Source organism: Bacillus sp. AMCV2, assembly GCF_056033925.1.
In genome coordinates this window covers 3,011,387-3,472,759 of the sequence record NZ_JBVYIB010000002.1, presented here as the reverse complement: position 1 = coordinate 3,472,759, position 461,373 = coordinate 3,011,387, and the positions used below count along the sequence as shown (strand labels likewise).

The window sequence follows — 461,373 nt, the reverse complement described above, 5'->3', positions numbered from 1 at the left end:
AGATTGGTACAGGCAAATATCAAAAATGATACGGGCATGCTGGCTGAGGTTGAAGGCTATGTAACAGATTTTCGCGATGCTTGGAAACAAGCCATTCAAAGTGAACGGAAGGACCGGCACGGATCAGGCGGGATCGCATGAATAACATAGATCAACTATACACTGAGACGAAGAGTATGCTGTCACACATACAAAATACGCCGGAAAGCGATGAGCTTTTAAAACAAATTGAAGACTTTGTGGCTAAACGGTCTGAACTGATTCAGGAGATATCTCTGCCGCTTTCAGAAGAAGAGCGAAAGCAGATGAAGCTAGTGCTGACATGGGATCAGCTTATTGTGAAGGAAATGGAACGACTGAAGCAGTCAATCGCAGCAGAACTTCAGCAGATGAAAAGAAAACGTGTGATGCATACGACGTATTTAAACCCTTATAACAACATTACGATTGACGGCACATATTATGACAAGCGTAAATAGGTGAGTGCCTTGAAGAGCATTGAAGATTATACGCTTTTATCAGCTTATTATCATCTTCTTTTTACCATTGAAGAAGGGTTGTGTTATTTGATAGAGGCTGAAGAGAATTTATCAAAAACAGAAGGGGATCGGATCTACCAAGATCTGATCCAAGCCTTTTTTTATTTGGATTCAACACATTCAACACTTCTCTTCATTATGGATTCGCGGTGTGCTGAAATTTGTGTGAAAGCATTTGACCAAATTTTTGCGGAGTTTGATCAATTGGTCTCTTTCTCTTTTCCCTCTCATGAGTTCTGTGAGTATTTAAAGGAACATTTTCTGATTCATTATAGAAAATGGATGCTGTCTATTCATCAATGTATGGAACCCTTTTTAATCAATTAGGCGTGTGTGAGGTATTTGTTTCGTTCAATCAGCATATACATATACCTCCGAACCGCCAATAACAGAGCAAATACAAACAAAATTCGACAAAGTTCACTGAATTTTCACAAAAGATTTATGTTTCAGCAGGAATTGTAAAGGGTAAAAGAGAAATAGATACATATCCTTAATAAAAGGGAGGCGTTCTTTGATGAACTATAACATCAGAGGAGAAAATATTGAAGTGACACCCGCGTTAAAGGATCATGTCGAGAGGAAGATCGGCAAGCTGGAGCGCTATTTTGACCATAGCGTGGATGCTGATGTGAACGTCAACTTGAAGTTTTACAATGACAAGGAGTCTAAGGTTGAGGTTACGATTCCGATGACAGATCTGGCGCTTCGGTCCGAGGTGCATAACGAGGATATGTACAACGCAATTGATCTCGCAACAAACAAACTGGAACGTCAAATCCGTAAGCATAAAACGAAAGTAAACCGTAAATTCCGTGAGCAGGGCTCTCCAAAATATTTATTGGCAAACGGTCTTGGCTCTGATACAGATATTGCGGTTCAGGATGACATAGAAGAGGAGGAGAGCTTGGATATCGTCCGTCAGAAACGCTTTAATTTAAAGCCGATGGATAGTGAAGAAGCGATCCTGCAAATGAATATGCTCGGCCATAATTTCTTTGTTTTCACAAATGCGGAAACAAACCTTACAAATGTCGTGTACCGCAGAAATGACGGGAAATATGGCTTAATTGAACCGACTGAATAATGAAGAGAAGCCTTCCGTGATGTCCGCGGAAGGTTTTTGTTTTTCTTATTTGCAAATTCTTTGGAAATAACAAAAGGTATGATATGATAATGAGAGGTATACATGGACTAGTAAATTATTTATACATGCCTCTAAAATAGGCATGTGATGATAGAGGAGCGTTATAAATGCTTGGAATTTTAAATAAAATGTTTGATCCAACAAAACGTACGCTGAATAGATACGAAAAAATTGCTAACGATATTGATGCGATTCGCGGAGACTATGAAAATCTCTCTGACGACGCGTTGAAACATAAAACAATTGAATTTAAAGAGCGTCTTGAAAAAGGGGCGACAACGGATGATCTTCTTGTTGAAGCTTTCGCTGTTGTTCGAGAAGCTTCACGCCGCGTGACAGGCATGTTTCCGTTTAAAGTCCAGCTCATGGGGGGCGTGGCGCTTCATGACGGAAATATAGCGGAAATGAAAACAGGGGAAGGGAAAACATTAACGTCTACCCTGCCTGTTTATTTAAATGCGTTAACAGGTAAAGGCGTACACGTCGTGACTGTCAACGAATACTTGGCAAGCCGTGACGCTGAGCAAATGGGGAAAATTTTCGAGTTTCTCGGTCTGACTGTCGGTTTGAATTTAAACTCAATGTCAAAAGACGAAAAACGGGAAGCTTATGCCGCTGATATTACTTACTCTACAAACAATGAGCTTGGCTTCGACTATTTGCGTGACAATATGGTTCTATATAAAGAGCAGATGGTTCAGCGCCCGCTTCATTTTGCGGTAATTGATGAAGTTGACTCTATTTTAATTGATGAAGCGAGAACACCGCTTATCATTTCTGGACAAGCTGCAAAATCCACTAAGCTGTACGTACAGGCAAATGCTTTTGTCCGTACGTTAAAAGCGGAGAAGGATTACACGTACGATATCAAAACAAAAGCTGTACAGCTTACTGAAGAAGGAATGACGAAGGCGGAAAAAGCGTTCGGCATCGATAACCTCTTTGATGTGAAGCATGTCGCGCTCAACCACCATATCAACCAGGCCTTAAAAGCTCACGTTGCGATGCAAAAGGACGTTGACTATGTAGTGGAAGACGGACAGGTTGTTATTGTTGATTCCTTCACGGGACGTCTGATGAAAGGCCGCCGCTACAGTGAGGGGCTTCACCAGGCGATTGAAGCGAAGGAAGGGCTTGAGATTCAAAACGAAAGCATGACCTTGGCGACGATTACGTTCCAAAACTACTTCCGGATGTACGAAAAACTTGCCGGTATGACGGGTACGGCTAAGACAGAGGAAGAAGAATTCCGCAACATCTACAACATGCAGGTTGTCACGATCCCTACCAACAGGCCAGTTGTCCGTGATGACCGCCCGGATTTAATTTACCGCACGATGGAAGGAAAGTTTAAGGCAGTTGCGGAGGATGTCGCACAGCGTTACATGACGGGACAGCCTGTTCTAGTCGGTACGGTTGCCGTTGAAACATCTGAATTGATTTCTAAGCTGCTTAAAAACAAAGGAATTCCGCATCAAGTGTTAAATGCCAAAAACCATGAACGTGAAGCGCAGATCATTGAAGAGGCCGGCCAAAAAGGCGCAGTGACGATTGCGACTAACATGGCGGGGCGCGGAACGGACATTAAGCTTGGCGAAGGAGTAAAAGAGCTTGGCGGACTCGCTGTTGTCGGAACAGAACGACATGAATCACGCCGGATTGACAATCAGCTTCGAGGTCGCTCCGGACGTCAGGGAGACCCGGGGATTACTCAATTTTATCTTTCTATGGAAGATGAATTGATGCGCAGATTCGGAGCTGAGCGGACAATGGCGATGCTGGACCGCTTCGGCATGGACGACTCTACTCCAATCCAAAGCAAAATGGTATCTCGCGCGGTTGAATCGTCTCAAAAACGCGTCGAAGGCAATAACTTCGATTCGCGTAAACAGCTTCTGCAATATGATGATGTTCTCCGCCAGCAGCGTGAGGTCATTTATAAGCAGCGCTTTGAAGTCATTGACTCTGAAAACCTGCGTGAAATCGTTGAAAATATGATCAAGTCTTCTCTCGAACGTGCAATTGCAGCCTATACGCCAAGAGAAGAGCTTCCTGAGGAGTGGAAGCTTGACGGTCTAGTTGATCTTATCAACACAACTTATCTTGATGAAGGTGCGCTTGAGAAGAGCGATATCTTCGGCAAAGAACCGGATGAAATGCTTGATCTCATTATGGATCGCATCATCACAAAATATAATGAGAAGGAAGAGCAATTTGGCAAAGAGCAAATGCGCGAATTCGAAAAAGTTATCGTTCTTCGTGCCGTTGATTCTAAATGGATGGATCACATTGATGCGATGGATCAGCTCCGCCAAGGGATTCACCTTCGTGCTTACGCGCAGACGAACCCTCTTCGTGAGTATCAAATGGAAGGCTTTGCGATGTTTGAGCATATGATTGAATCAATAGAGGACGAGGTCGCAAAATTTGTGATGAAAGCTGAGATTGAAAACAATCTGGAGCGTGAAGAGGTTGTACAAGGCCAAACAACAGCTCATCAGCCGCAAGAAGGCGACGATAACAAAAAAGCAAAGAAAGCACCGGTTCGCAAAGTGGTTGATATCGGCCGAAATGCCCCATGCCACTGCGGAAGCGGGAAAAAATATAAAAATTGCTGCGGCCGTACTGAATAGTTCGCTCCGGCAAGTTTACTGACCGCGGCGCCTGCAGGCGCCTGCGTATATTTTAATGAGGTGAATGAAATGGAATTATCAGAAATCAGAGCAGAGCTCGAAAATATGGCTTCTCGTTTAGCGGACTTTAGGGGGTCTCTTTGACCTCGAATCAAAGGAGGCTCGCATTGCTGAGCTAGATGAACAAATGGCTGATCCGGAATTCTGGAATGATCAGCAAAAAGCTCAAACGGTTATAAATGAAGCAAACGGTTTAAAGGATTATGTCAATTCGTATAAAAAATTGAATGAATCTCACGAAGAATTACAAATGACTCATGATCTTTTGAAAGAAGAGCCGGACACTGATCTCCAGCTTGAGCTTGAAAAAGAACTAAAATCATTAACAAAAGAGTTCAATGAGTTTGAGCTTCAGCTTCTTCTCAGCGAGCCGTATGATAAAAATAACGCGATTTTAGAACTGCACCCTGGTGCTGGCGGTACAGAGTCACAGGACTGGGGCTCTATGCTTCTTAGAATGTATACAAGATGGGGAGAGCGCCGCGGCTTTAAAGTAGAAACACTCGATTACCTTCCAGGTGACGAGGCTGGAATCAAGTCAGTGACATTGCTCATCAAAGGACACAACGCTTACGGGTATCTCAAAGCAGAAAAAGGTGTCCATCGTCTTGTGCGGATCTCACCATTTGATTCATCAGGCCGCCGCCACACATCTTTCGTTTCATGTGAAGTCATGCCTGAATTTAACGATGAAATTGATATTGATATTCGTACGGAGGATATTAAAGTTGACACGTACCGTGCAAGCGGCGCGGGCGGACAGCACGTCAATACGACGGATTCAGCCGTTCGGATTACTCACTTGCCGACGAACGTAGTTGTGACATGCCAAACGGAGCGCTCACAAATTAAAAACCGTGAAAGAGCCATGAAAATGCTGAAGGCCAAGCTGTATCAGCGCAGAATTGAAGAGCAGCAGGCAGAGCTGGATGAAATTCGCGGTGAACAAAAAGAAATCGGCTGGGGCAGCCAAATCCGTTCTTATGTATTCCATCCGTATTCCATGGTAAAAGACCATCGGACCAATACAGAAATGGGGAACGTTCAAGCTGTAATGGATGGTGACATTGATACGTTCATTGATGCCTACCTCCGTTCTAAGCTTTCATAAGCTGAAAAACACACCTGATGCATACGGGTGTGTTTTTTTATTCCTTATATCCTTGATTTCACTGCTGCTTTAGCATATTACCACTGTATTTGGGTGTTATTTACATCTAATCAGGGAAGGATTAAAATGCTATCGGAGAGCATTGGAAGAAACGGAGGATATATGATGGACGTACGGAATAAAACATTGTGGATTTTGCGGGATTATGTATACATATTGTTAGGAGCAGCGATTACGGCCGTGTCCTTTAATGTATTTTTGCTTCCGAACAAGATTGCCGCCGGCGGTGTCAGCGGGATCAGTACGATTTTACAATCATATGGTTTTGAAGCAGCGTATGTACAGTGGATTATTAATATCCCTTTATTTATTGCTGGCGTCATTTTGCTCGGCGGGAAATTTGGACTAAAGACACTTGCAGGTTCTGTGTTTTTGCCGCTAGTAGTGTTTTTGACAAGGGATATTCAGCCCGCCACTCATCATGAACTCTTGGCGGCGATTTTTGGCGGTGTCGGGATAGGTATCGGAATTGGTATTGTGTACTTAGGGAAAGGTTCGACGGGAGGTACAGCCTTGGCTGCACAGATCATTCATAAGTACTCCGGTCTGTCATTGGGGAAGTGCCTCGCCATCATTGACGGAATGATTGTTGTTACGGCTATGATCGTATTTAATATTGAGCAAGGCTTATATGCCATGCTTGGCGTCTATGTGTCCAGCAAAACCATTGATGTTGTGCAAGTCGGCTTTAATCGCTCAAAAATGGCACTCATCATTACAAAGCAGGAGCAGGCTGTCAAGGAGGCTGTCTTACAGAAGATTGACAGAGGCGTGACAAAAATTTCTGCAGTCGGCGGATATACTGACGATGACCGTCCGATTTTAATGTGCGTGGTTGGGCAAACTGAATTCACCAAATTGAAACAAATCGTCAAACAGATTGATGAGTCAGCTTTTGTGATTGTAGCAGACGCGAGCGAGGTGCTGGGCGAGGGTTTCAAACGCGCTTAAACGAGGTTATAATATGGAAGAGATCGTAAAGGAGTTGTGCTTCTCAACATGAAATCAAAGTTATCGATACTAATGCTTGGATTTGCGCTTTCTGTTCTGTTGGCTGCCTGCGGATCAAACGATGCAAAAGAAGAGAAGACAGACACCGGCAGCAAGACGGAAGCCACTGCATCTGAAGGAGAAGAATTATATCAGCAAAGCTGCGTAGGCTGCCACGGCAAGGATTTAGAAGGTGTGTCAGGGCCTAATCTCCAAGAGGTCGGAGGCAAATACGATGAACACAAAATTGAAGGCATTATTAAAAACGGCCGCGGCAATATGCCAAAGGGGCTTGTAGATGATAACGAAGCCGCTGTTATTGCCAAATGGCTGTCAGAAAAAAAGTAAGATAAAAACATCCTTGCTGAGTGCCGGCAAGGATGTTTTTATGCTTTGACAATATGAATGAAAAGAAACTGTAATAGTATTATGTCTAAATTTGACGTATAATGAAGTGTATTGAAAAAGGGAACTTTCAGATTTTCCATCTTTTTACAAATGAATGGGTCATAAATTGTCGAATGCATTCGAAGAGTATGACCGTGTGATAGATAAAATGATATAAAAGATTAGGTGATTTCATGATAGAGATGAAGGAAGTATATAAAGCCTATCCGAACGGCGTAAAAGCGCTCAATGGGATTTCTGTTACCATCCATCCCGGCGAGTTTGTGTATGTTGTTGGTCCGAGCGGAGCGGGTAAATCTACTTTTATTAAAATGATTTACAGAGAAGAAAAACCGACAAAAGGACAAATTTTAATCAATCATAAAGATCTCGCGACAATTAAAGAAAAAGAGATTCCTTTCGTGCGCCGCAAAATAGGCGTTGTCTTTCAGGATTTCAAGCTTCTTCCGAAACTTACTGTTTTTGAAAATGTGGCATTTGCCCTTGAAGTGATTGGAGAACAGCCGTCTGTCATTAAGAAACGGGTGCTTGAAGTGCTTGATCTCGTGCAGCTGAAGCATAAAGCGCGACAATTTCCTGACCAGCTTTCAGGCGGGGAGCAGCAGCGTGTATCTATTGCCAGATCAATTGTGAACAACCCTGATGTTGTCATTGCTGATGAACCGACAGGAAACCTTGATCCGGATACGTCCTGGGAAGTCATGAAGACGCTGGAGGAAATTAACAACCGCGGGACAACAGTCGTGATGGCGACACATAATAAAGAAATTGTAAACACCATGAAGAAACGTGTCATTGCAATCGAAGATGGTATCATTGTGCGTGATGAGTCAAGAGGGGAGTATGGTTCATATGATTAAAATTCTCGGGCGCCACTTGCGTGAGAGTTTTAAATCTCTCGGGAGAAACACATGGATGACATTTGCGTCCATTAGTGCTGTAACCGTTACGCTGATTTTAGTCGGCGTGTTTTTAGTGATTATGCTGAATTTGAATAACATGGCCACGAATGCAGAAAAGCAAGTCGAAATCAAAGTGTTGATTGATCTGACTGCAGATCAGAAGGCGCAGGACAAGCTTCAGAACGATATTAAGGAACTGAAGGGCATTCAGAGTGTCACTTTTTCATCTAAAGAAAAAGAGCTTGACCAGTTGGTTGACAGTTTTGGTGACAGCGGAAAATCTCTGACAATGAAGGATCAGGAAAACCCGCTTAATGATGCGTTTGTCGTCAAAACGACAGATCCGCATGATACGCCGAACGTGGCGAAAAAGATCGAAAAAATGGATCATGTTTATAAAGTCACTTATGGAAAAGAAGAGGTCAGCCGTTTGTTTAAAGTGGTCGGCGTTTCCCGCAACATTGGAATCGCGTTAATTATCGGCCTGGTATTTACGGCGATGTTCTTAATTTCCAACACCATTAAAATTACAATTTTCGCAAGAAGAAAAGAAATTGAAATCATGAAGCTTGTCGGCGCGACAAACTGGTTTATTCGCTGGCCGTTTTTCCTTGAAGGATTGCTGCTAGGCGTATTCGGTTCTGTGATACCGATTGCACTGGTGCTGAGCACTTACCAATACGTCATCGGATGGGTCGTTCCAAAGGTTCAAGGATCATTTGTCTCTCTTCTTCCTTATAATCCATTTGTATTCCAAGTTTCGCTAGTGCTGATTGCAATCGGCGCAGTAATTGGAGTATGGGGAAGTCTGACTTCCATCCGCAAGTTTTTGCGAGTATAAAGTGAAAAAGCCGTCCCGCTTTCGGGACGGCTTTTCATTTGCCTTCTTTTTCTTCTATGATTACATGAAATCTCCATCCTTTACATATACTATCTCTAGGTTTTGGTAAAGACAGTCTGGCATACAGGAGGAGTAAAGGATGAATCAAAAAATAATGGCTGTGATAGCAGCAGGGAGCATGCTGTTCGGAGGCGCCGGTGTATATGCGGGAATCAACCTGCTTGAGATGGATAAGCCCCAGACTGCAGCAGTTCCCGCGACGGCCCAAGCTGACTCTGAACGGGATAAAGCTATGGACAAAATCGAAAAAGCGTATGAGTTAATTTCGAATGAGTACGTAGAAAAAGTAGATAGAGAAAAGCTGCTCGAGGAAGCCATCCAGGGAATGCTGTCTACGCTAAATGATCCTTATTCTGTTTACATGGACAAGCAGACAGCTAAGCAATTTTCTGATTCTCTTGATTCCTCATTTGAAGGCATCGGGGCTGAGGTTGGCATGGAAGACGGCAAAATTATTATTGTTTCCCCATTCAAGAAATCGCCAGCGGAAAAAGCCGGGTTGAAGCCTAATGATGAAATTATCAGCATCAATGGAGAATCGATGGCCGGCAAGGATTTAAACCACGCTGTGTTAAAAATAAGAGGAAAAAAAGGGTCCAGCGTTTCAATGAAGATTCAGCGGCCTGGAACGAAGAAGCAGCTGTCATTCCGGATCAAGAGAGCTGAGATTCCGCTCGAAACGGTTTTTGCATCAGAGAAAAAAGTACAGGGGCATTCTGTCGGATATATTGCCATCTCTACTTTTTCTGAGCACACCGCAGAGGATTTTGCAAAAGCGCTAAGGGAGCTTGAGAAAAAAGAAATAGAAGGACTTGTCATTGATGTACGCGGCAATCCGGGCGGATATCTTCAAAGTGTGGAAGAAATTCTTAAGCATTTCGTTACAAAGGACCAGCCGTATATTCAGATTGCTGAACGCAATGGAGATAAAAAACGTTATTTTTCAACATTGACCCATAAAAAAGCGTACCCTGTCAATGTGATTACGGATAAAGGAAGTGCCTCTGCATCAGAAATTCTTGCCGGCGCATTAAAGGAAGCTGGCCATTATGATGTTGTAGGCGATACGTCTTTTGGAAAGGGAACGGTTCAACAGGCTGTGCCAATGGGGGACGGCAGCAACATCAAATTAACGCTTTACAAGTGGCTGACGCCAAATGGAAACTGGATTCATAAGAAAGGAATTGAACCGACCATTGCGATTAAGCAGCCCGATTATTTTTCCGCCGGGCCCTTACAGCTGAAAGAGCCGCTTAAAGTGGACATGAACAATGAAGACGTCAAGCATGCGCAGGTATTGTTAAAAGGTCTCAGCTTTGATCCGGGACGTGAGGATGGCTATTTCAGCAAAGACATGAAAAAAGCGGTTATGGCTTTTCAGGATCAAAACAAGCTGAATAAAACCGGTGTGATCGACACTCGCACTGCAGAGACATTAAATCAGCAGATAGAAAAGAAAAAATCAGATGAAAAAAATGATTTGCAGCTTCAAACAGCATTGAAATCATTATTTGTCAATTAAAGGAGATGGTATCCCATCTCCTGTTTCTTTGTGCTTAAAGAGATTATGGATCATAAGTCACATAAAAAACGAGTTTTTGACAAGAAATTAAAAAAATTTTCACAAATAAACATTTATAAAGGACTGTTATTACCCGATATCAATATATGAGAGAGACTTTCTAACGAGTTAATATGCATTTAAAATGAAACTTTTGCAAGTTGCCTAGTCTTTGTTTACTTCATACAATATAAGAAGGTTCTAAAAAGAACAGTAATCAGGTTAATGGCAGCTGAACGACAGGTATTTAAAGAGTAACGTTAGCGAGAATGCTTGTTAGCACTCCAGTACTGCTGCTTATACTGGCCCGTGCTTATCTGTATAAAGAAAATGGGGGTTCACAATTGAAGAGGGCAAGTATTGTGCGTGAAAAAAAATATTATGAATTAGTGGAACAATTAAAAGACAGAACACAAGACGTAACATTTTCAGCTACAAAAGCACTAAGTCTTCTTATGCTGTTCAGCAGATATTTGGTCAATTACACCAATGTCGAATCAGTAAATGACATTAATGAGGAATGCGCCAAACATTATTTTAACTACTTAATGAAAAACCATAAGCGATTAGGAATTAATCTGACAGATATAAAAAGGTCGATGCATCTAATCAGCGGGTTATTGGATGTGGATGTAAACCACTATTTAAAGGATTTTTCACTATCGAATGTCACGCTGTGGATGACGCAAGAGAGATAAACTCTCCTGAGGATATCCAAGCCATTTAATATTTGATAGAATATGAGTAACATGTTTGGCTTGAGGCGGTGAGAGATAGTGTCTGTTCAATGGGGAATTGAACTGTTAAAAAGCGCGGGCTTGTTCTTCTTACACCCGCTTTTCTGGTTTTTTATCATCATAACCCTGGCTTTCGGCTATGTAAGAATCAAACGGGAACGAAAAACCTTTCATACAAGAATAGCAGATATTTATGATGATCTGAAATTTACATATACAAAGGGACTGATTCCAGGTCTTCTTTTGTCAGTTATTTTAGGTGGACTCGGAATATCGATTCCTCTCGGTTTACTTGCGATTATTGCCGTTATCACTGCAGCGGCAGCGTTCACTCTTCGCGCAAACTGGATGTCTGCTGCATATATCGTCAGTGTGAGTATGCTGATAGGTTTTGGACTGCAAATATATCAGGCGGAGCCCTTTCTAGAGAGATTTCCGCAAGGATTTGCAGTTGTTTGGCCGGCTGTGGCTGTGTTTCTAGGTTTGCTGATTATCACTGAAGGAGCGGTTGCTTATCGTTCTGCGCATGTGAGAACATCACCGGCACTTGTCGTAAGCAGCCGCGGTTTGCCGATCGGACAGCAGCTGGCAAACCGGGTTTGGCTTTTGCCGCTGTTCCTTCTCGTGCCCGGTAATGGTTTAGAATCGCACCTTAGCTGGTGGCCCGTGTTTACTGTGCCCGGCGGCTCGTTCCATTTTCTATGGATTCCTTACTTTGTCGGATTTGGACAAAGGGTACAGGGATCGCTGCCTGAAACGAGTATTAGGATCACAGCGAAACGCGTTTGTATTCTCGGTCTTGCCGTCGCAGTTCTCGGTGCAGCGAGCTTACTGTGGACGCCGCTTGCGGGTGCAGCGGTCTGTACTGCTTTGTTAGGGCGTATTTTTCTGTCCATAAAGCAAAGAGTGAATGATAACGCGGCTCCGTTTTATTTCTCGAAAAGGGATCAGGGCTTAATGGTGCTTGGGATTATCCCCAATACGCCGGCTGAGGATCTGGAATTGAAAATCGGGGAAATCATAACGAAAGTCAATGGCATACCGGTTAAGAACGTTTCTGATTTCTATGAAGCGCTCCAGCATAACCGTGCATATGTGAAGCTTGAAATTATCGGTTTGAATGGAGAAATTCGTTTTGACCAGCGAGCTTCTTATGAAGGAGAACATCATGAATTGGGCATCCTCTTCGTAAAGGATGACCGTGAAGACGAAGCAGCCGCTTCTGGATCATAAAAGGCAGCCCGGCACCGCAGGAAGATGCGATGCCGGGCTGTTTTGCGTTACGCTGAGTTTTTTTCTATCCGTGCCGTTTCATCAGATTTGATGCCCAATGAAACAAAAACGCCGATGATGGATACAGCAAAGAGAATCATAAATAGGATGTGATATCCCGAAATCAGGCCAATTAAGGCTGATGAAATGATGCTTCCGAAATAACGGAAGGTCGAGAAAATCCCGGATGCCACTCCTGACATACCGGGGTCTACTGTGGCAAGGGATGAAACCTGCATGCTGGTCAGACCGACTCCGGAAGCGAGCCCGCCAAGGATAAGAGAGAGCATGAGGAACAAGACAGAATGCGAGCTGCTTAACAGCAAAAATAATAGATTCGCACCAGCCATCATGGCAAATGAAAGAAAAATGATTTTTTTTGCTCCCCATTTGTAATGGAGCTGCGCGCCCACCCAGTTGCTGGCTGACATGAAGATCGAAAATACAGAAAGCGCCATCCCGCTGTTAGACGTATTAAGCCCAAATTGGCTCGTCATAAATAACGGCATAATCAATAAGACGGCATACATCATCAAATTGCTTAACAAGACTGATAGATTCGCATTTGTAAAGGTTGAGCTTTTAAACAGTGCAAAGTCAATGATGGGGTGCTGGGTACGTTTTTCTCTTCTGAAAAAAAGCGGAACAAAAAGAAGTATCAATACACTGTATACCGCATATCCCCATGGAGCCTCATTTTTCGTCAGCAGGATAATGGAAACGATGCTGCCTGCAAGCAAGAGAGAGCCGATGATATCCAGCGGCGCGTCAGATTTATTTTCTTTATATTGAGGAAACATCGTTAATGCCGTAAATAAAGCAATGGCGAGGAACGGGATGTTGACCCAAAAAATCGAATGCCAGCTGAAGCTGTCAATCAGTATAGAGCCGATAAAAGGCCCGAGTGCTGCACCAAGTCCCGCGCCCAGTCCGAAAAATCCAAACACTTTCGGTAGGCGTTTTTCAGAAACAACATGCCGGATAATGGCAATGCTGTTTGGCGTAAGCAATGCCCCGCCGACAGCCTGCAATGCCCGAAAAACAATTAACAGGAGCAGACTCGGTGAAAGGGCGCAGCCTAGAGATGCGATTAGAAAAAGGCCGACTCCCCATAAGTACATTGTTTTATTGCCGTACATGTCACCGAGCTTCCCTGCAATCGGCTGTGTGACTGCCATCACGATTAAATAAACGGTAACCACCCAAGTGATGCTTGCGATGGACTCGTTATACGTATGGGAAATAGATGAGAGCGCGACCGCGATCATCGTTGAGTTAATGGGAACCAGAATGGCCCCCAATAATAGCGAGACGATCAGCGCCCATTCTTTTCTTGAACTCATTGGGATCCTCCTTTTTATTATGCCAAGGAGTTAATCAGCAGAAATTCCTTTGACAAATAGAGCTGTGCTGTGCTCCAGCATTTTTTCCTGGGGCATTGATATGACCCGGTCTCCTAAGTGGAGACGGTGAATGAAATAACCGAAGATAATCGACATGAACACGTCGGCATGCTCCGCTTCATTTCCTGTCTGAATAACCCCTTTCTCACCCATTGTTTTGAGATAATCAACCAATAGCTGTTTCATAGATTGGGGATATTCAGTGACGTGGTTAATGACATCCTGAAACAAGGCCGGTTCACGAAAGCTGATTTTAATGATATCTTTTCTATGTTCGAGCTCCTCCAAGAGACAGGTTCCGATATGAAGCAGGTCTTTGTACAAATCCCCTTCTGTTTGTTCCAAAATGCTGCCTCTGTTTGAAGAATGCTGAGAAAGCAAAGCCTCAACTAGTCCTTGTTTGTTTTTAAAGTTCCTGAAAATCGTCGCTTCACTTACATTTGCTTTTTCTGCAATTTCTTTTGTAGTTGTTGCGCGATATCCTTTTTTGACGAGCAGCTGCATGGCAGCGTCAAGGATTCTCTTGTTTGTCGGTCTCAATACGTTTCACCTCACGAGTATACTGGCAGGACAAGTATACACCCGCCCCGCTTGTATAAGAAAGAGGGGGACGCATCAGGACCGGCTGACAACTGTGATTTTGCCACTGCTTCCGTCAACAGTGATGATGTCACCGTCTCGCAGTCTTTCGGTTGCCGTGCGTGTGCCGAGAACGGCTGGAATGCCGTATTCACGGGCAATAATCGCAGCGTGAGACAAAATGCCGCCTGTGTCTGTAATAATCGCTTTGGCGTCTTGAAACAGGCTGGTCCATAGCGGTGTGGTCATCTTGCAAACGAGTACGTCCCCAGGCGCGAATTGAGAAAATTCATTGGCGTCCCGAATGATTTTCACCGGACCTGTCGCAATGCCGCTTGATGCCGCAATGCCAAAAATATGATTGTCTGTGTTTTTTTCATCCTCTATCACAGCGCCGACAATTTCTTCAGCAGCTTTGAGCTGTTCTTTTGTCGGGGTGCCGAGGTAGGCTGGGGCTTGGGCCAGCTCATACTCATGAAAAATCTGTCTGCGTTTTTCAGCCTTTTCTTGCAGGGATACAGGGTGAAGAAGCGCTTGTTCCACTTCGTCATCATATAAGAACCAAAGGTCCTCCCGATCTTGAATGACACCGTTTTCCGCCAGCAATTCACCTATCTTCAGCAGAAAGATTCTCGCCTTGGCATCCAGCATGGCGTCAATATAAAAGTGGTGATCATCTTTTATATTTGCAGAGTTCAGTGTCCATTGATAATAGCGGTCAAATTCGGTGCGTAAACCGGGATCTTCTATGCTTTCCAAGAATTCATTGTATAATTTCTCTCGTTTTTCTTTCGTTTTCTGAAATTCATTGTCAAAATGATAGCCATTACGGACATAATTTTGAATATTGGCCAGAGCGAAATACGGATTTTCCACCCAGATTTGTTCAATCAGATCATGACTTTTAACAGATCTCCATCCGTATTCTTGCAAGAATTCATGGACGTTCTTCAGGAAGTGTCTTCCCTCATCTGTTTGTTCCAATTTCTCCTGGAGCTGTTCAGGCTTGTTGTTTTCAAAAATGGCCAGAAGGTTCGGGTTCTCCTGAACTTCCACAGAAAATAGCCATAAGCAACGGTCCGTTTCCAGTGATTTGTTCATTTTTCCTGTCAGCATCTCGTAAAAATGAGCGTTTTCGGACTCTCCTTGAATGTCCTGATACATCGCTTGCAGTTTGTTTGTTAAAAGGATTTGCGGGAAAACGATATTGAAGTGCTCTTCATAAGCCGTGAGATAAAAGGCCTTTAGTTTTTGAAAAGCATCCAGTGCGCTTTCTGCGGTATGCTCAGTTTGTGCGAGCTGGTCCAGTGTCCGGTAAAAAGGGAGGTATGTGTGATTGATGATGTCATACATATGCTCCGATAAAATCGGGAAAAACTCTTTGCCGCAGTCTTCAGAAGGAGGCTGCTGTCCGCCTTGGTTTTTGGAATAAATATGTCCGCGATAAAGTTTTACTTCATCAACAACTACACCAATCGGAAACTTTTGCATGCTCTTCTTCAAGCCATATTCCAATGCCGGCACGATGAAGGATGAAAATAACGGACTCACCGGACCTTCAATATTAGACTCCATGTTAAGCCAGAAATCATTCATATCAGCGTCGGTAATCATGAAGCTGCGTTTTTCTTCTGCCGCCTTTTTGTCCTGATCAATGGTTGTAATCGGACGAGCTTGCAGAAGGTATATTTGATGATCAGCAATTCCAAATTCTATATCGACAGGATATCCGTACAGGTCTTCGGTTTTTTTTGTGATTTCAGCCAATTCAATCACTTGTTCATCTGTAAGGCAAAAACGGCTGCGCATGTCTTCACTCGTTTCTTTTTCAGCAATTCCTTCTGCCGCAGACTCCATGTAGATTTCCTTTGCACCTATTTCTTTCTGAATCTCAAACGAAGATTTATTAACAATGAACGTGTCTGGGGTAACACTTCCTGAAACAACAGCTTCACCCAACCCGTAGCTGGCGCTGATTAAAAGCTCTCTATTATCATGGGTAACAGGGTTGCGGCTGAAGATAACACCTGACATTTCTGAATCGATCAGCCCCTGAACGACTATTCCCATTAACGGCTCTGCGATTTGATTGTTCATTTTTTTCTTATAGCTGCTGACCCGCCCAGAAAAAAATGAGGCCCAGCATTCTTTCACTTTAGCCAGAAACTCTTCCTCTGTTTTGATATTTAAGTAGGTTTCATATTGACCCGCGAATGAGGCGCCTTCTAAATCTTCCGAGGCAGACGAAGAACGCACGGCTACGGATCGATATGATTCTCTAAGCTTATAAAAGGAACTAGTCAGCTCATTTTTCAGCTCATCCGAAAATGTTCCGGAAATGATCTCGCTTTCGACGTTTTCACTAGTCTCTTGAAGCTGGTTGTCCTCCATAAAACGTGCGAGCGCATTCGTTTGAATAATAAACCCGTCCGGAACAGGAAGACCGTGTTTGGTCAATTTAATCAAATTCATTCCTTTTGCTCCAGCCAGCTGGCTGGACTCTTCTGCCTGGCGAAATAAAACAGAATACATATTTGAAACCCCTCTTTCCTTCATTTTGTTTTTCTCTCTAGTTTTTATGACGGAGCCAGTGTTCAAAAATGATAGTGAACACTATCGTTCAATTGTAGGTTTTCAGGAAAATGCTGTCAAACGCAGAAAGTCCTAAATAAAATGAATAGTTAAGTTAGTTAGATTATCATGAAAAATGCGGCCGTACTGGTACTGTATGCCTATTTTCTTTTATTCTCGGAATCTGGCGGCGGACTTGATGATGTAATAAAAAAAGTGCCGCTGATTAGAACAGCAGCACCATGGAATAAGTTTTGACCGGCACCAAAATGCAAATATGGTGATTGATTTTGGCTGAAAAGGGGTATGGTGTAGCAGAGGGAGCGAATGCACGATTGTCCGATTCTTCATTTTTTACTATAATCAGATCAGATGAAGAATCCCTGAGGAGGGTTTTTGTTGATTACAAAAGCCGTTTTTGCATTGTTTTTCCCTTTTATGCTTGTTGTTCTATTTACTAGAGTCACCTTTAATCATTATGTGGCGATCGCTTTAACAGCTGCATTGCTGTTTGCCTCTTATTTAAAAGGCTATACAGAAACGTATTTTATTGTAGGATTGGATGTTGTGTCTCTTGTGGCTGGGGGACTGTATATGGCCAAAAAAGCTGCAGAGAAAAAAGAAGAATAAATCGGACATAATGAATATAAAGACTGAAAACCTGCTTTTACGTTTTAAAAGCAGGTTTTTTATACACAAAAACAGCTGGAAATAAAAAACCACCGAACTTTAGTTCGTATTTTTGGTGATTTTGCTTTCCATTGTGTTACTATATCTATAGGAAGATTTCGTTAAAGAAACGGAGGCTTATTTTTGTGAAAGATCGCTTTGAGTTAGTCTCGAAATATCAGCCCCAGGGAGATCAGCCGAAAGCCATTGAAAAGCTTGTGAAAGGAATTCAGGAGGGCAAGAAGCATCAGACTCTGCTGGGTGCGACAGGAACTGGGAAAACATTTACGGTGTCTAATTTGATTAAAGAAGTCAATAAGCCGACTCTCGTGATTGCCCATAACAAAACCCTTGCTGGACAGCTTTACAGTGAGTTCAAGGAATTTTTTCCGAACAATGCTGTCGAGTATTTTGTCAGCTACTATGATTATTATCAGCCGGAGGCGTATGTGCCTCAAACGGATACATTTATAGAGAAAGACGCTAGTATTAATGATGAAATTGATAAACTGAGACACTCCGCCACATCAGCTTTGTTTGAGCGCAGAGATGTCATTATTATTGCGAGTGTGTCTTGTATATACGGCCTCGGTTCGCCTGAGGAATACCGGGAAATGGTTGTGTCACTGCGGACTGAAATGGAAATTGAGCGCAACGAGCTGCTCAGAAAACTTGTAGACATCCAATATGCCCGCAACGATATCGACTTTCAGCGCGGTACATTTCGTGTGCGCGGGGATGTAGTGGAAATCTTTCCGGCATCTCGTGATGAGCATTGTATCAGAGTTGAATTTTTCGGTGACGAAATCGAACGGATTCGGGAAGTGGATGCGCTGACAGGAGAAATTCTCGGCGACCGAGATCATGTTGCGATTTTCCCGGCTTCCCACTTCGTAACGCGGGCCGAGAAAATGGAGAAGGCGATTCAAAATATCGAGAAGGAGCTTGAGGAGCAGCTGAAGGTCATGCACGAAAACGGAAAACTCCTTGAAGCGCAGCGTTTAGAGCAGCGGACAAGATATGATCTTGAAATGATGCGTGAAATGGGTTTCTGCTCCGGCATCGAGAACTATTCAAGACATTTGACTCTGCGGCCTCCAGGTTCAACGCCGTATACGCTTCTTGATTATTTCCCAGACGATTTTATGATCGTGGTGGATGAGTCGCATGTGACAATTCCTCAGGTGCGCGGCATGTTTAACGGAGACCAGGCGCGGAAACAGGTGCTCGTGGATCACGGCTTTCGGCTTCCATCAGCGCTTGATAACCGTCCGCTTCGTTTTGAGGAATTTGAAAAGCATATGCACAATATCGTGTATGTATCAGCAACACCAGGGCCGTACGAGATTGAACATACAGATGAAATGGTCGAACAGATCATTCGTCCGACGGGGCTTCTTGACCCACTTATTGACGTACGTCCAATCGAAGGCCAGATTGACGACTTGATCGGCGAAATTCAAGCAAGAATCGAGCGGAATGAACGGGTGCTTGTGACAACTTTGACGAAGAAGATGTCAGAGGATCTGACCGATTATTTAAAGGAAATCGGCATTAAAGTAAACTATCTGCATTCTGAGATCAAAACGCTTGAACGGATTGAAATTATCCGCGACCTTCGCCTTGGCAAGTACGATGTGCTTGTCGGCATCAACCTGCTGAGGGAAGGTTTGGACATTCCCGAAGTATCCCTTGTTGCGATTTTGGATGCGGATAAGGAAGGTTTCCTTCGTTCGGAGCGTTCGCTGATCCAGACCATTGGACGGGCAGCGAGAAATGCGGAAGGCCGCGTCATTATGTACGCCGATAAAATAACGAAGTCTATGGAAATTGCGATTAATGAAACAAAACGCCGCCGCGAGCAGCAGGAGCGGTTTAACGAAGAGCACGGCATTACGCCGAAAACGATAAATAAAGAAATTCGCGATGTCATTCGTGCCACAGTAGCAGCTGAGGATAAAGCGGAATACAAAACAAAAGCCGCGCCGAAGCTGTCGAAAATGACGAAGAAAGAACGCCAGAAAGTCGTTGAACAGATGGAGCATGAAATGAAGGAAGCCGCCAAGGCGCTTGACTTTGAAAGAGCCGCGGAGCTTCGCGATTTACTTTTAGAGCTAAAAGCGGAAGGATGATGAACAAATGGCTATGGATCGGATAGAGGTGAAGGGAGCCAGGGCGCATAACCTGAAAAATATAGATGTAACGATTCCGAGAGATCAGCTTGTCGTTGTCACGGGTTTGTCCGGATCAGGTAAATCCTCCCTTGCCTTTGACACGATATATGCTGAAGGACAGAGACGGTATGTCGAGTCGCTGTCTGCTTATGCCCGCCAGTTTTTAGGGCAAATGGATAAGCCTGATGTGGATGCAATTGAGGGGCTCTCTCCCGCCATCAGCATCGATCAGAAAACAACGAGCCGCAATCCGAGGTCTACTGTCGGTACGGTAACTGAGATTTATGATTATCTGCGTCTTTTATATGCGAGAGTAGGGAAGCCTCATTGTCCGGAGCACGGAATTGAGATTACATCCCAGACCATCGAGCAAATGGTGGACAGAATTCTGGAATACCCGGAACGGACGAAGCTTCAGGTGCTGGCGCCGATTGTCTCGGGCCGAAAAGGCGCTCATGTCAAAGTGCTTGAACAGATTAGAAAACAAGGCTATGTCAGAGTCAGAATTGACGGCGAGATGGCTGAGCTTTCCGACGATATCGAATTAGAAAAGAACAAGAAGCATTCCATTGAGGTAGTCATTGACCGGATTGTCGTGAAAGAAGGCGTGGCAGCACGGCTGTCAGATTCATTGGAAACGGCGCTCCGTTTAGGTGAAGGACGGGTTATGATCGATGTCATCGGTGAGGAAGAGCTGATGTTCAGCGAGCATCATGCCTGTCCGCACTGCGGATTTTCAATTGGTGAACTTGAGCCGCGTCTGTTTTCGTTTAACAGTCCGTTCGGGGCGTGTCCGACGTGTGACGGTCTCGGAATGAAGCTTGAAGTGGATGCCGATCTTGTCATCCCCAATCAAGATTTGTCATTGAAGGAGAATGCGGTCGCCCCTTGGACACCGATCAGCTCACAATATTATCCTCAGCTGCTTGAGGCAGTCTGCACCCACTACGGGATTGATATGGATGTGCCGGTCAAAGATTTGCCGAAGCATCAACTGGATAAAGTGCTGTACGGCAGCGGAGATGACCTGATTTATTTCCGATATGAAAATGATTTTGGACAAATCCGTGAAGGTGAAATTCAATTTGAAGGCGTATTGCGCAACATTGAAAGACGATATAAGGAGACAGGCTCCGATTTCATCCGTGAGCAAATGGAGCAGTATATGTCTCAGAAATCTTGTCCGACGTGCAAAGGCTATCGGTTAAAGAAAGAGGCGCTTGCCGTACTGATTGACGGCCGCCACATTGGAAAAATTACCGAGCTGTCTGTCGCAGACGCACTTGCCTTCTTTAAAGATCTCACCCTTTCTGAGAAGGATATGCAGATCGCCAATTTGATTTTGCGCGAAATTGTGGAGCGCTTAAGCTTTCTGGACAAAGTCGGCCTCGATTACCTGACATTGAGCAGGGCAGCGGGTACATTGTCCGGGGGAGAGGCGCAGCGCATCAGGCTGGCGACTCAAATTGGCTCGCGTTTATCCGGTGTGCTTTATATTTTAGATGAGCCGTCTATCGGTCTGCATCAGCGTGATAACGACCGCTTGATCAGCGCTCTGAAAAATATGAGAGACCTCGGGAACACGCTGATTGTTGTCGAACATGATGAGGACACGATGATGGCAGCAGATTATTTAATAGACATTGGACCGGGAGCCGGCATTCATGGCGGACAGGTGACATCTGCGGGTACGCCGGAAGAAGTGATGGAAGATCCAAACTCATTAACGGGCAGCTATTTATCAGGGAAAAAGTTTATCCCATTGCCTCCTGAAAGAAGAAAGCCGGACGGACGTTACATTGAAATTAAAGGTGCTTCAGAAAACAACCTGAAAAAAGTGAATGCCAAGTTCCCGCTTGGGACGTTTACAGCAGTTACAGGTGTTTCCGGTTCAGGAAAGAGTACACTCGTTAATGAAATTTTGCATAAGGCGCTGGCGCAAAAGCTTCATAAAGCGAAAGCGAAGCCCGGCAGCCATAAAGAGATTAAAGGTTTGGATCATTTAGACAAAGTCATTGACATTGACCAGGCGCCAATCGGAAGAACGCCGAGATCCAACCCTGCGACATACACCGGTGTATTTGATGACATTCGTGATGTATTCGCGCAGACAAATGAAGCGAAGGTCCGCGGCTATAAAAAAGGCCGTTTCAGCTTCAACGTGAAGGGCGGACGATGTGAAGCCTGCCGCGGAGACGGGATTATTAAAATAGAAATGCACTTCCTTCCTGACGTATACGTTCCATGCGAGGTGTGTCACGGCAAACGCTATAACCGTGAAACGCTTGAAGTGACGTACAAAGGAAAAAGCATCTCTGATGTGCTTGATATGACGGTTGAAGATGCTCTTTCTTTCTTTGAAAATATCCCGAAAATCAAACGTAAGCTCCAAACCCTTTATGATGTTGGTTTAGGTTATATTACGCTCGGCCAGCCGGCGACGACCTTGTCAGGCGGAGAAGCGCAGCGCGTGAAGCTCGCATCAGAGCTGCACAAACGCTCGACCGGACGCACGCTCTACATTTTAGATGAGCCGACGACAGGTTTGCATGTCGACGATATCGCCAGGCTTCTTGTCGTGCTGCAACGGTTGGTAGACAACGGAGACACTGTACTGGTTATTGAGCATAACCTTGATATCATTAAGACGGCCGATTACATTGTGGATTTGGGCCCGGAAGGCGGAGCCGGGGGCGGAACCATTGTCGCGTCAGGAACGCCTGAGGAAATCACTGAAGTGGAAGAATCATATACAGGCCGTTATTTGAAGCCTGTTATCGAACGTGACAAAACACGCATGAAATCGCTCTTGAAAGCGAAAGAAACAGCTACATCTTAAAACCCTCTGTTAAGAGGGGACAGCTTGTCAGCAAGTCCATCCTTGGACTTAGCAGGCAAGCTTTTTCTTTACGGCATAATAGGTTTAGAATCGTCTTTGGGTAAAATTTCTTTGGGAAAACGCCTAAACATTTACAAATTGCTGTCGATATATGAATTGAAAGGCGGATGAAGATTTCCAAATTAAGCAGACAAACCCTATTAAGGGGCTTAAAGGCATCCTTAAGCAATAACTGAATCTACATAGGTTAGAAGCTTTATTGGAGTCTGATACGCCAGAAATCAAAGAAAAGGAAGTCTTTGATTTCAAAAACATATACACATGGAGGTATTTTTCACATGAGAATCAACCACAATATTGCAGCGCTTAACACACTAAACCGTTTGTCTTCAAACAACAGTGCGAGCTCAAAAAACATGGAGAAACTTTCTTCTGGTCTTCGCATCAACCGTGCGGGAGATGACGCAGCGGGTCTTGCGATTTCTGAAAAAATGAGAGGACAAATCAGAGGTCTTGAAATGGCTTCTAAAAACTCTCAAGACGGTATTTCTCTTATCCAAACAGCTGAGGGTGCATTGACTGAAACCCATGCAATCCTTCAACGTATGCGTGAACTTACTGTTCAAGCAGGAAACACAGGTACACAGCAAACTGAAGATTTAACTGCAATTAAAGATGAAATGGATGCTTTAACTGAAGAGATCGATGGAATTTCTCAACGTACTGAATTTAACGGAAAAAAACTTTTAGACGGTAGTGAAACAGCAGGATTTACATTCCAAATTGGTGCAAATGCTGGCCAAAATATTAATGTTACAATTGGTAACATGGATGCAACAACTTTAGGAGTAAAAGGTATCGATGTTTCAGCAGATGATTTTAGTTTTGACACTGAGATTGTTAAAATCGATAGTGCAATTACAAGTGTTTCAAACCAACGTGCTAAACTTGGTGCGGTACAAAACCGTCTAGAGCACACAATCAATAACTTAAGCGCTTCTGGTGAAAACCTGACTGCTGCTGAGTCTCGTATTCGTGACGTTGACATGGCGAAAGAAATGAGCGATTTCACAAAAAACAACATTCTTTCTCAAGCTTCTCAAGCGATGCTTGCTCAAGCAAACCAACAGCCGCAAAACGTGCTTCAATTGTTACGTTAATTTTGAACGGCTATCTCTTTCTGTTAGTTACAGCTTGCCGACAGAGTCCATTAACTGGATGTGCCGGCAGGCTTTTTTTGTTACAATCATTTTGTGACAGCCAGGGAATCACTTGTTTTTTCAAAACAAAAAAGGCAAGATATTGTCATCTAACCTTTAACTTTGTTTCAGTTATAATGAATGATATGTTTTCCGCAATTACAAAGTCTTCTTATACAGCTGCTTACTTACACTCATTAAATCTTGAACAATATGCGTGTTGCTGCTGTCGAGCAGCACTTTTATATATTGGATATCGTGAGAGATCGGGAAGGGTCCGTGAATCTGCTCAAGCTCGGCGATCATTTCACGATTCATTCTTTTTTGTTCATGAATCAGCTTTAACACTGATTCTTGTGTTACTGTATAGTCACTGGGATCTTTCTCCATTGCTTGTCCAGCCTCCTTGGTTGCCGTAAGCTTTTTACATATTGTAATCGGTATAGCCGGAAGATTCTACTTCTAAAACTTTTTAAAATCCAATTTCCGTAAATCGGAGCATGTCTAAAGAATGAATTTGAAACCTGAAGAGATTTTAAACGTATAAATAAGTAAAACGTCCCTGATCTTTTGTCATGGACAATCTACAATAGGAGTGTGGAATGAATTGAACCGTAATCAAGCTATTATTGCATCACTTTGTTATTTCAGTGTGTTCATTGCGCCAATCATTGTGCCGATTGTCGCTTATTTTGTTGTAAATGAGAAAGAAACAAAACGCCATGCGATACGCTCTCTTATTTCTCACATTGTTCCGTTTGTCGGCTGGCTGTTCCTTTTTATTGCTTTACTTGGCGGAGCCGTTGCGATTGATGGAGACAGCTTGCTTCCTGTATTTGTAATCATTGGGGGAGCGGTTATTTATTTCTTAGTTGTCATTGGCATTATCATTTGGAATGTGATTCAGGGCATTAAGGTCCTGCGTGCAGCATAAGTAGACAATGGGGAGGAGATCGTAATGAAGCAAGAAAAGGAACGAATCCTTAAGCTTGTTGAGGAAGGAAAGCTTACAGCACAAGAAGCTTTGACACTGATTGAAAAGCTTGACAGCGACTACAAGGAAAAAGAAGAGAAAATCACAGCGCTCTCAGTTCACGTTCATGACGAGGAAGAGCCATTTACAACGGCAAAAAAAGAAAGCGGCAAGCCGTCTTTAGGAGCCAAGCTGTTTGACTGGATTGATTCTGCTGTGAAAAAGGTCAAGGAAGTTGACCTTGATTTAAACTTTGGCCATGCGTATGATGTTCAGCACATTTTTCAATTTAAAGATACTGACTTTTCCAGTGTTGAGCTTCAAATTGCCAATGGCAGCGTGAATATCGTCCCTTGGGAAGATGACGATATCAGAGCGGAATGCCAGGCGAAGGTATATCGCGCTGACAGCCAGGATGCGGCGAGACACGCATTTCTTCAGCATATTGAATGTGAAATCAAAGGTAATAAATTTTTTATCCGTACTGAGAAAAAGACGATGAAAACGAATGTCACTTTGTATATTCCTCAGAAGGAGTATGATAAGATTCGAGTGAAGCTGTTTAACGGTCCGGTCAGAGGGGAACATTTACATGTAAAAGAGTTCTCAGCGAAAACGACAAACGGCGTGTTGTCGTTCTCGCACTTAACAGCCGAAAAAGCCATAGCTGAAACGGCCAACGGGCAAATTAAGCTCGCCAGCCACAGCTGCGGAACGATAGAAGCGGAAACCATTAACGGATTGATCGATCTCCGAGGGAAAAGCGAATCCATTGACGTTCAAAGCTTTAACGGAAATATTGCGATTAACGTTACAGAATCGGACTGCCGCTCCATTTATGCAAAAACAACGACTGGAAGTGTGGAGCTTGCGATTCCGGACGATCTCGCAGTGAAGGCAGAGCTGAAAAGCAATCTTGGTTCGCTGTCCCATGAATTAATGGATGTTGAGATGCTGAAGGAAAAAAATGATACCATTCAAAAAGAAATGATGTTCACTTCAAATCAGGCACATGATCAAAACATCACCGTCTTCTCAGAATCACTAACAGGCGCCATCAAACTAAAGTACTCACAGAGGTGATCGAATGAATAAGCTTTATCGCTCAGAAAAAAATAAGAAAATCGCCGGTGTTATCGGAGGTCTCGCGGAATATTTCAATTGGGACGCATCACTCCTCAGAGTCATAACTGTCATCTTAGCCATTATGACAAGTGTCTTCCCGGTTTTGCTCATTTATATCATTTGGATTTTTATCGTCCCGTCAGAAAGGGATATGAAATGACATGGTAAAATGGGCAGTCAGCATTTTAGTCAATGCATTGTTATTAATCGTCATTGATGGATATATTGACTCCATCCATATCAGCAGCATTGGGGCAGCGATTATCGCCAGCCTCATTTTATCGATCTTAAACGTGCTGATTAAACCGCTTTTAATTATCTTTACACTGCCGGTCACCATGGTGACGCTTGGACTCTTCTTGTTTGTGATTAACGCCATCACGCTTATGATGACCGCGTCCATTATGGGTGACAGTTTTCAAATCGACGGCTTCGGCACAGCGATATGGGCATCCGTTATCCTGTCGGTCTTCCATTTGCTGATTCAAAAAGGCATTTTAGAGCCTCTTAGAAAAAAATAAAAAAAGCTGCCCGCAAAGGCAGCTTTTTTACATGTTCTGCAGCCTCCTTAAAAAATTGTGAAGTGAAGTGTTCGCTTTTTGTCAGCAGTCCCGCGTATATGTCGTATACCATCTGCTTTGTCAGATTGGATATTGTTTAAAAATGAACTCATAAGCTTCCCTGTTCAGACGCAAAATACATGAAAAGGGAGGTGCTTTGATGAGGAAATACACGGTTATTGCTTCTATATTACTGTCTTTTCTTTCCGTTTTGTCTGGCGGCCATCATGAATCGAAAGCTTTTCCTGTTGTACAGCAGGAACTATTTCAAACGCCTCATTACATACCCTTGCTTGAAAATCCTCCTCAAATTGATGTGAAAGCTGAAATGAGAAACAATCTAATGATTGAGGCTCAAGTTCGCGATAATTCGTATCAAGCATTTTCCGCCTTTCTTTTTTATAAACAAAGTAATGAGCTGGGCTACAAAATGGTGCCGATGGACCCGACCCCCGGAGCGGTCCGCAAGTTTTTGGCACAAATTCCGAAACGTTTGATTTGGAACAGCGAGCTTGAGTATTACATTGTGATGTCGAATGGGAAGCAGCGGGTGAAGTCGGAGACGAAGAAACTGAAGCTTGAAGGATACCAGGCTGACCTTGCCCATATTCCGGAGCTTCTGATCACAGAGCTGGCGGTTGATACGAAGAACATAGGACGCGCAGACGGTTATGAATTTATTGAGATTTTTAATACGACTGACAGAACGATTGATTTTAAAGACTACCATATCCGTTACCGCTACCCAAAAGAAGGGCCTGACTCCGATCTGATTTGGAGGCCTGATGAAAGGATCTTGATACCATCCGGCGAAACGTTTGTCGTCTGGCTGAAGCCTGCCGGGCATCCAGAATTGACGTCAGAGGATTTCAATCGTTATTATCAGACACAACTAAAAGAAGGAAAAAATCTCGCGGTGATAGACGAGACAGAGGGTATGGCCAATACGAGGCCGCGGGCCGTTGTGATATCAACGAATACAGGAAAGGACATTTCGGTTGCGCATTATCGGAAACATGCGCTGCGCCGGCTGTCATCAGTGCTTTATAAGTATCCGCTGAACGGAACCGCAGAACTTCTGAACATTTCAATCGGGGAAAAGAATCCGTCTCCTGGAACCGTATTACAGGCACAGGTGCCCGAGCAGAAACGGAAAATCAAGCTCGATAAAGAAAAGCCGGTCATTGAGGATTTGACTGACCGCAAGCCTGTCCGCCCTGCTGAAAGCATTGAGCTGCGGGCTGACATACGGGACCGAAGTCTAGTGAAAACAGCGGCCTTTTACTACCGGACGGATGAGAACAAACCGTTTAAGCGAATTCTTGCTGAAAAAGACCGCAACGATAATCTCTACCATTATATTGTGTATTCGCCTGAATTGATCGGGAAGGATCAGCTAGAGTATTATGTGGCGGCCGGGGACGGGATCAATGAAGCGAGAACGCCGGTCAAAATGATTGATATTAAACAAACAAGCAAGTCGCACGGCCTGCGGATGAATATTGAAAACAGAGACACGCTGTCGGGAACTCAGTTTCTCAAAGCCACGACAGAAGGGCGAGCTGACCGCATTAAGCTATGGGTTGACGGGAAAAAACAAGTGACAGAGCCCGCGATGGAAAAAGAAGTATATTTTGCATTCGATACGAGGAAAACGAACCTTTATTTTAAAAACGCGGTAACGATGGAAGGCAAAGTGCTGAAGGTGTTCGATGATACAACAAATAAATACCGCACCTATTCTGTTCCATTGCCAGAGACACTGCTTCGGAAAGGGAAGCAGCTGCAGCGTATTACAATACGATCGGGTTCGAAGGTGTCTCCGTTTGATACGGCTGAAAACCGTGATGACTTCTTAGTCAAAAACGCCCGATTGGTGTTATCGGATGGAACGGTGATCAGGGATCAGAGGGTGTCCCCTGAGAAGGAACTTTTTATTGGCGATAATCAGCGCTCGAATAAAAGCTGGCAATTCCAGTTCAATCTGCCTGACGGACTGTTTACATCACAGCTGCTGGAGTGGGATACATCAAAGCTTTCTGAAGGCGCTCACCATATTCAAGCAAGCGACGGCAAGGAAAATGTCAGCCTGGTTGTACGGGTAGATAATTCAGGACCTCACATTGAGCCGAATATCACCGAGGGGCAAACGTATAAAGGAAACCTTATTCTGCAGGCGGATATGTATGATAAATGGAGCAAAATTGAGGAAGCGGAAGCGTCTTTAGATGGAGAAAGCGTTACACTCCCATATCATACGTCATCTTCTGACCTTTTGCCGGGAAAACATTCTCTAAAAGTGACAGCAACGGATCTCGCGGGCAATAAAACAGTGATTGAGAGGATATTTAAAACCGAACGAGAGCATCCGGACCAGCCGGAGGTTATAGACAGCGAAGCCGACACGCATAAGGCCAAGCTTTCTGTACGGGTGAAAGATCCGACGAATGATGCCATGGATGTTGGTTTTTATAGGGGATTTCAATATACAGCGCGCAATCATGTGAAAATATTTAAGCACGCGTCACTGACTGAACCGCCGAAAAGCTTTGTGCCGGAAAGGGAGACCCCATTTACGAATAAAGAATTGGAGCGGGTATCAGCTGTTGATGGAAAAACAGTATCGACAGAAAACAAAGAGCTTTTCCCTTATCATCGCTTTGAAGTGACGGTTGATCCATCAATTGATGAGAATGATCTGGCTGAAGCAGTCTGGAAGGGCAGTTCTTTGCCGGGGAGAAAGGTGACGATGTATGCTTGGAATTATCGGACAAACGAATGGCAGCCAGTTGACAGCTTCGTCGCGAAGGATGACAAACCGTTTACGCTGAAAGCGTCTGTGATTGCCGCCGATTTTGTACGGGAGTCGAAAATGAATGTGATTGTACAGGATGAAATTCCCCCTGCGAAGGATATGTACACATTTGTCTGGATGTCTGATACACAGTATTACGCCGAAAGCTATCCGCATATTTTTGATAAACAGACCGAATGGATAAAAGATAATCAAAAGCAGCTCAATATCAAATATGTGTTCCACACGGGTGATATTGTAGATGATTCCGCTGATATCAGACAGTGGAAAAACGCTGATCGGTCAATGTCCGTTCTGGATAAGAGCGGAATTCCTTACGGCGTGCTGGCCGGCAACCACGATGTCGGGCATAAGGACGGCTCCTACAGGGCGTTTGGCAAATATTTTGGCAGCGATCGTTTTGATAAAAAATTGCATTATGGCGGTTCCTATAAAAACAACCGCGGACATTATGACCTGATTTCTAGCAACGGCAATGATTATATCATGCTGTACATGGGATGGGGCATTACGGATGAAGACATCGCGTGGATGAATCAGGTGTTGAAGAAACACCCTGACCGGATGGCAATTTTAGCTTTTCATGAGTATTTGCTGGTCAGCGGAAACAGAAGCCCAATCGGAGAGAAAATATTCAAAGAAATCGTAAAGCCGAACCCGAATGTCGTGATGGTGTTGAGCGGGCATTATCATAGTGCGATGAGAAAAACAGATGAGCTGGATGATGATGGTGATGGGAAACCGGATCGTCTTGTGCATCAAATGCTGGCCGATTATCAGGGCGGGCCAGAAGGCGGTCAAGGGTATTTGCGTTTGCTTCAATTTGACCAGACCAATGACATGGTGCACGTATCGACGTATTCTCCGTATGTAAAGGATAAGAATTACTATGATACGGATATCTATGGCAACAAGGATGAATTTTCCCTTTCGCTTGATTTGAAGCCAAGAATCAAAAAGGTGGAAACGGATTATTTTGAATGTAACGTATATACCAATGAAGAGCTCGGAAAACGGGAGCAAGTGAAGAGCGGGGATACAGCTGAATTCCGCTGGGATCATCTTGAACCGCAGTCTGTTTATTATTGGTACATTATAGTGGAAGACAGTTTTAACGGCAAAACGAAATCACCGATCTGGAAGTTCAAGACGAAAAAAGAAACATATCGTCCGGCACCAGACCAGTTTGATTTTCGCCATGTCTCCAATCCTTAAAAAGGGTTGGAGGCTTTTTTTATGAAAGACGATCCATATAGTGGACAAATGTATAACGGTCGCCTCTGTATACGGATTTTGCATGCTCAAAAGCAGTTCCGTTCTGCAGATATGTTGTTCGTTTGATTAATAGGACCGGCGCTCCCTTTTGAATACCAAGAATGTTCGCTTCTTCCGTGGTGGCAGCGCTTGGCTCAAGCTCCTGTTTTGCACGGGAAATCGGTATGCTGTTGTACCTTTCAATATGATCATAGATCGACGACTGAAAATGCGATTCGTTCAATTCACCCGCAAGCTCAAGCGGAATATGTGAGGACTCAATCGCCATTGGAATATCATTTGCCAGCCGCACCCGAGTGATTTTATGGATAGAGGAGGGGTGCCCGCAGCCTAATATAGCCGCGAGCTCCTCAGTTGAATCAATAAGCTGATAATCAATGAGCCTGCTGCCCGGTGTCATCCCGCGGCTTTTCATATCCTCGGTAAAGCTTGTCAGCCCTTGAAGTGCTTGTTCCATTTTTGGCTTGCTGACAAAGGTGCCCCGCCCTTTCAGGCGATAGAGCAAGCCTTCATTAACTAAATTAGAAAGCGCCTGGCGAACTGTCATCCGGCTGATCCCGAATTGTTCGGCATATTCGCGCTCCGAAGGAAGAGGCATATCCGGCTGCAGCTCTCCGCTCTTAATTTGTTTTTTTAATTGCTCCATAATCTGATAATAAATTGGAATAGGCGATTGTTTATTGATATTCATAAGTCAGCATGTTCCTTTCAAGGTCTTAATGACGCGGCTTCACGATCAATCAAAACCGTAACATCGGAATGCAGGTGCAAAGCAGATGCGGGAAAATCTTCGCTTATGTTTCCTTCTAACAGCTTACGAACAGCTTCCGCTTTGCTTTTTCCAGAAATAAGCAGCAGAATGCGCTTGCTTGAGAGTATCGTTTGAATTCCCATTGTGAGCGCTTTTTTCGGCACGCTGTCTATAGAAGGAAAATATCTGGCATTCGCTTGGCGGGTTTGCTCATTTAATGTCACAACATGAGTTCGCGACTTGAAAGACGTTCCCGGTTCGTTAAAGCCGATGTGTCCGTTTCGGCCGATGCCGAGAACCTGAATGTCAGTGCCGCCGAGGGACTCGACTAGCTGTTCATACCGTCTGCATTCGGCTTCCAAATCGTCTGCATTTCCATTCGGAATAAAATGCCGGCTAGGCTTGCTATCGATATGCTGAAATAAACGGTCATTCATATAGAAGTGATAGCTGTTCGGGTCATCGCTTGAAAGTCCGGCGTACTCATCCAAATTAACTGTAGTGACGTTTTGAAATGAGAGATTCTCAGTTTGGTGCAGGCGGATCAGCTCGCGATACGTGCCTTCCGGTGTGCCGCCCGTCGCTAACCCGAGAACGGCATCAGGTTTTTCTTTGATTGTATCTGCCGTTATTCTGGCTGCTTTTTGGCTTAGCTCTTCATATGTTTGACATTCCATTACTTTCATATCTGGTCAGCCTCCTTGGATATAAATGCAATGTTTCCGCGGCAAATGGTGAGAATCACCTCGCAATCACTGCTGACAATCACCAAATCTGCATCTTTTCCCACAGTCACACTGCCTTTTCGGTCAAAGATGCCCAGCTGTTTGGCCGCGTTTGCAGAAGTTATATTAGCTATATCCGTCCAAGAGCAATTTGTAAACTCACGCATATGCCGTGCGCCTTCGTTCATTTTGAGGATCGAACCGGCAAGGGTTCCGTCTGAAAGAAGAGCTGTTCGTCCTCTTACCGTCACACTTTGGCCGCCGAACTCATATACGCCGTCTTTCAGGCCTTTTGCCCTCATGGAATCGGTAATTAAAATGAGCTTGCTGCTGCCTTTCGCCAAAAAAGCAAGCTTTGCAGCTAAAGGATGGGAGTGAATGCCATCGGCGATAAGCTCTGTCACAAACCCATCATGGGCCAGCGCCGTTCCGATCACTCCGGGCTCTCGGTGATGAAACGGGCTCATCGCGTTGTACAGATGAGTCATATGGCTCGCCCCTGCTTTTGCGGCATCCGACAGCAATGCGGAATCGGCATCCGTGTGCCCCATGGACGCGATAATCGATTCGTCTTTCAAATGGCGGATCAGTTCAAAATGCTGATCCTCCTCCGGCGCAAGTGTAACAATTTTGATCAGTCCGCCCGCCTCCTGCTGCCACTTTTTGAAAAGCGCAACATCCGAAGGCCTAATCCACTCCTTTGGCTGCGCTCCGGCTCTTTTAGGCGAAACAAAGGGGCCCTCTAAATGAATGCCGAGCAGTTCTGCACCTAATAAAGAGGACTCTTCAGCCGCTTTCCACTCTCTTGCGTTCACCAAAGCTTGAGAAATGTTCCCATGTTCCTGGGTAATCGTTGTGGCTAAAAAGCTCGTCGTGCCTTCTTCGGGAAGTCTTGACGACATGATGTCGAGCGTGGAAAAGCTTGCATCCATCGTATCTGCGCCATAGCCGCCGTGGATATGAATGTCAATCATGCCGGGAAGCAAAACGGAATCCGCAGGTGCTTGAATTTCTTTTGAATATGGCTCCTTGGGCCGTTCTGCTGAAACTGTGCTGATTTTTCCGTCATTGATTCCGACATAGCCGTTTTTAATTACTTCATTTTCTGTCACGATCGCAATGTCTTTGATAAGAAGACTCTCTGCCATAGATGATCCGCCTTTCTGGAATTTGAATACCTTTATTTTACTCTTTTTCAGACTAGTGATCTAGACCAGCTGAGGTGTTTTCCCCCCTTTTATAAAATCTGTTTTAGGTTCAAGCCCGAAAGTGATAAAATGAAAGTATTGTGAGCAAGCTCGGGGCAGCCCGGAACAGGAGGAACATATCGTGGCAAAGGTTCGCACTAAAGACGTAATGGAACAGTTCAATTTGGAATTAATCAGCGGAGAAGAAGGAATTAACCGCCCGATTACAATGAGTGACCTATCAAGACCAGGCATTGAAATTGCCGGATATTTTACATATTACCCGAGAGAGCGCGTGCAGCTTCTCGGAAAAACAGAGCTTTCTTTCTTTGAACAGCTTCCTGAAGAGGAGAAAAAACAGCGAATGGATTCTCTGTGCACTGATGTAACACCAGCTATTATTCTTTCTAGAGATATGCCCATCCCGCAGGAGCTGATTGACGCCTCCGAGAAAAATGGGGTGCCTGTCCTCAGATCGCCGCTAAAAACGACAAGACTGTCAAGCCGTTTAACCAACTTCCTTGAGAGCAGGCTGGCGCCTACCACAGCAATTCATGGCGTTCTTGTCGATATATATGGTGTCGGCGTGCTGATCACAGGAAAAAGCGGCGTCGGAAAAAGCGAAACAGCGCTGGAGCTTGTGAAAAGAGGGCATCGCCTTGTTGCCGATGATTGCGTTGAAATACGGCAGGAGGATCAGGATACTCTTGTGGGAAACGCTCCGGAATTAATTGAGCACCTTCTTGAGATCAGGGGCCTTGGCATTATCAATGTGATGACGCTATTTGGCGCTGGCGCGGTCAGAAGCAATAAACGAATCACGATTGTCATGAATCTTGAACTCTGGGAGCAGGGCAAGCAATACGACCGGCTCGGACTTGAGGAAGAGACCATGAAAATCATTGATACAGAAATTACAAAACTGACGATTCCCGTCCGTCCAGGCCGAAATCTTGCAGTCATCATCGAAGTGGCAGCAATGAACTTCAGATTGAAGCGGATGGGGCTGAATGCCGCTGAACAATTTACCAACAAGCTGGCGGATGTCATTGAAGACGGTGAACAAGGAGAATAGGAGTTGGCGTTAAATGAATGAAGCGATAGAACCACTCAATCCGATAGCTTTTCAGTTGGGGCCGTTAGCCGTCCATTGGTACGGAATCATTATCGGTCTCGGCGCTTTGCTCGGGCTGTGGATTGCGATGAGGGAAAGTGAAAAGCGGGGGCTGCAGAAAGATACGTTTATTGATCTTGTCCTGTTTGCCATTCCAATTGCGATTATTTGCGCACGAATTTATTACGTTGCCTTTGAATGGGATTATTATGCGGCACATCCGGGAGAAATCATTAAGATTTGGAAGGGCGGCATTGCCATTCATGGCGGATTAATCGGCGCCATTTTAACGGGTTATGTGTTTTCGAGAGTGAAAAACCTTTCGTTCTGGAAGCTTGCGGATATTGCCGCGCCAAGCATTTTGCTCGGCCAGGCGATCGGCCGCTGGGGGAACTTCATGAATCAGGAAGCGCACGGCGAGGCTGTCAGCAGAGCCTTTTTAGAAAACCTGCACCTGCCTGAATTTATCATCAATCAAATGTACATCAATGGGCAATATTATCATCCTACTTTTTTATATGAATCACTATGGAGTTTTGTCGGCGTCATTGTTTTACTGCTGCTGCGCAGAGCGAATTTGCGTAGAGGCGAGATGTTCTTGATCTATATCATTTGGTATTCAATCGGAAGATACTTTATTGAAGGAATGCGGACTGACAGCTTAATGCTGACTGATTCACTTCGCATCGCTCAGGTGATTTCAATCGTATTGATTGTTTTGGCTGTGGCAGCCATCATCTTCAGACGCGTCAAGGGATACTCGAAGGAGCGGTACGCGGAGTAGACGTCAACAAAGGGGGATGAGGGATGAAGAAGATCTTTCTGGCCGGTCTTGCAGCAGGTCTTCAAACAACATGGACGCTCGGTAAAGTGATTTTCCCGGTAACGCTATTGGTCACTTTGCTTCAGCATACCCCTGTCATGGATTGGCTTGTACGGCTGATCACACCGGTAATGGGTCTCTTCGGGCTTTCTGGTGAAGCGGCCATTCCGCTTGTACTGGGAAATATGCTGAATCTGTATGCGGGAATTGCCGCGATTTTGACATTGGATTTGTCTGTAAAAGAAGTCTTTATTTTAGCTGTTATGCTTTCATTCTGTCATAACTTGATTATCGAATCGACAGTTGCCGCAAAGGTTGGTATCAGAATTGGCGTTATATTGGCGGTGCGCATCGGTTTGGCCGCTGTGTCAGCCATCGTCATCAACCTCATTTGGCATGGTGGACAGGAAACGGCGCAGTACGGTTTTATCACTGCGAAGAGCGCGGCGCCAGACAGCTGGCTGGCAATGCTGGCAGAAGCCTTAACGAAAGCCGGACTTGGTGTTTTGCAGCTGGCGGCAATTGTCATACCGCTGATGATCATCATCCAGTTTTTAAGAGATTTAGGCTGGCTGCTTCGGTTCTCCAGGTGGCTGTCTCCGTTTACGCAGCTGCTTGGCATGAATAAAAATACGTCTATGACGATGGTGGCGGGACTGACGATTGGTCTGGCCTACGGAGCGGGTGTTATGATCAAAGCTGTTGAGGATGACGGCGTGAGCAGGCGGGATATGACATTGGCATTTATATTTCTCGTTGCCTGCCACGCGGTCGTAGAAGATACACTTGTCTTTATTCCGCTCGGCATACCGGTCTGGCCGCTTCTTTTGATTCGTGTCACCACAGCAGTTCTGCTGACAATGGCTATTGCGCACACGTGGAAAAAATGGAAACCCTCAGCGGTTGGAAAGGAAGCAATATGAGTGATAAACAAGTAACGACGATTCTGTTTGATTTAGACGGAACGCTTATTAATACGAATGAATTAATTATCGCGTCCTTTTTGCATACACTGGAGCATTATTATCCGAGCAAGTATAAACGAGAAGATGTCCTTGCATTTATCGGGCCGTCTCTTTTTGAAACTTTCTCCTCGATGGATCCTGAAAAATGCGATGATATGATCGCCATGTACAGAGCGTACAATCATGACATGCATGATTCACTCGTGACTGAATATGAAACGGTATATGAGACCCTGGATGCATTAAAAAAAGCCGGCTTTACATTAGGAATTGTGACAACAAAATTAAGAGATACTGTCAATATGGGCCTCAAGCTCACGGGAATCGGCGAATTCTTTGAAACAGTTGTCACCCTTGATGATGTGACGAATGCAAAGCCTGATCCCGAGCCTGTGCTGTTAGCGCTGAAACAGTTAGGAAGCAAGCCCGAGGAAGCCATTATGGTCGGAGATAATTACCACGATGTGCTGGCAGGCAAAAACGCCGGAACAAAAACCGCAGGAGTCGCATGGACGATTAAAGGGCCGGAAATGCTGGCGAAGCATGAGCCGGATTTTATGCTTGAGAAAATGAGTGATCTATTACAAATTGTTGGAGTGAAGTAATCTGTGAGAAAAACAGATCGTCATCCGGTCTCGGGGGCCAACTCACTGTGGCATGTCTATCAAACGGTACCTTTTTTAAAGGTCGTCAAAAATTTCATTGTCATTCAAATTGCGAGATATACGCCGTTTATAGGGATGAAAAACTGGCTGTACCGTACATTTCTGCGGATGAAGGTTGGAAAACAGACATCCTTTGCCCTCATGGTGATGCCAGATATCATGTTTCCGGAAAAGATCTCAGTCGGAACAAATACAATCATCGGGTACAATACGACCATTCTGACCCATGAGTATTTGATTCACGAATACCGGATCGGCAAAGTTCTGATCGGAGACGAAGTGATGATTGGTGCCAACACGACCATTCTGCCCGGGGTGAAAATAGGAGATGGCGCAGTTGTGTCCGCCGGAACGCTTGTCCATAAGGATGTGCCTGACGGGGCATTTGTCGGCGGAAATCCGATGAGGATCATCTATACGAAGGAAGAAATGCAAGAAAGATTGAAAAAGTCCGCTGAATAAAATCAACGGACTTTTTTGGTTAAAATTGAGTGTTGTTGTTTTCGTAAATATGCTGAACACCAATCCATTTTTGACCGACATTAGAGTAGCGTGTATTTGTCATTCTGACCGTGCTTGTTTTGCTGTCCGTCCGGAATATCGCTTCCTTCATGTTTGTGATGGTGCACTTGTCGATGATCACATCAACGTGGAAGGTTGAACCGCCAAGCTGTCTAATGAACTTCCCGCCATTGTCCGCCGTGAAGTTTTTCACTGTGAATGTACTGGCTTTATTGATTTGGAATATCTTATCTGACGCTTTTTGAGCAGAACCGCCGTCGATCGTCACTTTTCCTTCCTTCTTCACCGTTAACGCATCCTCACCAACATCTTCCCATTTCACATTCTGAATGTTAACGTTTCCATAAGTGTGTACACCATCAGCGGCAGGTGCACCAAGCACCACATTTTTCAGGGTTGCTCCATCCTCCACACGAAAAACAGGGTCTTGGTTTTCTGACTGGCTTCCGTCGCCTAATTCTTTCCCTGCCACAAACCGCTGTCCTTTCCCGTCATATGTTGTATTTTTTGGTACGATAATTGTTTCGTGCACCACTTTGTCTGCTGCAAAAACGGTTGATGGCTGAAACTGGCTGAACCCCATAACCAAACCGAACATAAATAGGATAGACACGAATTTTTTCAATGATAAATCCTCCCCGGATATCTTTCATTTTTTGCAAGAGAAGCGTCAGCGACTTGCACCGGCTTCTCTCACATAGATCGGGGCAAGGCTGAATCTGCTTTAATCATAAAAACAGACAGCCTGAAAGTAAAGACAATTTTGGGTGATAAATGGAAAATGAATCGATCTTACCGATTGAAACTAAAAGCATGAATATTGTCGTATTTGCTCAGGATAGAGCATAGTGAGGCTTTCAGGTGTTTACTTTTGAATAACCACGGCCTGGCTGCCCATTTGTTTCCACGCTTTTTCAAAGCTTGTTCTATCGGTTTTTCTGTTTTTATAGCCATACGGATCATTGAGATACACATATTTATTATCATATCCCGTAACGGCGACGCTGTGTTCGCTGTACGTAATTTCTATCGTTCCGTTTGGCGTTTTCCATGTCTGCATGTTGTCAACTGGCGTAAAGTTGGCTGTCGTAATAACCCAAACTGGATTGCCTTTTTCAAGCTGTTCATAAACAGCAGAAATGCTTTTTCCAGTCAGGTCAGTCACTTTGTCTCCCGCATAGGTTTTCGCCAGCTGATAGATCGGTCGATGGTAGACACCGAGACCAGGGCCATTCGCCATATCCCCGACAAATCCGTCATTTGGATCACCCTTTAATCCGCTGCTGTATGTCAAAGGCACTGTGGCAACCTGATTTGCCAGGGTGTTTTTTGTCACGTCGTATCCCGCGTAATTCAGCACCATCGCAAGGCTTGTTACTTCACAGCCGTTATAGAGCCGGGGTGCGTCCATTTGATTATAAAGGATGACATCCAGCGGTTTTGCGCTTCCCTTCAGCTCCTTTTTGCTATTCGCAGCTGAGTCTGTATCGCTATCAGAAACCACTTTTTTAAGGCTGTTCAAAAAAGGAATATCTATATCTTTTGCATCTATTTTAAGTCCGAAAAAAATAACGCCTGAAAGAATCATCAGGACACATAGAGTTCGCAGTGTTTTCATCTTTATCTCCTTGTTCTCTATTTGATTTGTATTATAGCATGCCAAACATAAAGAATTTGAGATATTACGTACCTTTAATACATTATTCATGAATTTTTCATAATGAGAAGAAGGATATTTGAACTAAAAATATCCTAACTGAAGTTAAGCGTTGATTTTCATTCTTTCATCTGCTAACATATTATCATATTAGCGAACTAAAGGATTCGGAATTTTCCTTCATAAGATAACAGCGGAGGTGCTCGGGTTGATGTTTATGTTTGAAAAACCGCACGGCATGAGAGATACACTGCCCGGTTTATACGAAACGAAAAAAAAGGTGAGACGATCGTTAACCGATTTGATTGATAAATGGGGATATCAATTTATGGAAACGCCGACACTGGAGTTTTACGATACCGTTGGCGTCCAGTCAGCAATTGAAGAGCAGCAGCTGTTTAAGCTACTTGATCAGGACGGCAAGACATTGGTGCTTCGCCCGGATATGACGGGGCCGATTGCAAGGGTGGCGGCATCGAAGCTTCTGAAACACGGTCATCCGCTAAGAGTCGGCTATGCGGCAAATGTATTCAGGGCTCAGGAGCGTGAAGGCGGACGTCCGGCTGAGTTCGAGCAGGTCGGAGTGGAGTTAATCGGTGACGGCACGACGAGCGCGGATGCGGAGGTCATTGCTTTAGTCGTCGGGGCATTGAAAAACGCTGGGCTGGCATCCTTTAAAATTGCCATCGGCCATGCCGGCATTGCGGATGCTTTGTTTGTTGAGGTGCTCGGGAACGTTGAACGAGCTGATGTGCTGCGGAGGTTCTTATATGAAAAGAACTACGTCGGTTACAGAGAGCATGTCAAGTCTCTCCCGCTTTCCTCCATTGATAAAAGCAGGCTGCTTGAGCTCCTTGAACTGCGGGGCGGTATAGAAGTATGCGGACGTGCCGAAGAAATCGTCGATTCTGCGCAAGGAAAAAGCGTGGTTGATGAGCTGAAGGCGCTGTGGGACATTCTTGAGGATTACGGATGTACGGAAAATGTCCGCCTGGATCTGAATATGGTCAGCCACATGAGCTATTACACAGGGATTTTATTTGAAGTGTACGCCGAGAATGTCGGTTTTGTCATTGGAAGCGGCGGCCGTTACAACAAGCTGCTGGGCCATTTTGATTCACCTGCACCGGCAACAGGCTTCGGGCTTCGGATCGACCGGCTGATTGAAGCCCTTCATATGAAAGAAGAACCATGTGATATAGACGCTGTTATTTTCAGCAAAGAGCAGCGGGCGCAAGCCATCGCTTATGCGAATGAAGAACGCATGAAAGGGAACAAAGTGGTTCTTCAAGATTTATCGGGAATAGAAAATATCGACCAGATGACAAAATCTTTTGCAAACGTCACTTATTTTATCGGTGCCAGAAAGGAAGAGCAAAATGGGTAAGTTACTCACAATGGCGATGCCAAAGGGCCGGATATTTGAAGAAGCGGCAGGGCTGCTGAGGCAGGCAGGCTACAGGCTGCCTGAGGAGTTTGAAGATTCGAGAAAACTGATCATCGATGTGCCGGAGGAAAATCTCCGTTTCATATTAGCGAAGCCGATGGACGTAACCACGTATGTGGAGCATGGCGTGGCAGACGTCGGAATTGCGGGCAAGGATGTCATGCTGGAGGAGGAACGCGATGTGTATGAGGTACTGGATTTAAAAATCAGCAAATGCCACTTAGCTGTCGCCGGACTTCCGAATACAGACTGGAGCGGCGTAGCGCCAAGAATCGCGACAAAGTATCCAAATGTGGCTTCCAGTTATTTCAGAGAGCAGGGAGAACAAGTCGAGATCATTAAGCTCAACGGTTCAATTGAACTGGCTCCGCTCATTGGGCTTGCAGATCGGATAGTGGACATTGTTTCCACAGGACAGACGCTGAAAGAAAATGGGCTTGTTGAAACGGAGCACATTTGTGACATTACCTCTCGCTTTATTGTCAACCCGGTTAGCTATCGCATGAAAGACGATGTGATTGACGAAATGGCATCCCGCCTATCTCTCGTTGTGGAAGGAGAGACGGCAAAATGAAGATCAAAACCATCAGCGGAACGGAACGGCTTTCTCTCAAGCGTTCCATCGATGCCGGAACGGAAGAGCAAAGAAAGACGGTCCGGTCCATTATTGAAGATGTTAAAGCAAACGGTGATCAGGCGGTTCGCAGCTACACGGCGAAATTTGACGGCATCGAAATAGACAGCCCGCTGGTCACAAAAGAAGAATTTGAGGAGGCATACACCTCACTGGATTCACGTCTTCTTCAGGTGATTAGGCAGGCAATCGAAAATATTAGGGAATATCACGAAAGACAGCTGCAATCCTCCTGGTTTTATCACAGAAAGGACGGCACAATGCTGGGGCAGAAAGTGACGGCGCTGGATTCCGCCGGTGTATATGTGCCGGGGGGAACGGCCGCATATCCTTCATCTGTTTTGATGAATGTGATTCCGGCGCTTGTAGCGGGCGTTGAAAGAATCGTTCTCGTCACGCCTCCGGGAAAAGACGGTCTGCTGTCTCCTGGAGTTTTGGTTGCTGCAGCCGAGCTGGGCATAAAAGACATTTACAAAATGGGCGGCGCTCAGGCGATTGCAGCGTTAGCATACGGAACAGAAACCATTGAGCCGGTCGATAAAATCACGGGTCCGGGCAACATTTATGTCGCGCTTGCCAAACGAGAAGTGTTCGGCGATGTCGATATCGATATGATTGCCGGACCTAGTGAAATCGTCGTGCTGGCTGATGAAACAGCGATTCCGAGCGAAATTGCAGCCGATCTGCTGTCACAGGCGGAACACGATAAGCTCAGCTCATGTGTGTTTGTCACAGATTCCATGGCGCTGGCCGAGGCGGTTTCAGCCGAGGTAAGTAAGCAGCTGAAAACCTTGCCGCGTAGAGAAATAGCGGAAGCTTCAGTGAGAGATTACGGTTGTATATATGTGGCGGAAACAATGGTGGAAGCGATTAATACTGTCAATACACTCGCGCCAGAGCATTTAGAAATCATCACACAGTCTCCGGAAGCTTTGCTTGGGAGTATCAAACATGCGGGTGCCATTTTCTTAGGCAGATACAGTCCCGAGCCTGTCGGTGATTATTTTGCCGGACCGAACCATGTGCTTCCGACAAACGGAACAGCCAGATTTTCAAGTCCATTAAACGTAACAGATTTTCAAAAGAAATCGAGCATTATTTCTTACAGTCAATCAGCCTTTGAAGAACATGCCGAAAGCATCGCGGCTTTTGCCAGACTGGAAGGGTTAGAAGCCCATGCCAGATCAATTGAAGCGAGAGAACGGAGGATTTCTAAATGAGAAAAGCGGAACGCGTCAGGAAAACAAACGAAACAGATATTGAGCTGGCATTTACAATAGACGGCGGGGGACAAGCGGATATCAAAACAGATGTGCCGTTTATGACACATATGTTGGATTTATTCACGAAACACGGGCAATTCGATCTTTCGATTAACGCAAAGGGCGATGTTGATATAGATGATCACCACACGACCGAAGACATCGGCATCTGCTTAGGGCAGGCGCTGCTCGAAGCCTTGGGTGATAAAAAGGGAATCAAACGCTACGGATCGGCGTTTGTACCGATGGATGAGGCACTTGCTCAAGTTGTGATTGATTTAAGCAACCGGCCGCACTTAGAAATGCGCGCTGATTTCCCGGCTGCTAAAGTCGGAACTTTTGATACGGAGCTTGTACATGAATTTTTGTGGAAGCTGGCGCTAGAAGCTCGAATGAACCTGCACGTCATCGTTCATTATGGCACAAATACCCACCACATGATTGAAGCCGTTTTTAAAGCGCTGGGACGCGCGCTTGATGAAGCGGCAACGATCGATCCGCGTGTTAAAGGAATACCGTCAACGAAAGGGATGCTGTAAATGATCGGCGTGATAGATTACGGAATGGGCAATTTATACAGTGTCTCAAAGGCGCTTGAGCGTGTCGGCGTACCGTATTTTGTTTCTGAAAAGCCGGAGGAGCTGAAAGAAGCTGATGCCTTCATTTTGCCGGGAGTCGGTTCATTTGGAGACGCGATGGACAATTTGCGCCACACGAAGCTTGATCAATTGATTCACGATATGGTCTCAGAGGGAAGGCTGCTTCTCGGGATCTGCCTTGGCATGCAGCTTTTATTTGAAGAAAGCGAAGAAAACGGCACCGCTTCAGGGCTCGGGCTGCTAAAAGGTAAAGCAGTCAGGCTAAAAGCAGAAGATGAAAAAGGAAACAAGCTGAAGGTTCCGCATATGGGCTGGAATCGTCTTTCCTTTCATAATGAATCTCCGCTGCTGTCTGAAACAGAACAAGGCTACGCTTACTTCGTTCATTCTTATTACATTGATGGGATGGAGGAGAATGCGCTTCTGGCAAGCGCCGATTATGGTGTGCGAGTGCCTGCTGTAGTCGGAAAAAGAAACGTCTTCGGCGCCCAATTTCATCCGGAAAAAAGCAGCACGGTCGGAATGTCTATTTTAACCCAATTTACGAAAATGGCAGCAGAACAGAAGGTGAAAAAATGAGTGCTTTTACATTATATCCGGCAATTGATATGAGAAACGGCAAATGTGTCCGCCTTGTTCAAGGGGATTATAATAAGGAAACGATATATGGCGATTCACCGTACGACATGGCTGCGTTATTTGCGAAAGAGGGTGCCGAATGGATCCATCTCGTTGATCTCGACGGAGCCAAAGAAGGGAAAAGAGTGAATGACCGCCATGTGATTGAGATTGCGCAAAAGCTGAACCTGAAAGTCGAAATCGGCGGCGGGATCCGTTCCGAAAAAGACGTCTATGAATATTTATCAGCAGGAGTCGATCGGGTGATCCTGGGAAGCTCAGCAGTTTCTAACCCTCCGTTTGTCAAAAAAATGCTGAAACAATATGGCGAGAAAATTGCAATCGGACTGGATGCGAGAAACGGTTTTGTTTCAACAGAGGGATGGCTGGAAACATCAACCCTTAAGGCAACTGAACTGGGCAAAGAGCTAGCCAATGAAGGTGCGGAAGTCTTTATTTTTACTGACATCGCGACAGACGGAATGCTGTCAGGCCCCAATGTTAAAAGCACGGTCGAGCTTGCGAAGGAAACGGGGAAATCAGTGATCGCTTCAGGCGGAGTCAGCTCCGTCACGGATCTCGAAGCCCTCGCCCGCTATGAGACGGACGGCGTCTCTGGAGCGATCATCGGAAAAGCGCTGTATACCAATCAGTTTACGCTGTGTGAGGCGCTTGAAAGGGTGAAGCGCAAATGATCACAAAACGGATTATTCCATGCCTTGATGTCAAAGAAGGACGCGTTGTCAAAGGAATTCAATTTCTCGAATTGAAGGATGCCGGTGACCCAGTTGAACTCGCCGAAGTGTACGACCGAGAAGGTGCGGATGAACTTGTTTTTCTTGATATCTCCGCCTCGCATGAAGGACGAAAGACGATGGTTGACGTTGTGGAGCAGGTTGCCGCGAAGCTTGCGATTCCGTTTACAGTCGGCGGCGGCATCAATCAGCTCAGCGATATGAAAACGATACTGCGTGCCGGAGCTGACAAAGTGTCGGTGAACACGGCAGCTGTTCTTCGCCCTGAGCTGATTGCAGAAGGAGCCGAGTTTTTCGGTTCTCAATGCATCGTCCTTGCCATTGATGCCAAGTATGACAAAGAATCTGACACATATAAGGTCTATACGCACGGCGGCAGAAAGAAAACAGATTGGGAGGTCACCGCGTGGGCAAAAGAAGGCGTCAAACGCGGTGCAGGAGAAATATTGCTGACAAGCATGGACTCTGATGGTGAGAAAAAAGGCTTCGACCACAGGCTGACAAAGCTTGTTTCCGAAGCTGTCCCCGTCCCTGTTATCGCTTCGGGAGGCGCGGGAAACGCACAGCATATGCTTGAGGCTTTTACAAAAGGAGAAGCCGACGCCGCGCTGGCCGCCTCAATTTTTCATTATAAAGAAACATCGATTAAAGAAGTGAAATCATACTTGAAAGAATACGGGGTGAATGTGAGATGAAACAGGCAGATGAACTGCGTTTTAACGAGGAGGGATTAATTCCTGCCATCGTGCAGGATGCGGCAAGCAAAGAAGTGCTGACACTTGCGTATATGAACAAGGAATCGTACGAAAAAACGCTGGAAACGAAGGAAACATGGTTTTACAGCCGCTCACGCCAAGCGTTATGGCATAAAGGAGAAACCTCAGGGAACACGCAAGCCGTCAAAGGTATCCGGTATGACTGCGACCAGGACGCATTGATTTTACTTGTAGAGCCGTCCGGCCCGGCATGCCACACTGGCAGCTACAGCTGTTTTATGAAGGAACAAACAGAAGAACAGACCGCAGGCCGATTCGGCATCATGAACGAACTGGAACGCGTGATCGCGGAACGCCAAGCGGAGATGCCTGAAGGAGCTTACACCACTTACCTTTTCCGTGAAGGCGTCGATAAGATTTTGAAAAAAGTCGGAGAAGAAGCATCCGAAGTCATCATCGCCGCGAAAAATCGGGCCCGCGAGGAACTCAAATGGGAAGCGGCAGACCTGCTGTATCACCTGCTTGTCCTGCTCAGAGAACAAGCCTTGCCGCTGGATGATGTGCTTGACGTATTGAAAAAACGCCATTCTGAGAAATAAAAGGATTGGAGCTGCTCATATGTCAGCTCCTTTTTTATGTATTTGTTTCAGCTGAACCATTTGTCTTGTCCTAATAGAAGAAATAAAAAAACCAATCGAATTTCCTATTTAACAAAAATTTCCCATGATGTAACATGACTTAGAATGAAAATCTCAAATGGATATCAGGTCTTTAGGATTATTTTATACAAACCGGTCAGGATAGTGAGGAAAAGACATAGTATGAAAAAGCGGCTGCTATTATTCGAAAAATGAGGAGAGAATGGTGAACGAAAAAATTGATGAACTGAACAAAAGAGTTGGACGTTTAGAACAAGAACTGGAAAGTGTCAAAAGGGAGATCGCATATCTCGCTGCTGGCAAGAAAGAACAAACAGTAGTCAAAACGGATGAGCACCCAAAAATCAACAAGGAAACCGAAGTTCCACAAAAGACGCCGGCTCCACGAAAAGAGAACCGTACTTTAGAAAACATGGCGGGAAATTGGCTTCCGAAGATCTTTATTTTTGTTTTTCTTCTTGGTATGATTTGGGCATTTGTGGCAGCTGCAGAAAAAGGCTGGATCAACGCATATATGAGGGTAGGGGCAGGACTTATTGTCTCTATTGTGCTATATGTTCTCGGTAGCAGGTCACATAAGAAAAATGCCAGTGTATTGGGCAGTTCATTATTGGCGGGCAGTAATATTGTCTATATTGTTTCTTTGTTTGCGGGTAACATGCTGTACCAGATTATACCGACGCCGCTTACAATGATCCTTCTTGCTGCAGGCGTTGCGGGCGGTGTGTACATATCAAGGAAATACCGATCACAAACACTGATTGCGATTATCGTCGCAGGTGTTTACTTGTATCCTTTTTTATTTGGCGGGAAACAAGGAAATGAATACATCTTTTATGTATATGAGTCATTGGTTTTCGCAGGCTTAATATATGAGACAGTTAAACAAAAGTACAGCGTAGCATGGAATATAGCAAACTATGCTTTCATATTAGCGATTTTTGCTTTCTTATCATTTACAGATGCGCAGGTGACGGGTTGGACACTTGCTGTATTTATCCTACAGCAGGCGATTACGATTCTATCAGCCTTACGATCGAACAGCCAATTTAAAAAAGCTGTCTATCTTACAGCTGTTACAATCGGAGCTTTTGTCGTTTTCATCACAGGGGTTGTCCTGTACATGAAAAACGATACAGCCTTATACGTCTTTTATACTGCTGCATTTGTGTTTTACCTGTTGTTAAGCTTATGGAAAAGTAAAGAATTTGCCGAAATCAAACATACGTTTTTTCTCATTTCTATGATTTATTTTAATGTATTGGCAGCGGATGCATTATCTGAAAATGTGATCTTGCTGTACATCATATTCACCTTACAAGGAATCATGATGTGTTACGTGTCATACCGCAAAAAAAGCTGGTTGATCGGCATTGCCGGAGTGATTGTATTATTACAGGCAGCCTGCGGCCTCATACAATACCCGGCACGTTCATTACACGTTCTCAGCATTGTCTCTTGGCTGCTGCTGATCAGCTCACTTTTTGGCGGCTATCTGTATTCGAAGAAAATACATTATAAACAAGTCACAACTGTTGTTTCGTCCGCTGTTTCATTGCTGCTGCTTGTATTCTTCAGCAAATTATCCATATGGATGTCGAATAGGATTGACGGCGTATCAGTAAACGTAGGAGTATCCCTGTCATGGTTTATATTTGTCATTGTGATGTATGCTGTTTATTACGCAACCAAAGACAAGACATGGAACCGAATTGGGCTGATCTTTTTATTCATTACACTTGCCAAAATAATTTTAATAGATTCTGCTTCGATTGATATTGTTTGGAGAGCGGTCTTATTCATCTTGTTAGGAGTCATTGGCCTGTTTATATCCAGAGTATTTTATTCGAAAAAAGAGTAACAATCATGTCTGGTCAAGACTGCCGATAGAACGCGGCGGTCTTTTTTCAGTATGATTCTATATTGTAATACGGATAGAACTAAATAATCATGTTGTAACAATCTATCAGTTAAACGCGTGGAGGTTTGTCATGAAAAAAATCATCTTGCTTTGCTTCTGCTTATTACTTACTCTGACAGGCGGATGCAGTATGAACACCAATGAAAAAAACAACACAAAAGACAATAACACAGAAGCCTTAAAACCAAAAGATATGGATCCAAAAGACCTGCCGCAAGTTCCGGCATTTCAAGATGAGAAGACGAGAGAGTACATGGTGTCAACGAAGGAAGAGGAGCCGGGGTATTATTTGCTGGAGTCTAGGCTGAAAGGGTTTAGGATGTTGTTTCCGGAGGATGCAAAATATTCGAAATATTTGTCTATTCGTGATGAAAATGAAGAAATTATCGCATTTGATAGTTATGATAAAACAAAAAATAAAATGTTAAATGCACAAATAGAGTATTACCAAGGAACATCTTTTATTAATAATCCTGAGACAATGTTAGAGCAAGTAAGGAATGAAAATGGTTATAATGGCAATTTTGAAAAGCTAGAGCACGCAGACAAAGATATTTATATTGCTCATAAGAAAAATCATTTTCAAAACGATAAAAACAAATACAACTTTTCATACAGATATTTCGGTTATATTAACTCACCCGAGAAAAAACAAGCAGGTATCGTATTTTCGTTTATGTTTAGATGTCCAAATAATAGAAAGTCTTGTACGTTAGATAAAGATCATTTAGGAGACCAGGTTAAAAAACACGTAAAATCGATCACCTTTTTACAACAAACAGGAGAAATAAAATGAATACAAAAATATTAAGGCTAAAAATCACTTTGTAATTAAGGTCAAAAATGATTTAGGCAAATTAGCCGAAAACCCGTGGAGGTTCGTCATGAAAAAAATCATCTTGCTTTGCTTCTGCTTATTACTTGCCCTGACAGGAGGATGCAGTATGAACAACAATGAAAAAAACAACACAAAAGACAATAAAACAGAAGCCTTAAAACCAAAAGAAATGGATCCAAAAGACCTGCCGCAAGTTCCGGCGTTTCAAGATGAGAAGACGAGAGAGTACATGGTGTCAACGAAAGAAGAGGAGCCAGGGTATTATTTGCTTGAGTCTAAGCTGAAAGGATTTAGGATGTTGTTTCCGGAGGATGCGGAGTATTCCGACTCAGAAACTTCAAAGACAAACGAGTCACTATTTTTTGATAGTTTTAATAAAAAAACGAATATAGTAATGAATGCTTCAGTTAAGTTTTATCAAAATGAATCGTTTATAAACGAACCGGAGAATATGTTGGATATTATTAGCGGTAAAAATGAATACAAAGGTGATTTTGAGAAATTAGAAACGAAGGATAAAGATATTTACTTTGCCTCAAGACAAGAAAACTTTGACAAAGAAGAGACACCATCTTATATCTTCCTTGGTTATATAAAATCGAAAAAACAAGATTATTTAGGGATGGAATATTCTTTTATGTTTAGCTGCTCCGCCAATGCAAATACATGTGAACAAAACCCGAAAGACAATGAAGAAAAAGTTAAAAAAATAATAAACTCTACTACCTTTGGCGATATGTAAAGGAAAATACGAAGAAAGAGAGATATCTGCTCAAAGAAAAAGGCTTTTGATGATATAGAGGGAAAGAATAGTTTTTCTTATAGAGAATTAAGGGAAATAGAGTATTCGTTTCGATTCACCTACTATAAAGATGAAGAGGTTAAGTAAGAGCCGTATGATAAACGATTTTATGAAAAAAGAAATAGGTATTTTGATGTGTTTGTGGTGTTTTGCTTGATTTGTTAGTGAAAGGAGATCAAAACCAAGTCGGATTTCCTATTTATCCAAATTCCACCATGATGTAACATAGAAAAGGATAAAATAATCACGTATTAACCAGGTCAATAGGATTATTTTCGGTATGAAAATAGAATTCTATTCTCACAAAACCCGTGGAGGTTCGTAATGAAAAAGATCATATGTATTTGCTTTAGCTTATTACTTGCCCTGACAGGAGGATGCAGTATGCAAGACAATGATAAAAACACCACAAATGACAATAAAACAGAAGCCGTAAAACCAAAAGACATGGATCCAAAAGACCTGCCTCAAGTACCTGCGTTTCAGGACGAGAAAACGAGAGAGTACATGGTGTCAACAAAAGAAGAGGAACCAGGATATTATTTGCTGGAATCTAAGCTGAAAGGGTTTAGGATGTTGTTTCCGGGGGATGGGGAGTACGTACCTGATCTTTCAAGTAAAGGAGAAAATGAGGAAACAATAGTATTTGATAGTTTCAATAAAAAAACTAACATTCAATATGACGGGCAATTAGATTATCATCAAGAAAAAAGTTTTGCGAATGACAAGGACACAATGCTTGACATTGTAAGCGGTAGAAATAGCTATAAAGGAAAATTCGAAGAAAGAGAGCTATCTGATAAAATTGTATATTCTGCTCAAAAGAAAAGTATTTTTGATGATGTAGATGAAAAGAATAATTTTTCTTATAGATTTTTTGGTTATGTTAAATCTAAAAAAGAGGATTATTTAGGAATAGAGTATTCTTTTCGTTTTTCTTGCTATAAGGGTAAAGAGGTTTGTTCATTAAAGAAAGAAGAAGCAGAAAAAAAAGTTCGAAAAATAATTGATTCTATTACCTTTTTAAAAGTTAAAAAGGAGAAATAGAGAAAATGGAAAATAAGAATATATTTGAAAATGAAAATGTAAAGCTGCGTTTAATTGACTTGGAGTACGATTATAAAGAAAAATTTGCTTCTAATATTGAAAGTGAAATAAAGAGAGCTAAAACAGATTTTGAAGTCGAGGTGCGTCGAATATACAAAGAAGAAACACATCGAGATCTTCCAAAAAATCTGGAAATATACACATCTAATGAACTTATTAAAAAAAATTCGAAAATAGATACATCAATAAGAGAGTCCGGATATGATGGTACAGCTATTTATATTAAGGATGATAAACAACACGTTAATCAACTTCATATTATTTCAGAGGGGAGTGCTGATAACGAAGACTGGTCATACAATTTCTTTGGTCTCTTTTTAGGGATAGATGACAGCCAGTACCAAGCGACAAAAGAGTTTGTAAGAAATGCCAAAAGAGAAACAGAGAATTCTCATGATTTAAAGACCTTTGCTATGGGCCACTCACTGGCAAATAATAATCAGGTGATGGTTCAATTAATTGACGGAGAATTTGATGAGGTTTATGGGGTTAACGGAGCTCAAATAAGCGTTGACCACCTGCTAGCAACTGATTTGAATTTGAGAGATAGGCTAATGCATAAATTTCATATTAGACGCTTAAAAGATATAAATGATATCCCACCAGATAAGCTAAAAAAAGAAATCCAAAAATATTATGAAGACAAAGGCGTAACAGCAAACATCACCCAACGCATCTCAAAAGACGACCCGTTGTACGGAGCGAGCGGCAAGGCCGATTTCATTACATTCGGTGATGTGAAGATGGCAGATACAAATACAAGTGTAAAAGGCATCCGAAACATTATGGATGGGATTCCTGACGAAGATGTGAGGTCAATTCAAAAATTCCTTCAAAAATATAAGGATGACTATGAAAAAGACGGCTTGAACGGTTTTATAAAGGCAGCCAGCGGGATAGACATAGACCTGATTGAAAAAGTGAAAAACACAGACGGCGCTTTAAAGAAAGTAAGTGTCCTATATGAGCATTTTGATGATGTTAAGCAAATGTATGGCCGAATAAAAGAGGAACTGCCGTCGTTTTTAGGTTTTCTTCATACCTTGTTGAGAAACAGCGGACCGGTCGTAGATCAGTTAGCTGAAAATGGTTATATTGATGAAACGCAAAAGAAAGTCATCAAAAAAGAATTAACGAATATTAATGCGAGTATGCGAGGCATCGAATCACGGTACGAACATTTCATAGACCATCTAAAACATGGCCAATTTATGCAAGCTTTAAAAGACGTTGGTGAAATAGTGGACTACGTAAAATCAATTCTGTCCTCATTGAAAACACTCGACACAGAAACAAAAGACGCACTAAAACTTATCGTCGACGGCCACAGCATCGTTCAAATGCTCAACGCCTTGTCAAAGGAAAAAGGCTTCAGCTATAAAGGCTCCGATATTTATTTTACAGGGAAGAGCGGCTCGGGAGAAACGATTCAAGTCAATCTCTCATCCGCTGTCAGAATCTATCAAAACGGTATGAAAATCGTTGAAGATATGGAAGATGCGATTTCTAAGTACCAGAAGGTTTACAGTCAGGAAATCGATGAAGACTTCATAGACAAAAAGCAGGCGATCATCACGGCTATTCATCATATGGAAGAAAACCCTTCGCATTATGCCTTCGATCTTCAATTCCGGCTTGCAGCTGGTTTCAGCCACACATTCGATAAATTGGAGAAAATCTCAGTTCATGAATCATTCCACACAGGTGCGCTTCCTGCTAATGATGGGATTGTTGCTGAATTAAAAAAACAGACAACAGAAAAAAGAGATTTTATCAAAAATATCCGCGAGAGTATTGAAAAGCTGTTTGAAAAAGAAGAAATGATTTCTCAGTTATTTGATTTTCAGCCTTAGGAGGAATATGAAGAGTGACTTCCTTATTTTCAGAAAGTGAAACAGAAATTGTATCAACGACCTATATGTTTCTTACCCAAGACGAAATGAAGGGAAAAGCGAGCACCCTCAATCAACCGATCAACGACTTTCTCAGCCTGACAAAGAAATTTGAGTCTTCATTAAAAGAGGAAATCAAAGGGCAAAAAGGGTTGATTGTAAAAAAAATAAAAAAAGAGCTTGAGTCTAAAAGCGAAAAACGAAAAGCTGCCCTTGAGATGATAAAAGAAGAACATACCGCAAAAGTTGATCGGTACAAAATGATAATAGAAGACCTGCGACAGCAGGATGTAACATTGACTTACAGAAAAAAGAAGCCTGTGAAAGATGTCTAACATAAAAATCTCCTATTCAAACAATGAGTGGGAGATTTTTATTTTGATCACGGCAAAAATATACTGAAAAAGTCTTTCTCCATTGATATGATTGAGAAAGAGTAAAAATCATCCTTTTGCTATACATTTCACCTTTCTGAACGCTGAAACAGGAGGAAAAATATATGCCAACCCAGAAACAAAAATCTAAAAGTAAATTGAAACCTTTTTTTGCATTAGTAAGACAGACCAATCCTTCTTATGGAAAGCTTGCCTTTGCGCTGGTCCTCAGTATTGTGACCACACTGGTCAGCCTGCTCATTCCATTATTAACAAAGCAGCTTGTCGATGGCTTTTCTATGTCAAATCTGTCAGGCACGCAAATCGGTTTGATCGCGCTTGTGTTTTTCGTTCAGGCCGGTTTAAGCGCTTATGCCACCTATGCGCTTAACTATAATGGACAAAAAATCATCTCCGGGCTGCGGGATTTATTATGGAAGAAATTAATTAAGCTTCCTGTCTCTTATTTCGACACAAATGCTTCCGGGGAAACAGTCAGCCGTGTAACGAATGATACGATGGTGGTCAAAGAACTGATTACAACCCATATCAGCGGGTTTATTACAGGCATCATTTCTGTCATTGGATCATTGACAATCTTGTTTATTATGAACTGGAAGCTGACACTGCTTGTGTTAGTGGTCGTTCCACTGGCCGCTCTCATCTTGATGCCGATTGGCCGGAAGATGTTTTCTATCTCACGGGAAACACAAGATGAAACGGCTCGTTTTACAGGCCTGCTGAATCAAATTCTCCCGGAAATCAGACTCGTTAAGGCTTCAAATGCGGAGGATGTCGAATATGGACGCGGGAAGATGGGGATTTCCTCATTATTTAAGCTTGGAGTTCGTGAAGCCAAGGTTCAATCGCTTGTCGGCCCGCTTATTTCACTCGTGTTAATGGCAGCGCTAGTCGCAGTGATCGGATATGGCGGCATGCAGGTCTCATCAGGCGAGCTCACAGCCGGAGCGCTCGTGGCTTTTATTTTATATTTGTTTCAAATTATTATGCCGATGGGCCAGATTACAACGTTTTTCACACAGCTGCAAAAATCAATCGGTGCAACAGAACGAATGATTGAGATTTTGGCAGAGGAAGAGGAAGATACAGTGACAGGAAAACAAATTGAAAATGCGCATCTGCCTATCCAGCTTGATCGCGTGTCTTTTGGATATAAGCCTGATCAGCTGATTTTAAAAGAGGTCAGCGCTGTCATTGAAGCAGGTAAAGTCACAGCGATTGTCGGTCCGAGCGGCGGGGGGAAAACGACGCTGTTTAAGCTGCTTGAACGTTTTTATTCTCCGACTGCAGGGTCCATTCGGCTGGGGGACGAGCCGATTGATACTTATTCGCTTGAATCGTGGCGGGAGCACATCGGGTATGTATCGCAGGAAAGCCCGTTAATGTCCGGGACAATCAGAGAAAATATTTGCTACGGGTTAGAACGAGATGTGACGGATGCTGAGATCGAAAAAGCCGCGGAGATGGCATATGCGCTCAATTTTATAAAGGAGCTGCCGAATCAGTTTGATACAGAAGTGGGCGAACGCGGCATTATGCTGTCAGGCGGACAAAGGCAAAGAATCGCGATTGCGAGAGCGCTTCTCCGTAACCCAAGCATTCTTATGCTCGATGAAGCGACCTCAAGTCTCGACAGCCAATCTGAAAAATCAGTTCAGCAGGCGCTGGAGGTGCTGATGGAGGGCCGCACAACGATTGTTATCGCTCACCGATTATCTACCGTTGTAGATGCGGACCAGCTTTTGTTTGTTGAAAAAGGGGAAATTACCGGCCGTGGAACACACCATGAGTTAATGGCTTCCCATGGACTTTATCGGGATTTTGCTGAACAGCAGCTGAAAATGAATGCGGACTTAGAAAACAAAGCCGGGTAAATTCTGGTCGAATCAGCCAATAAAAAAGAGGAGGGATTTTCCCAATCCTTCCTTTTGAACTATTGAGGGGCTTACGATTTATGGTATACTACTGACGGTAATATTGTATAAAACGGAGGGTAGTTGTGGGAAAACACACTTCTGAACATAAAAATCACGCACAAATTGTCCAGCTGCTTCAAGATGGACAATATTTTTTTCATAAAGGCTTGAAAGCGTATAAAGAGCGCAATCTAAAACGGGCAAGCAAACTGATTCAGCGCGCGGTTCATTTGGAGCCGGAGGATTCAGAGATGCTTTCACAGCTTGCGGTCATTTATTCGGAAATGGGCCAATATCAAGAGTCGAACGATCTTCTTGACTATATCATGGCAAATCTGGAGGCCGAAATGCCGGAGTGCCATTACTTTAAAGCGAATAACTTTGCCCATCTGGGGCTCTTCCAGGAAGCTTATAAAGAAGCGGCCGCTTATTCTGATGCGGACCCGGATGGTGAATTCGCCGAAGAAAACGATAGTCTGCTTGATTTGCTCGATTTAGGAGACGACGGCATTGAGGATTCGTTGTATGACCAGGATGAACTGCTGGTGAAACAGGATCGGGCAAAGTCATTGCTGGAAAGCGGCCAGCTTGCTGAAGCGGTTGCGGCGCTTGAGGAAATCACAGCTGAATATCCGGAGCTTTGGTCAGCATACAACAATCTCGCGCTTGCCTACTTCTATTCAGGAAACGTTGTAAAAGCGAAGCAAACCGCTTATGAAGTGCTTTCTCATAATGAAGGAAATCTTCACGCCTTATGCAATCTTCTCGTTTTCTACTATTATGAAAGAGAAGATGAAAAAGTGGCGGAATTGAGTGATCAGCTCTCCAATGTCTATCCGATGCTAATGGAGCAGCGTTATAAATTGGGTGCTACTTTGGCGCTTGTCGGCCGCTACGAGATCGGATATAAATGGCTCAAATCATTATATAAAACCGGCTTTGAAGGTGACGACACCTTCTTTTACTGGCTTTCCTGCTCTGCTTATTTTACGGGACATACCGACTTTGCCGAGACGATCTGGAGAAAAGTCGAGTCGCAATATCCCGGCGAAGACCGCCCGGCGCCTTGGATAGAGCGGAGGGAAGCTCTTCCTTCATCTGTGGAGCAGCGTCTCGCAGCCTATTATATCAGCAGCACAAAGGGAGAAACGGAGCATCTTGAAGCGGTGATACGCTCAAAGAGAATCACCGCTTCTTTTGAAAATCATTTTGTAAAGCTGCTTCTAAATGGAGATTCTGGGGCTGCTGACGTTTCAGAGGATGCACTTTTCGCCTATCAAACGGTCAAACTATTAGAGCAAGCTGAAAAAGAAGAGATGAAAACAGAAGTCATGAGCTGCTGGGTTTTCCATGTCATCCAGCAAATTCGTGCAGCCGCTCCGTTGAAGAATGAGAAAGGCTGGGCAGCAGCCATCTGTTATATTTGGAAAGAAGCCCATGGCAAGCAAGACACGAAAAAAGACACAGCGGCCCGATTCGGCATCTCTCCGGCAACTTTGACGAAATATATGAAATATATTGATGATATTCTAGAATAGTAAATTTTAAAGAGTCGATTTATTTAATCGACTCTTTTTTTGTTTGATAGATTATATTAAGAAAATAATATCGACAGTTTTTTTACACGCGTAAGAAAAATGACAAATGATGTGTGACTTGACATCTGTTTGAAACATAAATGTAATAAAATTTATCGCTAATTTGTCGAAACTTGATGGTATAATGATTCTCGTACATAAGGAATTAGTGTTTTTTACATATGATGTGAAATAAACGCTATACAACCAGAATAAGAGATGCACAGAATAATTAACCATAAACAACCATCATTCCTCGTAGAGTATGAGGAACGAAACTTGATGTTCAAAATACGATTCCAAATGAGGACAGGTTCACAGTAAAAGGGAGGATATAAAAAGTGAGAAAGAGTTTAATTACACTTGGTTTGGCTTCCGTCATCGGGACAAGCAGTTTTTTGATCCCATTTACAAGTAAAACTGCATCGGCGGAAACATTAGATGAAAAGAAACAAAAAATCGAAAGCAAGCAATCTGAGGTTGCTTCCAGCATTGAAGCGAAGGAAAAAGAATTAACTGAGCTTCAGGAAAATCAATCAAAGATTGAAAAAGAACTGAAAGACATTAACGCTAAGGCGCTTGATACAAGCAACAAGATCGAAGATAAAAAAGAAGAAAATGATAAAACAAAAGAAGAAATCAAAAAACTGAAAAAAGAGATTAAAGAAACAGAAGCACGTATCGAAAAACGCAATGAAATCCTGAAAAAACGCGTTCGTTCTTTACAGGAAAGCGGCGGATCTCAAGGATACATAGATGTTCTTCTAGGATCAACAAGCTTTGGTGACTTTATCTCTCGTGCGACTGCGGTTTCATCTATTGTGGACGCAGACAAAGATTTAATCAAACAGCAAGAGCAGGATAAAGCGAAGCTCGAAGATTCTGAAGCGGATTTGAATGACAAGCTGAAAGAAGTTCAAGCTGCATTGGCTAAATTAGAAACAATGCAAAAAGACCTTGATAAACAGCTTAATGAAAAAGACAAGCTTTTCGACGAAGCAAAAGCAAGCCAAAAGAAAACGGCTAAAGCGATTTCTGAATTAAAATCAGAGGCGTCTGAACTTGCAAATCAAAAAGCAAATACTGAAGCTGAACAAGCACGCATCAAAAAAGAACAAGAAGCAGCGGCTGCTTTGATCAAAAAGCAGGAAGAAGCACAAAAAGCATCTGATGAAACACAAACAGATGACAGCCAAACGGCTACAACTGAATCAGCAAAAGCAAGCTCATCTGATGATTCTTCAGACAATTCTTCTAACGGTTCATCAAACAGCTCGTCTAACGGCTCATCTTCTAAGAAGAGCAGCGGCTCAAACAGCAATTCAGGCGGCACTGTTATCAGCAACTCTGGCGGAATTGAAGGCGCGATCAGCGTTGGTTCAAGCATTGTAGGACAATCTCCTTACAAGTTTGGCGGCGGACGCACTCAGTCTGATATCAACAACCGTATTTTTGACTGCTCATCATTCGTACGCTGGGCATACGCTTCTGCAGGTGTTAACCTTGGACCTGTCGGCGGAACAACAACTGATACGTTAGTTGGCAGAGGACAAGCTGTCAGCGCATCGGATATGAAACGCGGAGACCTTGTGTTCTTTGACACTTACAAAACGAATGGACACGTAGGAATCTACTTAGGTAACGGTACATTCCTAAACGACAATACTTCTCACGGTGTATCTGTTGACTCAATGAGCAACGTTTACTGGAAAAAAGCATTTAAAGGCGTTGTAAGACGTGTTGTTCAATAATAAATATGACAAGGGCCTTCTATAAACAGAAGGCTCTTTCTTTATTAACATATACCCTTTTCGAATACATTTAATCGTGTTGAGCAAAAAAATAGCGTATCACCATGAGATTTTATAGGATATGGGTAAGGAATACGTTTGATGGGGATTCTTATCATATAAGAAAGAGCCCAAACTTGAAAAGATGGTTTAAGGAGTGAATAGTGTGTCAGAAGAAAAAATTTATGACGTGATTATAATCGGCGCGGGCCCTGCTGGGATGACGGCCGCTGTATACACATCAAGAGCGAATTTATCGACATTAATGATTGAAAGAGGAATTCCTGGCGGACAAATGGCCAATACGGAAGATGTAGAAAACTATCCTGGATTCGAAAGTATCCTTGGGCCTGAGCTTTCTAACAAAATGTTTGAACACGCGAAAAAATTCGGCGCTGAATACGCTTATGGTGATATTAAAGAAGTCGTTGACGGCAAAGAGTACAAAGTAGTCAAAGCTGGTTCAAAAGAATATAAAGCCCGTGCTGTCATCATTGCTGCTGGTGCGGAATATAAAAAAATCGGCGTGCCTGGCGAAAAAGAATTGGGCGGACGCGGTGTATCTTATTGTGCAGTATGTGACGGCGCTTTCTTTAAAGGCAAAGAACTTGTCGTTGTTGGCGGCGGAGATTCCGCGGTTGAAGAAGGCGTATATCTGACTCGTTTCGCTTCAAAAGTAACGATTGTTCACAGACGTGATAAACTCCGTGCTCAAAGTATTCTTCAAGCGAGAGCATTTGATAATGAAAAAGTTGATTTCCTATGGAACAAAACCGTGAAGGAAATTCATGAGGAAAACGGCAAAGTCGGTAACGTAACGCTTGTCGATACGGTAACCGGTGAAGAAAGTGAATTCAAAACAGACGGCGTATTCATTTACATCGGCATGCTTCCTCTGTCTAAACCGTTTGAGAATCTGGGCATTACGAATGAAGAAGGCTACATTGAAACAAACGACCGCATGGAGACAAAGGTTGAAGGAATTTTCGCTGCCGGAGACATTCGCGAAAAATCACTGCGCCAAATCGTAACGGCTACAGGAGACGGAAGTATTGCGGCACAAAGCGTACAGCATTATGTCGAAGAGCTTCAAGAAACGCTGAAAACCTTAAAATAAAAAGGGCTGTCATACGAGTTTCACATTACGTTACTGGGTTTTAATTCCGTTGTAACACATGTGTAATGCTTTTCGGTTATGATTAATAAAGTAATTGACCCCCTTTTTATAATGAATACACTTTTTTGGCACGGATTCTCCAGTTATCCGTGTCCTTTTTTTGTCCATAAATAAAAGATGAATGCCAGTTACAGCAAAATCATCTGAATTAAGGAATGAATATGCTGTAAAATAGAAGAAAAGATTGTCAATGTCTCTTCATTGTGGGAGGCATCTTGAAGCGGTATAATAAAGAGACGATGACAGGACGAAGGTTAGGTGACGTACTTGCAAAGAGTGACAAATTGTGTGCTTCAGACGGATGACAAAGTTCTTCTGCTTCAAAAGCCGAGACGCGGATGGTGGGTCGCGCCGGGAGGCAAGATGGAGAGCGGAGAATCAGTCAGAGACTCCGTCATCAGAGAGTACAGAGAAGAGACTGGTATCTATATCATAAATCCTCAATTAAAAGGCGTTTTTACCTTTATTATTAAAGACGGTGACCACATTGTCTCCGAGTGGATGATGTTTACGTTTGTCGCGGATTCTTATACTGGACAAAATGTATCAGAATCAGAGGAAGGCAAACTGCAGTGGCACGATGTCAACGACATTCAGAACCTGCCTATGGCCCCTGGAGACGGCCATATCCTTGATTTTATGATGAAGGGACAAGGGCTGCTGCACGGCACATTTACGTATACACCGGAATTTGAGCTGCTCAGTTATCGTTTAGACCCGCAGCACATCAAATAGAAAGACAAGTCAGGGGGGAGAAAGATGAGTGTTAGTGAATCACATGATATTCAGCTTGTCATTATAACCGGAATGTCGGGAGCGGGAAAAACTGTCGCGATCCAAAGCTTTGAAGACCTCGGCTATTTCTGCGTCGATAATCTTCCGCCTTCATTGCTTCCGAAGTTTTTAGAGCTGATGAAGGAATCAAATTCGAAAATGAGCAAAGTTGCGCTCGTGATGGATCTGCGCGGCCGCGAATTTTTTGACCGGCTGATTGAAGCGCTGGATGAAATGGCCGAAAATCCGTGGATCACACCGCGAATTTTATTCCTGGACGCGAAGGATTCCATTCTCGTCACAAGATATAAAGAAACGAGACGCTCGCATCCGCTGGCTGCGACTGGCCTGCCGCTTGAAGGCATCGCACTGGAACGAGAGCTGCTTGAGGAATTAAAAGGCCGCTCTCAAATCATTTACGATACGTCTGACATGAAGCCGCGTGATTTGCGTGAAAAAATCGTGAAGCACTTTGCGACAAACCAAGGAGAGACATTTACCGTGAATGTCATGTCATTTGGTTTTAAATACGGTATTCCAATTGATGCAGATCTCGTCTTTGATGTCAGATTTTTGCCGAATCCGTACTATATCGAAAGCATGCGGCCGCTGACTGGTAAGGATAAAGAGGTTTCCTCTTACGTCATGAAGTGGAATGAAACGCAAAAGTTCAATGAGAAATTAATTGATCTGCTGAGCTTTATGCTTCCATCTTATAAAAGAGAAGGAAAAAGCCAGGTTGTCATTGCGATCGGCTGCACAGGGGGCCAGCACCGCTCTGTGACATTAGCCGAGAATTTAGCTGATTATTTCAAAAAGGATTACTATACTCATGTTACTCACCGGGACATTGAAAAGAGAAGCCGGAAATAAGATGGGACAAAAGCCGAAAATCGCAATCTTTGGCGGCGGTACAGGTCTTTCTGTATTGCTTCGGGGCCTAAAGCATAAACCTGTTGACATCACGGCCATTGTAACAGTTGCCGATGATGGCGGAAGCTCTGGCCGTCTGCGGAATGAACTGAAAATTCCGCCTCCCGGAGACATCAGAAATGTGCTTGCCGCTTTATCCGATGTGGAGCCGCTTGTTGAAGATCTTTTTCAGCACCGCTTCAATAAAGGGAATGACTTAACAGGCCATTCTCTCGGGAATTTGATTTTGGCAGCGATGACAAATATAACCGGTGATTTTTTTCACGCTGTCACTGAAATGAGCAAGGTGCTGAATGTAAGAGGAAAGGTTTTGCCGGCTGCCAATGCCAGTGTCGTTTTGCATGCTGAGATGGAAGACGGCCGCGTGGTCTCAGGCGAGTCAACGATCCCGGAATACGGACAGCGTATTAAGCGTGTTTTTCTCACGCCTGAACAGATTGATCCGCTGCCGGAAACAATAGACGTGATCAGGGAAGCGGATTTGATTATTATCGGCCCGGGAAGCCTCTATACAAGCATTCTTCCCAATTTACTCGTCCCAAAAATCGGGGAAGAAGTGATAAAGGCGCCGGCGAAAAAAGTATACATTTGCAACGTGATGACTCAGCCCGGCGAAACGCTCCATTACACCGCTGCTGATCATGTGAAAGCGCTCAATCAGCATATGGGCTGCGGTTTTATTGATACGATATTAGTGAACAGTGAAGACATTCCCGACGAAATAAAACGTAAGTACGAAATGGAATCTGCGCGTCCTGTTGATTTTGATATTGAAGAGCTGAAAGCGATGGGGCTTGAAGTCATCAGAGATCAAATTGTAACGTATAAAAATGACGTAATACGTCACGATACACATAAAGTGGCCTCTCTTCTTGTTGATTTACTGAAAGAATGAAGCCTTGAAATGAGGTGGCTATATGTCATTTGCATCAGAAACAAAAAAAGAATTAACGAATCTGGAAGTGAAGGACTGCTGCATTAATGCCGAGCTGTCCGCACTCATTCGGATGAATGGAGCCTTATCATTTACAAACCGCCATCTCGTACTCGATGTTCAAACCGAAAACGCGGCCATTGCCCGCCGCATCTATACATTGCTGAAAAAACAATATGATGTGTCGGTCGAGTTGCTGGTCAGAAAGAAAATGCGGCTGAAAAAGAATAACGTCTATATTGTGCGTTTTTCAGAAAATGCAAAAACGATCTTAGAGGATTTAAAAATACTCGGGGAGAACTTTGTGTTTGAACGAAGTATTTCGAAAGAGCTGGTTAAAAAGAGGTGCTGCAAGCGTTCTTATATGAGAGGAGCATTTTTGGCAGGAGGTTCGGTCAATAACCCGGAAACCTCCTCGTATCATTTAGAAATCTTCTCTCTTTATAAGGAGCATAACGATTCATTATGTGACCTGTTAAATGAGTTTCAGTTAAACAGCAAAACGCTCGAACGGAAAAAAGGCTATATTACCTATTTAAAAGAGGCTGAAAAGATTACAGAGTTTCTGAACGTAATCGGTGCTCACAATTCGCTTCTGCGATTTGAGGATGTCAGAATCGTTCGGGACATGAGAAATTCGGTCAACCGCCTCGTCAATTGTGAAACAGCCAACTTAAACAAAACGATCGGCGCATCGCTGAGACAGGTGGAAAATATTAAATACATCGATGAAAGAATCGGCCTGGAGGCGCTGCCTGAAAAACTTCGGGAAATTGCGCAGCTTCGGATTGATTATCAGGAAGTGACGCTGAAAGAGCTGGGGGAAATGGTAGCAAGCGGGAAAATCAGCAAATCAGGGATCAATCACAGGCTGAGAAAACTTGACGAAATCGCAGAACAGCTGCGGACAGGGCAAACCGTCACTTTAAAATAACCGTAAAGAAAAGGGGAGATCTTATGGTTCAACAGAAAGTGGAAGTTCGATTAAAGACAGGACTGCAAGCACGTCCTGCTGCTTTGTTTGTACAAGAAGCAAACCGGTTTACGTCAGATGTGTTTCTAGAGAAGGATGGGAAAAAAGTAAACGCCAAAAGCATCATGGGGCTGATGAGCCTTGCGGTAAGCACAGGCACTGAGGTTACCTTGATTGCCCAGGGAGAAGATGAACAAGAGGCGCTGGAGAAGCTGGCTGCTTACGTTCAAGAAGAAGTTTAGGTGATAAAAATGAGTGACTTTCTAAAAGACTGCTTTCAGAAAATTGGCTGGGAGAAAGATCATGTCAGCTTCGGCGATCTTCCCCTTTTTCTCAAAGCAATGGCATACCGTTTTCCATTCGAAAACCGTGCCGTACTTGCAAAAGAGAATTATAAGATCACAAAAGAAGAGCTATGGCGACGTCTGCTCAAAGATCAGCACGGCGGCCTATGCTACGATCTAAATGGTTTCCTTTATTTTGTCTTGCGTGAGGCCGGGTTTCATGTGAAGCTCATTCGAGGAACGGTTTATGCAGGCAATCAAGAGGGATGGGCACTAGAAGGGACGCATGCTGCTGTATGGCTGTCTGCGGAAAACGGCGATTACCTCGTTGATATCGGCTTCGGCATCAACCTGGCGCTCCAGCCGATACCGCTTTCCGGAGAAACGGTACAGTCACCAGTCGGGTCATTCCGAATCAAAAAAGAAGAGACAGAAAAGGGCAGCCATGTTCTGCTGATGGACAAAGGAGAAGGCTGGCAAATTGGGTACGCCTTTACTCTTGAAGAGAGTGATCTCGGGGACTTAGATAACATGAAGGACATCATTCACTCTCATGAAAAATCTCCTTTTAACAAGTCCCTGCTTGCCTCAAAGCTGACGCCGAGCGGAAGGATGGTCATGTCAGAGCGCCATTTTACGATTTATGAAAACGGCGGTAACATTCAAAAAAGCGACATCGGCCCTTCAGGATTTGAAGAGAAATTAAATACTCATTTTTTGTAACGTGAAAAGCTTGCAGGTTATCTGCAAGCTTTTTCTTATGAACAAGTGTAGATTGCTGTATCAAATGCGTCTTCTGGGATATACAGTTTTCCCTTTTCATATTTATAAGGAATTTCATTCTCTTTAAAGCACTCTTTGGTATAGTCAGTTAGTGTATCCCCAATTTCTATGTATTTCCCGGTATAGTTGGGCTGACATGCTGAAAGAATTGACGTCATTGCCAGAAACAGCATGATTTTCTTCATCACGACACCTGCCTATTATGAAATTTTTACCTTTATCATTCTATCATAACGAAAAGAAAAAGACCGATTTACTATTCCGCACATGCTATAATAATTTTGGAATCTTCTAGAAAAATCATCGTGATGTACATATAAGGGGGATCAACGTGTATCGGATTTTGCTTGTGGAAGATGATGAGCGGATTGCTTCTTTGCTGGGCGGTCATCTTCAAAAATACGGATATGAAGTGAAAATTGCTGAACAGCTGAATGATATAAAATTGGAATTTGCAGAAATGAAGCCTGATCTTGTGCTGCTTGATATCAACCTGCCTTTTTTTGACGGGTTTTATTGGTGCAGGCAAATCCGTACCATTTCCAATGCGCCGATTATCTTTATATCGGCACGGACCGATGAGCTGAATCAGGTAATGGCGATTGAAAATGGCGGCGATGATTATATCACAAAGCCGTTCCATCTAGAGGTAGTGGTGGCCAAAATCAAAAGCGTCCTGCGCCGCACATATGGTGAATACTCGCCCTCTTTGCCGCAGGAATCCAGAATAGTGGAGCTTGGCGGGCTAACGATTTATCCTGATCAAAATGAAGCGGAGTGGAACAGCGTCCGGATTTTGTTTTCCCAAAAAGAATTCCAGCTTCTCTCGATTTTTGTGAGGGAGCATAAAAAAATTGTCTCTCGTGATGAACTATTGGAGGCGTTATGGGATGACGTTGATTTTGTCGATGACAATACGTTAACGGTCAATGTCAACCGGCTGCGGAGAAAACTGGAGAATGCAGGACTGACAGATTGCATTTCCACAATCAGAGGACAAGGCTATCAATTTCAAGTCAATCGGAAGGATGAAGCGGAGTGTTAAAGACTTATCTCATCGACCGCTTAGCCATTATTCTATTTTCATTATTAGGGATAGGGTCCGCCATGCTGATTGCGTATTTAAGCATTGTAGAGAGCGGCGCAGAACCTTCCAAAGAAAATATGATGTACATATGGATTTTGCCCGGTACTCTTTTAGCCGCAGGTTTTGCTGCTGATTATGTTCGGCAATTTTCCTTTCTCACATATGTTAAAAAGCTTGCAGAACAAGCCTCTTCTTCGAATGACATCGGACAGTCTTTGAAAGCCCGAAAGCCAAGAACAGGAGAGCAAGCGCTTTGGACGAAAATGATCAACGCACTCGGGCAGCAATACGAAAGCAGGCTCTCACAATATATCAATCAGCAAAAACAGCATTATACCTTCACCAACCAATGGGTCCACCATATGAAAACACCGGTATCCGTCATATCCTTAATGATTCAGGAAGGAAAAAACGGAACTTCATCCTCTTTTCCGACGTTTTTAGAGGAGCTGGAGGATGAGAATGAGAGATTTCGCCACGGTCTTGATATGATGCTGCAAACGGCCCGGCTGGAGGAATTTGCATTTGATGTAAAGCCGCAAACCTTTGATTTGGCAGAAATGGTTCGTTCACTGATCAATCAGGAAAAACGTCAGTTTATTAAGCGACGCCTTTTTCCAACATTACATGTGCCGACAAATGCTGTTCAGATTTCCAGCGATCAAAAGTGGCTTTCCTTTGTTGTCGAGCAAATCCTTTTCAACGCCTTAAAATATTCAAAGCAAGGTGTCGGAGACTCTATTACAATCCGGATTGAAACACAGGGACATGAGACGCGATTGTCGGTTGCCGACGAAGGAATCGGCATACCGCCGCAGGATCTGCCGCGGATTTTTGACGCGTTTTTTACCGGAGAAAACGGACGAACCATGAAAGAGGCAACTGGAATGGGCCTTTATTTAGCAAAACAGGTGTGCAGCCGTCTCGGCCATAAGCTGTATGCGGAATCAAAAGAAGGGGCTGGCACTGTGATGACCATCGTGTTTTCAAGTGACACCCTCGTGAATGTGACAGCATTGTAAGGTTGGGGAGCGGAATTGCAAGAAAGTTCGATGGGAGGATGCTGACTTCCTTTTTATAATAAAGAAAAAGGAGGAGCAGAACATGAACGTGTTGCAAACAACGAACCTATCGAAAACGTACTATTCAAATAAAGGAACAATATCATACCAAGCGCTCAGCGCCTTTGATCTCAGTGTGTCAAAAGGAGAATTTGTCGGGATTATGGGGCCGTCGGGTAGCGGAAAAACCACGCTCCTGAATTTGCTGGCTACCATTGATAAGCCGACCCAGGGCGAGATGATGATCAACGGCATTCAGCCGAAAACGTTAAAGGACCAAGAGCTGGCTTTGTTTCGCAGAAGAGAACTCGGCTTCGTCTTTCAGGATTTTAATCTGCTTGATACGCTGACGATTCGTGAAAATATTCTCTTGCCGCTTGCATTGGATAAGGTTAAGCTGAGAGAAATGGAAGCCCGATTGGATGAACTGGCGGATACGCTGCAAATCAAGCATATTCTCGATCACCGCACATATGAGGTGTCGGGCGGACAGCAGCAGCGGGCAGCTTGTGCCAGAGCGATTATTCACAATCCGGCGCTCATTCTTGCCGATGAACCGACAGGAAACCTCGACTCAAAATCGGCAAAGCAAGTGATGAACACACTGGCTCAGCTGAATGAGGAAAAGGAAGCGACGATTCTGTTGGTTACGCATGATGCCACAGCAGCAAGTTTCTGTAAACGAATTGTTTTTATTAAAGACGGACGTTTCTTTTCAGAGATTCACAGAGGAACAAACAGGCAGGTGTTTTATCAAAGTATATTGGATACCTTGAGTGTGTTGGGAGGCGATTTTCATGAATTTGAGAACTATCGCCCGTAAAAACATTCTTGGGAATCTGCAACGGTATGTGGCCTACTTTTTAAGCTGTGTGTTTGCCGTTTCGGTGTTTTTTGTCTTCACATCATTTATTTTTCATCCTGATGTCAATGAAGACAATATATATGGCGGAAGCCTTGTCAAAACATGCTTGAGCGCAGCTCTTGTCGTCATCATTGTGTTTTGTATATTTTTCATCACATATTCCAATTCAGCGTTTTTGCAGGCAAGAAAGAAAGAGTTTGGGCTGCTGACACTGTTTGGCACATCAAAGCAGCAGCTTCGCAAGATGATTTATTATGAGCAGTCACTTATTTCTCTTGCGGCGATTGCGGCCGGCATTGGAGCAGGCCTGTTATTTTCAAAACTGTTTTTTATGATCATGACATGGATGCTCAGCGTGAAGGTGCCGATTTCGTTTGCCATTGTGCCGAAAGCGTTTGTGATGACAATTGCTGGCTTTCTCATCCTGTTTCAGACGCTGCTCATTTTATCACTGGGACGGATTCGGAAGCTGGAAATCATTGAACTGATTAAATCGGCCAAAAAGCCGAAAAGTTTGCCGGTTTATTCGAAATGGCTCACTGTATTGTCTTTGCTATGTCTTGGCAGCGGTTATTACCTATCTGCAACAGCCAATGCAATTGACATGATGTTTCGGGTTTTTCCAATTTTGATTTTAGTGTTAATTGGCACGTATTTCTTTTTTACCCAAAGCAGTGTGGCGTTTTTCCGCATGCTGTACCGAAAGAAACACAGCTTCTACAAAGGCACAAATATCATTGTGCGTTCCAACATGATATTCAGGCTGAAGGATCATGCACGCATGCTGTTTTTAACCTCTGTCATTACAGCGGTCATATTAACAGCTACAGGTGTCATCTATATGTTTTATTCCGATTTACAAAGGCAGGAGGAGCAAAGCATTCCTCAGTCTGTTTCCTGGGTGGAAAAGGATGCTTCCCGCTTTCAGGTCATGAAGCCTGAGACGGCTGAGAATACATTGAAAAAAGCTCATGCTGTTATCAAGTATAAGGTGGATGCCACAGGGATTCCTGTCACTTTTCAGTCAGACTTGCCGTATGGAAATAAGAAGATGGAAGCGGAAGCTTTGCTGATTTCAGAAAAAGTCTATAATCAAGTCGCAAAGGAAAAAGGGTTCCCAGTTATTCATTTACAAGAAAATGAAGCATTTATTAATGTTTCTTTTCAAATGATGGTGAAAGACACATTTGGAGAAGGGGAAACAGCAGCATTTCATATGAAGTCAGGAAAAACTCTTTCCTACGTCATGAAAAAGCAGCAAAACAAAGGGATATTGATGTCTGTCGATGGAGTCAGCCGTTTATTGGTTGTCAGCGAAAAGAGCTTTGACAGTCTGTCACAGGATGTGCCGCTGAAGGAACAGATGAGAATGGTAGGTTATGAGCTTGAGCATTGGCAGGAGACGGTGGGTGTCTCTGAAAAGCTTGAAAACATGGTGCCGAAAGAACATACATCTGATTTTCAAACACGTGCTCCTAGTTATCAAATTGTGAAGCAGGGAGTTGCATTAATGCTGTTTATTGGTCTGTTTGTCAGCGTGCTGTTTTTTATCGTGCAAGGAAGCATGCTGTATTTGCGGATGTTTACGGAAATAGAAGATACGAGAGTGCAGGTGTTAGCGTTAAAAAGGATAGGGGTTACGGACAAAGAGATTCACTCGATCCTTGGAAAGCAAATAGGATTTTTATTTTTCATCCCATTTATCGCAGGTACGATTCACGCCGGCTTTGCGTATGCAGCGTTAAGTAATATGCTGAATTCCAATTTATTTCTTGAGGCCGTAATTGTCATCTTCATTTATTTTGTATTCCAGGCTCTTTATTATATCGTCACCCGTCATATTTATAAGCGTGCTGTTCTTCAGCGTATGTAATATGAAATCCGGTCTGTTATCAGACCGGATTTTTGATTTATTGAAATTCTCTTGTGAGATTTTTCGGTGTTTGTCCTTGAATGGCTGCAATCATATTTTCGGCGGCCTGTTTGCACATGTTGAAGCGCACTTTAGCTGTTGCTGAACCGATATGAGGAAGCAGCGTGACATTATCCAGCTGCAGGAGCGGATTATCTTGGGTGACAGGCTCTTTTTCGTATACATCTAAGCCGGCTCCCCTGATCCAGCCTTCCTGAAGAGCGCGAATCAGTGCTTTTTCATCAACTGTCTTTCCCCGGGAAATATTGACGAAAATTGCTGAATCCTTCATCAACTTAAATTCGCGTTCTCCTATCATGTGATAGGTTTCATCAGTCAGCGGCGTAATGAGAAGAATAAAATCAGATTGCTCCAGCAATGTATCAAGCTCTGCATACTTAACGCCGATGCTGTCTTCTGTTTCTTGTTTGCGATGTCGGTTATGATAAAGCACTTCCATATCAAAACCAAATTTGGCGCGTCTCGCTGCTTGTTCTCCAATTCTGCCCATGCCGATAATGCCTAACGTTTGATGATGAACATCAATTCCGAAAAGTGCTTCCTCTTCCACGGTTCCCCATTTTCCTGCTCTGACAAAACGGTCCAGTTCGGCAACACGTCTGGCGGAAGATAGAATCAGTGAAAAAGCCAGATCTGCAACTGTGTCATCCAGTGTATAAGGTGTATGAGTCCCGACGACTCCTCTTTCTTTCATTGCTTCTATATCGAAGTTATCGTAGCCTACTGATTGGTTGCTGACCACTTTGAGCTTAGGCGCGTGTTCCAGCAACTCACGATTGATTGACGGTCCGGACGTCCCTGATGTTAAAAGCCCCTCCGCTTCTTTTAATTTTTCAAGTAGCACGTCACTCGGAAGCGTATCCTCCTGCCATACTTCATAACGGCAATGTTCACCGATGAATGCTTCAATCTCTTCAGGAATCGGTTTTGTGATAAATACAAATGGTTTCAACAAGGCTCCCCCTTTATGGCTGTTGTCTATTTCATTATATCGGAAATAAATAGATGTTAAAAATATAGCTGCGTTTTTTAGTTTCTGGTTCTTTTGAACTTAAAATGAAGATCGAACAGCTAAATCTGCTTAAAAAAGTTTTTTAATTATCAGAATTCACCCATATTTTTTGTCAGACAAATCATCAATATGCGAGCTGCAGCCGGATTATAGGATTCATTAAATATAAATTTTATTATCTTTGAAAGATATAAATGTTTATGTTTTGATTCTACAGTCCAATTATAGTGTCTTTTTTTGAAAGCCTTTTCTTGGCTTATTCCTATGCTATAATTCCTTACTGTAAGCTGGGTAAGAAGGCTTGCAAAATCATATGGATGGGAGATGAATCAAATGGTTTCTTTAACATCAATTTTGGAACACAATCAGCGGTTTGTCAGTGAGAAGAAGTATGAACCGTACAAAACGACAAAGTTTCCTTCGAAAAAGCTCGTCATTGTCACCTGTATGGATACAAGGCTTACAGAACTTCTTCCGCAAGCAATGGGGCTTAAAAACGGTGATGCTAAAATTGTAAAAAACGCGGGAGCCATCGTTTCTCACCCATTTGGAAGCGTGATGCGAAGCATACTGGTCGCGATTTATGAATTGCAGGCTGAAGAGGTATGCATTGTCGGCCATCATGAATGCGGAATGTCAGGGCTGAATGCGTCCTCGATTCTTGAGAAAGCAAAGGAACGCGGGGTGGAGGATAGCTGCCTGAATTTGCTGACGAGCGCCGGACTCGATTTGAAAACGTGGCTGACCGGTTTTCACAGCGTGGAAGAAAGCGTTTCCCACAGTGTGAACATGATTAAGAATCATCCGCTGCTTCCGAAAAAAGTGCCGGTTCACGGACTTGTCATTCATCCTGAAACAGGAAAACTTGATGTGGTCATTAACGGTTATGAAACTGAGCTTATAAACAATCACTCATAAGGGAGGTTATAAGAAAATATGCGATTCTCAGGGAGATTCAAGGGGTACAATTTGCAGAAATTTCAGAAAGACTTGATTGCAGGTATCGTAGTAGGTGTCGTGGCAATTCCTTTAGGAATGGCGTTTGCCATTGCCTCGGGAGTCGAGCCTGAATATGGGCTATACACTGTTGTTATAGCAGGGATTTGTATTTCTTTGTTTGGAGGATCAAAATATCAGATTGGCGGTCCGACGGGCGCCTTTGTCCCGATTTTATTCGGCATTATCATGCAGTACGGCTTGGAAAATCTGCTGATTGCGGGGTTTATGGCAGGAGTGATGCTGGTACTGTTTGGGCTGTTTAAGCTCGGAAAAATAATGAAATTCGTGCCCAAACCCGTTATCGTCGGTTTTACAGCCGGAATTGCCGTGCTGATCTTTACGGAACAAATCGCTAATTTTCTCGGATTGAGAAATGTTGAAAAACATGAGAACTTTCATCACAACATGTTTGAAATTGTGCAGCAGCTCGGCACCTTTAACGTGTATGCCATTTTGACAGCTGTGATCGGGCTCGTCATTTTGCTTGTATCCGCCAAGGTGATGCCTAAAGTGCCGGGCGCTTTGTTGGCGCTTCTTATTTCCACAGTGGTCGCGGTTGTCTTTTTCCCTGACCGCATGGCAACGATCGGGTCAACTTATGGAGAAATCCCCCGCCATTTGCCTGAATTTCAGTTTCCTGAGCTTACTTTCGATAAAATGGTTATGCTGTTTCCAGCTGCGCTTGTCATCGCGCTTCTTGGAGGACTTGAGTCGATTTTGTCCGCAATGGTCGCTGATAACATGAAGGGCTCAAAGCATGACAGCAACAAGGAGCTTGTCGGCCAGGGGATTGCGAATATGGCAGCGCCCCTGTTTGGCGGAATCCCGGCTACAGGAGCGATTGCGAGAACGGCGACCAATATAAAAAACGGAGCGGTTTCCCCAGTTTCCGGCGTCGTTCACGGCGTAGTCGTTCTCCTTGTCCTGCTTGTATTTGCGCCTTATGCGTCCCATGTGCCGCTCGCCAGTATGGCACCGATTCTCATGGTGGTCGCATGGAATATGAGTGAGCGCAAGGAAGTCGCAAACATGCTGAGACTGAAAAATGCTGATTCCTTTATTTTGGCGGCGACCTTCGCCCTTACGGTTCTGTTTGACTTAATCATCGGTGTGGCAACCGGATTGCTGCTTGCATTTGTGTTCTTTATCAGAAGAATGAGCGAAGCGACCCGCATCCACAATCAGGAATCGCATCCTGTTCTGGCGAAGAGAGAAGATCCATCTGTCAGCATGTATGCCATAGAAGGGCCGCTGTTTTTCGGATCAATTGATTCCCTTGAATCGTCATTGCTGGAGCATGTACAGAAAAAACCGAAAACCCTCATTCTGCTCATGAATAAGGTGCACTATATGGATACGTCAGCTGAAGCGGTGCTTGGGAACATTATGAATCGAATTAAGCGCCACAATGGAAAGCTGATGATTGTAGGATTGCAATCGCAGCCGAAGGAGCTGCTGCATAAAACAGGCCTTTTTCACAAAATAGGAAAGCAGCATTTCTTTGATCACCATGATGAAATCACAGGTTAAAAAAAGCGGCCATCGCGGCCGCTTTTTTATGCATGCTCAAATCGTTTTGTCAGTTTTTCTTGGTGGGCCTTCATGACGTCTTCTAAAGAGACACCATACATATCAGCAAGAATGGCGATATTTCCGATGACATCTCCCATTTCTTCAATCAATTCTTGTTTTAGCTCAGCGCGTGACGATTCTTTCTCATCCGGCCGGTCTCTGCCGATTTCATACGCCCTGACAGCCCGGGCCAGTTCTCCGGCTTCCTCCATTAAAAAGCCGACGCGAATAAAAGGTCCGTATTCTGTCCAGCCTCTTTTCTCGTAAAACTCTTTCATCCATTTTTCTGCATCAGCCAGCTGCAACCTCATCACTCCTGCATTCTTTATGTATTTCATATTGATATTATCACATGAAGATGGGACAATATATAGTGTGTTTTTGAATATTTAACACGATATATAGATGCGGAGATGACAAGATGAAAACCATTTGTGTATTTGCGGGATCAAACCCTGGGGGAAATGAAGCGTATAAAAGAAAAGCGGCAGAGCTTGGCGTGTATATGGCTGAGCAGGGAATCGGCCTTGTCTATGGGGGCTTCCGCGTAGGCTTGATGGGCACGATTGCTGACGCGATTATGGAAAACGGCGGAACTGCAATCGGGGTCATGCCGAGCGGTTTGTTCAGCGGGGAGGTTGTCCATCAAAATCTGACTGAGCTGATTGAAGTAAACGGGATGCATGAACGAAAGGCTAAAATGAGCGAGCTGGCGGACGGCTTTATCTCGATGCCGGGCGGCTTCGGTACATATGAAGAATTATTTGAAGTGCTGTGCTGGGCACAGATCGGCATCCACCAAAAGCCAATCGGACTGTACAATGTAAACGGATATTTTGAACCAATGATGAAAATGGTGAAATACAGCATTCAAGAAGGGTTTTCTAACGAATCGCACCTAAAACTGATTCACAGCTCGTCACGGCCGGATGAGTTAATTGAGCAAATGCAAAGTTACTCTTATCCGATTTTAGAAAAAAAGTGGACAGAAATTTAAAAAAGAGACTTTCTCGTGGAAGTGGAGAGAATGAGTCTGCCACCTAGCGTATGAATCCATGAAAAATCGAGTGTTTTTAACAAAGTGAGGTTTCCTTAAGGGAAATCTCTTTTTTATTTCTCTTTTGCCTGCATCGTATATTTAGCAGTAATAGAGGACTTTATCACTAGTTTGGATAATAAGCACAGATAAGGAGGGGATGAAAATGGCAACATTGTCAGATGTGGCGAAAAAAGCAAATGTTTCGAAAATGACGGTATCACGAGTGATCAATCACCCTGAGACGGTGACAGATGAATTGAAAAAGCTTGTTCATTCTGCGATGAAAGAGCTGAATTACATCCCTAATTATGCGGCGAGAGCGCTCGTGCAAAACAGAACACAGGTTGTGAAACTATTGATACTTGAGGAAATGGATACGACAGAACCATATTACATGAACCTGCTGACAGGAATCAGCAGGGAGCTGGATCGCAATCACTATGCTCTCCAGCTTGTGACAAGAAATTCTCTTAATATTGGCCAATGTGACGGCATTATTGCCACCGGCTTGAGAAAGAACGATTTTGAAGGTGTAATAAAAGCTTTTGAGAAGCCACTCGTCGTATTTGGACAAAATGAAATGGGCTATGACTTTATCGATGTGAATAACGAGAAAGGCACCTTTATGGCAACCCGCCATGTTATGGGGCTGGGGGAGCGGGAAGTTGTCTTTTTTGGCATTGATTTAGATGAGCCTTTCGAACGTGCAAGAGAACAGGGGTATATACGGGCAATGAATAAAAGCTTTAAAAAATCGAATATGTTTCGGATCGACAACAGTTCTAAGAAAAGTGAATGCCTTGCAAGAGAACTGCTGAAATCCATGGACAATCAGGCCGCATTTGTCTGCGCATCTGATCGAATCGCGCTCGGCGTCATTCGTGCGGCGCAATCCCTTGGAAAGCGAATTCCAGAAGACGTTGCGGTTACCGGGAATGACGGTGTGTTTCTTGATCGCATCTCCTCGCCGCGCTTGACTACGGTCAGACAGCCTGTTGTTGAAATGGGGGAAGCCTGTGCGAAAATGTTGCTGAAAAAAATGAATGAAGACGGTGCTGCACAAGGAAGCCTATTTTTTGAACCAGAGCTAATTGTACGACAATCAACGCTGTAAGCGCCTTATTCTGTTATCGGTAACAGGGTGAAAAGGATTGTTCCCACAATTTCATCATGATACTTTCAAACTATGAGCCGGCTTCAATATAACGGAAATCAAAGGGGGAAACATGATGGAATATGCAGCGATTCACCACCAGCCATTCAGCACCGATGCTTATTCTTATGATGGGCGGACTGTGCATATCAAGATTCGGACGAAAAAAGGTGATGCAGATCACATTCGATTCATTTGGGGTGATCCCTATGAGTACAACGACGGCAAGTGGTCGGCAAACGAGCAGCCGATGAGGAAAATTGCTGCTACAGAAATGCATGACTATTGGTTTGCTGAAGTGGTGCCGCCATTTAGGCGTTTACAATATGCGTTTGTTGTAACAGACGATCATGAAGACATCTTTTTCGGAAGTTCGGGTGTATGCCCTTATAACGAAAAAACACTGGAAACGATTCATTATTACTTTAAATTTCCGTTTGTTCACGAGGCTGATACATTTCAAGCGCCTGAATGGGTCAAGTCAACGGTTTGGTATCAAATTTTTCCGGAGCGTTTTGCAAATGGAAGAGAAGACTTGTCACCGAAGAATGCATTGCCGTGGGGGAGCAAGGACCCGGACGTCAATGATTTTTTTGGAGGGGATTTACAAGGGATTGTTGACAAGCTTGATTATTTAGAGGATTTAGGGGTGAACGGAATTTATCTGACACCGATCTTTTCCGCACCTTCTAATCATAAATACGACACGCTGGATTACTTTTCTATTGATCCGCATTTCGGGGACCCTGAGCTTTTTCGTACATTGGTCAGCCAGTTGCATCAGCGGGGGATGAGAATTATGCTTGATGCGGTTTTTAACCATATAGGAAGCGCGTCTCCGCAATGGCAGGATGTCGTCAAAAATGGAGATCAATCCCGCTATAAGGACTGGTTCCATATTCACTCTTTTCCCGTCACAGACGACAATTATGACAGATTTGCTTTTACAGCTGATATGCCGAAGCTAAACACGGCTAATCCCGAGGTGCAGAAATATTTGCTTGATATTGCTTTGTACTGGATTCGCGAATTTGACATTGACGGCTGGCGTTTGGATGTCGCAAATGAAGTAGATCACGCTTTTTGGAAGACATTTAGGCAGGCTGTATCTACTGAAAAGCCTGACGTTTATATTTTAGGTGAGATCTGGCATTCTGCCGAACCCTGGCTTAGAGGGGATGAATTTCATGCGGCGATGAATTACCCTTTTACAGAGCCTATGATTGAATATTTTACTGACCGGACGATCCCAGCCTCACGTATGGCCTACCGTGTCAATGCGCATTTGATGAAAGGGATGAAGCAAGCCAATGAGGTGATGTTTAATTTACTGGATAGCCATGATACAAAGCGCCTTTTGACCAGATGCCGCAATGATGAGAAGAAAGCACGCGCGTTGCTGGCCTTTATGTTTGCTCAGTCAGGTTCTCCCTGCATTTATTACGGAACGGAAATCGGGCTGGACGGCGAAAATGATCCATTATGCCGGAAATGTATGGTTTGGGAAAAGGAGAAGCAAAACCAAGACATGCTGCAATTTATGAAACGGTTAATTGCTTTACGCAAGCAGGAAAACACTTTATTGACTGAAGGACATCTTGAGTGGAATCTGCTGGATGACCAAAACGATTTTATTAGCTTTTCACGGACTCTTAATGAAAAAATACTGATTTATTTCTTTAATCAAGGGAATGCGGTTCAACATGTCAGTTTACTGGATTTGAATATTGAAAGGAATAAGAAAATCTGTGATGCATGGACAGAGCAGCAGCTTCAGCATCACGATGTCATTGCCGTTCAGCCGGGAGAATTTTTGATTTTGAGTGCTGCCGCCCCTGTATAACATTCTGTTATCGGTAACAAATCAAAAGTTGTTGTAACCGCTTTCTACAGGACAATACAATTGTTATAGTTTCGTAAATAGAAGGGGGAAAAGAGATGGTTCTTTTTAAAAAGGGGTTCGCCATATTGGCGGCATCATTCCTGGCAATTGGCCTTGCCGCCTGCTCAAGTTCAAAAAATCCAGCAAGCGCTGATGGCAAAAAGGTGCTGACTGTGTCTGTCGAAGAAACGTATAAAGAATACATTGAAAGCATAAAAACAAAGTTCGAAAAAGAGAATGATGTCACAGTAAAAATTATTGAAAAGCAAATGTTCGAACAGTTGGAGGCGCTTCCCCTTGATGGCCCGGCGGGTAATGCGCCTGATGTTATGCTTGCTGCATATGACCGGATCGGCGGTTTGGGACAGCAAGGACATTTGCTTGACATTAAGCCATCTCATACAAAAAGCTTTGGTGATAAAGAAATGCAGCAGGTGACAGTTGACGGCAAAGTGTACGGAATGCCGCTAGTCATTGAGACACTTATTTTGTATTACAATAAAGATCTTTTAAAAACAGCGCCAAAAACATTTAAAGACCTTGAAAAGTTAACGGAAGATCCTCGATTCGCGTTTGCTTCGGAAAAAGGAAAATCAACCGGATTTTTAGCAAAATGGACTGACTTTTATATGTCGTACGGCTTATTGGCTGGATACGGCGGATATGTGTTTGGGAAAAACGGCACAGATTCCGGGGACATCGGCCTGAACAATAAAGGGGCTGTAGAAGCGGTGAAATATGCGGAGAAATGGTTTGAAACCTATTGGCCGAAAGGAATGCAAGACAATTCAAGCGCAGACGACTTTATTCAGCAGATGTTTTTAGAAGGCAAAGCGGCTGCGATCATTGGCGGTCCTTGGTCAGCTGCCAACTATAAAGAGGCTAAATTGAACTACGGAGCGGCTCCCATCCCGACATTGCCCAATGGAGAAGAATATGCCCCTTTTGCGGGCGGTAAAGGCTGGGTAGCTTCAAAATATACAAAAGAGCCCGAGCTGGCTGAAAAATGGCTTGAGTATGCTGCAAATGATGCCAATGCTTACGCTTTTTATGAGGATACAAACGAAGTTCCGGCCAACACTGCTGCAAGGAAGAAAGCCGATGAGCAAAAGAATGAACTGACGTCAGCTGTGATTAAACAATATGAAACAGCAACGCCGACTCCAAATATTCCGGAAATGGCTGAAGTATGGACAGGAGCGGAAAGTTTGATTTTTGATGCAGCTTCAGGAAAAAAATCGACACAAACATCAGCGAATGATGCTGTAAACGTCATAAAGGAAAATATTAAAGAAAAGTATGTGAAATAAAACGGCGGGATAGCGTCCGGAAGAATAGAGGGCGGAAAAAATGAATAAACATCACACACTTGCAAAGCAAAAACGAAAGGCAGGGCTTTTATCGATCATTCCAGGACTTGGGCAGATTGCGAATCAGCAATTGTCAAAGGGGCTCTTATTTCTTGCCATCACAGGCTTGTTTGCTTTTGAATTATGCGTTTTCGGTATACAGGCGCTAACCGGATTGATGACATTGGGAAGTGTTCCCGGTGAAGACCACTCGCTGTTTATGCTGATTGAAGGCACGCTGCAATTGATCGTGACGGTGATTTTCCTCATGTTCTATATCTTTAATATTCATGATTCGCGTAAGACCGCCGCTATGAAAGCGGCGGGTTTGGAAGTCAATACAACAGCCAAGGATATGATCTGTCATGCGGGCGATAAAGGGTTTCCATATCTATTTACACTGCCGGCATATATCATGATGGTGTTTGTGATTATCTTTCCGGTTTTGGTGACTCTGTTTGTTGCATGTACAAACTATGATTTTTATCATATTCCGCCTAATCGTCTGATTGACTGGGTCGGGTTTAAAAATTTCTTAAATATTTTTTTCCTTGGCTCCTATCGTGAAACATTTGTGAATGTACTGGGCTGGACGGTCATCTGGACAATTTGCGCGACAACGCTGCAAATCATTTTAGGTATTGTGACGGCCCTTTTCGTCAATCAGGATTTTATAAAAGGCAAGCGGATATTTCGAATGATTTTCTTATTTCCATGGGCTGTTCCGGCGTTTATTACAATCATGAGTTTTTCCAACATGTTTAACGACAGCATAGGAGCGGTGAATGCACAGGTGATTCCACTATTCAATCACCTGCCGTTTGTTGAGCTGCCTGCGATCGCGTGGAAGACAGATCCTTTCTGGACAAAGACAGCCCTCATTATGATTCAGACGTGGCTCGGCTTTCCATATATTTATGTCATGGTAACGGGAGTGCTTCAGGCGATTCCAGGTGAATTGTATGAAGCGGCAAAGATTGACGGGGCCACTTTTATTCAGCGTTTTCGGCATATTACATTCCCGATGATTTTATTTGCCACAGCACCCGTGATGATTACTCAGTATACGTTTAATTTCAATAATTTCTCGATCATCTACTTATTTAATGAGGGAGGTCCAGGCAGTGCGGGAGCCGGGGCCGGGTCGACCGATATCTTAATTTCGTGGATTTATAAACTGACAACAGGCACATCACCCCAATATTCCGTTGCGGCGGCTGTGACACTGTTAATTTCTTTCATTGTCATTGGAATTTCACTGATTGCTTTCAAAAAATCGAATGCTTTTGGCAATGAGGAGGTTATGTAGGTGAACGCGAGAACTGCCAGAATGCTTAATAAAATCTGTACGTATTTCTTTTTGACGCTTTTAAGTATTGTCATTATATATCCGTTGCTGATTACGGCATCATCAGCATTCCGTGTGGGGAATTCGGCGGCTTTTCAGCTCGATTTTTCGGGTTCTTGGACATTGGATCATTTTAAGCGGCTATTTGACGAAACGCTTTATCTCAATTGGTACAGCAATACACTTGTCATCGCGCTATCGGTCATGGTTTTGCAGGTTACGATTGTGACACTTGCCGGGTACTCGTACAGCCGCTATCGGTTTGCAGGCAGAAAAAAGAGCCTGATATTCTTTTTAATCATTCAAATGGTGCCGACAATGGCGGCGCTGACTGCTTTTTATGTCTTGGCGATGCTAATAGGCGCACTCGATCAATACTGGTTTTTAACAGCGATCTATATCGGCGGCGGAATTCCGATGAACACGTGGCTGATGAAAGGTTATTTTGATACTGTGCCGAGAGAAATTGATGAAGCCGCGCGAATTGACGGAGCGGGACATCTGAGGATTTTCGCTTCAATTGTTCTGCCGCTTGTTAAGCCAATGCTCGCGGTACAAGCGCTTTGGGCGTTTATGGCACCGTTTGGCGACTATTTGCTGGCGAAATTTCTGCTTCGCTCACCGGAAAGGCTGACCATCGCTGTAGGATTACAATCCTTTATTTCTAATCCGCAGCAGCAAAAAGTAGCTCTATTTGCAGCCGGTGCCATACTAGCTGCACTGCCGATATGCGTTCTATTCTTTTTTCTCCAAAAGAACTTTGTGTCCGGTTTGACGGCCGGCGGAACAAAGGGGTAATTCAATGAAGAATCTGGAGAATAAAAGCTTTATCATCCGCTGCCTGAAGGCGGCTGCATCCCCATCAGGTGTTTGCCGCTATGGGAATACCTTCAGCTGGCTGCAGCTCTCTTTTCTCTTTATGTTTTTAATGGCCTGCTTAATGGCGCCGTTAGCGGTTTCGTTTGTGAAAATGGATCGCTTCAGCGTTTCATCTTTCATGCCGTCAGCGATTCAAGGAGTTAATGATCAATTTGCTGATCAATTACAGGGTTTTCAAATCAGGAACGGAAAACTAACAGGCGGGAAGAGCTCTGAGAGAATTGAAGATGGGCAGAATGTGATGGCGGTCGATATGAAGCATGAATATGATACTAGCGGTGAAAATGGGCGATTGAAAGTAACTGGATTTGAAAACGCCATCATATTTCAACCTGATCAACTGATGATCACCGATCAAAACGGAACGGGGTTTTCTGTTGGCTATGCGAAAATGGACGTAAAGCTCGAGAAGCCAAACGCCCATGATGTAGAGGTTTTGATCGATACATTATGGTTGGCACAGTATAAGCCGATGGTCATGATGCTGGCATATGCGGTGGTTTCTATGATCCAGCTTTTGTTAACGTTTGTTCTTGCCGGAGGCCTCTGGATCACAAAACGATCAAACATGATCTCTATTGCGTCATTCAAGGAAGCAGTATCTACGGCGATTTGCGCCTCGGCACTGCCGGCATTTGCGGCAGCTGCTATCGGCATGGTTCATTTTGATTTGATTACTGTATTGATGATCCATTCGTGTGGCGTTACTTTGATGATCTCTTTTGCATTTAGATATTTGACCAAAATCCGCCGTGATAATGGAAACTTACATTCGGGAGGAAATGATGATAAATCAGCGGTTATTTGAGATTGATGAATGGAAAATCAAAACAAATACATTTAATAAGGAGCATACACGGCTGCTGGAAAGCCTGACGTCTCTTGCCAATGGTTATATGGGGGTCAGAGGGAATTTTGAAGAAGGCTATTCAGGCGACAGTCACCAAGGCACATATATTGCAGGCGTGTGGTTCCCCGACAAAACGCGAGTAGGCTGGTGGAAAAACGGGTATCCAGAATATTTCGGAAAAGTGATCAATGCAATGAACTTTATGGGCATAGGCTTATATGTTGACGGTGAAAAAATCGATCTCCATCAAAACCCAATCGAATCATTTGAGGTAGAACTCAATATGAAAGAGGGGATTCTACGTCGAAGCGCTGTTGTCCGCATTCAGGATAAATCCGTCAGAATCAGGTCAGAGCGGTTTCTTAGCCTTGCCGTAAAAGAACTCTGTGCGATTCATTATGAAGCGGAGTGCCTGACGGGAGATGCTGTCATTACGCTTGTTCCTTACCTGGATGGAAATGTGGCAAATGAAGATTCTAACTACCAAGAACAGTTTTGGCAGGAGGAAGCGAAAGGTGCTGATTCTCACAGCGGCCATTTAGCAGCAAAAACGATCGAAAATCCATTTGGAACACCGCGCTTCACGATTTTAACCGCAATGGCAAACGTGACAGAAGGTTTTGTCCATGAAAGCTTTAAAACGACTGAAATGTTTGTTGAGAATCGTTACAGCTACCAAACGAAGGCATCATTGAAAAAGTTTGTGATTGTCACGACTTCCCGTGATTTTCGGGAGGAAGAGCTTTTTTTGAAAGCCAAGGAGCTTTTGGCGGAAGTGGTAGAGAACGGCTATGAAGATGCAAAACGGAGGCACACTGATCGATGGAAGGAAAGATGGGCAAAAGCGGACATTGAGATTAAAGGAGATGAGGAGCTACAACAAGGAATCCGCTACAATATCTTTCAGTTATTCTCGACGTATTACGGGGGCGATGCCCGTTTGAATATCGGGCCGAAAGGATTTACTGGCGAGAAATATGGAGGTGCAGCATATTGGGATACTGAGGCGTACGCCGTTCCGATGTATTTGGCGACAGCCGAGCCGGAGGTGACGAAAAACCTGCTTTTGTATCGCTATCATCAGTTGGAGGCTGCTAAACGCAACGCGGCAAAATTGGGGATGAAGGGGGCACTTTATCCGATGGTGACGTTCACCGGTGATGAATGCCACAACGAATGGGAAATCACCTTTGAAGAAATTCACCGCAATGGCGCGATCTGTTATGCGATCTACAATTATATCAATTATACAGGCGACCGTAACTATATGGAAGAATACGGGATAGACGTTCTTGTGGCAGTCAGCAGATTTTGGGCCGACCGTGTTCACTTCTCGAAACGAAAAAATAAGTATATGATCCATGGCGTCACAGGGCCGAATGAATACGAAAACAACGTTAACAACAATTGGTATACGAATGTCATTGCGGCTTGGACGTTGGAGTATACTCTACAAAGTCTCGAAAGTATCTCAGCGGAGAAACGCCGCCTTCTGGATGTGCAGGAAGTAGAATTGAAAGTCTGGAGAGAAATCATCCAGCACATGTACTATCCATTTAGTGAAGAACTGCAAATTTTCGTTCAGCATGACACGTTCTTGGACAAAGACCTGCAAGCAGTTGACGAATTAGATCCAGCGGAGCGGCCTCTTTATCAGAATTGGTCATGGGACAAGATTCTCCGCTCCAATTTTATTAAGCAGGCAGATGTTCTCCAAGGCATTTATCTTTTTAATGACCGTTTTACAATAGAAGAAAAACGGCGAAATTTTGAATTTTATGAGCCGATGACTGTTCATGAATCAAGCCTATCGCCCTCTGTCCATGCGATTCTCGCAGCCGAACTCAAGCTGGAAAAGAAAGCGCTCGAATTATATAAGCGCACAGCAAGGCTTGATCTTGATAATTACAATCATGATACGGAAGAAGGCTTGCATATTACTTCAATGACGGGTAGCTGGCTGGCAATCGTTCATGGCTTTGCAGGCATGCGCACCGCGAATGAGACGCTGTCATTTGCTCCGTTTTTGCCGAAAGAATGGGACGAATATTCATTCAACATCAATTATCGAAATCGATTAATCAATGTGACGGTTGACGAAAAGCGCGTTATTTTTGAGCTTGTAAAAGGCGAGCCGCTGCACATGAACGTTTATGAGGAACCAGTTGTCCTACAGGGACGATGTGAAAGGAGAACGCCTAATGAGTGAATGGTGGAAAGAAGCTGTCGTTTATCAAATTTACCCGCGCAGTTTTTATGATGCCAATGGAGATGGATTCGGGGATTTGCAAGGTGTGATTCAAAAGCTGGATTACATCAAAAATCTCGGGGCGGATGTCATCTGGCTCTCCCCGGTATTTGATTCCCCGCAGGATGACAACGGATATGATATCAGCGATTACAAAAACATGTATGAAAAGTTTGGGACAAATGAAGATATGTTTCAGCTGATTGATGAAGTCCATAAACGCGGAATGAAAATCGTCATGGATTTGGTCGTGAACCACACATCAGATGAGCATGCTTGGTTTGCTGAAAGCCGCAAGTCGAAGGACAATCCTTACCGGGATTATTATTTTTGGAAAGATCCTAAACCGGACGGCTCAGAGCCGAATAATTGGGGATCGATCTTTTCAGGCTCAGCGTGGACATACGATGAAGGAACAGGGCAGTATTATTTGCACTACTTTTCGAAAAAACAGCCTGATTTAAATTGGGAAAACGAAGCCGTTCGCCGGGAAGTTTATGATGTAATGAGATTCTGGATGGATAGAGGCGTTGACGGCTGGCGGATGGATGTGATCGGCTCTATTTCTAAATACACCGATTTTCCGGACTACGAAACGGATCATAGCCGCAGCTATATTGTCGGCCGTTATCACTCTAACGGCCCACGTCTTCATGAGTTTATTCAAGAGATGAACAGGGAAGTGCTTTCTCATTACGACTGCATGACAGTCGGAGAGGCAAACGGCTCTGATATTGAAGAGGCGAAAAAGTACACAGATGCAAGCAGGCAAGAGCTGAATATGATCTTTACATTTGAACATATGGATATTGATACAGAACAAAACTCGCCAAATGGGAAATGGCAGATCAAGCCGTTTGATTTGATTGCTTTAAAAAAGACGATGACAAGGTGGCAGACCGGGTTAATGAATGTCGGCTGGAATACCCTTTATTTTGAGAACCATGATCAGCCGAGGGTTATTTCCCGCTGGGGCAATGACAGGAAACTGCGTAAGGAATGTGCGAAGGCATTTGCAACGGTTTTGCACGGCATGAAAGGAACGCCGTTTATTTACCAGGGAGAAGAAATCGGCATGGTCAACAGCGATATGCCGCTGGAGATGTATGATGATCTTGAAATAAAGAATGCATATCGTGAACTAGTCGTCGAAAACAAAACGATGTCAGAAAAAGAGTTTGTCAAAGCCGTGATGATAAAAGGAAGGGATCATGCGAGAACACCTATGCAGTGGGATGCCGGAAAACATGCGGGATTCACAGCCGGAGACCCATGGATACCGGTAAATTCCCGCTATCAAGATATCAATGTGAAAGAGTCCTTGGAAGATCAAGATTCGATTTTCTTTTACTATCAGAAGCTCATTCAATTACGAAAGCAATATAAGATTATGATATATGGCGATTATCAGCTGTTGCAGGAGAATGATCCGCAGGTCTTTTCTTACCTCCGAGAATATCGAGGGGAAAAGCTTCTTGTCGTTGTGAATTTATCGGAAGAAAAGGCTCTGTTCGAAGCGCCTCCAGAACTGATTCATGAGCGTTGGAAAGTGCTGATTTCAAACTATCCGCAGGAGCGGGCTGACTTAAAGAGTATTAGCCTCAAACCTTATGAAGCTGTGATGGTCATTAGTATATGAAAGCGGTCATTTTTGATTTAGACGGAGTGATAACAGATACGGCTGAATATCATTTTCTCGCTTGGAAGCACATCGCAGAACAAATCAATATCCCCTTTGACAGAGACATGAATGAAAGGCTAAAAGGAATCAGCAGAGAAGAGTCACTTGAAAGCATATTGATCTCTGGCGGTGCGGAAACAAAGTATACAAATGCGGAGAAACAAGAACTTATGCATCAGAAAAATCACGATTATCAAACGTTGATCAGCAAATTGACGCCGGAAGATCTTTTACCGGGGATTGGCAGGCTCCTATGTCAATTGAAAAACGAAAATATAAAAATCGGGTTAGCATCTTCAAGTCGCAATGCCCCCGAGATTTTAAGACGATTGGCAATTATCGATGATTTTGATGCCATTGTTGATCCGACGGCTCTTGCGAAGGGGAAGCCTGATCCTGACATCTTTTTAACAGCTGCAGCGATGCTCGATGTTTCCCCTGCTGATTGCGCGGCAATAGAAGACGCAGAAGCAGGCATTTCTGCAATCAAATCTGCGGGGATGTTTGCGGTTGGTGTCGGTCAAGGACAGCCGATGCTTGGTGCTGATTTGGTTGTGAGGCAGACGAATGATTTGACGCTTGAGCTGTTACATGAGGAATGGGAGCAGTATAGAATAAAAAGTGTTTAAGGGAGTCAATTCCTTGAAATGAAAAAAACCTGCAAGAGACGCAGCTCTTGCAGGTTGTGTTATTACTTTTTGTCTTCTGTGTGAGTCAAAATTTTGTCAATCAGGCCGTATTCAAGCGCTTCTTCAGCAGACTTGAAGTTATCACGGTCTGTGTCGCGTTCGATCACTTCAAGCGGCTGGCCAGTACGTTCAGCAAGGACTTTGTTTAATTTGTCGCGAAGCAAGAGAATGCGTTTCGCGGCAATTTCAATTTCTGTCGCCTGACCTTGCGCACCGCCAAGTGGCTGGTGAATCATGACTTCACTGTTTGGAAGCGCATAGCGTTTGCCTTTTTCGCCGGCTGCAAGCAGGAACGCGCCCATTGACGCAGCCATGCCGATACAAATTGTAGATACCTTCGGCTTAATAAACTGCATGGTATCATAGATCGCCATACCGGCTGTAATAGAGCCGCCCGGGCTGTTGATGTAAAGAGAAATTTCTTTTTCAGGATCTTCTGCTGCTAAGAATAAAAGCTGTGACACGATGGAGTTCGCAACGTTGTCATCAATCGCAGATCCAAGCATGATGATACGATCCTTTAATAGACGAGAATAAATGTCATACGCTCTTTCCCCGCGGTTCGTTTGTTCAATGACTGTAGGTATTAAATTCATAATGCTCCTCCTTCACCTTTTAGGTAAGTATGTAGTTACATGATACATTTTTGGTCAATAAAGGTCAAACAAAAAGCTGGCTTGATATGCAAAGTCGTCTCTTTTTCCCATTTTCCCCAAAAATACAGGGGTTCAAACCATCGTATGTCAGATTGCCAATTAAGATGCTTTGTCTATTTAAAAAACGGCCTCTCGAAATAGAGGGTTGTTATTTGAATGGAATTATCGTATAATTAGTTGTGCTGACGTTCTCATAACGCAGTCATTCTGCGCTCGTAGCTCAGTTGGATAGAGCGGTGGTTTCCGGTACCACGTCTGTCGGGGGTTCGAATCCCTCCGAGCGCGTCCAATAGAACAACAGGAAAGACAAGGGTTTGGCGATTTGCCGCTCTTGTCTTTTTTGTGTGAAGTAATGAAAAACTAAGGATTCTGTTTCCTGTATATATTATAGGAGTAAGAGCTTTCTGATGTGTCAAATATCTTCAGCAGATGTTATAGAGTGCGTACAATCCTAATGCCCTTGAGTGCTTATATAATTTTCGAAATCATTTTTTATACGAAAAAGAGGTTAGAGATCTATAAAAAAGGTTTAAATAAGTTTAATATGAAAAAATAAATACTATCCCTTACAAGTTTAACAGCTCACTTTTCGGCAGTGGCTATCAACTAGTAGGGGATTTTTTATGGCGCGAAAAGGACAACATTTTTACCACTATATGAAAGAAATTAACATGAAAGCCGTCAACTTGCATGTAGAAGGAACTAAAGCGCTGTAACGCGTTATCTGAAGAATAAGGGCTTCAGAGTTCAAACCAGCTCAAAAAATTGGGTAAAAAACGCCGTGGTATTTTGAAGAGCAACGGGGAAAGAATAAAAAGTCAGACAACCTTTTTATAGGATGCCCTAAGACAACGTTTAAAAGCGTTGAGGAAGAACGAGATTATCTAAAGGTACAGGTTGAATAACTAAAAAAACGTTATCCGATTACATGGCTGGCGGTATCGCCAAGGTGTCAAGATAAGGATACTAAAAATGGTGCAAGACTCAAAGGGTTCGAATGGCAAGGTATCAGAGAGATCAGTTGATTAAAGAACACATTATGGCGAATCACCATTCGCGCCCCTTCTATGACTATCCGAATTACTGTAGCTGTTAAAGAAAGAAGGCTTTTCCGTCAACCATAAGCGTGTTGACAGGTTGATGAAAGAGATGAACATCCATCGATCATTCGAAAAAAAGGGACGTTATTCTGGAAGAAAGGCATCGATTGTTCAATCAAACTGACTGAACCGAGAATTTTAAACCAATCGACCTAACCAGCTATATGTAACCGGTATTACCTATATTGTAGTGGACAGCTCCACTCTCTGATCAAGGATCCCAATACACAACAAAAACATATCATAAGCGATTCGAAACCGTTTGTTTGAAGGGCAGTCATTCTCGTAAGGGTAACGGTCTGGATAATGTATGCATCGAATTGTTTTTCTCACACCATACTTTTCTTCATGCCAAATTGAAATAGAGCTACACAAGAACATTAAAGATTATTCAGTTATATCAACGATTCCAGAAAAATTTAAACCAGTGTGCTCCGATAGAATACCGTAACACACTGGTTGCTTAGTTTTTTTATGCTGTCTACTTGACAGGGGTAAGACTAACTAACCTATCGGGTATCTTTTTTACGATTATTTTTATTTTTCGGTGCTATGTAGGTTGGGCCACAAACAAATCCTACAACCATAATAACGACTCCTACCCACCGGACAGCATAAAAATCAGTATCACGTAGGAAGACGAATGAAAATAAGGTAATGATCGTCCCAATAATCACTGCAACTGCCCAGATATTACTTGATTTCCTCATTTAAAAGCTCCTTTATAACTTAATGTTTCAGCTGAGTATTGCGATGTAAAATATAACATACTGTGGATTAAATGGAAAATCCTAAAGGTAATGAATTGATAGCACTATTTTTAACGAATAACAACTCTATTGAATTAATATCTGAATAAAAAAGTTCTTAATACCCATTTTTTTTTTTTGAACTCTATTTACAATACAAAATCTAGTCAAAAAAACTTTACTTTAGTTTAATATTAAACGAATCGTAATAGAATGAATTCGTATAAATGAGGTCATTTTCACCTATAAAATAATATTTTCACATTAATTATAATAATTTGACATATTAAACTTTTATTCCTAATATTGGATTTGAATACAAATAAAAGGAGGAGTTTTGTGAAGCTTAAAAGATTTGTTATAGCTGTTACTATTGGAACTGGAATTCTGGGGTCTGTAATGTACTCGTCGGCTTCGGCAGCAACATTAGAAACAAAAAAAGTTGAACTGGAAAATGTCTCTCAGGAAGGCAAAGATGCTAATGCAGCAGGCATTGGGAACCTAGCTCAAAAAGCCTGGGTTTATGGGACTGAAGCTGCAAAGCATTATGGAGGCAAAGCTTTGAATATGTTTTTAGACAATGGAGGGTTAGGTATAGCTAAGCCTTCAAACGAAGAGGTACAAGATATGGATGTTATTTTTGACAAAAAATAATTTATAAGGAAGGGGGATTATTATAGTCCCCCTTTTTTTAATAGAGGGGATTTTGATGAATAAAAATAAAACTTTTATTATTGGTTTGTTGTTTATTTTATTAGTTACTTTCGTTGTACATTTCTTTTTAATTTTGTCTACTGTATTACCCCCTAATCCGTTAGCTCTTGCGGTCAAACCTGTTTCTGATCGTTACACAAATACTTTATTCCAACAGAATTGGCATCTATTTGCGCCGGATCCTATTACAACTAATACAAATATATATATGGAGGTTGATACTGGAAAAGCGAGGGGAAAGAACGAGTGGATTGACATTTCTACCCCCTTAAAAGACCAAAATCACACTAAAATCGTAACCCCTTACAATCGAATTGTTAGAATTATAGATGGGCTTTCTTCTGATATTTTTGGAACTAATCAAGATGATGTCATTTTTCAATACTTAAAAAAAGCAGCTGAAAATGATAAACAGGTAAAAGCTATAACAAAAGAGATAGAGAAGAGCCAAAAGATTGGCGAGGAAAATGTGTATCGTTATGCAAGTTCGTATGCTAAATCAATTTATAATCCTAAAACAATAAAAAGAATAAGAGTAAGAATAGATACAGTGAAACCGATTCCGTTTTCTCTACGGGATAACAATGATAAAGGTGAGAAATTAGAACAAAGCACTACATTTAAATGGAAAACGTTCAATAATAAAGTGGTTCCATTTTTTTAATGAGAGTGGAGGAACAATATTATGAATAACAGTATCACTAACAGAGTTATCTCCTATTTTGCAAAAGAACGTTTTTATATTGGGGTGAGCTTGCTTCGTATTGTATTTGGTTTGCTCATTTTATATTTTTATTTAATTCATTATAATCAAAGGTATTTCTTGTTCTCCGATTATGGTATCAATACATTTCATAATGTTATGAAACCAACTACATATTCATTGTATAATGTAACTTCATCCTTAAAATACTTTGATGCGATATATCACGTTGGCATTGTGTCAGCAATTCTATTTACTCTAGGTTTTAAAGGCCGGCTCATGGGCATCTTGAATTATGTTTTGTTCTATTCATTATATGTTCGTTTCTCATATATTGGGGACGGTGGCGACAATTTAATGGCAATTACACTTTTTTATCTCTTGTTTGCAAATACTACAAAGTATTTTTCTATAGATGCAGCGTTACGAAAAAAAGTGGCTTATGTATCTGACTGTAGGAAAACTACCGCTAATATTATTCAGTACTTTGTTGTTTTGTTTTGTATAATGCAAGTTTGTATTGTATATGTTACGTCTGCTATTTATCAAATTATGGGTGAAACTTGGAATAATGGAACAGCTTTATACTATATATCACAAGTTAAAACGGTTGCGATGCCTTTTCTTCAGTCAGTAGTTAGTCAACACATCTATTTAAGCGTCGTGATTTGTTATTCTAGTGTATTATTAAAAATTGCTTTTCCTTTTCTTATTATAAACAAAAAAACAAAATGGCTTGCTGTCTTAATGGTTTGTTTACTACATTTAGGTATTGCATTTGGAATGGGTTTATATTCATTCTCTATTGTCATGATTGCGATTGAATTGGTGATTTTTACCGATAAGGAGTACAATCGCTTATTCTTTAGTTATCAGCAATTGAGACATAAGCTTAATTGGATGGTAAGGAAAAAATTAATGCGAAAATTTCAAGCTCACTGGAAAATGACTGTATACTATGATGCATGGTGCCCGTTATGTACTAAAACGAAAAAACGTATCAAGAGGGCGGACTGGCTCAATTTAATTGTTTTCGAATCCTTTCGTGATGAGACATCAACTATTAATGATGAGATAGGTATAGAAGAATTAGAAAAACGAATGCATGGAAAGACGTTGGAAAAGGGCATCGTCTCTGGTGCAGATACTTTTATCGAAATAAGCAAGCGGGTTATTCTGCTATGGGTATTGTATATGATACTCCTCTTGGCTAAGTTGTTTCATGTTAGCGATAGGATATATGATTTGATTGCCTCAAAAAGAAAAATAATTCCTTATGGGCAATGTAATCATGGGGCATGCGGCCTCAATCAGAAGCAGAGAAAGGGGTAATAGTTTGTTCCTCATTGTTTTAATACTAATAGTAGCTGTTTTTATATTCGGTTTTTTTGGCCTAGCGGCATTTTTGAAAAGAAAGGATCGAAATAGAACGGTTGAGGATTTGACACGTTTTATGTTATCTCACCCTGAGCGCTTTTCGCTGACTGTTATACAAAATGATCAAATCCTTTTAAATCATAATGGAAGTAAGATGTTTCCCTTAGCCAGTACAGTGAAAATCCTTTTTTTGCTAGCATTTGTACATGAGGCAAGAAAAAATCAGATAAGTTTCAATGATACTGTCAGTATCATTGAAATAGATAAATTTTATATTCCGAATACCGACGGAGGAGCACACGATAATTGGAAGAGCAAAGAGAATATTGGTCAAATTGTGACGATGAAAGAAGTGCTCATTGGTATGATGAGATACAGTTCAAATGCATGTACTGATTATATTTACTTAAGGATCGGTAAAGACAATATCCAAAAAATAGTTGATATATATTTACCTGATAATCACACGCCTGTTTTTTCTATAAACTCTTCGATGTTAGTCGCTCCTTATCTAAAAAAATATGAAAAGAAAAAAACGAAAGAAATCTCTGGTTATATGAAAGAGATGAAGCAAAAATATTTCATGGATATTTCAGGAGAAACTTTCGATGCCCTTGTGCATGGTAAAGCTGATTCGTTAATATCCTCACTTTCTTCTGCTAATCATATTGATATACAAAGGGAGTTCACGAAGAAACTTCCATCTTCATCTAGTGAAAACTACGCCAGATTAATGTATCGTCTGGGAACCGGGGACCTTTTAAGTGAAGTGGAAAAAGGAATATTAGATGAGATAACAGGACCGCCGAACCTTCAAGAAAACCGTATTTGGTATAAAGGAGGCTCTACCTTATTTGTTATGACGTCGGCTATTTTTAAAGAAACTGCGTCAGATTCCATCTCATTGGCCTTTTTTATTGAGGACATGACTCGTTTAGATATGTTATGGATTGATCATGTTTATCAGCCATTTCTTCAAAAGATAACTAACGACCCCTTATTTCGACAACAATTAATAGCTGATTTAAAGGGAAAATTATAATAATGTTGAATAACGGTACTTTAAAATAAAACCGTCAAATTTACAGATTTAATGTAAAGGAAAATCACAATACGCAAACATTCAATTCATTTTAATTTTGGTTAAACTTGTAAATCAATATAGGTAACATAGTAATTATAACTAATGAAAATGAAACGTTTAGAAAAGTGTATTATATATTTAAGGATAATAAATATATAATATGAAGTTCTTTAATGGTTTCCGGTACCACGTCTGTCGGGGGTTCGAATCCCTCCGAGCGCGTCCAATAGAACAACAGGAAAGACAAGGGTTTGGCGATTTGCCGCTCTTGTCTTTTTTGTTTTGTTTCATAAATCTTTCTTGCTGAAACATAAATTTTCCTCCTACCGGGCACGTTATGGAATGTATGCGATATTGAATTTGCGAGGAGGATGAACATGGGTATTTTAAGCGGAAATCCGCAGGATGAACCGATGCATTATGGTGAGGTATTCGGCTTGTGGAGTTATGTGATGGCGGGCAATAAAATGGTCGGCAATTACCAAATGCTATTGAATCATGTCGGTGATGACGACCTGAAGAAGCTGCTTCGTGAGTCTATTGAAAAATGCCAAGATGAAATCAAACAGGTCAGCACGATCCTGAAAGAAAACGGGGTGGCGCTGCCGCCGGCTTCTCCTGAACCGCCGACAGCAGATCTTAACGATATTCCGCCTGGCGCACGGTTTCTCGATCCGGATGTGGCGGCCTCCGCGGCAGCAGCAAATGCTGCAGGTCTTGTGACATGCAGCAAAATGATGGGGCAATCGATTCGTGAGGATATTGCCATGATGTTTGGGCAATTTCATATGTCAAAAGCGGCAACCGGCGCAAAATACTTAAGGCTGCTAAAAAACAAAGGCTGGCTCATCCCGCCGCCGCTTCATCTTCAAAAACATCACGAAGCTTAATGGCAAAGGCATATACAGCTGTATATGCCTTGATTTTATGAAGATGACGTAAGACGCAGGCCGATGACGCCGGCTAGGATAAGGCAAAGTGAAATCACCTGTGAAAGCTGAAACCGCTCCTTAAACCAGATGAGCCCGACCGCCGAAACGCCAATGCTGCCAATGCCGGTCCAGACGGCATAAGCGACTCCGGCAGGCAGGACGATCATCGCTTGGGACAGGCAGTAAAAGGATAAGCCGAATCCAAGCGTCATCACAATGATCGGCCATTTTTTTCTTGTCCCATCAATATATTTCATGGCAATGGCAGCTATAATTTCTTCTATGCCGGCAATCACTAATAAAAACCATGCCATTATTGTTCACCTCCCGGCTGAGATTTGCTTTCTTTCGTAAATAATTTCATTCCTAAAATGCCAGCCAACAATAAAGCTAAAAAGAACATCTGGGCTGCTGAGAAGGATTCGCCCAGAACAATTCCAGTCATATATGTTCCGACGGTTCCTATTCCGACAAACACAGTGTACGCCGCGGCCATCGGGATTTTTTGATAAGAGCGGATCAACAGGATAAAGCTGACCGCGATTAAGATAAAAATGATGATCCAATCCAAAAGCGAATCAGCATGTTTGAGGGAAGAGGCCCAAACAACTTCTAAAAGCCCTGCAATAAAAACAAGAACCCAATTCAAATGAAACACCTCTCTATTTTATGAATGAACGTCAGTCATTTTTAGAACATTAAAAAATGAGCGGTGTTACCCAGTCATTTTTTAAGCAGTGCCTAAGCTCCGTTTTAAGAAAGTAAAAATTTCCTTTTTATACACTTCAACATTTTCATCTTGTTCAAATCCGATATAGAATCGTTCCGCAGTGTTCTCGACCAAGTTGATAATTGTTCTGGCCGTCCATTTTGAATTGATTCCTTCCGTTACCTCATGGTTTGCAATGGCCTTGTTGATAATTGTTTCAAGCCAGGAGTAATAAGGTTGATAGATCGTCTCCCATTTTTCCATGGAGTGGTCGATCGCAAGCCCGGAATAACAGAGGACAATAATATCCTTATGGCGTTCTGTAATGAGAAAAGTCTCATCAATTAATATATCTAAAACGGTCCAAAAATCCTCGTCCCCATGCAGCCTACTTTTGATTTGATCAAGTGTATGGGTGAGAAGATTTTCTGCAATGGCCGGTATGAGGGCATTTTTAGATGAGAAATACAAATAGAATGTTCCTTGGGCAGTGCCGGCCTTTTTGACAATATCAGAAATAGAAGCCTTGTCGAGGCCTTTTTCAGAAATGACTTCTATGGCAGCCTGCAGAATTTTTTCATATTTGCCCGATGTTTGTTTTGGCATGAGGAACACCTCCAATAATGACTGACTCTCATTCATTTTATCGTGTGTATGTATGTTTGTAAAGAATAAAGAAGCAAGAAACCTCTTGCTTCTTTATTTATCGTAATCAATGGCGGCTTTTGGGAGCCCGGTATACTTTGCCCAGTAATAAATCGCAAGTGAGCCGATCGCGACTAAAATGAGATCGACGGGATTGCTGATAATCCCTAAACCATGTCCGAAAGAACCGATGTAGGAAAAGATCAGCATCATAATATAAAACCCGATAAGCCACCAGGCTGATTTCAGCTGCTGAGCGAGGCTGACATCTTCTTTAGGCGTATATTTGCTGAAACAGAGATAGATCAAAAACATCACGAGCTGTGAACCGAGCAGCCAGGAGACTGTTTTCCATCCTGACCAGTACACGATAAACGCTGTAAATATAAAGGAAAGCGGCCCGATAATGCTCATTCCCTTTAAATAAAACGGCCTGTTTAAGTCCTTCGCGTTGACCCTCAGCGCAGCTGAAGAAATGGGTGCAATCGCATATGAAAGAATGAGCGCGACTGAACAGACATTGACGAGCGCGTTCCACGAAGGAAAGGGAAGTGTCCAGAAAATGGACAGGGCAAACGAAAGCCAAAGTGAAGCGCGGGGTGTCCCCGTATCTTTATTGACCTTTGAGAATATGCCAAATAATGTGCCGTTACGCGCCCAGGCGTAAACAAGGCGGGATGTCGTATTCATAAAGATATTCCCGTTTCCTCCGGGAGACAAAATGGCGTCTAAAATGACAAGCGTTGCAAGCCAGCCTAACCCGAGCATGACCGCAATATCCTTAAACGGCAATGAGAACTCCCGGCCAATTGCCGGCCAGCCATGTTTCAGTGTTTCTGTCGGGATTGCACCAATAAAGGTGACCTGCAAAACAGTATAAATGATGGTAGAAACGATGATGCAAATGATTAAAGCGATCGGGATATTGCGTTTTGGATTTTGGACTTCACCTGCTACAGATACAATCGGGTGCAGGCCGAGATACGCAAACATGACGCCGCCTGTCGAGATGGCAGCCTGAATACCTGTAAATCCAAACGGTGCAAATCCTTCAACAGATAAATTCTCCGGCTGAAAATGAAAGATCAGTACAATAATGATGGTAATCGGCACAATATATTTAAAAATCGATATGATGAAATTCGCCTTAGCAAAGGTTTTGACGCTCCAATAATTCAGCAGGAAAAACAAGCATAATAGGGCAAACTGCAAGATCCAGCCAGAAATGGTCGGCGAATCAGACCCTTTAATGGTCAGGCCGGGAAACCAATAGGCCACATACTGACGCACAGCTGTCACTTCAATTGAAATCAAGCTTGTATAAGCGACAATCGTGACAAACGAAATTAAGTAGCCGACAAGGTGGCCATGTGAATAAACGGGGTATCGAATGATGCCTCCGGTACGGGGCAGAGCGGCTCCGAGCTCTGCATATACGAGCCCGATTAACAAAATAATGGCTCCTCCGAGGATCCAGGAAAAAGCGCCGGAGGGCCCTGCTTTTGAAGCGACATTACTGACAGCGAACAGCCACGCTGATCCAAAGATGGCTCCCATCCCAATCAAAATCAGATCAAACAGCGACATTGATTTTTGAAAATTTCCTTGTTTAGACATTCGCTTCCTCCTTTGAAACCAGCCTTATATTCCTTACAATGCCCAATATGTAACAGAGAATACCGCTCCTAATAAAAAAACAGGGCAGCCTGCGCTGCCCCTGTTTTTATTCATGAATCGAATCAAAGTGTTTCACTGTTATATTTTTGAAGGAGGCTGTGCCGCCGTCAGAAAAAAGGGTAATTCCTTTATCTTCAGGCTTTGGGAAGACTTCATTTGAAAAAACGGTTTTCCCGTCGCCTACAAATACTTCTATCGTTGTCTTATCGACGAGAATTTTTACATGTGCTTCATGTTTGCTTACATCGTAAGGTGCTTTGCTTTCGACAAAGGTATCGCTTTTGTCAGGCTGATTTGTGGCTGCTCTATTGACATATGCATAGCCGCCTTCGGCGAAAATGCCGACATCAATATGGCGTTTTTGGTCTTCTGATTCTCTGAGCCTGACGCCTGCATTTTTTAGCTCTGACCAAGAAAGATCCATATCAAGCTGGTACGTATCACCTGTCATCGACAATGTTTTTGATCCGTTCACATCCTGATCCTCTATTTCGTCAGTTGAAACAGTCAGCTGCTCCAAAGCTTCAATCGGCTGTGAGACGAGGCTGTATGTTCCATCCTGCTCCTTCAGCCGGAGTTCGCGTATGACAGAATCTGTGCCGTTAAAGCCGTTCTTCATTGTCGGGGTGTTGTTGGCATAATCCCAATTGTTCATCCAGGCAAGCGCATACCGTTTTTCTAATGGATCTGTGCTTTTGCTGTCTTCGAACGTCACACCGCCATACCAGTCGAAGCCATAGTCAAGCCATTGGGCTTCAGTCTGATCCGCTTTGAATTCTTTTCCGTCGAAGCTTCCGGTCCAGTAGGCGTACGTATTTGGTTTGCCCCACGGTTTGCCATTCGCGCTGGCGCCGAGAACCCACTTATTCGTTCCGTCGCTTGCCCGCATCATGTAGAGGTCGGGACATTCCACCATTCCCGCCTGTTCTGGGAAGAATCCGCTTGTGTAATGCCAGTCCTTAAGATTATCGGATTCATAAAAGCCGATTTTTGATCCTTCAGCCATAACCATGACCCATTTGTTATCTTGGTCATCCCATATCACTTTCGGGTCTCTGAAATCGTCTGTGCCCGGATTAGGCATAACGGGGTTGCCACTGTAGAATTTGAATGATTTTCCTTTGTCTGTGCTGTACCACAAATATTGTTCCTGTTTTTTGTCTTTGGCTGAGGGCTGTGTCACAATCGCGACAAGCGCATTTTTCCCGAAGCCGGCTGTGTTCTCTTTATCCACCACGACGGAACCGGTCCAAATGTCACCGTCCGGGTTCGTATATTTCGGAATAGCCACGCCTTCATCGGTCCAGTGCACCAAATCCTCTGAGACGGCATGGCGCCATTCTGTGCCGTTGCCTTTTGGGTAATCCCGGTTATATAGATAGAAATAATGATACTTGCCATCAAAATAGATCGGTTTTTGAGGGTCATTTTTCCATTTATCCGGCGTCGTAAAATGATATGCTGCCCGGTAGTCCGGCTTCTGTTTTGATTTTGTTTTTTGGTCATGTCCTTCTTTTGGAAATAAGTCGATAAACAGCAATATTCCTAAAAAGGTTAGGAATACGGTTAGCCATTTGCCTGCTTTTATATAGTTCATATGGGATTCACCTTTATGTTAATAAGAAATAAAAGAAAATGCCAATAGGATATCGGCATTTTCTTTTGTGTTTTTATTTGTTAACTGTTAATTGTCCTTGTTCAAGGATGCTGTCTTTGACAACAGATGTTTTCTTGCCTTTGATGTTCAGCAGGAAGCTTGGCGCAAACGTTGATTGTTTGTCTGCGTAGAATCCTCTGTTTGTCATATAGCTTGTAATCACGACATTGTTTCCTTTCGCTTGAGGTACAGCGAAGTGTGAGTAAGTAAAGGTTACATCGTTAGGATCAAGATCCATTTTTAATACAAGGCCAGTTTTGTTCAGCGGCTTGTATGGGCCAGTTAAAGAATTAGAAACATAGCCAAGCATGTAAATATCGTTAGACGTGATGCCGTCAATCGTCATTTTTGACCCGCGGGAGTCAGTGAACAGATACCATTTGCCGTTCATTTTAAAGACGTTCGCGCGTTCAATTTCATCTGTTACTGTGTTAGATGCAATCAGCGGTTTCATCACTTTTTTCAGTGTGTAGTCATCGTTTAGCTCGATCATGCCGAGGGCGCCGTTTGCTAACTCAGCCGTGCGTTTTTTATCGCTTTGCAGAAGTTTTTGACTTTCTTGACGGAAGAACGATGTGCTTTTGCCATAGTATGCTTTGTTAAATAAAGATTCTTCGCCTTGGTAGCCATCTTCAGTTCCAGTGTTTGCTTCAAATACTAAGTATTTGTGGCCTTTATCTTCTACGTAGTGAGGATCTCTCAGCGTATGGTTGTCGCCTGAGCTGTAGTTGCCTTCATCGATGAACTGCTGTACATTTTGATACGTTTTGCCGTCACCGTCAAAGATGGATTTATAATCCTCTACACCGTTGATGTTCAAAGAGCTGTCTGATGCTGATACGTTAACCTGTGCAGTTGTCAGTGTTTGTTTGCCGTAATGTTTACCGGAGAAATCAGTGTAGAATAAACGGATGTGACCGTCAGATGTGAATGTCGCTGAGCCAGACCATTCTTGTGTTTGGTCTTTCAGGATTGAATCATTTGCATCGAATTTGTCGCTGTCTTTGAAGACGCGGCCAGCGTTTTTCCAGCTGTCAATAGAAGTTTCGCCGACTTTTTGATAGAACATGTAAATCGATGTGTCATCCGCGTTTTTAGGATCTCCGGCTAATGCAAAGACGATGTGGTAGCCGTGATAGTTTGCGACAGTGCCGTCAGCGTTTTGTAATGGCCAGCTGTCCCAAACGTCCAGGCCTTTTGCAGAAGAGATATTTTTAATTGTGGACGGATCGAATTCAGGTACTTGATATTTTTCATTTTTTTGCTGTTCAGGGATTTGCAGCATATCATGGCGTGTAATATGGGAAATGCCGTATGTTTCCTTATATGATTTTTGGTTCGTTTCTTTCGCAAACGCTTGAGTAGCACCTCCTGCCAGCAGTGCGGTAGTAAAGGTTAATACTGTTGCTTGTTTTGCAAACTTTTTGATGTTCATCGTTCATGTCTCCTTTTTTATGTACTGTGTTAGCGGTCTGCTTCTTCCAGCCCTCCTGTTTGAAGATGGCAAGTTAGTTACGCACAATAAAAAAAGACCTAAAATATGTAAGGGGTGGCGCCAAAGTATACACTTTGCCCTTTACACATTTTAGGTCTTGCCTGCTTTATCAGTAACAAACCCGCGCGATTTACTTTTCGACCTCATTCTATTAGACTCTCGTTTGGATTGCAACTGGTCTATTTTCCTCTTTTGTTTGATAGTAAATCATAAAAGGATTTGCGGACTACGGGCCTAAAGAACTAAAAAATCTATCTGTTTCTTTTCATTCTCTGTATTTTTTATAGCTTCTGTTGTATGGGCATAAAGTTGCCTTTTTCATCATAATTCAGAAAATATGACAATATCTCATTTTCCTATTGATCGATTAAAAAGGATCTCTAACTGAGGTCTTTCATATAAGATTAGCTGATGCCTTGGTGAAGCATGCCTCTTGGATTAAAAAGCAGTAATTCGTTTTGGGAACATGCTGCTGTTATTTCTATTTTTGAGTACAGTCCGGGCAGATACCGTTTCAATGGCTGTAACGATCAATATAATAATGTATTAACTAGCAAAAAAAGATAGAAGCTTAAGGCTTATAAGGAGGAAAAAGTTATGCCGCCACGGCCAACTAAATGGATTAAGAGGAACGATCGACCGGAACCTCTTTTATCACCAAGTGTCACAAATGGAAATACCCCATCAGCTCAACAAAACCAGTCCTTCGCACCAATGACGAACCAGCCTATTTCTGCTTTCAGAGCCACCAGCAATATGAATCTGTCAGTTGCTGCAAATGCAGCCAGCGGAGTCCTTTTTCAAAATGTGCAATTTGATTTGGCGAATGAATATAATCCCGGCACATCTACATTTTCACCGAGAACAGCAGGCGTGTATTCTCTTAATGCATCAGTTGAATTTCAAGCGAATGCGAATGTTGGCTTCAACTTAGAAGTCGTATTTCTTGTGAATCAAGATGTGGTAGGCGGCGGAAATAACCAATTTCAAGCAGGGAATCTCCCCGCTGTTGTAGCCATTACGGAAATTCTTCAGTTAAACGCCGGAGATACGGTGACAGTTGCAATGAGGAGTACTGCCGCCGGAGTCATTCAAGCGACTACGAGAACCCATTTTGCAGCCGCTAGAGTTCCTTCTCCGACTTCATAAAAGGGGATTTTTTGATTCGTGCAGATCTAATAGCGCTCTATATTAAAGTTGATTTTTCCTGTTTGAGGATTGATCAGCTTTTTTATTATTTTCAAAATATTTGAAACGCCAATAGCTTAGTAACGTACATAGAAATAGGAGGTGGAGGCATGAAGCAGAATAAAAGAAAGAATCTTCAGACGTTATTTGAGACATTAGGCGAAAAACATCAGTTTAACGGGACGGTTCTGGCTGCGGAGGGTGGCGATATTTTATATCATCACTCTTTTGGTTATGCGGAAATGACGGAAAAACGCCCGTTGAAAACCAACTCTTTGTTTGAGTTAGCGTCTTTGTCAAAGCCTTTTACAGCATTGGAAATCATCTTGCTGGAGGAGAAGGGGATTCTTGGCTATGAGGATAAAGTGGATCGCTGGCTGCCCGGTTTTCCGTATCAGGGCGTAACGATTCGGCATTTATTGAACCATACGTCAGGGCTTCCTGATTATATGGGATGGTTTTTTGCCAATTGGGATTCACACAAGATTGCGGTGAATCAGGAATGCTGATGAATGAGGGGCTATCTGGTTATTTTGAGCCGAATGAAGGCTGGATGTACAGCAATACGGGGTATGTGCTGCTGGCGGTTATCATTGAAAAAGCATCTGGCATGAGCTATGCGGATTTTATGAAAACAAGTATTTTTTTACCGGCCGGCATGAATGAAACAAGAGTGTATAACAGGAGGCTTTCGCCTGAGCGAATTGATCATTATGCATATGGATATGTGTATGATGTACATTCCGAAACAAACGTCCTCCCTGATGAGCTGGAGGAAACGAACTATGTTGTGTATCTCGATGGCATACAGGGAGATGGGACGGTGAACTCTGTCACAAGCGATTTGTTTCGATTTGATCAGGCTTTATATCAGGACGATTTAATCAGCAAGGCTTCTAAGGAATCTGCGTTTTCTCCAGTGCGCCTCAACAATGGAGAAACAATTGATTATGGCTTTGGCTGGGTACTGCAAAATAGTCCTGAAAAAGGGCGGATTGTCAGCCACAGCGGAGGATGGCCCGGCTATTCGACGATGATGATCCGATATATCGATCATCGTAAAACGCTGATTTATTTGAGTAATAAGGAAGAGGATACTGAATATGAACAAGCGATTCTGAAGGCGGCGGAACATATTCTATTTGGCCAGCCATATGAGGTCCCAGAACGTCCTGCTGATAAAAAGAAAAAAGCAATTGATACGGCGATATACAGCCGCTATGTTGGCAGCTACCTGTTGCAGGATGGGACGGCTGCACAGGTGACAGCCGAGAATGAACGGCTTTATTTGGAGATCGCCGGACAGCTGAGACTGGAGTTATTTCCTTTCTCGGAAACCCGTTTCTTTCTGCGATCATTGTCTGTTGAAGTCGAGTTTACGTTAGGTGAGGATGCTGCGAAAAGCTTTATCCTCTATGAGGATGGCTCAGAGGAAGAAGCGGTCCGTACGAATTAGGAAGGAATGAATTTGATGATCGGAATATTAGCTGGAATGGGGCCGAAATCGACCTCGCCGTTTATTGATAAGGTGATTGATTACTGTCAGAAGCTGTATGGGGCTTCAAACGATATTGACTACCCGCACATGATGATCTATTCATGCCCGACGCCCTTCTATGCAGATCGTCCAATTGACCATGCTGAGATGAAAAAAGCGATTATCGACGGGGCGGTAAAGCTCGAGAAAACAGGCGTTGATTTCATTGCGCTGCCTTGTAATACGGCGCATGTCTACTATGAAGAGATTCAGCAGGCACTGTCGGTTCCTATGTTACATATTGTTGAGGAAACGATAAAAGAGATTCCGCAGCCTGCAAAAAAAGCGGTTGTTTTAGGAACAGAGCCAACCATCCAATCCGCCATCTACCAAAAAGTTCTGAAGGAAAATGGAAAAGAAGTTGTTCACAAGGACCATTGGCAGCAGGCTGTGAACCAGCTAATCGCCGCAATCAAACAGCCAAATCATATGCAGCATACACCAGTATTGTGGCAGACGCTATATGAAGAAATCAGTCAGCATGCAGACATCATCATTTCAGCCTGCACGGATTTAAATGCGGTGTTAAATCATATTCAAAGTGAGATTCCGATTATAGATTCCTCTGCCTGTCTTGCCAAAAGCACTGTCAGCACATATCTTGCTTATCAAAGCTAGCTTCAGCCAAGGACTGTCTTCAAACAGTCCTTGTTTTTTTATGTTCCTATTGTTTGACAGTTAACTGCAATAGTGTTAAAGTAAACATGTAAATAGTTACATGATTTTTTTCTGGATGTGAGGTGGTTCTCGTGAAGAAGCCGGCTTTAAAACCATTCGCCTCTTTAGAAATCAAGGTTGATCCGCCTATCACGATTGGTGAGACAGGCCTGGGACTGAGACGATTCATTCCGATTCGTTCGGGAACAATAACCGGGGAAGTAAAGGGACGTATTTTGCCGGGCGGTGCCGATTCACAAATGATTCGCGCTGACGGCAGAACCGATTTATCTGCCAGGTATGTGATTGAAACAGCAGATCATGAACTGATTTACATTGAAAACAATGGACTACGGCAAGTCAGCGAGCCGTTTCGAAAACAAGCGGCAGCCGGGGAAATTATTGATCCTGAGCATGTTTATTTCCGTACGGTACCGACGTTTGAAACAGGCAGTGAAGCCTATCAATGGCTCCATGACCGCTTGTTTATCGGTTCCGCAGAAAGAACCCCTGATTACGTTCGACTAGACATTTATGAAGTACAGTAAAAGACTAAGGAGAGTGTGAAAAATGGAAAACTTTATCGGAAGCCACATGATTTATACGTATGAAAACGGCTGGGAATACGAGATTTATATTAAAAATGACCATACAATTGATTATAGAATTCATAGCGGAATGGTTGCCGGACGCTGGGTTCGGGATCAGGAAGTGAATATTGTCAAACTGACAGAAGGCGTATATAAAGTGTCTTGGACAGAGCCGACTGGCACGGATGTTTCATTAAACTTTATGCCAAATGAAAAACGCATGCACGGCATTATTTTCTTCCCGAAATGGGTGCATGAACATCCTGAAATTACGGTTTGCTACCAAAATGACCACATTGATTTGATGGAAGAATCCCGCGAAAAATATGAAACGTATCCAAAATACGTTGTACCTGAATTTGCGGAAATTACATTTCTGAAAAATGAAGGAGTCGACAACGAAGAAGTGATTTCGAAGGCTCCTTATGAGGGGATGACAGACGATATTCGCGCGGGAAAATTATAATAAACATAAAAACCCGGAAAAGAGAATTACTTCTCTTTTCCGGGTTTTCTTTTTGCTGAGTATGCGGGAACCATCACAATTCCCGTGAAAAACAGTATGATGCCAGTCCAGCGCATAGGCTGGTAATAGACTGTGTCCCGTAAACATACCACGGCCGATAAAATAATGATACAAGCGGCCACAACAATGGCAGCACCAATGTATCCTGTTTTCCCCATGTTTATTCTCCTTTTGGAGGGAATAGTTTCTGCCTTTTTTCAGATTCGGGATCGTTTTCGATCGTAATCTCTGAATCTAAAATCAGCGTCTCTCTTGTTTCTTCCTGATACGCTGGCCAATTCACAGCCTCGGTGCTTGGGTTTCCTGTTTTGGCGAATGTGATCCATGCTGATTGTATCGAGCGAGAAAGCTGTTTCACCTCATCCGTAACCTCCGTTTTTGCCATACGTTCTAATCCGTCCAGATTTCCAAAGACAAAAGGAAGCTCTAATGCGTGAAACGCTTTATTGTACGGCGGCTTCTCCGGGTACCAATCGAACCGGTACATCCAGACAGGGGCGTAATGAGACTGTGCGGATGCATAGGCGACAGCAGGGCGCCAAAATAATAAATCAGTCATCATATGAATTTGGCTTTCCAAAGAACGCGGATACAAATCGGCAGCTTTCTCTGCCAGCGGCTTCCCTAGTAAATACTCGAGCGCTGCATCAAGCGTTTCCTGAGAATGAACGTCTGAATCCGGGGTGAAAAATAAATATCCTTCATCACGGGTTGTTCCGATTAATAGCGGAATGCCGGAAGCAGCCCCTTCTGCGATCGCTTTTTCTGGTTCAGCAGGGAGCGTTTTCGGATCAAGGGCGGGCTGGAAGAACAGCTGAAAGATATTTTCTTTTTCTGCGATCCGAAGCTGATCGGCCGCTTTAAGCAAATCTTCCGCTGCTACAGTATGCAATCTGTCCATCTGGCTCCCATTAATCCCAAGGACCTGTAAAAAGGCAGCCGCAGTGCTTGCCGCTTGTTCTTTTGTCATTGTTCGAGAAGCGCCGCTTTCCATGATCGCTTTCTGGAACAGGCCTTTTGCCGCAGGCATAGCGAGCAGCGCGGCAATGCTCATGCCGCCGGCGGATTCTCCAAATACTGTTACGTTATTGGGGTCACCGCCAAACGCTGAGATATTCTCTCGCACCCATTTCAGTGCGGCGGCTTGGTCTAAAAGCCCAAGGTTATCGGAATACGCCTCATCAAATGAAGACAAGTGCAAAAAGCCAAACGGCCCCAGCCGATAGTTCAGTGTGACGACAATGACCTCTCCCTGCGCCGCAAGTTTTGATCCGTCATATAATGGCTCACTGCCCGCTCCAAGATAAAAAGCGCCTCCGTGAATCCACACCATGACAGGCAGGTTTTGACTTGGAGTGTCAGGCGCAAATACATTGACATACAAGCAATCCTCGGACTGGCGGGGCAGCTCGACATACGACAGTGAGAGCAAATCAGACGGCTGCGGGCAAACAGGGCCGTACGCTGTGGCATCAAGGACATCTTCCCACACTTCAGGCGGCTCAGGTGCTTTAAAACGCCATTGTCTGACAGGCGGCTTGGCATAAGGGATGCCTTTCCACTTATGTACGCCGTTTTCCGTTGTGCCTTTTATTTTGCCGTATTGAGTCGTTACTATTTGATGAGTCATTGTGTTCTCTCCCTTTTTCCCCCATTATAAACAGATTTACCCTATAGATGCGAACGTTAGCCCTTAACCGATCATCATCTTCCCATTGTTTTTAAAAAGGATTTGACTTCATGGACAGTCAAGCCGATTTCTCTTGCTTCTGCCATCAGCGCTTTCCATTCTTCTATATTGGATTCCGTCAGTTTACGGTTGCGGTAAGAGGCAGTTTCAGGCTGTTCTTTCTTCAGCCTGTTCGTAAAAGTGAACAATTCTTCCTTTTCCATCCCGGCTTGTACGGCTTGCACTAAATGTACGCGCCATTCTTCTTCACCGCCGCTGATTTTTTCATACATCATTGTTTCTGCGTCAAATAATTCTGTTAATTCAACTTCCAGTGTGGCAGAAACCTTTTTTAAAAATTGAACGGACGGATTCGTGTGAACGCCTCTTTCAATCTTGCTTAAATAGGATTTGGATACGCCTGACTCAACAGCCAGCTGATTAATAGAATAGCCTTTTCTTTTACGGTACAAACGGATAATTCTTCCAATCATAATATGAAATTCTCCTCTATTCCTGTCATTATTTCGTTCATTATAAGGAATTTTTCGTTCTTTATAAAATTTAAAATAATAAGGGAAGTGCAGTAAATTAGAGGAAAATCATGATTTTGTTCTCTAAAGAGAACTTATTGGCTTATTTTGCAATTTTTAAATAATAACGTTTTCTTTTATAATCCAATCATTAACAGAAAGGGGCGCGGGAAGCCAGCCGCGGGAAGGCTGAAGGCTATGAATACATGAATGAGAATATGAGTTTCAAAGAATTATATGCGATTGTCAGACACAGATTCGTGCTGATTCTGCTCATCACAATCGGCGTCACCCTTATGATGGGTTTTGTGCAATTTAAGGTCATTTCACCGACCTACCAGGCGTCGACACAGGTGCTGGTTCATGAATCAGACGGTGAAGAAAACTCGAATCTCAGTGACATCCAGCGAAATCTTCAGTATAGCAGCACGTTCCAATCGATTATGAAAAGCACTGCCTTGATGGAAGAAGTTAAGGCGGAATTGCACCTATCTGAATCGGCTTCCTCGCTGAAAGGAAAAGTGGTTACCAGCAGTGAAAATGAATCAGAAATAATCAACGTTGCCGTTCAGGATCACGATCCGGCGAAAGCAGCTGAGATTGCGAACACATTAGTGAACAAGTTTGAAAAAGAAGTAGATGAAAGAATGAATGTACAAGGCGTACATATATTATCAGAGGCGAAGGCTTCTGAAAGCCCGATGATCAAGCCGGCCAGGCTGCGAAATATGGTCATGGCTTTTGGCGCTGCTGTCATGGGCGGCATTACACTGGCATTTTTTCTGCATTTTCTCGATGATACGTGCAAAAGCGCACGGCAGCTCAGCGAGAGAACCGGATTGCCATGCTTAGGCTCCGTTCCTGATGTCCACAAAGGGCGGAATCGCGGGATAAAACATTTCGGGGAGTGAAGCGAGTGATCTTTAGAAAAAAGAAAGCAAGGCGAGGTTTGGCTCAAATATCTGTTTTACACAATAAATCAGTTGTTGCGGAACAATATCGCACCATTCGGACAAACATTGAGTTCTCATCTGTCCAGACCAACTTGCGATCTATCCTCGTCACCTCCTCTGTGCCTGGTGAAGGTAAATCGTTCAGTGCAGCGAATCTTGCGGCTGTCTTTGCGCAGCAGCAGGAAAAGAAAGTACTGCTGGTGGATGCCGATTTAAGAAAGCCGACCATCAATCAGACGTTTCAGGTTGATAATGTAACCGGGCTGACAAATGTGCTGGTCGGCAATGCTTCACTCAGTGAGACGGTGCAAAAGACGCCGATCGATAACTTATATGTACTGACAAGCGGGCCGACCCCGCCAAACCCGGCAGAACTGCTGTCTTCAAAAGCAATGGGAGATTTAATATCTGAGATCTATGAACAATTCAGCCTCGTCATCTTTGATTCCCCTCCGCTTTTGGCTGTTGCGGATGCTCAGATTCTAGCAAATCAGACAGACGGCAGCGTGCTCGTCGTTTTAAGCGGAAAAACAAAAACCGATACCGTTCTAAAAGCAAAGGATGCACTGGAACAATCCAATGCGAAGCTGTTAGGCGCTCTTTTAAACAAAAAGAAAATGAAAAAATCGGAACACTATTCCTACTAGTTTTTGTAAAGGTGATGTCTCCTGACCTGTATCAATGGAGGCACTCGGCTCTGCTGTGGGCAGCTGAAGTTGCTGCCTTAGATGCTGGTCGTCGCTGGCGGGGCGTGAGGATGGGTTAAATGCCCACTTATCTGATATATACATAGGACGTATTGTCGGTTTAGCTGCTGCCGATTTTTTGGAGAGACGAAAACCGCCGCAGCTAAACCGATAAAAGAATTAGGGGGGAAAAGGTTGAGTTACCGGAGAAGACTGTCAATGATTATTGCGCTGGATACTTACCTCGTTTTAAATTCAGTTATTGCAGGATATCAATTTTTAAAAGATTCCTATCAATTTTATGACTCCGGAGCATTACTGCTTACCGCTGTCAGCTTGCTCCTCAGCTATCATGTGTGTGCTTTCCTGTTCAATCAGTATAAACAGGTGTGGACATACACCGGACTCGGCGAGCTGATTGTCCTGCTTAAGGGCATTACGCTTTCCGCCGCTGTGACCGGCATCATTCAGTATGCTGTGTATCATACAATGTTCTTCCGTCTGTTAACCGCGTGCTGGGTGCTTCAGCTTTTGTCTATTGGAGGTACCCGTATTTTATCCAGAGTATTAAACGAAAGCATCAGAAAAAAACGCTGCGCCTCGTCCCGCGCGCTGATTATCGGGGCGGGTTCAGGTGGGACTCTGATGGTCAGGCAGCTGCTTTCGAAAGATGAACCTGATATCATACCGGTCGCTTTTATTGATGACGACCAAACGAAGCATAAATTAGAAATTATGGGGCTGCCCGTAATCGGCGGAAAAGAAAGTATCATGCCTGCGGTGCAAAAGCTCAAAATTAATTATATTATTATTGCCATTCCTTCACTCCGCACCCATGAGCTTCAGGTGTTATATAAAGAATGTGTGCGAACCGGAGTAAGCATTAAAATTATGCCTCATTTTGATGAAATGCTGCTTGGCACGCGAACTGCCGGACAAATCAGAGATGTAAAAGCTGAGGATTTGCTCGGCAGAAAGCCGGTAACCCTCGACACTAGCGAAATTTCGAATCGCATCAAAGGAAAAACAGTTCTCGTCACGGGAGCGGGCGGATCAATCGGCTCAGAAATCTGCCGTCAGATCAGCGCGTTTCAGCCTAAGGAAATCATTCTGCTCGGCCATGGGGAAAACAGCATTCATTCGATTTATACAGAGCTGAACGGACGATTCGGCAAACACATTGTGTTCCATACGGAAATCGCTGATGTGCAGGACCGCGATAAAATGTTTACCTTGATGAAAAAGTACGAGCCGCATGTTGTCTATCATGCAGCTGCCCATAAGCATGTGCCTTTAATGGAACACAACCCTGAAGAGGCGGTCAAAAACAATATTATCGGAACAAAAAATGTCGCGGAAGCAGCCGATATGTCGGGAACAGAGACATTCGTGCTGATTTCATCGGACAAAGCGGTGAACCCAGCCAATGTAATGGGGGCGACAAAACGATTCGCAGAGATGATTATTATGAATCTTGGGAAAGTCAGCAGAACCAAATTTGTCGCTGTTCGCTTCGGCAATGTACTCGGGAGCCGCGGCAGCGTCATTCCGATTTTCAAAAAACAGATTGAAAAAGGCGGCCCAGTGACAGTAACACATCCGGCAATGACCCGCTATTTCATGACGATTCCCGAGGCATCAAGGCTTGTGATTCAGGCTGGGGCACTGGCGAAAGGGCGTCAAATTTTCGTTCTCGATATGGGAGAGCCCGTAAAGATTGTGGATCTAGCCAAAAACCTCATTCATTTGTCCGGCTACACGACTGAGCAGATTCCGATCGAATTCACAGGCATTCGTCCGGGCGAAAAAATGTATGAAGAATTACTGAACAAAAATGAAGTCCATGCTGAACAAATCTTTCCAAAAATTCACATCGGTAAAGCGGTGGACGGCGATTGGCCGGTGCTGATGCGCTTTATCGAGGATTTTCATGAGCTGCCGGAAGCCGACCTGAGAGCGAGGCTGTTTGCGGCAATCAATACATCAGAAGAAATGACGGCTGCTAGCGTTCATTAGGGGGTGTGAAAATGACGAAAAAGATATTGTTTTGCGCGACTGTTGATTATCATTTTAAGGCCTTTCACCTCCCTTATTTTAAATGGTTCAAGCAAATGGGCTGGGAGGTTCATGTCGCCGCGAACGGACAAACCAAGCTGCCGTATGTGGATGAGAAATTCTCCATTCCGATTCGCAGGTCACCTTTTGACCCTCAGAACCTGGCCGTTTATAGGCAGCTGAAGAAAGTGATCGACACCTATGAATACGACATTGTCCATTGCCATACACCGGTCGGCGGTGTTCTCGCCAGACTGGCGGCGAGGCAGGCACGGCGGCACGGAACAAAGGTGCTGTACACAGCGCACGGATTTCACTTCTGCAAAGGAGCACCAATGAAAAATTGGCTTCTTTACTATCCGGTCGAGAAATGGCTTTCAGCATATACGGACTGTCTGATTACGATTAATGAAGAGGATTACACACGGGCGAAAGGACTTCAAAGGCCGGGCGGAAGGACGCAGAAAATTCACGGCATTGGTGTCAATACCGAGCGTTTCCGGCCTGTCAGTCCGATAGAGCAGCAAAGACTCAGAGAAAAGCACGGATTCCGTGAAGATGATTTTATATTGGTTTATCCGGCTGAGCTCAATCTGAACAAAAACCAGAAGCAGTTAATTGAAGCCGCAGCCTTGCTAAAAGAAAAAATTCCTTCGCTTCGCCTTGTGTTTGCCGGGGAAGGGGCCATGGAACAAACGTATCAAACGTTAGCTGAAAAGCTTGGCGCTTCCGCCAATGTCTGTTTTTACGGCTTTTGCAGCGACATACATGAGCTGATTCAGCTTGCGGATGTATCTGTCGCATCCAGCATTAGAGAGGGCCTCGGCATGAATGTGCTTGAGGGAATGGCGGCAGAAAAACCGGCGATCGCCACAGATAATCGCGGGCATCGGGAAATCATCCGCGACGGAAAAAACGGGTTTCTGATCAAAATCGGTGACAGTGCTGCTTTTGCCCGCCGGATTGAACAGCTTTACCATAAGCCGGAACTCTGCCGAAAGCTGGGACAGGAAGGCCGAAAAACAGCCTTGCGCTTCTCGGAGGCGCGAACGGTGGAAGAAATGGCAGATATTTATTCCGCCTACATGGATATGGATACAAAGGAGAAAAGCGTATGAACTCAGGACCGAAAGTTTCTGTCATTATGGGCATTTATAATTGCGAACGCACTTTGGCAGAAAGCATAGAATCCATACTCAGCCAATCCTATAAAAATTGGGAGCTGATTTTGTGCGATGATGCGTCAACAGACGGCACGCTCCGCATCGCGAAGCAGTATGCCGCTCATTACAGCGACCGCATCAAACTGATTCAAAACAAAACAAATAAGCGGCTTGCCGCATCATTAAATCATTGTCTTTCGCATGCGACAGGCGATTATATCGCACGTCAGGATGGAGATGACCTTTCGTTTCCGCGCCGTCTGGAAAAGCAGGTCGCGTTTTTAGAAAAGCACCGACATTATCAGGTGGTTGGCACCGGCATGCTTGTGTTTGATGAATTTGGCGTAAGAGGCACCCGCATTCTGCCTTCTGTTCCGGAGCCGGGCATCATGGCAAAAGGGACCCCATTTTGCCACGGCACGATTATGATGAGAGCGAGTGCCTACCGCACGCTGAAAGGCTACCGGTCGGTGCGGCGGACGAGACGAATGGAAGATATTGATTTGTGGCTTCGCTTTTTTGAAGAGGGCTTCAGGGGCTATAATCTTCAGGAAGCCTTGTATAAAGTGAGGGAAGACAGCGATGCATTCAAACGGCGGTCATTTACGTATTCAATCGACAATGCCATTCTTGTCTATCAGGCGTGTAGACGCTTGAAGCTTCCTTTATCTGATTACATATATATCGCAAAACCGTTAATCCGCGCGTTTATGCCTGCAGCCGTGATGAATCGCTACCATAAAAAAAGAGTGATGAACCAAAAGGAAGGGCTTGTCAAGCATGAATAGCAGCCAAAAGCGCGTGCTCCATGTTCTCAGCGGCATGAACAGGGGCGGCGCGGAAACCATGGTAATGAATTTATATCGGAAGATGGACAAAAGCAAAGTGCAATTTGACTTTTTAACGCATCGAAATGATCCGTGCGCTTACGATGAAGAGATTTTATCTTTAGGCGGGCGGCTTTTTTATGTCCCGAGCATTGGGCAAAGCAATCCCCTTACATTTGTGAGGAATGTGAGAAACGCGATAAAAGAAAACGGGCCGTTCAGCGCCGTTCATGCGCACACGGATTTCCAAACGGGTTTTATCGCCCTTGCGGCAAGGCTCGCCGGAGTGCCGGTCAGGGTATGCCACTCCCACAATACGTCTTGGAAGACCGGCTTCAATTGGAAGGATCGCTTGCAGCTGATGGTGTTCAGGCGGCTCATTTTGGCAAATGCGACAGCGCTGTGTGCCTGCGGAGAGGATGCGGGCAGGTTTTTATTTGGACAGTCCAACATGGAGCGGGAGCGTGTTCACCTTCTTCCTAACGGGATTGACCTTGAGTTGTTCGCCCCAAATGGGCAGGCGGCTGATGAAGAAAAAGCAGCACGCGGCATTGCAGCTGACCGGCTCATCATCGGCCATGTGGCCCGGTTTCATGAAGTGAAAAACCACGCGTTCCTGCTGAAACTTGCCGCACATCTCAAAGAAAGAGGCGTTCGCTTTCAGCTCGTTCTGGCGGGAGACGGGCCGTTGCGCGGGGAGATAGAGGAGGAGGCGCGGCATCAGAATTTGCTTTCAGACGTCCTCTTTTTAGGCACGGAAGAACGGATCCATGAACTGATGCGAACATTCGATGTATTTGTCATGCCGTCTCTGTACGAAGGCTTGCCGGTTGTGCTTGTGGAAGCGCAGGCGTCGGGGCTTCCATGCATCATTTCAGACAGCATTACAGAAAAAGTCGACGCCGGTCTCGGGCTTGTCACAAGATTAAGCCTTTCTGAGCCGGTCAGCGTCTGGGCTGAAACCATTGCGAGGGCGGCCGCCGCAGGCAGGCCGAAGCGTGAGTTCATCAAAGAAACACTCGCTCAACTTGGCTACGATGCACAGCAAAATGTAGGAGCGCTGCTGAATGTATACAACATCAGCACGGAAAAGGACCATAACCGATGATTGTATATGCCGTCAATATGGGGATTGTATTTATTTGGTCTTGGTTCGCTAAAATGTGCGGCGGCCGTGACGATTCGCTTGCCACGGGGTATCGGCCGAATAAGCTTTTGATCTGGATTCCGCTCGCTTCACTTGTGCTCGTGTCAGGTCTCCGCTATCGAGTCGGCACGGATTTTCAGACGTACACGCTGCTGTACGAATTGGCGGGCGATTATCAAAATGTGTGGCAGATATTCGGTTTCGGTACAGCAAAAACAGCGACAGATCCGGGGTTTACCGCACTCCTTTGGCTGATGAATTTCATCACGGAAGATCCTCAAATCATGTATTTTACGGTGGCGGTCGTGACCTACAGCTTTATTATGAAGACACTCGCCGACTATGGCAGGCCGTTTGAGCTGAGTGTCTTTTTATTTTTGGGAACCTTTCATTACTACGCGTCTTTTAACGGCATCAGGCAATACATGGTCGCAGCTGCTTTGTTTTGGGCGATCCGTTATATCATCAGCGGGAACTGGAAGCGATATTTCCTGATTGTGCTGGTCAGCTCGCTCTTTCATTCGTCGGCGCTAATTATGATTCCAGTGTACTTTATTGTCAGAAGAAAAGCCTGGTCACCGGCGATATTTGGCCTATCCGCTTTATTTCTCGGCATGACATTTTTATATCAAAAATTTATTTCTGTGTTTGTCGTTGTACTTGAAAACAGCTCATACAGCCATTATGAAAAATGGCTCATGACGAACACAAATGGAATGAATGTGATCAAAATCGCTGTTTTGGTTCTGCCGCTGTTTCTTGCATTTTGCTATAAAGAACGACTGCGGCGTCTATGGCCTCAAATCGATATTGTCGTAAATTTGTGCCTGCTTGGTTTTTTATTCGGCCTTTTGGCCACAAAGGACGTGATTTTTGCCAGATTCAATATTTATTTCGGTCTGTATCAAATGATCTTAGTCCCTTATTTCGTCAGGATATTTGATGAAAAATCGAATGCCCTTATCTATATTGCTATCATTGTTTGTTATTTTCTTTACAGTTATTTGCTTATGCCGGTTGATTCATCCGTTCTGCCTTACAGAACGATTTTTTCCCGGTAATTTATGCAAGAGGAGCCGGTCATTATGGAAACACCTGCGGTTAGTCTGTTAGTCGCTGTTTATAACACAGAAACATATATCAGAACGTGTCTCGAATCACTGCGGAACCAGACAGTGGACAATATAGAAATCATCATTGTTAATGACGGTTCAGCAGACGCCAGCCCGGATATCGCAGAAGAATACGCCAATATGGACAACAGGTTCAAGGTGATTCATCAAGAGAACAAGGGTCTCGGTGCGGTTCGGAATAAAGGCATTGAGGCAGCACGCGGCGAATTTATCGCGTTTATCGATTCAGACGATTGGATCGAACCTGATTATTGCGAGCAGATGCTCCGAGCAGCAGGCGATGAAACTGATCTGGTCATTTGCAATTACGCCGCAGAGTTTGAGGACACTGGCAAAACCATGGACTCAGACATTGCCCAAACCTATCAGGATCAGCCGAAGGAGCACTATATCAAGGCGTTATTCGAAGGGAAGGTCAGAGGGTTTTCATGGAACAAACTGTACAGAAGAAGCATGATTGAAGCCCATCGGCTGTCGTTTCCGCTCCGAGGCGAGCTGGAGCATGTCGAGGATCAGTTTTTCAGCTTCAGGGCTCATTTTTTCGCCCGCTCAGTATCCTACGTAAAAACGCCGCTCTATCATTACCGAATTCACCTTTCCTCCATTGTGCAGCGCTATCAGAAAAAATTGTTTGAATCAGGACTTGCGCTGTATGAGGCGAATGCGGCGTTTTTACAGGAGAATAACAAACTGGAGGAGTATCGCAAGGAGCTTGATACCTTTATCGTTCTTCACAGCAGCATCTGTATGCTGAATGAATGGAAAACGAGCGGCAGCCGCCGGCTGTTTGAAAAGCTTAGAAATGTTGGCGTGATATGCGCGGACCCGGTGTTTCAAGAAAGTCTTTCAAAAACGGGTACTGCTCCTTTTGACGCAAAACGGTCATGCCTGCTTCTGATGGCGAAATACAGAATGATTCCGTTCGTCGCTATGGCATCGGCTGTGTATCAGCGGGTGATCGAGTACAAAATGAGAAACAGAGGGTGAGGACATGTCGTTACAATCGTTGAAAATCAATTTTGCAGAATGGCTGCTGCTAAAGGTCAAATACCCGTCCCAATATTGGCTGGGAGCGGCAGATCAGCCGGTAAAGGCCGCAGCACATCAGAAAAAAATCATACTGACCCTGCTGCCGTCCCATGACAATTTGGGAGATCATGCAATTGCTTATGCCAGCAAGGCATTTCTTGAGCAAGAATACTCGGACTTTGACATCGTCGAGGTCGATATGAAGGACATTTACAAATCAGCAAAAAGCCTGATCCGCTCGCGCCATCCGGAGGATATGGTCTTTATCATCGGCGGCGGAAACATGGGGGATTTATATCGTTATGAGGAGTGGACGCGCCGCTTCATCATTAACACATTCCGTGACTATCGGGTTGTCCAGCTTCCGGCAACGGCCCATTTTTCTGACACGAAAAAAGGGCGCAAAGAGCTGAAACGGGCACAGAAAATTTATAATGCGCACCCCGGCTTGTTGCTGATGGCGCGGGATGAAACAACGTATCAATTTATGAAACAGCATTTTCAAGAAAAAACAATTTTGAAGCAGCCGGACATGGTGCTGTATTTAGACAGAAGCAAGGCCCCCGCAGAACGCGAAGGGGTTTATATGTGTTTGCGCGAGGATCAGGAAAGCGTGCTTCAGGAGGACCAGAGGAACCGGGTCAAGGCTGCGTTATTTGAGGAATTCGGCGAGATCAAATCCTTTACGACAACGATCGGGCGCCGGGTCAGCCGCGATACACGCGAACAAGAACTTGAAGCACTGTGGTCTAAGCTGCAAAGCGCAGAAGCCGTCGTCACTGACAGGCTTCATGGCATGATTTTTTGCGCGCTGACAGGAACGCCGTGTGTTGTCATTCGCTCCTTTGACCATAAAGTAATGGAGGGCTATCAATGGCTTAAAGACATCCCGTTCATGAAGCTGATAGAACATCCGGAGCCAGAGCGCGTAACAGCCGCAGTTAATGAGCTTTTAACAAAAGAAACACCCCGTGCAGGCTTTCCGAGAGATGTGTATTTTAAAGGTCTGCGTGACAAAATCAGCGGTGAAGCGCAATGACCCCGCTCGTCAGCATTATTGTCCCGATGTATAATGTTGAACCATTTATAGGGGAGTGCATTGATTCTTTGCTTCGTCAAACGCTTTCTGATATTGAAATCATCCTCGTGAATGACGGAACACCGGATCGTTCAGGCGAAATTGCAGAGGACTATGCACAACGGGATGCGAGAATCCGGGTCATTCATCAGGCAAACGGCGGGCTTAGTTCAGCGCGAAATACGGGAATAAAGGCCGCGCGGGGCACTTACATCGGCTTTGTAGACGGAGACGATTATGTATCATCCTCCATGTTCCAGAGGCTGGCTGAAGAAGCGGAGCAAAATCGGCTCGACATCGTCGGATGCGGTTTTTACAAGCAGTCATCGGACAGGCGGACATATGTGCCGCCGCAGCTTGAGGCAAACCGCGTGCTGACAAAACGAGAAATGACTGAACGGCTTAAACATGCTCACGAAACGAGATTTATCTGGTATGTATGGCGTTACCTTTACCGCCGTGAGCTTTTTGATAGGGCGAATCTGATGTTTGATGAAGACATCCGTTTTGCTGAAGACTCTCCCTTCAATTTGTCCGCTTTTTGCGAAGCGGAGCGGGTAAAAATGCTTGATGAAGGATTGTACATTTATCGTGAAAACCCGAACAGCCTGACAGAAATTCCTTATAAGCCGGCGATGGATGAACATCTTCAAAAACAATATCAGGCTAAAATCGCATTCTACAATCACTACGGCTTAGCAGGCGCATGCAAAGAAGATTTGAATGTGTACATTTGCAGGCACCAGCTTCCGATGCTTTTGGCAAATGCCTGTGCTTCTCCGAATTCGCCGAGAGACATCAAAAAGAAGATCAGACAGATTTTATCCTATGACATGGTGCGGCAGGCTGTCAGACATACACCGTTTCAGCATGAGAAATTATTAAGAGGAGAGCGTTTGGTATTAGCACTGTGTAAATGGCGGCTCACTTTTCTCATCAAGCTGTTTTTCGAGCAGCGGGGGACAATGAAAGGCAGTGCGAAGCAGGCATGAAATTCACGATAAATTTCAGTGCTAATCTCACGGCTTTTCTCTTGTCCGTTTTCCTGTCGGTTTGGATGACGCCTTTTATTGTCAAAACGCTCGGTGTGGAAGCGTTTGGCTTTGTTCACTTGACACAAAATGTGATTAATTACTTTTCGGTTATCACCGTGGCGCTCAGCTCGGTTGTCGTTCGGTTCTTTTCTGTTGCTGCCCACAGGGGAGAGCGGGAGAAAGCAAATGCGTATATCAGCAATTATTTAGCGGCCTCTGTTTTGATTTCATTGCTGCTCTTGCTGCCGCTTGCGGGTTCGGCTTTTTTTATTGACCGCGTCATGAATGTGCCGCAAGCGCTTTTGGCAGATGTGCGGTTGTCGATTTTGATCGGCAGTGTGCTGTTTATTTTAACATTTCTGATGGCCGGCTTCGGCGCTGCACCATTTTATGCCAACCGTCTTTATATCACCAGTTCCATTCAGGCGGTGCAAATGCTTATACGGGTGCTGTCTGTGCTGCTCCTGTTTGCATACTTTGCGCCGAAAATCTGGCAGATCCAGCTTGCAGCTTTAGCTGGTGCTGTTATTGCGTCTGTGCTGTCTTTCTATTTCTTCAAAAAGCTGATTCCATGGTTTTCGTTTCGTATGAAGGATCTTTCATTCCGCACTAGCAAGGAGCTGTTTCAAGCGGGCGCATGGAGCTCCGTCAATCAAATCGGCGTCCTGCTTTTTTTGCAGATTGATCTGTTAACCGCCAATTTGATGCTTGGGGCGTCCGCCTCCGGGAAATACGCGGCGATTATCCAGTTTCCGCTGCTTTTGCGCAGCTTGGCCGGAACGGTCGCATCCCTGTTTGCGCCTATCATGACTTCATATTATTCAAAAGGCGATATGGAAGGATTGATGAATTACGCAAATAAGGCAGTAAGGCTTAATGGTCTTTTGCTTGCACTTCCTGCTGCCTTATTGGGCGGATTGGCCGGGCCTTTTTTGACAATCTGGCTCGGACCGTCCTTTTCGTCGATAGCACCGCTTTTATTTATTCATGCCGGATACTTGGTTGTCAGCCTCGCCTTTATGCCGCTGTTTTATATATGGACCGCTTTTAATCAACAAAAAACACCGGCAATTGTTACCCTGCTGTTAGGTGCGGTGAATGTGGTGCTGGCGGTCACGCTGAGCGGGCCAGCTCATCTCGGTCTGTACGGCATAACATTGGCAGGGGCCATTTCTCTTATTTTAAAAAATGCCATCTTTACGCCGCTTTACGTATCCCGCATTACAGGCTACAAAAAGCACGTGTTCTTTAAAGGCATAATCGGGCCTCTTTCAGCCGCTGTATTTGCCTGGACGGTCTGTAAGACAATTCAGTTCGTTGTGAAGATTGACGGCTGGCCGTCACTGATAGCGACGGGAGTGGCAGTCAGCTTTTGCTACGCTGTTTTCGCTTTTATGCTCGTTTGTACAAAAGAGGAAAGACAGCTGGTATTAAAACGGTTTCGAAAAACGAAAGGAGCTGTGAATCTTTGATCCTGAAACGACTTTTTGATCTGACGGCCGCCATTTTTTTGTTGTGCTGTACGAGTGTGATCATTCTGTTCACCATCGGCGTTGTCAGGCTGAAAATAGGATCACCTGTCTTCTTTAAGCAAGTAAGGCCAGGCCTGAACGGCAAACCGTTCACCCTATACAAGTTCCGGACAATGACGGATGAACGGGACAGTGAGGGAAATCTGCTGCCCGATGAAGTCCGGCTGACGAAAACGGGCAGGCTGATCAGAAAGCTGAGCATTGATGAGCTTCCGCAGCTCCTGAATGTCCTGAAGGGCGATCTTAGCCTTGTCGGGCCGCGGCCGCTTTTGATGGACTATCTGCCTCTTTATACAGAAAAACAGGCACGGCGCCATGAGGTGAAGCCGGGTATCACAGGCTGGGCGCAAATCAATGGCAGAAACGCGATTTCCTGGGAAAAGAAATTTGAATTAGATGTTTGGTACGTTGACAACCGGTCATTTTTTCTCGATTTGAAAATTTTATGTTTGACGGTGCGAAAGGTCCTTGTTTCAGAAGGGATTCAGCAAACCAATCATGTGACCGCGGAACGGTTTACCGGAAGCGGAGATGTGTCCTCATGAAAAACGTGGCCATTGTGGGTGACGGCGGACACGGAAAGGTGATCAGAGAGCTGATAAACGCCCGCTCAGATACGCGCTTAGCCGCGGTGCTGGATGATAAATTCAAAACGTTCGAAGGCGGAAAAGAATGGTACACAGGACCGCCGGAAGCCGTTACTGAACTACGCAGGCTCATTCCTGATGTGCTGTTTCTGATTGCTGTTGGGAATAACAGTGTCAGAAAACAGCTGGCGGAGCGACTGGGACTGAGGAAAGATGATTTTATTACATTGATTCACCCGTCAGCCATCGTCAGCAGGTCGGCTGTCATTGGGGAAGGGACAGTAATTATGGCGGGCGCGATCATTCAGGCGGATGCGCGCATCGGCGCTCATTGCATCATCAATACGGGTGCAGTGGCAGAGCACGATAATCAAATCAGCGATTACGTTCATCTGTCCCCGCGTGTCACGCTGTCAGGAGCGGTTTCCGTTCAGGAAGGCGCTCACGTCGGAACTGGTGCATCCGTCATACCGCAGATCACAATCGGGGCTTGGAGCATTGTCGGAGCCGGCTCCGCGGTGATCCGTCCCATACCGGACAGGGTAACGGCGGCCGGTGCTCCGGCACGCATCATTTCTTCCATTCAAACATCAAACAAAGGATGATTCTATGCATAAAAAAATCTACTTATCTCCCCCTCATATGAGCGGCAGGGAGCAGCACTATATTTCAGAAGCCTTTCGCTCAAACTGGATTGCGCCGCTTGGGCCGCTCGTGAATTCATTTGAAGAACAGCTGGCAGAACGAGTCAGTGTAAAAGCAGCAGCTGCGGTCAGCTCAGGAACGGCGGCGATTCATCTCGCGCTGCGTTTACTCGAGGTAAAAGAAGGTGACAGCGTGTTTTGCCAGTCCTTCACATTTGTAGCAACCGCCAATCCGATTTTATATGAAAAAGCGGTGCCCGTCTTTATTGATTCTGAGCCTGATACGTGGAATATGTCGCCGACAGCCCTTGAAAGAGCATTGGAGGAAGCGAAAAGAAACGGAACACTGCCAAAAGCGGTTATTGCCGTCAATCTATATGGGCAGAGTGCGAAAATGGATGAAATCGTAAGCCTGTGTGATGCATACGGAGTTCCTGTCATTGAGGATGCAGCCGAATCTCTGGGTACACTCTATAAAGGGAAGCAAAGCGGAACTTTCGGGCGCTTCGGCATTTTTTCATTTAACGGGAACAAAATCATTACCACATCAGGGGGAGGGATGCTCGTTTCAAATGATGAAGCAGCAATTGAAAAAGCAAGATTTCTCGCTTCGCAGGCACGAGAGCCGGCTGTTCATTATCAGCACAGTGAAATGGGACATAATTACAGGCTAAGCAATATCTTAGCCGGCGTCGGCATTGCCCAGCTTGAGGTGCTGGATGAGCGTGTGGAGAAAAGAAGGACCATTTTCACGAGATACAAAAATGCGCTTGGTCTCATAGACGGCGTCCGCTTTATGCCGGAGTACGCAGCCGGCGTATCCAATCGCTGGCTCACCACGCTCACACTTGATAACGGGCTCAGCCCATATGACGTAGTTCAACGTCTTGCTGAAGAAAACATTGAAGCCCGTCCGCTGTGGAAGCCGCTCCATACCCAGCCGCTGTTCGATCCGGCTTTATTTTATTCTCATGAAGATACAGGAAGCGTATGCGAAGATTTGTTCAAGCGGGGAATCTGTCTCCCTTCAGGGTCAAATATGACAGAAGATGAGCAAGACCGGGTCATTGATGTGCTACTGCACTTATTCCAAACTGCCGAGGTGAAGAAATGGACAGCAAGCATTCGATGATCGGCCTGAAACAGAAACTGTCCGGGCTGCTCGACGTCATTCCGAAACAATCAGAGATTATATATGCTGACTATCCTCTATATGGGAATGTAGGGGATTTATTTATTATGAAAGGAACAGAAGCCTTCTTTAAAGAATACGGGATTCGGGTCAGAAAACGCTGGAATCCTGACAATTTTCCAGTCGGGCGAAAGCTGGATCCTAATCTCATCATCGTCTGCCAGGGAGGCGGAAACTTCGGGGATCTGTATCCGTATTATCAAGGCTTTAGAGAGAAAATCGTCCAAACCTATCCGAACCACAAAATTGTGATCCTGCCGCAATCGATTTATTTTCAAGACAAAGACAACCTCAAACGGACGGCAGAGATATTTTCTAAGCATGCGAACCTTCACATCATGACAAGGGAAAAAGCCTCCTATGCTACGGCGCAGGCTTATTTTACAAGAAATCACATTCAGCTTCTGCCTGATATGGCTCATCAGCTGTTTCCCGTCGTTCCCACGCAGCAGCCGTCCAATCAAAAGCTGAGATTTATCCGAACAGATCATGAAGCAAACCAGGCGCTCCAGGAACACGCAGAAGCGGAAAGCTACGACTGGCGCACGGTCCTGTCAGCTTCAGACCGCCGGACGATCGCTTTTCTCCAAACGCTGAACGTCCTGAACAAAAAAGCGGGCAACCCTCTGCCGATCGCGTTTATATGGGAAAAATACTCGGATTATATCGTCCAAAAAGCGATTCGGTTCTTCAGCCGTTACGAATCGGTGGAAACGTCAAGGCTGCACGGACACATCTTGTCCTCTCTTCTTCAAAAAGAAAATACGGTCATTGATAATTCCTATGGGAAAAACGCCAATTATTTTCATACCTGGATGGAAGGAGTGCCAAGCACCCGGCTCATCCAGAACGCCTCAAAGAAGGAAAACCTTCCTGCTCACATGTGAGCGGAAGGTTTATTTTGATTCTCCACGTTTGACTTTGTTGTATGCTTCATCTAAATGCTGAATCCGTTTCAGGACAACTGCGTTTTTCGTCAGCTGGTCCTGCACGAGTGTTGAGACGACGGAACGGTAGTAGCTGTTCATCGCGTGGATTTTATCCTCAGACTGATTCATTTCAATATGCTGTTTTAAATTCTCAATAAAATAAGGGACGGAAAAAAGTTCAGACATTTCTTTGGCAGCTCCTTTTTCATAAATGTATACGGTGTGATCTCAATCATGTACAATGAAGAAAGGGGAGTGAGCAAGATGGATATGAAACTTCAGCAAGTACAAGTATTAAAGCCTCAACTGACACAGGAGCTCAGGCAGGCCATCACGCTGCTTGGCTATCATTCGGCAGAACTCGCCGAGTACATTGATGAGCTCTCACTGGAAAACCCTCTTATTGAACGAAAGGAAACAGACACACCGCCACTATCTTACCATAAAACAAACAAAAACAGGATGAATGCACAGGAAGCGGGCCTTCAATTAAGTGATCCGCAAAAAACATTGCAGGATGCGTTAAAACAGCAGTCACTCGATATGAATCTGACAAACACTAAAAAAAAGATTTTTAATTATCTGATTCATTCGCTTGATTCAAACGGGTACTTGGAAGAAGATATAGAGGAGGCAGCACGGCGATTATCTGTATCGGCCAAGGAAGCGGAGGCTGTTTTGGCAAAACTCCAGTCATTAGAACCGGCTGGAATCGGCGCGAGATCTTTGCAGGAATGCATCCTTCTTCAATTACAGCGGCTGCCGAACAGAAATGAACAAGCGGAAATGCTGGTTTCAGCTCATTTTGATGCTTTTGCGCAAAAAAAATGGAAAGCGCTTTCAGTGGAGACAGGAATTCCGCTTCATACCATTCAAGATATCTCAGATGATATCGCGGCTCTTCATCCTAGACCTGGTCTTCTGTTTGCCCGGCCAGAGCAAGATGTGTATATTGAGCCTGACATTTTTATCACTGTAAAAAACGGGCACATCGCAGCGGAACTGAATACCCGCTCGTTTCCCGAGATCGATTTGCATCCGCAGTACAGAACGCTTTTATCATCCGGCTCTTGTCAGGATACTGTCTCCTATTTATCTGCGAAATATCAGGAGTGGCGCTGGCTGAGCCGCGCGCTGCGGCAGCGAAAACAGACAATCACGAGAATTATCAATGAACTGATCACACGCCAAAAGGATTTCTTTATGAAAGGGCGAAGCGCAATGAAGCCGCTGACTCTCAGAGAGGTGGCGGACTGTCTAAGCCTTCATGAATCAACTGTGAGCCGGGCCATTAAAGGGAAAACAATACAAACGCCTTACGGGCTGTTTGAGATGAAACTCTTTTTCTCAGCAAAAGCCGAGGCTTCTGGAGAGGGAGATGCGTCGAATTATGCAGTCAAAATGCATCTTGAAGACCTGATCAATCAAGAGGACAAAACAAAACCGCTTTCAGATCAAAAGCTTGTCGATTTGCTGTATGAACAACACGGCATCCAAATCTCGAGACGCACCGTGGCAAAATATCGCGATCAAATGAATATTCCGTCATCGGCAGCGAGAAAGCGATATAAATAAAATCCTCCCTAGACGGGAGGATTTTTTTAAGGAATCATCCAGCTGAATACGTGATGCTGCAAAAAGGTGATGATACAAACGAGCAGCAGCAAAAACAGACTGTGTTTAATCGTAAAACGGAAAAGATCTGACTCCTTTCCAGCGAGGCCTACCGCGGCGCACGCCACCGCAATCGACTGCGGCGAAATCATTTTTCCTGTGACACCGCCTGAAGAGTTGGCGGCCACAGACAGAACGGGGTCCATGCCGACTGATAATGCGGTGACTTTCTGCAGGTTGCCGAACAGCAGGTTGGCGGAAGTATCCGAGCCGGTAATGAAGACGCCGAGCCAGCCGAGAACGGGCGAAAAGAAGGTAAACATCGAACCTGTCAGCGCGAGTGTCATCCCGAGTGTCGTGCTCATTCCCGAGGAGTTGGTGACATAGGCAAAACCAACGACAGAAGCGATGGTCAAAATCGGAAGCTTCAATTCCTGGACTGTTTCTTTAAAAACGGTTCCCCAGTCTTTCCACGAAATCGCCGTGATGAACTTTGACAGCACTGCGGCAATCAATATCGCGGTGCCGGCTGAACCAAGTACCTCAAGCTTGTAAACCGCCTCAATCGGTGTACCGTCAGCATTGACAATCTGATTGTTCAAAAAAGGCACACCGGGGGCAAAAGCCAATTTTTCTCCAACAGCATTCAGCCACTTCAAGAACACCGCAGAGCCTTCATAATGTCCGGTTAGTGCAGATTTGACAGATGGAATGCCCCATACGGAAATCATCGCCGTCAGCAGCAGAAATGGCGACCAAGCCTTAAAAATCTGTCCGCCGCTGTATGCAGGCGCCGCCGGATTTGTGCACGCCGTTTCAATTGAGGCGGCCGACTCTTGTTCACCGGCAAACCGGAATGTTGTTTTCGGCTTCCACCATTTCAAAAACACAGCAAGCGCAGCCATTGAAACAAGAGCTGACAAAACATCGGGCAGCTCAGGCCCTAAAAAATTGGAACTGAGATATTGAACAACAGCAAAGGAAACACCGGATACGAGAATCGCCGGCCAGATCTCCAAGGCTTTCCTGAACCCGCTCATGATGATGATTAAATAAAGAGGAATAAATACGGATAAAAACGGCAGCTGCCGCCCGACCATTTGCGAAATCTCCATCGCCGGAATCCCTGTCGGCCCTTCTACGGCTGTAATTGGAATCCCAATCGCCCCAAAGGCAACCGGCGCCGTATTGGCGATCAAACAGATCCCCGCAGCATAAAGAGGATTAAAGCCGAGACCGACCAGCAGCGCGGCAGAAATGGCGACCGGCGCTCCAAAGCCTGCTGCCCCTTCTAAAAAAGCCCCGAATGAAAAAGCGATCAAGAGAGCTTGAAGCCGTCGGTCATCAGTAATCGAGAGAACAGAGCTGCGAATGATATCAAACTGTCCCGTTTTCACAGTGATTTTATACAAAAAAACAGACGTCACAATGATCCAGCCGATCGGCAACAATCCGTATACGGCTCCTTGTGTCGCGGACATCAGCGCTTTTTCCGCCGGCATCCGATAAACCAATACAGCAATGATAAGGGCGATCCCCAATGTGGCCAAGCCTGCTGTATACCCCTTCATCCGTTTAATCGCGAGTGCCCAAAAAAAGAAAATAATCGGTACAAGTGCGGCAAGCGCTGATAATAGCAAATTTCCCCCTATAGGCGTATATGCCTGTGTCCATTGCATCCCAAACCCCTCCTTGAAACATAAACTGGCGCCATATGTAAGCGGTTTCTATAGATGATATGATCATCTGATGACTGGGTAATAAGACCAGTTACCTAGCATTATATTTTGAAAAAAATCAAAGTACAAGACTTTTTGACAAAATAGTCAAAATCTTTTGGCGGCCCACAAAACAGAGTATAATAGATCGTAAACAGCCAGACCTACAAGTTACGGGGTGAATTGCATTGAAATACAAACAGATTAAAACAAAAAAAATATATGAAGAAGTAGCGGATGCACTATTAGATATGATCAAAAACGGCGAATTGAAGCCGGGGGATAAACTGGACTCTGTTCAGGCGCTTGCTGAGAGCTTTCAAGTCAGCCGTTCAGCGGTTCGCGAAGCACTTTCTGCGCTAAAGGCGATGGGGCTTGTCGAAATGAAACAGGGAGAAGGCACGTATCTGAAGGAATTTGAGCTCAATCAAATTTCTCAGCCGCTCTCAGCCGCCCTTCTGATGAAAAAAGAGGACGTCAAGCAGCTGCTCGAGGTCAGAAAACTGCTTGAAATCGGCGTGGCTTCACTAGCGGCTGAAAAAAGGACAGAAGCAGATCTCGAAAGAATTCAGGATGCACTAAAGGAAATGGGCAGCATTGAAGCGGACGGGGAGCTGGGAGAGAAAGCAGACTTTGCATTTCATCTTACGCTTGCGGACGCTTCTCAAAATGAACTTCTTAAACACTTGATGAATCACGTGTCATCATTGCTGCTGGAAACAATGAGGGAAACGAGGAAAATCTGGCTGTTTTCCAAGAAGACCTCCGTTCAGCGGCTGTATGAGGAGCACGAACGGATTTACAATGCTGTGGCTGCAGGGAACGGTGCACAGGCGGAAGCCGCCATGCTGGCGCATTTGACGAATGTGGAAGATGTGCTTTCGGGATATTTCGAGGAAAATGTGCAATAACCAACTCATTTCCCGGGCAATTCCGCCGGTTCCGAATGATACGAACAACTGAGACTGAGCCGCAAATGGTTCAGTCTTTTTACATGAGGCAGCCAGAGAGCTTTGTGCACTTGACATTTGTGAAAAAGAAAGTAAAATATTTTACTAAATCAATGCGAGCTGAATAATGGAGGCAGATGCAATGGCGACAATTAAAGATATCGCGCAGGAAGCGGGATTTTCAATCTCAACCGTTTCCCGCGTTTTAAATAACGATGAAAGCCTCTCTGTTCCTGATGAGACACGGGAGAAAATCTATGAAGCGGCGGAAAAGCTCAATTACCGCAAAAAAACAGTAAGGCCGCTGGTGAAACATATTGCGTTTTTATATTGGCTGACAGATAAAGAAGAATTAGAAGATGTCTATTTTAAAACGATGAGATTAGAAGTAGAGAAACTGGCGAAAGCATTCAATGTCGATATGACCACTTATAAAATAGCGGATGGAATCGAGCGCATTCCTGAACATACGGAAGGGTTTATTGCCGTTGGCACATTTTCAGATGAAGAGCTGGCTTTCCTCAGAAATCTCACTCAAAATGGCGTGTTCATCGATTCAACTCCTGATCCCGATCATTTTGACTCGGTAAGGCCCGATTTGGCACAAATGACAAGGAAGACGGTAAACATCCTGACTGAGAAGGGACATAAGAGCATCGGTTTTATCGGCGGCACATACAAAAATCCGAATACCAATCAGGATGAAATGGACATCCGTGAACAAACCTTCAGATCCTATATGAGGGAAAAAGCCATGCTGGACGAGCGCTATATTTTTTGTCATCGCGGATTCTCTGTAGAAAACGGCTACCGCCTGATGTCAGCAGCGATCGACACATTAGGCGATCAGCTTCCGACTGCTTTTATGATTGCAGCGGACCCGATTGCAGTGGGCTGTCTGCAAGCCCTGAACGAAAAAGGAATTGCCATACCAAACAGGGTAAGCATTGTGAGTATCAACAACATCAGCTTCGCGAAGTATGTCTCGCCTCCTCTGACGACGTTTCATATTGATATACATGAATTATGTAAAAATGCTGTTCAATTACTGCTTGAACAAGTGCAGGACAAGAGAAGAACGGTAAAAACATTATATGTGGGCGCGGAATTAATCGTCAGGAAGAGTATGAATGAAGGATGACTTAGGACAACTAAGTCATTTTTTATTAGGTAAAAAAATTTACTTAAAGAGGTAAATAGTTTGTTTACACATTTTTTCAGGCGTGCTATATTATATTTAAAGCGCTTTCATTCCTACCGAAAGGGTGACAATCAATGAAAATGGCAAAAAAGTGTTCCGTATTCATGCTCTGCGCAGCTGTCAGTTTATCCTTGGCGGCTTGCGGCCCAAAGGAAAGCAGCGGCGCCAAATCGAGTTCAAAAGGGTCAGAGCTTGTTGTATGGGAGGATAAAGAAAAGAGCATCGGCATTAAAGACGCAGTTGCTGCGTTTGAAAAAGAGCATGATGTGAAGGTCAAAGTCGTTGAAAAACCGTATGCCAAGCAGATTGAAGATTTGCGAATGGACGGGCCGGCCGGCACAGGCCCTGACGTGTTAACAATGCCAGGGGATCAAATCGGAACCGCTGTCACGGAAGGACTACTCAAGGAATTACATGTCAAAAAAGACGTTCAATCACTTTATACTGACGCTTCCATTCAGTCTCAAATGGTAGATCAAAAGCTTTATGGTCTGCCAAAAGCGGTCGAAACGACTGTGCTTTTTTACAACAAAGATCTCATCTCCGAAAAGGAATTGCCCAAAACACTGGAAGAGTGGTACGGCTATTCCAAAAAGACTGCTGATGGCAGCAAATTTGGCTTTTTAGCCCTATTCGATCAAATTTATTATGCAGAAAGTGTGATGAGCGGATATGGCGGATACATTTTTGGAAAGGCCAAAGATGGGAGCTATAACCCGTCAGACATTGGAATCAATAATGAAGGAGCTGTCAAAGGTGCGGCGCTGATTCAGAAGTTTTACAAAGATGGCCTGTTCCCGGCTGGCATTATTGGAGAACAAGGGATTAACGTATTGGAATCGCTGTTCACAGAAGGAAAAGCCGCCGCAATTATTTCTGGTCCATGGAATGTAGAAGCTTTTTCGAAAGCAGGAATCAATTATGGCATTACGAAACTGCCGAAGCTGGAAAATGGGAAAAACATGAGCTCCTTTATCGGCGTCAAAAGCTACAACGTTAGTGCATTTTCAAAGAATGAAGAGCTGGCGCAAGAATTAGCCGTTTTCCTGGCAAATGAAAAAAATTCTAAAACACGATATGAAGAAACGAAAGAAGTTCCTGCTGTGAAATCCCTAGCCAATGACCCGGCTATTATGAAAAGCGAGGCGGCACGGGCTGTTACTGAACAATCCCGTTTCTCAGAGCCAACACCAAATATTCCGGAAATGAATGAAATATGGACGCCGGCTGATTCAGCATTACAGACGGTTGCAACAGGGAAGGCAGATCCGAAACAAGCATTGGACCAAGCAGCTGAAACGGCCAAAGGACAAATTAAGGCAAAGCACAGCGGAAAATAAAGAGAAAGCTAGATTTGTATTGTAAGAGAGGTGAAAACGGTGCAGCATCGTCAAGTCGCTTTGTTGCTTTCTATCATTCCGGGACTCGGGCAATTTTATAACAAGCAATGGATAAAAGGTATTGTCTTTCTTTTCTTAGGCGCATCGTTTTTTGCGGTCTTTGGAGATCTGCTCAGTATGGGGTTTTGGGGAATCTTTACACTGGGAACAGAAGTGCCGCGGGATAATTCCGTTTTTCTGCTGGCGGAAGGGATTATTGCTGTCATCGTGACCTGCTTTGGCCTTGCGGTGTATTACGTGAATCTTCGCGATGCGTTCCAAAGCGGAAAACAGCGTGATGAAAACAAGCCATTAAGTTCCTTAAAGGAACAATACCAGCATATCATTTCTGAGGGCTATCCATATGTCGTCAGCGGCCCATCTTTGTTTATTTTAATTTTCGCCGTGATCTTTCCTATCTTATTCAGCTTTGCATTAGCGTTTACAAACTATGATTTGTATCATTCTCCTCCTGCAAAATTAATTGATTGGGTCGGTTTTCAAACGTTCGCAAATATTTTCACAGTTGATATTTGGAGGTCGACTTTTTTTGATGTACTGGCTTGGACGGTGGTTTGGACACTTGCTGCATCCACACTGCAAGTCAGCTTGGGGATTTTTCTCGCGATCATTGTTAACCAGAAAGACCTTCGGTTTAAACGTTTTTTCCGGACGATTCTGATTTTGCCATGGGCCGTTCCCGGTTTTGTGACAATTTTAATTTTTGCGGGACTGTTTAATGATAGCTTCGGTGCGATGAATCACGACATCTTGGCTTTCTTCGGGATAGATCCGCTTCCGTGGATGACAGATGCCAATTGGTCGAGGCTTGCGTTGATTCTCATGCAGGGCTGGCTTGGGTTTCCGTACATCTTTCTCGTCTCAACAGGCGTATTGCAATCCATCCCGGACGATCTGTATGAAGCAGCTACGATAGATGGCGCTTCTGTCTTTTCAAAGCTGAGATACATCACGCTTCCGATGGTGTTCATTGCAATGGCTCCGATTATCATTACCCAGTTTACGTTTAATTTTAATAACTTTAATATTATCTATCTATTCAATGGCGGAGGTCCGGCTGTAACCGGATCAACAGCCGGCGGGACAGATATCCTCGTTTCATGGATTTATAAATTGACAATGCAGTCAAGCCAATATTCACTTGCTGCGGCTTTAACCATTTTATTATCTGTATTTGTTATCTCCATCGCATTGTGGCAGTTCAGAAAGACAAAGTCTTTTAAAGAGGAGGCATAAGGCATGCTGGCAGATATGAAGGTCAGGAAATATATCCGTCTCCTTTTCTCTTACTTGTTGTTAGCCTTTATGGCGGTCATCATTGTTTATCCTCTCCTTTGGACGGCAGGCGCAAGCTTTAACCCTGGCAACAGCTTAATCAGTACATCCATCATTCCGAAGCATCCAACATTCGACCATTACAAAGCATTATTTGCGGGCAAAGAAAGCCTTCAATATGTGCAGTGGTATCTCAACTCAATGAAGATCAGCCTGTTTACAATGGCAGGGTCTTTGCTCTGTGTGACGTTTACAGCCTATGCGTTTTCGCGCTTTCGCTTCAAAGGCAGGAAATACGCTTTAACGCTCTTTTTATTGCTGCAGATGATTCCTCAGTTTTCAGCTTTAATTGCCTTGTTTGTGTTGGCGCAAATCTTGGGAATGATCAATAGCCACTGGCTGCTAATCTTGCTTTATATCGGCGGCCTGATCCCTATGAATACATATTTGATGAAGGGGTACATGGATTCCATTCCGATGGATTTAGACGAAAGCGCCAAGATTGACGGAGCCAGCAGCACCAGAATCTTCTTCCAGATCATTCTGCCATTATCAAAACCGATGGCGGCAGTCGTAGCCATGAACGGCTTTACCGGTCCGCTCGGAGATTTTGTGTTGTCCTCAACCATATTGAGAACGCCTGAATCATATACATTGCCCGTCGGTCTATTCAATTTAGTGAATGATGTCATGGGGGCCAGCTATACGACATTTGCGGCCGGAGCCCTGCTTATCAGCATACCGGTTGCCGTCATCTTTATCATGCTGCAAAAGAATTTTGTGTCCGGATTAACCGCAGGCGGAACGAAGGGCTAAAAGAACAAGGAGGAGAATGTAATGTCAAAGCTTGAAAAAACGCACGTAACAAAAGCAAAATTTATGCTCCATGGGGGAGACTACAACCCCGATCAGTGGCTGGATCGGCCCGATATTTTAGCCGATGATATCAAGCTGATGAAGCTTTCTCATACGAATACGTTTTCTGTCGGCATTTTTGCATGGAGCGCACTTGAGCCGGAGGAGGGCGTATATCAATTTGAATGGCTGGATGATATTTTTGAGCGGATTCACAGTATAGGCGGCCGGGTCATATTAGCAACACCGAGCGGAGCCCGTCCGGCCTGGCTGTCGCAAACTTATCCGGAAGTTTTGCGCGTCAATGCCTCCCGCGTCAAACAGCTGCACGGCGGAAGGCACAACCACTGCCTCACATCTAAAGTCTACCGAGAAAAGACACGGCATATCAACCGCTTATTAGCAGAACGATACGGACATCACCCGGCGCTGTTAATGTGGCACATTTCAAACGAATACGGGGGAGATTGCCACTGTGATCTATGCCAGCATGCTTTCCGGGAGTGGCTGAAATCGAAATATGACAACAGCCTCAAGACATTGAATAATGCGTGGTGGACCCCTTTTTGGAGCCATACGTTCAATGACTGGTCACAAATTGAAAGCCCTTCGCCGATCGGTGAAAATGGCTTGCATGGCCTGAATTTAGATTGGCGCCGGTTCGTCACCGATCAAACGATTTCGTTTTATAAAAATGAAATCATTCCGCTGAAAGAACTGACGCCTGATATCCCTATCACAACGAATTTTATGGCTGACACACCGGATTTGATCCCGTATCAGGGCCTCGACTACAGCAAATTTGCAAAGCATGTCGATGTCATCAGCTGGGACGCTTATCCTGTCTGGCACAATGACTGGGAAAGCACAGCTGATTTGGCGATGAAGGTCGGTTTTATCAACGACCTGTACCGAAGCTTGAAGCAGCAGCCTTTCTTATTAATGGAGTGTACGCCAAGCGCGGTCAATTGGCATAACGTCAACAAGGCAAAGCGCCCGGGCATGAATCTGCTGTCATCCATGCAAATGATTGCCCACGGCTCGGACAGCGTTCTCTATTTCCAATACCGCAAATCACGGGGGTCATCAGAAAAATTACACGGAGCGGTTGTGGATCATGACAATAGCCCGAAGAACCGCGTCTTTCAAGAAGTGGCCAAGGTAGGCGAGACATTGGAACGGCTGTCCGAAGTTGTCGGAACGAAGAGGCCGGCTCAAACCGCGATTTTATATGACTGGGAAAATCATTGGGCGCTCGAGGATGCTCAGGGGTTTGCGAAGGCGACAAAACGTTATCCGCAAACGCTTCAGCAGCATTACCGCACATTCTGGGAACACGATATCCCTGTCGACGTCATCACGAAAGAACAAGACTTTTCACCATATAAACTGCTGATCGTCCCGATGCTGTATTTAATCAGCGAGGACACCATTTCCCGTTTAAAAGCGTTTACGGCTGACGGCGGCACCTTAGTCATGACGTATATCAGCGGGATTGTGAATGAGCATGACTTAACATACACAGGCGGATGGCATCCGGATCTTCAAGCTATATTTGGAGTTGAGCCTCTTGAAACGGACACCCTGTATCCGAAGGATCGAAACGCTGTCAGCTACCGCAGCCAAATATATGAAATGAAGGATTATGCAACCGTGATGGATGTAAAGACAGCTTCAGTGGAAGCGGTGTATCAAGAAGATTTTTATGCGCGCACGCCAGCGGTCACAAGCCATGAGTATCAGCAGGGCAAGGCGTATTTTATCGGCGCGCGTTTGGAGGATCAATTTCAGCGTGATTTCTATGAGGGTCTGATCACAGACCTGTGTCTTTCTCCAGTTTTTCCGGTTCGGCACGGAAAAGGCGTCTCCGTACAAGCGAGGCAGGATCAGGACAATGATTATATTTTTGTCATGAATTTTACGGAAGAAAAACAGCTGGTCACGTTTGATCAGAGTGTGAAGGACATAATGACAGGAGACATGTTGTCAGGCGACCTGACGATGGAAAAGTATGAAGTGAGAATTGTCGTAAACACACATTAGGCTGATGCTCCGCTCGATATGGGCGGATTCTTTTTTCTATAGAATGAAAACGCTCACTAAGTATTAGGGGGATGAAATCATGAAAAGCAAAGTGAAAATGTTCTTTGCGGCTGCCATGGTGTGGAGTGCATGTAGTTCAACAGGATATGCCGCTGCTATTGAGAAGGAGAAGCACGTATCAGAGCTTCGGGCAGAGGATCTTTTTGTTGAAAAAGTAGAGGGAATGAACAAGGACTTTATCAAAGGGGCAGATGTGTCCAGCGTTATTGCTTTGGAAAATAGCGGTGTCACCTTTTACAATACAAGCGGAAAACGCCAGGACATTTTTACAACATTAAAACAGGCTGGGGTCAACTATGTTCGCGTCCGAATCTGGAATCACCCGTATGATTCAAATGGCAATGGGTATGGCGGGGGGAACAATGATGTTCAAAAAGCCATCGAAATCGGAAAAAGAGCGACAGCGAACGGAATGAAGGTGCTGGCCGACTTTCACTACTCTGATTTCTGGGCCGATCCAGCGAAACAAAAGGTGCCCAAAGCCTGGGCGAATCTCAGCTTTGAAGCAAAAAAAGCAAAGCTCTATGAGTATACGCAACAAAGCCTGCAAAAGATGATCAAGGAAGGCGTTGACATCGGCATGGTTCAGGTTGGAAATGAAACAACAGGAGGATTTGCCGGTGAGACTGATTGGACGAAGATGTGCCAATTATTTAATGAAGGAAGCCGAGCGGTCAGGGAGACAAATTCAAATATTTTGGTCGCCCTGCATTTTACCAATCCTGAAACGGCTGGAAGGTATTCATTTATTGCGGAAACACTCAGCAAAAACAAAGTGGATTATGATGTGTTTGCGAGCTCCTATTATCCTTTCTGGCATGGCACATTACAAAATTTGACCTCCGTGCTGAAGGCTGTTGCCAATACGTACGGCAAAAAAGTCATGGTGGCGGAGACATCGTACACCTATACCGCTGAGGATGGCGATGGGCATGGAAATACAGCACCAAAAAGCGGGCAGACGCTGCCATATCCAATTTCTGTTCAAGGCCAGGCAACTGCAGTAAGAGATGTAATGGAGGCAGTGGCGAATACGGGCAAAGCAGGACTTGGTGTTTTCTACTGGGAGCCGGCGTGGATTCCAGTCGGGCCGAAGACACAGATAGAGAAAAACAAAGTGTTATGGGAAACATACGGGTCAGGGTGGGCCTCCAGCTATGCTGCTGAATACGATCCTGAAGACGCCGGGAAGTGGTATGGGGGAAGTGCTGTAGATAATCAAGCTTTATTTGATTTTAATGGACACCCGCTGCCTTCCTTGCAAGTGTTTCAATATGCGGAGTCAGGACATATTCCAAAGAAACGCTGAAACAAAAAAATCCATGAGATGTAACAAATCATTGTTATGTCTCATGGATCATTTTATTTTACATCAACTAATATAAAACATTCGTCATCACTCTTATGATGAGCTTCCTTTTGATGCTGCAGTGATGTAAGGATTTTCTCCTTCAGGTCAGCGATTGGCGAATCAGGATGATCCTTTAGTAAATCAAATAAATAACATGAAGCCGTAGGATCCATCACGCCATCCGTATACAGAAGCAATCTTCCATCCTCCGTGTATGAAAGGCTGCTTGACTGAAACTCTAAGTCTTCAAACATCCCGATCGGAGGCGAAGTCGCGTGAAGCAGCTGTTGTGTTCCGCTATCGTCCTGCCAAAGTGCCGGCGGATGCCCTGCGTTGACATAATCAATTCTTTGCCGTGCTATATCAATCTCGAGATAAATAGCAGTGCAATAATGTCTTGCTTCCTCATCATTTTGAAACAAGCTGTGAAGGTGCCGGTCCAATTCCTTCATAACTTTAACGGGGCTGAGACCTTGCGTGATCTGACGCTGGAACAAAGGATGAAGAGACATCGTAATCAATGCAGATGAAATTCCGTGCCCCATCACATCAAGGATAATAATGCCGTAACGGTGTTCATCGATTTGATAATATCCGTAAAGATCACCTGACAATTCACTCGATGCATTGTAATAAGAGTCAATCTGAACCTGATCGTTTACAATCGGTTCAGTCAACGAGTTTTTCTGGATCTTTCTGGCGAGTTCAAGCTCTCTTTTGGTGTTTAATTTAAATTGTTGATTTTGTTTATTGATCTCAAGAAGTTCTTCTTGTTTTGCTTTCAGCGTTTCCAAGGCAATTTCTAACTCCGCATTGGCTTTCTGTTTGGCAAGCAAAGCTTCCTGAGCCTCATTTCTGGCTATCAGCAGCTCATTTTCATATTCATTTCGCTTTCGCATTGGAATCAGAACACAATCAAAGACAGAAGCCTCGCTACCGTGTCTCGCAATAGCATTGATAAGGACGGGAATTTCTTCTCCATCTCTAGCTTTCAGGGAAATGTATATTTCTTCGATGTGATGCTCTAATTTCAAAAGCGGAAAAAAATAAAGCTGGCAGAAAAGCTGTGCGGGAATGGTCAACATCATATTCATATGCTGGCCGATAACCTGCTCCGGCTCATAATCCAGAATCTTGATAAGGGTACGGTTGGCAGCTATGATCGACCCCTCTTCTGACAAAGCGAGGAAACCGCATGGTGCATCATTCAATTGTTTGTCCATCTAAGAGGGTCACCTCTATCCCTTTCGTTCCTATATCACACGTGTGCTTTTAAATAATTGCCGATCAGCTGTATCGTCTCATCTGGATGGCTCATATGAGGGCAATGTCCGCGAGCCTCCATTTGTTTCAGACTGCTATATGGCAGATGCTGATGCATATACTTACCTACTGTTGCAGGTGCGATGATATCATCTGCACATTGGAGAATAAGAGAGGGAACCGTTACCTTCGAAAGATCCTCTCGGTGATCAGAAAAAAACGCCGCTTTCGCGAATTGGCGGGCAATGACAGGATCAGTAGAACAAAAACGGCTTTCAAGCTCTTCCTTAATTTCAGGCCGATCTGGCTGATTCAGAACGGTTGCCGCAAATACAGTTGCCCAGCCGATATAATTTTTCTCCATCATCTCCAGCAAGCCAAGGAGCTGCTCCTCTTCAAATCCTCCGTAATACTCAGGCGGATCATTCAAATAGCAAGGAGAAGGCCCCACCATCACCAGATGGGAAAAAAGCTCCGGGCGGCGGATGGATGCAAGCATCCCAATCAAGGCCCCGACGGAGTGCCCCACAAACACGGTTTCCTTCAGATCTAAAGCTTCACAAACATCAAGAACATCCTGGGCATAGCCGTCAAGTGTCTGGTAACGATTCAGGTCATATGCGCGCAAATCTGAATGTCCCGAACCGACGTAATCAAATAAAATCACCCGATGATCTTCTTCAAAGGCAGGTGCCACGGCATTCCACACGCTTTGATCGCATCCAAAACCAGGTGCGAACATGATAGATGCTTTGCCGCTGCCTTTCACCTTCACATGATTTCTAGACAAAATCGCTTCGTTCATGATTGGCTCCTTTCAGCCGGAAAGTAATATAAAGTTCAATATGTCTATCATAACACTCGGATGGTTTGAAGAGTGTATCTTTCTATGAATGTCACAGCAGTTTAAAAGAAAGAGGACATGGGAGATAGAAAAGATGGATGAATTGGAAGATGCAGGAGGAGGATTGCCTAGACACCGGCGGTGAGAAAGAAAATGACATTTGTCACTCCATCATCATGACACCCCATACTAACATCGTCTTCTCCGTCATTTTACAATCAATGTAAACGATCAGGAGGTGCTCATGTGATGAAAGAAGCAGTAACAGTAAGCAACGTGACAAAACATTTCCAGCGAAAAACCGCTGTAAACAACATCAGCTTCAGTATTGAAAAAGGAGAAATTGCAGCCATTCTCGGGCCAAATGGGGCAGGGAAGACGACCGTCATCTCTATGATATTAGGATTGCTGAAACCGAGTGAGGGAGAAATCAAACTATTTAACGGGGTTCCTGATGATCAACAGGTTCGTGAAAAAATAGGTGTAATGCTTCAGGAAGTGAGTGTCATGCCGGGCCTTAAGGTGGATGAAATCCTTGAACTCTTCCGGAGCTATTATCCGAATCCATTGTCCATAAAAGAACTCGTTTCGTTAACAGCACTCACCAAAGAAGATTTGAAAACAAGAGCAGAAAAATTATCCGGCGGACAAAAACGCCGTTTGAGCTTTGCTTTGGCTCTTGCCGGGAACCCGGAGCTGCTTATACTTGATGAACCGACAGTCGGCATGGACACTTCATCAAGACACCGATTCTGGCAGACCATTCACGGACTGTCGGACCAAGGAAAAACGATTATTTTTTCAACTCATTATTTACAAGAAGCAGACGATGCCGCACAGCGAATCCTATTTTTTACTGAAGGACAGCTTGTTGCAGACGACTCACCAATGCAAATCCGCTCAAGAATTCAAAAACAGTCTGTTTCCTTTACGCTTCATCCAAGTGAATCATTGGAAAGGCTGTCTTGTCACCCGGAAGTCGAGAGAGTGATCCACGAGCATGAGAGAACCATCATCCAGACATCAAATACAGACAAAGTGTTGGCGCTGATCTTTCAAGAAAACATCCCAGCACGAGATATTCGAATTGAGCAAGCGACGCTCGATGAGGCATTTCGCCAGCTGGCTGACGGCAACAGGGAGGCGATGTGAGTGAACATGCTGCAAAAGCAAAGCATCGCTGAAATGAAAAGGGTGCTTAGGAACAAGTACTTTGTGCTTTGGTCTCTGATCATGCCGATTGCCTTTTATTATTTCTTTACAAATGTAGTGAATACCAACGTCCCTGATCAACGTGCATGGGAAGCCCATTACCTGATGTCGATGACAGTCTTCAGCGTGATGGGTTCCTCTATCATGACGCTTGGCATCCGAATGGTACAAGAACGGTCACAAGGCTGGGCCGCCTTTATCCGCCTTACGCCTCTTCAGGATCATATCTATTTATCAGCTCAGATGATCGGCCAAAGTGTCATTCACGTTTTATCGATTACCGTCATATTTCTGTTCGGCGCAATCATCAATGATATTGCCTTGTCACCGTTTGAATGGATGATGAGCGGACTGTGGATTTTGTTTGGCGCATTGCCTTTTTTAGCATTAGGCACACTAATCGGCCTCATGAGAAAAGTAGAAACAGCGGCCGGAATCAGTAATGTGCTTTATATGCTGCTGGCTTTAGGCGGAGGGATGTGGATGCCATTTGAGGTCATGCCTGACATGATGCAGAACATTGGGCAGTGGCTTCCGTCTTATCATTTCGGGAGCGGAGCGTGGGAACTTGTCCGGGGTGGGAGTCCGACCTGGAAAAATATTCTGATATTAATCGCTTATATGATGCTCTTCATGCTACTATCTAAATATATAAGAAGAAAACAAGAAGCGGTGTAATACATGAAAAAGGCAATATCTATTTTCCCGAAGGAATTCGGGTTTTTCCCTTATATCTTTCTGGTGTATACGATTATGCCGTTCCTCTCTTTATTAAAAGAATCAGGTGTCAAACAGGGGATCGGATATGGCATGCTGCTCCTTTTTGTAGCGGCATATCGCCAGTTATTCTGCAGCGTGGGCAAAGCTTCGTTTACATATTGGCTTATCGTGCAAATGGCGGTTATTTTGATGTATAGTGTGTTTTACAATATCACCTATATATACTTAGGTTTTTTCCCGGCAAACTTTGTTGGTTATTATAAAGAGAAAACGAATTTTAACCGTGCGTTCTGCGCTTTAATCTTTATACTGCTTTTTCCATGCCTATACCAATTTATCGCGAATTCGGTCTCGCTCCGGGAGCTTTTTTCTGTTCTCCCGTTTCTCGTCATTATGCTCATTTCTCCATTCGGCATTCGTTCTATGTTTCGGAGAATTGAGCTTGAAAATAAGCTTGCACAAGCCAACGAACAGATAAAAGAACTCTCTAAAAGAGAGGAGCGTGTTCGAATCGCCCGTGATCTTCACGATACTCTTGGTCACACCCTGTCGCTGCTTACATTAAAAAGCCAGCTCATTCAGCGGCTGGCTGCATCTGATCCAGAACGGACCAAGCTTGAGGCAAAAGAAATGGAAACCAGTTCACGCTCCGCACTCAAGCAAGTTCGAGAGCTGGTTTCTGATATGAGAACGGTCACGATAACAGAGGAGCTCATAAACATTCAGCACATATTAAGAGCGGGGAACATTACCTTTCAATACGAAGGAGCCGACGACTTTTCAGCGATATCTCCCGTCACTCAAAATATTATCAGTATGTGTATGCGGGAAGCCGTGACTAACATTATCAAGCACAGCAAAGCAACCCACTGTGCCATCACCATTTCTCAGTTTGCTGACAAAATGAGGATCGTGATACGGGATGACGGAAAGGGAGCGCCGAAGGAGAAAATGTTTGGGAATGGCCTGCGGGGAATGGAAGAACGGCTCATGCTTATTGAAGGGGGATTAACGGTTTCAGATCATAACGGAACGGTTGTGGCACTTACGATTCCGCTTATTAAAAAAGCAGAATGATTGGAGGACGAAAAGAATGATTCGTCTGTTTATTGCTGAGGACCAGCGAATGCTTTTAGGCGCTTTGGGATCTCTGCTTGATTTAGAAGAGGATATGACAGTCATCGGACAAGCATTGAACGGGGAAGAGGCGCTACATGCTATTTTGAAGCTGGAGCCGGATGTATGCATCATGGACATTGAAATGCCGGTTCGAAGCGGGCTGGATGTGGCAGAGGAATTAATGAAAAAAGGCTGCGTCAGCAAGGTCATTATTTTAACCACCTTTGCCCGCCCCGGATATTTTGAACGCGCCGTAAAGGCCGGTGCACATGGCTATCTGCTGAAAGACGGCGAAATTGACGATCTGGCCGATGCCATTCGAAAATGTGTAAAGGGAAAACGTGTCTTCAGCCCCGAGCTGACGTTTAATATGATGCGAGACGAAAATCCGCTAACCGTTAGAGAGCAAGAAATTCTGAGGCTTGCGGCTTTAGGTAAGACAACAAAAGACATTACGCTGGAGCTCTATTTATCTCAAGGCACAGTTCGAAACTATATCTCAGAAATCATCCAAAAGCTTAATGCGAAAAATCGGACAGAAGCCGCCAGCATCGCTGAGGAAAAGGGCTGGATTTAACCATATACTGCACTCCTGGGAGATCGGGAGTGTTTTTGATATGCCACAAATGAAAATATCCCTAGAAAACCCTTTCCTTCCATTGTCAGAATAGTGTACGATATTCATATAGTTATTTTAACTCAGGTCATCAGATGACCTGATCATATATTGGGGATGAGAGAGGGGTTCATCATGAAAGTCTCACTTTTTGTCACTTGTCTTGTTGATATGTTTCAAACAAATGTCGGAAAAGCAACGGTTGAGCTGCTGGAGCGGCTTGGGTGTGAGGTTGATTTTCCGGAAGGGCAGATTTGCTGCGGACAGCCGGCTTACAACAGCGGCTATGTACATGACGCCAAAAAAGCAATGAAACGGATGATCGAAACGTTTCAGGATTCCGAATATGTTGTCAGTCCTTCCGGTTCCTGCACAACGATGTTCCAGGAATACCCGCACTTATTTGCGGATGACCCGAAATGGGCCGATAAAGCGCAAAAGCTGGCGGATAAAACGTATGAACTGACAGATTTTATCGTGAACGTCCTTGGAGTAGAGGATGTCGGCGCGACCCTTCATACAAAAGCGACCTTACATACGTCGTGCCATATGACTAGGCTGCTGGGTGTTCGGGAGGAGCCGATGAAGCTGTTGAGCCATGTGAAGGGCCTGCAGTTTACAGAGCTTCCGGGCAAACATAACTGCTGCGGATTCGGAGGAACGTTCTCAGTCAAGATGGCGCAGATTTCCGAGCAGATGGTCGATGAAAAAGTCGAATGTGTGGAGGAAACGGGAGCAGAGGTGCTGATCGGTGCTGACTGCGGCTGTTTGATGAATATCGGGGGACGGCTTGACCGAAAAGATAAGAATGTCAAAGTGATGCACATCGCCGAAGTGCTCAACAGCAGATAAAACTGGATTCAGAGGGGGAAAGGATCATGGCGATGAAAATCGGTACTGACGCTTTTAAAGAGCGGGTATCACAGGGGATTGATAATGAATTTATGAGAGGCGCTGTTTCGGGTGCACAGGAGCGTCTGCGGACGCGGCGCCTAGAGGCAGCAGAAGAACTGGGAAACTGGGAGGAGTGGCGCTCATTATCAGAGGAAATCAGGCAGCATGTCCTTGAAAACCTTGATTTCTATCTTGGACAGCTTGCCGAAAATGTGGCGAAAAGAGGCGGACATGTCTATTTCGCGGAAACAGCGGAAGAGGCGTCTTCTTATATTCGTGATGTCATTCAAAAGAAGAACGGGAAAAAGATTGTGAAATCTAAATCAATGGTCACAGAGGAAATCAATCTGAATGAGGTGCTGGAGAAGGAAGGCTGTGAAGTCGTAGAAACCGATCTCGGCGAGTACATTTTGCAGATTGACGATCACGATCCGCCGTCACATATCGTAGCGCCCGCCCTTCATAAAAATAAAGAGCAGATACGCGATGTGTTTAAAGAAAGACTGGACTATCAACATACAGAAAAACCGGAAGAGCTGGTGATGCATGCGCGCGCCATTCTCCGGAAAAAGTTTCTGGAAGCGGATATCGGCATTACTGGCTGTAACTTCGCCATCGCTGACACGGGTTCCGTCAGCCTTGTGACCAATGAAGGAAATGGACGGCTTGTGAGCACCTTGCCGAAAACACAAATTACCGTCATGGGAATGGAGCGGATTGTCCCGTCATTTTCTGAATTTGAAGTGCTAGTCAGCATGCTGACAAGAAGTGCTGTCGGACAGCGGCTGACAAGTTATATTACAGCTTTGACGGGTCCGAAGCTGGAAGGTGAAGTGGACGGTCCGGAAGAATTCCATCTTGTCATCGTTGACAATGGACGATCCAATATCCTTGGAACGGAATTCCAGTCTGTGCTGCAATGTATCCGCTGTGCCGCCTGTATCAATGTCTGTCCTGTGTACCGCCATGTCGGCGGACATTCATACGGCTCAATCTACTCGGGGCCGATCGGAGCGGTTTTATCGCCGTTGCTCGGCGGTTATGACGATTATAAGGAGCTGCCGTACGCATCTTCACTGTGCGCTGCTTGTTCAGAAGCCTGCCCGGTCAAAATCCCGCTTCATGAGCTGCTACTCAAGCATCGTCAGAATATCGTCGAAAAAGAAGGCAGAGCGCCGATCAGTGAAAAGCTTGCAATGAAAGCATTCGGACTTGGCGCATCCTCTTTATCGCTTTACAAAATGGGCTCAAAATGGGCGCCAGCCGCCATGACGCCTTTTACAGAGGACGAAAAAATTTCGAAAGGGCCCGGCCCGCTTAAAAATTGGACCCAGATCCGCGACTTCCCTGCACCGCATAAATCGAGATTCAGAGACTGGTTTGCGGACAGAGAAACAAGTGAACGCACGAAGGAGGAGCAGTGATGACGAAGGGAACCATTCAGAATCAAGAGAGCTTTTTAAACCGAATCGCATCCAGCCTGGGCCGTGAAAGAAGAACAGGAGGCGTGGCAGTCCCTGAATGGGCGCATCAGCCGCAATATAAAACACTTGAAGGTTACTCAGCGGATGACTTAGTCACAGTGCTCAAAAACCATTGTGTCAAAATCCATACAGAGCTGATTGAAACGGATTCAACCGGCCTTTACGATGCCCTGCGTGAGCAAGTCAGCCGCTTTTCCGGAGGCCCTGTCATCATTCCGAAGGACCCCCGCTTTGAAGAATACGGACTGAAAAGCCTGCTCAACAAGGACTGGCCGAGTGAAGGAACGCCGGTCTGGGAGTGGGATGCTGACAAAGGCGAGGACAATATCAAAAAAGCGGAGCAAGCCAATGTAGGGATTACATTCAGCGAAATGACATTGGCTGAGTCGGGGACGGTTGTCCTCTTCTCCTCAAAAGACATCGGCCGATCTGTCAGCCTTCTGCCGACGACTTATATTGCGATCGTGCCGAAATCAAGCATTGTACCGAGAATGACACAAGCCAGTGATATCATCCGCCAAAACATTGCGGACGGTGTCACTGTTCCTTCATGTATCAACTACATTACCGGACCGAGCAACTCAGCAGACATTGAAATGGATTTAGTTGTAGGAGTGCACGGACCTGTAAAGGCAGCATATATTCTCGTCTCTGACCGCTGAACTCAGGAAGCCCGGCAGGCATATGCCGGGCTTTTTGCTTGAAAAAAACTTCAACTTCCAATTTTTTGGCCGATGAGAAGAGTATGACTTGAAATAGGAGGAAATGCGATGAAAAAATGGCTGATCATAGCGGTTTCACTGGCGATTGCGATTGTTCTGTTTATGTATACAAAAACAGAAGCGAAGGCAGCCGGAATGACACTAGGCTACACGACTGGGGATACGGCTTCATACAATTCTCTTACGAAATATCATACATACATGAATGCCATCGCAACCGATACGTTTGCGTTTGAAAAAAACGGACATGTGATTGGCGATGCCCCAACTAAGCAGCTGACATATGCGAAAAAGAAAAAAATCAAGACATGGGCTGTCATTTCAAACTATAATGATGCCATTTATGATTTTGACGGAGATTTGGCGAGTCGAGTCATGAGTAATAAAACAGCGAAAAAACGATTCGCAGATCAGTTAATTACACTGGCCAAAAAGCACTCATATTACGGAATCAATATCGATTTTGAAGCAGTAAATCCAGAAGACCGCGCTGCGTACTCGAGCTTCATTCAATATGTCTCACAGGCTTTGAATAAGAAACATATTAAAACAATGGTATCCGTTCCGGCCAAAAGCGCCGATGATAAAAATGATGACTGGAGCTGGCCGTATGATTATGCGAAAATCGGCAAATATGCCGACTTCGTACAAGTCATGACCTACGACGAACATGGCATTTGGGGTGAGCCGGGGTCAGTGGCAAGCACAAACTGGATCAAAAGCTCTCTGCAGTTTTCAGTCAAAAAGATCAAAGCCAATAAAGTCATCATGGGAATCCCTGCGTACGGCTATGACTGGGATGTAAAAGACGGAAGTACCAGCACAATAAGGGAATGGAATGAGCTTAAATCCCTCATCAAAAAACAAAAAGCAAAGCCGGCATTCAACAAAAAATCAGGCTCGATGACGTTTTCTTATGTTGACAAAAAGAAGCATAAACATGTTGTGTGGTATGAAAACGAAAAAACCGTTCAAACGAAAAGCCATCTGGCAAAGCAATATAAAATAGCAGGTGTTTCAGTTTACGCATTAGGAAACGAGTCAGAATCCTTTTGGAAAGCCATTCGAAAAGGGACAAAATAACAGTTTCTTTTTTCTCTGAAGTTATTGACAGTTAAAAGAGAAGCACGTATATTATGTTAATATATTCAGATCATAAAATTTGAGTTTTTCAGAAAACTAAAACACATAGATTGGGAGCAGTAAAAGAAAGTGATCAGAACAGAGAGCTGCGGGGTGGTGCGACGCAGCCTGATTCTTCTTTGAACTCGCCCGGGAGTGGTAAGACGGAACGGAATAGATTGAATATTCCCTATGTTTTAACGGCTAACCTTCGTTACAGGTCAAAAGCAGGATTCTTCATGAAGAATCAACAAGAGTGGTACCGCGGTCAGCCGAAGGCTCGTCGTCTCTTTATCTATTAGATTAGGTAGGAGACGGCGGGCTTTTTTGTTTTTGAAAACGTGAAGGAGAGGTAGAAGAGGATGAAAAACGACAATCAAACGTTAAAACGCACGATGACGTCCCGCCATATTATGATGATGGCGCTGGGCGGAGCAATCGGCGCAGGTTTATTTAAGGGGAGCAGCTCAGCGATCGATGTGGCAGGGCCATCTGTCATTATCGCATACCTGCTCGGCGGGATTATTTTGCTGTTTATTATGCAGGGGCTGGCGGAAATGGCTGTTCGAAACCGTAACGCCAGAACCTTCCGTGATCTTGTCCAGCAGGTATTGGGAAATTACGCCGCTTACTTTTTGGACTGGATCTACTGGAAAATGTGGGTGCTTAACATTGCGGCTGAAGCTGTTGTAGCTGCGATTTTCATTCAATATTGGCTGCCGGGCTGCCCGATCTGGGTGTTGGCATTAGGAATTTCTCTTATCGTCACGATTGTAAACTTGCTTTCTGTTAAAATCTTCGCCGAAACTGAATATTGGCTGGCAATGATCAAGATTACCGTTATTATTATCTTTATTATTCTGGGATTGCTGCTCTTATTTGTATCTTTCGGTGATCATACAGCATCCGGATTTTCCAACCTGACAGACCACGGCGGATTTTTCCCGCACGGCGGCACAGGGCTGATCACGGCGATGCTTGTCGTCATCTACTCTTACGGCGGTACAGAAATTATCGGTGTAACGCTTGCAGAGACAAAAAATCCGGAAAAGGTTGTCCCGAAAGCTGTCCGCAGCACACTGACACGGATTGTCGCGTTTTACCTGCTGCCGTTTTTCATCATCGTCAGCCTGATTCCATGGAACCAAGTCAATTCCGTTCCGGAAAGTCCTTTCGTGATGGTCTTTAAAATGGTAGGCATTCCGGGCGCGGATCATATCATGAATGCAGTCATCCTGTTGGCGATCATTTCTTCTATGAATTCAGGTTTATACGGATCATCACGCATTTTGTATACACAGGCAAGTGACGGAAGGCTTCCAAAGGTCTTCTCTAAGCTTTCATCGAAAAACGTACCGATGTTTGCGATTCTGATGTGCACTTCTTCTCTCTATATTGGCGTATTGATTTCTCTGTTCGCAGGAAGCCAAACATTTAATTATTTAATGGGATCATTGGGATATACCGTTTTATTCATTTGGCTGATCATCGGATTCGCCCATTTGAAATCGAGAAAACAGCAAACGGAAACACCCGCCTATTATGTAAAATGGTTCCCGTACACGACATGGTTTGCGATTGTGGCATTACTCGCCATTCTGATCGGGGTCATCATGACAACATCAATTGTCATTACCGGCATTACTGCGGCGATCTACCTTTTGATTACAGTTGCATATTTGGTTAAAGGACGCAAGCATCAGTAAATAAGAAACCCTCTTGCCGCATCCGGCAAGAGGGTTTCTTATTATTGTGCAGCTTTCTCGTTTATACCAATGGCCGCTGCTTTCTGCGCTTTTGATTTTGTATTCACGAGACAGATGCTCGTGACAATCAGCAGCAGCCCTGCCAAGAGGCTAAGGGTGAGCGGTTCATGCAGGAAAATGGAGCTGGCCACGATTGATATGAGCGGAATCAAAAAAGTATAAGATGCGACCTTGCTTGCTTCTCCTGAACCGACAAGCGTAAAAAAGACAAGCCAGCCGAGCGCGATAACGAATACGGAGATGAACAGCAGGCTCGTAATAAACGGAGCTGTCCATTGGATCGCCGAAAAGCTTTCTGTCCAAAAGCCGGATATAAGCAGAAACACGCTTCCGATCGTCAGCTGCAGAGCGACCATCCAGATGGAATCGACGCGGCTGCCTGTTTTTTTCATATATACCGTCCCGAGCGCCCAGCTGATTGCGGAGCCGAGAGCCAGCAGAACCCCAATGACAGAAATATGCCCGCCAAAGCCCGCAGCACTAATGACGGCTACTCCCGCAAAACCGAGGATGAGGCCGATCACTTTCATTACAAACATGGATTCGCCGAGCCACAGCCAAGAAAATACACCCATCAGAACAGGCTGGAAGAAGACGATTGCAGAAAACAGGCCGGCCGGAAGATAATTCAGCCCGATCGTTTGCAGGCCGTAGAATAACGTAATATTTAAAAGAGCAGAAACAAGATAAATCGGCCACGTTTCTTTTAAGCGTAATTTATGAATACGCGGCAGTGCGACAATGACTAATAAAAGCCCGCCGATGAGCGTTCGGATGCCCGCGAACAATAACGGCGGAGAATAGGCGAGCGCGGCTTTGGACAGCGGCCAATTGACGCCCCACATGATGACGAGAAATGCGAGCAGGAGAGCTGTCCGCGTTTTTGAGAGCTGCTTCATTGTTATTCACTCCTTGTAGAACTTTTCCATCATATGATACGGTAGAACATAAGATAAATAAAATGAATCTTTTTTATAAGGAGCATAAGTATATTGTTATGACCATTACACAATTAAAGGTTTTTGTGAAAATAGCTGAAACGGGAAGCTTTACAAAAGCGGGTCAGGCGCTGAACATGACACAGCCGGCTGTCAGCCATGCGATTTCTGCGATCGAAGCTGAGCTTGATGTAAAGCTGATCATTCGTGACCGCCGCAATGGCCTGATGCTGACAGATACGGGAAAACAGATATTAGTACACATCAGAGAAGTCTTAAAAGGCATTGAAAAAGTTGAGCAGGTAGCAGCAGCGGAAAAAGGGCTTGAACTGGGAACGATCCATATCGGCACATTCTCAACAGCTTCGGCTTATTTTATGCCGAAGCTGATCAGTGCATTTAAACAAAAATATCCGAAACTTGAGCTCGTGCTGCACGAGGGAACTGTAAATGAAGTCAAGGAATGGCTTCATACGCGGATGATAGATGTTGGGATTCTTCTGTATCCAACAGAGGAGATGGAGTACATTCATTTGAAAAAAGACAAAATGGCTGTCGTGCTCAGGGACGATCACCCGCTTGCCAGTCATTCGGCCATTACGCTGAAAGATCTTGACCATGAACCGATGATCGTCTGTGACGGAGGCTATGAATCACCATTTGTCGATATGTTCAGGCAGGCGGGCGCTACGCTGCACCCAGCTTTCACGGTCTATAACATCAACACCTCGATCAGTATGATCAGAGAAGGCTTGGGCCTGGCAATTTATCAGAAATGTCCATGTCGGGGATGCCGCTTCCGGAGCATGTGGTGACCCGGGACTTGGACCCGCAGGTATATCGTGATGTGCAGCTTGCTGTTCCGTCGCTAAAGGAGGCTTCTCTGGCGGCTAAGCTCTTTATTGAGATGGCTAAGGAGCTGTTTGGAGCAGAATAGCGGTCCAAAGCGTTCGTTTTATATTGTTCGAATTTCATCGAATCAAATTCTTTTATTCCTGAATGCAGTTGTGTTATGGTGTGATAGAAGTTCTTTCAATCATGACCTGACAGCTTTGGGCTGTTTACTGATAACACATTTGCAAAGGAGAACAATATGTCTAACAACCAACGCAAAGATACCTTGCTTTCTGTCTTGAATTTATCTCCGGTTGTTCAGGGAGGAACGATTGCAGAATCATTCCGAAACAGCATGGACTTGGCGCGCCGGGCAGAGGAATGGGGCTATCACCGTTACTGGCTTGCTGAACATCATAATATAGAAGGTGTTGCAAGCTCCGCCACTGCAGTTTTGATTGGCCATATTGCCGGAGGCACGAAGAAAATCCGCGTCGGTTCCGGCGGCATTATGCTCCCGAACCACTCTTCATTAGTCATTGCTGAACAATTCGGCACACTGGAAACACTGTATCCCGGGCGGATTGATCTGGGGCTTGGACGTGCGCCGGGAACAGACCAATTGACAGCCAGAGCGCTCCGCAGAAACATCAACAGCGGTGAGGATTTTCCAGAACAATTAGAGGAACTGCGCAATTATTTTAAACCGTCAGGAAATGTGCGCAATCAAGTTCGCGCCATTCCCGGAGAGGGCATAGATGTGCCGATTTGGCTGCTGGGCTCAAGCGGCTTCAGCGCCCGTCTGGCAGGTGAACTAGGTCTTCCGTTTGCCTTTGCCGCTCATTTCTCACCGGCGAATACGGTTCCTGCATTGGAGCTGTACCGCGATTCCTTCACGCCGTCAGACGTGCTCGACGAACCGTATGCGATGGTCGGTGTCACCATTATCGCGGCAGATACAAACGAGAAAGCGCAGCACCTTGCGACTTCGCATTATCAAAGGTTTCTTGATCTTGTCCGGGGTACGCCGAACCAGCTTAAACCGCCTGTTGAGGATATGGATCAAATCTGGAGCCCGTATGAAAAAGCGATGGTCAATGAGCAGCTGAGCTCCACGATTGTCGGGGGTCCGGAAGAAGTGAAGGCGAAGCTTGAAGATTTCGTCAAAACGACACAGGCTGACGAAATTATGGTTAACTCAGAAACCTTTGAACACGCAGACAGAATGCGTTCGTTTGAAATCATCGCTGACGTTTGGAAAAACAGATAACAGCTATAAAAAAAGCAATGTAGCGGGGAGACCCATACATTGCTTTTTTTATTCATTCAGTTTTCGTGCGGACTGGCGAATGATCAACTCAGGCTCAAATATAACATCCTCTTGCTTCGGCTTTTTATGCTCTAAGCAGTCAATGACATATTTGGCGGCTGCTTTTCCAAGCACTGATTTCGGATGTTTGACAGAGGTTAGTTTCACTTCTGAGATTTGGGCGAAATGTGAATCATCATACCCGACGATAGACATATCCTCCGGCACTTTAAGATCCATCTCCCTCAGCATATCAATCACCTTCAGCGCAATTTCATCGTTATAACAAAAAATGGCTGTCGGCATGTGCTTGCTGTTTTTCTCCAGTGTGGCTTTTACTTTCTCCAGAAGTTTTGATTCTTTTTCTTCCGTTGTAAATGTCACGATCATATCCGGAGAAGGAAACAACTCACGCTCCCGGTGCGCCTGTATAAATCCGTTCATCCGTTTCACGCCTTGTGTGTCATCAGCTTTAAAAATACCCATCATATGCGTGTGGCCGAGAGAAAGCAAATGCTCCGCCGCCATCATCCCGCCTTTCACATCATCCAAGGTAAAACTTGGCGCGGCAAGCTCGGCATATGACGCGTTAATCATCGCAAAAGGAATGCCGTTTTTCTCCAAGTTCAGATAATAGCCGATGTTTGGGGTTTGAAGGGCGCTTTTTGTCGGTTCTACGATGAGTCCGTCAATATGCTGGGACAGCAGGTTTTCTAAGCCTCTTCTTTCGTTGTCCGGGTTGTTGTTTGTGCTTGTCAAAAGCATAGAATACCCCTGCTCGCTTAAATAGGACTCGATTCCTCTGATGATGCTCGGGAAAATATAGTCTGATATGTAGGTTGTCAAAACACCGATCGTTTTATTTGAATGCAGCGCTGACTTAGCAGAGCGTGAAGCGACAAAGGTGCCTCCGCCTTGCACGCTGTACAGCAGACCTTGTGATACGAGGTCTCCGATCGCTTTGCGGATGGTATGCCGGCTGACGCCGAATTGCTGCATTAATTCGTTTTCGGTAGGGATTTTTTGATCGGGCAGTATTTTGCCTTGATTAATCCATGAACTGATTTCTTCTTTTACTTGCGCGTATTTTGGTAACATATCCATTCCTCCAAAATGTATACGGACAAATTTCAGTATATCACAGCGTTCTTTGTAAGAAAACATTGACAGAAAATGCAAACAAGATTATTCTATATTTGTACGTACTAATTAAATGTAATTTTCGTTAAATTTTAATATAAGTACGTACAATTGAAAAGTATAATGTAAACGCTTTACTCAACATTCGGGAGGGCAGGGAAATGAAGAATACTCCAACTCAATTAGAACCAAATGTTCCTGTAACAAGAAGCCATTCAATGGGATTTGTCATTTTGATCTCATGTGCGGCGGGGCTTGGCGGCTTATTGTATGGCTATGACACGGCAGTGATTTCTGGCGCCATCGGTTTTCTGAAAGATTTATACAGCCTGAGTCCGTTTATGGAGGGACTTGTCATTTCAAGCATTATGATTGGAGGAGTTGTTGGCGTCGGGATATCCGGATTTTTAAGTGACAGATTCGGCCGGAGAAAAATTTTAATGACAGCCGCTTTGTTATTTGCGATATCAGCAATCGTTTCAGCGCTTTCTCAAGACGTGTCCACCTTAATCATTGCAAGGATTATCGGGGGGCTTGGAATCGGGATGGGCTCATCGCTCTCTGTTACGTATATTACAGAAGCGGCACCGCCCGCCATACGCGGAAGTTTGTCTTCCTTATATCAGCTCTTTACGATACTGGGTATTTCCGCAACATACTTTATTAATCTAGCTGTGCAGCGGTCTGGAACATACGAATGGGGCGTGCACACCGGCTGGAGATGGATGCTTGCTTATGGAATGGTGCCGTCCGTCATCTTTTTCCTTGTCCTGCTCGTCGTCCCGGAAAGTCCGAGATGGCTGGCGAAAGCGGGCAAAACAAATGAAGCTTTAAAGATCCTGACACGTATTAATGGAGAAACTGTTGCAAAAGAAGAATTAAAGAACATTGAGAACTCTTTAAAAATAGAACAAATGGGGTCGCTCTCCCAGCTGTTTAAGCCGGGTCTCAGGAAGGCGCTTGTCATTGGAATCCTGCTGGCGCTGTTTAACCAAGTCATCGGCATGAACGCGATTACTTACTATGGGCCGGAAATCTTTAAAATGATGGGATTCGGGCAAAACGCCGGATTTGTGACGACTTGTATCGTCGGGGTTGTAGAAGTCATTTTTACCGTTATTGCGGTGTTGCTGATCGATAAAGTCGGACGAAAAAAACTGATGTCCATCGGTTCTGCTTTTATGGCTATTTTTATGATTTTAATCGGGACGTCGTTTTATTTTGAGTTAACAAGCGGGATCATGATGATCGTCCTTATATTAGGTTTTGTCGCTGCTTTCTGTGTCTCGGTCGGACCGATCACATGGATTATGATTTCTGAAATCTTCCCGAACCATCTGCGTGCGCGGGCCGCGGGCATTGCGACCATCTTTTTATGGGGAGCAAACTGGGCGATCGGACAGTTTGTGCCAATGATGATCGATTCTTTCGGGCTCGCCTATACATTTTGGATCTTTGCGGTGATTAACATCCTTTGTTTCCTGTTTGTCGTTACGATCTGTCCGGAAACGAAGAACAAATCGCTCGAGGAAATTGAAAAGCTTTGGATAAAATGAAAACGCTTTAATGAAACAGCCCTTTCTACGGGAAGGGCTGTTTATATTGGGATGCACCATTTGGCGCTTTCTGTATAAGATAAAGATATATAGGATAAAATATTGCTGGATAAAACGACGCGGCATGAAAACTCTGCGAATATTGTCGATGAATTGGCTCTTAACAGTTGAATAAACAATTCCACCCTGTTAAAATAATTAAAGAAAGCAGAAATGATTTTTTTTGGCTATGACGGGACGTTTTTTGTCATAGCGGGACATATAATGTCCAGCAAAAAAGGAAGGAACGTTTGAGTCATGAACCAGTTAATACAAGCTCAAAAAAAATTATTGCCTGATCTTCTGCTCGTTATGCAAAAGAGGTTTGAAATCTTGCAGTATATCAGGCTGACAGAACCCATCGGGCGAAGAAGCCTGTCTGCCAGTCTCGGAATCAGCGAGCGTGTGCTGAGGGGCGAGGTTCAGTTTTTAAAGGAACAGAACCTGGTCGATATTAAGACAAACGGCATGACATTGACAGAAGAGGGCTATGAACTGCTTTCTGTTTTGGAAGATACGATGAAAGATGTTTTAGGTTTGACTCTTTTGGAAAAGACATTAAAAGAACGTTTAAATCTAAAGGATGCCATTATCGTATCCGGAGACAGCGACCAATCCCCATGGGTCAAAAAAGAAATGGGAAGAGCGGCTGTCGCATGTATGAAAAAAAGATTTTCAGGCAAAAATATCGTCGCTGTAACTGGCGGTACGACAATTGAAGCTGTCGCCGAAATGATGACGCCGGATTCTAAAAACCGCGAGCTTTTGTTTGTGCCTGCAAGAGGCGGTTTAGGCGAAGACGTGAAAAACCAGGCGAACACCATATGCGCGCATATGGCGGAGAAGGCTTCAGGCACTTACCGGCTTTTGTTTGTTCCGGGACAGCTGTCACAAGGCGCCTATTCATCTATTATTGAAGAGCCTTCTGTCAAAGAGGTGCTGAACACTATTAAATCAGCGAGTATGCTGGTTCATGGAATCGGCGAAGCTAAAACTATGGCTCAGCGCAGAAACACGCCTTTAGAAGACTTAAAGAAAATAGATGATAATGACGCGGTGACAGAAGCGTTCGGCTACTATTTTAACGCGGACGGCGAAGTGGTTCACAAAGTGCATTCTGTCGGAATGCAGCTGGATGATATAGACGCCATCCCCGATATTATTGCGGTAGCGGGCGGATCATCAAAAGCCGAAGCGATCGAGGCTTACTTTAAAAAGCCACGCAACACGGTTCTCGTCACAGACGAAGGAGCCGCAAAGAAGTTATTAAGGGATGAATAATCCCTCAATATAAATATCTCTCACTTATTTAAAGGAGGAAACAATCATGGCAGTAAAAGTCGGTATTAACGGTTTTGGTCGTATTGGACGTAACGTATTCCGCGCAGCATTAAACAATCCTGAAGTTGAGGTAGTAGCGGTTAACGATTTAACAGATGCTAACATGCTGGCTCACCTTTTACAATATGATTCTGTACACGGAAAATTAGACGCTGAAGTTTCAGTTGACGGTAACAACCTTGTTGTTAACGGCAAAACAATTGAAGTTTCTGCAGAACGCGATCCTGCTAAACTTAGCTGGGGCAAACAAGGCGTTGAAATCGTAGTTGAATCTACTGGTTTCTTCACAAAACGCGCAGACGCTGCGAAACACTTAGAAGCTGGCGCGAAAAAAGTAATCATCTCTGCTCCTGCTAACGAAGAAGATATCACAATCGTTATGGGTGTTAACGAAGATAAATACGATGCGGCTAACCACGATGTTATCTCTAACGCATCTTGCACAACAAACTGCCTTGCGCCGTTTGCAAAAGTACTTAACGATAAATTCGGCATCAAACGCGGTATGATGACAACTGTTCACTCTTACACAAACGATCAGCAAATCCTTGATCTTCCGCACAAAGACTACCGTCGTGCGCGTGCAGCAGCTGAAAACATCATCCCAACATCAACTGGTGCTGCTAAAGCAGTTTCTCTAGTTCTTCCTGAACTAAAAGGCAAACTGAACGGTGGAGCAATGCGTGTTCCAACTCCAAACGTTTCTCTAGTTGACTTGGTTGCTGAACTGAACCAAGAAGTAACAGCTGAAGAAGTAAACGCAGCTCTTAAAGAAGCGGCTGAAGGCGACCTTAAAGGAATCCTTGGCTACAGCGAAGAGCCATTAGTTTCTGGCGACTACAACGGAAACAAAAACTCTTCTACAATCGATGCTCTTTCTACAATGGTTATGGAAGGCAGCATGGTAAAAGTAATCTCTTGGTACGATAACGAAAGCGGCTACTCTAACCGCGTTGTTGACCTTGCAGCTTACATCGCAAAAAAAGGTCTTTAATTTATAGCTGAAAAAGGACCTGACTTGGTTCTTTCGAATAGAAGCGCTATAATGAAAGCGGACAAGGGAAGGGGACGGACTCCCTTTCCCTTTTTCCATGAAGACCGGCTTTCAGAAAACGCTCTGTGATAGAGAAACGACCGCGTTTTAAGCAGCTTTGCCGGCGCTTTCGCCTAAGGCCGCTGCCCTGGCTTTTAGACGAACTGCCCTGTGCCGAAAAAGACTGCGATCTGCCCTAGCGGAGTTATCGCTTGAACAGACGGTTTCACGTTTTTCGTGCTGTATGCAAACCATTTTGAAGGAGGATCTCCTAGGCATGAATAAGAAAACTCTCAAAGACATCGACGTAAAAGGCAAAGTTGTATTCTGCCGCGTCGACTTTAACGTTCCAATGAAAGACGGGGAAGTAACAGACGATACACGTATCCGTGCTGCGCTTCCAACAATCAAACACCTTGCAGACCAAGGCGCGAAAGTCCTTCTTGCGAGCCACTTAGGCCGCCCGAAAGGCGAAGTGGTTGAGGAGCTTCGTTTAACTCCTGTCGCTGCACGTCTCGGCGAACTGCTTGGCAAAGAAGTGAAAAAAGCGGATGAAGCATACGGCGATGCTGTAAAAGCACAAATTTCCGAGATGAAGGACGGAGACGTTCTTGTATTGGAAAACGTACGTTTCTATCCTGGTGAAGAGAAAAATGATCCTGAGCTTGCAAAAGCATTTGCTGAGCTTGCAGATGTATATGTAAATGACGCATTCGGTGCTGCCCACCGTGCTCACGCATCTACAGCTGGAATTGCCGAGCATCTGCCAGCAGTTGCAGGTTTCTTAATGGAAAAAGAGCTTGATGTACTTGGAAAAGCGGTTTCCAATCCTGACCGCCCGTTTACAGCGATCATCGGCGGAGCGAAAGTAAAAGACAAAATCGGTGTAATCGAAAGTCTTCTTGATAAAGTAGACAACCTGATCATCGGCGGAGGTCTTGCTTATACTTTCGTAAAAGCGCTTGGCTATGAAGTCGGTAAATCTCTTCTTGAAGAGGATAAAATCGAGCTTGCGAAATCATTTATGGACCGCGCTAAAGAAAAAGGCGTTAACTTCTACATGCCTGAAGATGTACTCGTTGCAGATGATTTCTCTAACGATGCAAACGTGAAAATTGTGCCGATCTCTGAAATCCCTAGTGATTTAGAAGCAATCGACATTGGTACGAAAACACGCGAAACGTATGCTGACGTCATCAAAAACAGCAAACTTGTCGTGTGGAACGGACCAATGGGCGTATTCGAAATCGACTTGTTCGCTCAAGGAACAAAAGCGGTTGCGGAAGCATTGGCAGAGGCGAAAGATACATACTCTGTCATCGGCGGAGGAGACTCTGCGGCAGCGGTTGAAAAATTCGGCCTTGCCGACAAAATGAGCCACATCTCAACAGGCGGCGGCGCATCCCTTGAGTTTATGGAAGGCAAAGAGCTTCCAGGGGTAGCTGCACTGAACGATAAATAATCTCAAAACTGCTATAAGGAAGTGGAACAGATGAGAAAACCAATTATCGCCGGTAACTGGAAAATGAACAAAACACTCGGCGAAGCTGTCAGCTTCGTTGAAGAAGTGAAATCTTCCATTCCAGCAGCAGACAAAGCTGAAGCTGTTGTTTGCGCGCCAGCACTTTTCTTAGAAAAGCTTGCTTCTGCTGTTAAAGGCACTGACCTAAAAGTCGGCGCTCAAAACATGCACTTCGAGGAAAGCGGCGCGTTCACAGGCGAAATCAGCCCGGTTGCTCTGAAAGATCTTGGCGTTGACTACTGCGTCATCGGCCACTCTGAGCGCCGTGAAATGTTCGCTGAAACTGATGAAACAGTTAACAAAAAAGCACACGCAGCTTTCAAACACGGCATTGTGCCGATCATCTGTGTAGGTGAAACGCTTGAAGAGCGTGAAGCCGGCAAAACAAATGATCTTGTTGCTGACCAAGTGAAAAAAGGCCTTGCTGGTCTTTCTGAAGAACAAGTTGCTGCTTCTGTTATTGCGTATGAGCCAATCTGGGCAATCGGAACAGGCAAATCTTCTACAGCGAAAGATGCGAATGACGTGTGTGCGCATATCCGTAAAACCGTCGCTGAAAGCTTCAGCCAAGAAGCTGCAGACAAGCTTCGCATCCAATATGGCGGAAGCGTAAAGCCTGCAAACATTAAAGAATATATGGCAGAGTCCGATATTGACGGTGCTTTGGTCGGCGGCGCGAGCCTTGAGCCACAGTCATTCGTTCAATTATTGGAGGAAGGTCAATATGAGTAAAAAACCAGCTGCACTCATCATTCTTGATGGGTTCGGATTACGTAACGAAACAGTAGGGAACGCAGTCGCTTTAGCGAAAAAACCGAATTTTGACCGCTATTGGAACCAGTATCCTCATCAAACATTGACTGCTTCAGGCGAGGCTGTAGGTCTTCCTGAAGGGCAAATGGGGAACTCCGAGGTAGGTCACTTAAATATCGGTGCGGGACGTATTGTGTACCAAAGCTTAACACGCGTAAATGTTGCCATTCGTGAAGGAGAGTTCGAACGCAATCAAACATTCCTTGACGCGATCAGCAACGCGAAAGAAAACAACAAAGCCTTGCACCTGTTCGGTCTTTTATCTGACGGAGGCGTGCACAGTCATATCAACCATTTATTCGCACTGTTAAAGCTTGCGAAAAAAGAAGGGCTGACAAAGGTTTATATCCATGGCTTCCTTGACGGCCGTGATGTAGGTCCGCAGACAGCGAAAACGTACATCAACCAGTTGAACGATCAAATCAAGGAAATCGGTGTGGGTGAAATCGCCAGCATTTCCGGACGTTACTACTCTATGGACCGCGACAAACGCTGGGACCGTGTAGAAAAAGCGTACCGCGCAATGGCGTACGGCGAAGGCCCATCTTACCGCAGCGCCCTGGATGTTGTTGATGATTCATATGCAAATGGTATCTACGATGAATTCGTGATTCCATCTGTCATCACAAAAGAAAACGGTGAGCCTGTTGCGAAAATCCAAGACGGCGATTCTGTGATTTTCTATAATTTCAGACCGGACCGCGCCATCCAGATTTCCAACACGTTCACAAACAAAGACTTCCGTGACTTCGACCGCGGCGAGAATTATCCAAAGAACCTGTATTTCGTCTGCCTGACTCACTTCAGTGAAACAGTTGACGGCTATGTAGCGTTTAAACCGATAAATCTTGATAACACAGTCGGAGAAGTATTATCTCAGCACGGATTAAAACAGCTTCGAATTGCAGAAACTGAAAAGTATCCGCACGTCACGTTCTTTATGAGCGGCGGCCGTGAAGCTGAATTCCCGGGTGAAGAGCGTATTCTCATCAACTCGCCTAAAGTTGCAACGTATGACTTGAAGCCTGAGATGAGTGCGTATGAAGTGAAGGACGCGCTTGTCAAAGAAATTGAAGCTGACAAGCATGACGCCATCATTCTTAACTTCGCAAACCCTGATATGGTCGGCCACTCCGGAATGGTTGAACCAACAATTAAAGCAATTGAAGCAGTGGACGAATGCTTGGGCGAAGTCGTTGACGCGATTCTTGCTAAAGGCGGACATGCCATCATTACCGCTGATCACGGTAATGCTGACATTCTGATTACAGAATCAGGCGAACCGCACACTGCGCATACAACAAACCCAGTCCCTGTGATTGTAACGAAAGAAGGCATTACGCTGCGTGAAGGCGGAATCCTAGGCGACCTTGCACCAACGTTATTAGACCTTCTTGGTGTTGAAAAGCCGAAAGAAATGACAGGAACATCTTTAATTCAAAAATAATTTGAAAATCAAAAGGAGAGACAAAACTCATGCCATACATTGTTGATGTTTATGCACGCGAAGTATTAGACTCCCGCGGCAACCCAACAGTTGAAGTTGAAGTATATACAGAAACAGGAGCTTTCGGCCGCGCATTAGTGCCAAGCGGAGCTTCTACAGGTGAATACGAAGCGGTTGAGCTTCGTGACGGCGATAAAGACCGTTACCTTGGAAAAGGCGTGTTAACAGCTGTTAACAACGTAAACGAAATCATTGCTCCAGAGCTTCTTGGCTTTGATGTAACTGAACAAAACGCAATCGACCAGCTTTTAATCGAGCTTGACGGTACTGAAAACAAAGGCAAACTTGGTGCGAACGCAATCCTTGGCGTATCTATGGCTTGTGCGCGTGCTGCTGCTGATTTCTTACAGATTCCTCTTTACCAATACCTTGGAGGATTCAACTCAAAAACGCTTCCTGTACCGATGATGAACATCGTAAACGGCGGAGAGCATGCTGATAACAACGTGGATATTCAAGAATTCATGATCATGCCTGTAGGTGCTCCTAACTTCCGTGAAGCACTTCGCATGGGCGCTCAAATCTTCCACAGCCTGAAATCAGTATTAAGCGCAAAAGGCTTAAACACTGCTGTAGGTGACGAAGGCGGATTCGCTCCAAACCTTGGTTCTAACGAAGAAGCGCTTCAAACAATCGTTGAAGCAATCGAAAAAGCCGGCTTCAAACCTGGCGAAGAAGTTAAACTTGCTATGGATGCTGCATCTTCTGAGTTCTACAACAAAGAAGACGGCAAATACCATCTGTCTGGCGAAGGCGTTGTGAAAACATCTGCTGAAATGGTTGACTGGTATGAAGAGCTTGTTTCTAAATACCCAATCATCTCTATCGAAGACGGACTTGATGAAAACGACTGGGAAGGCCACAAGCTTCTTACTGAGCGTCTTGGCAAAAAAGTTCAGCTTGTTGGTGACGACCTCTTCGTTACAAACACGAAAAAACTTTCTGAAGGTATTAAAAACGGCGTAGGCAACTCTATCCTGATCAAAGTAAACCAAATCGGTACATTGACTGAAACATTCGATGCGATCGAAATGGCGAAACGCGCAGGCTATACAGCTGTTATCTCTCACCGTTCTGGTGAAACTGAAGACAGCACAATCGCTGACATCGCTGTGGCAACAAACGCAGGACAAATCAAAACAGGTGCTCCGTCTCGTACGGACCGTGTTGCGAAATACAACCAGCTTCTTCGCATCGAAGATCAGTTGGCTGAAACTGCTCAATACCACGGTATCAACTCTTTCTACAACTTAAACAAGTAATAAAAAGACCGCCGGGATTTTCTCGGCGGCTTTTTTATGCAAACTTTCCTAGCCTCAGCTTTTATTCTCCGCCTATCTCATTACCTTGATTTGGTAACTAATGTTCATTTTGTTGCATTTTAAAGGAATCAAGACAGCAAAACCGAAAAGAAAGGGGTGAATAAGAGGAGGAATGTAAAAATGAAAATGATTTTGATGTCAGCGGCACTGGCTGGAAGCGTCATATGGGGATCTTCAGCTGTACAGGTGAACGGGATACAGTCTCATTCTATTTCTGAGATGGCTCCGTTGTTTGATGAGGAGCATGCATATGAAACCATTCATGAACTGAGTGAGGTCATAGGTCCGAGAGAAACAGGGACAGAGAAAGAAAAAGAAGCGGCGTCATACATATCGAAACGGATTCAAGATGAGGGATTAGCTGTTCGCATTCAGCCATTTCATGTGAAAACATATTATTCTGGTTCAGTAATGGCAGGCGATCATGAATATCCAATACGATCAGCGGATAAGAGCGCTGTGGAAAATGAAGAGAGAGTGGAGGGTGCGGTCTTAGACGGAGGCTATGGGCTCAATCTTGATGAAAAAGAAGCCAAGGGGAAAATCGCCGTTATGAGAGAGGGAAAAATATCAGTATCTCAGAAATTAAAAAGCGCCCAAGCTGCCGGCGCAAAGGCTGTCATTATTTATAACAGCAAGACAAAACCTCTCGCTATCCGACCGGTAAAACCAAAACATATCACGATACCGGCTGCCGGAATGAAAAAAGAAGACGGGGAAGCTTTACTGAAAGAAAAGCGGGCTGTCATTCAATTTAAGGACTATCGAAACCGCACTTCACAAAACATAATAGGGACACGCAAAGCGCAGCACACAAAACACCCGGATATTCTTTATGTAACTGCGCATTATGACACAGTTAAAGATGCACCTGGGGCTGATGATAATGCATCAGGCACATCCGCCGTACTAGAGATCATTGAGCAAAGCAAGCACCTTCCCAAAAACAAAGAAATCCGTTTTATCTTTTTCGGAGCTGAAGAGCTGTGGTCAGCGGGTTCCTCATATTATGTCAGTACGCTTACCTCGGATGAAATCAAACACAGCCGTGCAAACTTTAATGCTGATATGATTGCGACTGACTGGAAAGACGCAAGCCAAATGTATATAACGACCCCGGATGGCAAGGAAAATGCAAGTATTAATTATGCAGTAAATGCCGCTCACAAAGCAAAGCTTGAAGCCCCTCGTCTCACACAGCTGGGATACTCGGACCACGTGTCATTTTATGAAGCGGGCATACCTTCGGCTAATTGGATTTGGCTCAGTCCGGATACGCAAGAGCCTGGGTCATGGTATCACACCGAAAAAGACAACATCGCACATATCAGCAAAGAAAGATTGAACGAAGCGGGACAGCTCTTGTTATCTGCAGTACAAGAGGCAAATATAGATTAAAAAACAGGCCTCGGCCTGTTTTTAAAATTTTCTATATATTCTTTCAAATAGAGGAAATATTCTCATTATCCCCCTGATAAATACCTTTTCTTAGGCACAAAAAATTCCACTTAATCGTAAATCGCATCATAATGCCCTACCAAATAAAAGGAGACAAAGCCCATTTACCGTTTTTTTACTTTTGTTATAATTGCAGTATCGATCGATAATTGTTTAATTTTGTAAAAATATATCCTTTTCTATCTTATAGGGGGTCCAAAAATGAATCCTGTCACAAAAGAAGCTCGAAACCTCAGTCATAAGCGGCTTTTAGAATTGATTGAAACAAAACAGGCTGTTGTAGGTGTATTGGGGATGGGATATGTGGGTTTTCCTCTTGCATTAGAATGTGTCAATAAAGGATACAACGTCATCGGCTTTGATAGGAACAGCGAAAAAGTTTCTTTGCTGAAAGACGGGCACAGCCATATTCGAGATGTAGACGATAGCCAATTAAAAGAGGCACTTCACACAGAGCGTTTTCAAGTGAGTGAGAATATGTCTCTCATAGAACACTGCGACATTATTGTGATATGTGTTCCGACACCTTTGAACAAAAAAGATAAGATACCCGACCTTAGCTACATAGACAGTGCAGTTGACACCATGCTGGCTTACGGAAGGCCAAATCAGCTTTTAATTTTAGAAAGTACAACCTACCCGGGCACAACAAAACAAAAAATTGCTGACAGAATGGCAGCAGGGCGGCAGGTCAACATAGGCTCCGATTTCTTTATAGCTTATTCACCTGAACGAATTGATCCTGGGAACAGCCATTACGAAGTCGCCGATATCCCTAAAGTGGTCGGCGGAATGACCCGGACTTGCACAAAACTTGCCTCAGCGTTTTACAACACCATCGTTACAAGCATTCATCCAGTAACCTCACCTGAAGTAGCAGAAACAGCTAAACTCCTAGAGAATACCTACCGTTATGTAAATATAGCTCTCATCAATGAAATGGCACTCAATTGCCGAGAACTTGATATTGATATATGGGAAGTGATCAATGCGGCAGACACGAAGCCGTTCGGGTTTCAAAAATTCAGCCCGGGCCCTGGTGTAGGCGGCCATTGCATACCGATTGATCCTTTTTATTTTAAATGGATAGCTAACCAAAAGGGATTGCAGACAAAGCTGATTGATTTAGCGGATGAAATCAATTCTGAAATGCCATTTTCAGTGTCCGACTATGCCATGAAGCTGGTTGATAAAGAACACTGCAATATTTTATTAATAGGTGCTGCTTATAAAAAAAATACCAATGATTCTCGTGAGTCTTCTGCATTTGCAATTATCGATGATTTGATGAAAAAGGGATGCACGATAGATTACTATGATCCTTTTATCAGTGAAATCTGCCTGGAAGACGGCAGCATCAAGCACTCCGTCCCTTTCACCAAGGAGCAGATCAACCAATATGATGTCGTCATTATTCATACAGATCATGATGATATCAATTACAGTATATTGCAGGATACAGCTCCTATTATTTTCGATACGAGAAACATTTGCAGAGAAAAAATGGCTGACAATGCAAAACTTATCACACTATAGGAGGGAACTGTCATTAGTAAACAATTTATCTCTTTTCACAGACCTGATATGACAAACGAAGAATTGGAAACTGTAGTTGAAACGATCAAGTCGGGGTGGATTTCAAAAGGCCCGAAGGTGATTGAATTTGAGAAAAAGCTTGGCGAATGTCTGGGAGCGGAGCACGTAATCAGCTGTAATTCAGGAACTGCTGCCTTACACATGGCTTTGCTTGCACTCGGTGTAGGAGAAGGAGATGAAGTCATTGTTCCAAGCTTCACGTTTTGTTCAAGTGTAAACGTCATTTTGCATGTAGGAGCAACCCCGGTGTTTGCCGACATTTGCGAGGATGATTTATGTATAGATCCGGAAGATGTGAGACAAAAGCTTTCACCGCGGACAAAAGCGGTCATTGCGGTCCATTTTGCAGGTTATCCGGCAAATTTGGATGAGCTTAGCAGCATATGCAAGGAAAATGGACTGTACTTGATTGAAGATGCCGCACACGCGCTTGGGACAAGGTATAACGAGAAGATGATCGGCACACATGGAGATGCCGTATGCTTCAGCTTTTATGCCACCAAAAATATAACGACGGGAGAAGGAGGAGCTCTTATTCTTAAGGATGAAGAGGCTGCCGAAAGAGCAAGACTGTATGGATGGCATGGCATTACAAAAAATGCTTGGAATCGATACGGTGAAAAGGGCAGCTGGCGATATGATGTTTTACTTCCCGGCTTTAAGTACAACATGACAGATATCCAGGCTGCTCTTGGGCTCATTCAATTGAAACGGGCTGCTGAAATCCAAGAAAAACGAACCAGAATCGCAAACTATTATGCGTCTGAGCTTATCAATCATCCAGAAAGAGCAGAACTTCCTTTAACAGACATCCCTAGCCATATCACACATTCCTGGCATTTGTTCATTCTGCGGGTGAAAAAACACGAAGAAATGGACCGAGACCAGTTTATTGAAGAGATGAAAGCGAAACATATTGGGTTGAGTGTCCACTTTATCCCTGTGCATATGCATCCCTACTATAGAGAGCATTTTCCTGCAAAGCTGCCGGTAACTGAACGCATCTTTCCTGAAATTGTATCACTGCCTCTTTATAGCCAATTATCGAAGGAAGATTGTCAATACATCGTTCAATCAATTAAAGATGTTTTATCTTTAAGCCAGGAGGTCGGACAATGAAACACATTGCTATCTTAGGCGGAGCAGGTTTTATAGGAAGTGAATTAGCGGGGTTATTACAGAAGAAAGGCTATCATACGATCATCGCTGATCAAAAAAAGCCGGATTTTCAGGCAGAATTCCGCCAAACCAATATTTTAGACCGTCAATCGCTTCGGGAATCATTAAAAGGAGCAGATGCTGTCGTTCATTTAGCGGCAATGGTCGGAGTAGACAGCTGCCGCAGCAATGAAGAGGACGTAATCAAGGTGAATTTTGAAGGAACGAAAAACGTAACGGAGGTATGCAAGGAGCTGGGGATCAAGACCCTTCTTTTTTCCTCCAGCTCAGAAGTGTTCGGAGATTCGCCAGATTATCCATATACGGAATCAAGCCATAAGCTCCCTAAATCCGCTTATGGAAAAGCAAAATTAAAGTCAGAGGAATATTTGAAGGAGCAGGCATCAGCCTCACTGCATGTCAGAGTTGTCCGATACTTTAATGTGTACGGCCCGAAGCAGCGTCAGGACTTTGTCATAAACAAGTTCTTCAGTTTGGCCGAAGCTGGCGCGGAGCTTCCTCTTTACGGAGACGGCGGCCAAATCAGATGCTTCAGCTACATTAGTGATATCGTGAACGGAACATACCTGGCGCTGCTGTACAAAGGGAGTGCCTATGAAGATTTCAACATAGGAAACGATCTGCCAATCACTATAAAAGGACTGGCAGAGAAAATCAACGTGATGACTGGCAGGGAGAAAGAGCATTATACATTTAAAAAGCTGGGCGAGGATGGTGTCCGGGGGAAAGACATTGAAATTTTCAAACGTGCTCCTTCGATTGAGAAGGCAAAGCGTCTGCTTGGATATGCTCCTAAAATTAACCTAGATGAAGGCCTGAGGCTGATTAAAATTGAAAGACAAAAACAAAAACTTCCATTATCCTGAAAACCCCAAACAGATCAAGTTTCCGATTTATCCGGGGCAGCTTTCAGGCAGAAGTTTTTTCACCTACTTAATCTCAGCTAAAAGAACAACGTTGGCAGAAAAATTGGAAAAACGCTATGGAAAGAGCATCGAATTGACTTCGAGTGGAAGCGCAGCGTTGGTGCTTGCATTGACATTTTCCGGAGCGGGGCCTGGAAAAGAAGTGATTTTTTCATCATTCAGCTGTCCAAACGTAATTGACGCTGTGCTTCAAACCGGAGCTTCCCCAGTGTTTGCCAATCTGGATAATGATTTGTCCCTATCCTTTGAAGATGTGAAAAACAAAGTGACCGAGAGGACATGCGCTGTCATTTTGACACACGTTTACGGCCGGCAGGAAAACATGAAACTTATCGAGTGGGCGAAAGAAAAGCGTATTCGTGTCATTGACGATGCCGCTCAGGCCATGTTTACAAAACAAGACGGAACCTTTGCAGGCGGTTTGGGGGATTTCGGCATCTTGAGCTTTGGACCGTCAAAGCCCCTCGGCAGTATAGGAGGAGGAGCGTTAATCGCCCGAAAAGAAGTTCTGGACAAAAACGGCAGGCTGCCAATGGAACAGCGAAAGCAAGTCAATGCTGATTATGATGCTTATATGAGACAGCAGCGAATACAGGCTTTAATGAGATCTAGGACTCTATCCTTCTTATTCAGAAAAACGGGTGTTCAGACCTCTATGAAAACGAGCAAGCTTGAAGTCCTTCCGAAAAAACCTGCTACTGTCCCTTTATTGCGAATGCATCCGGTGAGGCAAGCCATTATCGAATACCAGCTGTCAAAGATGGAGCGGCTGGTGAGAGACTCATCTAGAAATTTGGAGACGGCAAAATACATTTTTGCACGGGCAGAAGAGTTATACGGGATCAAGATGATTCAGCCGCAGGAGGGAGAAAGCCTGAACTATTTGACAATCGTCTTCCCTCATGAAGGGGAAAGGTACGACTGCTCTGCTTATTTAGCGGCAAAAGGGATTCAAACCTGCTGGAACTACCTTCCGCTGCACCTTATTCCGCTGTATCAGCCTTATTCACGGCAAGAGGATGAACATTCTCTGTGGAAAAGGGTTCTTTCACTGCCGTTCAAACCGCCTCTTGGTACAGAGCAGGTGAAGTATATTGCTGAAACCGTTTTAGCGTATGCAGAGCAAAAGAATAAGAAATGAATGTTGGTGATATATCGTGCAAAAAACAGCAAATTTGGTAACTCGTCAAGCATGGGATCGAGCCGCTGGCATTTTTCAGACTGGATTGTTTCAAAGCTATGATTGGGGGAAGCTCATGGAGGAGCTCCCAAATACCTCGTTTCACCCTGTTAAGCTGACATCGGACGGCGGACAAGTGATATATGTTCCGGTGTTTGAGCAGAATGGCTTGCTCAGCGGGAATATGATAGGATACGGCGGCGTCATTTCAGACCGTCCGATTTCATTTGAATGGCTGCAAAACGAAATCAAGGCTTTATTTGGACAGAAATTATCGCGGCTCCTGCTTCCGCATGGCCAAACTTCTTTTATCGAAGAAACGGGAGAACATTGGGCAGAAAAAGCCACACACATATTGCCGCTTCCCGATACATTTGAAGAGCTATGGACAAACTGTTCAGGAAAAGCCCGGACTGCCGTCAGATATGCGGAAAAGAAAAATGTGTCCGTCCGCCTAATTGGACAGGAATCGATTCATGAATTTTACGAATTGTATAAGGCGCATACAGCAGCTATCGGCGCAGCCTATATGATGAGTCAGGATTTTTTTCAAAAGCTGCTAGAAAGCCTTGGAAGGCAAGTCTTTTGGGTAGGGGCATTTCTTGAGACTGACATGATCAGCAGCAGTATTTTTCTATATGACCATTCCCATTTCTATTATTGGCAGAATGTAAACAGCCCTGCCGGAAAAGAAACGCAGGCCTCTTATTTGCTGATGCGGAACGCTTTATCATTCGCCATCGGCAAGAAACTGCAATGGGTTGATTTTGGATATTCCCACAATAAAGAAATTGCCAGACCGAAACGATATTGGGGAGCTGAAGAGAAACGATGTCGACATTTCACAGAAACGGAGTAAAAGTGGTAAGCGGCCATCAGTCCAGTTATCTCCCCTGGTATGGTTTTTTTGAAAAAATCCATAAATCAGATGTATTTGCCATTCACGACACAGCCCAGTTTGAGAAAAAGGGATTTCTCAATCGGAACAGAATCAAGACTTCCCAAGGCCCCATGTGGCTGACTGTTCCTTTGCAGATGAAAAATTATAAGGATATCGAGCTTCGTGATATGAAAATCGATCAAGAGCAGGACTGGCGGAAGAAACACTGGATGGCGATTAAAATGAATTATGCGAAGGCTTCCTATTTCGAGGAATATCAAATGTTTTTTAAAGATGTCTATCAGCGGGAATGGGAGTACCTTCATGATTTAAATATGTTCATCATTGATTTTTTTCTGCGGGAACTTCGCATATCGACCCCAATTTGCTATGTGTCGGAGCTCGAATGCCGGAATGAAAAAAAGAGTGATTTTGTGCTCGCGCTTTGTAAGGAACTTGGGGCTGATCACTATTATTCAGGCAGCCAAGGATCAGACTATTTAATACAAAGTGATTTTGATAGAAGCGGAATTACAATCGAATACCAGCAAATCAGGACCATCCATTATCCGCAGTTGTTCGGAGAGCACATTCCTCATCTCTCTATGCTTGATATGCTTATGAACTGCGGCGCGGATATTTGCGAGACGTTAATCAAAGGGGGACAATATGATGAAAGTAATGGTATTTGCGGCGCACCCGGATGATGAAATTATCGGCGTCGGCGGAGCATTGGCGAAACATGTCCGTCAAGGAGACAGTGTGTCGGCTGTCATTATGGCTGAAGGAAAATCGTCTAGAAAAGAAGACTATGAAAAACCTTGTGATTCGATCATGCAGCATTCCTATAGTGAAACGGAACAAGCGCTTAGCACGCTCGGCATAAGCGATTTTGTCAGGTTAAACCTTCCTGATAACAGGCTGGATTCAATGGATTTGCTGGATGTCGTAAAAGAGGCAGAAAAACAAATTGAACGGTTTCAGCCCGATATCGTATATACACAATACGGCGGTGACATTAATATTGACCATGCTGTTGTATTCAGAGCGGTGATGACGGCAACCCGCCCGCTTCCAGGTCATTCCGTAAAACAGGTTCTGGCATACGAGACCTTATCCTCGACAGAGTGGAACTACTTGAAGAAGGATCAATTCCATGCGAATTTCTTCATTAATATAGAAGAAGAGCTTGAATTGAAGCTGAAGGCCATGGCGTGCTATGATTCGGAGCTGAGGGATTTCCCGCATCCGCGCTCCTTGCAAGCGATAGAAAATAACGCATACGTATGGGGAGCTAAATCGGGTTTTTCTGCAGCAGAAGCATTTATGCTTGTGAGAGGAACGTGGTGACGGATGATTGCGCAAATACCGTTTTTCGGGTTAGACCCGAAGCAAATTGATAAAAAGTGGGTCGAAGCAGGATACGGTCTTGAAGCCAACATCTTCGACGGAAAGTCGTTTGAAGAAACCGATTATGTGAAAACCTTCAAGCGGACACTTGATTACACAAAACAGCTTGAGCCGTCATTATTGACACTTCATTTTCCCACCGACAATGCGGATTATGTTCACGAAGCGCATATAAAGGACCGTCTGCTGCATTTTGCAGAGCTTGCGGATATGTACGGCGCTAAGGGCATAACTGTTCATGCCAATCAATTTATGTCGGTTGAAGAATTTCAAAGCTATGACTTAGAAGGAAATCGCAGAAAAGTCATTGAATTTTTTGCGGCGTTTGATGATGAGCTGAAAGGGACGGATATATGGATTGGAGTCGAAAATCTGCCGATTATCGGGAATCTGGGCGAAGACTTTGACCCGATTTTTATTTATCCTGAGGATTTTGAGGAGCTGGTTCAGCTCGGTTTAAAACATGTCGGCATTACATGGGATCTGTGTCATTGGGCCATTACCTATCAGACACATCTGTCATCATCACTTATGTTCAGGGATGAAAAGCTGAGATACCCTGATTTTTTTCAGTTTCTTTCCTTAAAGGACAGCATTAAACATTATCATTTCAGTTCGTTTCGCCAGCTAGCCTTCCCGCATGGTGATGTCCGCTGTTTTGAAGGGCGTCATCCCGCTGAAGGAACGATTAATGAACCATTGCTCAGACAAGCGGCGGAGATGTTAAAGGAGATACACCGCGGGGATGGCACGGGTATCGTATTTGAAGTGATGGAAGAGGACTATACACAAAGAAAAGAATCATGGAGAACATTAGAATGGTTCGGCGGTGCTTCTGATGAAGAAAAAAAGCGGACGTAATTCGGCATATCGAACACCAAATTATGCAAAGCTTTGGTCTGCACAAGTATTTTCTTCCGCGGCGGATGGCGTCTGGCTCATCGCGCTTCCGCTTCTAGTGCTCGATTTGACCGGAAGCAAAATATTAGTCGGGGTGATTTCTTTTATCGAGCTCGTTCCATTGACATTCGGAATGTTTACCGGACCTTTAATTGATTCAATACGAAAAAAATCCATATTGTATGTGTGTAATACTGGAAGAGCAGTCATTATGATTCTCTTGGCAGTCCTTAGTGCGAACGGTTTGTTAACTGTATGGATCATTGGTGTATGCGCATTTTGTTTATCGCTGCAATCGATGCTCTTTTCCCCGGCGAAAGTGGCGCTTATTCCGCTGCTTGTCCCTCAGAAACATCTCGATCAGGCGACTTCATTAATTAACACTAGCGAACTTATTGGTCTGATCGTCGGAAAGCTGATTAGCGGCGTTTTGATTGCGGCGATTCCGTTTGGGCTTCTGTTTCTCATAAATGGGACGGCATTTTTCGTATCCGCTGCATTGATTGCCCTTATTCACATTTCAGAATCTGCCGGCCTAAAAAGCAAAGGGGCAGAAGCCCTTAAGACAGGCTACAGAATGCTGAAGGGCAACTCATCTTGGATGACTGCTGTCGGTTATTTTTTTATCGTAAATCTTGTCATTGCCGGGTTTATTTCTGTAATGGGGCCGATTCTTGCAGTGGAACGTTTTCATGAGAACTATTCCGTATGGTTCGCTATCATGTATTCAATGTTTCAGGGCGGTATGCTCTTAGGGAATCTTGCTGTATTTTTCAAGTGGAATACGAAGCGGCTAGAACGGCTTTATCCCAGAACTTTAACAGCGGTAGGGCTGCTCATTATGTTTTTGTTTTTTCCGCTTAGCGGGCTGGAATGTGCCATTTTTTTGGTGCTGGGTGTCATCATCTCCTATATTGATGTGCAAACGGTTCTGTATTTTCAAAAGACGGTTCCGACTGAATACTTCGGAAGAATATTCGCGCTTATTTTTTCTATTGTAAAGATGGGAGAACCTCTTTCAGCAGCTGTTTACACAGTGCTTCTTGTGTTTATGGACGCTGATTATATTTTTCTGGCTGTCGGTCTGACTCTCGTCCTGACTTTTTTTATATTGTCAGTGAGGCAAGGAATGCAGCGGGATACCGGAAAAAAAGCGAATCAGTTTTTTTAATTTCTATATAAAAGAGCTGCCGATGATCATGCGGCAGCTCTTTTATTAAAGATCCAAATAAAGCCTTACCATATCGCAGCATTGAATCCCGTTTTCAAAAATGTCCTCATCATAATGTCTGACAAAGAAATCGTGGTCGATCGCCTGAAGGCGGAATCCGCATTTTTGATAGAGAGAAAGCTGGTGAATGCTGGAATTCCCCGTGCCGATTTCAATCGTGTCCGCCCCCAGCTCCTTCGCTTTTTCGATGGCGTCAAGTACAAGCTGTTTGCCAAAGCCCTTCTTCTGAAGAGATTCTTTTACCGCAATATTTACAATTTCAACTGTTTGCGGCCTTGTTTTTAGCAATACATAAACACCTGCAAGCTCATCACCGGCCCAAGCTGTGTAACATTCTCCCCTCTCAAGATATTCATCTACAATGTCTTTCGATGGATCGGCGAGCAGCAATAGATCATATAGTTCGTCATTTGTTTCTTTTCCTAATTCAATCCTGAGCTTTTGCATATTCATTCCACCTTTTTAGTCTGATAGACATTTAATTTTTTCATTCGTTCCCAATTTCATTCTGTTTTATTATAAAATATGAAAAGCAGTAAATGTTATCAAATTAGTAGAATAGGAGGAAAGTCATGTTTTTTTGTAAGAATTGCGGCTCCCAGAATAATGAAGGAGCCAAGTTTTGTAAACAATGCGGCACCCCGATCGGAGGGGGCAGCAAACAGGCAAATCAAGAAACAACTAGCACTGCAGAAACAAGGCAGGCTCCGCGAAAACCGATCCAAAAGAAAACCATCATTTTATGGAGCAGCATTGCCGCAGCGTGCGTTATATTATTCGCCGCTTATAAAACCGGAGCGTATTTTACTTCAAAGGATAGGTTAGTCGACAAGTTTGAACAGGCCGTAAATGATGAGGATCAGGACCAAATCGCGACTCTGCTTACACCGGTAAATGACAATCTTAAACTCACTAAAAATAATGTAAAACCGTTTCTTACATATTTGAAGGATCATCCAGACAAAAAAGATGAACTTTTTGCATCGCTCCGTGAGGAAACAGCCCAGAAGGATATCGTATATGCGGAAAAAGACGGGAAAAGCCTGCTGGTATTTGACCATTATGACTTAAAGGTAGCACCTGTTTATTTTGAAGTGACCAGCAATTATAAAAATACCGATTTATATGTCAATAAAGAGGAAGCCGGATCTGTAAAGAAAGCAGATCAAGCACAAACCCTCGGTCCGTACATTCCCGGCGAATATACAGTCTCAGCCAAACTGAAAAACGATGTCGTTGACCTTGTGAAAAAGGAAGACATTCAGGCGGTTGGCGATAACAGCTTCCGTGTTGATCTCTCATTGGAAGCAGACGATGTGACATTCAGCTTAGCGGATGACATCAAGAGCGGGAAGGGAGATTTGCTGATTAACGGTAAATCAATTCATAAAGATCCGTTCAAATCCGTAACATATGGTCCGCTGCTGACAGATGGATCAATGACAGCTTCAGTCGAGGCAGAATTTCCGTGGGGAAAAACAAAAACTGCCGGCGTTCCGATCGATGATAAAGAAATGGAGTTACCGTTAATTCCTGATCAAGATACACAGGAACAGATTATGAACACAATTGTCAAAACAACAAAACAATACTCCAAAGCTCTATCTGATGGGAATACAGCCCAGATGACAGAGGCAAGTGCCAATTGGAAGGCGGAGACGAAGGACACCGTCGATTCTATGAAAAGCGCGGATTCATACTTAAAAGATAGATACTTGGAAACTGATTTTGACCTGGACACATTTGCCCTCTCTCAGAAAAACGACGGAACGTGGCAGGTATCCGTAACAGGAATAGAACTTCACCAGTCTTCTTCGTATAACGACTATACAAAATCTGAAATGACTGACGACAGTCCGAGTTATGAATATCTTCTTTCATATGATAAAAAACAGAAAAAATGGATTTTCGAAGATGCAGAATCAACATTCGAATCTGCAGGCACAAATATAAAGAAAATCAAAAATGATAAACCAGAGACATACACTTCCGCCTGGGCTGGCTCGAAAAACAAAGGCAGTGAAAGCTCTGCAAGCGGCAATGTTACAGATGAACAAGTGACATTATTTATGGGCAGTTATCTGCAAAGTCAGGCAGATGCCGTGAATCAAAATAATTTCTCACTGATGGAAGACAGCCTTGAAAAAGGAAGTTCCCTTTACTCCGACCAGCAGCATCTCGTGGCGAAACTAAATAAAGAGGGGACAACAGAAGACTTTAATAACTATGAAGTGAAAAGCTGGAGCCAAAATGGGTCGGCTGTCACGATTAAGACGTATGAAGAATTCTACATCACAAAATCAGGCGGCAGTCCAAAGCTCAGAACATATAACTGGACCTACACCGGCGTAGTGAAGAACGGAAGAATTTACTTAACGTCTATTCAATAAAACAACCCCATCACCAGCAGGTGATGGGGTTGTTTTTAAAAGAGCATATAACGGAAAATTTCTTTGACATAGTGTTCGATAATAAGCTGAAATGTAACGCAGATGATCAGATAAATCACAATCGTTGAGTAAATGACATCAATTTTCCCTTTATATGAATGCTGGTAACTGCTCAGCATCGCAGGAGGAATGGCGAAGAATGCACCGATTAAACCAACAGCTAATATGGTAAAGCAAATGTCTGTATGTAATAAAAAGAAGAAAAGGGCAAGAATCAAAATAGCCGTAAACGGTATGAGAAACGCTCCGAATCTTGAGAATGAATCCTTGAAAGATACTTGGATTCCCGCGATTTTCAGGGCGAAAAAGATGCATGCATGCAGGCCAAATAGAAATAAAATAAAATAAATGGTTGGCTCTAAGAAGATTGCTGTAAAGCTTACGCTTCCGGGACCGTCTGAAAAAAGAATATAAAACATCAAAGGGGTCAGCAAACTGAAAAGAACCATCGTAATGATTGCGCTGATCAGCTGTTCTCCGCCTGTTGCTTTACATTCCTGATAAGGGCGTTTCAGGACGGATAAGACAAATGAACCGAACTGTTTTGCTGCTTGCTTTGCAGCGGCTCCGGTTTGAGCTGGATGCTGGTGGCCTGATTGACCGGGGAGCGGTGATCCGCATTTCTCACAAAAATTTCCGCCATCTGTTTGATGGCCGCATTGAGGACAATACATAAAATAACTCCTTTACATGTAATATAGGGAAAATAGACTAATAGTTTTATTATAAAAGAAAAAAGTTGTAAAGTAATCAATATTCATACAAAAAAAGACACGTGCCTGATAGCAGCTGTGTCTTTTTTATCTAGTTATTCATATATTTCTCAAATACATCTCCAAAATCCTTAATATGATACTGCGAACGAACGGATGTCAGCCAAGTGAATCCGAATTCGGTCAGCTCTTTATATTGCGTTTCAATATTGACGTGCTCAGGGCGGGTATGGTGAAGAATCGTCACTGCTTTATCTAAGCTTTGCTCCGCTTGATTGATTAAAATGTCATTTTCATAGGTTGTTTCAGCGATGCGAAGCAGGGCTTTATAAAGGTCTTTTAACTTTTCAATCTGGTCTTTGTGGACATCAATGTCGAATTGTTCACCACCCAGCTTGAACTTAATTTCAACATCCAAATCCACTTTTCCGGCAGTTTCAAGAAAAACGTCAGAGATTTTATATTGCGAATAAGGATAGCGTTTCAACGTACGTTTTGAGGAAGTGGCGCGTTCGCCGTCTACATGGATCAGGGCCAGGTTCGTAAAGCAATACTCGTCTGCTTTTGTTTTAATCAAGAAATAAATTTTCTCATTATCTTCATGCATGACATAATCATCTGCGTCTGTTTTGTCATAGTCCTGAGGTTCGATAATTTTTCCGATATCAGATAAGCCCAAGGCATCTGCCGCAATTTTTTTGAACATCTGTATACGTCCTTCCTATTCAATTTGTCACTTCATTGTAGCATGGCGCGTTTCTGACAGGCTATAAAGGTTTACCGGGAAATCGCCTCCGGGTAAAAGGGTGGAGAATAATTCTATTTCCTGTGCAGAGACTATCAACAAGGAGGTATATGATGTTCTCATTCATCGTTCACGTCTTTATTTCTTTATTCGCAGTATCGAATCCGATCGGAAACGTACCGATATTTCTGACGCTGACAGAAGGCTATACTGCAGCGGAAAGAAAAGCGATTGCCCGGAAGGCAGCTACTTTATCCTTTTTTATTCTCGCGGCTTTTTTGGTTTTCGGCCATCTTATCTTTAAACTGTTTGATATCAACATTCACGCGCTCCGAGTGGCGGGCGGCATATTCATTTTCGGCATTGCCTATAATCTATTGAATGCGAAAGAATCACACGTGCAATCTCTTCACCATGATGAACATAAGGAAAGCAAGGAAAAAGCGGATATATCCGTCACACCTTTATCCATTCCGATTATTGCTGGGCCCGGAACGATTGCAACAGTGATGAGCCTTTCCGCCGGTCATAGCGGCATTGGTCATTATGTGGCTGTCATAATCGGCATAGCCGCCGTTATTGCCCTGACCTTTCTCTTTTTCCACTATTCTGCTTTTATCAGCAGCAAACTCGGAAAAACCGAGATGAATGTGATCACCAGACTGATGGGATTAATCTTAGCCGTGGTTGCGGTCGGGATGATTGGTGCCGGGCTGAAAGGCATGTTTCCGGTCTTAACCTCATGATGCAAAAAGCAGCTCTCTTATTTTAGAGAGCTGCTTTCTTTTGTTTTCGGCACATACCGAAAGACTTCCTCACTCTCAAAAAATTCAATCAACCTGCTCAGCCAATCATAGTAATGAAGCCATTCTTTTAATTCATTCAGCAGCTGATTGACTTTCTCTTCCGCTTCCGGGGTAAGCCCGTCCCTTTGTAAAAGATCACTCAGCTCCCGGTTTAATTTTTTATACAGCACTTTGTTTTTGCTCACGACCTTTGTCCAATTCGCCGCAAATAAAGAAATGAAGGTTTGATAATAATCCTGCTCGACGTCATAAAGGTCTTTTCGTACGCCTTTTTCAAACACCTTTTCGGCGATATTGGCATCGATCATTTCCCGGACAACCTGGCTCATCCGTGTTTTGCTCATGCCCGTTGCCTCAGAGAGCTCGCTTAAGGTCATTGGTTTTCGATTCATATAAATAATTCCGAGCACACGTCCGACAGTTGAAGGCATTCCAAACGTATGCATATTTTCGGCAATCTTCTCAATGAGATGCTCTTCAGCATGTTCAATGATGTCGAGAGCGGTTTTTTTCACAGCTGATCATCCCTTCAAATGGCAATTGATGGTGTCAATATATCATATTTCTTCCTGATGTTGAAAATAGCTGAATGCAGAGGAAGTGGGAGGTATCCGGCGTAATTGTAAGAACACCCTTTCCGTCTCGGTCATAACAATAAATAATCTATAAATAACATATAATTTCAACACATTGTAAACTTTTTATTTTACAAAGTTCAAACTATAATAAGGATTATACTTTTCAGAAAATTCAAAGGAAACCTGCGGAGGTGCACGGATTGCTGAAATTGGAACAAGTGTCAAAAGTATATAAAGGCGGCAAAAAAGCTGTGAACAGCATTGATTTAGATATTGCCAAAGGTGAATTTATCTGTTTTATCGGCCCGAGCGGCTGTGGAAAAACGACGACGATGAAGATGATCAACAGACTGATAGAACCATCGTCTGGAAGGATCTTTATCGACGGAGAAAATATTATGGAACAGGACCCGGTTGAGCTGAGGAGAAAAATCGGCTATGTAATTCAGCAGATTGGTTTGTTCCCCCATATGACCATCCAGCAGAACATCTCACTCGTACCAAAGCTGCTGAAATGGCCTGAGGAAAAACGGAAAGAACGGGCGCGCGAGCTGTTAAAGCTTGTGGATATGGGCCCAGAGTATTTAGACCGTTATCCGCATGAGCTCAGCGGCGGACAGCAGCAGAGAATCGGCGTGCTGCGCGCACTGGCAGCGGAACCCCCTCTCATTTTAATGGATGAACCGTTCGGAGCGCTTGATCCGATTACGCGTGATTCCCTTCAGGAAGAATTCAAAAAACTGCAGAGAACCTTAAACAAAACGATTGTGTTTGTAACCCACGATATGGATGAAGCGATTAAGCTTGCTGACAGGATTGTGATATTAAAAGCGGGAGAAATCGTTCAAGTCGGCACACCTGATGAGATTCTTCGAAACCCGGCAAATGAGTTTGTTGAAGAATTTATCGGGAAAGAGCGCCTGATTCAGTCAAGACCGGATATCGAGCGGGTAGAGCAAATGATGAACAGAACGCCGGTGACGGTATCTGCGGACAAAACGCTTTCTCAGGCGATTCAGCTGATGAGAGAAAAACGTGTTGACTCGCTGCTCGTTGTGGACCGGCAAAACGTGCTGAAGGGCTATGTTGATGTGGAAATGATTGATCAAAACCGCAAAAAAGCGAGCATCGTTGGCGACGTATACCGTTCAGATATATATACCGTTCAAAAAGGGGCGCTTCTTCGCGATACAGTCCGAAAAATTTTGAAGCAGGGGATCAAGTATGTTCCGGTGGTCGATGAACAGAACCATTTAGCAGGGATTGTGACAAGAGCGAGCCTCGTTGATATCGTATACGATTCCATTTGGGGCGACGAGGAAAATCAGCTCATGACGATCTGACCAGGGGAGGAGCTCTTTTAAGATGAATCAAATGATGACTTTTTTGCAAACGAACGGCGGAGAGCTGCTGTATAAAACAGGAGAGCATTTATATATTTCACTCATAGTCGTTGTATTGGGCATTATCGTTGCAGTGCCGCTCGGCGTTGCTCTTACCAGAATGAAAAAAGGCGCAGGTGCGGTAATCGGTTTCGTAAACATTGTGCAAACCCTCCCGAGTCTGGCGATTTTAGCCTTTTTTATTCCGCTTCTCGGTGTAGGAAAAGTGCCTGCGATTGTCGCTTTATTTTTCTATTCGGTGCTGCCGATCCTGCGCAATACGTATACCGGCATTAAAGGTGTAAATAAAAACCTCCTGGAATCGGGGAAAGGGATTGGCATGACCGGCTGGGAGCAGATTCGGCTCGTCGAAATCCCGCTGGCGATTCCCATCATCATGGCGGGGATCCGCACATCAACGATCTACCTAATTGGCTGGGCGACACTTGCGTCGTTTATCGGAGGAGGCGGCCTCGGGGACTATATTTTTATCGGCCTGAACCTATACCAGCCTGAATATATCATTGGCGGTGCCGTGCCTGTCACAATTCTGGCAATTATTATTGATTATGTGCTGGCTGTGACAGAACGAAAGGTGACGCCGAAAGGCTTGCAAGGGATGAAGGAAGTTTCGTAAGGAGTTGGCACTGTTGAAAATGACAAAAATCAAATGGCTTGGCGCGTTTGCTCTCGTCTTTGTCATGCTGCTAGGCGGCTGCTCTCTGCCGGGTCTAGGCGGCGCTTCTGACGATACGATCAAAATCGGGGCGCAGAGCATGACAGAATCAGAAATTGTAGCGAATATGATCGCGCAGCTTATTGAACACGATACAGATTTGAATACCGCTTTAGTGAAAAACCTCGGCTCAAACTATGTTCAGCACCAAGCGATGCTGGGCGGTGACATTGATATTTCAGCCACGCGCTATTCCGGAACAGATTTAACAAGCACCCTCGGCAAGGAAGCGGAGAAAGATCCGAAAAAAGCGCTGAACATTGTGCAGAATGAGTTTCAAAAGCGCTTTTCTTATAAATGGTTTGATTCCTACGGCTTTGATAACACATATGCCTTCACCGTAACAAAAAAATTTGCGGAAAAGGAGCATATTAACACCGTGTCCGACCTGAAAAAAAATGCCTCCCAATATAAATTAGGCGTCGACAATGCTTGGCTGAAACGAAAAGGCGACGGGTATAAAGGCTTTGTCAGCACATATGGCTTTGAATTCGGCACAACTTATCCAATGCAGATCGGGCTTGTCTATGACGCAGTCAAAAACGGGAAAATGGACGCCGTTCTGGCTTATTCAACGGATGGACGGATTAAAGCCTATGACTTGAAAATCTTAAAAGATGATAAGCGTTTCTTTCCGCCGTATGACTGTTCACCGGTGATTCCGGAAAAGGTGCTTAAGGCGCATCCGGAGCTTGAGGGTGTGATCAATAAGCTGATTGGGCAAATCGACACGGAAACGATGCAGGAACTTAATTATGAAGTGGATGGCAAGCTGAAGGAGCCGTCTGTCGTAGCAAAGGAATTTTTAGAGAAACATCATTATTTTGACTAAGAAAAGAGGTGGATCATATGGAAGTACTACAGCAGCTTGGCACATACTATTCGCAAAACGGCGGTTATGTGCTGCAGGAGTTTTGCCGCCATTTTCTGATGTCGGTGTACGGCGTTTTATTTGCCGCCATTGTTGGAATTCCGCTCGGCATCCTGATAGCCAGATACAGAAGATTAAGCGGATGGGTTTTTGCGGTCACGAACGTCATTCAGACCATCCCGGCTCTCGCCATGCTCGCCGTGCTGATGCTTGTCATGGGGCTGGGCGCTAATACGGTGATATTGTCATTATTTCTGTATTCTCTTCTGCCGATTATCAGAAATACGTATACTGGGATTATCAGTATTGAGCACGCCTATCTTGAATCCGGAAAAGCAATGGGGATGACAAAATTTCAAGTGCTGCGGATGGTCGAGCTTCCGCTTGCGCTTTCGGTCATAATGGCCGGCCTGCGCACCGCGCTTGTCATTGCCATCGGCATTACGGCCATCGGGACATTTGTCGGTGCTGGCGGTCTCGGGGATATCATCGTCAGGGGATCAAACGCCACAAACGGAACCGCGATTATATTAGCGGGAGCGATCCCCACAGCTCTGATGGCGGTGATTGCCGATTTGGTCATGGGTTGGCTTGAACGAGCGTTAAGCCCGATTAAAAAGAAGAAAGAAGAAAAACCTGGCAGGTGCCGCATAAGAAAAAACGCCTTGTAATGACAGGGCGTTTTTTACGGCTTTGGCACATATTTAAAAATTTCTTCACTCTCAAAAAACTCAATCAATCGCGCGAGCCAATTATAATAATCGAGCCATTCCTTTAATTCTTTCAGCAGTTCATTCACTTTTTCTTCCGCTTCAGGAGTAAGCTCTTCATCCAACACGCTAAGCAGCTCCCGATTGAGTTTTTTATGCATCATTTTGTTTTTGCTGACGACTTTGCTCCAGGTGGCTGAAAACAGCGTGATAAATGTTTGATAGTAGTCCTGCTCAACCTCATATAAATCTTTTCGGACGCCTTTTTCGAACACCTTCTCGGCAATGTTGGCATCAAGCATTTCCCGCACTACCTGGCTCATGCGTGTTTTACTCATGCCGGTGGCCTCAGATAATTCCGTAAGCGTCATCGGTTTTCGATTCATATAAATAATGCCCAGCACACGTCCGACGGTAGAGGGCATTCCAAATGCATGCATGTTTTCCGCGATTCTTTCTATAAAATGGTCCTCGGCTTGTTCAATGATCGTTAACGGATCTTTCTCCAACGGTTTCATCCTTTCAGCTAACAATTCCGATGTCAATATACCACATTTTTGATACGGCGAAAATGCTGTCAAAAGAGAATTTGGCAGGAAATTGGAGCAATAAGGAGATCAACACACGTCAATGCGGGTAAATCAGCGTTTACACATACTTTATAAATAATATGAACAAATTGTAAACTTTTTATTTTATAAACTTTATTCTATAATGGGAAGCATTCAATTGTCTGAAAAATTAAATTTAAACTGAACAAATTGAATAAACTTAATTTTGGAGGTGCGATGTTTGCTGACATTAGAAAATGTCTCGAAAACATACAAGGGCGGCAAAAAAGCCGTGAACAACGTAAATCTTAAGATTGCAAAAGGCGAATTTATCTGCTTTATCGGGCCGAGCGGCTGCGGAAAAACGACAACAATGAAAATGATTAACCGATTAATTGAGCCTTCCGCCGGAAAGATTTTCATTGACGGCGAAAACATCATGGACCAGGATCCTGTAGAGCTCAGGCGCAAAATTGGCTATGTGATTCAGCAGATCGGCCTGTTTCCCCATATGACCATTCAGCAGAATATCTCACTCGTCCCAAAACTGCTGAAATGGCCGGAGCAGCAGCGGAAAGAGCGGGCGCGTGAGCTTTTAAAATTGGTCGATATGGGGCCTGAATATGTAGACCGTTACCCTCATGAATTAAGCGGGGGGCAGCAGCAGCGAATTGGTGTATTACGGGCACTTGCCGCGGAGCCGCCGCTTATCTTAATGGATGAACCGTTTGGGGCACTCGACCCGATTACGAGGGATTCCCTCCAGGAAGAATTTAAAAAACTGCAAAAAACCTTACATAAAACCATCGTATTTGTTACCCACGATATGGATGAAGCGATTAAGCTGGCAGACCGGATTGTGATTTTAAAAGCGGGAGAAATCGTTCAAGTTGGAACGCCCGATGACATTTTAAGAAATCCGGCAGACGAATTTGTTGAGGAATTTATCGGCAAGGAGCGGCTGATTCAGTCATCCAGCCCGGATGTTGAACGGGTTGACCAGATTATGAACACACAGCCTGTAACGATCACCGCGGATAAAACGCTTTCTGAGGCCATTCAGCTGATGAGGCAGGAACGGGTCGATTCATTGCTGGTCGTCGATGACGAGCACGTTCTGCAAGGCTATGTCGATGTTGAAATCATTGATCAATGCCGGAAAAAGGCCAATCTCGTAAGTGAAGTTTTACATGAAGATATATACACAGTACTGGGCGGCACACTGCTGCGCGACACGGTCCGCAAAATTTTAAAACGAGGTGTCAAATATGTTCCCGTTGTGGATGAAGACCGACGCCTGATCGGAATTGTGACGAGGGCAAGTCTGGTCGACATCGTGTATGACTCCCTCTGGGGAGAAGAAAAGCAGCTCGCAGCATTGTCATAGGGAGGGACGATAAGTCATGCATCATATTGTTCAATTTTTGCAAACCAATGGGGGCGAGCTTCTTTATAAAACATACGAGCATATTACAATATCGCTCATTGCTGTGATCTTAGGCGTGCTGGTTGCCGTCCCCCTAGGGGTTGTGCTTACCAGAATGAAAAAAGGAGCCGGCACCATTATCGGCATTGTCAATATCATTCAGACGCTGCCGAGTCTGGCCATCCTCGCTTTTTTTATTCCGCTCCTTGGTGTAGGGAAGGTTCCGGCCATTGTGGCTTTGTTTTTCTATTCTGTATTGCCGATTCTTCGCAACACGTATACCGGCATTCGCGGCGTCAACAAAAATCTGCTCGAGTCTGGTAAAGGAATCGGAATGACGCCGGCTGAACAAGTCCGCTTGGTGGAGCTGCCGCTTGCCGCGCCAGTGATCATGGCGGGAATCAGGACATCGACGATTTACTTAATCGGCTGGGCCACGCTGGCTTCCTTTATCGGAGGCGGCGGATTGGGTGATTACATTTTTATCGGACTGAATTTATATCAGCCAGAATATATCATCGGGGGCGCGGTACCTGTCACGTTATTGGCAATTGTGATTGATTATGTGCTGGCAGTTGCTGAACGAAAACTGACACCTGCCGGCATGCAGAGATTGAAGGAATTGTCATAAGGAGGCGGCTCATGAAAAGAAAATATCTCAAATTAATGATAGGTTTAGCACTTGCGGCAACGCTGACGCTGAGCGGCTGTTCGCTTCCTGGTCTCAGCGCTGCTGCAGACCAGACCATTAAAATCGGCGCGCAAAGCATGAGCGAATCAGAAATCATCGCCAGCATGCTTGGCCAGTTGATCGAACACCATACTGATCTCAAAACAACAACAATTAAAAATCTTGGCTCCAACGCGGTGCAGCAGCAGGCTTTAATAAATGGTGAAATCGACATTGCGGCCACAAGATATACGGGAGACGCGCTGACAGGCACGCTGAGAATGCAACCTGAAAAAGATCCGGACAAAGCGCTGGCGCTTACTCAGCGGGAGTTTAAAAAAAGATATAATTTAAAGTGGTATGACTCCTACGGGTTTGATAATACATATGCCTTTACAGTCAGCAAGGAGCTGGCCGACCAATACCATTTAGAGACCGTATCAGACGTTAAAAAATGGGCGCCGCAATTAAAGCTGGGCGTTGATAACTATTGGATGAAGCTCAAAGGAAACGGCTATCAGGATTTTACGAAAACCTACGGCATGACATTCGGCGGCACGTATCCAATGCAGATCGGCCTTGTGTACGACGCGGTGAAAAGCGGAAAAATGGACATTGTGCTTGCGTATTCAACCGATGGAAGAATCAAGTCCTATGGTCTCAAAATGCTAAAGGATGATAAACAATTTTTCCCGCCGTACGACTGCTCTCCTGTTGTTCCGGAAAAGGTGCTCAAAGAACATCCTGAGCTTGAAGGCATCATCAAGAAAATGCTCGGAAAAATCGACACAGCCACGATGCAGGAGCTTAACTATGAAGTCGACGACAATCTCAAAGAACCGTCTGTCGTTGCCAAGGAATATTTAGAAAAACATCACTACTTCGAATCGTGAAAGGGGGAAGAGGTCAATGAACGTGCTTGAACAGTTAATGACGTATTACGCGCAGAATGGCAGTTACGTCATGGATGAATTCGGCCGCCACTTTCTCATGTCGGCTTACGGCGTATTGTTTGCCGCTGTCGTCGGGGTTCCGGCCGGAATCCTCATCGCGCATTTTCGCCGTTTGTCAGCCTGGGTGTTTGCAGTAACAAACGTTATTCAAACAATCCCGGCGCTCGCTATGCTGGCCGTCTTAATGCTTGTTATGGGGCTCGGCGCAAATACCGTGATTCTATCATTATTTCTGTATTCCCTGCTGCCGATTATTCGAAACACGTACACAGGCATTATCAGTATTGAGCATGCCTACTTAGAATCGGGAAAAGCAATGGGCATGACGAAATTCCAAGTGCTCAGAATGGTTGAGCTCCCGCTCGCACTTTCTGTCATTATGGCGGGCCTTCGCACGGCTCTCGTCATTGCCATTGGAATTACAGCGATCGGCACATTTGTCGGTGCCGGAGGCCTTGGGGACATGATCGTCCGCGGCTCAAACGCGACAAACGGAACTGCGATTATTCTAGCCGGCGCGATCCCGACTGCGGTGATGGCGGTAGGAGCTGATTTGCTTATGGCTTGGCTGGAGCGGACCTTGAAAGTGATATAGTAACTAGAGAAAGATAAAACATATGTAGAATTACAAAATTATATCTTCTTAATGTTAGGAGATATAATTTTTTTAACTAAAAATAGGAACAATAAGAAAATAGTTATGATACCAAAGATACAAAAAGTGATTTTTATTAATTCAGCATTATGTCTACGTTTAATTGCTTCTTCTAAGTCAAATATTCCGTAACCATATTCAAATCTTGATCCTTTGGAGTAGGCTGATTTTTTCACAGTGTTAATAATATCTTCATTAGTAATATTAAAATCTTCAAATTGAAATAGAAGAGCTAGTGCCCCACTTACATATGCATTAGAAACTGAAGTTCCGCTTGTTTTATAATAGTCACTATTAATTGAATAACTTTTTAAATTTTCTCCAGGGGCCATTATAGTTATTCCCTGCCCTTTACTTGAAGAAAATAAACGGTCATCATGTGAGTTTAATGCTCCCACTCCTATAACTTCATTAAATTTAGCTGGGTATGAAACAGTGTCTAGATTTGATATACCTTTATTGCCTACAGAAGAAGTAAGTATTATGCCTTTATTATAGGCTTTTTTTATGGCAGCATGAAGTTCTTTAGAATAAGAATCTCCACCTAAACTCATGGATATGATATCAACGTCATTTTTTATACTCCATTCAATCCCTTTTGTAATATTTGTATAATTCCCTTTAAGTTCTTTATTTAACACTTTAACAATGTATAGTTTTGCTTTCGGAGCAATGGCGTTAATTATACCGGTGTTATAAGTTCCATGTCCATTTAAGTCATTAACTGTGGTATTAGGCTCATTTACAAAAGATACGCTTTCTTCTATAGGAAGGAAATTCATTTTAGTGCTAATTCCTGAATCTAAAATCGCTATAGATACCCCTTCCCCATCTAACTTATACTTGTTTTTAATTTTTTGGATATCTTTAAATTGTTGTGATATATCATTAGAAGCTGCATTTAAGTTGTTACATGGGAATAAGGTGATAAAAATTATCATAAGCAAAAAGAATAAATAATTCGTGATATTAGGTCTTAACATTTATATCTCCTTTAATTATGAAAATTAACCAAAAAATAGTTGAAGGAAAAATTCAATGTGGTAATATATGCTTATCAATATATTATCTTAGGAGGAAGAAATGAACAAGAATGTAATTAAAAAAAGTAGAAAGTTAGTTTTTCTATTAACAGCATTTGTTATGTTTTTTACTGCTACAGGTACGGTTTTTGCTGAGCAAATCAATGATCAGAGCTTTAAAGACGTTACTGATTTAGAAAACAATACAACTTTATCAGATGAAGAATTGCTAAATCTAGACGTTTCGGATATGATTGATGATAAAAAAGTGGTAAACTATGTTGCAGATACCGAAAAAGAGATTACTGAACTAGAAGTCAAAAATACTGAATCGTTTTTAGAAAAGACAATCGATGAAAAAGATATCAAAATTGATGATGAAACGTTTGCTTACATAGATGAAATTAACCCTGAAATAGATACTAGTGTCATAGATCAAATGGATCAAGAAATAGATGAACAACAAAGTTCAGAAAAGGTAGAAGGTCAATGGTTAGGCCCAGCTGTCAGAGTATTAATAGCAATGTCTTCATCTATGTTTAAAAAATATGGTTTTAAATTTATAAAGGTTTCTTACCATTTAGGATTAAGAATGTATCAAAGAGGAATTTCACCTACCAATGTGTTTATGGCAGTAAAAAAGGGTAAAAAATATTATGATCCTAAATATAAATCAACCGTATATTACTATAAAGGTGTTGCAGTCGCGAGAAAAGGTAATACTTTAACTACTACTTATAAATCTGCGAAGCCTAAAAAACGTTGGAGATAGGGTGGTATCCCATGTATTCAAATTCGGCAATAACATATGATAAAGAAGCTGAGTTAGCTTATATTTATGTAATTCCTCCAATTAATCAACCATCTACAGTTGAGCTGACTGAGGATTTGGAAGTTAATGAAAATATTTCATTAGATATTAATAAGCAAAACTTAATAGTAGGTATGGAGATTTTCGGAGAATTAGCTAATGACATATCTAAATTAGCAGGTTCTAAAAAAATTTACAAAAAAACCGTTCGAAACAAAAAAGAAATTTATAGCTTTAGATTGTATGATTTGGAAACATCAAATTCGTTTGAATTTAATGGGATTTTATTCTGTTTTGCTGATGATAATTATGAAAAGTTTTTAGGTTACGATGTTATAGATATTGAGAAATATAAAGCAGAGTTATTAAATCAGTATACAATTTAGAACCTTTATTATGGACATATATACGCAGTGCATAATTTGCCCTCCTCGGCTAACCTCGACGAGGGTTTTTTTATTAAACAGATCCATCTTCTCATTAAGCTCCTTCACCAGCTGTTCAAGCTCTTCGGCATTTTCAAGCACTTGATCCATCGAGTGGGCGGATTGCTCGGTAATCGAAAATGTTTCTTCAATGCCGGAGGCAGAATTTTCAGATACAGAAGCGATATTTTCAATCGACTGGTTTGTTAACTGTTCAATCCATCCGTTACTTCCTTAATGCGGTCTGTCACGTGGGTGACGGATTGTTTGATATGCTGCATAGCCTGTCCGGTGTCTGTCAGATTTTCCGTTTCTGTTTTCCAAGTACTTAATAACATAAGAATTTTCTGAGCTGAGAAATCATTTTTCATTCGAAAAATAAAAACAGCTCCTTTTCTCGTTTCTGAGATCAGAGCTGTTTTAGTAATTAATTAAGAAAGAAAGGAAGGGTCAATCCATTCAGTCGCCCATTTAGAAATCTCACCTAAAATGGGTGCCAGTGCCTTTCCTTTATCAGTCAATGAATATTCGATGCGAACCGGAGTTTCAGGGATGACATCCCGCTTCACTACTCCTTCAAGCTCAAGTTCTTTCAGCCGTTCTGACAGAACTCTGCCGCTTAGATTTGGAAGTGCTGCTTCAATTTCGCTAAATCGCTGAGACCCGTTCAAGAGCTGAAATACGATTAAAGCGACCCAGCGTTTACTTAAGATGTCGACTGCTTTTTCAAATCTAGGACACATTTCTGATTGGTTCATACTTTTCACCTCGTCTGTCCCTATTATAACGCAAATAAAGAGGGAGGGTATGCAAGCGTGATTGATAAAATATAGAAAGAGAAACAGGGGATTATGAGGAAGAGTCGCGTTTTTTTGCTTCTGAAGACAAAAAATCGAAGTATTTGCTGAGATTTTCAATATCCTGCTTTGAGAGATGTTCCCATTTTTGACTATTGAAAATCGGGAGGTGCTCCGCTCCGCGAGTGACAGCCGTCTGGTAAATGTCATAAACGGATTGATAGCTTTCAGATGCTTCGCGGATTTCTTCAGGAAAGGCCTGAATATGACCTGCGGCGGCCATGAGGTTTTCGTACGGCACTTTCAGGACGGCTGCCAGTTTTTTAATCGTGGCGGGTTTTGGCGTCCCGCGTTTGCCGTTTTCAATTTTTGAAATGGTGGCCGAGCTGATGCCTGAGTACACCGCAAGCTGATTCACTGTCAGTTTGCGGGCGCGGCGCAGCTCCCGTAATTGCTGTCCGAACGGTGACATGGTCTATCGCCTCACATTTCTATCAAGAGTCAGTCATCAGCAGACCGTTTTTTGGCTTCGTCTGAAATAAACGAAAAATAATGATCCAGCATGAGCAAATCTTCTTTATTGAGATATTGCCACTTTTCGTTCTCAAGAAGCGCAAGGTTTTTCAGATCATAGGCCTCCGCTTTTTCAAGCAGCTTGCACTTCGTTTCATAAGGGGCCCTGGCTTCATGCACTTCTTCGATGTAACCAGCCTTGTACATAAGCCCCTCATAAGGAATTTTTAAGGCCTCTGCCAGTTTTTTGATGGTGGCAGGTTTGGGAACGCCCCGTTTTCCGTTTTCGATTCTGGAGATGCCGGCTGCGCTTACGCCTGAATAAGTCGCCAGCTGGTTGACTGTTAACTTTCTCTCTTCACGCAATGCCCGTAATTGTTCGCCAAAGCTTTCCATATATCTCACCCCGTCCCTCACTGTTACTCATATTTTAGTATGTTTATTGACTAAAGGGAATAGGTAGACTGGAAATGTATTGACAAAAGTTAACATAAGCCGTAATGTAAAAGTATAGAAAAAAGTTTTTCAGGAATGGAAGGTGAGGAAAGTGCCAGTAGAAAAGATACAGATTAGACGTGATTATGTCTTGCAGTATATGGTTAATAACGATTATTCCCTTAATCAGCTTGCGCTGGAAATCGGAGTCTCACCCGCCACACTGAGCCGCGTGCTGAATGGAGAAAGACGGCCGGGGCAGCTTGTGATTGGTAAAATGCTTCACTATTTTAATTTGAAATTTGAGGATCTTTTTTACTATGATTTTGTTGACAAAAGTCAATGAGATAGAGAAAACGCAAGGAGATCCAAGCGTTTTCTATCTTGAATGATGTGTCAGCACAAACCCTGTCACCAGCTCATTGCACGTTTTCCATTGTTTTGTCGGCAATTGATGTCCCTGATATTCCAATCTGAAAAATTCGGCATGTCTGCACGCTCTTCGGTAATAGCCTGCGTTTGTAAAGGTCCAGTCCCGCAGGCCGCCATACATAAACAGCATTGGCATGTTTAGGCGGGGCAGCTGTTCAATGCAGTTGTAGCCAAGTGAATCCAGATAATACTGATGCCAATGTGCCTGATCTGCTTTTTTCATATGGTCTGTTAATATGCTGCGAAGCTGTCTGTCTTTTGTGTGGCTGCCAGCGAGGATTTTCATGAGCAAACCGGGGTTTTTTTCAAGCAGATACATTCCCAGTTTGTGCAGCTTCTGGCCGATTACGTTATGAACAGCGGGGTAGGCGCCGGACAGAATAAGGTGTGACACTTTGTCCGGGCGGGTGAAGCCGATATGCTGCGCGATTAAGCCTCCGGCAGAATACCCAAATAACACAGCTTTATCAATGTGCAAAGCGTCCATGAATTGCACGATCTCGTTTGCGTAATAGGAAATAGACGCTGGCTGATCGATGTGATCACTATCACCGTGGCCGCTTAAATCGGGAAAAACCACCCTGAAATGCTTGGATAGAAGGCGCTGATAATAAAAAACCTTGCGTCCCATGCCCGGCGGGTGGATAAAAATGATAGGGATTCCCTGTCCATATTCTTCATAAAAAAGATGTTTCCTGCTGTCTATGCTGATAAGCGGCATCGCTTTTCTCCTTTGACCTTTTCATATGAATAGGGTAACCAAGATAAAACGTCTTATCCGGCCTTTTGGCGTCTGATACAGCGTGACATGCCAACCCTTTTCATGTAAAATAGAAGTAATGTAGCCAGTGAGTCTGGAGGTGTATGGGATGCACGCAGTTTTGATTACCTTATTGGTTATCGTCAGCATTGCACTTATTATTGTCGTTTTGCTTCAATCCAGTAAAAGCGCCGGATTATCTGGTGCGATTTCAGGCGGAGCGGAGCAGCTCTTCGGGAAACAAAAAGCAAGAGGTCTTGATTTAATTTTGCACCGCATTACGGTAGTGCTGGCAGTCTTGTTTTTCGTGTTAACGATTGCGCTTGCTTATATCCTATAGGGCAATGTTTGTATAAGGTCTGATGTGAAGTCAGGCCTTTTTCACGTTTCTTGATGATATTCAAAACGTTTTTTTCTGATTAAACTGTGGAAAACTAAAATGATCGTGCAGATAGAAAGGGAGACATGAGCATGAAAGTTGTGACACCAAAACCATTTACATTTAAAGGCGGAGACAAAGCGGTGCTTTTGCTGCATGGCTTTACAGGAAATACAGCGGATGTAAGGATGCTGGGACGATATTTGAATGAACGCGGCTATACGTGCCACGCGCCTCAATATGAAGGACATGGCGTCCCGCCTGAAGAACTTGTACATACGGGGCCCGAAGACTGGTGGAAAAACGTAATGGATGGCTATGAATACTTAAAATCTGAAGGCTATGAGAGCATTGCTGCCTGCGGACTGTCGCTTGGCGGGGTTTTTTCGCTGAAATTGGGTTACACTGTACCCATAAAGGGAATTGTCCCAATGTGCGCACCGATGCATATTAAGAGTGAAGAGGTCATGTATCAAGGCGTTCTTTCATACGCTCGCAATTACAAAAAGTTTGAGGGGAAAAGCCCTGAGCAAATTGAAGAGGAAATGAAAGAATTCGAAAAAATGCCGATGAATACCCTCAAGGCGCTGCAAGACTTAATTGCTGATGTGCGGAATAATGTCGATATGATTTATTCACCGACATTTGTGGTGCAGGCCCGTCATGACCACATGATTAATACCGAAAGCGCCAATATTATTTACAACGAAGTGGAAACTGATGATAAACAGCTGAAATGGTACGAGGAATCAGGGCATGTCATTACACTCGACAAAGAACGTGACCTCGTCCATCAGGATGTGTATGAATTTTTAGAGAAGCTCGATTGGTAATCTACAGGAGGTCGGATAATGGAAAAAGAAGCATTTATGGAAAAGCTTCTCTCGTTTATGAAGGAAGAGGCGTACAAACCTCTGACCGTTCAGGAACTTGAGGAGATGTTAAATATTACGGAAGCCGAGGAGTTTAAAGAGCTCGTCAAAGCGTTAGTCGCCTTGGAAGAAAAAGGGCTTATCGTACGGACGAGAAGCGACCGCTACGGCATTCCGGAGAAGATGAATCTAATAAAAGGAAAGATTTCAGCCCATGCGAAAGGATTCGCCTTTTTGCTGCCTGAGGATACGTCGTTAAGTGATGTGTTTATTCCGCCTAATGAGCTGAATACGGCAATGAACGGCGATATCGTCATGGTTCGTCTGAATTCACAGTCAAGCGGCTCCAGGCAGGAAGGAACCGTCATAAGGATTTTAGAAAGAGCGATTCAGCGGGTTGTCGGCACGTATACAGAAACGAGAAACTTCGGCTTTGTCATTCCGGATGACAAAAAAATCACGAGTGACATCTTCATTCCGAAAAATGGGAAAAACGGAGCTGCGGAAGGGCATAAGGTTGTTGTCAAGCTGACGAGCTATCCTGAAGGCCGCATGAACGCAGAGGGTGAGGTTGAAACCATTCTCGGCCACAAAAACGACCCGGGCATTGATATTTTATCGGTCATTCATAAGCACGGCCTGCCGGGAGAATTTCCAGCTGACGCGATGGAACAGGCATCAAGTACGCCTGACACTATCGATGAAAAAGATCTGAAAGACCGCCGTGATCTCCGTGACCAGGTGATTGTCACCATTGATGGTGCGGATGCGAAGGATTTGGATGATGCAGTTACCGTGACGAAGCTTGATGATGGAAGCTACAAGCTTGGCGTTCACATAGCTGATGTCAGCCATTACGTAACCGAAAACTCGCCGATTGACAAAGAAGCGCTTGAAAGAGGGACAAGTGTGTATCTGGTTGACCGTGTCATCCCGATGATTCCGCACAGATTGTCAAACGGCATCTGCTCCTTAAATCCAAAGGTTGACCGCCTGACGCTTTCTTGTGAAATGACAATTAACAGTCAGGGACAGGTGACAGAGCACGAGATCTTCCAAAGTGTCATCAAAACAACGGAAAGAATGACATATTCAGATGTGAATAAAATTCTTGTTGACGATGATGAAGAGCTGAAGCAAAAATACGAGCCTCTTGTTCCGATGTTCAAAGACATGGAGCGCCTGGCTCAAATTCTTCGCGATAAGCGGATGGACCGCGGCGCCGTTGACTTTGATTTCAAAGAAGCAAAGGTGCTTGTTGATGACGAAGGAGCGGTTAAAGACGTTGTGATCAGAGAACGCTCTGTCGCCGAGAAGCTGATTGAAGAATTTATGCTTGTGGCAAACGAAACAGTGGCGGAGCATTTCCATTGGATGAATGTCCCGTTTATATACCGGATTCACGAAGAGCCGAATGCTGAAAAGCTGCAAAAGTTTTTAGAGTTTGTGACGACATTTGGCTATGTGGTGAAAGGAACGGCGGGAAATATTCATCCGCGCGCGCTGCAAAGCATTCTGGACGCTGTGCGTGACAGACCAGAGGAAACGGTTATATCTACTGTTATGCTCCGTTCGATGAAACAGGCGAAATACGACCCGCAAAGCTTGGGGCACTTCGGTCTGTCAACGGAATTCTATACGCATTTCACATCGCCGATCCGCCGTTACCCGGACTTAATCGTTCACCGTCTGATCAGAACGTATTTGATCAACGGCAAAGTCGATGAAGCGACACAGGAAAAGTGGGCTGAACGCCTGCCGGATATCGCCGAACATACATCATCTATGGAGCGCCGTGCAGTTGACGCCGAGCGTGAGACGGATGATCTGAAAAAAGCGGAATACATGCTTGATAAAATCGGTGAAGAGTTTGACGGCATGATCAGCTCTGTGACAAACTTCGGAATGTTCGTCGAGCTGCCGAATACAATTGAAGGACTCGTCCATGTCAGCTTTATGACAGATGACTACTACCGCTTTGACGAACAGCATTTCGCAATGATTGGCGAGCGGACAGGCAACGTCTTCCGCATCGGGGATGAAATCACAGTCAAGGTTGTCGATGTCAATAAAGATGAGCGCAATATCGACTTTGAAATTGTCGGCATGAAGGGCACTCCGCGGCGTCCGAGAGAATTGGACAGCAGCCGGAGCAGAAAACGCGGAAAGCCTGCCAGAAAACGTGTTCAAAGCACCAATACACCTGTTTCTCCAGCTCCGTCTGAGGAAAAAGGGGAGTGGTTCACTAAGCCGAAGAAGAAAAAGAAAAAACGCGGCTTCCAGAATGCTCCGAAACAGAAACGGAAAAAGAAGAAATAGCAGCTCAACCAGCAAATAGGGCCGCAGCGCTCTATTTGCTTTCTTTCGGAAACAGCTTTTCATTGTAGCAGTACGTGACATTTGGTAAAATAGAGCGTATCGCAAAAGGTGGACAGTTTTTCCTTAGAGAGAGGAGGTTCTGGCATGCCAAAAGGGTCAGGAAAAGTATTATCTCAAAATAAGAAAGCCAATCACGATTATTTTATAGAAGAAACCTATGAAACAGGCATCGTTCTGCAAGGAACCGAAATCAAATCGATTCGCGCCGGCCGCGTAAACCTTAAGGATTCCTTCGCCAAAATCGAACGGGGAGAAGTGTTTCTCCACAATATGCACGTCAGCCCATATGAGCAGGGAAACCGCTATAACCACGATCCGCTTCGGACAAGAAAGCTGTTAATGCACCGCAAGGAGATTAATAAGCTGATCGGGTTAACAAAGGAAAAAGGCTATTCTCTCGTTCCGCTGAAGCTGTATTTAAAAAACGGCTTTGCCAAAGTGCTTCTCGGCCTTGGAAAAGGGAAGAAAAACTATGACAAACGGGAAGACCTGAAGCGCAAGGACGCGAAGCGGGAAATCGAAAGAGCGTTCAGAGACAGTCAAAAAGGCTTCTAAAGGCATAGTGCTTGATTCGAAAATCAGGCCTGTGCTATACTGTGTTCACGATCAGATCACGACGTCGTTCATTTGAAGGATTTGACAATTGAAAAGAGCCGTGATCATGTTATAATAAGACTATAGCCAGTTTGAGTGAGAGCTTGATATTTTCTCCCGTATTTCCCTTATACCAAGGGGACGTTACGGATTCGACAGGGATGGATCGAGCTTGAGCTGCGAGCCGAGAGGCGATCTCGTAAACACGCACTTAAATATAACTGGCAAAACTAACAGTTTTAACCAAAACGTAGCATTAGCTGCCTAATAAGCGCAGCGAGCTCTTCCTGACATTGCCTATGTGTCTGTGAAGAGCACATCCAAGTAGGCTACGCTTGCGTTCCCGTCTGAGAACGTAAGAAGAGATGAACAGACTAGCTCTCGGAAGGCCCGCCCGCAGGCAAGAAGATGAGTGAAACCATAAATATGCAGGCTACGCTCGTAGACGCTTAAGTAATCGATGTTTCTGGACGTGGGTTCGACTCCCACCGTCTCCATACATACTGACAATAAAGCAGAACCTCTCAAGAGGTTCTGCTTTATTTTTTCTCCAAACCACAGGCACCAAAAAGTGCGTACTTCCATTTCAATCCCAGCTGTTTCATACTGATTGCAGAGCAGATGTTTCACCAATCAGATTTCTGTCAATAAATAAGAGGAATCAAAAACGGAGGGATGAATAATGAAGCTGAATTTACAAGGAAAAACCGCACTGGTGACCGGTTCGACATCAGGGATCGGAAAAGCTATTGCCTCTTCGTTAGCTGAAGAAGGTGCGGCAGTGATCATTAATGGACGGCGGGAAGAGAAAGTGAATCAGACGATAGATGAACTGAAAACACAGCATGCTGAAGCGGTTCTTTATCCAGCTGCATTTGATTTGGGAACAGAAGAAGGCTGTAATGAGCTGTTTCAGGCATTTCCGCACGTTGATATTTTGGTCAACAATTTAGGGATTTTTGAACCGGCGGAGTACTTTGATATTCCCGATGATGAATGGTTTCGTTTTTTTGAAGTGAATATTATGAGCGGTGTAAGGCTGACACGCAGGTATTTGCATAACATGATAGAGAAAAAAGAAGGGCGTGTGATTTTCATTGCCAGTGAAGCGGCGATTATGCCGTCACAGGAAATGGCGCATTACAGTGCGACAAAAACGATGCAGTTGTCCATTTCCCGCAGTTTGGCGGAGCTGGCAACCGGCACGAATGTCACAGTCAACACCGTCATGCCGGGCTCTACCTTAACAGAGGGTGTGGAAACCATGCTGAACTCGCTGTATCCTGGTGAAGGCCTGACTGTTCAAGAAGCTGAGGCACGTTTTATGAAAGAAAACCGGCCGACATCTATTATTCAAAGACTGATCCGTCCGGAAGAAATCGCCCACTTCGTTACATTTTTAAGCAGCCCGCTTTCCTCTGCGATCAATGGCGCGGCACTTCGGGCGGACGGCGGTTTGGTCCGCAGTGTCTTTTAAACCTCTCCCAATAGGAGAGGTTTTTTATATATTGTTGATTTCCATAAATTTCTTCCGTATAATATTGGTACTGAAATAGTTTTATTGGTACCGAAAGCGGGGGATTAATGTGGAAAAAAGAATTATGGCGGAAACCATCCGGCTGATCAAGCAGAAAGGATTTTCATTAACGATGAATGATTTGGCGGCAGCGCTGGGAACGAGCAAGCGGACGCTCTATGCATATTATTCATCTAAAGATCAGCTTGTTGAGGCGGTTGTCGAACAATTTATAGCTGAAATGAAGCAAATAGAAAGAGACATCTATGAAAATGAAAGTTTAAATGTGCTCCAAAAGGTGAAAAAAATGCTGATCAGCCTTCCGCAGGGGATGGAACTGCTGAACATGGGATTATTAAATGAACTAAAGAAATACCATTACGATGCGTGGCTTACATTAGACGCGTTTATTAAGGAAGAATGGGCGATTGTCCTGGCATTATTAAACGAGTGCAAACAGCAAAAGAGAATCAGAAACATCAATCCGGACCTGTTTGTTCACATGTATATAGGGAGCATCAACCAAGTGTATGACCCTGAATATCCGCTGAAACATCAGTTCACGACAGGAGAGGTTCTTGAATCAATTGTAGATGTTTTGTTTAACGGTATAACAGCTGATGAGGAGGCTGATGCGACGTGAATTGGGTGTTTCTATGCTTGGCGATTTTGTTTGAAGTTGCGGGAACGGTCAGCATGAAGCTATCGTCCGGTTTTACAAAGCTTATTCCCAGTTTGCTGTTGATTTTCTTTTATGGAGGGAGTCTTTTCTTTCTGACGCTTACGCTTAAATCCATTGATGTATCAGTTGCTTATGCTGTATGGTCAGGGATGGGAATTGTCCTGATTACAGTCGTTGGTTTTTTGTTTTTTCAAGAACATGTTAGTGTCATGAAAGTCATTTCAATTGGATTGATTATTGCCGGTGTTGTGTCTTTAAACCTGATCGATCATGCTGCGGTGTCTGAGCCGGTACATAAAAGCGGGCAGTACAAATGAGATATATGAAGCTGTTTTTTCTCGTGACTGATATCGGTTTTATCTTGTACTGGCTGTCAGCCGGATTTTCGCTCATACCGGAAAGCTGGGCTTTTAAACATCATGACCATCCGTTTATGATCGCTTGGAACTGGTCTTTTTTTCCGCTGGATATCCTGATTTCTGTCACAGGGTTATACAGCTTGTACCTACAGCGGGTGAATCGTGCTGACTGGAAGCTGATGGCGCTGATTTCTCTTGTGCTGACCTGTTGTTCAGGTCTGCAGGCGCTATCATTCTGGACATTCAGCAGTGACTTTGATCTTGTGTGGTGGCTGTTTAATGGGTATCTATTGATTTATCCTTTATTTTTTATTCACCTGCTCTTGAAGGAAGGCAGAAGGACAAAACAGTCCTGACAGGTGCCGCTTTTATGATAATAAACTGATGTAATGAAGCAGAGACGGTATAAGTCTCTGTTTTTTTATCGGGCGCACCAATTGAGAAGCTAACCGCGTTTTTGGGCATACTAAAGCGAAGAAACGGGAAAAGTTCTACACATTCATTGAAAAGGATTTTGTCAAATGAACAAAACTGCTGCGAACAATCAAAGAATCATGCCTATCGTGAAGGATGCCTTTCGCATTCATGCAAATCCATTTCCTTGGAAAAAGGCTATCGGATCAGGTTTCGCTTCAGGGTTTCCTGTGCTGGTCGGTGCATTGGCAGGTCACACGGATTACGGATTAATTGCAAGTATCGGAGGCTTTGTTTATTTATATGCGGGCGGTGAATCGTACAAAAAGCGCGCCATGAAGCTGCTCTTGGTTTCCTTTGGGATCGCCCTCTCATTTGGTTTAGGGACGCTTTTGTCCGGGACGCTTTGGATGATGTCGGCTGTTTTGGGGCTGATCGGTGCAGCGGCGATGTTTATTTTTAGCGCGCTCGGCATTCAAGGCCCTGCGCCAATGTTTTTTGTCCTTGCCTTTTTAGTCAGTTCCGGGCTGCCGGCCGATCCTTCACAAGCGCTGTTCAGAGCGGGACTGACGTTTCTCGGAGGCATTTTCGCCATGGGCATCGCGCTAATCGGCTGGTTATGGAACAAGCATGGGCCGGAGGGAGCGGTGCTGCAAAAAACATATCATCAGCTGGCTGCATGTCTTTCAGCCGTCGGAACGCCAGGTTTTCATAATGCACAGCATCAGACGGTGCTCATGCTTAGAACAGCCCGCCAAACGGTTCTTGGGAAAGGGGATAAATGGAAAAAATCGCAGCATGATGAACGATTTTTCCGCCTCCTTGAAAAAGCTGACGATATATTCATTGCCATTATTCATTTTTCAGCTGAAACGCCGGACAGAGAGACCGCGCAGATTGAAAAGGCACTTCGCCAAACCGGAGATATGCTTGCGAATGCACGGGTTTTCAATACGTTTCAGATTAATGAAAATGAATCTGAGTCTAGGCGGAAGCTGTTTGAAGAAATCAATGAGGTTTTGCATATCGCTTCAGGACGTTTTGATAAGCAGCTTGACGGAGAACCGAGCCGCCTGCCATCCTCTTTTTACTTTTTGAGAAATGCCTTTGACTGGAAGTCTCCGGTTTTGATTAGAGCGTTAAAGTACGGAATTGTTCTGTTTGCCGCCGATATGTTTGCCCTCGCATTCGGCTTTGCACGCTCCTATTGGATTCCGCTTTCGGCAGCAGCAGTCATGCTTGGCACTACTGTTGTTTTTACGCTTCACAGGGCTATTCAGCGTTCGGCCGGAACGGTGATCGGGGTAATGCTGGCTGGCGCAATCCTGTTTTTTAAGCCGGGCGGTGTTTATATTGCGTTATGTATTGCAGCGCTGCAATGTCTTCTTGAGATGCTGATCGTCCGCAATTATGCGCTGGCTGTTCCCTTTTTAACCGCAAATGCGCTTGTTATCACAGAAAGTATGCATGGCGGCGCGGGAGCCGGTTATTTTATGATAGCGAGGCTGACGGACGTAGCTGTCGGCAGCGTGATCGGGCTATTGGGAACAATGCTTTTGTGGCGGCGGTTTTCAACAAAGCGGCTGCCTGAACTGATGAGGAACGTCATCCGGTTGGAAGGGCAGTTTATGGAGAAACTGTTAACCGGGCAGAAAGCCGACGAACACAAGTTAAGGGTGAGCCTTGTCAGGCTTCGGGATGCGTATGACAAGGCGCTTGGAGAGTTTCCTCATGCGAATGCTGATGCGCTCTGGCCTGCCATTTCCGGTGCTCAGCACTTAGGGTACTATTTGCTCTCGGCCCAAGCTCACCGCCGTCCGCCTGCTCCGTTTTCTGATGAAGAGATCAACCAGCTGCGGGCGTTTTTTGAACAGGCTCAGCAATCCTTTATCATGAAAAGGATACCTGCGGATATTCAAGTGCCGCATGTTCCTCATTATCCTCGAATCAGTAAAGAATTGTCCGCGCTGTATTCAGGCTTGAGAACAGCTTTTGAAAAGTAAGCTGTTTGGAAAGTTAAATAATCTTTAATTCGAGATGTTTTACTTGAAAGTAAATTTCTTTGTCTCTATAATAAAGTCTAAGAGAGACAGAATAATCATTATGCATCTGTATGATAATAATTGGTGTGTGATTTTTAAAAACGAAAGGGCTGGTAAAAATGGCAAAAGTATTATATATCACTGCTCATCCGCATGACGAAGCAACTTCGTACAGTATGGCAACAGGTAAAGCATTTATCGAATCTTACAAAGAAGCAAATCCAAATGATGAAGTTGTACATATCGATTTGTACAAAGAAAACATCCCGCACATTGACGCAGATGTATTCAGCGGATGGGGAAAGCTTCAGTCAGGTACAGGCTTTGAAGAGCTTTCTGAAAGCGAAAAAGCGAAAGTAGGCCGTTTGGGAGAGCTTAGCGATCAATTTGCATCAGCTGATAAGTACGTATTTGTTACTCCTTTATGGAACTTCTCATTCCCGCCAGTGATGAAAGCGTATCTCGATTCTGTTGCTGTTGCAGGAAAATCATTCAAATACACAGAACAAGGTCCTGTCGGCTTGTTAACTGATAAAAAAGCAATTCATATCCAAGCGCGCGGCGGCTACTATTCAGAAGGCCCTGCGGCTGAGATGGAAATGGGGCACCGCTACATCGGCATCATGATGAACTTCTTCGGCGTACCATCATTCGATGGCATTTTCGTAGAGGGACATAATGCGGAGCCCGATAAAGCACAGCAAATCAAAGAAGACGCGATTGCGCGTGCGAAAGAAGCAGGAAAAACATTCTAATGAAAAAGCCTCCCCTTATTTGGGGAGGCTTTTGTTTTATTGCTCCAGCATAATGGTTCGTTTCTCTTTACTGCTTTTCATTGCGGCTTCAATGATGCGGATGACATCAATACCTTCCTCAGCAGTGACTGGCAGCGCAGCACCTTCCCGTATGCTTTCCGCTATTTTACGGTAATAGGTAAGGTAGGAGCCATTTACTGATGGAATCGTTTCTGTTTTTTTGTCGGAGCCATGAATGGTTGTAAGCTGTCCGTAAAACTTCGGATCATCCGCACCCCAGCTGTCATCCTCTGGTTTTCTTCCCGCTCTGAGTGCGTCTTCCTGTCCATCAATTCCGTATTTGATAAAGCTGGAATCTTTTCCATGGATTTGATAACGAGGTCCGTTTGCCGGAACGATTGATCCTCCGTATAGAATGGCTTGAAGCTTGCCATAATCCAGGGTTAAATGAAAATAGTCAACCGTTTCGGCATTTTCCCGCTGAGCCATCACGTTTGCAGTCACGGCTTTAGGCATCCCAAATAAATGCAGGGTTTGGTCTATGATGTGGAAGCCGAGATCATATAGCGTACCAGTGGCAGTGCCTTCTTTTTCCCGCCACCGCGCTTGAATTTCAGGTCTGTAGCGGTCATAGGATACTTGATATGTATTGATATCTTCAAGGGATCCCTCAGAGATCAGCTTTTTAATCGTTAAAAAATCGTTATCCCAGCGTCGGTTATGATATACGCTTAATAATACGCCTTTTTCATCGGCAGCCCTTTTTAATGTTTCCCCCTCTTCGGCCGTTGCTGTCATTGGTTTTTCCATCACAACATGTTTTCCGGCCTGTATGCATGCCATAGCATGCTCGTAATGAAGGCCGCTCGGGGTGGTGACAATGACAAGCTCAATGGCAGGGTCATTTGTGATTTCCTCAAGCTCATGCACAACCTCAGCATCTGGAAAATCCCGATTCACTTCTTCTGTCCGTGATGTCATGATTTTGCTGATGTGATACTCATCCAGAACAGCCAGCAGCGGCCCGTGAAAAACAGAACCGGACAATCCGTATCCTAATATCCCAACCTTTATTGTATCCACTTTTCTTCTCCCCTTTAAAAGCGTTTTCATCAGAAGTATATACCCTCCTGATCAAATGGTAAAACCAAACTGATTCATTTTTTGCGGCGGCATGCTTAGACAACCGTTTGGACAATCAGTATAATGGGAATTAATATCATTAAACAGAGGTGTACGCATGGAAAAGCATAACGAACATAAAACATTAAACCATAAAAGCTCGAAAGAAAAAGAACAGATTACAAACCGGCTAAAGCGGATTGAGGGTCAAGTCAGAGGCATTCAAAACATGGTGGAAAACGACAGATATTGTGTAGATATTCTTGTGCAGATTTCAGCTGTTCAGGCGGCAATGAAAAATGTGGCGCTTCATTTGCTTGAGGATCATGCCCATCATTGTGTAGCAGATGCCATCAAAAGCGGAGACGGGGAACAGGCCATTTCTGAGCTTTTGGACGTATTTAAAAAGTTCACAAAATCATAAAGCGTTTTTTTATTGTAATACCCTACGGGGGTATGGTAGGATGAAGATAGAAAGAATAAACAGGAGGAATTGATATGGAACAAAAAACATTGCAAGTTGAAGGAATGTCTTGTCAGCACTGCGTCAAAGCAGTAGAAACAAGCGTAGGAGAACTGGACGGCGTCAGTGCCGTTCATGTCAATCTGGAAGCGGGTAAAGTCGATGTTTCGTTTGATGCTGACAAAGTATCAGTCAAAGATATTGCGGATGCGATAGAAGATCAGGGCTATGATGTAGCCAAGTGATTCAAGGTATCGCGCCTTTAGGGAGGCGTGATATTTCTTTCATTTTTATATACCCCCCAGGTGTATATAAAGGAGTGAGTATGTTGAGTGAACAAAAGGAAATCGCGATGCAGGTCTCTGGTATGACCTGTGCGGCATGTGCTGCCAGAATTGAAAAAGGCCTGAAGCGGATGCCCGGTGTCACAGATGCAAATGTTAATCTGGCAACGGAAACATCAAATGTAATCTACGATCCTGCTGAAACAGGGACTGCAGCGATTCAAGAAAAAATAGAGAAGCTGGGCTATCACGTCGTTACAGAAAAAGCTGAATTCGATATTGAAGGCATGACCTGTGCAGCTTGCGCCAATCGGATTGAAAAGCGGCTTAACAAAATAGAAGGCGTCGCAAACGCTCCAGTAAACTTCGCTTTAGAAACAGTTACGGTCGAATACAATCCAAAAGAAGCGTCTGTCGGCGATTTGAAAGAAGCGGTAGATAAGCTTGGATATAAGCTAAAGTTGAAGGGTGAACAGGACAGTGAGGCTGCTGCTACTAAAAAGAAAGAAGAACGGAAGCAAACGGCGAGACTGATTTTTTCAGCTGTCCTGTCATTTCCATTGCTTTGGGCGATGGTGAGCCATTTTACATTTACATCATTCATTTGGGTACCGGATATATTTCTCAATCCGTGGATGCAATTTACGCTGGCGACACCAGTCCAGTTTCTGATCGGCTGGCCGTTTTATGTGGGTGCGTATAAGGCGCTCAGAAATAAAAGCGCCAATATGGATGTACTGGTCGCCCTCGGTACGACGGCTGCTTACGCTTATAGTCTTTATCTTACTTTTCAAAGCCTTGGCTCTCACGGGCATACAGACGGCCTTTACTATGAAACAAGCGCGATTTTGCTGACGCTGATTTTATTAGGCAAGTTGTTTGAAACAAAAGCAAAAGGCCGTTCCTCGGATGCGATTAAAAAGCTGATGAAGCTTCAAGCGAAAACAGCGACTGTTGTAAGAGACGGACAGGAGCAAATAATCCCGATCGACGAAGTGCTTGTTAATGACATTGTTTACGTCAAACCTGGCGAACGAATTCCTGTCGACGGAGAAGTGGTTGAAGGCCGCTCAGCGGTTGACGAATCGATGATTACAGGAGAAAGTCTTCCTGTTGACAAAAATCCTGGTGACAGCGTGACAGGTTCAACCGTTAACGCAAACGGTTTCCTGAAAATTAAAGCTGTCAACGTCGGAAAGGATACTGCGCTTTCTCATATCATCAAAATTGTTGAGGAAGCACAAGGGTCAAAAGCGCCGATCCAGCGTCTCGCTGACCAGATTTCAGGCATTTTTGTGCCAATTGTATTGGGGATTGCCGTTCTCACTTTTCTCATTTGGTACCTTTGGGCGGCTCCTGGCGACTTTGCTGAAGCGATCAGCAAGTTCATTGCGGTTCTTGTCATTGCCTGTCCTTGCGCCCTCGGTCTTGCCACTCCGACGAGCATAATGGCTGGATCTGGACGCGCTGCTGAATTCGGGATTTTATTTAAAGGCGGCGAGCATTTAGAAAAAACACATCGTCTCGATACCATTGTTCTTGATAAAACCGGAACCGTGACAAATGGGAAGCCGCGTCTGACGGATGCCATTCCATTCGGCCATTTTGAAGAAAAAGATTTGCTTCAATTTGCAGCGGCAGCCGAAACGGGATCAGAGCATCCGCTTGGCGAAGCGATTATTGCTGGCGTGAAAGATAAAGGGCTTGAGATACCGAAGCTTACCCGCTTTGAAGCAAAAGTCGGCGCAGGCATTTTGGCTGAAGCCGGAGGAAAAAGCATTCTCGTCGGCACAAGAAAATTAATGGAGAGCGAACAGGTCGAGCATGGGGCTCTTCTCGCCAAAATGGAAGAGCTAGAGGCAGAAGGGAAAACAGTTATGCTTGTATCCATTGATGGAGAAGCAGCTGGGCTAGTAGCGGTTGCAGATACGATTAAGGACACGTCGCGGAAGGCTGTTGCCCGTCTGAAAGAGTTGGACCTTGATGTCATCATGATGACAGGAGACAATCGCAGAACCGCAGAAGCCATCGCGAAGGAAGCGGGAATTGCGAATATCATTGCGGAAGTTCTTCCTGAACAAAAGGCGGCGGAAATTGTCCGCCTGCAAAAAGAAGGCCGCCAGACAGCAATGGTAGGCGACGGAATTAACGATGCGCCGGCGCTTGCCACAGCTGATATCGGCATGGCGATTGGAACTGGCACGGACATTGCCATGGAAACAGCAGACATTACACTTATTCGCGGCGATCTAAACAGCATTGCCGACGCAATCCGCATGAGCAGATTGACAATGAAAAACATTAAACAAAATTTATTCTGGGCGCTTGGCTATAACAGCCTCGGCATCCCAGTCGCAGCACTTGGATTTTTAGCACCGTGGATAGCAGGAGCAGCAATGGCATTCAGCTCCGTCTCCGTTGTTCTGAATGCTCTTCGTCTTCAGAAAGTAAAATAAAAAACCGGCCATATGCCGGTTTTTGTTTTTTATTGACACTTTCTTGGAAAACAACATATAATAGGTATAACTTGTATATGAGTATATGCTCATATATATTAAAATGAATGCAATACTCATTGATACGCTTTGAAGAGGGAACCCTAAATCGGAAGGTAAGGTGAGACTAGTGAAACAGGAATACGTTCTGGACGGTTTGGATTGCAGCAATTGTGCCCAAAAAATCGAAAATGGAGTCAAAGGCATAAAAGGCATTGACGGATGCGCGGTAAATTTTGCGGCAAGCACCTTAACTGTCTCAGCCGATGGGAAAGAAGAGCAATGGGTTACGAACAAAGTAGAGAAAAAAGTGAAATCAATTGATCCGCATGTAACGGTTCGCCAAAAGCATATAAAGAAATCAGCTGATGATGGCTATCGTAATCGAATGGTCAATATGCTGATCAGAATGGCGGCGGCTGTCATTCTCGGCGCAGCGGCATATTTGGTTCATTCGGGAACCATTGAATTTTTCCTTTTCCTCGGTGCTTATTTGATTATCGGCGGTGATATTATGATCCGCGCAGTCAAAAACATCATCCGCGGTCAGGTGTTTGATGAGCATTTCTTAATGGCTCTTGCCACAATCGGCGCCTTTCTGATTCAGCAATACCCTGAGGGGGTCGCCGTTATGCTGTTTTATCAAATCGGTGAGCTTTTTCAAGGAGCCGCGGTCAGCCGTTCCAGAAAATCAATTAGTGCGTTAATGGACATACGGCCTGATTACGCCAATCTCAAAACAAAGAACGGCATCGAACAGGTTTCCCCGGAGGACGTTCAGACAGGAGACATCATTGTGGTTAATCCGGGAGAAAGCATACCCCTGGACGGTAAAGTCGTGCAAGGGTCAGCGATGGTTGATACATCTGCTTTAACAGGTGAGTCCGTTCCGAGAAAAGCTGCGGAAGGACAAGATGTAATGTCAGGCTTTATCAATCAAAACGGCGTTCTGCATATTGAAGTCACAAAGGGCTATCAGGAATCAGCAGTATCAAAAATATTAGACTTGGTTCAGAATGCGAGCAGCCGTAAAGCCCGGACAGAAAACTTTATCACGAAGTTTGCCAAGTATTATACACCTGCTGTTGTGATCATTGCGGTATTGCTGGCCTTTGTTCCGCCGCTTGTTCTTTCTGGCGCCGCGCTTTCTGATTGGGTGTACCGCGCGCTTATCTTTTTAGTGATCTCTTGTCCTTGTGCGCTTGTTGTCTCTATTCCGCTCGGTTTCTTCGGCGGAATCGGAGCGGCCTCAAAGGCCGGAGTGCTTGTAAAGGGAAGCAATTATTTAGAAGCTTTGAATCAAGTCAAATACGCTGTGTTTGATAAAACAGGAACATTAACAAAAGGCAGCTTTGAAGTGATAGAAATCAAACCTGCTGAAGGATTTACAAAGGAAAGTTTACTTGAAGCGGCGGCATATGCTGAGCTTCATTCACAGCATCCGATTGCTGAATCTGTGCGTAAAGCTTACGGGAAAATGCTTTCCTCCGATGAGATTGAGTCATACGAAGAAATCTCTGGCCACGGCATTTTTGCAAAGGTAAATGGAACTGAGATCCTTGCTGGGAATAAAAAGCTCATGGAAAGAGAACAAATTGAGGATGTCCCGGATGAAAATGCTGGAACAATCGTACACGTTGCTGTTGATCAACGCTATGCCGGAGCAATCATCATAGCGGATGAGATAAAGGAAGACGCAGCACAAGCGGTTGCTGATCTGAAGTCGCTTGGGATCAAACAGACAGCTATGCTGACGGGTGATTCGAAACAAACGGGAGAAGCCGTCGGAAAACAGCTTGGGATTGGTGAGGTATATGCAGAGCTGCTGCCGCAAGATAAAGTCGCGCAGGTCGAAGCATTAGAAGCTAAGCTTTTGCCTAATGAAAAACTCATTTTTGTCGGTGACGGTATCAATGATACACCAGTGCTTGCCCGCGCAGATATAGGGATCGCGATGGGAGGCCTTGGCTCAGACGCCGCGGTAGAAGCCGCAGACATCGTGCTGATGACAGATCAGCCCTCAAAAATAGCGGAAGCGATTCGGATTGCGAAACGGACACGGCGAATCGTGTGGCAAAACATCGGCTTTGCTTTAGGTGTGAAAGCGATCTTTCTTATTCTTGGTGCATTTGGAATTGCAACCATGTGGGAAGCTGTTTTCTCTGATGTCGGCGTTACACTGCTTGCTGTGGCGAACGCCATGCGCGTCATGCGTCTCAAAAACAAATAAATTGTCGGAGAGAATTCATTTTTTCGGGGTTTTCTTATCGGCGCTTGTCTTGTTAAAATAAAGAAGTGGGTCAATTGCGATCCGCTTCTTTTTTAATTTTAAAACGATGAGGTGTCGGAGTGAAAAAGAAACAGCAGTCTTCTGCGAAATTCGCGGTCATCCTTACGGTTGTGGTTGTTGTATTGCTAGCAGCCATTGTCATCATTAATAACAAAACGGAACAAGGCAATGATGCGGTTTCCGGACAGCCGTCTATCAAAGGGCAGCCTGTGCTTGGCAAGGACGATGCACCGGTAACTGTAGTAGAATTCGGAGATTACAAATGTCCGTCTTGCAAGGTGTTTAACAGTGACATCTTTCCAAAAATACAAAAAGACTTTATTGATAAGGGCGATGTGAAATTTTCTTTCGTGAACGTCATGTTCCATGGAAAAGGTTCAAGGTTAGCGGCTCTTGCATCTGAAGAAGTATGGAAGGAAGACCCTGACTCTTTCTGGGATTTCCATGAAAAGCTGTTCGAAAAACAGCCGGATACGGAACAGGAATGGGTAACCCCAGGCCTCCTTGGTGATCTTGCAAAAAGCACCACAAAGATAAAACCTGAGACGCTCAAGGAAAATCTTGATAAGGAAACATTCGCTTCTCAAGTGGAAAAGGATTCTGACCTTAATCAAAAAATGAACATACAGGCAACACCGACGATTTACGTCAATGATAAAGTGATCAAAAATTTTGCGGATTATGATGAAATCAAAGAGACAATAGAAAAAGAGCTGAAAGGGAAGTAACGATATGAAAAATAGAATCGTATTTTTATATGCTTCCTGGGTTGTGGCTCTTATCGCTATGCTGGGCAGCCTGTATTTCAGTGAAATCAGAAAGTTTATTCCATGTGAACTGTGCTGGTACCAGCGTATCCTCATGTATCCGCTCGTATTGATTTTAGGCATCGCCACCTTTCAAGGGGACACACGAGTGAAAAAATATGTGCTCCCGATGGCGATTATAGGGGCATTCATTTCGATCATGCATTACTTAGAGCAAAAAGTGCCCGGCTTTAGCGGCATTAAGCCATGTGTCAGCGGCGTGCCGTGCTCGGGCCAATATATTAACTGGTTTGGTTTTATTACGATTCCATTCCTGGCCCTGATTGCTTTTATCCTGATTATCATTTTTATGTGCCTGCTGAAAGGCGAAAAATCTGAATAACAAAAAAAGCGCCCGCGTATGCCGGACGCTTTTTTAATTTCGCAAACTCATGTCCATCAGCAATAGCCGTATTCCCTCTAAATTTATCTTTTTTTCTCATAAAAATGTTATTGATTTTACGCTGGAGCGATTATAAAATCTAGAGGTCGTCAGAAAATTTAACAAACATAAAAGGGAGTCATCAGAATGGCTTGGGAGCTGCTCAGTGTGATTGGCATCATTGCGTTTGCAGTCAGCGGCGCAATTGTTGCGATGGAAGAGGAATATGATATTTTAGGAGTTTATATATTAGGGATTGTCACCGCTTTTGGAGGAGGAGCGATCCGCAATTTGCTGATCGGTGTTCCGGTGTCAGCGCTATGGGAGCAGGGAGCGTACTTTCAAATCGCGCTTTTATCTATTACAATTGTGTTTCTGTTTCCGAAGCTGCTGCTGAAGCATTGGAATAAGTGGGGCAATTTATCAGATGCGATCGGCCTCGCTGCCTTTGCTATCCAAGGCGCACTGTATGCTGTCAAAATGGGCCATCCGCTTAGTGCCGTGATCGTGGCTGCGGTGCTGACGGGAAGCGGGGGCGGAATCATCCGTGACCTTCTTGCCGGGCGCAAACCGCTTGTGCTGAAGGCAGAAATTTATGCAGTCTGGGCGGCTCTCGGCGGTTTAATCGTCGGCTTGGGCTGGCTGGGGAACTCGTTCGGCTTATACGTTCTGTTTTTCGTGCTCGTTGTTTGCCGGGTTTGTTCCTATATGTTTAATTGGAAGCTGCCAAACCGTTCTTTTCGCTTAGATAGTCAGTAAAATAAAAGAAACCTCTCCGTCATGGAGAGGTTTCTTTTATGGTAGCCTGCCGGGATCAAATAAAAAGTCCTTTTCGAATGCTGACCGCGCAGAGCAAAGCTATTGAAAATTAATAGGTAGCCCAAAAGGTATAGCTGATGGTTTTTTTAGTTCCTGAGTTAGTGAATTTGAATCTGTATTTTGTTTTGTAGCTATTAGAAGCTTGTTTGTAACTTAAATTTGTAGAGCCTTTTTTCGTTGCGTAAAAAGTTTTAACATTTTTCCAGCCTTTATTTGTCTTTTGTTGCAGAGTTGCTGTAATTTTCCCGCTGCCTGATCCGTTTGCTGTCATGTTGGCCCAAGTTCCTTGTCCTGGATAATAAATATGAAATGTTGGCGAGTAAGTATAGTTTTTAAATGAGCCCGAATGGTAATGAGTACTCCATATTTGCCCTTTTTTAACCCAATCTTTAGCTTCCGCTTTGTTGTTTACTAGGTCAATAGCAGTAAAACTTGTTACGGCTACGACGAATGCCAGCAACATCATAGATAGCTTTTTCTTCACTGAGTATTTCCTCCTAACTAATTCTGATTCTTTCTTCATGTTTATATCATAAACCGAGAGAAATAATGTAACATCGTCCTATTCTCCCAAATGAAAAACTTCAATTTGTTGAAATATGTCGAAATTGGATGGAAAATGACTATTTTACTGCGACTATAGATACGATAGCAAGGATGTAGTTGCTTTATGGAAGATGACAATAACAGCCAGTTTAGTCATTCTTCACGTTAGATGAACAGACAAACACGGTAAAGCTCTGCGGTGTTTTTAAAATGAAAAAGAAATATTATATCGAAGATTGAATGGAATAAGGAATCGATACTGATGAAAGAGAAGAGTCGCAACCTAAGAAAAGCACGTCCAACAGTGATCAATGTGAAATTTTAAAATAAAAAACCGATCTCGAGTTGAAATCGGTTTTTTAATGCATATAAATAACCCAAACCTTGAACGATATTGGGTGAATGTGCTATTATAAATTGTATTTGCCAGTTTTCATCATATATTTAATATATGTATCCAATTATATTTTACAGTATTTCATCTATGTTTGTCAACTATTTTCTGGAGGTGCCGTTCATGAATCAGCAGGATAAGGAATGGAAGGAAGAGCAGTCGAGAATAGATGAGGTGCTGCAGGAGCTCGAAAAAAAAGAGCGGTTTCTGGAAACGTCTGCGGGCGGGTTGAAGCATGATATCATCGGATTAAGAAAAAGCTTTTGGGAAGATGTTAAGGTTAATTTTGATGATGCCCATGAAGCGATTGAAACGATGGCAAGCATTAAGCAGCAGGCAGAGCTGCTGTCTGATCGGGAACAGAATCATCGGCGCATGGATCAGCAGCTCAAACGAATTCATCAATTAAAAAAATCGCCTTATTTCGGCCGGATTGATTTTATTGAAAACGGCGAGGAACAGGCAGAGCGAATTTATATCGGTTTAGCTTCCTGTTTGGATGAGAAGGAGGAACACTTTCTGATTTATGACTGGAGGGCGCCGATATCAAGTTTGTACTACAATTATTCCCCAGGAAAAGCGGAGTACGAGGTGCCCGGTGAAACGATAGAAGGGGAGATGGTGCTGAAACGCCAGTTTATGATCAAAAACGGCACTCTCAAGGCGATGTTTAATACCGATATGACGATTGGTGATGAAATGCTGCAAGAGGTATTAAGCCATCACTCCGATACCCAAATGAAAAACATCGTGTCTACGATTCAGAAAGAACAAAATCAGATTATCCGTAATGAAAAAAGCAAGGTCCTGATCGTGCAGGGAGCGGCTGGCAGCGGGAAAACATCGGCTGCGCTTCAGCGTGTCGCTTATTTGTTATACAGGCACCGCGGCGTCATTGATGCCGGACAAATCGTTTTGTTTTCTCCCAACTTCTTATTTAACAGCTATGTCTCCTCTGTTTTGCCGGAGTTAGGAGAAGAGAATATGGAGCAGGCGACGTTTCAGGAATATATCGAGCATCGTCTTGGCCGCAAGTTCAAATGTGAAAGCCCCTTTGATCAGCTCGAATATTGCCTGACCGAAACAAAGGAAGGCGATTTTCCAACAAGGCTTGCGGGAATCACATGGAAGGCGGGTTTATCCTTTCAGCAATTCATTAATGAATACGTCACACGGCTTTCCTCTGAAGGGATGATTTTTAAAAATATTATATTCCGCGGACAAAAGCTGATCACAAAGGAGCAAATTCAATCCTATTTTTACTCATTGGATCAAAATCACTCCATTCCGAATCGGATGGAGCAAACCGCGAAGTGGCTGCTGAGTGAGCTTAACAAGCTTGAGAAAAAGGAACGGCGAAAGGATTGGGTCGTTCATGAAGCTGAGCTGCTTGACAAAGAGGACTACCTGGACGTGTACAAAAAACTGCAGGAAAGGAAACGGTTCAGCGAGAGTACGTTTAACGATTATCAAAGAGAGCAGCAGCTGCTTGCCGCCATCATTGTGAAAAAAGCTTTCAAACCGCTCAAACAGGCAGTCAGGCTCCTTGCATTTCTTGATGTTACACAGCTGTATTTGCAATTGTTTTCTGGCTGGGGAGGAAAATTTCAGGATGAGAAGATGGCCGTGATAGGCGAGCTGACCCGTTTGGCATTTACGGATAATAAATTGCTCTATGAGGACGCGGCACCGTTTCTTTATATGCAGGATCTGATTGAGGGCAGAAAGAAAAATACGAAGATCAAACATCTATTTATTGACGAAGCCCAGGACTATTCACCGTTTCAGATGGCTTACATGAGAAGCATTTTTCCGGCTGCCAGCATGACAGTGCTCGGTGATATCAATCAGTCCATCTACGCGCATACCATACACGGGGATCAGCGTATGGATGCGTGCTTTGAGGATGATCCTGCTGAGTATGTTCGTTTAAAGAGAACATACAGATCAACAAGGCAGATTGTCGAGTTTACCAAAGCGATGCTTCAAGATGGAGCGGATATTGAGCCATTTAATAGAAGCGGGGAAATGCCGCTCGTTGTCAAAACTGAAGGACATGAGAGCCTTTGCCAAAAGCTCGCGCAAGAAATTGGCCGGCTCAAGAAAAAAGGGCACGAAACAATAGCCGTCATCTGCAAGACTGCGCAGCAATGCATACAGGCACACGCCCACATGAGTGAATATACAGATGTTCGCCTGATTCATAAAGAAAATCAAACATTCCAAAAGGGTGTTTGCGTGATTCCGGTGTATTTAGCGAAGGGAATTGAATTTGACGCAGTGCTTGTCTATGATGCATCTGAAGAACACTATCATACAGAGCACGACCGCAGGCTTTTATATACTGCGTGCACCCGTGCGATGCACATGCTGGCGGTATTTTATACAGGTGCAGCCAGTCCGTTTGTAACCGCTGTGCCGCCTCACTTATATCAGATTGCTGAATGAAGAGAAGGGAGTCCTTCTCTTTTTTTTATTTACATGAAGCATAGCCGTTTTATCATTAGGATTCTTAATAGTTATCATCATGTAAATATATTTTACTTAAGCCTAGTATTCCGGTAAAGTTCAATTAGATGCAATTTTCGATCAGTTTATAACTTTGTGAGGTGGATATGTTGCAACTTCAGGTAATGAACAGTCCGTTTAATCAGGAGCAGGCAGAGCTCCTTAACCGCCTTCTGCCGACCTTGACCGAATCCCAGAAAATCTGGCTGAGCGGATATTTATCCGCTCAATCTGTTTCCGCCCAAGAAACTGCGGGTGCGCCGGCGGCAGCTCTGTCTGCGGAAGCACCGGCACCGGCCGTTTCAAAAGAAGTGACCGTTCTTTATGGTTCACAGACGGGAAACGCACAGGGGCTTGCAGAAAATGCCGGCAAGCAGCTTGAACAGAGCGGTTTTCAAGTGACCGTCTCATCCATGAGCGATTTTAAGCCGAATCAGCTGAAGAAGGTAACCAATCTTTTAATCGTCGTCAGTACGCATGGAGAAGGCGAGCCGCCTGATAACGCACTGTCGTTTCATGAATTTCTGCACGGAAGACGGGCGCCTAAGCTTGAAGACCTGCGCTTTTCCGTTTTGGCGCTTGGTGACAGTTCGTATGAGTTTTTCTGCCAGGCAGGGAAAGAATTTGATCAGCGCTTAGAAGAACTCGGCGGAAAACGGATTTCTCCGCGCGTTGATTGCGATCTTGACTATGATGAACCGGCAGCCGAATGGCTTGAGGGTGTATTGAAAGGATTAAATGAAGCTGGGGGCGGAAGCGCCGCGCCTGCGCCGGCGGCTGTGTCTCAAACCGGTGAGTCTTCGTATTCCAGAACAAACCCGTTTCGGGCTGAAGTGTTAGAAAATTTAAATTTAAACGGCAGAGGATCAAATAAAGAAACACGCCATGTGGAGCTGTCTCTTGAAGGATCTGGCCTGACTTACGAGCCTGGTGACAGCCTCGGCGTCTATCCGGAAAACGATCCGGAACTTGTCGAGCTGCTCCTTAAGGAAATGAATTGGGACCCGGAAGAAATTGTGACGCTTAATAAGCAAGGTGATGTCCGTCCGCTGAAAGAAGCGCTGATTTCTCACTATGAGATTACCGTTCTCACAAAACCGCTTCTTGAACAGGCAGCTCAGCTGACAGGGAACGATGAACTTAGAGAACTTTTAGCCCCGGGAAATGAGGAGAATGTAAAAGCCTATATTGAAGGGCGCGATTTGCTTGATCTCGTCCGTGACTATGGCCCATTTAGTGTATCTGCGCAGGAGTTTGTCTCGATTTTGCGAAAAATGCCAGCCCGCCTTTATTCGATTGCAAGCAGTTTATCCGCAAATCCGGATGAAGTGCATGTAACAATCGGCGCAGTCCGCTACGATGCGCACGGCCGTGAACGAAAAGGCGTCTGCTCGATTTTGTGCGCGGAACGTCTGCAGCCGGGAGACACACTGCCGGTTTATGTACAGCACAATCAAAACTTTAAGCTGCCGAAAGACCCTGAAACACCGATTATCATGGTGGGCCCTGGGACAGGCGTCGCACCTTTCCGTTCCTTTATGCAGGAGCGTGAGGAGACGGGAGCGGAAGGAAAGGCATGGATGTTCTTTGGCGATCAGCACTTTGTCACGGATTTCCTTTACCAGACAGAGTGGCAGAATTGGCTCAAAGACGGTGTGCTGACAAAAATGGATGTGGCGTTCTCACGTGATACGGAAGAAAAAGTATATGTGCAGCACCGCATGCTTGAACATAGCGCAGAATTGTTTGAATGGCTTCAAGAAGGAGCGGCTGTTTACATTTGCGGAGATGAAAAGCACATGGCGCATGACGTCCATCACACATTGCTTGAAATTATCGAAAAAGAAGGCAATATGAGCCGCGAAGAAGCGGAGGCTTATCTTGCCGATATGCAGCAGCAAAAACGCTATCAGCGTGATGTATATTGATTTGACTTGAAAGGAGTTTTTCAACATGGTGACCAAAATTTTAAAAGCACCGGACGGCTCTCCAAGTGATGTTGAACGCATAAAAAAAGAAAGTGATTATTTGCGCGGCACGCTGAAAGAAGTGATGCTCGATCGAATCAGTGCCGGAATTCCGGATGATGACAACCGCCTGATGAAACACCACGGCAGTTATTTGCAGGATGACCGCGACCTCCGAAATGAACGCCAAAAGCAGAAGCTTGAGCCCGCATATCAGTTCATGCTGCGCGTGCGTATGCCAGGGGGTGTCTCAACGCCTGAACAATGGCTTGTCATGGATGACCTGTCCCAGAAATACGGGAACGGCACATTAAAATTGACGACACGTGAAACGTTCCAAATGCACGGGATTCTGAAATGGAACATGAAGAAAACCATTCAGACGATCCACTCAGCACTTTTGGATACGATCGCAGCCTGCGGAGACGTAAACCGTAACGTCATGTGTGCATCAAACCCTTATCAATCTGAAATCCACTCAGAGGTATACGAGTGGTCTAAAAAATTAAGTGATGATCTGCTGCCGCGGACGAGAGCCTATCATGAAATTTGGCTTGATGAGGAAAGAGTTGCCGGCACGCCGGAGGAAGAAGTCGAGCCAATGTACGGACCGCTCTATCTGCCGCGGAAGTTTAAAATCGGTATTGCCGTTCCGCCGTCTAATGATATTGACGTCTTTTCACAAGATCTCGGATTCATTGCGATTGTCGAGGATGGCAAGCTGATCGGTTTTAACGTGGCAATCGGCGGCGGTATGGGAATGACGCATGGCGATACTGCGACATATCCGCAATTAGCCAAGGTGATCGGATTCTGCCGGCCTGAGCAAATGTATGACGTTGCTGAAAAAACGATTACGATTCAGCGTGATTACGGCAACCGTTCTGTCCGTAAAAATGCGCGGTTCAAATACACAGTTGACCGCCTCGGTTTAGAAAACGTAAAAGAAGAATTGGAAAACCGTCTCGGCTGGAGCCTGGAAGCAGCGAAGCCGTATCATTTCGATCATAACGGCGACCGCTACGGCTGGGTGGAAGGCATCGAGGATAAATGGCATTTCACGCTGTTTGTCGAAGGCGGCCGTATAACGGATTACGATGATTATAAGCTGATGACGGGCTTGCGGGAAATCGCCAAAGTTCATACAGGTGAGTTCCGGCTGACAGCCAATCAGAACTTAATGATTGCGAACGTTTCAAGCGATAAAAAAGAAGAAATCAGTGCTTTAATTGAACAATACGGACTAACTGACGGCAAGCACCATTCAGCGCTCCGCCGCAGCTCGATGGCGTGCGTCGCTCTTCCGACCTGCGGATTGGCAATGGCTGAAGCAGAACGTTATTTGCCGACCCTGTTAGATAAGATTGAAGAGATTATTGACGAAAACGGCCTTCGTGATCAGGAAATCACCATTCGCATGACAGGATGCCCGAACGGCTGCGCACGTCATGCGCTCGGTGAGATCGGATTTATCGGAAAGGCGCCGGGCAAATATAATATGTATCTTGGCGCTGCGTTTGACGGAAGCCGTTTAAGCAAAATGTATCGTGAAAACATCGGTGAAGCAGACATTTTAAGCGAGCTGCGCGTCCTTCTTTCCCGCTATGCGAAAGAACGCGAGGAAGGCGAGCATTTCGGTGACTTTGTCATCCGTGCGGGCATTATTAAAGCAACAACTGACGGTACGAATTTTCATGATTGAGAAAACTAAGAAGAGAGACAGGGAATAGCTTCCTGTCTCTTTTTTCTGTAATTTGCTCTGCTGCAAAAAAGTTCACTGTGAGCATATCATGAGAAAAAATACCCTAAAAAGGGTACTATAAAAGAAGACAAGTGTGGAGGGAACTCCTGCGAAACCACATAGCGGATGCAAGGCCAGACTAGCTTAGCGGCTTTTAGACAAACAGATTTTTTGGCTCATCATGCCGACACACAACAGACGAAGGAGGTCATGCATTTGGACATATTTTTAGTTGTGCTCGTATTATTAACGATTATTGCGATTTCTAATATCGTGAACCGGTTTATTCCGTTTATTCCGGTGCCGCTGATTCAAGTGGCTCTTGGGATTCTTGCCGCCTCATTTCCACAGGGACTTCATTTTGAATTAAACACCGAATTGTTTTTTGTTCTGTTTATCGCGCCTCTGCTATTTAATGATGGAAAGAGGACACCGCGGGCAGAGCTTTGGAATTTAAGGGCTCCGATTTTATTGCTTGCACTCGGCCTTGTATTTGCGACTGTGATTGTAGGCGGCTACACGATTCACTGGATGATTCCTGCTATTCCGCTGGCAGCGGCCTTTGGACTTGCGGCCATTCTTTCACCGACTGATGTCGTCGCTGTCAGCGCATTATCAGGAAGAGTGAAAATGCCAAAAGGGATTCTTCGCCTGCTGGAAGGTGAGGGGCTGATGAATGACGCATCAGGTCTGGTGGCCTTTAAGTTTGCGATTGCAGCGGCAGTGACTGGTGCATTTTCATTAGCACAAGCGGCTGTCAGCTTTGTCTTTATTTCTCTCGGAGGCTTGCTGTGCGGGGTTGTCATTTCATTTTTGATTATTCGTTTTCGCCTATTTCTGCGCCGCCTTGGCATGCAGGATGTCACGATGCATATGCTGATTCAAATTCTGACGCCGTTTGTGATTTATTTGGCAGCTGAAGAAATCGGCGTTTCCGGCATTTTAGCTGTTGTGGCTGGCGGTATTACCCATGCGGTTGAACAGGATCGTCTGGAATCTACGATGATCAAGCTGCAAATCGTCTCCTCAAGTACGTGGAACATTATTTTATTTATTTTGAACGGCCTGGTCTTCGTTATTCTCGGCACGCAAATCCCTGATGTTATTTCTGTTATCTTTAACGACACTGCCATCAGCAACATGAAGGTGATCGGCTATATCCTAGTCATCACATTTACGTTAATGCTCCTGAGATTCCTGTGGGTGCTGTTCTTCTGGAACGGCAAATGGTTCTTTAATAAAGATCAGAACATCTATAAACCGGGTCTTCGTTCGACGCTGTTAATTTCGATTTCCGGTGTGCGTGGAGCAGTAACGCTTGCAGGTTCTTTTTCCATTCCGTATTTCCTGGAGGACGGCACGCCGTTTCCGGAAAGAAATCTGATTCTCTTTTTAGCAGCCGGCGTCATTTTATGCACGCTTGTCATTGCCACCGTTGTGCTGCCGATTCTGACTGAAAAAGAAGAAGAGGACGAGGAACGAAACAAGAAGCTGCTGACGGCGAGACGCAAATTGATCAAAACAGCCCTTCAAACGATTAAAGAGGACATGAATGAGACAAACAAAACGGCCTCTCTTGCGGTGATAGCTGAATACAATGAGAAAATGAAAAATCTTCGTTTTCAGCAATATACATCGTCTAATCGCATCAAAAAGCACGAGCGTAAAGTCCGTGCCCAAGGGGTTAAGGCAGAGCAAGAGGCGCTGATGAAAATGCTGGAGCGGGGAGACATCCCGGAAGAAACAGCAAATGTGCTGCAAGAACGATTTAACGAGTTGGAAATTTTGTATGCGAACCCGTTTAAAGTCGGATTATCAAAAACAAGGCTCAAGAGGCTGATGTATTGGATTTTCTTCGGTGAACATAAAAAGCCGGAGATGTCGATTTTAAATGAAGCGGGATTGATACGGGCAACAAGAGTGAAAACGGCAAAAGCAGCGATAGAATATCTGGAAAAACATAAGACGGAAGAGCATAAAGAAGTGTTTTTATCTGTCATTACATTCTATAAGCAGTTAATTTTCAGGCTGGAGCACAGCCATCATGAGTTAAAATCAAGTGCCCATTTTGAAAATCAGAAGCTGGAAGTGAAGCTGAAGGCTGTGCAGGCGATCAGAAATGAAATTCAAACGCTCTTTGAGGAGAGGGAAATTTCCCGGGACATTTCCCATGAGCTTCGCCAATACATTAATGATGTCGAAGCCGCCATGCTTGAAGGCGGCGAATAAATGCAGCAAAAAAGCTGGTGCGTTAGAGCGCCAGCTTTTTTTATATTAAGGGCGATGAAATGCGACAGTGCTGCCATCCCGGTCGAACCAGCCTCTGAAGGCCCAGTTGATCCAGCCGCCATCGCCTTTGTTTGTAAAGGTTCCGTCTTCAAATACCCAAATGCCATACGTAATGCCGTCGTAAACGGCTGAGCCGTAAAATTGCACACCGTTCAAATGATCTTCATATTCCTGGCTTAAATTAAAAACCATGACATTATATTTTTGGCCGGATGCGTAGAAGGAAGACTCCATGAGGTTTTTCACAAACCCATCCCTGTTCTGTGCGGATTTGATAGCATCAGCGATCTGGTTGGCAATTCCAAGTACATCCAGGTTGACGTTTAAACCTACATCAGCGGCAGTTGTTCCAGCAGTAGTTGTCTGCGACATCTTCGGAGCAGGATTTTCTTCAGCGGAAGCAAAGGACAAAGGGGCAATTGTCAAAGCGGCACCAAGAGCAAGTGTCATTGGGATACGAATACGTTTCAAGTTGTTTCCTCCTTTGTTTTCATTTGGTTACACTACACGCATACCCTGCTCAATGTATTTGTAATCTCAATATTGTTAAAATAGGAAAAAAATAGTGTTTGAATTTGCCTGTGCTGTGAAAAAAGAAGCAAAAAGAGGGTCTTAAGCGTATTATTGGTATCGGCTGAGAGGAATGTGAGATAATATAGACGCTTACATTTCAGTGAAAGGGTGGATGTTCAAGTGCCAACAAGTTTAAAAGATACTGTAAAGTTACATAACGGAGTTGAAATGCCTTGGTTCGGTCTGGGTGTTTTTAAAGTAGAAAACGGCAGTGAAGCGACTGAATCTGTTAAAGCTGCGATTAAAAATGGCTACCGCAGCATTGATACAGCGGCTGTCTATAAAAATGAAGAAGGTGTAGGCATCGGCATCAAAGAATCCGGTGTTGCAAGAGAAGAGCTCTTCATTACATCAAAGGTATGGAATGAAGATCAGGGCTATGACACAACGCTTGCTGCCTTTGAAAAAAGCCTGGAAAGACTTCAGCTTGATTATTTAGACTTATATTTAATCCACTGGCCTGGCAAGGATAAATATAAAGATACATGGCGCGCGCTTGAAAAGCTGTATAAAGACGGCAAAATCCGCGCGATCGGCGTCAGCAACTTCCAAGTTCATCATTTAGAAGAGCTTTTGAAAGATGCTGAAATCAAACCGATGGTGAACCAAGTTGAATTTCACCCTCGTTTGACACAAAAAGAATTAAGAGACTACTGCAAAGCGCAAGGCATTCAGCTGGAAGCGTGGTCTCCGCTCATGCAGGGACAGCTTTTGGATAACGAAGTACTGACACAGATTGCTGAAAAACACAATAAATCTGTGGCTCAAGTGATTTTGCGCTGGGATCTGCAGCATGAAGTTGTAACCATTCCAAAATCCATTAAAGAACACCGTATCATCGAAAACGCTGATATTTTTGATTTCGAATTGTCTCAAGAAGACATGGACAAAATTGACGCATTAAATAAAGATGAGCGTGTCGGCCCAAATCCTGATGAGCTTCTGTTTTAATCAAAAAACTCCCCGTTGCGGGGAGTTTTTTTAGTGCGTTTTTTTCTGTTGAATGAAAAATAGCATCAAAAAGGAAATGACAACAATACAGACGACCCACGCCCAGGCAAGGGTATTGTTGCCGGAATCCAATGCGACATATATCGCCGTCGGCAGTGTTTGCGTAACACCGGGGATGTTCCCTGCAAACATGAGTGTTGCGCCAAATTCTCCGAGCGCCCGCGCAAGGCTGAGGATGCTTCCGGTCAGCAATGAAGGATAGGCAAGCGGGACGGAGATATGGATAAACACTTTCCATCTGCTTGCGCCGTCTACCATTGCCGCACCTTGTATATCGGGGTCAATGTCAGCAAATCCGGTTTTGGCTGATTGATACATGAGCGGAAAGGCTACAACAGCCGAGGCGATCACAGCGGCCCACCAGGTGAAAATGACAGACTGCTGGAAGATCCACTCGATGGCTTGTCCGATGAAGCTGTGCTTTCCGAAAATGACGATCAAAATAAAACCGACAACAGTAGGCGGAAGAACGAGCGGAAGCATAAAACATGTTTCGAGTGCCGTTTTTCCGAAAAATGATGCCCGTGACATCCATGCTCCAGCAAGTGTTCCGAGAATAATGACAACAATTCCGGCAACTGCCGCCACCTGAAAGGAAAGCACAACGGGTGTGAAAAATTCTGAAGCGCTTATGCTACTCGGCAGTAAAGCCATATTTCTCAAATACTTTCATTGCTTCATCAGATTGCAGGTATTCGTAAAATTCCTTCGCTTCCTTACGGTGTTTTGTATCTTTTACGATTCCTAACGGATAGACAATTGGGCTGTGAGTATCTGCTTTTGCCTCGTCAATAATGTTGACCTTTTTCGAGACCAGTGCATCTGTTTTATAAACAATACCTGCGTCTACATTGCCGGTTTCAACATAAGAAAGAACTTGGCGAACGTCTTTTCCATACACAATTTTATCCTTCACTTTGTCCCATAAAGACAGCTTTGTCAGTGATTCTTTCCCATAAGCTCCTGCCGGTACGGATTCCGGAGTGCCAAGGGCAATTTTTTCTGATCCAGCCAGATTGCTGAAGCTTGTCACAGGTGAATCTCCGTTTTTCGGTACGACCAGCACAATTTCATTACCGACTAATTCAGTGCTGTCTTTTTTTGCGATATCTCCATCATCTATCAGCTTTTTAAATTTATCCTCAGCAGCTGAGAAGAACAGATCTGCTCCTGCTCCTTGAGAAATCTGTTTTTGCAAGGCGCCGGATGAGCCATAGTTATCTTGGATGGTAATATTTTGATGATCTTTTTCATAATTTTTTTGGATTTCCTCAAGTGCATCCTGCGCGCTGGCCGCAGCTGAGATGGTTAACGTTACTTTTTTCTCGCTGTCCGTTGAAGACTGGTTTGAAGAACAGCCTGCTGCAAGCAGAAAAGCGGTTAAGGCTGCGATGAAAATAGAATACTTCTTAAACATGATTGCACCCCTTATCATTAGATATAACTAATGATAACTGATTATGTTTGGTTTATGTGGGTTTTTTTACATTCGGCGAAAAGGTATAATAAAATAGGAGAGTGATGATGATGAATGAAACCTCTTCCTATACGATAGAAGAAGTTGCAGGTCTGCTGAAGGTATCAAAGCTGACCGTTTATGATTTGATTAAAAAAGGCGTGCTGCCTGCTTACCGTGTCGGAAGGCAGATGCGTGTGGATGAAGAAGATTTAAAGCAATATAAAACGAATATGAGAATGTCTCAGCCCATAGCTGCAACAGAGACGCCGAAACAGGTGCAGGAGGCTGAGCCGGACGGCAGACCGAATGTCATGATCAGCGGACAGGACATTTCGATGGATCTCCTCAGCAAGCATTTGGAGAGTGCCATTCAGGAGACGCCGCTCCGTAAATACAAAGGAAGCTTAAACAGCCTGATTGATATGTATCAAGGCAAGTGTGACATTGTCAGCCTCCATTTGTACGATGCTGAAACGGGCCAGTATAACGCGCCTTATGTAAAACGGATTTTGACAGGTGAACCGTTTTGTCTCATCAATGTCGTTCTCCGCAAAGCAGGACTGTATGTGCAAAAAGGGAATCCGAAAAACATTCAAGGCTGGAAAGACTTGAAAAGAGCCGATATCCGGATCATCAACAGGGAAAAGGGTTCTGGCGCAAGGGTGCTCCTTGATGAACAGCTTGGCTTGCTTGGTGTGAATCCGGCTGATGTAAAGGGATATGGCGATATCGTGACTGATCATTATGCTGCCGCTTCACAAGTTTCAAGCGGACAGGCTGACGTGGGAATCGGGGCACAGCACGCGGCACATATGGGACGTGTTGATTTTATCCCGCTCATCGACGAACAATATGATATCGTTGTTTTGAAAAAACATGAGCAGCTGCTGAAAGCCGTGAAGGAGATTTTGAATTCTGAGGACTACAAGGCGAATTTGTCTCATTTAAACGGCTATGAAACGAAGCTGACTGGCAAGGTGATATTGGAAACGTAAAAAATCCCTCTTGATAGAGGGATTTTTTCATTCGGAAAACCTGAGCAGGTCACCATTTAAAATTTTATCAGAGAGAGAAAGCTCTTCGTTTGCTTTCTCCTTATAAGGGAGGCACGCATCCTGATCTTCCAGCACTTCACCTGTTTTTTGGCTATAGCACGTGTTCTTTGTGTATATATAATCGTTCGTAATAAAGCTGCCGTTTCGCAGAACGGCGAATGGGGTGCGGTCGCTGGACAGCAAATCATTGCCGAATTGGATATCGCCTTTTGTCTCAACGCCGAGCAAATGCATCAGCGTCGGCCTGACGTCGACCTGTCCCCCGGCATCAGGGATGGTTTCCGGCTTTTGATCGGTGATTCCCGGGATATGTATGATAAACGGCACCCGCTGGAGCTGAACGTTGTCATACGGTGTGATTTCGTCTTTCCCTAAAAACTCAGCCATTGCCTCGTTATGGGCTTCAGAAATGCCGTAATGATCTCCCATAAATACGATCATCGAATTTTCGTATAAGCCTTCGTCTTTCAGTTTTTGGATAAAATGCTTCAATGCTTCATCCTCATAGCGAACCGTGGTCACATAGCGGTTTAACAGATCACTGCTTGAATCGAATTCATCTATCAGCTGATCCTTTTCATCAATCTCAAACGGAAAATGATTCGTTAACGTGATAAAACTGCTGTAGAACGGCTGCGGCAGGCTTTTCAGCTTTTCGGCGGACTGCTCTAAAAATTCTTTGTCTTTTAAGCCCCAGCTTGTCGATGTCCCGGGAGTGACATGAAAATCATCAACATCAAAAAAGCGGTCAATGCCAAACGTATAGTACATGACATCTCTGTTCCAAAATGTTTTATGGTTAGCATGAAAGACGGCTGAATAATAATCGTGCTGTTTCAGCGATTTATACATCGTATGAAATTGATGGTCGCTTTTCGTGAAAAAGACGGCGCCGCTAAGGGAAGGATACAGTGAGTTAGCGACGATAAATTCTGAATCTGATGTTTTGCCTTGTTCTGTTTGCTGATAGAAATGATCAAAGGAATAGCTTTTTTTAATGAGATCATTCATAAATGGGGTAATTTCTTTTCCATTTACTTTTTCATTCAGAACAAAGCTTTGGGTCGACTCAAGTGTTACAAAGATGACATTGCGCCCCTTTGCAAGACCGAATTTGCTTTGATCAGGCTTGCTGTAATCAGCCTCTGTGTAGTTTTTAATGGCAGTTATACTGTCTTCATCGGCAAAAGCTTTCGCGCTGATATTAACAGTCTGAGAAATTGTATCGTAAATATGGAACTGAAACAGACCGATGCTTTTGACTAGCATTTCCCGGTCAAAAGAATGTGCCAAAAGCTTCGGCTGCTGTACTTCTGCAAGTGCCAGTGTGCATAAAAGCATGCCGCAGGAAGCTGCATAGTACCGTTTGATCGTGCGGGGAGCGGCTTTTGTCTGTGGGTGTTTGGTTTTTCTGGCGAACAGCAGCAGAAAAACCAAGTCCACAAACAGGGCGATAAACAGAGGATGGAACAGTTCTTTTACACTGCTGCCCATATCGCTCATGTTGCTGGCCTGAAATAAAACCGGAATGGTAATAAAATCGATATAAAAGCCGTAAAAAATCGTATTGGAGATCAAGATGACAGTCAGAACCAGATTGGCAATCAGCAAAAAGGCCCGCTGCTTGTTTCCTTTCAGAAGCAGGCCGATCCCGAATAAAGGAAGAATAAAGCTGAGCGGGTTGACCAGCAGCATTAGCTCCTCCAACAGAGTATCGATTTGCAAATCAAAGCCGAGTTTATATATCACATACGTTTTGATCCACATAAATAAGATCGAAAAACATAAAAACCGCTGATTGTGAAAAAAGGTTCCTTTCATCAATATGACTCCTCACGTTTTCTTGATCATCTGCATGAAATGCTTCTTAAGTAAAACCTACTAAAAACAGCCGGTTCAGACAAGTCTCAGCACTCATGTTTAAAACATGCGCCCATGAAACAGCATATAAAAGTAGTAACATGAAGCAAGGGTCAGGCCGGCTAGCACGAGCTGCTCAGAAAAACTGCCTGTCTTCATATATAATGGAAGCCGAACGCGGATCGTTGAAGGGAATAATAATTTGATTCCGTTCACCGTCCAAGCGTCAAGAATCAAGTGGCTCGCCATTCCGATCATCAGGCCGGCTGATATGTTTTTATCTGGAATGTATGTAGAAGTGATAAAAAACATGATGAGCATAAACAGTAAGCTGTGTGTAAAGGTACGATGGCCAAAAACGGAGCTGACCACTTTCGATAAAATAGGAAATTTTCTCCCAATTTTGCTTTGTGTGTGGCAGATATCGGGTATTAATGCTCCAACCGCGCCTGACGCAGCCATAAGCACTGGATCAAATCCATAATAATAAGCCGCTGCCGTACAAGAAGCGATGCCTCCCATGATGTGTGTTTTTCCTGTCATTTGCCGCTTCTCCTTTTATCTTTTGCAAAAAATCTCTGAATTACAAATATATCAAGAGAATGTATGTTTGATCAACAGGACTTTGGACGATAAAAAATATCCCGCATAATTTTTCAGGAAAGAGGCATCTTAAACATGTACCTATTTTTTAAAAGAGGTGATACGAATGGGTTTCTTTAATAAAGATAAAGGAAAACGTTCCGAAAAAGAAAAAAACGTAATCCAAGGAGCTCTTGAAGATGCTGGTTCAGCTCTAAAAGATGATCCGCTTCAAGAAGCTGTGCAAAAAAAGAAAAATAATCGATAACCACATGCGGATAGGGCTTGGCTCTATCCGTATTTTCCATCTGTTCCCTTTGACAGATCATCCTTTCTTTGATAACCTTCTGGGAGTAACTGAATAATTAAATCCTCACTCTTTCTCAGTGAGGTAGAGGTTGCGCGGATGATGAGTCACACATGCCAGGCTGACAGGGGCTGTTAAACATGTGTAAAAGGCATCAGCGCCGAAGTGTGGAGAAAGCCGATCCTTCTCTATGCTGGGACTGTATCTGAATAAGTGCAGGACTGCCGCGTGCTTTTTCGCGGAGGGCTATCCGGAGATCAAGGGTGTGTGTTTCTTTAAGCATGGACTTTTGTTCAGGCTTTTTTTGCGTTTATATGATCTCGGGGTCTGGTCCGTACAAAGAATCATGGAGGTACTGGAATGGAACAGACAAAAAAATGGGGTTTTTGGTTATTAACGGCGTTTGTCGTTGGAAATATGGTTGGATCAGGAATTTTCTCCTTGCCGAGCTCGCTTGCTTCAATTGCGAGTCCGTTTGGAGCTACGTCCGCCTGGCTTTTGACAGGTGCCGGCGTGCTGATGATTGCACTTGTGTTCGGACACTTGTCCATTCGCAAGCCTGAACTGACAGCGGGACCGCAAAGTTATGCAAGAGCGCTGTTTTCTGACCCGAAAAAAGGCAACGCTGCCGGTTTCACAATGGTGTGGGGCTACTGGGTGGCGAGCTGGATCAGTAACGTGGCGATCATCACAAGTCTCGCCGGTTACTTGACTTCGTTCTTCCCGATCTTGGTTGATAAACGTGAGATGTTTTCGATCGGCGGGCAAGAGGTGACACTCGGCCAATTACTGACGTTTGCCGTATGTACGATCTTGTTATGGGGAACGCACGCGATTCTTGTTGCCAGCATTAACGGCGCAAGTAAATTAAACTTTGTCACAACGCTTTCTAAAGTATTAGGTTTTGTCTTCTTTATCGTTGCCGGTTTGTTTGTGTTTCAAACGACATTATTCGGTCATTTTTATTTCCCGGTTCAAGGAGAAAACGGCACAAGCATTGGAATTGGCGGCCAGGTTCATAACGCCGCGATTTCTACACTGTGGGCGTTTGTCGGAATTGAATCCGCGGTGATCCTGTCCGGCCGTGCGCGCTCTCAGCGTGATGTGAAACGTGCGACAATTACCGGCTTGCTGATTGCTTTGAGCATATATATTATTGTGACTTTAATTACGATGGGTGTTCTGCCGCATGATAAGCTTGTCGGCTCTGAAAAACCATTTGTTGATGTACTCTATGCGATTGTTGGAAACGCGGGAAGCGTGATTATGGCGCTTTTGGCTATCCTTTGTTTATTCGGAACGATGCTCGGCTGGATTTTGCTTGGCTCTGAGGTGCCATACCAAGCCGCTAAAGCAGGAGATTTCCCGGCATTTTTTGCAAAAACGAATAAAAAGGGAAGTCCGGTCATTGCACTCATTATTACAAACGTCATGTCACAGGTCTTCATTTTCTCGGTTATTTCCCGGACAATAAGTGACGCATTTACATTTTTAACGACAGCGGCTACACTTGCATATTTAATTCCGTATCTGGTATCTGCAATCTACAGCTTGAAGCTAGTCATCAAAGGTGAAACGTATGACCAGCTGAAAGGCTCCCGTGTAAGAGACGGATTGATCGCGATACTAGCGTGTGCATACTCCGTGTTTGTTATCGTAACAGGCACAGCAGATTTAACGACATTTATCCTCGGCATCGGTTTATTCTTTGTCGGCTTGATCGTTTATCCATTTGTGAGTAAAAAGTTCCAGAAAGAAAAACAAGCATAATGAAAAGACACCTGATTTGCTCAGGTGTCTTTTTTATAAAATCACAATTTCTCCTGTTAGGAATCCGTTCGTTAACCTAGCTGACAGGAAAGCTGAAATCGAAAGAAAAACCTTAAGGCACAATCGAATATGCAAAAAACGTTTTTCAGTCTCTCCAGCATAAAAAAACTGATCGCGATGAGGAGGCAGCTTAATATGAATGGCTCAAAGAAAATATCCGATATGATTCAAATTGAGCCGTTCTTATAAATCAGCAAAAGAGCCGCGGGCAGGCGGCTCTTTTGTTGATTTAGTCAAGCTTTCCGTAATAAACTTCAGTTGGCCTTCTAATGAAATCGGGTCTGTGAAATAGAAGCCAATCGGATCCATCTTGTAGACATGGCCATTTTTAACGGCGTTCAGGTTCTTCCAAATGGAGCTGTCAAATACGCCGCCATCATCACCGCCTGATTGCCATGGACCCGCGAAAATGTAATCCCCGGCGAAGTCAGGGAGCTTCTCTAGTGAAATACTTGTATAACCTGGCCCCTGGTCAATGGCTTTTTCTTTTGTCAGCTTTGTAGCCTGCAGGCCGAGGTCTTTGTAAATAATGCTTCCGCCTCTTCCAAAGTCTTTACCGAATACGTAAATGTCTTTTCCGTTCGTTTGCATAATGGAAATGGTTTTGTCACCGACCGCTTTTTTGATTTTTGTTTTAGCTGCCGCAACTTTTTTATCCCACTCAGCCAGCCATTTTTCAGCTTTATCTTCAGTTCCTGTCATTTTTGCAAATTCTTTCAGCTGTTCGATGTTGTCGAGCTTATCGTATTTTACTGCGACAGTCGGCGCAATTTTTTCAAGCTTTTTAATATCAGCGCCCTGTGTTGTCCAGACGATAATCAGGTCAGGGTTCAAATCAATGACCTTTTCAACCGAAGTGCCGTCTCCGATGTTTTCGACGCCGTCGGTTTTTCCTTTGTAGTAAGGGTTTTTAAATACATTCTCAGGCGCACCGACAACGTTGATGCCGAGTGTTTTGAAGTAGCCGTAATAGCCGTCTGCCATGACAACCACCCGTTTAGGATGCTTTGGGATTTTTACATTTCCGTTTTCAGCCTTGTATGTAAAGGTTTCTGCGCCTTTTGAATCAGAGGCAGAACCTTTGCTTTCTGAGTTATTCCCGCAGGCTGCCAGCGCTGCAATCAATAACAGGGCAAAAAACGCGGCTTCCGAGTTTCTTGTATATATGTGTCATATCTCATACCTTCTTTCTAAAAGATAGATGAAAAAGAGAATCATTATCATCTGTGATTATACCACTGCAAGTGCCGGTTGACACGATATTTTTGCAAATGCATTTTCATTTTTGTTCAAAACACTCTATTAAATCAGCTGAAAAAAGTGATATACTGAAACAGCAATTGATAATCATTATCAGTAACAGAAAGGAAGTACGGCAGTTGAGTCAACATAAAAATATACAGACTGCATCAGAAGAAATCCAATGGACGTCAAGGACATATGGCGCGGTCATCGTCCTTATTGCAGGTCTATGCCTGCTTTGCCTTGGCGCATTTTTATCCATATCCCTCGGTGCAGCGGATATTCATTTGCGCACTGTATGGGACGCCATTTTTCATTATCAGCCGACAAAGACATCACACCAAATTATACATGATCTTCGACTGCCGAGAACGGCGGCTGCCGCGCTTGTAGGCGCATTGTTGGCAGTGTCGGGAGCAATCATGCAGGGGATGACGAGAAACCCTTTGGCAGAGCCTTCGATTATGGGTGTGACATCAGGCTCTGCATTTGCGGTTTCGATTGCGTTTGCCTTTTTTCCCGGACTTTCTGCAATGGGGCTTGTGCTATGGTCCTTTGCGGGAGCGGGGCTGGGGGCATCGACGGTAATGGGCATCGGCATGTTTTCAAGGGGCGGACTTACGCCTGTAAAGCTTGCTCTGGCGGGTACGGCAGTTACTTATTTCTTTACCGGCATTTCAACTGCCATTGCAATCCGCTTTGATGTCGCTCAGGATATCAGCTTTTGGTACGCAGGCGGGGTAGCGGGTGTGAAATGGTCAGGGGTCCAGCTTTTGCTTATTGCAGGGGCTGTCGGTTTAACGCTCGCGTTTTTCATCGCCCGGTCTGTGACAGTGTTAAGTCTCGGTGACGATCTGGCAAAAGGGCTTGGACAATATACATCAGCGGTGAAACTGATTGGCATGCTTATTGTAGTGATTTTGACAGGAGCTGCGGTTTCCATAGCCGGCACCATCGCATTTATCGGGCTGATCATTCCGCATATTACCCGATTTTTGGTCGGTGTGGATTATAGGTGGATCATTCCTTGCTCGGCGGTGCTCGGTGCTGTTTTGCTTGTTTTTGCTGACATAGCGGCCAGACTCGTAAATGCGCCCTTTGAAACGCCTGTCGGCGCGCTGACTTCTCTTATCGGCGTTCCCTTTTTCTTTTATTTGGCACGTCGTGAAAGGAGAGGGCTGTAATGAAAACAAAAACAAACAAACCGCTCGTTGTAATGGCTGTGACCTTTTTGCTTATCGTGGCGGTCTTTTTTATCAGTCTCAATTTGGGCGTTATCAAAATTGCACCGCTTAAAACGCTTCAGGTCTTTTTCGGTCAAGGAACGGCGCGTGATGAACTTGTCTTATTTGAGTTCAGGCTGCCCAGGATCATCCTTTCTTTGCTTGTTGGAGCAGGGATCTCCGTAGCTGGAGCCATTTTGCAAAGCGTGTCTCAAAATGAACTTGCCGAGCCTGGTATTCTCGGAATTAACGCCGGCGGTTCACTTGCTGTAGTGCTTTTTATATACTTTTTTCAAGGGTCAGCTTCAGATCTCAGCTTTTTCGGAACATTTATGCTGCCGTTCAGTGCTTTGGCAGGAGCAATCCTCGCTGCGTTTCTCATTTATATTCTGGCATGGAAAAAAGGCGTGACACCGATTCGGCTGATTTTAGTCGGCATAGGGGTGAATGCCGGATTCAATGCCCTGTTGCTGATTTTTCAGCTTAAGATGGACCCTCATGATTTTATGCAAGCCGCGGTTTGGATATCCGGCTCAATATGGGGGGCGAACTGGAATATGATCTGGGCGATTCTCCCTTGGATTGTGATCTTGCTTCTGTTTACTTTATATAAGGCGCGCTATTTGAACATTATGCAGCTCGGAGACCAATTGGCGACCGGGCTGGGCACCGCTGTTGAAAGGGAAAGACGGATTCTTCTTCTGGCAGCGGTCACTCTTGCCGCTTCATGCGTGGCAGCTGCGGGGGGCATTGCGTTTCTCGGATTGATCGCGCCGCATGTGGCTAGAAGGCTGACCGGTCCACGTCACCAGACGCTGATACCGGTCTCCGCCTTCATCGGCTCATTCCTGTTTTTGCTTGCTGATACGCTGGCGAGAAATGTATTGGCACCATCAGAAATTCCGGTTGGACTTGTCATTTCCGTGCTAGGTGCGCCTTACTTTATTTATTTATTGATGAAAGCGAATTAGAGGAGGGGGCCGAATATGAATTCATTATCAACGGAACAGCTTGGAATCGGTTATGGCGACAGGGTGATTGTAGAGGATTTAAATATATCGATTCCTAAAGGGAAAATTACCACCTTAATTGGCCCGAACGGCTGCGGGAAATCAACGATTTTAAAAACAATGTCCAGAATTATGCGTTCACATGCAGGTGCCGTCTATTTAAACGGCAAAGCGATTCATAAAATGTCTACAAAGGACATTGCAAAAGATATGGCGATTCTTCCACAGACACCTGAAGCGCCGAGCGGCCTAACAGTGCACGAATTGGTGTCGTACGGCAGGTTTCCGCATCAATCAGGATTCGGCAGATTAAATGACGAAGACCGCCGGATTATCAAATGGGCGCTTGAAGAAACAGGCATGGCTGAATATGCTGAACGGCCGATTGAGGCATTGTCAGGCGGACAGCGTCAACGCGTGTGGATTGCCATGGCGCTTGCGCAAGGGACGGAACTGCTTCTGCTGGATGAACCTACAACGTATCTTGATCTTGCACATCAGCTTGAAATTCTGCAGCTGCTTGACAGACTCAACAAAGAGCAAGGACGGACGATTTTAATGGTCATTCATGATCTTAACCATGCAGCTCGTTTTTCTCATTATATGATCGCGCTCAAAAAAGGCACGGTCATCAAGGAAGGAACTGCACTGGAGGTCATGACACCGGACATTTTGAAGCAGGTATTTCAGATTGATGCCGAAATTGTGACTGATCCCCGTACAAATAAACCTGTATGCTTGACATATGACTTGATTAAAAATGAAAAAGAGCTAGTTACTGTATGAAAAAATCCCGGTTTGAAGCCGGGATTTTTTTTATTCGGCTTTGAAAATACAATTTTTCTATTTGATTCCGTCATTTCAATAAAAAGATTGCAAGTCTTTTTGAATTAATAGATAATATTGGTTAGAATGTTTCGAAAATATTACATAGTTTACAGAAAGAGGAGATCGTTGTGTCCAAGAAGAAAAAATGGCTTATTGGCGGTGCGATATGTGCCGGTGTGCTTATATTGGCTGGGATCGGCGCTGGCGGTTTTTACTTTTTTACTCACATGAACCAAGTTGCCGTATCATCGGAGCCCTATGCTGAATCGGTAGCGGTATACATGGGAGGAGATTCAGAATCAGGCCAAACGTTTTCTGGAAAGGTTGAACCTGAGAAACAGCAGAAAGTATACATAGATTCAGAAAAAGGCAGCATTAAAAAAACATACGTCAAAGAAGGCGATCAGGTTAAAAAGGGCGATAAGCTTTTTGAGTATGAGGGCGAGGATCATTCTGATGAAGTGGAGCAAGCCAATTTGCAAATTGAAATGACAAATCTGCAAATCAACCGTTTGCAAAAATCAATAACGGAAACGGAAAAGAAGCTGAAAGCGGCAGGAAAAGAAGAGAAAACCCAGCTTCAAGATGAACTTGATCAGGCCCATTTCGATTTGAAAACAAGCCAGCTTGAACTGAAGCAGCATCAAAAAGAACTGGCTGGCCTGACGAAAAACAAAGGTTCCAATGTTATTACAAGCAAGCATGACGGAATCGTTCAAAGCGTCAATCAGGATATCGCTGACGGTGCAACAGGTGACCAGGCAACGGGCTCGTATATCCAGATTGTTTCGACGGGCAAATATCTGGTCAAAAGCCAAATCAATGAGCTGTTAATGGACACGATCAAAAAAGGCAGCAAAGTCAGGGTCACGCTGAAAACAGGCGGTGAGGGCGAGTGGAAAGGAAAGGTCACCTCGATCGGCAAGCTTCCAGCGGGAGCAGGCGAGGGTGAAGAATCAGAAAGCTTTGCTGATGAAGAAATGAATCCCCAGTCCTCTAACTATCCTTTCACCATTTTATTAGACAGCCATAAAGGTCTTGAAGTCGGCTATCATGTCAACATCGAAGTGATGAGTGATAATGCTGATGCGGATACGATCAAGCTGCCGTCCGACATGGTCATTCAGGATGACGGCGAACCGTACGTGTGGAAAGCTGATGAGAATCAGAAAGCGGTTAAGCAGCCTGTTGAAATCGGTGAGACTGATGAAAATGACATGATGGAAATTAAGAGCGGCCTGACGCCGGAAGATTATGTGATCTATCCTGATCCCGCGGTCAAGGAAGGAAAGCAGGTTACAGTCAATGCTGACACTGAATAATATTTCGAAGTCATACAAGCTGGGAAAAGAAGAAGTTCCAATCTTGAAACATATCAATCTGACTGTTCAGGCGGGGGAGTTTTTAGCTATTATGGGGCCTTCCGGTTCTGGAAAGTCAACGTTAATGAATATTATCGGCTGTTTGGACAGGCCAACCTCAGGAACCTATACGCTTGACCAGATCGATATATTGAAAGGGAAAGACGGAGCTTTAGCCGAAATTCGCAATGAATCAATCGGGTTTGTGTTTCAAACTTTCCATTTGCTGCCGCGTCTCACCGCGCTGCAAAATGTCGAGCTGCCGATGATCTACAATAAAGTGAAGAAAAAAGAGAGAAGGCAACGGGCATATGAAGCGCTGGAAAAGGTCGGATTAAAAGACAGGGTCTCCTACAAACCGCCTAAGCTGTCCGGCGGCCAAAAGCAGCGGGTGGCGATAGCGAGGGCCCTTGTCAATCAGCCGAGGTTTATTTTAGCTGATGAACCGACCGGGGCGCTTGATACCAAATCAACGGCCCTCAGGTGTCGTATGCGTCCGCGCCGCCCGACATGTTTCCAATCCGAATAACCGAAGGGAGAAAGCTGACGGAAAACGATTTAAACAGCACACACCAAGTAGTGATGATCAATGAAGCTGTCAGAGATGAACTGTTTCCAGACGGAGAAGCTCTGCATAAAAACATTGAGATGAATGGTGTGCCGTTTAAGGTCGTCGGTGTTTTTAAAGAAAAAAATCAACAGGAAAGCATGTTTGAAGGCGACTATGCGAACCCGGTTTTGTACGTGCCGAAAAAAGTGTGGCCGCTTATTGAAGGGTTTGACGCGCCAACGCAGATTGCCGTGCAGGCTGATTCTTCTGAGCATATCCAAGAAGCGGGTGTAATGGCTGCAGATCTTTTAAATCAGGGACTGTCAGAAGCTGAGCTGGAAAAAGCAGAGTACAGTGTAATGGATCTTCAGGAGATCGCGCAGGAAGTGGAGTCCTTTAATCAGTCATTTGCATTGCTGCTTGGCGGAATCGCCAGTATTTCACTTTTGGTGGGCGGTATCGGCGTCATGAACATTATGCTCGTTTCCGTAACGGAGCGCACGAGGGAAATCGGAATTAAGAAAGCGCTCGGTGCTAAGCGGCGTGTGATTTTATTTCAATTTTTAACTGAGGCTGTCGTGCTGACAAGCATTGGCGGAATACTCGGTGTGCTGGCGGGCTTCGGCATCGCCAAGCTGCTGACGGTCATTTTTCCGATGCCTTTTATCGTCTCTATTCCAGCTGTTGTCGGAGCACTCATCTTTTCAATGGCAGTCGGCATTATCTTCGGCTTGCTTCCGTCCATCAAGGCATCGAAGCTTCAGCCTGTAGACGCGCTTCGCTATGAATAAAAAGAACGCATCCAATTGGAATGCGTTCTTTTTTTAGCTGGGAAGAGCCGAGTTGCATTTGTCTAAAATCAAAAAAGCGGCTGCAACAATCATTTCTTCTGTGGTGGACAGCCAGATGTCGCTGATCAATTGGTCTGTTGTATGAGCAGTCATCCACAAAAACAGCAGCTGTACAATGCCGGCAAGGAGAATGAATAGACGTTTTCCTGTCTTGAAAAATGTAAAGCTATGTATCATCAGCCTTTCAAATGGTTCAAAGCATAATCCGAGAACAAGGAATACCACGGCAAAAAGCAGGACATGAGCTGCTGAGCGGTAGCTCGTTCCCGCTAAAGAAAACAATATATAGATGACAGCAAAATAGGTCAACACCACTGCTGCTGCGGCCAGCAAGTACTTTATGGAGAGCCGCAATAAGCGTTTAGAAGGGTTTTGATGTTTCACTGGTTCAGCTCCTTATGAAGGCTTGCAGAGAACGAGTGCTCTCTGCAAGCCGCAAGTCTTTTATTTACTGCATTTCTTTTTCACTACTGGGTGCTTTTCTTTTGAAAGCACATCAGTAAAGTCTTTGCCCAAGTCAAGGTGCGCTTGAACAAATTTTTCAGGAAGCATGGCAAGCCATTGGTTTAAAGATACATCAGCATAATGGTCGTCTTTGAAGATTTCTAAAAAGACAAGCGGTTCATCCCCGATATTTTCAACGTAATGACCCATTGCAAATGGTACATACCCGACATCACCGGCTTGGTAATTAAACGTTCTGGCATGGCCGTCAGATGCAAAAACGGTCATTCTAGCTTTACCGGAGATGTAGTATTGCCATTCGTGGGTATTCGGATGCCAGTGCAGTTCTCTCATGGCGCCGGGTTCTACTGTTACGAGCGCTGATGCGATGGTTTTAGACACTTTGAAGTTTGTCGAATCTGCAATGTATACTTTTCCTCCCTCAGATTCGATCGGCTCTTGTTCAAGAAGGCGGTAAGTAAATGGATAAGGCACTTCGCCGTTCGGCCCTTCCACAATATCATCTTTTAAACTGCCAGGAAGTTGGTTTTCAAATATATATTTTTCTTTGCCTGGCAAATTCGCAATCTCTTCTTTTGTCACGCCAAAGTTCGCAGCAATGACTTCTTTTGGAGTGTGGGCAAGCCAATCTGTCAGCTGGAACGTGCTGTTTTCAGAGAATGATCCATCGTCAAACACGAGCAGGAACTCAGCTCCCTCATCCAGCGCTTGGATGGAGTGCGGAAGGCCTGACGGGAAGTACCAAAGGTCTCCTTCACCTACATCGTCAATAAAGCTGCGCCCTTTTTCATCTACAATTGTGACTCTTGCACTTCCGTAAATCATGTAAGCCCATTCTGCTTCTTTATGCCAGTGAAGCTCGCGAATCGCGCCTGGCTTCAGCCGCATATTTACGGATGCAAGGTTTTCTGAAATCGGCAATTCACGTACTGTCACTTCACGGGCATATCCGCCTTTTTCTAATCGGTTATGAGTATCAGAGAACGAAAACTTCATATTGCTGACGGTGCCATGATCGGTTTCAGGCGGAACGAGCATATCAGGGTTTTGCCGGTCTCTTTCAATATTGCGCGGGATTTTTACCGTTGCTCCTTTGTCTCCTCTAATTGGCTGCGGAATGTCATTTTGTTTTTTCATGAAATGTTTCCTCCTTACATTTAAATGTGATAGCAGAAAGAGAAGGTGAAAGGCCTTTCGTTTTCCCTTCTGTTTTGTTAAGTGAAAAAAACCAGTGAAAAGTCAACTTCGATTGAAAAATTATTTTTTTGCATGATCTTTCAGTTCTGTCATTAGTTCTATTAGTTGATCAAACTTCTTTTCGAATCGGGTCAGCAGATACATTGCAATCAGCGCGGGAAACCCCAAATTGCCGATCTGTTTTACGACTTCCTCTATAAAAACCTGATCCATTGGAAAATACCTCCCTTCTTTTTCTGCAGTCATGTATGTAAGTGAAGGAAATCCGATAAAACGTAAACTGCTGCAAAGTATTTTGCAAAACACTAGTCGGAAAGTAGTAGTTTACTTTTTTTTGCTTTCCTTCATTTAATTTAGTAGGGAGGCGGTTTGATGGACTATCAAAGTCTTTTACGGTCAAAATGTAAGGAGATAATGAAGCATCCCATCGTGAAGCATTTTTTGAGCAATCCTCAGCATTACCGTTTGTTCAAAAACGTAATGGAAAGCCCTAACGAAAAAGATGCAAAATCATTGGACGAGCTATTTAAGCAGTTTTATAAAGAAATCCGCATCGTCAAGTATATGAATTCAATGATTCGCATCTTTTCTATTGATTTTGATAAGCGGGTTCGCAAAAATCAAAAACGGTATCCGCTGACGGTTGATCATCCGGAGGCAGGAGATCGGCTTCCTTCCGAAACAGGAAGCGATGCATTTGAAGAATTTTTAGACAGGCAGGATGATTTGAGCCAGCATGTTCAGGATTATCAGCTCTACCAAGCGATTCAGAATCTGACTGACAAACAAAAAAGTGTGCTGACGAAAGTGTATCTTCACGGTGCCACGATGCAGGAGATTGCAGATTCATTAGGGGAGTCCCGACAAAACATCTCCAACATTCATAAAAAGGGGCTAGAGAATATCAGAAAGCAGCTAGCGGCGCAAACAAAGGGGGAAAAGTAAGCTGTGGACGGCCAGTTTGAACAAAAAAAGAGACAAAAAGACGAGACTTATGACATTGAGCACCTGATTGCATGCTTTTCACCGATGATCAGAAAAAAACTCAGCAATACGTCCTATCAAGAAAGAGAAGATTTAGAGCAAGAGCTGAAGATCAAAATGTTTGAAAAGGCTGATATGCTTTTGTGTCAGGATGTACCGGGGTTTTGGGAGTTTATTTTGTACATGGTAGATGAGAACTCATAATATTTTTCATATGAAAGGGAGCGCGTGTTTGCTCCTTTTTTGCTGTTTTGATTTGCCAAGCTCCAATGTATTCAAAAATGTACCATAAATAAACGATATAATGATAAGATGAAAAAAACAGTGACAGAAAGGAACATAAAAGTGGAAAATGCGTCAATTTTAATCGTAGACGATGAGAAAGCGATTGTGGACATGATCAAACGCGTTCTCGAAAAAGAAGGTTATCGAAATATACTGGATGCGGCAAGCGCAGAAGAAGCGATTCCCGTTGTGAAGGCCAATAAGGTTGACTTGATTGTGCTGGATGTCATGATGGGCGGAATGTCCGGTTTTGAAGCCTGCACATTGATCAGAGAGTATTCAGACGCTCCGATTTTTTTCCTGACGGCAAGATCATCCGACGCGGACAAATTATCGGGCTTTGCGGTTGGAGCTGATGACTATATCACAAAACCATTTAATCCGCTGGAATTAGCGGCGCGGATCAGAGCGCATCTCAAGCGTACATATCAATCGAAAGAAACGAGTTCAAATCAAACCTACACATATGATTATTTTACTTTTTCTCCGCAAAATGCCGAGCTGATCGTAGGCGGGGAAGCCGTTGCCTGTTCAGCCCAGCTTCTGCAGCTTTTGCAGTATTTTTGTGAACACCCTAACGTGGTGCTTTCCAAAGATCAAATATATGAAAAAGTATGGGGCTATCCTTCCTACGGTGACAACAACACCGTCATGGTTCATATTCGCAAGCTTAGGGAGAAGATTGAGCGCGATCCGAGCAATCCGGAGTATATTGTAACCGTTCGAGGTCTCGGCTATCGTTTTATCCCAAATCCTGAAGGCAAGCGGTCATGAGGTTAAGATGGAAGTTTTTGTTTCACTTTTTCGGCCAGATGCTGATTGTGATCCTGCTGCTTACGGTTATGCTTGTTGCGTCGTTTTTCTATTTAGACGCTCGTTTTAGCGATGCGGAATCCAATTCAGGGCTGACGAAGGCAACGACCGACACACTTGAGGCGTATCTCGATGTAAACGAAGACGGGACATGGGAAGTGGATAATTTCCTGAAGAAATCTGTTGATAAACAGCACGGCTGGATGCAAATCATTGATTCGGAAGGAAACACTGATTATTCCTACGGCGTGCCAAAAGACGTGCCGGGCACCTATACCAAGAAAGAGCTTTTGTCTATTTATAAAACCAAAAAGCTTCATAACTATAAACTGAATTATTGGGCCATCAATATTGAAGATAAGTCGTATCTTCTATTGTCCGGCTGGAAATCAAAAAGTGAACAGCTCCTGACTTCCGTTGAAAAGCGCGAACAAAAGATAGACTCACTAGCGCACTATAAGTCCAGTACCATCGACTATATTAAACGGAAAAAAGGCGCCATTTACCTGTTAGACAGCAATGGAAACATTCTCGACAGCATCAACAGCACAAAAAGCGAAAGAAAAACGATGAACCAGCTGGAGCTGCTTAAATACAGCTCTAAACCTTGGAATTATAAGCGGGAAATTTCCGTTAAGATCCTCAATAAAGACAGATGGATGGTCGCTACGGTGCCGAACCCAGTCTATGTAACCGATCAGGAGTTTAACAAATCATTCCTGAAGGTTGTATTAAAAGCGATGTTTCTCGTGATGGCCGTTTTGTTCATGTATATCATTTGGATGACCGTTTGGTATATGTTCCGATTCGGGCTGCCGATTTTTCACACGATTAGATGGCTGGTCAATCTGTCAAAAGGGAAGCTTGAGGAGCCCAGAAACCGGGAAGGCCGTCCTGTCAGCAAAAATAAAAAGGGAAAAATCAAACAGCCGTACCGCTTCTTCGGTGAGATATTTGAATCAATGGATCAGCTGACTGAAACGCTGAGAAGGGATAAAAGAAACAGAGAAAAAATCCAGGCGACAAGGGAAGAATGGATTGCCGGTTTGTCACATGACTTAAAAACACCGCTCAGCAGCATTTACGGCTACAGCATGATGCTCGAGTCGAAGCAGTATGACTGGTCGCCGGAAGAAGTGAAAGAAATGGGGCAGGTTGTCAGAGAAAAATCTGAATACATGTCCAAGCTGATTGAAGATTTAAATTTAACGTATCGGCTGAAAAATGATGCTCTTCCTATTGAGAGAAAGCTCACTAGCCTTATCCCGTTTTTTAAAAATGTCATTGAGGACTTTAAGAAAAATCCGTTTTCTGAAGGCTATGATATCTCGTTTGTATCCAAAGAAGAGCATATTGAATTTGCCCTTGATGAAGCGTGGTTCAGGCGCATATTAGAAAACCTCCTTGGGAATGCCGTGAAGCACAACGGCAAAGGAACAGAGATTCAAGTCATTCTGGAGCAAACAAAAAATCATATTTCTTTAAAGGTGAAGGACAATGGGAAAGGAATGGATGAAGAAACGATCACCCATTTGTTTAACCGTTACTACAGAGGGACGAACACAAAAGATTCAACTGCCGGAACGGGTCTCGGGCTCGCGATTGCCAAGGAGCTTGTTCATCTGCATAACGGAACGATACATGTGAACAGCAGAATGAACATTGGAACAGTCATTACCATCCTTTTTAAAAAACAATAAACATCAAGTGGTTTGGACACCTCTTTGCCGGGAATAACAATATATAGACTGAAGCTAAAGAGGTGTAACACATGGATGCAGTATTGGAAGCAGACACTCGGGCAGTGATTGGAGAAGGCCCGTTATGGGATGAAGAAAACGGCCGCTTATATTGGGTTGATATCCTGGGGAGCGAGCTCCACATCTTTGACCCTGAAGAAAAAATCAACCGATCGATCAAATTCAAATCCTTTGTGACGGCGCTTGCGAAATATTCAAAGGATGAACTGATTATGACGATGAAGGACGGGTTTTACCTGTATCATCTTCGGGATGACAGCTTGGAAAAAATTAAACAGCCGAAGGACATGCATGAGAGCCTGAGATTTAATGATGCTAAATGTGACCCGTACGGAAGGCTTTGGGCGGGGACGACGAGCATGGAAGGCGAGCAAAAACAGGCGTCGCTGTACCGTTTGAATCTAGACGGCAGTCTTGTCAAAATCAAGGATCAAGTCTCCACCTCAAACGGTTTGGATTGGGACCGCGAGCGGAATTTGATGTATTACATCGACACGCCGACGCAGGAGATTGTGCGTTACAGCTATGATCCTCAAAGCGGAGATGTTTCGAATCCAGAACCTGTCTATCGTTTTGATCAGTCAGACGGATTGCCGGACGGCATGACAATTGACCAAAATGGCATGCTGTGGGTGGCGCTGTTTGGCGGCAGCCGCGTTGTTCACATTGACCCGTTTCAGAAAAAAGAAATCAATTCAATCAGCGTGCCGGCTAAATATGTCACGTGCTGCGCGTTCGGCGGCAGAGACTTAAAAACTCTTTACATTACAACGGCAACAGAACAAATGACAGAAAAAGAGAGATACGAGCAGCCTCACGCTGGAGGGTTGTTTTCAGCACAACTGGAAACAGGCGGATATCAGACGGTACCATTTGCTGGAGACGTATAAAAAAACGCATCCGATAGACGGATGCGTTTTTGCATGTTATAGAGAACGGATAATGCCGCCTTCCACACGCTGTGCAGTGCCATTAATGGCGGATGCGGCGTCAGACGCGAGGAATACGATTGTGTTGGCGACTTCTTCTGCTGTCGCGTATCTCTGAATAAGAGAGGTTGGCTCGTTGACCTTGAAATAGTCTTTGATAAATGTATCTGTATCCTGCCCGGCTGCTTGTGCGGCACCTTCCATATAGGATGCCACGCCCTCTGTCCAAGTAGGTCCCGGGAGCACTGAGTTGACCGTCACATTTGTGCCTTTTGTCATTTCAGCCATTCCTCTTGAAAGGCTGATCAGTGCCGTTTTTGTCATTGAGTATGGAATCATCGTTGGGAGCGGTTTGACGCCTGCTTCACTTGCAATATTTAAAATACGGCCGCTGTTTTTGGCAAGCATTTTTGGAAGGAAGTGACGGCTTGTCCGAACAGCGCTCATCACGTTCACTTCGAAATATTGATTCCACTCTTCATCTGTCACATCGGCGAAGTCTTTTACCTCGAAGAAACCAAGGTTGTTGACAAGGATATCGATATCACCGATTTCATTTACTTTTTCGATAAAAGCCGCTGCTTCATCTGTTTTTGACAAATCGGCAGCAGCACCGTGCACTGTTCCATAGCCAGAAAGCTCTTCAATCGTACGATCGACAGTCTCCTGTTTGCGTCCGTTGACAATGACTGCCGCACCCTCTTGCAGAAAGCTTTTTGCGGCGGCTTTCCCGATACCGGACGTCGAGCCGGTGATTAAGACGAGTTTGTCTTTTAGCTGTAAATCCATAAGAATCATTCCTTTTGATAGATGATGGTATTAAGTATACAAGATCAAATTTAGTGTTTACGAGGATTTTGCTCCCATACATAATACGGGGAAAAGTCATTCAGGACGCATATACAAGCCTGTCAGTCATATAGTATAATTACTCCGAAAAAAGGATACGAATGTCAAATAGGTGCCGGTACGTGAACAACAGCCGGCTTAATAGGGAAACCGGTAAAAGCCGGTGCGGTCCCGCCACTGTAATTGGCCAAGCGCCAAGAGCCAGGATACCTGCCTGTTTGATCAGCACGAAGTCTGCGAGGACAGATGATGTGTAAACAATAGGCTTTTTTGTGTTGTTTACAGCATCTTTACCGTCGTAGAGATGCTTTTTTTAATTCGTTTAGGAGGAAAGGTTTATGAAAAAACGAGCCGGGATATGGACTGCGCTCCTGTTGGCTGCTGTTATGCTGGCAGGCTGCGGCAATCCTGCGGATCAGAAGGATTCAAAGGCAAAACAAAAAACAGAAGCGTTCCCTGTCACCATTGATGACGCGTCAAACCAAGATGTAACCATCAAAAAAGAGCCAAAAAAGATTGTTTCATTAATGCCGAGCAACACAGAAATTACATACGCACTCGGCCTTGGTGACAAAGTGGTCGGTGTCACCACAAACGATACCTATCCAAAGGAAGTCAAAAAGGTTGAGAAAGTCGGAGATATGAATGTAAACGTTGAAAAAGTCATTTCTTTAAAACCAGATCTCGTTCTGGCCCATGAGTCTTCCATGTCAGCATCAGCGGATGCCATCAAACAGCTGAAGGACGCGGGCATTACAGTGCTGACTGTCAATGATGCACAATCATTCTCCGGGGTGTACAAATCAATCGAAATGATCGGAGAAGCTGCCGGGGCGGAGAAAAAAGCCGATCAGCTCGTGAAAAGCATGAAATCAGATCTAAAGGATATTCAAGAAAAAGCGAAAACCATTTCAAAAGACGAGGAGAAAAGCGTATTTATCGAGGTTTCTCCTGATCCTGACATTTATACAACCGGAAAAGATACGTTTATGAATGAAATGCTGAATGTCATCCATGCTAAAAACGCAGCTGCGGATCAGACAGGATGGGTGCAAATGACAGATGAGGCGATCGTAAAACTCAATCCTGATGCAATTGTTACAACGGACGGTGTGAAAGCGAAAGCTGTGGAAAAACGCGATGGCTGGAGCGAAATCAATGCTGTGAAACATCATCATGTATATGATGTGGACCCTGATCTTGTGACACGTTCCGGTCCCCGTCTGATCGAAGGGGTCGAAGAACTTGCGGAAAGCATTTACCCGGATACGTTTAAGGAATAATCGTTATGCCGCATATATCATTGGTTTCTCATTTTTAGCCGTGAGCATCATCTTAGGAATTTCTTGCGGCAGCCTGCATATTCCTATTCCCGCTGTTTTTCGTGTCTTTAGGCATCAAGGTTTCGGCGGCTCTATCGGTTCTGATGATCCGATGTACACTAATATTATGATGAATATCAGACTGCCGAGAGTTGTGCTGGCCGCCCTTGTGGGGGCGGCTCTTTCTATTGCAGGGGCCGCTTTTCAAGGATTATTGAAAAATCCACTTGCTGATCCCTATACGCTAGGTGTGTCATCCGGTGCTTCAGTCGGAGCTGTTGTAACTCTGTTCTTAGGTCTGCACCTTCCTGTCATCGGAGGGTTTACACTCCCGGTTGTGAGTGTAGCCGCGGCACTTGCCACGATGGCGGCAGTCCTTTTCTTCAGCCGCCTCGTTCATGCTTCAATGTCTGTTTCCACCCTCATTTTGACCGGTGTCATCACTAACTCTTTTTTGGGCGCATTTATTTCTCTTATCATCGCCTTGACAGGAGACAACCTGCTTCCGATTGTGCATTGGCTGCTTGGCAGCGTCTCAATGAGGGGCTGGAGCTATGTTATTTTGTTTCTCCCGTTTTTTCTTTTGGGAATCATTTTATTGATTATAAATGGAAGGGAACTGAACGTGATGACATATGGAGAAGATAAAGCAAAGCTTCTTGGAGTCAGCGTTCAGCAGAGGAAGATGATGATTCTAATAGCCGGATCTCTTTTGACGGGGAGCGCTGTGGCAGTATCGGGTACGATTGGCTTTGTCGGCCTTGTGATTCCGCATATCACAAGGCTTTTGTGGGGAACGGACCATCGGCATTTACTGCCGCTGTCCGCCTTGCTTGGGGCAGGGTTTCTCGTTTTAGCCGATCTGCTTTCCAGAACCATCATTGAGCCGATTGAACTGCCGATCGGGATCATTACGTCCTTGGCGGGAGCGCCTGTGTTCGCTCTTATTTTAATTCGGCAGCACCGCGGGGGGAGAAACTTATGATGAAGGCAGAAGGGCTGTCGGGAGGATACGGCGACAGCCGCCTAATTAACAATGTCAGCTTAACAGTGGAGAAGGGAGAATTTCTCGGAATTCTCGGCCCTAATGGAAGCGGAAAAACCACGCTTTTGCACTTGCTGACAGGTACGCTGCCGGCCAAGGAAGGCAGCGTTTATCTGGCCGGAAAACTGCTGGCGGACTATAAACCGAAGGAACTGGCGCAAATCATGGCCGTCCTGCCGCAAAAAACGGATCAAGCCTTCACCTTTACCGTCGAAGAAACTGTAGCCTTTGGCAGATATCCATTCCAAACGGGGCTGTTCAGACAGCAGACTGAAAAGGATGAAGCCATTGTACAGGAAGCAATGGAGCAAACAGGAGTGGCCAATTTTGCGCAAAGGCCGATTCGCGAACTAAGCGGAGGGGAACAGCAGCGGGTGTATTTGGCACAAGCTTTGGCGCAGCAGCCGCGTATTTTATTTTTGGACGAGCCGACTAATTTTCTCGATCTGGCTTTTCAAAAAGACCTGCTGGATCTGATCAAACGCCTGACGAGAGAAAGCGGATTGGCAGCTGTCAGTGTTTTTCATGATCTGAACACCGCAAGCCTGTACTGTGATGAGCTCATGTTTATGAAAAACGGTACAGCCGGGCCTAAGCAAAAACCGGAATATGCTGTCACAGAACAAAGCATAAAGGCGGTGTACGATACAGATGTCACCGCCTTGGTTCATCAAAGCTCACCTAAACCGATGATTGTGATTCAGCCTGAAAAAGATAGCGTGAAGCGGCAGTCTATCCCATTTGAAGCATTGCTCCAAGCGGGGCGTGATGACATTCTTCTGCAAACGGAAATCCCGCTTCGAACATTGTCCTCGACGCCTATCGGTGCAGGGTTTTCGTGGAGCAGGACGCTGATCCATAAACGGCTGCCAGATCAGCCAGATCCGATAGAAGGACTTACGGCCTGTCTTTCAGAAAGCGGTTTTCAACTGCAGGAGACGTGTGCGATGGCTTCTCCAGAAAGACTTGACCGTTTCGTGTATCGAACATATGAAGACGGAGAGTTATCCGTTTTCATATGCGTTCAGACCGGCTTTTCGATTTGGATTTTGATTAACGGCTATGCGGCAGATCAATTCTTCATCAAGGCTCTTATGGCTGCCGAAGCAGAACGGACGAAAGTGCTGGGAGACGGAAGAGGCACAGGTGATATTCTCATCGCCGCGACTCAAACTCAGCAATCCGAAAACATAGAACAGCGGCTGAATCAATTGATAAAGAAAGGGACAGCTGAATGTGTAAAAGAGGCTGCTGAGTTGTTTGAATAAGTCTGTAAAGGAGATTCAGGGTATGAAACTATATACAAAAACAGGCGATAAGGGACAAACGGGCTTAGTCGGGGGCAGAACGGACAAGGACAGCCTACGCGTCGAAAGCTACGGCACGATTGACGAGCTTAACAGCTTTATCGGGCTTGCTTTGGCAGAGCTTTCCGGGCAGCCCGGCTTTGAAGATCTGACAGCCGAGCTGCTGACCATCCAGCATGAGCTGTTTGACTGCGGAGGCGATCTGGCAATCGTCACAGAAAGAAAAGACTATAAACTAACGGAAGAATCTGTTTCTTTTTTAGAAACGCGCATTGATGCCTATACAGCAGAAGCGCCGGAACTGAAGAAATTTATTCTTCCAGGCGGATCAAAGGGTGCTTCGCTTCTCCATATCGCCCGCACCATTACAAGGAGGGCAGAACGAAGAGTGGTGGCGCTGATGAAATCGGAGGAGATTCATGAAACAGTGCTGCGTTATCTCAATCGTCTGTCCGATTATTTCTTTGCCGCCGCCCGGGTTGTGAATGCAAGAAGCGGTATTGGCGATGTAGAATATGAAAGAAGTGCCATTGTGTTTCGGGACCGAAACAGCAGCGAATCATAAAAAGTGAAAACCGAAAGCCGGCGTGTTCAAATATATGCCGGCTTTTTTGTTTTTCACTCTGTCAATTTCCCATTTTACGACAAAAAATGAACCTTATGAATTATTGACTGAAAAATGGAAAAATGAGATATTGTAATAAATAGATGTAAAAAATAGGCAGTGGGGGGCTCTGATGGATGGTGAATTTAATTGAAAGTGATAGCATCTGGAAGAGAAATTTCAATTATCTGTTTTTCTCAAGAATAGTCAAGATATCCGGCGATATGTTCGCATTTAATTCAATATTATGGTTTTTAATTTATGACGGCAAAGGTGCGATCGGCACTGCTTTATTGATTGCGGTCACTTTTTTGCCGGAAGCCGTTCTGGCGCCTGTGACGGGGCCTTTTATGAAACAGACCACGCTGAAATTTTGGATGTACTTTTCAGATCTGACAAGGGCGGCGATTGTTTTGATTATCCCTCTATGTCATTTTGCGGGCTTCTCTCCGCTGTGGTTTGTCATGACGCTTATGATTGTGCATTCAGCCACTGGAGCTGCCTACAATCCCGCCTCTATCGCTTTGATTCCTCAAATCGTCAATGAACAGGGCATTCAAAAAGCAAACGCTGTGCTGCAATCCTCCGCTCAAATTGTCCGGCTTGGGGCTGTCACATTATGCGGCGCTTTTCTTACATTTATCAGTCCTTCTTATACCATGCTTATCGCACTTGTGCTCTATTTGGTGTCAGGTTTTCTCGTTCTTTTTATTAAGTACACTGCGGTTGAATCTCAATCAGAGTCTGCGGTTGTTACACAGAGAGGAACATATATCGGAAGACTGAAACGCGGCTTTAGGCTCGTCAGAAAACACCAGATTTTATATCCGCTCGCCATTTACTGTATCTTTATGAATTTCGCGGCTGCCCCATGGGAAGCGCTCTCTGCCGTATACGTTGCGGAAGATTTAAACGGCCAGCCGATCGTATACTCGCTTTTAAAGGCCACCACCGCCGCGGGCGCGTTTTTATTAGGGTTTGTGCTGGCGAAAGTCAAGGTAAACAGGTACGGCTTGTTATTCGTCACTGCCGGCATTATTGAAGGATTTGCTTTCTTTATTACCGGGATGAATACCTTTTTGCCGCTCGTCTTTTTCGCTGCTTTTACCTTTGGCGCCGCAGTCAGTGCTGTTAATGTTCCTGAGTACACGATTATCCAGACGTCTGTGGATAGTGAGGATCAGCCGCAGGTTTACGCCGTTATACATATGATCTCAAATATTTCGATTCCTGCCGGAGCTGTCATTTGCGGGTATGCCGCTAATGCTTTCGGCTCAGGTAAAGTGATCGCTGTCGGCGGGATTGTAGAAATTATTGCGGGTATCGGAATCTTGCTGTTTACAAAACTGGCCAAAGCAGAAAGGTCCGACCTGATTAAAGAAAGGGAAGCAAGTGTTCATCTATAAAGGGTTTTGAAACGCCATGTCTCGTGCATGGCGTTTTTTTGTGCCGATGGGTCCGGTGCCAGATACGACTCCGGTCTTATATAAAAATCAATCTCTGATTCGTTTTTCATATCTTCCAACTTGTATAAGATGAAGACAAGGAAAACGAAAGGAGGATCTGCATGAAGATAAACAAGAAAACAATAGGCGGATTCTTATTAATTGTATTTGGGATCTCTGTCTTTTTTGGAGGAGGAAGCTTCGGCTTTATCATCCCGCTCGCCATCGGGAGCTTAATGACATACGCAGGAATCAAAAGGTTTGCCGCGGGAAAAACCATCACGGGAATCATCGTGGGCGGTATCGGAGCCATTATGCTCATCTGCTCACTTCCGTTTGTCGTCGGAATCGCATTGGCAGCCGCTATGGTGTATTACGGCTGGAAGCTGATGAAAAACGGATCAGCTGATAACGGTGTATCATCTTTTGATCCTGAACCGGCTTCTGCTGCCTACCAATCTCACTTTGATGACGAATGGGAAGAATTTTTGAAGAAAAAATAATATCAATATATTAGGAGGAATTAGGTATGGTATTAAAAAGAATCAGAGACATGTTTGTTGCGTCAGTTCATGAAGGACTTGATAAAATGGAGAATCCAAAGGTGATGCTGAATCAATATGTACGCGATATGGAAAGCGACATCGCAAAAGCAAAGCAAACAATTGTGAAACAGCACACGATTGCCTATCAATTTAAGAAAAAATATGAAGAAGCCGCTGAAGTGGCTGGCAAACGGAAAAATCAGGCACAGCTCGCATTTGACGCGGGTGAAGAAGAACTGGCGAAAAAGGCGCTGACTGAAATGAAGTATTTAGAAGGGAAGGCGGCTGAGCATAAAGCTTCCTATGAACAGGCAAACAGTCAGCTGGCTGATCTGAAAGAGCAGCTGGCTGCACTTGAAACAAAGCTTCAGGACGTAAAGGATAAAAAACAGGCGCTGATTGCGCGGGCAAATGCGGCGAAAGCTAAAGAGCATATGAATACGACATTTGACAAAATTGACAGTGAAAGCGCGTATCGTGAATTTTTACGTATTGAAAATCGTATTGAAGAAATGGAAATCCGCGCGAATTATTCAAAGTCAGCGGAAGCCGGCACAGAACTTACACGTAAAGAATTCGCAGACGATGTGGAAGCGGAGATTGAAAAAATGCGGACACTTTCACTGCAAAAATCAGACCAGACACAAGCGGCAAATGAATAAGCGGAACGGGGAAGGATTTGCGGTCAAGTCCTTCCCTTCCGCACGTATCAATTCGCAAGCTTTTCCTTTATAATAGAATGAATGAGAAGGATGAAACCGAATGAAAAAAATGCTTGGCAAACTGTTGATCACTGCCGGTATTCTGGTTTTTTTCGCCGTTGTCGTAAAAGATGTGTTTGCTGCAGGCCTAGGTTTCATAAATGGCACAGAAGCCGATTCAGCCAGCGCATCGCCGCGGGACATTGACAGCATGGTCATTGAGTCGGATAGCAAGGATGTCCGGATTATAGCGGAAGAACGAAGTGACATATCGGCAGGCATTTCAGGAGACTCAGGAAAGTTATTTGTTACTGAAAACAAAAGAAAACTGGAGCTGACCGTAAAGGAAAAAGAATTTCAATTTTTGAATGGGTTTAACCGTTCAACTCTTATCGTCAGGCTTCCGTATGATTATAAAGGTGATCTGGCAGTACGAACCTCAAGCGGCGACGTGTCTGTGGCCGGGAATGACCATCTTGCGCTTTCCGGGCTGAACGCAGTATCCGCGAGCGGAAATACGAGCGTGACGGACGTTCGCCTTCAAGACCTGAAAGTGAAGGCATCATCGGGGGATGTTTCCATTTCAAATACCGTCTCCAAAACAACCGGCATTGATTTAGCTTCAGGGGACGCAAATCTGGTTCATGTATCAGGCTCTCTTGATGTGAAAATGACTTCAGGAGATTTTAATGCTGTATTGAAAAAGGTAACCGGTCCCGTATCTGTCACGCTGACAAGCGGTGATGCTAATTTAAGCCTTCCCCAAAACGGCAGCTTTGCAGTCAGTGCTTTATCAGCAAGCGGTGACGTCAGTTCGCCGTATTCATTTGCTGATAAAGCACATAAAGAACAGCATCACATCACAGGCACGCAAGGAAGCGGCCGGCATCCAATCGACATCAAAACGGACAGCGGGGATCTAGCGATACGGTAGCACCAGGCAGAAGAAAGGAGGCGGACACCAGGAATGACAAAAAAACAGCTTCTCGGATTGATCATTGCTTTATTCGGCATCAGTATGTTTTTGCAAATTATCGGAATAGGCGATCTGCTGTTTTGGCCGCTCTTTTTTCTGATTGCCGGCTATTTCCTTAAAAAATATTCCCGTGATTGGCTTGGCTCCGTCATGTATATCTTTGCCGCGTTTCTATTTTTGAAAAATCTCTTCAGCATCACCTTTAATTTATTCGGCTATGCGTTTGCCGCATTTCTGATTTACGCCGGCTACAGGCTTATCAAAGGGAAGCCGATATTTGAACCGAATGAGAAACAGGTCACTCTCAATAAAAAAGAACATCATGAGCCGCCAAAAGATGTAAAACATCCCGACATGCGCAGCTTTTTTATCGGAGAGCTGCAAATGATGAAGCAGCCGTTTGACCTGAATGATTTAAATGTCTCTGGTTTTATCGGTGATATCAAAATCGATTTGTCTAAAGCGATGATTCCTGAGGGAGAAAGTACAATCGTCATTAGCGGAGTCATTGGAAACGTTGATATTTATGTACCATCGGACCTTGAAGTGGCTGTCAGCTCGGCTGTTTTTATAGGAGACATCAATCTGATCGGCTCGAAGAAAAGCGGATTAAGCACGAAGGTATATGCCGCGTCAACCGATTTCAGCGAGTCAAAGCGCCGGGTCAAAGTGTCCGTTTCCTTATTTATCGGTGATGTGGATGTGAAGTACGTATGAGAAAAAAAATGCTTGCCAGCCTTCAATGGCGCGCCATCCGCATGACAACGGGAATCAGCCTGCTCCTTTTTGTCTGCCTGATTTCCTTTATGATGTTTTACTATCGGCTCGATCCGCTTGTTTTGCTGTCATCGAGCTGGTTCGGAATTCCATTTATCCTGATTTTGCTGCTGATCAGCGTGACCGTCGGTTTCGCCTCAGGGTATATGTACGGCAATCGGTTGAAGACAAGGATTGATACATTAATTGAATCCATTTTAACCTTTGAAAACGGCAATTTCGCTTATCGGATACCGCCGCTCGGTGATGATGAAATCGGCCTGGCCGCCGATCAGCTGAACGAAATGGCGAAGCGCGTGGAGCTTCAAGTCGCATCCCTGCAGAAACTTTCCAATGAACGTGCGGAATGGCAGGCGCAAATGAAGAAGTCGGTTATCTCAGAAGAACGCCAGCGATTAGCCAGAGATCTTCATGATGCGGTCAGCCAGCAGCTCTTTGCAATATCGATGATGACATCAGCCGTGCTGGAACATGTCAAGGATGCTGATGACAAAACAGTCAAGCGGATCAGGATGGTCGAGCATATGGCAGGCGAAGCCCAAAATGAGATGAGGGCGTTGCTGCTCCATTTACGGCCTGTTACCCTTGAAGGAAAAGGGCTGAAGGAGGGTCTTACGGAGCTTTTGGACGAGTTCCGAAAAAAGCAGCCGATTGATATTGAGTGGGATATACAGGACACAGCGATATCCAAGGGTGTTGAAGACCATTTGTTCAGAATCGTGCAGGAGGCTCTTTCAAACGTATTTAGACATTCAAAAGCGTCAAAAGTAACCGTGATTCTGGGCATAAAGAACAGCCAGCTCCGTCTGAAGGTGATTGATAATGGAAAAGGCTTTAAAATGGACCAGGTAAAAGCATCCTCATACGGCTTGAATTCTATGAAAGAACGTGCAAGTGAAATCGGCGGGGTCGCCGAAGTGATTTCAGTAGAAGGAAAAGGCACCCAAATCGAAGTGAAGGTCCCGATTTTCCCGGAAGAAAAAGGAGAGAACGAACGTGATTCGAGTATTATTGATTGATGATCATGAAATGGTCAGAATGGGGCTCGCGGCTTTTTTGGAGGCGCAGCCCGATATTGAAGTCATCGGCGAAGCATCGGACGGCAGCGAAGGTGTTCGGCTTGCTGCGGAACTGTCGCCTGATGTCATTTTAATGGACCTTGTCATGGAGGGAATGGATGGCATTGAAGCTACAAAGCAAATTTGCCGGGAGCTTTCCGACCCGAAAATTATTGTGCTCACTAGCTTCATTGATGATGACAAAGTGTACCCGGTTATTGAAGCTGGCGCGCTCAGCTATCTGTTGAAAACCTCAAAAGCGGCAGAAATCGCCGATGCCATCCGCGCCGCAAGCAAGGGAGAGCCGAAGCTGGAGTCAAAAGTGGCGGGAAAAGTATTATCCAGGCTGCGCCACTCAGGTGAAAACGCGCTCCCGCATGAATCACTTACGAAACGGGAGCTCGAAATACTCTGCCTGATCGCAGAAGGAAAGACAAACAAAGAAATAGGCGAGGAACTGTTTATTACGATTAAAACAGTCAAAACACATATTACCAATATTTTATCAAAGCTGGATGTCAGTGACCGGACGCAGGCGGCGGTGTACGCACACCGAAATCATCTCGTAAATTAGGCGGCTGCTATTTGTTTGCGCCTTTCGTTCCGAAGTCTCTGACAATCACATTGACCCGGTAGTCTATTTCCGCATTGCTGAAATAATCATCATCCCATTTTCTTGAAATCTTTTTCCACTTTTGAGGATAATGAATTCTGACCTCGTTTCCCAGCCCGGTGACGTCCGCTTTGATCTCTTTCTGGAGTTTCCCTGTAATAAATGCTGTTACTGTATCGTGTACCCGTTTTTCAACTGTCTTTTCAATATTTTTGATATATGAATCCTTAAACGAATCTTCATTGGGATTCCAGTCTTCAGATAGACGCCCTTCAATATTGCGGGTGACAGTGAATTTGAACTTTCCGTCCTTATAGGCCGTCTTGATCTTCCGATTGCTCGAATATACTTCATAAGAAAAGAGATGGCCATCGCGCTTCAAGTCAATGACGCCTCCCTCGACAGTGCCTGAAAATAAGTTGATATTTTGAACCTCAATCGGGGTGAGATCCCGGTGCCATAATTTATTTTTTATAATAGTGGCTCCGTTTATTGCGAGCTTACCGTTTTCCTCACCGACATGAGGGATGAGGAATGAATCGTCAGAGGTTAAGTGTTCTGAAATCTCCCCCAATGTAACAGGCTCCATCATTCTGATCGTAACCTTATTATTCTCTGTCAGATCATAAATCACATTGGATGCGGGCTCGCCTTCATCATTCTTTTTAAATATATCCTTAGTTCGGCCGTCGGTGATAAAGACGTACGAACTCCTCCTTGTTCCGTTGTCTCTGACAAACTGGTTAATGATCGCATCCATTCCAATCTCATCCGCAATCACGCTCTTGGAAAGCAGAATGAGACGCAAATGCTGTGAAAACGTAGGGTTATGCTTTAATGCAGATGTTCTCATCATTTGATGGACAGTTTCACCCTTTGTGATAGAAAGCTGTGTCGGGTCAGAAGAAGTGCCCTCCTTGGAGCTGATTTTTTTCGGCACGAGAATTTGCTGTGTCAGCTCTAAATTGTCATCGTCAGGCTTGTCTAGCCCTACTCCGATCACTAAGCTTAATTCCTCGATATTCTCACTGTCCCAGCATCCGGACAGCAATAGGGTGCATATAAACATACATAAAATCCGGATTTTCATTTTGCTGTAATCCTCCTCTTGAGAGCTACAATGAAAAAGAGAATGAAGGGAAGCAGAAACAGGGAGACAAAAATATAGCCAAGATAATCGCTATACATCATGACTTGATTGGCGTCATCCGGCCAGAGAGAAAAATAAAAGACCGTTATGCCGATAATCACCATGCTTGTTTTAGTCGATAATCCGAATGTCTTCTTTAGCCCGTTAGCGGCAAAGTATCCGTAAATGACAAATGTGGTGAAAAACTGGATGATCCAGACCACCAGTAAAAACGATTCAAACCGTTCAATGAATATGCCTTTAAGCTCAAAGGACTGAAAGAGAGAAATAGTCGGCCAAATCAGCGTTTTCACCTCGGGAGCGGTCAAAGCTCCGACAACGATAATATACGTCAGGATATATAAGATAATCGGAATCAAAAATCCTAGAGACGCATATCTGAACGTGTATTTCTTTTTCTTCATATGTTCAGGGAGAAACAGCATTACTTCCATTCCTAAAAAAGAGATGGAAACGACAGTAAGGGAGTTTGCAATGGGGCCAAGGCCTTGGCCTAAAACAGGACGCAAATTATTGATATCAAAAATTTTAAAACTGATTCCGAATACAACCAGCAAAATAATAATGGTTACCGTTAAATAAAAGGGAAACAGCCGCGACACATCACTTAAACCTCCAACTATTAAATAAATACCGCAGCAAATAAACGTTAAAATAATGACTTGAATTGGGGTTCTCTCCAGCAGGAAAAACTTCACCATTTCAGCCATTGCCCGGGTCTCGAAGCTGGCTACGCCGAGGAAATAGCCGCAGATCAAAAGGCCAATGATGCTGCCGATCCATTTCCCAAGCCCTTCCTGCAAATACTCAAAGAGTGAAGGGTATTGATGTTTTTTCTGAATGAGCGTGTTTAAATAAATGAAGAAAATAAAAATGAAACCTTCTAATATCAGCGTGATCCAGCCGTCAGGCGTATTAGCCTTAGTGGTCAGCGCTCGCGGCAATGTTAAAAGTCCGGCCCCAAGCATTGTATTTGCAACAATAGAAATACCTTGAAAGGTATTAAGTTTCAGTGGAGTCTGTTTTTGGCTCATTTGGATTATTCGCCTCTTTTGGTTTGTTTTTAATGGGGAGACGGATAATGGAGTCACTCGTATTTTTCAGGCTGAAGAATCCATTCGGCGAAAAATACGGAGACCCAAAGCTCGTTTGTCTCGTTAAGTGCGTATATACGACAAGCATAAATAAAATAATCCCATACAGCCCTAGAATAGCGGCGGAAAACATCGAAATAAAACGCAGCACCCGGAAAGATAGACCCATTCCGTATTGAGGAACGGTAAAGGATGCCAGGGCAATGACACTGACGACAATGACCATAATCGAACTGACGAGATTCGCTTCTACAGCCGCCTGTCCGATGACTACGCCCCCGACGAGACCGATCGTCTGTCCGAGCGGATTGGGGAGACGCAGCCCGGCTTCCCTCAGCAGCTCGATGGTTACTTCCATCAGCAGGGCTTCAAATATCGGAGGGAACGGCACGTTTTCCCTGTTTGCCGAAATCGTGACGGCGAGCGCGGTTGGCAGCAGCCCTTGATGGAAGGAAACAAGTGCAATATAAATCGATGACAAAAACAAGGTGATAAAGATAGAAGCAAAGCGCAGCGACCGGATAAGAGATGCTGAAATCCAGCGTTCATAGTAGTCATCCGGGGACTGCATCAGGATGCCGAGAGAAACCGGCACCAGCAGCACAAATGGTGAACTGTCGACCAAAATTGCCACACGGCCGTTAAACAGGGCTGAAGATACTTTGTCAGGTCTTTCCGTATTTTGAATCTGCGGAAATGGTGAATATTTATTATCTTCAATGAGCTCCTCGAGCGTTCCGCTGTCCTGGATATCTTCCAGCTGGATATTTTTAAGCCGCGCCTTCACTTCTTTTATGACGGACTTTTTTGCTTTGCCTTCAATGTACATAATGGCTGCAGGCTTCAGCTTGTTTTCGCCGATCATGATTTTTTTGGTGATCAATTTGGGATGAGAGGTTCTTTGTCTGATCAGAGCGAGATTTGTATCAATATCCTCTACAAACGCAACTTTTGGGCCGCGTACCACTTTTTCAGTTGTCGGCTCTGTCAGGCTTCTTGTTTTTTTCTTTCCTGTGGTCAGAATATAGGCTTTATCCAATCCGTTGATAAACACAGCACAATTGCCGTTGAGAATCGATTCAATCGTTTTTTTTGCGGTTTCAATAGGTCTTGCGTCAAGCTGGTCAAGGCGTTTTTTGACCTGGTCAAGCGTTAAGGTCTCCTCATCTTTAATCAAAGTTTTAATGGCTTCTGACACCTTATTCTCATCAGTCAGTTCACTGAAATAGAGATAGTAAAAAACCAGTCCGTTCGCAAGCATTTTTTTGTTTTTCACCAGATCATCGTTTTCTTTTAATTTTGGCAGCACCAATGCTAAATTATCGTGTATATATTCCTTAAACTCTGTTTGTTCCAATGAGGTCACCTCTTATCCAAAACCTTAGTAGAGGTTATCTTTTCCTGTTAAAAAAATGATATACTGTGTTAGAGTATTTCATGGAGTAAGTTTTTTTATGAAAGCGGAGGATACGAAGTGGCACAGGTAAGGCTAGCTGGAAAACAAGAAGAAATTGAACAGCTCATTAGATCATTTGAAAAGCATTATGATGTCTCTTATACATCAAAGGAGTACGGAAGGACGAATCCAAAATACAAATATTCAAAGGATTCCCGCGTATATCTTGAATTAAAATTAAAATCTGCCAAGATCGAAAAATAAAAAGGATTTTTTGTGTCATTGGCGAATTATGATCTATTGAAGCAACCGTTATGGAGGGATACATAAATGGAATACAGAATTGAACGAGACACCATGGGAGAAGTAAAAGTTCCTGCTGATAAATTTTGGGGCGCCCAAACACAGCGAAGCAAGGAGAACTTTAAGATCGGTTCTGAAAAAATGCCGATGCGTGTTGTGAAGGCGTTTGCAATCTTGAAACGAAGCACTGCTCTAGCTAATAAACGCCTCGGCAATCTGGATGCTGAAAAAGCAGAAGCGATTGCAGCGGTTTGTGATGATGTGCTCAAAGGCAAGTATGATGATAACTTCCCGCTTGTCGTATGGCAGACCGGAAGCGGCACACAAAGCAATATGAACATGAACGAAGTGGTAGCCAACCGTGCGACTGCTTTATTAAAAGAGAAGAACTCTGATCAAACGATTCATCCAAATGATGACGTGAACCGAAGCCAAAGCTCAAACGACACATTCCCGACTGCGATGCATGTTGCCGCTGTTTTGGCTGTTTACGAGCAGCTTGTGCCGGCGCTTGATCAGCTTCGCAATACACTGGATGAAAAAGCAAAAGCATACAATGATATTGTCAAAATCGGACGCACGCATCTTCAGGATGCTACGCCACTGACCCTCGGACAGGAAATCAGCGGATGGGTTCACATGCTGGACCGTTCGAAGGAAATGATTTTGGAAGCGACAGATAAAATGCGTGCGCTTGCAATTGGTGGAACGGCTGTCGGAACGGGTATCAACGCCCACCCAGAGTTTGGAGAGCTTGTCTCAGAAGAGATCACTAAGCTGACCGGCCAAACGTTCAGCAGTTCACCCAATAAATTCCACGCGCTGACAAGCCATGACGAAATCACTTATGCGCATGGCGCATTAAAAGCGCTTGCGGCTGACTTAATGAAAATCGCGAACGATGTCAGATGGCTCGCAAGCGGACCTCGCTGCGGCATCGGGGAGATCGTCATTCCTGAAAATGAGCCGGGAAGCTCCATTATGCCTGGTAAAGTCAACCCGACACAAAGCGAAGCGTTAACAATGATCGCAGCGCAAATCATGGGGAACGATGCGACAATCGGCTTTGCGGCGAGTCAGGGGAACTTTGAACTGAACGTGTTTAAGCCTGTTATTATTTACAACTTCCTGCAATCTGTGCAGCTGCTCAGTGACGGCATGAATTCATTCCATGATAAATGTGCTGTCGGTATTGAGCCTAATAAAGAAACCATTCAGGAAAACCTGTCAAATTCATTAATGCTTGTTACGGCGCTGAACCCGCATATCGGTTATGAAAACGCGGCGAAAATCGCCAAGCTTGCCCATAAAGAGGGATTGACGCTCAAAGAAGCAGCTTTGAAGCTTGAATTGCTGACAGAGGAGCAATTTAACGAAATGGTTAAGCCGGAAGACATGGTAAAACCAAAGGCGTAATAGAAAGAAAAAACGGCTGCTTTTTAAGCAGCCGTTCTTCTAAATATGTTGCTGTTTTAATAAATATTTAAGCTGCTCCGCATCTTTGGCGAGAGCTTCAGACTCCGTCAGATTATGAATCATTCCTTTTATGATCGCCAGCTTCGGTGTTTTTTTCTTCATTTCTGCTTCAAGTATGTCCAAGCTCTCCGATAATTCAAGAGAGGAGTTTGTGTTTAAGCTGTTAATTTTGTCACGTAGGCTTTTCACAATCGATTCAGTCAGCGGGTCAGGCCGTCCGTGCGTAAGAGGCCCAAATAGAGAGCTCGCCTCTTCCAATGTGATGAAAGGCTTATCGTTTCGTTCAGACATGCCTTTTACCATATCATCAATTCGATTCATAATGATATCAGCTAATTGAGACGGCTTCACAGTGTACCCTAGCAAAATCATGCATTCCAGGTAAATCTGGCTGATGCCCTCTATTAAAAAACAAAGCTCTGCAGTGTACGGTTCCGCTTTTTTTCCATAAATGTTCAGCAGGCTGTCGATATGAAATTGAAGTGAGGACTGGCGGATTTTTTTTGCGCATTGCTCCACTTCTTCTGTGTAAGGCAGAGAACCCTCCTTCAACTGCATGCTGATAAAATCTTTGTGTTCAAGAATGTTTTCATAGAGGACGGTCAGCTGTTTACGGTAAGCCGTTCTGGGGCTGTCGCCCTTCGTTTTAATATTTAAAATTCGGGTAAACGTTTTATCATAATAGTAGTTCAGCATAGAGAGAAGAAGCGCTTCTTTCGAAGGAAAATAAATATAAAAAGCGCCTTTAGATATTTTGCATTCTTTTGCGATTTCCTGGACTGATGTTGAGTTGTATCCTTTTTGGGCAAATAGTTTTAAGGCTGTTTCAATAATCAGTTTTTCTTTTTCCTTCAATGGTTCCACCCTTTCGGAGCCCGGAGGCCTGCTAGGATATGACCATATAGTCACACCGTCTGTTATAAAATTAACCTTATTGTAACTTGTTTTTTTATCATGTATTATTTATATTATAAATTGAGATGACCGAATGGTCAAAGCTCAAGCGAAAGGGTGAATCTAGAATGAGAGAATTGGACGAAATGATCAGCCGCTTGCGAAACAGAGGAATCAAAGTGGAGAAAGTCAAATATCCGAAGCAGACCTTGTCAGAGAAAAAATGGGTTCATCAATGCAAACAGCCGCTCAAAACAAATTACAGAGATTTTAACGGCTATTCTTTCACATAAAAAAATAGACTGCAAAACATCTACAGTCTATTTTGGCACTGCTATGCGGTATGTTACACCCGTTTTGTCATTTTCAATTGAGATAGATGCCTTATGAAGAGTTAAAATTCGTTTTACGATGCTTAGACCAATGCCGAATTCGCCTTTCTTCCCTTTATTAAAAGGCTCATAGAGGCTGGAGAGCATCTCATCTTCAATATGCGGACCGTCATTTTTAATGGTGATCACGATATTTCGATCATCTTGTTTCATGCTGATTTCTATTTTTGTCTCAGCATAGCGGATTTGATTTTCCAGAATGTTTTCAAGGAGTTTGTTCCATTGCTCCGGATCGCCCGGCATCAAAATATCCTCTTCTACATCAATTTCCCACGATAGTTCTTTCCGCGCCCACTTCAATCGTTCGATGACTTCTTCTGTCACTTCCACAATACTGAACATGTCGTGCTGCACTTTTTGCTTCGCTAAATAATCCAGCTTCGTTAAATATAATAAATCCTTTATTTTTTTCTCCAGCTTAAGAGCTTCGCATTCAATAACATCTACAGTGTTTTCAAGGTCTCCTTTAGGAAAAATCCCGTCTTTAATTGATTGTGTATAGCCTCTGATGACCATGACCGGCGTTTTTAAATCATGAGAGATATTTTGCAATAGAGTTCTTTCTGTTTCATCCTTTTGCACAAGCTTTTGGCGCATCTCTTCGATCGTATGGCCCAATTTGCCGATTTCATCTTTCCGATCCACTTTTACTGGGTCATCCCAATCCTGTTCAGAAATCCGTTTGACGTGTTTTTCAAATGATACAAGAGGCCTTGATAAATACTTTGCAAGCCAAATAGCCGGAATCCAGCTTAATAAAATGACGACAGCTATAATAAACAGAAGCTGTTTGAACAAGGTATAGGCCAAATCGTCCCGATAAGAATCAAGCGCGTAAGAGAGCATCATCGCTGATTGCCCATTGACGGAAAGTCCCTTTTTAATGACAAAAAACACTTTCTCTCCATTGACGTCGGCGCTGTAACGTTTCTTTTTAGCTTCCTGCTTATCAGCCAGCTTGTACACCTTGTGGATAAATGAAGATGACAGAATGCTTAAATCCTTGTCTGAAGAAGCCTCTTCATTTTCAGGAAGGAGCACGTGCTGTACGGAGCGGACAGTTGTCGGCGCCGTCGCTTCCTCGCTGTAATAGCGCCTTTCAATCGAACCTGGCAGGCGGTACTCTGTCAGAACATGCTGCTCATTTTCAATCGTCGTATACGTTTCATTAGTGAAAAAATCTCGCAACGTGTTTGAAAATAACACAAGCAGTAAAATCGATATCGCTAACAGGATGCCGGATATGACAACCCATATCTGAAACGCGAGCGGCTTGTTTTTCATGATGACATCATCCTGTAGCCGAAACCGTAAATCGTCTCCACCTTCAATTCAGGCATCTTTCTGCGCAGTCTCCGGACGAGATCATCAACGACCCGGTCTGTTCCGAAGTAGTCATGCCCCCACACTTTTAGGAGGATATCCTCACGAGAGTACGGATGCCCTTTATGATGGATAAATAATAGCAGCAGATCAAATTCCTTTGACGTCAAATTGATGATATTCCCGTTTTCGTCATAGACCTCGCGGGCGTCTTCAGCGACCCGATACGAGGAGACGGCAATTTCATTTTTTTGTACAGGAGGAGCTTCCTTATATACGAGCTGCAGCAGCTTTTGCACACGGATAATCAGCTCCCGCGGCAGAAACGGCTTTGAAATGTAGTCATTGCTGCCAAGCTCTAAGCCAAGCACTCTGTCAATATCCGCATCTCGGGCGGAAATAAAAATGACCGGCACGTCAGGATCTTTCGCCTTGATTTCTTTTATTAATGTATAGCCGTCGGTATCCGGCAGCATGATATCGAGAATCCATAGGTGGGGAGACGGTGTCATGTTCTTTCTGGCGTCTTCACCTTTCGTAAAAGATGTAATGTTCCAGCCCTCATTCTCTAAATACTTCGTCAGCAGTTCATTCAGGTTATCCTCATCTTCAACTAGATAAATGGTGTATGACAAGGCTCTTCACATCCTTTCAACGTCATTATAAACTAGTTTTAACATACGGCAGGCAATTTTCATAATTTCACATATTCTTTTCATTTTTATCCCACAATGTTTGTTTATGATATGTATAAGGGAAGAAAGGAAGAGAAAAAGAGCGAGGAAGATGTAGGATGATCAAACATATTCTATTTTGGTGCTTTGCTTTTCTCCTCATTATTGGGACAATTGAACTTGTACATGCGATGAATATGTAACGATAAATGAATAACCGTTAAAGGAGTGGAAGAACATGGATTATCGACGTGATGGCCAAAACGATCAACATCAAACTGAACCTTCACATACAGAACAGCAGAATACAGAAAACCAGAAACTGATAGGACATTCTGAACAAGAATTGCTTGACGCGCCTGTGTCGTATGAAGCGGGACGGCAGGAAACGGCTTCTGCTTTAGAAATGGAAAAGCAAGAAACGGCTGTGAAAAAAGAAAAGAAACGGAGAGCCGCATGGCTGAGCCCGATTTTAGGCGGTATTATCGGCGGGGGCCTCATGCTTGGCATCGCGCCTTATCTGCCGTCAGACCAAAATCAGGCGACCGAGACCGCTTCCGCAAATAAACAGGTGCAGTCTGATAATTTTACAACGGCGCCGATAACGAACGCATCAAACATCGCTGATATGGTAGAGGATTTAGAGCCTACGATTGTCGGAATCTCAAATATCCAAACCTCTCAAAATAACACATTCGGCACGGGAGGAGGCTCTAGCTCAGAAAGTGAAAGCGGAACCGGGTCAGGTGTTATTTTCAAAAAAGACAGCAATAAAGCGTATATCATTACAAACAACCATGTCGTTGAAGGCGCGAACAAGCTGACTGTTACGCTATACAACGGAGAAACGGAAACTGCCAAGCTTGTCGGCAGCGATACCATTACTGATTTGGCAGTTTTGGAAATCAGCAGCAAGAACGTCAAAAAAGTGGCGAGCTTTGGTGATTCTTCACAGCTGCGCACGGGCGAAAAGGTAATCGCTATCGGTAACCCGCTCGGACAGCAGTTTTCCGGTACGGTGACACAAGGCATCATTAGCGGATTGAACCGGACAATTGATGTGGATACAACACAAGGGACGGTGGAAATGAACGTGCTGCAAACTGATGCAGCGATCAACCCGGGGAACAGCGGAGGCCCATTAATCAATGCAAGCGGCCAGGTCATCGGCATCAACAGCTTGAAGGTGAGCGAAAGCGGCGTGGAATCACTTGGATTTGCGATCCCAAGCAATGATGTCGAGCCGATTGTTGACCAGCTGCTGCAAAACGGGAAGGTGGACCGTCCGTTTTTAGGCGTGCAGATGATTGACATGTCACAAGTTCCTGAAACTTATCAGGAAAATACGCTGGGCCTGTTTGGAGATCAATTGGGCAAAGGTGTTTATGTAAAAGAAGTTCAAGCAAATTCACCGGCAGAAAAAGCAGGTATTAAATCTGAGGATGTCATTGTCAAACTAAACGGTAAAGACGTGGAAAGCAGTGCGGATATCCGTCAGATCCTTTACAAAGACTTAAAAGTCGGAGATAAAACAACAATCCAAGTGCTGCGAAAGGGAAAAACGAAAACGTTGAACGCGACACTGACCAAGCAGACAGAAAGCCGTTCAAGCTAAGAAAAAAACAAAAAGCTGAACCCAAATAGGGTTCAGCTTTTTTTATCCTAAGTAAGAGGAAAGCATCCACACTTGTTTTTCAACTTCTTCAATTAATCCGACAAACAAGTCCGCTGTCGCATTGTCTTGATTTTCTTCAGCCAGGCCGATCACGAATTTAGATTCGCTGCTGATTTGTTTGTAGTCGTTTACCAATGCTTGTACCATTTCTGAAGCTGATGTTTCGTTTCCGCCGTCTGTGATAGATGCATGCTCAGTGTATTCTTTCACTGTGGCAACAGGCTGTCCGCCAATCGCCAGCAGGCGCTCAGCGATGGTATCGACTGTTTCAGCCGCATGGTCATAAAGTTCTTCAAATTTCTCGTGCAATGTAAAGAAATGAGGCCCTTTCACATACCAATGGAAACGGTGGAGCTTAGAGTATAAAAGAAACCAGTTTGATAATTGTGTGTTCATTGAATTCTCAACTAATGTTTGATTTGTTTTTGCGTTTTCAGTTTTCATAAGATAACGTCCTCCTTGTGATCTGTTGTTTTAATTATATCATATACTAAATAAAAATCAATACTAAATTATAATTATTATAATTTAGGTCATCTGAATAGCTTTTTCTTCAGGATAGACTCCCACGCAGACCAAGGAAAAAGCGATCGGAATAGCAGGGTGAGCCTGATGCCCTTTCCGATCGGGTATCGCAATTTCTTTATGTGCTGTTTTGTTGCCAATTGGTAAATGAGGTCGGCAACCTCTTGGGGATCTCCGCTTTCTTCTCCGTTTTTTTGAACGTAGGAAAGGATCTTTTTATAGTATTGATGATAGGCTGAATCGTCAGCAGGCACCGACATAAAATTTGATAATGACGTTGTCCAGATCGATGTCTTGTATGAGCCCGGCTCGATCAAAGCGGTTTCGATACCGAACGGAAGCAGCTCGATACGAAGGCTTTCAGAAAAACCTTCCAATGCATGCTTGGAAGAAACATATGGTGACAGCGCTGGGAATCCGGTCAGTCCGCTGATGCTGCTCACGTTTATAATCTTTGCGCCGCCATGCTTTCTTATGTAAGGCAGAACGGTTTTTGTCACATGGATCACACCGAAGACATTCGTTTCAAATTGTTGTCTGAAATGTTCCATCGGCACATCCTCGATAAATCCTCCATAAGCCGTTCCGGCATTGTTAACGAGTAAGTCGATCGGGGCGTAAGCACTAACGGCTTTTCCGAATGAGACTATAGATTGTTCATCGGTGACATCGAGAGCTGTAATGTGAATAGAATCAGACACATTGTGTGCTGCAGCCAATTCCCGAAGCTGTTCCGCTTTTTCAGGCTGTCTTGATGTGGCTATCACGAAAAATGATCGGGCAAGCTTTACAGCTGCCAGCAGACCGAAGCCGCTGGACGCTCCCGTTACGATTGCTATTTTTTTATTCATCCTAACCCTCCTATTAAACTGCTACAGCTATTGTACAATCCTGAACAGGAAATGACGTCTGTAAAAGAAATTTTTATACAACAATTCAGAATTGTTCTATAATAGAACGAAAGAAGGAAAGGGGTTTTGTGATATGGCGCTGCAAGGGGTAGGCCAAAGATGGGATCTTGATTCATTTTTTAAGGGCGGGAGCCAATCAGAAGAATTCAAAGGATATATTGAGAAGCTGTCACAAAGTCTGCGTGCATTTCAAGACAGGACTGATGCGTTTCAGGTGCCTGAATCGCCTGAAGAGGCCGAAGGGCTGACCGCGTTGCTTGATTTATTCGAACAGACATCCGTCAAGCTTCAGCAGGCCGGCGCTTTTGTTGCTTGCCTCCAGGCCCAGAATATCAATGATCAAAAGGCTATAGAGCATCAGGCACTCATGAACCGGCTTTCCGCAGATTTTCAATCGTCGCTCGTTACATTAGATCATAAACTTGTGGACATTAATCAAGACGTGTGGAATGAATTGTTAACAAAACCGGGATTGCGCGATGTATCTTACATATTAAATGAAAGAAGACAGAGGGTTGCCGAAAAGCTTAGCCCCGGTAAAGAAAAACTGATCGGAAACCTTGCGGTGGACGGATATCACGCTTGGAGTGACTTATACAATATGGTTGTCGGGAAAATGACGATCCCGTATGAGGAAAACGGTGAAAACAAGCAATTGTCTGTCGGTCAGGCGGAGAATATGATGGACCATCAAGACCGTGCTGTCAGAAAAACAGTATATGAACGTTTCCGCCAAGCTTGGGAGAGCAAGCAGGATATTTTCAGCAGCACGCTGAATCATTTGGCGGGATTCCGGCTTGAAACCTATAAAGCGCGCGGCTGGGAGAATGTCCTGAAGGAACCGCTGCAAATTAACAGGATGAAAAAAGAAACACTTGATACGATGTGGCAGGTCATCACTGAAAACAAGAAGCCGTTCGTTCAGTTTTTGAACCGGAAAGCATCCATGCTCGGCCTTGAAAAACTCAGCTGGTACGATGTCGAGGCACCGATCGGTTCTGACGGAAAGGTTTATTCGTATGATGAAGCCGCAAATATCATTACCAGCCAGTTTTCAACGTTTGGCAAAAAGCTGTCCTCATTCACTGAAAAAGCGTTTCGGGACGGCTGGATTGAGGCGGAAGACAGGAGTGGAAAAAGAGTCGGCGGCTTTTGCACGAGCTTTCCAGACAGCGGGGAATCCCGGATTTTCATGACATTTTCGGGCAGCGCCTCAAATGTCTCTACTCTTGCGCATGAACTCGGGCACGCGTTCCATCAGGAAGCAATGCTCGACGTCAGGCCGTTAAACCGTTCCTACGCCATGAACGTTGCAGAAACAGCTTCAACGTTTGCAGAGATGATAGTGGCGGACGCGACTGTCCAGCAAGCCGAGACCAGGGAAGAAAAGATTGTTCTTCTGGAGGATAAAGTGCAAAGAAGTGTTGCGTTCTTCATGAACATTCACGCAAGATTTCTATTCGAAACGAGATTCTACGAGGAACGAAAGCGGGGAGTGGTACCGGCCAGCCGCTTGAATGAGCTGATGGAAGAGGCGCAAAGAGAGGCATACTGCAATGCGTTAGAAGAATATCATCCGCTTTTTTGGGCATCAAAACTTCACTTTCACATCACGAGGGTGCCGTTTTACAATTTCCCTTATACATTCGGCTACCTGTTTTCTCTTGGCATTTACGCGCTGGCGCTTGAAGAAAAAAACGCATTCGAAGAGAAGTATATGGCGCTATTGCGAGATACGGCTTCTATGACAGTGGAGGATTTGGCCATGAAGCATTTGGGGGCTGACATCACGAAGCGCGATTTCTGGGAGAATGCCATCAAGCTGGCTGTGCGTGACGCCGAAACCTTTTTGCAAATGACCGAATCTTAAAGAAAAGCCGTGGCGTTATATGCCCCGGCTTTTTCAATTCTTCTCTGAATGAGGATTTCATTCTCTGGATATACCTAAAATAAATGGAATCCTACAGGGGGGAAACATATGCATTTGGTCAGAGCAGCCGGGGCTGTATGTCTCGCAGTGGTTCTGATTGCGGGCTGCCGTCTCAATGAAGACCAGCAGCAGGCAGAAGGAGAAAATACAGCCGTCACCCAGCTGAAATCCGTTCCCTACAGCAATTTTTCGCTTCGTGTGAGCTACGGGGATGGTGAGCATAACCGTTATGAAGGAATCTATACAAAGAACGGGACTCAGGAAAAAGCGGAAATACAGGATAAGCTCTCTGGTGTCAATCAGGAGGGAGAAGAAGCATTGGATGAGATGAAAATGATTTTGAGCGAGCTTTCCGTGACAGACCAAATGGCTGAAACAGAAGTGATACAAAGTGTGCTGGCAGCATTTAATCTGGACAGTCATTATGATCATATCGATTTAAAATTGAAGCTGAAGGACGGCTCCATCAGAGAAATCAAGAAGTAATCTTGTGATAAAAAACCCATAAACGTCAATTATGTCCATAAAACTAATTGAAAATGATTTTCAAAGTCAGTGTTTTCTGCTACAATGAGGGATATATGACCATATCAAATGGCTGAATATCGGAATCACTTGCATTGATGACAATTGACTTAAAAGCATGTATATAGAAAACGTGCAATACATAGTGCTGCTAAAAAGCCAGCAAAAAGGAGCGGTTATGGGTATGAGTGCAATTTCTACAGAAACGCTGAGCTTAGGATACGGGGATGCCGTTATTATTGATGAGTTGAATTTAACAATTCCCAAAGGTGAAATTACCGTATTTATTGGCAGCAATGGCTGCGGAAAATCGACACTTTTACGTTCATTAGCGCGCCTGATGAAGCCGAGAGGCGGTTCAGTACTGCTGGAAGGAAGAGCCATTGCCAAGCTTCCGACGAAGGAAGTCGCAAAAGAGCTCGCAATCCTGCCCCAAGGTCCTTCGGCTCCAGAGGGGCTGACGGTGCATCAGCTGGTGAAGCAAGGAAGATATCCTTACCAAAACTGGCTGAAGCAATGGTCAAAAGAGGATGAGGAAGCAGTTGAAAGAGCGCTTAAAGCAACAAAGCTTGAGGACATGGCTGACCGCGCCGTTGATTCTTTGTCAGGCGGACAGCGCCAGCGGGCTTGGATCGCGATGACGCTTGCCCAGGAAACGGATATCATCCTTCTTGACGAGCCGACGACGTATTTAGACATGACGCATCAAATTGAAATTCTTGATTTGCTGTTTGAGCTGAATGAAAAGGAAGACCGGACGATTGTTATGGTTCTCCATGACTTAAACTTGGCGTGCCGCTATGCGCATCATCTTGTGGCCATAAAAGACAAACGGATTTATGCAGAAGGCCGTCCGGAAGAGGTCATCACTTGTGATCTTGTGCAAAATGTGTTTTCTATGAACTGTCAGGTTACACAGGACCCGCTCTTTGGAACGCCTCTTTGCATTCCTCATGGCAGGGGCAGATGCATTGTCCAGGAAGCGGCTTTCACATCACATGGATAAATAACGCAGCGAAGGAGCTTTCAATTGAGAAAGCTCCTTGCTGTTTTTTCGAAAGGAAGATGGAAAATGGAACAAAAACTTCAGGAGCAGCTGGATGGATTGCTGGAGAAGTATACTGAGCTTCTGCTTGGTGAAACAAACGATGAGCTAAAAGAAGAAGTGAAGCAATGGATTTTGTACACCCATATAGCCAAAAGCATGCCTCCGCTCGCTAAGCATTGGAATGCGACATACCCCGACGCAAAGCAGGGCATTAAAGAGATCATTCAGCATATTAAGGAGTTAAATGAAGCGCATCGAAACAAACAATAGCCAAAAAGCAGTCTGTTCATTATAGCAGACTGCTTTTTTGTGATTCAGCCGTTTTATCTGGCGCAAAGGAATCCATAAAGGTTCTCAGCGCGCTGCTGATAAACGAATCTTTTCGAACAATAAACTCTGTTTTCATCTGGCTGAGAGCTTCAGGCAACGGGTACAATCGAATTGATCCTTCTGCTTCATGTTTCTGCACAACCGTTCTTGGCAGCAACGAGATGCCAAGACCTGCTGTAACCCCGCCGATAATTGCTTCAAGCGTCCCAAATTCCATAATGACCGGCTGTGTGACACCGACGGAGCGCAGCCATTTTTCAAGTGTTTCTCGATACGAGCAGCCTGTGCTGTATACGAGAATCGGCTTTGTGATGGCTTCCTCAACATCGGGCACGGAGGCAGCCGAAACAACTACTGGTTCTTCCTCAAATGCAGGATAGGATTCGAGCTCAGGATGATTGCATTCGCATCCGATAAACGCGCCGTCCAATTCATAACGAAGAACTTTATCAAGGAGAAATTGCGTATGTCCTGTTGTTAAAGACAACTGGACGTTTGGATGTTCTTCATAATAAGATGCCAGGAGCTTTGGTAGCCTTACCGCGGCTGTTGTCTGAGTGGAGCCGATCATAAGCGGCCCGCTTGGTTCTGCGGAGGATGAGAGCGCTTTAGACGCTTCATCAAGAAGGCCAATAATTTTATTTGCGTAGTCCAGCAGTAATTTTCCGCTTGCAGAAAGTGTCATGCCCCGATTATGGCGCAAAAACAGTGTGGTACCCAGCTCAGCTTCCAATTGCTGAATTCTGGCCGTGACATTCGATTGTACATAGCCAAGCTGCAGGGCTGCTTTCGTAATGGTCCCTTCAAGGGCTACCATTTGAAACACACGTAAATCTCCGCTTTCCATTTTGAACTCCTCCGTTCGTTTGCTATCAATCTGAGTGATATCTAGTATCTTTAACAATCATTATACGTAACATCAAAGCTGGATTACAATGGAATCAGAAATATACTTTAGTCAACAGCAAGGAGTGGCGGCAATGAATGTCTTGAACAAAATAGCTCTCGTAACGGGGGGTGGCACAGGAATCGGAAAAGCAGCCAGTATGGAATTGGCAAAGCGCGGGGCGATTGTGGCGGTGAATTATTCACGCTCACAATCAGAAGCGGAGGAAACAGTGGAAATGATTCAAAAAGCTGGCGGGCAAGCCTTCGCCATCCAAGCAGATGTATCCAAAAACAGCGACGTGCAGGATATGATTCAAGCAATCGTGAACACACACGGCACGGTTGATATTTTAGTCAACAATGCCAGCATTACACGGCATATTCCAATGGATAATCTTGAGGCTGCGACAGAAGACGTCTGGGATGAGCTGTATGCCGTCAATGTGAAAGGGATGTTTTTCTGCGCGAGAGCAGTGGTTCCGTTCATGAAGAAAAGCAAGGCCGGGGCGATCGTAAACGTCGGCAGCATCGCAGGGGTAACTGGTGCCGGCTCATCTATGCCTTACGCAGTATCAAAATCGGCGGTGCACGGTTTAACGAAATCATTGGCCCACGCCTTAGCGCCTGAAATCAGAGTGAGCGGTGTAGCACCAGGAGCTGTGGCAACGAGATGGTGGGCCGGCCGGGAAGAAAAAATGAAAAGCATGATCGGCTCTTTGCCGCTGCAGTGTATTGCTGAACCAGATGATGTTGCCAAATTGATTTGTTCACTAATTGAACAGGAATCACTCACAGGCCAAATTATCACAATTGACAGCGGACAGACGCTGTAAAGAAAGGGATGCAGGGAGATGCCATTTGTACAGATTCATTTACGGTCGGGAAGAAGCGAAGCGTGGCTTCAAAAACTGAGCAGGACTATCCACCAATCGATGATTGAAGAAATCAATGTGCCGGAAGATGACTATTTCCAAGTCATCAAACAATATGAAAAAAGCGAATTTTTTTATGATCCATTTTATCTCCAAGTCGAGCGTACTGATGAACTGATATACATTCATTTTACACTGAAACAGTCAAGAACAACTGAACAGAAAAAAGCACTTTACCGCTCAATCGCGAGCCGGATTCATTCCGAGCTTGGTGTCAGAAAAGAAGATGTGTTTATCATGCTGGCCGGAAATCAGGCTGAGGATTGGTCTTTCGGAAATGGAAGAGCCCAGATGATTGAATAAAAACCCCCGCGGATTGATACCCGCGGGGTGCTCTATTAATGGGAAGGTGATTCAACGGCTTTTGCCGCTTTCTCTTTTTCTTGTTGGTCTTCCGTTTTCTTATTTGATAGCTTGATAGGTTTTAAGAACAAGGTGAATACGGCTCCGACTGCGATAAAGATCAGGCCCGTATAAAACACGCTGTGGAGCGAATCCATCAACGATGTTTTTAAAATCGGCACAATATGGGATGAGAAAGCCGCAGGGATTTGTTTGACTGCGTCCGGACTGAACAGTGATTGCAGCAGTCCTTGCGGATTTGTATCAATCATACCCTTTAGCTGGGCGGCAAACGAGCTTGCCTGTGCCGGAAGAGAGTCTAAATATGGCACCAATTTATCTGTTAATAGATTTCCTGATCTCGCATTCATTACGGCTCCCAGCATGGTAATGCCGAATGTTCCGCCGATAGAACGGAAGAATTGGCTGGATGAAGTGACAACTCCAAGCTCCTCCTTCGAAAAGCTTTCCTGTAAAGCCAATGTCAGAATCGGCATAACAAGACCCATTCCCAGACCAATAATCGCCATAAAAGATGTAGCGACAAGCTTGCTTGTATCGAGATCCAATGTCGTTAACAGCAGGAATCCGCCGGCCATAACCAGCATGCCTGTAATGATTTGCGGTTTAATCCCAATTTTATAAACAAGCTGTCCGCCGATGATACTTGTGATAATCATAGAAATCATCATCGGTGTCATAATTGTACCCGATTCAGACGCACTTACACCGACAATTCCCTGCATAAAGAAAGGAACGAACGTAATGGCGCCAAACATACCGATACTCATAAAGAAGCCGATCAAGTTTAGAAATGTAAATGTTCTGTTTTTAAATAAATACATTGGCAGGATTGGCTCTTTTGCTTTTGATTCTACGATGATAAAGCTGACAATGCCGATCAGTGCGAGAGCGAACAACCCAAGAATCTGCCATGAATCCCATGCATAATCTTTTCCGCCAAAGCTTAAGGCGAGCAGGAGGCTGACCACACCGACAATCATTGTGAAAATACCAGCGATGTCGAAGTTGATCGGACCAGTCTGCTGGCGTCCCTGTAATCCTCTGGCAATAAAAATAACCGCAATAATTCCGACTGGCAGGTTAATATAGAAAACCCATTTCCAGTTTAACGAGTCTACAATCCAGCCGCCGATTTGCGGCCCAATCACTGAAGCCAGCCCGTAAATTGCGCCAAAGACACCTTGGAATTTAGCACGCTGTTTTCCTGTGAACAAGTCACCGATGACAATCATCGCCATCGGCATCATGATGCCCCCGCCGATTCCCTGCAGTCCACGGAAGATTATCAATTCTGTCATGTTGTTGGCCATTCCGCACAAAGCAGAAGCGGCCATGAAAATAATTAAACCTGATACATAGACAATGCGGCGTCCCAATAAATCAGCCAGTTTACCGGCAATTGGAACAATGGTTGTTGATGTTAACAAATATGCAGTTGTCAGCCAGGTCATCATGCTTAAACCGCCCAGATCACCGACAATTTTCGGCATGGCCGTTCCGACAATGGTACCGTCAAGGGCTGAAAAAAACATGGCAATAATTAAGCCTGTTATTAATAACGTTCGTTTTGATTGTTTGCCTTCTTTACTCATTTTCATCCATTTCCTCTTTTCATGTTTTGCTTTTCATCCGTTTCTGCTGCTTGTGCGAGCTTTGCTGTAATATGCGCCGCCTGCAGCATCTCCTCCTCCGTCAAAAAGGAAAGATAGCGCGCCATAATGGCCTTTCTGCCTGCCAAAATCTCCTCGAACTTTCTGTCTCCTTCGTCAGTAAGACTGAGATCAATCACTCGCCTGTCTTTTGTGTTGTGTGTTCTGGCGATAAGATTTTTTTGTTCAAGGCGATCTGCCATCAGCGTCACCGCGCTTGGCTTCACCTCCATACGCTCGGCAATTTCAGAAATTTTGAGGCTGCCGTGTTTCTTTAGGCTGGCCAGCACAAACAGCTGCGCTGGGGTGACACCTTGTTTCTCCATGCTTTCCAGCATTTCAGGCTGTATCTTTTGAAAGAGCGCCTGAAGCGATAATTGGATATCGGACATTAACTGATCCGCACTCTTCATATTCAATTCCCCTCTGTTACATATACTGTATATATATTTTGATGACAAAATAGTTAATGCTTATTAAATATAAATAAGCGTAAATGAAAAGTCAACTGGTTTTACACAAAAAAAAAGGATAGATGCCCGAAAGAACATCGTATCCTTTTACTGATATTGTTATTGCTGATAAGGAGACTGCTGCTGAATGGTCTGCTGGAATTTTTGATAGGACTGCTGCAGCTTTTGTGCATCCTCCGCTTCAACAGAATACCATCCATATTGGAACATGAGGTCATACAGTTTTCTTTGCGCTTTTTGTGACTCATCAAAAATGGATTGAATATCCTGATAAAGAGACTCGTGGCTGAATTCGTGCAAGGCAGTGCAATAAGCTGTTGTCATGTATTTTTCGGTTGTCAGCAGTTCGTTGACGAAATCTCTGTCATTCATTTCCGATGTTGTCGGTACAGGTGTCTGCGGGTTGCTGATTTTTTGATTTTGCTGATTCATTCTGGCGCCTCCTTATTGGATGTAGCCGGACTGCTGCTGGCCTGGCTGCAGGTGCTTTAATATTCTTTGATAGTGATCATGATGCATGTGTCCGACGCGGTCGAGTTCTTGCTTTAACGTTTGATCCTGGCACTGCTGCGCCATGAAATGCGCTTTTTTCATCGCGAGCAAATTCCAGTTCAGCATGTCATTGAGATACAAATGATCCTTTGTCGAAATAACGGAAGGCGGCATTTGAGATTGCTGCTGATTATCCATTGTGATCCTCCTTTGGTTTCTGTTCATTTTATAGTTTCCTTCAGACTGGGAGTTATATACAGGTGTTTTGAAGATGACGGCGGGAGGGAGTCGGATGTTGAGACATGTGTTTTTATTCTTATCTCAAAATAAAACACTTACCAAGTTCGCAAAAGCATACGGAACGCGGCTTGGAGCACGAAGGTTTGTCGCAGGGGATACGATTGAATCGGCGGTTAAGACCGTCAAAAGGCTAAACAGATCCGGTTTGTGTGCAACAATTGATTATTTAGGCGAGTATGCAGCTTCGGAAAAAGAAGCAAACCAAGTCGCAGAGGAATGCAAGAAAGCCATTCAAGCCATTGCCGAACATCAATTGGACTCAGAGCTTTCACTTAAGCTGACCTCAATCGGGCTCGATCTTTCAGAAGAACTTGCTCTTACTCATTTGCGCGCCATTCTTTCCGTTGCGAAGCAATATGATGTTGCTGTTACCATTGATATGGAAGACTATTCCCATTATGAACAGACACTTTCTATTTACAGGCAATGCAAACAGGAATTTGAGAAGCTCGGCACGGTCATTCAGGCGTATCTGTACCGGGCGGCAGAAGATATCAGAAAGATGCGGGACTTAAAGCCGAATCTCAGACTTGTAAAAGGCGCTTATAAAGAATCTGCGGCCGTAGCGTTTCCCGACAAAAGAGGAACGGACCTTCATTTTCAGAGCTTAATAAAGCTGCAGTTGTTAAGCGGGAACTACACGGCTGTCGCCACACATGACGATGACATCATTGAATTTACGAAACAGCTCGTCGCCGAACATCAAATCCCCGCGTCGCAATTTGAGTTTCAAATGCTATACGGCATCAGGCCGGAGCGTCAAAAGGAACTCGCCAAGGAAGGCTACAGAATGCGTGTGTATGTCCCATATGGAACGGACTGGTTCAGCTACTTTATGAGAAGAATTGCCGAACGGCCTGCCAATGCAGCGTTTGTGTTAAAAGGAATTTTGAAAAAGTGAAAGCAGCCGCGGGAAGCAGCTGCATTATGATTGTTCCATGTTATGTTTTTTATACTGCTGATTTTGACTTGTCCGTTTTCCGCCGCCGTAATGCTGAGTCGGACCGGCATCTCCTTTTACGCTCGCCGCGCTGACTGCCGCTGAAGACGGATTTTTTTTCTCTCGTACCATTCCCTTCACCTCCGGACTTAAGTTGCCCGACTTTTATAGGCTTCATACAAAAAAATAACAAATTAGCTATTGAAGTCGAACCGGAAATCTTTTAAGATGAAAGAAGAAACGGGTTTCATTTTTTTTGGTCAAAAAATGAATGATTATTCATTCAATGTTCAAGGGGGATATCTCATGCACAAACACATTCGGAAGGCAGCCGTTTTAGGATCGGGGGTAATGGGTTCCGGGATTGCGGCGCATTTGGCTAACATCGGAATTCCTGTCCTGCTGCTAGATATTGTGCCGAACGATTTGACAAAGGAAGAGGAAAAAAGGGGGCTGACGAAGGACAGTCCGGAGGTGCGCAGCAGGCTGAGCCGGCAGGCGATGAAAAAACTGCTGAAACAAAAGCCCGCTCCCCTCACATCAGCGAAAAATACCTCCTATATTACACCTGGCAATCTGGAGGATGATGCAGAAAAACTGAAAGAAGCAGATTGGATTATTGAGGTCGTTGTCGAAAACCTTGAAGTCAAAAAGAAAATTTTCGCTCTTGTGGATGAACATCGAAAGACTGGAAGCATCGTCTCAAGCAACACATCCGGCATATCAGTGCAGGAAATGGCTGAAGGCCGGTCGGATGATTTTAAAGCCCATTTTCTCGGAACGCATTTTTTTAATCCCGCACGCTATTTAAAGCTGCTGGAGATCATTCCGATTAAGGAAACGGATCCTGATATTTTAAAGTTTATGACAGCTTTCGGAGAAAATGTCCTCGGGAAAGGCGTTGTTACAGCAAAGGACACACCGAACTTTATCGCAAACCGAATCGGGACTTACGGGCTTCTCGTGACAGTCCAAGAAATGCTGAAAGGCGGTTATCAGGTCGGGGAGGTTGATTCGATCACAGGACCGCTGATCGGCAGGCCGAAAAGCGCCACCTTTAGAACGCTTGATGTGGTCGGCCTCGATACATTCGCCCACGTTGCCCGAAATGTGTATGACAAAGCTGATGGCGATGAAAAAGAAGTGTTTCGCCTTCCAAGCTTCATGAACGATATGCTGGAAAAAGGGTGGATCGGAAGCAAGGCCGGCCAAGGCTTTTATAAAAAAGAAGGAAAAACGATTTATGAGCTTGACCCAGTGACGCTTACTTACGGCGAGCGGACAAAAATGAAATCACCGGCACTTGAAGCGGCAAAACAGGCAAAAGGGACAAAAGTCAAAATGAAAGCGCTTATTTATTCGGATGACAGGGCCGGCCGTTTGCTGTGGAATATCACTTCTCAAACCCTGCTTTACTCAGCCGAGCTGCTTGGCGAGATTGCCGATGATATTCATGCGATTGACCAAGCCATGAAGTGGGGATTCGGCTGGGAACTGGGACCTTTTGAGATGTGGGACGCCATCGGCCTCAGGCAGTCAGCGGAAAAGCTCGAGCAGCTTGGAGCAGATATGCCTGGCTGGATAAAAGAGATGCTGGACAAAGGAAATGAAACCTTCTACATCAAAGAGAACGGAACGGTATTTTATTATGACCGCGGCGAATACAGAGCCGTGAAAGAAAACAAAAAACGAATTCATTTACAAGCACTTAAAGAAACAAAAGGCGTGATTGCGAAAAACAGCGGAGCAAGCTTAATTGACCTTGGAGATGATGTCGCCCTTCTTGAATTTCATTCGAAAAGCAATGCGATCGGCCTCGATATCATTCAAATGATCAACAAAGGATTAGAGGAAACAGAGCGGAATTACAAGGGCCTTGTCATCGGCAATCAAGGGAAAAATTTCTGCGTCGGCGCGAATCTCGCCATGATCTTAATGGAAGTCCAAGATGACAACTTTTTGGAAGTTGATTTTGTGATCCGCCGTTTTCAGGAGACGATGATGAAGATCAAATACAGTGCGAAACCGGTCGTCGCCGCGCCATTTGGCATGACGCTCGGCGGAGGAACGGAAGTATGCCTGCCTGCGGCGCGCATTCAAGCGGCAAGCGAAGCCTATATGGGCCTTGTTGAATCAGGTGTCGGCCTCATCCCTGGCGGAGGGGGAAACAAAGAGCTGTACATCAATCATCTACGCCGTGGCCTTGATCCGATGAATGCGGCAATGAAAACATTTGAAACGATTGCGATGGCGAAAGTGTCCGCTTCCGCTCAAGAGGCTCGTGAGATGAACATCTTAAAAGAAACGGATCACATCAGCGTGAATCAAGACCACCTGTTATACGATGCGAAGCAGCTGGCCGCATCTTTATACGATACCGGCTGGCGGCCGCCTGTAAAAGAAAAGGTCAAGGTGCCGGGAGAAACCGGTTATGCGGCACTATTGCTTGGCGCTGAGCAGATGAAGCTGTCCGGCTATATATCTGAGCATGATTTCAAGATCGCGAAAAAACTCGCTTATGTCATTGCGGGCGGAAAAGTGCCGTTTGGTACAGAGGTTGATGAAGAGTATTTATTGGAGATCGAAAGAGAAGCGTTTTTGAGTTTGGCAGGAGAGGCAAAATCTCAAGCGAGAATGCAGCATATGCTTGTGAAAGGTAAACCTTTACGGAATTAGGAGGGAGCTTATGAAAGAGGCAGTCATTGTGTCAGGTGCAAGAACACCGGTTGGAAAAGCAAAAAAAGGATCGTTGGCCACCGTTCGCCCGGATGATTTGGGAGCGATTTGTGTAAAAGAGACACTGAAACGTGCAGGCGGTTACGAAGGCAATATTGACGATTTGATTATTGGCTGTGCAACGCCTGAAGCGGAGCAGGGGCTTAATATGGCGAGAAATATCGGTGCGCTCGCGGGCCTGCCGTACACAGTTCCGGCGATTACAGTTAACCGTTATTGCTCTTCAGGCCTTCAGTCTATTGCATATGCAGCAGAAAAAATTATGCTCGGCGCCTACGATACAGCGATCGCCGGCGGAGCGGAATCCATGTCGCAAGTACCGATGATGGGGCATGTTACCCGTCCGAACCTTGCTTTGGCAGAAAAGGCACCGGAATATTATATGAGCATGGGCCACACAGCCGAGCAAGTCGCGAAAAAATACGGCGTCTCCCGTGAGGATCAAGACGCGTTTGCCGTTCGCAGCCACCAAAACGCCGCTAAAGCCCTTGCAGAAGGAAAATTTAAAGATGAAATTGTACCCGTAGAAGTGACGGTGACAGAAATTGGAGAAAACCATAAGCCTCAGGAAAAACAATTTGTATTTTCTCAGGATGAAGGTGTTCGCCCGCAAACGACTGCAGACATCTTATCGACATTGCGCCCGGCCTTTTCCGTTGACGGGACGGTGACTGCGGGCAATTCCTCGCAAACGAGTGACGGAGCGGCGGCTGTCATGCTGATGGACCGGGAAAAAGCTGATGCTCTTGGCCTGGCGCCGCTTGTGAAATTCCGCTCCTTTGCGGTAGGCGGCGTGCCGCCGGAAGTGATGGGAATCGGACCGGTGGAAGCGATTCCGCGCGCTTTGAAGCTTGCCGGACTTCAGCTGCAGGACATCGGCTTGTTTGAACTGAATGAAGCTTTTGCCTCACAGGCCATTCAAGTAATCAGGGAATTGGGAATTGATGAAGAAAAAGTGAATGTCAACGGGGGCGCAATCGCGCTTGGACACCCGCTTGGCTGTACAGGCACAAAGCTTACACTCTCACTCATCCATGAAATGAAACGGAGAAACGAGCAATTTGGAGTCGTGACCATGTGTATCGGCGGCGGGATGGGAGCGGCCGGTGTATTTGAATTATGCTAAAGGGGGAAAAACAAATGGCAAAAAAAGCGGCTGAAGTACAAAAAGGCGGCGGATTTTTAATCGAGGATGTCACATACGATCAAATGTATACACCGGAGGATTTCACTGACGAGCATAAAATGATTGCGAAAACAACAGAGGATTACATCGAGCAAGATGTTCTTCCTCATATAGATGATATCGAAAACCATCAATTCGAGCATTCTGTCAGACTGTTGAAGAAAGCGGGCGAACTAGGGCTGCTTGGCGCCGATGTGCCGGAAGAATACGGAGGACTCGGCCTAGATAAAATCAGCTCGGCACTCATCACTGAGAAATTTTCGCGTGCGGGAAGCTTTTCTCTTTCTTATGGCGCGCATGTCGGTATCGGTTCCTTGCCGATCGTCTTTTTCGGGTCAGAAGAACAAAAGAAAAAATATTTGCCTGGACTCGCTTCAGGCGAAAAGATCGCCGCTTATGCTCTGACTGAGCCTGGCTCTGGGTCTGATGCACTTGGAGCAAAAACAACAGCTGTGCTGAATGAAGCAGGAACCCATTATGTATTAACAGGGGAAAAACAGTGGATTACCAACTCTGCTTTTGCCGATGTATTTGTGGTTTACGCCAAGGTAGACGGCGACAAGTTTTCAGCCTTTATTGTAGAAAAAGAGTTCCCGGGTGTCTCGACGGGGCCGGAAGAGAAGAAAATGGGAATTAAGGGATCATCGACAAGAACCCTCATTCTGGATCAAGCTGAAGTGCCAAAGGAAAACCTGCTTGGAGAAATCGGCAAAGGGCATGTCATCGCCTTTAATATTTTAAACATCGGCCGTTACAAACTGGCGGTTGGCACAATCGGCGCATCTAAACGCGTCATCGAGCTGTCTGCGGCATACGCAAATCAGCGCCGCCAATTTAAAACGCCGATTGCTGGTTTTTCATTGACACAGGAAAAAATCGGGACAATGGCCTCAAGGCTGTATGCGATGGAAAGCTCTGTATACAGAACCGTCGGGCTGTTTGAAGACAATATGAGCCAGTTCACGGCCGAAGATCTCAAGGACGGCCGGCAAATTGCCAAATCAATTGCGGAATACGCCATCGAATGCTCTCTGAATAAGGTATTCGGCTCTGAAACGCTTGATTATATCGTTGATGAAGGCGTGCAGATTCATGGAGGCTACGGCTTTATGCAGGAATACGAAGTAGAAAGGGCCTATAGGGATTCAAGGATCAATCGGATTTTTGAAGGCACAAACGAAATCAACCGGTTAATCGTGCCAAGCACCTTCCTGAAAAAATCGTTTAAAGGCGAGCTACCTTTATTCGAAAAAGCGCAGTCGCTGCAGGAAGAACTCATGATGCTTATGCCTGAAGAGCCTGGAAGCGGCGTCTTAGAGCAGGAGAAATATATCGTCAAGCAAGCCAAAAAAATTGCGTTGTTTGCTGCCGGCCTAGCCGCGCAAAAATACGGAAAAGCGATCGATCGTGAGCAAGAAATTCTCGTGAACGTAGCGGATATCGTCAGCAATGTATACGCAATGGAATCAGCCGTGCTCAGAACGGAAAAGGCCATTGCCGCACAAGGCGCTGAAAAAGCAGCGCAAAAGGTGCTGTACACAGAAATTTTCGTTCAAGAGGCCTTTAACGAAATTGAAGCGCATGCGAAGGAATCCCTTATCGCAATGGAAGAAGGAGATTCACTCCGCATGATGCTTTCCGCTCTGCGCAAGCTGACACGCGTAACGCCTAAAAACGTGATTCAGAAAAAACGCGAGGCGGCGGCAGGCATTTTTGAGGCTGAGAAATATATTGTCTGATTGGCCATGAGCTCCGCATGCGCGGAGCTCTTTTTTAAGAAGCACTGTTTTAGGTTTTTAAAACAAACTGTGTTAAAATAACCTCGATTATTTTATTGAGGGGGAAGAAGATGTCGTTAACTTTTTACTGGTACCCTAAATGCGGAACGTGCCGCAAAGCAAAGAAGTGGCTTGAAGAGCATGGGAAAGAAATAAACGAAATACATATTGCTGAGCAGCCGCCAAGCAAAGAAGAATTAAAAGCGCTTTATGAAAAAAGCGGGCTGGATCTCAAGAAATTTTTCAACACGAGCGGCATGAAATACCGCGAGCTCAATCTCAAGGAAAAGCTGTATCACATGTCAGAGGACGAACAGCTCGAGCTGCTGGCTTCAGATGGTATGCTGATTAAACGCCCGCTTACAACAGACGGCGAAAAAGTGACTGTCGGATTTAAAGAAGACCAATTTGAAGAAAACTGGGCTTAATGTAAATTTTTTTTGAAAAGTGTGGTATCTTCTAATTATAGTGCTGTAAAAAATGGAGGGATTCAATTGAGCATACCAAAAGATTTGCGTTACTCAGGAGAACACGAGTGGGTAAAAGTTGAAGGAGAAAAAGCCAGAATCGGAATTACGCATTTTGCCCAGTCCGAACTAGGCGACATCGTGTTTGTCGAACTTCCTGAAGTGGGCGCTGAAATCAAAGCGGACGAGCCATTCGGCAGTGTTGAATCCGTTAAAACGGTATCTGAGCTTTATGCACCGATTAACGGAACAGTTGTGGAAGTAAACGAAGATCTTGATGACAGTCCGGAATTCGTCAACGAATCTCCGTACGAAAAAGCATGGATGATCGTCGTTGAGCCATCTGACGCTTCTGAAATTGAAAAACTGATGACAGCAGAGCAATACGAAGAGATGACACAAGAAGACTAAAACAGGATAGCCGTAAAAGCAATTGGACACGCTAACGTTATGGGAGGTGTCCAATATGGCTTTCGACAAACAAAAGCTCGATGTCACCAATGACGTGACAGGCCGCTTTCAAAATGGCCGGCTCTCGTTATATCATGATAATGAGATGATCGGCCAAATGACAAGCATGAATGAATATGAGCTTAAGTCCGGTTATTCCTTTGAAAATGAGAAATTTTATAAGACAGCCGATGTGGTCTCTGGAGACGACGCAAAATATGTAGATTGTGACTACGAAAACGGCTGGTGTTAATGTTGGCGGTGAATTTCACTGCCTTCTTTTACAATCTGAACGTTTCAAATTTGACGCGGCAGGTGAACAAGATGAAGATGGATGAGCTGGAAAAGGTTATGATTGTCGAGGGGAAATCAGATAAAGAGAAAATCGAAAGCGTCCTGAATGAGCCGGTGCGCATTATCTGCACAAACGGAACAATCAGCCAGCTGAGGCTTGAGGAATTGGCTGACGAGCTTTATGATAAAGACGTCTATATATTAGTTGATGCTGATGAATCAGGTGAGAAATTGAGAAAACAGCTGAAGCGTGAATTTAATGAAGCCTGCCATCTCCATATCGACAGAGCCTATAAGGAAGTAGCGGCTGCGCCCAGGCACCATGTCGCCTCTGTATTGCTGCGTGCGAATCTGAATGTCCATACTATTTTTCTTGAAAGAAAGTCCCGAGGTGTATAGCATGAAAGAACTCCAAGAACACGAACTTGACCACATTGAAGATGATGTGTACCTTCTATATTTATATACTCCGTTTTGCGGCACCTGCCAGCTTGCAAGCAAAATGCTGACAGTGGTGAAAGAAATGCTGCCTGATGTCGCCTTCTATCAAAACAATGTCAATTACTCTCCGACATTCGCAAAAGCGTATCAAATTGAAAGCGTCCCTTGTTTTCTGCTGTTTAAAGGCGGAAAGATGGTCGAAAGAGGATATGCATTTTATTCCGTTTCTTATTTATATGAGCTGATCAAACAAAAATCATCTTCCGCATCCCATTTATGACATATTTCTCAGCATATCCAATGAAATTGTCGTTCGTTTTATAAAGGGGTTCTTGCGACAAAGAGAGAAATGTGTATGTATGACCAACAAATAGGAGGTTGTACATATGGAGAAAGCGGAAGTTTTAGAAGATGAGTATCAGCATCTGTTTTTAAAACCCCTTTTGAATGCCTCAACATTGCTCATTACCTTCCAAGGAGAAGCAGAAGCCTTAACCGTCTCAATAAACGAACAGGGAGAAATGAAAAAAGTTTCCCCGCCCCAAACGTCCAACCTGACCTTTTACGGAAACCAAACAGAAATTATTGATTTATTGCACGGAGACATTTCCCTTCAGCACCTGATTCAGAGCGGAAGCCTCAAAGTAAAGGGATCATTCAGGGCCCTGTTAAAACTGGAAGCCATTCTCTGGCTGACAAATGGATTTTTTCAGAGGATTTTAAAAAATTAAAAAATAATAAATTATTATAATAGTAAAAGTTGACATCATTTATTTTATTGACATTTAATCATTCGCCGTGCTATTCTACATTAAGAATTTCCGGACGAAAAAGACTATATATTTCTCTTATCAAGAGAGGTGGAGGGAAGTGCCCTATGAAGCCCGGCAACCATCAACGCTGTTGAAATGGTGCCAATTCACACGAAGCGTTCAGCGCTTTGAAAGATGAGAGAAAGGCATTTTATATAAGCCTTTCTGCTCAAGTGTGCAGAAAGGCTTTTCTTTTGCAGAAAAAAACCGGAAGATTTCTTAGAATAGTGTTAAGGCAGGTGATTGCTTTGATCAATCTTCAGGATGTTTCAAAAGTTTACAAGTCGAAACATGGAGATGTCAATGCTGTCCAAAATGTCTCGCTTTCCATTAAAAAAGGTGAGATTTTTGGAATTATAGGATATAGCGGAGCTGGTAAAAGTTCCTTAATCCGTCTGCTGAACGGCCTTGAGAAACCAACCTCAGGAACCGTGGAAGTGGCGGGAACCAAGATTAATGAAGTAAATGGACGCGGTTTAAGAAAAGCACGCCATGAGATCAGTATGATTTTCCAGCATTTCAATTTGCTTTGGTCGCGGACTGTCAGAGATAATATCATGTTTCCTTTGGAAATTGCCGGGGTGAAAAAGAGCGAGCGGATCAAGCGCGCCAATGAACTAATTAAACTGGTAGGTTTAGAAGGAAAAGAAAAATCTTATCCGTCTCAGCTGAGCGGCGGGCAGAAGCAGCGTGTCGGAATTGCCAGAGCGCTTGCAAACAATCCGAAGGTTCTCCTTTGTGACGAAGCGACATCAGCATTAGATCCGCAAACGACAGATTCAATTCTGGATCTATTGTCCGATATTAATGAAAGACTCGGTTTGACGATTGTGCTGATTACGCACGAAATGCATGTCATCCGCAAAATCTGCAACAGAGTCGCCGTCATGGAAAACGGCAAGGTGGTCGAAGAAGGCGAGGTTCTCGATGTCTTTAAAAATCCAAAGGAACAAATGACAAAACGATTTGTTCAACAGGTGACAGAGCCGGAAGAAACGAAAGAGACGCTTCAGCATCTTCTTGATGATACAGCATCAGGAAAAATGGTTCAGCTCACATTTGTCGGTGAGTCAGCTGAACAGCCTCTGATTACAGAGATGATCAGAAACTTCAATGTCAGCGTCAATATTCTGCAAGGGAAAATTTCGCAGACGAAGGATGGGGCTTACGGTTCACTGTTCATCCACATTGACGGAGACGAGGAAGAAGTGCAAAACGTGATCCGATTCATTAATGACAAACAGGTGAAAGCAGAGGTGATCACGAATGTTTGAAAAATACTTCCCGAACGTTGATTTAACTGAATTATGGAACGCGACATATGAAACACTTTATATGACGCTGATTTCTTTACTGTTTGCTTTTGTCATCGGGGTCATCCTCGGCTTGCTGCTCTTTCTGACGAGCAAAGGAAGCCTCTGGCAGAATAAAGCGGTCAACTCTGTGATTTCGGCCGTTGTTAACATATTCAGATCGATTCCGTTCCTTATTTTAATTATTTTACTATTAGGTTTTACGAAATTTTTAGTCGGCACGATCTTAGGGCCAAACGCCGCATTGCCGGCGCTGGTAATCGGCTCGGCACCATTTTACGCGCGCCTTGTTGAAATCGCGCTGCGTGAGGTGGATAAAGGTGTGATTGAAGCCGCTAAATCAATGGGCGCGAAAACGTCTACGATTATTTTCAAAGTGCTGATTCCGGAATCAATGCCTGCTCTTATTTCTGGCATTACGGTTACTGCCATCGCTTTGATCGGCTCAACGGCAATTGCCGGAGCCATTGGTTCAGGAGGCCTTGGAAACCTTGCGTACGTAGAAGGATATCAGTCTAATAACGCTGATGTTACCTTCGTTGCTACTGTGTTTATTTTAATCATCGTGTTTATTATTCAAATCATCGGTGATCTAATAACAAATATTATAGACAAACGATAAGGGAGGATTTACATTGAAAAAGCTATTTTTGGGTGCATTACTGCTTGTATTTGCAGGAGTTATGGCTGCCTGCGGTTCGAATAACGGCGCTGAATCCGGCAAGAAAGAAATTGTCGTTGCGGCAACGAAAACACCGCATGCGGAAATTTTAAAAGAAGCTGAACCATTGCTGAAAGAAAAAGGCTATACGCTGAAAGTGAAAGTGCTTAGTGATTACAAAATGTACAATAAAGCTTTAGCTGATAAAGAAGTGGACGCGAACTACTTCCAGCACATTCCTTACCTTGAGCAAGAAATGAAAGAAAACACAGATTACAAACTTGTGAATGCCGGTGCTGTTCACTTAGAGCCATTCGGTATTTACTCTAAAACATACAAATCGCTGAAAGACCTTCCAGACGGTGCGACAATCATTCTGACAAACAACGTTGCTGAACAAGGCCGTATGCTTGCAATGCTTGAAAACGCTGGATTAATCACTCTTGATTCTAAGGTGGAAACAGTTGACGCAACATTGAAAGACATTAAGAAAAACCCGAAAAACCTTGAATTCAAAAAAGTAGCGCCTGAATTAACGGCAAAAGCATATGAAAACAAAGAAGGAGACGCGGCCTTCATCAATGTAAACTATGCGATCCAAAATAAATTAAATCCTAAAAAAGATGCAATTGAAGTAGAATCAACGAAAAACAACCCATACGCTAACATCATCGCAGTAAGAAAAGGCGAAGAAGATTCTGCAAAAATCAAAGCGCTGATGGAAGTTCTTCACTCTAAAAAGATCAAAGACTTCATCGAGAAAAAATACGACGGAGCTGTGCTTCCTGTATCTGAATAACACTGAAACCCCGGATGAGAAATCCGGGGTTCAATTATTGACAAAGCCCTAAAACGATATTCGTTTTAGGGCTTTGTCATCTTTTCAGCGTGATTGAAAACCCTTGAAGTCTAGGAAGGCCGAGCATTGGAGCGGAGCGAATGTTGTAATTCGTGAGCACCAACGCGCAGGTCTGACAACGAATGCGAGGGTTTGCTGACACGGTGAAATCCCGGATGAGAATTCCGGGGTTTTTTTCGCGTATTTTCCTAAAAGCTGTTCATAATAAAAAGGAATGTTAAACAGATGGAGGGATTTTCTTTGAATCAAGACAGAGGAAGCATGCAGGACGCGCTAAAACAATATAAACATGGTTTAGGCACATTTGAACAAAAGATGCCCCTGATGGGAAGAAAATTTAACGAATTTACTGAACAGTGCTTTGCCGGGAATTCTCTGACTGAAAGAGAAAAACAGCTGATCGCCCTCGGAATTGCCATCAATGCTCAGGACGAATATTGCATGATCTATCATACAAAAGGCTGTCTTGATCAGGGAGCGACAGAAGAAAACATTCTCGAAGCTGTCAGTGTGGCAGCGGCATTTGGAGGCGGCGCGGCTTTCAGCCAAGGCGTGACAGTCGTTCAACAGTGCATTGAGGAATTCGGAAACACCACGCATTAAGAGAAGGAATATTCCGAAAAACCATTCTCATTTGATCTGAAAGGATGCTTTCGTCTCATCTGCCGCTATTTCACGCCATATCGTTTTTGCGGCATCCAACGCAGCACTGGTACAATAAAAAGCAAATATATGAAGGGATTGATTCATTATTTGCAGCAGCCAGGACAGACTGAACCTCGATTATACGTCAGAAATGGAAAAAGCGATGCAGCTGTCACATGGAATTGGATACGAGGAATACGGACGCCGGCTGGAAACAAGAATGAAAGTAGAGCGGCAGAGAGAGCTTGATTATCAAAAAAGCAAGCGGATTTCTGCGGGCGCTTATTGAGAAAATCAATCTTTTAAAAAAGGGTGGGAATCCACTCTTTTTCTTTTTCAATCGCTTTAATAAAGTGCCGATCTTTGTTAAACTTGAGGAATGTGCGAGGCACGATAAAAAGTTGTATTTACTTTTCATTTGTTATAAAATTAGAATGAGAATAAAATGAGAATAATGATTATATATTTTTGGAGGTATAGATATGGCTGCTTCAACATTAACGATCAAAGATCTTCACGTTGAAATCGAAGGAAAAGAGATCTTAAAGGGTGTAAACCTTGAAATAAAAGGTGGAGAATTCCACGCAGTAATGGGCCCGAACGGAACTGGTAAATCCACTTTATCAGCTGCTATTATGGGGCATCCTAAATATGAAGTAACAAAAGGCAGCATCACGCTTGACGGCAAAGATGTACTGGAGATGGAAGTGGACGAGCGTGCGCAGGCAGGCTTATTCCTTGCGATGCAGTACCCAAGTGAAATCAGCGGTGTGACAAATGCCGACTTCCTTCGCTCAGCAATCAACGCGCGCAGAGAAGAAGGCGATGAAATTTCTCTTATGAAATTCATCCGCAAAATGGACGAAAACATGGAGTTCCTTGAAATGGACCCTGAAATGGCTCAGCGCTATCTTAACGAAGGTTTCTCAGGCGGGGAGAAAAAACGCAACGAAATCCTTCAATTAATGATGATTGAACCGAAAATCGCCATCCTTGATGAAATCGACTCAGGTCTTGATATTGACGCTTTGAAAGTTGTATCTAAAGGAATCAACAAAATGCGCAGCGAAAACTTCGGCTGCCTGATGATCACTCACTATCAGCGCCTGTTAAACTACATCACTCCGGATGTTGTTCACGTTATGATGCAAGGCCGCGTTGTAAAATCCGGCGGTGCAGAGCTTGCACAGCGTCTTGAAGCAGAAGGTTATGACTGGATCAAACAAGAACTTGGCATTGAAGACGAAACTGTTGGCCAAGAAGCGTAAGCGTTAGGGGGATTAATATGACACTAGGTACAAAACTATCCGTAGATCAGGAGTATCTCAAAAGCTTTTCCGAAAAGCACCAAGAACCTGCCTGGCTGAAGAACCTGCGCTTACAGGCTCTTGAACAAGCTGAGGATCTGCCGATGCCGAAACCTGACAAAACAAAAATCACAAACTGGAACTTCACGAATTTCGCGAAGCATACAGTTGATAACGAACCGCTTTCTTCATTAGAAGATTTGACTGATGAAGTGAAAGCGCTGATCGACGTTGAAAACGAAGATAAAACATTATACGTACAGCGTGACCAGACGCCGGCACATCTTTCTCTTTCTCAAGAATTGAAAGACAAAGGCGTCATCTTCACTGATATTCTGACTGCTGCACGTGAGCACAGCGACTTGGTGGAGAAATACTTTATGAAGGATGGCGTGAAGGTTGACGAACATAAGTTAACTGCACTTCACGCGGCTCTTGTTAACGGAGGAGCATTCCTTTATGTTCCGAAAAATGTTCAGGTGGAGACGCCGGTTCAGGCTGTTTATGTTCACGAAAGCAATGATACAGCTCTATTCAACCACGTGCTGATTGTGGCTGAAGACCACAGCTCTGTAACATATGTAGAAAACTACATCAGCACTGTAAACCCGAAAGACGCTGTCTTCAATATTATCAGTGAGGTCATCACAGGTGATAATGCCAGCGTGACATACGGTGCGGTGGATAATCTGTCAAGCGGTGTGACAACTTATGTGAACCGCCGCGGTGCTGCGCGCGGACGCGACAGCAAAATCGAGTGGGCTCTTGGCCTGATGAACGACGGCGACACGATTTCCGAAAACACAACAAATCTTTACGGTGACGGCACATACGGCGATACGAAAACGGTTGTTGTCGGAAGAGGAGAGCAAACAGAAAACTTCACAACACAAATCATCCATTTCGGTAAAGCTTCTGAAGGCTATATCTTGAAGCACGGTGTGATGAAGGATTCCGCTTCTTCTATCTTTAACGGAATCGGCAAAATCGAACATGGCGCTTCTAAAGCGAATGCGGAGCAAGAATCACGCGTGCTGATGCTCAGCGAAAAAGCACGCGGAGACGCAAACCCTATTCTTTTAATTGACGAAGACGATGTAACTGCAGGACATGCGGCATCTGTCGGCCGTGTGGACCCTATTCAGCTTTACTACCTGATGAGCCGCGGAATTCCGAAAGAAGAAGCAGAACGCTTAGTCATTTACGGATTCCTTGCACCGGTAGTAAATGAACTTCCGATTGAAGGCGTTAAGAAACAATTAGTTTCTGTTATCGAAAGGAAAGTGAAGTAATGAATATCACAGATATTCGTGAACAGTTCCCGATCCTTCATCAGCAAGTGAACGGACATGATCTCGTTTATCTCGACAGCGCGGCGACTTCCCAGAAGCCGCGTGCTGTCATTGAAACACTGGATAAGTATTATAACCAATACAATTCCAATGTTCACCGGGGCGTCCATACACTTGGAACCAGAGCGACAGATGGTTATGAAGGAGCGCGTGAAAAAGTCCGCAAGTTTATTAACGCGAAGTCAATGGCTGAGATTATTTTCACAAAAGGCACGACCACATCACTGAATATGGTGGCGTTAAGCTATGCGCGCGCCAACCTGAAACCTGGTGATGAAGTGGTCATCACCTACATGGAGCATCATGCGAATATCATTCCGTGGCAGCAGGCTGTAAAAGCAACTGGCGCCACATTAAAATACATTCCGCTGCAGGAAGACGGAACGATTTCTTTAGAAGACGTCAGAGAAACGGTCACAAGCAACACAAAAATTGTTGCGGTGTCTCATGTATCTAATGTTCTCGGCACGGTCAACCCGATTAAAGAAATGGCGAAAATCGCTCATGACAATGGGGCTGTCATTGTGGTGGACGGTGCACAAAGCACGCCTCACATGAAAATTGACGTGCAGGATCTCGATTGCGACTTCTTTGCGCTTTCTTCCCATAAAATGTGCGGACCTACCGGTGTTGGTGTGCTGTACGGAAAGAAAGCCCTGCTGGAAAACATGGAGCCTGCCGAATTCGGCGGTGAAATGATCGACTTTGTCGGGCTTTATGAATCAACTTGGAAAGAGCTTCCGTGGAAATTCGAAGCGGGTACGCCGATTATTGCAGGAGCAATCGGCCTCGGTGCCGCCATTGATTTTCTCGAAGAAATCGGCCTTGATGAGATTTCCCGCCATGAGCACAAGCTTGCAGCTTATGCGCTTGAACGCTTCCGCCAGCTTGACGGCGTAACGGTTTACGGGCCGGAAGAGCGTGCCGGGCTTGTCACATTTAACCTTGATGATGTTCATCCGCACGATGTGGCGACTGTGCTTGATGCGGAGGGAATCGCAGTCAGAGCCGGCCACCATTGTGCGCAGCCGCTGATGAAATGGCTGGATGTAACTGCTACTGCAAGAGCAAGCTTTTATCTGTATAATACAGAGGAAGAGATTGATAAGCTTGTGGAAGCTCTTCAAAAGACAAAGGAGTATTTTACAAATGTCTTTTAATGCAAACTTAGATACATTGTACAGACAGGTGATTATGGATCATTACAAAAACCCGCGAAATAAAGGGGTTTTGAATGACAGCATTGTCGTGGATATGAACAATCCGACATGCGGCGACCGCATCAGACTGACAATGAAGCTTGACGGAGACATCGTGGAAGATGCGAAATTTGAAGGGGAAGGCTGTTCCATTTCAATGGCATCCGCTTCGATGATGACTCAGGCGATTAAAGGGAAAGATATTGAAACTGCCCTTTCCATGTCTAAGATTTTCTCGGATATGATGCAAGGGAAAGAGTATGATGATTCTATAGATCTCGGGGATATTGAAGCCCTTCAAGGCGTTTCAAAATTCCCGGCCCGTATCAAATGTGCAACCCTGTCATGGAAAGCACTTGAAAAAGGAGTCGCGAAAGAAGAAGGCGGCAATTAAAAGGATTGGAGTGAAAATGGATGGCTAAAAAAATGCCTGATATTGGTGAATACAAGTATGGTTTTCACGACAAGGACGTTTCCATTTTCCGTTCAGAGCGCGGATTGACAAAAGAAATCGTAGAAGAAATCTCTCGCATGAAAGAAGAGCCTCAATGGATGCTTGACTTCCGCTTGAAATCACTTGAGCATTTCTACAACATGCCGATGCCTCAATGGGGCGGAGATTTAAACTCACTGAACTTTGACGAAATTACGTACTACGTAAAACCGTCTGAGCGTTCAGAGCGTTCTTGGGATGAAGTTCCTGAAGAAATTAAGCAAACATTCGACAAGCTCGGTATTCCTGAAGCTGAACAAAAATACCTTGCGGGTGTTTCTGCTCAGTACGAATCTGAGGTTGTATACCACAATATGAAAGAAGATCTTGAAGCGCAAGGCATCGTCTTTAAAGACACTGACAGCGCGCTGAAAGAGAATGAAGATATTTTCCGTGAGCACTGGGCAAAAGTAATCCCGCCGACTGATAACAAGTTTGCGGCGCTTAACTCAGCTGTTTGGTCCGGCGGATCTTTCATCTACGTGCCTAAAGGCGTGAAGGTTGAAACACCGCTTCAAGCTTACTTCCGTATCAACTCTGAGAACATGGGTCAGTTCGAACGTACACTGATCATTGTTGACGAAGAAGCAAGCGTTCATTATGTTGAAGGCTGTACTGCGCCTGTTTACACAACAAACTCACTTCACAGTGCGGTCGTTGAGATCATCGTGAAAAAAGGCGGCTACTGCCGTTATACAACGATCCAAAACTGGGCGAACAACGTTTACAACCTTGTAACAAAGCGTACAGTCTGTGAAGAAAACGCAACAATGGAATGGATCGACGGCAACATCGGTTCTAAGCTGACAATGAAATATCCGGCTTGTATCCTAAAAGGCGAAGGCGCGCGCGGTATGACGCTTTCTATCGCTCTTGCGGGTAAAGGCCAGCATCAGGATGCAGGTGCGAAAATGATTCACCTTGCACCAAACACATCATCTACAATCGTATCAAAATCGATTTCAAAACAGGGCGGAAAAGTAACGTACCGCGGAATCGTCCACTTCGGACGCAAAGCGGAAGGCGCCCGCTCTAACATCGAGTGCGATACGCTCATTATGGATAACAAATCAACTTCAGACACAATTCCTTACAATGAAATCTTAAATGATAACATTTCATTGGAGCACGAAGCGAAAGTGTCTAAAGTATCTGAAGAGCAGCTCTTCTACTTGATGAGCCGCGGTATTTCTGAAGAAGAAGCAACTGAAATGATCGTAATGGGCTTTATCGAGCCATTCACAAAAGAGCTTCCAATGGAATACGCAGTTGAAATGAACCGTTTGATTAAGTTCGAAATGGAAGGTTCTATTGGTTAATGATGAAAACTCCTTTGTTTATCAAGGGGTTTAGAGATAGTTTTTAAAATGGCCGGCGTGCCGAATTTGATTGTAGAAGACGAACTTTTGAAGTTCGTCTTCTTTTATTTTTCAGAGACATATCCACTGTTATTTTAATGGTTTTAATTCCTTATCGATTAGAATATTTCAGACCTGCGCCGGATAGGTTCAGTTTCTATATCACGCAATCATACAGTTGCTTATACTTGACATGCAACCAATGAGTTGCTTATACTCAATATATGAATTGGAACAAAGACGCTATATTCAAAGCACTCGGCGATTCGACTCGGCGGCTTATATTAGACGAATTATCTGAACGCAACGAGCTGACGTTGTATGAACTTACGATACGTCTTATTACAAAGTACGACCTTTCTATTACGCGACAGGCGATAGCTAAACACCTTTCTGTACTGGAGGATGCAGGACTCGTAACATCAAAACGAAAGGGAAAATATCGAGTACTTATATTCAACAACGAACCGCTTAAAAATTTGCTGAAAGGATGGATAGAGTAATTTTATAAAACCAGTACTGAGTTTCTTACAAATGTTGGTTTGTTTTGCTTGAAGCCGGATTGTTTGCACAGTACCATGCACCATAAATATCAAAGGAGGCAACAACAATATGAAAATCATTGTGACTAGTATATTCGTGCAAGATCAAGACAAGGCACTGAAGTTCTATACAGAAAAACTGGGGTTTGTAAAAAAGGAGGATGTTCCCATGGGGAAATTCAGGTGGATAACGCTTGTTTCTCCAGATGATCAAGACGGAACCGAGCTTTTACTCGAACCGAATGAACATCCTGCCGCCAAGGAGTATCAAAAGAAGATATTCTCCGAAGGCCTCCCGGCCACAATGTTTGGCGTTGCAGATATTCAAAAAGAGTACAACCGATTAAAGGAAAAAGGCGTGACGTTTACGATGGAACCGACAAAAATGGGCGAAGTCACAATAGCTGTCTTCGACGATACATGCGGTAACCTTATTCAAATTGTACAGAAGTAACCGATTCAGTCGCGTCCTTTTTGTATGCAGAAGAAAAACCGCTGGCCGAGGGGCCGCGGTTTTTTACTCTTCTTCTGTCTCTTGATTGATAATTTGCTTTACAGATGTTTTGCTGTTATCCCTGTTCATCTCTCGCAATTGAGTATAAGCCATATCGAATTCCTCTTTTGTCATCTGCTTTGCGGCTAATGCGGAGCATAATATAGCAAAAGCAATTGGCATTGTATCAATGTGGATGTCGATATGGACCTCTGAGTTGCCGCTGTTTTTGATAACAGATTCAGTAGTGGGTATCTCTTGAGTATGTCTGTTGAGAGGAATGATGTTTTCGTTCATTAGTCTTCTCCGTCTTGTGACTGCGCCTGTGCCTGATCCTGATCTGTATTCACGTTGACCACGACTTTTGCATTACCGCTGTTTTGGACTTTTGCGACTGCCGCATCGCGTCTGTTTTCTTCATTTTCATGACGATTTTCGCTCATGGTATCATCCTTTCTCTATTGATAGTGACAGGATATTCGATAGGAGAGTAAAGAGATTGGACGAACTTCGCGGTTTTTCCACATTAGGGCAAAAGGTCGAAGGAAAGCATTTGATTTGGTAAAATGAATAGACATTATAATAGAAAAGGTGTTTGCATATGAAATCGTACATCATCGTCGGCGCAGGGATTCTGGGCGCGTCGACGGCTTATCATCTCGCAAAATCAGGCGCTCGCGTTACTGTCATTGATCGGAAAGAGCCGGGACAAGCGACAGATGCGGCGGCAGGAATCGTCTGTCCTTGGCTCTCGCAGCGCCGTAATCAGGATTGGTACCAGCTTGCTAAGGGGGGAGCACGGTACTATAAGGATTTAATCCATCAATTGGAAAAAGACGGTGAAACGGATACAGGATACAAACGTGTCGGTGCCATCAGCATTCATACTGATGCGTCTAAACTCGATAAAATGGAGGAAAGGGCATATAAGAGACGGGAGGATGCGCCGGAAATCGGCGACATTACCCGCTTGTCTGCAAGTGAAACGAAAAAGCTGTTTCCGATTTTAGCTGACGGCTATGAATCGGTTCACATCAGCGGTGCCGCCCGTGTGAACGGAAGAGCGCTGTGCCGGTCGCTTTTAAGCGCTGCAGAGAAACGCGGCGCAACAGTCATCAAAGGAAATGCGTCTTTGCTTTTTGAAAACGGAACAGTCACCGGCGTGCAAACTGATGCAAAGCAGTTTGCGGCTGACGCGGTCATTGTGACGGCGGGAGCATGGGCCAATGAGATATTGAAGTCTCTTGGCATTCATTTTCAAGTGTCATTTCAAAAAGCGCAGATTATGCATTTTGAAATGACAGATGCAGATACAGGATCGTGGCCGGTTGTAATGCCGCCGAGTGATCAATACATTCTTTCGTTTGATAACGGCAGAATTGTAGCCGGCGCCACACACGAAAACGATGCCGGTCTTGATGATCTTCGTGTGACAGCCGGAGGCCAGCACGAAGTATTGAGTAAAGCGTTAGCCGTTGCACCGGGTCTTGCTGATGCGGCTGCTGTTGAAACAAGAGTGGGCTTCAGGCCGTTTACACCGGGATTTCTGCCGGTCGTAGGGGCCGTGCCGAATGTTCAAGGCCTGTACGCTGCAAACGGTTTGGGTGCTTCTGGACTGACGATGGGGCCGTTCTTGGGTGCAGAGCTCGCAAAGCTAGTTCTCGGAAAGCAGACAGAATTAGACCTTAGTCCTTATAATCCAGCCGGAGCACTTGCATAATAAGTAAGAGCATAACAAACAAATATAATAAAGCTGTTCTAGCTTTTCTTTTCTGTATGTGTTAGCATTTATCTTTAATGAAAAAGAGGACGTGAACTGATTTTGATAAAAATTGATATACCCGCACCGAATGTCACCATCACTGAACGACAGCAGTCAGCTAATGATAACGAGCCGAAAATAAAGGCGATTTACGGCTTCATTGACTTTCACCAGATCCCAAGGGACAAAGGCGGCATTTTTATGTTTTACAACATTCATGACGAGCTGCTGTTTGTCGGTAAAGCTAGAAAGTTAAGACAGAGAATTAAGAAGCATTTCGAAGACACTGTTTCACCGATCAAACATCACAGAGATGAAGTATATAAAATTGAGGTATGTGTAGTTGATGATCCAATGGAAAGAGAGATTTACGAAACATATATCATCAATACACAGCAATCGAAGTACAATATAGACAAGGTATTTTTTAAATAAGACGTCAGTCTGCGGATTGAACAGCGAAGCCAGAGCTTAAGTCAAGTTCTGGCTTTTGATTTGGGCATTTTTTCGCTTATAGACCCTTTGTCTATCATTTGAATAAATTATTGAGAAATTTCAGAAAATAATGTTGACAATCCTACCCGCGGACTTTAATATAACAATATATAATGTTATATAACGTTATATAATAAAAAAGGGGAGTGAAGGATTTGAGTCAGGCCACAGCAAAAGTAAATCGTGAGGTTCAAGCTTTCTTGCAGGATTTGAAAGGGAAAACCATTGATCATGTATTCTTTGTCGCATGCGGAGGGTCTTCTGCCATTATGTATCCGAGTAAGTATGTGTTTGACAGAGAGTCAAAATCAATAAACTCCGACCTCTACAGCGCCAACGAATTTATTCAGCGCAACCCTGTTCAGCTTGGTGAAAAGTCTCTTGTTATTTTGTGCTCGCATTCGGGAAATACCCCGGAGACAGTCAAAGCTGCTGCGTTTGCAAGGGGCAAGGGCGCACTTACGATTGCGATGACGTTTAAACCGGAGTCTCCTTTAGCGCAGGAAGCGCAATATGTTGCCCAGTACGATTGGGGTGATGAGGCGCTTGCGATCAATACAAACTATGGCGTTTTGTATCAAATCGTTTTTGGAACCCTGCAAGTATTAGAAAACAATACGAAATTCCAACAAGCAATTGAAGGCTTAGATCAATTGCAGGCTGTATATGAAAAAGCCCTTAAGCAGGAAGCTGACAACGCCAAGCAATTTGCAAAAGCCCATGAAAAAGAAAGCATTATTTATACCATGGCAAGCGGTGCAAACTACGGTGTCGCTTACTCCTACAGCATCTGCATTCTCATGGAAATGCAATGGATTCATTCCCACGCCATTCATGCAGGAGAATATTTTCACGGACCGTTTGAAATTATTGATGAATCCGTGCCGTTTATCATCCTGCTCGGTTTAGATGAAACAAGACCTCTTGAAGAGCGGGCGCTTACCTTCTCGAAAAAGTATGGCAAAAAGCTCACTGTGCTTGATGCTTCATCTTACGACTTCACTGCAATTGACGATTCAGTTAAAGGCTATCTTGCTCCGCTCGTTCTCAATCGTGTGCTGAGAAGCTATGCAGACGAGCTGGCAGAGGCGAGAAATCATCCTTTATCTCATAGAAGATACATGTGGAAAGTTGAGTATTGATCTGAAAATGAGGAACCATTATGCATTAGACTATAATGTTATATAACATTATAGTCTAATGTCCAGAGGAGGCCAACCCTTTGAAGAAAATGTTGTTGTTCTTGATCATTGCAGCTGTCAGTATGTTCACCATTGCAGGCTGTTCGAGCCAAAGCAGTTCAGCGGACGGAAAGGTGATATTGAAATTTTTCCACAGATGGCCGAAGGAGCCGGAAAAAAGTTATTTTGAAGAGGTTGTTAAGGAATTTGAAAAAGAACACCCAGATATCGATATTCAAATTGAAGCCGTTTTAAATGACTCCTATAAAGATAAAATTAAGGTCATGCTGGGAACCACCAGCCCTCCTGACATTTACTTCTCTTGGAGCGATGAGTTTGCTTTTAAATTTATCAGAGGCAATAAAGCACTTGATCTCTCGTCCTACTACAAAAATGACATCGATTGGTCATCACAGCTCGTTCAATCGCAAATTACACCATTTACTTATGAAAACAAGCAATATGGCGTGCCGTGGCAAATGGACGCTAAATCATTCTTCTATAATAAAGACATTTTCCAAAAGCTGAATCTTGATCCCCCGAAGACGTGGGATGAATTAATCGATGTGTCAAAAAAGCTGAAAGAACATGGCTACACACCGATCAGCTTCGGAACAAAGGCGACTTGGACAATCTCGCACTATATCGGCACGCTTAATCAGCGGATGGTCGATGAAAAAACACGGGAAAAGGACTATAACGCCAAAACGGGTGAATTTACTGATGAAGGCTATGTAAAAGCACTTGAAAAGCTTCAAGAGCTGATGCCTTACTTTAATAAACATGTAAACTCCGTCGACCACGAATATGTGAGACAGCAATTTAAGAGCGGAAAGTCGGCGATGATATATGCGGAAACAGCGGAAATCAAGCTGGTTGAACCGGTTAATCTCGGGATGTTCCCATTTCCTGAAATCAGCGGGCAGAAAGGATCTTCAGAAGCGTTAACGGGAGCGCCGGAAGGATTCATGATTTCCTCAAGAACAAAACATCCGAAGGAAGCGATGGAATTTTTGCAGTTCTTGACGTCGAAAAAAATGGGCGAAAAGCTCGTGAAAGATGTCGGGAAATACAGTGCAGTGCAAGGTACTGCTACTGAAGAAAATGCAACAGCCATACAGCGTGAAGCCGTTCAGCATATTGTTGATGCCAAATCAATGGTTCCATGGTTTGATATGGATGTCGATGTTGAAGTCGCAGATGCGTACCTAACGGGCGTCCAGCAAATGCTTGGCGGCGACATGACACCGCAGCAGGTGATGAAAGCCGTTCAAAAGGCAGCAAAGCAGGTGAGGGCGTCAGCTGAATAAATCAAAGAAAAGGTGAAGCTTCGCACCTTTTCTTTTTATAAAGGAGATGAGATACCCTTGGTCAATCAGAATAAAATAATCCCCTATTTGTTTTTGGTGCCCGCTCTCGTTTTTTTACTTTTCGTTTATATCCCGATTTTTGAGAATGTATTCCTCAGCCTGTTTCAGTGGAGCTCATTTTCTCCGGAAAAAACGTTTATCGGCTTAAAAAACTATGTTGAATTATTTCATGATCCTGTCTTTTATCAGGCACTTACCAATAATGTGCTTTATGCAGTGATCTCAATTGTATGCCAGGTATTTGGCGGTTTGATTTTGGCGGCGGTGCTTGAGGATAAGCTGGTCAGAAAATGGTCGCCGTTTTTTCGTACCGTTTTCTTTTTGCCGGTTGTCATCTCAATGACTGTGATCGCGCTTTTGTTTGATTTTATTTACAATCCGGAGACAGGGCTTTTGAATCAGCTGCTTCAGGCCATCGGTCTTGATCAGCTGACGAGGGCCTGGCTCGGGGATGACAGCACAGCTATGCTTTCTGTCATTTTTGTGTCCCAGTGGCAATCTGTCGGTTATATTGCGATGCTGTACATCGTGTCGATTCAAAAAATACCGGATGAACTGTATGAAGCGGCCCGGCTTGACGGCGCTGGTAAAATTCAGCAGTTTTTTCATATTACTGTTCCCCAGACGAAAGAGATGTCTTTTGTTGCGGTGGTCATGACGCTGACCGGGGCCTTTACGGTCTTTAATGAGCCGTACATTTTGACAGGCGGCGGGCCGGGAAACGCGTCAGAAGTCTTGAGCACGTTTTTATATAAAAGCGCCTTTACAAAGGATATGATGGGCTACGCCTCAGCGATTGCCACTGTCGTGTTAATCATTACGCTTGCATTATCGCTCATGCAAATGAAGTTCTTTAAAACCGGAAAGGAGGAGTAACTGATGCTGCCTCAGAAGAAGACAGATTCGTTCAGGTTGGAGCCTGTGCCTGACCAGCACATTGAGGTGAAAAGAAAGCCTAGACGAAAATGGTATATCGGAGAAACGTCTGTGTGGGTTTTTCTGTTTCTTTATCTGATTGCGATTGCCTATCCGCTTCTCTGGATGGTGTTGAGCGCCTTTAAAAACTCTGACGATATTTTTGAGCACAGCTGGTCGCTGCCGTCTTCGTGGCATCCGGAAAATTTTGTTTCCGCCTGGAACCAGGGGATTTCTTCTTATTTTATGAACAGTGTCATCGTTACGGCGCTGACGTGTGTGATCACTGTCTTTATCAGTGCATGGGCAGCGTATGGCCTTTCCCGGTTTGAGTTTAAAGGAAAAGGATTCTTCTTGGTGCTATGTCTTGGCGGATTGATGCTGACGCCGCAGGTCAGTCTTGTGCCGCTTTATTCTATTATTCAGTCGCTTGGCCTGTACAATACGTATTGGGCGTTAATCCTGCCGTATGCGGCTTATCGGATCCCATTCACCATCATTTTGATCCGCTCTTATTTTCTTTCTATTTCCAAAGAATTGGAGGAGGCGGCCTATTTGGATGGGTGTACAAGTTTTGGAGTATTTTTCAGAATTTTCTTACCAATGAGCGTGCCGATTTTGGTGACATCGGGCATTTTGACGGCTTACCATACATGGAATGAGTTTATGTTTGCGATTATTTTCATAGATGATGAGAATTTGCGGACCATTCCAGCCGGGCTGATGCAGTTCAGAGACGCGCTGCAGACAGACTGGGGCGTCCTGCTGGCGGGGTTAACGATTTCAGCCGCGCCGATTATTATTCTATTTTTATTGATGCAGAAATATTTTGTCCGCGGGATTGCAAGCGGCAGTGTAAAAGGATAAAGGAGGAAGCGCTATGAAATTGATTGCGGTTGGAGATAATGTTGTAGATTACTACCAGGATCAAGAAACATTTTACCCGGGAGGAAATGCCTTAAACGTTGCTGTGCTTGCCAAGCGGCTCGGGCATGAGTCTTCCTATATCGGAATCGTCGGCAATGACGAAGCCGCGGCGCATCTGTTGAACGTTCTCAAGCTGGAGCAGGTTAATGCAGATTATATTCGCCAGGCGCACGGAGAAAACGGGATGGCGATTGTCACCCTTGATGAACAGGGGGACCGCATTTTTGTCAGATCAAATAAAGGCGGCATTCAGTCTCGGCTTCGCCTCGCGTTTCAGGAGAAAGATGTATCTTTTATCAGCGGGCATGATCTGCTGCATACGAGCGTGTACAGCAGGCTTGAGAACGATCTTCCGCAGCTGTGCGGGCTTGTCCCTGTCTCATTTGATTTTTCAACCAATCGGGAGGATGATTATTTGAGGAGGGTCTGTCCTTATGTGACGTATGCGTTTTTTTCAGGAAGCGATTTGAGTGAGTCGGAATGCGGTGAGCTTGCCAAAACAGCTCATGGGTACGGAGCCAAAATGGTTTGTATGACCCGAGGGGGCCAAGGAGCAATCCTGTCTGCGGGTGAGCGAGTCTATCATCAGCCGATTGTGGAAACTGATATAATAGATACACTTGGAGCGGGAGATTCTTTTATAGCAGGCTTTTTGACTGCCTTTTGCGTGAAGCAGGATATAACGTACGCTTTGCGCCAAGCCGCCGAAACGGCTGCGAAAACATGCGGTGTGTACGGTGCTTTCGGCTATGGCTATCCTTATCGCTTGGAGGACGGGGGAAGCAGTGAAAAAACGAGAATACTATAAGCAGTGTCTCGTTTTTTATGCCTGTTATGTGTAGGGGTTGTTGATGGTAAAAGTGACACGGTTTGTGTGCATCAAAAACAATGAGCAATAGATTGGCTGGTCGTTTGATGTAAAAGCCGTTTTATCAATTTCAAACAGCGCATCCCCGATATCACAATCCAGGTATTTGCTTTCCTCCTGTTGGGCATATACAACGTTTAATAGCTTCGTATTGTGCGTGGGTACAACTTTGTACTGCTGTTTCAAAATATCATGCATGGAGACGCCGTCAGCAATAAAGGTATCAATGCCGGGAAACAAATCAAGCGGATAATGCGTCACTTCAAAGGTGAGAGGCTGATCATCATTATATAAAATCCGTTTTAATTCAACGACAGGGCTCTCGGGATGGATTTGAAGCTTTTCAGCGATGGGTTTTGACGCTGGAATGATGTCATGGGACAGCACATGATGCTTCGGTTTTTTGCCGGTTGATTCCATAAATTCCGAGTAGCCGTTTACAGCGATCAGCTCTCGTTTTAATTTAGGGCTTTTAACGAACGTTCCCTTTCCCTGCTGCCTGATCAGATAGCCTTCTTCGACTAAATCGAGAATGGCTTTCCTGACGGTGATGCGGCTGACGTTATACTTGGTGCAAAGCTCGTTTTCGGTAGGCAGCTTGGCGGTTGGGGAATACACGCCCTTTTTGATGTCATCAGTGATGATTTGTTTTAGCTGAATGTATAAAGGTGTAGAACTTCCGTTGTTTAACAAAGAGTAGCCTCCTTTTAACCTATTATTTATATTATAATGTATTATGACGTTATAATACAAATTTACATTTTTTATTTTAGAAATATAGCAAAAATAGGAATCGATTACTCTAAAAATAACAGAAAGACCAAGTTGTTTCCAGTGACGAAATAACGGGTCAAAAGATAGGGGGACTTTTCTGATGGCTTCATTAACATTTGAACACATCAAAAAATCATATCACTCACAATTAACCGTGAAGGACTTTGATTTAGATGTAAAGGATAAGGAGCTTTTGGTGCTGGTGGGGCCGTCAGGATGCGGAAAATCAACAACGCTGCGGATGGTGGCTGGATTAGAAAGCATTTCTGAAGGAAATCTTCTTATTGATGGGGAGCGGGTCAATGATCTTCCGCCGAAAGAACGTGATATTGCGATGGTATTCCAGAACTATGCGCTTTATCCGCATATGACGGTTTTTGATAATATGGCGTTTGGATTAAAGCTCAGAAAGATGGCGAAACAGGAAATTGCCGAGCGGGTTCATGCGGCAGCTAGAATTTTAGAAATTGAACATTTGCTGAAGAGAAAACCGAAGGCGCTCTCCGGCGGGCAGCGGCAAAGGGTGGCGCTTGGCAGGTCGATTGTGAGGGAGCCGAAGGTCTTTTTAATGGACGAGCCGCTTTCTAATCTGGATGCAAAACTAAGAGTGACGATGCGGACAGAAATCAGCAAGCTGCACCAGCGATTAGAGGCAACGATCATTTATGTCACGCATGACCAGACCGAAGCAATGACAATGGGAGATCGGATTGTCGTCATGAATGAAGGGGAAATCCAGCAAGTGGCGAAACCTCATGACATTTATCATTACCCGGCCAATTTGTTTGTCGCAGGCTTCATTGGCTCTCCTGGAATGAACTTTTTGAAAGGCATCATAGAACAGCAGCATGGCGAGCTGTTTTTCACAAATTCTTCGATCCGGCTTCATATTCCTGAAGAAAAAGCAAAGCGGCTGAAGGAAAAGGGATATGCCGGAGAACAGATGATTGCCGGTGTACGGCCGGAGCACATCACACAAATGACAGGAAATGACCAGTTGTTTGATTCAGTGTTTCAAGCGAAGGTGGAGGTGAATGAAAATCTGGGCTCGGAGCTCATAGTGCATGTCATGGCTGGGGACGAGCGGCTCAAGGTCCGCCTGGACGGAAACACGCGAATCGATGCAGGCGATTCAATCCAGCTCTCAGTGAAAATGGACCACGTCGTCTTTTTCGATGCGGAAACGGAAGAGGCTGTGTATTAGAAAAAGGTGCTCCTTAAAAGGAGCACCTTTTTCTTACGGCCAAATCTCGTCCGCCCATTCAGGGTGGTCGATAAATGGATTGCGGTTATGCTGATATTTTTCATAAATGATTTCATTTCTTTTCCGCTCGCGGTCGTCAACCGGATCCTGCTTATTCCATTCGAGCAGGACAGATTGTTTGCCATGATAAGGAGCTGAGCCGTTGCCTGTCTTATCATTAAGCTCAAGATCAGGATAGCCGTCATCACCCTCGTAACGGACAGCCATGTAAAACAGCATGCGGGCAACATCGCCTTTCACATCATCGCGGGGCTCCCATGAATCGCCGTCATAATAATTTCCGGGTGCCTTCGCATATTCAGTGCCGCCATTATCAAAATCCATATTTCCTCTGGCGCTGTTCACTTGAACATCAGCCGGGCGCAAATGATGAATATCAGTACCAGGTCCCTTGCTCGTACCAAAATCGCCATGGGATTTCGCCCAGACGTGCTCGCGGTTCCAATCGCCGACATTGCCGCCGTTCAGGTTTTTGGACCGCGATTCTTTCGTATAGAGCAGGATGACGTTATTCGGATTTCTCGGGTCTTCATCCGTTTCTTTCAGCGCGCTCCACACTTCGCTGTAGGACAGCATCGTGTGTCCGCTGATAATACGGTGCAGGGTGCTTTTTAGCGAGTCTCCTGTTTTACCTTCAGCCCCTTCATAATAGGTATCTGTGTCAGCATAGGGTGCAGCGGGGGCGGCTAATGAGAGAAGGCTTCCTGTTCCTGAAGGGGAAGACGCCAATCGGTCATTAAGGCTTAATGCGGTTTGCGCGCTTGCTGAAGCTGCCGGCGCAAGCCATCCGGAAATCAGTAATACACAGACGAGCGGCAGAAACCATGCTTTTTTTGTCATCACTTGCCCTCCTTTTATCAGATCATGTCTATTATCTAAAATTGAAATAAAGGATAGAAGTGTCATTTTGTATATTTTTCATTAAAATTGTAAATTAGTCCCTTTGGAGGAGACGGAAATCTCCTGTTCCCATATCTTTAGGTCCTGTTTTTTGCGAGCTGCCGGCATTTCCGTTTTCATCCGTACCGCAAACATCGCCTCTCCGGCAAGCTGAGCTTGTTCATATGAAAGGCATTTTGACCCTCTCTTTCGCTCTTGCTGGCTCTCTTCCTAACCGTGTTTTCTTTTGACCTTTACATCAAAATAGTTGTGACATGTAGGGTGAATCTGGTTGCTGGATAGATACTGTGACTAAAAAATAAACGTTTTTTTGGTTAATCTGTCAATGAACTATCATGTTCCTCCTTCTATAATGAAGTCACCATAGCGGCCAGAGGGGGGAGTACATGGAAAAGCAGAAGCTTTCAGTAAAAAACAGCATCACAGATTATATTGAATGGCTCGCCCAATACGGTGCGTCTGCGGATGGCGGCGTAACGAGGCTTTTATACACAAAAGAGTGGATGGACGCACAGCTTGCTGTGAAAACGGAAATGTCTTCTTTCGGGCTTGACACAAGATTCGACGATGTCGGCAATGTGTTTGGAAGGCTTTCGGGCACCCAGTCTCCGGATGAAGTCATTGTAACCGGTTCACATATCGATACTGTCATCAATGGGGGAAAATACGACGGCGCCTATGGTGTTCTGGCGGCAATGCTTGCGATAAAGCGGCTCAAAGAGACATATGGATCGCCGAAAAAAACACTCGAAGCGGTATCCTTATGTGAGGAGGAGGGCAGCCGTTTTCCAATGACCTACTGGGGATCAGGGAATATGACGGGTGTTTTTTCATTACAGGATGGAGCAGAGCCAAGAGACGAATCAGGAGTCTCGCTGCAACATGCGATGCATGAGAACGGTTTTGGCAAAGGTGTGTTTCAGGCAGCATATCGGACAGATATCAGCGCTTTTGTTGAGCTCCATATTGAACAGGGACAGACATTGGAAATGTCAGGACGGGATCTCGGGATTGTGACAAGCATTGCGGGGCAGAGGCGATATCTCGTCACGCTGGAGGGGGAATGCAATCATGCGGGAACCACCTCCATGAAATGGCGCAAGGACCCGCTCGCAGCCAGCAGCCGTATCATTCATGAGCTGCTGCTGCGGTCGGAGGAGCTGCCGGAGGAGCTCCGTCTGACATGCGGAAAAATAACGGCAGAGCCCAATGTAGCCAATGTCATACCGGGCCGCGTCCAGTTTTCAATCGATATTCGCCATCAGCATCAGCATGTGCTGGAGCAGTTTCATCAAGACATGGTTGCTTTGATCAATGGCATTTGCCATCAAAAAGGAATTCGCGCCGTGATTGATGAATATATGCGGATAGAGCCTGTGCCGATGGACGAAAGGCTGAAGGCTGCGGCTTTTGAAACAGCATTAGAAAACGGCTTCAGCTGTGAGGGAATGGTGAGCGGAGCAGGGCATGACGCGCAAATGATCGGAAGGCGCTATCCTGCTTGTATGCTGTTTGTGCCAAGCCGAGGCGGTGTCAGCCACTCACCGAAGGAATATACGTCAGCCAGACAGCTTGAGATCGGCGTCCGCGCACTGACTGATTTATTATACAAACTGGCTTACTGAAGGAGGAATGGCTGTGTCAGGCAGAAGAGAATTATGCACCCCGTTAAGAACGATTATGACGCCGGGGCCTGTTGAGGTTGATCCGCGTGTATTAAGAGTAATGAGCACCCCGGTTGTCGGCCAATTTGATCCGGCGTTTACAGGTATTATGAATGAAACGATGGAGATGCTTCGGGAGCTGTTCCAAACAAAAAACCACTGGGCATACCCGATTGACGGCACTTCACGGGCGGGAATTGAAGCAGTGCTGGCTAGTGTGATAGAGCCGGAAGATGATGTGCTCATTCCCATTTACGGCCGTTTCGGTTATTTGCTGACTGAAATCGCCGAGCGATATGGGGCAAATGTTCATATGCTTGAGAGCGAATGGGGAACGGTTTTTGACCCGGAGGACATCATACGGGAGATAAAAAAAGTGAAGCCGAAAATTGTGGCAATGGTGCATGGAGAAACATCGACAGGACGGATTCACCCGCTGAAAGCCATCGGCGAAGCCTGCCGCACCGAGGATGCATTGTTTATCGTCGATGCAGTCGCAACGATTGGGGGCTGCGAGGTTAAAGTCGATGAATGGAAGATTGACGCTGCCATCGGCGGAACGCAAAAATGTTTATCTGTGCCTTCAGGAATGGCGCCGATTACATATAATGAGCGGGTGGCGGACGTGATTGCAGCCCGCAAAAAGGTGGAGCGGGGGATTGCGACACAAGCTGACAGGGAAGCGCTTTTGGGAAATCGGCCGATCACAAGCAACTACTTTGATTTGAGCCAGCTTGAGGATTATTGGAGCGAAAGACGGCTCAATCATCATACAGAAGCGACGACGATGCTGTACGCCTTACGTGAGGGAGTCAGACTGGTGCTTGAAGAAGGTCTTGAGACACGTTTCGAGCGGCATCGGCACCATGAAGCCGCATTAGCAGCAGGGATAGAGGCAATGGGGCTAAGATTGTTTGGAGATGACAGCTGCAAAATGCCTGTTGTCACCTGTGTCGAAATTCCCGGCGGCATTGACGGCGAGTCTGTCCGTGACATGCTGCTGGCACAATTCGGGATTGAAATTGCCAGCTCATTCGGCCCGCTCGCAGGGAAGATCTGGAGAATCGGCACGATGGGGTACAGCTGCAGAAAAGAAAACGTGCTATTCGTGCTTGCCGGGTTAGAGGCTGTGCTTCTCAGACATAACGCAGGAATCGAAGCAGGAAAAGCGCTCCAAGCAGCGCTGGATGTGTATGAAAACGCTGGCCGCCAGGCAGCGGTGTAAAGAAAAGCTTGCGGAGTTCCGCAAGCTTTTTAACGATATGATTTCGTGTTTTCTCCAATCTGATTTTCTTCGTTTGACTCTTTTTACAAATCCTCTTTCTATGTGTTTTATTTTCTGACAAATCATGAGTCATTTTTTCTTCCATCGTCTATTCTTTATACAAGTTACCCATAAAACGCTGAATTAGTTGTTTTTTTCGAGAGGAGGATGCAGCATTGGGAAATTTTCACACGGTGTTAGACGCGCTTCTGGAAGACCAGGAGGGGGCTGTGCTGGCGACCATTGTTCAGGTTGAAGGCTCCGCATATCGAAAAGCAGGTGCTTCTATGCTCTTTAGGAAAAATGGCAAGCGGATTGGCTTGCTGAGCGGCGGGTGTGTGGAAGAAGATGTATTCCAAAGAATCAGTGCGCTGGGCGAACAGCTCACATCAGCGCTGATTCCCTACGACATGCGGTCGGAGGACGATCTTTCTTGGGGCATGGGAGCCGGGTGCAATGGCATTATTCATGTTCATGCAGAGCGAATCACTCTGGAAAAAAGGCGGCACTATGAGAAAGTGAGGGACTGCCTTCATTCAGGCAAAGCTGTCACTTCCGTTATAAAAATTGGATCCTCCCATTATTTATTTCTGACGGAGAACGGGCATTTTGGGAACTGGCCGGACGCGCCTCTGCAAGATATTCAACGTGCTGTTTCAACGCTTCATTTACCGCATTTCGATCCACCCACTAACATGTTTATTCAGCGAATTGAACCGAAGCCGCGTCTCATTCTGTTTGGAGCGGGACCGGATACTGTACCGCTGGCCAATTTGGCGGCTGACACAGGGTTTTCTGTTATCGTGACGGATTGGCGGCCCGCTTATTGTACATCCTCTCTTTTTCCAAAAGCGGATCAGCTGATCATCGCTTTTCCGGAACAAATGCTTAGCGAATTTCAATTTTTTCCGCATGATGCAGCTGTTGTGGCAACCCATCATTATGAGCACGATCAAACGATCATCAACTTCTTATTTTCTCAAAACCTCCATTATATTGGACTCTTGGGTTCGGCAAACCGCACGAAACGGCTACTGAACGGAAAACATCCTCCGTCTCACTTTTACAGTCCGGTCGGGCTGAAAATCGGTGCGGAAGGTCCCGAGGAAATTGCGGTAAGTGTAGTTGCAGAAATTATTCAAACAAGAAAACGGCTGGCGGTTGTATGAGAAACCCCTATCTGATCGGCGTGTTTCTCGCTGCCGGCAAAAGCAGAAGAATGGGTCAAAACAAGCTGGCTTTGCCGCTAAAAGGAGAAAACATCGGCTCACTTTCTTTGAAAACTGCTCTGTCGTCCCGCCTTGATCACGTGCTGGTCGTCGAGCTGACAGAACATGCTTCCCTTGAGTGGATAGGAGCGCCGTATCACGCTCCGCCTTTTCAAAAACGCTGGAGCCTGCACGTTTGCCAAGACGCAGAAAAGGGTCAGGGGCATTCAGTCAGCAGCGGGGTGAGAAAAGCAGAAAGCATGGGGGCGGACGGCGTTGTCATTTTGTTAGCCGACCAGCCTCAGCTTTCCGTCGATCATCTCAATGCCCTTATGGCACTGGCTCCTGAGTCATTTGCCGTGTCATCGTTTTTAGGGGCGTTCACCCCGCCAATCTACTTCTCGTCGGCTTGTTTTCCTTATGTAAAGGGGTTAACGGGAGATGAAGGGGCTCGCAGGCTCCTGAAAAGCGGACAGCTTGGAGCAGGAGCGGTTTTGGAGGCAAAGGATAGCGGCGAGTTGGACGATATTGATACACCCGAGGAATATGACATGGTAAGGAGGGCGATGGCTTGAACGGCCAAGTGACAAAAGCAAGGATGAATATTCAATTATGGAGGCCGGCAGCGCTTGATGAGGCCTATTCGCTTTTAGAGAAGCTTGCTCCGGATGTGTGTGCCGCATCGGGAAGCACGCTGCTTCAGCTTCTGTGGGACAAAGGAACTCTACCGAAACAGCACCTTGTCAGCCTTGAAGGGATTGACGAGATGCGAGGGATCAGCGCCAGTGACACCCACGTGTCGATCGGGGCGCTCACATCACTGAATGAATGCAGAAAGAACCCTTTGATCAAGAGCGCGCTTGGCTGTTTCAGTGACGCTGCTTCCGCTGTCGCTGCACCGGGGATTCGCAGCCGTGCCACGATTGGCGGCAACATAGCGAGTAAAATAGGTGATTTCATTCCGCTTCTGCTTGTGCTTAGTGCTGAGCTTATCGTATATCAAAAGGAGCTAATCAGGCTGCCGCTTAGCGCTTGGCTCAGTGAGGAAGACTTTAGAACGGCTATCGTCACGCGTGTCATCATCCCGCGGGCGGAGGGAGAGCGTGTATTTTATCACAAGCTTGGAAGGCGCCAGGCTTTTACAGGAGCGGCTGCTGTTGCAGCTGGACGTTTTTTGAAAGACGGCGGCATTCGCCTCGCCGCTGGCCATGCCGATATCACTCCTAGGAGATTATTGGACAGTGAAGCGAAATGGATGGCACCAGGGTGGGACTCGCATGAGCTGTACAAAATACTTATCCATGAGCTGCCGTTTTCCTCAGATGCTTTTATGTCAGCGGCATACAGAAAAAAAGCCGCTGCCAACGTCATCATGGCAGAGCTGATGGCTGAGGGAGGGGAATAAATGATCATCAACAAACCGTCAAAAGTCAGGCCGGATGGAAGGGGTAAGGTCACAGGGGAATTGAAATATATGACCGATCTCAGCTTTCCAGGAATGCTGTATGGCAAGGTGCTGAGAAGTGCTTATCCTCATGCAGAGATTGTGTCGGTTTGCACCATAAAAGCTGAGAAAATGGAAGGCGTGCAGGCCGTTGTCACACATAAAGACGTTCCCGGGTTAAACCGATTTGGCATTGTCATTCCTGATCAGCCGGTTTTATGTGAGGACAGGGTGCGGTATGTCGGGGATGCGATCGTCGCAGTTGCTGCAGAATCGGAGGAAATCGCGGAAGCGGCGCTGGAGCTGATTCACGTTGAATATAAAGAGCTGGAAGTCATGGATTCACCAGAAAAAGCGCTTCGGCCGAATGCGCAAAGACTGCATGAGGACGGGAATATCCTGCACCGCGCATTTTTTTCGAACGGCGATGTGGAAGAAGGGTTTCAAGCATCTGACACAGTCCTTGAAGAAACCTATGAGCTGCCGCGGCAGATGCATACGTATATGGAAACGGAGGGAGGCGTAGCCGTTCCGGAAGACGACGGGGGTTTTACGATGTATGCAGGAACCCAGCACGGCTATAAAGACCGTTTCCAGCTTGCCCGTATTTTTGACATTCCTGAAGAGAAGATAAGGATTGTGTCAAGTCCGATGGGCGGCTCGTTCGGAGGGAAGGATGAGCTGAATATTCAGCCGTATGCCGCGCTTTTGTCACTGAAAAGCGGACGTCCTGTCAAAATCCATCAGACACGAAAGGAATCTGTACGTTCTGGCATTAAGCGCCATCCGATGAAGATTACGATAAAAACGGGTGCGGATCATTCGGGAAATCTATTGGCGCATGACGTGAAAATTGTGGCGGACACAGGCGCATATGCTACGCTCGGACCGGCTGTTCTTGATTTTTCTGTCGAGCATGCCGCGGGGCCGTACCGTATTCCGAATATCCGGACTGAAGGAATATCAGTATTTACGAACAACGGGGTGGCGGGGGAATTCCGAGGCTTTGGCGGCAATCAAATCACATTTGCACTCGAAACCCATCTCGATCGTCTCAGCGGCATGCTCGGCATCGACCCGCTGGAGCTGAGAAGAAAAAATATCAGAAAACCGCATGACTTGGGACCGCTTGAGCATCGAATTGCACCAACTGACGGAGCGGCGCAGGTGTTGAATGCCATATCTAAATCTCCCATTCTTACAAGAACAAGCCGGAACTGCGGGTATCTGCAAAGAGGCACGGGAGCGGCAATTACAATGCACGGCGGCGGGCTGGGATATGGCCGAATGGATGCGGCAGGAGGCCGTTTGTCCCTTTCGAGTGAAGGCAAAATCACAGCATCGTTCGGATTTGAAGAATGCGGACAGGGGATTCTAGCAGCGATTGAACATATTGTCATGGAGGAGCTGGGTTGTGCCGCAGAAGATATTTCCATTGTTATTGGGGATACCGCAAAAGTGCCGAAGTCAGGCTCCTCCACAGCATCCCGCGGCACAAGCATGGTGTGGCACGCGATCCAGCGTTTGAAGAAGCCGTTTCTAGCTCAGTTGAAAAAAAGGGCGGCAGAATGGAACGGCTGTTCAGCGGAAAACCTTATTCCCGGCGCTGCAGGCTTGCGTGACAAAAACACAAAGGCGCTCGTGGTGACGTATAAGGAGCTGGCTGAAAAAGGCCCTTTGGCAGAGGAAACGGCCTTTGACTTTCCAACAACGCCTGATCCTGTGGTGGGCGGCCATTTCCTCTACTCATTTGGAGCGGCTGCCGTTGAGGTGGAGGTAGATCTGTTAACAGGCGATGTCAAAGTGATAGATTGTGAGCATGCTATTGCGGCAGGTCCGGTTGTCAGTCCGCAGGGTTATCGAGGTCAAATTGAAGGCGGCGCTGCCATGGCACTCGGCTACACACTGATGGAGGAAGCCAAAATGACGGACGGCCGTTATGCCGCGGAAAATTTAGATCACTATTTGATCCCTGGAGTTAAAGACGTTCCTAACATGAAGGTGATCGCAATAGAAGAACTAATGAAGGGTGACGCATATGGACCGCGCGGTGTTGGCGAAATCGGAACGATCGCCATCACTCCGGCGATTGTAAAGGCAGTACATGATGCAGTCGGATGTTGGATTAATAAGCTGCCGATTTCAAGAGAAGAGCTGCTTGAAGCGATAGACAGAAAGGGGCTGAAGCAATGGACGTAAAAGAGGCCGGGCCATTTCCTGTAAAAAAGGAACAGTTCCGAATGACCGTGAATGGACAGGAGCGGGAGGTTGCTGCCGTTCCTACGACACATCTGAGTGACCTGCTTAGAAAGGAATTTCAGCTGACCGGGACAAAGGTGTCCTGCGGAATCGGCCGCTGCGGAGCCTGCTCTATTTTAATCGACGGAAAACTGGCCAATGCGTGTATGACCATGGCTTACCAAGTGGACGGCCACTCCATTACAACAATCGAGGGCGTACAAAAAGAGGAACTGGATATCTGCCAAACCGCTTTTCTGGAAGAAGGAGGCTTCCAATGCGGCTACTGTACCCCAGGAATGATAATTGCGCTTAAAGCTCTGTTTCGGGAAACCCCTCAACCTTCTGACGAAGATATAGAAGAAGGGCTGGCGGGGAATTTGTGCCGGTGTACCGGGTATGGCGGGATTATGCGGTCAGCTTGCAGGATTAGAAGAGAGTTGAACGGGGGTAGACGGGAGTCCGGCTTTTAAAAGCCGGACTTTTTTAGCCTCAGTCAGACAGCGCGGTCAAGACGCAGAAGCGCTGTGGGAAACATCACGATAAATCTCGTAGAACTTGATAGCTTCTGGATTAGAAAATGATTAGTGAATCCATAGCAAAGACGCCATAAAAACTTCTTATGGCGTCTGTCGGACAGGGAGGTGTTGGATACGGCGGAGGCAAGGAAAGTTAAACTTAATAATTAAAGATAGCTGCTCCAACAATGATCAACAAAATGAATAGCACCACGATCAAAGCGAAGGAGCTCCCGAAACCGTTTGAGTAACCAGAGTTTCCACTATATCCACCAGAATTGTAGAATCCCATAATGTCACCTCCTTTAGTGGAGATAGTATAAGATATGCCAAACGATCATTTTCGACATAGATTTAAGTCTAAAAAAGAAAAAATGAATATTTTGTCTAAAGGTGTAAGAGAGAACGCATTATCAAAACGATTAAAACCGCAGCAATTGTCTTCAAAGTATTTTTTTGAGAAGCTTCTAAGAGCTGACTTATTAGTTTGAAACCCCGATTTATAAATGAAAGGACTACAGGATGTTTTTCTCGTAGCAATTATCCTGAAAAATATTGGTGAATGTTTATTCAAGCTGTTGTTTCACTAAGCGTGGGATCACTGCAAGTACTGTCTTAGGATCAAAAGTTTATTGAAGTGCAAATAGAAACCCGCCTCACCGGCGGGCTTCCTTCTTAACTCCCCCTATACACCTGATATCCAAACGGCGACAGCAAGAGCGGGATATGATAATGTGCATCTGGATCTGAAAGCTGAAAACGGACGGTGACTATGGTTAAAAATGGCTGGTCGACCGTATTCACGTTTTTATTCGCAAAATAGTCTCCTGCATGAAATTCCATCACATACTCTCCGGACACCAGCTCTTCACCAGCCAGCAGAGGGACATTGGCTCTGCCGTCATTGTTAGTGTAAACCTCTTTCATAATACTTTCGCCCAGCCGCTTCAATTCAATTTTTACGTTCGCCGCTGGTTTGCCGCAGGTTAAATCTAAAATATGGGTTGTCAGCTTTCCCATCAGGCTTTCAGGCTCCGACATTTTTCAGCGGTTTTCTGTTTTTCTTTCTCGGCGTCTTCTCTTGTCACGGTAAAATGTTGGAAACCGTATGGCGGGCGCGGTTCGGTGTAGACTTTTCCTTGTGAGCCCGGGATTTCTTCGACAACCGCATCCCACGTGTGATTTTGAGATTGGAAGCTGACATCAGTGAGCTGCGGGAACCTTGCTAATATTCTGCAGCCGATATGATAGATTAAGTTTTGGATTGAAGGGGTTTCGAGCTCGTGAAAAACGGTGCTTGCCAAGTCGCGGACTTGTTCAGCCGCGACGTAGCGGGCTGGATCAGAAGCGTATGCGTCATTTGTATTTTCATATTGCCAGCTGATGTTTAAATAGACAAACAGCGGGCGGTTGCCGTCTTCGGGAAGAGTCGTATATTCGTCCCGGATGAAGCCGACGAAGGAGTTGCCGCTCACCTTGACGAGCTGAAGATCCATGATTTCGCTGTATTGCTCTGTAATCGTTATGGTATTCCCGCTTCGTTCTGCTTTCAGCAAAGAGCGGCTTCGTTCATTACGCGATCTTCTGAAGACGAGGCGGCTTGTGCTGAGCTCTTTCTCCTCGTATGCAGGCATTGCTTCAAACGGAATGTCTTCGCCAGTCAGAGTGATCTTGTCCATATGAGAATAGGTATCTAAAAATCGGTGAGCTACATAGTGTAGGAACCCCTCGGTTGTCGTTCCTTCATAGGATGCGAGATGGCGCTGGATAAAGTTTTTCATTGAATCCGTTGCCACGACGAGAGTATTGTCTCCGTCTGTAAATGATGGCAGGAAGGCTTCTCCGCCAATTTCGCATGTCACATCAACGCCGACAACGGTATTGCTTCTCCCGGCAAAAGATGATTCTGGGATTTGCTTCACTCCAGTGAGCGGTTTTAAAAACGTTCGGTATGCAAATACATTTCCTTTGCCATAAGACATGGTTCTTTTCATTTGCGTCTCTCCTTTTTCAGTGATGATGTCAGCCAGACGAAAGCGGGCGATTCGGTAAATTTCTATAAGGGCCTGCTGGAACTCCGTTTCTCGTTCGCTCTCAAGCCTTGCCAGCAGGGCTTGGTGAATGTCCTGTTTCGTCTTTCCCTTCACCGCTAAAATAAAAGGAAAGCCGAAGCGATCATAATAGTGTTCATTCAGCATGAGAAACTCCTCGTATTCCTGCTGTTCTAATTTGCTGAGCCCCGCGTTCTGCTGCTCTCGTACCGAGTCATCGCTCATTGTTTTCTTTGTTCCGAGCCGGGGATGCTTTTTGATTAAATCAAGCTGTGTCTCGCGATCCGCGGCTTTTACTATGCCAGTCATTTTGCGGTGAAGATCAGAAAGGGACGAAAACGGCCGTAGTGCTGCGGATCTCTCCGCAATCCATGAAGAGTGTTCAAAAATAGAACCAAGTGTGCCTGTCAGTGTTTGTGTGTCCATTTGGTTCAGGTCATCCATTGTGAACATTGGCATCTTCCTTTACGTTTTTATGTCTGCGCCATTCGGCTGTTTGGTTTGAAAAAAAGCGTGCAGTGCAATGGCCGTCAAACTGCCGATCACAATTCCGCTTCCTGCCAAGACAGAGGCCGCGCCCGGAAGAGATGAAAACAACGCGGGAACTGTTGTAGCGCCAAGCCCCAAGCTGACGGAAGAGGCGATAATCAGCAAGTTGCCTTGCGAATCAAGGTCAACGCTGGATAGCATTTTGATCCCGTAAGAAATGACCATGCCGAACATGACGATCATTGCGCCGCCGAGAACTGGGGTGGGGATCACTGTTGTCAGGGCCGCTGCTTTTGGAACCAGCCCGATCGCGACCAGTATGATTCCTGTGATGGCGATGACGTTGACACTTTTCATCTTTGAGAGCTGAACGATGCCGACATTCTGCGAGAAAGCTGTATAGGGAAACGCGTTAAATAAGCCGCCCAGCAAAATCGCAAGGCCTTCTGCCCGGTAGCCCTTTTCCAGATCCTTCTCCGACAGCCTGCGGTTTGTGATATCAGCGAGGGCAAAATAAACGCCTGTCGATTCAACGAGGCTGACAATCGCAACGAGAAGCATCGTGACAACAGCCGGCAGCTCAAAGGTTGGCGGTCCGAAATAAAACAGAGACGGAACATGAAGCCAAGACGCCTCCAAGACCTCAGAAAAATTGACCTTTCCCATGAAATATGCAGCCGCTGTTCCTGCGATAAGACCGAGTAAAATCGCTATAGAGCGGATAAAGCCTTTAAAGAAATAAAACAGCAATAAGATAAAAGCTGTGACGCCAAACCCGAGGAGCACGTTGTCCAGTGAGCCGAATTCTTTGCTTCCTTCACCTCCGGCCAGGTTATTCATTGCCGTTGGAATCAGGCTGATGCCGATGATCATGACGACTGATCCGGTTACAACAGGCGGAAAAAAACGGACAAGCTTCCCGAAGAAGCCCGCGGCTAAGACGACAATCAGTCCTGCGGCGATAATGGCACCGTATATCGCTGGGACACCGTAAGTACTGCCGATGGAAATCATCGGGCCGACTGCGGTAAACGTGCATCCGAGCACAACGGGAAGGCCGATGCCGAAATATCGGTTTCTCCAGAGCTGCAAAAGAGTTGCCGCCCCGCACATAAACAAATCAATCGCGATTAAATACGTCAGCTGTCTCGCATTCAGCCCGATCGCCGCTCCGACGATCAGCGGAACGAGAATGGCTCCCGCATACATGGCAAGCATGTGCTGAAGCCCCAGCATCATCAGCTGTAAGGCATTGTGCTGTTCCTTCATCTTTTTTACACCTCTTTTTCTAATGCGAGTGTATGTTCTAATACCGGTAGTTCTGTTTGCTGTGCTGTTAATTCTTTTTTGTCGCGCAAGCTGAAAAATAGATTCAAAAAGATGGCGGTTAGGCTTCCAGTGATGGTGCCGTCACTGACCAGAATCCGGATCGGAGCGGGGAATTCAGCAAAAATCCCGGGGACCGTGCTGGCGCCGATGCCGAGTGCGATTGAGCATGCGATGGTCAGGAGGTGATATTGATTTTTGAGATCCGCTGCGCTGAGCATTTTGACGCCGGAGGCAATCACCATGCCGAACATGACGACGGTCGCGCCGCCAAGTACAGCAGCAGGAACGGCAGATGCAAGGGCGGCAATCTTCGGAATCAGTCCGAGACAGACAAGGATACAGCCTGCGGTAACGACGATGTTTCTTGTTTTCACTTTGGTCAGCTGCAATAAGCCGGCGTTTTGCGCAAAGGTATTATAAGGAAAGGCATTGAACAGCCCGCCGATGAGAATGGCGATTCCTTCCGCTCGATAGCCTTTGACGAGGTCTTTTTCAGTTAAAGATCTGCCGCATATCTTTCCGATTGCGTAAAAAACGCCGGTTGATTCCACAATTATGACGATTCCGACGATCAGCATCGTTAAGATCGGACCGATTTCAAACGTAGGGGCTCCGAAGTAAAAAGGCTTCGGGATTTGGAAGAACGGTGCTTCTGTAACAGAAGAAAAGCTGACTTTGCCCATGATCGCTGCAGCCGCTGTTCCGGCGGCGATTCCGATCAGAACGGACAGTGTTCGGGCAAATCCTTTGAGAAAGCGGTTGAGGACTAAAATCAGAACAAGAACACCGACAGAGAGAAGAAGGTTTTCGAGTGAACCGTATTCGGGGTTGGCGCTGCCGTTTATTTTTTCACCGCCAGCCATATTTTTCACACCTGTCGGAACAAGTGAAAGGCCGATCAAGGTCACAACGGTACCTGTTACGACAGGAGGAAATAACACAGTCAGCTTGCCGAAAAAACGCGCAAACAAAAAGATGAATACACCGGCCGCGATGATGGAACCGTAAATCGCGTGAATGCCGTAATTGCTGCCGATTGCAATCATCGGGGTGACGGCCACAAATGAACTGCCAAGCATGACGGGAAGCCCGATGCCGATGTATGCTCCGCACAAGGTTTGCAAAAGCGTCGCGACTCCGCACGTTAACAGGTCAATCGCCAATAGGTAGGACAGCTGTTCAGTTGTTACATTCAGGGCCCTGCCGACAAGCAGGGGCACCAAAATCGCACCTGCATACATGGCGAGCACATGCTGCAGGCCAAGCGTAAACACCGCAAACGATCTTTTTTTCACTATAGTCCCTCCTTGTATGTGAACTTTAGTAACATGATATCGTGCCGAAAGAGGGGTGTCATTGGATACAGTAGCCGAAAAAGACAGGTATGATTGCTGAAAGTGACGAAAAGTGATTCATTTTGTAGGAAAATGTGACAAACGTTAGCTGATCAGCCGCTGCATACGTAAGGCAAGCCGCAAACGCATCGTTGTTTCAGGATCTTTTAAGCTTTTCCCCAGCAGCTCTTCGCATTTTTCAAGACGGTAGATGACCGTATTGCGATGAACGTACAGACGCTTTGCCGTCTCTGAAATTTGGCAGTGTGTCTCTAAATAGACGGAAAGCGTATGAAGCAGGCTTTGATCCTCCTGCTGTTTTTCAGCGAGGCTCTGAAGCGTGGAGTTGTAAAATTTCTTCAAATCCTCAACTGGGAGCAAGCGCAGAAGCTCAGGCACATCTTTGGCGTGATACACCTGGATAAATGCGGTGCTTCTTGACAAATGCCCAGATTGCAGAGCATCAGAAGCTTCTGTGAAAGCGTCGGGAACATCAATGAGCTTTTGGCAGATATTGCTGATGCCAAACGACACGGTTCGTTTAAATTGAGTGCTGACCTGTGTTTGGAACTGTTCTAAAAAGCTGATCACCGAGGCATGCATTTCACTCCAGCTGTCTGTCGCCTCGATTAGAATAATGCCGACATTTCCTTTCATAAAGAAGTGAGGCGGAAACGGGAAGGCTGATAGTTCACCTTCAAGAAATTCGAATACGCTGTCGGAAGCGAGCTGATTTTCTGTAAAGCTGATTGATTCATCATTCCGATCGAGTTTGCCGGCAATGCACATGTATTTTTGATCCCAGCGCAGCTTGAATTCTTTCGCCCGGTTTTTGATTTCGTCATCTGAAGAAAAGGACCGCTCAATAAAATTGTTGAAAAACTCATTTCGGGCCCGCCGGCTGAACTGTTTCAGCGCATTTTCCTTCAGCAATTCAAAGGAAATGACGTTGGCCGCTTGTTCAATAGTGAGGATCAATCCTTTATCGCCGGCCTGCACCATGTCCGGTATCAGCAGGTAGCCGCAGTTTTTTTCGTGATTATAAATAGGCAGGACAGAATATGTTTTCTGATCTGAGATTGTAGAGAAACAAGTGAAAAATGGCCCGGATACGGTATTCAGAGTGCCTTTCAGCTTTTCGGTCTCAACTGAAATCTGATGAGACGCAGACAGCATTTTGGCATGCTGGTCAAGCAGCAGCACGGGAAGCTGAAGGAGGTCTGACACCTTTTTGAGGAGGGATTGCAGCCCCTTGCCGCTCATAATGTGGTTTGTGAATTTTTTGTGCGCGTAAATGGCTTGCTGCAGCTCGTTAGAACGCATATCGAGAATGTGGCTGAGTGTGGCATTCACAATATCGCCGAGTCGGATGTGTTCCGGAAGCTCAATGATTGGAAACGCATATGAATCGGCCAGTTCGATGATTTCCTTCGGGATATCTTCCAGATAGCGCTTTGTTTTAATGCCGAGGCCCGCACAGCCGCGTTTTGCCATTTGCCGAATCAGTTCAGATAATTGATGCGGGTGATCCTTCAGGTGATAGGCGGTGGTGACGAGCAATTCATTCTTATGCAAAAAGTCTGCGATATCCGGAGCGTCCATCATATTGACATGCTGAACCTCTCTTTCCCCTCCTGCTTTTCCAGCGATTAAATTGGCGTTTTCAAAAGCCGGTATTTTCATCACATCAAAAATATTCATAGCGCATTCTCCTTTTCTATAAAAACATTGGTTAAGGTGAATAATTTTCAATAGGAATTCTAGCGGTTTTGCTGATGTAATACGATCATAGTAGCAGTAAACTGTTGAAAATAGAACTGGTTGTGTGACATAAACTGACATGAAAAATCGTCATCCTGACATGGGGGGATCAATATGGCTTACGATATGGTGATAAAAGGTGTGAAGGCAGTTACGCCAGATGGCGTTATAGAAGCTGAGATTGCAGTTCAAAACGGTGTCATTGCCGAGATAGGTTCTGACATTGAAGCAAGCGGGACGGAAATCATCCAGGCAGACGGGAAATACGTGTTTCCTGGTGTGATAGACTGCCATGTTCATTTTAATGAACCGGGCAGGGAGGATTGGGAGGGGGTTGAAACAGGTTCTCAAATGATGGCCGCAGGCGGCTGCACTACCTATTTTGATATGCCGCTCAACTGTATTCCATCAACCGTGACGGCAGAGCATCTTCTCGCAAAAGCTGAGCTAGGCAGGCAAAAATCTGCCGTGGATTTTGCGCTATGGGGCGGCCTTGTGCCAGGCCATATCGATGACATCCGTCCAATGGCTGAAGCGGGAGCGATCGGGTTTAAAGCGTTTTTATCAAAGTCAGGCACTGATGAGTTCCACTCTGTTGATGAACGGACATTGCTCAAAGGCATGGCAGAAATCGCGGCTGCAGGAAAAATCCTCGCTCTCCACGCGGAAAGTGACGCGATCACAAGCTACTTGCAGATGGTTTTGGCCAATAAAGGAAAGGTGGACGCGGATGCGTACGCCGCCTCCCGCCCGGAGGAAGCAGAAGTTGAAGCGGTGTATCGCACGATTCAGTATGCGAAGGTGACAGGCTGTCCGGTTCATTTTGTCCATATCAGCACGGCGAAAGCGGTCCGGCTGATCAGAGAGGCGAAACAGGAAGGTCTTGATGTTTCGGTTGAAACATGCCCGCATTATGTCTTGTTCAGCCATGACGATTTACGGCAAAGGGGCTCTGTCGCAAAATGCGCGCCTCCGCTCCGGTCACGGCAATCAAAAGAGACGCTGATCGAGACGCTCATTGCCGGGGATATTGACATGGTTTCCTCAGACCATTCCCCCTGCCGTCCATCCTTGAAACGGGAGGATAACATGTTTTTATCATGGGGCGGAATCAGCGGCGGGCAGTTCACTTTATTAGGAATGCTGGAACTGGCGCTTGAGCATCAGATTCCGTTTGAAACCATCGCAGAATGGACAGCGGCGGCCCCTGCAAAACGATTCGGCCTTCAGAAAAAAGGGCGGCTTGAGGCGGGGTGTGATGCAGATTTCGTGCTCGTCAGCATGGAGCCGTACACTGTTACAAGAGAATCGATGTTTGCAAAGCATAAAAAAAGCATTTACGAAGGACATACATTTCCCTGCAGCATTTCGGCCACTTACAGCAAAGGCCGGTGCGTGTACAATGACGGGGAAAAAGTCACTGAAATTGACGGAGCTCTGGTCGTTCCTTCGTAAGCCCGGCGGATTTTACCGCCGGGTTTTTTGATTTCCTCCGTTCTAGTTTTTAAAATCTCATCAACGTGGTATCTTTTTTAAAAGGAGGCGGAGGCAATGGAACATGTTAAATACATACTTAAGCAATCTTGGTCGCGCCATACGAGCTCTAAATGGACGGAAGAATGCCCGGCATGCGGCCAATGCGGCGTGACGGCATTGGTGATTCAAGACCATTTCGGCGGCACGATTTTCAAAACAAAAGTCGGTGAGAGCTGGCATTTTTATAACAGCATCATGGGTGTGATGTACGATTTTACGAGTGAGCAGTTTCAGGCGCCTATTGAATATCAGCATATTCCTTCCTCAAGAGAAGAGGCGTTTTTAGATACGAATGAGGAACAATATCAGCATCTTCGTTCTGCATTTTCTCGCCATATGTACAGCATTTCCGAGGAAACCTGAAAACACGTGTGATAAACTGGAAGAGAGGTGAATGAGTGTGATTTATATCGGACTGACGGGGTGGGGGGATCATGACAGCATCTATCCGCCGAAAACGGCCAGCCAGAAAAAATTGCAGGCCTATTCCTCCCATTTTCCGATCGTGGAATTAGACGCGAGCTTTTACGCGATTCAGCCGGCGCGCAATAATGAAAAGTGGGTGAAGGAAACGCCCGAAACCTTCCAATTTATCGTGAAAGCATATCAAGGCATGACAGGGCATCAGCGCGGCGAAATTCCCTTTGACTCAAAAGAGGAGATGTTTGATGCGTTTAAGGTGTCTTTAACGCCATATTTACATAGCAATAAGCTCGCCATGGTGCTGTTTCAATTTCCGCCGTGGTTTGACTGCAAGAAGGAGAATGTCGCCTATTTGAGATGGTGCAAGCACCAAATGGGAGATATTCCTTGTGCGCTTGAATTCAGAAACCGTTCCTGGTTCTCGCCGCCATTTTATGAGCAGACGCTTTCATTTATGAAAGCGGAAGGCTGGATTCACAGTGTCTGTGATGAACCGCAAATCGGAGAAGGCAGCGTTCCGACTGTGTTGCGCGCCACCGATGAAAACAAAACGCTCGTCAGGTTTCACGGACGCAACAAGCAGGGCTGGATGAAGCCTGATGGCGGGAAAAACTGGCGGGAGGTCAGGTACTTATACCGCTACAACCAACAGGAGCTGGAGGATTGGAAAAAGCACCTGAATGAATTGCAGCAGCAATGTAAGGATGTTTTTGTCCTGTTCAACAACAATTCCGGCGGTGACGCCGCGGATAATGGCAAGCAGATGCTTGAACTGCTTGATATCGAGTACAGCGGACTTGCTCCGAGACAGCTCGATTTATTTTAGAAAAGAGGTTTTTATTGATGTCGTTTGTGATTTTGGTCGTACTGGGATTAATCGCAGGTACGGTAGGAAGTCTGATCGGGCTTGGCGGCGGAATTGTCATTGTGCCGTCTCTGATGTTTTTAAGCACAGTGACGCAGCTGTTTCAGGATGTGACGCCGCAGGTTGCGATTGGAACTTCGCTTTTGGTCATTATTTTTACGGGCCTTTCTTCAACTTTGGCTTATATTAAATATAAAACCGTTGATTATAAGAGCGGGCTCATTTTCTTTATCGGTTCGGGTCCCGGCAGCATGATCGGGGCTTACGTGTCAAAGCTGTTCAATTCAAACTCGTTTTCCGTTTGGTTTGGCATTTTTATGATTCTGATTTCATTATCCTTAATGCTGAAAGCGAAAGCCCGGCCGGTCAATAAAGCGCACAAAGGAATTATCCGGACATTTCAGGATGATGCCGGTGAGCCTTATACGTACTCATATCAGGCCTCTGTCGGTATTGCCATTGCCTTTGTTGTCGGTTTTTTAGGCGGACTTTTCGGTATAGGCGGCGGATCACTGATGGTTCCGGCGATGATGCTGTTATTTCTGTTTCCGCCGAAGGTTGCGGTGGCAACGTCCATGTTTATTATTTTCCTGTCTTCTATGACAGGGTCTGTTTCACATATGATTTCCGGGCACGTCAATTGGCTTTACGCCCTCGCGCTTGTGCCCGGCGCTTGGTTCGGCGGAAAGCTTGGCGCCGCCATCAACAGAAAAATGCAGACGAAAACGATCGTTATGATCATGCGGATCGTATTGATTTTGATCGGCTGCCAGCTCATTTATGAAGGCATTTTCAGCTGAACGATTAGGGAGAGATATTATGAAGGAGAAGCTCCGCTTATATCATACAAATGATTTGCACAGCCATTTTGAAAACTGGCCGAAAATTGTAGATTATATCGAGCAGAAAAGAAAAGAGCATCAGTCATACGGCGAAGAGACGCTCGTTTTTGATATTGGCGATCATCTTGATCGTTTTCAATTCGTGACAGAGGCGACATTCGGAAAAGCGAATGTCGATCTCTTAAACCGCCTTCACATTGATGGAGCGGCGATCGGCAATAACGAAGGGATTACGCTTCCGCATGAAGAGCTTGCTGCCTTATATGATCATGCTGAATTTCCTGTCATCGTCTCTAACCTGTTTGATAAAAATGGAAACCGTCCGTCCTGGGCGGTGCCTTACCATATCAAATCATTGAAAAACGGTATGTCCATTGCTTTCTTAGGTGTAACTGTGCCGTATTATCCTGTTTATGACAAGCTGGGATGGACAGTAACGGATGCCCTTGAAAGCATAAAGGAAACCATTCAGGAAGTGAAAGGGCAGGCTGATATTATCGTTCTGCTGTCACATTTAGGCATTCTTGATGATCAAGCAGTGGCTGAAGCGGTACCTGAGATTGATGTAATCCTCGAATCACATACCCATCATTTGCTTGAAGATGGACAAGTGGTTAATGGGGTACTGCTGGCCAGCGCCGAGAAATACGGGCATTATGTCGGCTGTGTAGAAATCACGGTGGACAGCGTACAGCGAAGCATCATCAGCAAAACGGCTTCTGTGCAGAACATGGCGGAATGGACAGGAGAATCCGCAGAAACAAAAGCGTTTCTCAATGAAAAAGAACGTGAAGCCGAGGCGAAGCTGTCCGATGCCGTTGCAGAGCTTGCACAAGATGCTGAGGTGAAGTGGTTTGAAGAATCAGAGCTGCCTTTGCTTTTGGCGTACGCCTTAAAGGAATGGTGCGAGACGGACATCAGTATGGTCAATTCAGGTGTCATTCTCGGTCCGCTAAAAGCAGGTCCTGTGACAAAGCTGGATCTGCACCGCATCTGTCCGCATCCGATCAACCCGGTGGCTGTCCGCCTGACGGGAGAAGAATTGAAGGAAACCATTGTCCATGCCGCTTCCGAACAAGTGGAGCAGCTCCGGATCAAAGGACTCGGCTTCCGCGGAGAAGTGATGGGGAAAATGGTGTATGCCGGCGTTGAGGTAGAAACGAAACGGCTCGATGACGGGATCACCCACGTCACCCGGATCACACTGAACGGGGAAGATATTGAAAAACATAAACAATACTCCGTTGCGGTGCTTGATATGTTTACGCTCGGCAAACTGTTTCCGTTGATTCGCGACGCTGCAGAAAAAGAATATTTTATGCCGGAATTTTTGCGGGATCTGCTTGCTTGGAAGCTTGCGCAATAAGGCAGTCAGCCCACAACAAGCTGTGCCCTTCATCATAAAGTGATGAATGAAGGGAGTGGTTGACGTGGTAAATCTGACACCGATCATGATAGAAGGACAGCCTTTTACAGCTGTGACAGTGAAACTTCCAAAAACGAATTTTATGGCCGTCACCAATGATCACGGATACATTATGTGCGGCGCGCTAGATGTGGCGCTGCTGAATGAAAAATTAAAGGAGCGCGGCATTGTGGCGGGTCGCGCAGTTGGTGTCCGCACCATTGACCAGCTGTTAGACGCACCTTTAGAATCCATCACGTACGCCGCAGAAGATCTTGGCATCAAAGTCGGCATGAGCGGCAGAGAAGCGCTTTTAAAAATGGTGAGATAAAATAAATTGGCCCCGGCTATTACTATGTCCCCTCTTACAAGCATACATTGTGATATGTAAGGGGGGATTTTCTTGCCAAGATATCGCGGCCCTTTTCGCAAGAGAGGACCTTTGCCTTTCCGTTACGTGATGCTCCTGTCAGTTGTCTTTTTTATCCTGTCAACAACGGTCAGCCTTTGGATGATCAATGGCTCGATCAAACCTGTTTTAATGGACATCGGCGAGATGGAAACGAAGCGTATAGCGACAGAGGTGATCCAGGATTCGATTGAGGACTATATGTCTGACAGTGAAAATATGAAAGATATGTTTCAAATGAATTCTGATGAAAACGGAAACTTAACGACAATCGATTTTAATACACAGGTTGTAAACAGTGTGAAAACAAAAGTGACAAAGCAGCTTCAGGCTCATTTGAAAGAGATGGAAACCCATACCGGACACAGCGGCGCCAGTGAAAACATTATGATCAACATTCCGCTGGGACAGGTAACCGGCAACAGCCTTCTTGGAAACCTCGGGCCGAAAATCCCGGTCCGGTTCAATTTAATCGGTGACGCTTTTACAGATGTCAAAACTAAGATCAAGCCGTATGGCATAAATAACGCACTTATTGATATCAGCATCTTTGTCGAAATTAAAGTGAAGGTCATCATTCCATTTGCCAGCAAAACCGCTGTCGTCACAAATAATGTTCCTGTATCGATTAAAGCAGTGCAGGGCGAAGTGCCGCAGTTTTATAATGGAAGCGGCGGCTCGGGTGTCACGCCTTCTGTCCAGCTCCCGAGCAGCAAAGAAGAAGACGGTGCTGATTCAAAAAAAGAAAAAAGCAGCAAATAAGCCGCCTGTCGAAGAGGCGGCTTTTTGTTACTTCTTTTTTTGGTATTCATATCGCTCCCACGCCCTCAAATGCGGGTATGGATCAAATGACCATTCGGTTCTTCCGTTATCTTTGTACATGCCATAGTGCAGATGCGGCGGGAACTTCCCGGCGGTTCCCGGCGGGCCGTATCCGGAGCTGCCGACTGATCCGATCACTTGGCCAGGCTCAACGATTTGTCCTGTTTTAATCCCTTTGGCAAACCCATTGAGATGGGCAAAATAATGATACGTATTGTTAATGTCCCTGATGCCGATTCTCCATCCTCCGAAGCGGTTCCAGCCCTTCATTTCAACTACACCGTAACATGTGGATTTGACAGGAAGGCCGTAATGGGCAAAGATATCCGTACCTTCATGAATCCGCCTTCCTCCGAAGCCGCGGGCATCTCCCCACGTGCTTCGATAGCTGTAATCGGTTCTGATCGGAAGCGGGAATGCATGCTCGCCCAGATCAATATGGCCGTAGGCTTTAAACAGCTTCATGAATTCAGATATGATCCCCACTGTCTGATCACGCCGGTAATAATTCCAAAGCCCGATCCGGATGTTGTCTTCATCTGTGCCATACGACAGTAAGTATTGGCTGAACGTATACAAAATATCTTCATCGTTGCTGACCTCGGCTTTCCCGTCTCCATCGCCATCCATTCCGATTCCGTCAAACACTTTAATGCTTAACGGCGCATCATCTTTCGGATTCGGGTTTTCAGGCCCGCTCCAGATGTCATCGGGTATATAGATGCTGATGATTCCCGCCTTGTCAGGCAGATCTTTCCGGTTGCTCCGCACGTTTTCTTCGTACTGATCAACAGCGGCGAGCGCATACCAAGGGATCTGCGTCACAGCTTCGATTTTATGATATAATTCCATCCGTTTCGACAGCACTGGATCTGAAAGCTTTGTTCCAGACGCAGAAGGCTCAAATGCAAACAAAAGGAGAAGAAGAGCGGATAACAAAACTTTCACAAAATAATCTCCTTTCATATTGAATACACATAGTTTGCGGCAACCCGGCTTAAAAATGTCAGTAATCATCTTCCCTTGTCGAGAAATTTTTCCTATGTTAAAGTGTCTAAAGAAAAGACTTTCTTTAGTTAGAAAAACATTATTTTTGTTGCAGAACTAAAACCTGCACCTTTCTCGTTTTCAGAATGTTTCGTGTCAGAAATTGAGTATATTGGATATTGGAGATGATGGGAATTGGCAAAGAAAGACGAACACCTCAGAAAGCCCGAATGGCTTAAAATTAAATTAAATACAAATGAAAACTATACAGGGCTCAAAAAACTCATGCGGGAAAACAACCTTCATACCGTATGCGAAGAAGCAAAATGTCCGAATATTCATGAATGCTGGGCGGTCAGACGTACAGCGACATTTATGATTTTAGGTTCTGTTTGTACAAGAGCATGCCGTTTCTGTGCTGTCAAAACAGGCCTTCCAACTGAGCTTGACCTGCAAGAGCCGGAACGCGTAGCGGATTCAGTCGCGCTTATGAATTTGAAACACGCGGTCATTACGGCTGTTGCGCGTGACGATCAGAAAGATGGCGGGGCAGGCATTTTCGCGGAAACGGTCCGTGCGATCCGCAGAAAAAGCCCGTTCACAACAATTGAGGTACTGCCGTCTGATATGGGCGGAAACTACGATAACCTAAAAACCTTAATGGATACACGCCCAGACATCCTGAATCACAATATCGAAACGGTTCGCCGCCTGACGCCAAGAGTCCGCGCGCGTGCGACGTACGACCGTTCATTGGAATTTTTGCGCCGTGCGAAGGAAATGCAGCCTGACATTCCGACAAAATCAAGTATCATGATCGGACTCGGCGAAACAAAAGAAGAGATTATTGAAGTAATGGACGACCTTTTGGCGAACAACGTGGATATTATGGCAATCGGCCAATATCTGCAGCCGACGAAGAAACACTTGAAAGTCCAAAAATACTACCATCCTGATGAATTTGCAGAATTAAAAGAAATCGCGATGCAAAAAGGCTTCAGCCATTGTGAAGCCGGTCCGCTTGTCCGTTCCTCTTACCATGCGGATGAACAAGTAAACGAAGCATCTAAAAAGCGTCAAGCACAAGCATAATGCCAAAACGCCAGATCATCTGGCGTTTTTGTCATTCCTATCGATTTTCATGTCCTGACGCGTTTCTCCATTGGCATTTTCATTCTCTGAGACAGGGCTTCCTTGCGGGGAGGTTTTCATTTCTTGAATCGTCCCCGACATGATCTCTCTAATATCCCTTGAACCAGAGCCGAGATTGCTGTAATTTTCGACGGACTGCATATGGTTTGGATTATCGGAAATATACACGTGATAGTATCGCGGTATCACGGAAGCCGCTGTTTTTTTCACCTGATCGGCGGTCAGCTCCCGGTTTTTAGAATCGGTTTTGTATACGACAAGCGCTTCTCGGTCAGTCACCAATGTCGCAGCATCTTGAATATGGGGGAGCTGAACCGTTAAACTTGATATCATGTGAGCGGTTTCTTCCCGGTTCATCACCGGCGTTTTCTGCTGGTCTCCGTCAAATTGTTCTTTTTGATAGCGGACATAGCCAAATTGTTCGTTCTCATTATGCCTGTTAAAAGCCTCGTTGCGGTCCGACACATGAATGGGTTTGGTTTGATTCTGCGTCTGATTCCGGACATTTTGGGCATTATCCAATCCTGCGCCTCCGCACCCGGATAAAAGTCCAGTCAGCAGGCAGAAGCTGACAGCGGTTCGTTTCATTTATAAATCCCTCCTCATGTGTAGGGTAGCCAAATCGCATGATTTATTCTTTAGCAATTGATGGGGACGGGGCAATGAATTATGATAGGAATGAGTGAAAAAGAGGTGAGATTCATGATTCTTATTCAAAATGCCGAATTTGAATTGGTGCACAATTTCAAAGACGGCTTCAACGAAGAGGCTTTTAAAGCCCGCTACTCCGATATATTAAATAAATACGATTATATTGTGGGAGACTGGGGATACGGTCAGTTAAGGCTCAAGGGCTTCTTTGACGACCAGAATCAAAAGGCAACCTTCGAAACGAAAATCAGCACATTAGATGAATATATTTACGAATACTGCAATTTCGGCTGTGCGTATTTTGTCTTGAAACGGATCAGAAAATAAATATACACAAAGGGGATGCTGTCATGTATTTTGTTGACAGAAGCAAAATCGAGAAAACACTAGGATTCTTCGAGCACCAGCTGGCGCTATTTGACTCACAAACAGACTGGCAGTCTGAAATCGGGGGATTGGCACTTCAGCGTATAGGCCATCTGTTAATCGAATGCATTTTGGATACAGGCAATGACATGATTGACGGCTTTATTATGCGGGACCCGGGCAGCTATGACGACATTATGGATATACTTGTTGATGAGAAAGTTGTCACGGAAAAAGAGGGTGCTGAGCTCAAAAAATTGATCGCCTACCGCAAAACGTTGGTTCAACAGTATCTGCTCGCTGACAGCGGCGAGCTTTACAGGCTGATCAAGGCGCATCAAACAGCTCTTCAGGACTTCCCGAAACGGATCAGAAGCTATTTGGAAACAGAGCTAGGGCCTGTTTCCGCGTTTAAATAACAACTGGAAAGCCACAGGAGTGTTGGATATGAAAACATATAAAGGGTATTTAATTGATTTAGACGGAACGATGTACAATGGCACGGAAAAAATCGAGGAAGCGTGTGAATTTGTCAGAACGCTGAAAGATCGCGGCGTTCCTTATCTTTTCGTGACAAACAACTCTTCGCGCACACCGAAGCAGGTAGCGGACAAGCTCGTGTCTTTTGATATTCCGGCAACAGAAGAGCAGGTCTTCACGACCAGCATGGCAACTGCCCAGCACATTGCACAGCAGAAAAAAGACGCGTCTGTGTATGTGATTGGGGAGGAAGGAATCCGCCAGGCGATTGAAGAAAACGGCCTGACATTTGGCGGAGAAAACGCGGACTTTGTCGTTGTTGGCATCGATCGTTCCATTACATACGAAAAATTTGCTGTCGGCTGCCTGGCAATCAGAAATGGTGCCCGCTTTATTTCCACTAATGGAGATATTGCGATTCCGACTGAAAGAGGGCTTCTGCCGGGAAACGGTTCACTGACATCGGTGTTAACCGTATCTACAGGTGTACAGCCTGTATTTATCGGCAAGCCGGAATCAATTATTATGGAGCAGGCGATGCGCGTTCTCGGCACAGATGTGTCTGAAACACTCATGGTTGGCGACAACTACGCCACTGATATTATGGCCGGCATTAACGCGGGTATGGATACGCTGCTCGTTCACACAGGCGTAACGAAAAGAGAACATATGACAGACGATATGGAAAAACCGACTCACGCCATTGACTCTCTGACTGAATGGATTCCATACATTTGAAAAAAGGGCACCCAAAAAAGGTACCCTTACAGATTGATGACAAAATCCTAAAACGTTTTCGTTTTAGGATTTTGTCATCTTTTCAGCGTGATTGAAAACCTTTGAAGTCTAGGAAGGCCGAGCACCGGAGCACGGCGAATGTTGAAATTCGTGAGCACCGAAGCGCAGGCCTGACAACGAATGCGAGGGTTTGTCGACACGCTGAAAGGGCACCCTAAAAGGGTGCCCTTATTCTGTATGCCGCGCGCGGTGTGCAAGTCTGCTTGAAGCCGCGGCGGAAATCGCTCCGACGATGTCATCTAAAAAGGTATGGCATTCACCGGTTGATTTATCATTCAATCGTTTAAGGATTCCGGGTTTTTCTTTGTCGATGTAACCGTAGTTCGTAAACCCGATCGATCCGTAAATGTTCACAATGGAAAATGCCAGAACTTCATCTACTCCATATAGGCTTTCATCTATTTCCAGCATCGTTTGCAGCGGTTCAGACAGTTTTTTCTGCTCAGCAAGAACATCCAATTCAATGCCCGTTAAAATCGCGTTTTGCACCTCGCGTTTTGCGAGAACACGATTGACGTTCAGCGTGCATTCATCAATGGTTAAATCCGGATGATATTTTTTCTGCAGAAAAAAGACAAGCTCGGCAATGTCTGATACCTCAACGCCGCGCTCCTTCATCCGTGCTCTTGCTTTAGCTTCCATCTGACTGAATTGTTCGTTTTCTGACATCAGCTTCACCCAATCTTTTTTACTAGTTTATACAAAATGCTTGAGAAGTTTACGACTTTTTCTTGCGCCTTCTTCGGATTAAAATATGTATTCATAATTCCGGCTGTGTATGACTACGATGTGATGAGCCCTAATTCAACAGGCAGGTGATCATGGTGAAAGGTACAATAAAAGAAAAATACGGCATTCACATCAGGCAGCTTTCCATGTACCAGCACACATATCAATGCTTTCAGACGCCTAATTCATACTTTCTGATTGTTCCCGTTTCCCAATTCTCAGAAACAGAGCTGGCGGAGCTTTATTACATGAGTCAGTATTTACAAGAACAAAGTGACCCATACGTCTCGGTTTTTATCTTTACAAAAGAAGGTGAGCTGACATTTGAACATGAGGGAAAAACGTACGCTCTGCTGAAGGCGGCCCCCCCTTATTCAAACAGGGCGTTCTCCATTGGAGCGGAGCTGTCGGAATTTCACCGAAAAGGCCGAGGATATCCGTATGAGGTGAAGGCAGCCGGAAGAATCGGCCAGTGGAAGGATCTGTGGGGAAAACGAATTGATCAGCTGGAAGCATTTTGGCAGAGAAAGGTTCAGACCCCTCCGCATGAGCCATTCGATAAAAAAATGATCGAATCATTTTCATATTATTTAGGACTGTCAGAAAACGCGATACAATATTTAGTGGACACTGAGCTGGATGACAAGCCCCAAGCCGCTGATTCAGGAACGATATGCCATCAGCGGATGGAAAGGCATACATGGTCACCCGAATCACTGATCAGAATTCCGGCTGATTGGGTGTTTGACCATGCTTCCCGTGATTTGGCTGAATATATGAGGCATACGTTTTTGCATCACAGACAAGATTTTAATCAGCAGGGCTTTCTCTTTTTACAGGAATACGAGCAAGTCACACCGCTGTCTTCGTTTTCGAAACGCCTTTTATACAGCCGTCTGCTTTTCCCGCTTCATTATTTTGAAATCGTGGAAAGCTATTACATGTCATCAGAATCAGAAAAGCATTATTTTGAAGAACAGCTTGACTTCATTCTTAATGACTGTGGGCGTTATGAACAATTTCTCAATACAGCGCAGGAATTCATGAATATGCGGGCGCAGAAGCTGTTTGTTCCCCGCGTCAGCTGGCTCGGCAAAGGCAGCTCAGGGTGAGGAGAAAATCTGACAAAAATAATTAGAAAATAAAGAATCTTGTCATATCAATGCATTAAGCGTTTACATTCACAAAATTCAGCCTAGTGCTGTCTTGTCAAAACAGGAGCGGGCTTATATAATGTTTGTAACTTATATGTCTGTGTTGAGTTAACAATTGTCTTTTTCAAGAGGACAATCAAATGAAAGGTGGAGTTTTTTTGAAAGCGATTCGTGTAGGGCTTTTAGGTTTAGGTACCGTCGGAAGCGGTGTCGTTAAAATTATTCAAGACCATCAGGATAAGCTTATGCATCAGGTCGGCTGTCCGGTTACGATAAAAAAAGTGCTTGTAAAAGATATAGAGAAAAAGAGAGAAGTAGATTTGCCGAAGGAAGTGCTCACGACAGAAGTGTATGATGTCATTGATGATCCAGATGTTGATGTCGTCATCGAGGTGATCGGCGGCGTTGAACAGACAAAACAATATTTGGTCGACGCGCTGAGATCGAAAAAGCATGTTGTCACAGCAAACAAGGACTTAATGGCTGTGTACGGCTCCGAACTGCTTGCCGAAGCGAAGGAAAATGGATGCGATATCTACTTTGAAGCCAGTGTTGCCGGCGGGATTCCGATTCTGCGCACGTTAGAGGAAGGCCTCTCATCAGATCGTATTACAAAAATGATGGGAATTGTGAACGGCACAACAAACTTTATCTTAACAAAAATGATCAAAGAGAAAAGCCCATACGAGGAAGTGCTCAAGGAAGCGCAGGATCTCGGTTTTGCCGAAGCTGATCCGACTTCTGACGTGGAAGGGCTTGACGCCGCACGGAAAATGGCGATATTGGCGCGCCTCGGCTTCTCGATGAACGTGGATCTGGAAGACGTCAAAGTAAAGGGGATCTCCCAAATTACAGACGAGGACATCAGCTTCAGCAAACGCCTCGGCTATACAATGAAGCTGATCGGGATTGCTCAGCGTGACGGCAGCAAAATCGAGGTCAGCGTACAGCCGACACTGCTTCCTGACCACCATCCGCTTTCTGCTGTTCATAATGAGTTTAACGCCGTTTATGTATACGGCGAGGCTGTCGGTGAGACGATGTTCTACGGGCCGGGAGCCGGAAGCATGCCGACAGCGACATCCGTTGTTTCTGACCTCGTCGCTGTCATGAAAAATATGCGCCTTGGTGTAACAGGCAACAGCTTTGTCGGACCGCAATATGAGAAAAACATGAAATCACCGTCTGACATTTATGCACAGCAGTTTTTAAGAATTCATGTAAAAGATGAGGTTGGTTCATTCTCGAAAATTACATCTGTGTTCTCAGAGCGGGGCGTGAGCTTTGAAAAAATCCTTCAGCTGCCAATTAAAGGCCATGATGAGTTAGCTGAAATCGTAATTGTCACACATCATACATCAGAAGCTGATTTCAGTGATATTCTGCAAAACCTAAATGATTTGGAAGTCGTTCAAGAAGTCAAAAGCACATATCGTGTAGAAGGGAACGGTTGGAGCTAATGTGGAAAGGACTTATCCATCAATATAAAGAATTTTTACCTGTAACAGATCAAACACCGGCGCTGACTTTACATGAAGGAAACACACCTCTTATTCACCTGCCGAAGCTGTCTGAGCAGCTCGGAATTGAGCTTCATGTCAAAACGGAAGGCGTCAATCCTACGGGATCATTTAAAGATCGCGGAATGGTTATGGCTGTGGCAAAGGCAAAAGAAGAAGGCAATGACACGATTATGTGCGCGTCAACAGGTAACACTTCCGCTGCTGCGGCAGCATATGCAGCCCGTGCTAACATGAAATGCATTGTCATCATCCCGAACGGAAAAATTGCATTTGGAAAACTCGCTCAAGCTGTCATGTACGGAGCCGAGATTATCGCAATTGACGGAAACTTTGACGATGCGCTTAAAATTGTCCGTTCCATCTGTGAGAAATCACCGATTGCCCTTGTCAACTCAGTCAACCCTTACCGCATTGAAGGCCAAAAAACTGCTGCCTTCGAAGTGTGCGAACAGCTGGGGGAAGCGCCGGATGTTTTAGCGATCCCGGTCGGAAACGCGGGAAACATCACTGCGTACTGGAAGGGCTTCAAGGAATATCATGAGAAAAACGGCACAGGCCTTCCGAAAATGCGCGGCTTTGAAGCTGAGGGTGCGGCGGCAATCGTGCGCAATGAAGTGATTGAAAATCCTGAAACAATAGCGACAGCCATTCGTATCGGAAACCCGGCAAGCTGGGACAAAGCTGTAAAGGCAGCCGAGGAATCCAATGGGAAAATTGACGAAGTCACTGATGATGAAATCCTTCACGCATATCAGCTGATCGCCCGTGTAGAAGGCGTGTTTGCAGAACCAGGTTCTTGCGCGTCTATCGCAGGAGTGCTGAAACAGGTGAAATCCGGAGAAATTCCGAAAGGCAGCAAGGTCGTAGCTGTGTTAACAGGAAACGGACTGAAAGATCCGAACACAGCGGTCGACATTTCAGAAATCAAGCCTGTCACTTTGCCGACTGATGAAGACAGCATCCTTGAATATGTAAAAGGAGCGGCCCGTGTATGAACGAAGCCGACATGCTGTTCTCTGTCACTGTTCCCGGAAGCACAGCTAACCTAGGCCCCGGCTTTGATTCAGTCGGAATGGCGCTCAGCAGATATTTGAAGCTGACCGTCTTTGAAAGCGACAAATGGTCTTTTGAGGCTGAAACAGAAACAGTCGCCGGAATTCCGGCGGGTACAGATAACCTGATCTATCAAGTGGCTAAACGGACCGCAGATTTGTACGGAAAAGAAATGCCTCCTGTCCATGTGAAGGTGTGGAGCGACATCCCGCTTGCACGCGGCCTTGGCAGCAGCGCCGCGGCGATTGTAGCGGCCATTGAACTGGCTGATGAATTATGCGGCTTAAAGCTGTCTGAAGCGGACAAGCTGCATTTAGCCAGTCTAGAAGAAGGACACCCGGACAATGCTGGCGCTTCTCTCGTCGGCGGACTTGTGATCGGCCTGCATGAGGATGACGAGACCCAAATGATCCGCGTCCCGAATGCTGACATTGACGTAGTCGTTGTCATTCCTTTTTACGAAGTGCTGACAAGAGACGCGAGAGACGTGCTTCCGAAGGAGTTTCCATATGCCGATGCCGTAAAAGCAAGTGCTGTCAGCAATATCCTCATTGCTGCGATCATGTCCAAGGACTGGCCGCTTGTCGGGAAAATCATGAAGAAGGATATGTTCCATCAGCCGTACCGGGCGATGCTTGTGCCTGAGCTGTCAAAAGTAGAGCACGTCGCCGAGATGAAGGGCGCATATGGAACGGCTCTCAGCGGAGCAGGCCCGACGATTCTCGTCATGACCGAAAAAGGAAAGGGAGAAGAGCTAAAAGAACAGCTCGCGCTTCATTTCCCTCATTGTGAAGTAGACGCTTTGACCGTTCCGAAAGAGGGAAGTATAATAGAGCGAAATCCTTTATATCAAGTAAAAAGTGTATAGATCATGCCAAGCGTTCCTCAGCGTCAGCGGAGGGCGCTTTTTTTTGCTGAAGATAAAGGAGTTTTTATTTAGAAAAACGAAATACATGTAAAAAGGAGGAGATGAATATGAAAAAGCTGATAACCGCAGACGACATCACTGCGATTGTCTCTGTGACCGATCCTCAATACGCCCCAGACGGCACCCGTGCCGCATATGTAAAATCACAAGTGAATCAAGAGAAAGATTCGTATACATCAAATATATGGATCTATGAAACGAAAACGGGCGGGTCTGTTCCTTGGACACATGGAGAAAAGCGAAGCACCGACCCAAGATGGTCTCCGGACGGGCGCACGCTTGCCTTTATTTCTGATCGAGAAGGCGATGCGGCACAGCTGTATATGATGAGCGCTGAAGGCGGAGAAGCGAGAAAACTGACTGATATCCCGTATGGCGTGTCAAAGCCAATATGGTCCCCGTATGGCGAATCGATTCTGGTCACTGTCAGTTTGGGAGAGGGAGAAAGCATTGATGACCGAGAAAAAACGGAGCAGGACAGCTATGAACCTGTTGAAGTGCAAAGCCTCTCCTACAAACGGGACGGCAAAGGGCTGACGAGAGGTGCGTATGCCCAGCTTGTGCTTGTCAGCGTAAAGTCGGGTGAGATGAAGGAGCTGACAAGTCACAAAGCTGATCATGGTGATCCTGCTTTTTCTCCTGACGGCAAATGGCTTGTTTTCTCAGCTAATTTAACTGAAACAGATGATGCCAGCAAGCCGCATGATGTTTACATGATGTCACTGGAGTCTGGAGATCTTAAGCAGGTTACACCTCATCGCGGCTCATTCGGATCAAGCTCATTTTCACCAGACGGAAGGTATCTTGCTTTGCTTGGAAATGAAAAGGAATATCAGAATGCAACGCTCGAAAAGGCATGGCTTTATGATATTGAACATGACCGCCTCACATGTCTGACTGAAATGCTAGACGTACACTTAACGGATGCACTGATTGGTGATTCATTGATCGGTGGTGCCGAACAGCGCCCGGTTTGGACAAAGGACAGCCAAGGGTTTTATGTCATCGGCACAGATCAAGGCAGTACGGGCATCTATTATATTTCGATTGAAGGCCTTGTGTATCCGATTCGTCTGGAAAAAGAGTACATCAATAGCTTTTCTCTTTCACCTGATGAACAGCACTTTATTGCCAGTGTGACAAAGCCGGACAGACCGAGTGAGCTCTACAGTATCCCGCTTGGACAGGAAGAGAAACAGCTGACTGGCGCGAATGACAAGTTTGTCAGTGAGCATACGATATCAATACCTGAAGAGATCCAATATGCTACAGAAGACGGCGTGACGGTGAACGGCTGGCTGATGAAGCCTGCACAAATGGAAGGTGAGACAACATATCCACTTATTCTCAACATACACGGCGGTCCGCATATGATGTACGGGCATACATATTTTCATGAGTTTCAGGTGCTGGCGGCGAAAGGATACGCGGTCGTTTATATCAATCCGAGAGGAAGCCACGGCTACGGACAGGAATTTGTGAATGCGGTCAGAGGAGATTATGGAGGAAAGGATTATGACGATGTGATGCAAGCTGTGGATGAGGCTATCAAACGAGATCCGCATATTGATCCTAAGCGGCTCGGTGTCACAGGCGGAAGCTACGGAGGTTTTATGACCAACTGGATCGTCGGGCAGACGAACCGCTTTAAAGCTGCCGTCACCCAGCGCTCGATATCAAATTGGATCAGCTTTCACGGCGTCAGTGATATCGGCTTTTTCTTTACAGACTGGCAGCTTGGGTATGACATGTTTGAGGACACAGAAAAGCTCTGGGACCGGTCTCCTTTAAAATACGCAGCAAACGTGGAGACACCGCTTTTGATTCTGCATGGCGAGCGGGATGACCGCTGCCCGATCGAGCAGGCGGAGCAGCTGTTTATCGCTCTGAAAAAAATGGGCAAGGAAACCATGCTTGTCCGTTTTCCGAATGCATCGCATAATTTGTCACGCACCGGACACCCAAGACAGCGGATCAAGCGCCTGAATTATATCAGCTCATGGTTTGACCAATATCTCTAATAAAAAAAGCCAGGCTGATCAAATATCAGCCTGGCTGCTTTATTAAAAAACTTGTTCTACTTCAACGACACCCGGCACTTCTTCTAGAAGAGCGCGCTCAATTCCGGCTTTCAGCGTAATTGTTGAACTTGGGCAGCTGCCGCATGCGCCTAGAAGACGAAGCTTAACGATACCTTCATCTACGTCTACAAGCTCACAGTCACCGCCGTCACGAAGTAAAAACGGACGAAGTTTGTCCAGTACTTCCTGCACCTGTTCTTTCATTTCAACTTCAGTCATGACATTCGCTCCTTTCGTCGTCATAAAACCATTATATTCAGTGTAACAATAAAAATCTATTGTTTGGTTTGCAAAGTTGCTCTCCCTATTATAGCACATTCAGACTTCAACACAAAAACGGTTTTTTTCTATAAAAACGTCCTTTGGCTCTGTATACTTAAAAGAAAGGACTTACATAGGAGAAGGGGGCGTTTACAAGTGATGAAACCAGTCATGCTCAGCGTGTACGGGGCAGAAACCGTTTGTGCGAGCTGTGTAAATATGCCGACAGCCAAGGATACATACGAGTGGCTTGAGGCTGCGCTGAAAAGAAAATATCCAAATCAGCCTTTTGAGATGCAGTACATCGATATTCATGAGCCGCCTGACAATGAACATGCGAAAGAGCTGGCGGAAAAAATCAGAAATGACGAGTATTTTTATCCGCTTGTGCTCGTAGAAGACAAAATTGTCGGTGAAGGCAATCCGAAATTAAAAGACGTTTATGAGGAAATGGAGAAGCATGGGTATACAGAAAACCGCTGACTTGATCAGCGGTTCTTCTCTATCATTAACCGTTATGGTGTTTATACATCCACAGCAAGCCGGATTTCAGCATACGCGGAACACGGCCGATCAGCGGACGGTCAGCAACAAGCCCGAAGCCGGCTTTTTTTCCGAGTGAACCGAGGACGCCTTTCAGCTTAAACTGCGGCATTGATTCAGGCAGGGCTTCTCCATTCCAGCGTTTTTGCAAGATTTGGACAATCTGCTCTGCTTGAGCCTCTGCCAGCTGGGCGCTCGGTGCATGAGGAAGGCTGGCGCAATCGCCGACAACGTACAGATGTTCATCACCTGGAAGATTGTGATGAGGCGTTAATACAATACGCCCTTGTGCGTCCTTCTCCACATCTAAGTCTCTGACGACTTTGTTTGGCTGGATGCCGGCTGTCCACACGATGGCGTCTGCAGAAATCGGATCATCGTGGTTATACACAACGCCTTCTTCTACTGTTGTGATATTTGCCCTGTTAATAATGCGGACACCGTGCTCTTCGAACCATTTTTGCACATATTTGCTTAAACGCTCGGGAAAGCTTGATAAAATGAGATTACCGCGGTCGAACAAAATAATGTTCAGGTCATCACGGCTTTCTCTCAATTCACTTGCAAGCTCAACGCCGCTTAAGCCCGCTCCGACAATGGCGACGGTGGCATTAGCGCTCAGATTATTCAGCTTTTGATAGGTTTCGCGGGACTGATCGATGGTTTGAATACTGTAGGTGAATTCAGGCGCTCCCGGCACGTTGTGATATTTATCCTCACAGCCGAGCCCGATTACGGCGTCATCGTAAGAAATCGGTTCACGATCTTGGAACAGCACTTGTTTTTGTACAATATCAATTGATGTGATATCACCATATTGGACATCCAGGCGAGGGTGCTCTGGGAATGACACTCTGATATGATGGTCAGAAATTGTGCCTGCGGCAAGGGCATAATATTCTGTTTTCAAGCAGTGATAAGGATTTCTGTCAATTAACGTGATTGAAATATCATCAGGCAGCTGGTTTGGCAATAAGCGATGAAGAACACGCATGTTCCCGTAACCTCCGCCGATCAAGACCAATTTTTTCATTTGAATTCCCCTTTAATCCGAAGAGTATGATAGACACATTGAAGAAAATACGAACTATGTAAAATAACATCTAGAATTATATCGAATTTGATCTAAAATCACAATAATAGTTTCAAAATAACCTACAATTTAGCCTGAAAACACAAATTAGTAAAACGTTATTTGAGAAATAATATGTTACGATAATAAATTTTGAATCATCCGTTGTCTTTGACGAATAGTAAAAAATTCGCGATAATGGACATATGTGAGGTGAAACCGCATGAATCCAATGATTGAATTTTGTGTCAGCAATCTGGCTCACGGCTCTCAGGAAGCCCGGGCGATTTTGGAGAAGGATCCCAACCTTGATGTCCTTGAATATGGCTGCTTAAGCTACTGCGGGACATGCATGGAATCGCTTTTCGCTCTGGTAAACGGAGAAGTCGTCATGGGTGAAACGCCTGCCGAGCTTGTTGAGAATATATATACCTTTATTGAAGAAAATCCAATGTTTTAAAGAAAAGGGCCTGGACAGGCCCTTTTTTTATTTTGCCGTACAAAAGAACTAAAAAAATGTGTAGACATCAAAAAATATTATTGTTATCGTATAAAAGATATTTTTTTAAATAAAATTTAAGAGGTGTACGAGTATTCATGAATGTTCTGTGGGGGCTGCTGGGCGCAGTTGCGATCATTGCTATCGCGTTTTTATTTTCAGAAAAGAAAAGCAATATTAAGATAAGAACCGTCATCGTTGGTTTATGCACACAGGTGGCGTTTGGATACATCGTGTTGAAATGGGAAGCGGGACGCGCTGTTTTTTTATGGTTTTCAAGCCGTGTACAGCTTCTGATTGACTATGCGAATGAAGGCATCAGTTTTATTTTTGGACCGCTTCTAAAGGTCGGAGACAGTCCGGCATTTGCATTAAGTGTACTGCCCGTTATCATTTTTTTCTCAGCACTGATTGCAGTTTTATATCATTTGAAAATCATGCAGCTCGTTTTCCGTGTCATTGGCGGCGGATTGTCGAAGCTCCTTGGAACAAGCAAAACGGAATCTCTGGCGGCTGCTGCCAATATTTTTGTAGGACAATCAGAATCTCCGTTAGTGATCAAACCTCTGATTGCTGGGCTGACGCGCTCTGAGTTGTTTACGATTATGACGAGCGGTCTATCGGCAGTTGCGGGATCTACCTTGTTTGGGTACGCGCTACTCGGTATTCCGATTGAATACTTGCTGGCGGCCAGCTTTATGGCTGCTCCAGCTGGACTAGTCTTTGGTAAATTGATTATACCCGAAACGGAAAAAACGCAAACCGTAAAAAGCGATTTCAAAATGGATGAAGGTGAAGGCGCAGCCAATGTCATTGACGCAGCTGCAAAGGGAGCGTCAACAGGACTGCAAATTGCGTTAAACGTTGGGGCGATGCTGCTTGCGTTTGTTGCGTTAATCGCTGTAGTAAACGGTATTCTCGGCGGGGCTTTCGGCTTGTTCGGTTTAAAAGGCGTAACATTAGAATCCATTCTCGGCTATGTGTTTTCTCCTATCGCCTTTTTGATTGGCGTGCCCTGGCATGAAGCATTGCAGGCGGGAAGCTATATCGGCCAGAAATTGGTGCTGAATGAGTTTGTCGCTTATTCTAACTTCGGTCCGCACATCGGCGAGTTTTCTAAGAAAACTGCTACCATTATCAGTTTCGCGTTATGCGGATTCGCCAATTTTTCATCAATTGCGATTATGCTTGGTACGCTTGGCGGTTTAGCACCCAGCCGCCGTTCAGATATCGCACGTCTCGGCCTGAAGGCTGTTCTTGCAGGAACATTAGCCAATCTGCTCAGCGCAGCCATTGCCGGCATGTTTATATAAACGATAAAAGCTCCTTGCGTCAGTGCAAGGAGCTTTTATGTATGAAAAACGGGGGATAATTGTATTGTGTCCGCTTATAATAGCTTTTATACTAAGAAAAAGAAAAAAAGTTGGAGGCACCTATGAACTCATTTCGATTTACCAAAATGCACGGCCTGGGAAACAGCTATATTTATGTGAATCAATTTGAAGAACAGCTTCCAGAAGAAAAACTGTCAGAGATTGCAATTCAGGTTTCTTCTGTTTATACAGGGATCGGATCCGACGGAATGATCCTGATATGCCCATCAGACCAAGCGCCTGTTAAAATGCGGATTTTTAATAATGACGGGTCTGAAGGGAAAAACTGCGGCAACGGCCTGCGCTGCGTCGCAAAATACGCATATGAGCATAAGCTGGTTGAGGAAACATCTTTTCTGATTGAAACTCTCTCCGGGCTTGTGAAAGCGGAGGTTCAAGTCGAAAACGGAAAAGTGAATGTGGTCACTGTCGATATGGGCGAACCGCGCTTGACAAAATCCGAGCTCCCGATGCTTGACGGCGGGGAAGAGCGCACAATCAATGAAACGATGGCATTTGGTGAAGTAGAACTAACAGGCACTGCCGTTTCAATGGGAAATCCGCATATCGTTTTTCCGATCGCAGACATTGAACAGGCACCCTTAACGACACTGGGGCCGGTGATTGAGAAAGATCCGAGATTTCCGGAAGGCATCAATGTGGAATTCGTTGAAATCGTGAATGAACAAGAATTGCATTTCCGCGTCTGGGAACGGGGATCAGGAATTACTCAGGCATGCGGGACAGGAGCATGTGCAGCGGCCGTCGCATCTGTATTAAACGGTGTATCAAAGCGAAATCAAGACATCACGGTACATTTAGCAGGCGGGGATTTGGTGATAAACTGGAAAGATAACGGCCATGTAATGATGACAGGGCCGGCTGAAACCGTTTGTGAGGGTGTCTATTTCTTGTAAAACACCTTGTTTGAGAATTGGGACGATCATGTTTATAATAAAAGACAGCAACCGGTTTTTAAAAGGAGGTTCACAATGATGAGCAACCCGGTAACAATTACAGAAGCAGCAGCTTTGCATATAAAAGATATGATGAAAGAGCATGAAGAAGAAAACGCATTTCTGCGTGTAGGCGTCAAAGGCGGCGGCTGCAGCGGACTTTCTTACGGCATGGGCTTTGAGCATGAAAAGAGTGAATCAGACAGTGTGTTTGATCAGCACGGCATCACTGTTCTAGTTGACAAAGAAAGCCTTGACATCATGAACGGCACCGTGATTGATTATAAACAATCCATGCTCGGCGGCGGCTTCACCATCGACAATCCAAACGCCATCGCTTCATGCGGCTGCGGTTCTTCGTTCAGAACAGCAACGAATGCAGGCAAGCCTGAAGAGTGCTAAGCACTAAAAACGGATAGCAACTATTACTGACGCTTTTCTTAGCGATAAATCATCGTTAAGGGAGGCGTTTTTATTATGGGGAAATGATGCAGAGAGTTCCGGGAACTTCGGCAAGAGAAAATCCGCATTGCTGTTTGATTTTTGTTGTAAATACAGCAAAATTACGCTATATTTAATGTGAAGTATATTTTATTGCATTTACAACAAAAAACGTTAGGGAGTTGATGATGAAGAAGATTTTTGGAATGGTAACAAGGTCAGTAACTTTTCCGTGTTTAAATATATTAAAAAGGGACGCAAGACAATTGAATTTTTAATAAAGGGGCTGAATCCGAACAATGAGTGTAAAAATGAAAAAATGCAGCCGGGAAGATTTACAAACACTCCAACAATTGAGTATTGAAACATTCAATGACACTTTTAAAGAACAGAACTCACCTGAAAATATGAAATCCTATTTAGAAAGCGCATTTAACACTGAGCAACTGGAAAAAGAGTTATCCAATATGTCTTCGCAATTCTTTTTTGTTTACTTTGATCATGAAATCGCTGGATATGTAAAGGTCAATATCGATGATGCTCAGTCTGAAGAATTGGGTGCTGAATCACTTGAAATCGAGAGAATTTATATAAAGAACAGCTTTCAAAAACATGGGCTTGGCAAACATCTGTTGAATAAAGCGATAGAAATTGCGCTGGAACGTAATAAAAAGAACATTTGGCTAGGTGTGTGGGAAAAAAATGAAAATGCCATTGCCTTTTATAAGAAAATGGGGTTTGTTCAGACCGGCGCCCACTCTTTTTATATGGGTGATGAAGAACAAACGGATTTAATCATGGCTAAAACACTCATATAATATTTTTCGAAGGGTGGATGATGATGTATATTCCAAAATATTTTAAAGTCACAAATGCTGAAGACATTTGGAATTTTGTTCAAGAAAACTCCTTTGGTACGATTGTCACAACAGAACAAGGAAAACCAATTGCCACACATTTGCCGTTAGGATTCAATAAAAAAGACGATCATTACTATATTACGGGGCATTTCGCTTATGGAAATCCTCAGTGGAGAACGTTTGAAGCCTGTGAAGATGTGCTTGTGATGTTTCAGGGACCGCACGCTTATATTTCTTCTTCCTGGTATTCACGCGAAAATGTTCCGACGTGGAATTATCAGGCTGTCCACATGTATGGAAAAGCAAGTATGTTAGAGAAAGATGAATTAGCAGAAGAATTAACAATCATGCTGGAGAAATACGAAAAACATCGTGACAATCCTGTTTTATGGGATAAGCTTTCTCCAAAACTCTTAGAACGTGAATTGAAAGGTATCGTTGGATTTAAGATTAAGGTGGAAGACATTCAAGCGGCATATAAATTAAGCCAGAACCGAAATGAAACGGATTATATGAACATCATTGAACAGTTGCAAAATGAAGAAAATCCAAATGCAAAACAAATGGCAGAACTGATGGAAAATAAATTCAAAAAGCAAATATAAGCTTACTTTGCTGAAGAAGTAGCAGAAAACGCCAACTCAAGCGGAGAACCGCTGACTTGGCGTTTTTTTATGATTAATATTTATCCCCATTAAAAATGGAATTCTTCACAATCACATAATCCACATTGCGGATGGCGTCAAGCTTTGTTCCGCCTGCATAAGAAATAGAAGATTGAAGATCCTGCTCCATTTCAATCAGTGTATCCTTGATTGAGCCTTTATGCGCCACGTGCATTTTTTTGCCTTCGACATTTTTCTTTTCGCCTTTTTGGAATTCAGAGGCTGAGCCGAAGTACTCTTTGTAAAGCTTTCCGTCTTTTTCGATCGTTTGGCCTGGCGATTCTTCGTGTCCGGCAAATAGTGAACCGATCATGACCATCGTTGCGCCGAATCGGATTGATTTTGCGATGTCGCCATGGGTGCGGATGCCGCCATCCGCGATAATCGGTTTGCTGGCTGCTTTGGCACACCAGCGCAGCGCCGCTAATTGCCAGCCGCCTGTGCCGAAGCCGGTTTTGATTTTCGTAATACATACTTTTCCCGGTCCGATGCCGACTTTAGTGGCATCCGCTCCCGCATTTTCAAGTTCTCTGACCGCTTCCGGCGTTCCGACATTGCCAGCAATAACAAAGCTGTCCGGCAAATGTTTTTTAAGGTGCTGGATCATTTCAATGACAGCATTTGAGTGCCCGTGAGCAATGTCAATTGTCACGTATTCAGGAGTCAGATTTTCTTCTGCCAGCTGGCGGACAAATTCATACTCCTCCTCTTTGACGCCCACGCTGATAGAAGAGAATAAGCCGCGTGCGTTCATATCTTTAATAAAATTAATTCGTGTCTCAGGCTCAAATCTGTGCATCACATAAAAGTAGCCATTTTCGGCTAATGAAATCGCTAGTTTTTCATCTATAATCGTCTGCATATTGGCAGGGACGACGGGTAATTTAAATGTACGTCCGCCTAAACGTACGGATGTATCACATTCTGAACGGCTATTTACAATGCATTTTGCAGGAATTAGCTGAATATCTTCGTAATCAAATACGTTTTCCATGTTTTTCACTCCTAAAAACGAATATTTAAAATGATATTATATGAAATGTTCGCCTTCTATAATGTACTCTGTTTTATTTAGGATGTCAAACATTATGATTTCCTGGCAGGTATGGTGCAAGTGCCGAAGCTTGTCATGCAGGGTGAGTTTAGGTATCATAGTTTTAACGAATGGTCTTAGAGAGCGGATCAAAACGCGAATGATATACGTTCAGCAAAGCTTGGTCGTTCAGCACCAGGCTTTCTTTATGGCATGGACATGGGAAAGGAGCGAATAAGATGGCCCAAAACGAAGAAAAAACACCGAAGTCCCAAAAGATTCAGGACCGTATTATTATGGCAATGATCTGGGTAGTCGCAGCCCTTGTGATTGCGCTGGTTGTAGGAACTGCATTGAATTATATCAATATCTTCAAATAAAAAAGGAGCTGTGTCGCAGACACAAGCTCCTTTTTTATTATTTATTTTCAAAAAGACTTGTTGAGTGAAGAGGCTGTACGCGGGCTTTCGGGTCCATGTAAGCCTTGGCGTTGTTCACTGCTGTCGGTGCCTCACCGAAGCCGCTGGCAATCAGGTTGACTTTTCCTTCGTATGTACAAATGTCACCTGCTGCAAAGAAGCCTTCGATATTTGTTTCCATTGTTGATTTCACGACAATGGAATTTTTCTCGATGTCCAGGCCCCAGTTTTTGATCGGTCCAAGAGATGAAACGAAACCGTAGTTGACGATTAAGTCATCAATTTCTAAAATCTCTTTGCGGTCGCCTTTCACTTCTTCAAGCACTAGCTGTTCGATTTTGTCTTCGCCGATCAGCTCCGCAGGGACGAATGGTGTCAGGACATTAACCTTCGACGCATGAAGGTTTTCCACACTGTGCTCGTGCGCACGGAACTTGTCACGGCGGTGAATGATCGATACTTCTTTTGCGATCGGCTCAAGCATAAGCGCCCAGTCAACCGCGGAATCTCCACCGCCAAGGATCGCAACGCGTCTGCCGGCAAATTTTTGCAGATCATCAACGAAGTAATGGAGGTTTTTGCCTTCATACTGCTCGGCATTTTCAAGTTCCAGCTTTCTCGGTTTGAATGCACCGTTTCCTGCAGTGATGATGACCGTTTTAGAGTAGTGGGTTTCTTCATTTGTTACAAGCTTAAACACGCCATCCGCTTGTTTCTCAACAGATTCAACCGCTTGCTCCAGACAAATGGTTTGGTCGAATTTCGCCATTTGCTCTTTTAGGTTATTGATAAGCTCTTGCGCGCGGATTTTCGGGAATCCCGCTACATCATATATATACTTCTCAGGGTATAGGGCGCTAAGCTGTCCGCCGAGCTGAGGCAGGCTTTCGATAATTTTGACGCTTGCCTGTCTCATTCCGCCGTAAAAAGCGGTGAATAAGCCGACCGGTCCCCCGCCTATAATTGTAATATCATAAACCTTTGTATCCTCTCGCATACGAAAATTGCCTCCTAAATGAAAATTGTTATTAATTATACCATATTGCCGTTCAAATTGACGAGTCAGCAGAAAAAATCGTAAGGATCTAACGTGCCCATCCGTTCTTGAAAATATTTCCGCAGGCCGCTACGATAATAACCAAATGAAATGATCTTTTTCTGAATGTTTCTTGGGCCAGCCGGATAAACATGATAATAGTGCTATGGGTAAGGACTTCACAAAAAACTTTTCAATATATTTCATAAAATCCCGCCAATTAGCTGAAGCTAACACAAATGATGATTTTATTATGGGTCTAACAAAAGCAAAAAAAGAGAAGGTGGATGTGATGGCATTGAATAAGCCCAAAATCGTGATTTTAGGTGCAGGATATGGCGGATTGATGACGGTGACAAGGCTGACGAAATATGTCGGTCCGAATGATGCTGAAATTACGCTTGTAAATAAACACAATTATCATTATGAAACGACATGGATGCATGAAGCGAGCGCGGGTACGCTCCATCATGACCGCTGCCGTTATCAGATAAAAGATGTAATCAACCAGTCACGGGTGAATTTTGTACAGGATACCGTAAAGGCAATCAAAATTGATGAGAAAAAAGTTGTGCTTGCGAATGGAGAACTGCAGTACGATTATTTAGTCATCGGGCTCGGCGCCGTGCCTGAAACATTCGGCATTAAAGGCTTGAAAGAATATGCGTTTCCGATCGCCAACATCAACACGTCGCGCCTGCTGCGGGAACATATTGAGCTGCAGTTTGCGACTTACAATACGGAAGCGGAAAAACGGCCGGACAGGTTAACGATCGTTGTTGGCGGTGCCGGATTTACGGGAATTGAATTTCTTGGCGAGCTGGCGGCTCGCGTGCCGGAGCTCTGTAAGGAGTATGACATTGACAGAAGTCTTGTCCGCATCATTTGTGTGGAAGCAGCGCCGACCGTTTTGCCGGGCTTTGATCCGGAACTTGTTGATTACGCCGTACATTTCCTTGAGGAAAACGGAGTTGAGTTCAAGATCGGCACAGCTGTACAAGAATGTACCCCGGAAGGAGTCAGAGTCGGCAAAAAAGATGAGGAACCAGAGCAGATCAAATCGCAAACCGTTGTATGGGCGGCAGGTGTCCGCGGCCATCCGATTGTAGAGGAAGCCGGTTTTGAAAATATGCGCGGCCGGGTCAAAGTCAACCCTGATCTCCGCGCCCCAGGACATGACAATGTCTTTATTCTCGGCGACAGCTCGCTGTTTATGAATGAAGATACAGAGCGTCCGTATCCGCCGACTGCGCAAATTGCAATGCAGCAGGGCATAACGGTTGCTAAAAACCTTGGCAGGCTAATTAAAGGCGGAGAGCTTGAGGAATTCAAGCCGGACATTAAGGGAACAGTGGCTTCTCTTGGCGAGCATAACGCGGTTGGGGTTGTTTATGGCAGAAAGCTGAAAGGCACGCCGGCTTCGTTTATGAAAAAAGTCATTGATAACCGCTCGCTGTTTATGATTGGCGGACTCGGACTGACACTGAAAAAAGGCAAGTTCAAGTTTTTCTAAAAACCCGCGGAAGCGGGTTTTCTTTATTAAAAAACGCCAAAATAAAAAGAGAATGAGAGGAAAATAAGTATGTTTCCGCTTACATCAAAAGATTTGTCACATGATCTGACTTTATTATTGACAGCTTGATATGGTATATTATCAGAAAATTAAGAAAAAGGGTGATGATTAGATGAAAACTGCAACGACAACCGCTTCACATGCATGCCCATTTTGTTCAGGGAAAGGATATTTTCAATTGATTCTCGGCGGTTCAGAGACTTGTCCGTCTTGCCAGGGGACAGGAAAAGACAGTCATTCTTTTTCCAGCCGTTGACTTTATTTCAGCCCCCGCGTTACACTAAAAACAACGCAGGGGGGTGGAATAGGTTGATTAGTCTGCCAGTCGTAATCATCTCAATTGTTTTGTTTTTTGTCTTGTTTTTTGGAATCGGTTTCTTATTAAACATGCTGCTGAGAATGTCTTGGATTATGGCTGTGATTTATCCGATTGTAGTCCTTTTCATTATCAGCAAAGAAAAGCTGATCAGCTATGTCCAGTCGCCGGGAGAATCCTTTGCCAGCCTGTTTCATCGTGTCTTATCATTAGCGGCTGCCGATGTGCTGATTTTAGCCAGCGGTTTGGCCGGCGCCATCGTGTCCGGTATAGCGATCAACATGCTCAGAAAAAGAGGATATCAAATGTTTTAAATGCCGCTTTCTTCTAAAGAAAGCTTTTTTTATGTGTTCAACTCATTCATCATTTTGAATAATGCTCTCTCCACTTGGGAACAATGATTCGGAGGAGAGGTGAATGATGTTGAATATGATCAGACGTTTGCTGATGACCTGTTTATTTCTGCTTGCATTTGGCACGACATTTTTATCAGTGTCAGGAATTGAAGCGAAGGACTTGTCAAAATGGGTGCAGGAACATCAGGAAAAGCACTTGAAGCATGCAGGACTGACATTAAAAGCATTGCAGCAGAAACAAACACAAACCACGTCCGCGGCTGAGGATAAAACAAAACCGTTAGAAGAGGCATTTGATTGGGATGAATATCCAGTCCAAAGAGTAACAGCAACAGGCTACACAGCAGGAGCTGAGTCGACGGGCAAAAATCCCGGTGATCCATTATACGGGCTTACATATTCAGGTGTGAAAGTGAAACGGGATTTATATTCCACGGTTGCTGCTGACCCGTCCGTTTTCCCGATCGGAACAATTTTATTCATTCCGAACTACGGTCTCGGAGTTGTGGCCGACACAGGATCAGCTATTAAGGGAAACCGCCTTGATCTGTACTTTGAGACAGTCAAAGATGTATACAATGAATGGGGCAAAAAAACCCTTGATGTATATGTGATTAAAAAGGGAACGGGAAAGATTACCGAGGATGAGCTTGAGAAGCTCAATGAAACAAAATCTTTGCAAGTGTTCAGAAATCAATATAAAACTGTGAAAGAATAAAACGCTCCAGCGAAAGCAGGAGCGTTTTTTTACATGAAAAAGTAAGCGAGTACCAATGTCAGTAAAATACCTGTGAGGCCTCCGAAAAAGACTTCGATCGGCTGATGTCCGAGAAGCTCTTTCAGCTTTTTTTGCTTTTCTTTCTCTGCAGCCTTAGGGAAGTCCTTCGCTTCATTTACGAAACGGTTAAAATCAATGACAAGCTTATTAATGACTGTTGCCTGCTCACCGGCGTGACGTCTGACGCCAGTTGCGTCAAACATGGTGATGACGGCGAAAATGGCGGAAACCGCAAAGAGTGAGGAGTCTAATCCATGCTCCAAGGCTACGCCTGTTGAAAGCGCAGTGACCGCTGCGGAGTGAGAGCTCGGCATGCCGCCTGTGCTTGTGACCAGCGACCAGTCCAGTTTTCTGGACACGATAAACTGTATGGGCACTTTGATGACCTGAGCAAAAATAATTGCGGCCAGGCTTGATAATAAAGGAAAATTCGTTAAAAGTTCCATCGGCGACATCCTTTCTATTTGAAAAATCCTTCGTGTTTCAAAAGAAAAAAGCAAGTCTTAGACTGTTGTTTGTTAAAATAAGTATAGTGGAAAGAATGTTTTTCCTATTATACCATTGTTCATTACAAATACCCATTACGTTAGGAGTGTAAGCCTCATGTTTTATGCGGTTCAACAATCAGAGCATACAGAAACCCTTGTGGTCGGGCTTTTTCAAAAAAGCCAGCTGACAGGAAAAGCGTTGGAAATTGATGAAATGCTCGAAGGCCATCTGACACTGCTTTTAAAAGAGGGTGATGTCTCTGCGAAACCGAATCAAGTATCAAAAGTATTCCCTCCATCTTCTGCGGGTATGAAACGGATTTATTTCGTTGGTCTGGGGAGAGAAGCAAATTATTCGTTTGAACAGGCGAAGGAACGTTTTGCTCATGTTTTTCAAGCCATTCATAAAGATCGAAAACAAGAAACTGCTGTTCTGCTTGATACGTTTATTTCGGAAGACGTGCCTCCAGCCGATGCCGCTCATGCTTTAGCAGAGAGCTGCCTGCTTGCTTCCTATGAGGTGCAGGATTATAAGCACAAATCAAATGAGCCTGACAAACAAATTGAAGCCGTGTATGTTGTAACAGATGAAGATACACAGGAAGTGCAGGCGGGGCTTCGCGTCGGCCAGGCATACGGACAAGGGACAAATTCGGCTAGAACGCTTGTGAATATGCCGGGAAACATGCTGACAGCGACTGACCTCGCTTCGTATGCTGAGGAGCTTGCGGCGAAATATGATTTTGAGTGTGAGATACTGGAGAAATCAGAGATGGAAGAGCTCGGTATGGGCGGAATACTTGCGGTAAACCAAGGCTCCACCGAACCGCCGAAAATGATTGTGTTGAAATATCAGGGCAAAAAGGAATGGGAAGACGTCGTCGGACTAGTCGGGAAAGGAATTACCTTTGACACAGGCGGCTACTCCATTAAAACGAAATCTGGAATTGTCGGCATGAAATCAGATATGGGAGGAGCAGCTGCGGTTCTCGGGGCTATGGAAACGATCGGAGAGCTTCGTCCTGAGCAAAACGTGCTGTGCGTTATTCCATCAACCGATAATATGATCTCCGGCGGGGCCATGAAGCCGGATGACGTGATCGTATCTTTAAGCGGAAAAACAATAGAAATCCTTAATACGGATGCTGAAGGAAGGCTAGTGCTTGCAGATGGCATTACATACGCGAAACAGCATGGCGCGTCAGTTCTTGTCGATGTAGCTACGCTTACCGGCGGCGTCGTTGTAGCTTTAGGAACAGAAACAACCGGTGCAATGACAAATGATCAAAGCTTTTACCAGCAGGTAGCTGATGCTGCACAAGAGTGCGGCGAGGCGATCTGGCAGCTGCCGATCACAGAGAAGGATAAAAAACGCGTGAAAAGCAGCCAAATGGCGGATCTCAACAATTCACCGGGACGCGAGGGACATGCGATTATGGCAGGAACGTTTCTTGGTGAATTCGCTGAGTCAACACCTTGGGTTCACCTTGATATTGCAGGCACAGCGACTGCCAATAAAGCAACCTGCTTCGGGCCGGCCGGGGCTACTGGCGTTATGGCAAGAACACTGGCTACACTTGCGGAGCGATTTACATTGGAAGAAGATAAAAACGAGTAATCAAAATCCCTGCTGTACGATGCGGCAGGGATTTTTTTCTTCCAAAATCTTTAGTTGACTAAAGTGGAACGGTTATGATACGATACGTTCGTACTTTATTTATCTACTACATTAGCAAACTAAAGGATTTTTGGAGGGGTATCATCATGAATGCAGTCGTCATCGCAGTCCTGCTTATGCTTGTATTAAGCCTGCTGCGTGTCAATATTGTTATCGCATTAATTATAGGCGCCTTGGCCGGCGGGTTAACAGGCGGGCTCGGTCTTGGCGAAACGGTTAAAGCTTTCACAGACGGTCTCGGCGGAAATGCCACCGTTGCAGTCAGCTACGCTATGCTTGGCGCGTTTGCCGCCGCTTTGACGAAAACGGGTCTTCCGGACGCAATGGTGGAAGCCTCCGTTAAATTAATCGGAAATAAAGAAGATTCTCGAAAAAAAGCACTTTCTAAGGTGCTGATTGTGCTGATTATTTTAATTGTATCTTGTTTTTCGCAAAACGTCGTTCCGGTTCACATCGCGTTTATCCCGGTGCTGATTCCGCCGCTTTTGAAAATCTTTAATGAACTTGAAATGGACCGCCGTCTGATCGCGTGTGTAATTACATTTGGCTTAACGGCTCCTTATATTTTGCTTCCGGTCGGTTTCGGCCAAATCTTCCAGGGAATGCTGAAGGACAATATGGCGGATGCGGGGTTAAACGTTCCGCTTGCTGATATTCCGTACGCACTGATTATTCCAGTTGCAGGTATGGTTGTCGGCCTTATTTTATCAGTGATCGTATACCGTAAACCGAAACAATATGAAACAAAAGACATTTCAGGTGCAGAAGCATCGCCATATACGAGAAAAAGCATTGGTATCGCGGTTCTAGCCATTGTCGTGTCACTCGGCGTCCAGCTTTACTTATCTCAGACTTTGGGAGTAGAAGGAATGATTATGGGGGCGCTCGCTGGTCTGATTGTTCTGTTTGTCAGCGGTGTGATGAAGCGTGATGAAGCGGACTCACTGATTACTGATGGAATGGTTTTAATGGCCTTTATCGGCTTTGTCATGCTTGTTGCAGCCGGGTTTTCAAACGTGTTGACGAAAACCGGAGATGTCGAGTCACTGGTCAAAACGTCAGCTGGTTTTATCGGACACAGTCAGTCATTAGGTGCATTGCTGATGCTCATTGTCGGCTTATTAATTACAATGGGGATCGGATCTTCTTTTGCGACGATTCCTGTTATCACAACCATTTTCGTGCCTCTATGCATGCAGCTTGGATTCAGCCCGATGGCAACGATTGCGATTATCGGAGCTGCTGCTGCCCTCGGCGATGCCGGTTCACCTGCCAGTGACAGTACGCTTGGGCCGACTTCAGGTTTGAGTGCGGACGGCCAGCATCACCACATTTGGGATACTTGTGTGCCGACATTTATATTTTATAATATTCCGCTTGTCATCTTTGGCTGGATTGCAGCGCTTGTTTTATAGGAAAAAGGCTCCCCTTTACTGGGGAGCCTTTTCTCGTTATGATAAAAAAACCGTCCAATAGAACGGTTTTACATGGACGATATATGATTTCTGTTAAAGCCGGTTGCTTTATGAATAGAGCGGTAGATTGCTGGTGCGATAAACGACAGTATCACAGCCAGCGCTGTATCTTTTACCATAAACCAAATCATAAAGCCCCAAGCCGTGCCGTAGCTCACTGGCGTATGAATCCACAGCTTCAGTGCAAGATACATATAGGTAGTGCCGATGAGATACATGATCGCCGTTCCGATAAGTGAAGCAATGAGAAATCGAATTTTACTTGGCTGAATGTTTCGTTCTAAAAACCATCCCGCTGCAAATGCTGCCGGGATGTATGAGATAATAAACCCGCCGCTTTTCCCTGCAAACGGTGCGAAGCCTGCTGAAAATTGAGCAAACACAGGCGCTCCGGCCAATCCCACAAGTGCATATACAATCATGGCAATCGCTGCTCGTTTGCTGCCAAGAAGCAAAGCTGCCAAGAGACAGAAAAACGGCTGCATCGAAAGCGGAATGCCGGCTACTTGTAAAAAGGGTGCTACTGATGTAATGTTGGCCCCGACAGCCATAAGTGCGGCGAACATGCCAATCAGCGCCATATCTCCCGCACGAAGTTTACGTTGTTTCATCGTTGTTCCCCCTTAGGTTGACATACACAATCATAGAGTAATAAAGAACAAAAAGATTGTCAACATGATTTTGAATTAGGTTAACAAAAAGGAGGGCTCCATATGTATTTCGGAAAAACAAGACAGTCCGATCAATCTGGAAGAGTGCCGCCAAATCAAAACGTCACCACTTCATTTCCTGTGCTTCATACCGGAGATGTCCCATATTACGAAGATATGACGAAATGGAATCTTCAAGTATACGGTTTGGTTGACCATCCGATGCTGTTAAGCTTTGAAGATGTCAAAGCCTTTCCACAGTATGAATCGAAAAATGACATTCATTGCGTCACGGGATGGTCAAGGCTTGATAATGTGTGGCAAGGCGTGCGGGCTTGTGATATAGCGGAAAAAGCGGGTGTAAAAGAAGAAGCGGGCTACGTCATTTTACATGCTGAAGAGGGCTGGACGACCAATCTGCCGCTTGATGATTTCATAGCGGAAACTTCCCTTCTGGCTTATGCGCATAATGGCGAACCTTTAACCCCTGAACACGGCTTTCCGCTGCGGGGTGTATTTCCGCATCTGTATTTTTGGAAAAGCGCCAAGTGGCTGCGCGGCATCCAATTTACGAAAGAAAATCACCCTGGCTTTTGGGAGCGGAATGGCTATCACATGAGAGGCGATCCTTGGCAAAATCAAAGGTTTACATGGGATTAAGGTTCTATTTCAAATAGGACAATCCGCATTTTTATTGGATTTTTACTTCCATATTGATAGTCTGCAGGTACCTTATTTGATCAAGGTGCCTTTTTTATTCGGGAAAAAGTTGACTTTCTTTGGAAGAAAACCTATTATTTGAGGTGTCTAGTTGATAGTGAAAATCATTATCATACATTGCGGTTTAGTTTAAGGAGAGGAATGTCGTACTGCATGAAAGAGCAAACAACAGACCGGACAAATGGCGGGACACCAAACGCATTTACGATTCCTGGTACGGAAGTGCGTATGATGTCGTCACGCAATGAAAACCGTACCTATCACATTTTTATCTCGAAACCTAGTACGCCGCCGCCACCCGCTGGTTATCCTGTGATTTATCTGCTGGATGCCAATTCTGTCTTCGGAACGATGACGGAAGCCGTTCGAATACAGGGACGCCGACCCGAAAAAACCGGGGTGATCCCTGCAGTGATCGTCGGCATTGGCTATGAGACAGCGGAGCCGTTCTCCTCAGCGCGCCACCGGGATTTTACAATGCCAACAGCCCAATCGAAGCTGCCGGAAAGGCCCGACGGCAGAGAATGGCCGGAGCATGGCGGAGCGGAGGGCTTTTTCAGATTTATTGAAGAGGATTTAAAACCGGAGATAGAACGAGATTACCAGATTGATAAAAAAAGACAAACAATCTTTGGCCATTCGCTCGGAGGGCTTTTCGTGCTGCAGGTGCTGCTAACAAAGCCCGATGCGTTTCAAACATATGTCGCGGGAAGTCCGTCCATTCATTGGAATAAACCGTTTATTCTCGAGAAAACGGACGATTTCGTCTCTCTCACCAAGAAAAACAATCAGCCTATCAATATCCTTCTTGCCGCAGGAGAATTGGAGCAGCATCATAAAAGCCGGATGAATGATAATGCAAGGGAGCTTTATGAGCGGCTGGCCGTTTTATCTGAACAAGGCATACGGGCAGAATTTTGCGAGTTTTCAGGAGAAGGACATATTTCAGTTCTTCCAGTTTTGGTCAGCCGGGCGCTGCGTTTTGCGCTTCACCCTGACGGACCGCATCTATCAATGGGCTGAGACATACTCAGCCTTGCCTTTAAAAAATATTTGTCACTGAAATTATATTTGACTGTCACATGACATTTGGATATGATTATTTTTATAATTGATAATGATAATCATTATCAATAGATTGCGTTTTTCAAGGCGCAGCAGTCTTTTTCGCTGGATGTCTGTTCGGCATTTAGAGCGAAGAAAGGAATTGATGATATGAATGCAAAGGGTATAGAGGGAAAAATTGCTTTTATAACAGGGGCTGCCCAAGGAATAGGCGAAGCTGTTGCGCGGACGCTTGCCAGTCAAGGCGCACATATTGCGGCAGTTGATTATAATCCTGAAAAGCTGGATAAGGTTGTGAACAGCCTCAAAGCAGAAGGCCGCCATGCAGCAGCTTTTCCTGCGGATGTGAGAGACAGCGCGGCGATTGACGAGATCACGGCGCGCATTGAACGTGAAATGGGGCCGATTGATATTTTAGTGAATGTAGCGGGTGTCCTTCGCCCGGGACTGATCCATTCACTTAGCGATGAGGAATGGGAGGCGACGTTCTCAGTGAATTCGACTGGCGTATTTAACGCCTCGCGTTCAGTCAGCAAATATATGATGGACCGAAGATCAGGTTCGATTGTAACAGTTGGATCGAATGCTGCCGGTGTACCAAGAACATCTATGGCGGCATATGCGTCTTCAAAGGCTGCGGCTGTGATGTTTACGAAATGCCTTGGCCTTGAGCTTGCAGAATACAATATTCGCTGCAACATTGTATCTCCCGGATCAACGGAAACAGACATGCAGTGGTCATTATGGGCCGACGAGAATGGAGCGGAGCAAGTCATAAAAGGATCACTTGAGACATTTAAAACAGGGATCCCGCTCAAAAAACTAGCCAAGCCTTCGGATATTGCGGATGCGGTGCTCTTTTTGGTTTCTGGCCAGGCAGGGCATATTACGATGCATAATTTAGTCGTAGATGGCGGCGCGACCTTAGGCGTGTAACTGAATTTAAAGGAGGTTCATGAGAATGTTGGATCAAAACGTTATAACAGAAACAAAAGCGGAGCATTTGCTTCATGAATATCAGCCGGGCGCCTTTTTCTTAGCGTCTCCTCATCGTGTACTGTTAGCGAAAGGCATATGTGAAATCGTACCGGAGGCAGACGGGCAAAACCAAATAGAAACCCTTTCTGGCCGAATTGCAGAGACGTTGCGTCAGGCAAAACAATCAGGGCAAAGCCGGCCGCTTGTTGTCGGGGCCGTTCCTTTTGATCAAGTAAAAGCAGCGCGGCTCGTTGTACCTGAGGAAGTGCGCTGGTCAGGACCGCTTCAATTTGATCATGAGGAAAAGGAACAGCAGGCTGGGCATACATACCACATAAAGCCTGTTCCTGAACCTGAGGATTATAAAAATGGTGTTGAACAAGGGCTGACACGCATTGCCGATGGAACACTCAGCAAAATCGTCCTATCCAGATCGCTGCATTTGACATCGCCTGAACCGATTCAGACGGATGAATTGCTTCGCCATCTGGCTCAGCATAACACGCATGGCTACACGTTTGCCGCAGACGTGTCCAGCCAGGAGGAAACGTCTCCCCGCCGAACATTGCTCGGAGCAAGTCCGGAGCTTCTCGTTTCAAGGATGGGAACACAGGTCGTTTCCAATCCATTAGCCGGCTCAAGGCCGCGCAGTAATGATCCTGTTGAAGACCAGCGCCGGGCAGCTGAATTGCTTTCTTCCGCAAAGGATCTTCATGAGCACGCGGTTGTCGCTGACGCGGTTGCGGCAGCGCTGAGACCTTTCTGCCGGACGCTGGAGGTTCCGGAGAAGCCTTCACTGATCAAAACGGAAACGATGTGGCACCTGTCCAGCGTGATTAAGGGAGAGCTTTCCGATCCGTCTGTAACTGCACTTGAATTGGCGGCGGCGCTCCACCCGACGCCAGCAGTCTGCGGAACACCGACTGATCTTGCAAGAGAAGCGATTCTCAGCATTGAACCATTTGACCGCGGTTTCTTTACCGGCATGGTCGGCTGGTGTGACGATGCCGGTGACGGAGAATGGATCGTGACCATCCGTTGTGCAGAGGCAGAAGAACGCTCACTCCGCCTGTATGCTGGAGCTGGTGTTGTGGCCGGTTCAAAGCCCGAGGACGAGCTTCAGGAGACGTCCGCAAAGTTTCGGACAATGCTGCGGGCAATGGGCGTGGATCACATATGAACAGAATGAATTGCTGGAGGGATACAACATGCTGAAAGGATTTACGCCTTGGCCTGATGAGTTAGCTGAGACCTATCGAAAGAACGGCTGCTGGGCCGGTGAAACGTTTGGAGATTTGTTAAGGGACCGGGCAGCCAAATATGGTGATCGCATTGCCATTACATGCGGAAACACCCATTGGAGCTATCGAGAGCTTGACACAAGGGCTGATCGCCTGGCTGCCGGATTTCAAAAGCTCGGCATTCAACAGATGGATCGTGTTGTGGTGCAGCTGCCAAATATCAAAGAGTTTTTTGAAGTCATTTTCGCGCTTTTCCGTCTGGGGGCGCTTCCAGTCTTCGCACTGCCTTCTCATCGAAGCAGTGAAATTACATATTTTTGCGAGTTTGCTGAAGCGGCTGCATATATCATTCCCGACGCATATTCCGGTTTTGACTACCGTTCGCTTGCCAGACAGGTTCAAAGCAAGCTGCCGACTTTGAAAAACATCATTGTCGCAGGTGAGGCAGAGGAATTTTTGCCGCTCGAGGATTTGCATACAGAACCTGTAAAACTGCCTGAAGTCAAATCTTCGGATGTGGCGTTCCTCCAGCTTTCTGGCGGGAGCACCGGGCTATCGAAACTGATTCCGAGGACCCACGATGACTACATATACAGCCTGAAGCGGAGTGTGGAGGTCTGCTGGCTCGACCACAGCACGGTGTACTTGGCCGCGCTGCCGATGGCACACAATTATCCGCTGAGCTCACCTGGCGTTCTCGGCGTATTATACGCTGGAGGAAGAGTGGTATTATCTCCTTCTCCAAGTCCAGATGACGCATTTCCTTTGATTGCACGCGAAAAGGTCACGATAACCGCTCTTGTTCCGCCTCTTGCGATGGTATGGATGGATGCGGCATCCTCACGCCGTGACGATTTATCCAGCCTTCAAGTGTTGCAGGTCGGCGGTGCCAAGTTTAGTGCTGAAGCCGCGCGCAGGGTAAAAGCTGTTTTCGGCTGCACGCTGCAGCAGGTGTTCGGAATGGCAGAGGGTCTCGTCAATTATACGAGATTGGATGATCCTGAGGAGATCATTGTCAACACCCAAGGAAGACCGATGTCCCCATATGATGAAGTGCGTGTTTGGGATGATCATGATCGCGACGTAAAACCTGGTGAAACAGGCCATCTGCTGACGCGGGGACCGTATACAATTCGAGGTTACTATAAGGCAGAAGAGCATAACGCCGCTTCATTTACTGAGGACGGTTTTTACCGTACGGGTGATATCGTCAGGCTGACACGAGACGGCTATATTGTCGTTGAAGGCCGGGCGAAGGATCAAATTAACCGTGGAGGAGAAAAGGTTGCGGCTGAAGAGGTAGAAAATCATCTGCTGGCGCATCCAGCTGTCCATGATGCGGCAATGGTTTCCATGCCTGACCAGTTTCTTGGTGAGAGATCTTGTGTGTTCATTATTCCCAGGGATGAAGCCCCAAAAGCCACAGAGCTCAAAGCATTTTTGAGAGAGCGCGGACTGGCGGCATATAAAATCCCTGATCGAGTTGAATTTGTCGAATCCTTTCCGCAGACAGGGGTAGGAAAGGTAAGCAAAAAGGCTCTTCGTGAAGCTATTTCCGAGAAACTTCTTGCAGGGTCAAAAAAATAAAACAACAATTTGAGAGGAAGTGTTCAAATGGCTATACCTGCCATTCAGCCGTATCAAATGCCGACAGCATCTGATATGCCGCAAAACAAAGTATCATGGGTGCCTGATCCGAATCGGGCTGTCTTGTTAATACACGATATGCAAAACTATTTTGTCGATGCTTTCACAGCGGGAGCGTCTCCGGTAATAGAGCTTTCAGCGAATATACGAAAGCTGAAGAATCAATGTGTTCAGCTTGGGATTCCTGTTGTCTATACCGCACAGCCGGGAAGCCAAAATCCGGATGACCGTGCGCTGCTGACAGACTTTTGGGGCCCGGGATTAAACAGCGGTCCTTATGAGGAGAAAATTATAACCGAGCTGGCACCAGAGGATGATGATCTTGTGCTGACAAAATGGAGATACAGCGCGTTTAAGAGAACGAATCTGCTTGAAATGATGCGCAAAGAGGGACGCGATCAGCTGATCATTACAGGAATTTACGCCCATATCGGCTGTCTAGTTACAGCATGTGAAGCATTTATGGAGGATATTAAAGCCTTTTTTGTGGGAGATGCAGTTGCTGATTTTTCATTAGAAAAACATCAAATGGCGCTGGACTATGCGGCTGGACGCTGTGCGTTTACCGTGATGACTGACAGTCTTCTTGATCAGCTGCAGAATGCGCCGGCAGACGTTCAAAAAACGTCAGCAAACACTGGCAAAAAGAACGTGTTTACATGTGAGAATATCCGTAAACAAATTGCTGAGCTTCTACAAGAAACACCGGAAGACATCACAGATCAAGAGGATTTGCTCGATCGTGGTCTTGATTCGGTAAGGATCATGACATTGGTGGAACAATGGCGCCGTGAAGGGGCAGAGGTGACTTTCGTAGAATTGGCTGAACGCCCAACGATCGAAGAATGGCAGAAATTGCTCACAACCCGCAGCCAGCAAGTGCTGCCAAACGCGGATTATTTATAAAAGGAGGGTAAACAAACGGATGCCTGATACAAAAGATCTTCAATATTCTTTGACCGGGGCGCAAACTGGCATATGGTTTGCTCAGCAGCTTGATCCGGACAATCCAATCTACAATACAGCGGAATATATAGAAATCAATGGACCAATCAATATTGCTCTTTTTGAAGAAGCTTTGCGGCACGTGATCAAGGAAGCGGAATCGCTGCATGTCCGCTTCGGTGAAAATATGGACGGGCCTTGGCAGATGATAAACCCGTCTCCGGATGTACAGCTGCACGTCATTGACGTCAGCTCTGTGCCTGATCCGGAAAAAACATCATTAAACTGGATGAAAGCTGATTTAGCAAAGCCGGTTGATTTAGGGCATGACCCTTTGTTTAATGAAGCTCTGTTTATTGCCGGGCCTGATCGTTTCTTTTGGTATCAGCGCATTCACCATATAGCGATCGACGGCTTCGGTTTTTCCCTGATAGCCCAGCGTGTGGCAAGTACATATACTGCGCTTATAAAAGGACAAACAGCTAAAGGCCGTTCCTTTAGGTCTCTCCAGGCCATTTTGGAGGAGGATACAGATTATCGCGGATCAGAGCAGTATGAGAAGGATCGTCAATTCTGGCTGGACCGTTTTGCAGATGCACCTGAAGTTGTGAGCTTGGCTGATCGGCGCCAAGAACATCTAACAGTTTTCTTCGTCATACGGCATATCTGCCTCCGTCTGATGTAAACGCGTTAAAAGAAGCGGCGCGCTATTTCTCAGGAAGCTGGCATGAAGTCATGATTGCGGTGTCAGCTGTTTATGTGCACCGTATGACCGGCTCTGAGGATGTTGTGCTCGGCCTGCCCATGATGGGTCGGATAGGGTCTGCATCACTGAATGTACCGGCTATGGTGATGAACCTTCTCCCGCTCCGGCTGACGGTAAGCTCTTCGATGAGCTTTTCTGAACTGATTCAGCAAATTTCCCGGGAAATCCGCAGTATTCGGCGACATCATAAGTATCGCCATGAAGAGCTTCGGCGCGATCTGAAATTGATAGGAGAAAATCATCGATTATTTGGCCCTCAAATCAATCTTATGCCGTTTGATTACGGTCTCGACTTTGCCGGCGCCGGGGCACAACGCATAATCTTTCAGCCGGTCCTGTTGATGATCTATCAATCAATGTATATGACAGAACAGACGGCAGCGGGCTGCGAATTGATGTTGATGCGAATCCCGAGGTATACAGTGAGTCTGATATTAAGCTTCATCAGCGGCGTATCCTGCAGCTGCTGCAAACGGCTTCTGCCGGAGAGGACATGCTGATTGGGCACATGGAGCTTCTGTTGCCAGAGGAGAAAGAAAAAGTCATTTCTAAATGGAATGAGACGGCAAAATCCGAGAAGCTGGTCAGCCTTCAGGACATGTTCGAAAAGCAGGCAGTTCTTACGCCAGAACGTATCGCTCTCATGTGTGATGACATTCAAGTCAACTATCATAAGCTCAATGAAGAGGCAAACCGCCTCGCGCGTCTGTTGATCGAAAAAGGGATTGGTCCGGAGCAATTTGTCGCTTTGGCGCTGCCGCGTTCCCCTGAGATGGTGGCCTCAATGCTTGGTGTGCTCAAGACTGGTGCGGCGTATCTCCCCCTTGATCCGGAGTTTCCAGCCGACCGTATTTCTTACATGCTGGAGGATGCGAAACCTTCATGCATCATAACGACTGAGGAAATAGCAGCCAGTCTGCCTGATGACCTGGCTGTACCGGAGCTTGTGCTTGATCAGGCTGTTACACAGGAGATTATAAAACGCTATTCGCCTGACAATCCGAATGTATCGGTTTCTCTTGACCATCCTGCGTATATCATCTATACCTCAGGATCAACAGGAAGACCGAAGGGAGTCGTTGTGACACAGAAAAGCTTAAGCAATTTTCTGCTGTCCATGCAGGAGGCATTTTCTCTAGGAGAAGAAGACAGGCTGTTGGCTGTGACGACTGTCGCTTTTGATATTTCAGCATTGGAGTTATATCTTCCGCTGATTAGCGGAGCGCAAATCGTGATCGCAAAGAAAGAAACGATCCGTGAGCCGCAGGCATTAGGTCAAATGATTGAAAATTTCGATATTAACATCATGCAGGCGACACCGACACTGTGGCACGCTTTGGTAACGAGTGAACCTGAGAAACTTCGGGGGCTTAGAGTGCTTGTAGGAGGCGAGGCGCTGCCGAGCGGTCTTTTGCAGGCGCTTCAAGACCTTCATTGTTCAGTCACGAACTTATACGGTCCCACTGAAACAACGATTTGGTCTGCAGCAGCTTTTCTTGAAGAAGGGCTGAAGGGCGTTCCTCCGATTGGGAAACCGATTTGGAACACGCAGGTGTATGTGCTTGATAATGGATTGCAGCCGGTGCCGCCGGGCGTTGTCGGAGAGCTTTATATTGCAGGCACCGGCTTGGCCAGAGGTTATTTCCATCGCCCTGATTTAACGGCGGAGCGCTTCGTTGCAGATCCATACGGACCGCCGGGAACTCGGATGTATCGGACCGGAGACCAGGCCCGCTGGCGCGCCGATGGGTCTTTGGATTATATCGGGCGGGCGGATCATCAAATCAAAATTCGCGGATTCCGAATTGAACTTGGAGAAATTGATGCCGTGCTTGCCAATCATCCGCACATTGAACAGGCCGCGGTTGTCGTGCGGGAAGATCAGCCGGGAGACAAACGATTGGCGGCTTATGTAGTCGCTGATGCTGCTATTGATACTGCAGAGCTTCGTCGTTATATGGGGGCTGGTCTTCCTGATTATATGGTACCGGCGGCGTTTGTGGAGATGGACGAGCTGCCGTTAACACCTAATGGCAAGCTTGACCGGAAAGCACTGCCGGCACCAGACTTCAGCACATCTGTCAGTGATCGGGCCCCGCGGACTCCTCAGGAAGAGATATTGTGTGACTTGTTTGCAGAGGTTCTCGGTTTGGCACGCGTCGGTATCGATGACAGTTTCTTCGAGCTTGGGGGCCATTCTCTTCTTGCAGCCCGTCTGATGAGCCGCGTTCGCGAGGTAATGGGAGCCGAACTTGGTATCGCCAAGCTCTTTGACGAACCGACAGTAGCCGGACTCGCTGCCCATCTTGATCTGGCGCAGAGTGCACGTCCCGCTTTGCAGAGAGCTGAGCGGCCTGAAAAGATCCCGCTATCATTTGCCCAGCGCCGGCTATGGTTCCTGCATTGTCTGGAAGGACCGAGTCCTACTTATAATATTCCGGTTGCTGTCCGTTTGTCGGGTGAGTTGGATCAAGGATTGCTGAAAGCGGCACTTTATGACCTCGTCTGCCGTCATGAAAGCCTTCGGACGATCTTCCCTGAATCACAGGGGACATCCTATCAGCATATTTTAGATGTCGATCAAGCCCATCCTGAGTTACATGTTACTGAAACTGCTGAGAAGGAGCTTTCTGATCGGCTTGCCGAAGCTGTACGCTACAGCTTTGATCTTGCAGCTGAACCTGCTTTTCGTGCCGAGCTTTTTGTGATCGGTCCTGACGAGTATGTGCTGCTTCTTCTCGTCCATCATATTGTCGGGGACGGCTGGTCCTTAACACCGCTGACCCGAGACCTTGGGACGGCTTATGCAGCTCGCTGCCACGGACGATCTCCCGAATGGGCGCCTCTTGCTGTGCAGTATGCAGACTATGCGCTTTGGCAGCAAGAACTGCTTGGAAACGAGGATGATCCAAATAGCTTGATTGCCGGACAGCTTGCTTTCTGGAAAGAAACCTTGAAAAACCTGCCTGATCAGCTTGAACTGCCAACCGATTATTCACGTCCGGCTGAGCCGAGTCATGATGGAGATACGATTCATTTTCGTATTGAGCCCGAGCTTCACAAGCGATTGCAGGAGCTGGCTCGCGCAAATAGGGTGAGCCTGTTTATGGTGCTTCAATCCGGTCTCGCCGCTTTATTGACAAGGCTCGGGGCGGGCACCGACATTCCGATCGGCAGTCCGATCGCGGGACGGAATGATGATGCGCTGGGCGATCTTGTAGGGCTGTTCATTAATACATTGGTGCTCAGAACTGATACGTCCGGTGACCCAAGCTTTCGCGAGCTTCTAGACAGAGTACGGGAAGTGAATCTGGCCGCCTATGACAATCAGGATCTGCCGTTTGAGAGACTTGTAGAGGTACTCAATCCGGCTCGTTCGCGTGCGACGCATCCTTTATTCCAAATCATGCTTGCGTTCCAAAACACACCGGACGCTGAACTGCATCTTCCTGATATGGAGAGCAGCCTGCGAATCAACAGTGTCGGTTCTGCCAAGTTTGATTTGACGCTGGAAATCAGTGAAGATCGCCTTGCTGACGGGACACCAAACGGAATGGAAGGACTGCTTGAATACAGCACTGATCTTTTCAAGCGGGAAACTGCTCAGGCTCTTGCTGACCGATTGATGCGCCTGTTGGAGGCTGCCGAGTCTGATCCTGACGAGCAAATCGGAAATCTGGATATTCTTGCGCCAGAGGAACGCAGCAGCATGGTGACAGATTGGCAAAGTGTATCTGAAAAGATTCCGCACGCAAGTTTGCCAGAGCAGTTTGAGAAGCAGGCTGCTTTACGTCCTGATGCTATTGCCGTTGTATATGAAGATCAGGCACTGAGCTATGCAGAGCTGAATGAAAGAGCAAACCGGCTTGCCCGAATGCTGATTAGTGAAGGTGTCGGGCCGGAGCAATTTGTGGCATTGGCACTGCCCCGATCGTTGGAAATGGCTGTCGGCCTATTGGCGGTGCTAAAAGCCGGGGCAGCTTATCTCCCTCTTGATCCGGATTATCCGGCTGATCGAATTGCTTTTATGCTAAAAGATGCACAGCCTGCGTTTATCATGACGAACACTAAAGCTGCAAATCACATTCCGCTAGTTGAAAACGTGCCGAAAATCGTGCTGGATGATCCCGAGCTGGCAGAGAAACTAAACACGTACCCTGCAGAGAATCCAAAAAATAAGGATAGGACTCAGCCGCTTTCGCCTTTGAATACGGCATATGTCATTTATACATCCGGCTCAACTGGTGTTCCAAAAGGTGTGATGATTCCTCACCAAAATGTAACACGTTTATTTGCAGCGACCGAGCACTGGTTCCGTTTCAGCTCAGACGATATCTGGACCATGTTCCATTCCTATGCGTTTGATTTTTCGGTGTGGGAGATCTGGGGTCCTCTGCTGCATGGCGGACGTCTTGTAATCGTGCCTCACCACGTCAGCAGATCGCCAGAAGCGTTTCTGCGCCTGCTTGTCAAAGAGGGTGTGACCGTTCTGAACCAGACACCATCTGCTTTCTATCAGTTTATGCAGGCGGAACGGGAACAGCCGGATCTCGGACAGGCACTCAGTCTGCGCTATGTCATTTTTGGCGGAGAAGCGCTTGAACTCAGCCGTTTAGAGGATTGGTACAACCGCCACCCTGAAAATAGACCGCAGCTTATCAATATGTATGGTATTACAGAAACGACGGTGCATGTGAGCTATATCGAATTAGACCGAAGCATGGCAGCTTTACGGGCAAACAGCTTGATCGGCTGCGGCATTCCCGATCTTGGTGTATACGTGCTGGATGAACGCCTGCAGCCGGTCCCGCCGGGTGTTGCCGGAGAGCTGTATGTATCAGGAGCGGGGTTAGCACGAGGTTATCTAGGCCGGCCTGGTTTAACATCTGAACGCTTCATAGCTGATCCGTTCGGTCCTCCAGGCACCCGGATGTACCGCACTGGGGATGTGGCCCGCCTCCGCGCTGACGGTTCTCTCGACTATGTCGGCCGTGCAGACCATCAAGTGAAAATTCGGGGATTCCGGATTGAATTAGGAGAAATTGAAGCCGCACTCGTTCAGCATCCGCAGCTTGAAGATGCGGCAGTGATGGTTCGTGAGGATCAGCCGGGAGATAAACGGTTGGCAGCTTATGTCATCCCTTCGGAAGAAACATTTGATACGGCGGAACTGCGCAAATATGCTGCGGAGAGACTGCCGGATTACATGGTGCCTGCTGCCTTTGTGACGATGAAAGAATTGCCGCTGACACCGAATGGAAAGCTTGATCGTAAAGCACTGCCCGCTCCGGATTTCGCAGCGGCAGTGACAGGACGAGGACCGAGAACGCCGCAGGAAGAAATTCTCTGTGACCTCTTTATGGAGGTGCTTCACTTGCCGCGTGTCGGCATTGATGACCGTTTCTTTGATTTAGGCGGACATTCCTTGCTTGCTGTACAGCTCATGAGCCGCATTCGTGAAGCGCTCGGCGTTGAACTCAGCATCGGCAACTTGTTCGAAGCACCTACTGTAGCCGGGCTCGCTGAAAGACTTGAAATGGGATCAAGCCAAAGCGCTCTTGACGTTCTGCTGCCGCTCCGAACAAGCGGAGACAAGCCTCCTTTATTCTGTGTTCATCCGGCAGGGGGTCTCAGCTGGTGTTATGCCGGTTTGATGACGAATATAGGAACAGATTATCCGATCTACGGCTTGCAGGCACGGGGAATCGGGCAGCGTGAGGAGCTTCCGAAAACACTTGATGACATGGCTGCCGATTACATTAAACAAATCCGAACGGTCCAGCCAAAAGGCCCGTACCATCTGCTGGGCTGGTCCCTGGGCGGGAATGTCGTTCAAGCGATGGCCACCCAGCTGCAAAATCAAGGAGAAGAAGTTTCCCTATTGGTGATGCTGGATGCCTATCCGAACCACTTCCTTCCTATAAAAGAGGCACCGGATGATGAGGAAGCGCTGATTGCCCTTCTGGCGTTAGGCGGGTACGATCCAGACAGCTTAGGGGAAAAACCGCTAGATTTTGAAGCGGCGATTGAGATTCTTCGCCGAGACGGCAGTGCGCTTGCGAGCTTGGATGAAACGGTCATTTTAAATTTGAAGAATACGTATGTCAATTCTGTCGGCATTTTAGGCTCCTATAAGCCGAAAACCTTCCGTGGAAATGTTTTGTTTTTCAGATCAACAATCATTCCTGAATGGTTTGATCCGATTGAACCTGACTCGTGGAAGCCTTATATTAACGGACAGATTGAACAAATCGACATCGACTGCCGCCATAAAGATTTATGTCAGCCGGAACCTCTGGCTCAAATCGGCAAGGTTCTCGCTGTCAAATTGGAAGAGTTGAATAAATAAGGGAGGAGAAATAGAATGGCAAATCCTTTTGAAAATGCGGATGGCACATATTTGGTGCTGGTCAATGAAGAAGGCCAATATTCCCTATGGCCCGGTTTTATAGATGTGCCAAGCGGCTGGACAGTCGTTCATGAGGAAAAAGGGCGTGAAGCTTGTTTGGACTATATCCAATCGCATTGGAGCGATATGAGGCCAAACAGCCTAAAGACTGTTGAAAATGTGTAATCGTATCAAAAAGAGACTGCTAGCCGCAGTCTCTTCAGCGTGTCGATAAAACCTCGCATTCGTTGTCAAGTCTGCGCGTTGGTGCTCACGAATTAGAACATTCGCTCCGCTCCAATGCTCATCTTTCCTAGAGTTCAAGGGTTTTCAATCACGCTGAAAACATGACAAAATCCTAAAAACGCTTTAGGATTTTGTCAACAATCTTCCGAAGAGACTGCTCGCTGCAGTCTCTTTTTCTATCTTACGCAGACGTTTGGGTATGATCACAATCCCTGACCGGGTTTCCGTTTTCATCGGTACACCAAGATTGGGATAAAAACGCTAAAAACACAGCGGCCCACTGATCTGCAAACTGAATCAGAATACCCCCGTCATGCCAAGAGCCGTTGTCTTTTTTCCAGCGGGTATCCATTGCATTCCCTTGATTCATATGGATATTGTGCATTCCGTTGGTCGGGGTAAAGCCGAATATTTTATCTGCAGCCTGTTCAGGTCCGAATTTTGAACCGAATATATAAACCGGCGCTTTCTCATCTTGTGCTTTCTTCATATAGGTTTCAATAAAATCATTTAAATCATTATCAGGTCCCGTGATTTCATGAGGCAAAGGCTTCATTTCCCGCGGGTCAAACAAATTGCCCCGCACATAATCCAGTGCCACTTCACGGTTTGCTTCATTGATCCTTGTATATCCATACGGCATGTTCGGAAGGATGGTAATTGAGCCCGAATCAAACTGATCGTCAGCCAAATACAATACTTCAGATTCCTCAGAACTGGACATCACATTGATGGCGCACCTGTAATACGTATTCTCTTCACCGAGCATTTTGACTTGGAAATGAGGACTGTCATCATCTGTTTCCCGCTTCATGTCTAAGACTATGCCTTTTAACACGCCATATTGCTGAACAGCCATATGAATCCTCCTTTATGATCAACTTCATAGTCATAATTCGTGAAATGGTCTCTTTTTTCCTTTTAAAAAATAAAAAAGCCTGCAGAAATCTTTCTGCAAGCTCATTGTGAATTAAGCACCCGCCACAGATGATTCATCCTGTAAAGCTTTCTCGGCAGGAACATACTCATAGCCTAGATCTCTTGCTACAGCTTCATAGGTCACGTGTCCGTTTGCGGTGTTTAAACCCGCTCTCAGTGCCGCATTGTCTGCGAGCGCTTTTACTGCCCCTTTGTTCGCGATTTGCAGTGCGTATGGAACAGTAACGTTAGTCAGGGCGATTGTTGACGTACGAGGGACTGCGCCCGGCATGTTCGCTACAGCATAATGCACAACCCCGTGTTTTTCATATGTTGGCTGATCATGTGTTGTGATATGGTCGACAGTTTCGACGATGCCGCCTTGGTCGATCGCTACATCAACAATGACTGAACCAGGTTTCATTTGTTTTACCATTTCCTCAGTGACAAGAGTCGGAGCTTTAGCACCCGGAATTAATACCGCGCAAATGAGGAGATCCGCTTCCGCCACAGCATCAGCAATATTGACCGGATTAGAAATTAACGTTTTAATCTGATGGCCGAAGATGTCATCCAGCTGGCGCAAGCGGTCTGCGTTTAAGTCAATGATCGTCACATCTGCACCGAGGCCGACAGCCATTTTCGCCGCGTTTGTCCCGACAACGCCGCCGCCGATAATCGTTACTTTTCCGCGAGAAACGCCCGGCACTCCGGCAAGCAGAATGCCTTTTCCGCCTTTAGGCTTTTCTAAGAATTGAGCGCCGATTTGCGCTGCCATTCTGCCCGCAACCTCTGACATTGGCGTCAGAAGAGGCAATGTCCGGCCTTCACTGACCGTTTCATATGCGATGGCAGTTACTCCTTTATCCTTCAAGGCCTGTGCAAGCTCAGGCTCAGCTGCTAAATGAAGGTACGTAAACAGCACAAGTCCTTTGCGGAAATAAACATATTCTTCCGGCAGCGGTTCTTTTACCTTCATGACCATTTCGGCGTCCCAGACCTGTTTCGGATCAGCAATGATTTCCGCTCCTGCTGACTCATAGGCTTCATTTTCAAATCCGCTTCCAAGGCCCGCGCCTGTCTCAACCAGCACCCGGTGGCCGTTTGAAATGAGCTGAGAAACGCCCCCGGGTGTTAGTGCGACACGGTTTTCATTGTTTTTTATCTCTTTAGGAACCCCTATGATCATATCTGTCTCCTCCTGTATCCTGTGATATTTTTAGTGTAGCTTGATATTTTGGAAAATTCTTTGTTTGATTAAGAAAATAAAAAAACATGGATTTGTGAAATTTCACAAATCCATGTGCCGAAGTTTGATATCTAAATAGATGGTGAATTTTTGATTCACATTTTTCAAATCAATTTCAGCGATCTGGCTGATCCGCTTAAGGCGGTAATTCAACGTATTAACGTGTATATTTAACAGCTTAGAAGCGGTATTCACGTTGCTGTCTGCTTCAATAAAGCGCTCTAGTGTTTCTACCATATTTGACTGGTGATCCCGGTCATATTGTTCCAGTTTGGAAAGCGAGTAATTATAATGGCCCGCCTGTTTCCGTTTTTCATTTAAGACATCTAAGTATTGATAAATGCCTAACTCGGAAAAGCTGAAAAGATGTTTGGTCTCTTCAGCGAACCGTTCCTTCGTTTTTAAGACGGACAATGCTTCCTGATAGGAGCGGGAGACAAAAGAAATAGAGTTGTATATTCCGCCAAAAGCGATAGAAACGTCTTCTATTTTATACCGCTCCTTCAGCTGTTTTTGCGTACTGAAAGCAAACTGTTTTAAATCTTGAAAAGGATGATCTGTTTTGGGTGAGGTTAATATAATAAGTTCATTGGAATCTACGGTCGCCAGCAGCACGTAAACCTGCTGGGTCGTTTCCTGTAAATATTGCAGCTGCTGTTCGATTTTTTCAGTCAGCTCGCCATTTATGCGGATGATTATAACGGAAAACTCTGAAGGAGCGGCCATTCCAAGCTTATGGAACCCATCCGCCATATCATCCTCCTGATGGATGTGTCCGGTCAGCATTTTCCAGAAAAATTCTTGGCTGCGTTCTTCATTTTTCGTTTTTCTGATTTGAAGTTTGAGAAGCTTATTTCTCACTGCTTTTGCTGCCATTTGCAATGTCAGCAGATCTTCATCGGACAATGTTTTTTGGATCTCAAGCGCCCATATGAAGCCAAGCACTTGCTTGTTTTTCCAAATCGAAATAGCGACGCGATTGCTCAGCCCAACTTCATCAATTTGCTTGACTCTGATCGGCTGGTCCGTTTTTAAGAGAGCTGGAATTGTCCCGTCTTTCCACAACTTGTTAATCACCTTCTCCGGTACCCTTCTGCCAATAATGGTAGACGTCCGGGCAGGGTCTGTGCAGTCGCTGTGTGTACTGTAGGCAAGCAGCTTGTGGTTAACATCCTCTATGGTGATCGGGCACCGCAGAACGTCGCTGATATGATCAGCCACATCTTCAAGTCTGTCAAAACTATATTTAAACGGATCATTCGGCATGGTCATAAATCTCCCTACTTGCTTGATTTCTCTTTGACATCTCATCCCCTTCCTTTTATTATGATTGTTGTTGTTTGTGAAAATCAACAACAAAGAACAGAAGCAAAAAAACAATTTCATGAGAGAAACGTTCTATATACATTTGGCGGTGTAATCGCCTCTTTGCAGGACAGTTGTATGCCTCATATAATACGACAGCTTATCCTATTAATCTTCTAAGAAAGTCATCGGAGGCGAGACTAATTAAGGAAAGAAAAAATTGAACCTTTCAGAAATGGTGCTGTAGCATCAAATTTTCTGAAAGGTTTTTTTTGGGAGTTGGGGAGTTATTTGGGTCTTTTGGATTATTCGGAGAATGAAGAGAAGATTAAGAAAATAAACCTATTTACTTTACATTATATGTCATTTTTAAGTGATTCGGGGTAAACCATTGGACTCATTTTGTAAAATTAAAACATATTTGTTTGACTATGCCGAAAAACTGTTTTTATAATAATGACGTTCTAAAAATAAGTGAATTAGCCCATATTTAGGCTGATGGCACAGGAGGTAATGAGGAATATGGCAGGATTAATTCGTGTCACACCCGAAGAGCTAAGAGCGATGGCGAAGCAATATGGCGTTGAAAGCCAAGAAGTATTAAATCAGGTTGATCGTTTAAACCGAATGATCTCTGATTTGAAAAGCATGTGGGAAGGTGCTTCAAGCGAAGCGTTCGCAGATCAATACGAGCAGCTCAAACCTTCATTTATCAAAATGTCAGATTTGCTTCAAGATGTGAATCAGCAGCTTGATCAAACAGCAAATACACTTGAGTCTACTGACCAAGACATCGCAAATCAAATCCGCGGATAACAGTATGAAAGGGAAGGAGCGCCTGATTCAAAAGAAGACGGCGCTCTTTCTATGTAAGGGTGATCCTAAATGTATATTGATATTACAATAGATTTGAAACATTATAACGGCAGTGTCTTTGATCTCAGATTGTCAGATTACCACCCGGTGAAAAAAGTAATTGATATTGCTTGGCAGGCCCAAAGCGTATCTATGCCTCCGCGCGAAGGGCACTGGATCAGAGTGGTGAACAAGGATAAGGTGTTTTCCGGAGAATGCAAGCTGTCTGATTGCGGCATTACAAACGGAGACCGGCTAGAAATATTATGAAAGGATCTGGTTGAATGTCAGGTAAACAAAAATCATATTTAGAAAACCAATTAGAAGCTGTTGCCGAGAAAACAGATGCCGGCTATACATTTACCTTTCAACGGGAAAAAATAAAGCTTCTCGACGGTCTTGAAGCTAACGTGATCAAAGATATAAATCCATTTTTTTATAAAGAAATCGATGTGACGGATGATGAAGTAATCATCACAATCCAACCTCCCTCCTCCTATAAAGCATTCCGCTTCATGAAAGCTAAGGATAAAAAAAGTAAATGGCAGTTTGCCTATCAGCTTGTTCAAGCCGTACAGCAGCACAATCTGTCGAGGCTGAATTTGATTGTCGCTCCTGAAAACATTGTATTCGATAAAGGGCTTACGCCTTATTTTCTCCATTATGGAGTAAAAGAAAGCATTCCTCCTTACGAGCGTGATGAGGAAAGAGTATGGCAGGAGCTGAAAGCGGCAGCGGCTTTGGCAGTTGACGGCGCTTTTGCGTTTGAAGACTACCTGAAATTCAATGAAACGCTGACGTTCTCCGCAGAGGCAAAGGCGATATTAGATGCTGAATCCTATGATGATTTGCTCGAGCTGATTCAAACCCATATTGATGAGCTCGAAGCCAAAGCAAAAACATACATACATATCCCGAGAAAGAAGTGGAACATCCAGCGATATATCGGCCTGGGGCTCATTGTTTTGCTTGTACCGGCACTTATTTATTCGATGTACGCCTTATTTTTCGCGCAGCCAAAGCACCAGGCGATAGTGGACAGCAACCGTGCGTTCTTAAACAAGCAGTACAGTGAAGTCATCAGCACACTGTCCAAGTATGATGCGGAAAGCCTGCCTGAATCGGTGCAGTATCAGCTGGCGACGTCCTATGTTGAGGTCGAAAACCTGGGGAGTGCAAAAACCAAAAATATAGAAAATAATTTAGTCACCCTTCAATCAGACCCTCAGCATTTCTTGTATTGGATTGATTATGGTCGAGGAGAATACAAAGAAGCGATCAGTATCGGCCGTAAGCTTGAATACAATGATTATATTTACTTTGCCCTAGCTAAATATAAACAGCAGCTTTTATCTGAGGATACAAATGATGAAGATATACAAAAAGAACTTGACTCAGTAAATAGTGAGCTTGAAAAAGCCCAAAAAGAACGTCAAGAAAATAAACAGTCTAATTCTGAAACATCGTTAGTCGATACAAGCGAAGAACAGACACAAACAGACGAAGAAAAACAACAAGCAGAAGAGAAAGCGGCAGAAGAAAAAGCCGCAGCCGAGGAAAAAGCGAAAAAAGAAGAACAGAAGAAAAAAGAAGACGAGAAAAAAGAAACAGAAAAGAAAGATGAGAAAAAAGATGACAAATAACGTGAGACATGAAGCACAGGTCATCGCATGCTGCCATTCGGCCGTAAGGGGGTTCGCCATTTGAGTCTATTATGGGTTTTTTACCAAAATAACGTTCAAAAATTAAATCTTTCTAACCTCCCGTCGTCTCATCCGGTGACCATAGGGCCTGATGTGAAGGATTCCGTTACGATCAGCTCCATTCCATTTAATAGCGGAGTGATTTCTCTTAAAAGAAAGGAATCCGGCGGCCAATACGAAGTTTTCCTGGGAAATGATTGTCTCGGCACGATTGAGACGGATATATCATTTACTCTCCAAACGGATCAGCAGGATATACGCTTGATATTGACGGGCAGTGAACCTGAGAAATCCGTTTATTTTACGGGAAATCGGGATGAAATTGTATGTTCCTCAGAAAAAACGAATGCAGATATTTATCTGAATCCGCAAGATTTTGCATTTGCAGAACAAAGCACGTTTTCTTTGCTTCGTGCAGGCGGCAGCTGGTCGGTCCGCCCTGAAAGCGGAACGATCTTCTTGAACGGAGAGAAAATCAACGCCAATACGCCGCTCAAGCCGGGGGATGAAATATTCTGGAACTTCACGCAAATGAGGGTGACGGAACAAGACCTTTTAGAAATTGTTCATTATGCCCAGTTTGAAACAGCGTTAACAGAAACGGTCAAACCGAGTACAGAAATGCAGAAAAAATATCCGCAGTACAGAAGAACGCCGCGGATGGTATACGATCTGCCGGATGACCGCGTTTCTTTCAGTTTCCCCTCTCAGGAGAGCGATCAAACCAACAGAGGGCTGTGGCTCGTCATCCTGCCTCCGCTTGTGATGCTGATCGTGATGGGCGTAGTTGCCATCATCCAGCCGCGCGGTATATTTATACTCGTTTCTTTGGCGATGTTTATGATGACTCTCATTACCTCGACAGTGCAATATTTCCGGGATAAAAACCAGCGGAAAAAACGCGAGGAAAAACGGGAGCGTGTATATAAGCTTTACTTAGACAATAAGCGGAAAGAGCTTCAGGCACTTGCTGAAAAGCAAAAGCAGGTTCTTGAATTTCACTTTCCTTCATTTGAACAAATGAAATACTTAACAAGTGAAATCAGTGACCGGATCTGGGAAAAATCACTTGAAAGCAAGGATTATCTCCAGCTGCGGCTTGGGACGGGAACAGTCCCTTCAAGCTATGAAATCAATATGAGCGGCGGAGACTTGGCGAATCGTGATATCGATGACCTCATGGAGAAATCGCAGCACATGCAGCGCGTCTATAAAGATATCCGCAATGCGCCGGTGACGGTCGATTTGGCAGAAGGTCCGATGGGGCTTGTCGGTAAATCGCAAATTGTGAAAAATGAGATTCACCAGTTGATCGGACAGCTTTCGTTCTTTAACAGCTATCACGATTTGCGTTTTGTATTTATTTTTCATGAAGAAGAGTATAAAGACTGGGAGTGGATGAAGTGGCTTCCGCAATTTCAAATGCCCCATATTTATGCAAAAGGATTTATTTATAATGAGCAAACGCGAGATCAGCTCCTGTCTTCACTTTACGAATTGATCAGAGAGCGTGATCTCGAAGATGACAAAGAAAAACTGCAGTTCAAACCGCATTTTGTATTTGTCATCACGAATCAGCAGCTGATCTCTGAGCATGTCATTCTCGAATATTTAGAAGGACAGCATGAGCATCTGGGCATCTCGACAATTGTCGCAGCGGAAACAAAGGAAAGCTTGTCGGAAAACATTACAACTCTTGTCCGCTACATCAATGAGCATGAAGGCGACATTTTAATACAAAAGAAAAAAGCGGTAAGAATTCCGTTCCGTCTCGATCATCATCAGCGTGAGGACAACGAACGGTTCTCACGCACGCTGCGGACGCTGAACCACCAGGTCGGCATTACGAATTCCATTCCGGAAACGGTATCGTTCCTGGAGCTTTTTCATGCAAAGGAAGTAAAAGAAATCGACATTCAGCAAAGGTGGCTGACAAGTGAATCGTCGAAGTCGCTGTCAGTGCCGATCGGCTATAAAGGGAAAGATGACATTGTGTATCTGAACCTTCACGAAAAAGCACACGGTCCGCACGGCTTGCTTGCGGGGACAACGGGATCAGGGAAAAGTGAATTTCTCCAGACTTACATCTTGTCACTTGCCGTGCATTTTCATCCGCACGAAGCGGCTTTCTTATTAATTGACTATAAAGGCGGAGGAATGGCGCAGCCGTTCCGCAACATTCCCCACCTCCTCGGCACGATCACAAATATTGAAGGAAGCAAAAACTTCAGTATGCGTGCGCTTGCTTCCATTAAAAGCGAGCTGAAAAAAAGGCAGCGCCTGTTTGACCAGTATCAAGTTAATCACATCAATGACTATACAAAGCTGTACAAGCAGGGGAAAGCAGAAGTGGCGATGCCTCACTTGTTCTTAATTTCTGATGAGTTTGCCGAGCTGAAAAGCGAGGAGCCTGATTTTATCAGGGAGCTTGTCAGTGCCGCGCGTATCGGACGAAGCCTCGGCGTTCATTTGATTTTGGCGACACAGAAGCCAGGCGGCATCATCGACGACCAGATCTGGAGTAACTCGCGCTTTAAAGTAGCGCTCAAGGTCCAGGATGCCACCGACAGTAAAGAAATTTTGAAAAACAGCGATGCCGCAAACATTACCGTAACAGGCCGCGGCTATTTGCAGGTCGGAAACAATGAAGTGTATGAGCTGTTCCAATCTGCATGGAGCGGGGCGCCTTACTTAGAGGAAGTCTACGGTACCGAGGATGAAATCGCGATTGTTACAGATACGGGTCTGATCCCGCTTTCTGAGGTTGATACCGAAGATAACGCGAAAAAAGACGTTCAAACCGAAATCGAAGCTGTAGTTGACGAAATTGAACGCATCCAAGATGAAATGGGAATCGAGAAGCTGCCAAGCCCTTGGCTGCCGCCGCTTGCGGAACGTATTCCGCGCACTCTTTTCCCTTCAAACGAAAAAGACCATTTCCACTTTGCGTATGTCGATGAACCTGATCTGCAAAGACAGGCGCCAATTGCTTATAAGATGATGGAAGATGGAAATATCGGCATCTTCGGCTCTTCGGGCTACGGAAAATCGATTACAGCCGCAACGTTCCTGATGAGCTTTGCGGACGTATACACACCTGAAGAGCTTCATGTCTATATCTTTGATTTCGGAAACGGAACGCTGCTGCCATTAGCGAAGCTCCCGCATACCGCGGATTACTTCCTGATGGACCAGTCAAGGAAAATTGAAAAGTTCATGATTCGCATCAAAGAAGAAATTGACCGCCGTAAACGTTTGTTCCGGGAAAAAGAAATCAGCCACATCAAAATGTACAATGCGCTGAGCGAAGAAGAGCTTCCGTTCATTTTTATCACCATTGACAACTTTGACATTGTCAAGGATGAGATGCATGAGCTTGAATCGGAATTTGTCCAGCTTTCCAGAGACGGACAAAGCTTGGGTATCTACTTTATGCTGACAGCAACGCGGGTGAATGCTGTCCGCCAGTCATTGTTAAATAACTTGAAAACAAAGGTTGTCCATTATCTCATGGATCAATCAGAAGGATATTCCATTTATGGCCGTCCGAAATTCAATCTTGAGCCGATTCCGGGACGCGTCATCATTCAAAAGGAAGAGCTTTATTTCGCGCAAATGTTCCTGCCTGTTGACGCTGATGATGATATCGGCATGTTCAACGAGCTGAAATCAGACGTACAGAAACTTCAAGAGCGATTTGCTTCAATGGAGCAGCCGGCACCGATTCCGATGCTGCCTGAGAGCTTGTCGACGAGAGAATTTTCTATCCGCTTCAAGCTGGAACGCAAGCCTTTATCTGTACCGATCGGGCTTCATGAAGAAACAGTCAGCCCAGTCTATTTTGATTTAGGCAAGCATAAGCACTGCCTGATTTTAGGCCAGACTCAGCGCGGGAAAACAAACGTCTTAAAAGTAATGCTCGAACATCTGATTGATGATGAAACTGAAATGATCGGCCTGTTTGACTCGATTGACCGCGGCTTATCTCATTATGCGAAGGAATCAGATGTTTCATATTTGGAAACGAAAGAAGATATTGAGCAGTGGATTGAAACAGCAGAAGACATTTTCAAAACAAGAGAGGCCATGTATGTAGAAGCCGTCCGCCAAGGAGACGCGCAAAATCTGCGATTCTCACAAGTGGTGCTGATGATTGACGGGATAACGAGATTCCAGCAGACGATTGATACGAGAATACAAGACCGTCTCGCTAACTTCATGAAATCATACGCTCATCTTGGGTTCAGCTTTATCCCGGGCGGAAATCACAGCGAATTCTCAAAAGGCTATGACTCCTTGACGACTGAGATGAAGCAAATCCGCCACGCGATTCTGCTGATGAAAAAATCTGAGCAAAATGTCATTCCTCTCCCGTACCAAAGACAGGAGCCTGAGATTCAGCCGGGCTTCGGATATGTTGTGGAAAACGGGAAGGAGCAAAAAGTTCAAATTCCTTTATGTTCTGCTGAAAGGGAGAGTGCTAGATGACAGAACAACGAAAAAGCTTGATCAAGTTAATATCCGCCGTCATCATCATTTTGCTGCTGCCGGTGTTGTTTTTCCGATTTATCGGAGACGACCCAACGAAAAAAGCAGTCAATTCCACCCGGCAAATCGCGGTGGTGAATGAAGACACAGGCGTATTGAGTGATGAGGTAAAGTCTGATGAAGAGGACAAATCCGCCCAGTTCGGCAAGGAAGTAGCGGCCGTTCTGGGTGAACGTCCTGATTATTCGTGGACGGTCGTAAACCGAAGCGCGGCCGAGACCGGTCTCGCTTCAAAGAAATACGATGCGATCGTCTACATTCCCTCAGACTTCTCAAAAAACATTTTGAGCTATGACAAAGACCATCCTCAAAAAGCAACGCTCGAATTCAGCATTCAAGATAACCTGAATGCGGTTAACAAAGAAAAAGTTCAGCGTGAGCTTGAGGATGCCCAAAAGACAATGAACAAAAAAATGTCGGCCTTATACTGGAATTTTGTTTCACAAAAAGTGGACAATGTCAGAGGAGAATTTGACAAGATCGTCAATAAAGAATCTGAATTCCAGAATGTCATGTACAACTTTTACAAACCAAGCTCTAATGATTTAGCAGGTGAAATCAAACAGCAAAAAGACTTAATCGATGAGCTGAAGAAATCAATGAATGAAGCGCAAGGCACGACAAAAGAAAAAGCTTCTACAGCGGAGGAAGCCAAAAACACGCTGAAAGAATTCATTGATACAGTTGAAAGATACAAAGAATATCAAGAAAATCAGAAAAAGCTGCTTTTGGCAGCCCAAGATTCAACACAGCAGCAAATCCGGACAGGTCTGGATGCCATCCAGGCACAGCAAAAGGCGAATCAGTTCAGCGAACGCATGAGCGGATTGGCAACTGGGATCAGCCAAGCGAAGACACAGCTCGGACAAACCAGTAATGTGCTGGCAAACGCCCAGCAAATTAGGGAGAGTCAAGTGCCTCAGCAGGAACTTGGTATGGCGAAGATACAAAGCGATTTAATTAACCAATACCAGGTCGCATCAAGGCAGGCTGCACTAAATCAGGTGTATGAACTGCTTGTTTTGACGCGTCCGGCGCTAACTGTTGAGAAAGGGGACGACCCAGTCATAGACGATGGCTCTGACAACAATGATAAAGATAAAGACCCTAAAGAAGATGATCCTGAAGAACTCAAAATTGATCTTGAAAAACAGCGTGAAGAACTGAAAAATATCGCTGCTGATATTCAGGATATTTCAGACAATCTGAAGGAGCCTGAAAAAGAGGACCCAACACCGGAGGACCCGGGTACTGAACCAGACGATCCGTCCACTGATAATCCAGAAAAACCTGATGACGGGGGCAGTACAAATCCCGATGATACACAGGGCGACACAGGGAACGACAATAACAGCAGTGATACCGGTAATGACGGACAAACGGAAGGCAGTACTCAGGATCAAGACCAGCAGAAGGGAACAGACGGTCAGGAGCAGAACGGCGATGGATCTGACGGTGCGTCCGACAGCGGACAAACCGAAACGGGCACATCTGCCGAACAGACTGCATCTTCTGATTCAGCCCTTCAATTTATCAAGCTGGCAAATGAAGGCGGAACCGGAGATTCAGGAGATACCGGGAGCGGCGGAGATACGACGGAGCCTGGAGACCAAGATCAACCAGGAAACGATGACATTTCTGATATCGCCAAAGCAAAAGAACAGCTCAGCAAAGCGTCAGAGCGAATTAAGCAAATCGAAGAAGAGCTGAAGGAAAAAGAAAATACACATAATGAAGCACTGAAGAAGAAGCTTCAAGAATTGAAAGAGCAAATGGACGGTCTTAATGATGAAATAGATGATCTCAAAGACCAAGTGAAAACACTCGATGATAATCTCAAAAGACTCGAAGCGAAACGGAAGCGGGAGTTTGAAGGGATTTACAGTGCGATTCGCGAGCTTGAAAATAAAGATCAGCTTCAATTTTCAGGAGAAATCAATACAGAAAGAATCTCCGCTTTAATGAGATACTATAAATATTTGTCTGTTTATGACTCTGTATTATCCGGTACGATTGACAGTGCTGCAAAAGCCGGCGCTATTGATGGCCAGCAAGGCAACGTCAAATCAGTCCTGGCTCTCACACCTGCAGAATCAGCCAGCTGGGAAGCTCTCAAGAACAACACGATGCAAACTGATGAAGATATTAACAGCTTCATCGACGGCATGACCAAATTTGCGGACGACTACAGCGGCTATATCCGTGACTCTCAAGCAGGTGTTCTCGACGAACTGACGAAAATTTCTGAAAGTGCCGCAAAAGCGTCAGAACAGCTTGTAACGGGCGCAACACAGGAATCTGCGACGTTCAGCAACGATGGGCTGTCTGGCACCATGGCACTGAGTGTCCAAGATACAGTCGGCCAGGAAGTGCTGCAAATGTCAGACATGATGGGTTCATTGTCTGATCGCCAGTCAGGCATCATTGATTACACAACCAACATGCAGCAAAGCGTCAATGATGTTCAAGCGAAAGCCGACACCTTAAACAACAACTGGGGGAAAAATGTCGCTTCCACGAAACTCGTGCGCAATGACGTATACGGCATACTCGGAAACACATTAGTAGATGGGCAAAACAATGGCTATGTATATGATTACTTGGCGAATCCGCTTAAAATCAGCGGAGAGGTTCCGGAAGAAAAAACTCAGACGGTACCTCCGGTTGTCATCCTTGTCATTGTGTTGATCAGCAGTCTGTTAATCGGCTATTTCAGCTCGTATTACCAAAATGCACCGCTTCTCGTCAAAGGAGCTTTATTCGGAATTCTGAATATCCTTGTCGGACTTATGATTAGCTTGTTCGGTTTGAATATTTATTCACTGCCGGACGATCAGACGATTAAGTGGTCGGTGTTTACGATTCTATTGCTGGTCGCAAGCTCTGCCTTCATCCGGACGGCATTCAGATTCGGATCAATCCCTGGCTGGGTTGCTTCAGCGGCAATGATTCTATTCTATGTCGCACCGCTTATTGATTTGATCATGCCGAACTTTACATTTGAAGATCCGGTTTCGAAAGTATATATCGACATCCAGTACGGTACTGGGCACTTGTTTACAATGGGAATAACAGTTCTGCTGATCATTACGGTGATTGCCGCGGCTCTGCCGCTGATTATCCGGCTGATGGCTGAACACACAGCAGAAAGCGATGAAACGTATGAAGCGTAATCGCAGCATGGAAAAGGGGATCATGATTTGTATGCTCTCCTTTTCCCTTTTCATACCCTCTGCAGCTGCTGCCCAAACTGAAGAAAATACAGATGTCGCGCCAAACCAGTATGAGAAAAAAGACATCGAAATCGATACGAATTATTTACATGAAGATACCTACTATGAAGAAAAAACAGAACTGCCTGAGGAACAGAAGGATATCACTTTTGATAAACCGAAGGACAAGGACGCCGAGCTGATAAAAGATTTGTTTACATCAACAAATGCCGAGGATTCCAACACGATTGCGGCCCAGTCGAAACAGCTTGGAATTACTTTTGCTGAAAAACCAATGACAAAGACATCATCAACGGAAACAGAAGATGAACAAGAAACATCATCATTGCTGCTGCCGATGATCTATGTCGTACTGATCCTGCTCGGAATTGCAGGCATCGTGTTCCTCATCCCAAAAGTCACAGCGCAGGAAAACAAGAAGGCGTAGGCCGCGTGCTTGTGTTGTGTAAAAGCGGTGCCGTACAATAATAACGGAAAAGGAGGTTTCCAATGGAACTTTATATCATCACCGGAGCGTCAAAAGGGCTGGGTCAAGCCATTGCATTACAGGCTTTAGAAAAGGGGCATGAAGTCCACGCCTTATCCAGAACGAAAACGGATGTCTCTCACAAAAAACTAACGCAGCATCAAATAGACCTCATCAATCTTGAAGAAGCTGAACAGCAATTTGAAACATTGCTCTCATCCATCGATCCAGATCGTTATTCTGGTATTACCCTTATTAATAACGCCGGAATGGTAACGCCGATCAAACGTGCCGGCGAAGCGTCTCTTGACGAGCTTCAGCGCCATTATCAGCTGAACCTGACTGCGCCCGTGCTTTTGAGTCAGCTGTTTACAAAACGGTTTGCTTCATACAGCGGCAAAAAGACGGTTGTCAACATTACTTCAGGAGCCGCCAAAAATCCATATAAGGGATGGAGCGCGTATTGCAGTTCAAAAGCCGGGCTCGACATGTTTACGAGGACATTCGGATTTGAACAGGAGGATGAAGAGCTGCCGGTGAACATGATTTCGTTCTCACCTGGAGTGATGGACACTGAGATGCAGGCCGTCATCCGTTCTTCATCGAAAAAGGATTTCCACCACATTGAACGATTCCGGAAATTAAATGAAACAGGAAGCCTTCGCAGTCCGGACTTTATTGCCGGCACGCTGCTTTCTTTACTAGAAAAAGGGACGGAAAACGGCCGCATTTATGATATTAAAGAGTTTTTGTAGAGCAGATATTTTCTGCTCTTTTTTTATACAAAAGGCTACAGCCAGCGCATTTTATTGAACAGCCGCATATACTGACTGAAACGCTGCTTTTAGGGTATAACAATGATGATAAGAAGATCAAAATGATGTGACATAAGAATTGAGTTTCTCTGCAAATTATGTTAGGATTCTAAAAATATCTAAAGGAGGGGTTTCCATGAGAAAGGTTACATTAATGGATGTTTTCACCCATCCAATTGCACAAAAATATCTTCAGCGTTCCGGCGTGGCACATGCGATTGCCTGCGCTTATCATGCATACAGGCTGTCTGTGAAGGCTGACATTAATCCTGATTTAGCAGCAAAAGCGGCACTGCTTCATGACATCGGCCATTATGAATGGTATACAGACGGAAAGTGGGATTATGAGAAATATAAAAGAAATGACATTCATGCCATTAAAGGGGCGGAACGGGCGCATAAGCTTCTGATTCGGCTTGGCGAGGAACCGAAAGCGGCAAAAGAGATTGCACTAGCTATTTTGCTTCATACAGATTCCTATTTGCCTGAAGGCGAATTAGATAAAAACACGCTGCAGCAGATTGTCAAAAAAGCGGACGAACTGGATGAAGAGCCGGGCGGCCACCATCATTACCGCCAAATTGATCCTTCAACCGCACGAAAAAAAATAGAAAAGCTGGACCAATTAATCGACCAAGCCCAGGCATCCGTGATAAAGCCTGTATAAGTACGGAACAGCGCCAGCTTTCTTCGCTGTCTCCGCTTCATCGATACTTCCTTTACACCCGCTTCCAAACGTATTCTCCTAAAATCTCCGCACCCCTTTGTTTTATCAGGTAAGCCTGTGTCATTATCCATAAGCGCGGCATAAGCTGAGATAAAACACACAAAGGGGATAAAAGTATGGTCAACCAAGGTAGTCCGCAACTGGTCTCTTTAGTCGATCCTTATGTCTATCAGACCATTAAAAAGCTCATCGGCTCAAGGTTCGTTATACAGACAGTACGAGATACGGTCAGAGGCAGACTGATCGATGTAAAACCTGACCATATCACAATTGAAGGAGCCCGAAATTCTGTTTGTTTGATCAGAATCCAGCACATGATTTCCGTCACCCCAGATTACAGTGAGCGGGTCTAACAGTGCTTGCGCATGAAAAATAGGCGTACAACAGGACGTCCTATTTTTCAGTTAAGCGCTGTAAAAATGTACTATGATACATTGTTCCGTCAAGGTCAAAACCGGCAAATTCCTGATAGTTACCATCTGAAAAACAGAAAGTGACGCCGTACACTGTATAGCAGGAACGGATTGAAGCATGCTGTCGGACACGAAAATGATAACCGTCTGAATCTTTTACATAAAGCCGGGATTTCCCGGTAAATGGGGCACAGAGGTGTGCTGCCTTACCAAAACATTCGAATCCGGCAATTTTGCCGTCTTGGTCGATATCCAGCAGGATACAATCATTGACCTTAAGCTCCTCAGACCGCATATTCCTGTTCTTTTCCGGAGGATGAACATAGATATAAGCCAGTTCTGAATCTGTATCGTATGTCACGGCCTTCATCACCAACACTCCTTTCATTATATTAAGAGTTCTGATATGAGTTCATTTTTGTTACAATGATGGGGTATAAGTTCTTTTATCTGACAGACAAAGAAAAACTAGGAGGAACAAAGCTTGTTGAAATCAAAAGTCCATTTTTGGACATTGCAGATTTTATTTGTTTTGCTGATTATTTATGTAGCAACAAAAGTTTCATTTGTATTTCAGCCGTTTATTGTTTTTATCTCGACATTGTTTTTCCCGATGCTGATTGCGGGAATTTTGTATTTCATATTTAATCCGGTTGTCCGCCTGCTTGAGAAAAAAATTCCGCGGACATTATCCATTCTATTGATCTATTTACTGTTTATCGGTTTGCTTGCCTTTATTTCAGCGTCAGTCGGACCTATCATCACCTCACAGGTGACAGGGCTGTTTAACAACCTTCCTGATTATATAAAACAGATTCAGGCGCTGACAAAGGATTTGTCCCATTCTCAATGGTTTACCTGGATGATGAACCAGGATTATGTATCGATATCAAAAATTGAACAGTCATTGACAAGTTTTCTCCAAAACCTGCCGCAAAATATCACGTCCAGTTTATCTGCGGTGTTTGGCGTCGTGACAAACATCACGCTTGTTATTATTACTGTTCCATTTATCCTTTTTTACATGCTGAAAGACGGACACCGCTTTCCGCATTTGGCAGTAAAAATTCTTCCGGCTTCTTATCGGACAGAAGGCTTAAAGATTTTTAAAGATTTATCCGATACGCTTGCGGCATACTTCCAGGGTCAGCTGTTAATCTGTCTTTTTGTCGGGACAGCGTGTTTTATCGGCTATTTAATTGCCGGACTGCCGTATGCCCTGATTCTCGGGATTGTCATGGCGATTACCAATATCATTCCCTATGTCGGGCCTTTTCTCGGTGCCGCACCGGCTGTCATTGTCGGTTTTATGGACTCGCCGGCCAAAGCGCTGTTTGCGATTATTGTGGTCGTCATCGTTCAGCAGCTGGACGGAAACCTGCTGTCTCCTCTTGTGATCGGAAAGCGGCTGAATACCCATCCGCTTACGATTATTTTGCTGTTAATCGGAGCGGGAAGCTTCGGCGGAATTCTCGGCATGATTTTAGCGGTGCCGGTTTATGCGGTAGTGAAGGCGTTCTTCCTGAATATTGTCCGCTTGATCAAGCTGCGCCAGCGGTCACGACTCGAGGAAAACGCAAAGCCAGCTGAATAGGCGGGCACCATTAGCGGCTCTTTGCATATGATGCTGTAAATCAATGCGGAGGTGGGGAAATGCCTGCAATTGTGGGGCCGATTTATATCATGTCAGTTACGGGTAATGCCGCGGCAAGCTTTGGAGACGTATTTGCGATTTCGCCCAAAAGCGTCGCTCATTCAGGGGCGGGGTCAGGCGCATTTCAGCTTGGTGATTTTGTGAAGATTAACAACCAAACGAGTAAAACTCTCTTCAAAGATGCCGATATCACTGATGAAACAGTTTCGTTTAACGGGTAACAGCCTTTTCACAAGAGGCTGTTGCTTTTTTATTGTATAATATGGGTAGTCTTTAAATAGAGAGGTCATGTTATGAAAATCAGAAAAGCAAATATCAATACGCAAACCGGAATGATCACGGACGTGTATCTGCATGAAAACAGAAAAGAACTGCGCACGCTTGTAGCGGTACCGCAGCTGGAGTGGAGCACGATCATTTCCTATGAAGAAGATAAAGCAACTCTGCCTGAACGGCTGGAAGCGTCGTTGCGCCGGCATACAGAGGAAACCCCTGCTGGTGAGCTGGCCAAAAAAATCATTCATTGGGTAACAGAAATGTAAGCGGCGCTTGAAAGTTTAGCTCCTGCCTGATCAGGTGATAATGAAGCCAAACAAGACGGGAGGACAGGCTTTTGAGTGAAGATAAAATGGATCTCTATTTGCAGCAAGGAATGTATGGGCCTTTGGAGACAAAGCCTGACGAGCGCCATTTGTTTTTAGGTTCTTTAAGAGAAAGAGTCGTTTTGGCACTGACGAAGGGACAGGTGTTTAGAAGCAAACCGTATAAAGAGGTGGAGCACGAGCTGAAAAACAGCCATAACGTCACCCTTTTGATTAATGGAAAGCTTCAGTACCAGTCTTACTCTCCTTATATCCAAATGGCGAACCGGTACGGAGTGCCCTTCAAGATTGTATCTGATCTTCAGTTTCATACGCCTTTAGGCCTCGTCATTGCGGCTGACATCGCTGTGAATCGTGAATTGATATATATTCAGGACGACATTTATAATCGGTCAGTGCTGAAATCTTAAGAGACAAACGGACCGTTTGTCTTTTTGTTCATGGCAATTCACTTACAACTGGAGATAAGATATAATGTTCTCATACTGATGGCGGGGAGGCCGGCTATGAAAAAAGCACTTATTTGTATTGATTATACGAATGATTTTGTGGCGAGTGACGGAAAATTGACCTGCGGGGAGCCCGGCAGAATGATTGAAGAGGCGATCGTCAATTTAACTGAAGAATTCATCACAAACGGTGATTACGTCGTATTAGCAGTAGATTCTCATGATGAAGGGGATCAATATCACCCTGAAACCCGTCTTTTTCCTCCGCATAATATAAAAGGCACGGAAGGAAAAGATCTGTACGGAAAGCTTTTGCCTCTATATCAGAAACATGAACATGAACCTAATGTTTACTACATGGAAAAAACGAGATATTCTGCTTTTGCGGGAACTGATTTAGAGCTCAAACTCAGAGAGCGGCAGATTGGCGAACTGCATCTTGCCGGTGTCTGCACAGATATTTGTGTGTTGCATACAGCTGTTGACGCATACAACAAAGGTTTTCGGATTGTTGTGCATAAACAAGCTGTTGCCAGCTTTAATCAGGAGGGGCACGCATGGGCTCTTTCCCATTTTGCAAACAGCATCGGAGCGCAAGTGGCAGAGTAAGGAAGGGGAAAAACAGTGTTAGAGTACGGATTTAAAGATGACAGCCTGTCATTACATACAGACCTTTATCAGATCAATATGGCGGAAACGTACTGGAGAGACGGCATTCATGAAAAGAAAGCGATTTTTGAGCTGTTTTTCAGAAGGCTTCCGTTTGAAAATGGCTATGCCGTATTTGCGGGCTTGGAAAAAGCCATTGAATACTTGGAAAATTTCAAGTTTACGGATAGCGATTTGAGTTATTTACAGGATGAACTCGGGTATCATGAAGATTTTATTGAATATTTGCGCGGCTTATCTTTTACAGGTTCACTTTACTCCATGAAAGAAGGAGAACTCGTTTTTAACAATGAGCCGATTATGAGGGTGGAGGCACCCCTGGTAGAAGCTCAGCTGATTGAAACGGCTTTGCTCAACATTGTGAACTATCAAACATTAATCGCAACAAAGGCTGCCCGGATTAAAGGCGTCATTGGTGATGAAGTTGCGCTTGAATTCGGAACAAGACGGGCGCACGAAATGGATGCGGCCATGTGGGGAGCGAGAGCAGCCTTAATCGGCGGCTTTAGCGCGACAAGCAATGTAAGAGCCGGAAAGCGCTTTAATATCCCGGTTTCCGGCACACATGCGCATGCGCTTGTGCAGGCTTACCGCGATGAATATACAGCTTTCAAAAAATACGCGGAAACACATAAGGACTGCGTCTTCTTAGTTGACACGTATGACACGCTTCGTTCAGGCATGCCTAACGCGATTAGGGTTGCCAAGGAATTCGGCGACCGCATTAATTTCATTGGCATCCGTCTGGACAGCGGCGATTTGGCGTACCTGTCAAAAAAAGCCCGGAAAATGCTTGATGAAGCAGGATTTACAGACGCGAAGGTGATTGCTTCAAGCGATTTGGATGAGCACACTATTATGAATTTAAAGGCTCAGGGAGCGCGCATTGATGTCTGGGGTGTCGGTACGAAGCTGATCACTGCCTATGACCAGCCGGCTCTCGGCGCAGTTTATAAACTCGTTGCCATTGAAGAAGACGGGAAAATGGTCGACACGATCAAAATTTCGTCCAATCCTGAAAAAGTGACGACGCCGGGCAGAAAGAAAGTCTACCGCATTATTAATCAGTCCAACCATCATTCTGAAGGCGACTATATTGCGCTTTATGATGAGCAGGTGAATGATCAGAAGCGGCTCAGAATGTTTCACCCGGTTCATACATTCATCAGCAAATTTGTCACGAATTTTTATGCGAAGGATCTTCATGAGCTGATTTTTGAGAAGGGTATTCTTTGCTACCAAAACCCTGAGATTTCAGACATACAGCAGTATGTGCAGGATAACCTCAGCCTGCTTTGGGAGGAATATAAGAGAATCAGCAAGCCGGAGGAATACCCGGTTGATTTAAGCGAGGACTGCTGGAGCAATAAAATGCAGCGGATCCACGAAGTGAAAAGCAGAATTGAAGAAGAGCTTGAGGAAGAATAAAGAAAAACTGGCCTTTCGTTCGCGAAGGGCCAGTTTTCTTTATGTATATATTATTTTTCATGTTTAGACAATTTTCGTCAAATTATTTGATATACTTAGGGGTGAAAGCCGCGCGTATTGTAAGGGGGATAAATCAATGAGGGTGTTTGTTGCAAGACAGCCTATTTTTAATAGAAAAGAACAGGTTGTTGCTTATGAACTGCTGTATAGAGAAAGCGAAGAGAACGTGTATAGCGCTAAAGACGGCGATCAGGCAACAACAGATTTGGTGATCAACAGCTTTTTAAACATCGGAATTGAGAAGCTGACGGAAGGGAAACGCTGTTTTGTTAATTTTACGGAAAGCCTGATGTTTTCGAATCTTCCCACCTCCTTCAATCCGAAACAGCTTGTCATTGAAATCCTTGAAGATATACCGATCACGCCGGCCCTCATTTCTAGATGCAAAGAATTGAAAAAAATGGGGTATATGCTGGCGCTTGATGATTTTTATGCAATAAACCCGCAAGATGAGGACTTACTGGAAAAACTCATGAGCTATATTGATATATTGAAAATTGATTTTCTCAAAACAACACGAATGGAACGCAGAACAATTTTGCAAACCTACGGCTGTCGCGGCCTGATTTTTTTAGCGGAAAAAGTAGAGACCCGAAAAGAATATAAACAGGCGGTCCAAGACGGCTTTCAATTATTCCAAGGCTACTTTTTCAGCGAGCCGCGCATCATCAGCGGGCATGACCTATCGACTCATTTCTATTCTTACTATGAACTGCTTAACGAACTGAGCAAAGAGCAGCCTAACATAAAGCGTGTGACAGAGTACATAGAGCGGGATTTATCACTGTCCTATCAAATTTTAAAATTTTTAAACTCATCCCACAGCCGTTTGAGCCAGAAAATTGAAAGCATTCAACAGGCCATTATGCTGCTGGGATTTAATGAAATCAAACGGTGGATATATATTCTTTCCTTTAAGGATTTAAGCAGGAAAGGGCATTCCAGCAAGCACGAAATCATTAAGATTTCTTTGATAAGAGCAAAGCTTTGCGAACTGCTGGCGAGAAAGACATCCCGGCCGCAGCCTGCTTCTTATATGCTGATCGGAATGTTTTCTCTCATAGACACCCTCCTGCATAGAGAAATAGAGGAAATTGTTCAAGAGTTGCCTTTAAAAGATGAAGTCGGGCAAGCATTATTAGGCCATCAAAACGACTACTACCAAATGCTTGAGCTTGTGAAATTAATTGAAAGCAACAACTGGGACACTTGCTCGGAATTAGGCAATCAACTCGACAAAGATGAAGCGTATGAATGTTATCTTGAGGCTCTGGAATGGTGTCATAATCTTATGGACGCAAAATGATTGCGGTCCTCTGACCACCGCAAAGCAAGAATCATTCGGCTTTGCGTTCCGATAAGGCTGATGTAGATGCCGTCGGGATTAAAGACCGTATCCACTTCATGCCGGACGCCCATTTGTTTGATCAGGCGCCTTATGGTTTGTTTATCGGACTGCTCGGCTGCGGTCAGAATGCGGCGCGAGAGCTCCCGCGAGCCCGCAATGCGGCCGAGAACGAGCTGGGCATCCGCAAATATCCCCGCGGCCTGCTTCGCTGAACGGATAAAGGTATCAATATTGTTGGCAGGAGCGGGCGGACGGCGTACCTCATACGGATACACGTAAAACCAGGGATAACGATATCTCATGGGAGCACCTCACACAAAAGGGATGTTTCTATATGTATAGATCCCTAATTGCCGAATATGACAAAGCGAAAAGGCCACAACTTTAGCGTTGCGGTCTTTTTCGGTGTTTGTCGGTCAGGAAACGCCAAGAATCGCATATTCAATTTTGAAAATACGGTATGAAGGACTATAGTCTTGCTTAGTGAAAATGCGAAACACGTTAAAATCAAGGGAATTAAGAATCTTTCTCAATTTGAGCAGAAATAAACGCTCTTTCGCATAGAGAGATAGTCCCGTTCTTGTTGTGATTCCTTTGAGTATAAGGGCCTATTGAGATTTGCGGTGTCACGCAGGACTTTTTTGTATACTTTTCGGTGAAAAATGAGCCGAAAGCAGATACACTATTAGTAACAGATCAAATACCTAGGACTCGTTCACCATACACAATTCATTGATCTTTCAAAAAAAGGAGTGTGGAAACGATGGAAAAGAAACTTGAAGAAGTAAAACAATTGTTATTCCGACTCGAACTTGATATTAAAGAAACGACAGATTCATTACGAAACATTAACAAAAGCATTGATCAACTCGATAAATACAATTATGCAATGAAAATTTCGTGAAAAAGACTTGGAAACAAGTCTTTTTTTTCGTTCTACCGATACAATAAATGGATAAAGTATTATATGATTGTTAAAAAACGAAAAACCTGCTGTCCTTTAAATGTCCCATTTAGTAAAATGGAATGGGAGGGGGGAAGTCGTTATTGAGCAGATATGTTTAGATTCTGTCCGGATCAAGGAGAAAATGAAGGAGATTGTTAAGCAAAACATATTTAACGAAGATTTGTCACAACTTCTTTACTCATTTATTGATGCTAAAGAAACATTCTCCTTTGCTGAATCCGCAATCTTACATTATGTTGTTTTTGGAGGGGAGAATTTAGATGTTGCAACAAGGCTTGGCGCGGGAATAGAAATTCTCATTCTTTCATCAGATATTATGGATGATCTTGAAGATGAAGATAATCACCATGCATTATGGATGAAAATTAATCGTTCAGAGTCGTTAAATGCAGCACTTTCCTTGTATACAGTAGGATTAAGAAGTATTTATTCATTAAATAACAATCCTCTAATTTTTAAATATGTTTTAAAATACGTAAACGAGGCCATGCAAGGTCAACATGACGATATCACTAATAAATCTAAAACAGAAGATGAAAGTTTAGAAGTAATTAGATTAAAATGTGGAAGTCTGATTGCACTAGCAAATGTAGCAGGTGTTTTATTGGCTACAGGAGAATATAATGAAACAGTTGAAAGATATTCCTACTATAAAGGGATTATAGCTCAAATTTCTGGAGATTATCATGTTCTTTTATCCGGAAAACGCAGTGATATTGAAAAAAAGAAACAAACACTGATTTACTTATATCTTAAGCGATTATTTAATAATGCTTCGGAAGAATTATTATACTTATTTTCACATAAAGATTTATATTATAAAGCATTATTAGAAAAAGATAAATTCGAAGAAAAATTAATTAAGGCAGGAGTTACTCAATACATTTCGGTATTATTGCAGATATACATACAGAAATGTTTTTCTGCTATAGAACAATTAAATTTAGAAAAAGAAAAAAAAGAGTTAATAAAGGAAGGCTTATTGAGTTATAAAAAGGGGGATAAAGATGCAAGACCTAATTAACTACTTTTTAAATTATCCTGAGGTTTTAAAAAAATTGAAAAATAAAGAAGCCTGCCTTATAGGTTTTGATGTGCAAGAAACTGAAACAATAATTAAAGCTTATAATGATTATTATTTGTCTGGCCCAATAACCCGTGAATGGGATGGTTAATAGGTGGATTTACATTGAAGAACTTAATAAAAAAATTCACATTAGCTGTAATTGTGTTGAGCATCCTCTATATATTCTATATAACTTATATAACTATGAATGGAATTATTATTGGGACTAAGGTTCTTAAAAATGATAAAAGTCAATTTGTGATAGAAGAAATATCAGAGTCTTCATATGGACAATTTGTTGGTTTGAGACAGGGAGATATCATATTAAAAATTAATGAAGAAAAACCTTCAGACAAACATTTGAAATGGGGATATTTGAGTCATATTAACAGTCTGGATATTTTGAGAAGTGGAAAAAAGATTCATCTCAAAGATTTTGATTTAGTTACTCTAAATAGACCTTATAGTTTTTTTCTGTTCGTACTTCCTTTGGTTTTTTATTTTTTAAGCATAATATGTATTTTTTATATACTTAAGGTAAATAAAATAAGAAGATCATTTGCTGGTTATATTCTTATTCTATTGTTATTAGACATTTCTATTGCTTATATAAGTGCAGGCGGACCATTTAGAGGACATAGAATCAATCGGTATATTAACTTGTTTACTTTTATATCTTCTCCTATTCTTTATCTTCAATTTATCCAAGGATATCTTAAAGAAATAGGAAAAGCTTTTTTGAATAGAATCTATTTTCTTTATATCATACCAATATTTAATGTTGGAATTGAGTTTTTCCGAGCCTATTTACAAGTTGATATTGATTTTTTAGCGACTGTTAACTTGGTTTCTTTTGCAATATTGACTCTATTTGCTTTTTCGTCGATATACTTTCATCTTAATAAATATAAATATGCTGAGCATTCGTTTATTCTTAAATTATTAATTTTAACAAACACTCTATCATTTGCTCCATTTTTGATATTTTATGTTCTTCCAATAATATTTACTGGTAATTATGTTTTCCCTGCATTAGTCTCTGCATCATTACTGGTACTTATTCCGTTTGGTTTAGTGTATCAATTTGTAGCGAATAAAATGTTTGATATAGAGTTTATTTTAGGAAGAATGAGATATTACGCTCTCCTTGCTATGATACCAACTCTATTTATAGTTGGAGCATTAGTTTGGTTAGATGTAATGAAAATTCAGATGAACCCTGTGCGTCAAACTGTATTTTTTTTCGTTGTCATGTTCGCTGTCTTTTATTTTAAAGAGGTCATGGATTTTAAATTTCGTTTAAAACGTTTCTCCGAAAAATTCAACTATCAGGACAGTATTTTTAAATATACTCAGCTAATGAGGGGGGTAACTTCTCTTCAACAAGTTTTTAAAGAACTGAAAAATACTATACTGGATGTTTTGCTTGTAAGCAAAGCTTATACCTTTGAGGTTACTCCTGATCACAAAGTGATATTTTTAGATAAACATGAAATTGGACCGGACTGGCATTTTTATCAAGAGGAATTTGAAAACGTAACTTCAGAAATCGGGAAAATTATTGAAGTCAATCAGGGTTTTCTTATGAAAGTTGGTGAACGAGGCGGAAGTTCTTATGTTCTGCTTTGTTTATCTAATATTAACACTCCTCGGCTAACACGGGATGAGATATCATGGTTGAAAACACTGTCTTTCTATACAAGTGTGTCCATGGAAAATGTCATGCATATTGAGGAGCTCATGGAACATTTGAAGGACTTAAAACAAGAGGAAACCAACCCCATCTGGCTGAAAAAGCTAATGTTTGCAATCGAAGAAAAACAGCGTTCAGGACTCGCCCGCGATCTCCACGATTCGGTTCTTCAGGATTTGATCTCCTTAAAACGCCAGTGTGAGCTGTTTTTGGGTGATTTTAAGAAGGGTGATAATCCGTGCCGTGAAGAGGTACAGGACAAGCTTGTACAGATGAATGAGCAGATGTCTGATGTGATTTCGATGACGAGGGAGACGTGTCATGAGCTGCGGCCGCAGCTTCTGTATGATCTTGGATTGGTGAAGGCGCTGTCGAAGCTGGTGGCGCAGCAGCAGGAGCGGGTTCCGTTTCATATCCGTTTAAATACTGGGAGATTTACGGCTTCCCTTGATCTGGATTCGCAGCTGAATTTGTACCGGATCATTCAAGAGTTTCTGTCTAATGCGGTTAAGCACTCTCAGGCGACGGATGTGCTGATTATGCTCATCAGTATTCAAAACAAAATCGTTCTTCATTATGAGGACGATGGCGTAGGGTTTGATCAAGATAAAAATACTGAGCATTCTATGAGCATGGGGCTTTCTGGCATTAAGGAGAGAGTCAGGGCTTTAGATGGGCGCCTTCGGATTGAAACAAGTGAAGGAAAGGGCTTTAAGGCTGATATTGAAATCGAATTGTAATGGATTTATAACGGAAACGACTTGGCACAGGCCAAGTCTTTTTTATAAAATGGAAAAGAGTGAGTAAAAGGGAGGAAAACATGAAAAAGATACTAGTGATTGATGACCATCCGGCTGTCATGGAAGGCACCAAGACAATTTTGGAAACGGATTCGAATTTGTCTGTTGATTGTCTCAGTCCTGAACCGAGCGAACAGTTTATCAAGCAGCATGATTTCTCGTCATATGATCTCATTTTAATGGATCTGAATTTAGGCGGCGAGGTCAATGGGATGGAGCTTTCTAAACAGATTTTACAAGAGAATCCTCATTGTAAAATTATCGTGTATACCGGTTATGAGGTCGAGGATTATTTCGAGGAAGCGATTCGTGCGGGTCTGCACGGTGCCATCAGCAAAACGGAATCTAAAGAAAAGATCACCCAATACATATACCACGTACTCAACGGAGAAATTTTAGTCGATTTTGCTTACTTTAAACAGCTGATGACTCAGCAAAAAACAAAGCCGGCTCCTTCCTCTCAAAAAGAACAAGATGTGCTCACACCTAGAGAATGCCTGATTCTTCAAGAAGTTGAAAAGGGATTTACAAACCAAGAAATCGCAGATGCCCTTCATTTAAGCAAGCGGTCCATTGAATACAGCTTGACATCGATTTTCAATAAGCTGAATGTCGGTTCCCGGACGGAAGCGGTTTTGATTGCGAAATCAGACGGTGTACTTTAAATTAGGGGGGGTGTAATGATGGATACGAAACACACATTGCTTGAAGCGCTTGGTATTGAGATTGTTGAAAACACAGCGGAACGATGCATTGCGGTTATGCCGGTGGATCATCGGACGGTGCAGCCGTTCGGATATTTGCATGGGGGCGCTTCAGTGGCCCTAGCAGAAACCGCGGCGAGCGCAGGTGCACAGAACCTGATTGATCATTCAACACAAGCTTGTGTCGGTTTGGAGATTAACGCCAACCATTTAAAATCTGTAAAGGAAGGAACGGTAAAGGCGGTAGCCGAGCCCGTTCATATCGGCAGAACGACGATTGTCTATCACATTCACATATATGACGAGCAAGAGAGGCTGATCTGTATATCCAGATGCACACTGGCTGTCATCAAGAAATAAAAAAACAGCCGGAACTCTGCCTGTCCGGCTGCTTATTTTTATAAATAAGAATCCTCTTTTCGTTTAATCACAAAGTTTCTGATTCCGTTATAGTCATCCTGTACGCTTCTCTCATCAAGCTTGACGCCGGAGTTATACGCAGCACGGCAGATCAAGTGCCCGCCGATAGGCGACGTAATAAAGATAAAGAGAATCCCAAGCAGGATTTTAGCGGAGAGCTCCCCCGTCACAAACCACAAATAGAAGAAGACACCGAGCAGAATCATATTGACACCTAATGTTGAGCCTTTAGAAGCAGCATGAGCGCGTGTAAACACATCGGGAAGGCGAAGTACGCCAAATGAAGCAATGAGGCATACAAGAGCGCCCAGCAATATGAATACAGCCACAACGACTTTAGCGGTTTCGATCATTTTCGATAATCTCTCCTTTCTCCAGGAACTTGGAAAATGCGATCGTTCCGATAAACGATAAAATCCCCAGCAGCAAAATAATATCCAAAAACGCACTTGTTTTCAGCAAAATGGAGACAAGCGCCGTGATTGCGATCAGATTGATGCCGATTGCATCCAGAGCCACGACCCGGTCAGGCACAGTCGGCCCTTTAATGACACGAATGACATACAAAAAGGTAGACACTGCCATAATGCCGAGCGCGATTTGCAGGATCAGCGTAAACATCAGCGGCTCACCTCCTGTATGGCTTTTTCAAATGACTCCCGAATGTCAAAAATTGCTTTTTCTGCATCCTCGATATCCATTGCATGAATATAAAGTATTGTTCTGTCATCTGAAATATCCATCACCAAGGTTCCCGGCGTTAATGTAATGAGCAGAGAAAGCAGGGTGATTTCCCAGTCCTTCGTCAGTTCAGTTTTAAAAGCAAAAATACCCGGTCTGATATTCAGTTTTGGAGATAAGACTGATTTCATCACACTGACATTGGCAAGGTACAGTTCCTTTATAAAAATGAAACAGAGCTTGATAATAGAAATCAATTTCCATAGATAAAACTGGCGAGTGAAAAAGCGCCGGAAGAAAAAGAGAGAGAGCATTCCCAGAATATAGCCTGTAATGAATCCTGCGGCGCTTGGACTGTTGCTTAAGAACATCCAGCAAAAAGCGAGAAACACATTTAATAAAATTTGAAATGCCATGCGATCTACTCCTTCAGAACAGCTTCGATATATTTTTCCGGATTCAGCAGCGTCTCGGCCGCTTGATCAACGTAAGGCGACACCCATTCTGTACCCAACCCGAAGAGAAGAGACAGCAAGAGAAAAATAGCTGCCGGATAAAGAAGTCCTTTAGCTGTTCGATGATTTGGTTTTGGCGTTTCTTTTTCTTCGCCCCAAAACGCATGTATAAAGATCCTCAGCACAGAGTACAGTACGAGCAGACTCGAAAGCAGAATCAGCATGGATATCGTAAATTCACCTTCTGCGAAGCCGCCCTCTGCAATTTTAAATTTGCCGACAAATCCGCTCAGTGGCGGAATGCCTGCAAGAGAAATAGCAGAAATGAAAAACATCCATCCAAGAACAGGATAGCGTTTGATCAGCCCGCCCATTTTATGCAGGCTCGCGGTTCCAGTCAATGCGATCAGCGTACCTGCCAGCATGAACAAAGCGCCTTTAATCAGCATATCGTGAATCAGATAGTAGATCGCGCCCTGAATGGATGCGGGGGTGTGTACTGCCACACCGAACAAAATCACGCCGACAGCGGTAATAATGTTATAGATCACAATTTTCATGACATTCGAATAAGCGAGTGAACCGATCACACCGAAAATCACAGTCAGCGCCGCCAGCCAAATCATCAGCTGATGGGTAAAGGCGGTATCGTGAATAAAAATCAATGTGAAAACCCTCGTAATCGCATATAATCCGACTTTTGTAAGCAAAGCGCCGAACAACGCGGAGATTGCCGCCGGTGGCGCGTAATAAGAGCCTGGAAGCCAAAAGTAGAGGGGGAAAATTCCGCCCTTCATGCCAAATACCAAAAGCAGCAGGACACCAATCACAGTGATCAGCCCGGTTTGTCCTGATTCGCTGATTTTCACGCTAAGATCCGCCATGTTTAACGTACCGGTTACCGCGTATAAAAAACCGACACCTATGACGAACAGGGCAGACGACACAATATTAAACACAATATATTTAAGGGATTCGCGCAGCTGAATTTTTGTGCCGCCTAATACAATCAGCATATAGGAAGCAATAAGCAGAAGCTCAAAAAATACGTACATATTAAATAAATCGCCTGTTAAAAACGCTCCGCTGACGCCGGCAAGCAAGAACTGAACGCCGGAGTAGTAAAAGGAGCGCTCCCGTTTTTCACCGACAGAACGGAAGGAATAAAGCCCAACCAATAAACCGATGACCGCTGTTGTGAGAACGAGAAGGCTGGCGAATTGGTCTGCGGCAAGCACAATGCCGTACGGCGCTTTCCATCCGCCTAAGCTGAGTGTCTGGATGCCTTTTGTGAAGACAGTCTGTACAAGTATGCCGCTAATCACAATCCCGATGGCCGATGCCGCCGTGCTGAAGATTCTCATGAGCATAAGATTCTTCGTCATGAAAATCAGAAGAATAGCCGACAAAAGCGGGATCAGGATTGGCAAAATAACAAAATTATTCATGTTGATCATTTCCCCTCATTTGATCCATATCGTCCGATTTCAATTCCTGATAAGCGCGAAAGGCCATGACGAGGATGAATGACGTAACGCCAAAAGAAATGACAATTGCGGTCAAAATCAGGGCTTGCGGAAGCGGATCGACAAATGATTTGGCATGCTCGCTCAAAATCGGAGCGGCGCCTTTCTTTAATCCTCCCATAGTCAAAAGCATTAAATGAACGCCATGGCTTAACAGTGCTGTTCCGATAATGACGCGAAGCAGGCTTTTAGACAGCAGCAAATACGTGGCAGCCATAAAAATAATACCGGCTAATACAGCCATTAAGATTTCCATTATTCTTCCTCTCCAATCGTTTGAATAATGGTCATCGTTATGCCTACGACAACAAGATAAACGCCTAAATCAAATATCGTCGCTGTGGCGAGCTCCGTTTTCCCAAGGATCGGCAGCTGAAAGTATCCGAATGTGTGGGTTAAAAAAGGAGCTCCGAAGACAAAGGAGCCAACGCCTGTTAATACAGCGAGCAGAAGGCCGGCTCCCGCGACATAAATGAAATTGACCGGCAAAAGGGAACGCACGGTTTTTAAATCATATGCCAGAAGCAAGAGAACGATGGAAGAGGACGTGATCAGTCCGCCGACAAAGCCTCCTCCGGGCGCGTTATGCCCTGATAAAAATAAATAGAAAGAGAAAAGCAAAATGATAAAGGATACAAGCTTTGTCGCGGTTTGAAGAATCAAGTCATTTGTTTTTTGTTCATTCACCGCTTTTCCCCTCCTCTTTTACTTTTGTTTTAATCATGCTGTAAATGCCGAGAGCGGCTATCGTTAATACCGTAATTTCAAACATTGTATCAAATCCCCTGAAATCAACAAGAATGACATTGACGACATTATCTCCTCCGCCGAGATCGTGGCTGTGTTTGACAAAGAAGGACGCAATGCTGTCTTTTGTCCGCTGGCTTGAGGATGCGATACCGAGCAGAGTAACGATAATACCGACGCCTAAAGAAATGATAAAATTCGTCATCCGGAACGTTCTCGTTTTTGTTTTCAGCCTCAGTTTCGGCAAATGGTAGAAGCAAAGCAGAAACAGTGCCACAGAAATCGTTTCAATGACGAGCTGAGTCAATGCCAAGTCCGGCGCTCTGAAAATGACAAAAAACAATGCAAGTGTATAACCGACAACACCGAGTGCAATGATCGCCGTTAGTCTTGACCTAGCAAAAACAGTCGCCACTGTGGCGCTGATCATGACAAGCGTCAAAATGATTTCGTATACGCCGATTTTAGCCATACCTTCCGTTTTAAATGAAAATCCGCCTTTAATGGCAAAAGCTCCGCCTATCAGAATGATGAAACCAGCGAAGATATACAGCAAATAATCTCTTAAAAACCCGGTCATATATTGTTTTGTGACCCGGTAAGAGCCTTTCTCCATCAGAGTCAAAAGCTTATCGTATAACCGGTTGAGTGTGAGTTTCGAAGGAAACAGTTTATAGATTCCCTTCCACTTATTCAGCGACAAATAACCAATTGTTCCGATCACAACAATACCCGCAGTCATGAGCAATTCCGTTGTAACCCCATGCCACTGTGAAATGTGAACGTGGAATTTCTCATGGCCGTCCAGCAGTGTCGGATAGATTGAGTTCATCGCAGGCTCTATCAGGCTGTACGACAATATATTCGGGAAAAAGAAGAGACTGACAGCCAAAGCGACAAGAATGACCGGTGGTACGAGCATGCCGACAGGCGCTTCGTGAGCCTGTTTTTCAAGCTGTTCAGGCTGGTAACTTCCTCTGAATGTTTTAAACAGCAATTTCATGCTGTAGATAAACGTAAATACACTTCCGATCCAGGCGAGAACAGGGAACAGAACGCCCCATGTCTGCACGTTGAACAGGTCGAAATGTGTCACGCGAAGCATGCTTGTGAAAAACATTTCTTTACTCAAAAATCCGTTAAACGGCGGTAGGCCGGCCATTGAAAATGTCCCGATTAAGGAAATGGTAAATGTAATCGGCATAATCGCCATCAGGCCGCCTAGCTTCCGGATATTCCGTGTGCCTGTTTCGTGATCGATAATCCCGACTGCCATAAACAAGCTTCCTTTAAAAGTAGCGTGGTTGATTAAATGGAAAATGGCAGCCATAGCGGCAACTGTATAATATTCTGTATGGCCGTAATGAAGGGCCGCAGCACTGACTCCGAGCATGGAGATGATCATGCCGAGCTGGCTGACGGTTGAAAACGCCAAAATCGATTTTAAATCAGTTTGTTTCACGGCATGGAATGAACCCCAAACCATCGTAAAGAGGCCAACGAGGGACACGATCCAAAACCACTGAGCTGAAAAGGCGAAAATAGGACTGAATCTCGCAATCACATAAATGCCGGCTTTTACCATAGTGGCTGAATGGAGATAAGCGCTGACAGGCGTCGGAGCTTCCATCGCGTCAGGGAGCCAGATGTAAAAAGGAAATTGCGCTGATTTCGTAAAAGCCCCTAATAAAATGAGAATCATAGCCGGGATAAACAATTCGTGGCCGGCAATTAATTGAACCTGATGAACCATCTCTCTAATACTGAAGGAATCCGTTATCAAATAAAGGAGAATAAATCCGCCGAGCATGCACAGCCCGCCGCTGACCGTAATCAAAAGTGATTTGGCTGCGCCATAGCGCGACTTTTCCCGCTTATACCAATAGCCGATCAGCAAAAAGGATGAAAGGCTTGTAAGCTCCCAGAACATGTAGAGAACCATGACATTGTCTACTAGAACGACGCCGAGCATGGCGCCCATGAACATCAATAAGTAGACATAAAAGGGCCCAAGCTGTTCTTTTTCTTTCGATAAATAAAAAATGCTGTAAAGAGTGACTAAAGAGCCAATGCCTGTGATCAGTAAGGCGAATAATAACCCGAGGCCGTCTATATAAACGGTAAAGTTAATGCCGAGTGACGGAATCCACTCTAATACCGATCGAAGTGTTTCTCCAGATTGTGTCATCCTGATCATTGGGAGAAAGTATATAAACAGCAAGACGGGCAGGATCAACACAAACCAGCCCGTATGCACTCTTTTTGCGTATTTTGCCAAGAAGGGAATGATAAAAGCAAATAAAAAAGGCGATAAAATAGCAAGATGTAAGAGCTGCAAAGATAAGACCTCCTTTTCTCGTTCTCAATTGAAAAATGCGCTATGTATGAAATATACGGTCAAACGACCTAGTCAAATTATATCGCACTTTTCTGCAAGCTGCCACGCTTCGAACTGCTGTAATGGGTTTTTATGAGTTCTTTTGACCTCAAAATAAGTCTAACAAAAAAGAGGTTATTTGTATATTTAAAATCAATCCTGATCAAGCTGAAGGAAAGGAGCTGGTCATGTGAAAAGAAAAGTCGTGATGTGCTCAGGTTTATTCTGCTCAGTATTTGCAGGGGCATTCATGTTGAATCAATATGACGGGCGCAGCGGTGTGGCGGCTAGTGATGAGTGGGAGCTGTATTTACTGGAGCACCACCTGTCAGCCAGAATGAGTGAGACGGAATCAAAGGATCTGCCGTTTGGTCCCCGAGAGTATATTCGGATTGTGAATAAATAAAAAAAGAGTTCCGCATAAAACGGAACTCTTTCTGTTTATGAAGTGAAAAAACGAAGCAGCACTGTCGCGCAAATAACTGTGCCTGCACCGCCGAGACGGGTTGAAATTTGGGCAAACGGCATAAGGCCCATTCTTCCTGATGCCGATAAAATGGCAACATCACCCGTTCCGCCGAGGCCGCTGTGGCAGCAGGTAACGATTGCGGATTCAACCGGGTACATGTTCATCAGCTTGCCTACGAAATATCCAGAACCAATCATCGCGATAACAACTGAAATACAAATGATAACAAACGGAATAGAAATCACAGACGCTACGTCATCCAACGGAATAAAGAGGATGCCGAGACCGACCATCAGCGGCCATGTAAAGCTTGAAGAAATAAACTTATAAAGCTGGTAAGCGCCTTCTTCCATTTTTTTCGGAAGAATATTCGCATACTTGACAGCCGCAGCTGAAATAATCATTAAGATCGCGCCCGGGATGAAGATGAATTTCTCCAATAACCCGCCAAAAATAAAGAATGTACACGCGAGCAGAACTCCTGCTCCCATTAGTTTAAAATCAATTTTTGCTTCGGCTTCTTTTTGATTGAAAATCTCATTTGCTTTTTTAGATTTTACGAGACGTCCGTTCCCATTTAGATCTGGACGCTTATCGCCAAGCTTTTTCATTAAGGCTGCACATATGATAGCAAAAACATTTCCTATAATTGCGGCTGGAACCAGCTGAGACACAAATACATCAGCGGATGAGCCCAGTATTTGTGAATAGGCGATTGAAAGCGGCAAAATTCCTTCACCTATTCCCCCGGCAATAATTGGGACAACAACAAAGAAAAAGGAATCATAGGCACTATAGCCAAAAATAAATCCGACAAGGATGCCGGCTGTAACGGCCGCGATCGTTCCTGCAACCAGTGGAACGAACATTCTGATAAACCCCTGTATTAAAACAATTCTGTTCATACCGAGGATACTTCCCACAACAAGGCAAGCGATATAGAAATAAAGGAAGTTAGACGTTTTCATCAAGTTGGTTACAGCGTCTAAAGATGTTGAATTCAGTACATTGTAAAAGACTAAAAATGAAGGAACAAACAAAGATAAAATAGCAGGGCCGCCAATATCCTTCAATATCGGTATGCGTTGGCCTATGTCTCCGAGAAACACACCAAGAATCATAATGATGGCAAACCCGCCAAGCATATTTGCCGGCAGCTCATTGTAATAGGCTGCAAGAATAATAATAACAGCTAATACTGTGTATAATGGCAGAGGAATCACACCGATTTCCCAAGACCAGATTTTTTGAAACAGGTTTTTCCCCTGTGAGTCTTTTTGCTCAGGTGAAATTGTCCCCGTTTTTGGAATTGCTCCCATGTCATACACCCCCATGTATTGTTTGTTACAGTCTACAAGAAAGCGTTAACACTTCATATTTTTTTAAGTTAAAAAACTAATAAACAATTAAAATAAGGGGGTCTTTTGGATTAGAAAAAAACCCTGAGAATCGTCTTCCCAGGGGAGAATGTTTTATCTTTTTCCTTTAATATAAGGCACGCCATTGGCTTTTGGCGCATCTGCCCGCCCGATAAAGCCGGTTAAAGCGAGAATCGTTAAGACATAAGGAGCCATCAGCATATACACATTTGGTATGTCTTTAAAAAGAGGGAGCAGCGATCCAATGATGCTTAAGCTTTGGGCGAATCCGAAAAACAGGGCGGCCCCCAGTGCTCCGATCGGATGCCATTTTCCGAATACAAGCGCTGCCAGGGCGATAAAGCCTTGCCCGGAGATGGTAGAGTGCGTGAAATCAAGCGCAATTGTGGAGGCATATACGCCGCCGCCGAGACCGCCAAACAATCCGCTGATCATCACGCCGATGTAGCGCATTTTATATACGTTGATTCCCATCGTATCGGCCGCCATCGGATGCTCTCCGACAGAACGGATACGAAGGCCGAACGGCGTTTTGAACAAGATAAACCAGGAAATAAAGGCAAGTGCTATTGCAAGAATAGACGTATAATAGACATCCGAAAAGAAGATCTTTCCCAAGACGGGAATATCGCCCAAACCGGGGATTTTCGTCTTATAAAAAGGCTCTGGAATTTTGTCTGTCTGCGCTTTGCCGTAGATCAGTTTGACGATAAATAAAGTTGCCCCAAGCGCCAGCATGTTAATGGCGACACCGCTGACTGTCTGGTCGGCGCGAAACGAAATCGCCGCTGCCGCGTGAATCAGTGAAAACAGGGCGCCTGCTGCCATGGCGGCAAGGAGCGAAAGCCAAGGTGCGGCGGCACCTAATTCCGGACCAAAAAATAAATTAAATAACACGCTGGTGAACGCCCCGATAATCATGAGGCCTTCTAGACCGATATTTACCACACCTGATCTCTCGGAAAACACGCCGCCGAGAGCAGTTAAAATAAGCGGGGCCGCATAGACGAGTGTGGCAGGGACAATGATAGATAAAATCTGCACAATGTCCACTTAGTTCGCCCCCTTTTTCTTCAATTTGCCCATGACGAAACGAATCGCATAGCTTGAAGCCACAAACAGAATAATAATGGCAATCACAATATCAACGACCTCTGATGGAACGCCTGATTCAATCGGCATATTTAATGCGCCGATTTTCAGCCCGCCAAGCAGGCATGCAGCCAGTACAATGCCGACGGCTGTGTTTCCCCCGAGAAGAGCGACAGCGATACCGTCAAAGCCTACGCCGGTAAATGCGCCTTTCACTGCTGCGTATTCAAATGTTCCTAGGCCCTCCATGGCTCCGGCAAGGCCTGCAAAAGCGCCGGAGATAAGCATGGAGGTCATGATATTCTTCCGCACGCTCATGCCGGCATACTGGGAAGCGTGCTGGTTAAACCCGACCGCCCGGAGCTCAAATCCCTTTGTAGTTTTGTTGATGATAAACCACATGATAACTGCTCCGAGAAGGGCAACGATGATTCCCAAATGCAGCCGTGAGTAATCGGTGATCTGTTCAAGAAAAGGAGAGCGGAGGGAGGCGGATTCGTGAATTTTCCCCGTCTTGTCCTGATGATCTGTCAAAACGTTTGAAATGATGTAATTGGTCATGTGCAGCGCGATATAATTCATCATAATGGTGACAATGACTTCATGAACGTAAAATCGCGCTTTCAAAATGCCGGGAATTAACCCCCATAATCCTCCTGCAGCTGCCGCTGTAATCAATGCGAGCGGCAAGTGAATATATGCCGGTCCGTCAAACGCCGTACCGACCCAAACCGCTACTGTCCAGCCGACGAGCAGCTGGCCCTCGACGCCGATATTAAAGAGTCCGGTTCGGAATGCAAAGGCGACAGCCAATCCGGATAAAATATAAGGCGTAATTTGCCGGATTGTTTCTCCGACATAATAGATTTCTCCGAATATCCCATTCCACAAAGCCGAATATCCGCTGGCCACACTGTAGCCACTCACAAGCATAATCAACGCGCCGGCCGCAAGACCAAGGATGATTGCGATGAGCGGCACGAGTAAATGAGAGAGTCGTTTAACCATTTGCTTTCCCCGCTTCCTTTTGTGTGCTTCCGGCCATCAAGAGACCAAGCTCCTGTTCAGTGGTGTCCTGCGGATTAACGCTGGCGATAATGCGTCCTTCAAAAATAACGGCGATTCTGTCACTGAGATTCATAATTTCTTCAAGCTCAAACGAGAGGAGAAGAACGGCCTTCCCGGCATCACGCTGCTCAATGAGCTTTTTATGGACAAATTCAATGGCTCCGACATCAAGGCCGCGAGTCGGTTGGGCGGCGATTAATAAATCAGGATTTCGGTCTACTTCCCGCCCGATAATCGCTTTTTGCTGGTTTCCGCCTGACAATGCCCGCGCGTGTGTATATTCATCCGGCGTTCTGACGTCGTACTCAGTGATCAGGCTGCGTGCTTTTTTGTACATTTCGCCTTTATGTAAAACGCCCAATGCTGAATACGGCTTTTTGTAATAGCTTTGCAGCAGGATATTCTCTCCGATTGGAAAATCAAGGACGAGACCGTGTTTATGGCGATCCTGAGGAATATGCCCGATCCCGGATTCAGTGATTTTTCTTGGCGTCAGGTTTTGGATCTGTTTTCCGTTTAAGGTGATTGTTCCTGAATCTGTTTTGCGGAGTCCTGTCACCGCTTCGATCAGCTCTGATTGCCCGTTTCCGTCGACGCCGGCTATGCCGACTATTTCTCCCGCTTTGACAGAAAGAGACAAATCTCTGACTGTCTCTATTCCGCGGGTATCTTTTACAGTTATGCCGTCAATCGCAAGCACTTCCGCTCCCGGCTGAGCAGCTCTCTTTTCGGTTTTGAACGATACCTCACGGCCGACCATTAGACTGGCGAGTTCGTCTTGGTTTGTATCACGGACATCAAGGGTTTTGATGCCTTTTCCTTTACGGATAACCGTAACGCGGTCACAAATCTCCATAATCTCTTTCAGCTTATGGGTGATTAAGATGATGGACTTCCCTTCTTTGACCAGGTTCTTCATAATTTGCATCAGTTCCTTAATTTCATGAGGCGTCAAAACAGCCGTCGGTTCATCAAAAATCAGAATGTCGGCACCGCGGTAGAGGGTTTTTAATATTTCTGCGCGCTGCTGCATTCCGACTGATATGTCAGCTGCTTTTGCTTCAGGATGGATCTGCAGGCCGTATCGATCGGAAATGTCCTGCACCTCTTGGCCAGCACGCTTCCGGTCAATTCTGCCAAACTTCTTTGGCTCTTTCCCGAGAATAATATTTTCAGCAACTGTAAAGGTGTCAACAAGCATAAAGTGCTGGTGTACCATTCCAATTCCAAGGTCATTCGCTTTGTTCGGGCTGTTGATGTGCACCTTCTCGCCGCGCACCCGAATTTCACCCCGCTCCGGCTGATACAGTCCGAAAAGGACATTCATCAACGTTGATTTCCCCGCCCCGTTTTCACCGAGCAACGCGTGTATTTCGCCTTTTTTGACTTGAAGATTGATATTATCATTGGCGACGATACCAGGAAACTCTTTACGGATATTGAGCATTTCAATGACATATTCCATTGATTGACCGCTCCTTTTTTCAAAATAAAAGAAAAACAAGGGATAAGGGCTCGACCTCCTTATCCCTGCGATTCTTATTCAGCTTTGAAGGTTTTCAGCTCTTTCTCGGTTGCCGGGACTTCCAATCCGTCGATGATTTTTTTCTTCCATTTATCGACCGCTTTGATCACATCATCCGATAGATTTTGTTTAGATGGAGAAATGCCGACTCCGTCTTGATCAAGCCCGTAGGTAAGTGTTTCGCCGCCCGGGAACTTTCCGTCGCTCGCTTTTTTCGTTACATCTTCAACGACTGTATCTACTTTTTTCACCATGGAAGTGAGGGTGACGTTATCATCTGTTCCTTCTACCTGGCCTTCTGCGTATTGGTCTTTATCGACACCTATGACCCAGACATCGCGTTTTGGATCTTCTTTTTTCAGGTTTTTCGCTTCAGTAAAGACGCCTGTGCCAGTGGCGCCCGCAGAGTGATAAATAACATCTACGCCTGATTTATACATGCTTTCGGCGGTTGCTTTACCGACATCGGCTTTATCGAACCCCCCTGTGTATTTCACTTCCACAACGGCTTTAGGGTTAACTGCTTGCACGCCGGCACGGAAGCCGACCTCGAATTTTTTGATTAACTCTGATTCCATGCCGCCTACAAAGCCGATTTTTCCTGATTTGCTTGATAGGGCTGCGGCCACTCCGACGAGAAATGAGCCTTCCTGCTCTTTAAACGTAATACTTGCGACGTTGTCTTTATCGACAACAGCATCTATAATCGCAAAGTTTGTATTTTTGCGCTGGTCAGCAATTTCGCTGATTGAATCCTCCATTAAGTAGCCGACGCCGTAAATTAAGTCAAAATTCTCACGCGCCAATTTATTTAAGTTCGTTGTATAGTCTGCATCTGATTTGGATTGAAGATAGTCGTAACCGTTTTTGCCTTTTTTCAGCCCATTCTCTTTCCCAAAGGCTTGGATGCCTTCCCAGGCTGATTGGTTGAAGGATTTGTCATCCACTCCGCCTACGTCAGTAACCATCGCCACACTGAATTTGTTTTTGCCTTCGCCTGAGCCGCTGCTTTTTTCGCTGTTTCCGCATGCTCCTAATATGGTGCCTGCTGCGATCACAAGTGACATCGCCAATCCGATTTTTCGTTTATTCAAGATATAACCCCCCAGAAAAATTTGGTTCAAAGCTGATCCGGCCAGTCATGTGATGGGCTGTCCTGAACAATTTCTTATAATCGATAAAATTTTCTGATAATAACAAATGGAATGCGCTGAGACAGTTCTATTCTTCCCTGAATAAGCGTGGTGTGAGTATTTCCTTCGAAAGGCGGGGAAGAGAAGGATGCGGAAGGCGTTCCGGGCGGAAAACCGTGACATCGTTTTCTGAAGTAAGACTTATGACTTAGTTTTTCGGGATCAACTTACCAATCATAATTTATCATTTAACTAATAAGAAATAAATAGAATTTCGCATAATTTTTTAAAAAGTATCTATTTTTAGAATTGTTTGCTTAAAAATGTTGAAAGACCCTTTGTTATTCTTGTATAGCTTAACAACAATAGAATCAAGCATCTTGGCAAGAGATATGACAGGAAAAACGCACTGCTCAAAACAAGCAGTGCGTTTTCTTATAGATATTGCTTTATTCCGTTAAGGTTACTGTTGTTGACGTTGTACTGAAACACAGGTCTTCCGATCGTTCCGTACGCCATTTCTACATTCAGAACCTGTATATCTTCAAGAAACTTTAAGTATTTTCGTATGGATACTTGAGAGATTTCTGTGTGCTTTGCCAAGTCTTCTGTCGTAAAAGATTCATTTTCAAATGACTGGATACTGGACCAGATCAGCTTCAGCGTGCTTTTTGTCAGGCCTTTAGGAAGCTGCACTTTTTCTGTTGCTTCTTTCTTTTGAAAAAGCTCGGCGTCCAGTTCTTTTTGGCTCATGTTGCGATGGGTTGAATACACCTTTTGTTTTCGTCTGTAATCAGACAAAGCCGTTTGGAAACGTTCAAATTCAAACGGTTTGATTAAATAATCGACAGCTCCGTACCGAAGTGTTTTCTTGATCACGTCAAGCTCGCTGGCCGCTGAGATGACAATCACGTCAACCGCTTCATTTTGGGCTCTCAATTCCGTCAGCAGTTCCAGCCCGTTTTTTCCCGGCATATAAATATCAAGCAAAATGAGGTCGATATGATGCTCGCCTAAAATATGCAGAGCGCTTTGAAAGGAAGAAGCGATGCCTTTCAGCTGAAAGCCATCTATTTGGCTTAAGTATCGTTTATTTAATTCACCCACCATGGGGTCATCTTCAACTATTAGTACATTAATCATGATTTTCCTCCTTCGGTTCGTACGGGATGCGAATACTGAATGTCGTTCCTTCATTCTTTTCGCTTGTGAGGATCATTTGGCCTTTTAAATTTTCGATGCTTTGCTGTGTGAAATAAAGGCCGAATCCCCGATTTTTGCCCTTTGTTGAATAGCCTTGTTCAAATACTTTGGCTTGGTCTTCTTCAGACATGCCTGCTCCAGTATCGGTAATTTCAATATCAAGTATGCTGTTATGGAAGCGCATGGACATGGTGATTTGTTTTTTCGGCATATCGGCAACAGCGTCTAAGCCATTGTTGATGAGATTTCCGATGATTGTAATAAGCTCATGGATGACAGAAGGGTCTGCCGCGTTCGGGATGACACCGTTGCATTCAATATCAAGATTTGCGCCCTGTTCACGTATAAAGCTTTGCTTTCCGAGCAGAAAACCGGCCAGTACGGAGCTTTTGACATCATTTATAATTTCACTTGTTTCTGATTTTTGCTGTATGGCTATATCTTTAATATAATCTCCAAGATCATCATACTCTTTCAGCTGGACGAGACCTAATATCACATGCAGTTTGTTCATAAATTCATGAGACTGCGCTCTCAGTGCGTTTGCATACATTTTAACACCGGAAAGCTGTTCAGCTAAATGTTTTACCTCGGTCTTGTCGCGGAATGTTGCAATCGCTCCGACAGTTTGTCCTTTCAGCTGGATAGGAACTTCATTAAACACAAGCTCCAGCCCGTTAATGCGGGCGTCTCTGTCTTGAAGAGGTTTTTTTGTCTCAATGACCTTTTTCAAGCGGCTTTTCGGCAAGATGTCATCTACATCCTGATCAATGGGATTTGTGTTGATGCCCATTTTGACGAATAGGCGTTTTGCTTCCGCGTTGGCAAGTTTAATTTTGCCATGTTCATCGACAGCGAGTATTCCTTCCTTCGTCGATTCCAGCATCGCGCTCCGTTCTTCAAGCAGAGTCGCAATTTCATAAGGTTCAAGTCCGTACATGATATTTTTCACTGTACGGGCGACGATAACGGCTCCGATCACACCGACGAAGATGCTGACGCAAATAATAAAGTAAAGCGGCCGTAAGCTATGGCTGATCACTTCATCAATTTCATTTACGGTGATGCCGACCGCGACTGCACCGACTTGTTTTCCATTCTCCGCGTAGACAGGGACGAACGCTCTCTGCGATTTCCCGAGCGTGCCAGAGGCTGTGCTGATATGGACATGCCCTTTTAATACCTCGGACTCATCACCGCCTCTGAATTTTTTTCCGATTTTGCTCGGGTCAGGATGAGTTTTGCGGATACCGTTCATATCCATGACGACAACAAATTCCGTGCCGGTAATTTTCTGAACCCGCTTTGTGTAGCTCTGCAGTTCCTTTTGTTTTTTTCCGCTTTCTAAAGCAGCGGCTGTCATCGGCGCCTCAGCTACCATTTCAGCAGTCTGCAGCGCAGTGGCCTTTTCCTGATCTCTAATTCGTTTGGTGGTTTGGGCACCGACTGTAAAAAACGTAATGAGCAATGCGATTAATACAACGATACAAACAAATATGGTGAGTCTGGTTTGCAGTTTTAATGTTTTTTTCATATAAAACTTCCTTACGTTTTATGATTCCTGCGTACTACTTTACTCTCAAAATGCTGCTTTGTGAAGATTTGGGACCGTAATTCGTAAAAAGGAGAAAAAATGGAATAATTTATCTTGTCAATGTGTTTTAAGTCCTCCATAATAAATGAGGTAGATTATAGAAAGGGACTTTTTTATATGAAAAATACTTATTTGACAGGATATTTTCCGCTGATTGCGATCCTGCTTTTTAGTTCGTCCTTATCCATCTCAACTTCACTTTATGCGTTGAAGATGCTGTCTTCATTTGGAATGTATGATGGAATGCTCGATTATTTTTCAGAGAAAGGAATCAGGCTTGCGTTATTTGCTGCCTTTGCACTTTTATATTTTATGGTTCTGTCCGCTCTGAAATTAATTGCAAATACCGTGACCGAGCTGTCATTGCTGTTTTTTGCTAATGATCCGGAAGGGAACAACCTGAAAAAACTCAGAATGGGTTCCATGATTTATTTGGGCGGCGGGATTTTATCATTTGTGCTCTTGCAAAATGTCATTTGGATTGTAATCTGGTTTGCGGTCGTCACGCTCGCTTACTTTGTGTTTACCGTATACCGGATTTATTCGACGCTTTCTCTCATGTCATTAGTTGGATTCATTCTATTGGAACTGCTGTTTTGGTTTACCTTTGTTATCGGTATTCTGTTCATATTTATCAAGCTTTATAATAGCATAATGGCTAGCTTACCTGTGTAAGCTAGCCATTTCAGCGTTTGGTGGTCAGATTTGCGCTTCGTGCTCTATACGCAATGAAACGGCGGCTAGATTCTCAGGTTTCCGCCGTTTCACATCCAATGCTCGCTCTTCATCGACTTCAAAAGTTTTCAATCACGCTGAAAAGATGACAAAATCCTAAAACGAAGCCGTTTTAGGATTTTGTCAACAATCTGTGATGGCTAGCTTCCTAGCCATTTTTTATTTACGGTAAAAATCTTTTTTTAATAGAAGGGGAGGGGAGCATACATTCATTTTTTTTGCCAAACCACTTATAGCGGTTGTTGGCAATGAAAGAATAGACCATATCTCTGACAGGCTTCGGCACTGCGAAAAACAGGACGAAGAGCCGCCATGGGCCTCGCAGATGCCTGAAAACCTTAATGGCTGCAGTTGACTTTGTGTACACTTGGCCGTCTTCAATAAAGACAAAGCTGTCAAACCGATCAGTCGGAAGCCCGCTTTTTTTCAGCAGGCTCTGTCCTGTTTCCGACTGCAACGATGTGAAAGAAATCAATCCGTCCGGATCACGTTTAATGATAAACTGCACGGCGCCATTGCATAAATTGCAGACACCATCAAACAGCAAAACGCGATTTGGTATTTGTTCTGAAGTCACCCCATATCCCCTCCGATCCTTTAATAAGCCGCTTGCAGCGTTCCTTTCCAGATGGAAAGCTGAGGGCTGATGCTGTGAAGATATTCAACGCTGGTCGGTGTATCCTTTCCGACCCAGACACCCATTGTATACGTATCAGTCAGGCCGACAAACCACATATCGTGATAATCATTTGATGTTCCGGTTTTACCGCCGATGTAAGGCGCATGGAAATATGCTTTTTTCCCTGTTCCGCTTTTCACAACGGAAGACATCAGTTTTTTCAGCTGCATGTTCGTGCGGACGCTGAATATTTGAGTCGCTTTATCATTCCATTTATAAAGCGTTTTTCCTTTAAGGTCTGTCACCTTTGTAATCGCATGGCTCGGCGTATAGCTTCCGCTGTTTCCGAATGTCGTATAAGCCTTTGTCATCTCAAGAGGCGTCATGCCGTTTGTAAATCCGCCAAGCGCTGCCGGAAGAAGATAGTCACTGTCGACAAGTTTGGCAAAATGATACGGCTCAATATAACTGAATGCCTTTTGGATGCCGACGCGATCGAGCATTCTAATAGCCGGGGTATTATATGAATTTTTAAACGCCGTATCAAGCGTCACTGTGCCGTAAGTGCGGTTATTGTAGTTTTGCGGACAGTAGTCTTTGCTGCAAAACTTGCTGGCATCAATGGTGCTGCTTGTTGTCGCGCCGGTCTGTTCAATATAAGGGCCGTAATCAAGAAGCGGCTTAATGGATGACCCCGGCTGCCTGTACGCCTGGTAGGCGCGGTTAAAGTCATATTTTTGATAGTTTTTCCCGCCGGATAGAGCGATGATTTGATGCGTCTGGTGATTAATCACAGCCGCTCCGCCCTGTACGTCCGCATACGGGAGCTTGGAATTCATTTGTGCCACAACTTGATTTTGCATGTACGGATCAAGTGCAGTATAAATTTTCACGCCGTCTTTCATCAGCGTGCTGACTCTTGCGGACAGCTCGTTCTCGATCTTTTCTTTTTGTTTTCCTGATGCTTTTTGAAGGCGTTTATCAAAGCCTTCTGATTCAGACACCAGCTGAGTGAATTCATCATTGACGTAGGAAACGTAGTCAGGATATTTGTCTTCTCTTTTTTCAACATCCAGTTTGATTTTTTGTTTTACGGCTTTTTTCAGCTCTTTGTCCGTAATGACCCCGGCATCTTTTAGCCCTTTAAGCAAACGTTCTTGACGGCTTTTCGTGTAGTCAAAATGCTTGAGAGGATCATATAATGTAGGGTTATTAGGTATAGCACAGATAAAAGCCATTTCTCCCACTGTGAGAGATTTCAGCGGTTTGCTGAAATAGAATTCAGCCGCTGAACCGACGCCATAAACACCATTGTTAAAATAAATGGTATTTAAGTAAGCTTCAAGAATTTCATTTTTCGTATATTTTTTCTCCAGCTGATAGGAATACGCGAGCTCTGTCAGCTTGCGGCTGAAGGAGCGTTCGTGGCTCAAATACAAGTTTCTTGAAAGCTGCTGTGTGATGGTGCTGGCGCCCTGGTCAATTTTCTTGTCTTTTACGTTAGAAGCAGTAGCCCGCACCATTCCCATAAAGTCAAAGCCTTTATGCTCGTAAAAATGACGGTCCTCAGATGTTAAGAAAATCTGTTTGACTTCCTCGGGAATCTTGTTAAATGGAACGAGCACACGGTTTTCGTGGTCGCTGACGATTTCCGAGACAAGGAAGCCGTCCCTGTCATACATGTAGCTGTTCTGAACAAGGCTGATATCTTTCAGATTAATATTTTTATCAAGCACCTGATCCAGGGACTTCATTTGTTTTACTTCTTTTCCGGAAGCGATAACTGTAAATGCAAACAATGGGATTATGCAAAGGAGCAAAATCCATCCGATTATTTTTCGTAACATGGTCACTCTCTTTTCTCCTAAATTCTAGCCATATCGTACCATTCTTTTGAGATTACGAGAAGGTTAAATTTAGAAGATTCCTCAGTTTTTTCTCGGAATCAGCTTGCTTTGGCATAAGAATCTTTCCGAAGTTTCTGCATGATCCAAAGCATGCAGGCGCCGGCGAAAAAGAGAAACGCCGTGACGTAAAAGGTGGCCGAAATGGCAAAATGGCTCGATATGATTCCGCCGAGCAGAGGCCCGAGCACGTTTCCTAAAAAGCGAAAGCTGACATTGTAGCCGAGAACTTCACCTTGAATGCTGCCTGGAGCCTGAACGCGGATCGCTGCCGTAATGCATGGCAGCAAACCGCCCATCGCCATTCCGAATAAAAATCTGAAAACAAGGAGCACGCTGAGTGAGGACGCGAGCGCCTGCGGAATAAAAAAGAAAGAGGCGGCGAGCAAAAGTCCGATTAAAATGCGGCGATGGCCGTAGCGGTCGCCCAGATCACCCCATTTTCTAGCCAGCAGCAAACTTCCGAGCCCCGTTGCTGAAAATGCCATGCCGGAGAAAAAGGCAAGATTGACAGGTCCGTGCAGCTCATTTACATATAAAGCGAGCAGGGGCTGAATACTGAAATTGCCTGTTTGAATCAGCATGGTTAACAGCATCATGACCCACAGCGCCGGCTGGTGAAAAATATAGGAGAGCACTTCTTTTCTCGAGTATGACGTACGTTTGGCTGTTTTCTCTGCAAGAGGCTTTTCTTTGACACCAAATAACACGAGAAGAACAGACGAGAAAATCACAAAGGATGTGATAAAAAAGGTATACGTAAAGCCGAAACGATCAGCAAGCATGCCTCCCAAAAGCGGGCCGAACAAGCTTCCGGACACTTGCCCCATTTGCAGCGTGCCAAGTGTTTTGCCGGCTGAGCTCTTCGGAGTCTGTGCCGAAATCATCGCAAGAGATGTCGGGATGAATCCGGTTACAAGACCCATTGCCATACGCAGAAAAAACAATTGGTACACCGATGTAACAAAGCCCATGAAGAAAATGCTGAGGGCAATGCCCGTTCCGGTTGCCATAAGGATTTTCTTGTATCCGCGTTTGTCTCCGAACCGTCCCCAAAACGGGGATACCAAAAACGCCATGAGAAATGTAATGCCGAACACATAGCCGCTCCACCTTTGCACAAAGCCGTTTGAAAAAGAGCTGAGCGTCTCAATGTATAAGGAGAGAAAAGGAACGATCATCGTTGTGCTAGCGGAGACAAAAAAGTTCGCCAGCCACACAATGACAAAGTTTTTCTTACGGATAGAAATAACATCACCTTCTTATTATTTCGGGTTCCTTACTAATTATAAAGAAACGATTCACAATTTAAAAGAAACGAAGCGGCTGGGAAAATTCATTATTTTTAGAAAATGAAGAAATGTCGAGAAGGGGAATTGATATACTATAAAGATAGCATTTTCTGATCGGAGGAAAGGCAGGTGTAAAAAGGTGACGACAAACAGCTTACTCATTATTGATTTCGAATTTACAATGCCCGATGGAAAGTACAGTCCTCAAAACTTCTTCCCGGAAATCATTGAAGCCGGAATTGTAAAGTCGATTGATGATGAAGTGGTTGAGACGTTTTCTAGCTATGTTAGACCGAAAAAGTTCCCGAAGCTTACGAAACGCTGCAAATCATTTTTAAAAATAACCCAAAAACAGGTAGACGAAGGAATGAGATTCGAGGATCTCATCCGTAAACTAAACGAGCTGGATCCTGAGAAAAACAGCACAATTATTACGTGGGGAAACATGGATATGAAAGTGCTGAAGCAAAACTGTATGTTTAACCATATCCCTTTCCCGTTTAAGGGAGAAATGAGAGATTTATCGCTTGAATACAAAAACTTTTTTGGAGACCGGACATTGACGGGTTTATGGAAAGCTGCCGAAGAGTATGGAGATTCCGGAACCGGCACCGATCATAAAGCGCTTGATGATGCCCTCACAGCACATAAACTTTTTAAGCTTGTTGAGCAGGATAAGCAGTATCTCGAAAAGCCAAAACCGCCCACAATCGGCGAAAGAATCGATTTAACCGAACTGTTGAAGCGCGCGACGTAAAAAACCCAATCTTTTGTCAGACTGGGTTATGGCCGGTTAAAATATTCTTTTTCTAAGATGTCCAGATTATGAAGGGAGCGTTTTGCCCACTCCGAACCATCCTCATTCAATTTGGCTCTCAGCTGTGCTGTCGCCTCCCGCAGAGATTCGGTATAATCCGGCACTTCACCGTCATAAGGCTTCACCATATGGTGGGGGATGTTGGTCTGTTCACCATATGCGAGCGCTTTTCTCTCATGAAAAAATGGCACATCCGCCTGTTTTGGATGATGAAGGTCTCCTTGAGCGGGATGGGTAAGAACCGCTTTCACTTTCACTAAATAGTGCTGCGGCCTGCAAGCCGTGATTTCTCCTATGTATACACCTGTTTTGTAAAATCCTTTAACGATAGAGCCTGTCTCAAACGTGCTCATCTGTCATCACCTCGCATTTATTCTATTAAAGTTCCAATCGATTTGCTAGTGAGGAAGATCAGCGGGAAGCTTAATGGTCACCGTAGTGCCTTTTTGGAAGCTGCTGTTAAATGAAATGGTCCCGTGATGATGTTCAATAATGGAAAAGGTTACGGTGAGGCCGAGTCCCGTTCCGTTCGTTTTTAAGGAATAATAAGGTTCGCCGAGTTTTTGCATTTGATGGTCTGTCATCCCGACCCCATTGTCTGTGATGTTAATCATGATCGTATGGCCGTTTCTTTTGGCTGATATGTGGATCATTCCCTTCCCGTGAGGAACCGCTTCAATACTGTTTTTCATCAGGTTGATGACAGCCTGCTTCAGCTTTGTTGCGTCTCCGTATATCAAAAGGTCCGGTTCTGTTTCAGCCTCGACGGTTACTGACTTGTAATTGGCGTACGACACCATAAGGGAGCTTGTCTCTTTAATAAGGCCAGATAGGTCAAAAACTTCTTTTTCGTATAATTGCTGTTTGGCCATATCGAGATAGTTTGTAATAATGCCTTGCGCCCGGTCAAGCTCTGACAGTACAAGCTTTTTGTAATCCGCACTCGACTTGTTTTGTAGGGTTTCGTCATTAAAAAGCAGCTGGACAAACCCGCGGACAACTGTCAGCGGATTCCTGACTTCATGAGCGACGCTCGCTGCCAGTTCACTCACAATCGTCATTTTTTCAGAGTGGATAAGCTGTGAACGCAGGGCGATATTTTCGGCGATGCTTTCGATAATATAGATGCTTAATAGAAGAACACTGGAGCGGAAAAGCCCTGAGACTGCCGCCTCGTAAATGAAATTTCCTGATTTTTGAAAATTTAAAATATTCAAGGCGGAAAGAATCCAGCTTGAGGCGAAAAATAGGAAAATCTCCACGCAGCTGATCAATAAAGACAGCAGCAGTTTTTTCGCTTTGGACATGAATGGCCATTTTTTCTGAAATAAGATTGGGATAATGATAAGAAAAGGCAGCAAAGTGAAAACAAACATTGCGGAAGGTTCGTAAAAAAGCAGTTCAAAACATAGGACAGATGCGGCGACCGTAAGTCCGGAAGCGGTACTAATGTAAAATAAACAAATGATAACGGGAATCATCTGAAGGCCGTATTGTATGTAGTCCATTTCATGAATCGGGAAAATAATGCATAAAACGGAGGCGCCGCAGGCGAAGAGCGTGACCAAACCGCTGTTTATTTTTGGCACAAGAATCGCAGGTTTTCCAAGCCAAAACACTTGGTAAAGAAGAATAGGAAACAAAATAAAGCAGATGTGCAGAAGATAGTCTTTTAGAATTTCCATTCGTGTGAAATCCTTTCGTATAAAATATGAATCTATTATAACACTAAATATTAGAAGTAAAATATAAAATTCCTTTATTAAGAACGCCTTTACAAATGAAGACGTAAAGGCGTTTAACAGCTATATTTACGATAATGCGGCTTTGATGCGGCGCAGGCCGTCCTGCAGGGTTGCAAGAGAGCATCCTGCGTTCAGGCGCATAAATCCTTCTCCGCCAGGCCCGTATTTCGTCCCGGGCTCTAAAATAACTTTTCCTTTTTTCAGCATTCTTTGCTGAAGCTCTGCATCGGACAAGCCGTAAGCGCTGAAGTCGAGCCAAATCAAGTATGATGCGTCCGGCTTCATCATTTTGACCTTTGGCAGCTCGGTGCTCAAAAAGGCTTCCGCTTCGTTCATGTTTTTCTCAATGTAAGAGATCAATTCATCGAGCCACGGTCCGCCTTTTGAATACGCGGCTTCGATTGCAGTGACGGCAAATGCGTTCAGTCCGCCTAAACCATTTCGCTGAAGGCTTGCGGAAAACTTGGCGCGCTTCAGGCGATCTGGAATGATGATTGCTGAAGCCTGCAATCCGGCGATATTAAATGTTTTGCTTGGAGCAGCACATGTCACGGAAATATCAGCGAAATCGTCAGAGAGCGAAGCGAACGGCGTGTGTTTGTGTCCGTACAGCATTAAATCGGAATGGATTTCATCCGATACAACTGTGACGCCATGCTCAAGGCACAATTCACCTAGCTTCCATAAATCTTCCCGGCTCCATGAACGCCCAGAAGGGTTATGAGGATTGCATAAAATAAACAATGTAACGCTTGGGTCACTAAGCTTCGTCTCCAAATCTTCAAAATCCATTGCATATGCGCCGTCTTTTTCTAGCAGCGGATTATGTAAAATGTGCCGGCCGTTTTTCTCCACCATATGGTAAAAAGGCGTATAAACTGGAGGCTGAACAACTACTTGATCGCCAGGCTCCGTAAAAGCTTGTACCGCCATGCTCAAAGCCGTTACAACGCCGGGGCTGAATGTGATGCTTTCCGGATTCACCTTCCAGCCGTGCCTGTTTTGCATCCATCCGCACACAGCATCCTTCGTTTTTTGATCTGGAGTTGTATAACCAAAAATACCGTGGTCAAGACGCTCTTTTAACGCTTCAGTTATCGCTTCCGGGGCGCGAAAATCCATATCCGCCACCCACATCGGGAGTGCGTCTGTCACGCCAAATAATTCGCCTGTTTTGTCCCATTTGACAGATTGGGTGCCAAGGCGTTCTTCTCGTTTATCAAAGTTCATTCTGTTACCCCCTCATGTATGTTTATTCTTCTAAGCTTCACTATGATAAGATAGAACTGCAAATTTTATTATAAGCGGTGATGAATATGGAAGAAAGTCAAGCGGTCAGGGAAATGATTAAGATCATTGCCAAATGGGACCCGTTTAAATATGGAGAAGAGTTTTACGAAACGGAGGCTGTTGATGTCGTGCAGGCAGTCTATGATGAAGACGATCCTGACGTGCTGGCGAAAAGCATTCAGCAAATATTTGAAACTTCTTTTGAACAAACGCTGCCGATCGACAGCTGCCGGGAAGTGGCTGGCCAGCTTTTATTGATTAAAAACAGCAGCTCCTGCACGCCTTAAAAAAACCGGTTCAGCACCGGTTTTTTTGTTATTTGATAAAATCAGCAATGTGTTCAGAAATAAGTTCAGGCCGTTCTTCAGGCACCAGATGTCCGGTCTGGCCAAGTGAGTACAGCACGGAATTAGGCAAATCTGCGTGCAGCCGTTTACCGATCTCCATTGGGACAATTCGATCCTCCTCGCCCCAAATCAATAGAGCAGGCTTGTTCATTTTCTTCAATTGCTCGGGTTCTAAATCTCCTTCTCTGTGGCGGATAAACCTTGTCATGGCTTTGAAAATCTGCTCGTCCTGAAACGGTCTGCCATAGCCGTCAATCATCTCCTCATCAATCAGCGATTTGTCATGCACCACATTTAATAAATTTTTCATCACGCCTTCTTTCGAGAGCCAGCGTTTGATGTAAAGATGAAAATACGGGATATGGGTCCCGAAAATGATCGTCGGGTGTGAACGTTTTAAATACCCTGAACTGCAAAGCAGCACAATCTTTGAAAAAAGCTCAGGCTTTTGGAGAGCAGCAGACAGCGATATCTGCCCGCCCATAGAATGCCCGACAAGCACAGCCTGTTTCACTTGCAAGTGCTCCAAAATCCCAATGACAAGCTTAGCAAGGTTTTGATAGGTATAGATAAACGTTCTTGATTTTTCAGATTGGCCGAAAGGAGGCAAATCAAGCGCGATGATGTCGTACTTGTCCCGAAGGAGAGGAATTACTTTTCTGAAGCTGAATGCAGATGATAAAAAACCGTGTACGCAGACCAGCGTTTGTCTGCCGGGATTTTGATAATGTTCGTAGTATACGTTGACTCCATCGACCGTAAACCGCCTTATTGGTGAAACCGCCTCCATTCTGTGTCACTCCCTTTTTTTGATGGTTGTATTATGCCCTGAAATTGTCAATTCTAGCGGAAGTTTCTCCTCGTTTTTTCTTAGCATTCGTCAAAAAACGTGATATAATGTCATGAGATTTCTTGACATTGCAAAGGTGTGAATCAAATGAAATTGACAGAAAAAGAAACAGAAATATTAGAAATTTTAGACGAAAACAGCCGCGCCGATTTAGAAACAATCGCAAAGATGGCGGGCATCCCTGTAAATGAAGTAAAAACAATTATTGACAAACTGGAGAAAGAAAAGGTTATTATCGATTATTCCGCTATGATTGATTGGCGAAAAGTAGACGGACATGAGGGCGTTACGGCCATGATCGACGTCAAAGTAACACCGAAGCGGGGCGTCGGTTTTGATGAAGTGGCGGAACGGATTTACCGATTCCAAGAGGTTGAATCAGTTTACCTGATGTCAGGCGTATACGATTTGTCTGTCGTGATTCGCGGCAATTCGATGTCTGACGTAGCGCGTTTTGTTTCGGATAAACTGTCCACACTTGATTCAGTTGTATCTACGACAACTCATTTTATCCTGAAAAAATACAAGCATGACGGCAAAGTGTTTGAAACAGGAGACGACGATAAAAGAATCGTGGTGTCCCCGTAAATGACTTCGTATTTATCTGACTATGTACAACAAATAAAGCCGTCCGGCATCCGCAAATTCTTTGATTTGGCGGCAACGATGGAAGGCGTCATTTCTTTAGGCGTCGGCGAGCCTGATTTTGTTACCGCGTGGAATGTCCGCGAAGCAAGCATTCTCTCTCTTGAACAAGGATATACGTCATACACGGCCAATGCGGGTTTATACTCATTGCGGGAGGAAATCAGCCGTTATTTGAGCAACAGGTTTGACCTTAGCTACTCGCCAGATAATGAGCTGATTGTGACAGTGGGGGCAAGTCAGGCTTTGGATATTGCGATCCGCGCCATTGTGAATCCAGGTGAGGAGGTCATCATTCCTGAGCCGTGTTTTGTGGCGTACGATGCGCTTGTTTCTTTGGCAGGCGGTATCCCGGTTCACGTTCATACAACGGCAGACAAAGGATTTAAAGCAACGGCTGCTGATTTTGAAGCGGCAGTCACTGAAAAAACAAAGGCCATTCTCATCTGCTCACCATCGAATCCGACAGGTTCGGTTTATTCGAAGGAAGAGCTGAATGAGATTGCTGAGTTTGCCAAAAAACATGATGTCATCGTTTTAGCCGACGAGATCTACGCAGAGCTGACATATGATGAGGAATTTACAAGTATAGCGGCATTACCGGGAATGAAGGAACGGACGGTAGTCATCTCAGGCTTTTCAAAAGCATTTGCAATGACGGGCTGGAGGCTCGGTTTTGCTGCGGCACCATCCTTGCTTCGGGATGCAATGCTTAAAATTCATCAGTATGCGATGATGTGCGCGCCCGCAATGGCGCAGTTTGCCGCCCTTGAAGGCCTGAAGAACGGCATGGAAGACGTAGAAAAAATGAAAAAAAGCTATCGAAGAAGACGGAATCTGTTTGTAGAATCGCTCAATGAAATCGGTCTCAGCTGTCATCATCCGGGCGGCGCTTTCTATGCTTTTCCATCTATTAAAAGCACGGGAATGAGTTCAGAACAGTTTGCTGAGGAGCTACTTACGCAGGAAAAAGTGGCAGTTGTTCCTGGAAGTGTGTTTGGTCCGAGCGGTGAGGGATATATCCGTTGTTCATACGCAACCTCGATTGAACAGCTTCAAGAAGCGTTAGTCAGAATGAAACGCTTCCTGCACAAAACAACATAAAAAAAGATACGAACCTTTTGTTCGCATCCAATAAAAGGGGGGAATACTAGAAAGCCTTTGGTATTTTTCAGTTTACCCCCTTTTTGCTGTGCATAAACCTGATTTTTTATAAAAAAGTTTTCTTTGCGGAAATAAGACATGTATGATATAATTTTAAATTGCGTATAAACAGATATATAATTTAACTTAGGAGTTGTTATGAATGGCAGCAAAATTTGAAGTGGGCAGTGTTTACACTGGTAAAGTTACAGGATTACAAGCGTATGGTGCGTTTGTTGCATTAGATGAAGAAACTCAAGGTTTAGTACACATTTCTGAAGTGACTCACGGTTTCGTAAAAGATATCAACGAGCACCTTTCAGTTGGCGACGAAGTACAAGTAAAGGTACTTGCTGTTGATGAAGAAAAAGGCAAAATCAGCCTTTCAATTCGTGCGACACAAGCTGCGCCTGAGAAAAAAGAAAGCAAACCAAGAAAACCTAAAGCTGCTCACGTAAGCGAAGAAGCTTCTACACCACAAGGTTTCAACACATTAAAAGATAAGCTTGAAGAGTGGATCGAAATGTCCAACCGCAAAGACCTTATCAAAAAATAAGCATGAAAAAAGCACCGGACAGGAATGTTCGGTGCTTTTGATTTCATGCAAAATCCTATTTCAGCGTGATAGATATCCTATCGCATTTCAGGATTTGCTGCTTCTTCACGTGATCTTTCCTCGTTTGGCTTAAATAGCAGACCGAGGTTGATTAAGCCGGCGATTCCGACAAGTCCGTAAATGATTCGGGAAAGAGCTGACCCTTGGCCGCCGAAGATAGCCGCTACTAAGTCAAATTGGAAAAATCCGATCAGTCCCCAGTTAATGGCGCCAATGATGGTTAATACAAGACAAATTCTTTGAATGGTACTCATGTTTTGCAACCTCCTCCATGAATTATTAAAACAGTTATAGATTGTGACATATTGGAGAATCTATACATGCATTCTCCATATGAGGGAAGCTGGCCTGCCCTCGCTTATATCAGCTTCTTTCCCAGCATCCTGCAAAATAAAACCATCTGGTATGCTGATCGGTGAGAGCTGATTGCTTTACATGTGGTGAGGACATTCTGCATAATAAAAAATCTAAGGAGGAGATGTCATGCAAAACTTTACATACTGGAATCCGACCAAATTAATTTTCGGGCGCGGCGAAGTGGAAAGACTTCCGGAGGAACTCAAACCCTACGGAAAAAACGTATTGCTTGTGTACGGAGGCGGCAGCATTAAACGCAGCGGCCTATATGATCAAGTGATTGAACAGCTGAATAAAGCCGGAGCGACCGTGCATGAATTAGCAGGTGTGGAACCGAATCCGCGTGTGTCGACTGTTAATAAAGGTGTTGCTATCTGTAAAGAACAAAACATTGATTTCTTGCTGGCTGTCGGAGGCGGAAGCGTAATCGACTGTACAAAAGCGATTGCCGCAGGAGCAAAGTATGATGGTGATGCGTGGGATATCGTTACGAAAAAACATCAGCCAAAAGATGCTTTACCATTCGGAACAGTATTGACTCTCGCTGCGACTGGTTCAGAAATGAACTCAGGATCTGTTATTACAAACTGGGAAACAAAAGAAAAATACGGCTGGGGCAGCCCGCTCGTATTCCCTAAATTCTCGATTCTTGATCCGGTGAATACTTTCACCGTACCTAAAAACCACACGATCTACGGGATGGTTGACATGATGAGCCACGTATTCGAACAATACTTCCATCATGTATCAAACACGCCGTATCAGGACCGCATGTGTGAATCACTTCTGCGTACAGTCATTGAAACAGCGCCTAAGCTGATTAATGATCTCGAAAATTACGAATTGCGTGAGACAATCCTGTACACAGGAACAATCGCATTAAACGGCATGCTTTCTATGGGGGCAAGAGGGGATTGGGCTACTCATAATATTGAACATGCAGTATCAGCCGTTTATGATATTCCGCATGCCGGCGGACTGGCAATTTTGTTCCCGAACTGGATGAGACACACATTGTCTGAAAACCCTGCCCGCATGAAACAGCTTGCAGTTCGCGTGTTTGATGTTGAAGAAGCAGGTAAAACAGATGAAGAAATCGCACTTGAAGGTATCGATAAGCTGTCCGCATTCTGGACAAGCCTTGGCGCTCCGAACCGTCTTGCTGATTATGATATTAATGATGAGCAGCTTGACACAATTGCTGACAAGGCAATGGCTAACGGTACATTCGGCCAATTTAAATCACTCAACAAAGAAGATGTGCTGTCAATTTTGAAAGCATCTCTATAAAAAAAGGGGAAATAGCCGTTTGGCTGCTTCCCTTTTTCTTTTTGTCAACGTATGTTACAATGGAAAATCTGTTTTTTACAAGCATCATTTGGAGGTTTTACTATGGAAAATTTCACTTATTATAATCCGACAAAGCTGATTTTTGGAAAAGGTCAGCTTGAACAATTAAGAAAAGAATTCAAACGATACGGCAAGAATGTACTGCTTGTTTACGGGGGCGGCAGCATTAAACGCAACGGCCTTTATGATCAAGTCACAGGCATTTTAAAAGAAGAGGGCGCTGTTGTTCATGAGCTGTCAGGTGTAGAGCCGAACCCGCGTCTTGCAACAGTGGAAAAAGGCATAGGACTTTGCAGAGAGCATGACATTGATTTTCTGCTTGCTGTCGGCGGAGGCAGTGTGATTGATTGTACAAAGGCAATCGCAGCGGGCGTCAAATACGATGGCGACGCTTGGGATATTTTCAGCAAAAAAGTAACAGCGGAGGATGCGCTGCCGTTTGGCACTGTTTTAACGCTTGCTGCAACAGGGTCTGAAATGAACCCTGATTCCGTGATTACAAACTGGGAAACAAACGAGAAATTTGTATGGGGCAGCAATGTCACTCATCCGCGTTTCTCTATTTTAGACCCTGAAAATACGTTCACCGTTCCAGAAAATCAAACAGTATACGGCATGGTTGACATGATGAGCCACGTATTCGAACAATACTTCCATAATGTTGAAAACACGCCGCTTCAGGATAGAATGTGCTTTGCTGTTTTGCAGACGGTCATCGAAACAGCACCTAAGCTTCTTGAAGATCTGGAAAACTACGAGCTTCGTGAAACGATTTTGTATGCTGGTACTATTGCTTTAAACGGCACGCTCCAAATGGGATACTTCGGTGACTGGGCTTCTCATACAATGGAACATGCTGTTTCAGCTGTATATGATATTCCGCACGCGGGCGGTTTGGCAATACTGTTCCCAAACTGGATGAGATACACGCTTGATACAAATGTAGGCCGTTTTAAAAACCTTATGCTCAACATGTTTGACATTGATACTGAAGGCAAAACAGATAAAGAAATTGCGCTTGAAGGAATCGATAAACTGTCTGCGTTCTGGACAAGCCTCGGTGCGCCTTCCCGTCTTGCTGATTACAATATTGGAGAAGAAAAGCTTGAGCTGATTGCTGATATCGCAGCCAAGGAAATGGAACACGGCGGCTTCGGCAACTTCCAAAAACTGAACAAAGATGACGTGCTTGCCATCCTTCGCGCGTCTCTATAAACTCAAAGGGCGGAATCCAGTCATTCCGCCCTTTCTTCTTGACTTGATTTCACAGATAAGTTCATATAAAGTGAAAGATGAAAACATTATACCGTTATGGAGGGACAAGCAATGACGCATGTACGCTTTGACTACTCAAAAGCGTTGACTTTCTTCAACGAACATGAACTTACATATCTGCGGGACTTTGTAAAAACAGCACACCATAATATCCATGAAAAAACAGGCGCGGGCAGCGATTTTCTAGGCTGGGTGGACCTCCCTGAACATTATGATAAAGAAGAATTCGCGCGCATCAAAAAAAGCGCGGAAAAAATCAAATCTGACTCTGATGTCTTGCTTGTTGTCGGCATTGGCGGTTCTTATCTTGGAGCCCGGGCAGCGATTGAAGCGCTGAATCACGCGTTTTATAACACTTTGCCAAAAGCAAAACGCGGCAATCCGCAAGTCATTTTTATCGGGAACAACATCAGTTCATCTTATATGAGAGACGTCATGGATCTTCTTGAAGATGTTGACTTCTCTATTAATGTGATTTCTAAATCAGGTACGACAACTGAACCTGCAATCGCTTTCCGTATTTTCCGCAAGCTTCTTGAAGAGAAATACGGTAAAGAAGAAGCAAAAGCGCGGATTTATGCAACAACTGATAAAGAGCGCGGCGCATTAAAAACGCTTTCTAACGAAGAAGGCTTCGAATCATTCGTTATTCCTGACGATGTCGGCGGCCGTTATTCAGTTTTAACAGCTGTAGGTCTCTTGCCGATTGCTGTCAGCGGCGTCAACATTGATGACATGATGAAAGGCGCCCTGGATGCGAGCAAAGATTTTGCAACATCTGAACTGGAAGATAACCCAGCATACCAATATGCGGTTGTTCGCAATGTCCTTTATAATAAGGGCAAGACAATTGAAATGCTCATCAACTACGAACCGGCGCTTCAATACTTTGCGGAATGGTGGAAGCAGCTGTTCGGAGAAAGCGAAGGGAAAGATGAGAAGGGCATTTATCCTTCTTCAGCGAACTATTCTACAGACCTTCATTCTTTAGGCCAGTATGTACAAGAAGGCCGCAGAGATTTATTCGAAACGGTCCTGAACGTAGAGAAACCTAAACATGAACTGACAATTGAGGAAGCGGATAACGATCTTGACGGCTTGAACTATTTAGCAGGTAAAACCGTTGATTTCGTTAATAAGAAAGCATTCCAAGGCACGATGCTTGCCCATACAGACGGAAATGTCCCGAACTTAATCGTTAACATTCCTGAGCTGAATGCATATACTTTTGGATACCTTGTATATTTCTTCGAAAAAGCCTGCGCGATGAGCGGTTATCTCCTTGGCGTCAATCCGTTTGACCAGCCTGGTGTAGAAGCGTATAAAGTCAATATGTTTGCGTTACTCGGCAAACCTGGCTATGAAGAGAAAAAAGCAGAGCTTGAAAAACGTCTGGAAGATTAATGTGAGAAAGCTGACTGGCATTTGCCGGTCGGCTTTTTATAAAATCAGAAAGGTGCTGATGTTCATGAAACAATTGGTTAAACATCTCATCATTGCCGGTTTTTCTGCAGCTGTTTTAAGCATCCTTATCTCCTTTGATGCCGTGTATACAGAGTTTTCTTCAAGCTTTGGCGGCACGCTGTCACATTTTTTCATCCACGCCTTTCTTCTCATTGGTTTGCCGCTTGCCCTTTTTACCGATGCGGTACATCGGATTTTGCATTTAAAACGAACCCATACTCTTTTCACTAAATTAGGACTCTATGCAACGGTTGTTTATGTGTCTTGGGATTCAGCTGCATGGCTTGCAGCGGCAATGGCTGTTTACTACTTAATTGAATGCGCTTTCTTTTCTGTTGGACGCGCGAAAGAAACAACGATTTCCATGTAGTGCGCCTCTGCATGAAGTCTTGTTCGGCGGGACAGAATAAGTGAAAAAAGGGGCATTCTGATGATACCAATACCTTCCGCGATAGATGGGCAGTCTTTTCTGCTTCAAGAACTGGAACAAGTGATGAAGCCGCTCGGTTATGTGATAAACGGCGGCTGGGAATACGATCATGGCTACTTTGATTATAAAATTGATGATAGAGACGGCTATTTATTTTTAAGAATTCCCGTCAATGCGGTACAGGGCAGTCTCGATGAACGAGGGGCGGCCGTCCGGATCGGAACGCCATTTATGCTGAGACAGGTGTTTCAGGCGGGTGTTGACGATCACGCCGAGGGAGGGCCTTTCCAATCACTGTTTAATCAATTTTCCGAACCGGAAAGGCGGGACGCGGAAATTGATCCGGCATTTTTGGATATCGGCGCCTCTCTCGTGAAAGAATTGGAGGATGTTCTGTTACACTAGATGGCAAGGAATTGGTCTGTTTCGAGCACCTTGTATGTAAGAGGAGGGGAAATCATCGGCCCCTCCTCTTTTTGTACGCCTATAATTGTTGTGTTGTGATCAAGGAAATAGAGAACACAGGTTTTGTAAGCCGCTCCCTTTAGTTCGTCAGGAACAGCAAGAAGCTCCACATGCTGATCAAGTGTCAGCTTGATTCCGTTCTGCTGTTTAGACGGCCGTAACTTGACTTGGTAATGCTGCAGCATCGCCCGGCTGATAAATTCTGAAGTTCCGATGATTTGGTTTGCACCTGCCCGCTCCGCATTGGTGACAAAACGGTCAGTCAAAATCTCGACGATGCAGTAAGAAAGGGGATTAAGCCCTTTAACAGATAAAAGAGTCAGCACTGACAGCATATCAGCATCAGTTTCACTTTTATACTGATCGGCAGTAATCATCACTGATTCCGCTTCAGTAATATTGGCCCGTTTCAGTGTCCCATCATCGGCAGCGTGCCCGCGTATGAAATGAACGTTTTCAATAAGCGGGCCTTCTGTTAAGGATTCATCGATTAGTACGACTGTTTTGGAAGGGGCGGCAAGCTGAAGGTCCTTCAAAAGCCGGTTTGTTTTTTCATTCCACCCGATCAGAATGATGTGGTCCCGGCCTTTGTAAGCAACTTTTCCTTCGATGTAGCGATGCTGTCTGCTGAATGCGGCCGCTGATAACGTAGCGAAATACGCTGTGACAAAGCTTGCTCCGCTCAAAATCAGCAGTATTCCGGCTGCCTGTCCCAGCGGCGTGTGCGGCACATAGTCTCCATAACCGACTGTCGAAACCGTTACGACAGCCCACCAAATGCCTTCGAATACCGAAGTGAACTGCTTAGGCTCAAGTATATAAATAATTTGGCCGAACAAAAGAATCAGACATAAAATAATAACCCCGATTCGGATAAATAACGGCCACCTGAGCCATGAAATAAATATCCGATTTGATTTCATTCTTTTTCTCCTTCTTCAGATACTGAGATGGATAAAATCTGTTTAATAATTGTATTTAATTTCTCATTTAGCTTTTCCTGGCCGTACTTATCTCGGGCCTGCTTCATTAACTCGGCTGTATCATCATCAAGCTGAATAAGCGGTTCATCAATTTCCGATTCATTATAAAGCTGGATAAACGCGTCCAGTCCTTCATTCATTCGGTCGATTGCTGTGCTCAGCTGTTCCCTTTCCTCACTCGTCACTTTCATAGCTTCCATCACACCCGTGCTTTTTTCTAACAGTATGTCCCACTTCCGGTGATGTTTTTCAAAAAATGTACAAAACATATAAAACCGGATTTCTCCATAAACTAAAACAAAAAGGATGAAAAAGATGACGATCTTTCAAAGAACGATCGTGGTTTTGATCGGTACGCAGCTGGCGGCATCCGCGGTGATTTTGTTTATTTTCGATTTGAATTCATATAATCACTTTTCCGGCAGCTTCTCCTGGTTTTATTTTCTGAAAGAACTGGCCGGCAGTTTCGCCTTTTATTTGTTTTCAGCAGGCCTGTTCTTTTTGCTGATTGGATTCTGTGCTCCAAGCCGGAAGAAAAAGCGCATTTCTGTACACGGGAAAGAAAACTCATTAAAATAATCGTAATAGAGAAATGATCATGGAAAAAGGATGATGAAAAAATGCTGTTTATATTTTTAACAATAGCCGCATTGGGATTGTCGTTTTGGGCACAATTTAAAGTAAAGAGCAACTTTGAAAAGTATTCAAAAGTGGAAGCCTCAAGCGGACGTACAGGGGCAGAAACCGCAAGACGGATTTTAGATATAAACGGTCTTTACGACGTGCCGGTCGAACCGGTAAGAGGCACTTTAACAGACCATTACGACCCGACAAGACGGGTGGTGCGTTTATCTGAGCCGGTCTATTACGGCCGCTCAATTTCCGCCATATCCGTAGCTTCCCATGAAGTCGGACATGCCTTGCAGCATCAGGAGTCATATGGTGCGCTTGTGCTGAGACATAAAATCTTCCCAGTCGTAAATTTTGCATCCGGTGTAGCTCCTTTGCTTTTCTTAGGAGGCATGCTTCTCGGCAGCCTGAATCTGATCGGGCTTGGCATCATACTGTTTTCAGCGGCTGTCTTTTTTCAGCTGATTACATTGCCTGTCGAATTCAATGCAAGTTCACGTGCGAAGCAGATTATTGTGTCAGAAGGATTCATCCGAAACAATGAAGAAAATGGGGTAAATAAAGTGCTGAGCGCTGCTGCCTTAACGTATGTGGCCGCCGCCCTGGTATCCCTGTTTGAACTACTTCGTTTTGTGATGATTTTCTTAAACGGTCGTGATGAGAATTAACGTTAAGGAGGTGGCCCCTTACCATTTATGGTAAGGGCTTTTTTTGCTTATTTTACAACTGATCGCCATTTTTGTTTTGATTGGCATTACGGCTGTTTTCGTTGCAGCGGAATTTGCGATCGTCAAAATCAGAGGTTCAAAAATCAATCAGCTCATCGAAAGCGGTGACAGCCGAGCGCTAGCCGCACATAAAATCATCTCCAATCTTGACGAGTATTTATCAGCCTGCCAGCTCGGGATTACGATTACTGCCCTCGGCCTTGGATGGCTTGGTGAACCTACATTTGAACGTTTTCTTCATCCCTTATTTACAATGACAGGCATGCCGGAACCGTTTAACCACATTGTCACATTTGTAGTTGCATTTATCATCGTCACTTTTTTGCATGTGGTGATGGGGGAGCTTGCCCCGAAAACGGTTTCTATTCAAAAAGCTGAAGCTGTAAGCTTATGGATTGCAAAGCCGCTGATCTGGTTTTATAAAATCACGTACCCGTTTATTAAAGCATTAAACGGCTCTGCAAGTTTTCTTGTGAAATTGTTTGGCTTTCATTCAGTGAAGGAGCATGAGGTTGTCATCAGCGAGGAGGAACTGAGGCTGATCCTTTCAGAAAGCTATGAAAAGGGAGAAATCAATCAGTCTGAATTCCGCTATGTAAATAAGATTTTTGAATTTGACAACCGGGTAGCGAGAGAGATTATGATTCCGCGGACAGAAATTGCGGTTATCTCTCTGGAGCAGTCGCTTGAAGAGGCAATTCATCTTATCATTAATGAACGGTATACACGCTACCCTGTCATCAAAGATGACAAGGATCATATTTTAGGGATCATCAACAGCAAAGACATGTTTAAAGCTTATTTTCTCGGCCAGCCGATAAAGCTGAATCAAATCATGAGGCCTGTTATCAGAGTCATTGAAAGCATTCCTGTTCAGCAGCTTTTAATCCGCATGCAGAAGGAGCGGATTCACATGGCGATTCTCGTAGATGAATACGGGGGAACGGCGGGGCTTGTTACTGTAGAGGATATTATCGAGGAAATCGTCGGGGAAATCCGCGATGAGTATGATCAGGATGAAACACCGCACATCCTGAAAAAGGGCGAGCACCATTATGTGATGGATGGAAAAGCGCTAATAGACGAAGTGAATGACCTACTCGACATTGCGATTGAAAATGAAGAAATTGATACGATTGCAGGCTGGCTTCTAACGCAAAAAATGGAGCTGAAAGCAGGAGATGTGATACACGCGGAGGGCTGTGAATTTAAAATCCTCGACGCCGAAGATCATCACATCCGTTTTGTAGAAATTAAAAAAACTGATTTTTAATAAAAAACAGCCGGGGAACGAACGGCTGTTTTTTGTGTCATCAAGTCATTTCTTAAAAAGCAATGCTGTGAAGCCTTTTTTCTACATAGGATATATAAGACCGGTACACTGGGAAGGAGTGGCTGTATGAAAAAGGCTTGGTGGAAGGAAGCCGTTGTTTACCAAATTTACCCCCGCAGTTTTAAAGATTCAAATGGAGACGGAATTGGGGATATTCAAGGAATCAGATCCAAGCTTTCTTACATAAAAGAGCTGGGCGCTGACGTCATATGGATTTGCCCGCTGTATGACTCACCGAATGCTGATAATGGCTATGATATCCGGGATTATCAAAACATATTAAGCGAGTTTGGCACCATGGAAGATTTTGATGAACTGCTTGGTGACATTCATGATCTGGGGATGAAGCTGATTATGGATCTCGTTGTGAACCACACAAGCGACGAACATCCATGGTTCATAGAATCCCGTTCATCCATACACTCGGAAAAGCGCGACTGGTATATTTGGAAAGACGGCAATAACGGAAAAACACCCAACAATTGGGAAAGTATTTTCGGCGGGCCGGCTTGGGAGTATGATCAAAAGACAAGCCAGTATTATCTGCACCTTTTTGATAAAAAACAGCCTGATTTGAATTGGGAAAATGAACAGGTGAGAAATGCCGTTTATGACATGATCAATTGGTGGCTTGATAAAGGAATTGACGGATTTCGGGTGGATGCCATTACGCATATTAAGAAAAAAGAAGGGTTTCCCGACATGCCGAATCCAAAGGGATTGGACTATGTCCCTTCCTTTCCTTATCATATGAATGCTGACGGTATTATGGATTTGTTAACAGAGCTGAAGGAAAACACATTTTCCCGCTATCCGATTATGACAGTTGGTGAAGCAAACGGCGTCGCTGCAAAAGAAGCAGCTGATTGGGCTGGAGAAAAAAACGGCATATTCAGCATGATTTTTCAATTTGAGCATCTCGGCCTGTGGGATGTAGAGATCAATGAAAGTATTGATATCGTTGCATTTAAACGAATTTTAACTGACTGGCAGGACAGTCTGGAAGGGATCGGCTGGAATGCTTTGTTTATGGAGAATCACGACCAGCCCCGTTCAGTTTCTGTGTGGGGAGACGACGGAGTGTACCTGAAAGAAAGTGCAAAAGCGCTTTCCGCTGTTTATTTTCTCATGAAAGGCACACCGTTTATTTATCAGGGACAGGAACTCGGGATGACGAACGTGGCTTTTCCCTCTATTGAGGACTATGATGATGTCGCAATGAAACGCCTGTATGAAACAAAAACAGCGAAAGGCGCATCACACGAGGATGTGATGAAGATTGTCTGGAAAAAGGGAAGAGACAATTCGCGAACGCCTATGCAATGGAATGCTGGTCCATACGCCGGATTTTCTGAGGCCAAACCGTGGATCCGAATCAATGAGAATTACAAATGGCTGAATGCCGAGGCGCAAAAAAACGATAAATCATCCGTTTACCATTTTTACAAAAGCTTGATCAAGCTGCGCCAAACATATGATGTTTTTATTAACGGGACATACGAGCTCATTTTACCGGAAGATCAGCAAATCTTTGCATATCTTCGGAAAAACGAGAGCCATACTGCACTGATTGCGGCCAATCTGACAGGAACACCGGCGTTGTTCAAGCACTCTGGATTGCCATTGTCATCAGATGCACTCGTCTTGTCAAATATTGAAACAGAGCCGCACAAGCATATGACATCAGTACTCTTAAAGCCGTATGAAGCAAGAATATATCTATGGCGCTAATCTCCAGCCTTAGACTGGAGTTTTTTTTTGTTGTATCAGGTTTATGAGAGCGGTTTAACAGGAAAAAAAGAACACAGAACGAATTAATAGAGCGGACAAAAGAAAGGAGAAACAAATGCTGAAAACACTGCAAATCAAAACGACAAAACGAGATGAAATGATTGATATCACCCGGGAGGTGGAAGCGTTTCTTCAAGAAACAGGTATAACGAGCGGCGCAGCGCTGATTTACTGTCCGCATACGACGGCAGGTATTACAATTAATGAAAATGCCGATCCGGACGTCAAAAAAGATATGCTCAGAAGGTTTGATGAGGTATATCCGTGGGAACATGAGCTGGACCGCCATATGGAGGGCAATACAGCTGCACACATGAAGTCGAGTACGGTCGGAGCTTCACAGCATGTCATTGTGGAAAACGGCCGGCTCATTCTTGGAACGTGGCAGGGCATTTATTTCTGCGAATTTGACGGCCCTCGCACCCGGACATGCTATATCAAAATGATGGGATAATAGTGACAAAAGCATGATCGCTGAACAAGCGCCGATAGCCGGAGGGCTTGTCACCCCCGCCTCGGCTGCCGCTTTATCGAATGAAGGCGCGCTTGGCATTCGGCTATCTCAGTCACGACATGCTCGAAAAGCTAATCCATATGCAAAATAAAAAGCGCGGGAAAGAGACACGCGCCTCATCCTTTGTTTTCAGGAAAGCCTGCATGAGGGATAGTCAATCAATGGATGTAAACGTACCGAGCTTTGCCGAACGTAACTTGATAAACTGAGGTGACAGATATGAACATTCTTCAATATTCTTATAAAAAAAGAGGGAAAATTGAGTTTGTATTTGAAGGCTGGCCTCACTCAAAAGTTACAATGGTTCCTATCAAAGGCTACTATTTTGTCCGCTTTATCAAATGGAGCAGCCAGGATCCAATCGTGACAAGAAATGACCTTGAAAAAATGGAGTGGGCTGCGAACCAATATTTCGGCACAGCCCCCTTCTATCGAAAACGAAAGGCATTTGAAACCCCATCGTCCGGAAAATAGGCGATGGGGCTTTTTAGCGGACGATGCGGAAAAGAGACGGAACATCCAGTCTGGTCGCCTGAGACAGAAGGTAGGCTGACTGTAAGGCTCCTTTTTTCCTAAAAGAATTCAGCTTATCAATAATTTGCTGTCCGTTTAAGATTCCAAGACCATGGGCAAAATATTTATCTTCCCCCAGTAAAATTACATTTTCGCCTCTCCATTGCGCCTTTTGCGGATCAAATTCAGGATTCTTAAAATACAAACAATCTCCAAGGAAAAAGTGGTGTCCTGTTTCCGTATATATCGGCAATTTCTCATAATGCCAGTCATATAAAATAATTCTGTCAAAGCTGGCATTGAATTTATCTTCTCCGATTGTATCGATTAAGGCCAAGTAATAAATGATAACGATTGCGGTTGCGCATTCAAACGCATAAAACGGGCCGTTCTCAGCAATGTCCCGAATCGCTTTTGAAGGCGGCATTCTGTATTTCAGCTCCAAGGCGCCCTCCGGTGAAACCCTCCAATACGTTGTATTCCCGTATGTTTTTAAAAAAGTGGCAAACTTCGCCCCGCTTTTGTGCAGCGTCTTTGCCGCTGCTACAATATTCATCCGCAGTTTAAGCTCAAACATCAGTTCAGCAATTGAATGATAATCAAACTGAACAGGTGTCTCAATCATCTCTTTTAACAGCGGATTCAGATTTTGATCAATCTGCCAATTTTCAATATCCTGGGGACGGAGCAATTGTCCTGATACAATAATCATGTTTAGCCCCCCTTGTTTTTTATAAGATATGCAAAGAGCTTGGGCAATGAAAGTTAAAAAGGCAGAAGACAGCCAAAAAGAACTTCTTCCATTTTTTATTTTAAAACTTTTTTAAGCAGCCGATATATACTGTATCAAACCTGAAGGAGCAAGTGACATGAAGACTTTTATCAATTGGCTGAAGAAACCGTCTATTTCAAAGAAATTAATCGTCTCATTTATTGCGATTCTCATTATCCCTATTCTTATATTAGAATTTAGCTCTTACCGAAGCGCCAGCGGAAAGCTGGATCAGGAAATTATGGGAAATGCGAAAAACAGTGTCGATACATTTAATACAACTGTTACAAATAATCTGGGAGAAAAAGCGAAAGCAGTCACCTTTTTCAGTGAATCTCTTAAAAGATCCGCATTCAAAGGGAAATCAAATCAAGAAGAGATCAAAGCTAAATTTTCACAATATGTATCTATTAATCAAGGAGTAGCCAGAATTTATGGGGGCGCAGATAACGGCACTTACGTACAAGCGCCAAAAGAAAAATTGCCGGAAGGATACGACCCGAGACAACGTCCTTGGTACCAGGATGCGATGAAGGCCGGCGGTGAAATTGTCGTGACAGATCCTTACGTGGCTGCGAGTGACGGAAGCATGGTCATTACCATTGCACAGGAGCTGAAGGACGGATCTGGCGTTGTCGCCATGGATATTACCATTGATAAATTGTTAGAACAAATGAAACAAATCAAGGTCGGAAAAGAAGGTTATGCTTTCATTGCAACAAAAAACAAAACATATGTCGCCCACAAGAACCATAAGGCTGGAGAAAAGCTTTCAGGCGACTGGGTAGCCAAAATGTATGCGAATGACAGCGGTGAACTCCAGTATACTCTTAATAACGAAGATAAAAAGATGACCTATACTACAAACGAACTGACTGGTTGGAAAATAGCCGGCACAATGTATATGGATGAAATTAAGGATGCCTCAAAGTCTGTGCTGACAACAGGAATGATCGTGCTGATTGCTTCGATTGTGGCAGGCGGAATTTTAATTCTGTTTATCGTTCGTTCGATTACAAAACCGTTAAAACGTCTTGTCCAATCATCGAAAACGATCAGCAGGGGGGATCTGACCGAAACGATCGAAATCCATTCAAAGGATGAGCTTGGGGAGCTTGGGGAAAGCTTCAATGAAATGGGACAATCTCTTCGCTCTCTGATCAGCGCTATTCAGGACTCGGTGAACAATGTGGCCGCATCTTCCGAACAGCTTACCGCATCTGCCGGGCAGACGAGTAAAGCCACCGAGCATATTACGATGGCGATTGAGCAGTTCTCAAACGGAAACGAGGAGCAAAGCGAAAAGGTTGAATCCAGCTCTCATCAGCTGAACTTAATGAATGAAGGACTCCAGCAAGTCTCACAAACATCGTCAGATATTACAAAGGCATCTATCCAATCAACGGAAATTGCCGGAACGGGTGAGAAGTTTGTGCAGCAGACAGTCGGACAAATGAACTCGATTAATCAATCTGTTCAGCAGGCTGAAGCTGTTGTCAAAGGCTTAGAAGGAAAATCAAAAGACATCACAAGCATTTTGAGAGTCATCAACGGAATCGCTGACCAAACAAATCTGCTTGCACTAAACGCAGCCATTGAAGCGGCGCGTGCCGGAGAGTCAGGACGCGGCTTCTCTGTTGTAGCGGAGGAAGTGCGCAAGCTGGCTGTCCAATCAGCCGATTCAGCAAAAGAAATCGAAAAGCTGATCCAAGAAATCGTCGCAGAAATCGAAACCTCTCTTCACATGTTTAAAGAGGTCAATCAGGAAGTACAGTCCGGACTTGTTGTCACAGACAATACAAAAGAAAGCTTCCAGAGCATTTTCAGCATGACAAACGAAATCGCGGGCAAGCTGCAGACGATGAATTCCACCGTCGAGCAGCTGTCAGACCGTTCACAGCATGTTTCAGCAGCAGTCAGCGGCATTGCAGACGTGTCGAAAGAAAGCTCGGCAAGCATCCAGGACATTGCCGCATCAGCTGAAGAACAGCTTGCTTCCATGGAAGAAATCAGTTCCTCAGCGACCACTCTTGCGCAGATGGCAGAAGAGCTTCGTGATCTGACGAAACAATTTAAAATCGAGTAAAAGCCGAAAAACAGCGCATCAAAGCGCTGTTTTTTTATATGGTAAACAATAATAAAGTCCTAGTTTAACAGGTGAATTTAGAACTATTTTTCATTTTTTCCTCCATTTTCAATGTAATTTAAAGGAAGATCCGCCGATATAATTTGTAAATTATTGAAAGAAGGTTCAAAAGGAAATGAAAAAAACACTCACCACTATTCGCAGATCATCAATTGCAAGGAGACTTATTATTTCTTTCCTGCTGATCTTAATTGTTCCGATAACCGCCCTTTCGGTTAGCGCTTATCAATCAGCAGTTGCCTCACTTGATGTACAGATGACGCAAAGCGCAAAGGAAAATGTTCAGATATTAGATCACATCATTGATGATAAAATCAGCACGACTGAAAAAAGCCTCGCGTATTTCAGCGATTGGGCTACAGCAGAAAAATTTCAGGATAAAAAGAAAACAGAGCTGAAACAGGAATTTAAACAATTTATCCAAATGAATGATAATGTCGCTGCGGTATTTTCCAGCAGCAAAGACGGGGAATTCACCCGTTATCCGTACGCTGACATGCCAAGTGACTTTAATGCTTTGGATCGAGATTGGTACAAAGAAGCAATGGCCAATAAAGGCAAAACAATTGTCACTGAGCCTTATGAATCGATTTCATCAGGAAAAATGGTCGTCACCATCGCCCGTCAAACGGTGGATGGATCAGGCGTTGTCGCCATTGATATGAAAATTGATGACTTAGTCACTACTGCGAAAGGAATCCATATCGGAAAAGAAGGCTATGCTTTTATCTTGAACCAAAACAAGAAAGTCATCGCCTACTCCGGAGAAAAAGCGGGAACAGAGCTAAAAGGGGACTGGGTTGATAAGCTCTACAAGGATAAGAGCGGGGACTTTGAATATACGTACAAAGGCAAAAAGAAAAAAATGGCATTTGCAACAAGCGAAACAACAGGCTGGAAAATCAGCGGCACGATGTATGCAAACGAGATTCACGATGCTGCAAGCAAGGTTCTGATCATGGCTTCAATCGTTCTGGCGATTGCCATCGCAGCTGGAATGACGGCGATTTATTTTGTGATTCGATCCATCACAAAGCCATTGAGACGCATTGTCGCATCCGCTGAAAAAATTAGTGAAGGCGATCTAACCGAAACGATTGAAATCAATTCAAAAGATGAACTCGGTGTTCTGAGCGAGAGCTTCAATCATATGGCACACTCGCTTCGCACGCTCATTCACGGGATCAAAGACTCAGTAGAACACGTTGCCTCATCGTCTGAAGAGCTGACTGCATCGGCAGACCAGACAAGCCGAGCCACTGAGCACATTACGATGGCTATTGAGCAATTTTCAAACGGCAGTGAAAGCCAAAGCGAGAAAATAGAAACGACAACCGAACAAATTAATGAAATGAATGACGGATTGGCAGAGCTGGCGCGGGCTGCAGCAGTGATTACAGAAACATCCGCAGATTCAACAGAAGTGTCAAGTAAAGGGGAGACACTCGTCCAGAAAACAGCAGGCCAAATGAACACAATTGACCATTCCGTTAAAGCAGCGGAACATGTGGTGAAAGGGCTGGAGATCAAATCAAAGGATATCACAAATATTTTGCGTGTCATCAACGGCATTGCGGATCAAACCAATCTATTGGCTTTAAATGCCGCCATTGAAGCGGCCCGAGCGGGTGAATACGGACGGGGCTTCTCAGTCGTCGCTGAGGAAGTGAGAAAGCTCGCGGTACAGTCGGCTGACTCGGCAAAAGAAATTGAATCGCTGATCAGTGAAATAGTAAAAGAAATTCACACATCACTGAACGTGCTTCAGTCCGTAAACAAAGAAGTTGAAACAGGGCTTGTCATGACGGATGAAACTAAACAGAGCTTCAAACATATATCGCAAATGACCAATCAAATTGCTTCCGAGCTGCAAAACATGAATGCGACGGTTGAGGAGCTGTCAGCGGGAGCTCAAGAAATTTCCGCAGCTTCAAATGATATCACAGCCATTTCTAAGGAAAGCTCGGATGGCATCCAAGATATCGCCGCTTCAGCTGAGGAACAGCTGGCATCCATGGAGGAGATTAGTTCATCTGCACTGACGCTTGAAAGAATGTCTGAAGAACTCCGTGATCTGACAAAACAATTTAAAGTAGATAAATAATAGGTCTAAAATACTATTTATTTATGGGAAATTAGTTACTTTTGTTAAATTTCTTCTTTTTTGCTGTATATATTTACCCATTTCCAGCCGATATGAAGGGTAGCATAAAAAAGGAGAAATGAATGATGAAAAAAATACTCCAACTCATAAAACAAAGATCAATTACACGGAAGCTTCTCGTTTCCTTTCTGTCGATCCTTATCATACCGGTTGTCATATTGGCGATCTTTGCGTATCAATCGGCTAGCAGCTCACTCGACAGACAGATGATGGGGAGCGCATTGGAAAATGTACAGCAATTAAACGAAATCATTAACACCAGCATCAGCGAAAAAGAAAACAGTGCTGATTATTTCAGCGAATGGCTGACAAAAGAGAAATACAATGCAAAAAGCAATGCAAGCATTGCAGAGAAATTCTCACAATATATCAGCCTTAACAAGGATGTAGAATCCATTTATACAAGCGACACAAAAGGACACTTTACCCGCTATCCGGATCTTCCGATGCCAAGCGGCTATAATCCGGTTGAACGCGACTGGTACAAAAAAGCGGTTGCAAATAAAGGGAAAGTTGTGATCACAGACCCTTATAAAACCGCGTCGACAAATACGATGGTTGTGACAATCGCCCAGCAGACAAAAGATGGTTCAGGCGTTATCGCAATCAACATGACGATTGAAAATCTGCTGAAAACAACCAAAAAAGTCAACATCGGCACACAAGGCTACGCATTTATCATGACGAAGGACAAAAAAGTTGTCGCTCACCCGAATGAAAAATCAGGAACAGAATTAAAAGGCGACTGGCTAGATAAGATGCTGAGTGCTGATAAAGGCGATTTTCAATACACCATGGATGGCGATAAGAAAAAAATGGCCTTTGACACAAACAAGTTGACGGGATGGAAGATCGGCGGCACCATGTATTTGGATGAAATCCATGAAGCAGCCCAGCCTGTCCTTCACCTTGCTTTAATTGTCTTGGCCGCAGCTATTATCATAGGGATTATCGTCATGACTTTGATCATTCGGTCGATTACAACACCGCTGAAACAGCTTGTCGGTTCCTCTAAGCGGATCAGCGAGGGAGATTTGACGGAAACCATTGATATCCGTTCAAAAGATGAATTGGGCGAGCTCGGCAAAAGCTTTAACAATATGGCGTCGTCACTTCGTTCTCTCATACACGCCATCCAGGATTCGGTAGATAATGTTGCCGCTTCCTCTGAGGAGCTCACTGCATCAGCTGCGCAAACGAGCAAGGCAACAGAGCACATTACATTGGCGATTGAACAATTTTCTAACGGCAATGAAAAACAAAACGAAAACATTGAAACGGCAGCAGAGCACATTTATCAAATGAATGACGGATTGACGAATATGGCTCAAGCTTCTGAAGTGATCACTGATTCATCTGTTCAATCGACAGAAATTGCAAGTGAAGGCGGTAAGCTTGTTCATCAAACCGTCGGCCAAATGAATGTCATTGACAAGTCCGTTAAAGAAGCGGAGCAAGTCGTACGCGGATTGGAAACGAAATCGAAAGATATTACAAACATTTTGCGTGTGATCAACGGCATCGCAGACCAGACGAACCTGCTTGCCTTAAACGCAGCAATTGAGGCAGCGCGCGCAGGCGAGTACGGCCGCGGCTTCTCGGTTGTAGCGGAAGAAGTAAGAAAACTGGCAGTACAGTCAGCAGATTCAGCAAAAGAGATTGAAGGATTAATCATCGAAATTGTGAAGGAAATTAATACATCTCTCGGCATGTTCCAATCTGTCAATCAAGAGGTGCAGACAGGTCTTGACATCACAGATAAAACAGAAATGAGCTTCAAACGCATTTCTGAAATGACGAACCAAATCGCCGGCGAACTGCAAAATATGAGTGCGACGGTTCAGCAGCTTTCTGCGAGCTCTGAGGAAGTTTCGGGAGCATCCGAGCACATTGCATCGATTTCAAAAGAAAGCTCAGCGCATATACAAGATATCGCGGCGTCAGCCGAAGAGCAGCTTGCTTCCATGGAAGAAATCAGCTCGTCAGCAGAAACCCTTTCCTCTATGGCGGAAGAGCTTCGCGATATGACCAAACGATTCAAAATCGAATAATAAGCCTTAACACCCAAGCTTGTTGCGCTTGGGTGTTTTTTTTAGTTTTTTTATTAAACCTTTTATCCTAGTTTGACGATATTAGATTTATCTTAAAGGAGGAGTCAACGAGAATGGGAAAATTCATACAATGGATCAAACAGCCATCGATCAGCAAACCGCTAATCGCTGCGTTTCTGGCAGTGCTTATTTTGCCGGTTGGGGTTTTAGCATATTTCAGTTATCAATCAGCTTGGAACGCGTTAGACAGAGAGCTCATAAGCAGTGCGAAGGGAAATGTTGAAGAACTAAACAGTACGCTGCAAAATAAATTAGAAGATAAAGTAAAAGCAATAGATTATTATAGTGAGACTGTCGATAAAGACATATTGCTAGGCAAAAACAAAACATTACTGAAAGAGAAATTTAAGCAGTACACGACACTTAACGACGATGTAGGCGCAATCTATGCTGCTTCAGAAGATAAGAAGCTTTATAAATATCCGGATAGCGGTGTTCCGAAAGGTTTCGATCCGACAGGACGTGACTGGTACAAACAGGCGGTTGCGGAAAAAGGACAAGCTGTTTTCTCAGAACCGTATACCGATGAAGCGACAGGAGATATCGTTGTCACAATTTCAAAACAATTAAAAGACGGTTCAGGGGTTATAGCGCTGGATTTAAACCTGGATGAAGTGCTTACTGCATCAAAAAGAATCAAAATCGGTAAAGAAGGCTTTGCATTTATTACGACAGGCAACAAAAAATATATCGCCCATCCGACCATTAAGCCAGGGACAACCGGTTCCGGCGATTGGACAAACCAAGTATATTCCAAAAAAGAAGGCTCATTTGAATATACATTCGAAGGCAAAGAAAAGAAAATGGCCTTTACGACAAATAAACTGACTGGCTGGAAAATCGCGGGCACATATTTTGTCAGTGAATTGCAAGATGCTTCAAGCCCGGTGCTGAACACTGCGGTTATCATTCTATGCGTGTCAATTGTAATCGGCGGCATACTCATACTCTATATTATCCGTGCCATCACCAAGCCGTTAAGAAAACTTGTCTCAACGTCTACAAAAATCAGCAGCGGAGATCTCACAGAAGTCATTAACATTCACTCGAAAAACGAGTTTGGCCAGCTTGGCGAAAGCTTTAATGAAATGTCTGCATCATTGCGTTCTGTAATCGGCGTTATTCAAACGTCTGTAGAAAACGTTGCTTCATCTTCTGAGGAGCTGACGGCAAGCGCAGCCCAAACAAGCAAGGCAACTGAACATATTACACTTGCCATCGAACAGTTCTCAGATGGCAACGAGGCACAAAGCGAGAAACTGGAAACAAGCTCAAATCATCTTTCTCAAATGAACGAGGGGATTTCAAAAGTGGCTCAGGCCTCTTCAACCATTACGAAATCATCGATTCAGTCCTCTGAGGCAGCGGGCAGCGGAGAAAAGCTGGTGGAGCATACAGTCGGCCAGATGAAAACAATTGACCAATCCGTTCAAAAAGCGGAAGCGGTTGTGAAGGGCCTTGAAACAAAATCGCAAGACATCACAAGCATCTTGAATGTGATTAATGGCATTGCTGATCAAACCAACCTGCTAGCATTAAATGCTGCGATTGAGGCGGCAAGAGCGGGAGAATACGGAAGAGGTTTCTCAGTAGTTGCGGAAGAGGTTAGAAAACTTGCTGTACAATCAGCAGACTCCGCCAAGGAAATTGAAGGATTAATTCAAGAGATTGTCCGGGAAATCAGCACCTCACTTTCGATGTTCCAATCCGTGAATCATGAAGTGAAAGAAGGCTTGCAGATTACGGATCAAACAGCGGAAAGCTTTAAACAAATCTATGAGATGACAACCCAAATTTCCGGCGAATTGCAAAACTTGAACGCGACGGTTGAACAACTGTCAGCCGGATCACAGGAAGTGTCAAGTGCTGTTGAAGATATTTCTGCAGTGGCGAAAGAAAGCTCAGCAGGCATTCAGGATATCGCAGCTTCGGCTGAAGAACAGCTTGCGTCTATGGAAGAAATCAGCTCTTCAGCGGAAACGTTGGCAAACATGGCGGAAGAACTTCAGGACATTACGAAGAAATTTAAAATTGAATCTTAATGAAAAAAGAAAGCGGCATATCTGCTGCTTTCTTTTTTGTTAAAAACAAAAATAAACAAAAACAATTCAAAAACAAACGGAAATCATATATAATGAAAACGGATACAAATAAAAGGGGATGGAGGAATATCAAATATGGTGAAACATATATGGGATTCAGAGCGAGCTGCACAGCTGCCTAAAGGTGTAGAGGAATTGGTGTACAGGTCCAATCTGATCGGGTCAGACCGCACTGTCTGCAACTGGGGCGGGGGGAATACATCTATGAAAACAACGGAAAAGGATTTTAGAGGCCGTGAAATAGAAGTCATGTGGGTAAAAGGAAGCGGTTCGGATTTGGCAACAATGAAAGCGCATAACTTTACCGGTTTGAAATTAGATGATATCCGCCCGCTGATTAAAAGGGACCAAATGCCAGATGAAGAAATGGTAGATTACCTGTCTCATTGTATGATAGACAGCAAACATCCCCGCCCTTCAATTGAAACGCTATTACACGCTTTTCTGCCATACAAACATGTTGATCATACCCATCCAGATGCGATTATCAGCATATGCTGTGCAGATAATGGAAAACAAATCGCTGAAGACATTTATGGAAACCGGTTTGTATGGGTGCCATACGTCCGTCCTGGATTTACTTTGTCTAAAATGATCGCTGAAGGCGTAGCAAACAATCCCCACGCCGAGCTTGTATTAATGGAGAAACACGGCTTAGTCACTTGGGGAGAGACGTCTGAAACATGTTATCAAAAAACGATATCCATCATTCAAGAAGCCGAGCAGTATATTAACGATCGTATCAATCAGCATGAGGTATTCGGAGGCAAAAGGTATCAGCCGCTGCCGGAGGATAAAAGAAAACAAATCTTGGCAGGCATCATGCCTGTGATCAGAGGAGCAGTAAGTGAAGAAAAGAAAATGATCCTTTCCTATGATGATCATGACGACGTCTTGGAATTTGTAAACAGTGTCCAAGCGCCAGCACTTTCGCAAATCGGTGCGGCATGCCCGGATCACCTTGTTCACACAAAACGGGTTCCGCTGTACATTGATTGGAATCCGGAAACTCAAGATGTGCACAAGCTTGCGGATCTGATCAAGTCAGGAGTCGAGACCTTTACATCAGAGTATCAGGCTTACTTTACACGCAATCAGCAGGATGGGGATCAAATCTTTGAATCCGCCCCGCGGGTGATATTGATTCCTGGAATTGGAATGGTGAATACAGGAAAAAGTTATGCCATGTCTAAAGTAAGCGGGGCTTTATATCGGAGGGCCATCGCCGTGATGAAAGGAGCAACCGCTCTGGGGCAATTTGTTTCTTTACATGAAAATGAATCCTACCATGTCGAATATTGGCCGCTCGAACTATATAAACTCACGCTGGCCCCGCCGGAAGCAGAATTTTCCCGAAAAGTCGCGTTGATAACTGGAGGAGCCGGCGGAATCGGCAGTGCAGCATGCCGCCGATTTGCAGCTGAGGGAGGGCACGTGATCGTAGCTGATCTGAATATAGAAGGTGCACAGAAAATTGCCGGGGAAATAAACGATGCATACGGAGAAGGACGGGCAATTGTTGTCAAAATGGATGTGACAAAGGAGGAAGACGTACAGTCAGCTTTTGAACGAGCGGCGCTTGCTTACGGCGGCATTGATATCGTCGTCAATAATGCCGGGCTGGCCACATCAAGCCCATTTGACGAAACAAGTCTAAAAGAATGGAATCTTAATATGAATGTTTTAGGAACAGGCTATTTCCTTGTAGCCCGTGAAGCGTTTAAACAGATGAAACAGCAAAATAGAGGCGGAAGCATGGTATTTGTCGGATCGAAAAATTCGGTTTATGCGGGCAAAAACGCCTCTGCCTACAGCTCTGTTAAGGCGCTTGAAACCCATTTAGCAAGATGCATCGCAGCAGAAGGTGGAGAATTCGGCATTAGGGTCAACTCCGTTTTGCCTGATGCAGTTCTTCAAGGATCGGCAATCTGGGGTTCAAGCTGGCGGGAGGAACGAGCCGCGGCGTACGGGATTGAACCAGATCAGTTGGAGGAACATTACCGGAAACGTACAGCATTGCTCGTCAATATTTACCCGGAGGATATTGCCGAAGCCATTGCATTCTTCGCTTCTTCCAAAGCCGAAAAAACAACGGGCTGCATGATTACGGTAGACGGCGGCGTCCCTGCTGCTTTTACGCGTTAGAAATATGCTAAGATAAAAAATATAAGATGGACTACGATATGAGGAAGGGCGTTACTGATGCTAGTAGCAGAACGGCAGCAAAAAATAGTGGAAATAGTGAATACGCGTTCAAGCATCCGCGTTTCCGAATTAAGTGACATATTTTCAGTCACAGAGGAAACCATTCGGCGTGATCTTGAAAAGCTTGAAAAAGAACATAAACTGAGCCGGAGCCACGGAGGAGCGGTCAGTATTCAGCAGAAGGAATCAGAAATTCATTTTTCTGAACGGGAAATCACGAATGTCATCGAAAAAAAAGCTATCGCTCACGAAGCGGCCAAATATGTAAAAAGCGGAGACCGAATCATTCTCGATGCAAGCACAACCGCCTGGTACATGGCGAAAATACTCCCAGACATTGAGCTCACCGTGATTACAAACTCAATGAAAGCAGCTATTGAACTCAGCAATAAAGAAAACATATCAGTCATTTCAACAGGCGGCATTTTGCTGGAAAAATCATTATCGTTTGCCGGCCCGTTAGCAGAGCGTTCACTTGAGACCTATCATGTCAATAAAACCTTTCTGTCATGTAAGGGATTTGACGTACACAACGGGATGAGTGATTCAAATGAGTGGCAGGCGCTGCTCAAAAAACGGATGATCGAAAGGTCGGACCAGACCATTTTGATGGCCGATTCAAGCAAATGGGGGAACCGCGAGTTTTCACATATAGCCTCGCTGCAAGATGTCAGCCGCCTAATTACGGATTCTGGACTTGATCCGGCATCGGTAAAAGCTCTTGAGGACAAAAAGGTGAAGGTGACAGCTGTTCCTCTTTCGAAGAGAGGGTGAAAGAATGATTTATACTGCCATTGATATAGGCGCATCAAGCGGGAGAATCATGGTAGGTGAACTGAATGAAGGGAAGCTTGACATACAAGAGATTCACAGGTTCGCTAACGGTTTCAGTCAAAGAGACGGGCATTGCTTTTGGGATATTGATCATTTGCTAAAACAAATCCTGCAAGGACTGCAAAAAGTAAAGACGCTTGGGTATGAACACTGCACCGTAGGCATTGATACATGGGCAGTTGATTATGTCTTACTGGACGAAAAAGGCGATCGGTTGCGGGAAGCAATCTCCTACCGTGATAGAAGAACAGATCACACAATAGACAAACTGGAACATACCCTCTCAAAAGCCGCAATTTATCAAAAAACAGGAATACAATTTCAGCCTTTCAACACGATCTATCAATTGTATGAAGAAGACCGTGAGCTGCTGAAAAAGACAGACAAAATTATGATGGTCCCTGATTATTTAGGCTATTGTTTAACCGGAAAAGCTGTAACGGAAATCACAAACGCGTCCACAACACAGCTTTTAAACGCCTCAACGGGAAATCTTGATCCTGAATTGCTTGAAGCCGTGTCCGTTCAGGAACAGCAATTTGCGCCGCTGACTGAACCGGGGTGTGAGCTCGGGAAGCTAAGAAATGAGTGGTTCCCGGATTATGATCTCCCGGCGTGCAAGGTGATGACAGTCGCAACACATGATACGGCCTCGGCCGTCATTGCGGCGCCAGGCGTACATGATGGCTGGGCGTATATCAGCAGCGGAACATGGTCGTTAATCGGGATTGAAAACAAAACACCAATAATAACTGATCTTGCTTTAGAAAACAACTATACAAATGAACGCGGCGCAAACAACACCATTCGCTTTCTCAAAAACATTATCGGCATGTGGGTGATACAAGAAGTCAGACAGCAGTTACAAGCAGATTATTCTTTTCAGCAGCTTGCAGAAGAAGCCGAAAAAACAGAACCATTCCAGCAATTTATAAACTTAAATGATAAACGATTCCTGAATCCAGAAAACATGATAAAGGAAATACAACATTATTGCAGACAAACCCGCCAAAAGACTCCTCGCACTGCAGGCGAACTTGCCTGCTGCATCTACAGCAATTTAGCCATCATCTATGCGATTGCCATCAAAGAGCTGGAAACGATCACAGAAAAACAGATTCAGCAGCTTCATATCATCGGCGGCGGAGCCCGAAATGACTTCTTAAATCAATTAACGGCAGACATGAGTGGAAAAGCGGTATATGCAGGGCCGATAGAGGCAACTGCCACCGGAAATCTTTTGATGCAAATGATTGCTGCCAAAGAAGTCAAAGACATAAAAGAAGCCCGGCAAGTCGTCAGAAATTCCTTTCCGATCAAAGTGTTTACACCTAAAGACATTGACAGAAGCACGATCATTCAGTCCTTTCAGCAAACTGTTTTGAAAGCGCTATCTCAATGATGAAGAGGTGAAAAGGTTTGAAAAGAAAAGCCAGTATCATGTTTGTACATCAAGACAAGTACGAAGAATACAAACAGCGGCATGATGACATTTGGCCTGAGATGGCCGAAGCACTCAAAGCTCATGGAGCACACCATTATTCCATTTTTCTAGACGAGGAAACAGGCAGGCTTTTTGCATATTTAGAAATAGAGGATGAAGAGAAATGGAGAAAGATGGCGGACACAGAAGTTTGCCAAAGATGGTGGAAATCGATGTCGCCATTAATGAAAACAAATTCGGATTTCAGTCCTGTTTCGGTAGATCTAAAGGAAGTTTTTTATTTGGATTAAAAAACTGATAAAGGGAGAGAGCCGTATGACCATAAAAACCAATTATGACAGTGCAAAACAGGCATATGAAAAATGGGGAATTGATGTTGAAGAGGCGCTTCGGCAATTAGAGCAAGTGCCCATTTCGATCCACTGCTGGCAGGGTGACGATATTGAAGGCTTTGAAGTAAATAAGGGCGAGCTTTCAGGCGGAATTGACGTGACCGGCAATTATCCCGGAAAAGCGCAAACTCCTGAAGAATTAAGAAGAGATTTGGAGAAGGCTCTTTCTCTCATTCCTGGAAAGCACCGCGTAAACCTGCATGCGATATACGCAGAAACAAACAGGGAAGCGGTAGAACGTGACGAATTGAAGCCGCAGCATTTTGAAAACTGGGTGAAATGGGCAAAAAAACTTGGTCTCGGTTTAGATTTTAATCCAACCTTGTTTTCGCATGAGAAAGCGGCTGACGGACTCACCCTTTCACACCCTGATCCGGACATCAGAGAATTTTGGATCAGGCATTGCATCGCGTGCCGCCGTATCGGGGAATACTTCGGGAAAGAATTAGGAACACCTTGCTTGACGAATATTTGGATTCCCGACGGCTATAAGGATATCCCGAGTGATAGGCTGACACCGCGTAAAAGACTAAAAGAATCACTGGATCGGATCTTCGCAGAGGAGATCAGTGAACAACACAATCTTGATTCAATCGAGAGCAAGCTGTTCGGGCTTGGCTCCGAATCATATGTTGTTGGATCTCATGAATTTTATTTAGCTTATGCTTTGACGAATCATAAGCTTTGTTTACTTGATACAGGCCATTTCCATCCGACTGAGACGGTATCAAACAAGATCTCGTCCATGCTGCTTTACACAGACAAGCTTGCCTTGCACGTATCTCGGCCTGTTCGTTGGGATAGCGACCATGTAGTGGTTTTGGATGATGAATTGAGAGAAATCGCTCTTGAAATTGTACGAAATCAGGCTCTTGAGAAGGTCGCCATCGGTCTGGATTTTTTCGATGCCAGCATTAACCGTGTAGCCGCCTGGACCATCGGAACGAGAAATATGATCAAAGCTTTATTGTATGCCTTGCTTCTCCCGAACGGCTATTTAAAACAATTGCAGGAAGAGGGCCGCTATACAGAAAGGCTGGCCCTGATGGAGGAATTCAAAACATATCCTTTCGGAGCCATCTGGGATTCCTACTGTGAGCAAATGGGCGTTCCGGTAAAAGAGGCATGGCTTCATGACATCAAAGAATATGAGCAACAGGTGCTTTTAAAAAGGAAGGCATCTTCTCCGATTGTCTAATAAAAAATCCGCCGCGGCATTTGCGCGCGTGCGGATTTTTTTAAGCTTGATCAGCAGGGTATATAATCCCCATTTGCTTTCTTGCTTCTTCCATAATTTTTGCGGTGGTCAAAGACCGTTCAAATGTATTCTCTTCAGATTCTTGCTTATTCTCTTTTATGAGCGTGACAAATTCTTCTGCTTCATAGAACATCGCCGGTTTAGGATCAGGAATCGAGATGTTTTCTAGGCGGCCGTCCCGGTAGCGGATTTCAACACGTTCAGGCCGGTGAATTGTATCGATTACAATCGTCCCGTCTTCACCCTGGATTTCCGCTGGGGCATAGGAAGTAGAGATTTTGGAATGCATCAGAACGGCTTCGAACCCGTCGTAAGACAGAATGACAGTTCCTTCTCCATCCACTCCGGAAGATAAAGCATATCCGTTTGCTTTTACATCCTTTGGCTCGCCAAACAACACAACAGCCGGATAAATACAATAGACGCCAATATCCATTAATGACCCATTGGAAAGCTCAGGCTGAAACGCATTCAAAACAGTTCCGCTTCTGAACGCGTCATACCGTGAGGAATACTGGCAGTAGCTTGCGGTAAATCTGCGGACAGTACCGATTTTATGCAGGTGTTTTTTCAGCTCTTTGAAATTCGGCAGGAAAGTGGTCTTCATTGCTTCCATGAGAACAACGCCGTTTGCCTTAGCCGCTGAGATCATCTCTTCTGTTTCTTTTGTATTCGAAGCAAACGGCTTCTCACAAAGCACATGCTTGCCATGGTTCATAAAGAGAACGGCTTGTTCCTTATGAAGAGCGTTCGGGCTCGCTATGTATACGGCATCAAAGCAATCGCTCGCCGCCATTTCCTGAAGGTCTGAGAAGGCATGCGCAGCGTTGTGTTTAGCAGCAAACTCGGCAGCGCGTTCAGCCGATCTTGAATAAACAGCAGTCAGCTGAAAATCTTCGATATCCGCTGCTGACTCAAGAAAGCGGTCTGTAATCCAGTTGGTTCCTATTATTGCAAAACGTATCACTCGTATCGCTCCTTTTGTATGATATAGCTAAATTATAGCTTAAAAAGAACAAAATCACATGATAGATATAAATAGAATGTTAAAACCGTGAAAGCTTTTCCAGCAATTAACGGTTTTTATTTTTCATTATAGGGACGATAGTGTACAATTTAATTAAACTATGTATGACGGAGGAACGATAGTGGAGACGTTGCAAACATGGAGCGGCAGATTCAAGCGATTCTTCTTGGACAATAAGTTTGTTTTATTTTTGCTTGTGCTGCTGCTGATTGGTTTAAATATTCTAGTATTTACAAAAACATCATTTATTTTCACCCCGATTATTGTTTTGCTCAAAACGATATCACTTCCGATTATTTTGACAGGCATTGTTTTTTATCTGTTAAACCCGGTCGTCGATTTCCTTGAGAGAAGAAGAATAAGAAGAATCTATTCTATTTTACTGTTGTATCTATTGATTATCGGGCTGATCACGATCACAATCGTGTCCATCATTCCCTTTTTAAAAGAACAAATTATGAGTTTAATCGACAACATCCCAAGATATGTGGATATCGTTGAAAATCAGACGAAACAGCTGATCGGTAGCAACTTCGTCAATCAGGCCCAGCAAACGACGAACATCAATATATCTGATCTCGCAACAAAGGTTTCAGATCAGGCAGCGACAATTGTGAACAGTACCTTTACCGGCGTTGGGAATTTTATCGGCGCCCTGACTGAGATTATCATTTCAATCGTTACGGTTCCGTTTATCCTTTTCTATTTGTTAAAGGACGGAAAAAAATTGCCGGTCTACATACTGAAGTTTGTTCCGACGCAATTGAAAGAACAGACATACACAGTCTTAAGCGAAATGAATCATCGGTTAAGCTCTTATATCAGAGGCCAGATCATTGTCAGCTTCTGTATCGGGTTTTTGCTGTTTATCGGTTATTTGATTATCGGGCTGGATTATGCTTCATTGCTAGCCGTCATTGCGGCTTGTACTAGCATCGTTCCATATTTAGGGCCAACGATTGCCATTACGCCTGCGATTATCATTGCCATAGTGACATCGCCGCTCATGCTGCTTAAATTGGTGATCGTTTGGACCATTGTTCAGCTGATTGAAGGGAAGCTGATCTCTCCGCAAATTATGGGAAAAAACCTTCACATCCACCCTATCACAATTATTTTTCTGCTGTTAACAGCTGGCAAACTGTTTGGCGTTGTTGGAATCATTCTTGCCATTCCGGGCTATGCAGTTGCCAAAGTCATTACGACACATTTATTTGACTGGTTTAAAATGCGGTCACATTTATACGACGAAGAAAAAAATGAAAATACGCCGGGTCATAAAGTGTGATTTTCGTTTATAGTTATATAAGACGGGCTTTCCATTTATGGAAAGCTCCCGTTATGTAAAAAAATAAATGTCTAATGGGGAGAATCAAAATCATGACTCTATGGGAATTGTTTGTAGCCGCCATTTTAGGAATCGTAGAAGGATTAACAGAGTACGCGCCGGTTTCTTCGACAGGACATATGATTATAGTAGACGACATCTGGCTTAAATCAAGTAATCTGATGTCAGAAGAAGCTGCTAACTCATTCAAGGTGGTTATTCAGCTAGGCTCCATTTTAGCAGTAGCTATCGTGTTTAAAGACCGAATTTTAAACTTACTCGGCTTGAAAAAAAACATTACAAGCGACCAGGAGCAGGGACATAAACTAAGCATTGCCCAAATTGCCGTCGGACTCGTGCCTGCAGCTGTTCTCGGCTTTTTGTTTGAAGATTACATTGATGAATATTTATTTTCTGTCAAAACTGTGGCCATCGGTTTAATTGCCGGGGCAATCCTGATGCTTTTTGCTGACTGGGTCAATAAGCGGAAAACAGCGACAGACACTCTCGACCGCATTTCCTATAAACAGGCGATAGCAGTTGGCTTATTCCAATGTCTTGCCCTTTGGCCGGGTTTCTCGCGTTCGGGTTCAACCATTTCCGGCGGTGTTATTCTCGGATTAAACCACCGAGCGGCAGCCGACTTTACGTTTATTATGGCGATGCCGATCATGATGGAAGCCAGCTTTCTAAGCCTCGTGAAGCATTGGGACAGCTTAAGCTCGGATCTGATGCCATTTTTCATCGTCGGCTTTATCTGTGCCTTTGTGGTCGCACTGTTTGTCGTCCGTTTCTTCTTAAGGCTGATTAACAAAATCAAACTTGTCCCATTTGCAATCTATCGAATTATTCTCGGTGTGATTTTACTTTTGATCATGATGTAAGTCGAAAAATAAGGCTCTTTTCCGAGCCTTATTTTTTCTGTCAATTCGAGAGGAAACAGCTTGTTTTTCAAAAAAAAATCATCTATAATAAACATGACGTTACATACGGGGCCATAGCTCAGCTGGGAGAGCGCTACGCTGGCAGCGTAGAGGTCAGGGGTTCGAGCCCCCTTGGCTCCATACCTTTAAACCCTTATTCTATAAGGGTTTTTTGTTTTGAGGAAAAGGTTCATTCTCTGAATCCTACAGTTGAGCGAAGTCAAAGTGAGCAGTTTATCTGTCAATCATGAATTTTTCAATACCTCCTTTTGTTCCTCAAAGACCGTCATGTCTTCCAAAGGGGGGGAGTAGACATGAAGAGACACCATTCGTTCGGATGTCGGATTGGACATTTTGTGAATTAAACCTTTGGTTGAAATAAGGCATTCTCCTTCGTGGACAAAGTATGAATTGGAGAGTTCTGCGTGTTCGCCGGCTGAGCGATAAATAGAATTAAGAAGCTTTCCTTCTAGCACCATTGCACAACCAATGGATTGACCATGATCGTGTACTGTCGTCTCCTTGTTTGGCGGAATGTTAATCACGATAATTTCCAATTCATTATTTCGATAGATGGCATTTCGGCCGTAAGCGTACTGGTCTGGTTCCTTAATATACGGTTGACTCAATTTTGCTGCGTTTGGAATTTGTTTTAAAGATGTTGCTAAATCTTTAACCGATGGATTTTTTAAGCCGCTAAAAATGTCTTGGATACACTCATACAGTTCCATTCGTTTTTGCCTCCCAGAATATTTAAAATTTCCTTACATTGGTATTTCATAGGTTAATTCATGGTATTTACCCATATACAATTTAGAGGCGGCAAACGCCCAGTGAACACAAAAAAATGTGCGGCCAAAATGTTGTCTTATCACCAACTAATTCGAGTTTATTAGTTGGAATAGTGGATTGAAAGGATTAAAACGGCCTGCTTTAATTCGCTTGAGGGAACGAGCAGGGATCCATAAGTGCAGTTCTAGGCCCCTTGGCTCCAAAACACAATATCGGGGAAAAGCTTTCAGACTTTCTATGTTGTGCTTGAAATTTACTCCATTGACAAAACACAATCGATTTGAAATAATATTTGATTATATGCTCATTCATTCACATAATTATAATAAAATAATATCATTTCCCCTGAAAGGGAGAATATTAGAATGAAAGCTAATGGTATGCAAAATCTATTAGCTTCTTTTGTTTTCAAAAAATGATGTGTTTCGCATGTATTCATATAGGAAGGAATGACAACATGAAGACAAAACACTATTGGATGATTTCTTTGCTCGCCGTCTTAGCGGTCGGGCCGGGATTGATGTCTAACACGGCATTGTCGTCAGTTCAAGGCCTTGTTCAGAAAGCGGTTGGAACAAGTGGCTTCACATCAGTAAATCCAATATTGATCGGCAATATGGCCTTTGCCTTACTAGTTCCGGCAGGACCGCTGCTGAGGAAAAAATTCGGTGCTCGTCCCGTCTATCTGGCTTCATTACCTGTCTTTATACTAGGCTCACTGCTCATCGCATGTTCAGGCGATATTGCATGGATGGCGGCAGGGCGCTTTTTACAGGGGGCGGCAACAGGCGTCATGCTGATGATTATGATTCCAATGCTTGTACTGTCATTCCCGATTGAACGCAGGAACTATGCACTGCTTGTGCTGATCGGGGGATTCTATGGTTCTGTTATCATCGGCACCATCCTGGGAACCATTGCAACAAGCTGCGGGCATTGGAGATGGCTGTTTTTCATCTTTGGCACCTTGTCCCTGATCGGTGTCGCGGTGAGCTATTTCTTTCTTCATGACGAGCATCACGGGGCGTCGGATCAAGAACAGCCGCTTGATCGTGCGGGAATTCTTTTATCTGTTTTCCTTGCCGCAGCCTCAGCGGTTTCATTCATTTTTCTGCAAAAATGGGGGCTGTCATCGGGTTATGTAAGGATTGGTTTCGGGGTGACGTTATGTTTGCTCATTGGTCTATTGATTGTGGAATATAAAGTGAAAAACCCCTTCATATCTATTAAACTGATGCTGCTGCCAAAACCGGTGCTTGGCTTATTGATCATAGCTGCAGGGACGATAACGGTAGCTGTCAGCCTGTCTGCTTTTCAAGGCTTGCTCCGTCAAATGTATGATATTTCTCAGGAGCATCTCATTTTTTTAAACTTGACTCTTTTAATCGGAGTGGCGATCGCGGCCATTTTGAGCGCTCTGTTATATGATAAAGTCGGACCAGGGATGCTCGGTATTATTGGCGGACTTATTCTCGTTTTTGTGAATTTTCAATGGCTGCATATACAGGATCGATCATCTCTTTATATGTTCGCAGCACTGTTTATCATGCTTGCAGCGGGAACAGGCCTGACAGTCGCCGCAGGGCTGATGGGAGCTGCCATGGGAGGCCCGCTGCCTGATTTGGTCAAGAGAATGACAGCTGTTCAGTTTTTAAGATTGTTTGTCTATATGGGAGTTCCCATTCTCATCGGCTTTTTCACGAAAAAAGATGCTGCCAGACAAAGCGGTTCGGTACAGGATTCTATGATGACTGCTTATCATGATCTCTTCTTCATTTCTTTTATCCTTAGCGTGCTGCTCGTCTGTCTGTCATTTTGTATGAATGCCACTGGAATGGGGCACAAGCTGGCACATAAACCACATGATAAAGCGAAAACAGCTCCGGAAAAACAGGCCGTCTCAGCACAAGGTTTGTCGAAGGCAACCGTCAATTCATATAAAGTAATAAATGATACGGAATATCGGAATGCACTCAGAAATTTACAAAAATAGAAACATGGTAAAACCTTTTCATTGAGCGAAAAGGTTTTTATTTTGCAATCTTTTCCCAACTTTATCCCTAAAGAATTGAAAAATATTAGAAGTGCAAGTAAAATTCTAAAAGGTAGATTCTTTTACATTCGTAATCTTTTAATTCGAAGGAAGGTTTTCATGGCCCGTAAAAAACTTAAAAAACGTAAACTCTTGATTTCACTATTTTTCCTTGTATCGATTCCGCTAGCTCTGTTTGTTTTAGCGACAACTTTATCAAAACCGATTGAAATATCCAAAGAAACTGAAGAAATCGATGAACAGCAAGTGTTTATAGACAGTCTGTCCGGACATGCCCAAATTTTGTATGAAAAATACCATGTTCTCCCCAGCATCACAATTGCTCAGGCCATTCTCGAATCGGACTGGGGGAACAGTGAACTGGCTGCTAAGGCCAACAACCTTTTTGGCGTAAAAGGGAATTATAAAGGCCATCATGTCACGATGGAAACGGACGAAGTTGAAAAAGGGAAAAGAAAAACCATTCGCGCGAAGTTTCGAAAATACAGCACGTTTTTTGAATCTATGGATGATCACGCCCAATTGTTCGTCCGTGGCACATCGTGGAATAAAAAGAAGTATAAACCGGTGCTTGAGGCAGGGAATTACAAGGAAGCGGCAACCGCCCTGCAAACATCAGGATATGCTACAGACCCTGACTACGCTGACAAAATCAGCGCTATTGTGGAAAAATACGATTTAGATGAGTACGATGAGGTAAATCCATCCCTCAAATCTGTGGATTTAAACGCCTCTATTAAAGACAGTGCCGTTCAAGATGTATGGTCCAAGCCTTCTACTGATGATCGGTCCATAAGGCTTACCTCTGCCCAATCTTACGTCGGCAAAGACATAAAGGTTGTGTCTAAAAAACAGAAAGGCCAGTCTGTATGGTACCAATTCCAAATCAATGATAAACTTATTGGCTGGATTGATGATTCAGCTGTTGAAATAAAGGAGGCAACCTAAGCCCTTTTTACTGGTATTTTTAATTCTTTGTTCCATTCTGGGGAATTTGAGGTATAATATTCCACGGAAGTTATCACTTTTTAACTATGCTTTCGGGAGGGAACAAAGGTGCAGAAATATAGACGCAGAAACACGGTTGCCTTTACAGTATTAGCTTATTTTACTTTTTTTGCGGGAGTATTTTTGTTTAGTATCGGACTCTATAATGCTGATAATCTGGAACTCAATGAAAAAGGTTATTACATCGCTGTTATGATACTTGTAGCAGTTGGTGCGATTCTTACACAAAAAGTAACCCGTGATAACGCGGAGGATAATGAAATCATCGCGGAACAGGAAAAAAGACAAAATCAATCTCATATCGAATCATAAAAAAATCCGGCGACTGCACGCCGGATTTTTTGATATCACCCTGTAAACACTTCGCCGTCAGGATAACGGATATTTGATTGCTCTGTTTTTGCGAATGAAAACACGAACGTTAAAGGACCAATTCTTCCGATAAACATGATGACAATAATGATACACTTGCCAGCTGTTGTCAGTTCAGGAGTAAGCCCCATCGTAAGGCCGACAGTTCCGAATGCGGAAAAGGTTTCAAACACAATTTGAAGAAATGGCGCTTGTTCTGTGATCGTCAGGGCAAAAATCCCTAAAAACACGATGAACAAACTGGTGACGCTCACAGCTAAAGCTTTAATGATAATCGGATATTTGATGGAACGGCGGAAAATAACCGTTTCTTTTTTACCTCTCAAGTAAGCAATAACAGATGTTAAAATCACGATGAACGTAGTCAGCTTAATGCCGCTCGCCGTTGATGCGCTTCCTGCTCCGATAAACATCAATAATAAAGTAAATACAATTGTTCCTTCTCTCATGCTGCCAAAATTTAGAGAATTGAAGCCTGCGGTTCTCGGCGTCACTGCCTGAAAATAGGACGCCCACAGTTTATCCACTATATGCAGGTGGCCGAGCGTGCCGGGGTTGCTGTATTCTAAAATAAAGATCGCAAGCATAGCAATCGCATTCAACATCAGCGTTCCTGTAAGCATGAGCTTTGTATGTAAAGAAAAAGCTTTAAAACGCCGATTTTTCATCACATCAAACAGAACCGTAAATCCGATCCCTCCTGTAATAAATAAGAAAGTAATCACGAGGTTTACTGTAGGATCGCCAACGTAGCTCATCAAATTATCAGGCCACAACGAAAACCCGGCATTGTTAAAAGCAGATATTGCGTGAAACAAACTGGCAAACAAGCCGGATGACCAGCCGTATTGAGGTACAAGCCGGATGGATAAAATGAGTGCTGCTATCAATTCAATACTGATCGAAAACAGAAACAGGACTTTGACAAGGCCAATGACACCGCCGATTGTCGGCTGGTTTAAGGCTTCCTGGACGAGCATTCGTTCTTTTAAGCCGATTTTTTTTCCTAATATCATGACGATCAAGACTGCAAATGTCATAAATCCAAGCCCGCCAATCTGAATCAGCCCCATAATTACTGTTTGCCCGAATACCGTAAATTGAGTACCGGTATCGACAACAGCAAGCCCTGTAACAGTTGTAGCGGAAGCCGCAGTAAAAAGGGCATCTATCCATGACAATGGCTTCGTAGTGGAAATCGGAAGCATTAATAGGACAGCCCCGATGATAATGGTAAGGAAAAAACCAATGGCAAGCACTTGAGGCGGTGTAAACCGAACCCATTTGATCACTTTATCCTTTTGAAGTGTCACCTTTGTCTACATCCCTTCGTTTTCAAAACGTTTAATATCCTTTTTGTGGCCCATGATCACCAGGCAATCTTGCTCGTGAATGATGTCTTCAGGCGCGGGGGAAAGACAGATATCTCCATGGTGTTTAATGGCCAGGATCGTGCAGCCGTACTTTGCTCTTACATTCAGGTCAATAATCGATTTTGAATCAAGCTTGCGCGTAGCCAGCAGCTCGACAATACTGTATTCATCAGATAGATCAATGTAATTCAAAACATTTTCGTCTGAAAGGCTTTGTGCGATTTTAACCCCCATATCTTTTTCAGGATGAATAATGCGGTCAGCGCCGATTTTTTCAAGCACCTTGTGATGATAATAGTTTTGAGCCTTTACCCAAATATTTGGAATATCAAGCTCCTTTAATAATAGGGTGGTCAGCGTACTCGCTTGAATATTTGCTCCGATGGCAACAATCACATATTCAAAATTGCGTATTCCTAATGAAAGCAATTCGTTTTCTTCGGTGGCGTTGGCAATTACCGCATGAGTGGCGTAAGAAGCATATGCATTGACCTTTTCTTCGTTGATATCAACCGCAAGGACCTCATGCCCCATTCTATGAAGTTCTTTACAAATGCTGCCGCCAAACCGGCCCAGCCCGATCACGGCAAATTGCTTATTTTTAATTCTTCCCAATGTTCATATCTCCCTTAGTGAATTAACGTTTTTGAAGCAAAAAAGACCATTGCAAAGAATGGCCGATAATAGACCTCCTCTCTGTATACGCCTACGAGGTTAGCTGTCGGATTAGGGATTCAGAGTACCCCCTCTTACTTAGTAAGATTCACCCCAAGGCTGTTAATAAAACAGCCAATCGTTGGTTCCCCCGTTCGTGTTTGATTAAGCGGTAAAAGAGACTGTATGAAATTGAACACTCAAGAATTTACTCCTGTTTCTAGTGTTTGTCAATTTAAATTTTAAACCAGAAAAAAGATAACGGGGATTAGAGAAAAAGGGGAGGGTAAAACGCAAAAAAGACCGGCGTTAACCGGTCTTTTACATTAGTTGCAACCGCAAGGCTGAGTCGGAGGAGTGCTGCGCTTAGCCACGTCAATGCTGGCTTCTGCGTAAAATTTATTTCCGATGCTTAATGATTTATTCTCCGCACGGAAAGTATATGTACCAGCGGCAGGAAGTGTTTTGTTATTCAGTTTTAATTTGAATTCGCCAGCTCCTAACAAATCAAGTGCCAAAGGAACTCTTACTGTTTTCCCGTTATTGAGGATCTGTGTTGTACGCAAGGCATTTCCGTTCAATGTGTCTTTCGTGTTTGCAGTAAATCCGCTTGGCAATGTAAACTCCATAACGCCAAGGCTGAGAAGCGTGTTTGGACGGTAAGTCAATTCGATATCTGAGAAAGACCATTCCGTTTTGCTGGCGCCAGTGATTGTTGCGAACAATGAAGCTGTAGACTGTGTTCTCATAGTAGATTCAGTATGAGCTTTAGTTGATGTAGATTCAGCCGCGAAAGAAGCTGTAGGTGCAGAAACGAGTAACCCGAGACTTAATGCACTAATTGCCAAAGAAGATAATAATTTGCGTTTCATAACAAAATTCCCCCTAAAAAATGATAAATTAAACAGGCCTGCCCGCTTTTCACCTCCTCTGAAGGCCAAATACAAATTTTACCTACATAAAATTACCATCAAATATTTTGGAAGTAAATGGGGTGTTTTTCCCGTATTTTTCAAATTTGTAGTAGTTACATCAAAAAAACGCCTGGTTTCCCAGACGTTTTCTGCTTTACTTTGTTTCGATCGGTATAAATTTAAAAATTTCTCCGGTCTGCACCGATTCAGCAAGCCGTTTCAGCCAGTCATAGTAAGCTTTAGAGCTTTCCAGCTGATCGTATAACTGCAGTGCCTCATTTTTGATATCCTCATCGAGATCTTCCTTGCTTAAAACCTTTTGTAAATCAGCTTGAGCTTCCTCGATCGCTGCTACATTCACTTGAACCTCCCGCTCCCATTTAGGTGGAAAGAAATTTGTGAAAAATTTAAAGAAATCCTTTTCAGCCACAAATGTATGCTTGCGGATTCCCCGGTGAAATGTTTTTTTCACTACATTTAAGTCTTGAAGCTTTTTGACGCCTGTGCTCATGCTTGGTTTGCTCATTTGCAACTCCTCACGCATTTCGTCAAGCGTCATCTCATCCCTCATATACATCGTCCCATATAAAATCCCGACACTGCGGGTAATTCCGTAAAGATCCATCGTTTCAGCAATGGAGTCAATAACAAGATCCCGAGCCTGTTCTATAGCTGCAAATTCTGGATTTTCATCCATACTGACCCTCTTTTCCTTAGAAAATTAAATTCGTTAAGTTATTTCTTTATGTTCTTTATCTTAACGAAACATGAGGAAAAGTCAAAAAGAAAAATCGAAATGGGACTTTGACAGTTTAAAAACCATATGTTAGATTAAGGTTGTTAAAAACATTAAATTTTTATTTAACAAACTTTATTTACGTCAAGGAGGCTTATATGAGTCAAACATTATTCATTGACGGAGAATGGATCAGTGCCGAAAAAGAACAGATCCGCAGTATTATCAACCCATTTAATCAAGAAGAAATTGCAACTGTAAGCGAGGGAGGGCGAGAGGACGCCATCAAAGCAATCGCAGCCGCACGCAGAGCATTTGACAAAGGAGAATGGTCATCGCTATCCGGGCTTGAACGCGGGAAAATTGTTCTGAAAATTGCGGAATTAATCAGACGCGATCTTGAGGAGCTGGCTGAGCTTGAATCTCTTGATACAGGAAAAACACTCGAAGAAAGCAAGGCCGATATGGACGATATCGCCAATGTTTTTCAATATTACGCCGGCTTGGCAGACAAAGATGGCGGAGAGATCATTTCATCTCCGATTCCTGATTCAGAAAGCAAAATTATTAGGGAGCCAATCGGGGTTTGCGGCCAGATCACTCCATGGAATTATCCGCTCCTTCAAGCAAGCTGGAAAATCGCCCCTGCACTGGCTGCAGGAAACACAATCGTCATGAAGCCGAGTGAGATTACGCCGCTGACGACAATCAAAGTCTTTAAGCTGATGGAAGAAGCCTGTGTTCCAAAAGGTGTCGCAAATCTTGTTCTTGGACCGGGAGCCACAGTGGGCGACGAGCTTGCCGTAAACAAAGACGTCGATTTGATTTCGTTTACGGGCGGAATTGAAACAGGCAAAAAAATCATGCGGGCGGCAAGCGGAAACGTCAAAAAAATCGCCCTTGAACTTGGCGGGAAAAACCCAAATATTGTTTTCAAGGACGCGGATTTAGAAGTTGCGGTTGATCAAGCCTTAAACGCTGTATTTTTCCACGCCGGCCAAGTATGCTCTGCAGGTTCCCGCTTGCTTGTTGAGGACGCCATTCATGATCAATTTTTGGCGGAGCTGGTCAAACGGGCAAAACGCATAAAACTCGGAAACGGTTTTCATGCTGAGACAGAAAGCGGTCCGCTTATTTCGGCGGAGCACAGGGCAAAGGTAGAAAAATATGTAGAGATCGGAATAGAGGAAGGCGCGAAGCTGGAGACAGGAGGCAAACGCCCGGAAGATCCTGCGCTTCAAAACGGCTTTTTCTATGAACCTACTATTTTCTCAAACTGTAATTCTGACATGAGAATCGTTCAGGAAGAGGTTTTCGGTCCTGTATTGACAGTCGAAACCTTCAGCTCTGAAGAAGAGGTAATCGAGCTTGCGAATGATACCATCTATGGCTTGGCTGGAGCGGTATGGTCAAAAGATATTGAAAAGTGCGAACGGGTAGCAGCCCGCTTGAGAATGGGAACCGTTTGGATCAACGATTTTCATCCGTACTTTGCACAAGCGCCATGGGGCGGATATAAGCAATCCGGGTTCGGACGCGAGCTTGGAAAAATAGGCCTTGAAGAATACACAGAAGTCAAACATGTATACCGCAATACAAAACCGGCAGCGGTTAACTGGTTCAATTCATAAGAGGGGGAGATTGATGATGACATTAAATATGAAGGTAGAAAGCATGCAGAAATTCCACACATTTGAAATTCCGACTGTGATTAAGCATGGAATCGGAGCCATCAAGCATACGGGTGAGGAAGTAGCTGCACTGGGCGTTTCAAAAGCGCTCCTTGTCACAGACCCAGGAATTTATAAAGCCGGTGTTGCTGATCCTGTAATCGAATCACTTAAAGAAGCAGGCATTGAAGTGGTGCTCTTTAATAAAGTTGAGCCAAACCCGCCTGTCCGTCTGGTGAATGAAGGATCTGAGCTTTACAAAAAAGAGAACTGTAATGGTTTGGTGGCAGTCGGAGGCGGAAGCTCCATGGATACAGCAAAAGCAATCGGAGTAGAAGCGACTCACGAAGGAAGCGTGCTTGATTATGAAGCGGCAGATGGGAAAAAACCGCTGGAAAACCGCATTCCTCCGCTGACGACAATTCCCACTACAGCTGGAACAGGATCAGAAGTAACCCAATGGGCGGTTATCACAGATGAAGAAAGAGAATTCAAATTCAACACGGGCGGTCCTCTGATTGCAGCGCACTTGACCATCATTGATCCTGAGCTTCATGTTTCAATGCCTCCTCATGTAACAGCTATGACGGGAATTGATGCGCTCGCCCATGCTATTGAATGCTATACAATGAAATTTGCACAGCCAATCACGGATGCAGTTGCCTTAATGGCGATTGAGTATGCCGCTCATTACATTAAGAGGGCATTTGCTGACGGAGAGGATCTGGAAGCAAGGTACGGAATGGCGCAGGCTGCGATGCTTGCCGGTCTTTCTTACGGAAGTGAATCAGCGGGCGCGGCTCATGCGATGAGCCAAACGCTTGGCGGTATTATCCCAGTCGCTCACGGCCAATGTGTAGCGGCGATGATGGGCCCTGTCATGGAATACAACTGGAAGGGCTATCCTGAGAAGTTTGCGCGTATTGCGAAAGCGTTCGGTATTGATACAAGCAAGATGACAACAGAAGAAGCTGCGAAAGCATCTGTCAATTGGATGTATGATCTGGTCGAAGATTTAGAAGTGCCGACTTTAGAAGAGCAGGGAGTATCACCTAATATGATCGAACGCTTGTCTAAAGAAGCAATGAAAGATCCGCAAACCTTCGGAAACCCTAGAGATTTAAATGAAAAAGCATACAACTGGATCTACAAACGCTGCTTTAACCTTACGCCTAAAACGGTATAATCAAAATCCCGCTCCTTTACAGAGCGGGATTTTTTGGGATAATGAAGCATAGGTGGAAATTTTAGATAAGAAGGAAGGTGCCAGCTGATGTGGAAGCGTATGACTTCAAAAGCGGAAGGCTTATATATCGCAGATACAGAAAGCTTCGTAACAAAGCAAATGGACAAGCTTGATTTTGATTATGGCGGCATCCCCGGCGACTTGCATTTTGGCCTGACCAAAAAAGCGGGAGCCAGAGAACCAATGTTTTCAAGAGGGACTGAAATTTTTAACCGCAGACAAATTTCAATTGTTTCAATAGAGGAATGCAACGAAATCGCTTTAAAAATGGGAGTGCCGAGGATTTTGCCGGAATGGCTCGGGGCGAATGTGGCAGTCAGCGGTATGCCAGATCTTACTTCA

446 protein-coding genes, 2 tRNA genes, 1 other RNA gene, 10 pseudogenes, 4 riboswitches and 1 other annotated feature (2 of these 464 only partly in view) are annotated in these 461,373 nt (G+C 44.6%); of the genes and pseudogenes, 337 read left to right on the top strand and 122 right to left on the bottom strand.

Going from position 1 to position 461,373, the window contains the following annotated elements:
* The 13 genes from fliS to minJ form a co-directional block, all read left to right on the top strand.
* Positions 1 to 141, top strand: partial view of a flagellar export chaperone FliS gene (gene fliS, locus AC0OMA_RS17975; protein ID WP_014481041.1) — the final stretch only. 261 nt of this gene lie to the left of the window's left edge; only the last 141 of its 402 coding nucleotides appear in the window; the start codon falls outside the window, past its left edge; its stop codon occupies positions 139 to 141.
* Positions 138 to 479, top strand: coding sequence for a flagella biosynthesis regulatory protein FliT (gene fliT, locus AC0OMA_RS17970; RefSeq protein ID WP_014481040.1), 342 nt, complete (start codon positions 138 to 140; stop codon positions 477 to 479). The genes fliS and fliT overlap by 4 nt, the downstream gene beginning before the upstream one ends.
* A gap of 9 nt (positions 480 to 488) precedes the next feature.
* A complete protein-coding gene (locus AC0OMA_RS17965) occupies positions 489 to 866 on the top strand; it encodes a DUF8042 domain-containing protein (RefSeq protein ID WP_003244377.1) in 378 nt (125 codons plus the stop codon).
* A gap of 190 nt (positions 867 to 1,056) precedes the next feature.
* The gene (hpf, locus tag AC0OMA_RS17960; protein WP_003228031.1) at positions 1,057 to 1,626 is read left to right on the top strand and encodes a ribosome hibernation promotion factor; all 570 of its coding nucleotides are present in this window, start codon (positions 1,057 to 1,059) and stop codon (positions 1,624 to 1,626) included.
* A 167-nt stretch (positions 1,627 to 1,793) separates the two neighbouring features.
* Complete coding sequence (secA, locus tag AC0OMA_RS17955; RefSeq protein ID WP_161986335.1) at positions 1,794 to 4,319, top strand: preprotein translocase subunit SecA; 2,526 nt, start codon at positions 1,794 to 1,796, stop codon at positions 4,317 to 4,319.
* Positions 4,320 to 4,388: 69 nt separating this feature from the next.
* Positions 4,389 to 5,490 (top strand): peptide chain release factor 2 gene (prfB, locus tag AC0OMA_RS17950; RefSeq protein WP_010886623.1). Its coding sequence is split into 2 segments (ribosomal slippage): positions 4,389 to 4,460 and positions 4,462 to 5,490, totalling 1,101 coding nucleotides; the frame shifts between segments, so codons are not numbered across the junction.
* Between the two features lie 165 nt (positions 5,491 to 5,655).
* A complete protein-coding gene (locus AC0OMA_RS17945) occupies positions 5,656 to 6,501 on the top strand; it encodes a YitT family protein (protein ID WP_015483762.1) in 846 nt (281 codons plus the stop codon).
* A gap of 48 nt (positions 6,502 to 6,549) precedes the next feature.
* A complete protein-coding gene (gene cccB, locus AC0OMA_RS17940; RefSeq protein ID WP_015483761.1) occupies positions 6,550 to 6,888 on the top strand; it encodes a cytochrome c551 in 339 nt (112 codons plus the stop codon).
* A gap of 233 nt (positions 6,889 to 7,121) precedes the next feature.
* The gene (ftsE, locus tag AC0OMA_RS17935) at positions 7,122 to 7,808 is read left to right on the top strand and encodes a cell division ATP-binding protein FtsE (RefSeq protein WP_003228039.1); all 687 of its coding nucleotides are present in this window, start codon (positions 7,122 to 7,124) and stop codon (positions 7,806 to 7,808) included.
* On the top strand, positions 7,801 to 8,691 hold the full coding sequence (gene ftsX / locus AC0OMA_RS17930; protein WP_009968247.1) for a permease-like cell division protein FtsX: 891 nt from the start codon (positions 7,801 to 7,803) through the stop codon (positions 8,689 to 8,691). Before ftsE ends, ftsX begins: the two co-directional genes overlap by 8 nt.
* Before the next feature lie 139 nt (positions 8,692 to 8,830).
* The gene (gene ctpB / locus AC0OMA_RS17925; protein WP_474222310.1) at positions 8,831 to 10,273 is read left to right on the top strand and encodes a carboxy-terminal processing protease CtpB; all 1,443 of its coding nucleotides are present in this window, start codon (positions 8,831 to 8,833) and stop codon (positions 10,271 to 10,273) included.
* Between the two features lie 383 nt (positions 10,274 to 10,656).
* Entirely contained in the window at positions 10,657 to 11,010 is a 354-nt protein-coding gene (gene swrA, locus AC0OMA_RS17920) for a swarming motility protein SwrAA (RefSeq protein ID WP_015251121.1), read from the top strand.
* A gap of 78 nt (positions 11,011 to 11,088) precedes the next feature.
* Positions 11,089 to 12,282 carry a cell division topological determinant MinJ gene (minJ, locus tag AC0OMA_RS17915; protein ID WP_003228042.1) on the top strand — a complete coding sequence of 398 codons (1,194 nt, stop codon included), beginning with the start codon at positions 11,089 to 11,091 and terminating at the stop codon, positions 12,280 to 12,282.
* A gap of 47 nt (positions 12,283 to 12,329) precedes the next feature.
* On the opposite strand, the gene AC0OMA_RS17910 is transcribed toward minJ, so the two are convergent.
* From AC0OMA_RS17910 to AC0OMA_RS17900, 3 genes are all read right to left on the bottom strand, one after another.
* Positions 12,330 to 13,664 carry an MFS transporter gene (locus AC0OMA_RS17910; protein WP_251217497.1) on the bottom strand — a complete coding sequence of 445 codons (1,335 nt, stop codon included), beginning with the start codon at positions 13,662 to 13,664 and terminating at the stop codon, positions 12,330 to 12,332.
* Between the two features lie 30 nt (positions 13,665 to 13,694).
* Entirely contained in the window at positions 13,695 to 14,264 is a 570-nt protein-coding gene (locus AC0OMA_RS17905) for a TetR/AcrR family transcriptional regulator (protein WP_430630423.1), read from the bottom strand.
* Positions 14,265 to 14,339: 75 nt separating this feature from the next.
* Positions 14,340 to 16,835 (bottom strand): PEP/pyruvate-binding domain-containing protein, encoded by a 2,496-nt coding sequence (locus tag AC0OMA_RS17900; RefSeq protein WP_474222309.1) that lies wholly within the window; start codon positions 16,833 to 16,835, stop codon positions 14,340 to 14,342.
* A 438-nt stretch (positions 16,836 to 17,273) separates the two neighbouring features.
* Here AC0OMA_RS17900 and AC0OMA_RS17895 point away from each other — a divergent pair, with 438 nt between their 5' ends.
* The 4 genes from AC0OMA_RS17895 (at position 17,274) to hag (ending at position 23,716) form a co-directional block, all read left to right on the top strand.
* Positions 17,274 to 17,504 carry a CsbA family protein gene (locus AC0OMA_RS17895; RefSeq protein WP_003228053.1) on the top strand — a complete coding sequence of 77 codons (231 nt, stop codon included), beginning with the start codon at positions 17,274 to 17,276 and terminating at the stop codon, positions 17,502 to 17,504.
* 185 nt (positions 17,505 to 17,689) lie between these two features.
* A complete protein-coding gene (gene uvrB, locus AC0OMA_RS17890) occupies positions 17,690 to 19,675 on the top strand; it encodes an excinuclease ABC subunit UvrB (protein ID WP_003228054.1) in 1,986 nt (661 codons plus the stop codon).
* Between the two features lie 7 nt (positions 19,676 to 19,682).
* Positions 19,683 to 22,556: an excinuclease ABC subunit UvrA gene (uvrA, locus tag AC0OMA_RS17885; protein WP_014478114.1), complete on the top strand. Its 2,874-nt coding sequence runs from the start codon at positions 19,683 to 19,685 to the stop codon at positions 22,554 to 22,556.
* Positions 22,557 to 22,894: 338 nt separating this feature from the next.
* Positions 22,895 to 23,716, top strand: coding sequence for a flagellin Hag (gene hag, locus AC0OMA_RS17880; protein WP_046340271.1), 822 nt, complete (start codon positions 22,895 to 22,897; stop codon positions 23,714 to 23,716).
* A 198-nt stretch (positions 23,717 to 23,914) separates the two neighbouring features.
* Here hag and AC0OMA_RS17875 read toward each other — a convergent pair whose 3' ends face one another.
* Positions 23,915 to 24,145 (bottom strand): hypothetical protein, encoded by a 231-nt coding sequence (locus AC0OMA_RS17875; RefSeq protein ID WP_003235419.1) that lies wholly within the window; start codon positions 24,143 to 24,145, stop codon positions 23,915 to 23,917.
* A gap of 217 nt (positions 24,146 to 24,362) precedes the next feature.
* Here AC0OMA_RS17875 and yvlA point away from each other — a divergent pair, with 217 nt between their 5' ends.
* The 5 genes from yvlA to AC0OMA_RS17850 all read left to right on the top strand — a co-directional run bounded on the left by yvlA (position 24,363) and on the right by AC0OMA_RS17850 (position 30,443).
* On the top strand, positions 24,363 to 24,689 hold the full coding sequence (gene yvlA / locus AC0OMA_RS17870; protein ID WP_003244375.1) for a protein YvlA: 327 nt from the start codon (positions 24,363 to 24,365) through the stop codon (positions 24,687 to 24,689).
* A 24-nt stretch (positions 24,690 to 24,713) separates the two neighbouring features.
* The gene (locus AC0OMA_RS17865) at positions 24,714 to 25,811 is read left to right on the top strand and encodes a DUF4097 family beta strand repeat-containing protein (RefSeq protein ID WP_014478112.1); all 1,098 of its coding nucleotides are present in this window, start codon (positions 24,714 to 24,716) and stop codon (positions 25,809 to 25,811) included.
* 4 nt (positions 25,812 to 25,815) lie between these two features.
* Positions 25,816 to 26,013, top strand: coding sequence for a PspC domain-containing protein (locus AC0OMA_RS17860; RefSeq protein WP_015384763.1), 198 nt, complete (start codon positions 25,816 to 25,818; stop codon positions 26,011 to 26,013).
* A gap of 1 nt (position 26,014) precedes the next feature.
* The gene (locus AC0OMA_RS17855; protein WP_003228066.1) at positions 26,015 to 26,374 is read left to right on the top strand and encodes a phage holin family protein; all 360 of its coding nucleotides are present in this window, start codon (positions 26,015 to 26,017) and stop codon (positions 26,372 to 26,374) included.
* Between the two features lie 199 nt (positions 26,375 to 26,573).
* A complete protein-coding gene (locus AC0OMA_RS17850) occupies positions 26,574 to 30,443 on the top strand; it encodes a lamin tail domain-containing metallophosphoesterase family protein (protein WP_046340270.1) in 3,870 nt (1,289 codons plus the stop codon).
* Between the two features lie 19 nt (positions 30,444 to 30,462).
* Here the strand turns inward: AC0OMA_RS17850 and nagR are convergent, their stop codons facing one another.
* The 3 genes from nagR to nagA are packed head-to-tail and all read right to left on the bottom strand — an operon-like array spanning position 30,463 to position 33,127.
* Entirely contained in the window at positions 30,463 to 31,194 is a 732-nt protein-coding gene (gene nagR / locus AC0OMA_RS17845) for an N-acetylglucosamine utilization transcriptional regulator NagR (RefSeq protein ID WP_322839818.1), read from the bottom strand.
* Between the two features lie 17 nt (positions 31,195 to 31,211).
* Complete coding sequence (nagB, locus tag AC0OMA_RS17840) at positions 31,212 to 31,940, bottom strand: glucosamine-6-phosphate deaminase (RefSeq protein WP_015483755.1); 729 nt, start codon at positions 31,938 to 31,940, stop codon at positions 31,212 to 31,214.
* Positions 31,937 to 33,127, bottom strand: a complete 1,191-nt coding sequence (gene nagA, locus AC0OMA_RS17835; RefSeq protein WP_047183263.1) for an N-acetylglucosamine-6-phosphate deacetylase — start codon at positions 33,125 to 33,127, stop codon at positions 31,937 to 31,939. The genes nagB and nagA overlap by 4 nt, the downstream gene beginning before the upstream one ends.
* A 181-nt stretch (positions 33,128 to 33,308) precedes the next feature.
* Here nagA and hprK point away from each other — a divergent pair, with 181 nt between their 5' ends.
* Genes hprK through hprF form a run of 5 tightly spaced genes read left to right on the top strand, consistent with a single transcriptional unit; the run spans position 33,309 to position 37,195 of the window.
* Positions 33,309 to 34,241, top strand: coding sequence for an HPr(Ser) kinase/phosphatase (hprK, locus tag AC0OMA_RS17830; RefSeq protein WP_122894771.1), 933 nt, complete (start codon positions 33,309 to 33,311; stop codon positions 34,239 to 34,241).
* 13 nt (positions 34,242 to 34,254) lie between these two features.
* A complete protein-coding gene (gene lgt, locus AC0OMA_RS17825) occupies positions 34,255 to 35,064 on the top strand; it encodes a prolipoprotein diacylglyceryl transferase (RefSeq protein WP_003242661.1) in 810 nt (269 codons plus the stop codon).
* Positions 35,065 to 35,087: 23 nt separating this feature from the next.
* Complete coding sequence (locus AC0OMA_RS17820; protein ID WP_047183261.1) at positions 35,088 to 36,026, top strand: nucleoside recognition domain-containing protein; 939 nt, start codon at positions 35,088 to 35,090, stop codon at positions 36,024 to 36,026.
* Positions 36,023 to 36,673: a pyrophosphatase PpaX gene (gene ppaX / locus AC0OMA_RS17815; protein WP_015483752.1), complete on the top strand. Its 651-nt coding sequence runs from the start codon at positions 36,023 to 36,025 to the stop codon at positions 36,671 to 36,673. Before AC0OMA_RS17820 ends, ppaX begins: the two co-directional genes overlap by 4 nt.
* Before the next feature lie 3 nt (positions 36,674 to 36,676).
* Positions 36,677 to 37,195, top strand: coding sequence for a heptaprenylglyceryl phosphate O-acetyltransferase (gene hprF / locus AC0OMA_RS17810; RefSeq protein ID WP_327844855.1), 519 nt, complete (start codon positions 36,677 to 36,679; stop codon positions 37,193 to 37,195).
* 19 nt (positions 37,196 to 37,214) lie between these two features.
* Here the strand turns inward: hprF and pelC are convergent, their stop codons facing one another.
* A complete protein-coding gene (gene pelC, locus AC0OMA_RS17805; RefSeq protein ID WP_041518072.1) occupies positions 37,215 to 37,880 on the bottom strand; it encodes a pectate/pectin lyase PelC in 666 nt (221 codons plus the stop codon).
* Between the two features lie 240 nt (positions 37,881 to 38,120).
* Positions 38,121 to 38,873 (bottom strand): C39 family peptidase, encoded by a 753-nt coding sequence (locus AC0OMA_RS17800; protein ID WP_474222308.1) that lies wholly within the window; start codon positions 38,871 to 38,873, stop codon positions 38,121 to 38,123.
* A 250-nt stretch (positions 38,874 to 39,123) separates the two neighbouring features.
* Here AC0OMA_RS17800 and AC0OMA_RS17795 point away from each other — a divergent pair, with 250 nt between their 5' ends.
* From AC0OMA_RS17795 to AC0OMA_RS17680, 24 genes are all read left to right on the top strand, one after another.
* Positions 39,124 to 40,299: an ATP phosphoribosyltransferase regulatory subunit gene (locus AC0OMA_RS17795; RefSeq protein WP_014481016.1), complete on the top strand. Its 1,176-nt coding sequence runs from the start codon at positions 39,124 to 39,126 to the stop codon at positions 40,297 to 40,299.
* Entirely contained in the window at positions 40,292 to 40,933 is a 642-nt protein-coding gene (gene hisG / locus AC0OMA_RS17790) for an ATP phosphoribosyltransferase (protein WP_015251138.1), read from the top strand. The genes AC0OMA_RS17795 and hisG overlap by 8 nt, the downstream gene beginning before the upstream one ends.
* On the top strand, positions 40,930 to 42,213 hold the full coding sequence (gene hisD, locus AC0OMA_RS17785; RefSeq protein WP_047183260.1) for a histidinol dehydrogenase: 1,284 nt from the start codon (positions 40,930 to 40,932) through the stop codon (positions 42,211 to 42,213). Before hisG ends, hisD begins: the two co-directional genes overlap by 4 nt.
* On the top strand, positions 42,210 to 42,794 hold the full coding sequence (gene hisB / locus AC0OMA_RS17780) for an imidazoleglycerol-phosphate dehydratase HisB (RefSeq protein ID WP_015483749.1): 585 nt from the start codon (positions 42,210 to 42,212) through the stop codon (positions 42,792 to 42,794). The genes hisD and hisB overlap by 4 nt, the downstream gene beginning before the upstream one ends.
* Complete coding sequence (gene hisH / locus AC0OMA_RS17775; protein ID WP_047183259.1) at positions 42,795 to 43,433, top strand: imidazole glycerol phosphate synthase subunit HisH; 639 nt, start codon at positions 42,795 to 42,797, stop codon at positions 43,431 to 43,433.
* Entirely contained in the window at positions 43,430 to 44,167 is a 738-nt protein-coding gene (gene hisA, locus AC0OMA_RS17770) for a 1-(5-phosphoribosyl)-5-[(5-phosphoribosylamino)methylideneamino]imidazole-4-carboxamide isomerase (RefSeq protein WP_047183258.1), read from the top strand. Before hisH ends, hisA begins: the two co-directional genes overlap by 4 nt.
* Positions 44,164 to 44,922 (top strand): imidazole glycerol phosphate synthase subunit HisF, encoded by a 759-nt coding sequence (gene hisF / locus AC0OMA_RS17765; protein WP_047183257.1) that lies wholly within the window; start codon positions 44,164 to 44,166, stop codon positions 44,920 to 44,922. Before hisA ends, hisF begins: the two co-directional genes overlap by 4 nt.
* Entirely contained in the window at positions 44,919 to 45,542 is a 624-nt protein-coding gene (hisIE, locus tag AC0OMA_RS17760; RefSeq protein ID WP_474222307.1) for a bifunctional phosphoribosyl-AMP cyclohydrolase/phosphoribosyl-ATP diphosphatase HisIE, read from the top strand. Before hisF ends, hisIE begins: the two co-directional genes overlap by 4 nt.
* 262 nt (positions 45,543 to 45,804) lie before the next feature.
* Complete coding sequence (locus tag AC0OMA_RS17755) at positions 45,805 to 47,463, top strand: DUF2339 domain-containing protein (protein WP_322839821.1); 1,659 nt, start codon at positions 45,805 to 45,807, stop codon at positions 47,461 to 47,463.
* A gap of 130 nt (positions 47,464 to 47,593) precedes the next feature.
* Positions 47,594 to 48,319, top strand: a complete 726-nt coding sequence (locus AC0OMA_RS17750; RefSeq protein ID WP_047183254.1) for a hypothetical protein — start codon at positions 47,594 to 47,596, stop codon at positions 48,317 to 48,319.
* Positions 48,320 to 48,407: 88 nt separating this feature from the next.
* Positions 48,408 to 49,103: a hypothetical protein gene (locus AC0OMA_RS17745; RefSeq protein WP_047183253.1), complete on the top strand. Its 696-nt coding sequence runs from the start codon at positions 48,408 to 48,410 to the stop codon at positions 49,101 to 49,103.
* Between the two features lie 384 nt (positions 49,104 to 49,487).
* Positions 49,488 to 50,210 (top strand): lipoprotein YvcA, encoded by a 723-nt coding sequence (locus tag AC0OMA_RS17740; protein WP_181220183.1) that lies wholly within the window; start codon positions 49,488 to 49,490, stop codon positions 50,208 to 50,210.
* 5 nt (positions 50,211 to 50,215) lie between these two features.
* Positions 50,216 to 52,123, top strand: coding sequence for a DUF6792 domain-containing protein (locus tag AC0OMA_RS17735; protein ID WP_047183251.1), 1,908 nt, complete (start codon positions 50,216 to 50,218; stop codon positions 52,121 to 52,123).
* A 14-nt stretch (positions 52,124 to 52,137) separates the two neighbouring features.
* Positions 52,138 to 52,497, top strand: a complete 360-nt coding sequence (locus tag AC0OMA_RS17730) for a hypothetical protein (protein WP_181220182.1) — start codon at positions 52,138 to 52,140, stop codon at positions 52,495 to 52,497.
* 164 nt (positions 52,498 to 52,661) lie between these two features.
* Positions 52,662 to 54,431, top strand: a complete 1,770-nt coding sequence (gene bmrA, locus AC0OMA_RS17725; protein WP_063334721.1) for a multidrug resistance ABC transporter ATP-binding protein/permease BmrA — start codon at positions 52,662 to 52,664, stop codon at positions 54,429 to 54,431.
* Positions 54,432 to 54,556: 125 nt separating this feature from the next.
* Complete coding sequence (locus AC0OMA_RS17720; protein ID WP_015384743.1) at positions 54,557 to 56,011, top strand: tetratricopeptide repeat protein; 1,455 nt, start codon at positions 54,557 to 54,559, stop codon at positions 56,009 to 56,011.
* Positions 56,012 to 56,391: 380 nt separating this feature from the next.
* A complete protein-coding gene (cwlO, locus tag AC0OMA_RS17715; protein ID WP_063334719.1) occupies positions 56,392 to 57,801 on the top strand; it encodes a peptidoglycan DL-endopeptidase CwlO in 1,410 nt (469 codons plus the stop codon).
* 205 nt (positions 57,802 to 58,006) lie between these two features.
* Positions 58,007 to 58,957 carry a thioredoxin-disulfide reductase gene (gene trxB / locus AC0OMA_RS17710; protein ID WP_003228139.1) on the top strand — a complete coding sequence of 317 codons (951 nt, stop codon included), beginning with the start codon at positions 58,007 to 58,009 and terminating at the stop codon, positions 58,955 to 58,957.
* A gap of 318 nt (positions 58,958 to 59,275) precedes the next feature.
* Positions 59,276 to 59,752 (top strand): 8-oxo-dGTP diphosphatase, encoded by a 477-nt coding sequence (locus AC0OMA_RS17705; protein ID WP_010886622.1) that lies wholly within the window; start codon positions 59,276 to 59,278, stop codon positions 59,750 to 59,752.
* Between the two features lie 24 nt (positions 59,753 to 59,776).
* Complete coding sequence (rapZ, locus tag AC0OMA_RS17700; RefSeq protein WP_003243903.1) at positions 59,777 to 60,664, top strand: RNase adapter RapZ; 888 nt, start codon at positions 59,777 to 59,779, stop codon at positions 60,662 to 60,664.
* 1 nt (position 60,665) lies between these two features.
* The gene (gene mgfK, locus AC0OMA_RS17695) at positions 60,666 to 61,619 is read left to right on the top strand and encodes a gluconeogenesis morphogenetic factor (protein WP_003244450.1); all 954 of its coding nucleotides are present in this window, start codon (positions 60,666 to 60,668) and stop codon (positions 61,617 to 61,619) included.
* A gap of 22 nt (positions 61,620 to 61,641) precedes the next feature.
* Positions 61,642 to 62,592 carry a DNA-binding protein WhiA gene (gene whiA / locus AC0OMA_RS17690; RefSeq protein WP_003228147.1) on the top strand — a complete coding sequence of 317 codons (951 nt, stop codon included), beginning with the start codon at positions 61,642 to 61,644 and terminating at the stop codon, positions 62,590 to 62,592.
* A gap of 23 nt (positions 62,593 to 62,615) precedes the next feature.
* Positions 62,616 to 62,873: an HPr family phosphocarrier protein gene (locus AC0OMA_RS17685; protein WP_003219835.1), complete on the top strand. Its 258-nt coding sequence runs from the start codon at positions 62,616 to 62,618 to the stop codon at positions 62,871 to 62,873.
* Positions 62,874 to 63,638, top strand: coding sequence for an arylamine N-acetyltransferase family protein (locus AC0OMA_RS17680; RefSeq protein ID WP_080344232.1), 765 nt, complete (start codon positions 62,874 to 62,876; stop codon positions 63,636 to 63,638).
* Between the two features lie 35 nt (positions 63,639 to 63,673).
* Here the strand turns inward: AC0OMA_RS17680 and AC0OMA_RS17675 are convergent, their stop codons facing one another.
* Complete coding sequence (locus AC0OMA_RS17675) at positions 63,674 to 63,883, bottom strand: lipoprotein (RefSeq protein WP_003243327.1); 210 nt, start codon at positions 63,881 to 63,883, stop codon at positions 63,674 to 63,676.
* Between the two features lie 146 nt (positions 63,884 to 64,029).
* On the opposite strand from AC0OMA_RS17675, the gene psdR reads away from it, so the two are divergent.
* The 4 genes from psdR (at position 64,030) to psdB (ending at position 68,584) form a co-directional block, all read left to right on the top strand.
* Entirely contained in the window at positions 64,030 to 64,743 is a 714-nt protein-coding gene (psdR, locus tag AC0OMA_RS17670) for a two-component system response regulator PsdR (protein WP_047183246.1), read from the top strand.
* On the top strand, positions 64,737 to 65,807 hold the full coding sequence (gene psdS, locus AC0OMA_RS17665) for a two-component sensor histidine kinase PsdS (RefSeq protein ID WP_322839823.1): 1,071 nt from the start codon (positions 64,737 to 64,739) through the stop codon (positions 65,805 to 65,807). Before psdR ends, psdS begins: the two co-directional genes overlap by 7 nt.
* Before the next feature lie 82 nt (positions 65,808 to 65,889).
* Positions 65,890 to 66,669, top strand: a complete 780-nt coding sequence (psdA, locus tag AC0OMA_RS17660; RefSeq protein WP_003228167.1) for a lantibiotic ABC transporter ATP-binding protein PsdA — start codon at positions 65,890 to 65,892, stop codon at positions 66,667 to 66,669.
* Positions 66,644 to 68,584, top strand: a complete 1,941-nt coding sequence (psdB, locus tag AC0OMA_RS17655) for a lantibiotic ABC transporter permease PsdB (RefSeq protein WP_474222306.1) — start codon at positions 66,644 to 66,646, stop codon at positions 68,582 to 68,584. Before psdA ends, psdB begins: the two co-directional genes overlap by 26 nt.
* Before the next feature lie 37 nt (positions 68,585 to 68,621).
* On the opposite strand, the gene AC0OMA_RS17650 is transcribed toward psdB, so the two are convergent.
* On the bottom strand, positions 68,622 to 69,599 hold the full coding sequence (locus AC0OMA_RS17650) for an NAD(P)-dependent oxidoreductase (protein WP_100505863.1): 978 nt from the start codon (positions 69,597 to 69,599) through the stop codon (positions 68,622 to 68,624).
* Positions 69,600 to 69,980: 381 nt separating this feature from the next.
* On the opposite strand from AC0OMA_RS17650, the gene AC0OMA_RS17645 reads away from it, so the two are divergent.
* Positions 69,981 to 70,574 (top strand): beta-class carbonic anhydrase, encoded by a 594-nt coding sequence (locus tag AC0OMA_RS17645; protein ID WP_010886620.1) that lies wholly within the window; start codon positions 69,981 to 69,983, stop codon positions 70,572 to 70,574.
* An 18-nt stretch (positions 70,575 to 70,592) separates the two neighbouring features.
* On the top strand, positions 70,593 to 72,185 hold the full coding sequence (locus AC0OMA_RS17640) for a SulP family inorganic anion transporter (protein WP_474222305.1): 1,593 nt from the start codon (positions 70,593 to 70,595) through the stop codon (positions 72,183 to 72,185).
* A 26-nt stretch (positions 72,186 to 72,211) separates the two neighbouring features.
* Here AC0OMA_RS17640 and AC0OMA_RS17635 read toward each other — a convergent pair whose 3' ends face one another.
* A complete protein-coding gene (locus tag AC0OMA_RS17635) occupies positions 72,212 to 72,532 on the bottom strand; it encodes a MazG nucleotide pyrophosphohydrolase domain-containing protein (RefSeq protein ID WP_015483742.1) in 321 nt (106 codons plus the stop codon).
* A gap of 116 nt (positions 72,533 to 72,648) precedes the next feature.
* Between AC0OMA_RS17635 and AC0OMA_RS17630 the strand changes: the two genes are divergently transcribed.
* The 10 genes from AC0OMA_RS17630 to pgmB all read left to right on the top strand — a co-directional run bounded on the left by AC0OMA_RS17630 (position 72,649) and on the right by pgmB (position 85,285).
* Positions 72,649 to 73,224: an LOG family protein gene (locus AC0OMA_RS17630; RefSeq protein ID WP_474222304.1), complete on the top strand. Its 576-nt coding sequence runs from the start codon at positions 72,649 to 72,651 to the stop codon at positions 73,222 to 73,224.
* 205 nt (positions 73,225 to 73,429) lie between these two features.
* Positions 73,430 to 74,380: a LacI family DNA-binding transcriptional regulator gene (locus AC0OMA_RS17625; protein ID WP_181220178.1), complete on the top strand. Its 951-nt coding sequence runs from the start codon at positions 73,430 to 73,432 to the stop codon at positions 74,378 to 74,380.
* A 112-nt stretch (positions 74,381 to 74,492) separates the two neighbouring features.
* Entirely contained in the window at positions 74,493 to 76,262 is a 1,770-nt protein-coding gene (mdxD, locus tag AC0OMA_RS17620; protein WP_474222303.1) for a maltogenic alpha-amylase, read from the top strand.
* A gap of 95 nt (positions 76,263 to 76,357) precedes the next feature.
* Positions 76,358 to 77,611: a maltodextrin ABC transporter substrate-binding protein MdxE gene (gene mdxE, locus AC0OMA_RS17615; protein ID WP_327828555.1), complete on the top strand. Its 1,254-nt coding sequence runs from the start codon at positions 76,358 to 76,360 to the stop codon at positions 77,609 to 77,611.
* A gap of 40 nt (positions 77,612 to 77,651) precedes the next feature.
* The gene (gene mdxF, locus AC0OMA_RS17610; protein WP_015483739.1) at positions 77,652 to 78,959 is read left to right on the top strand and encodes a maltodextrin ABC transporter permease MdxF; all 1,308 of its coding nucleotides are present in this window, start codon (positions 77,652 to 77,654) and stop codon (positions 78,957 to 78,959) included.
* Entirely contained in the window at positions 78,960 to 79,796 is an 837-nt protein-coding gene (gene mdxG / locus AC0OMA_RS17605) for a maltodextrin ABC transporter permease MdxG (protein WP_181220175.1), read from the top strand.
* Between the two features lie 4 nt (positions 79,797 to 79,800).
* Positions 79,801 to 80,685, top strand: coding sequence for a DUF1189 domain-containing protein (locus AC0OMA_RS17600; RefSeq protein ID WP_474222301.1), 885 nt, complete (start codon positions 79,801 to 79,803; stop codon positions 80,683 to 80,685).
* Entirely contained in the window at positions 80,663 to 82,936 is a 2,274-nt protein-coding gene (gene mdxK / locus AC0OMA_RS17595) for a maltose phosphorylase (protein WP_047183236.1), read from the top strand. The genes AC0OMA_RS17600 and mdxK overlap by 23 nt, the downstream gene beginning before the upstream one ends.
* Positions 82,929 to 84,614, top strand: coding sequence for an oligo-1,6-glucosidase (gene malL / locus AC0OMA_RS17590; RefSeq protein ID WP_015483736.1), 1,686 nt, complete (start codon positions 82,929 to 82,931; stop codon positions 84,612 to 84,614). Before mdxK ends, malL begins: the two co-directional genes overlap by 8 nt.
* On the top strand, positions 84,611 to 85,285 hold the full coding sequence (pgmB, locus tag AC0OMA_RS17585) for a beta-phosphoglucomutase (RefSeq protein ID WP_047183234.1): 675 nt from the start codon (positions 84,611 to 84,613) through the stop codon (positions 85,283 to 85,285). Before malL ends, pgmB begins: the two co-directional genes overlap by 4 nt.
* A 62-nt stretch (positions 85,286 to 85,347) precedes the next feature.
* Here pgmB and clpP read toward each other — a convergent pair whose 3' ends face one another.
* Positions 85,348 to 85,941 (bottom strand): ATP-dependent Clp endopeptidase proteolytic subunit ClpP, encoded by a 594-nt coding sequence (gene clpP / locus AC0OMA_RS17580; RefSeq protein WP_003228214.1) that lies wholly within the window; start codon positions 85,939 to 85,941, stop codon positions 85,348 to 85,350.
* A 269-nt stretch (positions 85,942 to 86,210) separates the two neighbouring features.
* On the opposite strand from clpP, the gene AC0OMA_RS17575 reads away from it, so the two are divergent.
* The 7 genes from AC0OMA_RS17575 (at position 86,211) to AC0OMA_RS17545 (ending at position 92,618) form a co-directional block, all read left to right on the top strand.
* Positions 86,211 to 86,286, top strand: a tRNA-Arg gene (locus AC0OMA_RS17575).
* An 804-nt stretch (positions 86,287 to 87,090) separates the two neighbouring features.
* The gene (locus AC0OMA_RS17570) at positions 87,091 to 87,225 is read left to right on the top strand and encodes an IS3 family transposase (RefSeq protein WP_141770194.1); all 135 of its coding nucleotides are present in this window, start codon (positions 87,091 to 87,093) and stop codon (positions 87,223 to 87,225) included.
* 964 nt (positions 87,226 to 88,189) lie between these two features.
* Entirely contained in the window at positions 88,190 to 88,504 is a 315-nt protein-coding gene (locus AC0OMA_RS17565; RefSeq protein ID WP_015483734.1) for a hypothetical protein, read from the top strand.
* A gap of 55 nt (positions 88,505 to 88,559) precedes the next feature.
* Entirely contained in the window at positions 88,560 to 89,228 is a 669-nt protein-coding gene (locus tag AC0OMA_RS17560) for a DUF5819 family protein (protein WP_148343218.1), read from the top strand.
* A 21-nt stretch (positions 89,229 to 89,249) separates the two neighbouring features.
* Positions 89,250 to 90,599 carry a DCC1-like thiol-disulfide oxidoreductase family protein gene (locus AC0OMA_RS17555; protein WP_015483733.1) on the top strand — a complete coding sequence of 450 codons (1,350 nt, stop codon included), beginning with the start codon at positions 89,250 to 89,252 and terminating at the stop codon, positions 90,597 to 90,599.
* Positions 90,559 to 91,686, top strand: a complete 1,128-nt coding sequence (locus AC0OMA_RS17550) for a serine hydrolase (RefSeq protein ID WP_157694092.1) — start codon at positions 90,559 to 90,561, stop codon at positions 91,684 to 91,686. The genes AC0OMA_RS17555 and AC0OMA_RS17550 overlap by 41 nt, the downstream gene beginning before the upstream one ends.
* Before the next feature lie 419 nt (positions 91,687 to 92,105).
* Positions 92,106 to 92,618 carry a DUF3231 family protein gene (locus AC0OMA_RS17545; RefSeq protein ID WP_015384719.1) on the top strand — a complete coding sequence of 171 codons (513 nt, stop codon included), beginning with the start codon at positions 92,106 to 92,108 and terminating at the stop codon, positions 92,616 to 92,618.
* Between the two features lie 35 nt (positions 92,619 to 92,653).
* On the opposite strand, the gene AC0OMA_RS17540 is transcribed toward AC0OMA_RS17545, so the two are convergent.
* From AC0OMA_RS17540 to sacB, 6 genes are all read right to left on the bottom strand, one after another.
* Positions 92,654 to 92,974: a QacE family quaternary ammonium compound efflux SMR transporter gene (locus AC0OMA_RS17540; protein WP_014480967.1), complete on the bottom strand. Its 321-nt coding sequence runs from the start codon at positions 92,972 to 92,974 to the stop codon at positions 92,654 to 92,656.
* On the bottom strand, positions 92,974 to 93,309 hold the full coding sequence (locus AC0OMA_RS17535; protein ID WP_181220171.1) for an SMR family transporter: 336 nt from the start codon (positions 93,307 to 93,309) through the stop codon (positions 92,974 to 92,976). The genes AC0OMA_RS17540 and AC0OMA_RS17535 overlap by 1 nt, the downstream gene beginning before the upstream one ends.
* Before the next feature lie 81 nt (positions 93,310 to 93,390).
* Complete coding sequence (locus tag AC0OMA_RS17530; RefSeq protein WP_047183233.1) at positions 93,391 to 93,975, bottom strand: TetR/AcrR family transcriptional regulator; 585 nt, start codon at positions 93,973 to 93,975, stop codon at positions 93,391 to 93,393.
* 93 nt (positions 93,976 to 94,068) lie between these two features.
* Positions 94,069 to 95,631 (bottom strand): aspartate/proton symporter AspP, encoded by a 1,563-nt coding sequence (gene aspP / locus AC0OMA_RS17525; RefSeq protein ID WP_015384716.1) that lies wholly within the window; start codon positions 95,629 to 95,631, stop codon positions 94,069 to 94,071.
* A 106-nt stretch (positions 95,632 to 95,737) separates the two neighbouring features.
* On the bottom strand, positions 95,738 to 97,288 hold the full coding sequence (gene levB, locus AC0OMA_RS17520) for a 2,6-beta-fructan 6-levanbiohydrolase (RefSeq protein ID WP_181220170.1): 1,551 nt from the start codon (positions 97,286 to 97,288) through the stop codon (positions 95,738 to 95,740).
* 73 nt (positions 97,289 to 97,361) lie between these two features.
* Positions 97,362 to 98,783, bottom strand: a complete 1,422-nt coding sequence (gene sacB, locus AC0OMA_RS17515; protein WP_474222298.1) for a levansucrase — start codon at positions 98,781 to 98,783, stop codon at positions 97,362 to 97,364.
* Between the two features lie 657 nt (positions 98,784 to 99,440).
* Here sacB and AC0OMA_RS17510 point away from each other — a divergent pair.
* The 5 genes and pseudogenes from AC0OMA_RS17510 (at position 99,441) to padC (ending at position 103,281) form a co-directional block, all read left to right on the top strand.
* A complete protein-coding gene (locus AC0OMA_RS17510) occupies positions 99,441 to 99,992 on the top strand; it encodes a C1q-like domain-containing protein (protein WP_122894744.1) in 552 nt (183 codons plus the stop codon).
* A 149-nt stretch (positions 99,993 to 100,141) separates the two neighbouring features.
* Positions 100,142 to 101,487, top strand: a pseudogene (locus AC0OMA_RS17505) (serine hydrolase).
* A gap of 15 nt (positions 101,488 to 101,502) precedes the next feature.
* Positions 101,503 to 102,186 carry a broad specificity amino-acid racemase RacX gene (racX, locus tag AC0OMA_RS17500; protein WP_474222447.1) on the top strand — a complete coding sequence of 228 codons (684 nt, stop codon included), beginning with the start codon at positions 101,503 to 101,505 and terminating at the stop codon, positions 102,184 to 102,186.
* Between the two features lie 131 nt (positions 102,187 to 102,317).
* Positions 102,318 to 102,773, top strand: a complete 456-nt coding sequence (locus tag AC0OMA_RS17495; RefSeq protein ID WP_047183587.1) for a DUF3237 domain-containing protein — start codon at positions 102,318 to 102,320, stop codon at positions 102,771 to 102,773.
* A gap of 22 nt (positions 102,774 to 102,795) precedes the next feature.
* Positions 102,796 to 103,281, top strand: coding sequence for a phenolic acid decarboxylase (gene padC / locus AC0OMA_RS17490; RefSeq protein ID WP_015384708.1), 486 nt, complete (start codon positions 102,796 to 102,798; stop codon positions 103,279 to 103,281).
* Positions 103,282 to 103,307: 26 nt separating this feature from the next.
* On the opposite strand, the gene AC0OMA_RS17485 is transcribed toward padC, so the two are convergent.
* The 3 genes from AC0OMA_RS17485 to slrR form a co-directional block, all read right to left on the bottom strand.
* A complete protein-coding gene (locus tag AC0OMA_RS17485) occupies positions 103,308 to 103,499 on the bottom strand; it encodes a hypothetical protein (protein WP_014480958.1) in 192 nt (63 codons plus the stop codon).
* A 2-nt stretch (positions 103,500 to 103,501) separates the two neighbouring features.
* Positions 103,502 to 104,971, bottom strand: a complete 1,470-nt coding sequence (pnbA, locus tag AC0OMA_RS17480) for a para-nitrobenzyl esterase (protein ID WP_474222297.1) — start codon at positions 104,969 to 104,971, stop codon at positions 103,502 to 103,504.
* Positions 104,972 to 105,045: 74 nt separating this feature from the next.
* Positions 105,046 to 105,504, bottom strand: coding sequence for an HTH-type transcriptional regulator SlrR (gene slrR / locus AC0OMA_RS17475; RefSeq protein WP_003228245.1), 459 nt, complete (start codon positions 105,502 to 105,504; stop codon positions 105,046 to 105,048).
* 245 nt (positions 105,505 to 105,749) lie between these two features.
* On the opposite strand from slrR, the gene AC0OMA_RS17470 reads away from it, so the two are divergent.
* The 15 genes from AC0OMA_RS17470 to AC0OMA_RS17400 all read left to right on the top strand — a co-directional run bounded on the left by AC0OMA_RS17470 (position 105,750) and on the right by AC0OMA_RS17400 (position 121,490).
* A complete protein-coding gene (locus AC0OMA_RS17470) occupies positions 105,750 to 106,454 on the top strand; it encodes a YveK family protein (RefSeq protein ID WP_041338900.1) in 705 nt (234 codons plus the stop codon).
* A gap of 5 nt (positions 106,455 to 106,459) precedes the next feature.
* Entirely contained in the window at positions 106,460 to 107,143 is a 684-nt protein-coding gene (epsB, locus tag AC0OMA_RS17465; protein ID WP_003228249.1) for a protein tyrosine kinase EpsB, read from the top strand.
* Positions 107,144 to 107,377: 234 nt separating this feature from the next.
* Positions 107,378 to 109,198: a polysaccharide biosynthesis protein gene (locus tag AC0OMA_RS17460; protein WP_181220166.1), complete on the top strand. Its 1,821-nt coding sequence runs from the start codon at positions 107,378 to 107,380 to the stop codon at positions 109,196 to 109,198.
* An 11-nt stretch (positions 109,199 to 109,209) separates the two neighbouring features.
* Positions 109,210 to 110,355: a glycosyltransferase family 4 protein gene (locus AC0OMA_RS17455; protein ID WP_474222296.1), complete on the top strand. Its 1,146-nt coding sequence runs from the start codon at positions 109,210 to 109,212 to the stop codon at positions 110,353 to 110,355.
* Positions 110,352 to 111,188 carry a glycosyltransferase EpsE gene (gene epsE, locus AC0OMA_RS17450; RefSeq protein WP_003228255.1) on the top strand — a complete coding sequence of 279 codons (837 nt, stop codon included), beginning with the start codon at positions 110,352 to 110,354 and terminating at the stop codon, positions 111,186 to 111,188. Before AC0OMA_RS17455 ends, epsE begins: the two co-directional genes overlap by 4 nt.
* Positions 111,181 to 112,335, top strand: a complete 1,155-nt coding sequence (locus tag AC0OMA_RS17445; RefSeq protein WP_474222295.1) for a glycosyltransferase family 1 protein — start codon at positions 111,181 to 111,183, stop codon at positions 112,333 to 112,335. Before epsE ends, AC0OMA_RS17445 begins: the two co-directional genes overlap by 8 nt.
* A complete protein-coding gene (epsG, locus tag AC0OMA_RS17440; protein ID WP_015384700.1) occupies positions 112,332 to 113,435 on the top strand; it encodes a biofilm exopolysaccharide biosynthesis protein EpsG in 1,104 nt (367 codons plus the stop codon). Before AC0OMA_RS17445 ends, epsG begins: the two co-directional genes overlap by 4 nt.
* 24 nt (positions 113,436 to 113,459) lie before the next feature.
* Positions 113,460 to 114,494, top strand: coding sequence for a glycosyltransferase family 2 protein (locus AC0OMA_RS17435; RefSeq protein ID WP_474222294.1), 1,035 nt, complete (start codon positions 113,460 to 113,462; stop codon positions 114,492 to 114,494).
* A 4-nt stretch (positions 114,495 to 114,498) separates the two neighbouring features.
* Entirely contained in the window at positions 114,499 to 115,575 is a 1,077-nt protein-coding gene (locus AC0OMA_RS17430; RefSeq protein ID WP_100505845.1) for a polysaccharide pyruvyl transferase family protein, read from the top strand.
* Positions 115,572 to 116,606, top strand: coding sequence for a glycosyltransferase (locus AC0OMA_RS17425; protein ID WP_309530066.1), 1,035 nt, complete (start codon positions 115,572 to 115,574; stop codon positions 116,604 to 116,606). The genes AC0OMA_RS17430 and AC0OMA_RS17425 overlap by 4 nt, the downstream gene beginning before the upstream one ends.
* Positions 116,603 to 118,120, top strand: a complete 1,518-nt coding sequence (locus AC0OMA_RS17420; RefSeq protein ID WP_015483720.1) for an MATE family efflux transporter — start codon at positions 116,603 to 116,605, stop codon at positions 118,118 to 118,120. Before AC0OMA_RS17425 ends, AC0OMA_RS17420 begins: the two co-directional genes overlap by 4 nt.
* Positions 118,117 to 118,725, top strand: a complete 609-nt coding sequence (locus AC0OMA_RS17415; RefSeq protein WP_474222293.1) for a sugar transferase — start codon at positions 118,117 to 118,119, stop codon at positions 118,723 to 118,725. The genes AC0OMA_RS17420 and AC0OMA_RS17415 overlap by 4 nt, the downstream gene beginning before the upstream one ends.
* Positions 118,722 to 119,372: an acetyltransferase gene (locus AC0OMA_RS17410; RefSeq protein WP_014480944.1), complete on the top strand. Its 651-nt coding sequence runs from the start codon at positions 118,722 to 118,724 to the stop codon at positions 119,370 to 119,372. The genes AC0OMA_RS17415 and AC0OMA_RS17410 overlap by 4 nt, the downstream gene beginning before the upstream one ends.
* Positions 119,373 to 119,376: 4 nt before the next feature.
* Positions 119,377 to 120,543 carry a DegT/DnrJ/EryC1/StrS family aminotransferase gene (locus AC0OMA_RS17405; RefSeq protein ID WP_047183221.1) on the top strand — a complete coding sequence of 389 codons (1,167 nt, stop codon included), beginning with the start codon at positions 119,377 to 119,379 and terminating at the stop codon, positions 120,541 to 120,543.
* Entirely contained in the window at positions 120,522 to 121,490 is a 969-nt protein-coding gene (locus tag AC0OMA_RS17400; protein WP_047183220.1) for a polysaccharide pyruvyl transferase family protein, read from the top strand. The genes AC0OMA_RS17405 and AC0OMA_RS17400 overlap by 22 nt, the downstream gene beginning before the upstream one ends.
* 9 nt (positions 121,491 to 121,499) lie before the next feature.
* Here AC0OMA_RS17400 and yvfG read toward each other — a convergent pair whose 3' ends face one another.
* A complete protein-coding gene (gene yvfG, locus AC0OMA_RS17395; RefSeq protein WP_003219905.1) occupies positions 121,500 to 121,718 on the bottom strand; it encodes a protein YvfG in 219 nt (72 codons plus the stop codon).
* Between the two features lie 78 nt (positions 121,719 to 121,796).
* Here yvfG and rpoN point away from each other — a divergent pair, with 78 nt between their 5' ends.
* On the top strand, positions 121,797 to 123,107 hold the full coding sequence (gene rpoN / locus AC0OMA_RS17390; RefSeq protein WP_474222291.1) for an RNA polymerase factor sigma-54: 1,311 nt from the start codon (positions 121,797 to 121,799) through the stop codon (positions 123,105 to 123,107).
* A 26-nt stretch (positions 123,108 to 123,133) separates the two neighbouring features.
* Here the strand turns inward: rpoN and lutP are convergent, their stop codons facing one another.
* A complete protein-coding gene (gene lutP, locus AC0OMA_RS17385; RefSeq protein ID WP_100505839.1) occupies positions 123,134 to 124,825 on the bottom strand; it encodes an L-lactate permease LutP in 1,692 nt (563 codons plus the stop codon).
* Positions 124,826 to 125,052: 227 nt separating this feature from the next.
* On the opposite strand from lutP, the gene lutR reads away from it, so the two are divergent.
* The 7 genes from lutR (at position 125,053) to ganB (ending at position 133,957) form a co-directional block, all read left to right on the top strand.
* Positions 125,053 to 125,775, top strand: a complete 723-nt coding sequence (lutR, locus tag AC0OMA_RS17380) for an L-lactate utilization/bacilysin biosynthesis transcriptional regulator LutR (protein WP_474222290.1) — start codon at positions 125,053 to 125,055, stop codon at positions 125,773 to 125,775.
* A 181-nt stretch (positions 125,776 to 125,956) separates the two neighbouring features.
* Complete coding sequence (gene ganR / locus AC0OMA_RS17375) at positions 125,957 to 126,955, top strand: galactan degradation operon transcriptional regulator GanR (RefSeq protein ID WP_015483716.1); 999 nt, start codon at positions 125,957 to 125,959, stop codon at positions 126,953 to 126,955.
* A gap of 134 nt (positions 126,956 to 127,089) precedes the next feature.
* Complete coding sequence (ganS, locus tag AC0OMA_RS17370; RefSeq protein ID WP_327830367.1) at positions 127,090 to 128,355, top strand: arabinogalactan oligomer ABC transporter substrate-binding protein GanS; 1,266 nt, start codon at positions 127,090 to 127,092, stop codon at positions 128,353 to 128,355.
* A 39-nt stretch (positions 128,356 to 128,394) separates the two neighbouring features.
* Complete coding sequence (gene ganP / locus AC0OMA_RS17365) at positions 128,395 to 129,651, top strand: arabinogalactan oligomer ABC transporter permease GanP (protein WP_047183217.1); 1,257 nt, start codon at positions 128,395 to 128,397, stop codon at positions 129,649 to 129,651.
* A 3-nt stretch (positions 129,652 to 129,654) separates the two neighbouring features.
* Positions 129,655 to 130,506: an arabinogalactan oligomer ABC transporter permease GanQ gene (gene ganQ, locus AC0OMA_RS17360; protein WP_080344230.1), complete on the top strand. Its 852-nt coding sequence runs from the start codon at positions 129,655 to 129,657 to the stop codon at positions 130,504 to 130,506.
* 63 nt (positions 130,507 to 130,569) lie between these two features.
* Entirely contained in the window at positions 130,570 to 132,588 is a 2,019-nt protein-coding gene (gene ganA, locus AC0OMA_RS17355; protein WP_181220386.1) for a beta-galactosidase GanA, read from the top strand.
* Positions 132,589 to 132,667: 79 nt separating this feature from the next.
* A complete protein-coding gene (gene ganB / locus AC0OMA_RS17350) occupies positions 132,668 to 133,957 on the top strand; it encodes an arabinogalactan endo-beta-1,4-galactanase (RefSeq protein ID WP_181220151.1) in 1,290 nt (429 codons plus the stop codon).
* 53 nt (positions 133,958 to 134,010) lie between these two features.
* Here ganB and rsbP read toward each other — a convergent pair whose 3' ends face one another.
* Entirely contained in the window at positions 134,011 to 135,222 is a 1,212-nt protein-coding gene (rsbP, locus tag AC0OMA_RS17345; protein ID WP_322839840.1) for a phosphoserine phosphatase RsbP, read from the bottom strand.
* A gap of 35 nt (positions 135,223 to 135,257) precedes the next feature.
* Positions 135,258 to 136,067, bottom strand: a complete 810-nt coding sequence (gene rsbQ, locus AC0OMA_RS17340) for a sigma factor SigB/phosphatase RsbP regulator RsbQ (RefSeq protein ID WP_015384681.1) — start codon at positions 136,065 to 136,067, stop codon at positions 135,258 to 135,260.
* A 285-nt stretch (positions 136,068 to 136,352) separates the two neighbouring features.
* Between rsbQ and AC0OMA_RS17335 the strand changes: the two genes are divergently transcribed.
* The 9 genes from AC0OMA_RS17335 (at position 136,353) to AC0OMA_RS17295 (ending at position 145,701) form a co-directional block, all read left to right on the top strand.
* Positions 136,353 to 137,258, top strand: a complete 906-nt coding sequence (locus tag AC0OMA_RS17335; protein WP_080030692.1) for an ABC transporter ATP-binding protein — start codon at positions 136,353 to 136,355, stop codon at positions 137,256 to 137,258.
* Positions 137,259 to 137,996 (top strand): ABC transporter permease, encoded by a 738-nt coding sequence (locus AC0OMA_RS17330; protein WP_015384679.1) that lies wholly within the window; start codon positions 137,259 to 137,261, stop codon positions 137,994 to 137,996.
* Between the two features lie 3 nt (positions 137,997 to 137,999).
* Positions 138,000 to 139,115: a two-component system sensor histidine kinase YvfT gene (gene yvfT, locus AC0OMA_RS17325; protein WP_181220148.1), complete on the top strand. Its 1,116-nt coding sequence runs from the start codon at positions 138,000 to 138,002 to the stop codon at positions 139,113 to 139,115.
* A gap of 16 nt (positions 139,116 to 139,131) precedes the next feature.
* Complete coding sequence (gene yvfU, locus AC0OMA_RS17320; RefSeq protein ID WP_015251201.1) at positions 139,132 to 139,734, top strand: two-component system response regulator YvfU; 603 nt, start codon at positions 139,132 to 139,134, stop codon at positions 139,732 to 139,734.
* Between the two features lie 174 nt (positions 139,735 to 139,908).
* Positions 139,909 to 140,625: a lactate utilization iron-sulfur protein LutA gene (gene lutA / locus AC0OMA_RS17315; RefSeq protein WP_047183212.1), complete on the top strand. Its 717-nt coding sequence runs from the start codon at positions 139,909 to 139,911 to the stop codon at positions 140,623 to 140,625.
* 26 nt (positions 140,626 to 140,651) lie between these two features.
* On the top strand, positions 140,652 to 142,091 hold the full coding sequence (gene lutB / locus AC0OMA_RS17310) for a lactate utilization iron-sulfur protein LutB (protein WP_014480926.1): 1,440 nt from the start codon (positions 140,652 to 140,654) through the stop codon (positions 142,089 to 142,091).
* Positions 142,091 to 142,813, top strand: a complete 723-nt coding sequence (gene lutC, locus AC0OMA_RS17305; protein WP_474222289.1) for a lactate utilization protein LutC — start codon at positions 142,091 to 142,093, stop codon at positions 142,811 to 142,813. Before lutB ends, lutC begins: the two co-directional genes overlap by 1 nt.
* A 108-nt stretch (positions 142,814 to 142,921) precedes the next feature.
* Positions 142,922 to 143,956, top strand: a complete 1,035-nt coding sequence (locus AC0OMA_RS17300; RefSeq protein WP_474222288.1) for a glycosyl hydrolase family 18 protein — start codon at positions 142,922 to 142,924, stop codon at positions 143,954 to 143,956.
* Positions 143,957 to 144,053: 97 nt separating this feature from the next.
* Positions 144,054 to 144,289 (top strand) — a binding site (T-box leader).
* Positions 144,290 to 144,357: 68 nt separating this feature from the next.
* Positions 144,358 to 145,701 carry an amino acid permease gene (locus tag AC0OMA_RS17295; protein WP_003228313.1) on the top strand — a complete coding sequence of 448 codons (1,344 nt, stop codon included), beginning with the start codon at positions 144,358 to 144,360 and terminating at the stop codon, positions 145,699 to 145,701.
* 41 nt (positions 145,702 to 145,742) lie between these two features.
* Here the strand turns inward: AC0OMA_RS17295 and AC0OMA_RS17290 are convergent, their stop codons facing one another.
* Positions 145,743 to 146,660: a DMT family transporter gene (locus AC0OMA_RS17290; protein WP_029946021.1), complete on the bottom strand. Its 918-nt coding sequence runs from the start codon at positions 146,658 to 146,660 to the stop codon at positions 145,743 to 145,745.
* Positions 146,661 to 146,758: 98 nt separating this feature from the next.
* On the opposite strand from AC0OMA_RS17290, the pseudogene AC0OMA_RS17285 reads away from it, so the two are divergent.
* Both AC0OMA_RS17285 and AC0OMA_RS17280 read left to right on the top strand, forming a co-directional pair.
* Positions 146,759 to 147,636 (top strand): annotated as a pseudogene (locus AC0OMA_RS17285) (LysR family transcriptional regulator).
* Positions 147,637 to 147,792: 156 nt separating this feature from the next.
* A complete protein-coding gene (locus tag AC0OMA_RS17280; RefSeq protein WP_015483710.1) occupies positions 147,793 to 148,803 on the top strand; it encodes an LLM class flavin-dependent oxidoreductase in 1,011 nt (336 codons plus the stop codon).
* 48 nt (positions 148,804 to 148,851) lie between these two features.
* On the opposite strand, the gene araR is transcribed toward AC0OMA_RS17280, so the two are convergent.
* Positions 148,852 to 149,940, bottom strand: a complete 1,089-nt coding sequence (gene araR / locus AC0OMA_RS17275; protein ID WP_015483709.1) for an arabinose utilization transcriptional regulator AraR — start codon at positions 149,938 to 149,940, stop codon at positions 148,852 to 148,854.
* Between the two features lie 203 nt (positions 149,941 to 150,143).
* On the opposite strand from araR, the gene araE reads away from it, so the two are divergent.
* The 17 genes from araE to AC0OMA_RS17190 all read left to right on the top strand — a co-directional run bounded on the left by araE (position 150,144) and on the right by AC0OMA_RS17190 (position 169,815).
* On the top strand, positions 150,144 to 151,538 hold the full coding sequence (gene araE, locus AC0OMA_RS17270; protein WP_003243899.1) for an arabinose-proton symporter AraE: 1,395 nt from the start codon (positions 150,144 to 150,146) through the stop codon (positions 151,536 to 151,538).
* A 297-nt stretch (positions 151,539 to 151,835) separates the two neighbouring features.
* Positions 151,836 to 152,858 (top strand): gapA transcriptional regulator CggR, encoded by a 1,023-nt coding sequence (gene cggR, locus AC0OMA_RS17265; RefSeq protein WP_009968188.1) that lies wholly within the window; start codon positions 151,836 to 151,838, stop codon positions 152,856 to 152,858.
* 46 nt (positions 152,859 to 152,904) lie between these two features.
* Complete coding sequence (gap, locus tag AC0OMA_RS17260; RefSeq protein WP_003219957.1) at positions 152,905 to 153,912, top strand: type I glyceraldehyde-3-phosphate dehydrogenase; 1,008 nt, start codon at positions 152,905 to 152,907, stop codon at positions 153,910 to 153,912.
* Positions 153,913 to 154,228: 316 nt separating this feature from the next.
* Positions 154,229 to 155,413 (top strand): phosphoglycerate kinase, encoded by a 1,185-nt coding sequence (locus tag AC0OMA_RS17255; RefSeq protein ID WP_003243051.1) that lies wholly within the window; start codon positions 154,229 to 154,231, stop codon positions 155,411 to 155,413.
* Between the two features lie 30 nt (positions 155,414 to 155,443).
* Positions 155,444 to 156,205 (top strand): triose-phosphate isomerase, encoded by a 762-nt coding sequence (gene tpiA / locus AC0OMA_RS17250; RefSeq protein ID WP_003243394.1) that lies wholly within the window; start codon positions 155,444 to 155,446, stop codon positions 156,203 to 156,205.
* On the top strand, positions 156,198 to 157,733 hold the full coding sequence (gene gpmI / locus AC0OMA_RS17245; RefSeq protein ID WP_003228330.1) for a 2,3-bisphosphoglycerate-independent phosphoglycerate mutase: 1,536 nt from the start codon (positions 156,198 to 156,200) through the stop codon (positions 157,731 to 157,733). The genes tpiA and gpmI overlap by 8 nt, the downstream gene beginning before the upstream one ends.
* A 29-nt stretch (positions 157,734 to 157,762) precedes the next feature.
* Complete coding sequence (gene eno, locus AC0OMA_RS17240) at positions 157,763 to 159,055, top strand: phosphopyruvate hydratase (RefSeq protein WP_003228333.1); 1,293 nt, start codon at positions 157,763 to 157,765, stop codon at positions 159,053 to 159,055.
* Between the two features lie 180 nt (positions 159,056 to 159,235).
* Positions 159,236 to 160,513 (top strand): M20/M25/M40 family metallo-hydrolase, encoded by a 1,278-nt coding sequence (locus tag AC0OMA_RS17235; RefSeq protein WP_322839841.1) that lies wholly within the window; start codon positions 159,236 to 159,238, stop codon positions 160,511 to 160,513.
* 261 nt (positions 160,514 to 160,774) lie between these two features.
* Entirely contained in the window at positions 160,775 to 162,109 is a 1,335-nt protein-coding gene (locus AC0OMA_RS17230; protein ID WP_015483706.1) for a nucleotide sugar dehydrogenase, read from the top strand.
* 48 nt (positions 162,110 to 162,157) lie between these two features.
* Positions 162,158 to 163,288, top strand: coding sequence for a DegT/DnrJ/EryC1/StrS family aminotransferase (locus AC0OMA_RS17225; RefSeq protein WP_015483705.1), 1,131 nt, complete (start codon positions 162,158 to 162,160; stop codon positions 163,286 to 163,288).
* Positions 163,285 to 164,214 (top strand): NAD-dependent epimerase/dehydratase family protein, encoded by a 930-nt coding sequence (locus AC0OMA_RS17220; RefSeq protein WP_015483704.1) that lies wholly within the window; start codon positions 163,285 to 163,287, stop codon positions 164,212 to 164,214. The genes AC0OMA_RS17225 and AC0OMA_RS17220 overlap by 4 nt, the downstream gene beginning before the upstream one ends.
* Positions 164,180 to 165,415, top strand: a complete 1,236-nt coding sequence (locus tag AC0OMA_RS17215) for an aminotransferase class V-fold PLP-dependent enzyme (RefSeq protein ID WP_474222287.1) — start codon at positions 164,180 to 164,182, stop codon at positions 165,413 to 165,415. Before AC0OMA_RS17220 ends, AC0OMA_RS17215 begins: the two co-directional genes overlap by 35 nt.
* A 16-nt stretch (positions 165,416 to 165,431) precedes the next feature.
* Positions 165,432 to 166,313 carry a GNAT family N-acetyltransferase gene (locus AC0OMA_RS17210; protein ID WP_474222286.1) on the top strand — a complete coding sequence of 294 codons (882 nt, stop codon included), beginning with the start codon at positions 165,432 to 165,434 and terminating at the stop codon, positions 166,311 to 166,313.
* On the top strand, positions 166,286 to 167,041 hold the full coding sequence (locus AC0OMA_RS17205) for a WbqC family protein (RefSeq protein WP_474222285.1): 756 nt from the start codon (positions 166,286 to 166,288) through the stop codon (positions 167,039 to 167,041). The genes AC0OMA_RS17210 and AC0OMA_RS17205 overlap by 28 nt, the downstream gene beginning before the upstream one ends.
* Complete coding sequence (locus AC0OMA_RS17200; protein ID WP_015483702.1) at positions 167,007 to 167,684, top strand: PIG-L deacetylase family protein; 678 nt, start codon at positions 167,007 to 167,009, stop codon at positions 167,682 to 167,684. Before AC0OMA_RS17205 ends, AC0OMA_RS17200 begins: the two co-directional genes overlap by 35 nt.
* A gap of 3 nt (positions 167,685 to 167,687) precedes the next feature.
* A complete protein-coding gene (locus tag AC0OMA_RS17195; RefSeq protein ID WP_015384662.1) occupies positions 167,688 to 168,605 on the top strand; it encodes a sugar phosphate isomerase/epimerase family protein in 918 nt (305 codons plus the stop codon).
* Positions 168,583 to 169,815, top strand: coding sequence for an MFS transporter (locus tag AC0OMA_RS17190; RefSeq protein ID WP_015483701.1), 1,233 nt, complete (start codon positions 168,583 to 168,585; stop codon positions 169,813 to 169,815). Before AC0OMA_RS17195 ends, AC0OMA_RS17190 begins: the two co-directional genes overlap by 23 nt.
* 45 nt (positions 169,816 to 169,860) lie before the next feature.
* Here AC0OMA_RS17190 and AC0OMA_RS17185 read toward each other — a convergent pair whose 3' ends face one another.
* Positions 169,861 to 170,328, bottom strand: coding sequence for a GNAT family N-acetyltransferase (locus AC0OMA_RS17185; RefSeq protein ID WP_474222284.1), 468 nt, complete (start codon positions 170,326 to 170,328; stop codon positions 169,861 to 169,863).
* A gap of 119 nt (positions 170,329 to 170,447) precedes the next feature.
* On the opposite strand from AC0OMA_RS17185, the gene AC0OMA_RS17180 reads away from it, so the two are divergent.
* The gene (locus tag AC0OMA_RS17180; RefSeq protein ID WP_181220140.1) at positions 170,448 to 172,265 is read left to right on the top strand and encodes a zinc ribbon domain-containing protein; all 1,818 of its coding nucleotides are present in this window, start codon (positions 170,448 to 170,450) and stop codon (positions 172,263 to 172,265) included.
* A gap of 35 nt (positions 172,266 to 172,300) precedes the next feature.
* Here the strand turns inward: AC0OMA_RS17180 and AC0OMA_RS17175 are convergent, their stop codons facing one another.
* On the bottom strand, positions 172,301 to 172,999 hold the full coding sequence (locus AC0OMA_RS17175; protein WP_181220139.1) for a zinc ribbon domain-containing protein: 699 nt from the start codon (positions 172,997 to 172,999) through the stop codon (positions 172,301 to 172,303).
* Positions 173,000 to 173,129: 130 nt separating this feature from the next.
* Positions 173,130 to 173,744, bottom strand: a complete 615-nt coding sequence (locus AC0OMA_RS17170) for a PH domain-containing protein (protein ID WP_003228342.1) — start codon at positions 173,742 to 173,744, stop codon at positions 173,130 to 173,132.
* A 149-nt stretch (positions 173,745 to 173,893) separates the two neighbouring features.
* On the opposite strand from AC0OMA_RS17170, the gene AC0OMA_RS17165 reads away from it, so the two are divergent.
* On the top strand, positions 173,894 to 174,529 hold the full coding sequence (locus tag AC0OMA_RS17165; RefSeq protein ID WP_181220138.1) for an NAAT family transporter: 636 nt from the start codon (positions 173,894 to 173,896) through the stop codon (positions 174,527 to 174,529).
* Positions 174,530 to 174,546: 17 nt separating this feature from the next.
* Here AC0OMA_RS17165 and opcR read toward each other — a convergent pair whose 3' ends face one another.
* Positions 174,547 to 175,104: an opuC operon transcriptional regulator OpcR gene (gene opcR, locus AC0OMA_RS17160; protein WP_003228345.1), complete on the bottom strand. Its 558-nt coding sequence runs from the start codon at positions 175,102 to 175,104 to the stop codon at positions 174,547 to 174,549.
* 263 nt (positions 175,105 to 175,367) lie between these two features.
* On the opposite strand from opcR, the gene opuCA reads away from it, so the two are divergent.
* The 4 genes from opuCA to opuCD are packed head-to-tail and all read left to right on the top strand — an operon-like array spanning position 175,368 to position 178,827.
* The gene (opuCA, locus tag AC0OMA_RS17155) at positions 175,368 to 176,510 is read left to right on the top strand and encodes an osmoprotectant ABC transporter ATP-binding protein OpuCA (protein WP_003243370.1); all 1,143 of its coding nucleotides are present in this window, start codon (positions 175,368 to 175,370) and stop codon (positions 176,508 to 176,510) included.
* A gap of 22 nt (positions 176,511 to 176,532) precedes the next feature.
* The gene (gene opuCB, locus AC0OMA_RS17150) at positions 176,533 to 177,186 is read left to right on the top strand and encodes a glycine betaine/carnitine/choline/choline sulfate ABC transporter permease OpuCB (protein ID WP_474222282.1); all 654 of its coding nucleotides are present in this window, start codon (positions 176,533 to 176,535) and stop codon (positions 177,184 to 177,186) included.
* A 19-nt stretch (positions 177,187 to 177,205) separates the two neighbouring features.
* Positions 177,206 to 178,117, top strand: coding sequence for an osmoprotectant ABC transporter substrate-binding lipoprotein OpuCC (gene opuCC, locus AC0OMA_RS17145; protein WP_015384655.1), 912 nt, complete (start codon positions 177,206 to 177,208; stop codon positions 178,115 to 178,117).
* A gap of 17 nt (positions 178,118 to 178,134) precedes the next feature.
* Entirely contained in the window at positions 178,135 to 178,827 is a 693-nt protein-coding gene (gene opuCD / locus AC0OMA_RS17140) for a glycine betaine/carnitine/choline/choline sulfate ABC transporter permease OpuCD (protein WP_181220137.1), read from the top strand.
* Positions 178,828 to 178,841: 14 nt separating this feature from the next.
* Here the strand turns inward: opuCD and AC0OMA_RS17135 are convergent, their stop codons facing one another.
* A complete protein-coding gene (locus tag AC0OMA_RS17135) occupies positions 178,842 to 179,375 on the bottom strand; it encodes a GbsR/MarR family transcriptional regulator (protein ID WP_181220136.1) in 534 nt (177 codons plus the stop codon).
* A gap of 283 nt (positions 179,376 to 179,658) precedes the next feature.
* Here AC0OMA_RS17135 and opuBA point away from each other — a divergent pair, with 283 nt between their 5' ends.
* From opuBA to opuBD, 4 genes are read left to right on the top strand one after another with little or no spacing between them, the layout of a single operon-like run.
* A complete protein-coding gene (gene opuBA, locus AC0OMA_RS17130; protein ID WP_063334665.1) occupies positions 179,659 to 180,804 on the top strand; it encodes a choline ABC transporter ATP-binding protein OpuBA in 1,146 nt (381 codons plus the stop codon).
* A gap of 16 nt (positions 180,805 to 180,820) precedes the next feature.
* Complete coding sequence (opuBB, locus tag AC0OMA_RS17125) at positions 180,821 to 181,474, top strand: choline ABC transporter permease OpuBB (protein WP_063334664.1); 654 nt, start codon at positions 180,821 to 180,823, stop codon at positions 181,472 to 181,474.
* A gap of 11 nt (positions 181,475 to 181,485) precedes the next feature.
* The gene (gene opuBC / locus AC0OMA_RS17120; RefSeq protein WP_474222281.1) at positions 181,486 to 182,406 is read left to right on the top strand and encodes a choline ABC transporter substrate-binding lipoprotein OpuBC; all 921 of its coding nucleotides are present in this window, start codon (positions 181,486 to 181,488) and stop codon (positions 182,404 to 182,406) included.
* 16 nt (positions 182,407 to 182,422) lie between these two features.
* Positions 182,423 to 183,061, top strand: coding sequence for a choline ABC transporter permease OpuBD (opuBD, locus tag AC0OMA_RS17115; RefSeq protein ID WP_327844808.1), 639 nt, complete (start codon positions 182,423 to 182,425; stop codon positions 183,059 to 183,061).
* 38 nt (positions 183,062 to 183,099) lie between these two features.
* Here opuBD and AC0OMA_RS17110 read toward each other — a convergent pair whose 3' ends face one another.
* Entirely contained in the window at positions 183,100 to 184,104 is a 1,005-nt protein-coding gene (locus AC0OMA_RS17110) for a S8 family serine peptidase (RefSeq protein ID WP_015384650.1), read from the bottom strand.
* Positions 184,105 to 184,204: 100 nt separating this feature from the next.
* Between AC0OMA_RS17110 and AC0OMA_RS17105 the strand changes: the two genes are divergently transcribed.
* Positions 184,205 to 184,915, top strand: coding sequence for a hypothetical protein (locus tag AC0OMA_RS17105; protein ID WP_015483697.1), 711 nt, complete (start codon positions 184,205 to 184,207; stop codon positions 184,913 to 184,915).
* A gap of 11 nt (positions 184,916 to 184,926) precedes the next feature.
* Positions 184,927 to 185,340 carry a DUF2283 domain-containing protein gene (locus tag AC0OMA_RS17100; protein WP_015483696.1) on the top strand — a complete coding sequence of 138 codons (414 nt, stop codon included), beginning with the start codon at positions 184,927 to 184,929 and terminating at the stop codon, positions 185,338 to 185,340.
* A gap of 75 nt (positions 185,341 to 185,415) precedes the next feature.
* Here AC0OMA_RS17100 and AC0OMA_RS17095 read toward each other — a convergent pair.
* The 4 genes and pseudogenes from AC0OMA_RS17095 to rghR form a co-directional block, all read right to left on the bottom strand.
* Positions 185,416 to 185,690, bottom strand: a pseudogene (locus AC0OMA_RS17095) (methyl-accepting transducer); the annotation flags it as partial.
* Positions 185,691 to 185,810: 120 nt separating this feature from the next.
* Complete coding sequence (catR, locus tag AC0OMA_RS17090; RefSeq protein ID WP_024572576.1) at positions 185,811 to 186,137, bottom strand: catDE operon transcriptional regulator CatR; 327 nt, start codon at positions 186,135 to 186,137, stop codon at positions 185,811 to 185,813.
* Positions 186,138 to 186,228: 91 nt separating this feature from the next.
* Positions 186,229 to 186,648 carry a helix-turn-helix domain-containing protein gene (locus tag AC0OMA_RS17085; protein ID WP_181220133.1) on the bottom strand — a complete coding sequence of 140 codons (420 nt, stop codon included), beginning with the start codon at positions 186,646 to 186,648 and terminating at the stop codon, positions 186,229 to 186,231.
* A gap of 29 nt (positions 186,649 to 186,677) precedes the next feature.
* A complete protein-coding gene (gene rghR / locus AC0OMA_RS17080; RefSeq protein WP_003220034.1) occupies positions 186,678 to 187,085 on the bottom strand; it encodes a transcriptional repressor RghR in 408 nt (135 codons plus the stop codon).
* 151 nt (positions 187,086 to 187,236) lie between these two features.
* On the opposite strand from rghR, the gene AC0OMA_RS17075 reads away from it, so the two are divergent.
* A complete protein-coding gene (locus tag AC0OMA_RS17075; RefSeq protein ID WP_009968172.1) occupies positions 187,237 to 187,470 on the top strand; it encodes a helix-turn-helix domain-containing protein in 234 nt (77 codons plus the stop codon).
* A 33-nt stretch (positions 187,471 to 187,503) separates the two neighbouring features.
* On the opposite strand, the gene AC0OMA_RS17070 is transcribed toward AC0OMA_RS17075, so the two are convergent.
* Positions 187,504 to 188,277 (bottom strand): alpha/beta fold hydrolase, encoded by a 774-nt coding sequence (locus AC0OMA_RS17070; RefSeq protein WP_181220132.1) that lies wholly within the window; start codon positions 188,275 to 188,277, stop codon positions 187,504 to 187,506.
* 148 nt (positions 188,278 to 188,425) lie between these two features.
* Here AC0OMA_RS17070 and secG point away from each other — a divergent pair, with 148 nt between their 5' ends.
* From secG to azoRB, 11 genes are all read left to right on the top strand, one after another.
* Complete coding sequence (gene secG / locus AC0OMA_RS17065; RefSeq protein WP_003220028.1) at positions 188,426 to 188,656, top strand: preprotein translocase subunit SecG; 231 nt, start codon at positions 188,426 to 188,428, stop codon at positions 188,654 to 188,656.
* Between the two features lie 131 nt (positions 188,657 to 188,787).
* Positions 188,788 to 189,528 carry an alpha/beta hydrolase gene (locus AC0OMA_RS17060; protein WP_181220131.1) on the top strand — a complete coding sequence of 247 codons (741 nt, stop codon included), beginning with the start codon at positions 188,788 to 188,790 and terminating at the stop codon, positions 189,526 to 189,528.
* 18 nt (positions 189,529 to 189,546) lie between these two features.
* On the top strand, positions 189,547 to 191,886 hold the full coding sequence (rnr, locus tag AC0OMA_RS17055) for a ribonuclease R (protein ID WP_003228386.1): 2,340 nt from the start codon (positions 189,547 to 189,549) through the stop codon (positions 191,884 to 191,886).
* 144 nt (positions 191,887 to 192,030) lie between these two features.
* A complete protein-coding gene (gene smpB, locus AC0OMA_RS17050; protein ID WP_003220025.1) occupies positions 192,031 to 192,501 on the top strand; it encodes an SsrA-binding protein in 471 nt (156 codons plus the stop codon).
* A gap of 176 nt (positions 192,502 to 192,677) precedes the next feature.
* Positions 192,678 to 193,040: a transfer-messenger RNA gene (gene ssrA, locus AC0OMA_RS17045) on the top strand.
* 182 nt (positions 193,041 to 193,222) lie between these two features.
* Positions 193,223 to 194,017: an SDR family NAD(P)-dependent oxidoreductase gene (locus tag AC0OMA_RS17040; protein WP_063334660.1), complete on the top strand. Its 795-nt coding sequence runs from the start codon at positions 193,223 to 193,225 to the stop codon at positions 194,015 to 194,017.
* Positions 194,018 to 194,126: 109 nt separating this feature from the next.
* Positions 194,127 to 194,699, top strand: a complete 573-nt coding sequence (locus AC0OMA_RS17035; RefSeq protein ID WP_015384644.1) for a TetR/AcrR family transcriptional regulator — start codon at positions 194,127 to 194,129, stop codon at positions 194,697 to 194,699.
* Complete coding sequence (locus AC0OMA_RS17030) at positions 194,696 to 195,055, top strand: DMT family transporter (RefSeq protein ID WP_047183183.1); 360 nt, start codon at positions 194,696 to 194,698, stop codon at positions 195,053 to 195,055. Before AC0OMA_RS17035 ends, AC0OMA_RS17030 begins: the two co-directional genes overlap by 4 nt.
* Complete coding sequence (locus AC0OMA_RS17025) at positions 195,052 to 195,453, top strand: YvaD family protein (RefSeq protein WP_003242541.1); 402 nt, start codon at positions 195,052 to 195,054, stop codon at positions 195,451 to 195,453. Before AC0OMA_RS17030 ends, AC0OMA_RS17025 begins: the two co-directional genes overlap by 4 nt.
* 165 nt (positions 195,454 to 195,618) lie before the next feature.
* Complete coding sequence (locus tag AC0OMA_RS17020) at positions 195,619 to 197,514, top strand: FUSC family protein (protein WP_181220130.1); 1,896 nt, start codon at positions 195,619 to 195,621, stop codon at positions 197,512 to 197,514.
* 158 nt (positions 197,515 to 197,672) lie between these two features.
* Complete coding sequence (gene azoRB, locus AC0OMA_RS17015; protein ID WP_003243587.1) at positions 197,673 to 198,308, top strand: FMN-dependent NADH-azoreductase AzoRB; 636 nt, start codon at positions 197,673 to 197,675, stop codon at positions 198,306 to 198,308.
* Positions 198,309 to 198,344: 36 nt separating this feature from the next.
* Here the strand turns inward: azoRB and iolW are convergent, their stop codons facing one another.
* Positions 198,345 to 199,421, bottom strand: a complete 1,077-nt coding sequence (iolW, locus tag AC0OMA_RS17010; protein ID WP_474222280.1) for a scyllo-inositol 2-dehydrogenase — start codon at positions 199,419 to 199,421, stop codon at positions 198,345 to 198,347.
* 127 nt (positions 199,422 to 199,548) lie between these two features.
* Here iolW and csoR point away from each other — a divergent pair, with 127 nt between their 5' ends.
* The 7 genes from csoR to AC0OMA_RS16975 all read left to right on the top strand — a co-directional run bounded on the left by csoR (position 199,549) and on the right by AC0OMA_RS16975 (position 206,909).
* Positions 199,549 to 199,854, top strand: coding sequence for a copper-sensing transcriptional repressor CsoR (gene csoR, locus AC0OMA_RS17005; RefSeq protein ID WP_015384640.1), 306 nt, complete (start codon positions 199,549 to 199,551; stop codon positions 199,852 to 199,854).
* A gap of 74 nt (positions 199,855 to 199,928) precedes the next feature.
* A complete protein-coding gene (copZ, locus tag AC0OMA_RS17000; RefSeq protein ID WP_003244260.1) occupies positions 199,929 to 200,138 on the top strand; it encodes a copper chaperone CopZ in 210 nt (69 codons plus the stop codon).
* 83 nt (positions 200,139 to 200,221) lie between these two features.
* Positions 200,222 to 202,633 carry a copper-exporting P-type ATPase CopA gene (copA, locus tag AC0OMA_RS16995; RefSeq protein ID WP_474222446.1) on the top strand — a complete coding sequence of 804 codons (2,412 nt, stop codon included), beginning with the start codon at positions 200,222 to 200,224 and terminating at the stop codon, positions 202,631 to 202,633.
* A 160-nt stretch (positions 202,634 to 202,793) separates the two neighbouring features.
* Positions 202,794 to 204,902 carry a heavy metal translocating P-type ATPase gene (locus tag AC0OMA_RS16990; RefSeq protein WP_474222279.1) on the top strand — a complete coding sequence of 703 codons (2,109 nt, stop codon included), beginning with the start codon at positions 202,794 to 202,796 and terminating at the stop codon, positions 204,900 to 204,902.
* 119 nt (positions 204,903 to 205,021) lie between these two features.
* The gene (bdbD, locus tag AC0OMA_RS16985) at positions 205,022 to 205,690 is read left to right on the top strand and encodes a disulfide bond formation protein BdbD (RefSeq protein WP_003228414.1); all 669 of its coding nucleotides are present in this window, start codon (positions 205,022 to 205,024) and stop codon (positions 205,688 to 205,690) included.
* Positions 205,691 to 205,694: 4 nt separating this feature from the next.
* Positions 205,695 to 206,111 carry a disulfide oxidoreductase gene (locus tag AC0OMA_RS16980; protein ID WP_003228417.1) on the top strand — a complete coding sequence of 139 codons (417 nt, stop codon included), beginning with the start codon at positions 205,695 to 205,697 and terminating at the stop codon, positions 206,109 to 206,111.
* A gap of 186 nt (positions 206,112 to 206,297) precedes the next feature.
* A complete protein-coding gene (locus AC0OMA_RS16975; protein WP_003228419.1) occupies positions 206,298 to 206,909 on the top strand; it encodes a trimeric intracellular cation channel family protein in 612 nt (203 codons plus the stop codon).
* Positions 206,910 to 207,018: 109 nt separating this feature from the next.
* Here AC0OMA_RS16975 and AC0OMA_RS16970 read toward each other — a convergent pair whose 3' ends face one another.
* Positions 207,019 to 207,453: a hypothetical protein gene (locus AC0OMA_RS16970; protein WP_474222278.1), complete on the bottom strand. Its 435-nt coding sequence runs from the start codon at positions 207,451 to 207,453 to the stop codon at positions 207,019 to 207,021.
* Positions 207,454 to 208,032: 579 nt separating this feature from the next.
* On the opposite strand from AC0OMA_RS16970, the gene helD reads away from it, so the two are divergent.
* The 4 genes from helD (at position 208,033) to AC0OMA_RS16950 (ending at position 216,354) form a co-directional block, all read left to right on the top strand.
* Positions 208,033 to 210,357, top strand: a complete 2,325-nt coding sequence (gene helD, locus AC0OMA_RS16965; protein WP_474222277.1) for a DNA helicase IV — start codon at positions 208,033 to 208,035, stop codon at positions 210,355 to 210,357.
* A 170-nt stretch (positions 210,358 to 210,527) separates the two neighbouring features.
* A complete protein-coding gene (locus AC0OMA_RS16960) occupies positions 210,528 to 212,345 on the top strand; it encodes an assimilatory sulfite reductase (NADPH) flavoprotein subunit (protein WP_474222445.1) in 1,818 nt (605 codons plus the stop codon).
* 25 nt (positions 212,346 to 212,370) lie between these two features.
* Positions 212,371 to 214,086 carry an assimilatory sulfite reductase (NADPH) hemoprotein subunit gene (gene cysI, locus AC0OMA_RS16955; RefSeq protein WP_047183176.1) on the top strand — a complete coding sequence of 572 codons (1,716 nt, stop codon included), beginning with the start codon at positions 212,371 to 212,373 and terminating at the stop codon, positions 214,084 to 214,086.
* A gap of 255 nt (positions 214,087 to 214,341) precedes the next feature.
* Complete coding sequence (locus AC0OMA_RS16950; protein WP_015714699.1) at positions 214,342 to 216,354, top strand: Na+/H+ antiporter; 2,013 nt, start codon at positions 214,342 to 214,344, stop codon at positions 216,352 to 216,354.
* A 45-nt stretch (positions 216,355 to 216,399) separates the two neighbouring features.
* Here AC0OMA_RS16950 and yvgO read toward each other — a convergent pair whose 3' ends face one another.
* A complete protein-coding gene (gene yvgO / locus AC0OMA_RS16945; RefSeq protein WP_003243913.1) occupies positions 216,400 to 216,885 on the bottom strand; it encodes a stress response protein YvgO in 486 nt (161 codons plus the stop codon).
* A 222-nt stretch (positions 216,886 to 217,107) separates the two neighbouring features.
* Between yvgO and pgoN the strand changes: the two genes are divergently transcribed.
* Positions 217,108 to 217,938, top strand: a complete 831-nt coding sequence (gene pgoN / locus AC0OMA_RS16940) for a glyoxal/methylglyoxal reductase (RefSeq protein ID WP_474222276.1) — start codon at positions 217,108 to 217,110, stop codon at positions 217,936 to 217,938.
* Positions 217,939 to 217,968: 30 nt separating this feature from the next.
* Here the strand turns inward: pgoN and modB are convergent, their stop codons facing one another.
* Together modB and modA are read right to left on the bottom strand one after the other, a co-directional pair.
* On the bottom strand, positions 217,969 to 218,661 hold the full coding sequence (gene modB, locus AC0OMA_RS16935) for a molybdate ABC transporter permease subunit (protein WP_367147560.1): 693 nt from the start codon (positions 218,659 to 218,661) through the stop codon (positions 217,969 to 217,971).
* Positions 218,633 to 219,415 carry a molybdate ABC transporter substrate-binding protein gene (gene modA, locus AC0OMA_RS16930; protein ID WP_047183173.1) on the bottom strand — a complete coding sequence of 261 codons (783 nt, stop codon included), beginning with the start codon at positions 219,413 to 219,415 and terminating at the stop codon, positions 218,633 to 218,635. Before modA ends, modB begins: the two co-directional genes overlap by 29 nt.
* Before the next feature lie 110 nt (positions 219,416 to 219,525).
* Here modA and AC0OMA_RS16925 point away from each other — a divergent pair, with 110 nt between their 5' ends.
* Entirely contained in the window at positions 219,526 to 220,452 is a 927-nt protein-coding gene (locus AC0OMA_RS16925) for a substrate-binding domain-containing protein (RefSeq protein ID WP_474222444.1), read from the top strand.
* A gap of 27 nt (positions 220,453 to 220,479) precedes the next feature.
* Here AC0OMA_RS16925 and AC0OMA_RS16920 read toward each other — a convergent pair whose 3' ends face one another.
* Entirely contained in the window at positions 220,480 to 222,333 is a 1,854-nt protein-coding gene (locus AC0OMA_RS16920) for an LTA synthase family protein (protein WP_474222275.1), read from the bottom strand.
* Positions 222,334 to 222,432: 99 nt separating this feature from the next.
* Positions 222,433 to 222,915, bottom strand: coding sequence for a metal-dependent hydrolase (locus AC0OMA_RS16915; protein WP_003228444.1), 483 nt, complete (start codon positions 222,913 to 222,915; stop codon positions 222,433 to 222,435).
* Between the two features lie 166 nt (positions 222,916 to 223,081).
* Here AC0OMA_RS16915 and sspJ point away from each other — a divergent pair, with 166 nt between their 5' ends.
* Together sspJ and AC0OMA_RS16905 are read left to right on the top strand one after the other, a co-directional pair.
* On the top strand, positions 223,082 to 223,222 hold the full coding sequence (gene sspJ / locus AC0OMA_RS16910; RefSeq protein WP_003221612.1) for a small acid-soluble spore protein SspJ: 141 nt from the start codon (positions 223,082 to 223,084) through the stop codon (positions 223,220 to 223,222).
* Between the two features lie 116 nt (positions 223,223 to 223,338).
* A riboswitch (Lysine riboswitch) is annotated at positions 223,339 to 223,518 on the top strand.
* Between the two features lie 103 nt (positions 223,519 to 223,621).
* Positions 223,622 to 225,031, top strand: coding sequence for an amino acid permease (locus AC0OMA_RS16905; protein ID WP_015384628.1), 1,410 nt, complete (start codon positions 223,622 to 223,624; stop codon positions 225,029 to 225,031).
* A 243-nt stretch (positions 225,032 to 225,274) separates the two neighbouring features.
* Here AC0OMA_RS16905 and AC0OMA_RS16900 read toward each other — a convergent pair.
* Positions 225,275 to 226,265, bottom strand: a pseudogene (locus tag AC0OMA_RS16900) (iron-hydroxamate ABC transporter substrate-binding protein).
* A gap of 205 nt (positions 226,266 to 226,470) precedes the next feature.
* Between AC0OMA_RS16900 and AC0OMA_RS16895 the strand changes: the two are divergent.
* The 6 genes and pseudogenes from AC0OMA_RS16895 to AC0OMA_RS16870 all read left to right on the top strand — a co-directional run.
* Entirely contained in the window at positions 226,471 to 227,517 is a 1,047-nt protein-coding gene (locus tag AC0OMA_RS16895) for a FecCD family ABC transporter permease (protein WP_041520063.1), read from the top strand.
* Complete coding sequence (locus AC0OMA_RS16890) at positions 227,517 to 228,527, top strand: FecCD family ABC transporter permease (RefSeq protein WP_047183168.1); 1,011 nt, start codon at positions 227,517 to 227,519, stop codon at positions 228,525 to 228,527. The genes AC0OMA_RS16895 and AC0OMA_RS16890 overlap by 1 nt, the downstream gene beginning before the upstream one ends.
* A 15-nt stretch (positions 228,528 to 228,542) precedes the next feature.
* The gene (locus AC0OMA_RS16885) at positions 228,543 to 229,352 is read left to right on the top strand and encodes an ABC transporter ATP-binding protein (RefSeq protein ID WP_003243882.1); all 810 of its coding nucleotides are present in this window, start codon (positions 228,543 to 228,545) and stop codon (positions 229,350 to 229,352) included.
* 170 nt (positions 229,353 to 229,522) lie between these two features.
* Complete coding sequence (locus tag AC0OMA_RS16880; protein ID WP_474222274.1) at positions 229,523 to 230,716, top strand: efflux RND transporter periplasmic adaptor subunit; 1,194 nt, start codon at positions 229,523 to 229,525, stop codon at positions 230,714 to 230,716.
* Positions 230,700 to 231,230, top strand: a pseudogene (locus AC0OMA_RS16875) (ABC transporter ATP-binding protein); the annotation flags it as partial. The gene AC0OMA_RS16880 and the pseudogene AC0OMA_RS16875, both read left to right, overlap by 17 nt.
* Before the next feature lie 32 nt (positions 231,231 to 231,262).
* Positions 231,263 to 232,096 (top strand): annotated as a pseudogene (locus AC0OMA_RS16870) (ABC transporter permease); the annotation flags it as partial.
* Between the two features lie 33 nt (positions 232,097 to 232,129).
* On the opposite strand, the gene rsiO reads toward AC0OMA_RS16870, so the two are convergent.
* From rsiO to AC0OMA_RS16855, 3 genes are all read right to left on the bottom strand, one after another.
* On the bottom strand, positions 232,130 to 232,540 hold the full coding sequence (gene rsiO / locus AC0OMA_RS16865) for an acid stress-sensitive anti sigma factor RsiO (RefSeq protein WP_063334645.1): 411 nt from the start codon (positions 232,538 to 232,540) through the stop codon (positions 232,130 to 232,132).
* Positions 232,541 to 232,600: 60 nt separating this feature from the next.
* The gene (gene oxdC, locus AC0OMA_RS16860) at positions 232,601 to 233,758 is read right to left on the bottom strand and encodes an oxalate decarboxylase (RefSeq protein WP_015384622.1); all 1,158 of its coding nucleotides are present in this window, start codon (positions 233,756 to 233,758) and stop codon (positions 232,601 to 232,603) included.
* A 120-nt stretch (positions 233,759 to 233,878) separates the two neighbouring features.
* Entirely contained in the window at positions 233,879 to 234,031 is a 153-nt protein-coding gene (locus AC0OMA_RS16855) for a YvrJ family protein (RefSeq protein WP_003244090.1), read from the bottom strand.
* A 201-nt stretch (positions 234,032 to 234,232) separates the two neighbouring features.
* On the opposite strand from AC0OMA_RS16855, the gene sigO reads away from it, so the two are divergent.
* From sigO to AC0OMA_RS16830, 5 genes are all read left to right on the top strand, one after another.
* Complete coding sequence (gene sigO, locus AC0OMA_RS16850) at positions 234,233 to 234,763, top strand: RNA polymerase sigma factor SigO (protein ID WP_181220122.1); 531 nt, start codon at positions 234,233 to 234,235, stop codon at positions 234,761 to 234,763.
* Positions 234,764 to 234,766: 3 nt separating this feature from the next.
* Positions 234,767 to 235,006 carry a sigma-O factor regulator RsoA gene (gene rsoA / locus AC0OMA_RS16845; protein ID WP_015384620.1) on the top strand — a complete coding sequence of 80 codons (240 nt, stop codon included), beginning with the start codon at positions 234,767 to 234,769 and terminating at the stop codon, positions 235,004 to 235,006.
* A gap of 141 nt (positions 235,007 to 235,147) precedes the next feature.
* Positions 235,148 to 235,861 carry a two-component system response regulator YvrH gene (yvrH, locus tag AC0OMA_RS16840; RefSeq protein WP_003243545.1) on the top strand — a complete coding sequence of 238 codons (714 nt, stop codon included), beginning with the start codon at positions 235,148 to 235,150 and terminating at the stop codon, positions 235,859 to 235,861.
* Positions 235,858 to 237,600, top strand: coding sequence for a two-component system sensor histidine kinase YvrG (gene yvrG, locus AC0OMA_RS16835; protein ID WP_181220121.1), 1,743 nt, complete (start codon positions 235,858 to 235,860; stop codon positions 237,598 to 237,600). The genes yvrH and yvrG overlap by 4 nt, the downstream gene beginning before the upstream one ends.
* A 71-nt stretch (positions 237,601 to 237,671) precedes the next feature.
* Entirely contained in the window at positions 237,672 to 238,550 is an 879-nt protein-coding gene (locus AC0OMA_RS16830) for an SMP-30/gluconolactonase/LRE family protein (protein WP_014477954.1), read from the top strand.
* 36 nt (positions 238,551 to 238,586) lie between these two features.
* On the opposite strand, the gene AC0OMA_RS16825 is transcribed toward AC0OMA_RS16830, so the two are convergent.
* Entirely contained in the window at positions 238,587 to 239,378 is a 792-nt protein-coding gene (locus AC0OMA_RS16825; RefSeq protein ID WP_015384617.1) for an SDR family NAD(P)-dependent oxidoreductase, read from the bottom strand.
* A gap of 153 nt (positions 239,379 to 239,531) precedes the next feature.
* A riboswitch (cobalamin riboswitch) is annotated at positions 239,532 to 239,670 on the top strand.
* Positions 239,671 to 239,776: 106 nt separating this feature from the next.
* Between AC0OMA_RS16825 and AC0OMA_RS16820 the strand changes: the two genes are divergently transcribed.
* From AC0OMA_RS16820 to liaR, 11 genes are all read left to right on the top strand, one after another.
* Positions 239,777 to 240,721 (top strand): ABC transporter substrate-binding protein, encoded by a 945-nt coding sequence (locus AC0OMA_RS16820; protein WP_327844793.1) that lies wholly within the window; start codon positions 239,777 to 239,779, stop codon positions 240,719 to 240,721.
* Positions 240,684 to 241,745, top strand: a complete 1,062-nt coding sequence (locus AC0OMA_RS16815) for a FecCD family ABC transporter permease (RefSeq protein ID WP_474222273.1) — start codon at positions 240,684 to 240,686, stop codon at positions 241,743 to 241,745. The genes AC0OMA_RS16820 and AC0OMA_RS16815 overlap by 38 nt, the downstream gene beginning before the upstream one ends.
* Entirely contained in the window at positions 241,745 to 243,073 is a 1,329-nt protein-coding gene (locus AC0OMA_RS16810; protein WP_080467268.1) for an ABC transporter ATP-binding protein, read from the top strand. The genes AC0OMA_RS16815 and AC0OMA_RS16810 overlap by 1 nt, the downstream gene beginning before the upstream one ends.
* Before the next feature lie 22 nt (positions 243,074 to 243,095).
* Complete coding sequence (locus AC0OMA_RS16805; RefSeq protein WP_017696410.1) at positions 243,096 to 243,677, top strand: cob(I)yrinic acid a,c-diamide adenosyltransferase; 582 nt, start codon at positions 243,096 to 243,098, stop codon at positions 243,675 to 243,677.
* A gap of 176 nt (positions 243,678 to 243,853) precedes the next feature.
* Complete coding sequence (locus AC0OMA_RS16800; RefSeq protein WP_003244338.1) at positions 243,854 to 245,122, top strand: MFS transporter; 1,269 nt, start codon at positions 243,854 to 243,856, stop codon at positions 245,120 to 245,122.
* A gap of 161 nt (positions 245,123 to 245,283) precedes the next feature.
* On the top strand, positions 245,284 to 245,664 hold the full coding sequence (gene liaI, locus AC0OMA_RS16795) for a cell envelope stress-induced membrane anchor protein LiaI (RefSeq protein ID WP_003243447.1): 381 nt from the start codon (positions 245,284 to 245,286) through the stop codon (positions 245,662 to 245,664).
* 26 nt (positions 245,665 to 245,690) lie between these two features.
* On the top strand, positions 245,691 to 246,368 hold the full coding sequence (gene liaH, locus AC0OMA_RS16790; RefSeq protein WP_003228506.1) for a stress responsive protein LiaH: 678 nt from the start codon (positions 245,691 to 245,693) through the stop codon (positions 246,366 to 246,368).
* Between the two features lie 100 nt (positions 246,369 to 246,468).
* Positions 246,469 to 247,341, top strand: coding sequence for a LiaG family protein (gene liaG / locus AC0OMA_RS16785; RefSeq protein ID WP_015384610.1), 873 nt, complete (start codon positions 246,469 to 246,471; stop codon positions 247,339 to 247,341).
* 33 nt (positions 247,342 to 247,374) lie between these two features.
* Positions 247,375 to 248,100: a LiaRS two-component regulatory system accessory protein LiaF gene (gene liaF, locus AC0OMA_RS16780; protein WP_015384609.1), complete on the top strand. Its 726-nt coding sequence runs from the start codon at positions 247,375 to 247,377 to the stop codon at positions 248,098 to 248,100.
* Entirely contained in the window at positions 248,097 to 249,179 is a 1,083-nt protein-coding gene (liaS, locus tag AC0OMA_RS16775; RefSeq protein WP_003244464.1) for a two-component system sensor histidine kinase LiaS, read from the top strand. Before liaF ends, liaS begins: the two co-directional genes overlap by 4 nt.
* Entirely contained in the window at positions 249,157 to 249,792 is a 636-nt protein-coding gene (liaR, locus tag AC0OMA_RS16770) for a two-component system response regulator LiaR (protein ID WP_015384608.1), read from the top strand. The genes liaS and liaR overlap by 23 nt, the downstream gene beginning before the upstream one ends.
* 7 nt (positions 249,793 to 249,799) lie before the next feature.
* Here liaR and gerAC read toward each other — a convergent pair whose 3' ends face one another.
* Genes gerAC through gerAA form a run of 3 tightly spaced genes read right to left on the bottom strand, consistent with a single transcriptional unit; the run spans position 249,800 to position 253,432 of the window.
* Complete coding sequence (gerAC, locus tag AC0OMA_RS16765; RefSeq protein WP_015384607.1) at positions 249,800 to 250,921, bottom strand: spore germination receptor protein GerAC; 1,122 nt, start codon at positions 250,919 to 250,921, stop codon at positions 249,800 to 249,802.
* Positions 250,918 to 252,015: a spore germination receptor protein GerAB gene (gene gerAB, locus AC0OMA_RS16760; protein ID WP_181217431.1), complete on the bottom strand. Its 1,098-nt coding sequence runs from the start codon at positions 252,013 to 252,015 to the stop codon at positions 250,918 to 250,920. The genes gerAC and gerAB overlap by 4 nt, the downstream gene beginning before the upstream one ends.
* The gene (gene gerAA, locus AC0OMA_RS16755; RefSeq protein ID WP_015483677.1) at positions 251,984 to 253,432 is read right to left on the bottom strand and encodes a spore germination receptor protein GerAA; all 1,449 of its coding nucleotides are present in this window, start codon (positions 253,430 to 253,432) and stop codon (positions 251,984 to 251,986) included. Before gerAA ends, gerAB begins: the two co-directional genes overlap by 32 nt.
* A gap of 117 nt (positions 253,433 to 253,549) precedes the next feature.
* Here gerAA and AC0OMA_RS16750 point away from each other — a divergent pair, with 117 nt between their 5' ends.
* The gene (locus tag AC0OMA_RS16750; protein WP_003221676.1) at positions 253,550 to 253,735 is read left to right on the top strand and encodes a YvzF family protein; all 186 of its coding nucleotides are present in this window, start codon (positions 253,550 to 253,552) and stop codon (positions 253,733 to 253,735) included.
* Positions 253,736 to 253,801: 66 nt separating this feature from the next.
* Positions 253,802 to 255,190 carry a class II fumarate hydratase gene (fumC, locus tag AC0OMA_RS16745; RefSeq protein WP_003228523.1) on the top strand — a complete coding sequence of 463 codons (1,389 nt, stop codon included), beginning with the start codon at positions 253,802 to 253,804 and terminating at the stop codon, positions 255,188 to 255,190.
* Between the two features lie 39 nt (positions 255,191 to 255,229).
* Here the strand turns inward: fumC and AC0OMA_RS16740 are convergent, their stop codons facing one another.
* Positions 255,230 to 256,105: a TetR/AcrR family transcriptional regulator gene (locus AC0OMA_RS16740; protein WP_003243192.1), complete on the bottom strand. Its 876-nt coding sequence runs from the start codon at positions 256,103 to 256,105 to the stop codon at positions 255,230 to 255,232.
* A gap of 167 nt (positions 256,106 to 256,272) precedes the next feature.
* Here AC0OMA_RS16740 and spxO point away from each other — a divergent pair, with 167 nt between their 5' ends.
* Complete coding sequence (gene spxO / locus AC0OMA_RS16735) at positions 256,273 to 256,437, top strand: anti-adapter protein SpxO (RefSeq protein WP_003221681.1); 165 nt, start codon at positions 256,273 to 256,275, stop codon at positions 256,435 to 256,437.
* Positions 256,438 to 256,464: 27 nt separating this feature from the next.
* Here spxO and cssS read toward each other — a convergent pair whose 3' ends face one another.
* Both cssS and cssR read right to left on the bottom strand, forming a co-directional pair.
* Positions 256,465 to 257,820 carry a two-component system sensor histidine kinase CssS gene (gene cssS, locus AC0OMA_RS16730; protein WP_003228527.1) on the bottom strand — a complete coding sequence of 452 codons (1,356 nt, stop codon included), beginning with the start codon at positions 257,818 to 257,820 and terminating at the stop codon, positions 256,465 to 256,467.
* Positions 257,817 to 258,494, bottom strand: coding sequence for a two-component system response regulator CssR (cssR, locus tag AC0OMA_RS16725; protein ID WP_015384604.1), 678 nt, complete (start codon positions 258,492 to 258,494; stop codon positions 257,817 to 257,819). Before cssR ends, cssS begins: the two co-directional genes overlap by 4 nt.
* 277 nt (positions 258,495 to 258,771) lie before the next feature.
* Between cssR and htrB the strand changes: the two genes are divergently transcribed.
* The gene (gene htrB / locus AC0OMA_RS16720) at positions 258,772 to 260,148 is read left to right on the top strand and encodes a serine protease Do-like protein HtrB (RefSeq protein ID WP_015483676.1); all 1,377 of its coding nucleotides are present in this window, start codon (positions 258,772 to 258,774) and stop codon (positions 260,146 to 260,148) included.
* A gap of 42 nt (positions 260,149 to 260,190) precedes the next feature.
* Here htrB and mrgA read toward each other — a convergent pair whose 3' ends face one another.
* Together mrgA and AC0OMA_RS16710 are read right to left on the bottom strand one after the other, a co-directional pair.
* Positions 260,191 to 260,652 carry a metalloregulation DNA-binding stress protein MgrA gene (gene mrgA / locus AC0OMA_RS16715; protein ID WP_014477938.1) on the bottom strand — a complete coding sequence of 154 codons (462 nt, stop codon included), beginning with the start codon at positions 260,650 to 260,652 and terminating at the stop codon, positions 260,191 to 260,193.
* 89 nt (positions 260,653 to 260,741) lie between these two features.
* The gene (locus AC0OMA_RS16710; RefSeq protein WP_015384602.1) at positions 260,742 to 261,584 is read right to left on the bottom strand and encodes an oxidoreductase; all 843 of its coding nucleotides are present in this window, start codon (positions 261,582 to 261,584) and stop codon (positions 260,742 to 260,744) included.
* Positions 261,585 to 261,717: 133 nt separating this feature from the next.
* On the opposite strand from AC0OMA_RS16710, the gene AC0OMA_RS16705 reads away from it, so the two are divergent.
* From AC0OMA_RS16705 to AC0OMA_RS16690, 4 genes are all read left to right on the top strand, one after another.
* Positions 261,718 to 263,514: a M3 family oligoendopeptidase gene (locus AC0OMA_RS16705; protein WP_047183153.1), complete on the top strand. Its 1,797-nt coding sequence runs from the start codon at positions 261,718 to 261,720 to the stop codon at positions 263,512 to 263,514.
* A 108-nt stretch (positions 263,515 to 263,622) separates the two neighbouring features.
* Entirely contained in the window at positions 263,623 to 264,060 is a 438-nt protein-coding gene (locus AC0OMA_RS16700; protein ID WP_015384600.1) for a YusW family protein, read from the top strand.
* A gap of 217 nt (positions 264,061 to 264,277) precedes the next feature.
* Entirely contained in the window at positions 264,278 to 265,105 is an 828-nt protein-coding gene (locus AC0OMA_RS16695; RefSeq protein WP_010886609.1) for an ABC transporter ATP-binding protein, read from the top strand.
* 24 nt (positions 265,106 to 265,129) lie between these two features.
* Positions 265,130 to 265,417 carry a YusU family protein gene (locus AC0OMA_RS16690; RefSeq protein WP_003228549.1) on the top strand — a complete coding sequence of 96 codons (288 nt, stop codon included), beginning with the start codon at positions 265,130 to 265,132 and terminating at the stop codon, positions 265,415 to 265,417.
* A 19-nt stretch (positions 265,418 to 265,436) separates the two neighbouring features.
* Here the strand turns inward: AC0OMA_RS16690 and AC0OMA_RS16685 are convergent, their stop codons facing one another.
* On the bottom strand, positions 265,437 to 266,324 hold the full coding sequence (locus tag AC0OMA_RS16685; RefSeq protein WP_181220118.1) for a LysR family transcriptional regulator: 888 nt from the start codon (positions 266,322 to 266,324) through the stop codon (positions 265,437 to 265,439).
* Positions 266,325 to 266,457: 133 nt separating this feature from the next.
* Between AC0OMA_RS16685 and AC0OMA_RS16680 the strand changes: the two genes are divergently transcribed.
* Both AC0OMA_RS16680 and AC0OMA_RS16675 read left to right on the top strand, forming a co-directional pair.
* A complete protein-coding gene (locus AC0OMA_RS16680) occupies positions 266,458 to 267,198 on the top strand; it encodes an SDR family NAD(P)-dependent oxidoreductase (RefSeq protein ID WP_063334636.1) in 741 nt (246 codons plus the stop codon).
* Between the two features lie 18 nt (positions 267,199 to 267,216).
* Positions 267,217 to 267,600 (top strand): tautomerase family protein, encoded by a 384-nt coding sequence (locus tag AC0OMA_RS16675; protein WP_181220117.1) that lies wholly within the window; start codon positions 267,217 to 267,219, stop codon positions 267,598 to 267,600.
* 35 nt (positions 267,601 to 267,635) lie between these two features.
* Here the strand turns inward: AC0OMA_RS16675 and mdtP are convergent, their stop codons facing one another.
* The 4 genes from mdtP to AC0OMA_RS16655 form a co-directional block, all read right to left on the bottom strand.
* Entirely contained in the window at positions 267,636 to 269,261 is a 1,626-nt protein-coding gene (gene mdtP / locus AC0OMA_RS16670) for a multidrug efflux MFS transporter MdtP (RefSeq protein ID WP_015384597.1), read from the bottom strand.
* Entirely contained in the window at positions 269,258 to 269,725 is a 468-nt protein-coding gene (gene mdtR / locus AC0OMA_RS16665; RefSeq protein ID WP_042974696.1) for a MarR family transcriptional regulator MdtR, read from the bottom strand. Before mdtR ends, mdtP begins: the two co-directional genes overlap by 4 nt.
* A 159-nt stretch (positions 269,726 to 269,884) precedes the next feature.
* Positions 269,885 to 270,217 carry a spore coat protein gene (locus tag AC0OMA_RS16660; protein ID WP_003222766.1) on the bottom strand — a complete coding sequence of 111 codons (333 nt, stop codon included), beginning with the start codon at positions 270,215 to 270,217 and terminating at the stop codon, positions 269,885 to 269,887.
* 12 nt (positions 270,218 to 270,229) lie between these two features.
* Positions 270,230 to 270,475 carry a hypothetical protein gene (locus AC0OMA_RS16655; RefSeq protein WP_003228567.1) on the bottom strand — a complete coding sequence of 82 codons (246 nt, stop codon included), beginning with the start codon at positions 270,473 to 270,475 and terminating at the stop codon, positions 270,230 to 270,232.
* 94 nt (positions 270,476 to 270,569) lie between these two features.
* On the opposite strand from AC0OMA_RS16655, the gene AC0OMA_RS16650 reads away from it, so the two are divergent.
* Positions 270,570 to 271,478, top strand: coding sequence for a proline dehydrogenase family protein (locus AC0OMA_RS16650; RefSeq protein ID WP_038827828.1), 909 nt, complete (start codon positions 270,570 to 270,572; stop codon positions 271,476 to 271,478).
* 24 nt (positions 271,479 to 271,502) lie between these two features.
* Here the strand turns inward: AC0OMA_RS16650 and AC0OMA_RS16645 are convergent, their stop codons facing one another.
* Entirely contained in the window at positions 271,503 to 271,649 is a 147-nt protein-coding gene (locus AC0OMA_RS16645) for a YuzL family protein (protein ID WP_003240817.1), read from the bottom strand.
* Between the two features lie 174 nt (positions 271,650 to 271,823).
* On the opposite strand from AC0OMA_RS16645, the gene AC0OMA_RS16640 reads away from it, so the two are divergent.
* The 21 genes from AC0OMA_RS16640 to glxB all read left to right on the top strand — a co-directional run bounded on the left by AC0OMA_RS16640 (position 271,824) and on the right by glxB (position 289,864).
* Positions 271,824 to 274,193, top strand: a complete 2,370-nt coding sequence (locus AC0OMA_RS16640) for a 3-hydroxyacyl-CoA dehydrogenase/enoyl-CoA hydratase family protein (protein ID WP_253137163.1) — start codon at positions 271,824 to 271,826, stop codon at positions 274,191 to 274,193.
* 10 nt (positions 274,194 to 274,203) lie between these two features.
* On the top strand, positions 274,204 to 275,379 hold the full coding sequence (locus tag AC0OMA_RS16635) for an acetyl-CoA C-acetyltransferase (protein ID WP_029318441.1): 1,176 nt from the start codon (positions 274,204 to 274,206) through the stop codon (positions 275,377 to 275,379).
* 14 nt (positions 275,380 to 275,393) lie between these two features.
* Positions 275,394 to 277,178, top strand: coding sequence for an acyl-CoA dehydrogenase FadE (gene fadE / locus AC0OMA_RS16630; protein ID WP_181220114.1), 1,785 nt, complete (start codon positions 275,394 to 275,396; stop codon positions 277,176 to 277,178).
* A 110-nt stretch (positions 277,179 to 277,288) separates the two neighbouring features.
* Positions 277,289 to 277,645 (top strand): arsenate reductase family protein, encoded by a 357-nt coding sequence (locus AC0OMA_RS16625; protein ID WP_003222779.1) that lies wholly within the window; start codon positions 277,289 to 277,291, stop codon positions 277,643 to 277,645.
* Positions 277,646 to 277,711: 66 nt separating this feature from the next.
* A complete protein-coding gene (gene gcvH / locus AC0OMA_RS16620) occupies positions 277,712 to 278,095 on the top strand; it encodes a glycine cleavage system protein GcvH (RefSeq protein WP_003222781.1) in 384 nt (127 codons plus the stop codon).
* Between the two features lie 55 nt (positions 278,096 to 278,150).
* Positions 278,151 to 278,387 carry a YusG family protein gene (locus AC0OMA_RS16615; protein WP_003228581.1) on the top strand — a complete coding sequence of 79 codons (237 nt, stop codon included), beginning with the start codon at positions 278,151 to 278,153 and terminating at the stop codon, positions 278,385 to 278,387.
* 77 nt (positions 278,388 to 278,464) lie between these two features.
* Positions 278,465 to 278,827, top strand: a complete 363-nt coding sequence (locus AC0OMA_RS16610; protein WP_015483668.1) for a toprim domain-containing protein — start codon at positions 278,465 to 278,467, stop codon at positions 278,825 to 278,827.
* A 1-nt stretch (position 278,828) separates the two neighbouring features.
* Complete coding sequence (locus AC0OMA_RS16605) at positions 278,829 to 279,149, top strand: thioredoxin family protein (protein WP_181220113.1); 321 nt, start codon at positions 278,829 to 278,831, stop codon at positions 279,147 to 279,149.
* Between the two features lie 106 nt (positions 279,150 to 279,255).
* Complete coding sequence (locus AC0OMA_RS16600; RefSeq protein WP_003228587.1) at positions 279,256 to 279,600, top strand: SCP2 sterol-binding domain-containing protein; 345 nt, start codon at positions 279,256 to 279,258, stop codon at positions 279,598 to 279,600.
* A 114-nt stretch (positions 279,601 to 279,714) separates the two neighbouring features.
* A riboswitch (SAM riboswitch) is annotated at positions 279,715 to 279,823 on the top strand.
* A 106-nt stretch (positions 279,824 to 279,929) separates the two neighbouring features.
* The gene (gene metN, locus AC0OMA_RS16595) at positions 279,930 to 280,955 is read left to right on the top strand and encodes a methionine ABC transporter ATP-binding protein MetN (protein ID WP_003242531.1); all 1,026 of its coding nucleotides are present in this window, start codon (positions 279,930 to 279,932) and stop codon (positions 280,953 to 280,955) included.
* Entirely contained in the window at positions 280,948 to 281,616 is a 669-nt protein-coding gene (gene metP / locus AC0OMA_RS16590) for a methionine ABC transporter permease MetP (RefSeq protein ID WP_047183148.1), read from the top strand. Before metN ends, metP begins: the two co-directional genes overlap by 8 nt.
* A gap of 13 nt (positions 281,617 to 281,629) precedes the next feature.
* Complete coding sequence (gene metQ / locus AC0OMA_RS16585; protein WP_032722486.1) at positions 281,630 to 282,454, top strand: methionine ABC transporter substrate-binding lipoprotein MetQ; 825 nt, start codon at positions 281,630 to 281,632, stop codon at positions 282,452 to 282,454.
* 285 nt (positions 282,455 to 282,739) lie between these two features.
* Entirely contained in the window at positions 282,740 to 283,117 is a 378-nt protein-coding gene (locus AC0OMA_RS16580; protein WP_014477920.1) for a carboxymuconolactone decarboxylase family protein, read from the top strand.
* 193 nt (positions 283,118 to 283,310) lie between these two features.
* Entirely contained in the window at positions 283,311 to 283,448 is a 138-nt protein-coding gene (locus AC0OMA_RS16575; RefSeq protein ID WP_014665305.1) for a YuzK family famiily protein, read from the top strand.
* 193 nt (positions 283,449 to 283,641) lie between these two features.
* On the top strand, positions 283,642 to 284,427 hold the full coding sequence (gene sufC / locus AC0OMA_RS16570) for a Fe-S cluster assembly ATPase SufC (protein ID WP_003151872.1): 786 nt from the start codon (positions 283,642 to 283,644) through the stop codon (positions 284,425 to 284,427).
* Positions 284,428 to 284,444: 17 nt separating this feature from the next.
* Positions 284,445 to 285,758, top strand: a complete 1,314-nt coding sequence (gene sufD, locus AC0OMA_RS16565) for a Fe-S cluster assembly protein SufD (protein WP_014477917.1) — start codon at positions 284,445 to 284,447, stop codon at positions 285,756 to 285,758.
* Positions 285,758 to 286,978, top strand: a complete 1,221-nt coding sequence (sufS, locus tag AC0OMA_RS16560; protein WP_003228604.1) for a cysteine desulfurase SufS — start codon at positions 285,758 to 285,760, stop codon at positions 286,976 to 286,978. The genes sufD and sufS overlap by 1 nt, the downstream gene beginning before the upstream one ends.
* On the top strand, positions 286,968 to 287,411 hold the full coding sequence (sufU, locus tag AC0OMA_RS16555; protein WP_003222809.1) for a Fe-S cluster assembly sulfur transfer protein SufU: 444 nt from the start codon (positions 286,968 to 286,970) through the stop codon (positions 287,409 to 287,411). Before sufS ends, sufU begins: the two co-directional genes overlap by 11 nt.
* A gap of 20 nt (positions 287,412 to 287,431) precedes the next feature.
* On the top strand, positions 287,432 to 288,829 hold the full coding sequence (gene sufB, locus AC0OMA_RS16550) for a Fe-S cluster assembly protein SufB (RefSeq protein ID WP_003228608.1): 1,398 nt from the start codon (positions 287,432 to 287,434) through the stop codon (positions 288,827 to 288,829).
* Positions 288,830 to 289,092: 263 nt separating this feature from the next.
* The gene (locus AC0OMA_RS16545; RefSeq protein ID WP_015251274.1) at positions 289,093 to 289,371 is read left to right on the top strand and encodes an ArsR/SmtB family transcription factor; all 279 of its coding nucleotides are present in this window, start codon (positions 289,093 to 289,095) and stop codon (positions 289,369 to 289,371) included.
* 109 nt (positions 289,372 to 289,480) lie between these two features.
* The gene (gene glxB, locus AC0OMA_RS16540; protein ID WP_063334628.1) at positions 289,481 to 289,864 is read left to right on the top strand and encodes a methylglyoxalase; all 384 of its coding nucleotides are present in this window, start codon (positions 289,481 to 289,483) and stop codon (positions 289,862 to 289,864) included.
* Between the two features lie 63 nt (positions 289,865 to 289,927).
* Here glxB and AC0OMA_RS16535 read toward each other — a convergent pair whose 3' ends face one another.
* Together AC0OMA_RS16535 and sspG are read right to left on the bottom strand one after the other, a co-directional pair.
* Positions 289,928 to 290,200 carry a hypothetical protein gene (locus AC0OMA_RS16535; protein ID WP_181220112.1) on the bottom strand — a complete coding sequence of 91 codons (273 nt, stop codon included), beginning with the start codon at positions 290,198 to 290,200 and terminating at the stop codon, positions 289,928 to 289,930.
* The gene (sspG, locus tag AC0OMA_RS16530) at positions 290,200 to 290,346 is read right to left on the bottom strand and encodes an acid-soluble spore protein SspG (RefSeq protein WP_015384584.1); all 147 of its coding nucleotides are present in this window, start codon (positions 290,344 to 290,346) and stop codon (positions 290,200 to 290,202) included. Before sspG ends, AC0OMA_RS16535 begins: the two co-directional genes overlap by 1 nt.
* Positions 290,347 to 290,504: 158 nt before the next feature.
* Here sspG and AC0OMA_RS16525 point away from each other — a divergent pair, with 158 nt between their 5' ends.
* The 7 genes from AC0OMA_RS16525 (at position 290,505) to frlD (ending at position 297,361) form a co-directional block, all read left to right on the top strand.
* On the top strand, positions 290,505 to 291,623 hold the full coding sequence (locus AC0OMA_RS16525; protein WP_181220111.1) for an NAD(P)/FAD-dependent oxidoreductase: 1,119 nt from the start codon (positions 290,505 to 290,507) through the stop codon (positions 291,621 to 291,623).
* A 102-nt stretch (positions 291,624 to 291,725) separates the two neighbouring features.
* Positions 291,726 to 292,100, top strand: coding sequence for a nucleotide excision repair endonuclease (locus AC0OMA_RS16520; protein WP_015384582.1), 375 nt, complete (start codon positions 291,726 to 291,728; stop codon positions 292,098 to 292,100).
* A 215-nt stretch (positions 292,101 to 292,315) separates the two neighbouring features.
* Positions 292,316 to 293,302, top strand: a complete 987-nt coding sequence (gene frlB / locus AC0OMA_RS16515) for a fructosamine deglycase FrlB (RefSeq protein WP_181220110.1) — start codon at positions 292,316 to 292,318, stop codon at positions 293,300 to 293,302.
* A gap of 80 nt (positions 293,303 to 293,382) precedes the next feature.
* The gene (locus tag AC0OMA_RS16510) at positions 293,383 to 294,651 is read left to right on the top strand and encodes an ABC transporter substrate-binding protein (RefSeq protein ID WP_474222270.1); all 1,269 of its coding nucleotides are present in this window, start codon (positions 293,383 to 293,385) and stop codon (positions 294,649 to 294,651) included.
* A 57-nt stretch (positions 294,652 to 294,708) separates the two neighbouring features.
* Positions 294,709 to 295,587: a carbohydrate ABC transporter permease gene (locus AC0OMA_RS16505; protein WP_014477910.1), complete on the top strand. Its 879-nt coding sequence runs from the start codon at positions 294,709 to 294,711 to the stop codon at positions 295,585 to 295,587.
* 3 nt (positions 295,588 to 295,590) lie between these two features.
* On the top strand, positions 295,591 to 296,493 hold the full coding sequence (locus AC0OMA_RS16500) for a carbohydrate ABC transporter permease (protein WP_015384578.1): 903 nt from the start codon (positions 295,591 to 295,593) through the stop codon (positions 296,491 to 296,493).
* Between the two features lie 13 nt (positions 296,494 to 296,506).
* Positions 296,507 to 297,361 carry a fructosamine kinase FrlD gene (gene frlD, locus AC0OMA_RS16495; protein WP_015384577.1) on the top strand — a complete coding sequence of 285 codons (855 nt, stop codon included), beginning with the start codon at positions 296,507 to 296,509 and terminating at the stop codon, positions 297,359 to 297,361.
* A 24-nt stretch (positions 297,362 to 297,385) separates the two neighbouring features.
* Here the strand turns inward: frlD and frlR are convergent, their stop codons facing one another.
* Positions 297,386 to 298,114 (bottom strand): transcriptional regulator FrlR, encoded by a 729-nt coding sequence (frlR, locus tag AC0OMA_RS16490; protein WP_474222269.1) that lies wholly within the window; start codon positions 298,112 to 298,114, stop codon positions 297,386 to 297,388.
* Between the two features lie 181 nt (positions 298,115 to 298,295).
* On the opposite strand from frlR, the gene AC0OMA_RS16485 reads away from it, so the two are divergent.
* A complete protein-coding gene (locus AC0OMA_RS16485; RefSeq protein ID WP_181220108.1) occupies positions 298,296 to 299,399 on the top strand; it encodes an ABC transporter ATP-binding protein in 1,104 nt (367 codons plus the stop codon).
* A gap of 33 nt (positions 299,400 to 299,432) precedes the next feature.
* On the opposite strand, the gene AC0OMA_RS16480 is transcribed toward AC0OMA_RS16485, so the two are convergent.
* Positions 299,433 to 300,299 carry an endonuclease I family protein gene (locus AC0OMA_RS16480; RefSeq protein ID WP_015483662.1) on the bottom strand — a complete coding sequence of 289 codons (867 nt, stop codon included), beginning with the start codon at positions 300,297 to 300,299 and terminating at the stop codon, positions 299,433 to 299,435.
* Between the two features lie 81 nt (positions 300,300 to 300,380).
* Positions 300,381 to 300,501 (bottom strand): annotated as a pseudogene (locus tag AC0OMA_RS16475) (hypothetical protein); the annotation flags it as partial.
* A 244-nt stretch (positions 300,502 to 300,745) separates the two neighbouring features.
* Here AC0OMA_RS16475 and allC point away from each other — a divergent pair.
* From allC to pucE, 7 genes are all read left to right on the top strand, one after another.
* The gene (gene allC / locus AC0OMA_RS16470; protein WP_015384573.1) at positions 300,746 to 301,984 is read left to right on the top strand and encodes an allantoate deiminase; all 1,239 of its coding nucleotides are present in this window, start codon (positions 300,746 to 300,748) and stop codon (positions 301,982 to 301,984) included.
* Positions 301,985 to 301,997: 13 nt separating this feature from the next.
* A complete protein-coding gene (gene pucG, locus AC0OMA_RS16465; RefSeq protein ID WP_015483661.1) occupies positions 301,998 to 303,248 on the top strand; it encodes a (S)-ureidoglycine--glyoxylate transaminase in 1,251 nt (416 codons plus the stop codon).
* A 215-nt stretch (positions 303,249 to 303,463) separates the two neighbouring features.
* Positions 303,464 to 304,456 (top strand): XdhC family protein, encoded by a 993-nt coding sequence (locus AC0OMA_RS16460; RefSeq protein WP_015483660.1) that lies wholly within the window; start codon positions 303,464 to 303,466, stop codon positions 304,454 to 304,456.
* Positions 304,453 to 305,070 (top strand): xanthine dehydrogenase accessory protein PucB, encoded by a 618-nt coding sequence (gene pucB / locus AC0OMA_RS16455; protein WP_015384570.1) that lies wholly within the window; start codon positions 304,453 to 304,455, stop codon positions 305,068 to 305,070. The genes AC0OMA_RS16460 and pucB overlap by 4 nt, the downstream gene beginning before the upstream one ends.
* Positions 305,067 to 305,900 (top strand): xanthine dehydrogenase subunit C, encoded by an 834-nt coding sequence (gene pucC, locus AC0OMA_RS16450; protein WP_015384569.1) that lies wholly within the window; start codon positions 305,067 to 305,069, stop codon positions 305,898 to 305,900. Before pucB ends, pucC begins: the two co-directional genes overlap by 4 nt.
* Positions 305,901 to 308,138 (top strand): xanthine dehydrogenase subunit D, encoded by a 2,238-nt coding sequence (gene pucD, locus AC0OMA_RS16445; RefSeq protein WP_474222267.1) that lies wholly within the window; start codon positions 305,901 to 305,903, stop codon positions 308,136 to 308,138.
* Positions 308,129 to 308,650, top strand: a complete 522-nt coding sequence (gene pucE, locus AC0OMA_RS16440; RefSeq protein WP_015483659.1) for a xanthine dehydrogenase subunit E — start codon at positions 308,129 to 308,131, stop codon at positions 308,648 to 308,650. Before pucD ends, pucE begins: the two co-directional genes overlap by 10 nt.
* 205 nt (positions 308,651 to 308,855) lie before the next feature.
* Here pucE and yuzJ read toward each other — a convergent pair whose 3' ends face one another.
* The 6 genes from yuzJ to pucR form a co-directional block, all read right to left on the bottom strand.
* Complete coding sequence (yuzJ, locus tag AC0OMA_RS16435) at positions 308,856 to 308,987, bottom strand: YhzE/YjcZ family sporulation protein YuzJ (RefSeq protein WP_009968115.1); 132 nt, start codon at positions 308,985 to 308,987, stop codon at positions 308,856 to 308,858.
* A 383-nt stretch (positions 308,988 to 309,370) separates the two neighbouring features.
* Positions 309,371 to 309,715 (bottom strand): hydroxyisourate hydrolase, encoded by a 345-nt coding sequence (gene uraH, locus AC0OMA_RS16430; protein ID WP_015384566.1) that lies wholly within the window; start codon positions 309,713 to 309,715, stop codon positions 309,371 to 309,373.
* Positions 309,715 to 311,199, bottom strand: coding sequence for a factor-independent urate hydroxylase (gene pucL, locus AC0OMA_RS16425; protein ID WP_181220105.1), 1,485 nt, complete (start codon positions 311,197 to 311,199; stop codon positions 309,715 to 309,717). The genes uraH and pucL overlap by 1 nt, the downstream gene beginning before the upstream one ends.
* A 12-nt stretch (positions 311,200 to 311,211) precedes the next feature.
* Entirely contained in the window at positions 311,212 to 312,504 is a 1,293-nt protein-coding gene (pucK, locus tag AC0OMA_RS16420; RefSeq protein WP_015384564.1) for a uric acid permease PucK, read from the bottom strand.
* A 5-nt stretch (positions 312,505 to 312,509) separates the two neighbouring features.
* Positions 312,510 to 313,859 carry a uric acid permease PucJ gene (pucJ, locus tag AC0OMA_RS16415; RefSeq protein ID WP_181220104.1) on the bottom strand — a complete coding sequence of 450 codons (1,350 nt, stop codon included), beginning with the start codon at positions 313,857 to 313,859 and terminating at the stop codon, positions 312,510 to 312,512.
* Positions 313,860 to 314,003: 144 nt separating this feature from the next.
* Positions 314,004 to 315,599: a purine catabolism transcriptional regulator PucR gene (pucR, locus tag AC0OMA_RS16410; RefSeq protein WP_167560331.1), complete on the bottom strand. Its 1,596-nt coding sequence runs from the start codon at positions 315,597 to 315,599 to the stop codon at positions 314,004 to 314,006.
* 174 nt (positions 315,600 to 315,773) lie between these two features.
* Between pucR and AC0OMA_RS16405 the strand changes: the two genes are divergently transcribed.
* The 7 genes from AC0OMA_RS16405 to yunB all read left to right on the top strand — a co-directional run bounded on the left by AC0OMA_RS16405 (position 315,774) and on the right by yunB (position 321,901).
* The gene (locus tag AC0OMA_RS16405) at positions 315,774 to 317,114 is read left to right on the top strand and encodes an allantoinase (protein WP_474222266.1); all 1,341 of its coding nucleotides are present in this window, start codon (positions 315,774 to 315,776) and stop codon (positions 317,112 to 317,114) included.
* Between the two features lie 96 nt (positions 317,115 to 317,210).
* On the top strand, positions 317,211 to 317,558 hold the full coding sequence (locus AC0OMA_RS16400; protein WP_015483654.1) for a YunG family protein: 348 nt from the start codon (positions 317,211 to 317,213) through the stop codon (positions 317,556 to 317,558).
* Positions 317,559 to 317,595: 37 nt separating this feature from the next.
* The gene (locus AC0OMA_RS16395) at positions 317,596 to 318,444 is read left to right on the top strand and encodes a DUF72 domain-containing protein (RefSeq protein WP_003243895.1); all 849 of its coding nucleotides are present in this window, start codon (positions 317,596 to 317,598) and stop codon (positions 318,442 to 318,444) included.
* 17 nt (positions 318,445 to 318,461) lie between these two features.
* Positions 318,462 to 319,283 (top strand): sulfite exporter TauE/SafE family protein, encoded by an 822-nt coding sequence (locus AC0OMA_RS16390; RefSeq protein ID WP_015384560.1) that lies wholly within the window; start codon positions 318,462 to 318,464, stop codon positions 319,281 to 319,283.
* A gap of 19 nt (positions 319,284 to 319,302) precedes the next feature.
* Positions 319,303 to 320,691 carry a bifunctional metallophosphatase/5'-nucleotidase gene (locus AC0OMA_RS16385; protein ID WP_015483653.1) on the top strand — a complete coding sequence of 463 codons (1,389 nt, stop codon included), beginning with the start codon at positions 319,303 to 319,305 and terminating at the stop codon, positions 320,689 to 320,691.
* A 64-nt stretch (positions 320,692 to 320,755) separates the two neighbouring features.
* A complete protein-coding gene (locus AC0OMA_RS16380; protein ID WP_015384558.1) occupies positions 320,756 to 321,061 on the top strand; it encodes a YunC family protein in 306 nt (101 codons plus the stop codon).
* 72 nt (positions 321,062 to 321,133) lie between these two features.
* On the top strand, positions 321,134 to 321,901 hold the full coding sequence (gene yunB, locus AC0OMA_RS16375; RefSeq protein ID WP_015483652.1) for a sporulation protein YunB: 768 nt from the start codon (positions 321,134 to 321,136) through the stop codon (positions 321,899 to 321,901).
* 27 nt (positions 321,902 to 321,928) lie between these two features.
* On the opposite strand, the gene lytH is transcribed toward yunB, so the two are convergent.
* Positions 321,929 to 322,909 carry an L-Ala--D-Glu endopeptidase gene (gene lytH / locus AC0OMA_RS16370; RefSeq protein WP_015483651.1) on the bottom strand — a complete coding sequence of 327 codons (981 nt, stop codon included), beginning with the start codon at positions 322,907 to 322,909 and terminating at the stop codon, positions 321,929 to 321,931.
* A 234-nt stretch (positions 322,910 to 323,143) separates the two neighbouring features.
* On the opposite strand from lytH, the gene lipA reads away from it, so the two are divergent.
* Positions 323,144 to 324,040, top strand: a complete 897-nt coding sequence (gene lipA, locus AC0OMA_RS16365; RefSeq protein ID WP_003222888.1) for a lipoyl synthase — start codon at positions 323,144 to 323,146, stop codon at positions 324,038 to 324,040.
* 15 nt (positions 324,041 to 324,055) lie between these two features.
* Here the strand turns inward: lipA and AC0OMA_RS16360 are convergent, their stop codons facing one another.
* On the bottom strand, positions 324,056 to 324,688 hold the full coding sequence (locus AC0OMA_RS16360) for a YhcN/YlaJ family sporulation lipoprotein (protein WP_015384554.1): 633 nt from the start codon (positions 324,686 to 324,688) through the stop codon (positions 324,056 to 324,058).
* Positions 324,689 to 324,802: 114 nt separating this feature from the next.
* Here AC0OMA_RS16360 and AC0OMA_RS16355 point away from each other — a divergent pair, with 114 nt between their 5' ends.
* From AC0OMA_RS16355 to nucF, 3 genes are read left to right on the top strand one after another with little or no spacing between them, the layout of a single operon-like run.
* Positions 324,803 to 325,078 carry a YutD family protein gene (locus tag AC0OMA_RS16355; RefSeq protein WP_003228682.1) on the top strand — a complete coding sequence of 92 codons (276 nt, stop codon included), beginning with the start codon at positions 324,803 to 324,805 and terminating at the stop codon, positions 325,076 to 325,078.
* A gap of 23 nt (positions 325,079 to 325,101) precedes the next feature.
* Complete coding sequence (locus AC0OMA_RS16350; protein WP_015384552.1) at positions 325,102 to 325,536, top strand: DUF86 domain-containing protein; 435 nt, start codon at positions 325,102 to 325,104, stop codon at positions 325,534 to 325,536.
* A gap of 28 nt (positions 325,537 to 325,564) precedes the next feature.
* The gene (nucF, locus tag AC0OMA_RS16345) at positions 325,565 to 326,335 is read left to right on the top strand and encodes a 5' nucleotidase NucF (protein WP_003243196.1); all 771 of its coding nucleotides are present in this window, start codon (positions 325,565 to 325,567) and stop codon (positions 326,333 to 326,335) included.
* A gap of 228 nt (positions 326,336 to 326,563) precedes the next feature.
* On the opposite strand, the gene AC0OMA_RS16340 is transcribed toward nucF, so the two are convergent.
* Complete coding sequence (locus AC0OMA_RS16340) at positions 326,564 to 327,064, bottom strand: phosphatidylglycerophosphatase A family protein (protein WP_003243814.1); 501 nt, start codon at positions 327,062 to 327,064, stop codon at positions 326,564 to 326,566.
* A 152-nt stretch (positions 327,065 to 327,216) separates the two neighbouring features.
* On the opposite strand from AC0OMA_RS16340, the gene cotNH reads away from it, so the two are divergent.
* From cotNH to AC0OMA_RS16315, 5 genes are all read left to right on the top strand, one after another.
* The gene (cotNH, locus tag AC0OMA_RS16335) at positions 327,217 to 328,236 is read left to right on the top strand and encodes a spore coat-associated protein CotNH (RefSeq protein ID WP_015483650.1); all 1,020 of its coding nucleotides are present in this window, start codon (positions 327,217 to 327,219) and stop codon (positions 328,234 to 328,236) included.
* 200 nt (positions 328,237 to 328,436) lie between these two features.
* On the top strand, positions 328,437 to 329,738 hold the full coding sequence (locus AC0OMA_RS16330) for a homoserine dehydrogenase (RefSeq protein ID WP_014477878.1): 1,302 nt from the start codon (positions 328,437 to 328,439) through the stop codon (positions 329,736 to 329,738).
* Positions 329,738 to 330,796: a threonine synthase gene (gene thrC / locus AC0OMA_RS16325; RefSeq protein ID WP_003228697.1), complete on the top strand. Its 1,059-nt coding sequence runs from the start codon at positions 329,738 to 329,740 to the stop codon at positions 330,794 to 330,796. The genes AC0OMA_RS16330 and thrC overlap by 1 nt, the downstream gene beginning before the upstream one ends.
* Positions 330,793 to 331,722, top strand: a complete 930-nt coding sequence (thrB, locus tag AC0OMA_RS16320; protein ID WP_003228699.1) for a homoserine kinase — start codon at positions 330,793 to 330,795, stop codon at positions 331,720 to 331,722. The genes thrC and thrB overlap by 4 nt, the downstream gene beginning before the upstream one ends.
* Positions 331,723 to 331,829: 107 nt before the next feature.
* On the top strand, positions 331,830 to 333,803 hold the full coding sequence (locus AC0OMA_RS16315; RefSeq protein WP_474222264.1) for a S9 family peptidase: 1,974 nt from the start codon (positions 331,830 to 331,832) through the stop codon (positions 333,801 to 333,803).
* A gap of 42 nt (positions 333,804 to 333,845) precedes the next feature.
* Here the strand turns inward: AC0OMA_RS16315 and AC0OMA_RS16310 are convergent, their stop codons facing one another.
* Positions 333,846 to 334,181 carry a NifU family protein gene (locus AC0OMA_RS16310; protein ID WP_010886606.1) on the bottom strand — a complete coding sequence of 112 codons (336 nt, stop codon included), beginning with the start codon at positions 334,179 to 334,181 and terminating at the stop codon, positions 333,846 to 333,848.
* 99 nt (positions 334,182 to 334,280) lie between these two features.
* On the opposite strand from AC0OMA_RS16310, the gene AC0OMA_RS16305 reads away from it, so the two are divergent.
* Positions 334,281 to 334,607 (top strand): YuzD family protein, encoded by a 327-nt coding sequence (locus tag AC0OMA_RS16305; protein ID WP_021480530.1) that lies wholly within the window; start codon positions 334,281 to 334,283, stop codon positions 334,605 to 334,607.
* Between the two features lie 25 nt (positions 334,608 to 334,632).
* Here the strand turns inward: AC0OMA_RS16305 and AC0OMA_RS16300 are convergent, their stop codons facing one another.
* Positions 334,633 to 335,700, bottom strand: a complete 1,068-nt coding sequence (locus tag AC0OMA_RS16300; protein WP_474222263.1) for an NAD(P)/FAD-dependent oxidoreductase — start codon at positions 335,698 to 335,700, stop codon at positions 334,633 to 334,635.
* Positions 335,701 to 335,962: 262 nt separating this feature from the next.
* Between AC0OMA_RS16300 and AC0OMA_RS16295 the strand changes: the two genes are divergently transcribed.
* The 6 genes from AC0OMA_RS16295 (at position 335,963) to paiB (ending at position 340,473) form a co-directional block, all read left to right on the top strand.
* Positions 335,963 to 336,199, top strand: a complete 237-nt coding sequence (locus AC0OMA_RS16295; RefSeq protein WP_003222913.1) for a YuzB family protein — start codon at positions 335,963 to 335,965, stop codon at positions 336,197 to 336,199.
* Positions 336,200 to 336,336: 137 nt separating this feature from the next.
* Positions 336,337 to 337,551, top strand: coding sequence for a NupC/NupG family nucleoside CNT transporter (locus AC0OMA_RS16290; RefSeq protein ID WP_003228710.1), 1,215 nt, complete (start codon positions 336,337 to 336,339; stop codon positions 337,549 to 337,551).
* Positions 337,552 to 337,673: 122 nt separating this feature from the next.
* Positions 337,674 to 338,528, top strand: a complete 855-nt coding sequence (gene dapF / locus AC0OMA_RS16285) for a diaminopimelate epimerase (RefSeq protein WP_063334606.1) — start codon at positions 337,674 to 337,676, stop codon at positions 338,526 to 338,528.
* A gap of 78 nt (positions 338,529 to 338,606) precedes the next feature.
* Positions 338,607 to 338,969: a HesB/IscA family protein gene (locus tag AC0OMA_RS16280; RefSeq protein WP_003244166.1), complete on the top strand. Its 363-nt coding sequence runs from the start codon at positions 338,607 to 338,609 to the stop codon at positions 338,967 to 338,969.
* 338 nt (positions 338,970 to 339,307) lie between these two features.
* Entirely contained in the window at positions 339,308 to 339,826 is a 519-nt protein-coding gene (gene paiA / locus AC0OMA_RS16275; RefSeq protein WP_063334605.1) for a spermidine/spermine N(1)-acetyltransferase, read from the top strand.
* Between the two features lie 23 nt (positions 339,827 to 339,849).
* Entirely contained in the window at positions 339,850 to 340,473 is a 624-nt protein-coding gene (gene paiB / locus AC0OMA_RS16270) for a protease synthase/sporulation negative transcriptional regulator PaiB (RefSeq protein WP_133954423.1), read from the top strand.
* 73 nt (positions 340,474 to 340,546) lie between these two features.
* On the opposite strand, the gene guaC is transcribed toward paiB, so the two are convergent.
* A complete protein-coding gene (gene guaC, locus AC0OMA_RS16265) occupies positions 340,547 to 341,527 on the bottom strand; it encodes a GMP reductase (protein ID WP_015483645.1) in 981 nt (326 codons plus the stop codon).
* A gap of 278 nt (positions 341,528 to 341,805) precedes the next feature.
* Between guaC and AC0OMA_RS16260 the strand changes: the two genes are divergently transcribed.
* On the top strand, positions 341,806 to 341,946 hold the full coding sequence (locus AC0OMA_RS16260; RefSeq protein ID WP_003228723.1) for a hypothetical protein: 141 nt from the start codon (positions 341,806 to 341,808) through the stop codon (positions 341,944 to 341,946).
* Between the two features lie 37 nt (positions 341,947 to 341,983).
* On the opposite strand, the gene yumC is transcribed toward AC0OMA_RS16260, so the two are convergent.
* A complete protein-coding gene (yumC, locus tag AC0OMA_RS16255) occupies positions 341,984 to 342,982 on the bottom strand; it encodes a ferredoxin--NADP reductase 2 (RefSeq protein WP_003220618.1) in 999 nt (332 codons plus the stop codon).
* A 331-nt stretch (positions 342,983 to 343,313) separates the two neighbouring features.
* Between yumC and AC0OMA_RS16250 the strand changes: the two genes are divergently transcribed.
* From AC0OMA_RS16250 to spsC, 4 genes are all read left to right on the top strand, one after another.
* Positions 343,314 to 344,534 carry an NAD(P)/FAD-dependent oxidoreductase gene (locus tag AC0OMA_RS16250; protein WP_174616594.1) on the top strand — a complete coding sequence of 407 codons (1,221 nt, stop codon included), beginning with the start codon at positions 343,314 to 343,316 and terminating at the stop codon, positions 344,532 to 344,534.
* A 172-nt stretch (positions 344,535 to 344,706) separates the two neighbouring features.
* The gene (locus AC0OMA_RS16245; RefSeq protein ID WP_003243733.1) at positions 344,707 to 344,850 is read left to right on the top strand and encodes a YuiA family protein; all 144 of its coding nucleotides are present in this window, start codon (positions 344,707 to 344,709) and stop codon (positions 344,848 to 344,850) included.
* A gap of 53 nt (positions 344,851 to 344,903) precedes the next feature.
* A complete protein-coding gene (locus AC0OMA_RS16240) occupies positions 344,904 to 345,224 on the top strand; it encodes a YuiB family protein (RefSeq protein ID WP_015384543.1) in 321 nt (106 codons plus the stop codon).
* Between the two features lie 103 nt (positions 345,225 to 345,327).
* Positions 345,328 to 345,984, top strand: coding sequence for a stationary phase survival protein SpsC (gene spsC, locus AC0OMA_RS16235; protein WP_072175151.1), 657 nt, complete (start codon positions 345,328 to 345,330; stop codon positions 345,982 to 345,984).
* Between the two features lie 29 nt (positions 345,985 to 346,013).
* On the opposite strand, the gene AC0OMA_RS16230 is transcribed toward spsC, so the two are convergent.
* Positions 346,014 to 346,490 (bottom strand): divergent PAP2 family protein, encoded by a 477-nt coding sequence (locus AC0OMA_RS16230; protein WP_003244337.1) that lies wholly within the window; start codon positions 346,488 to 346,490, stop codon positions 346,014 to 346,016.
* 157 nt (positions 346,491 to 346,647) lie between these two features.
* Between AC0OMA_RS16230 and AC0OMA_RS16225 the strand changes: the two genes are divergently transcribed.
* Positions 346,648 to 348,150, top strand: a complete 1,503-nt coding sequence (locus AC0OMA_RS16225) for a leucyl aminopeptidase (RefSeq protein ID WP_015384541.1) — start codon at positions 346,648 to 346,650, stop codon at positions 348,148 to 348,150.
* A gap of 146 nt (positions 348,151 to 348,296) precedes the next feature.
* Positions 348,297 to 349,625 (top strand): Na+/H+ antiporter family protein, encoded by a 1,329-nt coding sequence (locus tag AC0OMA_RS16220; protein ID WP_003228736.1) that lies wholly within the window; start codon positions 348,297 to 348,299, stop codon positions 349,623 to 349,625.
* 68 nt (positions 349,626 to 349,693) lie between these two features.
* Here AC0OMA_RS16220 and AC0OMA_RS16215 read toward each other — a convergent pair whose 3' ends face one another.
* A complete protein-coding gene (locus AC0OMA_RS16215) occupies positions 349,694 to 350,296 on the bottom strand; it encodes a biotin transporter BioY (RefSeq protein ID WP_029318475.1) in 603 nt (200 codons plus the stop codon).
* Positions 350,297 to 350,398: 102 nt separating this feature from the next.
* On the opposite strand from AC0OMA_RS16215, the gene AC0OMA_RS16210 reads away from it, so the two are divergent.
* The 8 genes and pseudogenes from AC0OMA_RS16210 to AC0OMA_RS16175 all read left to right on the top strand — a co-directional run bounded on the left by AC0OMA_RS16210 (position 350,399) and on the right by AC0OMA_RS16175 (position 364,271).
* A complete protein-coding gene (locus tag AC0OMA_RS16210) occupies positions 350,399 to 350,995 on the top strand; it encodes a sulfite oxidase-like oxidoreductase (RefSeq protein WP_474222261.1) in 597 nt (198 codons plus the stop codon).
* Between the two features lie 213 nt (positions 350,996 to 351,208).
* Positions 351,209 to 352,078 carry a ferri-bacillibactin esterase BesA gene (besA, locus tag AC0OMA_RS16205; protein WP_063334602.1) on the top strand — a complete coding sequence of 290 codons (870 nt, stop codon included), beginning with the start codon at positions 351,209 to 351,211 and terminating at the stop codon, positions 352,076 to 352,078.
* Between the two features lie 192 nt (positions 352,079 to 352,270).
* A complete protein-coding gene (locus tag AC0OMA_RS16200; RefSeq protein ID WP_474222260.1) occupies positions 352,271 to 353,056 on the top strand; it encodes a 2,3-dihydro-2,3-dihydroxybenzoate dehydrogenase in 786 nt (261 codons plus the stop codon).
* A 25-nt stretch (positions 353,057 to 353,081) separates the two neighbouring features.
* Positions 353,082 to 354,278, top strand: coding sequence for an isochorismate synthase DhbC (gene dhbC, locus AC0OMA_RS16195; protein ID WP_015483641.1), 1,197 nt, complete (start codon positions 353,082 to 353,084; stop codon positions 354,276 to 354,278).
* Positions 354,279 to 354,306: 28 nt separating this feature from the next.
* Positions 354,307 to 355,926 carry a (2,3-dihydroxybenzoyl)adenylate synthase gene (locus tag AC0OMA_RS16190; protein WP_327844766.1) on the top strand — a complete coding sequence of 540 codons (1,620 nt, stop codon included), beginning with the start codon at positions 354,307 to 354,309 and terminating at the stop codon, positions 355,924 to 355,926.
* A 27-nt stretch (positions 355,927 to 355,953) separates the two neighbouring features.
* The gene (locus tag AC0OMA_RS16185; RefSeq protein WP_038427886.1) at positions 355,954 to 356,892 is read left to right on the top strand and encodes an isochorismatase; all 939 of its coding nucleotides are present in this window, start codon (positions 355,954 to 355,956) and stop codon (positions 356,890 to 356,892) included.
* 19 nt (positions 356,893 to 356,911) lie between these two features.
* Positions 356,912 to 364,046, top strand: a pseudogene (gene dhbF / locus AC0OMA_RS16180) (non-ribosomal peptide synthetase DhbF).
* Between the two features lie 15 nt (positions 364,047 to 364,061).
* On the top strand, positions 364,062 to 364,271 hold the full coding sequence (locus AC0OMA_RS16175) for an MbtH family protein (RefSeq protein WP_029725880.1): 210 nt from the start codon (positions 364,062 to 364,064) through the stop codon (positions 364,269 to 364,271).
* 241 nt (positions 364,272 to 364,512) lie between these two features.
* Here AC0OMA_RS16175 and AC0OMA_RS16170 read toward each other — a convergent pair whose 3' ends face one another.
* The 3 genes from AC0OMA_RS16170 to adeR form a co-directional block, all read right to left on the bottom strand.
* On the bottom strand, positions 364,513 to 365,190 hold the full coding sequence (locus tag AC0OMA_RS16170; RefSeq protein WP_003228755.1) for a YukJ family protein: 678 nt from the start codon (positions 365,188 to 365,190) through the stop codon (positions 364,513 to 364,515).
* A 111-nt stretch (positions 365,191 to 365,301) separates the two neighbouring features.
* Positions 365,302 to 366,438 carry an alanine dehydrogenase gene (ald, locus tag AC0OMA_RS16165; RefSeq protein WP_014480718.1) on the bottom strand — a complete coding sequence of 379 codons (1,137 nt, stop codon included), beginning with the start codon at positions 366,436 to 366,438 and terminating at the stop codon, positions 365,302 to 365,304.
* 102 nt (positions 366,439 to 366,540) lie between these two features.
* Complete coding sequence (adeR, locus tag AC0OMA_RS16160) at positions 366,541 to 367,809, bottom strand: sporulation transcriptional activator AdeR (protein ID WP_474222259.1); 1,269 nt, start codon at positions 367,807 to 367,809, stop codon at positions 366,541 to 366,543.
* 516 nt (positions 367,810 to 368,325) lie between these two features.
* Here adeR and AC0OMA_RS16155 point away from each other — a divergent pair.
* The 9 genes from AC0OMA_RS16155 (at position 368,326) to AC0OMA_RS16115 (ending at position 380,503) form a co-directional block, all read left to right on the top strand.
* Positions 368,326 to 368,619 carry a WXG100 family type VII secretion target gene (locus tag AC0OMA_RS16155; protein WP_003220661.1) on the top strand — a complete coding sequence of 98 codons (294 nt, stop codon included), beginning with the start codon at positions 368,326 to 368,328 and terminating at the stop codon, positions 368,617 to 368,619.
* 69 nt (positions 368,620 to 368,688) lie between these two features.
* Positions 368,689 to 368,928 (top strand): ESX secretion system protein YukD, encoded by a 240-nt coding sequence (gene yukD / locus AC0OMA_RS16150; protein ID WP_003228763.1) that lies wholly within the window; start codon positions 368,689 to 368,691, stop codon positions 368,926 to 368,928.
* A 14-nt stretch (positions 368,929 to 368,942) separates the two neighbouring features.
* A complete protein-coding gene (gene essB, locus AC0OMA_RS16145; RefSeq protein WP_015384529.1) occupies positions 368,943 to 370,301 on the top strand; it encodes a type VII secretion protein EssB in 1,359 nt (452 codons plus the stop codon).
* Positions 370,302 to 370,361: 60 nt separating this feature from the next.
* Complete coding sequence (gene essC, locus AC0OMA_RS16140; RefSeq protein WP_474222258.1) at positions 370,362 to 374,849, top strand: type VII secretion protein EssC; 4,488 nt, start codon at positions 370,362 to 370,364, stop codon at positions 374,847 to 374,849.
* Positions 374,846 to 378,082: a type VII secretion protein EsaA gene (gene esaA, locus AC0OMA_RS16135; protein WP_474222257.1), complete on the top strand. Its 3,237-nt coding sequence runs from the start codon at positions 374,846 to 374,848 to the stop codon at positions 378,080 to 378,082. The genes essC and esaA overlap by 4 nt, the downstream gene beginning before the upstream one ends.
* Positions 378,083 to 378,113: 31 nt before the next feature.
* The gene (essA, locus tag AC0OMA_RS16130) at positions 378,114 to 378,569 is read left to right on the top strand and encodes a type VII secretion protein EssA (protein ID WP_010886603.1); all 456 of its coding nucleotides are present in this window, start codon (positions 378,114 to 378,116) and stop codon (positions 378,567 to 378,569) included.
* Between the two features lie 62 nt (positions 378,570 to 378,631).
* Complete coding sequence (locus AC0OMA_RS16125) at positions 378,632 to 379,363, top strand: (S)-benzoin forming benzil reductase (protein ID WP_014477842.1); 732 nt, start codon at positions 378,632 to 378,634, stop codon at positions 379,361 to 379,363.
* A 196-nt stretch (positions 379,364 to 379,559) separates the two neighbouring features.
* Positions 379,560 to 380,090: an HD domain-containing protein gene (locus AC0OMA_RS16120; protein WP_003244444.1), complete on the top strand. Its 531-nt coding sequence runs from the start codon at positions 379,560 to 379,562 to the stop codon at positions 380,088 to 380,090.
* A gap of 176 nt (positions 380,091 to 380,266) precedes the next feature.
* The gene (locus tag AC0OMA_RS16115) at positions 380,267 to 380,503 is read left to right on the top strand and encodes a YuzF family protein (RefSeq protein ID WP_003220677.1); all 237 of its coding nucleotides are present in this window, start codon (positions 380,267 to 380,269) and stop codon (positions 380,501 to 380,503) included.
* A gap of 40 nt (positions 380,504 to 380,543) precedes the next feature.
* Here AC0OMA_RS16115 and AC0OMA_RS16110 read toward each other — a convergent pair whose 3' ends face one another.
* Positions 380,544 to 380,933: a DUF2283 domain-containing protein gene (locus AC0OMA_RS16110; RefSeq protein WP_015483637.1), complete on the bottom strand. Its 390-nt coding sequence runs from the start codon at positions 380,931 to 380,933 to the stop codon at positions 380,544 to 380,546.
* A gap of 114 nt (positions 380,934 to 381,047) precedes the next feature.
* Here AC0OMA_RS16110 and AC0OMA_RS16105 point away from each other — a divergent pair, with 114 nt between their 5' ends.
* The 7 genes from AC0OMA_RS16105 to pdeH all read left to right on the top strand — a co-directional run bounded on the left by AC0OMA_RS16105 (position 381,048) and on the right by pdeH (position 386,731).
* Positions 381,048 to 382,157 (top strand): AI-2E family transporter, encoded by a 1,110-nt coding sequence (locus AC0OMA_RS16105; RefSeq protein WP_015483636.1) that lies wholly within the window; start codon positions 381,048 to 381,050, stop codon positions 382,155 to 382,157.
* 59 nt (positions 382,158 to 382,216) lie between these two features.
* The gene (locus tag AC0OMA_RS16100; RefSeq protein ID WP_015384524.1) at positions 382,217 to 382,438 is read left to right on the top strand and encodes a spore germination protein; all 222 of its coding nucleotides are present in this window, start codon (positions 382,217 to 382,219) and stop codon (positions 382,436 to 382,438) included.
* Between the two features lie 72 nt (positions 382,439 to 382,510).
* Positions 382,511 to 382,759: a YueH family protein gene (locus AC0OMA_RS16095; protein WP_003228783.1), complete on the top strand. Its 249-nt coding sequence runs from the start codon at positions 382,511 to 382,513 to the stop codon at positions 382,757 to 382,759.
* A 71-nt stretch (positions 382,760 to 382,830) separates the two neighbouring features.
* A complete protein-coding gene (locus AC0OMA_RS16090; RefSeq protein ID WP_474222255.1) occupies positions 382,831 to 383,229 on the top strand; it encodes a YueI family protein in 399 nt (132 codons plus the stop codon).
* A 96-nt stretch (positions 383,230 to 383,325) separates the two neighbouring features.
* Entirely contained in the window at positions 383,326 to 383,877 is a 552-nt protein-coding gene (locus AC0OMA_RS16085; protein WP_014477836.1) for a cysteine hydrolase family protein, read from the top strand.
* Between the two features lie 15 nt (positions 383,878 to 383,892).
* Positions 383,893 to 385,365, top strand: coding sequence for a nicotinate phosphoribosyltransferase (locus AC0OMA_RS16080; protein ID WP_003228788.1), 1,473 nt, complete (start codon positions 383,893 to 383,895; stop codon positions 385,363 to 385,365).
* Positions 385,366 to 385,501: 136 nt separating this feature from the next.
* On the top strand, positions 385,502 to 386,731 hold the full coding sequence (gene pdeH, locus AC0OMA_RS16075) for a cyclic di-GMP phosphodiesterase (protein WP_474222254.1): 1,230 nt from the start codon (positions 385,502 to 385,504) through the stop codon (positions 386,729 to 386,731).
* Here pdeH and AC0OMA_RS16070 read toward each other — a convergent pair.
* Positions 386,707 to 387,075 carry a YuzC family spore coat inner layer protein gene (locus AC0OMA_RS16070; RefSeq protein ID WP_015483634.1) on the bottom strand — a complete coding sequence of 123 codons (369 nt, stop codon included), beginning with the start codon at positions 387,073 to 387,075 and terminating at the stop codon, positions 386,707 to 386,709. The two genes, pdeH and AC0OMA_RS16070, sit on opposite strands and share 25 nt — an antisense overlap.
* A gap of 114 nt (positions 387,076 to 387,189) precedes the next feature.
* Entirely contained in the window at positions 387,190 to 387,315 is a 126-nt protein-coding gene (locus AC0OMA_RS16065) for a hypothetical protein (protein ID WP_154796978.1), read from the bottom strand.
* Positions 387,316 to 387,536: 221 nt separating this feature from the next.
* On the opposite strand from AC0OMA_RS16065, the gene degQ reads away from it, so the two are divergent.
* The 6 genes and pseudogenes from degQ to AC0OMA_RS16035 all read left to right on the top strand — a co-directional run bounded on the left by degQ (position 387,537) and on the right by AC0OMA_RS16035 (position 392,363).
* Positions 387,537 to 387,677, top strand: a complete 141-nt coding sequence (gene degQ, locus AC0OMA_RS16060) for a degradation enzyme regulation protein DegQ (RefSeq protein WP_003220708.1) — start codon at positions 387,537 to 387,539, stop codon at positions 387,675 to 387,677.
* Between the two features lie 184 nt (positions 387,678 to 387,861).
* A pseudogene (locus AC0OMA_RS16055) lies at positions 387,862 to 388,760 on the top strand (polyprenyl synthetase family protein).
* Positions 388,748 to 388,915: a competence pheromone ComX gene (gene comX, locus AC0OMA_RS16050; RefSeq protein WP_100505762.1), complete on the top strand. Its 168-nt coding sequence runs from the start codon at positions 388,748 to 388,750 to the stop codon at positions 388,913 to 388,915. Before AC0OMA_RS16055 ends, comX begins: the two are co-directional and overlap by 13 nt.
* A gap of 14 nt (positions 388,916 to 388,929) precedes the next feature.
* A complete protein-coding gene (comP, locus tag AC0OMA_RS16045; RefSeq protein ID WP_474222253.1) occupies positions 388,930 to 391,239 on the top strand; it encodes a two-component system sensor histidine kinase ComP in 2,310 nt (769 codons plus the stop codon).
* 80 nt (positions 391,240 to 391,319) lie between these two features.
* Entirely contained in the window at positions 391,320 to 391,964 is a 645-nt protein-coding gene (gene comA, locus AC0OMA_RS16040; RefSeq protein ID WP_003220716.1) for a two-component system response regulator ComA, read from the top strand.
* Between the two features lie 18 nt (positions 391,965 to 391,982).
* Entirely contained in the window at positions 391,983 to 392,363 is a 381-nt protein-coding gene (locus tag AC0OMA_RS16035; RefSeq protein ID WP_015483631.1) for a hotdog fold thioesterase, read from the top strand.
* A 38-nt stretch (positions 392,364 to 392,401) separates the two neighbouring features.
* On the opposite strand, the gene mnhG is transcribed toward AC0OMA_RS16035, so the two are convergent.
* From mnhG to AC0OMA_RS16000, 7 genes are read right to left on the bottom strand one after another with little or no spacing between them, the layout of a single operon-like run.
* Entirely contained in the window at positions 392,402 to 392,776 is a 375-nt protein-coding gene (gene mnhG, locus AC0OMA_RS16030; protein WP_014477830.1) for a monovalent cation/H(+) antiporter subunit G, read from the bottom strand.
* Positions 392,760 to 393,044 (bottom strand): Na(+)/H(+) antiporter subunit F1, encoded by a 285-nt coding sequence (locus tag AC0OMA_RS16025; protein ID WP_003228814.1) that lies wholly within the window; start codon positions 393,042 to 393,044, stop codon positions 392,760 to 392,762. Before AC0OMA_RS16025 ends, mnhG begins: the two co-directional genes overlap by 17 nt.
* Complete coding sequence (locus AC0OMA_RS16020; protein WP_003228815.1) at positions 393,044 to 393,520, bottom strand: Na+/H+ antiporter subunit E; 477 nt, start codon at positions 393,518 to 393,520, stop codon at positions 393,044 to 393,046. Before AC0OMA_RS16020 ends, AC0OMA_RS16025 begins: the two co-directional genes overlap by 1 nt.
* Before the next feature lie 5 nt (positions 393,521 to 393,525).
* Positions 393,526 to 395,007: a Na+/H+ antiporter subunit D gene (locus AC0OMA_RS16015; RefSeq protein ID WP_029725869.1), complete on the bottom strand. Its 1,482-nt coding sequence runs from the start codon at positions 395,005 to 395,007 to the stop codon at positions 393,526 to 393,528.
* On the bottom strand, positions 395,000 to 395,341 hold the full coding sequence (locus AC0OMA_RS16010; protein WP_003220730.1) for a Na(+)/H(+) antiporter subunit C: 342 nt from the start codon (positions 395,339 to 395,341) through the stop codon (positions 395,000 to 395,002). Before AC0OMA_RS16010 ends, AC0OMA_RS16015 begins: the two co-directional genes overlap by 8 nt.
* Positions 395,341 to 395,772, bottom strand: coding sequence for a Na(+)/H(+) antiporter subunit B (locus AC0OMA_RS16005; protein WP_003228819.1), 432 nt, complete (start codon positions 395,770 to 395,772; stop codon positions 395,341 to 395,343). The genes AC0OMA_RS16010 and AC0OMA_RS16005 overlap by 1 nt, the downstream gene beginning before the upstream one ends.
* On the bottom strand, positions 395,765 to 398,170 hold the full coding sequence (locus AC0OMA_RS16000) for a Na+/H+ antiporter subunit A (protein ID WP_047183106.1): 2,406 nt from the start codon (positions 398,168 to 398,170) through the stop codon (positions 395,765 to 395,767). Before AC0OMA_RS16000 ends, AC0OMA_RS16005 begins: the two co-directional genes overlap by 8 nt.
* Before the next feature lie 229 nt (positions 398,171 to 398,399).
* Here AC0OMA_RS16000 and AC0OMA_RS15995 point away from each other — a divergent pair, with 229 nt between their 5' ends.
* The gene (locus AC0OMA_RS15995) at positions 398,400 to 398,615 is read left to right on the top strand and encodes a hypothetical protein (RefSeq protein WP_015483630.1); all 216 of its coding nucleotides are present in this window, start codon (positions 398,400 to 398,402) and stop codon (positions 398,613 to 398,615) included.
* A 35-nt stretch (positions 398,616 to 398,650) separates the two neighbouring features.
* Here the strand turns inward: AC0OMA_RS15995 and maeN are convergent, their stop codons facing one another.
* From maeN to maeL, 7 genes are all read right to left on the bottom strand, one after another.
* A complete protein-coding gene (gene maeN, locus AC0OMA_RS15990; protein ID WP_015483629.1) occupies positions 398,651 to 399,997 on the bottom strand; it encodes a sodium/malate symporter MaeN in 1,347 nt (448 codons plus the stop codon).
* A gap of 153 nt (positions 399,998 to 400,150) precedes the next feature.
* Entirely contained in the window at positions 400,151 to 401,110 is a 960-nt protein-coding gene (nupQ, locus tag AC0OMA_RS15985; protein WP_014480697.1) for a guanosine ABC transporter permease NupQ, read from the bottom strand.
* Positions 401,111 to 402,157, bottom strand: coding sequence for a guanosine ABC transporter permease NupP (gene nupP, locus AC0OMA_RS15980; RefSeq protein WP_015483628.1), 1,047 nt, complete (start codon positions 402,155 to 402,157; stop codon positions 401,111 to 401,113). It abuts the gene before it with no gap.
* Positions 402,150 to 403,682: a guanosine ABC transporter ATP-binding protein NupO gene (nupO, locus tag AC0OMA_RS15975; protein ID WP_015483627.1), complete on the bottom strand. Its 1,533-nt coding sequence runs from the start codon at positions 403,680 to 403,682 to the stop codon at positions 402,150 to 402,152. Before nupO ends, nupP begins: the two co-directional genes overlap by 8 nt.
* Before the next feature lie 74 nt (positions 403,683 to 403,756).
* Positions 403,757 to 404,836, bottom strand: a complete 1,080-nt coding sequence (gene nupN, locus AC0OMA_RS15970) for a guanosine ABC transporter substrate-binding protein NupN (protein ID WP_474222252.1) — start codon at positions 404,834 to 404,836, stop codon at positions 403,757 to 403,759.
* Positions 404,837 to 405,310: 474 nt separating this feature from the next.
* A complete protein-coding gene (gene maeM, locus AC0OMA_RS15965) occupies positions 405,311 to 406,018 on the bottom strand; it encodes a two-component system response regulator MaeM (RefSeq protein WP_014477821.1) in 708 nt (235 codons plus the stop codon).
* On the bottom strand, positions 406,011 to 407,612 hold the full coding sequence (maeL, locus tag AC0OMA_RS15960) for a two-component system sensor histidine kinase MaeL (protein WP_322839905.1): 1,602 nt from the start codon (positions 407,610 to 407,612) through the stop codon (positions 406,011 to 406,013). Before maeL ends, maeM begins: the two co-directional genes overlap by 8 nt.
* Positions 407,613 to 407,789: 177 nt before the next feature.
* Here maeL and AC0OMA_RS15955 point away from each other — a divergent pair, with 177 nt between their 5' ends.
* Positions 407,790 to 408,347, top strand: a complete 558-nt coding sequence (locus tag AC0OMA_RS15955) for a YufK family protein (protein WP_003228837.1) — start codon at positions 407,790 to 407,792, stop codon at positions 408,345 to 408,347.
* 223 nt (positions 408,348 to 408,570) lie between these two features.
* Here AC0OMA_RS15955 and AC0OMA_RS15950 read toward each other — a convergent pair whose 3' ends face one another.
* From AC0OMA_RS15950 to AC0OMA_RS15940, 3 genes are all read right to left on the bottom strand, one after another.
* A complete protein-coding gene (locus AC0OMA_RS15950; protein ID WP_015384506.1) occupies positions 408,571 to 408,984 on the bottom strand; it encodes a thiol-disulfide oxidoreductase DCC family protein in 414 nt (137 codons plus the stop codon).
* A 20-nt stretch (positions 408,985 to 409,004) separates the two neighbouring features.
* Positions 409,005 to 410,879 carry a transglycosylase domain-containing protein gene (locus AC0OMA_RS15945; RefSeq protein WP_474222251.1) on the bottom strand — a complete coding sequence of 625 codons (1,875 nt, stop codon included), beginning with the start codon at positions 410,877 to 410,879 and terminating at the stop codon, positions 409,005 to 409,007.
* Between the two features lie 92 nt (positions 410,880 to 410,971).
* Positions 410,972 to 412,180: a multidrug efflux MFS transporter gene (locus AC0OMA_RS15940; RefSeq protein WP_396121714.1), complete on the bottom strand. Its 1,209-nt coding sequence runs from the start codon at positions 412,178 to 412,180 to the stop codon at positions 410,972 to 410,974.
* On the opposite strand from AC0OMA_RS15940, the gene AC0OMA_RS15935 reads away from it, so the two are divergent.
* The gene (locus tag AC0OMA_RS15935) at positions 412,083 to 412,286 is read left to right on the top strand and encodes a hypothetical protein (protein ID WP_003243502.1); all 204 of its coding nucleotides are present in this window, start codon (positions 412,083 to 412,085) and stop codon (positions 412,284 to 412,286) included. The two genes, AC0OMA_RS15940 and AC0OMA_RS15935, sit on opposite strands and share 98 nt — an antisense overlap.
* Before the next feature lie 75 nt (positions 412,287 to 412,361).
* On the top strand, positions 412,362 to 412,979 hold the full coding sequence (kapD, locus tag AC0OMA_RS15930) for a 3'-5' exonuclease KapD (protein ID WP_474222250.1): 618 nt from the start codon (positions 412,362 to 412,364) through the stop codon (positions 412,977 to 412,979).
* 26 nt (positions 412,980 to 413,005) lie between these two features.
* Here the strand turns inward: kapD and kapB are convergent, their stop codons facing one another.
* From kapB to patB, 3 genes are all read right to left on the bottom strand, one after another.
* Positions 413,006 to 413,392 (bottom strand): kinase-associated lipoprotein KapB, encoded by a 387-nt coding sequence (kapB, locus tag AC0OMA_RS15925; RefSeq protein WP_015384502.1) that lies wholly within the window; start codon positions 413,390 to 413,392, stop codon positions 413,006 to 413,008.
* A gap of 45 nt (positions 413,393 to 413,437) precedes the next feature.
* Positions 413,438 to 414,724, bottom strand: a complete 1,287-nt coding sequence (gene kinB / locus AC0OMA_RS15920; RefSeq protein WP_015384501.1) for a sporulation sensor histidine kinase KinB — start codon at positions 414,722 to 414,724, stop codon at positions 413,438 to 413,440.
* Between the two features lie 126 nt (positions 414,725 to 414,850).
* Positions 414,851 to 416,014 carry a cystathionine beta-lyase PatB gene (gene patB / locus AC0OMA_RS15915; RefSeq protein WP_100505754.1) on the bottom strand — a complete coding sequence of 388 codons (1,164 nt, stop codon included), beginning with the start codon at positions 416,012 to 416,014 and terminating at the stop codon, positions 414,851 to 414,853.
* 86 nt (positions 416,015 to 416,100) lie between these two features.
* Here patB and AC0OMA_RS15910 point away from each other — a divergent pair, with 86 nt between their 5' ends.
* The gene (locus tag AC0OMA_RS15910; protein ID WP_474222249.1) at positions 416,101 to 416,361 is read left to right on the top strand and encodes a YugE family protein; all 261 of its coding nucleotides are present in this window, start codon (positions 416,101 to 416,103) and stop codon (positions 416,359 to 416,361) included.
* A gap of 28 nt (positions 416,362 to 416,389) precedes the next feature.
* Here the strand turns inward: AC0OMA_RS15910 and AC0OMA_RS15905 are convergent, their stop codons facing one another.
* Positions 416,390 to 417,211 carry an alpha/beta fold hydrolase gene (locus AC0OMA_RS15905; protein WP_015384498.1) on the bottom strand — a complete coding sequence of 274 codons (822 nt, stop codon included), beginning with the start codon at positions 417,209 to 417,211 and terminating at the stop codon, positions 416,390 to 416,392.
* Positions 417,212 to 417,358: 147 nt separating this feature from the next.
* Here AC0OMA_RS15905 and AC0OMA_RS15900 point away from each other — a divergent pair, with 147 nt between their 5' ends.
* The 3 genes from AC0OMA_RS15900 (at position 417,359) to yugI (ending at position 419,615) form a co-directional block, all read left to right on the top strand.
* Positions 417,359 to 417,859, top strand: coding sequence for an Lrp/AsnC family transcriptional regulator (locus AC0OMA_RS15900; protein ID WP_009968070.1), 501 nt, complete (start codon positions 417,359 to 417,361; stop codon positions 417,857 to 417,859).
* The gene (locus AC0OMA_RS15895) at positions 417,860 to 419,020 is read left to right on the top strand and encodes an aminotransferase (RefSeq protein WP_003228862.1); all 1,161 of its coding nucleotides are present in this window, start codon (positions 417,860 to 417,862) and stop codon (positions 419,018 to 419,020) included.
* A gap of 202 nt (positions 419,021 to 419,222) precedes the next feature.
* Positions 419,223 to 419,615 carry a S1 domain-containing post-transcriptional regulator GSP13 gene (yugI, locus tag AC0OMA_RS15890; protein ID WP_014477809.1) on the top strand — a complete coding sequence of 131 codons (393 nt, stop codon included), beginning with the start codon at positions 419,223 to 419,225 and terminating at the stop codon, positions 419,613 to 419,615.
* 77 nt (positions 419,616 to 419,692) lie between these two features.
* Here the strand turns inward: yugI and AC0OMA_RS15885 are convergent, their stop codons facing one another.
* Complete coding sequence (locus tag AC0OMA_RS15885) at positions 419,693 to 419,929, bottom strand: DUF378 domain-containing protein (protein WP_003220771.1); 237 nt, start codon at positions 419,927 to 419,929, stop codon at positions 419,693 to 419,695.
* Positions 419,930 to 420,158: 229 nt separating this feature from the next.
* Between AC0OMA_RS15885 and AC0OMA_RS15880 the strand changes: the two genes are divergently transcribed.
* The 5 genes from AC0OMA_RS15880 to AC0OMA_RS15860 all read left to right on the top strand — a co-directional run bounded on the left by AC0OMA_RS15880 (position 420,159) and on the right by AC0OMA_RS15860 (position 424,956).
* Positions 420,159 to 421,322, top strand: coding sequence for an iron-containing alcohol dehydrogenase (locus AC0OMA_RS15880; protein WP_003228869.1), 1,164 nt, complete (start codon positions 420,159 to 420,161; stop codon positions 421,320 to 421,322).
* A gap of 102 nt (positions 421,323 to 421,424) precedes the next feature.
* On the top strand, positions 421,425 to 422,597 hold the full coding sequence (locus AC0OMA_RS15875; RefSeq protein WP_003228872.1) for an iron-containing alcohol dehydrogenase: 1,173 nt from the start codon (positions 421,425 to 421,427) through the stop codon (positions 422,595 to 422,597).
* A gap of 111 nt (positions 422,598 to 422,708) precedes the next feature.
* The gene (locus tag AC0OMA_RS15870) at positions 422,709 to 424,061 is read left to right on the top strand and encodes a glucose-6-phosphate isomerase (protein ID WP_474222248.1); all 1,353 of its coding nucleotides are present in this window, start codon (positions 422,709 to 422,711) and stop codon (positions 424,059 to 424,061) included.
* A gap of 58 nt (positions 424,062 to 424,119) precedes the next feature.
* Positions 424,120 to 424,491, top strand: coding sequence for a hypothetical protein (locus AC0OMA_RS15865; RefSeq protein ID WP_474222443.1), 372 nt, complete (start codon positions 424,120 to 424,122; stop codon positions 424,489 to 424,491).
* Between the two features lie 60 nt (positions 424,492 to 424,551).
* On the top strand, positions 424,552 to 424,956 hold the full coding sequence (locus AC0OMA_RS15860; RefSeq protein WP_047183098.1) for a YugN-like family protein: 405 nt from the start codon (positions 424,552 to 424,554) through the stop codon (positions 424,954 to 424,956).
* Here AC0OMA_RS15860 and kbfO read toward each other — a convergent pair.
* Both kbfO and mstX read right to left on the bottom strand, forming a co-directional pair.
* Positions 424,953 to 425,939: a potassium channel protein KbfO gene (gene kbfO / locus AC0OMA_RS15855; protein ID WP_047183097.1), complete on the bottom strand. Its 987-nt coding sequence runs from the start codon at positions 425,937 to 425,939 to the stop codon at positions 424,953 to 424,955. The genes AC0OMA_RS15860 and kbfO overlap by 4 nt on opposite strands.
* A complete protein-coding gene (gene mstX, locus AC0OMA_RS15850; protein WP_015384492.1) occupies positions 425,936 to 426,268 on the bottom strand; it encodes a biofilm formation protein MstX in 333 nt (110 codons plus the stop codon). The genes kbfO and mstX overlap by 4 nt, the downstream gene beginning before the upstream one ends.
* A gap of 46 nt (positions 426,269 to 426,314) precedes the next feature.
* On the opposite strand from mstX, the gene AC0OMA_RS15845 reads away from it, so the two are divergent.
* The 8 genes and pseudogenes from AC0OMA_RS15845 to AC0OMA_RS15810 all read left to right on the top strand — a co-directional run bounded on the left by AC0OMA_RS15845 (position 426,315) and on the right by AC0OMA_RS15810 (position 431,469).
* Positions 426,315 to 426,578 (top strand): YuzI family membrane protein, encoded by a 264-nt coding sequence (locus AC0OMA_RS15845; RefSeq protein WP_014480679.1) that lies wholly within the window; start codon positions 426,315 to 426,317, stop codon positions 426,576 to 426,578.
* Positions 426,579 to 426,619: 41 nt separating this feature from the next.
* Positions 426,620 to 427,297, top strand: a complete 678-nt coding sequence (locus AC0OMA_RS15840) for a zinc metallopeptidase (RefSeq protein ID WP_003228889.1) — start codon at positions 426,620 to 426,622, stop codon at positions 427,295 to 427,297.
* Positions 427,298 to 427,340: 43 nt separating this feature from the next.
* The gene (locus AC0OMA_RS15835) at positions 427,341 to 428,630 is read left to right on the top strand and encodes a hemolysin family protein (RefSeq protein ID WP_063334575.1); all 1,290 of its coding nucleotides are present in this window, start codon (positions 427,341 to 427,343) and stop codon (positions 428,628 to 428,630) included.
* Positions 428,631 to 428,756: 126 nt separating this feature from the next.
* Positions 428,757 to 430,421: a glycoside hydrolase family 13 protein gene (locus tag AC0OMA_RS15830; protein WP_474222247.1), complete on the top strand. Its 1,665-nt coding sequence runs from the start codon at positions 428,757 to 428,759 to the stop codon at positions 430,419 to 430,421.
* Positions 430,422 to 430,448: 27 nt separating this feature from the next.
* Positions 430,449 to 430,577, top strand: a pseudogene (locus AC0OMA_RS15825) (hypothetical protein).
* Positions 430,537 to 430,935: a secondary thiamine-phosphate synthase enzyme YjbQ gene (locus AC0OMA_RS15820; protein ID WP_003243483.1), complete on the top strand. Its 399-nt coding sequence runs from the start codon at positions 430,537 to 430,539 to the stop codon at positions 430,933 to 430,935. Before AC0OMA_RS15825 ends, AC0OMA_RS15820 begins: the two are co-directional and overlap by 41 nt.
* Before the next feature lie 13 nt (positions 430,936 to 430,948).
* Positions 430,949 to 431,086, top strand: coding sequence for a hypothetical protein (locus AC0OMA_RS15815; RefSeq protein WP_015384487.1), 138 nt, complete (start codon positions 430,949 to 430,951; stop codon positions 431,084 to 431,086).
* 128 nt (positions 431,087 to 431,214) lie between these two features.
* Positions 431,215 to 431,469: a hypothetical protein gene (locus AC0OMA_RS15810; protein WP_003244393.1), complete on the top strand. Its 255-nt coding sequence runs from the start codon at positions 431,215 to 431,217 to the stop codon at positions 431,467 to 431,469.
* Between the two features lie 13 nt (positions 431,470 to 431,482).
* Here the strand turns inward: AC0OMA_RS15810 and AC0OMA_RS15805 are convergent, their stop codons facing one another.
* Positions 431,483 to 432,220, bottom strand: a complete 738-nt coding sequence (locus tag AC0OMA_RS15805) for a protein-glutamine gamma-glutamyltransferase (protein WP_015384485.1) — start codon at positions 432,218 to 432,220, stop codon at positions 431,483 to 431,485.
* Positions 432,221 to 432,377: 157 nt separating this feature from the next.
* Here AC0OMA_RS15805 and mcpB point away from each other — a divergent pair, with 157 nt between their 5' ends.
* From mcpB to rhaA, 9 genes are all read left to right on the top strand, one after another.
* The gene (gene mcpB / locus AC0OMA_RS15800) at positions 432,378 to 434,366 is read left to right on the top strand and encodes a methyl-accepting chemotaxis protein McpB (RefSeq protein WP_047183094.1); all 1,989 of its coding nucleotides are present in this window, start codon (positions 432,378 to 432,380) and stop codon (positions 434,364 to 434,366) included.
* 175 nt (positions 434,367 to 434,541) lie between these two features.
* Positions 434,542 to 436,530 (top strand): methyl-accepting chemotaxis protein TlpA, encoded by a 1,989-nt coding sequence (gene tlpA / locus AC0OMA_RS15795; RefSeq protein ID WP_181220080.1) that lies wholly within the window; start codon positions 434,542 to 434,544, stop codon positions 436,528 to 436,530.
* A 122-nt stretch (positions 436,531 to 436,652) separates the two neighbouring features.
* Positions 436,653 to 438,641, top strand: a complete 1,989-nt coding sequence (gene mcpA / locus AC0OMA_RS15790) for a methyl-accepting chemotaxis protein (RefSeq protein ID WP_015384482.1) — start codon at positions 436,653 to 436,655, stop codon at positions 438,639 to 438,641.
* A 113-nt stretch (positions 438,642 to 438,754) separates the two neighbouring features.
* Positions 438,755 to 440,743 carry a methyl-accepting chemotaxis protein TlpB gene (gene tlpB / locus AC0OMA_RS15785; protein ID WP_474222246.1) on the top strand — a complete coding sequence of 663 codons (1,989 nt, stop codon included), beginning with the start codon at positions 438,755 to 438,757 and terminating at the stop codon, positions 440,741 to 440,743.
* 135 nt (positions 440,744 to 440,878) lie between these two features.
* Positions 440,879 to 442,948 carry a bifunctional aldolase/short-chain dehydrogenase gene (locus AC0OMA_RS15780; protein WP_474222245.1) on the top strand — a complete coding sequence of 690 codons (2,070 nt, stop codon included), beginning with the start codon at positions 440,879 to 440,881 and terminating at the stop codon, positions 442,946 to 442,948.
* A 57-nt stretch (positions 442,949 to 443,005) separates the two neighbouring features.
* Positions 443,006 to 443,782, top strand: a complete 777-nt coding sequence (rhaR, locus tag AC0OMA_RS15775; protein ID WP_181220077.1) for a rhamnose catabolism operon transcriptional regulator RhaR — start codon at positions 443,006 to 443,008, stop codon at positions 443,780 to 443,782.
* A gap of 4 nt (positions 443,783 to 443,786) precedes the next feature.
* On the top strand, positions 443,787 to 445,244 hold the full coding sequence (rhaB, locus tag AC0OMA_RS15770; protein ID WP_100505748.1) for a rhamnulokinase: 1,458 nt from the start codon (positions 443,787 to 443,789) through the stop codon (positions 445,242 to 445,244).
* Positions 445,245 to 445,261: 17 nt separating this feature from the next.
* On the top strand, positions 445,262 to 445,576 hold the full coding sequence (gene rhaM, locus AC0OMA_RS15765) for an L-rhamnose mutarotase (RefSeq protein ID WP_015384478.1): 315 nt from the start codon (positions 445,262 to 445,264) through the stop codon (positions 445,574 to 445,576).
* A gap of 25 nt (positions 445,577 to 445,601) precedes the next feature.
* Entirely contained in the window at positions 445,602 to 446,876 is a 1,275-nt protein-coding gene (gene rhaA, locus AC0OMA_RS15760; RefSeq protein ID WP_015384477.1) for an L-rhamnose isomerase, read from the top strand.
* A gap of 40 nt (positions 446,877 to 446,916) precedes the next feature.
* Here rhaA and iolU read toward each other — a convergent pair whose 3' ends face one another.
* The gene (gene iolU / locus AC0OMA_RS15755; protein ID WP_015384476.1) at positions 446,917 to 447,903 is read right to left on the bottom strand and encodes a scyllo-inositol 2-dehydrogenase; all 987 of its coding nucleotides are present in this window, start codon (positions 447,901 to 447,903) and stop codon (positions 446,917 to 446,919) included.
* A 181-nt stretch (positions 447,904 to 448,084) separates the two neighbouring features.
* Between iolU and AC0OMA_RS15750 the strand changes: the two genes are divergently transcribed.
* The 3 genes from AC0OMA_RS15750 to AC0OMA_RS15740 all read left to right on the top strand — a co-directional run bounded on the left by AC0OMA_RS15750 (position 448,085) and on the right by AC0OMA_RS15740 (position 450,354).
* Positions 448,085 to 449,251, top strand: a complete 1,167-nt coding sequence (locus AC0OMA_RS15750; RefSeq protein WP_024571881.1) for an AI-2E family transporter — start codon at positions 448,085 to 448,087, stop codon at positions 449,249 to 449,251.
* A 92-nt stretch (positions 449,252 to 449,343) separates the two neighbouring features.
* Positions 449,344 to 450,174: an undecaprenyl-diphosphate phosphatase gene (locus AC0OMA_RS15745; protein ID WP_474222244.1), complete on the top strand. Its 831-nt coding sequence runs from the start codon at positions 449,344 to 449,346 to the stop codon at positions 450,172 to 450,174.
* 107 nt (positions 450,175 to 450,281) lie between these two features.
* Positions 450,282 to 450,354: transfer RNA gene (locus AC0OMA_RS15740), tRNA-Ala, on the top strand.
* A gap of 104 nt (positions 450,355 to 450,458) precedes the next feature.
* Here AC0OMA_RS15740 and cdoA read toward each other — a convergent pair.
* Positions 450,459 to 450,944, bottom strand: coding sequence for a cysteine dioxygenase (gene cdoA / locus AC0OMA_RS15735; protein ID WP_015384474.1), 486 nt, complete (start codon positions 450,942 to 450,944; stop codon positions 450,459 to 450,461).
* Positions 450,945 to 451,462: 518 nt separating this feature from the next.
* Here cdoA and AC0OMA_RS15730 point away from each other — a divergent pair.
* The 3 genes from AC0OMA_RS15730 (at position 451,463) to AC0OMA_RS15720 (ending at position 454,378) form a co-directional block, all read left to right on the top strand.
* Positions 451,463 to 452,998, top strand: coding sequence for an MFS transporter (locus AC0OMA_RS15730; RefSeq protein WP_015384473.1), 1,536 nt, complete (start codon positions 451,463 to 451,465; stop codon positions 452,996 to 452,998).
* 159 nt (positions 452,999 to 453,157) lie between these two features.
* Positions 453,158 to 454,006: an exo-glucosaminidase LytG gene (lytG, locus tag AC0OMA_RS15725; RefSeq protein ID WP_003228938.1), complete on the top strand. Its 849-nt coding sequence runs from the start codon at positions 453,158 to 453,160 to the stop codon at positions 454,004 to 454,006.
* Positions 454,007 to 454,114: 108 nt separating this feature from the next.
* Complete coding sequence (locus AC0OMA_RS15720; RefSeq protein WP_003222348.1) at positions 454,115 to 454,378, top strand: YiaA/YiaB family inner membrane protein; 264 nt, start codon at positions 454,115 to 454,117, stop codon at positions 454,376 to 454,378.
* Between the two features lie 35 nt (positions 454,379 to 454,413).
* Here AC0OMA_RS15720 and ktrB read toward each other — a convergent pair whose 3' ends face one another.
* The 4 genes from ktrB to gbsR all read right to left on the bottom strand — a co-directional run bounded on the left by ktrB (position 454,414) and on the right by gbsR (position 458,076).
* A complete protein-coding gene (gene ktrB / locus AC0OMA_RS15715) occupies positions 454,414 to 455,751 on the bottom strand; it encodes a Ktr system potassium transporter KtrB (RefSeq protein ID WP_181220074.1) in 1,338 nt (445 codons plus the stop codon).
* 6 nt (positions 455,752 to 455,757) lie between these two features.
* Entirely contained in the window at positions 455,758 to 456,426 is a 669-nt protein-coding gene (gene ktrA, locus AC0OMA_RS15710; RefSeq protein WP_003228942.1) for a potassium uptake protein KtrA, read from the bottom strand.
* A 72-nt stretch (positions 456,427 to 456,498) separates the two neighbouring features.
* A riboswitch (cyclic di-AMP (ydaO/yuaA leader) is annotated at positions 456,499 to 456,647 on the bottom strand.
* A 144-nt stretch (positions 456,648 to 456,791) separates the two neighbouring features.
* Complete coding sequence (gene bslA, locus AC0OMA_RS15705; protein ID WP_003243556.1) at positions 456,792 to 457,337, bottom strand: biofilm surface layer hydrophobin BslA; 546 nt, start codon at positions 457,335 to 457,337, stop codon at positions 456,792 to 456,794.
* Between the two features lie 196 nt (positions 457,338 to 457,533).
* The gene (gene gbsR, locus AC0OMA_RS15700; RefSeq protein ID WP_014477778.1) at positions 457,534 to 458,076 is read right to left on the bottom strand and encodes a transcriptional regulator GbsR; all 543 of its coding nucleotides are present in this window, start codon (positions 458,074 to 458,076) and stop codon (positions 457,534 to 457,536) included.
* A gap of 197 nt (positions 458,077 to 458,273) precedes the next feature.
* Here gbsR and betB point away from each other — a divergent pair, with 197 nt between their 5' ends.
* The 3 genes from betB to AC0OMA_RS15685 all read left to right on the top strand — a co-directional run.
* Positions 458,274 to 459,746, top strand: a complete 1,473-nt coding sequence (gene betB, locus AC0OMA_RS15695; RefSeq protein ID WP_100505745.1) for a betaine-aldehyde dehydrogenase — start codon at positions 458,274 to 458,276, stop codon at positions 459,744 to 459,746.
* Between the two features lie 16 nt (positions 459,747 to 459,762).
* Positions 459,763 to 460,971: a choline dehydrogenase gene (gene gbsB / locus AC0OMA_RS15690; RefSeq protein WP_063336266.1), complete on the top strand. Its 1,209-nt coding sequence runs from the start codon at positions 459,763 to 459,765 to the stop codon at positions 460,969 to 460,971.
* Between the two features lie 87 nt (positions 460,972 to 461,058).
* Positions 461,059 to 461,373, top strand: the 5' portion of a protein-coding gene (locus AC0OMA_RS15685; RefSeq protein WP_100505744.1) for an MOSC domain-containing protein. 264 nt of this gene lie beyond the right edge of the window; only the first 315 of its 579 coding nucleotides appear in the window; the start codon lies at positions 461,059 to 461,061; the stop codon falls past the right edge of the window.

What these genes read in the sequence shown, in the direction of transcription:
- fliT (WP_014481040.1), top strand. Translation starts at nt 138, where the DNA reads ATGAATAACATAGATCAACTATACACTGAGACGAAGAGTATGCTGTCA.
- hpf (WP_003228031.1), top strand. Translation starts at nt 1,057, where the DNA reads ATGAACTATAACATCAGAGGAGAAAATATTGAAGTGACACCCGCGTTA.
- secA (WP_161986335.1), top strand. Translation starts at nt 1,794, where the DNA reads ATGCTTGGAATTTTAAATAAAATGTTTGATCCAACAAAACGTACGCTG.
- AC0OMA_RS17945 (WP_015483762.1), top strand. Translation starts at nt 5,656, where the DNA reads ATGGACGTACGGAATAAAACATTGTGGATTTTGCGGGATTATGTATAC.
- cccB (WP_015483761.1), top strand. Translation starts at nt 6,550, where the DNA reads ATGAAATCAAAGTTATCGATACTAATGCTTGGATTTGCGCTTTCTGTT.
- ftsE (WP_003228039.1), top strand. Translation starts at nt 7,122, where the DNA reads ATGATAGAGATGAAGGAAGTATATAAAGCCTATCCGAACGGCGTAAAA.
- ftsX (WP_009968247.1), top strand. Translation starts at nt 7,801, where the DNA reads ATGATTAAAATTCTCGGGCGCCACTTGCGTGAGAGTTTTAAATCTCTC.
- ctpB (WP_474222310.1), top strand. Translation starts at nt 8,831, where the DNA reads ATGAATCAAAAAATAATGGCTGTGATAGCAGCAGGGAGCATGCTGTTC.
- AC0OMA_RS17910 (WP_251217497.1), bottom strand. Translation starts at nt 13,664, where the DNA reads ATGAGTTCAAGAAAAGAATGGGCGCTGATCGTCTCGCTATTATTGGGG.
- AC0OMA_RS17900 (WP_474222309.1), bottom strand. Translation starts at nt 16,835, where the DNA reads ATGTATTCTGTTTTATTTCGCCAGGCAGAAGAGTCCAGCCAGCTGGCT.
- uvrA (WP_014478114.1), top strand. Translation starts at nt 19,683, where the DNA reads ATGGCTATGGATCGGATAGAGGTGAAGGGAGCCAGGGCGCATAACCTG.
- hag (WP_046340271.1), top strand. Translation starts at nt 22,895, where the DNA reads ATGAGAATCAACCACAATATTGCAGCGCTTAACACACTAAACCGTTTG.
- AC0OMA_RS17875 (WP_003235419.1), bottom strand. Translation starts at nt 24,145, where the DNA reads ATGGAGAAAGATCCCAGTGACTATACAGTAACACAAGAATCAGTGTTA.
- AC0OMA_RS17865 (WP_014478112.1), top strand. Translation starts at nt 24,714, where the DNA reads ATGAAGCAAGAAAAGGAACGAATCCTTAAGCTTGTTGAGGAAGGAAAG.
- AC0OMA_RS17860 (WP_015384763.1), top strand. Translation starts at nt 25,816, where the DNA reads ATGAATAAGCTTTATCGCTCAGAAAAAAATAAGAAAATCGCCGGTGTT.
- AC0OMA_RS17855 (WP_003228066.1), top strand. Translation starts at nt 26,015, where the DNA reads ATGGTAAAATGGGCAGTCAGCATTTTAGTCAATGCATTGTTATTAATC.
- AC0OMA_RS17850 (WP_046340270.1), top strand. Translation starts at nt 26,574, where the DNA reads ATGAGGAAATACACGGTTATTGCTTCTATATTACTGTCTTTTCTTTCC.
- nagR (WP_322839818.1), bottom strand. Translation starts at nt 31,194, where the DNA reads ATGAATATCAATAAACAATCGCCTATTCCAATTTATTATCAGATTATG.
- nagB (WP_015483755.1), bottom strand. Translation starts at nt 31,940, where the DNA reads ATGAAAGTAATGGAATGTCAAACATATGAAGAGCTAAGCCAAAAAGCA.
- nagA (WP_047183263.1), bottom strand. Translation starts at nt 33,127, where the DNA reads ATGGCAGAGAGTCTTCTTATCAAAGACATTGCGATCGTGACAGAAAAT.
- lgt (WP_003242661.1), top strand. Translation starts at nt 34,255, where the DNA reads ATGAATGAAGCGATAGAACCACTCAATCCGATAGCTTTTCAGTTGGGG.
- AC0OMA_RS17820 (WP_047183261.1), top strand. Translation starts at nt 35,088, where the DNA reads ATGAAGAAGATCTTTCTGGCCGGTCTTGCAGCAGGTCTTCAAACAACA.
- ppaX (WP_015483752.1), top strand. Translation starts at nt 36,023, where the DNA reads ATGAGTGATAAACAAGTAACGACGATTCTGTTTGATTTAGACGGAACG.
- AC0OMA_RS17800 (WP_474222308.1), bottom strand. Translation starts at nt 38,873, where the DNA reads ATGAAAACACTGCGAACTCTATGTGTCCTGATGATTCTTTCAGGCGTT.
- AC0OMA_RS17795 (WP_014481016.1), top strand. Translation starts at nt 39,124, where the DNA reads ATGTTTATGTTTGAAAAACCGCACGGCATGAGAGATACACTGCCCGGT.
- hisG (WP_015251138.1), top strand. Translation starts at nt 40,292, where the DNA reads ATGGGTAAGTTACTCACAATGGCGATGCCAAAGGGCCGGATATTTGAA.
- hisD (WP_047183260.1), top strand. Translation starts at nt 40,930, where the DNA reads ATGAAGATCAAAACCATCAGCGGAACGGAACGGCTTTCTCTCAAGCGT.
- hisB (WP_015483749.1), top strand. Translation starts at nt 42,210, where the DNA reads ATGAGAAAAGCGGAACGCGTCAGGAAAACAAACGAAACAGATATTGAG.
- hisH (WP_047183259.1), top strand. Translation starts at nt 42,795, where the DNA reads ATGATCGGCGTGATAGATTACGGAATGGGCAATTTATACAGTGTCTCA.
- hisA (WP_047183258.1), top strand. Translation starts at nt 43,430, where the DNA reads ATGAGTGCTTTTACATTATATCCGGCAATTGATATGAGAAACGGCAAA.
- hisF (WP_047183257.1), top strand. Translation starts at nt 44,164, where the DNA reads ATGATCACAAAACGGATTATTCCATGCCTTGATGTCAAAGAAGGACGC.
- hisIE (WP_474222307.1), top strand. Translation starts at nt 44,919, where the DNA reads ATGAAACAGGCAGATGAACTGCGTTTTAACGAGGAGGGATTAATTCCT.
- AC0OMA_RS17755 (WP_322839821.1), top strand. Translation starts at nt 45,805, where the DNA reads ATGGTGAACGAAAAAATTGATGAACTGAACAAAAGAGTTGGACGTTTA.
- AC0OMA_RS17750 (WP_047183254.1), top strand. Translation starts at nt 47,594, where the DNA reads ATGAAAAAAATCATCTTGCTTTGCTTCTGCTTATTACTTACTCTGACA.
- AC0OMA_RS17745 (WP_047183253.1), top strand. Translation starts at nt 48,408, where the DNA reads ATGAAAAAAATCATCTTGCTTTGCTTCTGCTTATTACTTGCCCTGACA.
- AC0OMA_RS17740 (WP_181220183.1), top strand. Translation starts at nt 49,488, where the DNA reads ATGAAAAAGATCATATGTATTTGCTTTAGCTTATTACTTGCCCTGACA.
- AC0OMA_RS17735 (WP_047183251.1), top strand. Translation starts at nt 50,216, where the DNA reads ATGGAAAATAAGAATATATTTGAAAATGAAAATGTAAAGCTGCGTTTA.
- bmrA (WP_063334721.1), top strand. Translation starts at nt 52,662, where the DNA reads ATGCCAACCCAGAAACAAAAATCTAAAAGTAAATTGAAACCTTTTTTT.
- rapZ (WP_003243903.1), top strand. Translation starts at nt 59,777, where the DNA reads ATGAGTGTTAGTGAATCACATGATATTCAGCTTGTCATTATAACCGGA.
- mgfK (WP_003244450.1), top strand. Translation starts at nt 60,666, where the DNA reads ATGGGACAAAAGCCGAAAATCGCAATCTTTGGCGGCGGTACAGGTCTT.
- whiA (WP_003228147.1), top strand. Translation starts at nt 61,642, where the DNA reads ATGTCATTTGCATCAGAAACAAAAAAAGAATTAACGAATCTGGAAGTG.
- AC0OMA_RS17685 (WP_003219835.1), top strand. Translation starts at nt 62,616, where the DNA reads ATGGTTCAACAGAAAGTGGAAGTTCGATTAAAGACAGGACTGCAAGCA.
- AC0OMA_RS17675 (WP_003243327.1), bottom strand. Translation starts at nt 63,883, where the DNA reads ATGAAGAAAATCATGCTGTTTCTGGCAATGACGTCAATTCTTTCAGCA.
- psdA (WP_003228167.1), top strand. Translation starts at nt 65,890, where the DNA reads ATGAACGTGTTGCAAACAACGAACCTATCGAAAACGTACTATTCAAAT.
- psdB (WP_474222306.1), top strand. Translation starts at nt 66,644, where the DNA reads ATGAATTTGAGAACTATCGCCCGTAAAAACATTCTTGGGAATCTGCAA.
- AC0OMA_RS17645 (WP_010886620.1), top strand. Translation starts at nt 69,981, where the DNA reads ATGAATCAAATGGTTTCTTTAACATCAATTTTGGAACACAATCAGCGG.
- AC0OMA_RS17640 (WP_474222305.1), top strand. Translation starts at nt 70,593, where the DNA reads ATGCGATTCTCAGGGAGATTCAAGGGGTACAATTTGCAGAAATTTCAG.
- AC0OMA_RS17630 (WP_474222304.1), top strand. Translation starts at nt 72,649, where the DNA reads ATGAAAACCATTTGTGTATTTGCGGGATCAAACCCTGGGGGAAATGAA.
- AC0OMA_RS17625 (WP_181220178.1), top strand. Translation starts at nt 73,430, where the DNA reads ATGGCAACATTGTCAGATGTGGCGAAAAAAGCAAATGTTTCGAAAATG.
- mdxD (WP_474222303.1), top strand. Translation starts at nt 74,493, where the DNA reads ATGATGGAATATGCAGCGATTCACCACCAGCCATTCAGCACCGATGCT.
- mdxE (WP_327828555.1), top strand. Translation starts at nt 76,358, where the DNA reads ATGGTTCTTTTTAAAAAGGGGTTCGCCATATTGGCGGCATCATTCCTG.
- mdxF (WP_015483739.1), top strand. Translation starts at nt 77,652, where the DNA reads ATGAATAAACATCACACACTTGCAAAGCAAAAACGAAAGGCAGGGCTT.
- AC0OMA_RS17600 (WP_474222301.1), top strand. Translation starts at nt 79,801, where the DNA reads ATGAAGAATCTGGAGAATAAAAGCTTTATCATCCGCTGCCTGAAGGCG.
- mdxK (WP_047183236.1), top strand. Translation starts at nt 80,663, where the DNA reads ATGATAAATCAGCGGTTATTTGAGATTGATGAATGGAAAATCAAAACA.
- malL (WP_015483736.1), top strand. Translation starts at nt 82,929, where the DNA reads ATGAGTGAATGGTGGAAAGAAGCTGTCGTTTATCAAATTTACCCGCGC.
- pgmB (WP_047183234.1), top strand. Translation starts at nt 84,611, where the DNA reads ATGAAAGCGGTCATTTTTGATTTAGACGGAGTGATAACAGATACGGCT.
- clpP (WP_003228214.1), bottom strand. Translation starts at nt 85,941, where the DNA reads ATGAATTTAATACCTACAGTCATTGAACAAACGAACCGCGGGGAAAGA.
- AC0OMA_RS17560 (WP_148343218.1), top strand. Translation starts at nt 88,560, where the DNA reads ATGAATAAAAATAAAACTTTTATTATTGGTTTGTTGTTTATTTTATTA.
- AC0OMA_RS17555 (WP_015483733.1), top strand. Translation starts at nt 89,250, where the DNA reads ATGAATAACAGTATCACTAACAGAGTTATCTCCTATTTTGCAAAAGAA.
- AC0OMA_RS17550 (WP_157694092.1), top strand. Translation starts at nt 90,559, where the DNA reads ATGGGGCATGCGGCCTCAATCAGAAGCAGAGAAAGGGGTAATAGTTTG.
- AC0OMA_RS17545 (WP_015384719.1), top strand. Translation starts at nt 92,106, where the DNA reads ATGGGTATTTTAAGCGGAAATCCGCAGGATGAACCGATGCATTATGGT.
- AC0OMA_RS17540 (WP_014480967.1), bottom strand. Translation starts at nt 92,974, where the DNA reads ATGGCATGGTTTTTATTAGTGATTGCCGGCATAGAAGAAATTATAGCT.
- AC0OMA_RS17530 (WP_047183233.1), bottom strand. Translation starts at nt 93,975, where the DNA reads ATGCCAAAACAAACATCGGGCAAATATGAAAAAATTCTGCAGGCTGCC.
- aspP (WP_015384716.1), bottom strand. Translation starts at nt 95,631, where the DNA reads ATGTCTAAACAAGGAAATTTTCAAAAATCAATGTCGCTGTTTGATCTG.
- levB (WP_181220170.1), bottom strand. Translation starts at nt 97,288, where the DNA reads ATGAACTATATAAAAGCAGGCAAATGGCTAACCGTATTCCTAACCTTT.
- sacB (WP_474222298.1), bottom strand. Translation starts at nt 98,783, where the DNA reads ATGAACATCAAAAAGTTTGCAAAACAAGCAACAGTATTAACCTTTACT.
- AC0OMA_RS17510 (WP_122894744.1), top strand. Translation starts at nt 99,441, where the DNA reads ATGCCGCCACGGCCAACTAAATGGATTAAGAGGAACGATCGACCGGAA.
- racX (WP_474222447.1), top strand. Translation starts at nt 101,503, where the DNA reads ATGATCGGAATATTAGCTGGAATGGGGCCGAAATCGACCTCGCCGTTT.
- padC (WP_015384708.1), top strand. Translation starts at nt 102,796, where the DNA reads ATGGAAAACTTTATCGGAAGCCACATGATTTATACGTATGAAAACGGC.
- AC0OMA_RS17485 (WP_014480958.1), bottom strand. Translation starts at nt 103,499, where the DNA reads ATGGGGAAAACAGGATACATTGGTGCTGCCATTGTTGTGGCCGCTTGT.
- pnbA (WP_474222297.1), bottom strand. Translation starts at nt 104,971, where the DNA reads ATGACTCATCAAATAGTAACGACTCAATACGGCAAAATAAAAGGCACA.
- slrR (WP_003228245.1), bottom strand. Translation starts at nt 105,504, where the DNA reads ATGATTGGAAGAATTATCCGTTTGTACCGTAAAAGAAAAGGCTATTCT.
- AC0OMA_RS17470 (WP_041338900.1), top strand. Translation starts at nt 105,750, where the DNA reads ATGAATGAGAATATGAGTTTCAAAGAATTATATGCGATTGTCAGACAC.
- AC0OMA_RS17455 (WP_474222296.1), top strand. Translation starts at nt 109,210, where the DNA reads ATGACGAAAAAGATATTGTTTTGCGCGACTGTTGATTATCATTTTAAG.
- epsE (WP_003228255.1), top strand. Translation starts at nt 110,352, where the DNA reads ATGAACTCAGGACCGAAAGTTTCTGTCATTATGGGCATTTATAATTGC.
- AC0OMA_RS17445 (WP_474222295.1), top strand. Translation starts at nt 111,181, where the DNA reads ATGAATAGCAGCCAAAAGCGCGTGCTCCATGTTCTCAGCGGCATGAAC.
- epsG (WP_015384700.1), top strand. Translation starts at nt 112,332, where the DNA reads ATGATTGTATATGCCGTCAATATGGGGATTGTATTTATTTGGTCTTGG.
- AC0OMA_RS17435 (WP_474222294.1), top strand. Translation starts at nt 113,460, where the DNA reads ATGGAAACACCTGCGGTTAGTCTGTTAGTCGCTGTTTATAACACAGAA.
- AC0OMA_RS17430 (WP_100505845.1), top strand. Translation starts at nt 114,499, where the DNA reads ATGTCGTTACAATCGTTGAAAATCAATTTTGCAGAATGGCTGCTGCTA.
- AC0OMA_RS17425 (WP_309530066.1), top strand. Translation starts at nt 115,572, where the DNA reads ATGACCCCGCTCGTCAGCATTATTGTCCCGATGTATAATGTTGAACCA.
- AC0OMA_RS17420 (WP_015483720.1), top strand. Translation starts at nt 116,603, where the DNA reads ATGAAATTCACGATAAATTTCAGTGCTAATCTCACGGCTTTTCTCTTG.
- AC0OMA_RS17410 (WP_014480944.1), top strand. Translation starts at nt 118,722, where the DNA reads ATGAAAAACGTGGCCATTGTGGGTGACGGCGGACACGGAAAGGTGATC.
- AC0OMA_RS17405 (WP_047183221.1), top strand. Translation starts at nt 119,377, where the DNA reads ATGCATAAAAAAATCTACTTATCTCCCCCTCATATGAGCGGCAGGGAG.
- AC0OMA_RS17400 (WP_047183220.1), top strand. Translation starts at nt 120,522, where the DNA reads ATGGACAGCAAGCATTCGATGATCGGCCTGAAACAGAAACTGTCCGGG.
- yvfG (WP_003219905.1), bottom strand. Translation starts at nt 121,718, where the DNA reads ATGTCTGAACTTTTTTCCGTCCCTTATTTTATTGAGAATTTAAAACAG.
- rpoN (WP_474222291.1), top strand. Translation starts at nt 121,797, where the DNA reads ATGGATATGAAACTTCAGCAAGTACAAGTATTAAAGCCTCAACTGACA.
- lutP (WP_100505839.1), bottom strand. Translation starts at nt 124,825, where the DNA reads ATGCAATGGACACAGGCATATACGCCTATAGGGGGAAATTTGCTATTA.
- ganR (WP_015483716.1), top strand. Translation starts at nt 125,957, where the DNA reads ATGGCGACAATTAAAGATATCGCGCAGGAAGCGGGATTTTCAATCTCA.
- ganS (WP_327830367.1), top strand. Translation starts at nt 127,090, where the DNA reads ATGAAAATGGCAAAAAAGTGTTCCGTATTCATGCTCTGCGCAGCTGTC.
- ganQ (WP_080344230.1), top strand. Translation starts at nt 129,655, where the DNA reads ATGCTGGCAGATATGAAGGTCAGGAAATATATCCGTCTCCTTTTCTCT.
- ganA (WP_181220386.1), top strand. Translation starts at nt 130,570, where the DNA reads ATGCTCCATGGGGGAGACTACAACCCCGATCAGTGGCTGGATCGGCCC.
- ganB (WP_181220151.1), top strand. Translation starts at nt 132,668, where the DNA reads ATGAAAAGCAAAGTGAAAATGTTCTTTGCGGCTGCCATGGTGTGGAGT.
- rsbP (WP_322839840.1), bottom strand. Translation starts at nt 135,222, where the DNA reads ATGGACAAACAATTGAATGATGCACCATGCGGTTTCCTCGCTTTGTCA.
- rsbQ (WP_015384681.1), bottom strand. Translation starts at nt 136,067, where the DNA reads ATGAACGAAGCGATTTTGTCTAGAAATCATGTGAAGGTGAAAGGCAGC.
- yvfT (WP_181220148.1), top strand. Translation starts at nt 138,000, where the DNA reads ATGAAAAAGGCAATATCTATTTTCCCGAAGGAATTCGGGTTTTTCCCT.
- yvfU (WP_015251201.1), top strand. Translation starts at nt 139,132, where the DNA reads ATGATTCGTCTGTTTATTGCTGAGGACCAGCGAATGCTTTTAGGCGCT.
- lutA (WP_047183212.1), top strand. Translation starts at nt 139,909, where the DNA reads ATGAAAGTCTCACTTTTTGTCACTTGTCTTGTTGATATGTTTCAAACA.
- lutB (WP_014480926.1), top strand. Translation starts at nt 140,652, where the DNA reads ATGGCGATGAAAATCGGTACTGACGCTTTTAAAGAGCGGGTATCACAG.
- lutC (WP_474222289.1), top strand. Translation starts at nt 142,091, where the DNA reads ATGACGAAGGGAACCATTCAGAATCAAGAGAGCTTTTTAAACCGAATC.
- AC0OMA_RS17300 (WP_474222288.1), top strand. Translation starts at nt 142,922, where the DNA reads ATGAAAAAATGGCTGATCATAGCGGTTTCACTGGCGATTGCGATTGTT.
- AC0OMA_RS17295 (WP_003228313.1), top strand. Translation starts at nt 144,358, where the DNA reads ATGAAAAACGACAATCAAACGTTAAAACGCACGATGACGTCCCGCCAT.
- AC0OMA_RS17290 (WP_029946021.1), bottom strand. Translation starts at nt 146,660, where the DNA reads ATGAAGCAGCTCTCAAAAACGCGGACAGCTCTCCTGCTCGCATTTCTC.
- AC0OMA_RS17280 (WP_015483710.1), top strand. Translation starts at nt 147,793, where the DNA reads ATGTCTAACAACCAACGCAAAGATACCTTGCTTTCTGTCTTGAATTTA.
- araR (WP_015483709.1), bottom strand. Translation starts at nt 149,940, where the DNA reads ATGTTACCAAAATACGCGCAAGTAAAAGAAGAAATCAGTTCATGGATT.
- araE (WP_003243899.1), top strand. Translation starts at nt 150,144, where the DNA reads ATGAAGAATACTCCAACTCAATTAGAACCAAATGTTCCTGTAACAAGA.
- cggR (WP_009968188.1), top strand. Translation starts at nt 151,836, where the DNA reads ATGAACCAGTTAATACAAGCTCAAAAAAAATTATTGCCTGATCTTCTG.
- gap (WP_003219957.1), top strand. Translation starts at nt 152,905, where the DNA reads ATGGCAGTAAAAGTCGGTATTAACGGTTTTGGTCGTATTGGACGTAAC.
- AC0OMA_RS17255 (WP_003243051.1), top strand. Translation starts at nt 154,229, where the DNA reads ATGAATAAGAAAACTCTCAAAGACATCGACGTAAAAGGCAAAGTTGTA.
- tpiA (WP_003243394.1), top strand. Translation starts at nt 155,444, where the DNA reads ATGAGAAAACCAATTATCGCCGGTAACTGGAAAATGAACAAAACACTC.
- gpmI (WP_003228330.1), top strand. Translation starts at nt 156,198, where the DNA reads ATGAGTAAAAAACCAGCTGCACTCATCATTCTTGATGGGTTCGGATTA.
- eno (WP_003228333.1), top strand. Translation starts at nt 157,763, where the DNA reads ATGCCATACATTGTTGATGTTTATGCACGCGAAGTATTAGACTCCCGC.
- AC0OMA_RS17235 (WP_322839841.1), top strand. Translation starts at nt 159,236, where the DNA reads ATGAAAATGATTTTGATGTCAGCGGCACTGGCTGGAAGCGTCATATGG.
- AC0OMA_RS17230 (WP_015483706.1), top strand. Translation starts at nt 160,775, where the DNA reads ATGAATCCTGTCACAAAAGAAGCTCGAAACCTCAGTCATAAGCGGCTT.
- AC0OMA_RS17225 (WP_015483705.1), top strand. Translation starts at nt 162,158, where the DNA reads ATGACAAACGAAGAATTGGAAACTGTAGTTGAAACGATCAAGTCGGGG.
- AC0OMA_RS17220 (WP_015483704.1), top strand. Translation starts at nt 163,285, where the DNA reads ATGAAACACATTGCTATCTTAGGCGGAGCAGGTTTTATAGGAAGTGAA.
- AC0OMA_RS17205 (WP_474222285.1), top strand. Translation starts at nt 166,286, where the DNA reads ATGTCGACATTTCACAGAAACGGAGTAAAAGTGGTAAGCGGCCATCAG.
- AC0OMA_RS17200 (WP_015483702.1), top strand. Translation starts at nt 167,007, where the DNA reads ATGAAAGTAATGGTATTTGCGGCGCACCCGGATGATGAAATTATCGGC.
- AC0OMA_RS17195 (WP_015384662.1), top strand. Translation starts at nt 167,688, where the DNA reads ATGATTGCGCAAATACCGTTTTTCGGGTTAGACCCGAAGCAAATTGAT.
- AC0OMA_RS17190 (WP_015483701.1), top strand. Translation starts at nt 168,583, where the DNA reads ATGAAGAAAAAAAGCGGACGTAATTCGGCATATCGAACACCAAATTAT.
- AC0OMA_RS17185 (WP_474222284.1), bottom strand. Translation starts at nt 170,328, where the DNA reads ATGAATATGCAAAAGCTCAGGATTGAATTAGGAAAAGAAACAAATGAC.
- AC0OMA_RS17180 (WP_181220140.1), top strand. Translation starts at nt 170,448, where the DNA reads ATGTTTTTTTGTAAGAATTGCGGCTCCCAGAATAATGAAGGAGCCAAG.
- AC0OMA_RS17175 (WP_181220139.1), bottom strand. Translation starts at nt 172,999, where the DNA reads ATGTATTGTCCTCAATGCGGCCATCAAACAGATGGCGGAAATTTTTGT.
- AC0OMA_RS17170 (WP_003228342.1), bottom strand. Translation starts at nt 173,744, where the DNA reads ATGTTCAAAAAAATTGCGGCAGATGCCTTGGGCTTATCTGATATCGGA.
- AC0OMA_RS17165 (WP_181220138.1), top strand. Translation starts at nt 173,894, where the DNA reads ATGATGTTCTCATTCATCGTTCACGTCTTTATTTCTTTATTCGCAGTA.
- opuCB (WP_474222282.1), top strand. Translation starts at nt 176,533, where the DNA reads ATGAATCAAATGATGACTTTTTTGCAAACGAACGGCGGAGAGCTGCTG.
- opuCC (WP_015384655.1), top strand. Translation starts at nt 177,206, where the DNA reads ATGACAAAAATCAAATGGCTTGGCGCGTTTGCTCTCGTCTTTGTCATG.
- opuCD (WP_181220137.1), top strand. Translation starts at nt 178,135, where the DNA reads ATGGAAGTACTACAGCAGCTTGGCACATACTATTCGCAAAACGGCGGT.
- opuBB (WP_063334664.1), top strand. Translation starts at nt 180,821, where the DNA reads ATGCATCATATTGTTCAATTTTTGCAAACCAATGGGGGCGAGCTTCTT.
- opuBC (WP_474222281.1), top strand. Translation starts at nt 181,486, where the DNA reads ATGAAAAGAAAATATCTCAAATTAATGATAGGTTTAGCACTTGCGGCA.
- opuBD (WP_327844808.1), top strand. Translation starts at nt 182,423, where the DNA reads ATGAACGTGCTTGAACAGTTAATGACGTATTACGCGCAGAATGGCAGT.
- AC0OMA_RS17110 (WP_015384650.1), bottom strand. Translation starts at nt 184,104, where the DNA reads ATGTTAAGACCTAATATCACGAATTATTTATTCTTTTTGCTTATGATA.
- AC0OMA_RS17105 (WP_015483697.1), top strand. Translation starts at nt 184,205, where the DNA reads ATGAACAAGAATGTAATTAAAAAAAGTAGAAAGTTAGTTTTTCTATTA.
- AC0OMA_RS17100 (WP_015483696.1), top strand. Translation starts at nt 184,927, where the DNA reads ATGTATTCAAATTCGGCAATAACATATGATAAAGAAGCTGAGTTAGCT.
- catR (WP_024572576.1), bottom strand. Translation starts at nt 186,137, where the DNA reads ATGAACCAATCAGAAATGTGTCCTAGATTTGAAAAAGCAGTCGACATC.
- AC0OMA_RS17085 (WP_181220133.1), bottom strand. Translation starts at nt 186,648, where the DNA reads ATGTCACCGTTCGGACAGCAATTACGGGAGCTGCGCCGCGCCCGCAAA.
- rghR (WP_003220034.1), bottom strand. Translation starts at nt 187,085, where the DNA reads ATGGAAAGCTTTGGCGAACAATTACGGGCATTGCGTGAAGAGAGAAAG.
- AC0OMA_RS17070 (WP_181220132.1), bottom strand. Translation starts at nt 188,277, where the DNA reads ATGCCGCTTATCAGCATAGACAGCAGGAAACATCTTTTTTATGAAGAA.
- secG (WP_003220028.1), top strand. Translation starts at nt 188,426, where the DNA reads ATGCACGCAGTTTTGATTACCTTATTGGTTATCGTCAGCATTGCACTT.
- AC0OMA_RS17060 (WP_181220131.1), top strand. Translation starts at nt 188,788, where the DNA reads ATGAAAGTTGTGACACCAAAACCATTTACATTTAAAGGCGGAGACAAA.
- rnr (WP_003228386.1), top strand. Translation starts at nt 189,547, where the DNA reads ATGGAAAAAGAAGCATTTATGGAAAAGCTTCTCTCGTTTATGAAGGAA.
- smpB (WP_003220025.1), top strand. Translation starts at nt 192,031, where the DNA reads ATGCCAAAAGGGTCAGGAAAAGTATTATCTCAAAATAAGAAAGCCAAT.
- AC0OMA_RS17040 (WP_063334660.1), top strand. Translation starts at nt 193,223, where the DNA reads ATGAAGCTGAATTTACAAGGAAAAACCGCACTGGTGACCGGTTCGACA.
- AC0OMA_RS17025 (WP_003242541.1), top strand. Translation starts at nt 195,052, where the DNA reads ATGAGATATATGAAGCTGTTTTTTCTCGTGACTGATATCGGTTTTATC.
- AC0OMA_RS17020 (WP_181220130.1), top strand. Translation starts at nt 195,619, where the DNA reads ATGAACAAAACTGCTGCGAACAATCAAAGAATCATGCCTATCGTGAAG.
- azoRB (WP_003243587.1), top strand. Translation starts at nt 197,673, where the DNA reads ATGGCAAAAGTATTATATATCACTGCTCATCCGCATGACGAAGCAACT.
- iolW (WP_474222280.1), bottom strand. Translation starts at nt 199,421, where the DNA reads ATGAAAACGCTTTTAAAGGGGAGAAGAAAAGTGGATACAATAAAGGTT.
- csoR (WP_015384640.1), top strand. Translation starts at nt 199,549, where the DNA reads ATGGAAAAGCATAACGAACATAAAACATTAAACCATAAAAGCTCGAAA.
- copZ (WP_003244260.1), top strand. Translation starts at nt 199,929, where the DNA reads ATGGAACAAAAAACATTGCAAGTTGAAGGAATGTCTTGTCAGCACTGC.
- AC0OMA_RS16980 (WP_003228417.1), top strand. Translation starts at nt 205,695, where the DNA reads ATGAAAAATAGAATCGTATTTTTATATGCTTCCTGGGTTGTGGCTCTT.
- AC0OMA_RS16975 (WP_003228419.1), top strand. Translation starts at nt 206,298, where the DNA reads ATGGCTTGGGAGCTGCTCAGTGTGATTGGCATCATTGCGTTTGCAGTC.
- helD (WP_474222277.1), top strand. Translation starts at nt 208,033, where the DNA reads ATGAATCAGCAGGATAAGGAATGGAAGGAAGAGCAGTCGAGAATAGAT.
- cysI (WP_047183176.1), top strand. Translation starts at nt 212,371, where the DNA reads ATGGTGACCAAAATTTTAAAAGCACCGGACGGCTCTCCAAGTGATGTT.
- modA (WP_047183173.1), bottom strand. Translation starts at nt 219,415, where the DNA reads ATGTTTAAGAAGTATTCTATTTTCATCGCAGCCTTAACCGCTTTTCTG.
- AC0OMA_RS16925 (WP_474222444.1), top strand. Translation starts at nt 219,526, where the DNA reads ATGAATGAAACCTCTTCCTATACGATAGAAGAAGTTGCAGGTCTGCTG.
- AC0OMA_RS16920 (WP_474222275.1), bottom strand. Translation starts at nt 222,333, where the DNA reads ATGAAAGGAACCTTTTTTCACAATCAGCGGTTTTTATGTTTTTCGATC.
- AC0OMA_RS16915 (WP_003228444.1), bottom strand. Translation starts at nt 222,915, where the DNA reads ATGACAGGAAAAACACACATCATGGGAGGCATCGCTTCTTGTACGGCA.
- sspJ (WP_003221612.1), top strand. Translation starts at nt 223,082, where the DNA reads ATGGGTTTCTTTAATAAAGATAAAGGAAAACGTTCCGAAAAAGAAAAA.
- AC0OMA_RS16905 (WP_015384628.1), top strand. Translation starts at nt 223,622, where the DNA reads ATGGAACAGACAAAAAAATGGGGTTTTTGGTTATTAACGGCGTTTGTC.
- AC0OMA_RS16890 (WP_047183168.1), top strand. Translation starts at nt 227,517, where the DNA reads ATGAAAACAAAAACAAACAAACCGCTCGTTGTAATGGCTGTGACCTTT.
- AC0OMA_RS16885 (WP_003243882.1), top strand. Translation starts at nt 228,543, where the DNA reads ATGAATTCATTATCAACGGAACAGCTTGGAATCGGTTATGGCGACAGG.
- oxdC (WP_015384622.1), bottom strand. Translation starts at nt 233,758, where the DNA reads ATGAAAAAACAAAATGACATTCCGCAGCCAATTAGAGGAGACAAAGGA.
- AC0OMA_RS16855 (WP_003244090.1), bottom strand. Translation starts at nt 234,031, where the DNA reads ATGGATCAGGTTTTTATAGAGGAAGTCGTAAAACAGATCGGCAATTTG.
- sigO (WP_181220122.1), top strand. Translation starts at nt 234,233, where the DNA reads ATGAAGCATCCCATCGTGAAGCATTTTTTGAGCAATCCTCAGCATTAC.
- yvrG (WP_181220121.1), top strand. Translation starts at nt 235,858, where the DNA reads ATGAGGTTAAGATGGAAGTTTTTGTTTCACTTTTTCGGCCAGATGCTG.
- AC0OMA_RS16830 (WP_014477954.1), top strand. Translation starts at nt 237,672, where the DNA reads ATGGATGCAGTATTGGAAGCAGACACTCGGGCAGTGATTGGAGAAGGC.
- AC0OMA_RS16825 (WP_015384617.1), bottom strand. Translation starts at nt 239,378, where the DNA reads ATGGATTTACAGCTAAAAGACAAACTCGTCTTAATCACCGGCTCGACG.
- AC0OMA_RS16820 (WP_327844793.1), top strand. Translation starts at nt 239,777, where the DNA reads ATGAAAAAACGAGCCGGGATATGGACTGCGCTCCTGTTGGCTGCTGTT.
- AC0OMA_RS16810 (WP_080467268.1), top strand. Translation starts at nt 241,745, where the DNA reads ATGAAGGCAGAAGGGCTGTCGGGAGGATACGGCGACAGCCGCCTAATT.
- AC0OMA_RS16805 (WP_017696410.1), top strand. Translation starts at nt 243,096, where the DNA reads ATGAAACTATATACAAAAACAGGCGATAAGGGACAAACGGGCTTAGTC.
- AC0OMA_RS16800 (WP_003244338.1), top strand. Translation starts at nt 243,854, where the DNA reads ATGGTGAATTTAATTGAAAGTGATAGCATCTGGAAGAGAAATTTCAAT.
- liaI (WP_003243447.1), top strand. Translation starts at nt 245,284, where the DNA reads ATGAAGATAAACAAGAAAACAATAGGCGGATTCTTATTAATTGTATTT.
- liaH (WP_003228506.1), top strand. Translation starts at nt 245,691, where the DNA reads ATGGTATTAAAAAGAATCAGAGACATGTTTGTTGCGTCAGTTCATGAA.
- liaG (WP_015384610.1), top strand. Translation starts at nt 246,469, where the DNA reads ATGAAAAAAATGCTTGGCAAACTGTTGATCACTGCCGGTATTCTGGTT.
- liaF (WP_015384609.1), top strand. Translation starts at nt 247,375, where the DNA reads ATGACAAAAAAACAGCTTCTCGGATTGATCATTGCTTTATTCGGCATC.
- liaS (WP_003244464.1), top strand. Translation starts at nt 248,097, where the DNA reads ATGAGAAAAAAAATGCTTGCCAGCCTTCAATGGCGCGCCATCCGCATG.
- gerAC (WP_015384607.1), bottom strand. Translation starts at nt 250,921, where the DNA reads ATGAAAATCCGGATTTTATGTATGTTTATATGCACCCTATTGCTGTCC.
- gerAB (WP_181217431.1), bottom strand. Translation starts at nt 252,015, where the DNA reads ATGAGCCAAAAACAGACTCCACTGAAACTTAATACCTTTCAAGGTATT.
- fumC (WP_003228523.1), top strand. Translation starts at nt 253,802, where the DNA reads ATGGAATACAGAATTGAACGAGACACCATGGGAGAAGTAAAAGTTCCT.
- spxO (WP_003221681.1), top strand. Translation starts at nt 256,273, where the DNA reads ATGAGAGAATTGGACGAAATGATCAGCCGCTTGCGAAACAGAGGAATC.
- cssS (WP_003228527.1), bottom strand. Translation starts at nt 257,820, where the DNA reads ATGAAAAACAAGCCGCTCGCGTTTCAGATATGGGTTGTCATATCCGGC.
- htrB (WP_015483676.1), top strand. Translation starts at nt 258,772, where the DNA reads ATGGATTATCGACGTGATGGCCAAAACGATCAACATCAAACTGAACCT.
- mrgA (WP_014477938.1), bottom strand. Translation starts at nt 260,652, where the DNA reads ATGAAAACTGAAAACGCAAAAACAAATCAAACATTAGTTGAGAATTCA.
- AC0OMA_RS16710 (WP_015384602.1), bottom strand. Translation starts at nt 261,584, where the DNA reads ATGAATAAAAAAATAGCAATCGTAACGGGAGCGTCCAGCGGCTTCGGT.
- AC0OMA_RS16705 (WP_047183153.1), top strand. Translation starts at nt 261,718, where the DNA reads ATGGCGCTGCAAGGGGTAGGCCAAAGATGGGATCTTGATTCATTTTTT.
- AC0OMA_RS16700 (WP_015384600.1), top strand. Translation starts at nt 263,623, where the DNA reads ATGCATTTGGTCAGAGCAGCCGGGGCTGTATGTCTCGCAGTGGTTCTG.
- AC0OMA_RS16695 (WP_010886609.1), top strand. Translation starts at nt 264,278, where the DNA reads ATGGGTATGAGTGCAATTTCTACAGAAACGCTGAGCTTAGGATACGGG.
- AC0OMA_RS16685 (WP_181220118.1), bottom strand. Translation starts at nt 266,324, where the DNA reads ATGGAAAGCGGAGATTTACGTGTGTTTCAAATGGTAGCCCTTGAAGGG.
- AC0OMA_RS16680 (WP_063334636.1), top strand. Translation starts at nt 266,458, where the DNA reads ATGAATGTCTTGAACAAAATAGCTCTCGTAACGGGGGGTGGCACAGGA.
- AC0OMA_RS16675 (WP_181220117.1), top strand. Translation starts at nt 267,217, where the DNA reads ATGCCATTTGTACAGATTCATTTACGGTCGGGAAGAAGCGAAGCGTGG.
- mdtP (WP_015384597.1), bottom strand. Translation starts at nt 269,261, where the DNA reads ATGAAAATGAGTAAAGAAGGCAAACAATCAAAACGAACGTTATTAATA.
- mdtR (WP_042974696.1), bottom strand. Translation starts at nt 269,725, where the DNA reads ATGAAGAGTGCGGATCAGTTAATGTCCGATATCCAATTATCGCTTCAG.
- AC0OMA_RS16660 (WP_003222766.1), bottom strand. Translation starts at nt 270,217, where the DNA reads ATGAATCAGCAAAATCAAAAAATCAGCAACCCGCAGACACCTGTACCG.
- AC0OMA_RS16655 (WP_003228567.1), bottom strand. Translation starts at nt 270,475, where the DNA reads ATGGATAATCAGCAGCAATCTCAAATGCCGCCTTCCGTTATTTCGACA.
- AC0OMA_RS16650 (WP_038827828.1), top strand. Translation starts at nt 270,570, where the DNA reads ATGTTGAGACATGTGTTTTTATTCTTATCTCAAAATAAAACACTTACC.
- AC0OMA_RS16645 (WP_003240817.1), bottom strand. Translation starts at nt 271,649, where the DNA reads ATGGTACGAGAGAAAAAAAATCCGTCTTCAGCGGCAGTCAGCGCGGCG.
- AC0OMA_RS16640 (WP_253137163.1), top strand. Translation starts at nt 271,824, where the DNA reads ATGCACAAACACATTCGGAAGGCAGCCGTTTTAGGATCGGGGGTAATG.
- AC0OMA_RS16635 (WP_029318441.1), top strand. Translation starts at nt 274,204, where the DNA reads ATGAAAGAGGCAGTCATTGTGTCAGGTGCAAGAACACCGGTTGGAAAA.
- fadE (WP_181220114.1), top strand. Translation starts at nt 275,394, where the DNA reads ATGGCAAAAAAAGCGGCTGAAGTACAAAAAGGCGGCGGATTTTTAATC.
- AC0OMA_RS16625 (WP_003222779.1), top strand. Translation starts at nt 277,289, where the DNA reads ATGTCGTTAACTTTTTACTGGTACCCTAAATGCGGAACGTGCCGCAAA.
- AC0OMA_RS16615 (WP_003228581.1), top strand. Translation starts at nt 278,151, where the DNA reads ATGGCTTTCGACAAACAAAAGCTCGATGTCACCAATGACGTGACAGGC.
- AC0OMA_RS16610 (WP_015483668.1), top strand. Translation starts at nt 278,465, where the DNA reads ATGGATGAGCTGGAAAAGGTTATGATTGTCGAGGGGAAATCAGATAAA.
- AC0OMA_RS16605 (WP_181220113.1), top strand. Translation starts at nt 278,829, where the DNA reads ATGAAAGAACTCCAAGAACACGAACTTGACCACATTGAAGATGATGTG.
- AC0OMA_RS16600 (WP_003228587.1), top strand. Translation starts at nt 279,256, where the DNA reads ATGGAGAAAGCGGAAGTTTTAGAAGATGAGTATCAGCATCTGTTTTTA.
- metP (WP_047183148.1), top strand. Translation starts at nt 280,948, where the DNA reads ATGTTTGAAAAATACTTCCCGAACGTTGATTTAACTGAATTATGGAAC.
- AC0OMA_RS16580 (WP_014477920.1), top strand. Translation starts at nt 282,740, where the DNA reads ATGGAGGGATTTTCTTTGAATCAAGACAGAGGAAGCATGCAGGACGCG.
- AC0OMA_RS16575 (WP_014665305.1), top strand. Translation starts at nt 283,311, where the DNA reads ATGGAAAAAGCGATGCAGCTGTCACATGGAATTGGATACGAGGAATAC.
- sufC (WP_003151872.1), top strand. Translation starts at nt 283,642, where the DNA reads ATGGCTGCTTCAACATTAACGATCAAAGATCTTCACGTTGAAATCGAA.
- sufD (WP_014477917.1), top strand. Translation starts at nt 284,445, where the DNA reads ATGACACTAGGTACAAAACTATCCGTAGATCAGGAGTATCTCAAAAGC.
- sufS (WP_003228604.1), top strand. Translation starts at nt 285,758, where the DNA reads ATGAATATCACAGATATTCGTGAACAGTTCCCGATCCTTCATCAGCAA.
- sufU (WP_003222809.1), top strand. Translation starts at nt 286,968, where the DNA reads ATGTCTTTTAATGCAAACTTAGATACATTGTACAGACAGGTGATTATG.
- sufB (WP_003228608.1), top strand. Translation starts at nt 287,432, where the DNA reads ATGGCTAAAAAAATGCCTGATATTGGTGAATACAAGTATGGTTTTCAC.
- AC0OMA_RS16545 (WP_015251274.1), top strand. Translation starts at nt 289,093, where the DNA reads ATGAATTGGAACAAAGACGCTATATTCAAAGCACTCGGCGATTCGACT.
- glxB (WP_063334628.1), top strand. Translation starts at nt 289,481, where the DNA reads ATGAAAATCATTGTGACTAGTATATTCGTGCAAGATCAAGACAAGGCA.
- AC0OMA_RS16535 (WP_181220112.1), bottom strand. Translation starts at nt 290,200, where the DNA reads ATGAACGAAAACATCATTCCTCTCAACAGACATACTCAAGAGATACCC.
- sspG (WP_015384584.1), bottom strand. Translation starts at nt 290,346, where the DNA reads ATGAGCGAAAATCGTCATGAAAATGAAGAAAACAGACGCGATGCGGCA.
- AC0OMA_RS16525 (WP_181220111.1), top strand. Translation starts at nt 290,505, where the DNA reads ATGAAATCGTACATCATCGTCGGCGCAGGGATTCTGGGCGCGTCGACG.
- AC0OMA_RS16500 (WP_015384578.1), top strand. Translation starts at nt 295,591, where the DNA reads ATGCTGCCTCAGAAGAAGACAGATTCGTTCAGGTTGGAGCCTGTGCCT.
- frlD (WP_015384577.1), top strand. Translation starts at nt 296,507, where the DNA reads ATGAAATTGATTGCGGTTGGAGATAATGTTGTAGATTACTACCAGGAT.
- AC0OMA_RS16485 (WP_181220108.1), top strand. Translation starts at nt 298,296, where the DNA reads ATGGCTTCATTAACATTTGAACACATCAAAAAATCATATCACTCACAA.
- AC0OMA_RS16480 (WP_015483662.1), bottom strand. Translation starts at nt 300,299, where the DNA reads ATGACAAAAAAAGCATGGTTTCTGCCGCTCGTCTGTGTATTACTGATT.
- allC (WP_015384573.1), top strand. Translation starts at nt 300,746, where the DNA reads ATGGAAAAGCAGAAGCTTTCAGTAAAAAACAGCATCACAGATTATATT.
- pucB (WP_015384570.1), top strand. Translation starts at nt 304,453, where the DNA reads ATGAGAAACCCCTATCTGATCGGCGTGTTTCTCGCTGCCGGCAAAAGC.
- pucD (WP_474222267.1), top strand. Translation starts at nt 305,901, where the DNA reads ATGATCATCAACAAACCGTCAAAAGTCAGGCCGGATGGAAGGGGTAAG.
- pucE (WP_015483659.1), top strand. Translation starts at nt 308,129, where the DNA reads ATGGACGTAAAAGAGGCCGGGCCATTTCCTGTAAAAAAGGAACAGTTC.
- yuzJ (WP_009968115.1), bottom strand. Translation starts at nt 308,987, where the DNA reads ATGGGATTCTACAATTCTGGTGGATATAGTGGAAACTCTGGTTACTCA.
- uraH (WP_015384566.1), bottom strand. Translation starts at nt 309,715, where the DNA reads ATGGGAAAGCTGACAACCCATATTTTAGATTTAACCTGCGGCAAACCA.
- pucL (WP_181220105.1), bottom strand. Translation starts at nt 311,199, where the DNA reads ATGTTCACAATGGATGACCTGAACCAAATGGACACACAAACACTGACA.
- pucK (WP_015384564.1), bottom strand. Translation starts at nt 312,504, where the DNA reads ATGAAGGAACAGCACAATGCCTTACAGCTGATGATGCTGGGGCTTCAG.
- pucR (WP_167560331.1), bottom strand. Translation starts at nt 315,599, where the DNA reads ATGAATATTTTTGATGTGATGAAAATACCGGCTTTTGAAAACGCCAAT.
- AC0OMA_RS16405 (WP_474222266.1), top strand. Translation starts at nt 315,774, where the DNA reads ATGGCTTACGATATGGTGATAAAAGGTGTGAAGGCAGTTACGCCAGAT.
- AC0OMA_RS16400 (WP_015483654.1), top strand. Translation starts at nt 317,211, where the DNA reads ATGGAACATGTTAAATACATACTTAAGCAATCTTGGTCGCGCCATACG.
- AC0OMA_RS16390 (WP_015384560.1), top strand. Translation starts at nt 318,462, where the DNA reads ATGTCGTTTGTGATTTTGGTCGTACTGGGATTAATCGCAGGTACGGTA.
- AC0OMA_RS16385 (WP_015483653.1), top strand. Translation starts at nt 319,303, where the DNA reads ATGAAGGAGAAGCTCCGCTTATATCATACAAATGATTTGCACAGCCAT.
- AC0OMA_RS16360 (WP_015384554.1), bottom strand. Translation starts at nt 324,688, where the DNA reads ATGAAACGAACCGCTGTCAGCTTCTGCCTGCTGACTGGACTTTTATCC.
- AC0OMA_RS16355 (WP_003228682.1), top strand. Translation starts at nt 324,803, where the DNA reads ATGATTCTTATTCAAAATGCCGAATTTGAATTGGTGCACAATTTCAAA.
- AC0OMA_RS16350 (WP_015384552.1), top strand. Translation starts at nt 325,102, where the DNA reads ATGTATTTTGTTGACAGAAGCAAAATCGAGAAAACACTAGGATTCTTC.
- nucF (WP_003243196.1), top strand. Translation starts at nt 325,565, where the DNA reads ATGAAAACATATAAAGGGTATTTAATTGATTTAGACGGAACGATGTAC.
- AC0OMA_RS16340 (WP_003243814.1), bottom strand. Translation starts at nt 327,064, where the DNA reads ATGTCAGAAAACGAACAATTCAGTCAGATGGAAGCTAAAGCAAGAGCA.
- cotNH (WP_015483650.1), top strand. Translation starts at nt 327,217, where the DNA reads ATGGTGAAAGGTACAATAAAAGAAAAATACGGCATTCACATCAGGCAG.
- thrC (WP_003228697.1), top strand. Translation starts at nt 329,738, where the DNA reads ATGTGGAAAGGACTTATCCATCAATATAAAGAATTTTTACCTGTAACA.
- thrB (WP_003228699.1), top strand. Translation starts at nt 330,793, where the DNA reads ATGAACGAAGCCGACATGCTGTTCTCTGTCACTGTTCCCGGAAGCACA.
- AC0OMA_RS16315 (WP_474222264.1), top strand. Translation starts at nt 331,830, where the DNA reads ATGAAAAAGCTGATAACCGCAGACGACATCACTGCGATTGTCTCTGTG.
- AC0OMA_RS16310 (WP_010886606.1), bottom strand. Translation starts at nt 334,181, where the DNA reads ATGTGCTATAATAGGGAGAGCAACTTTGCAAACCAAACAATAGATTTT.
- AC0OMA_RS16300 (WP_474222263.1), bottom strand. Translation starts at nt 335,700, where the DNA reads ATGAAAAAATTGGTCTTGATCGGCGGAGGTTACGGGAACATGCGTGTT.
- AC0OMA_RS16295 (WP_003222913.1), top strand. Translation starts at nt 335,963, where the DNA reads ATGAATCCAATGATTGAATTTTGTGTCAGCAATCTGGCTCACGGCTCT.
- AC0OMA_RS16290 (WP_003228710.1), top strand. Translation starts at nt 336,337, where the DNA reads ATGAATGTTCTGTGGGGGCTGCTGGGCGCAGTTGCGATCATTGCTATC.
- dapF (WP_063334606.1), top strand. Translation starts at nt 337,674, where the DNA reads ATGAACTCATTTCGATTTACCAAAATGCACGGCCTGGGAAACAGCTAT.
- AC0OMA_RS16280 (WP_003244166.1), top strand. Translation starts at nt 338,607, where the DNA reads ATGAGCAACCCGGTAACAATTACAGAAGCAGCAGCTTTGCATATAAAA.
- paiA (WP_063334605.1), top strand. Translation starts at nt 339,308, where the DNA reads ATGAGTGTAAAAATGAAAAAATGCAGCCGGGAAGATTTACAAACACTC.
- paiB (WP_133954423.1), top strand. Translation starts at nt 339,850, where the DNA reads ATGTATATTCCAAAATATTTTAAAGTCACAAATGCTGAAGACATTTGG.
- guaC (WP_015483645.1), bottom strand. Translation starts at nt 341,527, where the DNA reads ATGGAAAACGTATTTGATTACGAAGATATTCAGCTAATTCCTGCAAAA.
- AC0OMA_RS16260 (WP_003228723.1), top strand. Translation starts at nt 341,806, where the DNA reads ATGGCCCAAAACGAAGAAAAAACACCGAAGTCCCAAAAGATTCAGGAC.
- yumC (WP_003220618.1), bottom strand. Translation starts at nt 342,982, where the DNA reads ATGCGAGAGGATACAAAGGTTTATGATATTACAATTATAGGCGGGGGA.
- AC0OMA_RS16250 (WP_174616594.1), top strand. Translation starts at nt 343,314, where the DNA reads ATGGCATTGAATAAGCCCAAAATCGTGATTTTAGGTGCAGGATATGGC.
- AC0OMA_RS16245 (WP_003243733.1), top strand. Translation starts at nt 344,707, where the DNA reads ATGAAAACTGCAACGACAACCGCTTCACATGCATGCCCATTTTGTTCA.
- spsC (WP_072175151.1), top strand. Translation starts at nt 345,328, where the DNA reads ATGATGTTGAATATGATCAGACGTTTGCTGATGACCTGTTTATTTCTG.
- AC0OMA_RS16230 (WP_003244337.1), bottom strand. Translation starts at nt 346,490, where the DNA reads ATGGAACTTTTAACGAATTTTCCTTTATTATCAAGCCTGGCCGCAATT.
- AC0OMA_RS16225 (WP_015384541.1), top strand. Translation starts at nt 346,648, where the DNA reads ATGTTTTATGCGGTTCAACAATCAGAGCATACAGAAACCCTTGTGGTC.
- AC0OMA_RS16220 (WP_003228736.1), top strand. Translation starts at nt 348,297, where the DNA reads ATGAATGCAGTCGTCATCGCAGTCCTGCTTATGCTTGTATTAAGCCTG.
- AC0OMA_RS16215 (WP_029318475.1), bottom strand. Translation starts at nt 350,296, where the DNA reads ATGAAACAACGTAAACTTCGTGCGGGAGATATGGCGCTGATTGGCATG.
- AC0OMA_RS16210 (WP_474222261.1), top strand. Translation starts at nt 350,399, where the DNA reads ATGTATTTCGGAAAAACAAGACAGTCCGATCAATCTGGAAGAGTGCCG.
- besA (WP_063334602.1), top strand. Translation starts at nt 351,209, where the DNA reads ATGAAAGAGCAAACAACAGACCGGACAAATGGCGGGACACCAAACGCA.
- AC0OMA_RS16200 (WP_474222260.1), top strand. Translation starts at nt 352,271, where the DNA reads ATGAATGCAAAGGGTATAGAGGGAAAAATTGCTTTTATAACAGGGGCT.
- dhbC (WP_015483641.1), top strand. Translation starts at nt 353,082, where the DNA reads ATGTTGGATCAAAACGTTATAACAGAAACAAAAGCGGAGCATTTGCTT.
- AC0OMA_RS16190 (WP_327844766.1), top strand. Translation starts at nt 354,307, where the DNA reads ATGCTGAAAGGATTTACGCCTTGGCCTGATGAGTTAGCTGAGACCTAT.
- AC0OMA_RS16185 (WP_038427886.1), top strand. Translation starts at nt 355,954, where the DNA reads ATGGCTATACCTGCCATTCAGCCGTATCAAATGCCGACAGCATCTGAT.
- AC0OMA_RS16175 (WP_029725880.1), top strand. Translation starts at nt 364,062, where the DNA reads ATGGCAAATCCTTTTGAAAATGCGGATGGCACATATTTGGTGCTGGTC.
- AC0OMA_RS16170 (WP_003228755.1), bottom strand. Translation starts at nt 365,190, where the DNA reads ATGGCTGTTCAGCAATATGGCGTGTTAAAAGGCATAGTCTTAGACATG.
- ald (WP_014480718.1), bottom strand. Translation starts at nt 366,438, where the DNA reads ATGATCATAGGGGTTCCTAAAGAGATAAAAAACAATGAAAACCGTGTC.
- adeR (WP_474222259.1), bottom strand. Translation starts at nt 367,809, where the DNA reads ATGAGATGTCAAAGAGAAATCAAGCAAGTAGGGAGATTTATGACCATG.
- AC0OMA_RS16155 (WP_003220661.1), top strand. Translation starts at nt 368,326, where the DNA reads ATGGCAGGATTAATTCGTGTCACACCCGAAGAGCTAAGAGCGATGGCG.
- yukD (WP_003228763.1), top strand. Translation starts at nt 368,689, where the DNA reads ATGTATATTGATATTACAATAGATTTGAAACATTATAACGGCAGTGTC.
- essB (WP_015384529.1), top strand. Translation starts at nt 368,943, where the DNA reads ATGTCAGGTAAACAAAAATCATATTTAGAAAACCAATTAGAAGCTGTT.
- esaA (WP_474222257.1), top strand. Translation starts at nt 374,846, where the DNA reads ATGACAGAACAACGAAAAAGCTTGATCAAGTTAATATCCGCCGTCATC.
- essA (WP_010886603.1), top strand. Translation starts at nt 378,114, where the DNA reads ATGCTCTCCTTTTCCCTTTTCATACCCTCTGCAGCTGCTGCCCAAACT.
- AC0OMA_RS16125 (WP_014477842.1), top strand. Translation starts at nt 378,632, where the DNA reads ATGGAACTTTATATCATCACCGGAGCGTCAAAAGGGCTGGGTCAAGCC.
- AC0OMA_RS16120 (WP_003244444.1), top strand. Translation starts at nt 379,560, where the DNA reads ATGAGAAAGGTTACATTAATGGATGTTTTCACCCATCCAATTGCACAA.
- AC0OMA_RS16115 (WP_003220677.1), top strand. Translation starts at nt 380,267, where the DNA reads ATGGTCAACCAAGGTAGTCCGCAACTGGTCTCTTTAGTCGATCCTTAT.
- AC0OMA_RS16110 (WP_015483637.1), bottom strand. Translation starts at nt 380,933, where the DNA reads ATGAAGGCCGTGACATACGATACAGATTCAGAACTGGCTTATATCTAT.
- AC0OMA_RS16100 (WP_015384524.1), top strand. Translation starts at nt 382,217, where the DNA reads ATGCCTGCAATTGTGGGGCCGATTTATATCATGTCAGTTACGGGTAAT.
- AC0OMA_RS16095 (WP_003228783.1), top strand. Translation starts at nt 382,511, where the DNA reads ATGAAAATCAGAAAAGCAAATATCAATACGCAAACCGGAATGATCACG.
- AC0OMA_RS16085 (WP_014477836.1), top strand. Translation starts at nt 383,326, where the DNA reads ATGAAAAAAGCACTTATTTGTATTGATTATACGAATGATTTTGTGGCG.
- pdeH (WP_474222254.1), top strand. Translation starts at nt 385,502, where the DNA reads ATGAGGGTGTTTGTTGCAAGACAGCCTATTTTTAATAGAAAAGAACAG.
- AC0OMA_RS16070 (WP_015483634.1), bottom strand. Translation starts at nt 387,075, where the DNA reads ATGAGATATCGTTATCCCTGGTTTTACGTGTATCCGTATGAGGTACGC.
- degQ (WP_003220708.1), top strand. Translation starts at nt 387,537, where the DNA reads ATGGAAAAGAAACTTGAAGAAGTAAAACAATTGTTATTCCGACTCGAA.
- comX (WP_100505762.1), top strand. Translation starts at nt 388,748, where the DNA reads ATGCAAGACCTAATTAACTACTTTTTAAATTATCCTGAGGTTTTAAAA.
- comA (WP_003220716.1), top strand. Translation starts at nt 391,320, where the DNA reads ATGAAAAAGATACTAGTGATTGATGACCATCCGGCTGTCATGGAAGGC.
- AC0OMA_RS16035 (WP_015483631.1), top strand. Translation starts at nt 391,983, where the DNA reads ATGGATACGAAACACACATTGCTTGAAGCGCTTGGTATTGAGATTGTT.
- mnhG (WP_014477830.1), bottom strand. Translation starts at nt 392,776, where the DNA reads ATGATCGAAACCGCTAAAGTCGTTGTGGCTGTATTCATATTGCTGGGC.
- AC0OMA_RS16025 (WP_003228814.1), bottom strand. Translation starts at nt 393,044, where the DNA reads ATGTTTACGCTGATCCTGCAAATCGCGCTCGGCATTATGGCAGTGTCT.
- AC0OMA_RS16020 (WP_003228815.1), bottom strand. Translation starts at nt 393,520, where the DNA reads ATGGCATTTCAAATTTTATTAAATGTGTTTCTCGCTTTTTGCTGGATG.
- AC0OMA_RS16015 (WP_029725869.1), bottom strand. Translation starts at nt 395,007, where the DNA reads ATGAATAATTTTGTTATTTTGCCAATCCTGATCCCGCTTTTGTCGGCT.
- AC0OMA_RS16010 (WP_003220730.1), bottom strand. Translation starts at nt 395,341, where the DNA reads ATGGAAATCTTAATGGCTGTATTAGCCGGTATTATTTTTATGGCTGCC.
- maeN (WP_015483629.1), bottom strand. Translation starts at nt 399,997, where the DNA reads ATGGGAGCAATTCCAAAAACGGGGACAATTTCACCTGAGCAAAAAGAC.
- nupP (WP_015483628.1), bottom strand. Translation starts at nt 402,157, where the DNA reads ATGGTTAAACGACTCTCTCATTTACTCGTGCCGCTCATCGCAATCATC.
- nupO (WP_015483627.1), bottom strand. Translation starts at nt 403,682, where the DNA reads ATGGAATATGTCATTGAAATGCTCAATATCCGTAAAGAGTTTCCTGGT.
- maeM (WP_014477821.1), bottom strand. Translation starts at nt 406,018, where the DNA reads ATGATTAATGTACTAATAGTTGAAGATGACCCCATGGTGGGTGAATTA.
- maeL (WP_322839905.1), bottom strand. Translation starts at nt 407,612, where the DNA reads ATGAAAAAAACATTAAAACTGCAAACCAGACTCACCATATTTGTTTGT.
- AC0OMA_RS15955 (WP_003228837.1), top strand. Translation starts at nt 407,790, where the DNA reads ATGAAAAATACTTATTTGACAGGATATTTTCCGCTGATTGCGATCCTG.
- AC0OMA_RS15935 (WP_003243502.1), top strand. Translation starts at nt 412,083, where the DNA reads ATGTATAAGGAGAGAAAAGGAACGATCATCGTTGTGCTAGCGGAGACA.
- kapB (WP_015384502.1), bottom strand. Translation starts at nt 413,392, where the DNA reads ATGAGCACGTTTGAGACAGGCTCTATCGTTAAAGGATTTTACAAAACA.
- kinB (WP_015384501.1), bottom strand. Translation starts at nt 414,724, where the DNA reads ATGGAAATTCTAAAAGACTATCTTCTGCACATCTGCTTTATTTTGTTT.
- patB (WP_100505754.1), bottom strand. Translation starts at nt 416,014, where the DNA reads ATGAACTTTGATAAACGAGAAGAACGCCTTGGCACCCAATCTGTCAAA.
- AC0OMA_RS15910 (WP_474222249.1), top strand. Translation starts at nt 416,101, where the DNA reads ATGGAAGAAAGTCAAGCGGTCAGGGAAATGATTAAGATCATTGCCAAA.
- AC0OMA_RS15905 (WP_015384498.1), bottom strand. Translation starts at nt 417,211, where the DNA reads ATGGAGGCGGTTTCACCAATAAGGCGGTTTACGGTCGATGGAGTCAAC.
- AC0OMA_RS15900 (WP_009968070.1), top strand. Translation starts at nt 417,359, where the DNA reads ATGAAATTGACAGAAAAAGAAACAGAAATATTAGAAATTTTAGACGAA.
- AC0OMA_RS15895 (WP_003228862.1), top strand. Translation starts at nt 417,860, where the DNA reads ATGACTTCGTATTTATCTGACTATGTACAACAAATAAAGCCGTCCGGC.
- yugI (WP_014477809.1), top strand. Translation starts at nt 419,223, where the DNA reads ATGGCAGCAAAATTTGAAGTGGGCAGTGTTTACACTGGTAAAGTTACA.
- AC0OMA_RS15885 (WP_003220771.1), bottom strand. Translation starts at nt 419,929, where the DNA reads ATGAGTACCATTCAAAGAATTTGTCTTGTATTAACCATCATTGGCGCC.
- AC0OMA_RS15880 (WP_003228869.1), top strand. Translation starts at nt 420,159, where the DNA reads ATGCAAAACTTTACATACTGGAATCCGACCAAATTAATTTTCGGGCGC.
- AC0OMA_RS15875 (WP_003228872.1), top strand. Translation starts at nt 421,425, where the DNA reads ATGGAAAATTTCACTTATTATAATCCGACAAAGCTGATTTTTGGAAAA.
- AC0OMA_RS15870 (WP_474222248.1), top strand. Translation starts at nt 422,709, where the DNA reads ATGACGCATGTACGCTTTGACTACTCAAAAGCGTTGACTTTCTTCAAC.
- AC0OMA_RS15865 (WP_474222443.1), top strand. Translation starts at nt 424,120, where the DNA reads ATGTTCATGAAACAATTGGTTAAACATCTCATCATTGCCGGTTTTTCT.
- AC0OMA_RS15860 (WP_047183098.1), top strand. Translation starts at nt 424,552, where the DNA reads ATGATACCAATACCTTCCGCGATAGATGGGCAGTCTTTTCTGCTTCAA.
- kbfO (WP_047183097.1), bottom strand. Translation starts at nt 425,939, where the DNA reads ATGAAATCAAATCGGATATTTATTTCATGGCTCAGGTGGCCGTTATTT.
- mstX (WP_015384492.1), bottom strand. Translation starts at nt 426,268, where the DNA reads ATGTTTTGTACATTTTTTGAAAAACATCACCGGAAGTGGGACATACTG.
- AC0OMA_RS15845 (WP_014480679.1), top strand. Translation starts at nt 426,315, where the DNA reads ATGACGATCTTTCAAAGAACGATCGTGGTTTTGATCGGTACGCAGCTG.
- AC0OMA_RS15840 (WP_003228889.1), top strand. Translation starts at nt 426,620, where the DNA reads ATGCTGTTTATATTTTTAACAATAGCCGCATTGGGATTGTCGTTTTGG.
- AC0OMA_RS15830 (WP_474222247.1), top strand. Translation starts at nt 428,757, where the DNA reads ATGAAAAAGGCTTGGTGGAAGGAAGCCGTTGTTTACCAAATTTACCCC.
- AC0OMA_RS15820 (WP_003243483.1), top strand. Translation starts at nt 430,537, where the DNA reads ATGCTGAAAACACTGCAAATCAAAACGACAAAACGAGATGAAATGATT.
- AC0OMA_RS15815 (WP_015384487.1), top strand. Translation starts at nt 430,949, where the DNA reads ATGATCGCTGAACAAGCGCCGATAGCCGGAGGGCTTGTCACCCCCGCC.
- AC0OMA_RS15810 (WP_003244393.1), top strand. Translation starts at nt 431,215, where the DNA reads ATGAACATTCTTCAATATTCTTATAAAAAAAGAGGGAAAATTGAGTTT.
- AC0OMA_RS15805 (WP_015384485.1), bottom strand. Translation starts at nt 432,220, where the DNA reads ATGATTATTGTATCAGGACAATTGCTCCGTCCCCAGGATATTGAAAAT.
- mcpB (WP_047183094.1), top strand. Translation starts at nt 432,378, where the DNA reads ATGAAGACTTTTATCAATTGGCTGAAGAAACCGTCTATTTCAAAGAAA.
- tlpA (WP_181220080.1), top strand. Translation starts at nt 434,542, where the DNA reads ATGAAAAAAACACTCACCACTATTCGCAGATCATCAATTGCAAGGAGA.
- mcpA (WP_015384482.1), top strand. Translation starts at nt 436,653, where the DNA reads ATGATGAAAAAAATACTCCAACTCATAAAACAAAGATCAATTACACGG.
- tlpB (WP_474222246.1), top strand. Translation starts at nt 438,755, where the DNA reads ATGGGAAAATTCATACAATGGATCAAACAGCCATCGATCAGCAAACCG.
- AC0OMA_RS15780 (WP_474222245.1), top strand. Translation starts at nt 440,879, where the DNA reads ATGGTGAAACATATATGGGATTCAGAGCGAGCTGCACAGCTGCCTAAA.
- rhaR (WP_181220077.1), top strand. Translation starts at nt 443,006, where the DNA reads ATGCTAGTAGCAGAACGGCAGCAAAAAATAGTGGAAATAGTGAATACG.
- rhaB (WP_100505748.1), top strand. Translation starts at nt 443,787, where the DNA reads ATGATTTATACTGCCATTGATATAGGCGCATCAAGCGGGAGAATCATG.
- rhaA (WP_015384477.1), top strand. Translation starts at nt 445,602, where the DNA reads ATGACCATAAAAACCAATTATGACAGTGCAAAACAGGCATATGAAAAA.
- AC0OMA_RS15745 (WP_474222244.1), top strand. Translation starts at nt 449,344, where the DNA reads ATGACTCTATGGGAATTGTTTGTAGCCGCCATTTTAGGAATCGTAGAA.
- cdoA (WP_015384474.1), bottom strand. Translation starts at nt 450,944, where the DNA reads ATGGAACTGTATGAGTGTATCCAAGACATTTTTAGCGGCTTAAAAAAT.
- AC0OMA_RS15730 (WP_015384473.1), top strand. Translation starts at nt 451,463, where the DNA reads ATGAAGACAAAACACTATTGGATGATTTCTTTGCTCGCCGTCTTAGCG.
- lytG (WP_003228938.1), top strand. Translation starts at nt 453,158, where the DNA reads ATGGCCCGTAAAAAACTTAAAAAACGTAAACTCTTGATTTCACTATTT.
- bslA (WP_003243556.1), bottom strand. Translation starts at nt 457,337, where the DNA reads ATGAAACGCAAATTATTATCTTCTTTGGCAATTAGTGCATTAAGTCTC.
- gbsR (WP_014477778.1), bottom strand. Translation starts at nt 458,076, where the DNA reads ATGGATGAAAATCCAGAATTTGCAGCTATAGAACAGGCTCGGGATCTT.
- betB (WP_100505745.1), top strand. Translation starts at nt 458,274, where the DNA reads ATGAGTCAAACATTATTCATTGACGGAGAATGGATCAGTGCCGAAAAA.
- gbsB (WP_063336266.1), top strand. Translation starts at nt 459,763, where the DNA reads ATGACATTAAATATGAAGGTAGAAAGCATGCAGAAATTCCACACATTT.